This window comes from Peribacillus sp. FSL P2-0133 (genome assembly GCF_037975445.1).
GTDB classification, from domain to species: Bacteria; Bacillota; Bacilli; order Bacillales; family DSM-1321; genus Peribacillus; species Peribacillus simplex_E.
The window spans coordinates 1,955,314-2,416,686 of sequence record NZ_CP150254.1 but is presented as its reverse complement, the minus strand read 5'-3'; the positions used below and the strand labels follow the sequence as shown (position 1 = coordinate 2,416,686).

At 38.2% G+C, this 461,373-nt stretch carries 398 protein-coding genes, 3 rRNA genes and 20 pseudogenes (2 of these 421 cut by a window edge); 92 read left to right on the top strand and 329 right to left on the bottom strand.

Annotated elements, in window-relative coordinates:
- Positions 1–532, bottom strand: the 5' end (the start) of a protein-coding gene (locus tag MKY17_RS11580) for an MFS transporter (protein ID WP_098371822.1). Its footprint begins 749 nt before the window's first position; the window shows 532 of its 1,281 coding nt (coding positions 1–532); its start codon is at positions 530–532; the stop codon falls past the left edge of the window.
- Positions 533–939: 407 nt separating this feature from the next.
- Positions 940–1,119: a hypothetical protein gene (locus MKY17_RS11575; protein WP_098371821.1), complete on the bottom strand. Its 180-nt coding sequence runs from the start codon at positions 1,117–1,119 to the stop codon at positions 940–942.
- Between the two features lie 132 nt (positions 1,120–1,251).
- On the opposite strand from MKY17_RS11575, the gene MKY17_RS11570 reads away from it, so the two are divergent.
- On the top strand, positions 1,252–2,274 hold the full coding sequence (locus tag MKY17_RS11570; protein WP_098371820.1) for a hypothetical protein: 1,023 nt from the start codon (positions 1,252–1,254) through the stop codon (positions 2,272–2,274).
- A 225-nt stretch (positions 2,275–2,499) separates the two neighbouring features.
- Here MKY17_RS11570 and MKY17_RS11565 read toward each other — a convergent pair whose 3' ends face one another.
- The 27 genes from MKY17_RS11565 to MKY17_RS11435 all read right to left on the bottom strand — a co-directional run bounded on the left by MKY17_RS11565 (position 2,500) and on the right by MKY17_RS11435 (position 33,070).
- A complete protein-coding gene (locus MKY17_RS11565) occupies positions 2,500–3,255 on the bottom strand; it encodes an IclR family transcriptional regulator (protein WP_098371819.1) in 756 nt (251 codons plus the stop codon).
- Between the two features lie 255 nt (positions 3,256–3,510).
- Positions 3,511–5,238 carry a PAS domain-containing protein gene (locus MKY17_RS11560; protein WP_098371818.1) on the bottom strand — a complete coding sequence of 576 codons (1,728 nt, stop codon included), beginning with the start codon at positions 5,236–5,238 and terminating at the stop codon, positions 3,511–3,513.
- A gap of 23 nt (positions 5,239–5,261) precedes the next feature.
- The gene (locus MKY17_RS11555) at positions 5,262–5,723 is read right to left on the bottom strand and encodes a GAF domain-containing protein (RefSeq protein WP_098371817.1); all 462 of its coding nucleotides are present in this window, start codon (positions 5,721–5,723) and stop codon (positions 5,262–5,264) included.
- Positions 5,713–6,366 carry a response regulator transcription factor gene (locus MKY17_RS11550; RefSeq protein ID WP_098371816.1) on the bottom strand — a complete coding sequence of 218 codons (654 nt, stop codon included), beginning with the start codon at positions 6,364–6,366 and terminating at the stop codon, positions 5,713–5,715. The genes MKY17_RS11555 and MKY17_RS11550 overlap by 11 nt, the downstream gene beginning before the upstream one ends.
- A gap of 98 nt (positions 6,367–6,464) precedes the next feature.
- Positions 6,465–7,115, bottom strand: coding sequence for a sensor histidine kinase (locus MKY17_RS11545; protein WP_098371815.1), 651 nt, complete (start codon positions 7,113–7,115; stop codon positions 6,465–6,467).
- Positions 7,116–7,314: 199 nt separating this feature from the next.
- Positions 7,315–8,820, bottom strand: coding sequence for a nitrate/nitrite transporter (locus MKY17_RS11540; protein WP_098371814.1), 1,506 nt, complete (start codon positions 8,818–8,820; stop codon positions 7,315–7,317).
- Positions 8,813–9,100: a hypothetical protein gene (locus tag MKY17_RS11535; RefSeq protein ID WP_098371813.1), complete on the bottom strand. Its 288-nt coding sequence runs from the start codon at positions 9,098–9,100 to the stop codon at positions 8,813–8,815. Before MKY17_RS11535 ends, MKY17_RS11540 begins: the two co-directional genes overlap by 8 nt.
- On the bottom strand, positions 9,087–9,398 hold the full coding sequence (locus MKY17_RS11530; protein WP_063233471.1) for a hypothetical protein: 312 nt from the start codon (positions 9,396–9,398) through the stop codon (positions 9,087–9,089). Before MKY17_RS11530 ends, MKY17_RS11535 begins: the two co-directional genes overlap by 14 nt.
- A 5-nt stretch (positions 9,399–9,403) precedes the next feature.
- Entirely contained in the window at positions 9,404–9,595 is a 192-nt protein-coding gene (locus MKY17_RS11525) for a hypothetical protein (protein WP_098371812.1), read from the bottom strand.
- On the bottom strand, positions 9,585–10,112 hold the full coding sequence (locus MKY17_RS11520) for a Rieske (2Fe-2S) protein (RefSeq protein WP_098371811.1): 528 nt from the start codon (positions 10,110–10,112) through the stop codon (positions 9,585–9,587). Before MKY17_RS11520 ends, MKY17_RS11525 begins: the two co-directional genes overlap by 11 nt.
- An 11-nt stretch (positions 10,113–10,123) precedes the next feature.
- Complete coding sequence (locus MKY17_RS11515) at positions 10,124–10,684, bottom strand: 4Fe-4S dicluster domain-containing protein (RefSeq protein ID WP_061462858.1); 561 nt, start codon at positions 10,682–10,684, stop codon at positions 10,124–10,126.
- The gene (locus MKY17_RS11510; protein WP_339201916.1) at positions 10,685–12,853 is read right to left on the bottom strand and encodes a molybdopterin oxidoreductase family protein; all 2,169 of its coding nucleotides are present in this window, start codon (positions 12,851–12,853) and stop codon (positions 10,685–10,687) included.
- Entirely contained in the window at positions 12,840–13,922 is a 1,083-nt protein-coding gene (locus tag MKY17_RS11505) for a hypothetical protein (protein ID WP_098371809.1), read from the bottom strand. The genes MKY17_RS11510 and MKY17_RS11505 overlap by 14 nt, the downstream gene beginning before the upstream one ends.
- Positions 13,923–14,673: 751 nt before the next feature.
- Positions 14,674–15,663: a biotin-dependent carboxyltransferase family protein gene (locus MKY17_RS11500; RefSeq protein ID WP_098371808.1), complete on the bottom strand. Its 990-nt coding sequence runs from the start codon at positions 15,661–15,663 to the stop codon at positions 14,674–14,676.
- A complete protein-coding gene (gene pxpB / locus MKY17_RS11495) occupies positions 15,660–16,418 on the bottom strand; it encodes a 5-oxoprolinase subunit PxpB (RefSeq protein WP_063233465.1) in 759 nt (252 codons plus the stop codon). The genes MKY17_RS11500 and pxpB overlap by 4 nt, the downstream gene beginning before the upstream one ends.
- Before the next feature lie 27 nt (positions 16,419–16,445).
- Positions 16,446–17,237: a putative hydro-lyase gene (locus MKY17_RS11490; protein ID WP_063233464.1), complete on the bottom strand. Its 792-nt coding sequence runs from the start codon at positions 17,235–17,237 to the stop codon at positions 16,446–16,448.
- 79 nt (positions 17,238–17,316) lie between these two features.
- Positions 17,317–18,456 (bottom strand): NRAMP family divalent metal transporter, encoded by a 1,140-nt coding sequence (locus MKY17_RS11485; protein WP_094246674.1) that lies wholly within the window; start codon positions 18,454–18,456, stop codon positions 17,317–17,319.
- A 119-nt stretch (positions 18,457–18,575) separates the two neighbouring features.
- The gene (locus tag MKY17_RS11480; protein WP_098371807.1) at positions 18,576–19,337 is read right to left on the bottom strand and encodes a 5-oxoprolinase subunit PxpA; all 762 of its coding nucleotides are present in this window, start codon (positions 19,335–19,337) and stop codon (positions 18,576–18,578) included.
- A gap of 481 nt (positions 19,338–19,818) precedes the next feature.
- Complete coding sequence (gene solA, locus MKY17_RS11475) at positions 19,819–20,946, bottom strand: N-methyl-L-tryptophan oxidase (protein ID WP_098371806.1); 1,128 nt, start codon at positions 20,944–20,946, stop codon at positions 19,819–19,821.
- A 128-nt stretch (positions 20,947–21,074) separates the two neighbouring features.
- A complete protein-coding gene (gene hutH, locus MKY17_RS11470) occupies positions 21,075–22,634 on the bottom strand; it encodes a histidine ammonia-lyase (RefSeq protein ID WP_286177060.1) in 1,560 nt (519 codons plus the stop codon).
- Between the two features lie 75 nt (positions 22,635–22,709).
- Positions 22,710–24,095: an MFS transporter gene (locus tag MKY17_RS11465; protein WP_098371805.1), complete on the bottom strand. Its 1,386-nt coding sequence runs from the start codon at positions 24,093–24,095 to the stop codon at positions 22,710–22,712.
- 302 nt (positions 24,096–24,397) lie between these two features.
- On the bottom strand, positions 24,398–24,550 hold the full coding sequence (locus MKY17_RS11460) for a hypothetical protein (protein WP_179891081.1): 153 nt from the start codon (positions 24,548–24,550) through the stop codon (positions 24,398–24,400).
- A 441-nt stretch (positions 24,551–24,991) separates the two neighbouring features.
- A complete protein-coding gene (locus MKY17_RS11455) occupies positions 24,992–26,314 on the bottom strand; it encodes an MFS transporter (protein WP_098371804.1) in 1,323 nt (440 codons plus the stop codon).
- 484 nt (positions 26,315–26,798) lie between these two features.
- Entirely contained in the window at positions 26,799–28,097 is a 1,299-nt protein-coding gene (hutI, locus tag MKY17_RS11450) for an imidazolonepropionase (RefSeq protein WP_098371803.1), read from the bottom strand.
- Positions 28,097–29,770: a urocanate hydratase gene (gene hutU / locus MKY17_RS11445; RefSeq protein WP_098371802.1), complete on the bottom strand. Its 1,674-nt coding sequence runs from the start codon at positions 29,768–29,770 to the stop codon at positions 28,097–28,099. Before hutU ends, hutI begins: the two co-directional genes overlap by 1 nt.
- Positions 29,771–29,965: 195 nt before the next feature.
- Positions 29,966–31,435 carry a response regulator transcription factor gene (locus MKY17_RS11440; protein WP_098371801.1) on the bottom strand — a complete coding sequence of 490 codons (1,470 nt, stop codon included), beginning with the start codon at positions 31,433–31,435 and terminating at the stop codon, positions 29,966–29,968.
- A 315-nt stretch (positions 31,436–31,750) separates the two neighbouring features.
- A complete protein-coding gene (locus tag MKY17_RS11435; RefSeq protein WP_098371800.1) occupies positions 31,751–33,070 on the bottom strand; it encodes an MFS transporter in 1,320 nt (439 codons plus the stop codon).
- A 489-nt stretch (positions 33,071–33,559) separates the two neighbouring features.
- Here MKY17_RS11435 and MKY17_RS11430 point away from each other — a divergent pair, with 489 nt between their 5' ends.
- From MKY17_RS11430 to MKY17_RS11420, 3 genes are all read left to right on the top strand, one after another.
- Positions 33,560–34,165 carry a TetR/AcrR family transcriptional regulator gene (locus MKY17_RS11430; RefSeq protein ID WP_098371799.1) on the top strand — a complete coding sequence of 202 codons (606 nt, stop codon included), beginning with the start codon at positions 33,560–33,562 and terminating at the stop codon, positions 34,163–34,165.
- A 133-nt stretch (positions 34,166–34,298) separates the two neighbouring features.
- The gene (locus MKY17_RS11425; RefSeq protein ID WP_098371798.1) at positions 34,299–35,729 is read left to right on the top strand and encodes an FAD-binding oxidoreductase; all 1,431 of its coding nucleotides are present in this window, start codon (positions 34,299–34,301) and stop codon (positions 35,727–35,729) included.
- On the top strand, positions 35,726–36,283 hold the full coding sequence (locus tag MKY17_RS11420) for an MFS transporter (protein ID WP_098371797.1): 558 nt from the start codon (positions 35,726–35,728) through the stop codon (positions 36,281–36,283). Before MKY17_RS11425 ends, MKY17_RS11420 begins: the two co-directional genes overlap by 4 nt.
- Before the next feature lie 263 nt (positions 36,284–36,546).
- Here MKY17_RS11420 and MKY17_RS11415 read toward each other — a convergent pair whose 3' ends face one another.
- Positions 36,547–37,431: a DMT family transporter gene (locus MKY17_RS11415; RefSeq protein WP_098371796.1), complete on the bottom strand. Its 885-nt coding sequence runs from the start codon at positions 37,429–37,431 to the stop codon at positions 36,547–36,549.
- Positions 37,432–38,388, bottom strand: coding sequence for a DMT family transporter (locus MKY17_RS11410; RefSeq protein WP_098371795.1), 957 nt, complete (start codon positions 38,386–38,388; stop codon positions 37,432–37,434).
- 117 nt (positions 38,389–38,505) lie between these two features.
- Here MKY17_RS11410 and MKY17_RS11405 point away from each other — a divergent pair, with 117 nt between their 5' ends.
- Entirely contained in the window at positions 38,506–39,849 is a 1,344-nt protein-coding gene (locus tag MKY17_RS11405) for a PLP-dependent aminotransferase family protein (RefSeq protein ID WP_098371794.1), read from the top strand.
- Positions 39,850–40,013: 164 nt separating this feature from the next.
- On the opposite strand, the gene MKY17_RS11400 is transcribed toward MKY17_RS11405, so the two are convergent.
- The 11 genes and pseudogenes from MKY17_RS11400 to MKY17_RS11350 form a co-directional block, all read right to left on the bottom strand.
- A complete protein-coding gene (locus tag MKY17_RS11400) occupies positions 40,014–40,613 on the bottom strand; it encodes a nitroreductase family protein (RefSeq protein WP_096338655.1) in 600 nt (199 codons plus the stop codon).
- Between the two features lie 110 nt (positions 40,614–40,723).
- The gene (locus tag MKY17_RS11395) at positions 40,724–41,701 is read right to left on the bottom strand and encodes a ring-cleaving dioxygenase (RefSeq protein ID WP_098371792.1); all 978 of its coding nucleotides are present in this window, start codon (positions 41,699–41,701) and stop codon (positions 40,724–40,726) included.
- Positions 41,702–42,166: 465 nt separating this feature from the next.
- The gene (locus tag MKY17_RS11390; protein WP_098371791.1) at positions 42,167–43,090 is read right to left on the bottom strand and encodes an EamA family transporter; all 924 of its coding nucleotides are present in this window, start codon (positions 43,088–43,090) and stop codon (positions 42,167–42,169) included.
- A 717-nt stretch (positions 43,091–43,807) separates the two neighbouring features.
- A complete protein-coding gene (locus MKY17_RS11385) occupies positions 43,808–44,251 on the bottom strand; it encodes a MaoC/PaaZ C-terminal domain-containing protein (RefSeq protein WP_098371790.1) in 444 nt (147 codons plus the stop codon).
- A 201-nt stretch (positions 44,252–44,452) separates the two neighbouring features.
- Positions 44,453–45,919, bottom strand: coding sequence for a GntP family permease (locus MKY17_RS11380; RefSeq protein WP_098371789.1), 1,467 nt, complete (start codon positions 45,917–45,919; stop codon positions 44,453–44,455).
- A 272-nt stretch (positions 45,920–46,191) separates the two neighbouring features.
- Positions 46,192–46,986: an enoyl-CoA hydratase gene (locus MKY17_RS11375; protein ID WP_098371788.1), complete on the bottom strand. Its 795-nt coding sequence runs from the start codon at positions 46,984–46,986 to the stop codon at positions 46,192–46,194.
- Between the two features lie 178 nt (positions 46,987–47,164).
- Positions 47,165–48,721: an AMP-binding protein gene (locus tag MKY17_RS11370; RefSeq protein ID WP_098371787.1), complete on the bottom strand. Its 1,557-nt coding sequence runs from the start codon at positions 48,719–48,721 to the stop codon at positions 47,165–47,167.
- 435 nt (positions 48,722–49,156) lie between these two features.
- The gene (locus MKY17_RS11365; protein ID WP_098371786.1) at positions 49,157–50,527 is read right to left on the bottom strand and encodes a sigma 54-interacting transcriptional regulator; all 1,371 of its coding nucleotides are present in this window, start codon (positions 50,525–50,527) and stop codon (positions 49,157–49,159) included.
- A gap of 471 nt (positions 50,528–50,998) precedes the next feature.
- A pseudogene (locus MKY17_RS11360) lies at positions 50,999–51,106 on the bottom strand (2-oxo acid dehydrogenase subunit E2); the annotation flags it as partial.
- 38 nt (positions 51,107–51,144) lie between these two features.
- Positions 51,145–52,128, bottom strand: a complete 984-nt coding sequence (locus MKY17_RS11355; RefSeq protein WP_098371784.1) for an alpha-ketoacid dehydrogenase subunit beta — start codon at positions 52,126–52,128, stop codon at positions 51,145–51,147.
- Positions 52,129–52,140: 12 nt separating this feature from the next.
- Complete coding sequence (locus tag MKY17_RS11350; protein ID WP_098371783.1) at positions 52,141–53,136, bottom strand: thiamine pyrophosphate-dependent dehydrogenase E1 component subunit alpha; 996 nt, start codon at positions 53,134–53,136, stop codon at positions 52,141–52,143.
- Positions 53,137–53,604: 468 nt separating this feature from the next.
- Here MKY17_RS11350 and MKY17_RS11345 point away from each other — a divergent pair, with 468 nt between their 5' ends.
- From MKY17_RS11345 to MKY17_RS11335, 3 genes are read left to right on the top strand one after another with little or no spacing between them, the layout of a single operon-like run.
- Entirely contained in the window at positions 53,605–54,084 is a 480-nt protein-coding gene (locus MKY17_RS11345) for a MarR family winged helix-turn-helix transcriptional regulator (RefSeq protein WP_098371782.1), read from the top strand.
- Entirely contained in the window at positions 54,081–55,805 is a 1,725-nt protein-coding gene (locus MKY17_RS11340; protein WP_098371781.1) for an ABC transporter ATP-binding protein, read from the top strand. Before MKY17_RS11345 ends, MKY17_RS11340 begins: the two co-directional genes overlap by 4 nt.
- Positions 55,802–57,661, top strand: coding sequence for an ABC transporter ATP-binding protein (locus MKY17_RS11335; protein ID WP_098371780.1), 1,860 nt, complete (start codon positions 55,802–55,804; stop codon positions 57,659–57,661). The genes MKY17_RS11340 and MKY17_RS11335 overlap by 4 nt, the downstream gene beginning before the upstream one ends.
- A gap of 116 nt (positions 57,662–57,777) precedes the next feature.
- Here the strand turns inward: MKY17_RS11335 and MKY17_RS11330 are convergent, their stop codons facing one another.
- Positions 57,778–58,230, bottom strand: coding sequence for a MarR family transcriptional regulator (locus MKY17_RS11330; protein WP_339201905.1), 453 nt, complete (start codon positions 58,228–58,230; stop codon positions 57,778–57,780).
- A gap of 123 nt (positions 58,231–58,353) precedes the next feature.
- On the opposite strand from MKY17_RS11330, the gene MKY17_RS11325 reads away from it, so the two are divergent.
- Entirely contained in the window at positions 58,354–58,794 is a 441-nt protein-coding gene (locus MKY17_RS11325; protein WP_098371778.1) for a GNAT family N-acetyltransferase, read from the top strand.
- A gap of 274 nt (positions 58,795–59,068) precedes the next feature.
- On the opposite strand, the gene MKY17_RS11320 is transcribed toward MKY17_RS11325, so the two are convergent.
- Genes MKY17_RS11320 through MKY17_RS11305 form a run of 4 tightly spaced genes read right to left on the bottom strand, consistent with a single transcriptional unit; the run spans position 59,069 to position 61,348 of the window.
- Positions 59,069–59,287, bottom strand: coding sequence for a hypothetical protein (locus MKY17_RS11320; RefSeq protein WP_179891080.1), 219 nt, complete (start codon positions 59,285–59,287; stop codon positions 59,069–59,071).
- 5 nt (positions 59,288–59,292) lie between these two features.
- Positions 59,293–59,631 (bottom strand): hypothetical protein, encoded by a 339-nt coding sequence (locus MKY17_RS11315; protein WP_179891079.1) that lies wholly within the window; start codon positions 59,629–59,631, stop codon positions 59,293–59,295.
- A gap of 47 nt (positions 59,632–59,678) precedes the next feature.
- The gene (locus MKY17_RS11310; protein ID WP_339201903.1) at positions 59,679–60,947 is read right to left on the bottom strand and encodes an erythromycin esterase family protein; all 1,269 of its coding nucleotides are present in this window, start codon (positions 60,945–60,947) and stop codon (positions 59,679–59,681) included.
- A gap of 29 nt (positions 60,948–60,976) precedes the next feature.
- Complete coding sequence (locus MKY17_RS11305; protein WP_098371774.1) at positions 60,977–61,348, bottom strand: hypothetical protein; 372 nt, start codon at positions 61,346–61,348, stop codon at positions 60,977–60,979.
- Between the two features lie 265 nt (positions 61,349–61,613).
- On the opposite strand from MKY17_RS11305, the gene MKY17_RS11300 reads away from it, so the two are divergent.
- Positions 61,614–62,123: a divergent PAP2 family protein gene (locus tag MKY17_RS11300; protein WP_098372001.1), complete on the top strand. Its 510-nt coding sequence runs from the start codon at positions 61,614–61,616 to the stop codon at positions 62,121–62,123.
- Between the two features lie 249 nt (positions 62,124–62,372).
- Here MKY17_RS11300 and MKY17_RS11295 read toward each other — a convergent pair whose 3' ends face one another.
- The 12 genes from MKY17_RS11295 to MKY17_RS11240 all read right to left on the bottom strand — a co-directional run bounded on the left by MKY17_RS11295 (position 62,373) and on the right by MKY17_RS11240 (position 76,192).
- A complete protein-coding gene (locus MKY17_RS11295) occupies positions 62,373–63,080 on the bottom strand; it encodes a GntR family transcriptional regulator (protein ID WP_098371773.1) in 708 nt (235 codons plus the stop codon).
- A gap of 268 nt (positions 63,081–63,348) precedes the next feature.
- Positions 63,349–64,401, bottom strand: coding sequence for a putative sulfate exporter family transporter (locus MKY17_RS11290; protein ID WP_098371772.1), 1,053 nt, complete (start codon positions 64,399–64,401; stop codon positions 63,349–63,351).
- A 45-nt stretch (positions 64,402–64,446) separates the two neighbouring features.
- On the bottom strand, positions 64,447–65,196 hold the full coding sequence (locus tag MKY17_RS11285; protein ID WP_098371771.1) for a PIG-L family deacetylase: 750 nt from the start codon (positions 65,194–65,196) through the stop codon (positions 64,447–64,449).
- Between the two features lie 147 nt (positions 65,197–65,343).
- Positions 65,344–66,696, bottom strand: a complete 1,353-nt coding sequence (locus MKY17_RS11280; RefSeq protein ID WP_179891089.1) for an aminotransferase — start codon at positions 66,694–66,696, stop codon at positions 65,344–65,346.
- A 149-nt stretch (positions 66,697–66,845) separates the two neighbouring features.
- The gene (xsc, locus tag MKY17_RS11275) at positions 66,846–68,609 is read right to left on the bottom strand and encodes a sulfoacetaldehyde acetyltransferase (protein ID WP_098371770.1); all 1,764 of its coding nucleotides are present in this window, start codon (positions 68,607–68,609) and stop codon (positions 66,846–66,848) included.
- Between the two features lie 174 nt (positions 68,610–68,783).
- Positions 68,784–69,614, bottom strand: a complete 831-nt coding sequence (gene phnX, locus MKY17_RS11270; RefSeq protein ID WP_098371769.1) for a phosphonoacetaldehyde hydrolase — start codon at positions 69,612–69,614, stop codon at positions 68,784–68,786.
- Between the two features lie 99 nt (positions 69,615–69,713).
- Positions 69,714–70,172, bottom strand: a complete 459-nt coding sequence (locus tag MKY17_RS11265; RefSeq protein WP_098371768.1) for a hypothetical protein — start codon at positions 70,170–70,172, stop codon at positions 69,714–69,716.
- A 166-nt stretch (positions 70,173–70,338) separates the two neighbouring features.
- A complete protein-coding gene (locus MKY17_RS11260) occupies positions 70,339–71,751 on the bottom strand; it encodes an amino acid permease (RefSeq protein ID WP_098371767.1) in 1,413 nt (470 codons plus the stop codon).
- Between the two features lie 343 nt (positions 71,752–72,094).
- A complete protein-coding gene (locus tag MKY17_RS11255) occupies positions 72,095–72,727 on the bottom strand; it encodes a YitT family protein (RefSeq protein WP_098371999.1) in 633 nt (210 codons plus the stop codon).
- A gap of 588 nt (positions 72,728–73,315) precedes the next feature.
- Complete coding sequence (gene tatC, locus MKY17_RS11250; RefSeq protein ID WP_098371766.1) at positions 73,316–74,050, bottom strand: twin-arginine translocase subunit TatC; 735 nt, start codon at positions 74,048–74,050, stop codon at positions 73,316–73,318.
- A 116-nt stretch (positions 74,051–74,166) separates the two neighbouring features.
- The gene (locus tag MKY17_RS11245; RefSeq protein ID WP_098371765.1) at positions 74,167–74,379 is read right to left on the bottom strand and encodes a twin-arginine translocase TatA/TatE family subunit; all 213 of its coding nucleotides are present in this window, start codon (positions 74,377–74,379) and stop codon (positions 74,167–74,169) included.
- Positions 74,380–74,449: 70 nt separating this feature from the next.
- Positions 74,450–76,192 carry an alkaline phosphatase gene (locus tag MKY17_RS11240; protein ID WP_098371764.1) on the bottom strand — a complete coding sequence of 581 codons (1,743 nt, stop codon included), beginning with the start codon at positions 76,190–76,192 and terminating at the stop codon, positions 74,450–74,452.
- 487 nt (positions 76,193–76,679) lie between these two features.
- Between MKY17_RS11240 and MKY17_RS11235 the strand changes: the two genes are divergently transcribed.
- Positions 76,680–76,832 carry an aspartyl-phosphate phosphatase Spo0E family protein gene (locus MKY17_RS11235; RefSeq protein ID WP_098371763.1) on the top strand — a complete coding sequence of 51 codons (153 nt, stop codon included), beginning with the start codon at positions 76,680–76,682 and terminating at the stop codon, positions 76,830–76,832.
- A 477-nt stretch (positions 76,833–77,309) separates the two neighbouring features.
- On the opposite strand, the gene MKY17_RS11230 is transcribed toward MKY17_RS11235, so the two are convergent.
- The 3 genes from MKY17_RS11230 to MKY17_RS11220 form a co-directional block, all read right to left on the bottom strand.
- Complete coding sequence (locus MKY17_RS11230; protein WP_098371762.1) at positions 77,310–78,296, bottom strand: D-glycerate dehydrogenase; 987 nt, start codon at positions 78,294–78,296, stop codon at positions 77,310–77,312.
- 21 nt (positions 78,297–78,317) lie between these two features.
- Positions 78,318–79,616: an MFS transporter gene (locus MKY17_RS11225; protein WP_098371761.1), complete on the bottom strand. Its 1,299-nt coding sequence runs from the start codon at positions 79,614–79,616 to the stop codon at positions 78,318–78,320.
- A 1,070-nt stretch (positions 79,617–80,686) separates the two neighbouring features.
- Positions 80,687–81,607: a patatin-like phospholipase family protein gene (locus MKY17_RS11220; RefSeq protein WP_098371760.1), complete on the bottom strand. Its 921-nt coding sequence runs from the start codon at positions 81,605–81,607 to the stop codon at positions 80,687–80,689.
- Between the two features lie 966 nt (positions 81,608–82,573).
- Here MKY17_RS11220 and MKY17_RS11215 point away from each other — a divergent pair.
- Positions 82,574–83,077, top strand: a complete 504-nt coding sequence (locus tag MKY17_RS11215) for a DinB family protein (protein ID WP_098371759.1) — start codon at positions 82,574–82,576, stop codon at positions 83,075–83,077.
- Positions 83,078–83,258: 181 nt separating this feature from the next.
- Here the strand turns inward: MKY17_RS11215 and MKY17_RS11210 are convergent, their stop codons facing one another.
- From MKY17_RS11210 to MKY17_RS11200, 3 genes are all read right to left on the bottom strand, one after another.
- Positions 83,259–85,673 carry a heavy metal translocating P-type ATPase gene (locus MKY17_RS11210; protein WP_098371758.1) on the bottom strand — a complete coding sequence of 805 codons (2,415 nt, stop codon included), beginning with the start codon at positions 85,671–85,673 and terminating at the stop codon, positions 83,259–83,261.
- Positions 85,674–85,748: 75 nt separating this feature from the next.
- Complete coding sequence (gene copZ / locus MKY17_RS11205; RefSeq protein WP_076368959.1) at positions 85,749–85,955, bottom strand: copper chaperone CopZ; 207 nt, start codon at positions 85,953–85,955, stop codon at positions 85,749–85,751.
- 16 nt (positions 85,956–85,971) lie between these two features.
- Positions 85,972–86,310 (bottom strand): metal-sensitive transcriptional regulator, encoded by a 339-nt coding sequence (locus MKY17_RS11200; protein WP_286177089.1) that lies wholly within the window; start codon positions 86,308–86,310, stop codon positions 85,972–85,974.
- A gap of 162 nt (positions 86,311–86,472) precedes the next feature.
- Here MKY17_RS11200 and MKY17_RS11195 point away from each other — a divergent pair, with 162 nt between their 5' ends.
- Entirely contained in the window at positions 86,473–86,667 is a 195-nt protein-coding gene (locus MKY17_RS11195; RefSeq protein ID WP_098371756.1) for a hypothetical protein, read from the top strand.
- A 226-nt stretch (positions 86,668–86,893) separates the two neighbouring features.
- Here the strand turns inward: MKY17_RS11195 and MKY17_RS11190 are convergent, their stop codons facing one another.
- The 9 genes and pseudogenes from MKY17_RS11190 to MKY17_RS11150 form a co-directional block, all read right to left on the bottom strand.
- On the bottom strand, positions 86,894–87,859 hold the full coding sequence (locus tag MKY17_RS11190) for a S8 family peptidase (protein ID WP_260399711.1): 966 nt from the start codon (positions 87,857–87,859) through the stop codon (positions 86,894–86,896).
- Between the two features lie 670 nt (positions 87,860–88,529).
- A pseudogene (locus tag MKY17_RS11185) lies at positions 88,530–89,716 on the bottom strand (FMN-binding glutamate synthase family protein); the annotation flags it as partial.
- 391 nt (positions 89,717–90,107) lie between these two features.
- Positions 90,108–90,260, bottom strand: coding sequence for a YfhD family protein (locus MKY17_RS11180; RefSeq protein WP_098373080.1), 153 nt, complete (start codon positions 90,258–90,260; stop codon positions 90,108–90,110).
- Between the two features lie 321 nt (positions 90,261–90,581).
- Complete coding sequence (locus MKY17_RS11175) at positions 90,582–90,974, bottom strand: ATP-grasp domain-containing protein (protein ID WP_339201901.1); 393 nt, start codon at positions 90,972–90,974, stop codon at positions 90,582–90,584.
- 13 nt (positions 90,975–90,987) lie between these two features.
- Positions 90,988–91,251, bottom strand: coding sequence for a hypothetical protein (locus tag MKY17_RS11170; RefSeq protein ID WP_286178638.1), 264 nt, complete (start codon positions 91,249–91,251; stop codon positions 90,988–90,990).
- A gap of 275 nt (positions 91,252–91,526) precedes the next feature.
- The gene (locus tag MKY17_RS11165) at positions 91,527–91,829 is read right to left on the bottom strand and encodes a hypothetical protein (RefSeq protein WP_098373081.1); all 303 of its coding nucleotides are present in this window, start codon (positions 91,827–91,829) and stop codon (positions 91,527–91,529) included.
- Positions 91,830–92,001: 172 nt separating this feature from the next.
- On the bottom strand, positions 92,002–93,252 hold the full coding sequence (locus MKY17_RS11160) for an ABC transporter permease (RefSeq protein WP_098373082.1): 1,251 nt from the start codon (positions 93,250–93,252) through the stop codon (positions 92,002–92,004).
- Positions 93,245–94,144, bottom strand: a complete 900-nt coding sequence (locus tag MKY17_RS11155; RefSeq protein ID WP_098373083.1) for an ABC transporter ATP-binding protein — start codon at positions 94,142–94,144, stop codon at positions 93,245–93,247. Before MKY17_RS11155 ends, MKY17_RS11160 begins: the two co-directional genes overlap by 8 nt.
- Positions 94,145–94,708: 564 nt before the next feature.
- Positions 94,709–95,296, bottom strand: a pseudogene (locus tag MKY17_RS11150) (sulfite exporter TauE/SafE family protein); the annotation flags it as partial.
- On the opposite strand from MKY17_RS11150, the pseudogene MKY17_RS11145 reads away from it, so the two are divergent.
- Positions 95,288–95,447: pseudogene (locus MKY17_RS11145) on the top strand (GTP cyclohydrolase); the annotation flags it as partial. The pseudogenes MKY17_RS11150 and MKY17_RS11145 overlap by 9 nt on opposite strands.
- Here MKY17_RS11145 and MKY17_RS11140 read toward each other — a convergent pair.
- Positions 95,426–96,272: pseudogene (locus MKY17_RS11140) on the bottom strand (alkaline phosphatase PhoX). The pseudogenes MKY17_RS11145 and MKY17_RS11140 sit on opposite strands and share 22 nt — an antisense overlap.
- Positions 96,236–96,430: an alkaline phosphatase PhoX gene (locus MKY17_RS11135; RefSeq protein WP_339201899.1), complete on the bottom strand. Its 195-nt coding sequence runs from the start codon at positions 96,428–96,430 to the stop codon at positions 96,236–96,238. Before MKY17_RS11135 ends, MKY17_RS11140 begins: the two are co-directional and overlap by 37 nt.
- A 259-nt stretch (positions 96,431–96,689) precedes the next feature.
- Between MKY17_RS11135 and yyaC the strand changes: the two genes are divergently transcribed.
- A complete protein-coding gene (yyaC, locus tag MKY17_RS11130) occupies positions 96,690–97,262 on the top strand; it encodes a spore protease YyaC (protein ID WP_339201898.1) in 573 nt (190 codons plus the stop codon).
- A 94-nt stretch (positions 97,263–97,356) separates the two neighbouring features.
- Here yyaC and MKY17_RS11125 read toward each other — a convergent pair whose 3' ends face one another.
- Both MKY17_RS11125 and MKY17_RS11120 read right to left on the bottom strand, forming a co-directional pair.
- Positions 97,357–98,667 carry a citrate:proton symporter gene (locus MKY17_RS11125; RefSeq protein WP_339202366.1) on the bottom strand — a complete coding sequence of 437 codons (1,311 nt, stop codon included), beginning with the start codon at positions 98,665–98,667 and terminating at the stop codon, positions 97,357–97,359.
- Positions 98,668–98,919: 252 nt separating this feature from the next.
- A complete protein-coding gene (locus tag MKY17_RS11120; RefSeq protein WP_034313052.1) occupies positions 98,920–99,783 on the bottom strand; it encodes a LysR family transcriptional regulator in 864 nt (287 codons plus the stop codon).
- A gap of 148 nt (positions 99,784–99,931) precedes the next feature.
- Here MKY17_RS11120 and MKY17_RS11115 point away from each other — a divergent pair, with 148 nt between their 5' ends.
- The gene (locus MKY17_RS11115; RefSeq protein ID WP_339201897.1) at positions 99,932–101,059 is read left to right on the top strand and encodes a PrpF domain-containing protein; all 1,128 of its coding nucleotides are present in this window, start codon (positions 99,932–99,934) and stop codon (positions 101,057–101,059) included.
- Between the two features lie 58 nt (positions 101,060–101,117).
- On the top strand, positions 101,118–101,264 hold the full coding sequence (locus tag MKY17_RS11110) for a hypothetical protein (RefSeq protein ID WP_169803979.1): 147 nt from the start codon (positions 101,118–101,120) through the stop codon (positions 101,262–101,264).
- A 644-nt stretch (positions 101,265–101,908) separates the two neighbouring features.
- Here the strand turns inward: MKY17_RS11110 and tcuA are convergent.
- Positions 101,909–103,456, bottom strand: a complete 1,548-nt coding sequence (gene tcuA / locus MKY17_RS11105) for an FAD-dependent tricarballylate dehydrogenase TcuA (protein ID WP_326151647.1) — start codon at positions 103,454–103,456, stop codon at positions 101,909–101,911.
- A 231-nt stretch (positions 103,457–103,687) separates the two neighbouring features.
- Here tcuA and MKY17_RS11100 point away from each other — a divergent pair, with 231 nt between their 5' ends.
- The 4 genes from MKY17_RS11100 to MKY17_RS11085 all read left to right on the top strand — a co-directional run bounded on the left by MKY17_RS11100 (position 103,688) and on the right by MKY17_RS11085 (position 108,420).
- The gene (locus MKY17_RS11100) at positions 103,688–104,548 is read left to right on the top strand and encodes a LysR family transcriptional regulator (protein WP_063233361.1); all 861 of its coding nucleotides are present in this window, start codon (positions 103,688–103,690) and stop codon (positions 104,546–104,548) included.
- A gap of 47 nt (positions 104,549–104,595) precedes the next feature.
- Positions 104,596–105,723 (top strand): AbrB family transcriptional regulator, encoded by a 1,128-nt coding sequence (locus MKY17_RS11095; protein ID WP_339201896.1) that lies wholly within the window; start codon positions 104,596–104,598, stop codon positions 105,721–105,723.
- Positions 105,724–106,119: 396 nt separating this feature from the next.
- Positions 106,120–107,442 (top strand): citrate:proton symporter, encoded by a 1,323-nt coding sequence (locus tag MKY17_RS11090; RefSeq protein ID WP_098373101.1) that lies wholly within the window; start codon positions 106,120–106,122, stop codon positions 107,440–107,442.
- A gap of 495 nt (positions 107,443–107,937) precedes the next feature.
- Positions 107,938–108,420: a DUF456 family protein gene (locus MKY17_RS11085; protein ID WP_098373102.1), complete on the top strand. Its 483-nt coding sequence runs from the start codon at positions 107,938–107,940 to the stop codon at positions 108,418–108,420.
- Positions 108,421–108,642: 222 nt separating this feature from the next.
- On the opposite strand, the gene MKY17_RS11080 is transcribed toward MKY17_RS11085, so the two are convergent.
- The 15 genes from MKY17_RS11080 to MKY17_RS11010 all read right to left on the bottom strand — a co-directional run bounded on the left by MKY17_RS11080 (position 108,643) and on the right by MKY17_RS11010 (position 120,560).
- The gene (locus MKY17_RS11080; protein ID WP_339201894.1) at positions 108,643–109,422 is read right to left on the bottom strand and encodes a sulfite exporter TauE/SafE family protein; all 780 of its coding nucleotides are present in this window, start codon (positions 109,420–109,422) and stop codon (positions 108,643–108,645) included.
- 51 nt (positions 109,423–109,473) lie between these two features.
- Positions 109,474–109,701: a sulfurtransferase TusA family protein gene (locus tag MKY17_RS11075; RefSeq protein WP_098373104.1), complete on the bottom strand. Its 228-nt coding sequence runs from the start codon at positions 109,699–109,701 to the stop codon at positions 109,474–109,476.
- Positions 109,702–109,743: 42 nt separating this feature from the next.
- Positions 109,744–110,871: an MBL fold metallo-hydrolase gene (locus tag MKY17_RS11070; RefSeq protein WP_098373105.1), complete on the bottom strand. Its 1,128-nt coding sequence runs from the start codon at positions 110,869–110,871 to the stop codon at positions 109,744–109,746.
- A gap of 48 nt (positions 110,872–110,919) precedes the next feature.
- Positions 110,920–111,315 carry a DsrE/DsrF/DrsH-like family protein gene (locus tag MKY17_RS11065; protein ID WP_339201893.1) on the bottom strand — a complete coding sequence of 132 codons (396 nt, stop codon included), beginning with the start codon at positions 111,313–111,315 and terminating at the stop codon, positions 110,920–110,922.
- Positions 111,316–111,343: 28 nt separating this feature from the next.
- Positions 111,344–111,916, bottom strand: a complete 573-nt coding sequence (locus MKY17_RS11060) for a sulfurtransferase TusA family protein (RefSeq protein ID WP_098373106.1) — start codon at positions 111,914–111,916, stop codon at positions 111,344–111,346.
- A 53-nt stretch (positions 111,917–111,969) separates the two neighbouring features.
- Positions 111,970–112,266: a rhodanese-like domain-containing protein gene (locus MKY17_RS11055; protein ID WP_098373107.1), complete on the bottom strand. Its 297-nt coding sequence runs from the start codon at positions 112,264–112,266 to the stop codon at positions 111,970–111,972.
- 18 nt (positions 112,267–112,284) lie between these two features.
- Positions 112,285–112,653 carry a rhodanese-like domain-containing protein gene (locus tag MKY17_RS11050; protein ID WP_098373108.1) on the bottom strand — a complete coding sequence of 123 codons (369 nt, stop codon included), beginning with the start codon at positions 112,651–112,653 and terminating at the stop codon, positions 112,285–112,287.
- A 27-nt stretch (positions 112,654–112,680) separates the two neighbouring features.
- A complete protein-coding gene (locus tag MKY17_RS11045; protein WP_141993328.1) occupies positions 112,681–113,160 on the bottom strand; it encodes a DsrE/DsrF/DrsH-like family protein in 480 nt (159 codons plus the stop codon).
- Between the two features lie 136 nt (positions 113,161–113,296).
- A complete protein-coding gene (locus MKY17_RS11040; RefSeq protein ID WP_339201891.1) occupies positions 113,297–113,590 on the bottom strand; it encodes a monooxygenase in 294 nt (97 codons plus the stop codon).
- A 38-nt stretch (positions 113,591–113,628) separates the two neighbouring features.
- Entirely contained in the window at positions 113,629–113,889 is a 261-nt protein-coding gene (locus MKY17_RS11035) for a metal-sensitive transcriptional regulator (RefSeq protein WP_098373111.1), read from the bottom strand.
- A gap of 326 nt (positions 113,890–114,215) precedes the next feature.
- Positions 114,216–115,442, bottom strand: coding sequence for an amidohydrolase (locus MKY17_RS11030; RefSeq protein WP_339201889.1), 1,227 nt, complete (start codon positions 115,440–115,442; stop codon positions 114,216–114,218).
- Between the two features lie 7 nt (positions 115,443–115,449).
- Entirely contained in the window at positions 115,450–116,844 is a 1,395-nt protein-coding gene (locus MKY17_RS11025; RefSeq protein ID WP_339201887.1) for an APC family permease, read from the bottom strand.
- 23 nt (positions 116,845–116,867) lie between these two features.
- Positions 116,868–117,572, bottom strand: coding sequence for a FadR/GntR family transcriptional regulator (locus MKY17_RS11020; RefSeq protein WP_339201886.1), 705 nt, complete (start codon positions 117,570–117,572; stop codon positions 116,868–116,870).
- Positions 117,573–118,163: 591 nt separating this feature from the next.
- Positions 118,164–118,649, bottom strand: coding sequence for a peptidoglycan-binding domain-containing protein (locus tag MKY17_RS11015; protein WP_141993333.1), 486 nt, complete (start codon positions 118,647–118,649; stop codon positions 118,164–118,166).
- Between the two features lie 927 nt (positions 118,650–119,576).
- Positions 119,577–120,560, bottom strand: a complete 984-nt coding sequence (locus tag MKY17_RS11010) for a tRNA-dihydrouridine synthase (protein ID WP_098373117.1) — start codon at positions 120,558–120,560, stop codon at positions 119,577–119,579.
- A gap of 593 nt (positions 120,561–121,153) precedes the next feature.
- On the opposite strand from MKY17_RS11010, the gene MKY17_RS11005 reads away from it, so the two are divergent.
- Positions 121,154–122,788, top strand: coding sequence for an acetolactate synthase large subunit (locus MKY17_RS11005; RefSeq protein WP_339201885.1), 1,635 nt, complete (start codon positions 121,154–121,156; stop codon positions 122,786–122,788).
- Between the two features lie 27 nt (positions 122,789–122,815).
- On the top strand, positions 122,816–124,249 hold the full coding sequence (locus MKY17_RS11000; RefSeq protein ID WP_098373120.1) for an aldehyde dehydrogenase family protein: 1,434 nt from the start codon (positions 122,816–122,818) through the stop codon (positions 124,247–124,249).
- A gap of 146 nt (positions 124,250–124,395) precedes the next feature.
- On the opposite strand, the gene MKY17_RS10995 is transcribed toward MKY17_RS11000, so the two are convergent.
- The 17 genes from MKY17_RS10995 to MKY17_RS10915 form a co-directional block, all read right to left on the bottom strand.
- Positions 124,396–124,797, bottom strand: coding sequence for an SgcJ/EcaC family oxidoreductase (locus MKY17_RS10995; RefSeq protein WP_098373121.1), 402 nt, complete (start codon positions 124,795–124,797; stop codon positions 124,396–124,398).
- Between the two features lie 166 nt (positions 124,798–124,963).
- The gene (locus tag MKY17_RS10990) at positions 124,964–125,770 is read right to left on the bottom strand and encodes a sugar phosphate isomerase/epimerase family protein (RefSeq protein ID WP_179891167.1); all 807 of its coding nucleotides are present in this window, start codon (positions 125,768–125,770) and stop codon (positions 124,964–124,966) included.
- 31 nt (positions 125,771–125,801) lie between these two features.
- Positions 125,802–127,142, bottom strand: a complete 1,341-nt coding sequence (locus tag MKY17_RS10985; protein WP_339201884.1) for an MFS transporter — start codon at positions 127,140–127,142, stop codon at positions 125,802–125,804.
- A 208-nt stretch (positions 127,143–127,350) separates the two neighbouring features.
- Positions 127,351–128,718, bottom strand: coding sequence for an MFS transporter (locus tag MKY17_RS10980; RefSeq protein ID WP_339201882.1), 1,368 nt, complete (start codon positions 128,716–128,718; stop codon positions 127,351–127,353).
- Positions 128,719–128,859: 141 nt separating this feature from the next.
- A complete protein-coding gene (locus MKY17_RS10975) occupies positions 128,860–129,672 on the bottom strand; it encodes a dioxygenase (RefSeq protein WP_339201880.1) in 813 nt (270 codons plus the stop codon).
- Between the two features lie 27 nt (positions 129,673–129,699).
- Positions 129,700–130,893 (bottom strand): thiolase family protein, encoded by a 1,194-nt coding sequence (locus MKY17_RS10970; protein WP_339201879.1) that lies wholly within the window; start codon positions 130,891–130,893, stop codon positions 129,700–129,702.
- A gap of 4 nt (positions 130,894–130,897) precedes the next feature.
- Positions 130,898–131,236, bottom strand: coding sequence for a DUF3870 domain-containing protein (locus tag MKY17_RS10965; protein ID WP_048687694.1), 339 nt, complete (start codon positions 131,234–131,236; stop codon positions 130,898–130,900).
- Between the two features lie 75 nt (positions 131,237–131,311).
- On the bottom strand, positions 131,312–132,427 hold the full coding sequence (locus tag MKY17_RS10960) for a muconate cycloisomerase family protein (protein WP_098373127.1): 1,116 nt from the start codon (positions 132,425–132,427) through the stop codon (positions 131,312–131,314).
- A 20-nt stretch (positions 132,428–132,447) separates the two neighbouring features.
- On the bottom strand, positions 132,448–133,080 hold the full coding sequence (locus MKY17_RS10955; RefSeq protein WP_098373128.1) for a 3-oxoacid CoA-transferase subunit B: 633 nt from the start codon (positions 133,078–133,080) through the stop codon (positions 132,448–132,450).
- On the bottom strand, positions 133,073–133,762 hold the full coding sequence (locus tag MKY17_RS10950) for a CoA transferase subunit A (protein ID WP_098373129.1): 690 nt from the start codon (positions 133,760–133,762) through the stop codon (positions 133,073–133,075). The genes MKY17_RS10955 and MKY17_RS10950 overlap by 8 nt, the downstream gene beginning before the upstream one ends.
- Positions 133,763–133,783: 21 nt before the next feature.
- Positions 133,784–134,503 carry a carboxymuconolactone decarboxylase family protein gene (locus MKY17_RS10945; RefSeq protein WP_098373130.1) on the bottom strand — a complete coding sequence of 240 codons (720 nt, stop codon included), beginning with the start codon at positions 134,501–134,503 and terminating at the stop codon, positions 133,784–133,786.
- Positions 134,504–134,517: 14 nt separating this feature from the next.
- Complete coding sequence (locus MKY17_RS10940) at positions 134,518–135,204, bottom strand: cyclase family protein (RefSeq protein WP_179891168.1); 687 nt, start codon at positions 135,202–135,204, stop codon at positions 134,518–134,520.
- Between the two features lie 241 nt (positions 135,205–135,445).
- Positions 135,446–136,279: an alpha/beta hydrolase gene (locus tag MKY17_RS10935; protein WP_098373132.1), complete on the bottom strand. Its 834-nt coding sequence runs from the start codon at positions 136,277–136,279 to the stop codon at positions 135,446–135,448.
- 277 nt (positions 136,280–136,556) lie between these two features.
- Positions 136,557–137,018 carry a pyridoxamine 5'-phosphate oxidase family protein gene (locus MKY17_RS10930; RefSeq protein WP_339201878.1) on the bottom strand — a complete coding sequence of 154 codons (462 nt, stop codon included), beginning with the start codon at positions 137,016–137,018 and terminating at the stop codon, positions 136,557–136,559.
- A 35-nt stretch (positions 137,019–137,053) separates the two neighbouring features.
- Positions 137,054–137,629 (bottom strand): non-oxidative hydroxyarylic acid decarboxylases subunit B, encoded by a 576-nt coding sequence (locus tag MKY17_RS10925; protein ID WP_141993344.1) that lies wholly within the window; start codon positions 137,627–137,629, stop codon positions 137,054–137,056.
- Positions 137,630–137,684: 55 nt separating this feature from the next.
- Complete coding sequence (locus MKY17_RS10920) at positions 137,685–139,172, bottom strand: UbiD family decarboxylase (RefSeq protein ID WP_098373135.1); 1,488 nt, start codon at positions 139,170–139,172, stop codon at positions 137,685–137,687.
- Positions 139,173–139,303: 131 nt separating this feature from the next.
- Positions 139,304–140,131, bottom strand: a complete 828-nt coding sequence (locus tag MKY17_RS10915; RefSeq protein ID WP_098373136.1) for a MerR family transcriptional regulator — start codon at positions 140,129–140,131, stop codon at positions 139,304–139,306.
- 307 nt (positions 140,132–140,438) lie between these two features.
- On the opposite strand from MKY17_RS10915, the pseudogene MKY17_RS10910 reads away from it, so the two are divergent.
- Positions 140,439–140,783 (top strand): annotated as a pseudogene (locus MKY17_RS10910) (penicillin-binding protein); the annotation flags it as partial.
- 176 nt (positions 140,784–140,959) lie between these two features.
- Here MKY17_RS10910 and MKY17_RS10905 read toward each other — a convergent pair.
- The 13 genes from MKY17_RS10905 to MKY17_RS10845 form a co-directional block, all read right to left on the bottom strand.
- Entirely contained in the window at positions 140,960–141,727 is a 768-nt protein-coding gene (locus tag MKY17_RS10905; protein WP_098373138.1) for a DeoR/GlpR family DNA-binding transcription regulator, read from the bottom strand.
- Between the two features lie 273 nt (positions 141,728–142,000).
- On the bottom strand, positions 142,001–142,711 hold the full coding sequence (gene tatC / locus MKY17_RS10900; RefSeq protein WP_286177207.1) for a twin-arginine translocase subunit TatC: 711 nt from the start codon (positions 142,709–142,711) through the stop codon (positions 142,001–142,003).
- Between the two features lie 86 nt (positions 142,712–142,797).
- Complete coding sequence (locus tag MKY17_RS10895) at positions 142,798–142,986, bottom strand: twin-arginine translocase TatA/TatE family subunit (protein ID WP_063236065.1); 189 nt, start codon at positions 142,984–142,986, stop codon at positions 142,798–142,800.
- Between the two features lie 118 nt (positions 142,987–143,104).
- Positions 143,105–144,343, bottom strand: a complete 1,239-nt coding sequence (locus MKY17_RS10890) for an amidohydrolase (RefSeq protein ID WP_286177208.1) — start codon at positions 144,341–144,343, stop codon at positions 143,105–143,107.
- Positions 144,344–145,069: 726 nt separating this feature from the next.
- Positions 145,070–146,245 carry a M20 family metallopeptidase gene (locus tag MKY17_RS10885; RefSeq protein WP_098373141.1) on the bottom strand — a complete coding sequence of 392 codons (1,176 nt, stop codon included), beginning with the start codon at positions 146,243–146,245 and terminating at the stop codon, positions 145,070–145,072.
- Between the two features lie 2 nt (positions 146,246–146,247).
- Entirely contained in the window at positions 146,248–147,474 is a 1,227-nt protein-coding gene (locus MKY17_RS10880; RefSeq protein WP_098373142.1) for a Zn-dependent hydrolase, read from the bottom strand.
- Positions 147,475–147,491: 17 nt separating this feature from the next.
- Positions 147,492–148,679, bottom strand: a complete 1,188-nt coding sequence (locus MKY17_RS10875; protein WP_098373143.1) for a hypothetical protein — start codon at positions 148,677–148,679, stop codon at positions 147,492–147,494.
- A 381-nt stretch (positions 148,680–149,060) separates the two neighbouring features.
- The gene (locus MKY17_RS10870; RefSeq protein WP_098373144.1) at positions 149,061–149,675 is read right to left on the bottom strand and encodes a HutD family protein; all 615 of its coding nucleotides are present in this window, start codon (positions 149,673–149,675) and stop codon (positions 149,061–149,063) included.
- A gap of 435 nt (positions 149,676–150,110) precedes the next feature.
- Positions 150,111–151,304: a sodium/glutamate symporter gene (gene gltS / locus MKY17_RS10865; protein WP_098373145.1), complete on the bottom strand. Its 1,194-nt coding sequence runs from the start codon at positions 151,302–151,304 to the stop codon at positions 150,111–150,113.
- 5 nt (positions 151,305–151,309) lie between these two features.
- The gene (hutG, locus tag MKY17_RS10860; protein WP_098373146.1) at positions 151,310–152,254 is read right to left on the bottom strand and encodes a formimidoylglutamase; all 945 of its coding nucleotides are present in this window, start codon (positions 152,252–152,254) and stop codon (positions 151,310–151,312) included.
- 366 nt (positions 152,255–152,620) lie between these two features.
- A complete protein-coding gene (locus tag MKY17_RS10855) occupies positions 152,621–153,976 on the bottom strand; it encodes a sigma-54 dependent transcriptional regulator (protein ID WP_098373147.1) in 1,356 nt (451 codons plus the stop codon).
- Between the two features lie 19 nt (positions 153,977–153,995).
- Positions 153,996–155,969: a transporter substrate-binding domain-containing protein gene (locus tag MKY17_RS10850; RefSeq protein ID WP_179891169.1), complete on the bottom strand. Its 1,974-nt coding sequence runs from the start codon at positions 155,967–155,969 to the stop codon at positions 153,996–153,998.
- 692 nt (positions 155,970–156,661) lie between these two features.
- Positions 156,662–158,014 carry a TrkH family potassium uptake protein gene (locus MKY17_RS10845; protein WP_098373149.1) on the bottom strand — a complete coding sequence of 451 codons (1,353 nt, stop codon included), beginning with the start codon at positions 158,012–158,014 and terminating at the stop codon, positions 156,662–156,664.
- 749 nt (positions 158,015–158,763) lie between these two features.
- Here MKY17_RS10845 and MKY17_RS10840 point away from each other — a divergent pair.
- The gene (locus tag MKY17_RS10840; RefSeq protein WP_098373151.1) at positions 158,764–158,970 is read left to right on the top strand and encodes a hypothetical protein; all 207 of its coding nucleotides are present in this window, start codon (positions 158,764–158,766) and stop codon (positions 158,968–158,970) included.
- A gap of 160 nt (positions 158,971–159,130) precedes the next feature.
- Here the strand turns inward: MKY17_RS10840 and MKY17_RS10835 are convergent, their stop codons facing one another.
- From MKY17_RS10835 to MKY17_RS10810, 6 genes are all read right to left on the bottom strand, one after another.
- Positions 159,131–159,301 (bottom strand): HAD hydrolase-like protein, encoded by a 171-nt coding sequence (locus tag MKY17_RS10835; RefSeq protein ID WP_098373201.1) that lies wholly within the window; start codon positions 159,299–159,301, stop codon positions 159,131–159,133.
- A 244-nt stretch (positions 159,302–159,545) separates the two neighbouring features.
- Positions 159,546–160,661, bottom strand: a complete 1,116-nt coding sequence (gene menC, locus MKY17_RS10830; protein ID WP_098373152.1) for an o-succinylbenzoate synthase — start codon at positions 160,659–160,661, stop codon at positions 159,546–159,548.
- Between the two features lie 112 nt (positions 160,662–160,773).
- Positions 160,774–161,604: a GNAT family N-acetyltransferase gene (locus tag MKY17_RS10825; RefSeq protein WP_098373153.1), complete on the bottom strand. Its 831-nt coding sequence runs from the start codon at positions 161,602–161,604 to the stop codon at positions 160,774–160,776.
- Positions 161,605–161,757: 153 nt separating this feature from the next.
- Positions 161,758–163,242 (bottom strand): amino acid permease, encoded by a 1,485-nt coding sequence (locus MKY17_RS10820; protein ID WP_098373154.1) that lies wholly within the window; start codon positions 163,240–163,242, stop codon positions 161,758–161,760.
- Positions 163,243–163,264: 22 nt separating this feature from the next.
- Complete coding sequence (locus MKY17_RS10815; RefSeq protein WP_098373155.1) at positions 163,265–164,410, bottom strand: amidohydrolase; 1,146 nt, start codon at positions 164,408–164,410, stop codon at positions 163,265–163,267.
- 46 nt (positions 164,411–164,456) lie between these two features.
- The gene (locus MKY17_RS10810; RefSeq protein WP_098373156.1) at positions 164,457–165,311 is read right to left on the bottom strand and encodes a MurR/RpiR family transcriptional regulator; all 855 of its coding nucleotides are present in this window, start codon (positions 165,309–165,311) and stop codon (positions 164,457–164,459) included.
- A gap of 547 nt (positions 165,312–165,858) precedes the next feature.
- On the opposite strand from MKY17_RS10810, the gene MKY17_RS10805 reads away from it, so the two are divergent.
- Positions 165,859–166,275, top strand: coding sequence for a PaaI family thioesterase (locus MKY17_RS10805; protein WP_098373157.1), 417 nt, complete (start codon positions 165,859–165,861; stop codon positions 166,273–166,275).
- Positions 166,276–166,432: 157 nt separating this feature from the next.
- Here MKY17_RS10805 and MKY17_RS10800 read toward each other — a convergent pair whose 3' ends face one another.
- The 5 genes from MKY17_RS10800 to MKY17_RS10780 form a co-directional block, all read right to left on the bottom strand.
- A complete protein-coding gene (locus tag MKY17_RS10800; RefSeq protein WP_098373158.1) occupies positions 166,433–167,005 on the bottom strand; it encodes a hypothetical protein in 573 nt (190 codons plus the stop codon).
- Between the two features lie 337 nt (positions 167,006–167,342).
- Positions 167,343–168,563 carry an MFS transporter gene (locus tag MKY17_RS10795; RefSeq protein WP_098373159.1) on the bottom strand — a complete coding sequence of 407 codons (1,221 nt, stop codon included), beginning with the start codon at positions 168,561–168,563 and terminating at the stop codon, positions 167,343–167,345.
- A gap of 65 nt (positions 168,564–168,628) precedes the next feature.
- A complete protein-coding gene (locus tag MKY17_RS10790; protein WP_098373160.1) occupies positions 168,629–170,248 on the bottom strand; it encodes a D-aminoacylase in 1,620 nt (539 codons plus the stop codon).
- Positions 170,249–170,282: 34 nt separating this feature from the next.
- The gene (locus tag MKY17_RS10785) at positions 170,283–171,761 is read right to left on the bottom strand and encodes a M81 family metallopeptidase (protein ID WP_098373161.1); all 1,479 of its coding nucleotides are present in this window, start codon (positions 171,759–171,761) and stop codon (positions 170,283–170,285) included.
- Positions 171,762–171,799: 38 nt separating this feature from the next.
- The gene (locus tag MKY17_RS10780; protein ID WP_098373162.1) at positions 171,800–173,119 is read right to left on the bottom strand and encodes a transcriptional regulator; all 1,320 of its coding nucleotides are present in this window, start codon (positions 173,117–173,119) and stop codon (positions 171,800–171,802) included.
- Between the two features lie 468 nt (positions 173,120–173,587).
- On the opposite strand from MKY17_RS10780, the gene MKY17_RS10775 reads away from it, so the two are divergent.
- The 4 genes and pseudogenes from MKY17_RS10775 to MKY17_RS10760 all read left to right on the top strand — a co-directional run bounded on the left by MKY17_RS10775 (position 173,588) and on the right by MKY17_RS10760 (position 178,262).
- Entirely contained in the window at positions 173,588–174,970 is a 1,383-nt protein-coding gene (locus MKY17_RS10775; RefSeq protein WP_142324004.1) for a PLP-dependent aminotransferase family protein, read from the top strand.
- 158 nt (positions 174,971–175,128) lie between these two features.
- Positions 175,129–176,337, top strand: a complete 1,209-nt coding sequence (locus MKY17_RS10770; protein WP_098373164.1) for a PLP-dependent aminotransferase family protein — start codon at positions 175,129–175,131, stop codon at positions 176,335–176,337.
- Between the two features lie 256 nt (positions 176,338–176,593).
- Positions 176,594–177,486, top strand: a pseudogene (locus MKY17_RS10765) (DMT family transporter).
- 149 nt (positions 177,487–177,635) lie between these two features.
- Complete coding sequence (locus MKY17_RS10760) at positions 177,636–178,262, top strand: LysE family translocator (protein WP_098373165.1); 627 nt, start codon at positions 177,636–177,638, stop codon at positions 178,260–178,262.
- Between the two features lie 549 nt (positions 178,263–178,811).
- On the opposite strand, the gene MKY17_RS10755 is transcribed toward MKY17_RS10760, so the two are convergent.
- The 13 genes and pseudogenes from MKY17_RS10755 to MKY17_RS10695 all read right to left on the bottom strand — a co-directional run.
- Positions 178,812–179,255, bottom strand: a complete 444-nt coding sequence (locus tag MKY17_RS10755) for a hypothetical protein (protein ID WP_098373166.1) — start codon at positions 179,253–179,255, stop codon at positions 178,812–178,814.
- A 21-nt stretch (positions 179,256–179,276) separates the two neighbouring features.
- On the bottom strand, positions 179,277–180,101 hold the full coding sequence (locus MKY17_RS10750; RefSeq protein ID WP_098373167.1) for a DUF3100 domain-containing protein: 825 nt from the start codon (positions 180,099–180,101) through the stop codon (positions 179,277–179,279).
- A gap of 77 nt (positions 180,102–180,178) precedes the next feature.
- On the bottom strand, positions 180,179–181,399 hold the full coding sequence (locus MKY17_RS10745; protein ID WP_286177203.1) for a M20 family metallopeptidase: 1,221 nt from the start codon (positions 181,397–181,399) through the stop codon (positions 180,179–180,181).
- A gap of 592 nt (positions 181,400–181,991) precedes the next feature.
- Positions 181,992–182,312: a multidrug efflux SMR transporter gene (locus MKY17_RS10740; RefSeq protein ID WP_098373168.1), complete on the bottom strand. Its 321-nt coding sequence runs from the start codon at positions 182,310–182,312 to the stop codon at positions 181,992–181,994.
- 40 nt (positions 182,313–182,352) lie between these two features.
- The gene (locus MKY17_RS10735; RefSeq protein ID WP_339201871.1) at positions 182,353–182,682 is read right to left on the bottom strand and encodes a multidrug efflux SMR transporter; all 330 of its coding nucleotides are present in this window, start codon (positions 182,680–182,682) and stop codon (positions 182,353–182,355) included.
- A 29-nt stretch (positions 182,683–182,711) separates the two neighbouring features.
- The gene (locus MKY17_RS10730; RefSeq protein WP_339201870.1) at positions 182,712–183,584 is read right to left on the bottom strand and encodes a Cof-type HAD-IIB family hydrolase; all 873 of its coding nucleotides are present in this window, start codon (positions 183,582–183,584) and stop codon (positions 182,712–182,714) included.
- A 132-nt stretch (positions 183,585–183,716) separates the two neighbouring features.
- The gene (locus MKY17_RS10725) at positions 183,717–184,499 is read right to left on the bottom strand and encodes a DeoR/GlpR family DNA-binding transcription regulator (RefSeq protein ID WP_098373171.1); all 783 of its coding nucleotides are present in this window, start codon (positions 184,497–184,499) and stop codon (positions 183,717–183,719) included.
- A gap of 27 nt (positions 184,500–184,526) precedes the next feature.
- Positions 184,527–185,540, bottom strand: a complete 1,014-nt coding sequence (locus MKY17_RS10720; protein ID WP_098373172.1) for an ABC transporter ATP-binding protein — start codon at positions 185,538–185,540, stop codon at positions 184,527–184,529.
- On the bottom strand, positions 185,540–186,412 hold the full coding sequence (locus MKY17_RS10715; RefSeq protein WP_057216377.1) for an ABC transporter permease subunit: 873 nt from the start codon (positions 186,410–186,412) through the stop codon (positions 185,540–185,542). The genes MKY17_RS10720 and MKY17_RS10715 overlap by 1 nt, the downstream gene beginning before the upstream one ends.
- Complete coding sequence (locus MKY17_RS10710) at positions 186,409–187,263, bottom strand: ABC transporter permease subunit (RefSeq protein WP_098373173.1); 855 nt, start codon at positions 187,261–187,263, stop codon at positions 186,409–186,411. The genes MKY17_RS10715 and MKY17_RS10710 overlap by 4 nt, the downstream gene beginning before the upstream one ends.
- Before the next feature lie 119 nt (positions 187,264–187,382).
- Complete coding sequence (locus MKY17_RS10705; RefSeq protein WP_098373174.1) at positions 187,383–188,216, bottom strand: alkaline phosphatase family protein; 834 nt, start codon at positions 188,214–188,216, stop codon at positions 187,383–187,385.
- On the bottom strand, positions 188,206–189,318 hold the full coding sequence (locus tag MKY17_RS10700; RefSeq protein ID WP_098373175.1) for an extracellular solute-binding protein: 1,113 nt from the start codon (positions 189,316–189,318) through the stop codon (positions 188,206–188,208). The genes MKY17_RS10705 and MKY17_RS10700 overlap by 11 nt, the downstream gene beginning before the upstream one ends.
- A 158-nt stretch (positions 189,319–189,476) precedes the next feature.
- Positions 189,477–189,581 (bottom strand): annotated as a pseudogene (locus MKY17_RS10695) (nickel import ATP-binding protein NikD); the annotation flags it as partial.
- A 315-nt stretch (positions 189,582–189,896) separates the two neighbouring features.
- Between MKY17_RS10695 and MKY17_RS10690 the strand changes: the two are divergent.
- Positions 189,897–190,649 carry a hypothetical protein gene (locus tag MKY17_RS10690; protein WP_098373176.1) on the top strand — a complete coding sequence of 251 codons (753 nt, stop codon included), beginning with the start codon at positions 189,897–189,899 and terminating at the stop codon, positions 190,647–190,649.
- Positions 190,650–190,699: 50 nt separating this feature from the next.
- Here MKY17_RS10690 and MKY17_RS10685 read toward each other — a convergent pair whose 3' ends face one another.
- From MKY17_RS10685 to MKY17_RS10650, 8 genes are all read right to left on the bottom strand, one after another.
- On the bottom strand, positions 190,700–192,298 hold the full coding sequence (locus MKY17_RS10685; RefSeq protein WP_098373177.1) for a long-chain fatty acid--CoA ligase: 1,599 nt from the start codon (positions 192,296–192,298) through the stop codon (positions 190,700–190,702).
- A gap of 73 nt (positions 192,299–192,371) precedes the next feature.
- Positions 192,372–192,776 (bottom strand): PaaI family thioesterase, encoded by a 405-nt coding sequence (locus tag MKY17_RS10680; protein ID WP_098373178.1) that lies wholly within the window; start codon positions 192,774–192,776, stop codon positions 192,372–192,374.
- 86 nt (positions 192,777–192,862) lie between these two features.
- Positions 192,863–194,047: a thiolase family protein gene (locus tag MKY17_RS10675; protein ID WP_098373179.1), complete on the bottom strand. Its 1,185-nt coding sequence runs from the start codon at positions 194,045–194,047 to the stop codon at positions 192,863–192,865.
- A gap of 70 nt (positions 194,048–194,117) precedes the next feature.
- Complete coding sequence (locus tag MKY17_RS10670; protein ID WP_098373180.1) at positions 194,118–195,266, bottom strand: acyl-CoA dehydrogenase family protein; 1,149 nt, start codon at positions 195,264–195,266, stop codon at positions 194,118–194,120.
- A gap of 138 nt (positions 195,267–195,404) precedes the next feature.
- Positions 195,405–196,577, bottom strand: a complete 1,173-nt coding sequence (locus MKY17_RS10665; protein ID WP_098373181.1) for a thiolase family protein — start codon at positions 196,575–196,577, stop codon at positions 195,405–195,407.
- A 93-nt stretch (positions 196,578–196,670) separates the two neighbouring features.
- A complete protein-coding gene (locus MKY17_RS10660; RefSeq protein ID WP_098373182.1) occupies positions 196,671–197,948 on the bottom strand; it encodes an MFS transporter in 1,278 nt (425 codons plus the stop codon).
- Between the two features lie 87 nt (positions 197,949–198,035).
- Positions 198,036–198,389 carry a hypothetical protein gene (locus MKY17_RS10655; protein ID WP_339202364.1) on the bottom strand — a complete coding sequence of 118 codons (354 nt, stop codon included), beginning with the start codon at positions 198,387–198,389 and terminating at the stop codon, positions 198,036–198,038.
- Positions 198,390–198,431: 42 nt separating this feature from the next.
- A complete protein-coding gene (locus MKY17_RS10650) occupies positions 198,432–199,634 on the bottom strand; it encodes an AMP-binding protein (RefSeq protein WP_339201867.1) in 1,203 nt (400 codons plus the stop codon).
- 886 nt (positions 199,635–200,520) lie between these two features.
- On the opposite strand from MKY17_RS10650, the gene MKY17_RS10645 reads away from it, so the two are divergent.
- Positions 200,521–201,312 (top strand): GntR family transcriptional regulator, encoded by a 792-nt coding sequence (locus MKY17_RS10645; RefSeq protein ID WP_098373184.1) that lies wholly within the window; start codon positions 200,521–200,523, stop codon positions 201,310–201,312.
- A 179-nt stretch (positions 201,313–201,491) separates the two neighbouring features.
- On the opposite strand, the gene MKY17_RS10640 is transcribed toward MKY17_RS10645, so the two are convergent.
- Genes MKY17_RS10640 through ttdA form a run of 3 tightly spaced genes read right to left on the bottom strand, consistent with a single transcriptional unit; the run spans position 201,492 to position 203,829 of the window.
- Positions 201,492–202,289, bottom strand: a complete 798-nt coding sequence (locus tag MKY17_RS10640) for a fumarylacetoacetate hydrolase family protein (RefSeq protein ID WP_098373185.1) — start codon at positions 202,287–202,289, stop codon at positions 201,492–201,494.
- 20 nt (positions 202,290–202,309) lie between these two features.
- Entirely contained in the window at positions 202,310–202,921 is a 612-nt protein-coding gene (gene ttdB / locus MKY17_RS10635; RefSeq protein WP_098373186.1) for a L(+)-tartrate dehydratase subunit beta, read from the bottom strand.
- Positions 202,918–203,829, bottom strand: a complete 912-nt coding sequence (ttdA, locus tag MKY17_RS10630; RefSeq protein WP_260398044.1) for a L(+)-tartrate dehydratase subunit alpha — start codon at positions 203,827–203,829, stop codon at positions 202,918–202,920. Before ttdA ends, ttdB begins: the two co-directional genes overlap by 4 nt.
- 1,041 nt (positions 203,830–204,870) lie before the next feature.
- On the opposite strand from ttdA, the gene MKY17_RS10625 reads away from it, so the two are divergent.
- Entirely contained in the window at positions 204,871–206,235 is a 1,365-nt protein-coding gene (locus MKY17_RS10625) for a citrate:proton symporter (RefSeq protein ID WP_063235454.1), read from the top strand.
- A gap of 663 nt (positions 206,236–206,898) precedes the next feature.
- Here MKY17_RS10625 and MKY17_RS10620 read toward each other — a convergent pair.
- From MKY17_RS10620 to MKY17_RS10595, 6 genes are all read right to left on the bottom strand, one after another.
- Positions 206,899–209,358, bottom strand: a complete 2,460-nt coding sequence (locus MKY17_RS10620) for a SpoIID/LytB domain-containing protein (protein ID WP_179891171.1) — start codon at positions 209,356–209,358, stop codon at positions 206,899–206,901.
- Positions 209,359–210,011: 653 nt separating this feature from the next.
- The gene (locus MKY17_RS10615; protein WP_098373188.1) at positions 210,012–210,695 is read right to left on the bottom strand and encodes a response regulator transcription factor; all 684 of its coding nucleotides are present in this window, start codon (positions 210,693–210,695) and stop codon (positions 210,012–210,014) included.
- A 786-nt stretch (positions 210,696–211,481) separates the two neighbouring features.
- Positions 211,482–212,918: an amino acid permease gene (locus MKY17_RS10610; protein WP_098373189.1), complete on the bottom strand. Its 1,437-nt coding sequence runs from the start codon at positions 212,916–212,918 to the stop codon at positions 211,482–211,484.
- Between the two features lie 134 nt (positions 212,919–213,052).
- Positions 213,053–214,507 (bottom strand): aldehyde dehydrogenase family protein, encoded by a 1,455-nt coding sequence (locus MKY17_RS10605; protein WP_098373204.1) that lies wholly within the window; start codon positions 214,505–214,507, stop codon positions 213,053–213,055.
- Positions 214,508–214,572: 65 nt separating this feature from the next.
- Positions 214,573–215,613 carry a homoserine dehydrogenase gene (locus MKY17_RS10600; protein WP_098373190.1) on the bottom strand — a complete coding sequence of 347 codons (1,041 nt, stop codon included), beginning with the start codon at positions 215,611–215,613 and terminating at the stop codon, positions 214,573–214,575.
- A gap of 37 nt (positions 215,614–215,650) precedes the next feature.
- Positions 215,651–216,868, bottom strand: coding sequence for a cystathionine gamma-synthase family protein (locus MKY17_RS10595; RefSeq protein ID WP_098373191.1), 1,218 nt, complete (start codon positions 216,866–216,868; stop codon positions 215,651–215,653).
- A gap of 551 nt (positions 216,869–217,419) precedes the next feature.
- Between MKY17_RS10595 and MKY17_RS10590 the strand changes: the two genes are divergently transcribed.
- Positions 217,420–218,064: a GntR family transcriptional regulator gene (locus tag MKY17_RS10590; RefSeq protein ID WP_098373192.1), complete on the top strand. Its 645-nt coding sequence runs from the start codon at positions 217,420–217,422 to the stop codon at positions 218,062–218,064.
- Positions 218,065–218,370: 306 nt separating this feature from the next.
- Here MKY17_RS10590 and MKY17_RS10585 read toward each other — a convergent pair whose 3' ends face one another.
- From MKY17_RS10585 to MKY17_RS10560, 6 genes are all read right to left on the bottom strand, one after another.
- On the bottom strand, positions 218,371–219,363 hold the full coding sequence (locus MKY17_RS10585) for an NADP-dependent oxidoreductase (protein WP_098373193.1): 993 nt from the start codon (positions 219,361–219,363) through the stop codon (positions 218,371–218,373).
- Between the two features lie 103 nt (positions 219,364–219,466).
- Positions 219,467–220,525, bottom strand: coding sequence for an alkene reductase (locus MKY17_RS10580; RefSeq protein ID WP_098373194.1), 1,059 nt, complete (start codon positions 220,523–220,525; stop codon positions 219,467–219,469).
- On the bottom strand, positions 220,522–221,388 hold the full coding sequence (locus MKY17_RS10575; RefSeq protein ID WP_098373195.1) for an alpha/beta hydrolase: 867 nt from the start codon (positions 221,386–221,388) through the stop codon (positions 220,522–220,524). Before MKY17_RS10575 ends, MKY17_RS10580 begins: the two co-directional genes overlap by 4 nt.
- A gap of 111 nt (positions 221,389–221,499) precedes the next feature.
- On the bottom strand, positions 221,500–222,075 hold the full coding sequence (locus MKY17_RS10570; RefSeq protein ID WP_098373196.1) for a TetR/AcrR family transcriptional regulator: 576 nt from the start codon (positions 222,073–222,075) through the stop codon (positions 221,500–221,502).
- Positions 222,076–223,237: 1,162 nt separating this feature from the next.
- Positions 223,238–224,116: an endonuclease/exonuclease/phosphatase family protein gene (locus MKY17_RS10565; protein ID WP_286177205.1), complete on the bottom strand. Its 879-nt coding sequence runs from the start codon at positions 224,114–224,116 to the stop codon at positions 223,238–223,240.
- Between the two features lie 118 nt (positions 224,117–224,234).
- Entirely contained in the window at positions 224,235–225,167 is a 933-nt protein-coding gene (locus MKY17_RS10560) for a glycerophosphodiester phosphodiesterase family protein (RefSeq protein WP_286177206.1), read from the bottom strand.
- A 978-nt stretch (positions 225,168–226,145) separates the two neighbouring features.
- Between MKY17_RS10560 and MKY17_RS10555 the strand changes: the two genes are divergently transcribed.
- Entirely contained in the window at positions 226,146–226,343 is a 198-nt protein-coding gene (locus MKY17_RS10555) for a hypothetical protein (RefSeq protein WP_098373197.1), read from the top strand.
- A 609-nt stretch (positions 226,344–226,952) separates the two neighbouring features.
- Here MKY17_RS10555 and MKY17_RS10550 read toward each other — a convergent pair.
- The 12 genes from MKY17_RS10550 to MKY17_RS10495 all read right to left on the bottom strand — a co-directional run bounded on the left by MKY17_RS10550 (position 226,953) and on the right by MKY17_RS10495 (position 243,020).
- A complete protein-coding gene (locus MKY17_RS10550) occupies positions 226,953–227,804 on the bottom strand; it encodes a tyrosine-type recombinase/integrase (protein WP_098373198.1) in 852 nt (283 codons plus the stop codon).
- A 163-nt stretch (positions 227,805–227,967) separates the two neighbouring features.
- Positions 227,968–228,083 (bottom strand): 5S ribosomal RNA (gene rrf / locus MKY17_RS10545).
- A gap of 67 nt (positions 228,084–228,150) precedes the next feature.
- Positions 228,151–231,083, bottom strand: a 23S ribosomal RNA gene (locus MKY17_RS10540).
- A 175-nt stretch (positions 231,084–231,258) separates the two neighbouring features.
- Positions 231,259–232,809: ribosomal RNA gene (locus MKY17_RS10535) — 16S ribosomal RNA — on the bottom strand.
- The 16S, 23S and 5S rRNA genes sit together here, the layout of an rRNA operon.
- A gap of 594 nt (positions 232,810–233,403) precedes the next feature.
- Positions 233,404–234,036: a type 1 glutamine amidotransferase family protein gene (locus MKY17_RS10530; RefSeq protein WP_098372950.1), complete on the bottom strand. Its 633-nt coding sequence runs from the start codon at positions 234,034–234,036 to the stop codon at positions 233,404–233,406.
- Positions 234,037–234,160: 124 nt separating this feature from the next.
- The gene (locus MKY17_RS10525; RefSeq protein WP_098372949.1) at positions 234,161–234,769 is read right to left on the bottom strand and encodes a cache domain-containing protein; all 609 of its coding nucleotides are present in this window, start codon (positions 234,767–234,769) and stop codon (positions 234,161–234,163) included.
- A 19-nt stretch (positions 234,770–234,788) separates the two neighbouring features.
- Positions 234,789–235,790, bottom strand: coding sequence for a substrate-binding domain-containing protein (locus MKY17_RS10520; protein ID WP_098372948.1), 1,002 nt, complete (start codon positions 235,788–235,790; stop codon positions 234,789–234,791).
- 398 nt (positions 235,791–236,188) lie between these two features.
- On the bottom strand, positions 236,189–237,232 hold the full coding sequence (locus tag MKY17_RS10515; protein WP_098372947.1) for an aldose epimerase family protein: 1,044 nt from the start codon (positions 237,230–237,232) through the stop codon (positions 236,189–236,191).
- A 274-nt stretch (positions 237,233–237,506) separates the two neighbouring features.
- Positions 237,507–238,901 (bottom strand): sugar porter family MFS transporter, encoded by a 1,395-nt coding sequence (locus MKY17_RS10510; protein WP_098372946.1) that lies wholly within the window; start codon positions 238,899–238,901, stop codon positions 237,507–237,509.
- A gap of 314 nt (positions 238,902–239,215) precedes the next feature.
- Positions 239,216–240,640: an L-arabinose isomerase gene (gene araA / locus MKY17_RS10505; RefSeq protein ID WP_098372945.1), complete on the bottom strand. Its 1,425-nt coding sequence runs from the start codon at positions 240,638–240,640 to the stop codon at positions 239,216–239,218.
- Between the two features lie 51 nt (positions 240,641–240,691).
- Complete coding sequence (locus MKY17_RS10500; protein ID WP_098372944.1) at positions 240,692–241,387, bottom strand: L-ribulose-5-phosphate 4-epimerase; 696 nt, start codon at positions 241,385–241,387, stop codon at positions 240,692–240,694.
- A 22-nt stretch (positions 241,388–241,409) separates the two neighbouring features.
- Positions 241,410–243,020, bottom strand: coding sequence for an FGGY-family carbohydrate kinase (locus MKY17_RS10495; protein WP_098372943.1), 1,611 nt, complete (start codon positions 243,018–243,020; stop codon positions 241,410–241,412).
- A gap of 349 nt (positions 243,021–243,369) precedes the next feature.
- Between MKY17_RS10495 and MKY17_RS10490 the strand changes: the two genes are divergently transcribed.
- The gene (locus MKY17_RS10490; protein WP_098372942.1) at positions 243,370–244,461 is read left to right on the top strand and encodes a GntR family transcriptional regulator; all 1,092 of its coding nucleotides are present in this window, start codon (positions 243,370–243,372) and stop codon (positions 244,459–244,461) included.
- A gap of 681 nt (positions 244,462–245,142) precedes the next feature.
- Here MKY17_RS10490 and MKY17_RS10485 read toward each other — a convergent pair.
- Complete coding sequence (locus tag MKY17_RS10485; RefSeq protein WP_339201861.1) at positions 245,143–245,397, bottom strand: hypothetical protein; 255 nt, start codon at positions 245,395–245,397, stop codon at positions 245,143–245,145.
- Positions 245,398–245,766: 369 nt separating this feature from the next.
- Between MKY17_RS10485 and MKY17_RS10480 the strand changes: the two genes are divergently transcribed.
- The gene (locus MKY17_RS10480; protein WP_179891158.1) at positions 245,767–245,913 is read left to right on the top strand and encodes a hypothetical protein; all 147 of its coding nucleotides are present in this window, start codon (positions 245,767–245,769) and stop codon (positions 245,911–245,913) included.
- 288 nt (positions 245,914–246,201) lie between these two features.
- Here the strand turns inward: MKY17_RS10480 and MKY17_RS10475 are convergent, their stop codons facing one another.
- The 11 genes from MKY17_RS10475 to MKY17_RS10425 all read right to left on the bottom strand — a co-directional run bounded on the left by MKY17_RS10475 (position 246,202) and on the right by MKY17_RS10425 (position 256,080).
- Complete coding sequence (locus tag MKY17_RS10475; RefSeq protein ID WP_339202361.1) at positions 246,202–247,926, bottom strand: adenine deaminase C-terminal domain-containing protein; 1,725 nt, start codon at positions 247,924–247,926, stop codon at positions 246,202–246,204.
- A gap of 210 nt (positions 247,927–248,136) precedes the next feature.
- A complete protein-coding gene (locus MKY17_RS10470) occupies positions 248,137–249,690 on the bottom strand; it encodes a benzoate-CoA ligase family protein (RefSeq protein WP_339202359.1) in 1,554 nt (517 codons plus the stop codon).
- Positions 249,691–250,267: 577 nt separating this feature from the next.
- Entirely contained in the window at positions 250,268–250,918 is a 651-nt protein-coding gene (locus MKY17_RS10465) for a Phenylacetic acid catabolic protein (RefSeq protein ID WP_098372939.1), read from the bottom strand.
- 1 nt (position 250,919) lies between these two features.
- Positions 250,920–251,150 carry a hypothetical protein gene (locus MKY17_RS10460; RefSeq protein ID WP_098372938.1) on the bottom strand — a complete coding sequence of 77 codons (231 nt, stop codon included), beginning with the start codon at positions 251,148–251,150 and terminating at the stop codon, positions 250,920–250,922.
- Positions 251,147–251,473, bottom strand: coding sequence for a metal-sulfur cluster assembly factor (locus MKY17_RS10455; RefSeq protein WP_098372937.1), 327 nt, complete (start codon positions 251,471–251,473; stop codon positions 251,147–251,149). The genes MKY17_RS10460 and MKY17_RS10455 overlap by 4 nt, the downstream gene beginning before the upstream one ends.
- Positions 251,474–252,412 (bottom strand): Phenylacetic acid catabolic protein, encoded by a 939-nt coding sequence (locus MKY17_RS10450; protein ID WP_179891157.1) that lies wholly within the window; start codon positions 252,410–252,412, stop codon positions 251,474–251,476.
- A gap of 149 nt (positions 252,413–252,561) precedes the next feature.
- Complete coding sequence (locus MKY17_RS10445) at positions 252,562–253,548, bottom strand: MBL fold metallo-hydrolase (protein WP_098372936.1); 987 nt, start codon at positions 253,546–253,548, stop codon at positions 252,562–252,564.
- The gene (locus tag MKY17_RS10440) at positions 253,548–253,760 is read right to left on the bottom strand and encodes a hypothetical protein (protein WP_339201860.1); all 213 of its coding nucleotides are present in this window, start codon (positions 253,758–253,760) and stop codon (positions 253,548–253,550) included. Before MKY17_RS10440 ends, MKY17_RS10445 begins: the two co-directional genes overlap by 1 nt.
- Before the next feature lie 13 nt (positions 253,761–253,773).
- Positions 253,774–254,655 (bottom strand): PaaX family transcriptional regulator C-terminal domain-containing protein, encoded by an 882-nt coding sequence (locus tag MKY17_RS10435; protein ID WP_339201859.1) that lies wholly within the window; start codon positions 254,653–254,655, stop codon positions 253,774–253,776.
- Between the two features lie 97 nt (positions 254,656–254,752).
- Positions 254,753–255,181: a thioesterase family protein gene (locus tag MKY17_RS10430; protein ID WP_286177182.1), complete on the bottom strand. Its 429-nt coding sequence runs from the start codon at positions 255,179–255,181 to the stop codon at positions 254,753–254,755.
- 95 nt (positions 255,182–255,276) lie between these two features.
- Positions 255,277–256,080 (bottom strand): enoyl-CoA hydratase/isomerase family protein, encoded by an 804-nt coding sequence (locus MKY17_RS10425; RefSeq protein WP_098187405.1) that lies wholly within the window; start codon positions 256,078–256,080, stop codon positions 255,277–255,279.
- Between the two features lie 496 nt (positions 256,081–256,576).
- Between MKY17_RS10425 and MKY17_RS10420 the strand changes: the two genes are divergently transcribed.
- Positions 256,577–256,984, top strand: coding sequence for an Hsp20/alpha crystallin family protein (locus tag MKY17_RS10420; protein WP_098372933.1), 408 nt, complete (start codon positions 256,577–256,579; stop codon positions 256,982–256,984).
- A gap of 67 nt (positions 256,985–257,051) precedes the next feature.
- On the opposite strand, the gene MKY17_RS10415 is transcribed toward MKY17_RS10420, so the two are convergent.
- The 9 genes and pseudogenes from MKY17_RS10415 to MKY17_RS10375 all read right to left on the bottom strand — a co-directional run bounded on the left by MKY17_RS10415 (position 257,052) and on the right by MKY17_RS10375 (position 265,717).
- Entirely contained in the window at positions 257,052–260,183 is a 3,132-nt protein-coding gene (locus MKY17_RS10415; RefSeq protein WP_098372932.1) for an AAA family ATPase, read from the bottom strand.
- Positions 260,180–261,325 (bottom strand): exonuclease SbcCD subunit D, encoded by a 1,146-nt coding sequence (locus MKY17_RS10410; protein WP_339201854.1) that lies wholly within the window; start codon positions 261,323–261,325, stop codon positions 260,180–260,182. Before MKY17_RS10410 ends, MKY17_RS10415 begins: the two co-directional genes overlap by 4 nt.
- Positions 261,326–261,487: 162 nt before the next feature.
- Entirely contained in the window at positions 261,488–261,916 is a 429-nt protein-coding gene (locus MKY17_RS10405; RefSeq protein WP_048685984.1) for a DUF2621 domain-containing protein, read from the bottom strand.
- An 80-nt stretch (positions 261,917–261,996) separates the two neighbouring features.
- Positions 261,997–262,302: a DUF3219 family protein gene (locus tag MKY17_RS10400; protein ID WP_339201852.1), complete on the bottom strand. Its 306-nt coding sequence runs from the start codon at positions 262,300–262,302 to the stop codon at positions 261,997–261,999.
- A gap of 129 nt (positions 262,303–262,431) precedes the next feature.
- Complete coding sequence (locus tag MKY17_RS10395; RefSeq protein WP_339201850.1) at positions 262,432–262,659, bottom strand: sulfurtransferase TusA family protein; 228 nt, start codon at positions 262,657–262,659, stop codon at positions 262,432–262,434.
- 39 nt (positions 262,660–262,698) lie between these two features.
- Positions 262,699–263,754 carry a YeeE/YedE family protein gene (locus tag MKY17_RS10390; protein WP_339201848.1) on the bottom strand — a complete coding sequence of 352 codons (1,056 nt, stop codon included), beginning with the start codon at positions 263,752–263,754 and terminating at the stop codon, positions 262,699–262,701.
- A gap of 183 nt (positions 263,755–263,937) precedes the next feature.
- On the bottom strand, positions 263,938–264,414 hold the full coding sequence (locus MKY17_RS10385) for a cytochrome c biogenesis protein CcdC (protein ID WP_098372929.1): 477 nt from the start codon (positions 264,412–264,414) through the stop codon (positions 263,938–263,940).
- 114 nt (positions 264,415–264,528) lie between these two features.
- Positions 264,529–264,876: pseudogene (locus tag MKY17_RS10380) on the bottom strand (response regulator).
- Positions 264,877–265,009: 133 nt separating this feature from the next.
- Positions 265,010–265,717, bottom strand: coding sequence for a cytochrome c biogenesis protein CcdA (locus MKY17_RS10375; RefSeq protein WP_076368852.1), 708 nt, complete (start codon positions 265,715–265,717; stop codon positions 265,010–265,012).
- Between the two features lie 245 nt (positions 265,718–265,962).
- On the opposite strand from MKY17_RS10375, the gene MKY17_RS10370 reads away from it, so the two are divergent.
- Complete coding sequence (locus MKY17_RS10370) at positions 265,963–266,136, top strand: aspartyl-phosphate phosphatase Spo0E family protein (RefSeq protein WP_098372928.1); 174 nt, start codon at positions 265,963–265,965, stop codon at positions 266,134–266,136.
- Between the two features lie 450 nt (positions 266,137–266,586).
- Complete coding sequence (locus tag MKY17_RS10365; RefSeq protein WP_098372927.1) at positions 266,587–266,985, top strand: DoxX family protein; 399 nt, start codon at positions 266,587–266,589, stop codon at positions 266,983–266,985.
- Positions 266,986–268,199: 1,214 nt separating this feature from the next.
- Here MKY17_RS10365 and MKY17_RS10360 read toward each other — a convergent pair.
- The 4 genes from MKY17_RS10360 to MKY17_RS10345 form a co-directional block, all read right to left on the bottom strand.
- Complete coding sequence (locus MKY17_RS10360; protein WP_339201847.1) at positions 268,200–269,321, bottom strand: NADH-dependent flavin oxidoreductase; 1,122 nt, start codon at positions 269,319–269,321, stop codon at positions 268,200–268,202.
- 84 nt (positions 269,322–269,405) lie between these two features.
- Positions 269,406–269,726 carry a thioredoxin gene (trxA, locus tag MKY17_RS10355; protein ID WP_339201846.1) on the bottom strand — a complete coding sequence of 107 codons (321 nt, stop codon included), beginning with the start codon at positions 269,724–269,726 and terminating at the stop codon, positions 269,406–269,408.
- A gap of 47 nt (positions 269,727–269,773) precedes the next feature.
- Positions 269,774–270,160, bottom strand: coding sequence for an IDEAL domain-containing protein (locus tag MKY17_RS10350; RefSeq protein ID WP_339201845.1), 387 nt, complete (start codon positions 270,158–270,160; stop codon positions 269,774–269,776).
- A 100-nt stretch (positions 270,161–270,260) separates the two neighbouring features.
- A complete protein-coding gene (locus tag MKY17_RS10345) occupies positions 270,261–270,680 on the bottom strand; it encodes an Rrf2 family transcriptional regulator (protein WP_098372923.1) in 420 nt (139 codons plus the stop codon).
- A gap of 271 nt (positions 270,681–270,951) precedes the next feature.
- Here MKY17_RS10345 and MKY17_RS10340 point away from each other — a divergent pair.
- A pseudogene (locus MKY17_RS10340) lies at positions 270,952–271,138 on the top strand (alcohol dehydrogenase catalytic domain-containing protein); the annotation flags it as partial.
- A gap of 407 nt (positions 271,139–271,545) precedes the next feature.
- Here MKY17_RS10340 and MKY17_RS10335 read toward each other — a convergent pair.
- The 6 genes from MKY17_RS10335 to MKY17_RS10310 form a co-directional block, all read right to left on the bottom strand.
- Entirely contained in the window at positions 271,546–271,761 is a 216-nt protein-coding gene (locus MKY17_RS10335; RefSeq protein WP_034312934.1) for a YneF family protein, read from the bottom strand.
- A gap of 84 nt (positions 271,762–271,845) precedes the next feature.
- Complete coding sequence (gene sirA / locus MKY17_RS10330; protein WP_076368842.1) at positions 271,846–272,286, bottom strand: sporulation inhibitor of replication protein SirA; 441 nt, start codon at positions 272,284–272,286, stop codon at positions 271,846–271,848.
- A 297-nt stretch (positions 272,287–272,583) separates the two neighbouring features.
- Positions 272,584–274,587, bottom strand: coding sequence for a transketolase (gene tkt / locus MKY17_RS10325; RefSeq protein WP_339201843.1), 2,004 nt, complete (start codon positions 274,585–274,587; stop codon positions 272,584–272,586).
- A gap of 235 nt (positions 274,588–274,822) precedes the next feature.
- The gene (locus MKY17_RS10320) at positions 274,823–275,056 is read right to left on the bottom strand and encodes a DUF896 domain-containing protein (protein ID WP_076368840.1); all 234 of its coding nucleotides are present in this window, start codon (positions 275,054–275,056) and stop codon (positions 274,823–274,825) included.
- Positions 275,057–275,121: 65 nt separating this feature from the next.
- Complete coding sequence (locus MKY17_RS10315) at positions 275,122–275,778, bottom strand: recombinase family protein (RefSeq protein ID WP_141995055.1); 657 nt, start codon at positions 275,776–275,778, stop codon at positions 275,122–275,124.
- A 19-nt stretch (positions 275,779–275,797) separates the two neighbouring features.
- A complete protein-coding gene (locus MKY17_RS10310) occupies positions 275,798–276,109 on the bottom strand; it encodes a LysM peptidoglycan-binding domain-containing protein (protein ID WP_098372920.1) in 312 nt (103 codons plus the stop codon).
- Positions 276,110–276,264: 155 nt separating this feature from the next.
- Here MKY17_RS10310 and lexA point away from each other — a divergent pair, with 155 nt between their 5' ends.
- Positions 276,265–276,888 carry a transcriptional repressor LexA gene (gene lexA, locus MKY17_RS10305; RefSeq protein WP_098372919.1) on the top strand — a complete coding sequence of 208 codons (624 nt, stop codon included), beginning with the start codon at positions 276,265–276,267 and terminating at the stop codon, positions 276,886–276,888.
- Between the two features lie 208 nt (positions 276,889–277,096).
- Here the strand turns inward: lexA and MKY17_RS10300 are convergent, their stop codons facing one another.
- A complete protein-coding gene (locus tag MKY17_RS10300; protein ID WP_339201841.1) occupies positions 277,097–277,360 on the bottom strand; it encodes a LysM domain-containing protein in 264 nt (87 codons plus the stop codon).
- Positions 277,361–277,598: 238 nt separating this feature from the next.
- Here MKY17_RS10300 and MKY17_RS10295 point away from each other — a divergent pair, with 238 nt between their 5' ends.
- Complete coding sequence (locus MKY17_RS10295) at positions 277,599–277,886, top strand: hypothetical protein (protein ID WP_339201839.1); 288 nt, start codon at positions 277,599–277,601, stop codon at positions 277,884–277,886.
- A gap of 360 nt (positions 277,887–278,246) precedes the next feature.
- Here MKY17_RS10295 and MKY17_RS10290 read toward each other — a convergent pair whose 3' ends face one another.
- A complete protein-coding gene (locus MKY17_RS10290; RefSeq protein WP_339202358.1) occupies positions 278,247–279,779 on the bottom strand; it encodes a hypothetical protein in 1,533 nt (510 codons plus the stop codon).
- Positions 279,780–280,676: 897 nt separating this feature from the next.
- Positions 280,677–280,901, bottom strand: a complete 225-nt coding sequence (locus tag MKY17_RS10285) for a helix-turn-helix transcriptional regulator (protein WP_098372915.1) — start codon at positions 280,899–280,901, stop codon at positions 280,677–280,679.
- Positions 280,902–281,035: 134 nt separating this feature from the next.
- Here MKY17_RS10285 and MKY17_RS10280 point away from each other — a divergent pair, with 134 nt between their 5' ends.
- The gene (locus MKY17_RS10280; RefSeq protein WP_098372914.1) at positions 281,036–281,674 is read left to right on the top strand and encodes an XRE family transcriptional regulator; all 639 of its coding nucleotides are present in this window, start codon (positions 281,036–281,038) and stop codon (positions 281,672–281,674) included.
- Positions 281,675–282,689: 1,015 nt separating this feature from the next.
- Here the strand turns inward: MKY17_RS10280 and MKY17_RS10275 are convergent.
- The 3 genes and pseudogenes from MKY17_RS10275 to MKY17_RS10265 all read right to left on the bottom strand — a co-directional run bounded on the left by MKY17_RS10275 (position 282,690) and on the right by MKY17_RS10265 (position 284,471).
- Positions 282,690–283,379 (bottom strand): N-acetylmuramoyl-L-alanine amidase, encoded by a 690-nt coding sequence (locus MKY17_RS10275; RefSeq protein WP_339201838.1) that lies wholly within the window; start codon positions 283,377–283,379, stop codon positions 282,690–282,692.
- A 324-nt stretch (positions 283,380–283,703) separates the two neighbouring features.
- Positions 283,704–284,303 (bottom strand): annotated as a pseudogene (locus MKY17_RS10270) (alpha/beta fold hydrolase); the annotation flags it as partial.
- 24 nt (positions 284,304–284,327) lie between these two features.
- The gene (locus tag MKY17_RS10265; protein WP_339201836.1) at positions 284,328–284,471 is read right to left on the bottom strand and encodes a hypothetical protein; all 144 of its coding nucleotides are present in this window, start codon (positions 284,469–284,471) and stop codon (positions 284,328–284,330) included.
- A gap of 161 nt (positions 284,472–284,632) precedes the next feature.
- Here MKY17_RS10265 and MKY17_RS10260 point away from each other — a divergent pair, with 161 nt between their 5' ends.
- Both MKY17_RS10260 and MKY17_RS10255 read left to right on the top strand, forming a co-directional pair.
- Positions 284,633–285,553 (top strand): aminoglycoside phosphotransferase family protein, encoded by a 921-nt coding sequence (locus MKY17_RS10260; RefSeq protein WP_339201835.1) that lies wholly within the window; start codon positions 284,633–284,635, stop codon positions 285,551–285,553.
- A 110-nt stretch (positions 285,554–285,663) separates the two neighbouring features.
- A complete protein-coding gene (locus MKY17_RS10255) occupies positions 285,664–285,966 on the top strand; it encodes a CotD family spore coat protein (RefSeq protein WP_141995047.1) in 303 nt (100 codons plus the stop codon).
- 71 nt (positions 285,967–286,037) lie between these two features.
- Here MKY17_RS10255 and MKY17_RS10250 read toward each other — a convergent pair whose 3' ends face one another.
- Both MKY17_RS10250 and MKY17_RS10245 read right to left on the bottom strand, forming a co-directional pair.
- The gene (locus tag MKY17_RS10250) at positions 286,038–286,499 is read right to left on the bottom strand and encodes a GNAT family N-acetyltransferase (RefSeq protein WP_339201834.1); all 462 of its coding nucleotides are present in this window, start codon (positions 286,497–286,499) and stop codon (positions 286,038–286,040) included.
- Between the two features lie 895 nt (positions 286,500–287,394).
- A complete protein-coding gene (locus tag MKY17_RS10245; protein WP_339202357.1) occupies positions 287,395–287,589 on the bottom strand; it encodes a DUF3956 family protein in 195 nt (64 codons plus the stop codon).
- Between the two features lie 913 nt (positions 287,590–288,502).
- On the opposite strand from MKY17_RS10245, the gene MKY17_RS10240 reads away from it, so the two are divergent.
- Positions 288,503–288,829 (top strand): multidrug efflux SMR transporter, encoded by a 327-nt coding sequence (locus MKY17_RS10240; RefSeq protein ID WP_098372909.1) that lies wholly within the window; start codon positions 288,503–288,505, stop codon positions 288,827–288,829.
- A 25-nt stretch (positions 288,830–288,854) separates the two neighbouring features.
- Positions 288,855–289,202: a multidrug efflux SMR transporter gene (locus MKY17_RS10235; RefSeq protein ID WP_339201833.1), complete on the top strand. Its 348-nt coding sequence runs from the start codon at positions 288,855–288,857 to the stop codon at positions 289,200–289,202.
- A 249-nt stretch (positions 289,203–289,451) separates the two neighbouring features.
- Here MKY17_RS10235 and treR read toward each other — a convergent pair whose 3' ends face one another.
- The 3 genes from treR to treP all read right to left on the bottom strand — a co-directional run bounded on the left by treR (position 289,452) and on the right by treP (position 293,399).
- Positions 289,452–290,165, bottom strand: coding sequence for a trehalose operon repressor (treR, locus tag MKY17_RS10230; protein ID WP_141995043.1), 714 nt, complete (start codon positions 290,163–290,165; stop codon positions 289,452–289,454).
- A 31-nt stretch (positions 290,166–290,196) separates the two neighbouring features.
- On the bottom strand, positions 290,197–291,867 hold the full coding sequence (treC, locus tag MKY17_RS10225; protein WP_339201832.1) for an alpha,alpha-phosphotrehalase: 1,671 nt from the start codon (positions 291,865–291,867) through the stop codon (positions 290,197–290,199).
- 80 nt (positions 291,868–291,947) lie between these two features.
- The gene (treP, locus tag MKY17_RS10220; RefSeq protein ID WP_098372905.1) at positions 291,948–293,399 is read right to left on the bottom strand and encodes a PTS system trehalose-specific EIIBC component; all 1,452 of its coding nucleotides are present in this window, start codon (positions 293,397–293,399) and stop codon (positions 291,948–291,950) included.
- Between the two features lie 348 nt (positions 293,400–293,747).
- Here treP and MKY17_RS10215 point away from each other — a divergent pair, with 348 nt between their 5' ends.
- On the top strand, positions 293,748–294,332 hold the full coding sequence (locus MKY17_RS10215) for a CGNR zinc finger domain-containing protein (protein ID WP_098372904.1): 585 nt from the start codon (positions 293,748–293,750) through the stop codon (positions 294,330–294,332).
- 120 nt (positions 294,333–294,452) lie between these two features.
- Entirely contained in the window at positions 294,453–295,007 is a 555-nt protein-coding gene (locus tag MKY17_RS10210) for an HPP family protein (protein WP_339201830.1), read from the top strand.
- A 246-nt stretch (positions 295,008–295,253) separates the two neighbouring features.
- Here MKY17_RS10210 and MKY17_RS10205 read toward each other — a convergent pair whose 3' ends face one another.
- Positions 295,254–296,366 carry a DNA alkylation repair protein gene (locus tag MKY17_RS10205; RefSeq protein ID WP_339201829.1) on the bottom strand — a complete coding sequence of 371 codons (1,113 nt, stop codon included), beginning with the start codon at positions 296,364–296,366 and terminating at the stop codon, positions 295,254–295,256.
- Between the two features lie 98 nt (positions 296,367–296,464).
- On the opposite strand from MKY17_RS10205, the pseudogene MKY17_RS10200 reads away from it, so the two are divergent.
- Positions 296,465–296,562 (top strand): annotated as a pseudogene (locus MKY17_RS10200) (IS6 family transposase); the annotation flags it as partial.
- A gap of 352 nt (positions 296,563–296,914) precedes the next feature.
- On the opposite strand, the gene MKY17_RS10195 reads toward MKY17_RS10200, so the two are convergent.
- The 5 genes from MKY17_RS10195 to MKY17_RS10175 form a co-directional block, all read right to left on the bottom strand.
- Complete coding sequence (locus tag MKY17_RS10195) at positions 296,915–297,709, bottom strand: XdhC family protein (RefSeq protein WP_339201828.1); 795 nt, start codon at positions 297,707–297,709, stop codon at positions 296,915–296,917.
- 26 nt (positions 297,710–297,735) lie between these two features.
- On the bottom strand, positions 297,736–298,602 hold the full coding sequence (locus MKY17_RS10190) for a xanthine dehydrogenase family protein subunit M (protein WP_063234628.1): 867 nt from the start codon (positions 298,600–298,602) through the stop codon (positions 297,736–297,738).
- A complete protein-coding gene (locus MKY17_RS10185) occupies positions 298,599–299,063 on the bottom strand; it encodes a (2Fe-2S)-binding protein (protein ID WP_034312987.1) in 465 nt (154 codons plus the stop codon). Before MKY17_RS10185 ends, MKY17_RS10190 begins: the two co-directional genes overlap by 4 nt.
- Complete coding sequence (locus MKY17_RS10180) at positions 299,060–301,219, bottom strand: xanthine dehydrogenase family protein molybdopterin-binding subunit (RefSeq protein WP_339201825.1); 2,160 nt, start codon at positions 301,217–301,219, stop codon at positions 299,060–299,062. Before MKY17_RS10180 ends, MKY17_RS10185 begins: the two co-directional genes overlap by 4 nt.
- A 135-nt stretch (positions 301,220–301,354) precedes the next feature.
- Positions 301,355–301,954, bottom strand: a complete 600-nt coding sequence (locus MKY17_RS10175; RefSeq protein WP_339201823.1) for a nucleotidyltransferase family protein — start codon at positions 301,952–301,954, stop codon at positions 301,355–301,357.
- A gap of 226 nt (positions 301,955–302,180) precedes the next feature.
- Here MKY17_RS10175 and MKY17_RS10170 point away from each other — a divergent pair.
- Positions 302,181–302,294: pseudogene (locus tag MKY17_RS10170) on the top strand (electron transfer flavoprotein subunit beta); the annotation flags it as partial.
- Positions 302,295–302,364: 70 nt separating this feature from the next.
- On the opposite strand, the gene MKY17_RS10165 reads toward MKY17_RS10170, so the two are convergent.
- From MKY17_RS10165 to MKY17_RS10115, 11 genes are all read right to left on the bottom strand, one after another.
- Positions 302,365–302,487: a hypothetical protein gene (locus MKY17_RS10165; RefSeq protein WP_260399764.1), complete on the bottom strand. Its 123-nt coding sequence runs from the start codon at positions 302,485–302,487 to the stop codon at positions 302,365–302,367.
- 212 nt (positions 302,488–302,699) lie between these two features.
- Entirely contained in the window at positions 302,700–302,948 is a 249-nt protein-coding gene (locus MKY17_RS10160) for a hypothetical protein (protein WP_144551067.1), read from the bottom strand.
- 110 nt (positions 302,949–303,058) lie between these two features.
- Positions 303,059–303,961, bottom strand: a complete 903-nt coding sequence (locus MKY17_RS10155) for an aldo/keto reductase family oxidoreductase (protein ID WP_339201821.1) — start codon at positions 303,959–303,961, stop codon at positions 303,059–303,061.
- 282 nt (positions 303,962–304,243) lie between these two features.
- On the bottom strand, positions 304,244–304,570 hold the full coding sequence (locus MKY17_RS10150; protein WP_339201820.1) for a PTS lactose/cellobiose transporter subunit IIA: 327 nt from the start codon (positions 304,568–304,570) through the stop codon (positions 304,244–304,246).
- A gap of 24 nt (positions 304,571–304,594) precedes the next feature.
- Positions 304,595–304,900 (bottom strand): PTS sugar transporter subunit IIB, encoded by a 306-nt coding sequence (locus tag MKY17_RS10145; RefSeq protein ID WP_063234623.1) that lies wholly within the window; start codon positions 304,898–304,900, stop codon positions 304,595–304,597.
- A 30-nt stretch (positions 304,901–304,930) separates the two neighbouring features.
- Positions 304,931–306,013 carry a MupG family TIM beta-alpha barrel fold protein gene (locus MKY17_RS10140; RefSeq protein ID WP_144528477.1) on the bottom strand — a complete coding sequence of 361 codons (1,083 nt, stop codon included), beginning with the start codon at positions 306,011–306,013 and terminating at the stop codon, positions 304,931–304,933.
- Entirely contained in the window at positions 306,010–306,306 is a 297-nt protein-coding gene (locus MKY17_RS10135) for a hypothetical protein (RefSeq protein WP_339201819.1), read from the bottom strand. The genes MKY17_RS10140 and MKY17_RS10135 overlap by 4 nt, the downstream gene beginning before the upstream one ends.
- Positions 306,299–307,627, bottom strand: coding sequence for a PTS sugar transporter subunit IIC (locus MKY17_RS10130; protein WP_339201818.1), 1,329 nt, complete (start codon positions 307,625–307,627; stop codon positions 306,299–306,301). Before MKY17_RS10130 ends, MKY17_RS10135 begins: the two co-directional genes overlap by 8 nt.
- A gap of 409 nt (positions 307,628–308,036) precedes the next feature.
- Positions 308,037–309,680: an amidohydrolase gene (locus MKY17_RS10125; RefSeq protein WP_339201816.1), complete on the bottom strand. Its 1,644-nt coding sequence runs from the start codon at positions 309,678–309,680 to the stop codon at positions 308,037–308,039.
- Between the two features lie 101 nt (positions 309,681–309,781).
- Positions 309,782–311,002 (bottom strand): M20 family metallopeptidase, encoded by a 1,221-nt coding sequence (locus MKY17_RS10120; RefSeq protein ID WP_339201815.1) that lies wholly within the window; start codon positions 311,000–311,002, stop codon positions 309,782–309,784.
- 110 nt (positions 311,003–311,112) lie between these two features.
- The gene (locus tag MKY17_RS10115; protein WP_339202354.1) at positions 311,113–312,354 is read right to left on the bottom strand and encodes an MFS transporter; all 1,242 of its coding nucleotides are present in this window, start codon (positions 312,352–312,354) and stop codon (positions 311,113–311,115) included.
- 411 nt (positions 312,355–312,765) lie between these two features.
- On the opposite strand from MKY17_RS10115, the gene MKY17_RS10110 reads away from it, so the two are divergent.
- Positions 312,766–314,181, top strand: coding sequence for a sigma 54-interacting transcriptional regulator (locus tag MKY17_RS10110; RefSeq protein ID WP_311625160.1), 1,416 nt, complete (start codon positions 312,766–312,768; stop codon positions 314,179–314,181).
- A gap of 196 nt (positions 314,182–314,377) precedes the next feature.
- Here MKY17_RS10110 and MKY17_RS10105 read toward each other — a convergent pair whose 3' ends face one another.
- From MKY17_RS10105 to MKY17_RS10075, 7 genes are all read right to left on the bottom strand, one after another.
- Positions 314,378–314,800 (bottom strand): VOC family protein, encoded by a 423-nt coding sequence (locus MKY17_RS10105; RefSeq protein ID WP_339201814.1) that lies wholly within the window; start codon positions 314,798–314,800, stop codon positions 314,378–314,380.
- Positions 314,801–315,100: 300 nt separating this feature from the next.
- Positions 315,101–316,729, bottom strand: a complete 1,629-nt coding sequence (abc-f, locus tag MKY17_RS10100; RefSeq protein ID WP_339201812.1) for an ABC-F type ribosomal protection protein — start codon at positions 316,727–316,729, stop codon at positions 315,101–315,103.
- 456 nt (positions 316,730–317,185) lie between these two features.
- Complete coding sequence (locus tag MKY17_RS10095) at positions 317,186–318,055, bottom strand: cation diffusion facilitator family transporter (protein ID WP_098372885.1); 870 nt, start codon at positions 318,053–318,055, stop codon at positions 317,186–317,188.
- A 206-nt stretch (positions 318,056–318,261) separates the two neighbouring features.
- On the bottom strand, positions 318,262–319,260 hold the full coding sequence (locus tag MKY17_RS10090; RefSeq protein WP_098372884.1) for a histidine kinase dimerization/phospho-acceptor domain-containing protein: 999 nt from the start codon (positions 319,258–319,260) through the stop codon (positions 318,262–318,264).
- Positions 319,257–319,928, bottom strand: a complete 672-nt coding sequence (locus MKY17_RS10085; RefSeq protein WP_339201810.1) for a response regulator transcription factor — start codon at positions 319,926–319,928, stop codon at positions 319,257–319,259. Before MKY17_RS10085 ends, MKY17_RS10090 begins: the two co-directional genes overlap by 4 nt.
- An 18-nt stretch (positions 319,929–319,946) precedes the next feature.
- A complete protein-coding gene (locus MKY17_RS10080) occupies positions 319,947–320,912 on the bottom strand; it encodes an alpha/beta hydrolase (RefSeq protein WP_339201809.1) in 966 nt (321 codons plus the stop codon).
- 192 nt (positions 320,913–321,104) lie between these two features.
- On the bottom strand, positions 321,105–321,656 hold the full coding sequence (locus MKY17_RS10075) for a dihydrofolate reductase family protein (RefSeq protein WP_339201808.1): 552 nt from the start codon (positions 321,654–321,656) through the stop codon (positions 321,105–321,107).
- Positions 321,657–321,953: 297 nt separating this feature from the next.
- Between MKY17_RS10075 and MKY17_RS10070 the strand changes: the two genes are divergently transcribed.
- Positions 321,954–322,280 (top strand): antibiotic biosynthesis monooxygenase, encoded by a 327-nt coding sequence (locus tag MKY17_RS10070; protein WP_098372881.1) that lies wholly within the window; start codon positions 321,954–321,956, stop codon positions 322,278–322,280.
- A gap of 323 nt (positions 322,281–322,603) precedes the next feature.
- Here the strand turns inward: MKY17_RS10070 and MKY17_RS10065 are convergent, their stop codons facing one another.
- Positions 322,604–323,155 (bottom strand): GNAT family N-acetyltransferase, encoded by a 552-nt coding sequence (locus MKY17_RS10065; RefSeq protein ID WP_339201805.1) that lies wholly within the window; start codon positions 323,153–323,155, stop codon positions 322,604–322,606.
- 342 nt (positions 323,156–323,497) lie between these two features.
- Between MKY17_RS10065 and MKY17_RS10060 the strand changes: the two genes are divergently transcribed.
- Together MKY17_RS10060 and MKY17_RS10055 are read left to right on the top strand one after the other, a co-directional pair.
- Entirely contained in the window at positions 323,498–324,043 is a 546-nt protein-coding gene (locus tag MKY17_RS10060) for a hypothetical protein (protein ID WP_339201803.1), read from the top strand.
- A gap of 82 nt (positions 324,044–324,125) precedes the next feature.
- On the top strand, positions 324,126–325,910 hold the full coding sequence (locus MKY17_RS10055; protein ID WP_098372878.1) for a LamG-like jellyroll fold domain-containing protein: 1,785 nt from the start codon (positions 324,126–324,128) through the stop codon (positions 325,908–325,910).
- A gap of 176 nt (positions 325,911–326,086) precedes the next feature.
- Here MKY17_RS10055 and MKY17_RS10050 read toward each other — a convergent pair whose 3' ends face one another.
- From MKY17_RS10050 to MKY17_RS10035, 4 genes are all read right to left on the bottom strand, one after another.
- Positions 326,087–326,983, bottom strand: a complete 897-nt coding sequence (locus MKY17_RS10050; protein ID WP_098372877.1) for a DMT family transporter — start codon at positions 326,981–326,983, stop codon at positions 326,087–326,089.
- Between the two features lie 600 nt (positions 326,984–327,583).
- A complete protein-coding gene (locus MKY17_RS10045; RefSeq protein ID WP_098372876.1) occupies positions 327,584–328,408 on the bottom strand; it encodes an ABC transporter permease in 825 nt (274 codons plus the stop codon).
- 20 nt (positions 328,409–328,428) lie between these two features.
- On the bottom strand, positions 328,429–329,244 hold the full coding sequence (locus tag MKY17_RS10040; RefSeq protein ID WP_098372875.1) for an ABC transporter ATP-binding protein: 816 nt from the start codon (positions 329,242–329,244) through the stop codon (positions 328,429–328,431).
- 27 nt (positions 329,245–329,271) lie between these two features.
- Positions 329,272–330,333 carry an ABC transporter substrate-binding protein gene (locus MKY17_RS10035; RefSeq protein ID WP_144528490.1) on the bottom strand — a complete coding sequence of 354 codons (1,062 nt, stop codon included), beginning with the start codon at positions 330,331–330,333 and terminating at the stop codon, positions 329,272–329,274.
- Between the two features lie 346 nt (positions 330,334–330,679).
- Between MKY17_RS10035 and MKY17_RS10030 the strand changes: the two genes are divergently transcribed.
- Positions 330,680–330,868, top strand: a complete 189-nt coding sequence (locus tag MKY17_RS10030; protein ID WP_144552848.1) for an SH3 domain-containing protein — start codon at positions 330,680–330,682, stop codon at positions 330,866–330,868.
- A gap of 454 nt (positions 330,869–331,322) precedes the next feature.
- Here MKY17_RS10030 and MKY17_RS10025 read toward each other — a convergent pair whose 3' ends face one another.
- Together MKY17_RS10025 and MKY17_RS10020 are read right to left on the bottom strand one after the other, a co-directional pair.
- Positions 331,323–331,454, bottom strand: a complete 132-nt coding sequence (locus MKY17_RS10025; protein WP_094246567.1) for a hypothetical protein — start codon at positions 331,452–331,454, stop codon at positions 331,323–331,325.
- Between the two features lie 234 nt (positions 331,455–331,688).
- Positions 331,689–333,119: a PLP-dependent aminotransferase family protein gene (locus MKY17_RS10020; RefSeq protein ID WP_339202351.1), complete on the bottom strand. Its 1,431-nt coding sequence runs from the start codon at positions 333,117–333,119 to the stop codon at positions 331,689–331,691.
- A 103-nt stretch (positions 333,120–333,222) separates the two neighbouring features.
- Here MKY17_RS10020 and MKY17_RS10015 point away from each other — a divergent pair, with 103 nt between their 5' ends.
- From MKY17_RS10015 to MKY17_RS10000, 4 genes are all read left to right on the top strand, one after another.
- Entirely contained in the window at positions 333,223–334,167 is a 945-nt protein-coding gene (locus MKY17_RS10015; protein WP_339201798.1) for an EamA family transporter, read from the top strand.
- 1,618 nt (positions 334,168–335,785) lie between these two features.
- Positions 335,786–336,214 (top strand): MarR family transcriptional regulator, encoded by a 429-nt coding sequence (locus MKY17_RS10010; RefSeq protein ID WP_056529680.1) that lies wholly within the window; start codon positions 335,786–335,788, stop codon positions 336,212–336,214.
- Between the two features lie 77 nt (positions 336,215–336,291).
- Entirely contained in the window at positions 336,292–336,933 is a 642-nt protein-coding gene (locus MKY17_RS10005; RefSeq protein WP_098372871.1) for a nitroreductase family protein, read from the top strand.
- 102 nt (positions 336,934–337,035) lie between these two features.
- Positions 337,036–337,332: a putative quinol monooxygenase gene (locus MKY17_RS10000; protein ID WP_098372870.1), complete on the top strand. Its 297-nt coding sequence runs from the start codon at positions 337,036–337,038 to the stop codon at positions 337,330–337,332.
- 435 nt (positions 337,333–337,767) lie between these two features.
- On the opposite strand, the gene MKY17_RS09995 is transcribed toward MKY17_RS10000, so the two are convergent.
- Positions 337,768–337,959 carry a hypothetical protein gene (locus MKY17_RS09995; protein WP_311609776.1) on the bottom strand — a complete coding sequence of 64 codons (192 nt, stop codon included), beginning with the start codon at positions 337,957–337,959 and terminating at the stop codon, positions 337,768–337,770.
- Between the two features lie 118 nt (positions 337,960–338,077).
- Between MKY17_RS09995 and MKY17_RS09990 the strand changes: the two genes are divergently transcribed.
- On the top strand, positions 338,078–338,269 hold the full coding sequence (locus MKY17_RS09990) for a hypothetical protein (RefSeq protein WP_098372869.1): 192 nt from the start codon (positions 338,078–338,080) through the stop codon (positions 338,267–338,269).
- 165 nt (positions 338,270–338,434) lie between these two features.
- On the opposite strand, the gene MKY17_RS09985 is transcribed toward MKY17_RS09990, so the two are convergent.
- The 4 genes and pseudogenes from MKY17_RS09985 to MKY17_RS09970 form a co-directional block, all read right to left on the bottom strand.
- Positions 338,435–339,871, bottom strand: a complete 1,437-nt coding sequence (locus MKY17_RS09985; RefSeq protein WP_098372868.1) for a GntP family permease — start codon at positions 339,869–339,871, stop codon at positions 338,435–338,437.
- Positions 339,872–340,203: 332 nt separating this feature from the next.
- On the bottom strand, positions 340,204–341,496 hold the full coding sequence (hisD, locus tag MKY17_RS09980) for a histidinol dehydrogenase (RefSeq protein ID WP_339201796.1): 1,293 nt from the start codon (positions 341,494–341,496) through the stop codon (positions 340,204–340,206).
- Between the two features lie 191 nt (positions 341,497–341,687).
- Positions 341,688–342,683, bottom strand: coding sequence for a LacI family DNA-binding transcriptional regulator (locus MKY17_RS09975; protein WP_098372866.1), 996 nt, complete (start codon positions 342,681–342,683; stop codon positions 341,688–341,690).
- 609 nt (positions 342,684–343,292) lie between these two features.
- A pseudogene (locus tag MKY17_RS09970) lies at positions 343,293–343,579 on the bottom strand (hypothetical protein); the annotation flags it as partial.
- Between the two features lie 390 nt (positions 343,580–343,969).
- Between MKY17_RS09970 and MKY17_RS09965 the strand changes: the two are divergent.
- Positions 343,970–345,187, top strand: coding sequence for a cytochrome P450 (locus MKY17_RS09965; protein ID WP_144528631.1), 1,218 nt, complete (start codon positions 343,970–343,972; stop codon positions 345,185–345,187).
- A gap of 227 nt (positions 345,188–345,414) precedes the next feature.
- Here the strand turns inward: MKY17_RS09965 and MKY17_RS09960 are convergent, their stop codons facing one another.
- A complete protein-coding gene (locus MKY17_RS09960) occupies positions 345,415–345,801 on the bottom strand; it encodes a VOC family protein (RefSeq protein WP_098372864.1) in 387 nt (128 codons plus the stop codon).
- A gap of 171 nt (positions 345,802–345,972) precedes the next feature.
- Between MKY17_RS09960 and MKY17_RS09955 the strand changes: the two are divergent.
- Positions 345,973–346,056, top strand: a pseudogene (locus tag MKY17_RS09955) (tyrosine recombinase); the annotation flags it as partial.
- A 570-nt stretch (positions 346,057–346,626) separates the two neighbouring features.
- Here the strand turns inward: MKY17_RS09955 and MKY17_RS09950 are convergent.
- A pseudogene (locus tag MKY17_RS09950) lies at positions 346,627–347,027 on the bottom strand (SDR family oxidoreductase); the annotation flags it as partial.
- A 1,074-nt stretch (positions 347,028–348,101) separates the two neighbouring features.
- On the opposite strand from MKY17_RS09950, the gene MKY17_RS09945 reads away from it, so the two are divergent.
- Together MKY17_RS09945 and MKY17_RS09940 are read left to right on the top strand one after the other, a co-directional pair.
- Positions 348,102–350,507 carry a M14 family metallopeptidase gene (locus MKY17_RS09945; protein ID WP_339201795.1) on the top strand — a complete coding sequence of 802 codons (2,406 nt, stop codon included), beginning with the start codon at positions 348,102–348,104 and terminating at the stop codon, positions 350,505–350,507.
- Between the two features lie 580 nt (positions 350,508–351,087).
- On the top strand, positions 351,088–351,303 hold the full coding sequence (locus MKY17_RS09940) for a tyrosine-type recombinase/integrase (RefSeq protein ID WP_339202348.1): 216 nt from the start codon (positions 351,088–351,090) through the stop codon (positions 351,301–351,303).
- 276 nt (positions 351,304–351,579) lie between these two features.
- Here the strand turns inward: MKY17_RS09940 and MKY17_RS09935 are convergent, their stop codons facing one another.
- The 4 genes from MKY17_RS09935 to MKY17_RS09920 form a co-directional block, all read right to left on the bottom strand.
- Positions 351,580–351,804, bottom strand: a complete 225-nt coding sequence (locus MKY17_RS09935) for a hypothetical protein (RefSeq protein ID WP_339201793.1) — start codon at positions 351,802–351,804, stop codon at positions 351,580–351,582.
- Positions 351,805–351,866: 62 nt separating this feature from the next.
- Positions 351,867–352,220: a hypothetical protein gene (locus tag MKY17_RS09930; RefSeq protein ID WP_339201791.1), complete on the bottom strand. Its 354-nt coding sequence runs from the start codon at positions 352,218–352,220 to the stop codon at positions 351,867–351,869.
- 426 nt (positions 352,221–352,646) lie between these two features.
- On the bottom strand, positions 352,647–354,098 hold the full coding sequence (locus MKY17_RS09925) for a GntP family permease (protein ID WP_339201789.1): 1,452 nt from the start codon (positions 354,096–354,098) through the stop codon (positions 352,647–352,649).
- 277 nt (positions 354,099–354,375) lie between these two features.
- Entirely contained in the window at positions 354,376–356,364 is a 1,989-nt protein-coding gene (locus MKY17_RS09920) for a YjhG/YagF family D-xylonate dehydratase (RefSeq protein ID WP_144552878.1), read from the bottom strand.
- Positions 356,365–357,002: 638 nt separating this feature from the next.
- On the opposite strand from MKY17_RS09920, the gene MKY17_RS09915 reads away from it, so the two are divergent.
- From MKY17_RS09915 to gucD, 3 genes are all read left to right on the top strand, one after another.
- Positions 357,003–357,770 carry an IclR family transcriptional regulator gene (locus MKY17_RS09915; protein WP_339201788.1) on the top strand — a complete coding sequence of 256 codons (768 nt, stop codon included), beginning with the start codon at positions 357,003–357,005 and terminating at the stop codon, positions 357,768–357,770.
- Positions 357,771–357,843: 73 nt separating this feature from the next.
- Complete coding sequence (locus MKY17_RS09910) at positions 357,844–358,737, top strand: fumarylacetoacetate hydrolase family protein (RefSeq protein WP_339201787.1); 894 nt, start codon at positions 357,844–357,846, stop codon at positions 358,735–358,737.
- Positions 358,738–358,909: 172 nt separating this feature from the next.
- On the top strand, positions 358,910–360,376 hold the full coding sequence (gene gucD / locus MKY17_RS09905; RefSeq protein ID WP_339201786.1) for an alpha-ketoglutaric semialdehyde dehydrogenase GucD: 1,467 nt from the start codon (positions 358,910–358,912) through the stop codon (positions 360,374–360,376).
- Positions 360,377–360,972: 596 nt separating this feature from the next.
- On the opposite strand, the gene MKY17_RS09900 is transcribed toward gucD, so the two are convergent.
- From MKY17_RS09900 to MKY17_RS09845, 12 genes and pseudogenes are all read right to left on the bottom strand, one after another.
- Positions 360,973–361,932 (bottom strand): DUF4822 domain-containing protein, encoded by a 960-nt coding sequence (locus MKY17_RS09900; protein ID WP_144552886.1) that lies wholly within the window; start codon positions 361,930–361,932, stop codon positions 360,973–360,975.
- Positions 361,933–362,030: 98 nt separating this feature from the next.
- Positions 362,031–362,628, bottom strand: a pseudogene (locus tag MKY17_RS09895) (ankyrin repeat domain-containing protein).
- A 414-nt stretch (positions 362,629–363,042) separates the two neighbouring features.
- Positions 363,043–363,648, bottom strand: a complete 606-nt coding sequence (locus tag MKY17_RS09890) for a purine/pyrimidine permease (RefSeq protein ID WP_339201784.1) — start codon at positions 363,646–363,648, stop codon at positions 363,043–363,045.
- Between the two features lie 201 nt (positions 363,649–363,849).
- A complete protein-coding gene (gene ftsZ / locus MKY17_RS09885) occupies positions 363,850–364,872 on the bottom strand; it encodes a cell division protein FtsZ (RefSeq protein ID WP_144552890.1) in 1,023 nt (340 codons plus the stop codon).
- 412 nt (positions 364,873–365,284) lie between these two features.
- Entirely contained in the window at positions 365,285–365,416 is a 132-nt protein-coding gene (locus MKY17_RS09880) for a hypothetical protein (protein ID WP_339201781.1), read from the bottom strand.
- 503 nt (positions 365,417–365,919) lie between these two features.
- A complete protein-coding gene (locus MKY17_RS09875; RefSeq protein WP_339201780.1) occupies positions 365,920–367,332 on the bottom strand; it encodes a DHA2 family efflux MFS transporter permease subunit in 1,413 nt (470 codons plus the stop codon).
- Between the two features lie 703 nt (positions 367,333–368,035).
- Positions 368,036–369,034 carry an ROK family glucokinase gene (locus MKY17_RS09870; protein WP_098372825.1) on the bottom strand — a complete coding sequence of 333 codons (999 nt, stop codon included), beginning with the start codon at positions 369,032–369,034 and terminating at the stop codon, positions 368,036–368,038.
- Positions 369,035–369,518: 484 nt separating this feature from the next.
- Positions 369,519–370,658, bottom strand: coding sequence for a sn-glycerol-3-phosphate ABC transporter ATP-binding protein UgpC (ugpC, locus tag MKY17_RS09865; protein WP_098372824.1), 1,140 nt, complete (start codon positions 370,656–370,658; stop codon positions 369,519–369,521).
- 134 nt (positions 370,659–370,792) lie between these two features.
- The gene (locus tag MKY17_RS09860) at positions 370,793–371,761 is read right to left on the bottom strand and encodes a sugar phosphate isomerase/epimerase (RefSeq protein WP_063234584.1); all 969 of its coding nucleotides are present in this window, start codon (positions 371,759–371,761) and stop codon (positions 370,793–370,795) included.
- A 63-nt stretch (positions 371,762–371,824) separates the two neighbouring features.
- Positions 371,825–372,877, bottom strand: coding sequence for a Gfo/Idh/MocA family oxidoreductase (locus tag MKY17_RS09855; protein WP_098372823.1), 1,053 nt, complete (start codon positions 372,875–372,877; stop codon positions 371,825–371,827).
- A 23-nt stretch (positions 372,878–372,900) separates the two neighbouring features.
- Positions 372,901–373,626 (bottom strand): ThuA domain-containing protein, encoded by a 726-nt coding sequence (locus MKY17_RS09850; protein ID WP_063234582.1) that lies wholly within the window; start codon positions 373,624–373,626, stop codon positions 372,901–372,903.
- Positions 373,627–373,815: 189 nt separating this feature from the next.
- The gene (locus tag MKY17_RS09845) at positions 373,816–374,106 is read right to left on the bottom strand and encodes a hypothetical protein (RefSeq protein ID WP_339201777.1); all 291 of its coding nucleotides are present in this window, start codon (positions 374,104–374,106) and stop codon (positions 373,816–373,818) included.
- 1,176 nt (positions 374,107–375,282) lie between these two features.
- On the opposite strand from MKY17_RS09845, the gene MKY17_RS09840 reads away from it, so the two are divergent.
- The 5 genes from MKY17_RS09840 (at position 375,283) to MKY17_RS09820 (ending at position 381,081) form a co-directional block, all read left to right on the top strand.
- The gene (locus MKY17_RS09840; protein WP_339201775.1) at positions 375,283–376,275 is read left to right on the top strand and encodes a LacI family DNA-binding transcriptional regulator; all 993 of its coding nucleotides are present in this window, start codon (positions 375,283–375,285) and stop codon (positions 376,273–376,275) included.
- A gap of 149 nt (positions 376,276–376,424) precedes the next feature.
- A complete protein-coding gene (locus tag MKY17_RS09835) occupies positions 376,425–377,654 on the top strand; it encodes an extracellular solute-binding protein (RefSeq protein ID WP_339201774.1) in 1,230 nt (409 codons plus the stop codon).
- 46 nt (positions 377,655–377,700) lie between these two features.
- Complete coding sequence (locus MKY17_RS09830) at positions 377,701–378,534, top strand: sugar ABC transporter permease (protein ID WP_230162282.1); 834 nt, start codon at positions 377,701–377,703, stop codon at positions 378,532–378,534.
- Positions 378,534–379,355 (top strand): carbohydrate ABC transporter permease, encoded by an 822-nt coding sequence (locus MKY17_RS09825; protein WP_063234577.1) that lies wholly within the window; start codon positions 378,534–378,536, stop codon positions 379,353–379,355. The genes MKY17_RS09830 and MKY17_RS09825 overlap by 1 nt, the downstream gene beginning before the upstream one ends.
- Before the next feature lie 52 nt (positions 379,356–379,407).
- Positions 379,408–381,081, top strand: a complete 1,674-nt coding sequence (locus MKY17_RS09820; protein WP_339201773.1) for an alpha-glucosidase — start codon at positions 379,408–379,410, stop codon at positions 381,079–381,081.
- A 400-nt stretch (positions 381,082–381,481) separates the two neighbouring features.
- On the opposite strand, the gene MKY17_RS09815 is transcribed toward MKY17_RS09820, so the two are convergent.
- Complete coding sequence (locus MKY17_RS09815) at positions 381,482–382,246, bottom strand: hypothetical protein (protein ID WP_339201772.1); 765 nt, start codon at positions 382,244–382,246, stop codon at positions 381,482–381,484.
- A gap of 603 nt (positions 382,247–382,849) precedes the next feature.
- On the opposite strand from MKY17_RS09815, the gene MKY17_RS09810 reads away from it, so the two are divergent.
- Positions 382,850–383,536, top strand: coding sequence for a helix-turn-helix transcriptional regulator (locus MKY17_RS09810; RefSeq protein ID WP_144528641.1), 687 nt, complete (start codon positions 382,850–382,852; stop codon positions 383,534–383,536).
- Between the two features lie 92 nt (positions 383,537–383,628).
- Here MKY17_RS09810 and MKY17_RS09805 read toward each other — a convergent pair whose 3' ends face one another.
- The 3 genes and pseudogenes from MKY17_RS09805 to MKY17_RS09795 all read right to left on the bottom strand — a co-directional run bounded on the left by MKY17_RS09805 (position 383,629) and on the right by MKY17_RS09795 (position 386,615).
- A complete protein-coding gene (locus tag MKY17_RS09805) occupies positions 383,629–384,513 on the bottom strand; it encodes a DMT family transporter (RefSeq protein WP_144552898.1) in 885 nt (294 codons plus the stop codon).
- Positions 384,514–385,069: 556 nt separating this feature from the next.
- The gene (locus MKY17_RS09800; RefSeq protein ID WP_141994738.1) at positions 385,070–385,813 is read right to left on the bottom strand and encodes a glucose 1-dehydrogenase; all 744 of its coding nucleotides are present in this window, start codon (positions 385,811–385,813) and stop codon (positions 385,070–385,072) included.
- A gap of 50 nt (positions 385,814–385,863) precedes the next feature.
- Positions 385,864–386,615: pseudogene (locus MKY17_RS09795) on the bottom strand (glucose 1-dehydrogenase).
- A gap of 268 nt (positions 386,616–386,883) precedes the next feature.
- On the opposite strand from MKY17_RS09795, the gene MKY17_RS09790 reads away from it, so the two are divergent.
- The gene (locus tag MKY17_RS09790) at positions 386,884–388,023 is read left to right on the top strand and encodes a LuxR C-terminal-related transcriptional regulator (protein ID WP_339201769.1); all 1,140 of its coding nucleotides are present in this window, start codon (positions 386,884–386,886) and stop codon (positions 388,021–388,023) included.
- A gap of 156 nt (positions 388,024–388,179) precedes the next feature.
- On the opposite strand, the gene MKY17_RS09785 is transcribed toward MKY17_RS09790, so the two are convergent.
- From MKY17_RS09785 to MKY17_RS09765, 5 genes are all read right to left on the bottom strand, one after another.
- Entirely contained in the window at positions 388,180–389,319 is a 1,140-nt protein-coding gene (locus MKY17_RS09785; protein ID WP_098372815.1) for a Ger(x)C family spore germination protein, read from the bottom strand.
- Positions 389,319–390,827 carry a spore germination protein gene (locus tag MKY17_RS09780; RefSeq protein WP_098372814.1) on the bottom strand — a complete coding sequence of 503 codons (1,509 nt, stop codon included), beginning with the start codon at positions 390,825–390,827 and terminating at the stop codon, positions 389,319–389,321. Before MKY17_RS09780 ends, MKY17_RS09785 begins: the two co-directional genes overlap by 1 nt.
- Entirely contained in the window at positions 390,799–391,902 is a 1,104-nt protein-coding gene (locus MKY17_RS09775; protein ID WP_179891147.1) for an endospore germination permease, read from the bottom strand. Before MKY17_RS09775 ends, MKY17_RS09780 begins: the two co-directional genes overlap by 29 nt.
- A gap of 298 nt (positions 391,903–392,200) precedes the next feature.
- Complete coding sequence (locus MKY17_RS09770) at positions 392,201–393,757, bottom strand: BCCT family transporter (protein WP_098372812.1); 1,557 nt, start codon at positions 393,755–393,757, stop codon at positions 392,201–392,203.
- 145 nt (positions 393,758–393,902) lie between these two features.
- Positions 393,903–394,937, bottom strand: coding sequence for an SRPBCC family protein (locus MKY17_RS09765; protein ID WP_098372811.1), 1,035 nt, complete (start codon positions 394,935–394,937; stop codon positions 393,903–393,905).
- A 308-nt stretch (positions 394,938–395,245) separates the two neighbouring features.
- Between MKY17_RS09765 and MKY17_RS09760 the strand changes: the two genes are divergently transcribed.
- A complete protein-coding gene (locus MKY17_RS09760; RefSeq protein WP_098372810.1) occupies positions 395,246–396,676 on the top strand; it encodes a sigma 54-interacting transcriptional regulator in 1,431 nt (476 codons plus the stop codon).
- Positions 396,677–397,220: 544 nt separating this feature from the next.
- Here MKY17_RS09760 and MKY17_RS09755 read toward each other — a convergent pair.
- On the bottom strand, positions 397,221–397,970 hold the full coding sequence (locus MKY17_RS09755; RefSeq protein WP_098372808.1) for a TerC family protein: 750 nt from the start codon (positions 397,968–397,970) through the stop codon (positions 397,221–397,223).
- A gap of 501 nt (positions 397,971–398,471) precedes the next feature.
- On the opposite strand from MKY17_RS09755, the gene MKY17_RS09750 reads away from it, so the two are divergent.
- Positions 398,472–398,651: an H-type small acid-soluble spore protein gene (locus tag MKY17_RS09750; protein ID WP_076368724.1), complete on the top strand. Its 180-nt coding sequence runs from the start codon at positions 398,472–398,474 to the stop codon at positions 398,649–398,651.
- A gap of 48 nt (positions 398,652–398,699) precedes the next feature.
- On the opposite strand, the gene MKY17_RS09745 is transcribed toward MKY17_RS09750, so the two are convergent.
- Complete coding sequence (locus tag MKY17_RS09745) at positions 398,700–399,470, bottom strand: GH25 family lysozyme (RefSeq protein WP_098372807.1); 771 nt, start codon at positions 399,468–399,470, stop codon at positions 398,700–398,702.
- 451 nt (positions 399,471–399,921) lie between these two features.
- Between MKY17_RS09745 and abc-f (MKY17_RS09740) the strand changes: the two genes are divergently transcribed.
- Positions 399,922–401,559 (top strand): ABC-F type ribosomal protection protein, encoded by a 1,638-nt coding sequence (gene abc-f / locus MKY17_RS09740; RefSeq protein ID WP_098372806.1) that lies wholly within the window; start codon positions 399,922–399,924, stop codon positions 401,557–401,559.
- A gap of 411 nt (positions 401,560–401,970) precedes the next feature.
- Positions 401,971–402,804, top strand: a complete 834-nt coding sequence (locus MKY17_RS09735; RefSeq protein ID WP_098372805.1) for a DUF2935 domain-containing protein — start codon at positions 401,971–401,973, stop codon at positions 402,802–402,804.
- A 116-nt stretch (positions 402,805–402,920) separates the two neighbouring features.
- Here MKY17_RS09735 and MKY17_RS09730 read toward each other — a convergent pair whose 3' ends face one another.
- A complete protein-coding gene (locus tag MKY17_RS09730) occupies positions 402,921–403,271 on the bottom strand; it encodes a hypothetical protein (RefSeq protein ID WP_339201767.1) in 351 nt (116 codons plus the stop codon).
- Positions 403,272–403,601: 330 nt separating this feature from the next.
- On the opposite strand from MKY17_RS09730, the gene MKY17_RS09725 reads away from it, so the two are divergent.
- A complete protein-coding gene (locus tag MKY17_RS09725) occupies positions 403,602–404,069 on the top strand; it encodes a DUF2306 domain-containing protein (RefSeq protein ID WP_339201765.1) in 468 nt (155 codons plus the stop codon).
- A gap of 393 nt (positions 404,070–404,462) precedes the next feature.
- Here the strand turns inward: MKY17_RS09725 and MKY17_RS09720 are convergent, their stop codons facing one another.
- The 6 genes from MKY17_RS09720 to MKY17_RS09695 form a co-directional block, all read right to left on the bottom strand.
- Positions 404,463–406,043 (bottom strand): hydantoinase/oxoprolinase family protein, encoded by a 1,581-nt coding sequence (locus tag MKY17_RS09720; protein ID WP_339201763.1) that lies wholly within the window; start codon positions 406,041–406,043, stop codon positions 404,463–404,465.
- Entirely contained in the window at positions 406,043–407,137 is a 1,095-nt protein-coding gene (locus tag MKY17_RS09715; RefSeq protein WP_144528655.1) for a DUF917 domain-containing protein, read from the bottom strand. The genes MKY17_RS09720 and MKY17_RS09715 overlap by 1 nt, the downstream gene beginning before the upstream one ends.
- Positions 407,138–407,164: 27 nt before the next feature.
- Positions 407,165–408,484 (bottom strand): cytosine permease, encoded by a 1,320-nt coding sequence (locus MKY17_RS09710; protein ID WP_339201761.1) that lies wholly within the window; start codon positions 408,482–408,484, stop codon positions 407,165–407,167.
- 148 nt (positions 408,485–408,632) lie between these two features.
- The gene (locus MKY17_RS09705) at positions 408,633–409,358 is read right to left on the bottom strand and encodes an aspartate/glutamate racemase family protein (protein ID WP_144528656.1); all 726 of its coding nucleotides are present in this window, start codon (positions 409,356–409,358) and stop codon (positions 408,633–408,635) included.
- A 133-nt stretch (positions 409,359–409,491) separates the two neighbouring features.
- Positions 409,492–410,088, bottom strand: a complete 597-nt coding sequence (locus tag MKY17_RS09700) for a TetR/AcrR family transcriptional regulator (protein ID WP_339201760.1) — start codon at positions 410,086–410,088, stop codon at positions 409,492–409,494.
- Between the two features lie 342 nt (positions 410,089–410,430).
- Positions 410,431–411,240, bottom strand: coding sequence for a nitrilase-related carbon-nitrogen hydrolase (locus MKY17_RS09695; protein WP_339201759.1), 810 nt, complete (start codon positions 411,238–411,240; stop codon positions 410,431–410,433).
- 215 nt (positions 411,241–411,455) lie between these two features.
- Here MKY17_RS09695 and MKY17_RS09690 point away from each other — a divergent pair, with 215 nt between their 5' ends.
- A complete protein-coding gene (locus MKY17_RS09690; protein ID WP_339201758.1) occupies positions 411,456–412,859 on the top strand; it encodes an amino acid permease in 1,404 nt (467 codons plus the stop codon).
- 73 nt (positions 412,860–412,932) lie between these two features.
- Here the strand turns inward: MKY17_RS09690 and MKY17_RS09685 are convergent, their stop codons facing one another.
- The 3 genes from MKY17_RS09685 to MKY17_RS09675 form a co-directional block, all read right to left on the bottom strand.
- A complete protein-coding gene (locus MKY17_RS09685; RefSeq protein ID WP_144528660.1) occupies positions 412,933–413,793 on the bottom strand; it encodes a MurR/RpiR family transcriptional regulator in 861 nt (286 codons plus the stop codon).
- A 205-nt stretch (positions 413,794–413,998) separates the two neighbouring features.
- Positions 413,999–415,372: an aspartate aminotransferase family protein gene (locus tag MKY17_RS09680; protein WP_339201757.1), complete on the bottom strand. Its 1,374-nt coding sequence runs from the start codon at positions 415,370–415,372 to the stop codon at positions 413,999–414,001.
- A gap of 909 nt (positions 415,373–416,281) precedes the next feature.
- The gene (locus MKY17_RS09675; RefSeq protein ID WP_141994726.1) at positions 416,282–416,488 is read right to left on the bottom strand and encodes a hypothetical protein; all 207 of its coding nucleotides are present in this window, start codon (positions 416,486–416,488) and stop codon (positions 416,282–416,284) included.
- Positions 416,489–416,788: 300 nt separating this feature from the next.
- Between MKY17_RS09675 and MKY17_RS09670 the strand changes: the two genes are divergently transcribed.
- Positions 416,789–417,295, top strand: a complete 507-nt coding sequence (locus tag MKY17_RS09670; RefSeq protein WP_098372800.1) for a DinB family protein — start codon at positions 416,789–416,791, stop codon at positions 417,293–417,295.
- A gap of 283 nt (positions 417,296–417,578) precedes the next feature.
- On the opposite strand, the pseudogene MKY17_RS09665 reads toward MKY17_RS09670, so the two are convergent.
- Positions 417,579–418,193 (bottom strand): annotated as a pseudogene (locus MKY17_RS09665) (UTRA domain-containing protein); the annotation flags it as partial.
- Between the two features lie 408 nt (positions 418,194–418,601).
- Here MKY17_RS09665 and MKY17_RS09660 point away from each other — a divergent pair.
- The gene (locus MKY17_RS09660; protein ID WP_098372798.1) at positions 418,602–420,092 is read left to right on the top strand and encodes a DHA2 family efflux MFS transporter permease subunit; all 1,491 of its coding nucleotides are present in this window, start codon (positions 418,602–418,604) and stop codon (positions 420,090–420,092) included.
- 316 nt (positions 420,093–420,408) lie between these two features.
- Positions 420,409–420,990: a YitT family protein gene (locus MKY17_RS09655; RefSeq protein ID WP_098372797.1), complete on the top strand. Its 582-nt coding sequence runs from the start codon at positions 420,409–420,411 to the stop codon at positions 420,988–420,990.
- Positions 420,991–421,358: 368 nt separating this feature from the next.
- Here the strand turns inward: MKY17_RS09655 and xylE are convergent, their stop codons facing one another.
- The 4 genes from xylE to xylA all read right to left on the bottom strand — a co-directional run bounded on the left by xylE (position 421,359) and on the right by xylA (position 426,978).
- Positions 421,359–422,780 carry a D-xylose transporter XylE gene (xylE, locus tag MKY17_RS09650; RefSeq protein ID WP_098372796.1) on the bottom strand — a complete coding sequence of 474 codons (1,422 nt, stop codon included), beginning with the start codon at positions 422,778–422,780 and terminating at the stop codon, positions 421,359–421,361.
- 204 nt (positions 422,781–422,984) lie between these two features.
- Entirely contained in the window at positions 422,985–424,031 is a 1,047-nt protein-coding gene (locus MKY17_RS09645) for an aldose epimerase family protein (RefSeq protein ID WP_098372795.1), read from the bottom strand.
- A gap of 48 nt (positions 424,032–424,079) precedes the next feature.
- Positions 424,080–425,582 carry a xylulokinase gene (gene xylB, locus MKY17_RS09640; protein ID WP_339201754.1) on the bottom strand — a complete coding sequence of 501 codons (1,503 nt, stop codon included), beginning with the start codon at positions 425,580–425,582 and terminating at the stop codon, positions 424,080–424,082.
- 58 nt (positions 425,583–425,640) lie between these two features.
- Positions 425,641–426,978 carry a xylose isomerase gene (xylA, locus tag MKY17_RS09635; protein WP_098372793.1) on the bottom strand — a complete coding sequence of 446 codons (1,338 nt, stop codon included), beginning with the start codon at positions 426,976–426,978 and terminating at the stop codon, positions 425,641–425,643.
- Between the two features lie 241 nt (positions 426,979–427,219).
- On the opposite strand from xylA, the gene MKY17_RS09630 reads away from it, so the two are divergent.
- The gene (locus MKY17_RS09630; RefSeq protein WP_286177186.1) at positions 427,220–428,374 is read left to right on the top strand and encodes a xylose repressor; all 1,155 of its coding nucleotides are present in this window, start codon (positions 427,220–427,222) and stop codon (positions 428,372–428,374) included.
- Between the two features lie 487 nt (positions 428,375–428,861).
- The gene (locus tag MKY17_RS09625; protein ID WP_098372791.1) at positions 428,862–429,269 is read left to right on the top strand and encodes a DoxX family protein; all 408 of its coding nucleotides are present in this window, start codon (positions 428,862–428,864) and stop codon (positions 429,267–429,269) included.
- Positions 429,270–429,347: 78 nt separating this feature from the next.
- On the opposite strand, the gene MKY17_RS09620 is transcribed toward MKY17_RS09625, so the two are convergent.
- From MKY17_RS09620 to MKY17_RS09565, 12 genes are all read right to left on the bottom strand, one after another.
- Complete coding sequence (locus MKY17_RS09620) at positions 429,348–429,983, bottom strand: class D sortase (RefSeq protein ID WP_098372790.1); 636 nt, start codon at positions 429,981–429,983, stop codon at positions 429,348–429,350.
- Between the two features lies 1 nt (position 429,984).
- Positions 429,985–431,394: a processed acidic surface protein gene (locus tag MKY17_RS09615; protein ID WP_098372789.1), complete on the bottom strand. Its 1,410-nt coding sequence runs from the start codon at positions 431,392–431,394 to the stop codon at positions 429,985–429,987.
- A gap of 542 nt (positions 431,395–431,936) precedes the next feature.
- Complete coding sequence (locus tag MKY17_RS09610; RefSeq protein ID WP_098372788.1) at positions 431,937–432,404, bottom strand: Rid family hydrolase; 468 nt, start codon at positions 432,402–432,404, stop codon at positions 431,937–431,939.
- A 150-nt stretch (positions 432,405–432,554) separates the two neighbouring features.
- Positions 432,555–434,009, bottom strand: coding sequence for an amino acid permease (locus MKY17_RS09605; protein ID WP_098372787.1), 1,455 nt, complete (start codon positions 434,007–434,009; stop codon positions 432,555–432,557).
- A gap of 863 nt (positions 434,010–434,872) precedes the next feature.
- A complete protein-coding gene (locus tag MKY17_RS09600; RefSeq protein WP_098372785.1) occupies positions 434,873–435,199 on the bottom strand; it encodes a YerC/YecD family TrpR-related protein in 327 nt (108 codons plus the stop codon).
- Positions 435,200–435,510: 311 nt separating this feature from the next.
- Positions 435,511–436,047: a gamma carbonic anhydrase family protein gene (locus MKY17_RS09595; RefSeq protein ID WP_098372784.1), complete on the bottom strand. Its 537-nt coding sequence runs from the start codon at positions 436,045–436,047 to the stop codon at positions 435,511–435,513.
- Positions 436,048–436,268: 221 nt separating this feature from the next.
- On the bottom strand, positions 436,269–437,600 hold the full coding sequence (locus tag MKY17_RS09590; RefSeq protein WP_098372783.1) for a citrate:proton symporter: 1,332 nt from the start codon (positions 437,598–437,600) through the stop codon (positions 436,269–436,271).
- Positions 437,601–437,800: 200 nt separating this feature from the next.
- The gene (locus tag MKY17_RS09585; protein WP_098372782.1) at positions 437,801–438,964 is read right to left on the bottom strand and encodes a CoA transferase; all 1,164 of its coding nucleotides are present in this window, start codon (positions 438,962–438,964) and stop codon (positions 437,801–437,803) included.
- Positions 438,965–439,093: 129 nt separating this feature from the next.
- Entirely contained in the window at positions 439,094–439,978 is an 885-nt protein-coding gene (locus MKY17_RS09580) for a hydroxymethylglutaryl-CoA lyase (RefSeq protein WP_098372781.1), read from the bottom strand.
- Positions 439,979–439,995: 17 nt separating this feature from the next.
- On the bottom strand, positions 439,996–440,670 hold the full coding sequence (locus MKY17_RS09575; protein WP_098372780.1) for a GntR family transcriptional regulator: 675 nt from the start codon (positions 440,668–440,670) through the stop codon (positions 439,996–439,998).
- 357 nt (positions 440,671–441,027) lie between these two features.
- Positions 441,028–441,669: a hypothetical protein gene (locus MKY17_RS09570; RefSeq protein WP_339201753.1), complete on the bottom strand. Its 642-nt coding sequence runs from the start codon at positions 441,667–441,669 to the stop codon at positions 441,028–441,030.
- Between the two features lie 182 nt (positions 441,670–441,851).
- Entirely contained in the window at positions 441,852–442,097 is a 246-nt protein-coding gene (locus tag MKY17_RS09565) for a DUF1450 domain-containing protein (RefSeq protein ID WP_179891145.1), read from the bottom strand.
- 241 nt (positions 442,098–442,338) lie between these two features.
- Between MKY17_RS09565 and hppD the strand changes: the two genes are divergently transcribed.
- The 4 genes from hppD to MKY17_RS09545 all read left to right on the top strand — a co-directional run bounded on the left by hppD (position 442,339) and on the right by MKY17_RS09545 (position 446,947).
- Entirely contained in the window at positions 442,339–443,460 is a 1,122-nt protein-coding gene (hppD, locus tag MKY17_RS09560) for a 4-hydroxyphenylpyruvate dioxygenase (RefSeq protein ID WP_098372777.1), read from the top strand.
- A 63-nt stretch (positions 443,461–443,523) separates the two neighbouring features.
- Positions 443,524–444,465, top strand: coding sequence for a hypothetical protein (locus MKY17_RS09555; protein ID WP_142323995.1), 942 nt, complete (start codon positions 443,524–443,526; stop codon positions 444,463–444,465).
- On the top strand, positions 444,462–445,757 hold the full coding sequence (gene fahA, locus MKY17_RS09550; RefSeq protein WP_098372775.1) for a fumarylacetoacetase: 1,296 nt from the start codon (positions 444,462–444,464) through the stop codon (positions 445,755–445,757). Before MKY17_RS09555 ends, fahA begins: the two co-directional genes overlap by 4 nt.
- Positions 445,758–445,789: 32 nt before the next feature.
- Entirely contained in the window at positions 445,790–446,947 is a 1,158-nt protein-coding gene (locus MKY17_RS09545) for a homogentisate 1,2-dioxygenase (RefSeq protein ID WP_098372774.1), read from the top strand.
- Between the two features lie 275 nt (positions 446,948–447,222).
- On the opposite strand, the gene MKY17_RS09540 is transcribed toward MKY17_RS09545, so the two are convergent.
- The 10 genes and pseudogenes from MKY17_RS09540 to MKY17_RS09495 form a co-directional block, all read right to left on the bottom strand.
- A complete protein-coding gene (locus MKY17_RS09540; protein ID WP_098372773.1) occupies positions 447,223–448,704 on the bottom strand; it encodes an aldehyde dehydrogenase family protein in 1,482 nt (493 codons plus the stop codon).
- An 89-nt stretch (positions 448,705–448,793) separates the two neighbouring features.
- A complete protein-coding gene (locus tag MKY17_RS09535) occupies positions 448,794–450,173 on the bottom strand; it encodes an aspartate aminotransferase family protein (protein WP_098372772.1) in 1,380 nt (459 codons plus the stop codon).
- A gap of 178 nt (positions 450,174–450,351) precedes the next feature.
- Complete coding sequence (gene nhaC, locus MKY17_RS09530; RefSeq protein WP_098372771.1) at positions 450,352–451,812, bottom strand: Na+/H+ antiporter NhaC; 1,461 nt, start codon at positions 451,810–451,812, stop codon at positions 450,352–450,354.
- A gap of 423 nt (positions 451,813–452,235) precedes the next feature.
- A pseudogene (gene aspA / locus MKY17_RS09525) lies at positions 452,236–452,548 on the bottom strand (aspartate ammonia-lyase); the annotation flags it as partial.
- Between the two features lie 239 nt (positions 452,549–452,787).
- Positions 452,788–454,029 carry a M20 family metallo-hydrolase gene (locus MKY17_RS09520; protein ID WP_339201751.1) on the bottom strand — a complete coding sequence of 414 codons (1,242 nt, stop codon included), beginning with the start codon at positions 454,027–454,029 and terminating at the stop codon, positions 452,788–452,790.
- Between the two features lie 54 nt (positions 454,030–454,083).
- Entirely contained in the window at positions 454,084–454,773 is a 690-nt protein-coding gene (locus MKY17_RS09515) for a DUF1028 domain-containing protein (protein ID WP_098372769.1), read from the bottom strand.
- Positions 454,774–454,868: 95 nt separating this feature from the next.
- On the bottom strand, positions 454,869–455,300 hold the full coding sequence (locus MKY17_RS09510; protein ID WP_098372768.1) for a RidA family protein: 432 nt from the start codon (positions 455,298–455,300) through the stop codon (positions 454,869–454,871).
- A 30-nt stretch (positions 455,301–455,330) separates the two neighbouring features.
- Positions 455,331–455,921, bottom strand: coding sequence for an FAD synthetase family protein (locus tag MKY17_RS09505; protein WP_286177177.1), 591 nt, complete (start codon positions 455,919–455,921; stop codon positions 455,331–455,333).
- Positions 455,922–455,949: 28 nt separating this feature from the next.
- The gene (locus MKY17_RS09500) at positions 455,950–457,413 is read right to left on the bottom strand and encodes a 4-hydroxyphenylacetate 3-hydroxylase N-terminal domain-containing protein (RefSeq protein WP_098372766.1); all 1,464 of its coding nucleotides are present in this window, start codon (positions 457,411–457,413) and stop codon (positions 455,950–455,952) included.
- An 82-nt stretch (positions 457,414–457,495) separates the two neighbouring features.
- Positions 457,496–458,008 (bottom strand): flavin reductase family protein, encoded by a 513-nt coding sequence (locus MKY17_RS09495; RefSeq protein WP_098372765.1) that lies wholly within the window; start codon positions 458,006–458,008, stop codon positions 457,496–457,498.
- A gap of 505 nt (positions 458,009–458,513) precedes the next feature.
- On the opposite strand from MKY17_RS09495, the gene MKY17_RS09490 reads away from it, so the two are divergent.
- Complete coding sequence (locus MKY17_RS09490) at positions 458,514–459,701, top strand: hypothetical protein (protein ID WP_142323994.1); 1,188 nt, start codon at positions 458,514–458,516, stop codon at positions 459,699–459,701.
- A gap of 537 nt (positions 459,702–460,238) precedes the next feature.
- On the opposite strand, the gene MKY17_RS09485 is transcribed toward MKY17_RS09490, so the two are convergent.
- Together MKY17_RS09485 and MKY17_RS09480 are read right to left on the bottom strand one after the other, a co-directional pair.
- On the bottom strand, positions 460,239–460,967 hold the full coding sequence (locus MKY17_RS09485; RefSeq protein ID WP_098372763.1) for an N-acetyltransferase: 729 nt from the start codon (positions 460,965–460,967) through the stop codon (positions 460,239–460,241).
- A gap of 14 nt (positions 460,968–460,981) precedes the next feature.
- A protein-coding gene (locus MKY17_RS09480; RefSeq protein ID WP_098372762.1) for a dipeptide epimerase crosses the window boundary here: on the bottom strand, positions 460,982–461,373 show its final stretch. It continues 718 nt past the right edge of the window; only the last 392 of its 1,110 coding nucleotides appear in the window; the start codon falls outside the window, past its right edge; it ends in the stop codon at positions 460,982–460,984.

Genomic DNA, 461,373 nt, shown 5'->3' with positions numbered 1-461,373 from the left:
CGGCGAGAGCAAAGAACGCGGCCTGCCAATGAAACGTTGAAATAATTAGAATGAGCATAACGGTACCCACTGCCGGGCCAAGGTAGTTTCCAGTAATCCAGAATGACTGTGCCCTTCCAAGCTCTCGTTTATTAAACCAATTCGAAATGAATTTACCCGATATCGGGATCATCATACCTTCCCCAATTCCGAGGATGACTCTACTAATTAAAAACATTTCGTATGAAGTGGACAGCCCTCCCATGACCATTGTCGCTGTCCATACCAGTAAACCTAAAACTGCTGTTTTCCGTGCCCCTAACTTGTCGATAATAACTCCCCAAAAAATGTTGGAACAGGAGTATGAAATCATGAATATAAAGGAGATCAAGCCAATTTTTGCATTTTTATCCGGGCCAGTTAAACCAAGATCACTTAAAAATCCCGGATCGGTTTGGATAACAGAGATACCTACTTTATCAATCTGGCCGAAAAACCAGAAGAAAAAAATAGGAATCGCAATGTACAACCATCTTTTTTGACCTTGTAACATGTTATTTCCCCCTTATAATAGGCTCATTTGAATGCGCTTTCATGATTTTCAATAAAGAAAATGACTATCATTCCATCAAACTTCACCAACTCCCCCTTTCAAAAAATAGCAGTAACTTCTGTTTCATATAAAAAACAATGTTACCGATATTTAATGTTATATTGAATTTTCATAATAGTCAATAATATTCAGATTAATATTTTTTCAACAGAAAAAGTAGTTTTATATACAAAACTAAATAAGGTGTTGTTTCGATGAAAACAAGCCGAAACAACACCTTAATCGAGCCTTAGGTAATGCAACTCAATAACTTTTTTGACACTTCATTAACCGAAGCGAGAAAATGTCCATCATGTCCAAAATCCGGGGATGCTGCGGACTGAAGATCTACTTAGTCTAGTGTCCGTTCAAGTAAAAGGTTTTAACCGGGAACAGTATGGCGGTTTCTCCAAAGGAGATAACCTTGGATTCCTGTCCAACACCCCAATATATGCTGCCGCTTGAGGTGAATAAAGCATATGTTTCGTCAACCGCAACTCCACAACACCTGCGATGGGTGACCCCAAAGTTGAAGTATGATTCTCCAATATATCACCTCATACATTGCCGTATTTCCTTTTATAACGATTCTTTATAAATATATAAAAATTAACTATTTTTATTATTTATCACTCAATGTTAGCATTTTGTTATAAGTTATTTGAAAGGATGAGAGATGAATGACTATGCAATTTTCTGAATTCGCAGTATTCGGGCTGGGTCCCATCGGAATTGAAATTCTACGCAGTGCTTATCAAACGAATCCTCAAACGATTATCGGTGTTGTCGATATTGATCCCGAAAAGGCAGGAAAGGATATTGGCTTACTAATCAATGAAAAGGAAACGAACAAGTTTGTAGTCTCCCATATACAGGATGTAAATACTGAAGCAGACCACCCTATCGCATTACATGCAACCGGTTCCAACGCACAACAAGTTTGGCCCCAGATCAAAGAGCTTCTAGATCACGGCTTTTCAGTGGTTTCCACTTGTGAACAGCTTTCTTTCCCTTGGCATCGCTACCCTCAACTTTCAAAGGAAATAGATGATTATGCCAAAGCAAAAGGGCTTAGTGTCATTGGGACCGGAATCAATCCAGGTTACATCATGGACACTATGGCCATTTCTTTTACAACAGTATTGACCACGGTTAACCAAATCAAGGTCAATCGTAAAGTTGATGTTTCGAAAAGGCGCCTCCCCTTACAAAAAAAGGTCGGAATCGGGATGACTAGAGAAGAGTTTGAATTTTTAGCTGAACGGAATAAAATTGGGCATGTGGGTCTTGAGGAGTCTGTTAGGTTAATCGCTTATGGGCTGAATTGGGAACTTTCAAGTGTTATCAATACCATTGAACCAACGATTGCAATCGAAAATATGACCGTTCCGCTAACTACTATAAAACCAGGGGATGTTAATGGGCTTCATCAAATCTCCACGGGCAAGACAGTGGACGGAAAGATAATTTCCTTGGATTTAACGATGTCTGCAGGTATTAAACAAGAAGATGAAATCGTTATTGATGGGAACGAAACCCAAAGGTTGATTGTTCCCAACGGAATTTTTGGAGATACCGCAACCGCTGCGATGATTATCAATACCGCTAAGCAAATTGATGCCCTCCGTAAACCAGGTTTACTTACAATGGCTGACATCGGGGTGCCGAGAAATATAAATCAATCTGACTTTGTGCATATTTAATGGCTAACCAACAATCTTGCGTATAAGTCTTATTATATTAGAAAAGGTGAACCCCGAATGGTTCACCTTTTTCGTCCTGGCCAGATAGTTTTGCATGCCAACATGACAAAAAACCACCATAAGCGGTGGCTCAGCTTCCTACATATAGAATCCACTATCTTATGTACATTATCTTATTTCAGGAAAATATATTCCGAAAATGACATGATTTTTCCATTTTCATTATTAATGTGTTTGAGAACCCAGTTTCACGGAAATGGCCTTGGCGGCTTTCGTTACTTTGTCAATCAAATCAGGCAAGCGCTCTTCCTGAAATCTTGCTTCAATCCCAGCCACACTAATACCAGCCACTATTTGACCTTTACCATTGAGTATCGGTGCACTTACCGCTTTTGTATAATCCTCAAGTTCTGATGAAGTTATCGTGTAACCATCCAATCTCGCTTCATTCAAAGCATGACGGAGTTTAGTTTTATCCGTTATCGTTCCAATGGCGATTGGTTTTAATTGAACGCTTTCCAAATAATTTTCCCGCTCTTCTTCCGGCAAATACGCTAGGATGATTCGAGAATCGCCAGCGTACAATGGCGAACGTCTACCAATGGATGTATAAAGGCGAACAGGATGCAGGGTGTCCACCTTTTCAATATACATCGCTTCATCCTTATCCCTCACAATTAAATTCACTGCTTCTTCAACATCATCCCGAAGGTCTTTCATGATGGGATAGGCGATTGACCTGATATCCAAACGCTCCCCTACCAGTTGGCCAAACTGCAGGAATATCAGTCCAAGTGAATAATGGCCATCATCGTCCTTTGTTAAAAACCCCATTTCCTCCAATGATCCAGCCATACGGTGTAACGACGTTTTCGGCAAATTGGAAAGTTCCATCATTTCATTAAAAGTCAGTTTCGGATGATTTATGAAAAGGGTTAGGATTTGCATGGATTTCACGACGGTCTTGTTATGTGCCTGCATACATTGTCTCCTTTCATGATACATGTTTTCCTTAACTATCATTCTATTATAAAACATGGAGGAAAGGATGTAATCAATATAACCGTATTCATTGTTTTTTCGTTAACTCTCTGACTGTATTCTCGTTTGCTTTTCCAGCTTTATTTTCATTGTGATCGAATCATTTTAACATCCTGCAAGTTCATAGTAAGAGCATTAATGGGAAATGCTGAAGCTAGAAGATTAGGTATCTTGAACATTACGAAAACCCATTCACTACAAAGGCATTCTCAATATTACTTTTGTCCCTTTCCCTTCACCAGAATGAAGGATAAGGTTTCCGCCGGAAGCTCTGGCTCTTTCCTCCATACTGAATAAGCCTACTCCACGGGTAACTTTTTCTATATTAAAGCCCTTTCCTTTATCTTCTATTTCCACATGAACTTCTTCCTCTATTTCCCGGATCGTCACTGTAGCATCTTCGGTTTGAGCATATTTCCGAATATTTGTTAATGCTTCTTGAATAATACGGTAAATGGTAATTTCTTTGTTTGTATTCAGACGGTAATTCAAATAGCAGTCAAAATGGACCTTGATATGATGATGCTCTGAAAATTGCACCAATAAAGAGCGAATCGCAGGGAACAGACCAAGATCATCAAGTACGGATGGCCTTAATTCCCAGGATAGATGCCGGAGTGCTTCGATTATCTCGGTCGTTTCATCCTGCATCTGATCTAACAGGGGATGATCCATTTCTGTCTGCAGTCTGTTAATCGTTATGAGGTGGCTGTATAAGTTTTGACCGATATCATCATGAAGCTCTCGGGAAATGCGTTTTCTTTCTTCTTCCTGCACATCAATGATTTTCCCGGTCATTTTCTGAATCTCTTCTTCCGCAAGCTTACGCTGGGTCACTTCATGACGAATCGCCAAATATTGGTAAGGTTTATTGAACTCATTAAGAAATGGAACGATTGTCGTATCCACCCAATAATAAGTACTATCTTTGGACTTATTTTTAATCTCGCCTTTCCATACTTCCCCTGCTGATATTGTTTTCCAAAGATTGTTGAAAAACTCTCTCGAATGAAAGCCCGAGTTAATAATTCGATGATCCTGTCCGATCAGCTCTTCTTTTGAAAACTTTGAGATCCGGCAAAATTGATCATTGACATATTTGATCGTCCCTCTTTGATCGGTTATTGCCACAATTGAGGAAGAATCCAAAGCAAATTGAAAATCGGCCATTTTATTAACGGATTTTCCTAATTCCTCTAAAACTCGTTTATATTCGGTTATTTCCTTCCGGATTGCCAAGTATTTATAAGGGTTCCCGTCTTCATTTAAGAAAGGGACAATTGTGGTATCCACCCAATAATAGGTTCCATCCTTCGCTTTGTTCTTAATTTCCCCCCGCCATACACTTCCTGATGAAATTGTTCGCCAAAGATCTTGCATAAATCCCTTTGAATGAAAACCTGAATTGATAATTCGGTGGTCCTTCCCAATGAGTTCTGCTGCTGAATATTTGGATACCTCACAAAATTTCTTATTCAAGTATATTATCTTGCCTTTTTCATCGGTAAATGCAACAATCGTTGATTCATCAAGTGCGTAAATTAAATCAACCAGCTCATTTATCGGATAGGTTTGCTGCTGGTTAATCCGTGATTGGTCTTTCACTTTATGGACCACGATTAAATAATAGAGCTCTTTCGCAAGCTGAAAGGAGTTCACCCTGAAAAAAAGCGAAAAAGCATGACCATCCCGGTGAATTCCAAAATGGTGGATAATTTCCCCTTCCCCACTTGACTGAAGGTTTACCCCTGGTATAAGATTCAGGAGCTTTTCCCCATTCAATTCATGATGGTCATAACCAAAGTTTTCATATACTTGTTGATCTGCAAAAGAGATGACTCCTGATTCATTGACAAGGATTGTCGCATCGCTAGATCCAGGAGAAATCCCTTTTTTCATTTCCAAATGTTTATTCAAGTCCATACATAATCCTCCTTGTTGCCATGTTAAACCGAGCTGTTCATTTCCTTTTCCAATTTTTTCGCTGCATCAAGGATCGTATGCTGGTCACTTTCAGAAATAGGCTGATCTGTTCGTTTACCTACTAATAATACCCCCTTAGGAACACCTTTAAAATGAATGGGAACTGCGAAAGCGCAATTGAGATTTTCCGCAAGCATGATGGGATACTCTAAGGCTTTGCCGTGAATATTATTTGGAAAACCCTCGATTTTCATCGGCCTCCCCGTTGATATGACCTTACCTGCTATTCCTTTTCCATATCGAACAGTTATCCTTTTGTATTTATCATTTCTGTTTCCGGCGGCATAATGCCAGCTTATGTCAGGACCTTTACTGTTTTGTAAGGCAAGGCCTACAAAGTCACAGTTCATTTCTTCTAATGCATGTTCACACGCTTCTTTAAACGGTTGTTCCTCTTTCGATTTACTGCCCCCGCTAAATTCCATACCCTAATAACCCCTTTTTTAAAGCGAATGCAACAAGTTCATGCCTTGTTTTCATTTTGAGCTTTTCCATTAGGTTTCCTTTATGGCTTTCAACAGTTTTCACGCTTATGACAAGCTGTCCGGCAATCTCTTTGTTGGAAAACCCTTTCGCTATCAAGGTCAGTACCTCTTTTTCCCGGTCAGACAACAGATTGAAAGAATCAGCTGCCCCCTGCTTCACACTGCCTAAGTATTCTTCCATTACCCTTTTTGTTGCAGATGGATGAAGGTACGCATTTCCGTTCGCTAAAGATCGGATGGCTACCAATAATTCTTCATGTGGTGCACTTTTTAAAATACAGCCTGAAGCCCCCGCTTGAATAGTTCTGAACAAATATTCATCATCATCATGCATGGTAAGTATTAATATGGCTACCTCAGGCATTAGTTTTTTTAGTTCGGAAGTCGCCGATAAGCCATCTTTCCCATGAGGCATGCTTAAATCCATGACTACCACATTAGGCTGAAGCTCTAGTGCTCGCTGTATTCCCTCGTTCCCCTCTGAAGCTTCCCCTATCACTTCCATATCCGCATGATTGTTTAATAGCATCTTTAAGCCCATTCTTACAACGGCGTGATCATCGCAAAGCAAAATTTTTATCAAAGCGGCTCCCCCTTAGCTTTGTTCGTATTTCTATCGTTATTAATGAATATGAAACAACAATGGGGATTGCAAAATTCGCAAACCCCTTGTTTAGCATTTTAATATAATGGCAGAGAAATCTCTATAGATGTCCCGTCATCTATTTTCGAAACAATGGTACAATTTCCGCCGATCAAATGCATTCTTTCACACATGGCAGCAAGCCCGCTCAATTTATTCATAGCGGCTTCAACCTCAAACCCTTTCCCTGAATCTTTAATCAAAATCAATAACCTGCTTTTTTCCCATTTAAATATCATACATGCCTTCGTTGTGTCAGCATACCTTGCTATATTCACCAATGCTTCTTGGCAGACCCTGAAAAGTGTAATGCTTTCTCTATCAGAGATTTCCGATTCAATACCATGGTTCTCCAGCTCAACCTCAAGGCCGTAGGTTGAAGTGTATAATTTTATGTAGCTTTTTATAGCTGAAATAAGCCCAAGAGTTGTAAGGGTAGGTGGATGCAATTCTACAGCCAAAAGCCTGATTTCTTGAATTGCCTTTTCCAATAACTGATTCATATCACCTGCATAGCTTTTCATGGCAGGCTGTTCGATTGCCGATTCCATGAGCTGCATTCCAGAAAAGAGACTGGAAAGGGACTGCCCCACACCTTCATGAAGCTCCATGGCAATTCTTTTAATCTCTTCTTCATGTGTTTGTATAATATAAGAACTGAGGTTGTTTTTGAGTGGCTGAGTATTCATTCCCACCCTCCTTCTTCGATTGTCGCTGATTATTGGCCATTCAAAATATGACATGCTCTCCCAATTACACTTTCGGTCTAGCGGTTAAAACACTGACGTATACCTTCTCTCCCACCGGAAACTTAGCAATTAAAATTTCTCGTTCTCGAAAACTCCAATTCAGCCTTCAAATCCAATGATTTCATGCACGCAGTTCATTTTATGCCTTTTTCACTCTATGACTTGAAATGTCACTAAACATTCCTGCATATTGAACGACATCCCCCGCATCATTCTTTATCGAACTAATGGTCAGCCATTGTAGATATTGCTGTCCATCCTTTCGGCTATTCCAGATTTCACCTTGCCAGAACCCGTTTATCTCAATGGATTTCCACAAATCCTCATAAAAAGTTTGAGGCTGTCTGCCTGACTTAAGTATACTAGGGTTCTTCCCTATTACTTCATTTTCCTGATAACCCGTAATACTGCAAAACGAAGGGTTTACTGAAATGATCTTGCCGGTGGTATCGGTAATAAGAATCCCTTCTATTGTATGATCAATCACTTCTTTGGCAAGCCCCATTTTGCCTTGGAAATACATCCAGACAACTAAAATCAAACTTGCAAGGGCAACTTCTGACAATGCCATGAACCCGATTGCATAATGTCCTGTGATATTGAATAACAAGGATAAAATTAATGGCGGAAAAAAACCTCCCAAACCGCCCATTGCGGAAACAATACCATTCACAATACCAGCCTGCTTTTGGAAATACATGGGCACCAGTTTAAAAATGACACCATTTCCCATTCCCGCACAGAGGGCAATACTCAAACAACCAAAAGTGTACCATCCAATCGATGGAGCAAAGGATAGAATCATCGCTGAAACCGTATACACTCCGAAAACAAACATGAGCAGAATGAGGGAATGAAAGCGATCTGCAAGCCATCCGCCAATTGGTCTCATTAGGGTAGCAAGAACAATAAAGCCTGCTGTCCTCAAACCGGCGTCAACTTTATCCAATCCAAAGTTCGCTACAAGAAAATTTGGCAGATAGATAGTAAATGCAACAAAAGAACCGAATGTAATAAAGTAGAATAAACTTAGCAGCCATAGTTTTTCATTTTTGTAGACACTCTTCACTTGTTCTAAAAGCGGTGTTTTTACTTTCAGCTCTTTTTTATCCCCTAACAGAAAGTTACCTGCGATAAAGACAGCCAAAATCACAAGATAAAGCTGTACAGTTGTTGACCAGCCAAAATTCTCAGCTACAACAGGTGCAGCAAAAGCCGATACTGCCGTTCCAAGGTTCCCTGCACCGTAAATGCCGTTTACAAAGCCATGACGCTCCTTTGGATAATACTTAGGTAAAGAGGTTACTCCAACAGAGAATACGGCTCCTCCAATACCAAGGAAAAGTCCTCCAATCAATAAGTCGGCAAGGGAATCGGCGATACTGATATAATAAACAGGGAACAATAGTAAAATAAAGCTAATCAGGAAAATTTTCCTTGCCCCGAACTGATTGGCGTAAAAGCCAAGGGGGATACGAAGTACTGATCCCAAAATAACCGGAACGGCTGTCACCAGTGCAAGCTGACCTTCAGGTATAGCAATATCTTCTTTAATAAAAGGCATCAGGGAAGAAATTAATACCCACACCATAAATCCTACTACTAAGTTTAAAGTCTGTAATGGAAGCTGTATTTTCCTAATCATTCTGATCACACTCTCTTCTAATTACATATTGTAACCCTGTGCTTTCGTCAAAAGCTGACCACTCATTTTTGTTTTTAGCCATATTGCATGCCAAAGGGACAGCGAAAAAATTATGGTGGTCAAAATATATCCGTAGATGTGTCATGTCAGGACAAAGCTCCACCTTAACAATCGTTTTAGAAACGAAAGGAGCTTTACCCTGGCCATCATCATCTAAGATGGCTACACTTGCTTTTTCCGATATTAATGGTTGTATATCTTCTATTTTAATGTGTTCCACAGGTATTGCATCCTCTCTTTGCCGTGTAAACATTCATTTGAAAACCCTGCAAATATTCCCAGAATGTATCTTCTGCATGATTCTCGATAAATTCAATTGTTTCCACTACAGACTCCCAATTGCTCATTCCCTTTACTTCGGCAACTACAATATCGGCCCCATCTATTGACTTTTCATCTAAATACCAGTTAAGACGGACATCTTTAAAAAGGTCTGAAAGGAGCTTATCGATTTCAGCAGCAAAATTTCCAGATGCTTCTTTTACAAAACAAAAATCAAAGTATGTTTCACTGTTCATTTGATTCACGCCTTTTCGTTTTTCGTTTTTTTATAAGTAAATAACGCTAAGGGAAACACCACTATGTTCAATCCCCCAAATATTAAAACATTTACATAATTTTCATAATAAAATTGGTGAACCATGAATTGGGTAAATACAATATTCATCATCAAGAAGGCACAAAGCAACGCGACACCGATAAACTTAAACTTCATAACGCTTCACCCTTACTGCGTATACCGCCCCATTTTCCACTTTCACCTGAATCTCAGGCAGCGGCCTTCTTGGCGGCCCTGCAGTCGGAACACCTGTTTCAACATCAAATTTCCCATGATGGCAAGGGCAGATCATCTCGCCCTCTTCCTTCACCCAGAAAACTGGGCAGCGAAGATGTGTGCATGCATTTTGGTATGCTACGTATTTCTTTTCTGACAATCTGATCAAAATGGCATCATCATGATCACCTGGAAATTTAAAATTCTTTGCGTCACCAATTGCAAGTTTGCTTACATCTGTGATTTTTTTGTGAGGATACTCCTTCTCCCCAAGCCCCATCAATTCTTTAGCCGCTACCGCCCCCCAAGGGAGGGAGGAAATGGCGAATACGCCAGCAGCACCCACCAATGTTTTCATGAACCCACGTCTGTCAAGCTTTCTTTCATTATTCCGTTCAATATTATGAGTGTAATTATCTTCATTAAAGGGAATTTTATTATTTTTATCTGACGGCATCTTAATCCCTCCTAATATAGCTTGGTTATCCCCTGTAAAATACCTGGGAGATTTACCTTAACGTTCGTTTCACTTTCAAGATAAGGAAGGCTAGTCACCCATTTTCCATTATCTAGATTAAATTGTTTTCTCTTATTTTCAATTTCTTCATCTGTCAACCATTGAAGTGTATTGGATGGGCAAACACTTGCACACATTGGCGGGATACTGTCTTTTGTCCGGTCGATACATAAATCGCATTTGTACATTAAGTTTTGTTCAGTATCAAATTTCGGTATTCCATATGGGCAAGCAATCGTACAATTTTGGCAGCCGATACATTTTTCAACGAGTGCTGATAACACGGCCCCTGTCTCATGGATTTGGATTGCCTGGGCCGGACAACTCCTTGCACAGGCAGGATTTACGCAATGAAGGCACATAAGAGGCATCGTTTGCCGATTGACCAGAGGGTTTACATCATATACATAGTTTCTGTTCCGCTCTTCATGCCCTCCGCATTGTGTACAAGCCGCTAGACATGACCTGCATCCTATGCAGTTTTCAAGTTCTAAGTAGAGCCTCTTTTTCATTTATTGCACCTTCTTTATTTCGACTTTTTCCATTTGGGCTGCACAGACCTTAAATTCCGGCATACGGGACATTGGATCAAGCGCTGCAATGGTTAATAGATTGATAGATTGCTCGTGCCCAAAGTGGTATGGAACAAATACAGTGTCTTCACGAATTGCTTCTGTAATTTTCACTTTATAGATTGCCTCACCTCTTCGGGTATACAGGCGGACCTTATCCTCATGGTCCATATTGTATTTTTTTGCTGTATCCGGATGTACTTCCACGTAAGGTTCCGGACACATATCACGAAGGAACTGAATTCTTCTCGTCTGGTTCCCTGATAGATAGTGGTAAACGACACGTCCAGTTGTTAAACGAAGCGGATATTTTTCATCTGGCTCCTCAGCAGGGGGACGGTAAGGAAGTGCACAAATTTTCGCTTTACCGTCTGCGTGATAGAATTTTTTATCCAAGAACATATGCGGCGTTCCCTTGTCATTTGCATCCTTACAAGGCCAAAATACCCCGTCCTGTTTGTCAATCTTATCCCATGTGGCGCCGTAATAATCGGCATTTCCGCCTTTACTGGCCAGTCTGAATTCATCTGCCACATCTTTTGCAGTTTTCAAATGGGAAAAATATCTTCCTCTCCCAAGACGTTCTGCAAGCTCTACTTGTATTTGCCAATCGGGCTTAGATTTTCCGATTGGTTCTTGTGCCTTATTTATCTTAATAATTCGCCCTTCAAGGTTTGTAACTGTTCCTTCATCTTCTGACCACGTTACGGACGGCAGGATCACATCCGCAAACTCTGCTGATTCAGAAAGATAGAAATCCGAACACAGCATAAAATCCAGGTTTTTCATCGCCCTTCTGACAAAATTCAGGTTAGGCGCAGATACTGCAGGATTAGAACATAGCAGATATAATCCGCGAATCGTTTTTTGCTCCATCAGTTCAAACATTTCGTAAGCCGAAACACCAGGCTTAGGCATTTCTTCCGGAGTGATATTCCATACGTTACAAACTTCTTCCACATGTTCAGGATTCGTAATTTTCCGGTATCCTGGCAATAAATCCGCTTTCTGACCATGCTCGCGTCCACCCTGCCCGTTTCCTTGACCAGTGAAAGTTGCTACACCAGACTTCGGACGGCCAATCTTACCTGTTACAAGCGCCATGTTTGTATATCCAGATACATTGTCAACGCCCTTATGCTGCTGTTCAATTCCACGGGCAAACATGACAACTGCATTCGGTGATCTTCCATAAATCTCTGCTGCGCGAATGATCTTTTCCGGTGCAACACCTGTAAGCTCACTCGTATATTCCGGCGTAAAATCTTTTACAAGCTCTTTTGTTTCTTCAAATCCATTTGTATGATTATTAATAAATTCTTCATCAGCATAACCATTTTGAATTAATTCATTTAAGATTCCATTAGCAAGGGCAAGGTCCGTTCCCGGTTTCAAGTCAAGATGAACATCCGCTCTTCTCGCAACAGGCGTTTCGCGGGGATCCGCCACGATAATGTAACCGCCTCTTTCTTGAACGTTCCAGACTCTGAACATAGAAGTTGGATGGCATTCTGCTGTGTTGCTTCCTGCAAGAAATAAGCAATCAGTTTCATGAATATCTGTCCAGGGTAATGTTGAACCTCTATCTACGCCGAAAGAACGAAGGAATCCCCCGGCCGCACTAGACATGCAGAATCGGCCATTATAGTCAATGTAGCGCGTGCCAAGAGCCACACGTGCAAATTTCCCTGTTAAATAACATTTTTCATTCGTCATTGATACGCCGCTGAAAACGGATAATGAATCTTTTCCATATTTTTTTTGAAGCTCACTGAATTTTTTCGCGATTAAATCATATGCTTCATCCCAGCTGGCTTCTCGGAAACCTTCCTTTGTTCCCTTTAATGATGCATCATCACGAATAAGCGGTGTTAAAATGCGATCATCATGGTTCGTCTGCTGGTAAGCTGTAACCCCTTTTGGACACATTTTCCCAACAGTTACGGGCCAGTCATAACGTGGTTCAACCCCAATGATTTTATTTGTCGCTCTATTTACCCTTAAATTCATTCCGCACTGCATTCCACAATATGCACAATGCGTTTTAACCAATGTTTCATTAGGGTGTAACAAATTCTCTACATCTTTAAAAAACTTATCCCTTTGCATTCTGGTTAGCCTCCTTAACTTTTACCTCGTGGATAGGAAATCCGGAAAATTGGGCAATCCGGTATTTTCTTCGGCAAGGTAGGCACATTTCGGCGAGATGGTGGCCATCCTTAGTTTGAAATTCTATTTCATTCTTACCGAGAACCTCTATGACATCTTTTGATTGTTCTGTTGAAACAAACTCATTACCGCAAACTTTGCATTCTTTCATGGATTGTTCCGCATAATGCTCTCTGTAGTTTCTGGCAAATACACTCAGTGGGCGGAAAGGTATGTGAGCAAGTTTTCCGAACGGAAGATAAATCAATGTAATAATGACTGACCACTGGTGAATCAGGGACATGGCTGGCTGTCCTGCACCGTGCAAAAAGATGTTCAAAAACGTTAGTGCCAATCCTGTAATGCTGACTAATAACAGCATATATAGTGGAAGAAAGTCATACATGAATTTTTGTTCTGCTCTTGCCTGCATATTTTTCAAGCGGCGGTAAAGAGCCATGCATACTCCGGCAATGACCATCACAGCTGTAATGTTCAGAGCGTTATATGATAAGTTCGCAATGATCCCATCAGCTGGTACTGTTATTACCTGGATCCCCATTGCGATGATGTTGTAGTAGCCATTGTCGTCCATGGTAAAGTACATCCATCCAAATACTAGAGGGAATGTCACGAAGCAGGAAAGGATACATCCCCATCCGATTAGAACGTGCTGAGTCCATCGGTAAATTCCCCTATTCCAGATGAAATTGTATGTTGCTAAATGTTCAACTGATGTTTTAGGCGTTGATTTTCTAAATATCAGTTTGATGCCTTTTTTTATAAAAACCTTTGTTGGCGGCCTTTCTCCCCATGCGATAAACCTGTAAAAGAACCCCCCAATAAAAATAATCGTCCCCATCATATAGCCATAAAGGTTTAAATCTACGTGTGTAAACATTCTCGTACCAATAAACGATAAGAATACAAGTCCGCAAACTGCTAGAAACATAGACTTAGCAAAATGTGATGCAAAAGCATTATCAATTGATTTGCCTGTTTTTTGATTTACTGCGACTTTTGCCTGCATTACTATTCCTCCTTATTACAAACAATTACCATACTCTAATTGTAAGATCTTTCCCGATTGTTCCATATCGGGGGACTTCCCTATCCTAAGGGGAAAATTCCCCTATCTTTTAAAATAAAAAAAACAGTTCTGATGTGCAGAACTGCCTGTACTATATTTCAATGTTCAAGTTTTCTCTTTTCCAGTTTTTATATTTTATTTTGCAATGGTGGAATGCTGATGGAAGTTTTTCTAGATGTTAGTATGATTAAGGGATGTTTGTTGTTTTTGCAGTCTTTGCATATGATAAAATCGATTACCGAAAACAAATGTTTTTTAATGAAAATAAGTATATAGAGGTGAAATTATTGAGACATAATCTCACAAAAAGATATTAGTATTCAAGATTTTTATTGACTGAAAGAAGAACTGCACATACATAGTAAAATGGGATAGAGAATTCTGATAGATCGAAACATTTAATCAGATAGGAGCGATAAAAATCCACATAGAAATTCAACGGTTAATACTAAGCTTAAATGCAAGATAAAGTAATTCTTGATACAGTCATTAAAGAAAATACTTGTTGGAGTCACATCAGCCATCAAGTATTAAGGTAAAATAAAGCAACAATTTATTTGAAAAACTGCCTTGAATAAAGAAAATAAATAGAGGCTCCATCTTTCACTTATTATGTATTAACAAAAAAAGAAAGTACCCTTTTAATAAGAGTACTCTCTTCCTTTTGTTACTTCTTGATGAAGTAACTATATTACATGCTGTTTTTTAGAAATAATGAAATCGAAACCTTTAAATCTTTTAATTGTTGTTCTTTTTGAAGGAAATGCTGCTCGGCTTCTTTTAAGGTTACTCGTGAAAATTGAATAGATTCCCCTGGTTTGACCTGAGCAATTAATGGTAAATCTGCAGTAATCACTTGAGCTATCTTAGGATACCCTCCCGTTGTTTGGCTATCCGCAAGAAGAATAATAGGGTTTCCATCAGGAGGAACTTGAACAGACCCGTTAGTTACTGCTTCAGACAATAGCTCCCTTTTATCCTGTAACTCTAACAAAGGACCTGATATTCTATAGCCCATACGATCAGATTGGTTTGAAACTTTAAACAAATTCTCTGCAAAACTAACTTTACTAGAGTCCGTAAAATAATCGTACTGGCTTCCATCTATGAAACGAATAACTGGCATGCGACTTGGCATAAACTCCTTTTCATTGACAAACCACTTTGGAGCGATAAACGCTTCTTTAAACTCCCGGTTATCTAGAATCGTAGAAGTTTCATTAAAATCCACAACATCATCTACTTTTAATGCTCTTCCCTTATAGCCCCCAATTTCCCCTCTTAGATATGTACTTTTACTATTCATAACTGTAGAAATAGCGTATCCTCCCGCTACAGACAAATAAGTCCTACAACCTGATTTACATCCCGCGAATCGAAGAATAGAGCCTTTTTTTACATAAACAGGCTTCCACATTGGAACAGCTTGACTGTCAATAGTAGGTGATAAATTTCCACCTGTTATCGCGATCAAGCAATTTTTTTCTATTTTAAGAGTCGGACCCATTAACGTAATTTCCATGGCCGCTTCACTTTCTTTATTGCCAACTAACATATTGGCAATTCTTAGGGAATATGCATCCATTGCGCCGCTTACAATCACTCCATGTTGCTGAAACCCTTTTCTTCCAAGATCCTGAATACTAGTTAATAATCCCGGTTTGATTACACGCAGGCTCACTGTAACCCCTCCTTAAGAATAATTTCATTATACTCTTGATTAGAAATTGGATGGAATTTCACAATGTCTCCTGCTTGTAATAGGCTTGGAGGATTAACATCTGGTAAGAATAGTTTGGTTGGCGTTTGTCCAATTAATTGCCACCCTCCTGGCGTAGATATTGGATATACACCCGTTTGCATACCTGCAATTCCAACTGCTCCTGTTGGTATGGTCATTCTAGGAGAAGATCGTCTAGGTGTTGCAATTTTTTCTGATAGTCCACCGAGAAACGGAAAACCTGGAGCAAATCCAATCATATAGGCTAAGTACTCACCATTTGAATGAATATGGATGACTTCATCAGTAGTTAAATTATTATAACGAGCTACATATTCCAAATCCGGGCCATATTCCCCCCCATAACATACAGGAATAGAAACAGTTCGGTGTGTCAGCTTTTTATCTTCTTTTAACCACTGTAGTTTCCTTTCCATGATAGAACGAACCACTTCATATGGGGAAATAAATTCATCATTATTGCTTTGTTTTTGTTTCTTATAGATAACTAGAGGATCATAAAAAACTGTCAAATTTGTAAAAGCCGGCACACATTCTATAAATCCAACAAAAGGTTCATCTTCAAGCAAATCCATAAACATTTTAATTTTTTTGTGAATGTCGTATTTAATTTCATTCCCAAATGTAATCACGATTGCGGAATCGCCTAAGGGAGACAGTATGCATGTAGTTTTATTCAAAAGCTTTTCCGGCATAGAACTCAACTCTTTCTGTTAGTAATATTATAAAACGCCTAATTTTTCATCACGGATATCCGTTATAAACATATGTCCTGGTGCATGCGTAATCATAATCGCCGGTTTTGTTTCCATTGCGATAGATTGAGGCGTTACTCCACAAGCCCAGAAGACCGGCACTTCTCCTTCACGAATCGTTACTGCATCACCAAAATCAGGTTGCTGTATGTTAGAAACACCAATCGCCTCCGGATCTCCAATATGGATTGGACCACCATGAACAGCAGGAAAACGCGATGTAACTTGAGCCGCCCGCACCACATCTTTCTGAGGAATCGGACGCATGCTCGCTACCATTTTCCCGTGAAATATCCCTGCTTCAACACATGAAATATTCGTTTTATACATCGGTACATTACTGTTCTCTTCAATATGACGAATGGAAATATCGTTGTTTAAAAGGGCATGTTCAAATGTAAAGCTGCAACCGATTAAAAACCCAACCATATCATCTTCCCAATAATCTGAAATATCCGTTACTTCTTCCATTAATTCACCGTATTTATATATCCGGTATTTTGGAATATCTGTACGTATATCACCAGACTGAGCAGCAAATTTAGGAATAGGAGAACCAATTTCTGTTACGTCTAGAAGTGGACAAGACTTAGGATTACGCTGACAAAACAATAAAAAATCAAAAGCATGCTCTTTTTTTAAGATGGCTAAGTTCGCTTGTGCATAACCGTTAGCCATGCCAGCAGTTGGCTTAATCAATTCATTGTTGCGGATCATTGCGCGCAATTCAGCCGGGGTAGCTTGAGAAAGATCGATCATTAATATTCATCTCCTATTAAGAACTAGGAGTCAGTGACAAACTAGCACGCCACTTCCACCCCGTTTTATTGATGTATCATTAAAAAAGAGCGGGCAGTTGTTTCATTAATGTATATACGCCCATTAACGCCATGATGATTACCACAAATACGCCGGAAATCGTCAACCATAAAGGATGTTTATAATCACCCACAATATTCTTCTTATATGCCGCAATTAAAAGTGTACCAAGTGCAATTGGTAAAATCAGACCATTAATTGCCCCTACTACAAGTAGTACTTTAACCGGTTGACCAATTAATAGAAAGCAAATGGTCGATACGACTATAAAGCCAATGATAATCCAGTTAGCCTTTTTATTTATTTTTTCGCTGAATGTTCTGATAAACGAAACAGAAGTATATGCAGCACCAACTACTGATGTGATTGCTGCAGCCCACATAACAATACCAAACATTTTATAACCTACATTTCCAGCAGCAAGTTGAAAAACGGATGCCGCAGGGTTTTCTGAATCAATTTGCAAGCCTTTAGATACAACACCTAGAACTGCTAAAAATAATGCAACTCGCATAACTGTGGTTATTAAAATACCCATTACTGAACTCTTTGTTACTTGTGGCAGTGCTCCGACACCTTTCACTCCTGCATCCAATAGACGATGACCGCCAGCAAATGTAATATAGCCACCCACAGATCCCCCAACTAATGTAACGATTGCGATAATATCAATCTTATCAGGTGCAAATGTCTTCACTACTGCTTCTCCAACTGGAGGAGAAGTTGTCCATGCAACATATATCATCAAACAGATCATAAAAAAGCCTGCGATTTGTGTAAAGCGGTCCATAGCTTTTCCCGCTTCTTTTACTACAAATATTAATACTGCAATAACTGCACTAATTGCTGCTCCAGTTGTTGGGGAAATTCCAATCATCGCATTTAGACCAAGTCCAGCTCCTGCGATGTTCCCTATATTAAATGCTAGCCCCCCCATAACTATGAGTGCCGCTAGAACATAACCTAGTCCTGGAAGAACCATGTTTGCAATCTCTTGTCCTCGTTTTTCAGATACAGCAATAATGCGCCATACATTTGTTTGTGCAAAAATATCAAGAATAACTGAAATAAGGATAACAAACCCAAAACTTGCTGCAAGACTTTGGGTATAAACAGTTGTCTGCATTAAAAAACCTGGTCCTATGGCTGATGTTGCCATAAGAAATGCTGCACCTAGCAATAATGTCCGGTTATTTTTTGGCTTAGAATGATTTTTTTTCTGATCTGTCGTATTTTTGATTGGCTCCAATGAAATCTACCTCCTAGATGTTTGTGATTTTATGTAGAAATAGACTTAACTGTAATTTCAGATATTTCTAAGGATTTTTTTACAAGACGAGCAAAGGTTAAAGCATGTGCTCCGTCCCCATGAATACAAATTGTATCTGCCTTTAAAGCCACATCAGTTCCTTGCTGTGATAAAACCTTTCCTTCTTTAACCATTCGAATTACTTGTGCAACAGCATCATCATCATTTTCTATCATTGCATGCGCTTTCATACGAGAAGTCAATGAACCATCTTGTTGATATGTCCGATCCGCAAACACTTCACTAGCCGTTTGTAATCCAATGGTCTGTCCAGCACGTATTAATTCACTGCCCGACAAGCCAAATAAAATGAGCTCAGGATTAATTTTGTATACTGCTTCAGCTATGGCAAGAGACAACTCTTTATTCTTTGCCGCCATATTGTACAAAGCACCATGTGGTTTAACATGTTGCATATTCCCGCCTTCAGATTGCAAAAAGCCATTTAATGCACCAATTTGATAGACAACAATATCATAAGCTTCCTGTGGTGAAATATTCATATTGCGTCTGCCAAAACCTATTAAATCCTGGAAACCTGGGTGGGCTCCGATTTTTACTTCTTTCTCTAAAGCAAGCTGAACCGTTTTTCTCATAACGGTCGGATCGCCAGCATGAAATCCACAAGCAACATTGACAGATGTTACATAATCCAAAATCTCTGCATCATTTCCAATTCGATATGTGCCAAAGCTCTCTCCTAAATCACAATTCAAATCAACTGTATTCATTGTACACTCCTCCTATTTACAGAAATTTCGAACAATAAAACCTATAAATATGTAGATAAAAATATTTCACTTTCATAATTTTATAAAATTCCGAAATTCGGAATTGACGTTTCATATTTCGGAATATTCTTATTCTAGCATGTTTTTTTTATTTCGACAATACAATTGTTAGCTAACCTAACATATGTTTTTGTATTTTTTCATTAATCTTGAATATCATTTATGTTTTCTTCTACTATTATCTTTGATTAAACAGAAGATTATTTACATAGATTAATGTAAAAAAATAATACATAGATGTAATATCAATAGACCGGCAAAAACAAGTACTAAACCTTTTTTTGCTGATTAAAAAAGTCGTTGATTCCTATGACAAGGAATCAACGACTTTGATTTTCATTCTATATGCAGGTTCAAGTTAAACTTGTGATTTTGTATTTTCATCTCGATGGCGAAATATTTTTTTCAAGTCTTCTCATTATTAATTAAATCGATTAATAGAAAACAATGAAATATCTTCCTTGCTAGTACCGGAGATAATCAAGTCACTCAAAATTTCACCCATGACACTGCTGAATTTAAAACCGTGTCCAGAGAAACCCGCTGCTATAGCAATATGTGGATAATAAGGATGTTTATCCACTATAAAATGCTCATCAGGGGTCATGGTGTAGATGCAAGTTTTCCCATATTTCATTTGTTGATCAGCAGGCATATATTTCCGTAAAAACTTCACCAAATCCCCCTCATCATCACCCAATTCACCAAACCCTTCAATACAGCCATCAGGATTTATACGGTTTCCTCCATCATGTCTCCCTATTTTCAATCCAGAACCATTTATACTAGGAAAGCCATAGTATGTACCAATTGAAGTATCAAAAGAAAAAGCCGGAAAATCATTATGATTATATAATTTTTCATTTGCATGAAACCAAGCAAATGTTTTTCTAATGGGTTCTAGCGGCAGATTTAAATCTAACATCGCCAGTATTTTCGGGGCCCATGCTCCAACTGCAACCACTAAAGATTCTGAGTGGAATGTCTGTTCATCCGTTTTAACCGTGACCCCATCGCCATGAACAACTATCTTCCTTACTTCACTGTTTACAATTATGTCGGCACCATTAGATTTCGCAAGTTGTTGATACGCTCTAATGCACTCTTCACTTTTCAACACGCCCGAAGTCGATTCATAGCACCCAATGTAATCTTCTGGCAGTGTTATACCAGGCCATCTATCATGAATTTCATGTGAATCCAAGATTTCCATTGGTAAACCATATTCCTTTGACCCCGCTTTCACTTGTTTAATGAAAGTGGAATTTTCGCTTCCAGCATTCAGGACCCCAGTTGGAAGAAATAATTGTTCCCCCGAATTTCTTTCCAATTCACCCCATAGCTTTTGGGCTTTAAGTGCTAACGAAACATACTCCCTACCTTCACCATAAGCATGTCTAATAATTCTTGTTTCCCCGTGATGGCTGCCCTTATTATGAGGAGGAGCAAAGGAATCCAATAATAATACTTTTTGTCCTTTTTTTGAAAGGTAATAACCCGAAGACATTCCCATAGATCCAGCTCCAATTACAATTACATCATAGTGCATCTTGCTTCCCTCCTTTTTAGATGAATCATTCAATCATTCTAGTTTAACAGCAATCATTCATATAATCATTAATGAAAAAGGAAGCCCCTTTACTCTATAAAATAAAGTAAAACAGCTTCCATCTTTTTTTAGAACTCCATTTCCCCAATCGCCTTTTCAACTAGCATAACTATTTCCCCTTCATGAATTTGTCTATAAATCGATTCAATGTCAGGGTGAAAAAAGCGATCTTCTTCCACCATCGGGACTTGGCTCCGAACTAAATGATATACGCCCTCCGTAACCGGTGACGGTTTCAATGGTAGATGAAAATCCATTGCTTGCGTTGCCGTCATCAGTTCAATGGCTAAAATATATTCAAGTTTCTTTGAGATTTGATAGGCTTTCTTCGAAGCGAAATAAGCAAAACTTATCACGTCTTCTTGATTTGCGCATGTAGGGATATTATCTATCGTGGCTGGATGCGAGAGCACCCTGATTTCATTCAATAGCCCTGCAGCTGTATATTGTGGAATCATGTAGCCACTATTTAAACCTGGATTAACCACTAAAAAATTAGGTAATTCACTTAGGTGATGGTTTACAAGCCGATCTATTCTGCGTTCTGTTATTTTTGCTAAGTTTGCTAGCGCTATGGAAATCGTATCTGCGTATATCCCAACAAATGAACCATCAAAATTTCCAGCCATGAGTGCTATCCCATCTTCCTCTTCCGGAAAAATCAAAGGATTGTCACTAACAGAGTTCATTTCATTCTCAATTGAAACAGCAGCGTCTTTCAAAACTCTTTTGATGGCTCCATGGACTTGTGGAATGCATCGTAAACTAAGCGCATCTTGTAATCTATGTTCCTTGTATGTATCAATGATTGGGCTGCCTTCAAGAATCCGTGTGACATTTCTGGCTGTCTTTGCCTGTTCCTCATGTTTTTTCAATGCATGGGGACGGGGATCAAATGCTTTTATTGTACCTTTTAGCACTTCTAAGGACATAGCTCCCGTAATGTCTGCGGTTTTCGCTGCTTGCATGCTATTGTATAAAGCCAGAGCAGCCAGGGCAGTGACGGAAGGAGTTCCGCTTATGAGAGCCAGTCCTTCTTTACACCCAAGCGTTACAGGCTTTAATCCAGATTTGGCTAGCGCATCCTTTCCCGATAGAAGCTCATCGTTGTACCACGCCCGTCCCTCCCCGATCAACAATAAGGCCATGTGTGCTTCAGGAGACAAATATCCCACTGACCCATCACCTGGAACATAGGGAAGTACATCGTGATTTAACAGTGAAGCGATCAGCTTTAATACTTGTAAACGGACACCTGAATAGCCTTGACCTAAGTTTACAAGTATCATCAATTGAATGGCTCTTACTACTTCTTTTTCAAGAGGTTCCCCAACCGAAACAGCATGAGAACGAACAATATTCCGTTGAAGGGTTTCTGCGTCTTCTGGAGAAATCACCTCCGTCATATTACTGCCAAACCCTGTCGTCACACCGTAAATCAATCTATTATCATCTAAAAACTTTTCTATTAAGCTTCGTGATTGATCCACCCTTTCACAATACGCCTGTGTGAAGGTAACGATTGCACCATATCTTGCAACCGCTATCATCTCATTGATTGAGATTGCACCGTCACCTAGTTCAACCTCTTTAATATCTTTAGGATGTAAACAATCGGTCATTGTCATCCTTACACAGCTCCTCTCCTTTGACTCATCAAGAAGGAGAAAAAAGTTTTGGTCCTTCTCATTTAGAAATTAATCTTATGTTATTTTCTTATTTTCTGTAAAGGGAATATCGGTTCCCTTCGAAAAGTTCCCCGCTTCTAGTAATGGGTCACTCGCTTCATGCAAGGAAAGATTCTTCGTTTCAGGTGCCCAGGCAATCGATGCAATCAAACCGATTAGCAGAACCACAGCCATACCAATCATTGATGTACTTAATCCGAATGAATTTAGACTAATAGGCAGCAGAAATGTACCAATTGCAGAACCAATCCGACTAATGGCCGTAACCATACCTATTCCAGATCCACGAATCTCAGTTGGAAAAAGCTCTGCTGGGTATACTAATGTAAGGTTTGATGCTGCTGACATGAAAAATGTAAAGATCAAGAAGGCTGTCAACATTAAGAATTGAGAACCATTGTGTAAGAAGCTGAGTGAAAACAATGAAACAGTAAGGATCGTAAAAGCCCCGATGGTAAATCCTCTACGAGAAAATTTCGCGAGCAACCAAAGTCCGAAAATTGCCCCAACAAGCAAGAATAGATTCAGCATCGTATCGGCAAAAAAGTTTTGTTCAAAACCCATTGTACTTAGTATCGACGGAAGGAAAGTGTAGATTGCAAAGTACGGAATAACAAGAGTTAATTTGAATATTCCACCAAAAGCCGTACGTTTACGAAGCTTTTTGCTGAAAAGTCCACTAAATCCTAGAGTCTTTTGATTTTCCGTACCAGTAAACGTTTCTCCCATTTCAACGTTCGATCCAAGGTGTTTTTTTACTATCTGGCGAGCTTCTTCGACACGCCCCATGCTGACAAGCCATCTTGGTGATTCAGGCGTTCCTATTCTTAAGATTAAAACCACAACAGCTGGAATGGCAGCACTAATAAGCATCCAACGCCATGAGTCTGACCCAACCTGTCCCAGGTAATGACCAACAAAGTTTGAAGCTACATATCCAAGCGTCCATACTACATTTATGGACGCGAGGAGCGAGGAGCGATATTTTTTTGGTGAAAACTCGGCGAGTAGAGTCGTACCGACAGCATAATCTCCTCCAAGTCCAAAACCAATTAGTAACCGTAAAATGAGAAGTTCTTCTGGACCACTAACAAAAAATTGTAAAATAGTAGCAATCGTGATCAGTAAAAAGTTTACGAGAAAGATTTTCTGTCTGCCAATACGATCAGAAAGTCTTCCAAGTACCAACGCTCCCCCAAAAAGACCGATTAATGCAGAACTTCCAATCAATCCAGTCCACATTGCATTTAACTCCAATTGAGGACCAAGTACTGTCAGAGCCATCGCAATGATTCCAAGTGAATAACCATCACAGAAGCTTGATCCAAAGGTAAGGCCAGCAATACGAAAATGAAACTTATTAAATGGGGCATCGTCTATAGTATATTTTTGTTCGTTCAAAGAATCCCCTCCATTTTTTGATTTATCAGATTTATGGATCAAAAAAAATTTTACTGCAGTACTCCGGTATTGACCCTGAAATTAAATGAATAGATTTCAGTTCACACTAAAAAATGATATTTTACTGACCTTCCAAACAAGGAATGTACACCTGTTAGAAATATTGCACTTATAGGTAGTTTTCATTTTATGGTTAAGACTAGTACTATTTCGGCAAAGAATATTATGAAATAGTAATCTTTTTATAATTTATTTCAAACGATTCTACCTTTTAATTTCTATTTAATTATGAAAATATAGTTTTAGGATTCGATCAATTGTTTATCATTGAAATAAATGACTTCACTAAGGATTTTACAGCCTTCTATTACCTCAAATTTTTCCCTAGCTTCCTTTTCTGTAGTAAACTCAAACATTTTTATGCCATTTTTCGAATGGATGGTGATTACCCACATAAAATTCCCTCCACATGGAGATTCATTTCCACATTTCCTTAAAACACTTTCATTTAATTTCACTGTAAAGCAGTAAAGTGTTTAACGCTGCCAATGGGTAGGATGATAAACCACCATCCTACTATTCAACACCATTACATGTGGATAAATACTTCTAAAAGCCCAATTCATCTGCTGAAATGGGTAGACATTGACTGAAGAGCAAGGCCTTATCTTTTTTAGTGATTCTTAAAGGACAGTCAGGCTTTAGGAATCACTCTTAACAAATGGCCTTAAAGAGGGTTTTTACTCGACAAATTCATGCTCACAGCCTTTATATCCTTTGGAACCCATGGGCTCTCATAAAAGTAGGAACAAGATCAATCGGATGCTCCTCTTGTAAACTTCTTCTGAAAGTGAAATACATAATCCGTAATCAATATCATCCATTTATGCCTTATCTTAGCTAACCATATTATTGGTGGTTTCCGATGTGTTACCTTGTTTGCCAGGCTTCACGAAAACCATGGCTATCATACCAATCGTGACGGCTATTGATGCTGCAATAAACATGGCATTATATCCATATATGGCGACAAGACTTCCTGTCAAGGTAGGGGCAATAATGGTAGCCAGATTGGCAATGAAATGAGTTACCCCGCCAAATGTTCCAGCTTTATTCGGTTCTGTATCTAGAACCACGATCCAATAAATGGAATTAGGTAAATAATTAAAGGCATTTCCTATACACATTAAAGCAAGTACGGCCGCCGCACTCTCGACAGTCGGAATCAACATAAAACATACAGCTGTACAAAATAATGAGACTACTGTGAACCAAGATCTGGCAATTCGTAAATTCCCTGTTTTCCTGCGTAATATATCCGAGATTTTACCACCTAATAATCCAGTGATAATAGCTCCTACCCAGGGAATCATCCCAATATATGAAAGTGAAGAAAGTGAATAATTAAATTCATCTTGCAGATATTTTGGGGTCCATGTAAGTAATAAAATATTTACATATAAAAAGGCAAAATATCCAATTGCATTAAATACTAACGTAGGGTTTTTAAAAAAATGGTACCATGGTACATTTATTTGTTCGTCTAATTTCGTCTCACCTTTTATTAAAATATCTGCTCTTCGAATTTCTTCTAGTTCGGTTTTCGAGACTCTTGGATGATCTTCAGGTAAGTTTGTAAATACTTTGTTCCAAATTGCTACCCAAATAAAGCCTAATATACCGAGAATAACAAATGTTACTTTCCAGTTAGTGAATGTTAGAAGACCTACTACGATGGGTGCAGTAATTAATGCTCCAATTGGCGTTCCAACTAATCCAAGTGCTACAGCAAACCCTTTTTCTTTAGGAGATACCCAGTTTGCCATCGTTCGGTTCATCGTTGATAAGGTAGGTCCTTCAGCTAAACCAAATAAAACACGAAACACCGCAAATCCTGCCAAGGCAGAGCCTCCAAATAATGCTGCACCTATGTGACCTGCGAATATTGTCCCAATTTCAAAAAAAGACCATGTAGTTCCGGCAATGATCCACATGAATTTAGGGCCTTTCTTATCTGCTAAAGCACCACCAAATAGTGCACCGAATATATATCCATATCCAAAATACCCCAGGATCGCTCCCCAACTTACTGGATCTAAATTGAACTCCTTGATTATTTCAGCTTGGGCATATGAAAGTGCACCTCTATCAATATAATTTATGATTGTAATAACAATAATCATAAAAATGATAAAATAACGATAGTTATTTCTCAACATGTGATCACTCCTTGATGTTTGTTAGAGAGAAGCAATACTGACTGATTTTAAACTTAAAAACAGTAATCTTAAAATCCTAAATTTAGTCTGCATTATGCAGCCTGTAATAAATTGCAATCATGAATACCCTGGTCTTGACTGTTTCGCCCCCATAGAGAAGCTCGGATCAAGACAGAAAAACATGACAATCGGATACTGGCCAAATTCTAGTGAAATATAAAAAAACCATTAGCAGGCATTCCACCATGGGTAGAAGCATGTATACCAGTGCAGCTGAAATATCAGATACATCTCTTGCTTTGGCAACTCGGAATACTGTTAGATCATGTTACGTATCAAAGCCTTTTTACATCCGCCAAAATTCCAGCGGATATAAAGAGGCTCCTGATACATAGATTGAAGTTCAGTAAATGGGCGTTTCATGAGAGATCCGGTCAACCTAATGATGGGTCAATAGGTATAGCCTCTCTTCTTTTAGTGAATTTTATAGACCAGTCAGGCTTTTGAAATCAGTCTTCACTTTATCATTCACAACTTGCACACCATTTTTCCATACAGACTTAACGTGATTGACCCCAAATAGATATTGCAACTCCTGATAGTTTTCAACATTCCATAAAACGACATCCGCTTGTTTTCCGACTTCAAGGGATCCGACCCTTTCTTGCCTGTTGATTGCACAAGCAGCATTGTATGTCGCCGCCGTCAGTGCTTCTGCAGGGGTAAGGCGCATCGAAATGCATGCCAGATTCATGACTAGAGGCATGGATGTCGTCGGTGAAGATCCGGGATTGCAATCTGTCGAAATGGCAACAGCCACACCTTCATCAACCATTCGTCGTCCAGGGGCCGCTTCTTCTCGCAAATACAAGGCGGTGGCTGGAAGCAAGCAGGCAATGGTGCCTGACTTCGCCATAGCAGTAATCCCCTCATCGGAAGCTTTTAACAAATGCTCAGCTGAAATGGCCCCTATCTTCGCAGCTAATTCAGCTCCACCGTATGGCTCAATTTCATCTGCATGAATTTTAGGGATCAAGCCGTACTTTTTCCCCGCCTTTAAAATCCGCTCTGATTGTTCAGGGGTAAAAACCCCCTTTTCACAAAAGACATCATTGAATTCTGCAAGCTTTTCTTCAGAGACGATTGGAAGCATATCATTAATCAGATGATCGACAAATTCATCCTCGCGGCCTTTATAATCCTTTGGAACCGCATGGGCTCCCATAAAAGTAGGAACTAGATCAATCGGATGCTCTTCCTGTAACTTTTTCATCACCCGCAACTGCTTTAATTCGGTTTCCAAATTCATTCCATAACCGCTTTTACCTTCTACTGTAGTCACGCCATGAGCGAGAAACGAATCAAGTCGTCGCATGGTTTGCTCCATCAATTCTTCTTCACTTGCTTCCCTTGTCATGCGGGTGGTAGCATGGATGCCCCCACCTGCGTTCATAATATCCATATATGTTGCGCCTTCTAGACGCATTTCAAATTCACGTTCCCGACTCCCGCCATATACAACATGCGTATGTGGATCAACTAGCCCAGGTGTCACCAAATGGCCAGTTGCATCAAAGACTTCAGCTTCATGCATTCTATCTGCATAGAGTTCTTCCAATTCTTTGGTCGTACCGATCGCTTGGATCAAACCAGATTCCATCCATATACTTCCATCTTCGATCAACCCAAGCTCTGACATTGCCTCTTTGGAACGAGGACCTTTCCTATCAGAGGTAAGGGTTGCAAGTTGAGCGGCATGTTTTATCCAAATTGGTTTTGTCATTATTTATCAATTCCTTTATCAAGCATCGGGATATTAATACCTCTTTCACGTGCTGTTTCCTCTGCCAGTTCATATCCTGCGTCAACATGACGCACTACACCCATCCCAGGGTCCGTTGTCAACACTCGCTCAATCCTGGCTGCTGCTTCTTTTGTGCCGTCTGCCACAATTACAACGCCTGCATGCATGGAGTAACCCATTCCTACGCCGCCGCCATGATGTACGGAAACCCAGGTTGCACCGCCCACAGCATTCACCATTGCATTTAAGATCGGCCAGTCAGCCACTACATCGGAACCATCCTTCATGGCTTCCGTTTCACGATTCGGCGAAGCGACAGAGCCAGAATCCAAATGGTCACGCCCAATTACGATCGGGGCCTTCAATTCACCGCTTGCAACCATATCATTGAGGATTTTACCAAAACGTGCGCGCTCCCCATAACCAAGCCAGCATATGCGGGAAGGCAGACCTTGGAACTGAATTTTTTCTTGAGCCATTCTAATCCAGTTACATAAATGTTCATTATCAGCGAATTCGCGTAAAATGGCTTGGTCTGTTTTATAAATGTCTTCTGGATCACCAGATAAAGCCACCCAGCGGAATGGACCTTTACCTTCACAGAATTGTGGACGGATATAAGCTGGAACGAAGCCTGGGAAGTCAAAAGCATTCTCTACCCCTTCATCTTTCGCAACTTGACGGATATTGTTGCCATAATCAAACGTCACGGCTCCTTTTTCCATCATTTCAAGCATCGCTCTTACATGTTTGGCCATTGAAGCTTTAGAGAGTTTAATATACTCTTCTGGATTTGCATTCCGTAATTCTGCAGCCTCCACCATTGACAGGCCTGAAGGAGTATATCCATTTAGCGGATCATGGGCCGAAGTCTGATCAGTCAAGACATCAGGAATGAAGTTCCTTGCGATCATTTCCGGAAGAATATCTGATGCATTCCCAATCAAACCAATCGATAATGCTTTCCCTGCAAGTTTAGCTTCATTGGCTAAACGAATGGCTTCATCCAATGAATCCGTTTTCACATCGGTATAACGAGTCTCAATCCTCCTGTCAATTCTTGTCTCATCAACATCGATCCCGATACAGACACCACCGTTCATCGTAACTGCTAACGGCTGTGCCCCTCCCATTCCGCCTAAACCTGCAGTTAGAGTAATGGTGCCTTTTAACGAGTTATTGAAATGTTGTTTTGCAAGCTCTGCAAAGGTCTCGTATGTACCTTGTACGATCCCTTGAGATCCGATATATATCCAGCTGCCTGCTGTCATCTGGCCATACATCATCAATCCCTTTTTATCAAGTTCATGGAATGTTTCCCAGTTCGCGTATGCAGGGACGATATTTGAATTTGCAAGCAGGACACGTGGTGCATCCGAATGCGTTTTAAAAATTGCCACCGGTTTCCCTGATTGGACAAGTAAAGTTTCATCTTCTTCAAGCTCTTTTAGTGATTTGACGATTGCATCAAAGCATTCCCAGTTACGAGCTGCTTTCCCAATCCCTCCGTATACCACCAAATCTTCTGGTCGTTCAGCAACTTCAGGATCCAAATTATTCATAAGCATTCTAAGCACTGCTTCTTGTTGCCATCCTTTAGTATGCAATTCTGTTCCAGTATAACGGATAACCTTGTTTGTAATCGTGTTCATTTTCATTTCCCCCTTGTTTTTGTTATATATTCATTCTATAAGAAAAATTCAGAATAATTAATTATAGTTTAATGATTATTTTATAATTTATTTTAAGTTTTTGCAGTTAACTTTATTTTTTTATGAATAATTTCAATAATTACATTGTTATGAATAAATAAAAAAAAGACGATTCATTTATTGAATCGTCCTTTTTTATAATCCAGACCGATATGCTGATGGTGTACAACCTTCAAGCAGTTTGAATTTGGCATTGAAATAAGTTTGATGTGAATAGCCGGCTAATTGTGAAATTTCCTCCAATGATAAATCCGTTTCCTTTAATAAACGCTTAGCTTCCCTAATTCGAACTTGATGCAGAGTATTTCGAAAAGATTCGCCGGATTCAGCCGCAAAACGACGGCTGAGTGTGCTTTTATTGATACGCAGAGTATCTGCACAACTCGCTAGATTCCACTGGGCGTCCCAATAGTTGGACTCGATCATCTCCCTTGCTTTTTCGCTAAGTGTGCGTGCCCCTTCCTGTAATTGTCCATGATCCTGCAGAAGCATATGGGTGGTGAACGCATGCAGCTCTTTTACTATTTGATGGATGACAGGTTTATGTACAATTTGCTGAAATACATCATAATATATTGCTTCTAGAGAAGCATTTTGCAAGTCGTATGATTTCATATGCCTACGAATCTGTGCGAGTACGCTTGTAAGGCGGATACGAACGATTTCCGGGTCGGGGTATGGTCGTTCAAAAGTAAGGAATTCACGCTCAATCCAGTTCCTGATGGCTTTCGCATCCCGCCTTTCGAGCATTTCTATCCAAAGTCTTTGTTCAAGAGGAGTGAGGAATGGGTCCATCTCTTGATGCGAAGTCTGTTGACTTTCGGCTAAAATGATATCATATCCATCGAAAAAGATTTGTCTCGTAAATTCACGTGTTTGCTGATACATCCTTTTTAAAGACTCATCTGAAGTTGCCGCTTTTATTATGATGGCAAGTGGCTCATCCATTCTTTCTTTCCAGTGAGCAAGGAACGCTTGGTACTCTTCCTTATATACCTCTTTTTCCTTCGTTTCCTGGACACATAAAATAAAATCCGATAAAGCGAAGATTTGATTCTTCCCAGTAAAAGAATATCGTTGCAGTTCATCATAAACTAAAGGAAGGGTCCTGTTATCAGGTGTCAAAAAAGCGACCATGGTTATTCGACTTTCATGCCTCCGGTCTGTCAAGAAGAAATCCGGATATCCAATATCCAGAGCATTCCCATCATCCATGGTGTTTGTCGAAAGAAGACCAGGACCATTTCTCAATTGAAAACGCAATTGTTGGATATGTTTTACCAGATCTGCCGAAGAAAAAGGTCGGAATAAAACATCTTCAGCACGAAAGCGTAAGGCTCGATAAGCCGTTTGAAAGATTCGCTCAGATGAAATGCCTAACCATCGAATTCCCCTCCGCTTTAACGAAACACCCATCGCCTCACTTTCATCCGTCCAAATATCCATATCCAAAATAACGAATTCCGGTTGCTGATTGCGTATGCCCTTTTCAAATTCTTCAATCGTTTTCCATAAGATCAGTCTGACTCCCGTTAGGTGGGACTCCACTATCCAACGAATTCCTTGAGCCTCAATCTCATCTTTCGCCACCAAATGAATTTCCACATCATCACCTCATTTCTGCTGTTATTCCTGTAATGAATAAAAATGAAGTCAGTACTTGAAAAGAAAAGGACTCCCTTGCCTTTTCGAAAGCACTTGTATCACATCTCCATTCTAATCCCGCCTAAAACCACAAACAAGTCTTATTGGGCAGAACCTTCGAATTAGATTGAATTTTGACATGTTCAACCAATATTTTCATCCCATATATATGTACTTCCTATATGAAAATATAAAAAGAAACATCATGGAAACCTTATGATTTCCAAGTGATGTTTCTTTTTTAGTCACTTTTAATCTTCAATACATTTAGAACCTTTATAATTGATTAATATTGACTTCAACTTCTTTTACGATGTTTTCATCTGAAGCACTTGTCAATTTTAATGATAATAGGGTGATGACTCCCATCACAAGTAATCCGGATAAAATAAACATCCCTTGAGTAAATGCAACAGTTCCGAGAATCATCGGTCCTACAAAACCCCCTAAAGCTGCAAATGAATTGACTATGGCTATTCCAACTGGCGCAGTGGACTCAGTGAAGAAAAATGTCATATAGGCAAAGAAACATCCACTGAACCCGTATAACCCTAAAGATGTAATCGTTAACATAAGCACCATCATAAAGACACTATCTGAAAAGCCGCACCCGATAAACCCGACAACTGCAATCATGAGGCAAACGAGCAAGTGTGATTTATGTTCATTGGTCCGATCTGAATTCCAGCCTACAAACATAATGGCAGGTATACCGACTAACGATGGAATCATCGCTAACCAGCCAATTTCTAGATTGGTTGTCGCATTTTCCGATAAAGATTTTATGATGGTTGGCATCCAGAATGACAATCCATAGATAGATGTGTACCCAGCGAAATAAAAAAGGGCCAACTTCCAGATTTTCGAATCTTTCAGCATATCAAGCTTAGTAACTTTATTTATATTCGAGCTAACTTTTCTTTCCGCATTCAATTCCCCTTCTAGCCAATCACTTTCTTCCTTAGATAACCATTTAGCGTTGGTCGGTCTATTAGTTAAATAGAAAACAACAACAATTCCAATAATAATGGCCGGAATTCCTTCAAGGATGAACATCCATCTCCATCCTGCCATACCCAACCAGGAAATATTGTCAAGAATCCATGTCGATGCAGGCGCACCAATCAATCCGCCAATCGGTAGGGCTAAAAGCAAAACCGCTGTGGCCCTTCCTCTTTCGCGGGCCCTGAACCAATAAGTTAAATACAAAATTACCCCAGGAAAAAAACCAGCTTCGGCGACACCTAATAAAAAACGGAGAATATATAAATGCATCGTTGTTTGGGCAAAACCTGTCAATATTACCACGAGTCCCCACGAAATCATTATACGGGCAATCCATATCCGAGCTCCCACTTTATGCATGATCATGTTGCTTGGAACTTCAAAGAAGAAATAACCTATAAAAAAAATGCCGGAAAGCAATCCAAAAACTTCAGCGGATAAGGCTAATTCTGCATTCATTTGTAAAGCAGCATAGCCTAAATTGACCCTGTCCAAGTAAGCAATGATATAAAGGAGCAAGATAAATGGAAGTATGCGTTTCATCGTTTTACTGATCGTTCTTTTCCCTATTTCACCACTGGAATGATTCATGATTATTTCCTCCCTTTTCATGCTACTATTTCCCAAAAAATAATCCGTTTACCGCACATCTCTTTTCCTGCTTCCCGACAATCTGGTTCATTCCTAGGACCATCAATTTATCCTGATCCCCCCCTCCATTTACATATACTGAATCCAACAATATAATAAATACAATCCATTTACTCATGGCTAAAGAGGAATAAGCCTTTCAACATGACAGTAACCAATTGTATAGGAATGTTCAGAAAAATCTAACCAACCTTTTCAACTAATTCTTCTATTTGAAAAAAACCTCGTATTTAAAATGAATTAACCTCCCCCATACTTGATACCAAATCTTTGTAAGCGCTTTCTAAATTCGCAAAATACAATTAAGAAAGCGTTGTGATTATTGATGATCTACGTTAGATTAAATAGACCACCAATCATTTAACTAGACTGTAGTCTGATATTAAACTATACAGGAATATTCTGTCAATTATCATTTGGAGGTTTTTTATGATTGAACCCAGAAAGAAACAGCTTAGGGGAGAAAAGACTCGTGAAAAAATTTTAAAAATATCTTTAAAGCTATTTAGCGAAAAAGGTTATGATAAAGTTACCGTTGACGAGATCGTGAAAAAAAGCGGCACATCAAAAGGGTCATTTTACCAACACTTTTCAGCGAAATCGGACATTTTTTTAGTGAGATTCATAGAAGTCGATGATTACTATCGCGAAGTCTTCCATTCGTTCCCAATCGGTATGGACGCTACAGAGAAATTGTTTATTTTCATATGCAAATTGATGCGTTTTCTGGAAGAAGAAATGGGCAAAAATTTAATGAAAGTGATTTACAGTTCCGCTTTAGATTCAAAAGAACATACTTACTTTTTGAATTCAAATCGCTCACTCTTCCAAATTATTCGTTCATTAGTTGAAGAGGCTAAAGAACAAAACGACATTGACACTGACCAATCAGTTAACGAAATTTCACAGCTTATCACCCAAAGCCTGATGGGAATCATCTATCATTGGGGATTAAACAACTCAGAACAAAGCTTGGAATCACTATCCATACCGCTAACCAAAACAATCATTAATGGGCTGAAAACGAAGAACTAATACATAAATCAAAAGATTCATTTTCAATCACACTGATTGGTCAGGGTAACTCCATTAATCTATAAGTTCATACATTTGTATTATTTCAATTGAGTGTCAGACATATTAAACGAGGAGTCGAAAGCCAGATATCATGAAACAATTTTTCTTTATCATCCTATATGCACTATTATTTGGATTATCACTGCAGGCTTTTAATTTCAAGCTTGATCACCCTATTGCAGAAGATATCAGCCGTCTGATGCCAGTTAAAATGAAAGCGATAAAGGCAGAAGATAGTGAAGAAGCAATCAAAATGGTCGTTTTAGATGCCGAAAAAAACGATGATCCCATTTCCATTGCCGGAATGCAGCATAGCCAAGGAGGTCAGACATTATATCCAAATGGGATCCTGCTCGATATGAAGCATTATGATAAAATACTTGATTTGGATGTAAATGAAAAACGCATCACGGTCCAAAGCGGAGCAACCTGGGCTGCTCTCCAGGAATATATCAACCCATATGGACTTGCACTGAAGGTCAGTCAATCTCAAAACATTTTTACCATTGGCGGTTCTTTGAGCGTTAATGTCCATGGCCGCGATATCCGTCATCATGCCTTGATAGAAACCGTGGAATCTTTTAGGTTGCTTAACGCAAAAGGACAAATCCTTACAGTGAGCCGCGAAGAAAATTCGGAGCTCTTCCATTCGGTTATTGGCGGGTATGGCTTGTTTGGAGTAATACTCGATGTAACACTCCACCTTACAGATGACGAACTTTATAAAATTAAAACCAAATCACTCCATTATGATGAATATACTTCGTACTTTAAAAGAGAAGTTCTTCAAAACGATGATGTTAAAATGCATCTTGCAAGAATATCTGTGGCTCCTGGCTCGTATTTGGATGAAATGTATGTAACGGATTATTATAGAGCAAATGACCAAACACAGCTATCTAACTACAATACTCTCAAACGGGAAACGATCATTGCCGTGCCTAAATTCTTTCTTGGTCTCTCACGTTATAATGACTGGGGTAAAGAAAGGTTTTGGGAAACTCAAAGAACCTACACGGCCAATATTGATGGTAACTTGGTTTCGAGGAATAATGTGATGCGGTCGGACTCAGCCTTTATGGATTACAGCAACCCAACCAAAACTGAAGTGCTGCAAGAATACTTCGTTCCGATTGATCAATTTGCTGATTATATCGATGATTTAAGAAAAACCTTATCTGATGAAAAAGATTTTAACTTATTAAATATTACAATTCGTTATGTGGAGCATAATGATGAAGCACTCATGTCCTATGCCAAGGATGATATGTTCGCTCTTGTAATGCTCATCAATCAAGGGACAGATAACGAAAGTAAGGCAAATACTGAAAGGGTCATCCGAAACATGATTGATGTGACGCTTGACCATAACGGCAGCTACTATTTGCCCTATTATGGGTATCCAACCAAGACACAATTATTTGAAGCGTATCCGCGTACTGAGGAATTCTTTCAATTAAAGAAGAAATATGATCCTGATAATCGCTTCATGAATCTTTTCTATGAGGAGTATCATCCATGAATTATAAACGTTTCGTTTTTTACCAAGGCACTGTTGGAATGGCTGCCAGCATGATTTTCCCTTTTTATATTTTGCTAATCAAAAATGTAGGCACCAGTTATTCGCAATTCGGTTGGGCATATGGAATATTCTCACTGACTGCAGCACTTAGCTATCCTTTAATCGGAAAATTCACTGACAAAGCCGGTGACAAAGCATTTCTCCTGGTCTATTCATGGGGGATGGCACTAATCCTTCTTGCCTTTCCTCTCGCATATGAAATTTGGCATGTCTATCTCCTGCAAATCATTATGGGGGTACTTGGGGCAGTACAAAAAAACACAGAAAAAACAGTACTTGCAAGATATGTTACGAAGAAAACAGCGGGTGAGGAAATTGGAAACTACCATGTTTGGACATCCATCGGTGCTGCAGCTGCGGTGATTGCAACCGGATATTTAGTCGACTTTTTAACGATCGGCAGCATCTTTTACATTGCTTCCTTAATGTTTGCCTGGAGTGGATTTATTGTAATGAAGATAGATAAAAACGCTTCACTATCTAATGCAGAATAAATAAAATATAAGCATTTATTTCTGGTTAGCGCTAATAAATCAGTTACCCCTTTTAGTAGAAGAAGCATCTGGATTAACCTCAGCAGATGCTTCTTCTACTATGTAAATCATTTGCGGATCAAAAAACAAAAAATGGTCTTACAAAGATATATTAAACCTGCTCCCCTTTTCTCATTTTGGATTCGTTAAATATACGAATTCTAAACTTACTGCGTTAATTAGTACAATTAAAGATATCGGACCAGAGCACATATAATAAAATACTACTTTCTTATCAACTTGGTTATTATTTTTCCGTCTAAAAAAACTAATGACATCATAATTATACCCATTCCAATCAACTGATGAATAGACAACGCTTCATGTAAAAGGAAAAAGCCTAAAATCATTCCGATGACAGGCACTATATAATTACTATATGAAGTAAATAATGCGCCTTCTTGCCGAATCAGCCTATTAAATAATGCATAAACAACACCTGCATGGAAAATGCCTAAAATCGCTAAGTAGATAGATTGAGATCGTGCTAAATCCAATTTGAAAGATTGCTCAAACAAAAGGGACATGGGAATGAGCAATGCACTGGCAATCAGCAATACATTTCTCATATGAATAACGGAAGATCCCTCGTTTAATTTCTCCATCAAAATCAATGATAATCCAAAACTCATGGCAGCCAATATCAATAGGATGTTACCCTGAATACTGTTAGAATGGTCTTGGAATCCTTGTGTTGGCCAGGAAAGGAAGACAATACCTGCAAATCCGAATAGGATACTTGTAATCTCCGGCTTTGTGCTTTTTCTTTTGAAAAATGCTAGTAAAAGGAGGATGGTAAAGACGGGAACCATTCCAATCAGCACCGCTGCGAAACTGCTAGGCACCGATTTCTGGCCTTGTGCAATAAACACGAATGGTAGTACAACCTCGAAAAAAGCAATGATTATATACCATTTATAATAACTCCTAGGTACTCTTCGCTCTTCTTTTGATAAAAAAAAACCAAAGAAGAGTAAACAGATACCGCCGATACATGCTTTGATGGCTGACAATGTAATAACCCCAACATTTTCTATGACTAATGCAATAAAGAAGAATTGAGATCCCCATATACCACTAATCAACAGTAACAACACATATTTATTCATTCACTTTACCTCTCTTTTCAGCAATGGATCGGCAATAGTCTTACTAATATGCTTTGATTGAATTCCACCAAAATAATTCGTGCCGATTACCCCAACAAGAATAATCATTGCACCTATAACATGATAATAATGAATCGCTTCATGTAAGAAAATCATCCCTGCTATAATCGTAATCAATGTCGCTAAATTACTAAAAACGCTCATTTTAGATGCTGGTAATATAGATAATGCATAGTTTGATAAAAAAGCAGTAAGCAGTGATGATAATCCCCCAAGATATACGATTGAAATGAGGAATGCACTACTTGTGAAGGGTAATAAAAAGCTACTAATAGATTGGTTAATTATATGGTTGATGACGGCCATACTATTAAAAGTCACAAAACCAAAGAACGTCATCACATAAGTTAACGTAAATAGTGAATATTGCTTTGTTACCTTCCTCGCTACCACATTATAGAGAGCGGCAGCAATCGAGGATAATAAGATCAGAATCGTTCCCTTCAAACTGTGAGCCGCAAGTTGCAAGTCATTCATGACAAAGATAAAGATAACCCCCATCACAGAAAAATAAAGGGAAATTTTTTGACCTTTACCTGCGTATTCTTTCAAAAATAATGAAGCTGATAATAACGTGAAAATTGGTATGGTCGCTTGGATAATACCCGCTTCTGAAGATGAGGTATATACGAGCCCAAACACTTGAAATGTAAAGAATAAAATTGGATAAAGGAACACCAACGGAAGAATTTTCAAAGTATCGGTTGCGCTCATTTTCACTGATGTCCTCCGATACAGCTTAATAATTATCGCGATCAAAAAAGCCATCGTAAATCGATGTGCCAATGTATCTAACGGACTTGCTTCCATTAATGATATTTTTGTAAAAATAAATGAAAATCCAATTATAAAGGCATATAGTATCGCCGCAATATAGGCTTTTTTATGTTCTGGCATATTGAGTAAATCCTCCTTTTCAACACCCGGCCGGTTGTTAGTATCGTATTAAAAGTTCCACTACGATACAATACAAATAAGAAGCATCTGTAACGGTACAGTTTTTAGGAGGTATTCATGTTAAAATACGTAGCTTTGTGTAATGAATTTGAATCTCTCATCCAGAATGGACAGCTCAAAGCGGGCTTTAAACTCCCATCGATTCGTCAATTAAGCGAACAACATCAATGTAGTAAAAGTACAGTTTTGAAAGCTCTGCAAGAATTGGAAAAGAAGCATTTAATCTACGCAGTTCCTAAAAGTGGATATTATGTCGTTCAAAAAGAATTTGATGGTAAAAGTGAACCAACAGCGGAAATCGACTTTGTTACTTCCGCTCCCGCTTGGCATCAATTTCCGTATCATGACTTTCAACATTGCATCAACAAAGCCATCGATACCTATCAGCAAGAATTGTTTATCTATGGCACTCCAAAAGGACTACCCTCTTTAATAAAAGTGATACAAAAACAATTAGAGCAGTATCAGGTTTTCGCCAAAGAAGAACAGATTTTCATTACTTCTGGCGTGCAACAAGCACTTTCCTTATTAACGTTCATCCCTTTTCCAAATGAACGTACCCATATACTTGTTGAACAGCCTAGTTATCATCTATTTGTGGAGCAATTGAAAGCGTACAAGATTTCCGTGCTAGGAATCCAACGAACTGCAGAAGGTATTGATTTAGAGGAATTAGAGCGGATTTTTAGCACTCAGGAAATTAAATTCTTTTATACGATGCCTCGTTTCCATAATCCGTTAGGGACTTCTTACTCTAAAAAGGACAGAGAAGAGATACTAAAACTTGCTGTAAAGTATGGTGTCTATATTGTAGAAGATGATTATTTAGCAGATTTCGAAGAGAATATGAAGGTAGACCCCATTTTTTCCGGGGATACTCATCAAATGGTCATTTATTTAAAAAGCTTCTCTAAAATAATGTTTCCAGGACTACGCATAGGTGTTGCCGTATTGCCTAAACCATTAGCCGTCAGCTTTCAACGATATAAAAGAACAGCTGATATTGATAGTTCCATGATTTCACAAGCAGCCTTGGAAATCTACATAAAAAGCGGTATGTTTGAACGCCATAGAAACAAGGTACGGCTCTCCTATTTAGGGCGTGCAAACTTGCTATATGATGCTCTGGAAAAGTACTCTACTCCAGGCTTTTATCGCCCAGCATCCATATGCATGAACGCACATATCGTACTGCCTCATCGTTTAAATAGTGCTCACCTCATCAAAAACTTACAAAATCAACAAGTACTGGTAGAGACTATGGGCCAAAATTATATAGATGGCTTTCACCAGGAAAAAATATTAAAACTAAACGTGTCCAATACAAATATACAAAAACTTGACCAAGGAATAGCTCTTATTTTTAAAGAATTGAATAAAAAGCAAAATTATTACTTATAAAACTTTTACATAAGGTATAGTCACTTTCCACACAGGGCAATAAACAAAATATAGTGAAAATATTTTATCTTATTGTAATACTGAAAAAATATGGGCAAATGATCACAAACAAAAAAGAGCCAATTAGAAATGGCTCTCAACAAAGTTACTCTTATCAGTACTCTTTATTTATAAAATTTTATACGATCCTCAAGTGGTTTGAATTCTTTATCACCCGGTTGAGCTGTTGGATTTCCAAATGGCATTTGCGCAATCAATTTCCAGTTACTTGGAACATCCCATTCTTTTTTCACTTCATCATCAATTAGAGGATTATAATGCTGTAAAGTTGCTCCCAATCCTTCTGCTTCAAGTGCAGTCCAAACAACTAATTGATGCATGCCTGATGTTTGTTGAGACCAGATTGGGAAGTTATCGGCATAAGTTGCAAATTGTTCTTGAAGTGATTTCACAACAGATTCATCTTCAAAGAATAATACTGACCCATATCCCGCTTTAAAGGAATCCATTTTTTGTTGAGTACCAGAAAAATCTCTATCTCCAACTGCTTTCCTTAAAGCCTGCGTCGTAATATCCCATAACTTATCATGGGCCGATCCTGTCAAAACAACAAGGCGGGAAGTTTGGGAATTAAAAGCCGATGGCGTGTGTTTTACCGCAAATTCAACAATTTCTTTAATTTTCTCATCCGATACTTGGACTTCTTTATTGATTCCATAATATGATCGTCTCTCTTTAATCGCCGTGTAAAAATCTTTTGTCATGATTCATTCCTCCAGAGCATTTTTTCTATTTCAAATAATTATTTCATTTTTTATTTCTACCTGTTTTAGTATGGGCATAAACCAACATATCATTCGCTAAAGATTGTCAATTATTCTTTAATGATTTCCTTGGTGCTTCTTACTGTATCAATGGGACGTACCAACTTTTCGATTTGATCCCTTTTCGGTTCTAAGAACGGTGGTAAAGATAACTTTTCCCCAAGCGTTTCATACGGCTCATCCCCCATAAATCCAGGACCATCAGTGGCAAATTCGAATAAAATTTGCGGCGCCACTCGCACGTAAAGCGACTCAAAAAAGTGACGATCAACATAACCAGACGTATGAAATTGGAAGCTTTCCATTCGTTCGATCCATTCTTCAAGAACGGAACGGTCTTCAACACGGAAGGCTGTATGGTGAACAGTCCCAAAACCCTGCCGTGCCTGAGGAAGGATCGAATTATGCTCGACAATCACTTGTGCACCATTCCCGCCTTCCCCTACTTCAAATAGGTGAAATGATCCTTCCTTATCTATTTCTTTGAATAATAGAACTTTTTCCATCATTTCTTTAAAGTAATCGAAGTTGGCAATCCGAATGAAAATTGGTCCTAATCCTGTAATGGCATATTCCAGGGGAATCGGTCCTTTTTGCCAAGGAATCCCCGCTGCAACCCCTTCATTGTTTTCATCTGAAATCAATTGATAATGCTGATCATCAAAATCCACAAATGAAATGATCTTTTTACCAAATTGTTCCTGAATTCCTGTATTCCTTACTTCTAAACGGTCGAACCGCTTAACCCAATACTCCAATGCCGCATCATTCGGTACACGGAAGGATGTTTTTGAAATCTCATTAGTCCCATGCACTCCTTTAGGAATACCAGGAAAATCAAAGAATGTCATGTCAGTTCCTGGACCGCCAACATCGTCGGCAAAAAACAGGTGATAGGTTTGGATATCATCTTGGTTAACTGTCTTCTTGACTAAACGCATTCCTAATATATTTGTGAAAAATTCATAGTTCTTTTCTGCACTACTTGTTATGGCCGTTACATGGTGTATACCTTTTAATCCATTCATAAATTAATTCCTCCCAATTAAAACGATTCAATTTTTGGATGTTCAGCTTGTGAATTAATCCCCTATATTTCCCCTTCAAGAAGAGTGGCTATTCATTAAAGGGGTTGGAAAAGGTTTTACATAATTTTTATTATCTTGAATTAATATATCTTTACTTAAAGATAATTTATCATGAATAAAATTCACTGTCAACAACTTATCTCAAATTAATATATCTCAAAGTCAAAATAACTTCTAAAAAACCTCTGTCAATTTTCATTTAATTCTAAATATCTTTCGAAAGAATTATCGAAACAGAATATCCATTCTAAAGCAAATGCCATTCCGAATACGGGTTACTATCTATAGTTATAATTCGCGGCAAAGACGATCAATCACTTGTCTTGCTAAATTGACCGTATTTCAATACGAAAGCCCCCAGGTAAAGACAAAACCTTTACGTGAGGGCTATTTCGTTTTGGTATCTTATTTTACATGACGCAATTCCCCTTGTTTTCCGGATGAAGAGTTAGCTCCATCTTTTTCTTTTGACTTCTTAGAAGAAAGATAAACCCCTGCGAAAATAATCAGCAGGCCAATAATTACATTAGGATTAATCGCTTCTCCAAGCAGGACATACCCCCAAACCATAGCGCTTGCAGGAATAAGGTATGTAACCGTTGCGGCTAACTCTGGGCTGCCATTTTTATTGATGTAGAAATAGATCAGCTGGCCGAGCCCAGAGCCAAAGCACCCAAGACCGACTATGGAGAAAATCGTTAGCGGGTCCATCAACATCACTGGCTTAATCGGACCTGTTATTAGCATCCCGATCAAACCGATAAAGGCACCCGTGAGCAGCGTAAACGTAGTAATGACCAATATGCTTGTACTGGAAAGAAATCTTTTCGTATATTGGCCGGCAAAACCATAACAGGTGGACGCTAGCAGCATTGTCCCAATCCCGATGAATTCCTTGCCGAAAAGCTGACCGACTTGAAAATCCATCAATACTAGAATTCCGAAAAAACCGATAAGAATGCCCATCCATTGTCGGGCGGTTAACACATAAGAAAAAATGATAAATCCGATGATCCCCGTCCAGATCGGAGTGGTTGCATTAAGAATCGATGCCGTGCTGCTGTTAATCTCTGTTTCACTTAAAGCTATTAAACCCCATGCTAATCCGCAATTGAAGATTCCGACAACAACCAGTGCTGTCCATGGTAATTTCCAGTTAATTTCACTGCGCTTCCACCATAAAATGGGAAGCAGAACAACAGCACCCGCCAAACAGCGGAGAAACACAATCCCCCAAATGCCCGCTGGCGGGAGCAGCCACTTCATGAAAACAAACGATAAACCCCATATCAAACTAAGGCCGATTAAAGCCCCGTATAATCGAAGCATGATATTCCCCCTTCCTACTTTCTTATTATGACAAACATTGTTATGGATTTCATATATAAGATGAACTTGAAATTTATTTTCTGACAAATTCGGTATAGAATAAACAAAACCTTATAAAGGAAGGATAAAAATGCCACAGATTTCAAATCAAATGAATGATTAGATTAAGCCATGCTTTCTACTGATTGCAAAAGAATGTTCGAACTATACATGCTGCTGCCAGGTAATACCATCAGTGAAATTGCCAACGATTAAACGAAGGGAACCAAACGTTCGCAACTATGTGAATAAATATAAGGATAAAGGTTTTATAAAAGTAAATTAAAATTCCAGTATGTTGGACTCCAAGCGGTTGCAGGTCAATGCAGAGAGGAATCGTCAGTGCGATTTCTCCTATTATTTTAGCTCTGTTACCCTTTATATTTTTTACATGTCTTAAAAAACTAAAAAAGCTGGAGATCATTAAAGAAGGCAAGCCAGTCTATAGGCTTGCCTTAATCTGAAAAATGAGAAAAAACGCAGCATGTTATTTCGTTTCCTCCTCCTACTGCCCGTTTATATTCTGTGCTAAATTTTGGGGTAATACTTTCACTCCGAATTCCTCTTCTATCCATAAGCTAATTCGATTGACTAGACTAATGATAGTGATAGTAGTCCAAAGCTCGTTTTACCTTTTCAATTATTTTTATGTTTGTCGCCTAATAAATCAGGTGACTACTATACTTTTACATTGGCATCAGAAATGACCATTATTTTCATGTTAGCTATGGCTACAGTTTCTCCGTTTTGTTTTTTTATTTCTTGGATGACTGTTACAACACCTTGATAGCCCTTTTCAAAAAGGTCAATCACCTTTAATTCTACATGTATCGTGTCCCCAATAAAAGTTGGGTTTATAAATCGAACTTTCTCCAAACCGTAAAATGCAACAACGATCCCTGGTTCAAAATGAAATAAGCCGGTTGCAGCCGAAAGTATAAGCATTCCGTGGGCTATCCGTTGCTTAAATTGTGTATTAGCTGCATACTCCTTATCAGTATGGAGGGGAAACCAGTCACCGCTAAACGCAGAAAACATTACTAAATCAGCCTCGGTTATAGTACGTCCTTTCGACATCCATGTTTCTCCGATTTCATATTGATGGAAATATTTATTAAACATTATTTCATCCTCCTTTTATTTGTGATTGAATTATCAGTCGGAAGATTCCGATTTTAAATACTAAAAGACTATATAATTTAGTGTTATTTCTTTAAAATCAACACGAATAAAATTTTTTTCATATAGAAGACGTATTATTCCATGTAAATAGCGGTTATAGCAGAAATAAAATTGTATTTTTCTATGTTCAACGGGAAATGGTTAAACGATAGCAAACAAGCTGAATATACCGATTACAAAGAATACAGCAAGTGTCTTTATAATGGTAATAACAAAAATGTCTTTATATGCCTGGCGATGTGTGAGTCCCGTAACAGCTAGAAGAGTTATTATAGCTCCGTTATGCGGCAAAGTATCAAATCCACCTGCTGACATAGAAATGACACGATGCAAAACTTCCAACGGAATGTCAAAATGAGCAGCAGTTTGTATATAAGTATCCGCCATTAAGCTCAACGTAATGCTCATCCCACCAGATCCTGATCCAGTAATGCCACACAAAACATTTGTCATGATCGCCCCATTAATTAAAGGATTCGAAAACATTCCAGTGAGATAATCTTGTACCACAGTAAAGCCGGGTAAAGCTGCAATCACACCCCCGAAGCCATATTCGGTTGCCGTATTCATGGTTGCTAGCAATGCCCCACTAATGCCTATATTAATACTCGAATTGAAATTTAATTTGACAGCTTTATAGTTTAATAAGACGATTGCTATTATCCCGAGAATAAGAGCCATCTCTACAGACCAGACACCAATAACTTTTGACATTTCGACAATACCATAGTCTTTTAACCCAATCGTAGCAAAATCGAATCCTTTGGCATACCAAAGAGGAAAAGACTCAGTAAAAAACTTATTCATCACTCCGACTAACACCAACGGAATAAAAGCAAGCCAGTCTTTTCTACTTATAGCTTTTTCAGAATCTATTCCCAACTTATTAGTCGTTTCCACTGATATAGCAGAACTGGCTGCCATTTCTGCTTCAGCAGCTTCCTTATCAATAGCTTTATCACCAATTCCAAAATACCCTTCACCGTTTCTAGCTGCCTTATGTCGACAATGATTTAAGTATAAAAGGCTTAAGGAAATGATAAATATTGCCCCAATAATCCCCAATGTCGGTGCAGCATAGATGTCAGTTTTAAAGAAACCAGTTGGAATGACATTCTGAATTTGTGGAGACCCTGGAAGTGAATCCATGGAAAAGGTAAATGCACTAACTGCGATTGTCGCAGGAATTAATCGCTTTGGAATATTAGCCTCGCGAAACAGCTGAGCAGCAAATGGATAGATAGCAAACACTGCAACAAACAAACTAACTCCGCTATATGTCAGAATTGCGCCCATTATCACAATGGCTAGAATGGCTTGTTTAGCCCCGATAAAACGGACAATAATTTTTGCTATGCTCTTTGCAACACCGCTTATTTCAACCAGTTTCCCAAAAATAGCACCTAGTAGAAAAACCGGGAAATATAATTTAACAAATTCAACCAACTTAACCATAAATATATTAGAGAAAAAAGGTAAAACATGTCCAGGATCCGTTAAAAATACAGCAAACAAAGCGCACAATGGTGCAAAAAGTATAACAGAAAATCCTCGATATGCTAGAAACATAAGTAATCCTAGTGAAATAATAATGATCATTACATCCAATTCGACTTCCCCCTTTTTCTCAAAATATTATATGTTATCATTTGTTGCTGGTTTGAATGCTTTGCCCCAAGACTTATTGGGGCATTATAGGACAGTTTTCCAGTGCACATTTAGTAAAGAACTTTAATTAATTTCCCGAGTAAATCCACTGTTTCTTTTAAACGATTTTGTTTATTAACATAGATGAGTTACTTTAGAATCTGCTTTTTTCCAATCCCGGCATCAGGATCTTTTTCAAAAATCGGACTTGCCTCTGGTTTGGTCATGAGGGATTACTGATCAATGAAGTTCGGCTCTCTTTTATTAATAAAGGCTTCAACTCCTTCCTTTACGTCCTTAGTCTGAAAAACATGACCAAAATTTTCAGCTTCAATCACGAGTCCATCTTCAAGTGTTTGTTCATAACCAAAATCAATAGAATGCTTTGCAAAAGTTAAAGATTGTAAAGAATAATTGCAAATACATTTTGCAATTTCCTTTGCTTTTTCTAAAGATTCGCCCTTTGGCACAACATGATTAACAAGCCCTATTTGTTTGGCATCTTCTGCATTCAGTGGCTCTCCAGTAAAAATCATTTCTTTTGCTTTGGCTTTACCTATCAGTCTAGGAAGTCTTTGAGTTCCCCCTGCACCTGGAAACAATCCCAATTTAATTTCAGGAAGCCCAATCCTAATATGTTCCTCCGCAATTCGAATATCACAACTTAAAGCAAGTTCACACCCTCCACCTAGTGCTAATCCGTTGATTGCAGCAATAGTTGGTCGAGATAACCGTTCAATTTTATTAAGTGGTTCCTGAAGCCAAAGTGATTTCCCCTTTCCATCTTCCACGCCTTTTCCAATCCATGCTGGAAATTCTTTAATATCTCCTCCAGCAACAAAAGCTCTTTCGCCTTCACCGGTAAGTATAATGACCTTAATATTGTAATCGCTTTCAATTTCATCCACCACAAGATTCAATTGTTCTATAACATCTGCGCTTAATACATTAACAGGTGGATTATCAATAATAATCGTTGCAATATTACTCTGTTTTGACCATGAAACAACTTGATCCTTATTCTTCATCGGCTTTCCTCCTAAACCAAAGTGTACTTGTGGGTTCCAAATACTCTGGCATTATTGAAAAACGTGAATCAGTGGGTGAACCCTGAAATCTATGATAGAATCCTTTGTGGTTATGTGATTTTTTAAACAAAGTGAAATAATGTATTCACAAAACCTTTTTCACCCTTCCATAAACCCCTTATTTATCCATTCCACTAAATTGATTTCGAAGAATAAACTTTTGAACCTTCCCGGATGGGGTACGTGGTATTTCATCAACAAATGTGACCTTTCTAGGTTTTTTGTAGCTAGCAAGATGCTCCTTACAATAATTAACAACATCTTCCTCCGTAAGTTTGGCTCCTTCTTTTTTAACAATAACAGCACATACAGCCTCAATATATTTCGGATCAGGAATACCAATTATAGAAACTTCCTTCACTTCCTCATGCCGGTATAAGACATCTTCAATTTCCGCTGAGTAAATGTTTTCACCACCGCTCCGAATCATATCTTTTTTTCTGCCTGCTATTGATAGATACCCATCATGATCGAATTTTCCCATGTCTCCTGTTTTACACCACCCATTCACGAATGTTTCCATTGTGGCATCTGGTTTCCTCCAATAACCCTCAGAAACCGCTGGACTTTTAATAGCGATTTCACCAATTTCACCAACTGGCAAAGGCGTTCCCTCCTCATCGATAATATTTATTTCTGTAAGTGGCATCGGCTTTCCTACGGTATGGCCTTTTGTAAAAGCATCATTTGGTTCAAGCGAAGCCGCAATTGGCTGTCCTTCAGTTAACCCGTAAACTTGAACAACTCCAATTTGAGGAAACCTCTTTTTTAATTGTTCTAGTGCCCATGGCATTAGCGGGTCACCACCTGTATAAATAGTTTTTAAAGATTTTAGCTGATACTTTTCAATTTCAGGCAAATTTAGCATTTCATAAATCATGAAAGGGAATAAAAAAGAATCGGTCACATTTTCCTCTTCAATAACGGAAAGAATTCTTCCAATCTCGAATTCTTGGCTTTTTGTAATTATTACCCTTCCACCCATCAGTAGAATGGGAAGTGCGATATCTTCCATCGCTCCAACATGGTATAGTGGTCCTGTCGTCATCGCAACTTCTCGCCCTGTAAATTTCCATTTCAGTGCTTGTATCGTGGAAAACCAGAAAGTTGTATCATGAGTCCAAATCGCACCTTTAGGTCTTCCCGTAGTTCCTGATGTGTACATAAGCATGACTGGATCGTTTAATTTAATGTTATCGACTTTGACCTCATCTACCGAACCACTTTCTAAAACACTCCATGACTCTGACCAACCTGGGGTTGAGCCATTTCTATGAGGAAGACAAAAATAACGCTCAACAGAAACATTATTACAAACTGATTCCAGCTGATTGGTTAAGTTAGAATGGAAGCACAATATTTTTGTCTGTGAATCATTTAATGCATACTCAAGCTCTGCACTTGAAAGCCTAAAATTAAGTCGAACTGCAATTGCACCGATTTTCGCAATGGCAAAATATAGACTAAAATATTCGAGACAGTTGTAAAGTAAAATACCGACACGATCCCCTTTTCGCACTCCAATTTCGTAAAGCTTGTTTGCATACGCATTTGATATAAGGTGGAGATCCATGTACGTCATCGACTTTCCTACTTCTTCTTTTATTGCTATTTTTCTAGGATTTATATTATTTAAATCATTCGCCATTTTTCTTGTGATAAAACCGACATCCAATGAAATTCCTCCTTTTCAATTAAAAAAATACAGACAAAATTTAGGCTGCAAGGCCACTAAATTCAATAATGTTCAAATCAATTCTCAAACTTTCTAAACAGGCCCTCTTACATGCCATTAAATTGACCACTCGTCTTTATCGTTTTCTTTCCTCCTTTCTTCTAATTTTGAATGCAAGATTCATTCCAAAACGGAAAAAACCCTTACTGACTTACTGTCCTTAATAATCGAGGAAAACCCAATAACTTATTTTCCGATTATTCGGAAAATAACTAAAAAAAATCAACTGAAGTAAGATCAGTTGATTTTTCATTCATTAATTTTCATAATTTATAGCCTTGTTTGTCCTGTAATGTGAACTATATCAACATTAATCCGGAAATTAAAAAATAAATCCGGGATTTCGGAATGAATTCTGAAATCCCGGATTTATTTTTATTGGTCAGAAATCTGATATTTTCTAATTTTATCGTAAAGGGTAGAATTCCCTATCCCAAGAGCTTCCGCAACCCTTTTTTTATCAAACTTAAACCTCCTTAACGCTCTTTCGATTTCCTTCTTTTCTGTTTCCTCTACACAATCCTTTAAACTTAATTCTTTCATATTCACATTATGAAGTTTTAGATAATCAGGTAAAGCATCCTTTCCCATTACCTCTTCATTTGATAGGTGAACTCCTGCATCAATGACATTCTCTAGTTCTCTGATATTCCCTGGCCAGTTATATTGCTCTATTAATGAAATCACCTCAGGGTGTATGGAGGTTACTCGTTTTCCTATTCGAGCTGTGATTTTTTTAAAAAAATAATCTACAAGTAAAGGGATATCTTCAATTCTATCTCTTAAAGGAGGAACAAATAATTGGACAGCATTAATTCTATAAAATAAGTCTTCACGAAATAGCTTTTCTTCAACCAATTTTTCTAAAGGGCGATTTGTTGCAGCAATCACTCGAACATTTAGTTTTTTTGGGTAAAGCGAACCTACAGGCTCAAACTCTTTCTCCTGAAGTACCCTTAATAACTTGACTTGCATTTGCTGAGGCATATCACCAATTTCGTCAAGGAAAACCGTTCCACCATCAGCAAATTGAAACTTTCCTATTTTACCTCCCTTTTTTGCCCCTGTAAAGGCACCTTCTTCATAACCGAAAAGTTCAGATTCTAACAAGTGTTCCGGAATTGAACTACAATTTATTTTCACAAGCGGTTTGTCGCTTCTTCCACTTAACTGATGAATGCTATGTGCTATTATTTCCTTGCCTGTACCGCTTTCTCCTCTAATTAGTACAGAGATATCACCTCTAGCCAACCTTTTCACACGTTCTTTTAACTGTTGTATTTCTTGAGAAGTTCCAATTAAGTTGTGTAAGGAATACTTTACTCCATTTGTAACATCTATTTCATTTCTGTAAAAATTATGTTTTGTCAGTATCTCCTTAATGTGACTATTCATTTTATTCCAGTCATCAAGATCACGAAACATTATTGTCCCGATTGCACCAATTATTTCATTATTTTCGATGATAGGAATGCGATTGGCGATAACAAAATCACCACGAAGAAAATGTATATCAGCGATTTCCGATTTACCTATTTGCACTACAAGGTGTAGCCTTGTATTTTCAATTATATTCGTCACATGTTCACCAATCACTGTGTCGCGTTCAACATTTAAAAATTCACAATATTTATTGCTAATGTATTGAATTTTTCCATTACTATCGACAATTACAATTCCATAATATGTACTTTCAAACACTATATCTAATAGTTTATTATTGGAGAATTGTCCAGTATTCATCATAAGCTCCTTTACCTAGAATCCTTTACCATATAATACCACGCATTTCGGTCAATATATATTTAAGAAGTGAAAATTCATCAAAAATCACAACTGAATAAAAGAAATCGGGGGAGATATTATGTGCCCTCCCTAGCGTAATCAAACGGATTAGTTTTTCACGCTTCTATAGTTGACTTTATTTATCGAAAAAAAAGCCTGGCAACCTTTTTATAGTTGCTAGACTTAAGTTCATTTTTAAGATTCAACCCCAATATAAACACTATTAAAGGCCTTAATGATTATAATCCGTATTATGTGAACTAATATAAAATTCACCTTTTCCATTTCCCTTACAATACTCTTCAAGTGCTTGGTCTATACGAATCTCTGTAGCCTGTAGTCTCGTCTTCAATAAATACTGGTATAGTTTATTTTGCCGACTTGCTTCAACACATAAGATTCGAGTAAAATCAAATGCCGTTTCAATGATTTTTTATTCATGCGTACTTTTTGGTCAAGTTCACGGACATCCTTGGCGATTTCCTTAATTGGTTTTTCATCGGCATGATCAATTACGGGAACAAACAAAGCATCCCCCGAGATGGAGGATGCTTTGTTTGTTCTATTTTAAGGTCCGTTCAATAGGCAACAAGGTCCCTCAGTGCCTTTTCCACTTTTTCAGGATTCACCATGAAGGATTTCTCCAATGGTGGTGAATATGGCATCGCAGGGACATCCGGGCCCGCGAGTCTCATGATTGGGGCATCGAGATCGAAGAGGCAGTTTTCTGCGATGATCGCCGATACTTCACTAATGATGCTTCCTTCCTTATTATCTTCAGTAACCAATAGGACTTTTCCTGTTTTAGATGCAGCTTCCATAATGGCTTCTTGATCTAATGGATAAACGGTTCGTAAATCAAGTATATGAACGGATATGCCATCACTGGCCAGCCTTTCAGCTGCCTGAAGCGCAAAATGAACACAAAGGCCGTAAGTAATCACTGTAACGTCCTCGCCTTCACGTTTTACATCCGCTTTACCAATCGGTAAAACATAATCATCATTCGGCACTTCTTCTTTAATAAGGCGATAGGCACGTTTATGTTCAAAGAAAAGGACCGGATCTTCATCGCGAATGGCTGCTTTCAATAACCCTTTCACGTCGTAGGGTGTAGAGGGCATGACAATTTTAAGTCCCGGTTGATTGGCAAAAATGGCTTCAACGGATTGTGAATGGTATAACGCCCCATGTACACCCCCGCCGTATGGAGCTCTGATGACGATAGGGCAATGCCAGTCATTATTTGAGCGATAACGGATTTTTGCAGCTTCCGAAATGATTTGGTTGATTGCGGGCATGATAAAATCAGCGAATTGCATCTCCGCAATCGGCCTCATTCCGTACATGGCCGCGCCGATGCCAACTCCTGCGATTGCGGATTCAGCAAGCGGTGTATCAATGACACGCTGTTCCCCGAATTGTTCGTATAACCCTGAAGTCGCTTTAAACACACCGCCTTTTACCCCTACGTCTTCACCTAATACAAATACACGGGGATCACGTTCCATTTCTTCCCGCATCGCCATTATTACGGCATCTATATAAGATATCACTGCCATCTTCTTTCCTCCTTACTTACCTGCGTAAACGTAATTTGAGAGCGTGTCTTCATTTGCAAATGGAGCATTTTCCGCATAATCCGTCGCTTCGTTCACAACTTCCATTATTTCCTCGTTCATTTGTTTCTCCATTTGGTCATCCATGATTCCTGCTTCTTTTAAGTAGGCACCGAAAGTGATGATCGAATCTATTTTTTTTGCCTCCGACACTTCATCTGGCGATCTGTATTGACTATCATCATCATCGCTTGAGTGTGGTGTAAGCCTGTATGAAACCGTTTCGATTAAGCTTGGTCCTTCTCCACGCCTGCCTCTCTCGGCCGCTTCTTTCACCACCCGGTATACTTCGATCGGGTCATTTCCATCAACCGTCACCCCTGGCATGCCATAACCAATGGCCCGGTCCGACACTTTCCCGCAAGCCAATTGCTTTTCAAGCGGTACGGAAATGGCATACTGATTATTCTCGCACATCAAGATAACCGGAAGTTTATGTACACCTGCAAAATTCGCCCCTTCATGGAAATCACCTTGGTTTGATGAACCCTCACCGAATGTAACGAATGAAACAATATCTTTTCCTTCCATTTTTCCAGCGAGTGCAATTCCCACTGCATGTGGCACTTGAGTGGTAACTGGCGAAGATCCCGTCACGATGCGATTCTTTTTTTGCCCAAAATGCCCAGGCATTTGACGCCCGCCCGAATTTGGATCTTCTGCTTTTGCAAAACTGGATAACATTAAATCCCTTGCTGTCATCCCAAACGCAAGCACCACACCGAGATCCCGGTAATAAGGAAGGACATAATCCTTTTCACGATTCAATGCAAATGCAGCTCCCACTTGAGCTGCTTCCTGCCCCTGACAAGAAACGACAAAAGGAATTTTCCCAGATCTGTTCAACAGCCACATCCGTTCATCTATACGTCTTGCCAATAACATTGTTCTATACATCTCAAGCACCTGCTCATCACTTAGACCTGCCTGTAGATGGCGGTTTTCAACCATATGTCATCATCCCTCCTAATAATTAAAACATTTTTCTGTTAAAACAAACTTAACTCCGGTTATTTATCTAAGGAAGAAAAATCTCGTTTATGTATGCTTGCTTGCCATATAACACCCTCAAATGCGTTATCATCTAGTATTATTACCTGGTACTAACTCAATGCAATATTATCCTACCACTTTTTATCTCAAATTTCCAACTAATTTCACTATGTTAAAAGGACATTTTTATGTCTATTGAATCAAGTACATGAATAAGTGGGTGTTTTCACGCGAAAACAATGATGAATCGCCTAGACCATTCAGATTTTTACTGAAGTTTTATGTACGACCAAGGTTAGATAAACACCGATATTATGTGATCGTTTTTTTGTTGACTAAGCGGAAAAATAGCTGTAAATTAAAATGATTAATAAAATTAAATGTTCGAAATGGAACAGTCCAAAACAGAAAGAATGGTGATGTTGATTGGAGAATGAAAAACAATTAATGCGTTCCGTACAACTATTGCGTTCATTTTGGAACGTGCAGAAAAATATAATGCGGTTCGTTCAAAAGACAGCCTCAGAAAATGGATTAACAGTTCCTCAATATTCCATTTTGATGACCATTACCCTTTACAAAGAGACCACTCAAAAAAATGTCGGGGAGAAAACATTTCTTCCAAAAAGCACTTTGAGCCAAGCGGTCGATGGTCTCGTTCGGGCTGGCATGCTCCATCGTGAGCATGTGGAGGGCAACCGGCGTGAGATTCAGTTGTCAATCACCGATCAGGGGAAAAATTTATTAAAAACGATTCATTTTCAAGAAGGAAGCATTCACCAAGTCTTTCAAACGGCCATTGGAATGCTTTCCGAAGAACAGTTTGAAGAGTTGCTAGAAACGCATCTTCAAATTACAAACTTTTTAGAAGCACAAGCTACCGAACAGGGAGAGTGTTCAAAATGATAAAAATACTGAAAAATTTATCCGTTTATAAGTGGATTATTTCAGCAGTTATCGGTCTGGTTTTTATTCAATCCATGTCGGATCTCTTTTTGCCTACACTAATGGCTGATATTATTGACAAAGGCGTCGTTCGAGGAGACACTCCATACATTTGGAAAATCGGTGGTTTGATGCTGTTGGTTTCCGCACTTGGCGCTTGTGCATCCATAATCGCAAGCTACTATTCATCCAAAGCGGCAATGGGAATGGGACGCGACCTCCGCCTGAGAGTCTTTAATCATGTTGAAAAATTTTCGTTACAAGAATTTGATGAAGTCGGTACGGCGTCATTGATTACACGGACGACCAATGATATAACGCAAGTCCAGCAAGTGGTTATCATGATGCTTCGTATGGTTATCAGTGCACCTATCATGTTAATCGGCGGAGTGATCATGGCTGTATCCATGGATGCAAAATTATCCCTTGTCATAGTTGTCACAATGCCTTTATTAATTGGGTCGATCTTGCTTATTCTATATAAAGGTGTACCGCTCTTTCAAACGGTGCAAAAACGATTAGACCGGTTGAACCTTGTATTACGAGAAAATTTAACTGGTATTCGCGTCATTCGAGCCTTCAATCGTGAAACACAAGAGAAGGAACGTCTAAAGAAAGCGAATAAAGAATTGACGGATGTCTCGATCAAAGTCAATAAAATCATGGCCTTCATGATGCCTGTAATGATGCTTGTAATGAACTTGACGGTTGTTGGCATCATTTGGTTTGGTGGGGTTCGTATTGATAACGGCGGTATGCAGATCGGGGACTTAATGGCATTTATCCAATATGTTATGCAAATTATGTTCGCTCTCGTTATGGCATCCATGATGTTTGTTATGGTTCCACGAGCGGCCGTGTCGGCAACAAGGATAAACGAAGTCCTTGACATGAAACCTTCATTCCTGGATGAGGGGACAGAAAAGGCAGATCGTGAACACGGTACACTTGAATTTGAACATGTGACGTTCAGTTACCCAGGAGCAGAAGAACCTGCATTATCGGATATTAGTTTTTCTGCAAGTCCTGGTGAAATCACCGCAATAATCGGTGGAACAGGCTCAGGGAAAACAACGCTCGTCAATTTGATCCCTCGCTTCTATGATATTTCAAGTGGAACGATTCGCGTCAATGGTGTTGATATTCGTAAGTCATCACAAGATGAAGTTCGTTCAAAAATTGGCTTTGTACCACAAAAGGCCGTCCTCTTTACAGGTACGATCGCTGAAAACATTCGCTTTGGAAAACAAACAGCCACACAAGATGAAGTTGAGCATGCTGCTCGGATTGCGCAAGCGGAAGATTTTATCAGCAACATGAAAGACGGCTATCAGGCAGAAATCGAACAAGGCGGTTCAAACCTATCAGGCGGGCAAAAACAACGGCTTTCGATTGCACGGGCACTCATTCGGAAACCCGATATTTATATATTCGATGATAGTTTTTCTGCACTTGACTTCAAGACGGATTCCAACCTTCGCGCAGCCTTGAAAGATGAAACGAAAAATTCGACGGTACTACTCGTTGCCCAGCGTGTCAGTACGGTGGTTGACGCTGATCGAATCATTGTGTTAGACGAAGGACACATTGTAGGTATGGGAACACACCAAGAGTTGCTAAGTACAAACGACATATACCGTGAAATCGCCTTATCACAGCTCACGGAGGAGGAAATTGCATGAGTAATCAAAAAAAACCTCAAAGCGGCGGTCAGGTTGGGCATGGTCCTGGTGGCGGTAACATGATGATGATGGGTCAAAAAGCAAAAGATTTTAAAGGAACACTAAGACGTCTTTTGACCTATTTAAAACCTCGGCGCAACAAATTGATTGCCGTGTTCTTTGCTGCAATCATGAGTACGATTTTTATGATTGTCGGACCAAAAATCATGGGAACGGCAATTACGGAATTATTCGAAGGAGCATATGGGAAATTCCAAGGAATACCAGGATCAGCCATTAACTTTGATAAAATTGGCCATATCCTTCTACTCCTTGCTGGACTGTATGCCTTAAGCAGCCTTTTCAACTATGTGCAACAATACATTATGTCGAGTGTTGCACAAGACACGGTATATGATCTTCGAGAAGATGTTAACGGAAAGCTCGAGAAACTTCCACTCAAATATTTTGAAGGACGTCCAAACGGAGAAACACTTAGCCGAATGACAAATGATATTGATACAATCGGGAGCACCCTTCAGCAAAGCTTAACGCAGTTCATCACATCAATCGTAACGATTTTAGGGATTATCATCATGATGCTTTCAATTAGCCCGTTATTGACATTAATCTCGATAGTCAGCTTACCTTTATCAATATTTGCAATCCGGCCTATTTTGAAAAAATCCCAAAAGTACTTTGCCGATCAACAACGTAAACTCGGACAATTAAATGGGCACATTGAAGAGATGTATACCGGCCATCAAGTCGTTAAAGCATTCGGACATGAAAAAAAGGCGAGTGCCCAGTTTACTGCGGTCAATGAAGAATTGTATAAAGCGGGAAGCAGAGCACAGTTTATATCTGGTATCATCATGCCCCTGATGTTCTTTATCGGAAATTTGAGCTATGTCCTCATCAGCGTTGTCGGGGGAATATTGGTAACGCAACGTTCGATTTCAATTGGTGATATTCAAGCATTCATCACTTATTCAAAGCAGTTCACCCAGCCAATCACGCAAACGGCTAACATCGCAAACATTATTCAGTCGACGGTTGCAGCAGCTGAGCGTGTTTTTGAACTACTTGATGAAGAAGAGGAAATGAAAGAACAAACCACAGCTCATATAAAAAGGGCAAATGGTGCTGTCTCTTTCGAACATGTGGACTTTGGATATGGGGAAGAAATGTTAATTAAAGATATGAACATCGATGTCTTACCTGGACAGACGGTCGCAATCGTTGGGCCGACTGGTGCTGGAAAAACGACCATGATAAATCTTTTGATGAGATTTTATGAACTCAATGGCGGAAAGATTAATATTGATGGTCTTGATACACGGAGTATGTCCCGGAGTGATCTTCGAAAGAACTTTGGGATGGTGCTTCAAGATACCTGGCTCTTTAATGGCACGATTAAAGAAAATATCGCTTATGGCAAAAATGGAGCAACTGATGAAGAAATTTTCGCAGCTGCTCGTACGGCACATGCCGACCATTTCATTCGGACACTGCCAGATGGTTATGAGACAGTCTTAAACGAAGAAGCTTCGAACATCTCACAAGGCCAAAAGCAGCTTTTGACAATCGCCAGAGCTGTTCTAGCAGATCCACCAATCATGATATTGGATGAAGCGACGTCTAGTGTGGACACTCGGACCGAAGTCTTTATCCAAAAAGCCATGAACCGACTGATGGAAGGAAGAACTAGCTTTGTCATTGCCCATCGTCTCTCAACGATTAAGGATGCAGATATGATTCTTGTTATGGATCAAGGAAAAGTGATAGAGAAGGGAACGCATTCTGACCTTTTAAGGAAGAATGGTTTCTACGCAGATCTTTACAATAGTCAGTTTACTGAAAATGCAGCAGGATAATAAAAAGAGGCTCAATTTCAATCGAAATCGAGCCTCTTTTTATAAATTCCTTATCCACAACCGTTCCATTGATACTCCAATTAGGCGTCCATGAATCAGATAACTTATAAGCTGTATCAATACCCCCTTTTATTTCCCTTTTTCACATATTCCCAATCTACCTCAATATTTTTTCTGACCCTTTGAAGAAGATGCAACATCGTTTCCGTTTCCTCCAAAGAAAATCCAGATAATGCAACTTTGTCGGTATACTCCCCTTCTTTTTTCAAAAAGGGATAGACCTTTTCACCTTTATCAGTAGCATATAACTTTTTAATCTTTTTGTTGCCCTCATCATTTTTCTTTTCAATAAAACCTTGAATTTCAAGTTTTTTAATGGCACGAGCCGCTGTCGTTCGGTCAACCTTTATCATTTCTGCTAACTTTTCCTGAATGATTCCTGGATTTTCACATATTCGGACAAGATACAAATACTGCCCTTTTGTAAGGTCAAATTCTTTAAATTCAATATTAATTATAGAGTCCAATGCCCTTGCTATCATTCCAATTTCACGGAGTATTTCTTTCATTCAAAGTGCCCCTAACTTTTTTTGTTGTATTTACAACAAAAATAATTTCGTTTATACTAAAAAAGGATATACATTTATTATGACTTGTCTTATTACATAAATCTAGAAAAGGGATGAAGAACATTGGATTCAAAGAGAATTACTACAGAAAATGATTTAAAAATAGCCTTTCATATCAGAAAAGAAGTATTTGTTGAGGAACAAGGTTTCCAATTAGAAAGTGAATTTGATGAATTTGATGCACTTCATGCTTCTTCTGAACACATATTAGTCTACTATAATGAAAAACCAGTCGGAACTGGAAGGTTAAGAGTTGTTGATGGTTTAGGTAAATTGGAGAGAATTTGCATCTTAGAGCCTTACCGTAAATTTGGCCTTGGAAAAATAATAATTAAAACGTTAGAAAAGATTGCAAAGGAAAAGGAACTATCCAAGGTTAAATTACATGGGCAAACACAGGCAGAGGGTTTTTATAAAAAACTCGGCTATCAGACTTCATCCGATGTCTTTATGGAAGATGGCGGTCCACATCTTTTAATGATAAAAGAATTAATGAATGATTGAGTGTGTTAAATGTGAGTAAAACAAACATTACCCTATATTTGATGGAATCATACTATTAACCTTAGGTTGTTCTTTAACGATACAATCAGACCGTGGAACATCACCATTTGATGCCCTTTTGGTCGATTTTTTCCATACGATACTTTTAAATTCACTTTTTAAAAAGGAAAAAACCAGAATTTATGGGTCTACTACTGCTTTAATAACCGGTCTTGGTATTGTGAACTATTTACCGGATAAGGGACACACATAAACAGTGGCCCTTATCCGCCCTTCAATGATTCATTCCATCAATAACTAGAATATCTGCATCCTTTGCAAAGGTGGCAAAATTTTTAGTATAAGTTAAATCACCTGAAACAACTACACTTTGTCCATTCGCATCAAAACGATATGCATATGTTGGAATTGTATGTGGGACAGGGATTGATGTAATTTTCACACCATCGAGTTCAAAACTATATTTATCCTCTGTAAAATCTTTAATATTCACATTTGTTAACATTCCATCTTTTGGCCAGCCCAAACTGGCATGATACTCTTAACAGAATTATCATAAAGTTCTTGGAATTGAGGTCCTATTAGATTAAGGGAACGCCTTCCTGTAGGTCCTTGCCAACCATCAATAAAAAAATCCCAAAATCCTCCATTATGATCAACATGTTGATGTGTGAACAGCATATTTGTAATTCTTTCTGCAGGAAGACCAATTTTTCCCAGTCCCCTAGTTGTGTTATCGTCAGTTCTGCGGCTTTCACAGTCTTTGGGACAGTGATATTTTTCATTTTGGCGAGGACAATTTTTTAAACACCAAAAACGGGCAATAGGAATAAGCACGAACAAGCCCTTAATAACATGAAATGTTATTAAGGGCTTGAAATTTATTACACAACGGGTGCTGTTTCATGAACAAGCGGGTGAAGTGCCTGTGTTTCATCAATGTAAATAAAAGCATCATATCTATCTGACATTACAGAAGGTACATAGTTTCCATATTGTTCATATTCCGGTCTGTATACAACCCCAATCGCCCGATGTCCAAGCCTATCTTGGAATAGCTGCCGATTTTCATCAGTGAAAATGAGCAACTTATCATATGCCCCCGAAAGGTGCATAGCCTCCTCCCAACTTCCATTAATTGCAGGGGGTACTGTTTTTATTTCAAGATCCATGCCCCACTCATCTGCTGCAATGACAGTTCCCGTGTAGGTTCCGAAACCTGTGATAAATACATCTTCAGCTGGGTTTTGTTCACGAATGACCTGCCCTACGTTAATCATCCCGGAATCTCTCATATCAGTAGCGCTGGCATCGCCAACATGGGTATTATGTTCCCATACAATCGCCTTGCCTTTTGAACCGTAAAAATCCATAATTTCATTTAGTGCATCCACCATATGCATATCTCGAATATTCCATGATTTATCATCATGAACCACCATCGTCCTGTAATAATTTTCTCCATTATACGCTACTAATGCATTCACTTGAAGGTTCAAATTCAATTCTTCATGATGGGGGTATTTTTCTTTTTTCCGTTGAATGGTTGTCAGTAATTTGGCTACTTCCTCTATACAGTCTTCTGAAAAAATGCCTGCGGAAACTGCGTACTCTTCATTATTCCGATTGAATGGCTCAAAACATGTGAACGCCTGTCTTGCAGCCTCGAGGTCAGGTGAATCAATTTGTTTTAAGTAATGGATCACCTCATCCATGGATTCCCAAAGACTGTAGATATCTATCCCATAAAATCCAACTTTTATTTGATTTTGTCCAGACTCATTGTATTCTTTCATCCATTCAATCAGGTCTATCATTTCCTCGTTTGCCCACATCCAGGTCGGCCAGCGATCAAAAATTTTAAGAACATCCTTTGCGGATTTAGATACTGGGTCATAGCCTTTAACATACCTATTAATTGCCTGGCATGCGGGCCAATCTCCTTCAACGGCTACAAAGGTGAACCCTTTTTCTTGAATCAGTTTTTTTGTTATTTCAACTCGGGCCGTGTAAAACTCGGATGTTCCATGGGATGCCTCTCCCAGCAAAACAAATTTTGAATTTTTAACTTGGTGAATGAGTTTATCCCAATCTGCTTCACTTGTAAGCTTGACTGATTGTTCGATTATTGACTGAACCAGATTATGATGCACTGTTTTTCCTCCTTGTTCTTTTACGAACATTATCGTTTGTATTCAGCATTATAAGAATTTGAACCTGCGTGTACTGACAGTAAAGTATCAGCGTATCCTACTAGACGATTTATAAGTTCATCACAAATTGAGTAAACAAGCTGAAAATTTTCTTCCTCAAATAGAACAGGGTCATCCAGAATTACTGTCGTGTTAATGAACATATCTTTATTTCCATATAGATTGTAGTGCACTATAGCCTTTCCAGCAGCTCCTTCAGTAACTGGATCATTAAAGCCTGGAATGAAAACAAACCATTCTTCAGCCGTGGCGGACCTGAAGTTTTTTGTAAAAGACATTCGCTCGGTTACCTTCATGATCTTTTTTAACTCTTCCGGATTTATATCCTTGATCTTGTTCATTCCATTGCCACCCTTAACACCATGTTAATAATCTTCCGTTATATATTTTCCTTAAGGTACCCATCCTATAAATATTATTATGAAATAATCGAACACGGACACTGAAAAAAGAGCCATTATATACATGAAACTTAACAAAAGTAGACTTTTAATAAATGCCGATAATCATGGAACTTCCGCATATAAAAATTATTTTTTGGGTATCAAAAGAATGAAGATAAATTCCCGGATTGGGTTGGACTGGTCTGGAGTGGAGGAGTTGCTCATGGAAAAGATGAATCGGGGAATTTTAACAGCGCTGTCGGCGATCGGCATTGCACAGGGACTGAAAATTTTAACGCATAATAAGCTGACGGGAAAGTGGGACTTGAAGCAGGCTTTCACAACAGGCGGCATGCCTAGTTCGCACTCTGCAGGTGTGGCCGCACTGGCATCTTATGTGGCAGCGAATAAGGGCTGGCTGCATACGGAAACATCGCTTGCGACAGTGTTTGGCGTGATTGTGATGTATGATGCTCAGGGGATTCGGCGCCATACAGGCGAAATTGCTAAGCTTGTGAATGATCTTGAAGATAATATGGCGAAATTTTCTGGAGAGTTTCCGAGCTTTGAGTATGTGGAGCGTGAGAAAGAACTGAATGAACTGCTCGGACATCAGCCTGTGGAAGTGGGGGCAGGTGCGCTGCTTGGAGTGGCACTTGGGCTTATTTCAGCTAAATTGGAGGATTGCAAGCCCACCAAAACCAAACGGCTGAAAACGGTGGACATACATTGATATTCCAGATCTTGAAGTAAGGCATGTAATGAACAGGTCTAAAAAAGAGCGTGCATGATTTATACGATCTAAAATACTATCTCAGTATAGGGATACTTTCTTATGAATCTAGAAAAATTTTCCATAATGAATACTTTTGATCATAACAATGGCAGCATGTAGTTGTATATTGTATATACTGGTAGACTTGAAAATGCCCTAAGCCTTTCAACTATCTTGGAAAGGGCTTAGGTCATTTTATGTGCAAAATCAATTCTTCCGAGACATTTTCATTGCAAATGAGTACATATCCGATCGGAATAACCCTTTATAATATTCTACTAAGTTACCATCAGAATCAAAAATCATTCGTTCTGTAATCAGCAAGCACAGCGTTTCGGCTATACCTAAATGTTCTGCATCTTCTTTTGTTGGAAAGCCACAGGTTATGATTTGTTCTGCTTCACAAAAGTCAATGTTTAGATCACCTTCGAGTGCATCATACAATACGGTTGTACTTAAATCGAATTTCGTCAATTTTTTTCCTAGGTCCAAAGAATAATAATGCAATTCTATGGCTATTGGGACATCCCCCTGCAACCGCAGCCTTTTAATATGGTAAGATTCGTCATCAAACCCATTTGCATCAGCTATATTTTCAGGTGTCATTACACGGCCATGATCTAGTAGTTCAATCCCCATGCTTTTAGTGGTTTCCGTAAAACTTATCATCTTAAGCCATTCTTGTACAGGTTTAAGGGAAACGAACGTTCCCTTCCCATGCCTTTTTTCCAATATTCCCTCACGAACCAGGATGGATACGGCTTCCCGTACAGTGCTCCTGCTGACAGAATACATATCCATGAGTTCCCTTTCACTCGGGATTTTATCTTTATAATAACCTTCCAAAATCTGATTTTCCAATATAGTTTTCAATTGAGCATGTAAAGGGATTGGATTTTTAAAGTCTAACTCCATAAAATTTCCTCCAAACAGAAAAAGACATCGTAATGTTCGTATCAGTTCTTATATTGTAAACCAAATAGTTATAATATTCAAACACGCCAGCGGTCTATTCTTTCCTTAAATTAGGATTTTCCCGATTTTCCACTCCTCCTTTTCCAATAAAACGTATCTTCAGATGAAAAAAAACCTGAATAGATCTATGTATTCAGGGCTTATCCTATATGCAACCTTCATCACGTTTCAGGCATATTTAATGGGCAAAAATAGAAAAGTTTATCTATTAAACGATAAAGTACGAGATTATCGAAAGCAGCAAAGAGGTAATGGTCATGGCTAAAAGAGGACGCATTGCTTTTGTCCGCAGTGCCTGCAGGCTAACATTCAGTCCAAGACCGATCATGGCCATTGTCAATATAAATGTAGTCGTTTTGGAAATACCATCCATTACGAGAGGAGACACCGTGATATACGTTCCAAACACATAACTTCCTATTAAACTCATGATTATAAAACCAACGAGGAACCATGGAAAATCAATTTTGGCATCTTGGCCCATTTTCCCGGATGTGCGTTTTTTCATCCAATACATAAAAATGAAACATAATGGGATAAGTAAAAAGACACGGCCCAATTTTGCAAGAAGCGCAATCGCTAGCGCATCTTCACCAGCCGGTGCTCCCGCCAAGGCAACATGGGCGATTTCATGAAGACTGATCCCGGACCAAATTCCATAATCCAAAGCAGATAGCGGAAGGATCGGACGTAAAAGTGTATAAACAATGGAGAAAAGTGTTCCCATTAACGCGATTATCCCGACGCCTATGGCTGTATCTTCTTCCTTCGCTTTCACGATTGGAGATATTGCCGCGATGGCTGCTGCACCGCATATCCCGGTTCCTACAGCAAGAAGTAGGGAAATGGAGGCATCTGCCTTAAACCACTTTGCAATCAAGACCATCACGACTATAGCAAAAGTCACTGTTCCTATGTCACGTACCAACAATGGCAGACCCTGATTGAAAATCACATCGATATTTAATTTCAACCCGTATAAAATAATGGCAAAACGCAAAAGTTTTTTTGCGGAAAATTCTATTCCCGTCCGGAACTTTTCAGGATATCCCGCAATTTGACGATATATCACGGCAATGATGATTGAGCAAGCAAGTGGACCGATTCGATTGAATCCTGCAATCTTGGACAGCCCCAAGCCTAAGAGAGCAATAAAAAAGGTGAAAGCGATACCGCTCAGCCATAAAACCACCCTGTTTTGAAGCAATTTTTGCTGCTCTTGTGGTGTTTCTTCCAGTGGCTCATATTTTTCTAATTCCATATATTCCTTCCCCCTTTCCAGATAAACTAAAGCCCAAATTACGAATCATCCCAACCTTTCAATCGTTTGAAAAAAATCGGTTTCTTCTATATTAGTAGGTGAATTCCCTTTGATAAAACACTCGGATTTCTTTAAAAAAGGCAAGCTTGGATTTTGATTCCCCCACAATTCAGGAACTGCTAGGGTCTGGGAACGATGGGACCTTAAGGCACGAATCTTTTTCTGTAGAGTCCCTTTTATATTCACTCTTGTGATACTGCTCAGCCCGTTTTCCTTTATCCATTCATCATAAAAAGCATGCCAAAGGACAAAGTACAGACTATGAACCTTAAAAGCTGGAAATAATGGATCTGGATTAAAATTGGGATCACCGGATTTTAGAAAAGCAAATTCGGCAGCACGGCCAATCGCACAATGGTCTGGATGCCCCCCATATTTCTCGTGGAATGTTACTAGTGCATCCGGTTGTACTTCACGAATCACCTTTACGATTCTCTCCGCCAATAAATCCAAGCTTTCAAATTCAATCGTTTTATCCCTTACGTTTAAAAATCGCAGGTCGTTTATCCCCAATTCTTCACAAGCTCTTTTTAACTCCTCTACCCTTAGTTCAGGCAATGACTCCCTTGTTGTAAGAATGGGATTTCCCATGCGCCTGCCCATTTCGCCTTTTGTCGCACAAAGTAATGTAATATGAACACCTCGCTCAGACATTTTGGCAATGGTTCCGCCACACAGGAATGACTCATCATCGGGATGTGCAAGAACTACCAATAACTTATGTTTTGATTGCATATTTCCTCCTACTTCGGATTCTCCAGTTTTCCCACTGCTAGACCCTCCATGAAAAAATGGACATGGATGTCATAACGGTTAGACAAATCCTGCCCATCTTCATTTTTCGTCTATATATAGCCCCTAAAGCTCAATCAACTATTTTGGTTAGCATAATTCATATAATACGGATTTAACCGTTTCTATGACAAAGCGTAGATCTTCAACGGTCGAGGATAAAGGCGGTGCAATGATCAATACATTTCCATATCCAGGAACTGTATCTCCATTACGACCGATGATAAGACCCTTTTCCTTGCAAGCACCGATTATTTTACCCATGAACTCATCGGAAACAGGCGATTTTTTCTTTTTGTCTTCCACTAATTCAATGCCATATAAAAACCCTACTCCCCGAACTTCCCCTACTTTATCCAGGGCTGTCAATTCAAAGAGCTCACTTAGTGTCGATTCACTAAGTTCAGATACACGTTGAACGATTTTTTCATCTTCCAGGATTTCAATGTTCTTTAACGCAACTGCGCAAGATGCAGGGTGGCCTCCATATGTTGACACATGCCTGAAATGATTTAGATTTCCGTTCTCTTTGAATTTCTCATAAATCCTGGAATTCACTGCCGTTGCTCCAAGAGGAAGATAACCGCTGGTCAAACCCTTTGCCATTGTAACAATATCCGGTTGAACCCCTTCGGAGTGCATGAACCCAAACATTTTTCCGGTTCTTCCGAAACCTGAAACCACTTCATCCACAATTAATAGAACATCATGTTTCTTACAGATTTCCGATACCCTCGTTAAGTATTCTTTAGAAGGAATAAGGACCCCGCCACCAGAGATGAATGGTTCAAGAATAACACCAGCTACCGTTTCAGCCCCTTCAAAGTTAATGACCTGATCGATATATTCAGCTGCAAGCAAATCGGAGTTTTCAACGTTTTCCCCAAACGGACTCCGATAACTGTACGGTGGTGGCACATGCAGGAAACCTGGAACCGCAGGATCATATTTCACTCTCCGATTTGCCTGTGCGGTTGCGCTTAGCGCGCCAAAAGTATTGCCATGATAAGCTCTGTACCTAGAGATGAATTTGTATTTACCCTGATTGCCATTTTGGGAATGATATTGCCTGGCTATTTTAAAAGCTGTCTCATTCGCCTCAGAGCCGCTGTTCGTAAAAAACGTTGTATAGGATCCCTTTAAATGTTCACTTATTTTTGCAGATAATTCGATTGCCGGCTTATGGCTTAACGTTAAAGGGAAATAAGATAAGTTAATCATTTGTTCATAGGCTGCCTGCGCAATCTCTTTTCGCCCGTGACCCAGGTTCAAGCACCATAAACCGGAAACCCCATCTAGATATTTATCACCTTTAGTATCTGTGAACCATGAGCCGGATCCTTCTGTAGCCATCATGGGAGCATCCTTCTCATTATAGCGATGCATCGCATGCCATAAATGGTCTTTATCCATTTGAACAAGGTCTTTCATTTCAGTTTCCATCTTCACAATTGAAACCCCCTTATTATTCATTGAACGCAATTAAGTTAAGTTCCCATGCTGTTACAGACCTTTATAGAGCATTGGTGATGGTGCGATGACCAAAATAGATCATCAAATCATCGCACCTGTCATATCACCCTTTCACACCATTATTTATCCCAGTTTTTATGATCTAAATGAGAATATTTTTCTAATAATCTAGTAGGCATTTTTAATGCATCTTTTCTAAATGGAGGAGCTAATTGTGTTCCATCCACTTGTATATCAATGACAGTCGGTTTGTTTGATTTAATTGCTTCTTCAATGACAGCGCCTAACTCCTCGGGTTTTTCCACTCTAATACCAACAGCACCCATTGATCGGGCAACTTCCGCGAAATCAGGATTTTGGATATCCGCCCCTACAAAACGATTATTATAAAAATCGACCTGATTCTTTTTCTCTGCACACCATGCATTATTATTGAACACACATGCTATGACCGGTATGTTTTCTTCAACGGCCGTACTCACTTCATGTAAGCTCATGCCCCACGCTCCATCTCCAACAATGGCTAAAACAGGCGTGTTCGGTTCAGCTAACTTGGCACCAAGTGCAGATGGGTAAGCAAATCCCGTGTTCCCGAATGTAAGCGCAGCGATATGCCTGCGGCTCTGATTGAACTTTAAGTAAGCGTTTGCAGTTGACGATACATTACCGATATCTGTAGTAACGATGGCATTTTCAGGCAACACTTTAGTCAATTCCAAAAGGGCCCGACGCGGATTGATCGGGGTTCCATCGATCATCGCAAGTTTCACCAATTCTTCTTCCCATTTTTGTTTTTCATTCGTTACTTCGACCATCCGCTTTTTTTCTTGTTTTAGGTTAGGTTTACTAGCCTTCAACCGTTTCAAGATTTCATGGCTCGCTTCACGGGCATCTCCGATGATCCCAACTTCCACAGGGTGTGTCCTCGCTATTTGCCTTGGATTAATATCTATTTGGATGATTTGTGCATCTTTAGGGAAATAATCAATGTCATAGCATGGTAACGTTCCAAAAACCGATAATCTTGTACCGACCGCCAATATGACGTCTGCTTTCTTTAGTGTATTCATGGCTGCCTTTGAACCCATGTAACCGATTGGACCGACTGACAATGGATGATCAGCAGGAAAGGCATCATTATGCATATAGGAGACAGCTACCGGAGCTGTTAAATATTCTGCAATATTCTTAATTTCCTCGATGCCATCTGAATCGACCGTTCCCCTACCGGAAATAATGACAGGATACTCAGCCTCAGCTAAAATTTCTGCCGCTCTATCCAAAGATGCAGAAGATCCGCAGCCCCGTTCATCTACGCGATATTGATGTGGTTGAAGTATTTGATCTTCCACTTCACCATAGAAGTAATCACGGGGGATATCGAATAAAACCGGTCCTCTCTCGGCATAGGCAATTCGAAATGCTGTCCTAAGGCAATCAGCGACCCGGCCTGGGTGTGTCACTCTAACTGTTTCCTTAGTGATGGCCTTGAAGATGGAAACCTGATCACATTCTTGGAATCCATCCCACCCAACCGTTGGTGTACCAGCAGAAGGTGATATGACCACCATTGGAGTATGGGCTTGATTGGCCGCTGCAACAGAGGTGACCATATTCGTCATTCCAGGTCCGTTTTGCCCGATGACAACTCCTGCAACACCAGAGACACGACAATAGGCATCTTCCATATGTGCTGCACTTTGTTCATGGCGGACACCAATGAACCGGATGCCTGCAGTAGGCAATAAATCAAGCATATCCATGAAAGCAGATCCCAGAATTCCCGAAATATGTTTAACTCCCTCGGCCACTAATGTCTCAACGATGGCTTCACTTGGTGTCATTTTAACTTTCGTTCCTCTTAACATTTTTGTTTCGACCATAGCACATTCTCCTTAATTATAGTTATTTCTGATAATGACGTTGCGACGTCCGTACCAGTTATAAGATGTATAATACTACCATTGGATGAAACAGTCAATAAATAAATTGAATATTTTGAATTTATTTAAAATCTCTAACCGTCATAGTCACTAACTCATGTATAAGAATCTTTTTTAACCAATAAATATATCCTTTTTTTCTGTCAATCTGTAGTTGATCCTATCGATGATCTCCAATAAATCACCTATTTCATCAATTACGAAATCGGCTCCTGCATTCCAAAAACGATTTTCTGCATGTTTCATCCGTTTTTGCAGATCGTATGGGTCCATTTCGTTGATTTCCGCTTCTGAAAGGCCGATTTCACTGCCGCCTTTCAATACGGCAACAGTCCACATTCCGGCAGAAATGCCTTCTTTGATGTCACTGATCGTATCGCCGACTTTAACGATTTTGCTGAGTGGATACACTTGGAGATTCATCGCCGCCTTAAAGCACATCCAAGGGGCAGGCCTTCCTGCAGGCACTTCGTTAGACGCAACGATGGAATCTGGTTGATAGCCCCATTTTTCCGCCTCTTGTTTAACAACATCAATCATTTCACAAGTATACCCTGTCGTCGAACCGATTTTTATTCCTTGCTGCCTTAAACGGCTGACTAATTCAATTACGCCTGGTATTGGCTTGGCGTTTTCCTTGAGAACTTTAAAAAGCAAAGCCTCAAAGTCCATATACAATGATTTTAGATCTCTTTCGTCCGGTTCTTTCCCGAATTTAGCAATCCATAAATTGGAGATTCGTTTCATTTTCAGGAGTTCCATTATATGATCCATCTTCAATAAACCCATAGGTTCCCTTGCTTCCTTAATGGTAATATCTATCCCCCTTATCCTGAATATCTCGACAAATGCTTGGACCGGCGCAATACAACCATAATCCACCGTCGTTCCTGCCCAATCAAAGATCACTGCTTGAACCTCTTTGCATTCCTTTGCACTTTCCAATCTAAGTTCCCCTCCTCATCCTTACCTCCTTTAAAATCACCAAACCTGCTAAACCTGTTAATACCCATAAATCCACTTCTACACGGGTATAAAGAGAATTCATTTCACTTCTCCCAAAAATAGCTGTAAATCTTCTTTGGCAGCTTCAGAGCGTCGATTTATTCTTTCAAGATCCTTATCCGGATTACCTGACTCCCCAATTAATGGGTAAAGGTTTTTCTCAATCCTTTCATACCAATCGGGGTATTCATCTTCTACTTGCTTTTCTATCGAATCCCATGTAGAACTGATCTCTTTTCCCATTTCTTGAATTTTCTCCGGATCCGCCTCCGTACTTATTTCTGATTCCAATCCTTTTATGGATTGAATCACATCGCTGACACCTTTTTTAATAACCTCTGCATTTTGGGTATCAACCGTATTTGCATCCGGATTTTCATTCATGACTGGACTTTTTTCCTGTTGAGCCTCGTCCGGTTCACTTGAATTGTTGCAGCCTGACAGCAATATGGCTCCAAGGATAACCGCACTAGCCATTACACGGAAACCATTCAACATAATCCCTCCTTCATGACTTAAAAGACAGATGGCACCAAGCACCTGTTGGCACAACTCTCTTTTTCTATGGGAATCATATTCTAGCTGATTTGTGATTGAAGAATTTTGTCTGAGGAGTTCCATAGAAGTAAACGAAGCATTGCCTTAAAATGGTATAGAGCAAAAGCTATAATTTTTCAGAATTAGGGGAACCAGAAACAATATTTAATTCATTCTCCATATACTTCGCTTTTTTGCGCCGAAGGAAAAAGAATGAACAGATAACGATCAAGCTAAATAGCATGGTAAAGATGAACTGTGGACGCTGCGAATCGATAAATGCCATTAATACCAAAACGGAAATCATGGATAGTATGGTTACATAAGTCAAATAAGGGAATAACCACATTTTGATCTTGAAAATTCCGGGATTTTCTTTCTCCATTCTCTTCCTTAATCTGAGATGGGAAACCGCAATGGCCAGATAAACAAGAATTCCGACTCCACCCGAGGAATTCACTAAAAAGAAAAAGATTTTATCAGGTGAGACATAACTGAAAATGGTGCTGATAAAGGCAAATAATGTAGAGCCGACTACAGCAAATATAGGGACACCGTTCTTGCTCACTTTTGAAAATAACTTTGGAGCATCACCCTTTTGTGCAAGTGAAAATAACATGCGTGAACTCGTATATAACCCCGAATTCAAACAGGAAAGCAATGCAATGAGAATCACTATATTCATGATCAGGGCAGCAGAAGGGATTCCCATCATTTCAAGTACGGCAACAAATGGACTTTTCAGCAAAGAAGCCGAATTCCAAGGTAATAGCGTCACTAGAATGGCGATGGACCCAATATAGAAAATCAGGATTCGCCATACCACACTATTCAATGCACTTCTAACTGACTTAACCGGATCACTCGTCTCACCCGCGGCAATCGCTGGAATCTCCACTCCAACAAATGCATGAAAAACAATCGCGACGCCAACAAGAACAGAACTTATCCCGTTCGGAATAAAACCGCCAAAATTCAGAAGATTGGAGGCGCCAGGTGGTTTTATCGTTGGGATAAACCCTAATATCACTGCCACACCCAGGCACAAAAATAGGATGATACTGATTATTTTAATGATTGAAAACCAGTATTCGAACTCACCAAACGATTTTACAGAAAAAATATTCGTCAGTTTCAATAGGATAATCAAAGATAGACTTATGACCCAAACGGGAACGGAAGGAAGCCAGCTGTGTATGATTGCAGCTCCCGCTGTTGCTTCCAAAGCAATGACGATAACCCAAAAGAACCAATATAACCAACCTGTTGTAAAACCGGCCCATTCACCAATCCCCTCTCTTGCATATACGGCAAAAGATCCAGTATTGGGATTCACTGTGGCCATTTCCCCAAGCATCCTCATGACTAGAACAACGATCAAGCCTGCCAAAACATATGATAATATCGCCCCGGGGCCCGTTTGACCAATAATGATACCGCTTCCTACGAACAAACCAGCGCCTATGACACCACTTAAGGATATCATCGTTAAATGTCTTTGTTTCAGACCTGGTTTCAGTTCTTCCTGTTGATGTTTCATACCCTCCACCAACTTTCAATATTTTGGGGAATCAACTAAAATAATCGCTACTTGCATGTAAAAACAAGGCTTTTTCAACTGCCTGTCCTTTACACTTTCACAAAGATAGTGGGAACTAGGCTATGAACTTAAGTATCTATATCACTATTCCCCCTTCCTTAAGGCTATTTTGAAATCCGAAGCGGATCTAACATCACTACGTCATGATGTTAGTACCACTTTCTATGTGTATAATACACTCTGATTTTTTTAAAGTCAATTTAAAAATCAGAATATTTAGATAACAAAATGAAAATTTTCAAATAAAAAAGGTGCCCATTAATACTGCAAACCTCAATATTTTTCATTTTACTTCTTTCACCTTGGAGGATTCATCTAGCACACTTTCCGTTGCTAATTTTACGGTATTCTGCTTCCTATCCAGCATTTTCTTTAGAAGGTATGAAAAAAGCAATGTAAACGCAATTCCCTTAACAATCGATGTATAACCGTAAACAAGAAGGCCCAATATCAGTACGATAAGATTAATAACCCTTATTGTCGCAGCAATATCTATTCTTTCATTTTTATGATGTAAAATTAAGGCAATCACATCAAAGCCAACAGTGGAGGCATTTGCTGTTATACATAAATAATAACCTATCGCTATCAAAATCGATGAAATGATAATCACTAAAGCGATATTTATATCGAAATTAATCTTCCATGAATAAAAAAAATTGAAAAAAACCATATAGCTAAGCGAACTTACGATCGATTTAATAAAGTATTCTTTCCCTAGAAAAACTAAACAAATGATTAACAGTAATCCTGTTACGAAATTGGCTAGCATGGCAATGTTATAACCCGATAATGCATTCAATAATAATGCCGAGCTAGTTACCCCGCCGTTAATAATTTCATTGGGAACGATTAAATAAGCATAGGCAAAGGTCATGGAAATGTTTCCTGTGATAATTTTCACTAAATCCTTCATAAACTTCTCACCATCCCGTTCGATATTTTGATAATGCTTTCCCCCCCTAAATATATATTTATACTTGAACCATAAGATACACATTCATCTCTTACAACTATTTATTCGAACCTTTTCCCGTTCGATACTTTGAATGATTTTATGAAGTATGCATATTTTGGTTCAAGTGATTACAATAATTCGCTAACCAGAATCCTCTCTCCTTCTAATAAATAAAATAAAACATCCCCCTTAAAACTTGAAGATGTTCATTTTTACTATTTTTTTGTACAACTTAACGCTGTTCAGAAGCCTTTGAGTTTACCTGAATGAATAAGACATTCCAATAAATGATTTAAATTTCCAATGGGTTATACAAGGAGAAGGCTATTTATAATCTCGCTTCAATAGACTTAGTCCGACATTAAACAACCTGACAAAAAGATAAAAAAACTGTTTAGGTATGCAGGTAAATGTATATCCCCCTAATTAGTCCCATCAATTATTATTCCGCAATAAAAAAGTTGAGGGGTATGCCCCTCAACTTTTTAGTGTTCCATTAACTATTTCCCAAGAAATGTTTTTTCGATAAGTTGTCAATTAACCATTTCATGTTACTGGTAAAGCTGACTCATCTTTCATCAGCCTTTTTCGATAAACCATATTGGACAGCTGTACACTCACTTCATATAGCACAAGCAGAGGGACGATAACCAAAATGTCCGAAATGATATCTGGAGGCGTAATCAGGATCGAGATGATGACCAGGACGAAATAAGAAATCTTACGAGACTTTTTCAACACTGTTGGATTGATGATGCCTAATCTGGTCAGGAACATGACCACAAGCGGCATTTCGAATAAAATCCCGAAAGGTAAGATCAAATTAATCATGAACCGAAAATACTTTTCCGCTGTGAACATCATCTCGAACTGCCCGGCCGATAGGGAAGTGAGAAAACCCAGCACTATTGGAAACAACACAAAATATCCAAATGAGATACCGGTGATGAATAGAATGAAGAGCCCGGGTATGAACCGAAATGTAACTCTTCTCTCTTCCGGTTTCAGCGCTGGAGCCACAAAGCGCCATAACTGATAGGCTGCTAGCGGAATCGTCGCAGCTATTGCACAAACCGCAGCGATAATCATGTATACCCATAGGATTTCACTTGGTCCGAGCACGGCAAGCTTTCCTTCCAAATCCTTAATGAGCAAATCATAAATATCCTGTACGAATATGAAACTCACTATGAAAAAAGCCAAAAAACCTATCAGTGTTTTAATGATTCTGCCTCGGAGCTCCTCCATATGTTCAATAACGTGTAAATCCTTACTTTCCACCTTCACTCCTCCTTTTTAGGCATTTCACTTGCACTATTGCAAAATAGCATTCTCCCTCGAACCCTTCTCATGAAAAGAAGCAGGCGAGTCTTTCCGCCCGCTCTATCCCATTAAATTCATCCCTCTTTTTTAACAGCTCTTAACGCAGCTTTATTCTCATTTTCTTCCTCTTTATCTGAATCATTCACCAAACCTTTGGTTGCACTTTTGAATTCGGATAAAGTCCGGCCAAATGCACGGCCTATTTCCGGCAGCTTGGACGGTCCAAAAATAATCAGTGCAATCACGAGAACAATCACCAAACCGGGTATTCCTATATTTGAAAGCATTCTTATTCACTCCTCTGATTTTCTCATTTTTCTTCGCTATATTCTTGTCAAGCATCATTATCGTTCCCTATCAATTAGTCACTTTCCCCTGCTTTTTCATTCTTTGTTTTTCATGTGCGCGATTATGGGCCCGTGTCCGATCTTCCTCGACTTCGTTCGTTTTTTGTACACCTTCCATAACCGCTGCTGATGCAACCTTTCGCAGCCCTGTTTGATCCTTATCAAAAACAAAGGATGCTCTTGTCGATATGTCTGCACCTGGTTCTGTCACGAATGGGACTACACGGTAGTCAGCCTTCCATTGTTCTGGGGTTACTTTGCACCGGACATATCCCCGGTAATCATTAAAGAACTTTATATGTGGATTCTGACTTAGTATTTTATCAGTATCCGCACGCTTATCCGCTCCATTTCCACCAGATGTGATGGAAGTTCCGACAAACTCCACACCGAAAATCTTTGAATTTGGATCATCGAAATCCGCCTTTAAATTGGCTGCCCAGCTTGCATGTACATCACCGGTCAACACGACCAGATTTTCCAGGTTGTTTCTTTTGATTACATCAATTAAACGATCGCGTGCAGCCGGGTAGCCATCCCAGGAATCCATGCTGAATTTGGGAGCGGTTGGTGTTCCATAATTCCTTTGTGCAAAGAAAATCTGCTGAGGCAAAACGTTCCACTTTGTATTGGATTTTGATAGATTGTCAGTTAGCCACTGTTCCTGCTCTGGACCTAGCAATGTCCTTTTCGGATCAAGTGACTCAGGCGTTTGCGGGGAACTTCCATCGCCGTTTGCCTGATCATCCCGGTATTGACGGGAATCCAATACAAAGAAAGAGGCCAGATCGCCATATGTGAAATTTCTGTATAACCGCATATCCGCTCCCTTAGGCAAAGATGATTTACGAAGGGGCATATGCTCATAGTAAGCTTGATAGGCGGCGGCCCTTCTCTTGATGAATGCTTCTACCGATTGTCCTTTTTCCGGAATGACATTTGCATAATTGTTTTCAACTTCATGATCATCCCAAGTCACGACCCATGGGAAAGCTGCGTGTGCCGCTTTTAAATGGGTATCGGAGCGGTATTGTGCGTACCTATTTCGATAATCCTCAAGCGTGATGATCTCCGGACCACTATGTACACGGACATTACCTGAAGAAGAAACATATTCATTTGGGCCATATTCATATATGTAATCGCCAAGGTGAAAGACAATATCCAGATCTTCTTTTGCCAAATGTTTATAGGCCGTATAATAACCATGCTCAAATTGCTGGCATGAAACAAACGCGAATGATAAGCTAGATACACTTGAACCTATTGGCGGAAGTGTTTTCGTTTTCCCAGTCTGACTTACTTCCCCTCCGCTTTTAAAACGGTAAAAATAGACCTTATCAGGTTTTAACCCGCTTACTTCCACATGAACGGAGTGGCCAAGTTCCGGCCTGGCTATTTCCTTGCCTTGCTGGACAATCTTTCTGAAATTCTCATCCTTTGCCACTTCCCATTTAACGGAAATGGCTTCTTTTGGCATTCCTCCGCCATTCAACGGATCAGGTGCCAACCTTGTCCATAAAACTACACTGTCCGAGAGCGGATCACCTGAAGCTACTCCGAGAGTAAATGGATAATCACTGAATTTCGGGGCAGCATTTACTTCAATCCCGCCCATTGATTGGGCAAGGGCAAGACCTAATGAAAGTCCGGCAAGCTTACTTGCTCCCTGGATAAAGTTTCTGCGGTCCATATTCTTACCTAATTCGCTCCAATTCTTAATTAAATCATCCATTGCTCTTTCATTATTCATAGATCTTTCCCTCCTATTATTTGAATCTGGTTCAAGTATAGTAGGGCATTTTTAAAGGTGTATGAAGAAGTGTAAATCAATAAATTTCCAATTAGGAATTTTCAGTCAGGACTAATGGTCCCCATTGAACACAAAAAGAGTTTTGATTCACTCATGCATTTACATAGACCTACAAACTTTAACACATAACGACAGTCTTTCGACCTAGTTCTCTTCATGAATCATTTATTTAATCGTTACAAATAACTTCCATGGGCTATTTTAACAATGAAAAATTTTTAATAAACTTATAGTATTTCATCTGTTTATGTAAGCCTAATGAAGTCTGCGGGAAAGTAGAATAAAAGCAAGATACAAAATCGGACTAATGAATGTCCAAATAATTTATGAGTAGTCACTCACTTTTTATTTAAAAACATCCTAATTTATGTAATAATGGTTTCATAACAAAAAATGAAAGTACTTGAGGGATTCTGCATTGGAGAGTATGGAAGAATTAAATGAAAAAATTGAGATATTGAGGAAAGAATTAATAACTATAGGAATGATATATGGTTTTACAGCCCCAACAACATTATATAAAAGCCAGGAACTAGATAAACTATTGAATTTACTTAGGAAAAGAAAAAGAACCAAATGATTTAAAATATGTCTAATTCTACTAATACTTCTTGGGATCATTACAACTGCACACATGGAGTTATTTTAGAATTATTTTTAATAGTCACTATGCAGTTCATGCAGCATATTTCTCTTCTTAACCACCTCGTATTCTTTTCTTGGACCCGTGGACTATTCTTTCTGTAATATATCTAATGAATGATCATCCCTTCTAACCTAATGCTTCCTAGTCAAGTCTTCTACGTCTTATTTTGTTGGTTGGAATTGTGCCGTAGAACAAATTGTTTAGGGTCATTTTGAACACATACTTTCTCCCCATTAAAAAGGCATCCAAATTGAATGGATGCCTTTTTAACGAATTTTTCTTTTATGTCCTGCATTTAATAAAAAACTATCTATCTCATCTAAATTTATGAATGGTGTGAATTTTAAATATCAACGATTCTTTTAATTTGTCATGGCCAACCTAATATTTCCACTGTGTTAATAATTTTTACTATTTTTGTGACTGAAGTCCTTTCAATTCAGGGACAACATTGCTTACCTCCCTTCCAGTAACCGCTGCAACGAGGTTCTTCGCCGCAAGCATGGCCATATCAAATCGTGTCTGATGAGTAGCTGAACCTATATGCGGCAAGGTAACCACGTTCGGCATGGCTAAAAGCGGATTGTCAGGCGATACGGGTTCCTGTTCAAATACATCCAAACCAGCTGCAAGGATTTCCTTATTTCGCAGTGCTTCAATGAGGGCCTTTTCGTCCACCGTCTGACCGCGGGATGTATTGATAAAGATCGCGGATTTTTTCATCAGCGCGAATTGCTCCCGTCCCATAAGATGCCTCGTCTCCGGAGTATAAGGGACCATTAAAAGAACGAAATCGGATTCCCGTAAAAGGTGCTCTAAAGAGGAGTAGGTTGTACTAAGCGTTTCCTCCACTTCGGATTTTCTTCGCCGATTATGATACAAAACTTCCATGTTAAAACCGAATTTGCCTCGTCTTGCAATAGATTCCCCAATTCTCCCCATACCGATGATGCCCAATGTTTTCCCATGAACATCAACGCCAAAGAGGGGTTCATCGCCTTTATTTCCCCACTTGCCATCCTTTACAAGCTTGTCCAGTTCCGGAATACGGCGGGCTGCTGAGAGCATTAAGGCTAAAGCTAAATCAGCCACGGTTTCATTGAGAACATCAGGTGTATTTGTACCGATTATGCTTCTCTTTTTCATTGCCTCTAGATCAAAGTTGTTGTAGCCTACCGAGATATTGCTGACAGCCTTTAGACATGGTGCATGGTCCAGAAATTCATCATTTATTTTTTCTCCTGTGATGAGCAGTCCCTCCACATCGGAAATTTCCTTTAACAGCTGGCTTCTGGTGATTGGTTCAGGGCCTTTCCATTTTTCATACTGACAATATTTCGAAATAAATGCCTCTACCTCGGCCGGTACTGGTCTTGCTATATACACTTTTGGCATCAATTTATGTCCTCCTCGATTACCCTATTCTTGAATAGGATGTTTTACAATAAACCAATAACAGATTGCGGCGCATCCGGCGATTAAACCGCCAGATATAAAGGCAAGAGAGTAAGAACCAGTTGCATCCACTATCATGCCTGCCACAACAGGGGAAAAGGCTCCACCAAAATAACCGCCAAAATTCTGAATTGCACCTACGGAAGCAACCATGGAAGGAGGAGCAATGTCACCGGCAAGTGCCCACGCGCTGCCTGTAATGGCAGAAATAAAACAAAGGGCAAGGGTCAGTAATGTTAAGGTAATAGCGAGCCCTTTGGCAAGTGGAACTGCACATACAACAATAGCGGCCGAGATGGCACATATACTAATTAAGGCACGCTTTGCTTTAATAGGTGTAGTAATTCCTTTGTCGACCCATTTTTTAGTAAGATATCCTCCGAAAATATTGCCAAAGATTCCGCCAAGCCAAGGAATACCAGCATATATACCCATTTCTTTAAGTGAGACATGATGGACATCAAACAAATAAAGGGGAAGGAAGACAAGGAAAATGTTCCAAATCCAAATGGTACAGAAGAAGCCCAGAATCATCCCCCACACGCTTCGATATTTAAATAACGAACCCCATTTTATTTTTGATGATTGAATACCTTGCTCCACTCCACCACCTTCCGACTTAATGTAATCAAATTCCTCCTTGGAAAGTTTTTGGCTTTTTTCAGGATTTTTATAAAAAATAACAAAACCGATCGCGAAGATGATTCCGATCACACCCGTTATATAAAACAGCGCTCTCCATCCAAACGTCACCATGATAAAAACGAGAATTGGCGGTGCAATGGCTGGTCCCCATTTGGACGAAGAATCCCAAATTCCAGTTGCCAAGCCTCGTTCCTTTTTAGGAAACCAATACGAAGTGATCTTAGCCATCGTCGGAAAACACGGTGCTTCTCCCACTCCAAGTAAAATCCGTGCAGCAATAAATGAACTCATTTTATGAACGGCTCCGGTTAAAATGGTCGCACCGCTCCACCAAATAAGCGCAATTGTATACACCTTTTTGGTCCCGAACCGATCAATCAGCCAGCCGGAAGGAAGCTGCATTAATGCATAACTCCAAGAAAAAAAGGTTCCCAATAACCCGATTTCGGTCACGCTCAGTCCGAGATCCTTCATCATTTCGGGAGCCGCAATGGAGAGGTTGGCCCGATCTAGATAGTTGATTATTCCCCCAATCAATAACCAGATGACGACGGTCCAGCGAAATTTCCGGCCAATATTTAATGGCTTTTCTTGCTTTGTTTCCATTCTTGCTTCCATACCTTATCCCCCCTTGTTATATAAAACGCCGTAATTGGCAGCGCTTCCAAAATTAGAAAAAGTCAAAGTTCACGCTTGGAGAATATGTATATACAAGGAGGTTATTGTTTTATAATATAAAACTCGGTTTTTGTTTTGTGACAAAAAAATAAAAAGAAAATTCTATTTATTCTGTAAAGTATCGTATTATGAGGATGTGTGATTGTCAATCTTTATTCTTATTTTTAGGATTATATTCCTAGCAAACGTTTTATGCCAAGTGGGGAAAAATTGATAGACCGTTTTTTTGAGAGTAAAATTATAACAAACTTTAGCCCACGATCCATTTCCATCTCTGGCTTTGCTACCGGAAAGGCTTAGAGACGTTTTTTATTACTTTTCTATAATATACGCAAGCGCTCCTGATACATGCGGGACGTCCATAGACGTACCTGATAAAGCAGTATGTAGTTTACCAGATAAGTGGGACATTAATTGTTCGCTTGGCGCTGCTGAATCCACTTTTCTATTGGTATTACAATATCTTAATGGAAGCTGGGATGGTTAACGGAGCTTCCACTACTTCCTGATAAGCACCCGGAATACTGTTTTCATTTGTTTTGGAGATCCCATCCCTTCGCACATTTACTACAACTATATTTTTTCTCAGTATTTTTTAAAGAGGAATGAAAGGCTGGCTCATCATCCGTTCCTCACAGTGACATTGAGTTCCTCCTATCTCTTCTCCTTTTAGGATCTGTTCATTGAATTTCATAATTTATAGCGGAAACGATTTATTCGATTGATCCATCTCCTGAATCTGGTAAGGGAATTCATTTATGGTATATATTTCTTCCAACGTTGTTTTCTTTTTTCAATCTTTTATTTCCGTTTATCCATTTAAAAAATTCTAAAATAATATCTCTGGTTAATTTTTTATGATTTCGCATTTCCATTTATTGCTTTTAAGCTCAAGACAACTATGCCTCATATTAAACTATTGATCGTTAGTTCAATAAGAAAAAGAGCCGTTGTAACAGCTCCTTGTCCCACTCTTTCACCCTTTTGAAACGATAGGGTAATGTTTCTCCCTACTTATTTTTTACTCTTTGCATCCGTTTGTGCTTATATTGTTCAAAATCCCACTCAGACAAAAATTCTTTTGCAGAAGTATAGCCTGATTTATAGAGAAAGTCGATTTCATCCTCATTCAGTTCAAAGTCCGTTGCGTTGATGCCGCCAGTAGGAATTTGAATCGTGCGTTCAATCGTTTCTTCGTTCATATGTCGTAAATCATGGGCTTGAAGCATCGTTTTAAATATATTTTTGAAAAGGTGGATTGGCGTTGGTATTACCGGATCTATGTTAACTTCATCTTTCACAAAATGGAATCCGAATGTTGGAAAGCGAGGATTGTCTGTATCGAAAATCCATATTGGGAAGTTACTAAGTAAACCACCATCTAAAATGTAGGATTTTTTCCGGTCTTTTGATTTCCAAATAACCGGACGGAAGAAAAATGGTAGAGAGGCACTCATCATTACGGCAGTTGAAACTTTTAAATCAGCAGGAGACATCCCATAGCGTTCCAAATCATCTGGCAAAATAAGCATCTGACCATTCGAAACATCAGACGCAATTATCTTCAACTTTCCATCTGGAAGATCCGCGAATGTCCTAATCCCTTTTTCTGAAAGAAGAGAATCCACCCACGTTTCCAAATAGTCGTTTTTATAAATCCCAAGGTGAACCATAAGTTCCAAAAAGGAGCCAAAAATGGGAATTCGATTTAGAATTGTCCTGCCTCGCATCTTTGAGTAGTTGATTTCACTATACCGTTCTCTAATTTCATGGCTTTTATAGCCACTAGCCAAAAGAGCTGCGATTACTGCTCCTGCTGATGTCCCAGCGAGTCTTTCCCATTCTACTTTTTCCTCTTCCATTGCTTGAATCGCTCCAATAAAAGCAATTCCCCTGACCCCCCCACCTTCAAAAACGGCATCTGCTTTCATTTTTTTCCACCCCTCGATAAGAGTTATTATAATTATTAACAATACTTTCAAATAAAGCGAATTTTCACACTCTTGAAATCCAAAAATCAGCCCCGTCAGTTGAAGAATAAAACCGCTTGACATCGATGATTGGAATTAATGACGGTTCTATTTTTCTAACAAATTAGTTCGCTAACAGGATCTAGATTCTCATGGTTGTGTTTTTTTCTAACACAACTTCTGTAATATCATGTTCTTTGACCTTGCCAGCTTTTCAGGTTGTTCGCATGATTAACCGCACTTCTAATCTCTGTTTATGCTTTCCATCCCTGATTGACAATTGGTTGCATATCCATCCATTTTTCCTTTTTTATTTTTTAAAACCTTTTATCAAAACTACATGTCTGTTGATTCCCTATTTGAGAGACCCTTCATCTACTATGGCTCTACTATTATATTAAAAGTGGATAGACCCCCTTAACATGGGTGAACGCAAAGGTGATGGTAATCAAACATAATAACTGTAGTAGGATGGCATCTTTTATCATGGTATGTATAAAACGAGGCAATTGCATGGACAAATTATCAGATACCTTCTAAAAAACCTTATCGAATCAAAATAATGTTTATATTGTTGAACTAATGCCTCAAAGTGGGTAAGGTCATTTATGTAAACTAACAGAATTTAATTATTTATCTTTCTTCCAAAATAGTAAAGTATCTACCCCACTTCTTCTTTTATTTAGGCTCTACTAAACTTTAAGTTATCTCAATAGAAAATTATTGGATTAATTATTCAAAAAGAATAAGGACACTAAGATTAGTATTGGGAACTAAGAGGAACGTTCAGCAGTTCTTTTTTGGTGAAAAACCAATTTATTCACTTATCAAAAAAGTAATTTTCTTTACAGGATGACCGTTATTTTTTATAGAGGTATTTTTTTAATTATGTCGAAAAGGATATGTAACAATTGAAGGAGTGAAAAAATGGAAATGAACCGAGCAAGGAAAATGTATGATTACCACGTGTGGGCTAATCAGCAAGTGTTCCAAAACCTAAAACAATTACCGGACGGAGTCTATGGCGACACGATAAAAAGTGTCTTTCCATCCATCAAGGAAGTCCTTGTTCACCTTTACGCAACAGATATTACCTGGTTGGAAATAATGAAAGGATGCACCATTCAAGATACTTTTAAGAAAGTTGAACAGCGGCGGAAAGAAGTGGACGGAGTCTCAATAAGTGAACTTGAATCCTCCTATGATGAACTTGCAAAGGATTATGATAATTTTTTTACTTCACAGCCTGATTTTGAACGGACCATTGTAACCGAACATCCCAAAATGGGGGCTTGTGAGTTTGTACTTGCCGACCTAATCCATCATGTAGTGAATCATGGGACCTATCATCGCGGTAACGTATCAGCGATGCTCCATCAACAAGGCGAGCGTGGCGCACCAACGGATTATGTATTTTACTGTTTAAAATAAGCGGTTTGGCAACCGAAAGTATGAAGGAACATCATATAGGGGTCGCTATAAACATCCAGATGAAAGCCGATGATTCACTTGCCAAGGAATCATCGGCTTTTATTTGTTGGGAATGAAAATCCAAACGCTCGTGGCATGGTTTTTGTCAGTATAAATGCCTTCATGATATGTTACATGATCTTCAGAGCTTTACCCGTTGAAGGCGAAGTGCATTCAATACGACTGATACAGAACTGAAAGCCATGGCAGCACCAGCTAACCAGGGGGCAAGCAGTCCGATTGCCGCAATTGGTATCCCGATTACATTGTAGGCAAAAGCCCAGAATAGGTTTTGTTTGATATTCCGCATCGTTTTCCTGCTCATGAGGATTGCATCAGCAATACTGTTCAAATCACCCCGGATCAAAGTGATATCGGCAGCTTCCATGGCTACGTCCGTCCCGGTTCCTATGGCCATTCCTATATCGGCTAGTGCCAGCGCGGGAGCATCATTTATACCATCTCCGACCATTGCCACTCTTTTACCGGCTGCCTGCAGTTTTTTCACTTCTTCCGCTTTCCCTTCAGGAAGGACTTCTGCAATCACTTGGTCAATGCCCACTTGATTGCCGATGGCATTTGCTGTCCTTTGATTATCCCCGGTTATCATGATGACCTGGATATCCATTGCTTTCAACCTTTTAATCGCCGTTAGCGAGGTATCTTTTATCGTATCGGCAACGGCAATGAGGCCTGCATATTCACCTTCAATGCTAGCGAGCATTGCTGTCTTCCCTTGCTCTTCAAAAGCTTCCATCGCTGTAAGGGCATTAGTAATATCCACGTTATTTTGCTTCATCAATTTACGCGTTCCTACGTATAATACTTTTTGATCCACTACAGCTCTCACGCCGTATCCAGGAATCGCTTCAAATTCCTCAATCGCAGCAAGTGATATCTGTCTTGCTTGAATTCCTTGAACGATTGATTGCGCAAGAGGGTGTTCAGATTGTTTTTCAGCTGCGCCGATTAGAGATAAAAACTGTTCTTCTTCCATACCGTTCTCGATGAGGACATCGGTCAACACTGGGGTACCATTTGTCACTGTTCCCGTTTTATCCAAAATGACCGTATCTATATGGTGTGTGGTTTCCAAGTGTTCCCCGCCTTTAAATAAAATACCGAATTCAGCGGCCCGACCTGATCCTGCCATGATGGATGTTGGAGTGGCCAGACCTAAAGCACATGGACAGGCTATGACTAGCACTGCAATCATCGCTTCAAAAGCTGGTGTGAATTCTCCAGGGTTAACCCATATCATCCAAACCAGAAAAGTTAAAAGGGCGATTCCGACAACAATGGGAACGAAGACACCGGAAATTTGGTCAGCAAGACGTTGAATCGGGGCTTTGGACCCTTGAGCATCTTCAACCACTTTTATGATTTGAGAAAGAGCTGTATCCCTTCCAATCTTTGTCGCTTTCATTTTGAGAAAACCATTCTTATTCAATGTTGAACCGATCACAGTATCCCCGTTTGTTTTATCCACCGGAATGCTCTCACCCGTTAACATGGATTCATCAACGGCAGAGTTCCCTTCGACTACTTCTCCATCGACAGGGATCTTTTCACCCGGCTTCACCAATATCGTATCTCCCACGATGACTTCCTCAAGTGGTATTTCGCGTTCTTCCCCGTTCCTTAACACCAGTGCCGTTTTGGCCTGAAGCCCCATCAATTTTTTGATGGCCTCGGAAGAACGTCCTTTTGCTTTTGCTTCAAAAAGCTTCCCTAATAGAATGAGGGTGATAAGAATCGAACTAGTTTCGAAATATAGTTGTGCCGTATTGTGATGGGATCCCATCGAGATGATCGCCTGATAAACACTGTAAAAATAGGCAGCGGATGTTCCCATTGCGACTAATACATCCATATTGGCACTTTTATTTTTCAAGGCTTTATAAGCCCCAACATAAAACTGCTTTCCAATCAGAAATTGCACTGGGGTGGCGAATGCCATTTGCACCCAAGGATTCATGAGGAAATCAGGCATATAAATAAACGAAGTAAAACTAAAATGACTTACCATCGCCCATAACAATGGAAATGATAATATGACCGAAAGAATGAATGTATTCTTTTGTTTTTGAATTTCTTTTTGACGGAAATCCACGGATTCCGTGTTATCTTCCTTGATGATCGCCCCATACCCTAACTTCTCCACCCGTTGAATGATGTCAACTGGGGAGGCTTCGGAAGGATCATATTCGACTGTCGCATTTTCAAGCGCAAGGTTCACATTGGCCATGCTTACTCCATCAAGCTTATTTAACCCTTTTTCAATTCGGTTAGCACAGGCAGCACAGGTCATGCCTGTAATCGTAAATTCCTTTTTCTCTTTTACTACATCATAGCCAAGATCTTGAATTTTCTTTTCAAAGTCCTTGTTGCTTAATTTTTCCGTATCATATTTAATGACCGATTTCTCAAGAGCCAAATTAACGGTGGCTTCCTCAACGCCTTCCATTCGGTTTAACCCTTTTTCAATCCGGTTTGCACAGGCAGCGCAAGTCATACCTGTAATCTGCATTGTTGTTTCTTTTATTTGGCCGCTCACATCATCCCCGCCTTCCTATACCGCTATGGGGTATATTTTTTTGTAAAAAAAAGTGCTTAACAGCACTCCCATGACTTATTCGACATCGTAGCCTTGATCATCGATTGTTTCTTTTATTTTCTCAAGTGATACTTTTTCCTTATCAAACGCTACATCTACTTTTCCTGCGTCCAAATGTACTTTTACGCTTTCAACACCTGCAAGTTTTCCTACATTCCCTTCAACTGCATTCACACAATGACCACAAGACATTCCACTTACACTCAATGTTACATTTTCCATTTCAACATCTACTCCTTTATTTTTTCATTAATTTTTGTATCGTTACAAGCACTTCATCTATAACCTCTGTATCCCCTTCATTCAGGCGTTCGACCACACAATTCCTTAGATGGCCTTCCAATAATATCTTGGCTACACTATTCATCGCGCTTTGTGTAGCTGCTATTTGGGTAATCACATCATCACAATACGTATCTTTTTCAATAAGACCCTTTATACCGCGAATTTGACCTTCAATTCGATTTAACCGGGTCGTTAAATTCTTTTTTACTGCTTCTGAGTGATGACTTCTTCGGCCGTGGGAAGAGGTCGTACAGCATTCTTCTTCATTCACAGAATCTTTACCATTCAACATTTCATCCATTTCCCATCCCTCCTTGAAATTAATATACCATACCCTCCTATCCTATGAAAAGAGAAAAGCTATTGTGTCAATATTTCTTTATTTTTTGCTTTTTAAGTATATCCTATTCCTTAGTCTGTTTAACAAAACTTATTCGAACTTGAAGGTGTGAAGATGGGGATCACACAGTTAGGAGTGGAATTCGCAGGTTCCTCACAAATTGTAGATCCCTTGGGAGACGTTGTTCAGAAATTAGATCAAGAAGTTGGTGAATTAAAGGCAACTTTAGATTTAAAGAAAGTACCGCAAATAAGAAAAGAAGTTCCTTTATTCGATTCCAGAGTGCCAGAGAAATATAGAAAGTTATAAGTAGGCGGCTACTGCATAGTTCAAACTTTGAAGAAGCTTTTTAGGTTTAATAATATTTCAGCTTGTTAGACCTAGAGTTTTATTTTCATAGTAGTTTAATAAGCAATAAATTTACAAAAAAAAAACCCTTTAACTCCCAGAGGGTTTGTATCACTTTGTATCCGAGTTCCTAACACAATATGCAATGAAATTAGGATCATATACTTTTCTGTTCTCTATCTTAAGGCTACCTAAACTCCCTTAAAACTTTTTTTATATTTTCTAATTTCTGGTGATTTAGTTTCAGCATTCCATGCCCTTCTTGAGTCTTTGGTTTGCCCAGCGAAACTGTATTATTTATGAGTTCATTAAATTCTTCTAACTCTGTTAATTTACGGCCAAGTATTGTTTCAAATTTATTTATCAAAAGCGCAACAGCCCCTGACACATGTGGGGCAGCCATGGATGTACCTGATAAGACGGCAAATTGGTTACCAGGAAAGGTTGATACAACTTTCTCCCCAGGGGCTACTAAATCCACTTCACCATTAGAATTACTAAATCTGGAAATACGTTCACGCCGGTCAACTGAGCCTACTGCCACAACTTCCGGATATGCAGCTGGATAACTGTACTCGTTTGTTTCGGCCTTACCATCGCCTTCATTTCCCGCGGCACACACGACCATTATATTAGATTGAACGGCGTTTATAATCGATGAATGTAAGGCCGGATCATTATCCGGTCCCCCTAATGACATCGAGATAACCCGTACTTTTTCGCCATTAGGACCTGTCCAATTGACAGCGTAATTAATAGCTGACGTAATGTTTTCTGTTGTTCCTTCTCCTGATCCATTTAAAACCTTAAGTACCAGCAACTTCGCTTTAGGTGCTGCACCTACAACTCCAAAACCATTTTCTGCTGCTGCAATGGTTCCGCAAACATGAGTCCCGTGTCCGTTATTATCGGCAAATTTGACAGGATCACCATAATAATCGTCCGTGAAATTATATCCACCAATAATTTGATCAATCAAATCAGGGTGATCTGACTGGCATCCTGTATCGATTACGGCTACTACTATGTTCTCACCCTTAAACCCTTCTCTCCAAATAGAGCGTGCACGAATCATTCTAATACCTCGTGGAACTTCCAAGGTATTTTCTGTTATTCCTTCTACTTGGAAGGGTACTAATTGAACATTTGGCAATTCTAGCCTCTCCCTTCATATTAACCCTAAGACGGGCAGAAACACCTCCTTTTGTAATAACAATTGAGGGGAATCCACACTTAAAACCCGTTTAGGAACGCTGAATCCAATAACATTGATTACAGCCTTTCTTTATCCTATGAATGGAGACAAGCTTTTGCTATAAACCTTAGTCTAATTTGATATTTTAGTTTACTAAAACAAAATACATTTAATTGAGATGGAGTAGATATATCACCGTTTACAAATCCTTAGTAAAAAGAAGAAATGGAAATCTATAATCTTCAGAACCTTAGCAAAAATAGTAATTACATAAACGACCTTATTGGAAAGGAAAAAAAAGGTACCTCCTCGGCAGCTTTTGCACTTCCATTATAATAACCAATATAGACTTACATTTATTATGCATATATTCAAATATGGACTAGGTAAAGGGTAAATAATTGATGACTAAACAAACCCTTTTTAAAGGAACTACAATTTTCATTATAATGATATCGAGATTCGCCAAGGGATTAGTAAACTTAGCATCTCCCTCTAACAGGTTGGGGGATATCCATCCATCAAGGCCATTCATTCTTTAGTTAATTTTTCAACTATTTTATATTGTATATATGATTCTGTTCCTGTTTTTCGTAAATTTGCTGATAGCTGCGTACACACTCAATTATTACTCTTTTTGTATGTCTTCCCAAGGTTCAAATGAAAAAGGAATTCCAATCATTTTAGCAGTCAATTCATCATAGGAAAACTAAATATTTTTTTGAAAACTCCTTTAAGGAGCGTTTTCCCATCGCTCTTAATGCCATTTTCATTTCTTCTATACTTGCTGTAAAGAATTTCTCTGCTGCTTTTACTCCATCTTCTATCTTAAATTGATCCTTGAATTCACCTTGATTCCAAACAACTTGTGTAGGTGGTTCAAAGGGAAGAGCATTCAATGCTTGACTATGTGAGACAGCAAATAATATGGCAGATCCTACATAAACAGCATCAGCACCGAGTGCAAGTACTTTTAAAAAGTGCCCAGGTACTATTAGCCCTTCTGAGACAATTAAACTAATTTGACCCTTCATTTTTCTCGTTTCTAAATGATTAACAGCCCGGACAACTGCATGTAATGTCGGTATTCCCATGTCATCTGATAAAATGGGTAGTAGTGCACCGTGTGTGGCAGCTTGGCCGCCGTCAATCGTAATGAAATCAACACCGAGTTCAATCAAATGGTCTATATCTTCTTCAATTTTTCCACCTGCCCCCATTTTCACACCAATGGGAACACCACCAGTTATGCTCCGAAGTTCATTAACAATTTTTTTAATATCTTTCAATGTTTGATTTTCAAAAAAATGTTCAAAAAGACTCCATCCTCATTCTCTTTAAGCACCGCCACTTCATGAGCCCGACCTGTTAAATTTTTGGGTAAAATTTTTCCACCCATTCCAGCTAGTGCGCCTTGTCCGAACTTAATTTCTATCATGTCGGCACGTTTAATAAGATCTTCTTCCTTTGACCATTCTGTTTTTGAAAACAGTAAAATATTTTTCCTGCTTTATCTAATTCTTCAGGTATTACTCCGCCTTCTCCGGAATTAATCGCGGTTCCTACATTTTTTGCTGCTTCCGCCAAAGAAAGCCTTGTTTGTTCACTAAGTGCGATACCATAGGTCATCCCTGTAATCATAAGAGGAATTTGGTTTTTTTTGCTTTTTGGTCCAATGGTTACCTTAACATCAACGTCGTCTTCACCATCAATAGGAAATGGTGTCGTTTAAGCAGGGATAAAGGTAATTGGATCCAAATGCGGCCATTTTTTTGAAGAGCCAAGTGGTCGATGCAGGACGTCACCTGCTTCAGAACTAGTTTGTTTTTTTAAAAAATTAATCTTATATTCGTTCATACAACTTTATTAGAGACATACCATTATTTTTGTTGTAAAACGCATTGTGTTTAACGAATACTAGAGTTATGTAATTTTATTAGGTACATCAGGGAAAAAGTCTAGCTTCAAAGCATAAAACCGTGTTTTTTGCTCTGATCTTATACTATTGCCACATTTTTTTATTTAAAGACACTGGTTAAATGCTGTTGATTTTTCACAAAGAAAAAAGGACCATATTAATAGGGTCCTTGTGAAACATCTTCTTCAACAAACGCAAGGTTGGTTCTATAGAAATTATTAAAAAACAGCGCGATTTGTTTTACTAAAATTTTAAAAAAGAGTGTAATCAATCACTTTTTTTGTAGTATCATTTAGGTCTTGTAGCTCTTATTTTCGCACTTTCACCTAGCTCACGCGAAAACTCTTCATTCACACGATCCGGTTCGATTTTTAAGTTATTGGGAGTTTGAGCTAATGATTTTTTTCTGCTAGATGATTTTTGATTGTTTGATCTTCCCATAATATTGCCTCCTAACTATATTTTAATCTTTATTAGTATGGCTAAGAATCACATTTATATATCTTTAGATTTGTTCATGAACGACTTTTTTCCTTATAAAATTTTTTTGGGACTGCTCCTTCTTTTACTACTACGCACCTGATAGTTCTATAAGAAAAATTTAAATTTAAGCTGAAGAGTTTTCAGTAATGACTTTTTCATTGCCTCTACAAAGTTCTTCAGTGTTTCATCAGATAATTCTAACAAGGAAAGATAGGGATTTAAATCTTCTAATTCAACTAATAAAAGTTCACCTTGTTCATTCCGACAAACATCAACTCGTTAAATCCCCCAATCAAGATTATTCCATTCAAAAAATTTGTTTGCAAAAGTTAAATCTTCTACAGTAGGTGCATATTCTTTTAATTCCCATCTTTGATCTTTATCTGGTGCATAAAGAGCATACTGAAATTCTTTATCGATAAAATAAAATGAAACCTCATACTCAAAGTTGATAAATGGTTGTACTAATGTGTTTTTTGATTCTGAATCAACTTTATCACTCAATTCATCTTTCGTTACAAATTCCAAACCGATTGAATCTGCACCATCTTTTGGCTTTACAATATACGTCTCTACATTAGGGAGTTTATCTAAAGAATCAAGAGTTTCTATAGTTGGAATAACAGGAAATTGAGCATTCATTAGTTCAATTAAGTATTCCTTCCCGTTCATATCAGACTCTCCGTTAAATGAATTGTATGTTTTCAAAATATCCAGAAACTACTCTATTGCGGAATGCTTGATACGTATCCTTAAAATTCGCTACTGGACCAGCATTTCGAAATACTATTAAGTCAAAATCTTTTTCAAACGTTTCAGTGTCTTCAGGATGACAAATGCCCAACTTAAAATCTTCTCTAAGCTTCGAAGTAAGGAACAAATCCTCCTCATAATAATTTCTTCCTTTTGCTTCATAGTATAAATCTGTTACGAACAATAGTGTGTTCATTAACCCTCACCTGCTTTACATTTATTTTCATTGATTTAAAAAGGATTTAAAAACAAAAAAGGGCTGTCCTAAAAGTCAGTAAAATGACTTTTAGGGGCAACCCTTTTTCGTATTGGCTTGGTGATACTTCTTTAAGGGGTACCACCATATTTTTAAGTCATTACCATGATCGAGAAGTTTGGACTCCACTCTTAAGAACGTAAATGCGGAACCCATATATCCTCAAATCCAAAAAAGCTAATTAAAAACCGGAACTTGATTGGATAATGGGAATATTACTGTTCTTTTGAAATATTATTATTCCTTTTCTTTTTCAATAAAAGAATGATGGCAATGATAAAGGCAACTGCGCTATATATCCAGGTATACATAAAGGCAAGACCCAATCCTATATTTGCATCCATATAATCGTTTTTTACATGATCTATGGCTAAATATAAAAGCGGTGCAGCTCCAATGATGAATAGGATGACAAAGAGAACATTCTTTTTCGGATTCCTGCTTGATAAAATAATAATGATGAAGGATAGCAAGAGAAACGCTTCTGAAGCTATCGTCAACGTTACCAGATTGCTCATTATAGTTCACTCCTAATCGCGGTTTCATAAATGGAATATATTTATGTTCCCTTATATCTATGTTACTTTTCTTTCCTTTTTAATTAATCTCAAAATATTTTTTATTTGAATGGTATTATCTTATTAAAAAACCTGAATACCTTCAACAGGAATGAAGGATCCAGGTTTCATGTTAATTTTTCTTTGATAATTGCAAGGCATTCTTGATGCTTTTCAGTGATTTTGAGCTTCCGTACATCAAGACTCCACCACGATAGATTTTTGCCCCGATTATTCCTAGTAAAACAATGGTTAAGATCAACACAGCAATGCTGATGGCGATTTCCCAGAATGGAACTTCAAGCATCCCTACGCGCAAGAACATGATCATTGGCGTGAAAAATGGAATGAATGATGTAATCGTAATATAACTCGCTGACGGATTCCCCAGTCCAAACATCGCAATCATGAAGGCAATGACGACTAACATGGTCATCGGTGAAATCATTTGCTGGACATCTTCAATTTTGCTCACAACGGACCCAAGACATGCCGCAAGAGTCGCGTACAGAAAATAACCAAGCAAAGCGAAGATGATCGCATAAATGATTGTTGAGATATCGGTGCTTCCGAAACCGAAAAATGAAAAGAATCCTTCATCCATACCTGTCAAGTTTTGTTTAATCGAGAAATAGCCCACTCCAAAAAATAAAATCATTTGCGTAAGACTAAGCAAAGCAACACCCATTATTTTGGCAAACATCTGTGTGACTGGCGGGACACTTGAAATCAGGATTTCCATGACCCGTGATGTTTTCTCAGTAGCCACTTCCATTGCAATCATCGTTGCATACATCAATACACCGAAGTAAATGACGAATAGGAGCACATACACGAGACCGCGTGCTTGGTTGAGATCCTCTTCCGTTTTTGCATTTTTCTGAAGCGCAATCGTATCAAATGCTGGCGGCGTATTCAATTGAGCGATTTGCTGCTCTGTCAAATTCAATTCCTTCGCAGTTATTTGACCCTTCAATTGGGTAAGCGCTAAAAGCAAATCATTACTTACCGCAGAATCTGAAATTTGATTCGCTTTATACGTTCCCTTGAAGCCGACGGCTTCGTCCTTTTCGATTAACAAATAACCAACGATTTCTTCTGCGCTGACCATTTCCTCCGCTTCCTTTTCATCCTGGGCGGATATTATCGATAGGTCATCGTTCACACCTGCTACCGCTTTTTTATAAGAATCAAATAAGCTACCTTCAGTCTTATCGATGACGGCAACCTTTTCCTGATCATCACTGTCGAATTTATCAATAAGATTCGAAATATTCGTAAGGACAAGAATCAGGGCCATCATAATGATTGTAGAAATGATAAAGGATTTCGTTTTTAATTTTGATAGATATGTATGGGAAAGGACAATCCAAAAGTTATTCATAGACGGCACCCACTTTTTCAATGAAAATATCCGTCAGCGATGGTTCTTCCAATTCGAACTTCCGGACGAAACCTCTTGGAACAAGATCACGAATCATGTTCTCAGCCACATCTTCACCAGTGACTTGAAGAATTTTTCCTTCCATCGTGTTCTTTACTTTTGTTACACCTGAATAATTATCCAAAAAGGATAAGTCAAAATCAGCTTTAATTGACACATTCTTTTTACCAAAAGAACGCTTGATTTCTTTTAATTTTCCAGACACAACTGGAGAACCTTTATGCATGATGCAAAGATGCTCACACATCTCCTCAACATGCTCCATGCGATGGCTCGAGAAAACGATTGTCGTACCGCTGTCCCTTAAGTCGATGACGGCTTTCTTCAGTATTTCCACATTCACGGGATCCAGTCCGCTGAAGGGTTCGTCAAGGATAAGTAATTCAGGTTTATGGATCATGGATGCAATCAGCTGGATTTTTTGTTGATTTCCTTTTGAAAGCTCTTCAACTCGCTTATCGATATACTCGGGTACCATAAAGCGGTCTAGCCAATACTCCAATTCTTTCAAAGCATCTCGTTTGTTCATCCCTCTTAATCTAGCCAAATACACAATTTGATCACGGACCTTCAGTTTTGGATATAGTCCGCGTTCCTCAGGAAGATAGCCAATCAATGAACTTGTCGTATAATCGATTTTGTTACCATCCCAGATCACTTCCCCTTCAGTCGGGTCAAGCAGGCCGAGTATCATTCGGAACGTAGTCGTTTTCCCCGCTCCGTTCCCACCTAAAAAACCGAACATTTCTTTCTCGGGAATAGTTAAATCAAGCTGGTTGACAGCTGTGAATTCCCCGAATTTTTTCGTAACTTCTTTAATTTGTAAAGCCAATGGACAACCTCCTATTATATGATTCTTAATATATGTTACCGGAAAGGTTTTCCAATTTCAACTATCACCCAGGACTAAATAACTCTTTTTCCCTTCGATTATATGCAAATTTTCACAAATGATGTCCCCTCCACCAGTTTGCCAGGAGATCCAAAATACCTTAGCTGATTTCATGCAGATTCCCATTCGCGGATTTTCAATTACACACGATATGTCTAGTTTAATCAATGGGTAAATACTAAAAAAATTGGACGTCCCGATTAATCGATACAACCTGAATATTGAAGTTGAATTCGCAGCACAAACAGGACGACCTTGAAAAAGACAAAACAGTCGAAAAATCAAAACTTAATGGAAATTTACTTCCTAATATTCAAACTTAGTTAAATTAATTACGATCCCTAACAAGAGCTGACAATCACAAAAAATGTCAAAAAAAATACCACTTCAATAGAAGTGGTACAATCCTTGGTAACCCTTATATAACTGGTTTCAAATAAAAAATTTGATGACCTGTGATGAACTCTCCCCAGGACCCACCACCACTTTCTGCAAGAAAGTGACTCAAGACATGATCCCCACCCACGTTTTCACAGCCGTCGCTAAAATCAATAAAGCCAGTATGACTTGCAGGACTTTTACATTCATTTTTTTACCGGCCATCGCCCGAAGCGGAGATGCTATTAAACTTGCAACCACCATGATTAATGCTGGATAGTAATCAACTTGTCCCGTTGAGATTTTCCCTACTGTTGCACCAATGGATGAAATGAAAGTGATGGCTTATGAAGATGCAATTGTTACCCTGGTTGGTATTCTTAAAACGATAAGCATGATCGGAACTAATAGAAAGCCCCCTCCGGCACCGACTATACCGGCACCTAAACCAACGATTAAGGCAAGGATGGCAGCAAGCCATTTGTTGAAGGTAACTTGATCCAAAAGAATGTCATCTATCCCTTTCTTCGGTATGAACATCATGACAGCCGCTATCAACGCCAAAACTCCATAGACGATATTCACTCCGTTTTCCGACATCGATTGTGATCCAAAACTTCCAACCACACTTCCAATTAACACACTGATCCCCATATAGAGAATAAGCGTTTTATTTAAATGTCCGCTTTTACGATAGCTCCATATACCTCCGATGCCCTTATCCGGATACATAGTATTTGTCATACTGGCGATCAGCAAATGCTGTGATTGTGGCTTTCAATTAAAGCATGCTATGAAAATGATTGCGACTCATGGTTCTGGTGCTTTATTTTATTTAGCGAATCACGAAGGAAGAGGTATCGGAGAAAATGTAGGACCAGCAAATTCAGAACCATTCATCATATTTTCCGCGAAAGTATAAATTTTTCCGTCAGGACTCAATCCGACAATACGGTCATTACCGCCACCATCTTCGGCGATCCAAAGATCTCCCCAAGGTGTTATTGTAATGTTATCCGGGGCTTCTAAATCATTTTTATCCGTAGACTCATAGAATAGTTCCAAGGTGTTTGTCGCTGGAGTGTAGCGATAAACCCAGCCCAGGCGTGCTGAACCTGCACTTGTATCATCAAACCATAAAGTGCCTTCTGAAAAATAAGCCCCTTCTAAGCGGCTAAACTGAATACAGCCTTAATCCTTAGCATCTTGCTTTGCAATTTCAGGATTTTTTTTCCAAACAATCCCGAACTTTTGTCTAGTACTAAATTGACTTGCAGATGCAGCTGGTAATTAATCAATCGATGCTGCTTCAAGGATACCGCCCTTTTGCAGAGAACCTAGCTTTTGACTTCGGTCATGTGGTGTAAAACGGTACAAGAAGCTTGGACTTGCGTCTTCCGTTAAATACCAAATTCCTGTTGAAGGGTCAACATGCCCAGCTTCTTCGGAGAAATCCCATATCACGGATCGGTGTTCTTGACATTTCGTTTTCAGGATCAAGCGGATTCACTTCAAATACAAAGCCATGTCCCTTATCACGAGTTTCTTCCATTGTTAACCAAGTGCCCCATGTCGTAGCTCCACCCGCACAGTTACGAATTGTACCTGAACTTGATACATACTGATCGATGACTTTGTTATTTTGTCCAACGATTATTGTAGTTGTGCCGCCGGCAGCACAGCGCTCCAAGGTTTTTTTCCGTTTACAGGGTAATCTGAATTTGTCCCATTTTCATGGTTTCTTACAAGAATGGTTGTACCCTTTTCCCCTTCATAGGCTGCCATTCCATCGTGGGCGGAAGGGACAAGGTCACCATTAGGCATGATATCACAAGTTCGTGAAAGCATAATTCTACCCGAATCTAATGAATTTTTGGAAAGTGGAATCGGTTAAAGCCATGCTATATAATTGATCTAGAAATATTCTAGTTGTAAACCTACTCCCACTTCCTCGCCAAATAAATTAAAGGGCATGTTTTGAAGTACTTCCATTTTTCAGAGTGTTGAATACTAATAATTTAAAAATATCCATCAGTCTCAAGCATATGCTCATATTTATATGCATGATATCTTTTTAATTCGTATAATAGAATAAAGGGGAATCAAAATGAGTCTATTTTACAAAAAGAGGGAGCAGATTTGTTCTGTGGAACCAAAAGGCGAAGAAATAAACTGCTTAGCATTAAAAGTCAAAGAGATTATTCAATCTTCAGGATGTCAAAATGTAGATGTAATCTTTCTGTGCATTGGTTCAGACCGATCAGTTGGGGATTCATTAGGCCCTTTAGTCGGGACAATGCTAAAAGAACATACGGTGCCTTATCGTGTATACGGTACTTTGGAATATCCCGTTCATGCATTTAATTTAAAAGACACGTTGAAAGAAATTAAAAAACAATTCAAAAAGCCTCTTATTTTTAGTGTGGATGCTTGTTTAGGGGATCAAAACCAGGTCGGTTATGTTTTCTTGAAGAATGGACCACTTGTCCCAGGGAAAGCTTTAAAAAAAGTATTACCTGAAGTGGGAGACTATCATATTATAGGAATGGTAAATTATATAGATCCGCTGCCAACGATGCAATTTTTAAATGATACTCGTCTATACACGGTTATGAACCTGGCGAATAAAATCGTAAAAATCATTACTCAAGCGACCGGCGAGACTTCTAGACCTTATTAAAAGAATGGGCTGTCCCAAAAACCACTAATAATAATTGGTTTTGGCACAGCCCTAATTTGTTTAAGTTCGGAGAATTTATTAGATAACGTTATACTTAAATAATAGCCCCTGTCAAGATAGCAACAATGATAAGGACTAATGAACAAATTAGAGCCCATTTAAATGCATACCGCTGTAGTTCCCCGATATCTGTCTTTACCATCCCTACCAGTAAAAGAGTCGAGGCCACGAGTGGACTTAAGAAATGTACAGGCTGGCCCAGTACGGAAGCTCTGGCAATTTCTAAAGGACTCACCCCATAAACTTCTCCTGCTTCGGCAAGAATCGGCAAAACACCAAAGTAGTAAGCATCATTAGATAAAACGAACGTAAATGGCATACTTGTGAACGCAACGACCATCGGTAAAAAAGAGCCTAAAGAATCCGGAATGATGGCCACTAATGAATTTGCAATGGCGTCTACCATTTTCGTTCCGGAAAAGATCCCTGTGAAAATACCAGCCGCAAATACTAATGTGACAACGGTTATAGCGTTTCCTGCATGTGACACGATTCGCTCTTTTTGCTGTTCTAAATTAGGGTAATTAATGATCGAAGCAAGCACAAACCCGATTAGAAACAACACCGGTACCGGTACTAAGCCCATTATAAGAACGACCATTACTGTGAGCGTCAACAAAAGATTGACCCATATTAATTTAGGGCGCTTTAAATCGACTTGTATGGCGGAAGCTACCGCTGCTTCAGCAAGAGCCCCTTTCATTTCAGGTGCAGATTTGATATAAACAACGCCAAGCCTTTTGCGCTCTTTTTTACCAAGTACATAAGCGGTAAAAATAATAGCTGCTATTCCTGAGAATAGTGTTGGGATAATCGGGACAAAGAATTCATTTGCATCCAGACCTAAAGATGCTATTGCTCTAGTTGCAGGTCCTCCCCAAGGAGTCATACCACTCATAATACTGACAGCCAGCATAGAAATAGTTGCAAGAATAAGTGGATTCATACCAAGTCGTAAGTAAAGAGGCAGCATAGCGGAAATCGTAATCATATGAGTCGTGGTACCATCACCATCTAAGGCAACGGTGATTGCGATTACTGCTGTTCCTATCGCTATTTTAACCGGATCCCCTTTTACGATTTTCAACATAGTTTTAATAAGTGGATCAAATAATCCAGCGTCAATCAGAACTCCGAAAAACAAAATAGCGAACAATAGCAAAGCGGCTGAAGGTGCGACAACCTTTATTCCATCGAGCATCATATCTCCGAGCTCTGGACCAAATCCGCCAATTAATGCAAAGATAATTGGAATGACTACAAGAGAAGTAACTGGTGATAACCGTTTAGACATGATTAAATAAGTAAAAACAACGACCATTGAAATTCCAAGTAACGTTAGAATATGAATCCCCTCCTATTAAAGAAACCGCTTACAAATCAGATGAAAAGTTTGAATAGTTAAAAAATACAACATATTATTTTCTGTTTCTCTGTTGCTTTGTTTTTCTATTTTTAGAATAGTTCATATCATTAAATAAGTGAAATACATATTTTTTGTACTTTTTCGAAAAAAAAACTTATAATCCATTTTATATTAAATTAAGAAATCAAAAAAACACAATGCAATTGTCAATAATTTCATTGTGCTTTTTCGTTATAGATTGGAATTTTTATTCAAGAAATCAATAAAGTTTTTCACAGTAGAGAGTTTTAATGAATCCTGGTTATACATTAACCATGTATTTCTTAACACCGGCTTCCCATTTTTGTAGGATAACCCGTATGTATGCAAATTATCTGAAGGCTGCAGGCATATTTCTGGCAGAATAGAAACACCAAGATCATTTTTGACCATCTCTTTGCACGTCTCCTGCCGATCTGTTTCCATAGTTACAAATGGTGGCTCCGGGAATCTATCATGCCACCAGCCATTTATTAAGTTTTTTAAAGAACTGTCGGTTTTATAATTTATGAATGGAAGTTCTGGCAAATTATCCAAGTCTACCTCTTTCTTAGAAATTAAACAAAGTCTTTCTTTATGCAGTAGCGATTTGATTCCATACCATTCATAATTTCCACGCAGAATGCCTAATTGAACACTAGAGGAATCCAGAAGATGCATGATTTCAGTACTCCAGCCTGTATTCACATTAAATTGTACATGAGGATATTGTGTTGAAAACTTTTTCAATATTTCTGGTAGTTTATATTGAGCAAAGTTGCTGGAAACGCCAAGCCTTAACGTTCCTCTTACCTCATTTTTCATATTCAGCATATAATCTTTCGTTTTTTGCAACTTTTTCACCATTTCTTCCGCATAGCCCGCTAAATGTATCCCTTCTGAAGTGAACTCAATGCCTCCTTTTATTTTGAAAAATAAGTTCGTGCTAAATTCTTTTTCTAAATTTTTAAGCCGGTACGTTAACGCCGGCTGCGATATATATAAACGCTCTGCGGCACGGCTAATGTTTTTTTCTTCATAAAGTACCCTTATCGCAATCCAATCTTTTTCGTCCACTTAACCATCTCCCACTTTATAGATTATAAGTTTTTTTATCATTTTTATTAAAAAAATATGTATTTTACTTATGAACAAACTTATCATACTATATTTTCAAAGGAACCGGTAGTGCTATAAATATTGGTTGAGAAAAGGTGGTTATACAATGAAAGTACCTGTAGTTGTAATGCGCGGCGGGACAAGTAAAGGTGTGTTCCTTAACTATGAACATATGCCTTCGAATCCCTTACACTGGGAAGGTTTCTTACTTGACGTGATGGGCAGTCCGGATCGGAGACAGATTGATGGTCTTGGAGGAGCGAATTCATTGACAAGTAAAGCAGCGATTATCAAAAAATCAGATTCACCAGAATTCGATGTGGAATATACATTTGCTCAGATTAGTATCGATAATCAAATGGTTGATTTTAAAGGAAATTGTGGAAATATTTCATCTGCTGTAGGACCTTACGCAATTGAGCAAGGATTAGTCCCTGCAAAAGAACCTGTTACAACGGTGAAAATCTTTAACGTGAATACACAAAAATTGATTATTGCAGAAGTAGAGGTTGAAAATGGACATGTAAAATCAGAAGGATGTTGCTCAATTCCTGGGGTGCCTGGTAAAGGATCACCTGTCTATCTTTCTTTTACTCGTGCAGAAGGAGCAGTTACAGGAAAACTTTTCCCTACAGGAAATCCGATTGACATGATTAAAACCAAGGATCGACTAATTCAAGTTTCAATTATTGATGTTGCCAATCCACTCGTTTTTGTAAGGGCACAGGATATTGGTCTAAGCGGAAGCGAATTGCCCACTGATTATTCACAGGAAAAATTAAATGAACTGGAAGAAATTCGGTCAATTGCAGCTGAAATGTGTCAATTTTCCGATAAGAAAACAGCTACTGTCAAATCTCCTGCTGTACCTAAAATGACCCTAATTGCTCCTCCTATGGATTACGTCGATCTAAACGGATCGGAAAGAAAAGCGTCAGAGATGGATTTGATGATCCGAATGATGTCCATGCAAAAGCCCCATCAAGCGCTTGCTATTACAGGAGCCATCTGTGCAACAGCAGGGGCTTACTTACAGGAAACGGTTTTATCTGAGATGGTAAATATTAAACACGAAATTTTTCGATTAGCCCACCCGGCCGGGATAATGGAAACAAAAGTTGATTTCTTGGCAGGACACATACGCGCTATTAAAGTGGTACGCACAGCAAGAATCATTTTGGAGGGATACGTGTACACGAAAAAATATTATGAGCTTTCCTATCAATTAGCTTGATTTGAATTGATCTGCAAATTACAGCAAAAAAATTTTCTATCACTTGGAGGCTTGTCAAATGTGGGTCATCACTGTCTTTTTAAAAGAAAATATTAAAATATTTGAATTTGACACAGAAAAAGAAGCGAAAGAACTATTCAAAAATATGAAAGGCACTAAAATTCTTTCCGAAATTGTTTACTTCAATGATCCTTGTTTTGTATAAGTGAGACATCAAAAGAGCCCAGACTCTAATGTATTTCACCTAAACCATGTCTTCAAACTTAATAATAAACTAGGATTGAGAATAGAAGTGAATTTCCCCAGATAAGCTAAAACCCCTATACAAATTAGGGTACAGATACTGAAATCAAATTTTTATGGTTACTATAGTATTTAAAAAAAGCTAATTACTATCTATCATTTTGTTTAGAGAAAAATACCAGTAAACAAATCCACTACCCTTTTTCATGCTGAATTTTAGCATCGGAGTGATCAACAGCAATATAACTGGTAAATTGATAAGTTAGAACTGGCTTCATGCACGTTAATGCCCATCTGATCCATTCAAGCTGGTGCTAAACTCGAAAAGCTAGTAATGAAGAATCTTATTGTCTGGCCATCAGGACGCTTAAAGCTATACAATCACTCCACCTGAAAAAATTCCAATAGATAAACTGTTACTAAGTTTGACCTTTTATATACCTATATGATATGAGTTTTAGTCAAAGCATACAGAATTTTTATATTTTAAAATACCAAACAGCCAAGGACATTTTTAAGCCTTGGCTATTTTTCATTCTTCTACTACACGTAACTCTATTATTTTTTGGACACATTCTTATCTAATAAACCATTCATGGAAAAGACTCAGTGATTATTGATCGTTTCAACCTTTTCTTGAGTATAGCGGGCTGCGGATGAACCAGCTAATTTTCCAAAGACTGCTCCAGACATTAACCCGGATCCACCAGGATAGTTTTCATAAAAAATCCCCCCAATCATTTCACCAGCCGCAAAGAGACCTTTTATCGGTTGTTCTTCTTTGTCTAACACATGACCCGTTGTATCTACATGCAAACCACCGAACGAGAAGGTGATTCCGCACGTTACAGGGAAAGCATAGAATGGACCTTGTTCAATTCGAAGTGCCCAGTTGGATTTAGGAGGGGTAATTCCTTTCGTTCCTTTGCCATCTTTCTCTGCGGGTCTATACTCGCCATCTTGTACGGCACTGTTATACTCTTCGATCGTTTTAAGAAATTGTGTTTGATTGACCGGCAGTAAACTAGCCAACTCCCCAAGAGTATCTGCTTTATAAATAGTCGCTTCTTCAAGGTCATATTCTTTACGCAGCATCGGGCGTACCTGTGCATCATAAATTTGATATGCCACATGTCCAGGCTGTTTTAGTACCTCACGGCCGTATTTGGCATAGGTGTAATTTCGCAAATCTGCTCCTTCATCAACAAACCGTTTCCCTTCATTATTAAGCATGACGCTGTAAGGATAAGAATGCTTTTTAAAAATATCTCCCGGCTTCGTGAAGTCTCCTACTTTTGGCGCATTATAATCTGTCCCAATAGAATGACATCCAGACCACTGCCCAAATTTTTCAGCCCCAACTGCCATAGCCATGGAAATGCCGTCTCCTGTGTTGAACTCGGTTCCACGAACAATAGCCGCTTCCCATTCTTCACCAATATTTTCACTTCTCATTTTCTTATTGGCTTCAAAGCCGCCACAAGCCAAAATCACACCGGATGTCTGAACAGTTACCATTGTATGATCGTTCTCAACAACGACACCGGTTATTGTGTTATGCTCTGATACTAGCTCCACAGCACGTGAATCGTACCAAACGTCGATGCCGATTTCTTCTGTCCGCGCAAAGAGCTGTCTCATTAAGCCAACGCCTTTATCCTCCGTTTTGATAGGCAGTCCCCCCCAGAAATTGCGCTTTCCATCTTGTACGAAAGATTGATTTTCATAATTCAATTCAAATTTTATTCCCTGATCACGCATCCACGTAATTGTTTCATACGATCTAGAAACCAGCTGTTTTGCTAACTCAGGATTACTTTGTCCACCTGTTACTCGCATTAGATCATTGTAATAATCGGATTCCGAGTATTCAGGCATTACAATTAAATCGGATTCTTCATCTGTTAATTCAGGTATTATATTTCTGATTGCGTCCAAATTATTGTATGCAACACGAATGGCTCCATCCGTGAAGAAAGAGTTCCCTCCACGCTTTTCCACTGGTCCTCGTTCTAACACAAGAACTCTAGCACCTCCCTCTTTTGCTGAGATTGCGGCACATAAAGCTGCGTTTCCTGCCCCTACTACAACTACATCATAATTTTGTGTATTTGACATTTTTACCCCTCCTGTTAAGTAGTGATAACTCTTCATGTAAATAATAAGTGAAAATAATGAATAAAAATAATATTGTTTTTTTATTCATTGCCATAGAAAAATTTTATGAAAAAATGCAGGAAACGCAAACTATTGTGAGCTATTGATTTACATAAAAAGATAGATTTCTTTTATTCATTAGTTGTATTATACTTTTAGAAATCAAATAAATTATTATTATTTACAATTACCCATAAATATTTTTTATGGTTAAAGGAGAAAAATTTTATGGATGAAAAAGACTGGCTTATTTTAATTACTCTATACGAAGAAAGAAATATAACAAAGGCAGCACAACGACTATTTATTTCTCAGCCAGCTTTATCCTATCGTATAAAACAGCTGGAAAAAGAGTTCAAAACAAATTTAATCTCTAGAGGCAAAAGAGGTGTCGAGTTTACAATTGAAGGGGAATACCTAGTTAAATATTCGAAAAATATGCGTAAGCAATTAGGAGCTGCAAAAGAACACATTTCAAATTTGGATAAAAAAGTAAAAGGAACTTTGCGATTGGGTGTATCTGGCTTGTTTGCCCGATATAAACTGCCAGTATTATTAAAAGAATTTCTAACCCTATATCCAGAGGTTGAAATTAGTTTGAAAACTGGATGGAGTTCTCAAATTCATCAAATGCTTCAAAAAGAAGAAGCACACCTCGGGATAGTTAGAGGTCCTTACAAATGGCAGGAAAATAAAGTGTTATTTCAAGAAGAAAAGATTTGTATTGCCTCCAGTAAAAAAATTGAATTAAAAGAACTTCCTTTTCTTCCTAGAATTAATTATCAGACAGACCAATCGTTAAGGAATACTATTGAAAACTGGTGGCAGGAAACATTTGCGGTACCACCTAAGATTTCAATGGAGGTAGATCGGATTGAAACATGTAAAGAACTGGTTCTTAATGGTTTAGGATATGCCATTTTACCAGAAATCTGTATTAAAAATGATGAACCACTGTATACTTTCCCTATTGTATTAAGCGATAATAGCTATTTGCTTAGAGAAACTTGGGTTTTTTATCGTGATGTGACTATGGATTTGGCACAAGTAAAAGCATTTATTGATTTTCTTAATGATTCTAAACAATAGAAATAAGACGAATCGAAATAAAACTAGTACAAAGGAAGAGAATTAATATGAAAAAGTGGGATTTAAATAATGCAAGCAAGACAACCCAATTTTCAGCTGCACTTCTAACTGCTTTTATTGGAGGCGGCCTTTTCACTCTTATCAGATTGCCAATCCCCTGGCTTCTAGGTCCAATGGCAGCCCTATTAATTGCATCACGTTTCAAAAACGTTAATTTAATTTGGCCCGTTTCGATGAGAAATACTGGATTAATTATTGTAGGTTATTCAATTGGCATCTCTTTTACCAAGAGCTCACTGTCTGACATGATTAGTCACCTTCCCTCAATGTTAATCCTTACAACCTTAATTGTCCTTGTGTGTGTATGTTCGGCTTTTGTTATGTCAAAATATTCCAGCATTGACTATCCTACATCCTTAACGAGTAGTATTCCTGGAGGTTTGTCACAAATCGTTGTGTTTGCAGAAGAAATGAAAGGTATTGATATTACGACAGTAACCTTTTTCCATGTTACAAGAGTGATAATGGTTGTTTTCTTAGTTCCCCTTTTAATTTTCAGTCCCATTTTTGCAGCGAAAAGTACCAATGGCTCATCTAAAATAATGGATAACGTTATTCCAGAGTGGAGTGATTTATTTCCTCTTATCTTTCTGTTCGCGCTTATTTGTTTTCTCGCAGCAAGAATAGGTAAAATATTTAAACTACCAGCTCCTTACTTTTTAGGACCAGTAATCGTTGCTGCTGCAATAGGTCTTTTAGGTTTGCAGGGACCACCACTTCCTCCTTCACTTCTTGATATATCTCAATTTATGGTTGGCGGTTATATCGGTTTACTATTAAAACCGGAACAACTTGACAACAAAAGAAAAACCTTATTATTGGCTTTGCTGAACGGACTAATTTTGATCTGTGCAACAATGTTTTTTAGTTTTCTACTGACCCATTATTATGATTTATCGACTATTACGGGTTTTTTAAGTTTAGCCCCTGGTGGAATGGATCAAATGGGAATCATTGCACAAGAAGTCAATGCTGATGTATCTACTGTTACCAGCTATCAACTATTTCGGATGGCTTTTATTTATGCCGCAGTGCCTCCATTGCTAAGAATGGTATTAAAATTAAGTTTAAGAAAAAAAGACAAGAACAGTAACGTAAAACTAAATGTTAAATAAAAAAGAAGAGAGAGCTTTACTCAAGGACACTGAAAAAGTCTGATTTATAAAGAAAAGAGGGTTATCATCCACAATATTTAGATGATGACCTTCTTTTTAAATACTAAAAATATCATTAAACTTTTAAAATATTTCGTAATTTAATCATTTATCCTTTGGCTTTCTTTGCTCTACTCCCGATTCTTTTTAAAGAATAAATTATTTTGATACCAATACAAAAAAAATATGTATTTAACTTATTGTTCTCTCTGTATTACCTTTAATAAAGAAAAGCGCTTAGCATAGTGTAAAACTAATTAATCTACCGATTAATTTTTCTGAATAGTCGCGAAATTGTTTTTTAGTCATCCAGAAATCATTTGAAAGCGCATTCAAAATATGGGAGGGGATTTAATAATGTTTGTTACAATTTTAGGCATCTCCATGGTTACCGTTTTTACCTATTTAATTATGTCCAAACGTTTATCACCCATTGTTGCTTTAACTTTAGTTCCGATCGTTTTTGCAGTAGCTGGTGGTTTTGGAAGTAAAATTGGGACTATGATGATGGAAGGCATTAAGCTAGTCGCTCCATCTGCAGCTCTATTATTATTTGCCATATTGTTTTTTGGTATTATGATAGACACGGGCTTATTTGATCCACTTATCAAAAAGTTATTAGAAGTCGTCAAGGGAGATCCTGTCAAAATTTCGATGGGTACCACAATTCTTGCATTACTCGTGGCCCTAGATGGAGACGGTACAACAACATATATCATTACTGTTTCAGCTATGTATCCACTTTATAAACGAATCGGTATGAATCCATTGGTTTTAGCCACAGTAGCCATGCTAGCTTTAAGTGTTATGAGTGGTATGACCCCTTGGGGTGGACCTGCTACCCGAGCAATAGCAGTATTGGGACTTGATGCATCCGAATTTTTTGTTCCACTTATTCCTACCATGATTGGTGGTGCTCTTTGGGTTATTTTCGTCGCATTTATTTTAGGGAAAAAAGAACGTAAACGACTGGGTGTAATACACATAGACGAGTTGAAAAATGAAATAGCTGCTACTGTAGAAAATGAAGCCACTGAAACATTTCCTTATATTGACATTAAACGTCCTCGTTTTTTGTGGGTTAACTTATTAATTGTGGTAGGCATTATGGTCATTCTTATCATGGGATTGGTACCTTCCCCTATTTTATTTTTGGTCGGTTTCGCCATTGCTTTAATGATTAACTACCCTAATCTGGAAATGCAAAAAAGACGTATCTTAGCACATTCTGGAAACGCTTTAATTGTTGTTCTATTAGTTTTTGCGGCAGGAGTATTTGCAGGAATCTTTTCCGGTACAAAAATGGTTGATGCCATTGCTAATGGACTGGTTGCGATAATACCTGCTTCATTAGGACAGTTTTTTCCTGTCATTGTTGGCATTACAAGTATGCCATTCACTTTCGTTTTATCGAATGATGCCTATTATTTTGGAGTTCTCCCTATTCTTGCAGAAGCAGCTTCAGCCTATGGTATTAGTCCGTTAGAAATTGCTCGGGCTTCTATATTGGGACAACCCGCTCATTTAATGAGCCCACTTGTTGCATCAACCATTCTATTAGTTGGCATGGTTGATAAAGACCTTGGAGAATATCAAAAATTCGCATACAAATGGGCAATCTTGACATCGTTAATCTTAACAGTATTAGCTATAATTAGTGGCGCTATTTCTTTTTTGTAAATTATAAAAGTCCTTGTATACTAATTTGCTAGGAAATATCCGCAGGTTCCTTTCCAAAAGCTAAAAGCAGTTGTATTTCTTAGGTGAAATCAACTGCTTTCATTGTTGTTTTTTATTTTTCCTATATGGAAACCTCAAAACAAAAAGACTTACCTTAAAGGTTAAAGGGTTCCGTTTTAAGGTGCTTTTCTAAAAATCCGTGCTGAAATGACAGTCGTTTTGACATCGGTATTGGTATATAAAAAAGCAAAAACTCGCCATAGTAATTGGCGAGTTTCTTTATTTGGAATACATAAACCTTATTTATCTAAACGCATCCCGTTAGACAAAATAAAGAAAGGACCAAACCCCTGTGATATCAAGGATTTGAGCCTTTGGTAGTTGATGACCTGTGAGGGATTCGAATATACAAAAAAGAATAAATGGTTTTTGACCCTAAATAGAAATATAATTTAGTAGATATATGATAAGTAAGTATGAAAAGGTGGAGTTTTATTGGATATTTTATGGTGGGGATTAACGATCGTCTTATTTGCTTTAAGTTTTGTAGGAATTGTCTATCCTATTATTCCCTCGGTTGTTGCCATTTGGGGAGGATATGCAGTTTATCAATTCCTTATTAATTCTGATGAGTTATCCTTATGGTTCTGGATCAGTATGGTTGTGTTGAGCGGTGTATTAATCGCGGCCGACATTATCGCAAATAGTTATTTTGTTAAAAAGTATGGGGGGTCAAAAACATCCGAGACAATAGCAGCTATTGCCACGATTGTTGGTTCATTCGTCTTCCCTCCTTTTGGGATAATTCTCGTACCATTTTTAGCAGTCCTCATTTCGGAATTAATCATTCAAAAAGATATAGTGAAGGCTTCAAAAGTTGGGTTTGCTACCATAATCGGTTTTTTAGGCGGCAGTTTAGCCAAAGTATTAATTCAATTATTGATGATTGTTTTTTTTATTTTAGCGGTAATTTTTTAATTATTTATCAACGGCCACATTAGGAAAAAGCTGACTTTCAACAGTCAGCTTTTTCTATTAACAGAAGTCCCATTGACTTATCTGGTACAAGATAATAAGAGAAAAAAGTGATGGAGGAAAACTTTTAGTGTGGCCTATTGTGAACAATTCTTTAACGATAGAACTCTTTTTAGAATTCTAATATTATTTTCACAACTGCTTCCTTCCCTTTCAAAGAGTACCTCAAGACATGATCCCCACCCACGTTTTCACAGCCGTCGCTAAAATCAATAGAGCCAGTATGACTTGCAGGACTTTTACATTCATTTTTTTACCGGCCATTGCCCCAAGCGGAGATGCTATTAAACTTGCAACAACCATGATTAATGCTGGATAGTAATCAACTTGTCCCGTTGAGATTTTTCCTACTGTTGCACCTATGGATGAAATGAAAGTGATGGCTAATGAAGACGCAATCGTTACCCTGGTTGGAATTCTTAAAACGATAAGCATGATCGGAACTAATAGAAAGCCCCCTCCGGCACCGACTATACCGGCACCTAAACCAACGATTAAGGCAAGGATGGCAGCAAGCCATTTGTTGAAGGTAACTTGATCCAAAGGAATGTCATCTATCCCTTTCTTCGGTATGAACATCATGACAGCCGCTATCAACGCCAAAACTCCATAGACGATATTCACTCCGTTTTCCGATATCGATTGTGATCCAAAACTTCCAACCACACTTCCAATTAACACACTGATCCCCATATAGAGAATAAGCGTTTTATTTAAATGTCCGCTTTTACGATAGCTCCATATACCTCCGATGGAAGCGAATAAGACTTGTATAGCACTTATTCCTGTCACATCATGGGCGCTAAATGCCGCTAAACCAAAGATCGGGGGAATAAACAGCAGCATTGGATAATTTATTATCGAGCCGCCGATGCCGAGCATTCCAGAAACGTATGAACCTATAAAACCAATCAAAAAGATGGTCATGATAAAGGTGATATCCATTGTAAGTGCCTCCCTTAAAAGAAGGGAACCCTATTGGTTCCCTTCCCTTTATCAGCCTTTTCTGATCCAAAATTTCAGTATATCATTTTCTTCTGCCGTTTCCACCAGTTCATGGCCACCAGATCTTGACCAAGCCGCTAAGTCGGCTTTTGCTCCTTTATCTGTTACATGTATTTCCAGCACTTGACCGGTTTGCAAATCATTCATCGCTTTTCTTGTTTTAACAATCGGCATTGGACATGCAAGTCCCTTAGCGTCTAACACTTTATCTGAATTCATATTTCTTCTCTCCTATTTTCTTGGATTTTATTTTTACCAGTATTAGCGAACCGCACAACGATTGGGTCCGATTTCCATTTCGCGCTGTTTTTCATCATCAGGCTCGATTTTCCCCATATTGGTTTCGCGAATTTCTTGATATGCGTTTGGTTGAGGCGGTAAATTACCTGTTACCAGCTCTCTGAATTCCGTTTCATCTGCAATGTTCAATCCATGATTGTCAGCAAACAGCGCACCCAACTTTTTAGCGACACTTCCGTCTTCATTCAATTCATCGATGATCATGAAATGTGATGGCAATACTATTAACTCGTCTGATAATTCTCTATAACGTGTATAAAGTGTTTCTCTTAAGTCCCCTACCCAATCCTCAGCTAATCCAGCTAGGTCCGGTCTGCCAATGGAATCAATGAATAGTATATCCCCGGAAAGCAAGTATTTTTGATCGACCACAAATGAAGTGGATCCAATGGTATGGCCCGGGGAGTATAATGCTTGGATATCAATCGCTATATGACCGATCGTTATCACTTTACCACTTTCTAATGGCTGATATTCAAAAGTTACTTCAGCCGCATCTTTTGGCGGCAGCCAGTAGGCTGCATTTGTTACTTCCGCTATTCGTCTTCCACCTGAAATATGATCGGCATGTAAGTGCGTATCCAGAACATGTGTAATTTTCACTCCGATACCATCGGCGAAATCAAGATAGGCATCTATCATTCTTGTAGAATCAATTACGGCTGCTTCACCATTGGAGATGACCATGTAAGATAGACAGCCTTTACCAAGTCGAACAAATTGGTAAATTTCAGCGCCATTGGTCAATTCGCCGACCCTCACTGGTTCCAAGTGTTCACTCCATGCTTTCATGCCGCCCTTTAAATAAGAAACATCCAATCCAGCTTCAGATAGCATTTCAGCTACCATAACAGATGAGCCTTCCTTTGCACATACTACCAGGATTTCTTTATTGGTCGGGATTTGATCGAGGATTTCTTCTACGCCATCCAGTAGATCAAAATAAGGGATATTAAGGAATTCAAAGTTCTGCCCTTCAATTTTCCAATCATTAAAGTCACTTTCATTTCGAACATCCAAAATAAATAAGTCTGTTTTATTGATTACTTTCTTTGAAACCTCAGCTGCTGTCATTTGCTTAAACGCCATCTTATATACCCCCTACAGTATTAAAAATCCCAAAAAATTTTACCTTCATTAAAAGGTTAATGTAACATCAGCATCCTTAGCGAACTCTAAAAATGTGATTGCCCCACCTACTTCGATACCGTCAACTAAAGCTTCTTTTTCCATGCCCAAAACGTCCATGGTCATTTGACAGCCAATAAACTTGACATCCATTTCCTGAGCCATAGTAACTAATTCCGGAATTGAAGGAACATTAGCCTTTTTAAAGCCTTCGGCGAAATGCTCCTTACCTTCAGGCAATGGAAGTTGTCCATTCGCCTCTTTATGAATTAACTTCAAGCCTTCAAAAGTAAAGAAAATGGCCACTTCTTGATCTGTTGCTGCCGCTGCCGTTGCGATATTAAACACTTTATATGCGTCAAATACACCACCATTACTTGCGATTATTGCTACTTTGTTAGTCATGATATATTCCTCCATTTTAGAGTCACCTTTATTTATTAACGGATTTTTGTGAAGGCCCGTTCCATTGGCTCATGCCTGGTACAACATTGAATACTTGTTCAAATCCAGCCGCCGTCAGTTTTTGTGCAGCAAGATCACTTCGGCTGCCAGAACGGCAAATCACGAAAATCTCTGACTCTTTATCAAGTTCACCCATACGTTGTTCCAATTCACCCATTGGAAGGGATTTCGCTGCTGGAATATGATGAAAAGCATACTCTGCGGATTCTCGTACATCCAGAAGGATCATATTTCGATTTTCTTCCATTACTTGAAGAAATTCTTCATTTGAAATGATTTTTTCATGCTTCTTCACTTCTGTTTCTTCTCCGCTTGCTTTCCGAAGATAATGTTTTAGTGTGGTTCCTTCTTCAACTGTACCTAAATATTGATGACCTGTACTTTCCGCCCAGGCTTTCATATCGGCAGTTGACCCTTTATCAGTCGCTTGAACTTCCAGTACTTCCCCTGCTTCCAGACCATTCATGGCTTTTTTCGTTTTTACGATTGGCATGGGACATGCTAAACCTTTAGCATCCAAAACGGAATTTGTTTTAATCATTTTATTTCCTCCTTGTTTTCTAAATAGGGATGGGGGTATATTCGGGTTTGGAATTATGCTGTAGGACCTTCCCAGCGATTCATACCACCCACCATGTTCAACACTTTATATCCATGATCCTCAAGTATCTGTGCGGCCCTTGAACTTCTGCCCCCTGACCGGCAGACCATGATATACTCTTTTGATTTATCCAGATCCTGCATTCTAAATTCCACTAGACCCAACGGGATATTCACAGCATTTGGTATTTTCCCTGCCTTTACTTCCTCCACCTCCCGCACATCAATAATGTGGACTGGCGAGTTTCCCTTCAACAATGTACTCACTTCATTCGGTAAAATTTCATTCATATTTTTAAGATCCTCCTTTTATTCGCGCCAAGAACTCATGCCGCCTTTTACGTTAGTGACTTCTTTAAATCCTAATTTTTTCAATGCTTTACTTGCATTACTGCTCCGCATCCCGCTTTGGCAGATCACTACCACTTCTTTATCTTTTGAAAGTTCTTGTGCCCTTTTACCAAGTTCGCTTAAAGGAATATTTTTAAAGTCCTTAATATGATTGCCCCTATATTCATTAGGAGTACGGACATCAACGAATTGCTTATTTCCTTTGTTACTCAGCTCACCTTTTAACTCTGCCGCATTTATATTTTTTATCCCCTTTGCCGGGACAAATCGCTGATATAAAAACCAAACGATGAAACCTAATATAATGAGATTGAATATAGTTCCCATTTGAACTCATCCCTCCAGTACCCCAAATTATATGAATAAGTTTACATTTCCATCCTCTGCTTCAGCTAAATAAGCCGCAACACCTGCATACTCAATTCCATCCATTAATTCCACTTGCTGCAAGCCCAATAAATCCATTGTCATCGTACAGGCAATTAGTTTGATTTCCTGTTCTTGGGCCAACTCAATTAAATTTGGGAGTGACATGGCGTTATGCTTTTTCATCACATGTTTGATCATTTTAGGACCCATCCCAGCAAAGTTCATATTGGATAGTCCCATTTTATCTGAACCACGCGGCATCATTTTTGCAAACATTTTTTCCAGAAAGCCTTTTTTTAATGAAACCGGCTCATCCTTCCTTAAGGCATTCAATCCCCAGAATGTATGGAAGATGGTCACTTCATGATCGTAAGCCGCCGCCCCATTTGCAATGATATAAGCAGCCATTGCCTTATCATAATCACCACTAAATAAAATGATCGTCGTTCTTTTCTTTTCAGTCATTATGTTTTCCCCCTGATGATATTTCATTTTGTTGTTTTACCATACCCTATGGGGTATATATTATTCTAAAAAATATAGTTCGTCAACCTACTTCACTAAAAAAATGAATGGAATAGGTTTTTCTTTATTTAATTGGTCAATGATTGATTAAAGTCAAAACTTCATTCACTTCGAATATTTTTTCATTAACCTTCACGATACCAAACCCTTTTAACCGAGCTGTGTGCATAGTCATGTACTTACATGCAGATTCCTTCGTTTCAAACAGATAAATGCCACCAGCTTCCTTTGCCTCATTGTCTTCGGTCCAAATCTTCCAGATCAAGCCTTCTTCATCATTAATGCTTTTTGCTAAATCAGTAAATTCTTTTACCATTTCGTTGCCAAATGGTCCCTCCATTTTAAAATCCACTTGAAAAATATAAGACATAATAACACTCCTTTTTCTAAAGGTCAGGTCAAATTTTATTACCTGCTTTTTATCAGTAAATTAACCGCTTCCTTGACTAGATGATCAGTGCCTTCGCCTTTCACAACGTTTTCCCGAACGCATTGCTCAAGATTTTCACTTACGATAACACCCATGGTCCTATCGATGGCATTACGTGCAGCCGACAACTGCGTGACGATTTCTCTGCAATCCTTTCCCTGCTCCATCATTCCAAGTACACCCTTAATTTGTCCTTCAATCCGCTTCAAGCGATTAATGACACTTTTATCATACTCCATACTCTGCCCACCCATCTATTTACAAATGCAATTACTAACCTCAACTGATTACCTTATTTCCTTTTCCGATTATGAAGCGAAGCCCCAAGTTCACTTCCGAATTAACACTTCAAATAGACATAATGAATATGCAAAACCTCTTAATCAACATTCTCACGATAATGATTATAAGCCCTAATAGATGCTTTATTCGTGAGTTTACACATTTTACTCGTGAATTTATGCAATCTTACTTGTGAGTTCATATTATACCTATAGGGGTATATTGTCAAGCCGTTTAATTAAAAAATAAAAGCCACCATATACGGCAGCTTTCATCAAATACTTCAATTATTGAAAGAACCTGAAACAATCTTCCCTTTGTGCATAACCGCAAGGCGCCTTGCACGTCTTGCGACTGCTTCAGCTGAACAACTAGCTTCCACAAAAACAGCATCCGCTTTATCACCAATAGTCGGCCAAACTCGCTCCCCCTCTGAATTAAGAGGTGTTTTCCCGCCAGTAATAAAACCAAGGGCCCGTCCTAGTGACCACTCATCAATCCAAGCGAAACGTTCAGCCATCAGACTAGCTTTGTAAAGCACGTCCCCAGTGCCAAATGGGTCCCAATGATCCGTTATGCTGTCATTTACAAGCGAGACATTTATACCCTTTTCATGAAGCAATGGGATTGGAATTGTGGGAATATCGATAGGTACAGTAGAAGCAATTGAAATACCCGCATGAGCTAAAGTTTCCGCCGCATCGGCTGCCGCTTCAACTGGAACATCCCCGAGTCCAAACGCATGTCCAATTGTAACTCTTCCCTGCCACCCTGCTTCTTCTGTAAGTTTAGCCAATCGTTTCATCGTATAAATTCCCAGGTGACCAGGTTCATGTAAATGCAAATCTATATCTGCATCCGCTTCAACTGCAAGTTCTATGAGTGCATGTAATGAAGCTTCAATATTTTCATCTACTATGGCCGGATCCAATCCCCCTGCAGCAGTTGCTCCCATTCTCAATGCTTCCCTTACAAGTGGAAGAGAATTACTTCGCAAGAGTCCGTGCTGAGGAAAAGCAACTAACTCGTAAGAAATCTGTCCATCGTATGATTGTAATGCCTGTAAAACTGCTTCCATGTTTTTCAACCCAATTATGGGGTCAACATTACACTGAGCCCTTATGTGTGTTACTCCATTCTGTAAAAGCAGCTCCAAAATCTTCTTCGCCCTTTCTTCCGCAACAGGAAGAAGAGACGGAAGCATGTCTTCTTCTTCTTTCATTCGGCCAAATACATCCACAAATGGGGTACATGCTTTCCATTTACCTCCATAGTATGTTTTGTCCAGGTGAATATGCATATCCTGAAAACCAGGTAGCATAAGCAGTCCGCCCGTATCCTGAACTGGCAAATCAACGGGTAAATTCTCATGAGCTGGGATTATTTTAGTGAATTTCCCCTCTTCAACTAGGATATGACAGTGTTCCGTTATTGTTTTTGTAACCATTCCATCCTCACGAAGGAAAGCGCTTTCAAGCAATACATTTGCTAACCAATATGATTGTGTCATTAAAGTATCATCCTTTCATTTCATTCATATTTAATTCCGGTGGAAGTTTTTTGAAGAAATTTGTATTGAGTCCTAGGTAAATAACTCCAACTGTCAACCAAATCAAACCTGCAGTCTTTGCATACATATCCAATTTGTATAAAAAGAATAGCGTGATCATTGCTCCAATAGAAGGGAATAACAAATAGCGTACAATATTTATGCCTTTACGTTTTTTCTGCTTAATAAAATAATAGAATATAACGGATATATTTACGAAGGTACAGCCAAACAGTGCTCCGAAGTTTACTAAAGAAATGACTGTTTTTACATCAAGAAACAAAGCAGTTAAACTAAGAGACCCAATAAATAAAATACTATTTGTTGGAGTAGCTTTTTTAGGGTGAATGTAGCCAAAAAACTTTGGTATAATTCTGTCGCCACCCATTTTGCACAGCATACGGGAACAAGAGGTTTGTGCAGCTAAAGGGCCCGCTATGGCTCCAATTAAGGTGAAGAAAGGGTAGATAACAGCGAGTATACCTAATCCAATTTTTTTAAATAATTCAAGTGCTCCCGTATTTACATCCGTGAATTCACTCCAGCCTGCAGGCCAGGCTAATAGCATTAAGTAAGATACGGTTGTAAATAAAAGCCCTGCACCCGCACAAATTATTAATACCGCTCTTGGAACATTAACTCTCGGATTGATAGCTTCTTCCGCTACCATTGTTACAGCATCAAATCCAAAATATGATAGTACCAGTATAGATGCACCAGTAAAAATGACTCCCCATCCTACTTCTGGTTTAGCAAACTCACTAGAGTTTACAAATACATCCCATGAGAAAAAGGATCCCATTCCTCCTCCTTGGGCAATAAATTTAATTAAAAAAATCGTTACAATAGCTATAATGGAGAGCTGAACCAAAACAATTATATTATTTACTTTGGCGGTAACATTAATGCCAACGTAGCTAATCGTTGTCACAAGGACAGTTAATCCGAGGATCCATATCCAATTAGGTATTTCAGGGAAAATCGCATTCATATAATTAGCAGCAATAACGTAAGACAGCATAGGTACAAGAAGATAATCCATCATAACAGTCCAACCTGTTAAAAAACCAATATATGGATTTATAGCTTGTTGGGCATACGTGTATGCAGAACCTGAAACCGGGAAAGCGGCAACCATGCTTCCATAACTAAATGCTGTGAACAGTATTGCTAATGCTGTTAACGCGTGAGTTAAGGAAAACATTCCGTGAGTTATATTCGATACAATTCCATACATATCAAAAATTGTCGTAGGTATTAAATAAGCAAGGCCGTAAAATACAAGGGAAGGGAGGGTTAGAACTCTCTTAAAATTTGGCTCTTCTTGAATTAAACCTGAATGAACGATGGTTTTAGCTCTCAATTTATTTCCCCCTATTATTGGTATCAGGTGTGAGTGTTTTGGACGCTCTTATACTCCTCTACCATTTTGATATAATGGCTTTTCACATCTTCAATATGTTCTTTCATTAATTTAGAACTTCTATCTGAATCTCCTTTTTTCACCGCCTTCAAGATCTGTTGATGGTAATAAAGTGCATTTTTTGTATCATCATAAATTGCCATTTCAATCCTTACTTTTTTGAAAAATTCCGAAATATTATTGTACATATCAATAATCACTTGGTTGTTTGTCGATCGTGCAAGCGTTCTATGAAATACAAGATCGGGAACGATAATAGAAGTTTCCATTTTTATACACACTTCTAAGTCGACCAGCGATTGTTCAAGAATATGGATTTCACTCGGTTTTATCCTTTTTGCAGCCAAATAAGCGATTTCAGCTTCAATTACTTTGCGAAGTTCTAATAAGTCTAGAGAATTATCGATATTGACAGATATTTCGAACGTGCTTGAAAATGCCTTGTCATTGAGATGTAAACTTTTCTTTACATACACCCCCTTTCCTATTTTTTTTTCAATAATTTCTTTTTCAGAAAGTGATTGCAATGCCTCTCTTACAGAAGATCTGCTTACTTCTAATAGTTTTGCCAATTCTCTTTCAGACGGAAGCTGGTCACCACTCATAAGATTATTCTTAAGAATAAAATCACATAAAAACTTTTGAACAGTTTCACTTACAATTGTCATCTTTAAGTTCAACTCCATTGCTTTAGATATCAGACCGGTCAGACCAGTTTATACAAAAAATAACCTCGTTATTTGGAAATATACATTTCTCTTGTCCTCCTTCTATTTTTTGAATTTTCTATTTATTCAATATGCAATTCTTATTCCAAATTAACAAAATACTATTATAACGGCCAATCATTAGTAAAGTTGGCAATATCATCATGCGTATCAGAATAAAAAATTCAATATTGCATAATTTATATTTGGTTTTTAAAATTTCGAGATGTAAAAAAGCGTCGATGTATCGGATGGCTAATATTGAATATGCGGGGATCACAATCCGCAAAACTTGCGCCAAAACCAGATATCACCTCGCCTCTTAGAACTAGAGCTGAGGTGATATGAATTCAATCAAACTTTACATAATCTCCTTCTTTGATTTGATTCTTTTCAAACCATCCAAGATTCACTTCAATTACTTTATGATAAGAAAGTTATGGATCATAGGTAGAACATAAAAATCAAGTCGTGAAGGCCAAAAATAAAAACGTGCCCATTTATAGGCACGTTTTTCATATGAAGGGGAAATTCATTGGTCCTTCCTGTATCTTAATTCGCATACAAGCGATATTGGTCGCTTAATGTATCCCCATTACCGTAAATATAGGCTTTAGAGCCGGATGTATAGGAAGAATTGTCGTACTTCCATTTAATTCTTAGTCCCATGTTTCCGCCTGCTCCATATGTTTCATTACCATACTTCTTAATATATTGCGAGAAGCTATCCCACGTCCGTGGGCCAACCACACCATCCACTTTCAAGTTGTTTTCTTTTTGATATTTCTTTACACCCGCTTCGGTTTTTGGTCCAAAAATTCCATCAACGTCAACCACTGCTGAATCCGTATAAAAACCCATGACATTCAGGATATACTGCATATTTCTGATTTCCACCCCATGAGAGTCCTTCCGCAAAATAGAGTTTTTATCCCAGCTTTCGGGATGGTGAAACCCTCCAGCTGATGCTGAAGCAGTGGAAAAAGATATCCCAAGGGCCATTGCTAATACTACCAAACTAGTAAGTAATTTCTTCATAGCTCCATCTCCCTCTTTTTTTGTACATCCGAACTACCTTACCTTTTCCCCTCAGATTTTATATTTCCCTTCCGACCAATGTCCTGTTTTGAACTTGCTAAACAAACAGTGTGATGAACCATAGCTAATCACCGGCATCCCGATCAAACCTTTAATTTGGGCCAATGATTACGGCATCATGGTTATGCAAGAGGGAGCATATTTTTAAATTAACCTAATCCTAAATTAGATGATGAAGTGGCTGATATTTTCCACTACGCCCTTAAGAAGTCCCGTTAGCAAAATGTGAGCAAATCACTATAGTTGATCTAAACGCATCCAGTAAGACAAAATAAAAAAGGCCCAAACCCCTGTTATATCAAGGATTTGAGCCTTTGGCAGTTGATGACCTGTGAGGAATTTGAACCCACAACCCCTTCCCTGTCAATTTTTTAAACTATCATTTATACAGTACTTTTTCAAAAATAGATTCCATTAAGTCCAATAATTCAACCACAATGTTTATTTATATTAATTGAGATGAAAGGTAGGGTTTTTTATTTTCACTACACCTCCACGTACGTGGCCTGTAATTGAGAACACAAGTGGTGTTGGTGATTTTACAAAAAAACTAACGGAACCAGTATCACCTGATTCCGTTAGCAATATTTCATTTAAGACGCCATTTATCTGTGTTTTTTACTTGTAGGCTGATAACTCATCTAAAATATTGAAGAAAATAATCGTCTTCCCCATTTGCGTATTTGCAAATTCATAACCTAACATAGATTACTATAATAACAAACAAATAAAACAAAAATTGGCGGGAATGAGTCCTGTTCAATACCGCCTTCACATTAGCCAATTAACTGCTTAGTATAAACTCTAACTTTTTGGGGCACACCAGTTTAACATCCTACTTCGCTTTTACCTTGAATGGGGACACTTCTACTGTTCCCCCATTCCATCAAGATTCTTTGACCCAAAGTTATCGAGCAATGCACGCACTTCATCTGTTGACTCTGTGCTCATTAATTGATTTCTTAATTCACTTGCCCCTCGAAACCCTCGGACATATATCTTAAAAAAGCGATGAAGAGCCTTGAACGGTCGTAGCTCTAATTTTGAATATTTATCATGGAGATCCAGATGCAACCTTAAGAGATCAAGCAATTCATTACTACTATGATCTTTCGGCTGCTTTTCAAAGGCAAATGGATTATTGAAGATACCACGCCCAATCATAATCCCATCAATACCGTATTGATGAGCGAGCTTTAAGCCAGTTTGACGGTCAGGGATATCCCCATTGATCGTCAAGAGTGTATCTGGTGCAACCTGGTCACGAAGTTTCTTAATCTCCGGGATTAGTTCCCAATGAGCATCTACTTTGCTCATTTCCTTTTTTGTACGCAGATGAATGGAAAGATTAACAATGTCTTGTTTCAATATGTGTGTTAGCCAGTCGTGCCATTCGTCTACATCCGTGAAACCAAGCCTTGTCTTTACACTTACCGGCAATCCTCCTGCTTTTGCTGCTTGTATTAAATCTGCTGCAACTTCTGGACGACGAATAAGGCCACTTCCCTTCCCATTCTGTGTCACATTAGGTACAGGACAGCCCATATTGATATCCACACCCCGATAGCCTAGTTTCGCCATACCAATACTCATTTGTCGAAAGTATTCAGGCTTATCCCCCCATATATGGGCTACCATCGGTTGTTCATCCTCTGTAAAAGTCAAACGCCCACGCACACTATGGATGCCCTCTGGGTGACAATAACTCTCCGTGTTTGTAAACTCTGTAAAAAACACATCCGGTCTGCCTGCTTCACTCACTACATGGCGAAAAACTACATCCGTCACATCTTCCATTGGTGCCAGTATAAAAAAAGGTCGTGGTAAATCACGCCAAAAATTATCTTTCATATTCAAATTCCAATCCTTTCATTATGGGAACCAGGCCAACCCCTTATCCCAAAAGTAAAAAGCAGAATGTCCCTGCTTCCTTTACACTTATACCATGCTTAAGCACTTTTTATCAAACTGCGGAAATGTTTTTTTCACGAAATCGGGGTTTGTATCGGAAATGTTTATTTTAACTTCACATTCTCTGTACAACCAAAATATCTTCTGCCGAAGTCCACACCATCAACCAGCATACCACTGTTCGAGTTAAAATAAAGTTTTGTTAAAAAAGACTGAAAAGAAAATTGGAAGAACACTGGATTGACAAGGGGTTAACAGAAAAAGCCCCCGAAATCGTAAAAGTATTTTTTGAAAAGGATAAGTGCCATTACAACAAGTGCAACAGTAATAAATGAGATGATTAATAAACGACTTGCGATTTCCATTTTACTTCTCCAAGTTATAACTATTGAGGTTAATTTACTAAAACCTGAATTTCTTTATATAGAGTTGCAAATGTTCGAAATGGTTTTAACAATACGTAAGTACATAATTTCTAATAGGCAAAGCCAACATATAGGGAAAGAAATTGAAATGGTTGAGGAGGGAATAATTTGAAGGCATCTGATTTGTTCGTAAGATGTTTAGAGAATGAAGGGGTTCAGTATATTTTTGGGATCCCTGGTGAGGAAAATACGGATCTTATTGATTCTCTAATAAGTTCTGATATTAAATTTATCTTGGTTCATCATGAACAGGCTGCAGCTTTTATGGCAGACATTTATGGCCGGCTGACTGGAAAGCCTGGCGTCTGCTTGGGTACATTGGGACCGGGTGCAACAAATTTATTGACAGGGATAGGAAGTGCTTATCTGGATTATTCCCCTGTTGTCGCGATTACAGGTCAGGCGGGCCTTGATCGAATTCATAAGGAGTCGCATCAATATGTGGACATTATTGGGGTTTTTAATGAAGTAACGAAATGGAATCAACAAATTAAGGTGCCGCATACGATTCCTGAAATTATCCGTAAAGCATTTAAAACTGCAGTCATAGAAAAGCCGGGAGCTGTTCATATCGAACTCCCCGAAGATGTGGCGATGATGGATACAGAAGGTGAACCTCTTCCGGTTACACCAATGCCTAGATCCCGCCCTGCAGAGGAAGAAATCAAAAAAGCCGTCGAATTAATAAATCGCGCAAAAAAGCCTATAATTCTAGCTGGTAATGGCGTAGTCCGCGATGGAGCTGCTGAGTTCTTACGGAAATTTGCAGAAGAGAAGCAAATTCCCGTTGTGAATTCGTTCATGGCCAAAGGAGTTTTACCTTCCAACCATCCATTGACCCTTTTTACAGTAGGGATGCAAGCAAGGGATTATGTTCTATGCGGGTTTGATTTGGCCGATCTTATTATCACCGTCGGTTATGATTTCGTCGAGTATTTGCCAAAGTATTGGAACGATGAGGCAATGAATCCGATTATTCATATTGATGCTCGACCGGCTGAGATTGATGCTTATTACCCAGTTCAAGCTGAATTGGTCGGGAACGTTTCGGAGGGACTTGAAGCCTTGTCCACTGGTGTAGTAGAAAAGGAGCTTTGGCCTGAAGTGAAAAGGTTAAGGTCTCAAATCATAGAAAAATTTCATTCTTCGGATGATGTATCAGGAAGTCCTATCATCCCTCAGCGAATTATCGCCGATTTGAAAAGGGCGGACAAGGGCAATGCCATTGTCATTTCGGATGTGGGAGCCCATAAATTATGGATGGCTCGGTTGTATCAGCCGGAAATGCCTAATCACACTATCATTTCTAATGGCTTTGCATCGATGGGAATTGCCATTCCTGGCGCAATTGCAGCCAAACTGGCAAAACCTGATAAACCTGTCATAGCGGTTACAGGGGATGGCGGATTTCTGATGAATGGGGTTGAATTGGCAACTGCAAAACGTCTAGGTCTTGCCTTCGTGATAGTCATTTTCCATGATTCAAAATACGGCTTAATTGAGTGGAAGCAATTGAATAAATTTGATCGTACGAATGCGATTGAGTTTACAGACCCAGACTTTTTAAGCTTCGCTAAAAGTTTTGGTGTTAAAGGAGTGAAAGTAACCCACTCCGATGAATTGCTTCATGCATTAGAAGAAGCAATTTCGAGTCAGGAAATTGTCTTGATTGATGTGGATGTCGATTATTCGGAAAATGTAAAGCTCTCGAAAACACTAGGTGATTATATTTGTAAACTATAAAGGCAGATATTATTGGAGGGATTTCAGATGAAGAAAAAGTGGCAATTGTGGATTGGTGGTAAATGGCGGGAGGCAAAATCATATGAGCCATTATATAATCCCCATTCAAACGAAGAAATTGCACAAATCGGACAGGCTGAACCAGCGGATGCCATTGAAGCAATTGTTGAGGCAAATTCCGCTTTTCAGAAATACCGATCCTACCCGGCACATGCACGAGCCGAAATTTTAGTAAAAGCTGCAGCGATCATGGAAGAACGTAGTGAAGAACTTGCGAAAATCGTTTCTCTAGAGGCCGCGAAAACGATTCGAAATGCTCGTGAGGAAATCAATCGTACAGTTCAGACCTACCGTTTTTCTGCAGAAGCGGCAAAGAACAACTATGGAGAACAAATTCCGATGGATGCAGCACAGGGTGGAGTAAACCGTTTTGGTTTCACGATTCGTACCCCGATTGGCGTCGTAACGGCAATTACCCCATTTAACTTTCCATTTAATCTTGTTGCCCATAAAGTTGGTCCAGCTATTGCGGCTGGAAATTCTATTGTATTAAAACCTGCCGAACAAACGCCTCTTAGTTCGCTCGTGCTTGCAGAAATTTTTAAAGAAGCAGGCCTTCCAGAAGGAGTATTGAACATCATTCCGGGCAAAGGGGATGTCTTAAGTGAAGCTTTGACAACCCACCCACATGTAAAAAAAGTGACTTTTACTGGCAGTGTGGAAGTCGGACACCTTATCCAGCAGCAAGCAGGCTTTCGTAAGCTTACCCTTGAACTCGGATCCAATTCGCCGTTCATTATTGATGAAGGAGTCGACGTAGATAAAGTCATAGAACGAAGTGTGATGGGCTCTTTTACAAATAATGGGCAGGTGTGTATATCGATTCAAAGAATTTATGTCCACAATTCACTGTATCAACAATTCTTGGAGCGATTCGTCAGTAGGACAAAACGACTTGTCATCGGATCCCCTCTCGAGGAAAGCACTAATATTACTGCGGTCATTTCGAAAAAATCGTTGGAGCGGTTACAAAGTTGGATCGACGAGGCAGTACAGGAAGGAGCAAAAATTGAGTGTGGCGGTACAGTGGAAGGCAATGTTCTCTTACCTACCGTCTTAACAGATGTAAATCGTGACTCAAAGGTATTTCGTTTCGAAGTATTCGGTCCGATTGTCTGTATTTTTCCATTCGATACGCTGGATGATGCCATCAAGGATGCAAATGATTCGCGTTACGGATTGAATTCAGGAGTGATGACACCGAGTATAGAACGAGCTTTTTATGCGGCAGAACGCTTGGAAACAGGTGGGGTCGTCATCAATGATATCCCAACTTACCGAATTGATAATATGCCTTATGGTGGTTGGAAGGACAGCGGCGTTGGCCGGGAAGGCGTCAAATATGCGATGCATGAAATGATGGAGCAGAAGTTTATCAGCTTTAAAATAAGCGACGAATGAACATAGTGAAAATTATAACCCTAGTATATGAGACGACGATATCTTAAAGATTTCGTCGTCTTGTTTTGTCGTAAATTAATGTTTTTGTTGTAGCCAGCTGAGTCTTGAAAAAATAAAAAGCCACCATATAAGGCAGCTTTCACCAATTACTTCAATTCTTCAATTATTTCAGCACCATAAGAGTTGTCGATTATGCAGCGCCAGGTACCCGTGGAATCCTTTTTAAATACATATGTTGCGGTTCTTTCCATAGAGAATTCGGAATCGTCCTTTTGATTGGCACTTAGCTGGGCTTTTGCGACAACCAATGCCGTATCACCCGTTTCGATTATTGCCATCTTTTCTTGATTGACGATTAAACTATGATTAAAGTATTCAGCGATAGCAATGAATGCCCGACGAATTTCCTCTTTCCCCTTTGCGAATGTTCCAGGTTTGACAACTAAAATCGCATCTTCTGAATAGAACTCCATTAAATGATCGAAATCCTCATTATTTATTGCCCTGTCCGCATTTTTTATGACTTGTTCCAGTTCATGATTCTGCATATTCACCCTCCTTTTCACCTTCTCTTAATTAGACCGCTCTTTTACTAATTGATGTTCGACTGCCATGATGGGGTTTCCTGCTAATTAAGAGAAAAGAGTATGCTAAAATCATTTAAATCAAAGTTGAATATCCACCATTGATCTACATCTAAAATACCCAAAAGAATTAATATGTCAGTTGTTGTTTCCATTGCTCTAATGAGGCAAGCAAGTTAGGCATTCCTTCCTGACCGAAATATTCCAGAGAAACAAAGCCTGTATAATTTCGCTTTCTCAATTCTTCGAGTAAGCGAATATTGTCAACATCCCCACTAAAAATGGGTGCTGGTTTGTTTTTATAACGCTCTTTATGATTGTAGTGATAATTTTTTAAATGTACATGGCTGACATGGGGGAAAATGGATTCCAATACCTCTTTCGGATTCAATTGATCAACGTATAAGTTAGCACCATCGAAAATCAGTTTTATCCGTGGATGGTCGATATCTTCTAAAAGCTTATGAATGGCTTCGAGGTTATCTGCAAAGGAGTCATAGTGAATTTCTATTGCTACATCCACTCCATAGAGATCTGCCATTTGCCCTAATTTATTTAATTCGGTTGCCGTTTCCGACCATTGCTCTGGTGAGGCATTCCTTGATGCTATATGTCCTGCGAACGTCCGTATTAAAGGGCAGTTTAATTGATGAGCCATATCTAACAATTTTCTTGCTTGATTGATTTCGTTTTGATGTTCTTTTTGGTTCCAAAGTTTCGAAAAAGTCGTATATCCACTAATGGAAGGTATTTGTAAATCATTGGTTTCAAGTAATTTGGCTAATTTGTCCAGTGGTCCATGCTTCTTCTGAAATCGTTCTATATGTTTATTCCATAATTCAAGTCCTTTAACATCCGCTTGCAACGGAAGCAGCCAATTTATTATTTCCTCTATGTCCCATTCTTTAAATCCTGTTGTGCATAAACTCAATTTCAATGTAATTCCGCCTTTCTCCTTTTTATTTTTATCATTCAGTGATTTCAATACGCTGGACTTTTCCGAGAAGAAAGATATAAGCAAAAGCGCCAATTAGGGCCACTATGGATATGAAGGTTAGCGCTGCTGCATATGAATGTGTCGCACTAATGATTATACCGACGATTAATGGAGATAATGCCCCGCCTATGTTAGCTACAAAATATAGTGAAGAACCCGTTAGGCCTACCATTCCTTTCGGAGCAATATCAGCTAAAAGGGCACCGGTAACCGTTGATGCCATCCCCTGTCCGAAGAAGGCTATTGCCATAAAGGTGATGACTATGTTTGGTGAATCCGTATAATTTCCCCCGAGAATCAAACAAGAAAGTAACAATCCGACAATAATGGGCAGTTTCCGTGCCATTCCGGTTGATAACCCGCGTATTATCATCCAATCGGAACATCGGCCGCCAATCAGAGTTCCTAATATCGCTACTATGTATGGGATACTTGCATAAATTCCGGTTTTTAACATCGTCATTCCCTTTTCATCAATCAAATAGGATGGAAACCAAGTCATAAAGAAAAACAAAGTAGTTTGAATGGAAAATTGCCCGATGAACATTCCCCAAATTTGACGGTGTTTAAGCAGTTGGCCAATCCGTTTCCAGGAAAAAGGATGCTTCTCTTCGGTACCGATCATCCCTCCGCCTTCTTTGATATAGTTTAGCTCCTGCTGAGAAATACGCTTATGTTCCCTTGGGTTCCGATAGAATCCATACCAAACCAATCCAATAAGAATCCCTATAATTCCGGCTATATAAAACAGGTAATTCCAGCCAAAGGTAATGATGATCCAAGTAAAAACTGGAGTCAGGAAGGCTAATCCAATATATTGAGTACCCGTATAAATCCCTACCGCAGTAGCACGTTCTTTTTTAGGAAACCACTCGGATACACACCAGGCATTAGTAGGTATGGAGGGAGATTCAAAGGCACCCAGTCCTATGCGATATGTAATCAGGGACGATATACTTTTCGCGGTTCCTACCATGAATGTAAATACAGACCAAAAAATGAGGGAAACCGTGTATACCTTTCTAGGACCAAATCTATCAAGAAAGTAGCCGCTAAAAAGCATGGAGAACGTATAACTCCAGCCAAATACAGAAAATATGATTCCCATTAAAGCCGGATCTATTTGTAAATCGGCTTGAATATTCGGAGCAGCAAGCGATATGATGGCACGGTCGATGTAATTTATACAGGTGACTAAAGCAATTAGAAATAGGATAAACCATCGAACAGTTTTCTGTTTTGCTTTTTTTGATCTGTCCGTTAACAGTTCCGGTGTGCGATCTTCTATTATTGCCTTTAATTCTGAACTCAATATTTTTCCCCCTAACCTAATGCCCAACATTAGTACATCGTTCTACTAACTTTATTGAAATTTCATAAATGCTTGTATGTTTCCTGCAATTACTTATCAATCCGAGTTTAATATTTTCAAGAGCAGCCATAGGAACATTGATAGCAGATCCCCTTGTTGCAAAGTTAAGCAACTTAGGGGATCGTTTTTTGAATTGTGAATCATTTCTTTAGATAGTTACAGTCTTCTCTGATTCTACCTCTTCATTATCCTCCTTGACTACCCTGTCAAAAGATCCATGTTTTTCTTGGACAAGAATATAACCGATGGCAGCGATGATACTTGGCAGGGCAAATGTAGCAAAAGCAACCTTTGGATTCATGCCTGTTGACAGAAGAAAGGCAATTAAAGTAGGAGCGATAATTGAGCCAATCCTGCCTATTGCTTGTGAATAGCCCATACCCGTCGTACGGATTTCACGGGGGTAATATTCCGTGATGTACGGATTGGCTAAGTTCATGGCACCCACAGTACAGGCACCCCCCATAAAAATCAGTAAATATACTCCGAAGGTATTAGTCGTAGCGCTCAATGCGACAAAGGTAACGGCCCCTAATAAGAATAGTGTAACAAGAACTTTACGATGGCCCATTTTTCCAGCATAATAACCGCCTACTAAGGAACCTCCAATTTGACCAAGGCATAAAACTAGGTTAAATGAAAGGCTTGAGGTGATACTGAATCCGGAATCCTGCATCATTTTTGGAAGCCATGTATTTAATCCGTAAGCCATCATCAATGTACAGAACACAGCCATCCATATGGAAACCGTACTGAATGCCCGTTTGTTCGTGAATAGTTTTTTTACTGGTGATCCTTTCCCCCTCTGTTCAGCTTCACTAAGCCTGAAATCGTCTGTTTCTTTAAAATCCCCTTCTGGTTTGACTTTATTGAGGATTTCAACAACCTTACCAATTTCCTTCTTTGCTAGATAGTAGGAAAGGGATTCAGGAAACTGCTTCATGAATATTGGAAGTGTAAGTAATGGCAAAATTCCAATAAAGTATAAAACACGCCAATCCGTATAAGGAATGATATACATTCCCACTAATGATGCCATGATTCCACCGATTGAATAGCCACAATACATCGCAGCTACAATGATGGCCCGATTTTGTTTTGGGGAATATTCAGTCATTAGCGATATAACATTCGGCATCAAGGCTCCCATGCCAATTGCCGCAATGAAACGCATGACTGTAAACCATGTGAGGTTAGGTGCTATCCCTGCCCCCAAGGTAAATACGCTGAACAAAATCATACAAATGACGAGAACATTCTTCCGGCCATATTTATCTGCAATCGGTGCTAAAATCAGGGCGCCAATCATCATGCCGAATAAGGAATAACTGCCGACTGCCCCTGCCTGTATGGAAGTTAACCCCCACTCTTCCATCATCCAAGGCAAACCCACACCATACATCGCTATTTCATACCCGTCGAATGCGATGGCATAAAAACACCAAAGAAAAACAAGTAAATGAAAGCGGTTAAATTTACTGACAGCAATGATATCCGAAGCAACTACACTACGCATTTTCCGCCTCCCATCATTTATAAAAATATCCTTCGAATGTATTTTCCGAGTTCCAAAATAGAACTCGGAAAATACTCGGAAAAATCAGATAATAACTTTTGGAATTGCCTATTAACAAACAATGCATATTCCTATCGATGTTTAGTTTTTCACGACAGCTTTATTGAAAACTGGTTTATCTTGTAATCTAAGTTCAAAATCTAAATGAGCCGTATAATAATCATTTTTCAAACCTTTTTCTGCACCGGAATGTTTATCTAACTTCGTAATTAAGCTTCCACGAACACCTTGTGCAACATCATTTTCTAAATATTTATCGCCTTCAAAATATATTTGTGTTACTAATCTATCGCCATTTTCCGGTTGGAACAATAGATGCAAATGTGCTGGACGAAATGCATGATGATCAATCCACTTTAAGAACTGACCAGAAGGCCCATCTGTTGGAATTGAATAATTACCCGGTACAACTGTTTTAATTTCAAAATTACCATTCGCATCCGTATAAAAAACACCACGTAAATTATCATCTGGGATCCCGTCAGCGAAATATGAATATTCACCATTTGTATCAGCCTGCCACATATCGATTTTAGTATTTGCCAACGGATTTCCATTAACATCTTTCACTGATCCTGAAAAGAATAGGGCGTCACCTGGTTCATTTTCACGGTGTGGCAGCACACCAGGATTTTGAACGACTGGCGTATTTTCAATGTAATAAGGTCCTAGAATAGTAGGTTCAGTTCCTTTTACACTTTTATACATTTCTTGAAGAGCATGAGTTTCAAAGAATACATCCATAAATAACGGAATTTCCCCTGCCCTGCCTAATTGATCCATCCAATCCACAAGAGCTTGATAGTCATTATGATCAATTTCGTATTCACTAACTAATTCCTTGAATTTAACTACCAATCCATTATAAACGTCGATTACTTTTTGATTCTTCATTATATTTCCTCCAATTTTTTTAAGTTTTTATATTTGTTGATTTTCAATGATGGTACTGATTCCTAATCCACCTGCTATACATAGTGTGATTAGCCCATATCTTTTTCCGGTTCTTTCTAACTCATGCATCAATTTGGTTGCTAAAATTGCACCAGTGGCACCAATTGGATGTCCCATGGCAATGGCACCGCCATTAGGATTCACCTTATTCATATCAAGCTTCAATTCTTTGATTACTGCCAAAGCTTGTGCAGAAAAGGCTTCGTTCAGCTCTATTAAATCAATATCATTCAGTTTCAGCCCTGACATTTGAAGCGCTTTCAAGGTAGAGTTGACAGGTCCCAGCCCCATGTAATTCGGAGATACGCCTGCTGCAGCTTGAGCGATCATTCTTGCCTTCGGCTTTTTACCACTACTTTTTGCTGCTTCTTCCGACATTAGTATCAGAGCGGATGCACCATCATTTCTTCCACTACTATTTCCAGCGGTTACCGTTCCATTTTTCTTGAAAACCGGTTTTAAATTAGCCAACTTTTCCAGACTGGTTTCTCTTGGGTGCTCATCCACATTAAATTCCATTAACCCTTTTTTCGTTTTAACTTGATAGGGAACGATCTCTTTCGAAAATAGTTCAGTAGAAATTGCCCGTTTTGCATTTTCTTGGCTCCTTAAAGCAAATTCATCTTGTTCAGTCCTTGAAATGGAATATTTTTCAGCCAGATTTTCTGCTGTCATTCCCATCGTTAACATCCCGTAATCTTCAACGGGCTGTGAACCTGGCTGGCTTTCCGTATTCGGGTCCAATAACTGTCCATTCCCTGATTTCAATCCAAAACGGATATTTCTCATATAGTATGGGGCCGTGCTCATTGATTCCGCTCCGCCTGCAATGATTACATCCCCAAATCCGCATTGTATTTGTTGACTGGCAGAATTGATTGCCTGGATGCCGGATCCGCATTGTCTGTGTACGGTATAACCTGGTACTTCCACAGGAAATCCTGCCCGGAGCGATGCAACTCTTGCCAAATTTGACGCATCTGAACTTTGTTTGGCTTGTCCCATTATCACTTCATCAATACTCTCTTTAGGAATATCCGCTCTCTTGATCACTTCATCAAGGACAGCAGCTGCCAGGAAATCGGCAGGAACATTTTCCAATGCTCCCCCTAATTTCCCTATAGCGGTGCGAACCGAGTCTATAATAACTACATTGCTCAATTTTCTACCTCCTGCTATTTTTATTTCTTTCTTCTAAACTATCCTTATATCTTTGGTGAGCTATTTTCAGGGCAACAATCACCGACTGCTGCGATGGAGCTAAAAAGTCCGTTTTAATATTCTCTATTAAGGAATCGATATCTTTACTAAAATCAAAACCTACTATCATTCGCTTAAAAAAATCCTGGGCCAAAGTTGTTAAAAACGTAAATTCTGCATTAATGATTATGTGACTTTCCTTGTGAATTTCCAGTACCATCCCAGCGTATTTATAATTTTCATACATGCTCGTATTTTGCGGTGCCTTCGCATAGGCCGTGATTAATAATGTTGGCTGTCCCATATAAAACTACATCCTCTCAAGATTACTTGCATAAACCAGTGGGTGTTTCTTAATCCCCTTTCCAGTTTATATTAATTAAAGACCTCTTGAAAAATGTTTTACTTTTTCCATATCTATCTCCATGCCAAATCCTGGACCATCCGGGATGATTATTTCATAATTCTCATATTTTATTTGGTTTAGCGTAATATTTTCTTTGAAAAGTAACGGTCCAAATAATTCTGTACCGAATTCAAATTTTGGAATGGTTGAATAAAGTTGTGCACAAATGGCCGTTCCCAATGATGATTCAATCATCGTTCCGCCATACAAACCAAAGCCTACACCTTCGGCAATCGCAGCCACCTTTTTCGTTTGGGTCATCCCGCCATGTTTACATATTTTCAAGGCGAAGGAATTACCTGCCCTATGTTTAGCTATTTGGAATGAATCTTGTAATGAATTCAATGATTCATCGGCCATGATCGGGACCTTAAAACGTTCGGTCAACCTTGCCATCCCTTCATTATCCCAAGCTGGCAGCGGCTGTTCGACCATGGAAACCCCGCCTTCCTGTAAAGCTTCAATGCAATACGTAGCCGTTGTTTCATCCCATGCTTGATTAACATCAACCGTAATGCGTGCTTGATCTCCCACGGCTTCAATAATTTTCAATACATGCTCCACATTCTTATATGGATTACCTTTGCCAATTTTCAATTTAAAGATATTATGACGTTTTTGGTGTAAAGATTCTTTCGCTTCTTCGATATCTTTACTCGTATCCCCACTTGCCAAAGTCCATGCCACCGGCAATGATTTATGAATTTGTCCACCGAATAATTCATATGCAGGAATGTTTCTCCTTCTGGCTACTAAATCCACCATGGCTGATTCAACGACAGCCTTCGCAAAATTATTTCCTCTAACATTTAGTGAAACTTCATGCATGATTTTGTCATAATGGACGGGGTTTTTACCAATGATAAGCGGGGTGATATATGTATCAATATTCACTTTGATCGCCTCAGGTGTCCCCTCACCATATGAAGCCCCGCCTATTGTCGCCACTTCCGCCCAACCTTCCGCACCCTCTTCATCCATGACACGGGCAAGAATGATCGTTTGTTCCACGATCGTATGCATGGCAAGCTGATGAGGACGAATTGTGGGTAAATCAATAATGTATACATCTACTGAACGTATTTTCATTTAAACCACCTTTTTAACATTTAATAGATAAAATCCGCTTCTGTTTTTGCTCTTACTTCTTCGATCGTTATACCCGGCATTAATTCAATCAATTTCAACTGTTTGTCAATAACTTCAAAGACAGCCAACTCGGTGATGATCAAGTCAACGCTTCTAGTGGAAGTAATCGGGTAGGTGCATTCATTTAAAACTTTACTTTTACCTTCCTTACTTGTATGTGTCATTGTCACGATCACTTTTTTGGCACCAACCAACAGGTCCATCGCTCCTCCAACACCCATGATATTCTTGCCAGGTACGGCCCAATTTGCAATTTCCCCGGTTTGACCTACCTGCAAAACACCCAAGATGGCAACATCAATGTGTCCTCCACGGATCATTGCAAACGATTCTGCACTATTAAAGAATGATGCACCAATCGATTCCCCTACCGGTAACTTACCTGCATTAACTAAATTGGGATCGATTTCATCTTCATCAACTTCTGCAACCCCTAATAATCCATTTTCCGTATGGAAAAAAACATTTTCATCATCAATGTATTTTGCAACCAAGGTCGGAATCCCAATTCCAAGGTTCACTATACAAGGGCCCGTCAATTCTTTTGCCGCGCGTCTTGCTATCATATTTTGCATTAATTCTTTGTCACTCATAACCTTTGACACCTTCCTTCGTCAGGATTTTCTTTGCCTTAATAATTCCATCGACGAATAGATGCGGTGTTACAATCTCCTCTGGCGGGAGTTCTCCAGGTTCAACTATCTCATCCACTTCAGCAATTACGACATCTGCGGCTGTTGCCATTACCGGATTAAAGTTTCGAGCCGTTTTATAATAAACAAGATTACCGAGTGTATCTGCCTTCCATGCCCTGATCAAAGCTACATTTGCTCTTATGGCAGGTTCAAAAATATATGTAGCCCCATTTATTTCCCTTTCTTCTTTTCCTTTAGCTAAATCGGTCCCTACACTCGTTTTCGTATAGTAACCGCCTATGCCAGCACCGCCAGCACGAATGGATTCCGCTAATGTCCCCTGTGGCAATAGTTCTAATTCAATTTCACCACGTTGGTAAAACTCCCCAATTTCACGATTGCTTGTAAAATAAGAACCAATCGCCTTTTTTATTTTCTTCTGGCTTAGGAGAACTCCCAGACCTTTTCCTTTCTCGCCTAAATTGTTACTGATTACTGTCAAGCCTGCTACATCCTTTTTGGCCAAACCATCTATTAATGTAAGAGGGGCACCGATCAAGCCAAATCCACCTACCATTAATGTATGACCGTTCTTCACACAAGATAAAGCTGCTTCTATATCTTGATGTACTTTTGCCATGTTTTCCCCACCAATCTCACGTTACTTATTTTCAATCAATGAATCACTTGCCTCAAACCAAGCAGGTATTCCAGCAGTCAATAAGCAAATCAGTCCCACTTCAGCTAATTGTTCTTCCGAAGCTCCATTTAACCTTGCCGCCTCCATCCATTCCCCAACCTGTTCCCCTTTTAATTCTGTAATGAATATGCCTGTCATCAGGAGATGTTTTAGACTTTTTGAAACCACTGAATCACTTAATATATAATCTTTGAGGGAGTTTTGGTCTTCCGATTTAACCAGTTTCAAAACATTCGAGACGAATCCCGTCTCCTCATCCCCTAATAGTTCAATCATATAAAGCAGGATTTCTTCTGCTGTTCCTTGATCGCCACTTATTTCGGGATATCGAATGCCTTTAAGTGTTAGAGCATACTCCAAAGACTTCATTCCTGTTTTTAATGCTTCTGTTCCGTTATATAAGTAAGAAACAATTAAGTATTCCACCAGTTCCGGTATTGTTGCCCCGCCATCGATTGCCCCTTTGGTATGGTAAACCATACTCCGTTCATACAACCTCGCAGCATTCATGCCTACCAGTAATATATCTTTTTCCTTCTTCGTCAAGGCTCCCTCTTGCATGATGTTACTTCGTAAGTTGGTATAGTGATCAAGTGCATTGGGGCTATAATCGTGCATTTTTTGCACCCAGCCTGGTACCACATCATAAACTTCTTTGAAATACAATAATCCCTCGCTCATTCGTCTGCACCTCTTTAAATTAATTGTGAATCAAGTATCGATAGTGCCCTTATAGGTGAGGCTGTTGCATTTTTTAGTTTTAAAGGGATCCCGAAAAAAAGAAAGCGGGAATGCTTAGGCAGTTTTTCAAGATTCACTAGATTTTCAACGATATATATATCATGGTTCAGTAATTTTTGATGAATTCCGCTTTCTGAATCTTGGTTCAAATCCGCATTTGGCAAATCCAACCCGACAATATGTATTTGCTTTTCAATTAACCATTGAGCCACACTTTCATCTAATGCCTGCGCTTCAAAAAAGCCTTTTTCCCCCCATGATTTCCCCCATGTCCTGATCAGGACGATATCGTCTTTTTCAACATATACTCCCTGCCTGCGTTCGGCCTCTTCAAGTAAATCTTTCGTAACAGGTTCATGTGTCGCTTTTAACATGCTTACATCCAGTATGAGGGCATCCCCAAACATATTCTTCAGATTGATGGTTTCAACCGAATCCCCATTTTCTGAGTAATGTGAAGCCACATCAACATGTGTCCCACTATGGTCAGAAAAAGAAATCAACTTGGAACGGTAGCCTTTAGGAAGTGAATCATATTTCCCCTTATGTTCAAGAGGTTCATCTTTAATCCCTATTGCAGGTAAATCATTATTCGTAACTAGACCATCGTAAAGTTCCAATGTTAAATCAATGATTTTCAACGATAAAACCCCCAAATTCATTAAGCTTTTACATTATCACGACAAAAATGGCTACCCTAAACATTACTATCAATAATTGACAGCAGGTGTTTAAGGTAGCCAGTTGTTCACTAGTTGTTATTAAAAAAGGTTGTTTTTTAATAGCTAATGAATAGGCAATAATTAAGTTTATTATATATTCTTAATATTACACCATTTTCTGATAATTTCAATACTTTTTTAAAAAATATCTTCAAAAAAATCAAATTCGTTTTAAGAACGACTTTATCTCTTTGTTAATCTCCGCCCTATTTTCAAACACCATTGTATAGTGGTTACAAGTTGAAACGATCGTTTCAATATCAGGTGTATATTTCTTCGTATCATCATAGGCTTCTTCATAAAATAATGGAGGAAAATCCCCTATTTTCCCACTGGCATAAACCAATAAGGTTTTACAGGAAATTTGTCTACAAACTTCTTTAGGGACAAAAGAATAAAAACTATTGAAATCTGTAAGAATGCTATCTTCTGATGATTTATTCTCCCAGTGACCATCCACTTCATGAACCTCATACTCCGCCACACTTTGCAGGTGTTCTGTCCAATTGATACCCAAACGGCTATAGATTTCCTTAATTTCTGCAATATAACTTTCCTGAGATTCATATTCTTTACTTAATCGGCCTAGAGATGGTTGTACGATGTCCCTTTGTTGTTGAGAGGAAATGGCCGCACCATCCAATAATATCAGGGCCTGTACCGAAGTTAATTTGCTGGCTACAACACTTGAGATGAAGGCTCCCATTGAATACCCGATCAAAATAGGATTTTTAATCTTTAACTCTTGAATTAACTCAATTACATCTTCTGCATGTTTAAAAAGAGAAGACTGCACATCTGCCCTCGAACTATTTCCCCTCCCTCTCAAGTCAATCGAAATGACTCTGTACTCGCCTTTTAACATTTCTGCATAATAATGCATTTGCTTATGATTGCCCGTTAAACCATGTATGGCGATGATTGGCCCTTTCGTTCCAGGATAATCAGCAATTTGGATTCTATGTTCCCCCAATTCCTTTACATACATTTCCATAGTAACACTCCTCCATTTCCTTGATTAAAAACATAACCCAGCCTACATATTTAATAAAAAAAGCTATCTTAACTTCACCATCAAGGTAACTTGATCGAGAAATTAAGATAGCCAGTCAGTTCATTAATTTTCATTAAAAAAGGCCTTTTTTTAATGATTAATGAATAGGCAAGGTATAAATACATGTAATGATTCCATTTTACATGAAGTTCTAATTTTATCAATTATAATTTGATAATTTTGATTTCTTAGTAACTTAAAGTCGGTACCTGGAAATTTATTGAAGGATATCTTCTATGGTCTCCCTCCATCGTTCAACAATTTCTTTAGGGTTTTTCAAGTCGATTTTAATTCCAGAGGTTATTTCAGCATACTTAGCAATATCCTCCCGTGCCTCTACTATTTTGGCCTGGAATCTTTCTCTTTTGTATCGGACATTTTGCAGCTCTTTTAATCTCTCTAATGAAAGGCGAAAATATTGGGCTTTACCTTTCCAAAACAAAACCAGTGTAGCTTTATGGGTACGATTGACATTGGCTGTAGTCGAAGTATCCGGCCATAAGCCAATCCTTAATTCCTTCCTGCTTATTGCTACGATCTCACCCACGCTAATCATTGCAGTATGTGGCCATCCTTCTTCACTTACCGTCAACAGCATCATGGCTTCATGCTGCTTGTCGACAAGTTCTTTACCATTTAACAAGTCGAATACCTCTACTGGCATTTCCATCCCATTCATTTTTTCACCTTTTTCCTTAATTCACTAGTAATCTGTTATATTTTGGTGCGATATTTCATTCCGTCCCACCGTTTCGCACCGTGAGCATCGATTTCAAATTGATCTAACGCCCTATATGCAAGATGATCAATGATATCGTTAACATTTTCAGGATTATTATAGAAGGCTGGCATCGGAGGGAATATAATAGTCCCCATTTTAGAAAGCTCCATCATATTCTCCAAATGAATCGTATTTAGAGGGGTTTCTCTTGTCATTAGTAATAATTTTTTTCTTTCTTTCAACATGACATCAGCAGATCGCGTTAATAAATTATCCGCTAGTCCCATGCGAATGGAAGCTAGTGTTTTCATACTGCAAGGTGCTACGATCATGCCATCAACCCGGAAAGATCCACTTGATATTCTTGCTGCTTGATCTTTGTAAGAATAGGAATGATCAGCTAATCCCTCCACGTCTTTAACAGAATATGAAGTTTCATGTTGAATGGTGGCATGTGCCCAAGGGGACATGATTAAATGGGTCTCCACTTCACTGCTTTTAAGCATCTGAAGAATCCTAATTCCGAAAATGGCTCCAGTCGCTCCTGTTATCCCAACAATGATTTTCATTAATTCCCCTCCTTATTCATTAGTCATTGAATCGAAACTTAAAAATATAGAGAACTTATACATTGGAGAATCCAGGCACAAATCGACTTGGATCTACCTCTTTAAATTCAGACCTTTTAAATTCATCTTTTAAATGAAACGGTACTGTACAGTCAAAAATGGTCTTACAGGAAATCCCCTTTTCCTGAATGGTGGGGCTGTATGCGGGATCTTGTGAAGGATCTAACGGGTGACAGCGCACTCCAGGAATGAATACAGTATCAACATCACCTTGGTAACGAGTATTTAACGCCCATAAAACATCATTACTATCAAAGGGATCCACATCTTCATCCACTATGAACACATGCTTAAGTTCAGAAAAGGCAGAGAACGCCAATAGTGCAGCTTGTCTTTGGCGACCTTCATCACTTGGCTGACTTTTCTTGAATTGAAGAACGGCCATGTATTTACCCCCTCCTGAAGTATGGGCATAAACGTTCAATAATTTGCCTGGCATGGCCTTTTCCACCATTTGCAGAATGCTTGCTTCAGTTGGAATGCCAGCCATATTCACATGTTCTTCACTTGGACCAATAACTGTTTGCATGATTGGATTGACACGGTGCGTAACAGCTTTCACTTTGATTAGAGGCAGTTCCGCTACAGCTGAGCCTGTATAACCAGGGAATTCTGGCATTGCTTTTCCAGTATTGGTGTGTTGATCTTCCCGAACACGCACTCCGGGAACCAATTCCCCTTCTATTACATATTCAGCATTCGCGATAGCTTTTTCATCAATAGTCAAGCATTGGACCAGTTCTACCGCTTCTTTCCTGATAGCCCCTGCAACACTCAACTCATTAAAGCCAAGAGGAGTCGTAGGTGCTTCAAAACAAGCAGCGACTTCAATAGCAGGGTCAACACCGATACTAATGGAAATTGGTAATGGTTTTCCTGCTTTTTCAGCCTTTTCACGAAAAACTTCTAAATGGCGGCCAGGAACAAAATACATGGACATCTCATCTTTACTTTGTAAACATAAACGATGTATCGTTATATCAGATTCACCCGTTTCCGAATCGGAGGCATAGCACATGCCTATGGTGATATACGGGCCTGCATCTTCCTCTGTATTCGTAGGGGCAGGTATTAACTTTCTGATATCGAAATCCGGATCTTCCGCATAGTGAACCACTTCTTGAGCTTTCGCTTTATCATTTGTAATGGTGATTGGATCAATTGGGTTTTTTACAGCTTCATTTAAAAGGAACCCCAGTCGCTCCGGTTTTGTATCCAGCATGAGACCGACTCTTTCCCGGCTGGCTAAAAGTCCAATCACCACGCTTGAATCTTCATGTCCCAATACATGATTGAAAACCATGGCAGGTCCGATTTTTGTTGGACGCATTACTGTTCCGCCAGCACCGACATGACGATAAACCCCAGATAATTCAGCATGAGGATTGACAGGTTCATCCGTTTCAATCAATTGTCCTGGTATGGACTTCAGTAGTTCCAAGGCAGAACGTAAATCTGTCACTTTATTCATTTTTTCAGACATAAAAAATCCCCCCTATCACTTTATGACCAGTATCCTATGTATCATTCAAATTCAAATAACCTATATGTTATCGGTTACAACTGATATTCTAAAGTGTATTTCTACTATACAGTCAATGGATATTTGAAAATTCAAGTAATTTTCTCTACAGGGATTTGCAGCTGACAAAAATCAACACTATTATCATTCTCGTAAAAGGTCGTATCCAATAAACAAGCGTCCACGACGTCCCCTACAGTTCTATAATGATTTTCACTGATCCAATGAACCAATTCATTTAAAAACTCAATGTCATATGGCATTCCATATTTATACACACATGCATACTTACCAGCAGGCAACGTCATAATATTATCCATATCAGGATCTATAAAGGGTAAAGAAGTATATATTCCCGCACCCTCGAAAACATCATCCGTTCCAAGCTTATCCTTTAAAATAACCGTGCCAAATCCATCTGACGGAAGCATCTCATGTTTACTTAATACATTCCAAGCTTTCATCAGCGTTAAATGTAATTCTTCTCGGCACAATTCATTTTCAAATGGTATAAATAAGACATGCCTTTCAGGAAATTCTTCTATAATAGGTTTATCCAATTCACTTTTAATATTTTTGGCTTCTGAATATTTCATTAATCTCTGCTGAATAAATGTACGTGTATTCATCAAGGCATTTATTTCTTTATCAATGAATTCTTGATGAAATTCCAAAAGTGACATGGCAGTAGTTAAATTCCGATTTCCTATATGGTCCTTAATATCATTCAGTTTGATGCCAATCGACTTCAAAAAGCAAATTTCCCTTAGAAACGGAATCTGAACTGCACTATAATACCGATAACCATGTTCATCTATATGTACAGGTTTAAATAATTCGATCTTATCGTAATAAATGAGTGTTTGCCTTGAGATACTGTGAATGGAAGCCATTTCACTGATTGATAAGTAATTGCCCACATGTGTTCCTCCTCCGCAAAGCCTTTTTGTAAAGTTCTTCCTAATTCTCACATTTACTTTGTACCATAATTTAATATATTATTTTTTTGATTTCCCTGCTTCCATACGGCAGCTACAGTCGATTGGAGAGAGTCAGTATTCTAAAGAAAACTTCTATCCTGCCCTAACTTTACCATTTTCCATTTAAAATAAGGGATTTTCAAAGGCCCTGTCTATCAAAAAAATGGATCATATCAACATCTTCATTAATAAGCACTAAATGAGCAAACGAAATTCACTAGTTATAAATTTTAAATGATTATCTAATTATTTTGCGTACCAAATCTATGATGAACTCCTTGAATTATAACCAATTGAAGGTATAAAGATCTGTTGAAGATACCGCTAAGATAAATGAAATGATGAAAGAAGTAAATCAGTCCCTTCCAGAGCAGATAAAGAATACACCCCCTTCACATCCATTTGAAGATTACACTGTAACATTTGATCATCCAGCTTATCTTGAAGTGTATAAACAAAATAATGAATTGCACATAAGGGTTTTAGAGAATGAATTACCATGGTTCATTTACTTGTTTATTTGCATTTACCAGCAATGTGGAGTACACAGCTTCTCACCTTTACAAAAGTTAAATTACAATTTATCCACTGAAAAAAGAGCACCTCTGGGCGCTCTTTTTTCATGATTTTTTTTCAACGTGACTCACAAACATATCTTGTTGCTTTTCGTTCAACACTATTTCAGGCTGTAACCAAGAAATTCGAGGTTTACTGATACTTTTTATATCAAAGGAGTAGTTATTAAACTTGAGCCCAAATTTCTAATACTCAATCTTGACCTGGAACCACAATCACTTCTACCACATGTTTTTTAAGGATTTCCTGCATATTTTTTGGTACTTCTTTGTCTGTAATCACTATATCAACAGAGTCTAGGTCACATACCTTTTGAAAAAAAGTTTTATTAAATTTCGTTGAATCTGCAATCACAATGACCTGGTCAGAACGCTTTATCATTTCATGAACGAGGAGGCCTTCTTCCTCGATGGAAGTAGACAGTCCTTCAGAAGATATTCCGCAAGTACCAATGATGCATTTATTCACCTTATAATCTTGGACATCTCTAATGGCTCTTGAACCATATATAGCTTGGTGTCTAGTGCTTAATGTTCCACCTAATAAATTAATCTTTATATCTTCTCTTGGGCTTAATACACTGGTAACGTTAATCGAATTAGTCACAACCGTATTGTTCCGGCTCGTTAAATATTTAGCTAAAAATTGAACTGTTGTGGAGGCATCCAAAATAAGATGGTCCCCATCATTTATTAAAGAAGCTGCAAATTTTCCGATCTTACTTTTAGCTTCCGATGCCATGTTCATACGCTCACCATAATTATGGACTTCATTGGAAAGCAGAGCCTTTTTCGCCCCACCCCGTATTCGAATGATCTTCCTCTCCTCTTCTAAATTTATTAAGTCTCTTCTGGCCGTATCTTTAGATACATTATTTATTTTACAAATTGTTTCAATATCAATCCGTTCATTTTCATTTAAATATTGAATAATTGCGTCTAATCGTTCATCCTGCAGCATGATCTCACCTCGTAGATTTAATTATAAGTTAACCCAAGTTTATTCACAACGAAACATGAATTATATTAAGGATAATTAAGCTTTCGAGGGTAGATTATTAGTGAATACTGAACACCGTAATCAATATATTTAGTTATCAGAATTCCAAATCGGGGATATTAACCAGGGATTAAACATGATATTAATATCCCGACCATCGGAAGGGTATATTCCGGGCATGAAAAAAAATCAACCTTAAAATGGAGATGATGCTGTCTTAGTGCCGGACCCTTTTTAGACAGGTTCAGATATCCCTTTTTCCCTTTGATGTCGTTTATACACAAATTTGGATAGGCTTACACTGCTTTCATATAATAGTAATAAAGGTATCGTAACTAGGATATCTGATAGGAAGTCTGGTGGTGTAATCAAAATTGAAATAACTATTAAAATAAAGTAAGAATATTTCCTGATTTTTTGCAAACGGTATGGATTTATTATTCCTAAACTTGTTAAAAACATAATGACAACAGGCATTTCAAACAGAAATCCAAAAGGCAGTGTCATATGAAGCATAAATCGGAAATATTTCTCCGTTGTAAAGAAAGTTGTAAACATGCCGTTTGATAGAGACATTAAAAAATTTAGTACAAGCGGAAATAAAATGAAGTAACCAAAACTGATTCCTAGTGTGAATAGAATAAATAGTGCTGGAATATAAGCGCTAGTAACTTTGCGTTCTTTTGGTGTTAACGCTGGACGTACAAACAGCCAAGTTTGGTGCGCAGCAACCGGTATAGTAGCCGCGATGGCAACGACGGTGGCAATAATTAAATAAACGAGTATGATATCACTCGGTCCTAACAGAGCTAGCTTAAACGGCAAATCTTTAACTATTATATTATAAATATCTTGAACAAATATAAATGTCAGTACGAGGAACAGCGTGAAAACGACTAAAGTGATAATAATACGTTTACGTAACTCCTCAAGGTGCTGAATCATACTCGATTTTTTTTGATTTTCCAACATCATCACTCCAGGAAAAAAAGATGTAAGACAGATCCTACATCCCCTCTTCATTTATTTGATTAGCTTTCTTTCTTATTGGTAACATCGGCATTAGTGTCATCTGCTACAAGGTCTCTGGTAGACTTTTTAAATTCCCTTAATGTTGATCCAAACGCCCTACCAATTTCCGGTAACTTAGAAGGGCCGAAAATAATAAGTGCAATCACTAAAATTAGCATCAATCCTGGTATTCCAATATTTTGTAGCATAACTTCCCCCATTGGTATTTATATTTTGTACTTCCTTTAAAACGTTAAACGTTTATGTGCTCATCGAACCTATCCCCAATTCTTTTTTACCAAGGTTCATTAAAAAGGTCATATCCTTTTAATTGGTATGAAGCTTAGGCTTCACGCTATCCAGAGAACCCGAAGACAGAGTTCCCTTATGTAATACGGCAGCACGCTTGGGCAGGCGTGCTACGGCTTCGGCCGAGCAGCTTGCTGGAACGAGTACGGCGGTCGCGGCATCGCCTACCTTTGGCCAAATTTGCTTACCGGACTCGTCTAGCGGTGTAATGCCGCCGGTAGCAAGGGAAAGTGAGCGAGACAGGTTGTATTCGTTTGACCATCCATACAGATCTGCAGCGAGATGTGCCTTCTGCAGTGTATCGCCAATCCCGAATGGTGACCAGTGATCAGTAATACTATCATTACCAAGCATGACGTTCACCTTATGCTTCTGAAGCAGCGGAATCGGCATTACGTCTTTACCGATTGGAACGGTTGAAGCAATGGAAATCCCAAGCGATGCAAGGCGTTTTGCCATTTCTACGTCGGCGCCATCCCCTAACGAAGCGAGCGAAAAGGCATGACTGATCGTCACTTTCCCCTGCAGACCGGCTTCCTCAGTCAGATCAGCCAATCGACGAATTGCCTTCAATCCTGTTTCGCCACCTTCATGAAGGTGAATATCAATACCTGCTTTGTAGTCAACCGCAATCTGTACCATCGTTTGCAACGATTTTTCCATATCACCGTCAACTAAGGTTGGATCAAGTCCGCCAACATGTGTAACTCCGAGTTGCATGGCTTCGCGTATCAGTCCCTGAGCATTTGAACGAAGCAAGCCATGTTGGGGAAAGCCAACGATTTCATGTGATATTTTATCTGAATAGTTTGCTAAGGCCTGATTAAGTTTTTCAAGATTTTTTAAACCAACGACTGGATCGATGTTGCAATGGCTTCTGACATATGTCGAGCCGTAGCCAAGAATTAGTTCAATTAATTTCTCCGCACGCTCCTGGGCAGTTGGAAGGAGCTCCAGTAGCAGTGTCTGCTCCAAGGTAATCATGTCAAAAATGCCATTTTTCCTCGTTGCTGCTGCTCTCCAAGGACCCCCATAAAAAGTTTTATCCAAATGAATATGCATATCTCTAAAAGAAGGAAGTAGCAGCATGCCTTTCGCGTCGTAGCAATCGATACCTTTTCCATAAGGGGACTTAGTATCTAGTATTCTGGTAATGATGCCTTTAACAATATGGAGGTTCCTCAATACGGTTTCGGTTGCGACGACCTGGCCATTTTCATACTTGTATCCACTTTCCAATCGAACATTCATCAACATATAGGAACTGTTCTTTCCTGGTTTTTTGGTGTTATGGCCAACCTTCTTCTCAGAATCCGCACTTGCCGTCTCAGGCATGAATAATCCCATCGTGTCCGTGACACCGAGAACCGCGGAAGCGCTTCCAATTTTACAGACGTTACCTATAAACTTTCTGCGGGACAAACCTTCCTTTTCCTGATTCACCTGTAAAATCCTCCTCTAGTACATTTGTATTTTAAGATGATCATGATTAATAGACTTCATTGGGGAACAAGAGGCAACCATCCCGTATTTAATCGAGGTTACACTTATCTCCCAATTTTTCATATCTCTTCTAGTGGTGTTTTTGGATTTATTATTATTTAACAAATTGTTTCGATATCAATCCATTTCATATTTGTCGAAATAGTCACTCGTCCAGTTACATGATTTCACCTTATAGATCCAATTATAAGTCTATTTATTTTTAATTGCAATTAAATCTGCATTAATTTAAGTCAATTTAAGTTTTTTCAGATGATTAATTGATTCCTCACTTTTGATTTCGACAAAAGAATCTTTGATGTTTCATTCCTTGTTAATGGAAAACAAAAAGGGAATGGTAAAATCCATTCCCTTTTTGACTGTGTGCAAAGCCCTTTTAGTGAAATTTAACCCTTAACGCCAGAAGGCCGCCAATCGGCGGCCTTCTGGCGTTCAAACTACCTTTTAACAAATACCGTATTTCCTCTTTTATCCAGTCCGTTATTCGTGCAAATATGCCCAGGCATATTGAGCGTAAAGTTCTGCACCGGTAGCAAGCGCATCTTCGTCGATGTTGAATTTCCCGTGATGATGGGCCCATTCCGTATCCTTTTCAGGGTTTCCAGATCCAACTAAAGCGAAGCTTCCAGGTACTTCATCTAAATAGAAACTAAAATCTTCTCCACCCATTGTTGGCTTTTCATTATATACTGCGTCTTCGCCAAACGCATTTGAAGCAACTTTTTGCACTAATTTTGCACTGTATTCATCATTAATGACAGCTTGCGTTCCACGGTAGTACTCAACCTGTGCGGTCGCACCGTAAATATTAGCAACATTTTCAGCATAAATCTGGAGCTGTTTTTCTATATGGTCACGTGTTTTAGGATCAAAACAACGGACAGTTCCTTCAATAACGGCATTTTCTGCAATGACATTAAATCGTGTTCCAACGACCATTTTTCCAACTGTCAATACAGCGGGATTTTGTGGGTCGACCGTTCTTGATACGACAGATTGTACATTCATGACGAATGAAGAGGCCACAATAGTTGTATCGATACAATCCTGTGGCATTGCACCATGTCCCCCTCTTCCTTTAAACGTTACTGTAAAGATATCTGCTGAAGCGAATGAAGGTCCTTGAGAACAAGCAACTTTGTTTGTTGGCATTTGCGACCAAATATGTATGCCAAAAACATTATCAACACCTTTAACAGCCCCTTGTTTAACCATTTCCTTTGCACCTGTTGCTACTTCTTCAGCTGGTTGAAAGATTAATCGCACATTCCCAGGTAATTCTTCTTTTATTTCATTTAGTGCCTTCGCTGCAATTAATAGCATTGATGTGTGGGCATCATGACCACATGCATGCATTTTCCCTTCTTCTTTTGAAGCATATGGCAAGTCTTTATTTAATTCTTCAACAGAAAGGGCGTCCATATCCGCTCTTAATGCTACTGTCTTTCCTGCCTTACCGCCTTTAATTTCTGCAATGACACCTGTTGGTTCTGCTTTCCGAAAAGGTATTCCTAATTTTTCAAGGTATTCACAAATAAAGGCAGTTGTATTTTCTTCTTCCCATGATAACTCAGGTTCGCTATGAAGTTTTCTACGTATTTCTATTAATTCATCACTATAATTTTGAATCGCTTCTTTTATCGTTTGATTAATCATTCTCATTCCACCTCCGTTAAACATTTAGCCACTTCGTAAAATATTTGCACTCCATTTGCTAAATGACGTGCATCAGACCATTCTTCTGGACAATGACTTAGTCCTGCTTTACTTGGAACAAAGAGCATGCCAACATCAGTCACATCGGAAAAAACCATCGCATCATGACCTGCTCCACTATTAATGGAACAATATGGAATTTTCAAATCAGAACTTTTATCTTTTAATAAAGCTTTTATTTCATCACTCAATACCTTCGGAGGCATATATAACACCTGTTCCGCAGTTGTATGGATCCCCTGTTCATGATAGGATTCGATTAATTCTTTCATCCGCTTAATGACATTGTTAATATGTTCTTCCTTGCTAGATCGGATATCTACCGAAAATTCGACTTTATTTGGGATGACGTTGGCTCCATTTGGTAAAACATGTAGTCGTCCTGTCGTGATAACCGTTCCTTCACCTTCCTCAATTGCAAAGCTCGGTAATTGAGAAATAATCTGAGCGGCTGCAACCAATGCATCCGTACGGCGATCCATAGGGGTTGTGCCTGCATGTCCTGCCTTTCCTTCAATGGTTACTTCTAATTGAGTTAAACCAACAATAGCTTCTACAACACCAATGGGGATATTCTTCTCTTCAAGGATTGGGCCTTGTTCTATATGCAATTCGAGAAATGCTTTAATGCTATTGGGATTTCTCCTTTTCGGAAGTGATGAATCCAGACTAATTTTTGACATCGCTTCAATTGTTGTGATACCTTCTTTATCCCTTAAGTTTTTAAAACTTTCCTCACTAAGTGTCCCCACTATTCCTCTAGACCCCATTAGTCCTCCGCCAAAACGAGCACCCTCTTCTTCAATCAGGGCAACGATTTCCAATGGATATTTAGGTGTTACTTGATTTTCTGCAAATAGGGCAGCCACTTCAAGAGCGACAATTACACCTGCTGGTCCGTCATACGCACCACCATTTGGTACGGAATCAAAATGTGAACCGATCAAAACGCTTGGTGCATCTTTTAAAGTACCTTCTAGCTTTCCAAAAATATTTCCGAATCCATCCTCCTCTACTTTTAGACCGGATTCCATCATTTTATTTTTAATATAATTGCGTGTAAGTAAGTCTTCCTTGCTATACGTAAGCCGGGTTGTCCCTTTTCCGGGTGTTGATGTAAATTCGCTCAAATCATTTATTTGCTTTTCTATACGTTCGATAAGACTCACTTAGAATCCCTCCTATTTTACAAGAATTGTACAAATATTCCTGCCAAAATAACCGACACGATTGTAACCGATATAAATCCACCAACAAGCATCGGCGGCAGCATATGGCTTAGCAATGCTTCTTTTTCATTTTCATCTTTTGTTAATGAATTGACCACTTCATTGGTGATAATGTAATCGGCTGGAAATCCATATAATGCTGTTAAAGATACAGCAAAGGCCATTTCTTTGCTGACATTTAACAATTTCCCTGCAATGAATGAGAATATATACATGCCAATAACAGCTAAGAAAATGCAAACAATAAGTGGGTAAAGGATCTCCATCATCATACTTGGTGTTGCATTTTTTAATCCGTCAAAGACGAAAAGCATAAGGGCCATGATGGCAAATCCAAATCCATTTGCTTTTTGCAGAGTCTGCTTTTCCAAGAAACCTATACTTTTTCCGACAACACCGAATAGTAAGCAAAGAACAAATGCATTTATTGATATAATCGGCTCTAATCCAGTCGAAACAAGGTAAGCGAGAAAAGCAACAACCGCAAGTCTGAAAAATTTAAAATATTCCGTATTATATTTTTCAGGAAGTTTTTTAAACAGCTTAAGTTCCGTCATGCCTTCTGAAGCGGCTGCAGTATCACTCTTTTTTACCGTTAATTGCCCATTGCGATATTGCCCCAATAGCTTCTTCCCTTCTTTCTTCAACACAATTGAAGTTAAAGGATATCCAGCAAAGCCTTGCATTACATAAATAACAATGGCAAAAACGGACAAACTCGTAAGTCCTGCGTCTGCCGCTCCTTCTGACATGATTATTGAAGATACCATACCGCCCACTAAAGGTGGAATCGCCACAAGGACAGTTTGCAGATCAAATATGAATATGCCAATTCCGAATATAAGTGCAACAATACCAAGGATACCAGATAAGGAGATGACAATCGTTTTCCATTGATTTACCAATTCTCTTATTGAAAGCAATGTTCCCATATTCGTGATCAATAGGTACATCATCATGGTTGCCACTACTGGTGGAACACCTGCTATTGAAACGATGTCTTGCGGGAAGAATGTCCAATAACCACATAGAAATAGGATTGCGGAAACGAAAACGGAAGGTACCCAGGCTTTTGTTCGAACCGCCACAATGTCTCCTACAAATAAAATCAGAATTACAATAACTAAAGCCAACATCTGTGACATATGAGTTCCCTCACCTTCTAATTTAATAATTTGAATATTCTAAAATAATAACACTAAATTATTTTAATTTAAAGACAATTCAATATTTTCAGGTAATTATACACAGATAATAGGAAATGTAAGTGTTTTAATTCAGACTTCACATACCGAATATTCTAAAATTTGGATATATCAAAATAATTTTAATCATATTATAGAGTTTTTATCTCCTTAAGTCGCTGAATTATCTCAATTTATTTTAAAAAGAAAAAGCCGTCTAAGGACAGCTCTGATTAATTATATTTAATATCCTGTTTACTTTTTACTGTAAATTATCTGAATAAAGTAAACTCTTTCTACTTTCATAATTGAATGTTTTTTGCACAAGAACCAAAACTTCCATCAATAAAAAATACTTACCTTAATAATTGTTGCAGATGAGTCGTCTTCGCAATTGGATAACTTTATATTTAAATTGTTGCAGAAATGATCTATGTTCAAGATTACCAAGTCACCTTGCTCTAAAACAATAGTCTCTTTTTCATCGATATTCATTCTACTTTTTCCTTTGAAACAATAATAGGCGTCGGTTCTTTTCGTAGATTCCCCATTATCCAACACTTCAGAATGGATTCCATCATTCAAATGAATCGTGCTAAGGTCTCCTTCGCATCCTTCTGCTAACATCAAATTAAAGTCTGTAACCCTCCCAATACTTCGGGTCGTCCAGCCTCCATCAAACCGATCCTGTTCAAATGGCTGTAAATGCACACGGTGCTTTCCTTTATGTTCCAGCAACATTTCACCATCAAGGATCATGATGATTCTCTGAATGCCTGGAAGGTGAGTAAATAAGGATTCGTCCACCTCGACATCTGCGGTGCTTATCCGCCAGTTGAAATCACGCTTCGAGTAATCTCCACCTTCAGGATAAATTGCAAGTTGAGTTGTTTTACCACCTGACCAAAGACTGGTTATTTGTTCACTTTTTCTTATTATTTTTAGTGAATATGACAACTATTTTCTCCCCTTTTATTATTACTTTAATTCAGTTGAAAATAATATAGACCAGAGTGCAGATCAAGATTGGTGTATTGCCAATAGGGTGGATACGATTAACATAGAGGCATAACTGAGCTTAAGTCTACTGGTCTCTGATCATCGTAGCATAAATTCATTCTTACTAGATCAGGATGTGAAACGATACGATACACACAAGCTCGCTCATACCTAAATTGATGGGGTTCTGTTGCATTAATAATCATACAGAAAAACCATTGAGAATTACCTACTCATGGACAATTTCGATATAAAAAAATTAATACAGAATGTTTTTGGTATAACAACCAAAAACATTCTGTAATCGGACTTTGCACAAATCCACTTTAATCTTGCATTAATAACCCCGATAAACAAATTCATGAAATTCATTCCATTATTAAAAACAGATTATCATTTAAATAGATTAATACTTATAATGATAATTGGCATGGCAAATACATCAATAAGAAATGCACCCACTATCGGAACGATTAAATACGCTTTACTTGAAGGTCCATATTTAGCGGTGATTGTTGACATATTGGCCATAGCATTTGGTGTAGCCCCTATACCATGTCCGATAAATCCTCCAACCATAACTGCCGCATCGTAGTTTTTGCCAAGAAAGCGAAACATGATGAATATACTTAAAAGTATAATGAAAATTACTTGTATCACCACAATCAAAATAATTGGTAACGCTAGGTCAGCAACTTCCCATAGTTTTATACTCATTAATGCCATTGATAAGAAAATACCTAAAGTAATATCGCCAATAAAATTTATACTAGGCATTTCGATAATTTTCCCATTTATTTTATCCAAAATATTCCGAACTATTACAGCCACTATCATTGCTCCAACATAATTCGGTAAAACATAACCTGTCTTCGCCGAAAATAACTCTCCTAAATATGAACCTAAAGCCATACAAAATGTTAGTATTAATACTTGTTTCATAAATGAAGCTACATTCAATTCTATTTTGTCTTCCATTTCTTTCTTTTCCTGAATTTCAATATCCTTTTTACTTGGTGTTAATTTATGTTTATTAATTAGATATTTTACAGTTGGACCTCCAACTAATCCACCAAATACTAATCCTAATGTAGCAGCTGCTATTCCAATTGCTTGGGCAGATTGAATTCCTAGCGATTCTATGGTACCACCAAATGCTGTAGCTGCACCTATGCCACCTTCCATGGATATTGCTCCTGCCATCATACCAATTAATGGATCAATCCCAAAAACCGGTGCTAAAGAAATTCCAATTAAATTTTGAGCAAATGCCAGAAAACCACATAACAACCAATATATTAATAATAATTTACCGCCGACTTTTACTAATTGAAAACTAGCACCCAATCCAACAGTCGTAAAAAACGTTAACATAAATAATCCCTGGAGTGTCGTATCTAATGAAATGGTTACGTTTAGAAAGGTTTTAAGACTTGTAGCGACTATTGCAAACAGTAATCCCCCTACAACAGGTGCAGGAATACAAAAGTGTTTAAATATTTTGACATTCTTAACGATAATCCCGCCTAGTGCTAAAAGCAGTACCGCTAAAAAAATAGTGATCGTTTGATTAATCTCGATGCTCATATTGCCTATCTCCTCTCCACACACAAAAATACTTCATTTATTAGGTTTGCAGCTAGTTTTACAGTGCGATTATCATTATCCAATGATGGATTTACTTCACAGATATCAAATGAAATAGTTTTCGGATGTGAAGTAATTTTACGAATTAACTGCCTAACCATTTTTCCAGAAAGACCAAATGAAGAAGGTGCACTAACACCTGGTGCTTCTGAAGCGTTAATAACATCCATACAAAGCGTTAAAATAATATAATCATGTTGATTCATAAAATTCAGAATTTCATTTTCATTTTCCTCAGAAATCCCATCTACCAATTCTTCTTCCAATATCCAAGAACAACCAAGAGAAGTTGCAGTGTCAAATAATTTTTTTGTATTTCCATAACGTTGAATACCAATAGGCAAATAACTAGCTTGATGATCATGATCTAATATTTGTTTAAACATCGTTCCAGAAGAAGTAATTTCTTCATATGAGCGTAAGTCAAAATGAGCATCAATGTTAAGGATGCCTATTTTAGCTTTGGGTCCTACACTCGACCTAATCCCTAGATAATGACCATAAAAGGTTTCATGTCCGCCCCCCAATATAACAGGAAACATATTTTTAGTTAATATTTTCTCTACGTGACTTCCTAATTCAGCTTGTGCTGCTTCTAACTGTTGATCTTCACAAATGACATTTCCGAAATCAACTAGACTATCTGCTGCTTGGCCGTGCCAAGATAAAGAAGATAAGGATTTACGTATTTCATCGGGAGCTTCTTTGCTTCCAAGTCTTCCTTTATTCCTGCGTACGCCCTCATCACAAGCGAACCCTATTATTCCACATGCATGATTTATTGAAGTTATTTGATTATCTTTAACTATTTGATGAATTCTAAATTCATCTTTATCTATTAGACTATCTGTTCTGCCTTTCCATAATTCCATATTTGGTAATGCATACATTTATTTTTCCTCCCCATTAATAAAAATACTTCATATGTGCAATCGCCAATCAATTTCGGGTTGTACAATAATAAAAGATCTGGTGCAATGGCTTTTCCTTTTAGTTTTCGTTAAACGCTGATAGGCTATTGACTTATACAACCTGATGCATTTTGCACATCCCCGCTTCCTCTGCACTGTAACTCCCAGTCCAGCACTGTAGACCATTATGGTGTAATATCTATATTCCCTCCATTCTGCTTAATGGTTGTACTGCAATATTAATCAAGCAAGTTTCATGCCAGGTTCATCGCCTTAAAAACAGTGGATAATTAAGATATATGCAAAATAAAAAGTAGGCGGAAATTGCCGCTCGGCAATTTCCGCCTACTTTTCTTCCCGATATTTCTTCAGCTTGTCTCGCAAAGTCCTCTCCCCGATGCCAATTGTTTGCGCGGTCCTCCTTTGATGACCGTTAAAAGCGGCAAGGTTATGAAGAATCACTCTTTTTTCGATTTCCTCAAGCGGTTCGCCGACATAGACAGGGATTAAAGTGTTGCCGAAAAATGCGCGCGAACTTTTTTGGATATCGGAAGGTAAATCGGCTTTCTGTATATAAGACTCATTCGTAAGCGCAATTGCTCTTTCAATCACGTTCTGCAGTTCCCGAATATTTCCTGGGAAGTCATATTGCTGTAAAAGCTGCAGCGCTTCATGGGAAATTCCTTCTACAGGTTTTCCCATTCTATCACCGATTTTTGCAATGAAAAATTCCAACAACAACGGAATGTCTTCTTTTCGTTCACGTAAAGCAGGAAGGTGAATCGGAATCACATTTAATCTGTAATATAAATCTTCACGAAATCGATTTTCTTTTACTTCTTTGACCAAGTCTCTGTTTGTCGCAGCAATGATACGGACATCGATGCTGACTTCTTCTATCCCTCCAACGGGCATTACCTTTCTCTCTTGTAGAACGCGCAAAATTTTCCCCTGCAGCGCCAAATCCATCTCACCGATTTCGTCAAGAAAGATTGTTCCTCCTTCCGCCAACACAAAAAGTCCATATTTCCGCTGTGTCGCCCCTGTAAATGCGCCCTTTTCGTACCCAAATAATTCTGATTCCAACAGGTGAGTCGGAATGGCGGCACAATTAATTGCCTGAAACTTTTTGTTTCTGCGCTTGCTTTGATTATGGATCGTTCTGGCGACGACTTCTTTGCCGGTTCCACTTTCCCCTTCTATGAGAATGTTAGAATCGATATCCTTCACTTTTTCGATTAGGGAGAATATTTTGCGCATTGACAAACTTTCACCGATAAGGCCGTTCACACCTGCCACCTTATCCAATTCTTCACTCAGCCATTTCACTTTGGACTGAAGCGTATACACTTCTTCTGCTTTTTGCATCAGCACTTCCAATTCATCAATATGAAGAGGCTTTGTTGCGTATGAAAACGCCCCCTTACGCATTGCTTCTACGGAAGATGGTATGGTACCATAGGCCGTCATCATGATGACAACTGTCGAGGGGGAGAGGCGCTTGATTTCTTCTAACACTTCCATCCCATTGAATTCCCCGATTTTCAAATCCAGCAAAACGATGGCGATTTCTGCTCTTTCGAGAAGTGGAAGCGCTTCACGTGGGTCTGTAAACGAATAAACGTGATACTGGTCTTCCAATGCAAACGTAAGTGACTGACAAATGGTTGGCTCATCATCAATAATCATGATATCGTGCATCTTCTTCACCCTTTCTGTATTAATGCTGTAAACAAATGGTCACTACTGTTCCCTTTCCTACTTCACTTCTTGTCTCAATAGTACCATCGTTTTCTTTGACAAGCTGATACGAAATAGACAGACCAAGCCCGACCCCGTTCGGTTTCCTGGTGTAAAACGGTTCAAAGATCTTATCAATGTCTTCTTCCGAAATGCCGATGCCTTCATCCTCGATTTCAACGACGATGAACATATCCCGATAATATGCCCGGAAACTAAGGGTTCCCCCTATATTGGAAGCCTGAATGGCATTGAGAATGACGTTCACCAGCACTTGTTTGATCTGCTGTGTATCTGCTGTTGCCTGAATGTCTCCAGCAAACTCACGAACAATACGCAGGTTTTTTTCTTTGATTTTCGGCTTAAGCAATAGCTCAATCCCTTCAATGGTCTCCTTCAGCGAAAACGTGACAGGCTCTGATTTTTTAGGGCGGGAATAATCGAGCAAATCGTTAATTAATGTATTAAGTCTGGTAATTTCACTAGTGACCTGTTCGGAAAAGAACGTACGGAAATCTGCGCTTGCAAATTTTTTCGGCAGTAATTGGGTATAGGTAAGGATCGACGTTAACGGGTTTCTTATCTCATGTGCGATACCCGCCACAAGTTGTCCCAATGAACGCAAGCGGTCATCCTGAGCCACTTTTCTCTCCAGCTGTTTTTGTTCCGTAATATCGAAAAAATTCAACACCGCACCTACACTTTCTCCACCAATAGTCTGAATTGGATACACGCTGTAGGTAATATACCTTTTTTTGCTCGCATTCTGAGACCACACCGTTTCCTTTTGTAAGAAAACTCTCTTTCTCTCTAACGCAGCCTTAATCTCCTTTTCCGGGATAAAACAGGTAATGGGCAGATCCTGAAAAGGTTTTCTAACAACATTACCGTCCAACTCCAAATAATCCATAGCCCTAACATTGATCATTGATACAAGACCGTGCTGATTCAGTGTAATAAGCGAACTGTAGGCACTGTTTAATACTTGCTGCTGAAAATGGATGTTTTCCTCAAGTAATAGCATCTTCTCTTCCAAGTCTTTATTCACGTGCTCAATTTGCTCGGTTCGCTTAGCTACTTCTCGTTTAAGGCTGAGATTCCACCATAAGATGAGAGAAATTACAATGAAGGTAATAAAAAGACCAATTTCCAAATACAACATCGTTTTGCGTAGTCGTTGAGTATTCGGCAGGATATATTCCCCGAACCACTTTTTCTCTATCTTTTCATACGTCCCATCTTTCTTGATTTGAGAAATTGCCTGATTGAATAGTGTCAGCAACTCTTTGTTTTTTGGCATCACAGCTAAGGCATAATTTGTGGTGTCAAGTGACTCACCGACAATCTTAATGAGTGATTGCTGCTCATTTTTCTGTAGAAAATATTGACCCGTAATCCGATTTCCAATGAAAGCATCCACTTTTCCGTCGATCAACGACTGAACGGCTTCTTGTTGATTATTAGTTTCCACCAATTGCAAACGATCTACTTTACTTAATAGACCGCTTGCAACATCACCTTTTTGTACAGCTACTTTCCGGCCTTTGAGATCTTCAATTTTTCGGATATACATGTTATCTTTCAACACAAAAATTCCTTGTGAACTTGTGAAATACGGAGCTGAAAAATCATAAATCTCTTCACGTTCCTGATTGTACTTCATGCCCTGAATCGCATCCACTCTACCAGAGCGCATAGCTTGTACTGCCTCGTTCCACGGCATAGGATAGTATTCGAACCTAATGCCAGTCTCGATAGAAATGGCGTTCATTATATCTACATTAAAACCGGTATAAACGCCCGAATCGCTCAAGTATTCGAAAGGTGGAAAGTTATTATCCCCTGCAACCCGTATCACCTTTTGGGCTTCCGAATGCACTGCAAAAGGAAAGAAACAGCCAAAAAAGAAAAGGAAGACGGTTATAACGGCACAGGTTATATGTAAATTTCTCATCGCCTCACCCCTTTTTCCATACATACAGTTTTGTATCATTAATGTGTATATATACAATGTACAAAGACTCTATCATGATAACTTCTTAAAGTATATAAGAAAAGCTAAAGTGCATCTCATAACCCTGGATCCAGATCACTTCATACGAAGCCTGGAAAAAGGAGATTCAAAACATGGCAGAAAGTCGAATTACAATTGATTTTTTTGAATGGCAAATGGTTTTAGATAATGTTCATTCCGTACGGAACTTCCGTAAAAGTAAATGTAAGTTCGTGAACGTTCACAACCTGTTTTCTCACTTAAACGAACGTTGAAACTGACTTTTTGCAAAGAAATCGCACCGTTCGTGAAAGTGTACTTTTACGAACGGTAGCAACAATGCTATACCTCCCATTTCGGAACTTTTATACGAACAAGGGGAAAAGACCAAAAGATAAAATAGTAGCCTTAAAGGCTAAAAGGTTGCCATCAATGCAACTAAAACCTTATTTGTAAGGGGATGCTTAACATAATCAGATGTTATCGGTATTAAAAAAGGATCTTCAAAACAGAAAGATCCTTTTTGCTGCTTATTCAATATAAGTAGAGATTGGTTGAAGAAGAAAAGAATTTTCAATACAGTTATTGCACTTTTGTATGTTGATTACCGTTTTTATCCTTTATTATTGGATACCTTTGCAGTAGTACATTTTTCACCCTATAATGATGCGCTCTTTGGGATAGTGATACGCATGTTTAACTGGTTTGCCTCCCATACTGAATAAGAAGGTAAACATCCCGATTTTCCCTATAAACATTAAAATCATGATTACGACCTTCCCAGCAGTACTCAATTCCGGTGTAATGCCAAGCGAAAGGCCTACAGTGCCAAAAGCAGAGGAAACTTCGAATAAAATTTCCATTAGGGAAAAGGCAGATTCAATGCATGTAAGAATGACAACTGCCACACTGCACAGTATCATACCTGTTGTGAAAACGATGAATGACTTGATGATATCTTCCTCATCGATCTCCCTTTTGAATATTTTTATTGTTCTGTTCCCTTTCGCATAGTTGTAAATGGTAAGCAGCATCACAGCAAACGTGGTGGTTCTTATCCCACCCCCAGCACTGCTGGGGGATGCCCCTATAAACATAAAAATACTCAGTAACAAAAGGGTAGGTACTGAAAATTGGTTGATGTCGCTGATCGCCATTCCGCCAGTCCTTGAAGATATCGAATAAAACAAAGAATGGACAAAGGATTGATGCCAAGTCTTTTCTGAATAGAAATGACTGTACTCAAACAGATAGATGAAAATGGCTCCAATTACGATCAGTATGAAAAAAGTTACGGTTGTAATTTTTGTGAACAAGGTGAACCGGAATGGCATCCTTCCCTTATGCCTGAGCCACTGACTTATCTCCATTAAAACAGGAAACCCAAGGGATCCGATAATAAAGAGTACTATATTAAGGGTCAGAACAAAATAATCGTCTGCGAACGGAATCAGTGATTTTCCTGTGATATCAAAACCAGCATTTGTCGTAGCAGACACAGAGGCGAAGAAACCCTGCAAATAAGCCTCTTGCCATGTTGGGAAATACTTCAAAAAATATGTACCGAATACAACAGCCCCTAATAGCTCAATCATGACAAAGAAAAAGAAGATCATTCGTATGAACCGAACAACCCCGGAAAAAGTGGGGCTGTTTTGTTCTGTCGTCATGAGTATTCTTGCCCTGAGTCCTATTTTCTTTCCTGAAAGCCACAGTATTGTTCCGAAAGCCACGATCCCAATTCCACCAAACTGGAGGATGATTGTAAAAATAAACGTACCGGGAACACTAAGCAGCTGGCTTACATCTGCCGTAGATAATCCTGTTACAGTTACCGCACTAATAGAAATGAATACTCCATCAATAAATGCGAGCTCTGCATTCTGCTTTTGAGTAATAGGTAGCAGCAATAAAATGGTTGAAACCATTACAGCTACTAGGTAATAAAAAACAATTATTTGAGCAGCAGATAGTCGTTTTGTTAAGTTCTTTATTTTACTATTCATTTCTCTCCAACTTCTATATGTTTTTTGACAAACTTATACCTAATTTTGTATTAACGTACCATTGCTCAATATCAACTTATAATAATCTGTCCATTAAATTAAGAAAATAAACTAAACTCCCCCCCCCGTTGAAGAAGACCTCAAAGGATCGAATGAATACGTTATACAAATCTAGTTTACATAAAGTGAATTTTAGGAAGTAGCTAAAAAAGCCAAACCCATGTGTATCAGGGGTCGTTTTTTATCGTTTATTCAGGATTTTATACAACCTTGATGTAGCAAGGGTTTGCTAGATGATCAATAAAAAGCCCTAGATTAACCACTAGAGCTTTTTCTATTTCGTCTTTATTTATCTAATTATGAAAGCTGTAGGTAGAAGTATACTAATTACATCTGAAAACTGATTGTGAGTACTATATAAAACTTTGGGTCAATGATATTTCATCAAAAGTGGTTCTGGTGCGTTTCATTTTAATTATCCTTTTAAAATTTGCTCATCCCTGCCTAACGGCAGAAAAAAAACTAGTTCAGGCAGAAGAAACATTAGTAAAGAAAGTAGCAAAAGAAAGCAATGACATCCAACATGAAGAAGATGTTCAGATGAAAAGCGAAGAGCACTCATTCCGGTTAAGAAACTATTGCAATTATTGCGCGAAGACTTCGGCCCACGATTAGTGAAATACAAACAACAAAACTCTCTATTTAGCGATCGAAATAGTTATTCAAAAACCGATCCGGATGCGACGTTTATGCGAATGAAAGAAGATCAGATTAATAAGGGGCAACTAAAACCTGGTTATACTATTCAAATGGCAATTGAAAATCAATTCGTTCTTTTTTATACGGTGCATCAACTTCCAACCGATACACGTTGTTTTAAGCCCCATATAGAGGGCGCTGAAAAACACATCATTACCCATCCCAAAAAACGTCATTGCAGACGCTGGTTATGGTAGTGAAGAAAACTATCTCTACTCTTTGGAAGAATAATTTGAAGCTTTGATTCCTTCAAAAAAATTGGATAATAAAGGGGATTACGATTGCACTGGTGGATGTCTGGTGCGTCTACACTAATCTGGACAGGCTACGTAAATTACCCCTTTGGATACTAACTACTTACTTTACAAATGAAACATTTAAAATCCCTTCAATCTCTTCAACACTGTTGGCGAGAAACGTTGGTTCAGCATTTTTCAACTCTTCAACTGAACCATAACCGTATGCTACAGCTATTGAATCGATTCCTGCATTCCTCGCACCAATAATGTCATGATTCCGATCGTTCATACATTGGCGAATGTAAATAAGGGCTGTTTTGGTGAAGGATTCCACTGTTCGTTAAAGTGTACTTTTACAAACGGAGAATACTGATAGCCATTTTTTTTGCTTCCGAACACCCGAGTGGATGAAATAAGAAACCGAAACATTCAAGGCCTGCTTCCCTTTTGGGATCAGGCCTTTGCAATAAGGAGAATAGATATTGAATAATTGTGGAGTAATGAACTACACTAGACGTTTCTTCAACCCTATTCTAACTTAAATTATAGGTTTGACTGTGTATAGTATAACTATCGATTTTTTCCACGCTTGGTTCATAGCCAATTCCGGGCAATTCTGGAACCATGATCATTCCGTTTTCTACCGTAACTTCAGGGTCAATAATATCTTCTGCCCAGTAGAGGGAAGAAGCTGCGGTATCTCCAGGAAGGGTAAAGTTTGGCAGGGAAGTGATGGCAATATTATGCGCTCTTCCAATGCCTGATTCCAGCATCCCCCCACACCATAGCGGAATTTTATGTTTAAGACATAAATCATGAATCTTCTTAGCTTCAGTCAAGCCCCCGACGCGGCCAATCTTAATATTAATAATTTTACAACTGCCTAATTTAATAGCTTTTCTAGCATCCTCCAATGAGTGAATGCTTTCATCCAGGCATATAGGTGTTTTTAACCTTGACTGTAAATCTGCATGGTCAATGATATCGTTATAGGCAAGCGGCTGTTCAATCATCATTAAATTAAAATCATCCAAGGCGGATAACCGGTCTATATCTTGTAGGGTATAAGCTGAATTTGCATCTGCCATGAGCGGGATTTCAGGATATACTTTTCGGACCTTGTCTATTAATTCAACATCCCAGCCCGGTTTGATTTTTAGTTTAAAGCGTTTATAGCCTTCACCGAGACGTGCTTCAATCATATCTAGGGTCGAATCGATCGAGTCCTTTATCCCGATGCTTACCCCCACTTCAATTTCCTTTTTTGTTCCACCTAACACACTTGAGAGAGAGGCATCTTGCTTTTTCGCATACAGATCCCAAATAGCACCTTCTAAAGCTGCTTTTGCCATATAATTACCGCGAATATGGGAGAAATATTTTTCAGAGAGTTCATCCGGATGCTTGATTTCATTTTTAAGAATAATTGGAATTAGATAATCCTCGAGTATATGCCAGTTTGTTTTTAAGGTCTCTTCATTATACAGAGGATCGAGCATCGCAACCGATTCAGCCCAACCGGAAATGCCATCATCGCTTTTTGCTTCTACAAGGATAAAATCCCTATTGTATTCCGTCCCAAAGCTAGTTGTAAAAGGTTCAAGCAAGTCTAGCTTAAGATGCCTTAGGATAACTTGTTTAATTTTCACTTGGAAATTCTCCTTTTGTGATAAAACTGTTAAAAGACACAGTCTTACCAATTTTTTATTAAATAGGCTGACAGCAGCCTGAAATTACGGGCTCTTATTAAAATCTACCTGCTTATTTCTTTGTTAGCACATAAAACTGAAGGGGAATTTCTGTCATGGAATTCTTTATAAAATCTGTTACCTCCCATCCTTGCTGAAATAAATCGGTAAATATGTCCCTGGTTTTCATCCGCCATTCATTGGCTGCTTGACTATTTGTGACCCTTATTGTCCGGAAGTCCTTTGGAATGGCCACAAAAGCTGTATCACATTTTTGTTCAGGCAGCGGAAGAGTGAAAGATGGAACAGGCAATCCCTTTTCAATGGTCTCCCATTGAATAAGCGAGTTTTCTATCACAACATCCAGTGGAATTCCCCGACCACTAGAATCCGTTGTCTTTTTTTTATCAATATGCCATTCGACAAGAAAGCGGTCAGAAGGAACTCCACTGTTTAAAAGGTCTTCCATTTCTCCATAGCAGTTTGCGATATATGTGGAACATCCCCCACCAAGCTTGGCTATATTCAAATACCCATTAATACTTTCTAAAGGATCGTAAGTCCAGGTAATAAGGGAATAGCCGAGCTTTAACGCTTCCTCACGTTGGGCTAACTTTAACTTCTCCCCTATACCTTTGTTGCGAAATTGCTCATCTATGCCTAGAATATGTGAACAAAGATAGGCTGATTTACCATTAAAACCCGGAAAGCTGTATTGAAATCCAATCAGCTGACCCTCGCAATAAGCTCCTAAAACCAAACCACCGTTTTTCACTGCTGTTATGGTTTGGTGTGAGGGGATTGAATCAGTATCTCCCCAAATGTTAGATTCTAGCTTTCTTACCTCCTCAAGTTCTTCAATTCGATGAAGGGAACGAATTACAATTTCCTGTGGTTTCGTCATGGTCAACCTCCTAAGAAAAGCCTAAGCGCCTTTATTGCCCAAACAACCATAAGCTGGTCAAGTTAGTTAAACGGCTGTTCGCTTGTCGGGCTAGGCACTTAACCCCTTATTTAATATAAAATGTAGTACTTCCCTATCTTTTTGACAAAGAAGTCATTCCTGACTACTGAAATCAGCTTCTTGCAATGGAATCCTTTTTGTTCGCTTTACGATTTTATAGCCTAGAAAAGCCAGGAGAAATAAAGGAAGCCCGATATAAGAAATTAAAATTCCATACCAGTCAATCTCAGGGCCGAAAAAAGCAGAGTAATTTTGTCCCAGGATAGCTGTAACACATAAAATTGTGGCTAATATCGGACCGAATGGATACCATTTTGAAACATAAGGCAATTCTTTCAAATCTCTTCCTTGTGCAATAAACGCCTTCCGGAAACGATAATGTGTTATCGAAATTCCTAACCAGGATATAAAACCAGATAAACCTGCAGCATTTAATAACCAAGTATAAATAGTGCCTTCACCGAAAAGAGAGGTTAGAAAGGCTGCCATCCCAACGATGGTAGAAAAATACACAGCGTTCACTGGAATGCCGCCTGCATTCACTTTTTTTAGAAACGAAGGGGCTTTTCCTTCTTTCGCCAGCACCCAAAGGACGCGAGAAGCTCCGTACATAGCGGAATTGCCTGCTGAAAGAACAGAAGTAAGAATGACCACATTCATAACGGAGGCAGCTATGGCAAGCCCTGCGTTTTGAAAAACTAATGTGAAGGGACTTACCGCAATATCTTCAATATCCGAGCTTAACAAACGCGGATCGTCATAGCTGATTAAAAATCCAATCACAATGATCGCCAATACATAAAACAAGAGCAGTCTCCAGAAGATTTGCTTAATAGCCTTGGGAATATTTTTTCTCGGGTTTTCACTCTCGCCTGCCGCAATTCCTACTAACTCAGTGCCTTGAAAAGCAAATCCAACCACCATAAAGACACTTATTATGGATAAAAAGCCACCTTTAAACGGTGCTTCCCCTTTGGTGAAATTTTCAAAACCTACGGCATGACCGCCCATTATTCCAAAAATCATTAATAATCCTACTGCTATAAAAATGATAATCGTTAAAACCTTTATAATGGCAAACCAGAATTCTGATTCTCCATATCCTTTTACCGATAAGATATTCAGGCCAAATATGATTGCAAGAAATAATGCGCTCCAAATGATGCCCGGGACAGAAGGCAGCCAAAATTTCATGATCAGGGAGGAAGCTGCTAATTCCAGAGCGACTACGATTGCATTGTTATACCAATAGTTCCATCCGATCGCAAATCCTAAAGCCGGATCGACAAACCTTGATGTATATGTGCTAAAAGAGCCTGTAATAGGAATAAAGGCGGCCATTTCCGCTAAGCTTGTCATCAGAAAGAAAACCATGATCCCGGCAATTATATAGGCAGCTACAGCTCCTCCAGGACCCGCGGTATGAATGATGGAACCGCTCGCTAAAAATAGTCCCGTTCCGATGGTTCCGCCGATTGCAATCATGGAAAGATGCCTTGGTTTGAGCTTGCGCTCCAGCTGTTTTCCATCAGAAGCTGCTTGGACATCCGTTTGTGATGCGAGTGCGGTATTTTTCATGAAACACCTCTTCATTAGATTTTTATAGTGAAAAATTCTCTTCTTCTGTCGCCATCATTACTGTGTTAATTAAAATTTTCGTTCCATAAATAAGTGCTTGTAAATTAAATTTCATATCCGGATGATGCAGACCAGGAGTTAGATCGCAGCCTAATCCTATCATTGTTGCGGTTATATCAGGATTTTGGGCTGTATAAAAATGAAAATCCTCTCCTCCTTGAGAAACACAAACTGGAACGACATTTTCCGTCCCAATGATATCTCCTATTGCGATTTCAGCCAGCGTTATCGCTTTTTCATGCAAGGTCGCAGCTGGAACAAATTCTTCCGCAGACCAGGAGATGGATGTACCAGTTTGCACCATTGTCTGGTCAATAGCTTCCTTTGTTAAGCTATTTAGTTCATTCATTACAACATTTGACTGTGCTCTGGCATCAATTGCAAAGCCAGCTGTTTCCGGGATGACGTTTGATGCTTTGTTGTTTGTTTCAAATTGAGTCATTTTGATGGAATAAGGAGTTTCGGTAACTAGATTAATCTGCTGTAATTTTTGTATAAGCAAAGCCGCTGCCTCGATGACATTTATTCCATCTTGCGGTCGGGATGCATGGGCCTGAATACCTTTGATTGTTCCCCTTATTGTTTCGGCAGAGCCATGGACAATGACGGGGGAAGCTTTCATATAAGGAACCTCCGTACTGGGTCTTACATGTACCCCGAATAAATATGTAACATCCTCCAATGCGCCATCATTGATCATTTGAAGAGCGCCTTCTCCTTTTTCTTCCGCAGGCTGAAATATAAATCGGAGAGTGTGTTTAGGCCGGATTCCACTGGAGGCAATGGCCAATGCTGTATATAAAACCATTGTGCTATGTGCGTCATGTCCACATGAATGATTGGCCTTTACAATTCCATCTACTTCCTGAACAAGCGCATCCATATCAGCCCTTAATGCCACAACCTTTTTTGAGATGCCTGGAATCTCGGCAATGATTCCATGATGGCTCTGAAATGTTTTTGTGGCTATTCCCGCTTTCCTAAGACATTTTAATATATAGCAAGACGTTTTTTCCTCCTGCCAGCTTGGCTCAGCCAAAGAATGCAGGTCATGGTAGGACTTTATCAATGATTCTTGATGCTGATCAATATATTGAATCGGGTTCATAATGAAGCACCTCCTCCTTTACATGAATTTTAACTTTATTAAAAACTCATTCATTAAACACTTCATAACTTGAATATAACCTTTCTAATTTTTGCTGATGGGTATGGATCCGTTTTTCGTCTTTTTGATGTATGCCTGCAATAACCAAGTCCAATAAGCTAATGACGGAAGCGATTGAATTGGTTCCGGTTTCTGCGTTTTCTTCAGTTGTCAATGCAATATCAGCGATGCGGCCAACAGGTGACAGAAGGCGGTCTGTAACTGAAATTAAACAAACTCCTTGTTCTTTGGCACACTCAGCAACTTTTAATGTTTCATTCGCATACCTCGGAAAGGAAAAAACAACTATCACAGACTTGTTAGTAAGGTTACAAAACTTTTCATAGAAGTCACCTGTTGGTGAACATAAACTTACATTTTCCCTTAATGAACTTAGCGTATAGGAGAACCAATAGGCGGCAGCATGGGAAATGCGATGCCCTGCAATTAATATTTGGTCAGCCTGGATCAAGACATCGACTGCTTTCCATATATCCTGAACGTTCGTATGATCTAATAGATGTCTTAAAATATGAATTTCGTTTTCTATCACTTTGGTAAATGGATCTTGCTTGTCATCAATGCGAAGAATGGAATCACTATTGGATAATTCTATATGATTTTGGTGCAGCAGCTGTTTTTGAATTCTGGCCTGCATTTTACTAAACCCTTCAAATCCTAATGAATAGGAAAACCGAATGACCGTCGTTTCACTAACTTCCGCTTCTCGACCAATTTGAAATGCCGTTTTAAAGGCGGCTTCATCCAAATTTTCAATCAGGTAAGCGGCAACTTTTTTTTGACCTGCCGATAAATGGTCAAATTTTTCCTTTACTAATAATTTAAAAGGAAGATGTTCCAAAACATTACCCCTTTCCGACGAATTAAATACTTCTTATTCTAAAAATGATGAAGGTAATCCTTCTTTGTTTTATACACTATCACAATTTAATTAGAAAAAGAAGAAGATTTTTGATTTTTTTGATAATTAATAACTTCAAATTTCAATCAGATAATATGCCTTTTAGTTAAAAAGCAAAAAAACTATAAGAAGGTAGGCAAATTCGAAGAAAAGCCATTATGCCTACAGTTTTTTTCTAAAAATCCATTACGGTTGATTGGAGCGGGTGTTCGAGACTCCTGCTTAGAAAAGCGCGTCTAGTGGAGACCCTGCAGGCGCAAGCCGAGGAGGCTCCCGGGACCGCCCGCGGAAAGCAAGTACCCTACGTTCCAATCAACGTTTAGATTTTACAAACCCTCAAAAAACATTCCAGTTGATTTTTAGAAATCCACTCCCTTCTTCATTTTTATTTACTTTATTTGTAAATCTAGCATTTTCATTGACATTTAACTTCAAGAAATATGTTAGAATATTCTGTAGTTTCAACTTTTTCAAGGGGGGCAATTTAATGGGAGAATCACTTAAAGGACACGAACTTTTACAAGTTTTAACAGAGGGGAAACAACCTCCGAATTGTGATCTAACGTTACAGATTGAAGCAAATTATGCCCAGGATGGAATTGCGAGAGGTGTATGGACAGTAGATGAAAAGTTTATTAACGGAATTGGTGTAGCAATGGGTGGATTTGTCACTTCTGCAGCAGATATTATGATGGCTTATGCGATATCATCTAAATTAAGTATCGGACAATCCTTCGCATCCATTGATTTACATACTACCTTTCATCGACCAGTGAGATTAGGAGACGTACAGGTTGAAGCAAAAGTAGACCGAATCGGAAAAAAAACTGCTTATGTACTCGCAGATTTATTTCAAAATGATAAAAAAGTGGCAAGCGTTGTGTCATCAGTTATGATCCTTTAACCCAGATAAAAAAGCATGTTGCACAAAAAAGCCCTTCGTAACATGCTTCTTTCATTTAGACAATTCGATAAAATCAAGAACGCCCACAAGATTCACCGCTTCGCCTAACCACTTGATTGTAATTTCAATTTTATATTTTCTTTGGATAGACACATCATCAAACAAACCATCGCAGTACAGGGTTTTTGAGATCCATGGTGAATAGACCGTAATCAAGGACGACCATTTCATCATTCTCGTTATATCCGACATTATCTAAACGCAAATCTATTGGTATAATACCGTGCCTAATGAATTCTAATTCCACCTTGATCAGTTTCCTATATTCCTTGATTGCAAACGGCACTTTCGTGTCCACCTTCTTCATGATAATCCAGCCCGTCCCATGCTCCTTAACTGGACATAAATACTTTTTGACTTCCTCATTACAGTTATTATATATATAGGCTTCATTTGCAGTGCTTATTAGTCCTACTTCTGACAATGCAATTTTTAATATATATCCATTATTTAAATCATAGACGACTCGGTTAAAACCATTCCCGATCATTTTATACTTGAACTTTAGCGTTTTTCTGGCGGTAGATACTAATTGTCCAGCAGTTATATAAAATTGGAATATCCCTATTTGAGATATCCAGGACTCAATGGCTGTTATCTCTTGCCGGGACAGAATTGTACTTTTATTCGGCTGTTGTTTCCTTCCCTTACCATTGTCAATAGGCCACATTCCTTAAACGTCTCCTTTTTTAAAAATTTGTTTCTAGAGAGATGGGATTCCATGGATGAAAAAACAATAGAAGAATAAATGCATGTTCTAAGTTTTTCAAGATTTCCCCTTCGTTATATGATATGTCTTTATTATAAAACGGCTTGTACTGTAGCTGAGGATACTAGAAAAAACTACAAATATTTCAATGAAGGGAAGGAAAAAGAGAAACCTGCTTATTTTTGAGTCTTCTTAAATAAATTCAAAAACCCCGGAGTTGGCCTTGAAAGCCACCCCGGGGTTTTTGAATTTTCATATTGTTATCGTTTTTGGCAGGTATGCGTCGCCTTTTCATGTACTATGCTAATAAGTCAACATCTTTTGGTTGCTCCATATGATTATTCTTTTTAATGGATAGCGCAGCAATTATAGAAATGGCGGAACAAGCGATTAAGAACCAAAAGGCGCCATTGTAGGATCCTGTAAGGGTGATTATAAATCCCATGACAAGAGGTGATATGAACCCTGCTGCCTGTGCCCCCATATTAATTACTCCCATTGCGGAACCGATAACCTGTTTAGACATGATTTTATGCGGCAAAGCAAAGGCAACTGTAAAGGCAAAGCTTTTAAAGACCATACAAAGGTTCAAATATACCATAGCTGCTACAAGGGAGGTCGAGGTAAACATCATATACAGGAATATTCCTGACATGAGCATGCCAAATGCTGCATAATATTTTTCTAAGTTATTAAAAAACCTGTCAAGAAGCCATCCGCTGAACAACATAGCAACTCCAGTAGAAATACCCGGTAACGCTGCATAAAAACCCATGGACAACAGATCCATTCCTCTTGCTTCCATCAAATAGGATGGAATCCAGGAAGAAAGTCCCCAATTTACTATTCCGGCAGCAAACCACATGACGGTTATTTTCCACAAGCCGGAATTCATCAGCAATTCCTTCATTGGAATTCTATTGTCTTTTAATGGAGCAGTGCTTTCATTTGGTTTAAAATATACCCAGAAAGCTATCATTAACAATATTCCTAGCAATCCGATTACATAAAACATGTTTCTCCAGCCCATAAATAAAATCATCGGCGCAGCCACCAGCGGGGCAAGTGCCATCCCAAAGTAATTGGATGACATCAAGTAAGCAGAAGCCTTTGGCCTTTCATCCCGGGGAAAATAATCCGCTATCCCCTTTTGGGAAGCTGAAGGATATCCTCCTTGACCAAGCCCGAAGAGAAAACGTATGACAAGTAACGAAATAAGAGACCAGGCAAAACCGGTAAATACGGTAAAAACAGACCATACAATGATGGACCATATTAAGACTCTTCTCGAACCCAGTTTATCTGTTAGCCATCCTCCTGGTATTTGCATGATAGCATAGGATAAGAAGAAGCTACTCAAGATTGCCCCGACAGCAGCAGCATCCAAATTAAATTCTTCCTTAATAGATACAACAGCCACACTCATGACCATCCGATCCAAATAATCAACCAGATAACCAACGAACAGCAAAAATAATATAAAGTGCTTATTTTGGGACCCTCCAATGTAACGCTTCATCTTATTCCTCCCTTTTTCTACTAATCCTTCATTTTTCTTTCCATGGGCAAATTAATAGGGATTATCTATCGATCTTGAAATGTTGCCACTTTATCTATTGAACTTTGGAACCTTCTAATTACCTTCCCCTCTCGTGCTCCTGTGTATTCCCCATGATAAACGGTTAATTTTCCATTTATATAAACCACATGTATGCCTTCAGGCTCTAATAGCGGCTCTTCAAATGTAGCTCGATCTTTAATTTTTAAAGGATCAAATATAACAATATCTGCCTGATATCCCTCTTTAATTAATCCCCTATCCTTTAATCTCATTAGCTGCGCAGGAGCACCTGTCATTCGACGAATCGCTTGTTCAAGCGTCAAAGCTCCTTCTTCCCTAACATATTTGCCTAATACTCTCGGAAATGTCCCATATAATCGGGGATGCGGTTTACCTCCAAAAATCCCATCGGATCCCACCATTTGCAGTGGATGGCACATACTCAGCAAAACATCTTCCGCAAATCCCCAATGAATAACCATTGCTACATTCCCTTTTTCCTCAATGAGAATATCAAATGCGGCATCTTCAGGGGATTGCTGCCTGATTTCTGAAATTTCAATCATGTCCTTACCTTCTAAGCATTTATTAGAATCCGTTTGAACGGAGGTAATAATGATATTTTTCCAGCCACAATTCAAAACCCAATTTTCATACTCTGTGTTTGTTTTAAATTCATCTGAGATTCTTTTTCTGAATTCTGGAATATTCAATCGTATCAGCGTTTCTTCCGTTCCCCCTGAATGCATCCAAGGTGGAAGTATGGCATGAAATACGGTTGAAGCGGCTGAATATGGATATTGATCAAAGGTAATCTCAATACCTTCCTCTCTAGCGGCATTCATCTTGTCCAGCGCTTTCTTAAATTTATCCCTATTTCCCTGGCCAATTATCTTAAAATGGGAAATATGTAATCTTACACCGGATTGTCTGGAAACATCTATGACTTCATCCAAAGCTGATAAAGAGTGAATGCTTTCATTCCGAATATGGACAACGAAACAGCCGTCATATTTCGCAGTACCCTTACATATTTCAATCAATTCTTCCTTATTGGAGAAAACATTTGGGGGATAAACTAATCCTGAGGACAAGCCTACTGCTCCCATACGCATTCCTTCCTCGACCATCAAACGCATTTTTTCCAATTCTTGTTTAGTAGCCACTCTATCCTCAAATCCCATGACCAAGGAACGAACCGCGCCATGAGGCACAAGGTAAGCCGCGTTGCCTATCATTTTTGACTTTTCTAGAAATGAAAAATATTCATCAATGCTATTCCATGGCCACTCCCCAATATCGCCATTTAGTCCACTTAATTGTTTTTTCCATAACGGCTTTGTTTTTTCCGATACAGGAGCAACAGAAATACCATCCTGCCCAAATAATTCTGTAGTCACACCCTGAAGTGACTTTATTTTATGAACTTCAGGAACAGTACAAAGTAAATCGGAATGAACATGGGGATCAATAAATCCTGGTGAAACCGCCAACCCATTGGCATCTATAGTTTGCTTTGCCTGTTCGCTGCTTAAATTGCCCATAAAAGTAATTCTTCCATCCTTGATTCCAATGTCAGTTTTCGTCCAAGGGTTCCCTGTTCCATCATAAACCCTTCCATTTTTTATTATCACGTCAAGCATTTGACCACATCCTCTATATATTAGTTTGACTTAGTTAGACTAATTGATGATTTAAAATAGGATCAAAAGGGTAAATCGGTCTGCTTATATTCTTGTAATCAAAGGTTGATAACTTCACACTGCTTAACCCAGGCGAGTCAACCGTTATAATTTCTTTAGCAATAGGCATGAAGGCTGCGCGAAAATGGTGAGATGATTTCAAACCAACAATACTTGATTTCTCAACATCTATTCCATGAAGGAGGAAAACTTGTTCATCAAAAGTCTGGGAATTTACAGAGCATACAATGATATCCACGTTACCAACCAATAACCTTGCACTTCTCCCCAAGTTCACCTTGCTTCCATTCCACATCGGTGAGGACTGAATAAACTTGCCATCAGAAAGGCTTTTTACATAAGCTGATATTTTTAGAGGGTTACCATGTAAACTATCTGTTTTACCACCTAATTCGACATGAATTAGGGAACCCACACCTTCTTTATGCGCCATTTCCGCAACTCCTGGATCAAAAATAAATCCAAAGCAGCTATTTGGAATGTTTGCTTCAATCATTTCCTTCAATAAAAAGGTGCCATCTCCTGGTGTACCTGCACCAGGGTTATCGGAAGCTTCATTAATGATGATGGGCATTTCCTTCTGGGAGGAAGCACATGTAATGGCTTTCTTTGGTGAAGGCAATATAGGAAAAAATTCATCTTTCTTCTCAAAAATTCTAACAGCTATATCATCTGAAATTTTTTGTGCTAATGAGGGTTCATTGTTCGTAATGGCAATTACTGAAACTCCTGCGTGAGGGATATCTGAATATGGGAAGCCGTGAAATAAGGTACAATCAAGCACCTTAGGATGCTTTTCCCATTCCTCGCACCATTCATTGATTTCTTTAATTGGAGAAAAGTAGGAGGTTGTAGTAGGAATAAGTAATGGTAATTTAGATAGAGCCATTTCCGGGTTAACTTTTCCTTGAATGATGCGAGCAGTTATATCAATTGCTTCACTCCCCCTTTCATAGGAATCCGTATGAGGGTAATCTATATTTCCGAGTAGTGCATCAGCTTTTTTAACCATGGTTTCCGTAATATTACCATGGAGGTCCAATGCAGCTACTATTGGTATTTTTGAACCCAAAATGCTTCTTAATTCCGATAGGATATCGCCTTCAATATCGTCAACTCCTTCCGCTACCCCTGCACCATGAAGAAATAGACAAATCCCATCCAATTTTCCAGAATTCAAAATACTTGATATTAATAGATTTTTTGCTTTTTGAAACGTTTCCTGTGTTATCGTTCCTGAAGGATTGGCCATGGCTGCAAAAGTCGGCACAATTTCAATCCCCAGTTCTTTTCCCCGATCGATCATCCCACCCAAATTATCCAATACACCAGTATGCCTATCGAGAAGTTCCTCTCCTTGGGTCCATTCCCATACTTTAAATAAGTCGACTGTCGTTCTTACTCGAGAAAATGTATTCGTTTCATGCGCCAACTGACCGATTGCTATTCTCATAAAATCTCCCCTTTCTTCACTATTAAATGAATAAAACCCTATCTGACTGACTCCCTGGAAAATTGAAATTCATATAACTGTCGGGGTCTCCCCCGGTTAATGGGCTGTTCCTCACCCACGATGACAGCTAAATTCGTATTTTCAAGGGTATTCAGGATTCTCCTAGCGCTCCTAATGGTCAAACCTAATCCGTTAGCAAGATCATTTGAAGTGATGCATCTATAGCCAAAGCACTCACAAAAGGAAAGTAATTTGTTTATGGTTGCAATACTGAGCCCAGCTGTTTTTGCTAAATTCATTAGATGTGGGTCATCACTCCGCAAGGAATATTTCAATTTCCCATCTTTTCCGACAGGCCCAAAAACAGTTCCATCCATGTCAACCACAAAGCAACTCGGTTTATTAACTCTCGCTTTCATAAGTGCTTTACGAGCACTCACTTCCGCTTCGTTTGCTGTATGTCCAAATCCTATTCCAATGGTGGTCTCTACATCAATTTTCATGGCTATCTCATCTAATAGCGGTGCTTTTTTATATTTGTGGGTAGTCCTTTCAATGGCGCCCCGAGTGGTTATAAATCGGACTTCATCTCGTTCTGACCAGTCAAAAATAGCCTGGACCTCTTCACAAAAATCGATTAGAAGATTTTGAAGTGCAGCCTTTTTTCGCTGTTCTCCATATTCTGATATGGGCTTTTTTAAAGAAGAAAGCAAATTATTAAAATGCAGGATTCCAATGGCAATTTGTGTATCGCTTTGAAGCAAGGCCTTCCCCTCCAAAAGGACATTATTCAAGCTAGTTCGAATGGCGGACATAGTAGGGAGAACCCTGAATACTAGTACCCCTAGCCCTTTTAACGACTCGTATACGGATTTAACACAGGTAACGGCCACCTGAGTTTGATTATTTTTCCATAATTCATAATGAAAATGAACCAATTCATCCGCTTTTTGATCAGCTTTCAGAAACATCTTTTCTGGATATATTTCTAAATCCTCAAAACACTCTTTTACTTCTCTATTTGGCAATGTGTCTATACTAATCCTTAACGGTTCCTTGATTGGGTTAAAAGAAGTTTCTGTAATGATCTTAAAAAGAGTACGATACAAGGATGTTCCTGTTGAGGGAATAAACACCATAGGCTTTTTAACATTTTGATTCTTTGCCATTTGATAAGGAATTATGCCTAAAAAGAATAAAACATCCGCCTCGTCGACTCTTCTTTTAATCACATCTATTGTTTCCTGTTCATGTTTGTAAGGTGCAGGTAACATGGTAATGTCAGAGTACGATTGACCGATAGTAAACACTAGTTCTACTAAATCTATAGGACCTATTACTAATACTTTTGTATTCATCCGATCCTCCACTTTTATTTTTCAAATAATACTGAATAGTAAGTTTTTATTATTGTTTATAACTTTAACTATCTAAATAATAAAAGTAAATGTCTGTTAATGGACCGAAATATGTTTTTTTGAGCAGTCAGTTATTTATTTGAGCTTTCTCCATTCCTTTTCACTAGAGAATACTATATCTTCGTGCATCCAGTTGACCTAGGCCTTTATTGATCTATTTTCGATATCATACATTAATTGGGCGGTATTGGAGATAACATGTCTATTTGCCAATTATCATTGTTTATCAAGACCTTCATTTAAAAAATATAGATAAATTAAAGGACAATACATATTTGTTATATCAAATATGTATTGTCCTTTATTCTTTAACAATCGCGCTCGATTGTGAAAAATATCTAAAGTAATTTATGGATTTGAATTTGTTGCCATACAATTTTATAATTGTATGAAAAAAGGATGAGGATTGTGCCTATTAATTCGTTTGAAGAATATCCAATGACATGGAAGCCGACATTAAATCGAGAAGATAGACCGATTTATCAGGCATTAGCTAAGCAGTTAGAATGTGATATTAAAGAGGGACGCTTAGTTCCAGGCACAAAACTTCCACCGCAAAGAGAGTTAGCAGACTATTTGGATGTGAATCTAAGTACAATCTCAAAATCATTTAAGTTAGCTGAGTTAAAAGGACTGATTAGTGCAACCATTGGTAGTGGCACTTATGTTTCATATGATGCGATTTCGAACGCATACTTGCTTTCAGAAGAAAAGCCAGAACATTTAATAGAAATGGGCGCACTGCTATCAGATCGTGTATCATACGGACCTTTACATGACTTACTGCAATCCATGTTACAAGAATCCGATGGTGCGAGATGGTTTGGGTACAGCCGGCCAGGTGATTCGATTTGGCAAAAAGATGCAGGCGTCAAATTATTAAAATATGCCGGTGTTGAAACGACTAGAGAGCATATCTTACTGGCTAATGGCGGACAAAATGCCATCACCGCAACACTTGCAGGTCTTTGTCAACATGGAGACCGGATTGGTGTCGATCACCATACATATCCAGGCTTAAAGACAGCTGCCGCGATGCTGGGCATCCAGCTTGTACCGATTCGGTCAGAAACTGATGAAATGAGTCCGGAAGCACTTCTTTATGCATGCAAAAATGAAAACATTAAAGGCTTATATATTATTCCGGATTACCAGAATCCGATGACGTATACAATGAGCGTTGAAACTCGCAAGGCTATTGCGGAGATTGCCATAAAGTATAATTTATTTATTATTGAAAATGGAATGTTTCAATTAATCCAAGACAAAGTATTGCCGCCCGTAGCGACATATGCTCCTGAGCATACGATTTATGTCGCGAGTTTATCGAAATCGATGGCACATGGACTCCGTCTTGCTTATGTGGCCGTACCATTCAACTTCCTGGATGCTACTCGTAAAGCTCTTTATAACTTAAATATTTCCGTATCGCCACTATTTGCGGAGTTAGCAGCACGAGCAATTGTATCGAGTCAGTTTGAAAACATTGTTGCACTTCATAAAGAGGAAACTAAAGCTCGCAATCAATTGGTCAATCATTATTTAGATAAGGAAAATTGTTTAGGAGGAGAAACAGGGATTTTTCGCTGGTTACATTTGCCGAACCATTATTCAGGGGACCAATTTGAACAAATAGCTGAAGCACAGGGGGTACAAGTTTATAGCGGAGGGCGATTTGCGGTAGGTAATGTTGCACCGGCAAATGCCGTGCGTTTAGCGATTTGTGCGCCAGAAACGAGAGCGGAACTTGAAAAAGCGCTTAATACACTTAAAAAAATAATTGAAACGTGAAAGAAATATTGTTTGCCATACAATTATAATATTGTATGGTTTTTTTGTAGGTGTTATGATAATTCAAATTTAGTGGGAGGATATCATGCCTCGATTCAGTAAAGAAAGCGAAACAGCTAATGATGGTTAAACAATATGATTAAAAGGAGCATTTAGAAATGAACAACAAATTTGCAAAGAGAGCTAGTTTGGTTAAATCTTCTGAAACGCGTGAAATCTTAAAGGTCACAGAACGGCCAGAAGTGATTTCTTTTGCAGGAGGTCTCCCTGCTCCGGAACTGTTTCCCGTTGAGGAACTAAATGTGGCATGTGAAGCCGTTCTTAAAGAAGATGGCCCTGCTTCCCTTCAATATAGTACAACAGAAGGATATATTCCGCTTAGAAACGCGATCATTAAGCGGATGGATGCTATCGGTATTCAAGCACACTTACAGCAAATCTTGATTACATCAGGGTCCCAGCAGGCTATTGACCTGACCGGAAAGCTCTTTCTTGACGAAGGGGATACCATCATTTGCGAAAGCCCCACATACTTGGCTGCGGTCAATGCTTTTAAAGTATACAATGCCAATTTTGTAGAAGTAGAAATGGATGAAGACGGCATGATGATGGAAGCGCTGGAGAAACAGCTTCAGGAGAATCCCCAGGCAAAATTCATTTATACCATTCCCGATTTTCAAAACCCGACAGGACGAACGCTCAAACTTGAAAGAAGAAAAAGAATGATCGAGCTCGCCAGCCAGTATGATGTTTTGATTGTGGAAGATAATCCGTACGGAGCTATCCGGTTTTCTGGAACTACCCTTCCGCCAGTAAAACATTTTGATACAGAAGGCCGAGTCATTTATCTGAGCACCTTTTCGAAAATCTTCACACCGGGACTTCGGCTTGGCTGGATTTGTGCAGATGAAGTATTTATTGAAAAATACGTGGCATTTAAGCAGACAGCAGACTTACACTCTGACAGCTTTGCACAGCGGATCACGGCTAAATATATGGAACTTTATGATATAAAGGCTCATATTGAAAAAATTAAAGCTGTATACAAAGAAAGATGCTTAACGATGATTGCCTGCATCGATCAATTTTTCCCTAAAAAAATCTCCTACAGCAAGCCGGAAGGCGGGTTATTTATTTGGGTAGAGCTTCCTGCTTCTGTTGATTCAAGTAAAATCTTTGTGGAGTGCTTGAAAAATAATGTGGCTATTGTTCCTGGTATTCCATTTTTTCCAAATGGTACACAAAAGAACACATTACGGCTAAATTACTCGAATACAACGAAAGAACAAATTAGGGAAGGTATAAAACGTATTGGTGAGGTCTTACATCATGAATTAAAGACAGAACAACATCTTCTTAAGCAATGACAAGGCAACCTAGCTTCTGTCTTTGCAGCTCTATATAAAGGAATGCTTAACTCGTACTATCAAAATCAATTAATATAAATAGGGGGAATTATGATGCCATTATCAAATACAAACTTAAACACTTGGAAGCCATCTTCAACATCACCGCCACCACCGTTTACTCGATTTGTTAAATCAGCACTGAATAAGCTTATATTAAAAACAGATTAAGAATCTGCGAAATATAAGCTGTTTCGCAGATTCGAAGGAGTAGACGATGAAATCTAACATTCAGTTTATATTATCAATGATAATCTTTGGTACGATTGGTTTAGTGCAAAGATACATTAATTTATCTTCGAGTGAAACAGCTTTACTAAGTAGTTCAATCGGATGTCTATTTTTAATGTTCGTATTTTTTATGATAAAAAATCCATTTCATGGAAATTAATGAAAGCTAATGCTTCTATTTTATTTCTTTCTGGTATTGCATTAGGAGGGAATTGGATTTTTCTCTATCAATCTTACGATTATACAACAATCACTAACGCAACATTAGGGTATTACTTTGCACCTGTGTTTGTCATGATTCTCTCACCAATTATCCTTAAGGAACAATTACCTATCAAAAAGATTGTTTGTATTGGTGTTGCGATATTAGGTATGTTATTGATTGTTGGAAATGGCATCAGTGCATCTGGAAAAGGTGATCTGCTTGGGATCTTTTTTGGATTAGTTGCAGCTGCATTTTACGCTGCATTAATGTTATTAAATAAATTTATTCAAAACATGGCCAAGTTAGAGATTACCATCATCCAACTTGGAACAACCGCTTTACTGCTCTTACCATATGTGCTTATTACTGAGGGATTTAGTATCTTGGAAGTATCCAGATCATCCATTCCCTTTATAATACTATTAGGGATTGTTAACACTGGTATTGGATTTTGGTTATTTTTCTCAGGTATGCAAAAGTTAAAGGGACAGAGTATTGCTATGCTAAGCTATGTAGATCCTTTTGTAGCTATACTGATTTCTGCTATTATCTTGCAAGAGCAAATGACATTTGTTCAAATGCTTGGTGGTACATTGCTTTTAGGTTCAACATTTGTTAGCGAAAATAAATCAATAAAATTTTCAAAACGATCAATGAAAACACAAGCTAAATAACGTAAAAGAAATCTAATGTTTTCACAAGGCTAGTTTTATTTGTTATTGATTTAATCTTAAAGTGAACATTTTATATATAAGGAATGGAGTTAAACGATTAGTATTATAAAAAATGACTTTAATCAATAAGTAAGAAAGATGGTTTTTATATGGAGAATTATTTACTCTTTATCTTTACAGCAATTCTAATCATTATAATGCCTGGTCCAGGCTTTGCATTAGTAACAAAGAATACCCTTTCACATGGGAGAGAGGGAGGTATCAAAACGGTTTTAGGTACAGTTTCTGGAATGATAATTCATACACTAATGGCAACATTGGGACTTTCTGCTATCCTGATGAAATCAGCTATGATATTTTCAATCATTAAATATGCTGGGGCAGCTTATTTAATTTATCTAGCAATCAAATCAATAAAAAATGCTTTAACAAAAAGAGCTATCACATCAGATATAGAAGGTAAAAAAACTAATGTAGGTAGTACAGCAAAAAGTTTTAGACAAGGATTTATTACAAGCATTTTCAACCCGAAAACAACAGTTTTTTTTCTGAGCTTCTTACCTCAATTTATTTTAGATAATCAAAGTCATTTTTTCCAGTTTCTTTTATTTGGACTGACTTTTACAGCACTTACAGGTATTTGGTACTTACTCTATATCGTACTAATACGACAGCTAAGAATGTTCTTAAAAAGAGAAAGTGTTAAAAGAGCCATAGAAGGTATTACGGGTACAGTATTATTAGTATTCGGTGTAAGGTTATTCTTAGAAAAATAACTTTGATAATTATTAATTTGAGAAATAATCAATCTCATATATGGTTGATTATTTCTCTTTTACATTTAGGGTATCAGCATTCAAAACTATCTAATATGGATGGGATTTCATTATGAATCTCTTCTTTATCTTGACCTATTATCATCAAATGTCTGAAGTTACTTCATTATATGATATAGACATTGAAATAACTAAACAGCTGCAATCCTCTGGCTGCTTCAATGCTAAAGAGTATAAATGGCTATATATTACGTAGGATATTTTACTTATCATATCTATATCCATTGGAAATTAGATACCGATTCCAGGAAGCTAATATTTCAGTTCTTACTGGGGAAATTGATGCTTTCCTAGCATAAAAAATGCCTGATTCCATAACATTAGAATCAGACATTTTATAAAGCTATTAAAGTGAGGTAAAAATGTGCGGCTCTTTTGATATCTAATGCAGCGTAGGTACCTCAAAATTCGTTCTCTATCGCCATAATCACTTTCAATTTTTCGTTTCCTTGGTTTTAAGTTAAATACGAATAGCACGATCACAAAAACTTAATGGAATTTACCAGTTAATCTAAAACCAATTTCTGCAACTAGAGTTGATAGTAAAAATGTTCCCGTATATACAACTAGAGATATAACAACTATACGCCATCCCAATTTTTTAAATTCTTTCAAATCTTTCCCGAAAGAAAGGCCAGCATAAGCCAAAATAGGTGTTGCCAAGGCCATAAAATTAATTTGTTCTGTTACTTTAATGATTGATGCGTTTCCTGGAAAAATCGGAGTTGTAACCAATATGGCTAACATAGAAACCCAAACAACGATTGGTAGTTTAATAGGGGAGATTTTTGCGAAAAAGAACCCTAATATCGTTACAGCAACAATGATCATCATACCTGGTAATGCGTCAATTGGTGAAACATTGTATCCAATCCAATTTCCCATAATAGCTATAATTCCAATAATTACAAAAGTCAATATTTTATCTTTCATATAAAATCTCCCCTTTATGCCCTATGCTTCAATATTTTTCCTTTGATCTTTTTTTGACTTTCGCCCTAAAATAGGCTCAAATTTTTTGTATAAATAGTTTGTTAAAGGAAGAGAAAAGAATACACATATATACGTTCCTAAAATTGTTGTAATTAAGTTAGCAGCACCAGCAAAAACTGCGATATCCTTTGCGGATTCCGGGAAGATAACAGCTAATGCCCCTGACATGGCAGCCATCATACTACCTGAACCTACACCCGCACCCATGGCTAGTGAAATTGGATGAAACCAACCAGTTTGAGCCAAAAAACTTGCTAACACAGACAGATATAAAGCCCCAAACAAAGTACCACAAACATATACGCCCAGCGCTCCCCGTCCTTCTGGTGAATCCGAGCCATATTTTTCAGCAATAATGGCTAAGTTAGGTTCTCTATCGATTGAAAAAGTAGCACCGACTGCTTCTCTTTTCATTCCAAGTAATAAAGCAATTGGTAACCCTAATAGGATTGTCCCTGCGAAATGTCCCACTTCTTGTAATCCTAAAGAAATCCCAGCATCAAAAATCTTCGGCAATGAAGGCCCCATTAACATTCCCAATTTGGCTACAAAAAGCATGAATGAAATTCCTAAAATATTGGCTGCTACATTCATTTCCTTCATTTTTAAAATTTTCAAAGAAGGTAGACTAATAATGGCTCCGATAATTAATGCATATAACATTGGAAATAATGCAATGGCTCCAATCCCAATGTTAAACGTTTTGACGCCAATAAATTCTGTAACACAGACTAATATCAAAACAAATAAATGAATTTTCCAATTACGCAGAGAATTTCCTTGCACTTTATTACACTCCTTTTCTACAAATTATGCTGATTCTAAAAGGAAAACCAACACTATTTTTGCTTATCATTTTTTACTTATTGAATTTTTCCAGTAGTATTTAAAGCTAGTCCTACGATAAGGGAAATCCCTTGGATCATAGCTTTTTCATCTGGTAAAAATACGTCACTATGCAGCTTCATCGGATCCTCTGGGTTTTCTCCTACTCCCAAGAAGACAAATGTACCCGGGACTTTTTCTAGATAGAAAGCAAAATCTTCACTTGCCATACTTGGTTTAGACAACCACTGCACTGAGTTTTCTCCAAATAAATCAGTAGCAATAGCAGCAACATGTTCATTAAATTTTGGATCATTCATTGTAACAGGATACCCCACTGTAAAGTTATAGTTTATTTCAACTTCTAATTTAAGAGCGGAAGCCACTCCTTCGATAATTCTTTGAATACTGGCAGCCACTTCCTTACGAGTGTTCGCATTAAGTGTTCGTACAGTTCCTTTAAAACTAGCTTTTTCAGGAATAATATTATAGCCATCCCCTGCTTCAATTGTTCCGATTGTAATAACAACGGAATCTACTGGATCTGTTTCTCTGCTAACAATTGTTTGTAGAGCTGTTACAACATGAGCAGCACCCACAATAGCATCTACTCCTTGATGCGGTGCTGCCCCGTGACCTTGTTTACCTTTTAATACAACATCAAAAGAATCCATACTTGCCATTATCGCACCATTTCTAAAACCGTATGTACCAGTAGCTAATTCAGGCCAAACATGAAAAGCAAAAGCATGGTCAACGGGAGGGTTGCTTAATACACCTTCTTCAACCATCATTATTCCTCCGCCCTTCATCTCTTCAGCAGGTTGAAAAATGAATTTTATTGTACCCGCAATATGATGCTTATTTTGAGATAAAACATTGGCGGCAGATAGTAACATTGCGGTATGCATATCATGTCCGCAAGCATGCATAACCCCAGGATTTTTAGATTTGTAGCTTACATCCGTTTTCTCCTGAATAGGTAAAGCATCAATATCAGCTCGTAAAGCAAGCACAGGCCCCTCTTTATCTCCACGAAGAATACCCACAACCCCTGTCTTAGCAACTCCGGATGTCACTTCAATTCCAAGCTCTTTTAAATAATTCGCAATAATTTCAGCCGTTTTATGCTCTTCAAATCCAAGTTCAGGATTTTCATGGATCATTCTTCTTAATCTAACAGCTTCTTCATATATTCCAGATGTTTGCTTTACTATTTCAGTTGACTTTATTGCATTTGACATTTTTTTAATACTCATCATCATTCATCCCCTAAAGAAATATAAATACAAAATATTCTAACTATAATAATTATATTTTAGTTAGAAAAACTTTCATTATAATAAAAAAATGATTTTTTCGAAAAAACCTTATAATTTGATAATTCTTAATAGATATTGTTATACTACCATTTCAAATATTGACTGTAAATATTGAAAATACATAAAATTCATTATTCTCTTTGAGCGAGTGTTAAAAAAGGAGAACCCAAGAGCCACGATGTTCGAAGAACGCTTGTCTCGAGATCCGGAACGTCTCATACGCGAGGACCAGATTTGCTCAAGATAAGGAAAGCTATGAAAGCGATTCCTCGACGAAGGAAAGAGATAGCTATTTTTAGACGGGTACGACTTTAGCAGAAGGTCAAAAAAAGCGACACTTCGTTATTGAAGTATCGCACCATTCCGTTGAATAATTCAAAAATTGAAGCAGAGATTATGACAGTTGTAAATGGTCATCTCAGAATGCAGCATTCTTAAATCTTGAATAGTTTCCATCTCGCTCTTCTCCATAGGTAATACCTTTCTCTTTATCCACTTTTTTTACTTATTTCCATTTAAAACCTAGACCTTAATGTCCAGAAGTCATTTTAATACCTACTGCCCCTGCAATAATACACATAATAAATAGGGTTAATCTTAAACTTCTAGGTTCATTAAAGAAGATCATTCCTGCTAAAACACTTCCAACAGAGCCGATACTGGTCCAAATTGCATAGGCAGTCCCCACTGGAATAGAAGTTAATGACAAAGAAAGAAAATAAAAGCTTAAACTCCCCAAAAAAAGACACGCTACAGAGGGTAGCAATTTTTTAAACCCGTCTGCACGTTTCAGGCTTATAACACTGCCAATCTCGGCAAATCCGGCAATAAGAAGAAAAAACCAAGCCATTGAATCATCCCCTAACCTTGCATAAATCATATCATTTCCTTTAATGTTTAGGTTGTGCCGGATTGATTTTTATTCCAATTATCCCTAATATCATTAAAGCCATAAAAAATATTTTCAGTGGATTAATGGTCTCTCCCAAAAAAAGCATCCCAATTACTACTGTTCCCACCGTTCCCAATCCAGTAAAAATGGCGTAACCAGTTCCTAAGGGAATGGAATGTAAAGCTTTTGAAAGTAAAAAGAAACTAAAGATTATAATAACTACCGTTACTATACTAGGTATAATTTTGGTGAATCCGTGAGAATATTTAAGACCGATCACCCAGACGATTTCCAAAAGTCCTGCCATTATGATATATATCCATGCCATTTTATCGCTCTCTCCTTCGGCATTGACACTTATTTTTGAACCACGAAGTTCTCCAAATATCGATAAATCGCATAAGCTACCCCATTCTCATCATTTTTAAGGGTTGTCGTTGTACAAACAGCTTTTATGACATCTTTCGCATTTCCCATCGCTACGCTGTATCTAACTTTCTGGAACATGGATAAATCATTGTTGCTGTCCCCGATTGCCATAGCCTGATCTAAGGAGCCATTCATCAAAGAAGCCAATTTTTCAAGGGCCATTCCTTTTGAAGCTCTTTTACTAGTAATTTCAATGTTGTGATCAGCAGATGAAACAACCATCAACTCATCAAACTTTTTGAATTGGTTCCATGCTTCTTCTAATTTCTTTTTATCAAAAGAACATGCTAATATGTTATAGAATTCTTCCTCCTGTTTTAAGATATCATGATAGTTTTCAACTAAAACATATCCAAACTGGTCAAATTGCCTTTCCGCTACTTCAACTAATTCTTTCATATCTGTATTCAAATCTGCGCTTTTCAAACTTTTAATCTCATTATAGAAATGTTCTCTACCCTTTTTAAGAGTATAAATGGCTTTATCAGTAAACACTTCGTAATAATAATTCCGTTCATCTAACCATTGGAGAATAGATTCGACACGATCTTTAGTTATCGTGATAGAAGAAATGCACTTTCCGCTTTTGGAATGAATAGTTGCGCCATTTGTCCCGATTACAAATGGGGAAATCCCGGCTTTTTCACAAATTGTTTGAACGTCAAAATAAGCCCGTCCTGTTGAAATAACTACTTCAAAGCCTCTATCTTGGGCATATTGAATCGCCTTTTTATTTTCTTCACTAATTTCATTCTGGTCGTTTAATAATGTTCCGTCTAAATCTATCGCAATGAAACTCATGCTATATAGCCCCTTTTCTCATTCTATCTATTAAATTCTCTTTCTAGCTTTTATACCTGCTATCAATAAAAATCCAATCAAAAAAGATTGAGAACTCCCTCATCCATCTCGATATGTCCTTTTATGGATTGACTATGCTTGAATCCAATTGATATCCTCTAATTTTGAATGATTTCTCCATTCCTCTGGAAATGGTTGCTCGCAGACAATCACATCGACTTTTTCTAGAGGACAAACTTTACTAAATGTGTCGACACCAATTTTAGAGTAATCCGTTAGCAATATAACTTGCTTTGATACCTCGACCATCTTGCGTGAAACTAATGTTTCATGTAAATGATAATTACTAACCCCATTTTGAATGGAAACACCACCAGCTGAAATGAAGGCTTTATCAATATTAAATTGATTTAACATTTGTTCAGTGAGACCGCCGCTTATAGATTGATGCTTTGGATCAATTTGTCCTCCTAGTAATAGAATTTGTCCTGTAAACTTATTTTCATTGAGCAATTCGGTTAACACAGACGACACAGGAAGAGAATTGGTTAAAATCGTAATGTCTATTTTATTTTCGATACACTGCGCAAATTCAAGCATGGTTGTCCCTACATCAATGGCAATCACATCTCCGTTAGAAATGAGTTCTACTGCTTTTTTCCCAACCTTGATTTTCGCTTCTTGATTCACTGTTGTACGCTGGGTAAATGGAGGCTCCTCAAATTCAAAGACTTTTTTAATCGCTCCACCGTAAACCCTCTTTAAAAGTCCTTTTTCCTCTAATATCATCAAATCGCGTCGAATCGTTTCCTCTGAAACATTAAATTGATCAACTAATTCCATAACTTTTACTTTTCCCATTTTGTTAAGTTCTTTTAAAATTTCATTCTTTCTTTCTTCAGGCAAAACAGACATATTCCTTCCCCCGTGATCATTAATAATTTATAAAATAATGCATTCTTTCTTCGGTACAAGAATATGAACGCGTGCTCCTTGCTCAAACATTTTCCCTCGGTGGTGAAGATAGTCTACAAGGAAAGCAGACTCATCTGTTTCTACTTCATATCTTAAAACATTCCCTGTCATAGAAACATCTTTAATAAACCCTTTAATTCCCCAGTTCTCTTGTAAATCCAAGCTATCCTCACCAGCAGAAACTAATTGTAAAACTTCAGGACGAATGGCGACTTCATTCCCTTTTAATTCTGTGCTGCGAACAAGTTTATGGAAAACTTCCATATTACAAACATTATAATTTCCGATAAATTTTGCAACAAATGTATTGACTGGAGAAGTATAAATTTCTGATGGAGAACCGGATTGTACAACTTTTCCTTTATTCATGACAAAAATTCGATCAGACATAGTCATTGCTTCTTCCTGATCATGGGTAACAAAAATAGTTGTAATATCTAACTCTTTCTGTATTCTCTTTAATTCTTTTTGCAAACTTTTTCTAATTTTAGCATCCAATGCGCTTAACGGCTCATCCAAAAGCAGTACTTTCGGCTCCATGACAAGCGCACGGGCAAGAGCAACCCTCTGCTGTTGTCCACCAGATAATTGATGAGGATACGACTCTTCTTTTCCTATTAAATCAACCATATCAATCATATTTTTCACTTTTGATTTAATATTTTTTACCTTCTTCATTTTAAGGCCGTACGCGATATTGTCAAAAACGCTCATATTTGGGAAAAGCGCATAAGACTGAAATACCATACCGACTTCACGCTGACGCGGTGATAAATTAGTAATATCTTTTCCATCAATTAAGATTCTTCCTACATCAACACCTTCAAGCCCCGCAATGGAACGTAATAATGTACTTTTCCCGCATCCGCTTTGCCCAAGAAGTGTAGCAAATTCTCCTTTTTTTAATGTTAAAGAAATGTCATTTAGAACGACTTGATTTTCATACCCCTTAGTCACTTGATCGATGGTTACATAGCTCATTACTTTTCACCTTCTATAGCAGTATTTTTATTACAGTGTTGTTTTTTAAAAAATGAAAGAATTCGCTTCTTATTTGACCCGACAGGATTTTTTTCGTTTCTAAACGTAAGTTTTAATACAATCCCCGTTAAAAGTAAAATCATTGAATAATAAGTAATAACAATTGCACTTGTTAAGTGACCACTGCTGTTTAGTTTGTCGGCAAGATAAATTTGAATGGTTTCAAATCGGCCCCCGACAAGCAAATTGGCAAAAGCAAACTCACTGAATAAAAGAGCGACTGATAATAAGGTAGACACTAAAATACCAGATATAATATTTGGAAACACCACTGTGCGAAACGACTGGAATTTTGTAGCACCGAGTAATTCAGCTGCATCAACAAGCTGCACGGCATTAATCGTACGAAGACTGCTACGAATACCTTGATACATAAATGGCAGAATCGTTATGAAATAGGCACCGATTAAAATCCAAGGTGTTCCGGCAATTTGAATTGGTCCATCTGAATATACCTTGATTAATCCTACAGCTCCAACAATGGGAGGAATTCCATAAGGAAGCATAGCTGCTGCTTGAAGTAACCCTTCCCATTTACTGAAATATACCGTGATGATAAAGATAGTCGGAAGCATAATAACAACACTAAGACCTACAGACATGACAATTAAAAACAGCGTTCGTCGAAAAGCATCATAAAACCGTTCATCTTGAAATAATTCAATATACCAATCCATTGTATAACTCTCAGGTAAAATGGTATGATCCCATTTACCGGCAATCGAGAATAAAAATGTTCCTACAAGCGGAATTAATAAATATATAACTAGTAACCCAACAATCACTTTATGAAAAGTCAATGAAGATTTCATCGTAAATCCCTCCTAATGCGGCGCATCATTCGTTCATTGAACCACATCGCCCCTATCATTGTCGCTGCTAGAAGAACTCCCATCGCACTACCTAGCTGTGGCTTTAATGCAACGTCACTAGCAACTAGAGAGGCAATTTGCAATGACAATAAGTTATAGTTGCTGCCTACTAATGCATAGGCTGTAGCGTAAGCTCCCATAGAATTAGCAAACAAAATGCTGAATGTACCTACAATACTAGGTAAAAGAACTGGAATCCCAATGTGAAGCCAAAATGATAATGTTGATCCTCCTAATAATGAAGAAGCTTCTTTCCATTGTTTCTTAATTCCTTGATAAGACGGGTAGATGAGCATAATAGCAAGCGGAATTTGAAAATATATATAAACAAGAATGAGGCCTGTCCATGAATATAAATTAAAATCCGCAAACACATCCCCACCAATCTTTGAAAAAAGTAACGTAAACAACCCATTGTTTCCAAGTAAAATAATAAATGAAAATGAAAGGGGAATACCCTCAAAGTTCGACGTCATATTGGCAATCATCAGTAAGCGATTTTGTATTTTTTGTGAGAACTTTGTAATCGAATAGGCTGCAATGACTGCTATAATCACAGAAGTTACAGCAGAAAATAAAGAAATGACAAGGCTATTTTGAATGGCTTGTAAGTAAAATTTACTTTTAAATATGGTGATATATTGATCAATCGTAACTTGAATTCCATCGTCTGCATAAAAACTATTTTTAATCATTGCCACTAATGGTCCTATTTCAAATCCAATTACAAACATAATAAATGGCAGTAAAAGAGCTAATAAGTAAATTTTTTGTTTTTTAATTTTTCGCAAGACTTCTCGCTCCTCTATGTTCTCTAACAATTCGGGAATTGGTTTAACAACAGTACGTTCGTTAAACCAATTCCCGTCAACCTTCATTCTTCATTTTAATGTTGAATAGTGTATCTTTTTTAAAGGGTATTTTTTCCTTTCAGACCTGGAAATTGATATGAAATCATTTTATTGGACGGCTCAATATTTAAAAGTTCACAAACGAGCGGTGCAAAAGCTAATTGCGGAACTACTTCACTGTAAACACCAGGCTCAACTTTTGGACTCATGATAAAGAGCGGTACATCACGCTCACCATCAGTTATGCCGCCATGGTTGCCATATTCACTCATGCCATGATCAGATGTAATTAAAATGTGGTAACCTTCTTTGATCCAAATTGGCAAAAGTTGTGCCAACAAGCTTCCCATTTTTAAGATTTGTTCACGGTATTCTTTCGATTCCGAACCGAAAAGTTCTCCTTTTACATCTACACCGAGCGGATGAATATATAAAAAGTGTGGGTCATACTTTCTGCGCAAAGCTTCTGCATCCATTAACACATGACTGTCCGGATAGTCATCATCCCAATAAAATTTCCCATATTGAATCGGCTTAGACTCATCCTCTTGCTCACGATCCTCAATAAAATGGAATGGCGCGCGATTATAAAGTTCGCTTACCCAGTAATAAGATACCGTTCCGTTTCTTAAGCCGTTTTCTTTCGTAAGATGAAAGAGACTTTTCTCAGTAGATAAGCGAACGGCTTGATTGGACGTAATTCCGTTCACTGATGCCGGTGTACCCGTTAGTAACACTTCATATAATGGACGGGAAAGACTTGGGAGTTCCGACTTTACTTTGTAAAGTGCTGCCTGATTTGTTTCAACTAGATGTTGAATAAATCCAAGAGCCTCACATGCTTTATCATATCTCATACCATCAACAACAATTGCTATTACTTTATTTGACATGGACTAACACCTCTTCTTGCCAAAGCTGTGGTAAATTTTTAGCCGTTTCTTCCCAAGCTTTGTAATCTTCAATTGGTTTTGCATTTTTGTACTGTTCTTCTGGAACCATTTTTTCAGCTACTTCTTTCGGTAGTTCTACATCGCGAATTGGACGGGCAAATCCTTTAGCTAAGTTAATTTGTCCTTCATCGCTTAAGATATATTCTCTAGTTGCCATTGCCGCATGAGGATGCTTTGCATTTTTGTTAATAATAGTTGCGTAGCCGCTTACGACTGAACCTTCACTTGGAATGGCGACGTCAAATTGATCGCGGTTAATTTGGTCAGCGTATCCAAGAGCATTGAAATCCCAAACAAGGGCAACTTCCACTTCCCCTTTTTCGATGTTAGCCGGCTTGGCATCAGTTAAGCTAAGGCGGCCTTGCTTGGCAAGCTTAGCAAAATAGTCAATTCCTGGTTGGAGATTTGTTTCATCACCACCGTAAGCCTTAGCGGCAGCAAGAACGGCCATTTGGTTCTGTGTACCACGCTGAACATCCCCAACTGTTACTTTATAATCTCCTTTTAATATGTCATCCCATGATTTTGGCGGGTTATCTACTAATTCTTTATTAGTTAAGAATGCAATCGTTCCTTGGTAGCCAACAACCCAATCTCCATTGTCATCCTTTGCCCAGTCAGGTACCTCGTCCCAATAGGAAGTTTTATATGGCATCGTTAATTCTTTTTGTTCCGCGATGGGCCCAAAGGAAACCCCTACATCGCCGATATCAGCTGTTGCATTCTCTCCTTCAGATTCCATTTTGGCAATCTCTTCGGCACTGGATAAATCTGTATCATTGTGTTCCAATGTATATTTTTTCATCACTTCATTCCACGTTTCTCCCCAGTTAGCCCATGAATCAGGCATACCGACACTATTAATTGTCCCCTCTTCTTTTGCCTTTGTTTCAATTTCTTTCAGGGTTAACGAACTTGGATCCTTAACAACTGGAGCAGCCTCCTCTTTAGTAGCTCCACAAGCAGCTAATCCTAGTACACTCACTCCTAACATCACAGCTTGAATAGACTTGTAACAATTCTTCTTGAATGTGTAATTCATAAAAAGTGCCTCCATTTAATGTGGAATTATTAATGTTTATTACTGTTTGTTACGGCTTAATCATAATCATTCAATATAAATCCCACATTAATCCAACGTTAAGATTTTGTAAATCAGTTCTTTATTTGTCCAATTCATCATCAGCTTTTATGTTCATACAATTGAAAAGGATAGCTTTTTAATAGTTTCGCGGGATTTGGTAGGTTGACATTTTGCATCGTATCGATGGCATGCTCCTTTGCTTGTTCTTTATTCAATGAGGTAGTACCTTCCTTTGTTTAAGTTCAAAATTAATGTCCTTTACAAAGGGGGACCTAAAGTTAACTGAATGGTAGTTGGCATACGATATGTAACCTCGTCCCAGTGAGCCCAAAAAGTTAGACACTTTATTTAAATAAGCACAGCTTTGAGGGCATGAACCAGGAAATCTACCGGGCTCATGCCTTTTAATTTCTTCAGTTACCCAATCTCGCCATTTGCAAAAAAATGGTATATTATAGTTTATGACATCAATGGTTTAAGACAAGGAGTGATGAAGTATCCGTAAACGATGGATCATTTCAGCAATTGTTGGATTATTGCTTATTTGTTTAAGTGTAATTGCCTTCAATTATTTCGGGAGCGATAAAACTGAAAAAGGGAAAAAAGCGGAAGCCAAGGAGTCCAAAATTCCTGAGGTGCAGGAATATGGCGGGACCCATCTAAAAAAAGTCGGCGATAAGGTTCGCCAAAAAAATTGGGGAACCTTCACATTGCTAGAAACGAAGTCCATTAATGAGTCATTTGAATTGGCACCCATGGTCATCACAATCAAGGATATCCGTAGGATTCAATTGTCTTCACTCACAGATGAAATAAAGGAGGAGCTTAAATCCTATACGGGATTGAGTTTTGAAGAGGCCTATTCGATATATTATAAAGAGAATTTATCCATGGAGGAAATCGATCAAAAGGCTGCGTTGTCTAAAACGGATATTGATGAAGAGGTTTCCTATCTAGAGATAACTTATTCTGTGGAAAATAAAGATTCGAAGGAACTTCAGTTCTTCAGCATGGAAAATGTTACTTTCAATGATGATCTTACATATGATGTGCCTTCTAAAACTTTCATCCATTCCGGAGATACTTTTATGGGGACAAAAAAAGTAAGCCGATCAGATTACCAACCAGGAGAAACAAGAAAAGGCACAATTGGCTTATTGGTTGATCCCGAGGAAAACTTCGATCGGCTCGATTCCTTTTCATTCACTACCGATGATATAGCGGATGGTGAGTCTCATGAATTATTGGTGGAGGGGACTTCATTTGAAATTCCGCTAAAAGGAAAGTAGTTTTATAGTCTATAAAAATATGATGGAAACCCTAACGATAAATGAACTGCTTATCTCTCCCCGACAGTAGGGTTCTGTGTTACTTCCTCCATTAATATTCTGCGCAATATTTTCCCTACAGCTGATTTTGGCAGTTGTTCCCTGAACTCAAAACTTCGCGGCACTTTGTATCTGGCCAATCGTTGCACGCAAAACTCCCTGATTTCCTGCTCCGGGACTGACTTTCCTTTCTTTAAGACAATGGCCGCTTTTACCGTTTCCCCACGGTATGAATCCGGAACCCCATATACACATGTCTCTTTTACGGCTGGATGCTGATAAATAATATCTTCAACTTCGATTGGATAAACATTATAACCGCTTGCAATGATCATATCTTTCTTCCTGCCTACGATATAGAAATATCCTTCTTCATCCATCGTCGCGATATCCCCAGTGTAAAGCCATCCATCCCGCAAAGCCGTTGCTGTTTCCTCTGAATTCTTCCAATATCCCTTCATTACTTGCGGACCTTTAATGATCAGTTCTCCTCTTTCACCTGCTGGCAATTCATCAATGCCTGTTTTTAAGTCGACGATTTTAGCGTCGGTATTTGGGTATGGAATTCCGATACTTCCTGGTTTTTTCTGTCCTATGACTGGATTGCGGTGGGTAGTGGGTGAAGTTTCTGACATTCCAAATCCTTCCAATATTGTAACCCGTAATTTTTTTTCGAACTGATGAATGATTTCTATCGGGAGCGGGGCTGAACCACAACTGCAGTACTTAAAGCAGCTTAAATCGTCCGCCGTTAAATCCGGGTGATTCAGTAAAGCAATATACATGGTCGGGACACCTGGAAAAATCGTTGGCCGATGTGTTCGAATCAAATCCACCACCTTGTTTATTTCAAATTTCTCTAATGTGATAAAAGTCGATCCGGCATATATGGCACTATTCAATCGTCCATTACCAAACACATGGAATAATGGGGTCAATCCAAGCATCCGTTCCCCAGGCCTTTGGAGTTGAAGGGCATTTGCCGTAAAGGCAAAGTCTTGATAAACATTCGAGATCAAATTAAAATGCGTGAGCATGACCCCTTTTGATTTCCCTGTAGTCCCCCCTGTATATTGAAGTACAGCCACAGCTTCCTTCGGATCGATGGCCAGAGCAGGAAGTTCCTTACCTTTCCTTGATAAACTCGTTCCCGTTTCCATTAATTGGTCGGCTGGTATGAACGTTAACCTATCAGAAAAACTTGTTAGCAATAATTTTTCCCGTTGTTCCTCACGCCCAATGAACCAATTGGCTTCGGAATCCTGTAATATATAATCCAATTCACTCGACTGATACAGCGGGTTCACTTGAACGACCACACCTCCCAAACGATGAATGGCATAATAGGCAATGATATATTCTAGACAATTTGGCAGCATGATTGCTATACGATCGTCTTTTTGAAATCCACGGTTGTCTAAATTCACAGCAAAACGATCTGAGGCATCCTTTAATTCCATATATGTCATTTCCCGATCCCCGTCTATTACGGCTTTGCAGTTTGGATAAAGTCGGGCTGAACGTTCAAGGAGTCCATATAATGACAATACTGGAATGTCAATTTCAGCAGGAGTTTCTTTCGGATAAAATCCATGCCAAGTTCTAGTCAATTTTTTTCACACCTCATTCTTTTCTATTAAAATGGAGCATAGTCATTTGTCAGCCAACTTGATCATCCTTGCCTCATTTATCACGAATGATTTTAAAAATTCCTGTGCCCTTTGCAATTGTGTTGCCTTCAGTATCTTTTATTTCTCCTTCAGTAAAGGCAATTTTGTATCCTTTTTGAAGGACTTTTGCTTCCGCAAATAGTTCCCCGCTCGATATGCTGGCTAAATAATGTACAGTTAAGCTTGTCGTCACGACTTTGGATTTGGTAACGGAACGAGTCACCATTCCTAGAATGGTATCCAGCATGGTAGCATGAATACCGCCGTGCAGTGTTCCATTAACATTAAGCAAATGTTCTTCTATGTTCAACTTTATAGTAACATTCCCCTCTTCAAATCGAATGATTTCAAAACCTATATGTGAAAAGAATGCACTACTTTCGAATTGATTCCGAATATCTTCCACTTCAACAGGCAATCTTCCTCCCCCTCACTTTGGCACGATTCAACCTATATACGGAAAGGAGCAGAAACGTATAGGGTTTCCACTCCATAATCGTTGGCCTATACGGCTTCAATCATGATAGCCATTCCCTGTCCGCCGCCAACACAAAGTGTAGCAACACCATATCTTTCTTTCCTGCGAATCAGTTCATATATTAGCGTTGTCACGATCCGTGCGCCCGTCGATCCGACTGGGTGTCCAAGAGCGATCGCTCCCCCATTTACATTAACTTTGTTTTCATCTAGCGATAAATCCCTGATTACTGCCAATGCCTGTGAAGCGAACGCTTCATTTAATTCGAAAAGCCCAATGTCCTCTACTTTTTTCCCGGTGCGCTCCATAAGTTTTTCGACGGCTGGTACTGGACCAATTCCCATCACTTCAGGCGAAACTCCCGCAGTCGCCCAATCTACAATCTTTGCGAGTGGTTGTATTTGTAAACGTTTCGCTTCACTAGCTTTCATTAATACCACTGCAGCAGCCCCGTCATTACGGCCACAAGCATTCCCTGCAGTGACGGTTCCGTTTTCCATGAATGCCGGTTTTAAGCTTGCAAGTTTTTCCATTGTGGTTTCGGGACGTGGATATTCATCCGTTTCAATGGTAACCGTACTCTTCCTGTCAGAGACTTGAACAGGAACGATCTCATCTTTGAACTTTCCTTGTTCTATCGCTTGCGCCGCTCTTCGTTGACTTTCCACTGAAAAGGCATCTTGTTCTTCCCTGGAAATGCTGAATCGTTGTGCGACATTTTCAGCGGTGATTCCCATCCCCAAACTTTTTCCGTAAATTTCTTGAGGCTGCTGTCCTGCTTCAGTATTAGAATCCACTAGCTTGGTCCTGTCTCCCCCAAAACGGGCACTTCTTAAATAAAGCGGTGCGCGGCTCATGCTTTCCGTACCGCCGGCAACGACTATATTTGCTTGACCTGAGCTTATCTGCTGTGCTGCTGAGGTGATGGCCTGCATTCCAGATGCACATAACCGGTTTACCGTAAAAGCCGGTGCAGAATCGGGAATCCCTGAGCGCAGAGCTGCCACTCTCGCGACATTCGAGGATTCGGTCGTTTGCCTAACCTCCCCGAAAATGACTTCATCCACTTGTTCTGCTACAATATTCGCTCGCTTGATCGCTTCTTTGATGGCTATGCTCGCCAAATGACCTGAACTAATCTCTTTAAATACTCCACCGTACCTTCCAATCGGTGTTCGAACAGCACTAACGATTACGATATCTTCTCCCATTTCGTTCCTCCTCCTTGAAATTCCAGATTCATAGGCAAAAGAGTACCTGCACGAATAAAACAGTAAGAAATTAACACTCTTCCAAGACATTCCTTGCTATGATTAAACGTTGGATTTCATTCGTTCCTTCATAGATCTTCGTTATGCGGGCATCCCGATAAAAACGTTCAACTGGATATTCAGCCATATATCCCATTCCGCCATGAATCTGGACCGCTTTATCCGCGACCCGATTAAAAACGTCTGAAGCGAACAGCTTTGCCATTGATGCTTCCTTGATCACTTTTTTTCCTTCATCAATCTTTTGTGCCGCCATCATCGTCAATGCTCTTGCGGCTTCCGTTTCGGTTGCCATATCAGCAAGCATCCATTGAATCGCTTGGTTGTCCGCAATTGGTTTGCCGAATTGAATGCGCTCTTTTGCATATTTGGCTGATAATTCAATCAATTTACCACTTGATCCCACTGATCTTGCAGCCAAACCTACACGCCCTTCACCTAAAATTTTCAGGGCAGAGATATATCCCATTCCAACTTCGCCGATAACATTTTCTTCAGGTATGATACAATCCTCGAAAATGACCTGTGAGGTATATGATCCCCTTAACCCCATTTTTTTGTCCTTTTTGCCGACAATTAAACCAGGAAAATCTCTTTCTACTAAAAAAGCTGTAATCCCTCCCTTTGCTCCTTTATCTTTATCCGTTATAGCAAATACGGTATAAACATCAGCTATCGGCCCATTCGTGATGAAATGTTTCGTCCCGTTCATCACCCAGTAATCACCCTTCTTTTCTGCACTTGTTGCCAAATTGGTTGCATCAGATCCCGCTCCTGGTTCAGATAAAGCAAAGGCGCCAATTTTCGTGCCTGCTGCCATTTCAGGCAAATATTTATTTTTCAAATGTTCGGATGCAAGCTTAACAAGACCTGTACTGCCAATCCCGGTGTGGGCACTTATTAATGAAACAAATCCATTATGGGTCCTTCCTAACTGCTCTAATACGGTAGCCTTTCCAACAGCATTCAAGCCAATTCCACCGTATTGTTCGGGAATGCTTATCCCGAATAAGCCAAGCTCTTTTGCTTTTTCCACCAAATGCTCCGGGATAGCATCTTCTTCTTCTATTTGTATCGCGTACGGCTCCACTTCCCTTTCAACAAAATTACGGATCATTTCCTTCATTTGCTGCATTTCCTTGGTTAAAGTGATTGTCATCAGTTTATTCCCTCCTTAGGTATGTTCATAAGTAACCATTTATAAGTTTTCTTCATAGGGCATATGGGGCTGTTATCATCTAATCATTCAATGGAATTCATTGTATTCTGGTAAATTAGAGTCTTCACTCTTACAAAATCAGGCTTCACGTTCAATTATCGTAGCAATTCCCTGCCCGCCTCCAATGCAAGCCGTAATTAGAGCAAACCTTCCGGCAGAACGCTTCAATTCATAAACCGCTTTCGTAATGAGGATGGCACCCGTCGCACCTAGTGGATGTCCATGTGCAATGGCTCCCCCGTTCACATTCACTCTTGCGGGATTCATATCAAGCTCCCTATTACAAGCAATGACTTGAGCGGCGAAGGCTTCATTAATTTCAATGATGTCCATTTCATTTAAGGAAAGCCCTGATTTTCCCATTACCTTTCTTATAGCGGGAACAGGTCCTATTCCCATATAATTTGGATCTACCCCTGCAACAGCCTGTGCCCTGATCTTCGCCAAAGGTTTAATCCCCAATTCCACCGCTTTTTCCCTCGACATTATGACCAGGGCCGATGCGGCATCATTCAATCCCGAACTATTGCCCGCAGTCACGGAACCGCCTTCTAAAAACGCAGGTGCTAATTTGGCTAGCCCTTCTTTCGTTATTTGCGGACGTGGATGTTCATCCAATTTAAATTCAATATCGTCGCCTTTTCTGACGGGAATGTGAATAGGCGCAATTTGCTCATTAAAACGGCCCTCTTCCACGGCTCTGGCCATATTTTTTTGGCTTTGTAATGCAAATTCATCTTGTTCTTCCCTGCTGACCTCATATTTTTCCGCTAAGTTTTCAGCCGTGATTCCCATCGGGGGATCGCCAATCTCTTTTGGGGACAACCGGGATTTTCTGAACTGCGGTGGCTTTGCATTGTATGCTTTTTCCGGGCGATCCATCAAGTATGGCGCCCTGCTCATGCTCTCGACCCCACCGGCGATATAGACATCACCTTCGCCTGCCCGGATCGCTTGTGCAGCCAAGTTGACAGCATTTATTCCCGAGCCGCATTGACGGTCGACAGTCAGTCCGGGAAGATGAATCGAGAGGCCTGTTTCCAGCGCCGTTAACCTGGCAATGTTTCCACCTCCGCTTAACACATTCCCCATGATTACATCATCTATCATTAGGGGTTCGACATTCGCTCGTTTTATGGCTTCTTTCATCACTTCTGCTCCAAATGCGTGTGCGGGAACCGATGCAAGTGCACCTCCCTGTTTTCCAATTGCTGTTCGAACTGCAGAAACTATGACGGCATCTCTATTCATTTCCCATCCGCTCCTTTTCCTTTTTTCACACCCAGTTGAGGGCATTCCTTCATTTCACTAGTTTCATTGAATGTAAGCTAGTTGTCCCCTTGCTTATGAGGACTTAAGATCAAAGTTATCCGAACTTTTATTTTTATGTTTCCCTTTTGATTTGGCTGGTTTAACGAATATCGCAAACAGGATGCCAAAAGCCAGGACAAGGATGGCCATGAACAATATCGATAAATTATATCCCAATAATTCATTTCCTCCTGCTAAACTTATGATATAGCCAGTTAATAGAGGTGCAATAATGCCTGCTATATTTCCTGATGATGTTAGGATGCTTGTCATCAATCCCCCCCGCTCTTGCATTTCATTAATCATGATCGTTGGTCCGATCGGTAAAATTGCATATGTAAGGCCCTTTGCTAAACACATGGCGACTATCACCCAGATTGGATTTTGAAATAGCATGATTGAGGAAAAGAACAATGCACCAAGAATCATAGCGCCCGCGACGACAAATACCCTCGATGACCGCCAATTCTGATTCTTCTTGAATAAATGATCAGACACCATCGAAACACCCATATAAATACATACGGAAACGACTCCGATTATCGCAACACTGGTTCCCATTTGACCTGGAGTCATTTTTACGGCTTCCACTAAATAAATCGGGAGCCAAACAGAAAACCAAACAACTAAAATATACGTTGAAAAATATGCAAGCGTAGTAAACAAAGCAGTAGGTGATGCGAGTAGCAGCAAAAAGTCTTTCACTTTAATTTTGTCTAGTTTCACTTTCTTTTTCTTTTGTACGTTTTCATATACTTCAACTGGATTTTCCTTTGTTAAAAATTGAAAGAGGAAGAACCAAACAAGGCTTGCGCCGCCAAGGGCGGCAAAGGCAGCTTTCCAGCCGAATATCGTAATTAAAGAAACGAGGATCGGTGCCACGATCATTGCACCAACGGTTCCTCCGCCAACCACTACCGAATTAGCAAAGCCTTTCAGTTTCGGCGGAAACCACTTATCGGCATGACTGTAAGCGATTGGGCTATAAGGCCCTTCGAATGCGCCCAGTAAAATCCTGTATAGAATCAATAATGGAAGAGCGGTGATGGCTAAAACGCCGAATTGCAAAACAGTCCATGTCAGCATGATGAACCCAAGCACTTTTTTAGCCCCCAGCCGATCAGCCCATGCTGCCCCAAAAATCCCTGTTACTGGGTAGAGCCAATAATAACTGCTTCCAACAAGACCCCACTCCGCATAGCTAAGATTGAATTCTTTCATGATGGGAACAGCTGCGAGACCCACGATCGATTTATCTGCAAAATTGATGACGGCTCCAAAGAATAATAGAATGAGAACAACCCAACGCATATAATTCCCTCCCCTGCTTCATTTTTGTTCACACACTGATCTACCCATCCAACTTAGGTTTCATAAATGAAACCACATTCCCTTCTTTCAATCCTTTTCCAATTCTTCTTTAACTAACAATCTTTTTAATAGTTTACCCACTGTATTCCGCGGAAGTTCTTTTCTCAATTCAAATACTTTTGGTACTTTATAAGGAGTCAATTGGGAATAACAATATCCTTCTATTTCTTCAAGATCCACGGAAGCGCTTTCTTTAGGTACGATGAATGCTTTCACAATTTCGCCTTTTTCTTTATGGGGGATGCCCACCACAGCTGCCTCTTTTATTGCCGGATGTTCATATAGAACACCTTCTACCTCCTGCGGATAAATATTGAATCCGCCGACGATGATCATTTCTTTTTTCCTGCCGACTATATAGAAATATCCTTCAGCATCCATCACCGCAAGATCGCCAGTATATAGCCAGTCATTCTGTAAGGCCTATTTGGTTTCTGCTTCGTTATTCCAATAACCCTTCATGATTTGCGGGCCTTTTATGAGCAACTCCCCGACGCATGTGTTAGGCACTTCATTATTTTCATCGTCAATGATCATACAGTCCGTGCCTGGAAAAGGGATGCCAATGCTTCCGATTTTCCTTATTCCAAATGGCGGATTACGATGAGTGGAAGGAGAAGCTTCCGACAAACCGAAACCCTCTCCGATTTTGGCACCTGTCAGCTCCTCAAATCGCTTGATTACTTCAACCGGCAGGGGCGCCGATCCACAAGAACAACTTTTTAAACAATTCAGTCCATAGTTTTCAATTCCAGAATGATTGACGAAAGCATTATACATCTTTGGAACTCCTGGAAAGAAAGTCGGACGGTACTTTTTTATTTTTGCAAGTACATCTTGAAGTTCGAATTTAGGAAATAAGAGGATGGCAGCTCCAATATAGATACCTAGATTCATCGCACTTGTCATGGCATAAACATGGTAAAGAGGCGTAGCTGCCAAAACGATTTCTTCACCAGGTTTCAGGGAATCCCCATACATTTCAAAACTCTGCACTACATTGGAGGTTAAATTATAGTGAGTAAGCATGACACCCTTCATCTTCCCAGTTGTGCCGCCAGTATATTGGATGACTGCAGTATCTTCATACGGGTTTATCATTTCGGGCTTCTTAATGGCATCTCCGGTTTGAATCATCGTTTGAAGGGAACAGGAGCCATTTTGATCATTTTCCGTATCAATGTAAACATCAAATTCATATATCGCTTTCGTTTCTTCGATTGTATTTGCGGCCGTTTGGTCAAATACAATATTCTTGGTATCCGAGTCTATTAAAATTTGCAAAAGTTCCCGCGGTTTATACATGGGATTAATTTGTACAACTAACAGACCTAGCGCCTGGGCAGCATAATAACTGATTATGAAATAAGGGTGGTTGGCCATCATCAAACCAATCCGTTCACCTTTAACAAAGCCCATTTCTCTCCATTTACCTGCAAGTTTGTCTACCTGCATTTTTAGATTCTTATAATCCATTGACTCGTCTTCATAAATGATGGCTGTATGGTGTGGATACTTACTTGCTGTTATATCAAGCAGCGAATAGACCGATATTTCCGGCAGCTTCATAGATTTCATTCTTTCAACATACCATTGCTCCCATGGTTTATTTATTGTTTTTCGCACCATTATCCCTCCGCACATAAACGAATTTCTTATCGTGCATGTTTGATTTATACTTATAGTTATTATGCAACTTGCATGCCAAGTCCCATTTTTGTGTAAAATCGCTTAGTATTAAGACCAGTCAATTCATTAATGAATTTTATTCAGTTATAATGCCTATCTTTAGAGGATTCATCGAAATGCCAATAATTCATTTTTGAATTTTTGATTGGTTTTCTAGCGATTGTGAAACTAGGCTTTTACCATATTATAGATTATACCTACTCACAAATCGTGATTTTGATTTTATCCATGGGTTTTATAAAATTTGAATAGCCCATCCAGCAACGGATGGGCCTATTACAACATTTATTGAAAATTGGCTTACTAGTGAAGTATATAAAAATCTATTGCTCTACTCCATTCCTGGATTTTTAGCTTTTGCGCATTGGTAGACTGATTTTTCCGCTGTGTCCAAGAATCATCCAAGCGACATAACTGGTTCAATCGATCGAACCATCCTGTAAAGACCTAATATCCCGTTCTTTCACTTTTTAGTATCTCTCTTAGTATTTGTTTGATGAAAAGTTCATAAAAACTATGTGTCGAATGAGAAAAGCGGCTGCCGCAGCAACCCCTTGATCAACGAAAGCCTCTTTATTTTAAGAAAATCGGCTCAAATCCTCTGGATATAGAGTGTTTTTTATGTGAATAATAAGATAATCATCACTTATGACCTTTACCAAGATTATCTGTTTTTCAATTTTACCAATTGAGAGAGTGATTGTTTTTCTGTTATGATTTACTTGTAAAGTCATAATATAACCTTGTTAATCATAACCTACTTAACATTATTTGGTTATGTGTTACATAATATTTGAAATTTGTCGGGATGAGTGATAATGAAATGAAAAATCAAAAAACACCTCAAACACCTGATTCTAATGTTAAAAGACTAGATCAGTCTGACCTTTCTCTAGCTGTTGGTTCATTTTTATCTAATTTAGATGTAAATGGAGAGTCACGATTGCCACAACGTGCTTATCTAGCTGTTCGACATGCGATTCGCCACCTTCAATTGCCCCCTGGACAGACTGTGCTAGAGAGGGAAATGGCAGAAATCCTGGGCATGAGCAGGACCCCTGTACGTGAATCACTTGTCCGTTTGGAAACGGAAGGCTGGGTACGCCTCATACCGCGTCGTGGTTTTATTGTTGCACCACTTGTAGCAGATGATCTTCAACAGATTTATGAAGTGGTGGAAGCGCTTGATGGTGTTGCAGGCAGACTCGCTACCGGTCGTGCTACCCACCAAGAGTTAAACCAACTTGAGCATCTGATTGAAGAACAAGAAAAGGCACTAGAACTAAACGATCTACTTGCATGGACAGAACTCGATGATCAATTTCATAATTATATTGTTGATTTAGCTCAAAACCCACGCCTCAGAGGGATTGTTGACAGTCAGTCTGACCAACTCTATCGCGCACGCTTATACACAATTGGGCTTCGACCAAAGCCAACACGATCAGTGACTGAACATAAGGCGATTTTAGCAGTCATGCGAGCAGGCGAGCCTGAAGCTGTACGAACTATGTTGCAGTCTCATCGCTATAGAGCGCGCAACGAAATTCTAGATGCTCTTCAATCTATGCCTCCATTACCGGAAGAAACGGGAAATAACGAGACTTTTCCCTGATGTAAGAATCTATCATTATTAATAAAGTAAGGCTGTAGAGATTTCACAGAAATCAACTACAGCCTTTTTTTGTTAGACAGTCGTACTTAATATTGATAAATCAGTTTTGATATGATGTTTATTATCATAAACTAACCCATTATTGAATTAGCACCCATTAATTTTCGGTATAGTATTTTCTATTTTACAAAGTTACAAAGCTTACCAATCTGCTCTACTTCAACAACTACCATATCTCCCGACTTCATTGGGCAACTTCCAGAAGGCGAACCAGTAGCCAAAACATCACCCGGCTCTAGTGTCATAACCTGTGAAACCCAACTGATAAGGAAAGGAATTGAAAGTGACATCTGATTAGTATTACCCTCTTGTACAACTTTGCCGTTTAATGTTGTAACGATTCGTAAATTAGTTGGATCTATTCCTTTTACAATACACGGACCCAACGGGCCAAAGGTATCAAAACCTTTACCGCGCGTAAATTGGGGATCAGTTTTTGTAAGATCTCTTGCAGTCACATCATTAAATATAGTACAGCCAAAAACATAATCCAATGCTTCTTCTTCTTTTATATTTTTGCCGCGTTTACCAATAACGAGTGCCACTTCCCCCTCCATCTCCACCTGCTTGGTTAAATCACTAGAGGGAAGAATGATTTCCCCCTGATCTGGAATCACCGAAGATGTAGGTTTTAAAAACAAGAACGGTTCTTTCAGATTTGCCTTCCCCCCAGTCTCTTTTGCGTGTTCAACATATGTCCATCCAAAATTAACGACTTTTGAGGGTACTACTGGCTCCAAAATCTTCACATCACTATATTTAACTCTTGATCCATCATATTTTAGTTCATTGTTTACATCTTCAACAAAATCACTAGACAATTGTAGAATTTCCCCATCTTCAACAATTCCGTAATATACTTTTCCGTTATGTTGCTGATAGCGAACTATCGTTTGTGTTTTTTGTAGTACCTGCATGACCACACCAACTCCATAACTTACTTGATGAATCTTACTTGCTTACTGATTAACTCATATTGTTCTTCCTTCTTTTTATTGAACTCCACCTTATTTTCTTCAAAGATGTTATTTCCTTCTGTATCAATGGAAACAATAAGAGGACCGAACTCATTCACTTCACATACCCAAAGAGATTCTGGCATTCCAAGGTCTTTCCAGTGTACTTCTCTAATTTGTTCAACCTTTGTTGCTGCATATACAGCATTTCCGGCTGGATAGACGAGATGCAGTGCTTTATGATTCTTGCATCCTTCTTCAGTGTTCTTCCCCATTCCACCTTTTCCAACAATAAGTTTAACACCTGTTTCTTCGATAAATTCCTTTTCGAATTTTTCCATTCTCATACTCGTTGTGGGACCAATAGAAACAATTTCGTACTGTTCCTTTCCAAGGTCTCTAACAATGGGACCTGCGTGAAATATGGCTTTGCCCTTAAGGTCTACAGGTAAAGGGATTTTCTCTTCTATAAGTCTCCTGTGGGCAACATCTCTGCAAGTAACCAGTGTACCTGATAGGTAGATAATGTCTCCAATTCTTATGTCCTTAAGATCCTCATCATTTATAGGTGTGGTTAATACTTTTTTACTCATAGTGTTACCCCCTCGTGAGTACTAATTTCATAGTTCAAATTACTGTCAAAGGTGATCTTTCCTCTTCTATGGGACCAGCACCCTGTATTAACTGCAACTCCAATAGTAGAAGGATGTCTTGCCGTATTCACAACATTTACACCCATGACAGATTTAGATCCCTTAAGTCCCTGAGGTCCAAGGCCAATAGCGTTAATTCCATCTTCAAGAAGCTTTTCCATCTTAGCAGCATTTTCATTTTCATTACGACTTCCAACAGGTCTCATAAGTGCTTTTTTAGAGTTCATAGCTGCTGTTTCTACAGAAGTACCGACGCCTACACCAACAAGAAGTGGAGGACAGGCATTAATTCCATAACTAGTCATCCGATCGAGTACAAACTTTACCACACCTTCATAGCCTTCACCCGGCATTAGAACCGTCGCCACTCCAGGAAGGGTACAACCTCCTCCTGCCATATAAGTATAGATTTCCACTTTATCACTGTCTTCTGCAATTTCCCAGAAGATGCTTGGTGAACCGTCACCGATGTTCTTTCCTGTATTGTACTCATCAAATGTTTCTACAGAATTGTGTCGTAATGGAGTTTCTTGAGTTGACTTATACACACTATCCCTCAGAATACTATCTAACTGTCCAATCAGGGGGAAGTTCTGTCCGCACTTAACAAAAAACTGGAGAACACCTGTATCCTGACATGAAGGTCTCTTTAACTCATAAGCCAGCTTTTGATTATCAAACATGGTTTTGTAAATGATTTTTGCAAGCTTATTATCTTCTTCTTCACTTAGTTCTTTCAGTTTATTTTCCACATCATCAGGAAGTTTGTAGCTGACAAGGGAGACAAACCTTGCCATCAAATCAGTCATCTTTTCTTTTTGCTGTAACTTTTCCATAATAACACTCATAATAACTCTCCTTTTTTTATCTTTAATATTTTGTGTAGAAAGAGAAGAAAATTGGTAAATTGATAACTGTCTTTAAAGCTCTAATGAAAGAATTTTCTGACATCAACACTCCGGCTATATCAATTGCTAGGCTAAGAGAGTGAACTCACAAATAACAGGATCGTGTTTAAGCTTTGCTAAATCCTTTAGCATCCACCATATGCCCATTTTCGATATACCCACAACCTTAAAGGGAAAAATCGCTTTCAAAAGAAAATTTCACGCCTGATGCTTGAGCCAAATGAGTCAGTACATGAACCATATTGTTTATCTCCTTTCAAATTTCTTCATCAGGGATAGATGCAAAACAGGTTCTCCCTTCATTGCTAGCTCTCCTACCACTATCCACATCTCTTGCATGTGAATCAGCGTAATGTAAATAGCTTATGAGCTAATTATTAAATAACGTATACATTAAAGTCAATGGTTTTATTTCATATTATTAAAATTAATTTCTGAATAAAAACGAAACTTTCCCTATAAATAATGTATATTCCTATATTTTTTATAAATTCAACATTAAAAAAGGTTGAATATTCTAAAAATTAAGTTGACATTAACGTATACATTAACATACAATCAGATTTAGAAATACAAGGAATGATTTTATTGGATGCGCTTTCAACTAAAATTCCCATTTGTAATCATTCTTAAGCTGGAGACCTGGATTTTAGAAAAAAGCCCTGTCACTCAAAAATTAAAGAAATGGAGGTGTACGTAAAGAAAAGATAACGTTTAGTAACATTGCCTACCAATGTATTCTCCTACATCTCACGATTTGTTTTTTCGTATTAAATTAAGGGATGAACATTTTTGTATACGCTTCCATTGCTAACAAGTTATTTTCATCGAGTAAATGAAAAAGAACCTAAAACCTCCTTAAAAGTTGGCCCTCTGATAAGGTTCTGGATAAAAGATAAATATATTCATAGCTTAATAGCGTAGTAACTATTTAAAATTACAAATAACTTAAGTTCATACTTTATACGGGAGCTGGTTTGTATGTTAACATTCCTAGCATTATTAATGATCATTGTATTCATTGTACTTCTCTCAAAAAATAAATTATCTGTTTTCGGGGCATTAACAATTATTCCATTTGTTTTTGGAGCAATTGCAACCTTTGTAACGGGTGCTTCCTTTTTGGATCTCTTTGAATGGATTAAAGAAGGTATTTTATTTAGTGTAGATGAAGAAACAGGAAAGGTTTCTACTGGGGTTATTTCACCTGCTATTGTTATCTTATTTGCTGTGTTGTATTTTGGTTTAATGCTTAATGTCGGTTTGTTTGACCCTTTATGCGAATTCTTTATTAAAAAAGCTAAAGGGGACCCATTGAAAGTTACAATGGCAACAGTTTTAACTGCGACAGTAGTCACTATGAATGGTGATACTACTACAACTATTATTATTTGTGTTGCTGCTTTCCTTCAACTTTATAAACAAATGAATATTAAGCTAATTTATTTAGCAGTAATTATTGTTACCCCTATTGGAATTTTTAATCAATTACCATGGGGAGGCCCAACAATTGCTGCAAGCACAGCAATGGGTGTAAGTATTAGCGAACTGTTTGCAGATTTATTGCCCGGAATGCTAGTTGCTGAAGTATTTGCAATTTTTATGGCTTATTTTATCGGAATAAAAGAAAGAAAACGCTTAAACTTTGATCCTAAGACTGCTAAAGATATTTCTCCAGAGCAATTGGAAAGTATGTTAAACGCTATTCGTCTAAAAGATCCTGAATTAAAGAGACCTAAGCTATATGCTTTTAATTTGATTTTAACGCTTGCTATTTTAGTTATGCTTGTGATGGATGTTGCACATGGCGGTGTTTTATTTGGTATAGGTGCAGCAATTGCCCTTACGGTAAACTATAAGTCAACAAGTCTTATTAATGAACGAATTGATGACTTAGCAGCAGATGCTTTAGCACCAGCTTTGGCAACTTTGGCTGCCGGGGTTTTCTCTGGCGTTTTAACAGGTAGTGGGATGTCAACAGCTTTAGCAACATCTATTACAGCTATGATCCCAGAATCATTAGGCTCAAATATGGCACCAATCTACGCGTTAATTGCAGCACCTGCAATTACATTTTTACCGCAAGATGCTTTCTACTTTGGGATTGCCGGCGTTATGTCAGATGTTATGGGTCAATATGGAATTTCTGCTAGCGAAGCAGCTGTAGCTTCCATGGTGGGACAGGCATTCCGTCTAATTTCACCAGTTATTCCAGCTCTATATATGTTAGTTGATTCTACGGAGACAAACTTTATAGACTTTCAAAAAAAGTATGTAATTTATGCTTGGCCCATTCTACTTATATACCTAGTTGTTTATACATTAACCGGGGCATTGCCGATTTAGGAAAAAGTCCTTATAAGAGCTTGAGCGAAACAAATATCTTCCATTTTCATCACAACACAAATAGAAGAGTTGACCAATTGTTTTTGGATCCGCCTCTTCTCGAGCACTCATAACGTGTGAAAACAATCGTGGTATAAGCTACTAACGCATTATAACTGTGTGATTGGAATTCCTTTTAGCATTATTATTTTGTACGCAGAATGTAGTTACACAAGGATAAAAGGTGCATTCTATCAAACTCTTGTCGCTGCTAAGGGCATGTAAAAGATGTAAAATGATTACACAAATTAGTCAGGACTAATTTGTGTAATCATTTATTTTTTATCCAAGCAAAATAAGTATAAAAAAGTGCAAAATATCTCTAAAAGTTATAGGTTGTTAGGGCTAATTACTCTGTTTTTCATCTATTCCTTTATCAAATAAACGGTAATAATCCTTCTAGTTCCGCTTATGATACGTAAAATAGTTATTTTACGCATAAACAAAACTTTCTGTGTTTCTTTTTTTTTTAAAAAGCATGAACCTAGTAGGTTACCGGGTTCATGCCATACGCTACCTAATTAACAATAAAGGTTTAATTTTTTTGTTAACTTTAGACTTTTAAATAATTCAAAGTTCAGTGCTCACCAAATATTGATTAGGGCTTTTCATTGATTGATTTCGTTATTGGACGTTCGTTAAGTATTTTCCATATACATAACCTGTTTCCTTACCGTACTGAATTTTGTACCAAGAACTGCTATTAGTAATGACGGTAACGATTTGGTTTTTCTTCAAAGAGCCAAGAACTTTCCCTGATGTGGATGGTTTGGAACGGACATTTAACTTTGTAGCATTGACCCTACCAGTCATATTTTTCGCTGCCGGTTTGTTTAATGTGTAGGAAGTCGTCGTTGTACGTTTGTTCTTACTTAGATCTATCGCTGTAATGTTAAACGTATATTTTCCGTTCGATACCTTTGATACATCCCATGATGCACTTTGGACACCGGCATTTTTATTAGTATTATTGGTCAGTGTCGCCACGGTTTTGCCTTTTGCATCTTTTACTTGAACGGTTACCTTCGCCTTTTCGTTAATCTCATACTTCAAATCAACTTTATTCGTTTTTGAATCATATGAGGTTTTTATATTCTTAATGGAAGGTGCCGTTGTATCGGGTTTTATTAATGTAAATGTAACCGTTGCTGAGCTTTTATTTTGATTACTGTCGATCGTTGCAATTTCAAATGAGTACTTACCGTTCGAAACCTTCGATACATTCCACGATGTCCATTGGATACCGGCATTTTTCTCTGTATTATTGATCGGAGTAGCTAGGATTTTACCTTTTGCGTCTTTTACTTGAACAGTAACCTTTGATTTTTCATTGGTCTCATACTTCAGAAAAACCTTATTCGTTTTTGAGTGATATGAGGTATTTGTATTATTAATAACTGGAGCTGTTGTGTCAGGCTTTGTTAATGAAAATGGAACAGATGCTGAACTTGAATTTCTACTACTATCAATCGTTCTAACTTCAAAGGTGTATGAACCGTTGCTTACCCTTGAAGCATCCCAAACGGCTAATTGCGATCCTGATGGCTTTTCGTCCCCTTTAACAAGAGAAGCGACTACATCCTCTTTTTCATCCTTAACTTCTACTGTCACATTCGCTTTTTCATTCGTATTAAAGGTTAATTTTACTTGGTTTGTTTTAGTATCGTAATACGTTTTTATATCATTAATGGTTGGTGCTGTTTCATCTTTAGGTGCCGGTTCCGGAACTGGTGTTGGGATTGGCGTTGGAATGATAGGTGCCGGTTCCGGCTTTACAGGTTCTACTTCCTCAGGTTCTGGCTTATAAGCTTGTTTTAAGCTTGTCCCTTCATAATAGAATGCAAGAATCTCGCGAAACGTATATCCCTGTTCGCCAGCTTTTTTCGCGCCATACTGGCTTAGTCCGACACCATGGCCGAAGCCTTTACCTGAAACGTTAATCGTATCCTTTGCAGTATCCACTTTGTCTATTAAAAAGCTTTTCATGAAGCTCTGACCTATAATGTCTCTAATTTTCGAAGCCGCTACATCTTCTAATATTACACTGTGTTGTAGCGCCTTCCCCTTTTCTTTCACCATAAATTCAATCTTAATACTTCCTTTACTCACCCTGCCGCCACTTGTTGGTGCTTGAAGGGTGAGTAAAGGGACAGCGATAATTTTAATGTCTTTGCCTGTATAGCCATTTGACTGCAGCCATGCTCTTATATTAGAAATTTCTTGTGTTTGTTCGGATTCCTTCGTATTAGCCCACCATGTATCTGCTTTTGTCAGATCTAAGTTTGTAAGGTCTATTTGATGCTTTTTTACACTAAAGCTCCATGCAGTTTGCGGATCATATGGATCGTTTTTGACCATTAAATATGGTCGCTCTGTGCCGCCCCAAACATTTTTGTTGGACTCCGTTTTTCCTCCATTGCTAGAGTAAAAAAGAGCATCTGAACCTATATGTTGTTTATCACCATAACCAATGACCTGACCATCTGTTGCTTTAACAGCTTTTGTTGAATTTTCGTGCCAAGCATAGCCACCGTATACCTGGAAACTCACTGTGTCATCGGGCATTCTGTTGATGTAGCTCATTGCATAGGTTCTTGCCGCAACAGCCTGTGCCTTTAAGGCTTCCTGATTCCATAAAGCCGGCATTTCAGCTGGAACAACCCCTTTTAAATAATCTTCAAGACCAATCGAGTTATACGGACGGATGAATTTCCCATCTTCCATAATAAAACGGAAACTACCTAAGTATGTACGGCCATTAATCGAAAGTGGACCGTTCCCTGTTTCAGGTTTCACTTCAATCTCAGAAGCTTTGCCTATTTCTTTTGAATCTGTCAGAACAACAATGTCAGTACCTCTGACCCTCAACGTATACTTCTTGTTCGATTCTAGTTTTACATTTGCTAGATTCGTAGTGTACGTGACTTCCGGTTCGACGGTAATCTCAGATTTGTTACCAAGGTAGCCTTTTAATTTAACCTTAATGATCGGGTCGGTTGCCGCCTTAACAGACATTTCTGGAAGTAAAGATAGCATGAGAACAAGTGTAACAAACATCCATATTCCATTCTGTACCTTTTTCATTGAATAACCTCCTCTGACTTTAGAGAAATACCTAAATAATAGTATACCATCCATAATTAGACACGGGGTGGTATTTTACTATTGTAGGGGTCTCACATAATTATCATCACCAGCACAACCAGTAAAAGATGGAAATGGGGTTTTTTGATGCACACTTACATATTATAGATCCGAGGTTTCCTTTTGATAGCTTGATAACTTGTAGTTTGAGATGTAAGATATGCTTTTGAATGGTGATCGGCTAAGATGTTCATAGCTGCACTAAGTAATGGTTTTGATAGTTTTTTTCCTTGATATTCAGGAGCAATGCCCTTTAAGGACATAAAAAGACCCTAATTTCCTGCTTAGCGTAAGGAAATTAGGGTCTTTTCTCTCCAAAAATGTCTTAGCGTACGATTTCCGCGTTTTGCCGTCAGTACCCCTAATTAGGCAAGAGAAGAAGGAAGGACACAGTTCGGAATAGTAGATTTCCATGTTTAAAACAAGTGAAGGACTCCATAAAAACAGTGAAAAAGTCCAATTTTTTCAAAACAACAATATAACCTCAAAAAAAAAGAGCATTTAGAATTGCTTCTAAGGCTCGTTTCATGAAAAAGTCCAGCTCTTCAGCAAGAATTGCGAAAACTGAAGAGCCGGACTTATCATAAGGTAAATTATTTCACTTCTACCCAGCTTTTTTTAATAGCTAGAACAACAGCTTGTGTACGGTCGTTTACATTCATTTTTTGAAGAATGTTACTCACATGGTTTTTTACTGTTTTTTCACTGATGTATAAAGTTTCGCCGATGGCACGGTTGCTTTTTCCGTCTGCTAAAAGTTGAAGAACTTCACACTCGCGTCGAGTCAATAGGTGACGCGGTCTTCTGATCTCTACAGCATGCACTGAATCACGATCAGCCCCCTCTTCAGCAGCTAAACGGCGATATTCTTTGACTAGATTATGGGTTACCTTTGGATGAAGGTATGAGCCACCTTCTACAACTACACGAACAGCATCAATTAACTCATCTGCATCCATTTCTTTCAAGAGATAACCTTGTGCTCCTGTTTTCAATGCATGCTGTACATAGTTTTCATCATCATGAATCGATAAAATGATGACTTTCGTTTCAGGGTAACGGTTTACAAGCATTTTAGTCGCTTCGACACCGTTCATATTCGGCATGTTGATATCCATGATAACAACATCTGGTTTGTGTGTTTTAACAAGATCCATAGCCTCGCTTCCGTCATCGCCTTCGGCAACAACATCAAAGGAGGATTCAAAATCTAATATACGCTTAACGCCTTCACGGAAAAGCTGATGGTCATCGATAATGGTGATACTAGTCTTCAACGGTTTCTTCCTCCTAATTTATTTAAAAGACTATTCTTATTCTCTAAAATTTGTAAATGATAGGGAACTTTAATAATCACCAAAGTGCCTGCCCCTGGTTGTGAATCAATCTTCATTTCGCTTTCAAGTTTATTCTAATAAAAACATAGATTTAATTTATATTATGAACTACATAATAATACGTAAATATACACATCAATTAAAATTTTTCATAAAAATAAACTTATGCATCGGTCCTTATACTGCATGAAATCAGATCTAGCGTAAATACGCATTGAATAAAACTAATGAGAATTCACCTCTGAACTTCATATAAAAGGAAAATATAATGATTTTGAAGTGTTCCTGACAAATGCGTAGGAACCATCTTTCACCATATCAACGGATGACCAGGGCATCTTTCTTTTCGACTGAGTATCGTCACGGTTTTCTCTATTCCTTTTTACTAAGTGAGGGTTTACCGTTACTGAACTGCACCCCAATTGTTAGATACCATCTAACAATTGGAGGTGCTATTTTTTATCGTAGGAATATCAAACCTGTTGTTCGTGGGAGGAGAGGAAAATCATTCCTGCTCATTCCACAAATGTTTACATTTTAATCCATGACAAGAGATGGTTTTGCCCTTTGTAGTGGTGAAACTGTAATCCTTCAATATGAAGTAAACCATTCATTAGTAAAATTCAAGAACGAGTAAGTCACTTAGTTCAATAATTTAAATTAGTACGTTAAAAATCGATAAACCAAAGATCTTGTAAGATTTCTCATTTTTTACAAAAAATATCTTTACTTAATATTCCTAATATAATCATCCGTTTCATTATTAGAATTTATCTGATTCTTATTTCCTCGATTTTTCATATAGTAGAAGAGATAGCATAAAATAATAAAAGGTACTCCACAATACAGAGCAATTCTTTGGCTCGTATCAAAAGCAAGACCTATACAAGAAGCAAGACACAAAACACAAGCAGCAATGGGTACAAAAGGATAAAGTGGTGTACGGAATTTTAAATTTTTAATATCTCCACCCATTTTCAAAAAATGTTTACGGAACATATATTGTGATAAAACAATCCCTATCCAAACTACTACTACTGCAAATCCTGATATAGCCACAAGTACTACATAAACTGTATCAGGTGCAAATACACTAGATAATAGAGATAAACAAGCTACTGCCATACTTACAGCTAAAGCATTCAATGGTACTCCATTTGACGTTACCTTTCCTAAAAATGAACTTATCATTTTTTCATTTGAAAGTGACCATAACATACGAGTAGATGCATATAGACCAGAGTTTGCTACTGAGAGTAAAGCTGTAATAATAACAAAGTTCATAATATCAGCTGCATAAGGAATTCCGATGTTGTCAAAAACCATCACAAATGGACTTTCAATGACTCCTGCTTCTTTCCAAGAGATTAACCCAGATAACACAAAAATTGCACCAACAAAGAAAAACATTGTTCGCCAAATTACATTTCTAATAGATCTAGGAACGTCTTTTTCTGGATTTTCACTTTCTCCAGCAGCAATGCCAATAAGTTCTGTTCCTGAAAAGGCAAAATTAACGGAAATCATAGCCATAAAAACTGGAAGCAGGCCATTTGGGAAAAGCCCTCCATCTCCAGTGAAATTAGAAAGCATGGGGGCAGAGGCTCTATCATCCATTGGAATAAATCCAAGCATTGCAGATCCTCCAAGCACAATAAATAAGATAATAGTAATTATTTTTATACCTGAAAACCAAAATTCGGTTTCTGCAAATATTTTTACTGAAAAGGAATTAAGTAAAAAAATTAGAATCGCAAAGACGGCGCTCCACATCCAAACAGAAGTGTGAGGAAACCACCTCTGCATTAATAGTCCAGAGGCAGTAAATTCGGAACCTACCGTTACCACCCAAGTAAGCCAGTACATTAAACCAATAGTAAATCCAGTGGCAGGACCGATATATTTGGTAGCGTAAGTTTGGAATGAACCTGTTACTGGCATAGCAACAGTTAGTTCCCCCAGGCATAACATGACAAGGTACATGATTAACCCGCCTACTAAGTAAGCGAGAATCGTACCTCCTGGTCCAGCTTGGCTAATTGTATATCCACTGCTCAGAAAAAGACCCGTTCCAATTACACCACCTAGCGAAATCATGAACAAATGCCTACTTTTCATTGAACGTTTCAACTGGTTTTCATTGGTATTATTTGTGTTTGGCATCTAGTCTCCTCCTCGTTATTTACTCTCTGTAAGTACTTATTTTAATAGATAGCAATATACAAAGTTTATATTTTTACAGAAAAATCAGAATCTTTAACATAAAGACTGACCTGCACAGGTCAGTCCTTACGTTATCATATTGTTTTATTATTAACTTTAAAACAAACAACTTTTGGTTCAGTCATTTCTTGAAGCGCAAACTTAATTCCTTCACGACCTAAACCAGAACCTTTTACACCTCCGAAAGGCATCGCATCAATGCGATAATCTGAACTATCATTTACCATAACTCCACCTACATCAAGTTTACGTATGGCTCTTAATGCCTTGTCTAAATCACGAGTGAATATACCTGCTTGCAATCCGAAATCTACACTATTGGATTGGGAAATTGCTGTATCAAGATCAGGAACATTATAAATGGTAACAACTGGGCCAAAAACCTCTTCAGTTGCCAATTTACAATCTTCTGGTACATTAACTAAAACAGTAGGTTGATAAAAAGATCCTTCACGTTTTCCACCACAAAGCAACTTTGCACCTTTCTCAACAGCTTCATTTACCCAACTTTCAACACGTTTTGCTTCTATTTCGGAAATCATTGGTCCCATATCTGTTTCTTCTAATAATTTATCACCTACTCGATATTGTTGAGTACGATCAATAAATTTACCAATAAAGTCATGATAAATACCTTCTTGAACATATATTCTCTGTACCCCTAAGCAATTTTGTCCAGCTGCCCAAAAGGCTCCAGAAACAGTTGATTTCACAGCTTCTTCTAAATCAGCATCTTTCAATACAATAACTGGTGAGTTTGATCCAAGCTCCATGCATATCTTTTTCAAGCCTGCTTTTTGAATAATTGCTTTGCCAGTGGCAAGTCCTCCTGTAAAAGAAATCATTCGTATAGCTGAATGAGTAATTAGACTATCGCCCATGTCACTTGGATAACCGGTAATGACGGATAAAACTTTCGGTGGCAAACCGGCTTTTTCAAAAGCTTCTGCCAATAAGAGAGCACTTAATGGTGTTACAGTTGCTGGTTTTACAATAATAGCGTTCCCAGCAGCAATAGCAGGACCCACTTTATGTGCAACAAGATTTAAGGGATCGTTAAAAGGTGTTATAGCTACAATAATTCCAATAGGAAAACGATAATAGTAACCTATGCGATCTTCGCTTCCTGGCATTTGATCAAATGAAATGGTTTCTCCATTAATTCTCCTTGCTTCTTCAGCACTTATACGAAGTGTTTCAATACAACGTAGTACTTCTTTTCTTGCTTCTTTAATTGTTTTACTTCCCTCACGAGCAATGGTAGTTGCATATCTTTCCTTATTTTCAAAGATCCAGTCCGCAGCACGATGAAGAATAGCAATTCTTTCATGTGTTGACATATCTGCTGCTATTTTTACTCCTTTTTTTGCTTCTTCAATAGTATAAATGACGTCTCTTTCATTAGCAGCAGGAACTGTTGTGATTAAACTATGATCCTGTGGATCCAAGACTTCAATGCTTTTATCACGAGATACCCATTCCCCAGCAAGAAACATCTTATTTTTATTTATTAAATTGTCAGTAAACATCATACAAAATCACCTCATGATAAGTAATTTTTAACTTATAGCTTTAAGAATGAAACGAATTATAATTATAATTGATCACGGTTAATGTTGATTAAGTCAATAAGAATCGAGAATCCTGTTTCTTTACGTCCAGCTCCCGCTCCAATTAAGGTTATTGGGCCAGCTAAATCACAATCATAAGTAATAGCATTTTGTGCACCTAAAACTCCAGCTAGAGGATCTGTAAGAGGTATAGCTTCAGGTCCTACCTTTGCAATGACTTTATCGCCATCCTTTATACATTTAGCAATTAACTTCCATCTCTTACCTTCTGATTTTGCCCACTCAATGTCCTTTTCCGTAAGATGACTAATCCCTTCACATTCTACTTCTTCTCGTTTCATTGGAATACCCATTACAATGTTAGCAAGAATGGTAGCTTTATATTGAGCATCATATCCCTCAACGTCGCTAGTCGGATCTGCCTCTGCATAACCATGAGCTTGTGCCTCTGACAATGCATCTTGATAACTCAATCCTTCTTCCATTTTAGTTAGGATATAATTAGTTGTTCCATTTAAAATCCCTCGTATTTCAAAAATGCTGTTCCCTGCCAATGAACTCAGAGGCATTCTTAATGCTGGGGTTCCACTCATAACTGTTCCTTCAAAGCCCCAACGAACATCATTTTTTTTTGCTAATTCAGCTAACTCTTGATAAGCTAGAGAAACCGGACCTTTATTACTCATTACTACGTTCTTTTTGCTTTCAAATGCTGCTCTACAATGATCAATGGCAGGTTGTCCTGTTTTTACATCAGTAAAGGTAATTTCAACAACAGTGTCTGCATTACTCTCACGTATTGTTTGAAAACTATCCCACCCTCTTACCAAGCTAGGGGTTTCAGGGTAACTATCTAATTTTCCTGTTTCCTTTACAGTTTGTAACGCTAAAGAAAGATCCAACCCCTTAGGATCATAAAGGGAACCTTTCATAACATCAGAAATAGCAACGATTTTTGCATCAAAGTTAAACCCACTACGTAGTGACTCACTTTTATCTTGTAAAATTTCAGCTAACCCTTGACCAACTACACCAAATCCAAGTAATGCTATCTTATGTGTCATATTTCAATACCTCTTCCATTAGTAATATTTTATGCTTTCAACTACAGCTAACAGGGTAATTGGATTCTAAGTAAGAAAAAGCTTGCTCTAAATCTGCTATAAGATCTTCTGTATCTTCGATACCTACAGAGATACGAACTAAACCTTCTGGGATACCAAGGGCTTTACGCTCTTCAATAGTACATTCAACATGGCTAGTCGTTCTTGCAGGCCCATATATAGTTTCAACGGCTCCAAGGTTTCCAGCTTTGTTTGCATATTTTAATTTTGATAATAAAATTTTGATAGCTTTCATTTCATCTTTTAATACAAAACTTAATATCCCACCGAACCCTCTCATTTGTTTCTTTGCGATATCATGATGTGGATGCGCTTCCAATCCCGGGTAATAAACTGCTTCAACAAGCTTTTTCTTTTGTAGATACTTTGCAATCTCCATTGCACTTTTTTCCTGTTGCCGTACACGAAGCTTTAACGTTTTCATCCCTCTTAAAATAAGGTAGGCAGACCATGGGTCCATAGTTGCTCCATTAATTTCACGATAATGATAGACTTTTTTCATTAATTTTTTAGAGCCACATACTATGCCACCTAATGCATCTGCATGTCCACTTAAGAATTTAGTTGCACTATGGACTACAATATCAACTCCTAATTGAAGAGGATTTTGATTAATTGGAGTAGCAAACGTATTATCTATGATAACTAATGCACCTACTGATTTTCCGACTCTCGCTATCCTCTCAATATCAGTAACTTTCATAGTAGGGTTAGTAGGAGACTCTAAATATAGCACTTTACACCCTTTGACCACTTCAGCTTCAATTTCTTTATGGTTTCCGGTATTACACAATGTCACATCGACATCAAGATTGGGCAAGAATTCAGTAAAAATTTTATTGGTTCCTCCATAAGTATCTTTAACTGATACAACCCGATCTCCTGGTCTTAGAAATGTATATAATGTACTACTAATAGCAGCCATTCCTGATGAAAAACCTACAGCTTTCTCTGCCCCCTCGAGTATCCTTACTTTTTCTTCCAGAGCTTGAACAGTTGGATTTGCCATTCGATTATAGGTATAACCAGGTTTATTTCCAAGGGCAACTTCTTGCCATTCGTCTACGTCATCGTAATTGTAGGCTACACTAAGAACTACAGGAACTTGGGTTGCATTATAAGCAAGAGATTCTTTTTCTCCTGCCCATACCGCTTTTGTTCCATCTTGCACATCTTTAAAGTTATTCTCACTCATATTTTTCTCACCTCTAATTTTATAACTTTGTAAAAATGGTCTTGTTGAAACTTAAATTTTATTTTGTATATAATATATTGTATATTTTATACTCCAAAAAAAATCCCCCTTCCAAATAACAGTTTTCACCAATGTTTTCTTGGGTTTATTACTTAACATTAAGGTATCTAATACAAATAGTTTAAAAATCTTAAAACAAAAGCACGCAATATACTTTATATTGTATATTGTATATAGTACAGAATAGTCAGAAAATATTTCACATATCGAATTATACAATTAACTTATCTATTTTTCAATGCTTTATTATTTTATTCTTATAAATTCTTTAAACTGCCTTATTTCTAAGGCTATATACTATATCAACTTGAATCACTTAAAACAACAATTCATAAATAAAAATGGAAGTAGGAGTCGGTTTATATCTTAAATATAATAAATAATAGAGATATTGAAGTCTTTAAAAGAAGGTGCTAATATAAAAGACAAGAATTTCTAATTATATATTGTATACTATATAATATTAATTTTTTGGCTTAGGAGGAAACGCTATCAAAAATAGATATCAATCATTAAAAGATCTCGTATATGATTATATAACTGAAAGAATTCAGAACGGAACCTTACTTCCTAATCATAAGATAAATGAATCGGTATTATGCGAAAAATTAGAAGTAAGTAGAACTCCTGTAAGGGAAGCTTTGATACAACTAGCTTCAGACAATTTGCTCGAGTATCTTCCTAGAAAAGGATTTATTGTAAAAGAACTTGATACCAAAAAAAAGCTAGATGTTTTTCGAATTGTTAGTGTATTGGATTCTTTAGCAGCCTCATTATCTTTAGAGCATATCACAGATAATGATATTGAACGTATGGAAGATTTGGTTAAGAAAATTGAATTTTCAATTTCAACAAAAAACTATTTAGATTATCAAAAATACCAAAATCAATTCCATAAAGTATATATTGATAAATGCAATAATCCTACATTAATAGATCTTCTTGATTCTTTACAAAATAGTTTTGTTAGACAAATTTATTTAAGTAATAATGAAGAAAAGCTTTTTGCCGTATTAGAGCAAATGAATGAAGATCATAAAGAAATTACCAATTATTTTAAAAAAAGAGATAAAGAGAATTTAGAGCAACTTATTAAGAATAAACATTGGGAAATAACTCATTTAGATATGATATAGTTCATAGTTAACATAAGCTAACTTATAGGAAATAAAATACAAAAATGCCCTTTTTTCTTCTATTAAGGGCTTTTTATTGTCCATAAAGGTGTACTTTTACGAACAGTAACAATGCTATACCGCCCATTTCGGAAATTTTATACGCTAAGAGAATTCCAACCTGAAAAGTCGATCTCCGCTACGTTTAGGAATCGACTTTTTTACTTCTTCTTATAGACTAACGCACCCGTTAGTTCTATAAGCAACCTCGATAAGTTAAAAAACAAACACTTTCCACCTAAGGAAAGGTTTGTTAGATAATACTAATTATTTTAATTTAAGTATTATTTTCCCTTTTGCTCTTCCCGCCTCTGCATACTCCAATGCTTTTTGGGCATCTTCGAAAATAAAAACTTTATCAAGTGTAGGCTTAATCACTTCTGACTCTAACATTTCTGTTAAAATTTTCAACTGCTCTCCACTATGCTTCATAAAAAGAAACGTGTATTGGACATTATGTTTTTTTTCTTGCTTCGTAAGTTTATAACTTGCAATTGAAAATAAGGTTTTTTTAAATGAGCTAAATCCGTTTTCTTTAGCAAAGCGTCCATTCGGGATTCCAGATATAGAAACAATCTTTCCTCCTTTTTTTAATGTTACAAATGATCTCTCTAACGTCGCCCCCCCAATGGTATCAAGAACTGCGTCGTAGTCACGAATCGAATGTTCGAACTTTTCTGTCTTGTAATTAATAACTTCGTCAGCGCCAAGAGATTTTACTAAATCGCTACCATCATTAGCTGTAGTTGCGACAAAAGCACCCATATGTTTTGCAAGTTGGATAGCAAATGTTCCTACTCCCCCTGACCCTGCATGTATTAATATTTTATGTCCTTTTTCAATTCGCAGAATATCATGTAAAGCTTGGTAGGATGTCAATCCGACTAGAGGGATGGAGGCGGCTTCTTCAAAACTTAAATTTTTAGGTTTTAATGCAATATCTTCTTGGTTAACAGAGAGATATTCAGTAAAAGTTCCCATTTTTTTTGCTCTAGGTCGACCATATACCTCATCACCGACTTTAAACTTCGTGACACTAGTACCTACTTCAACAATTTTTCCAGAAAAATCGTTTCCTAAAATTAACGGCATCTTGTATTTCAATAATAATTTTAATTCACCTTTTCGAATTTTTGTATCAAGAGGATTTATACTTGCCGCATATATCTCAACTAAGACCTCGTCATTATTTATTTTGGGCATAGGGAAGTCTAAAAAAATTGGTTTTTTACCGTAGTTTTCAATTGCTAAAGCTTTCATTATAATCCTCCACATTTTTATTTAACGCACATGTATCTTTTCATAACGAACCTAAGAAAAAAGATTATGAATATCCCTAGAGGGGATATTCATATTAAATAAATTATTTTAAGAAAGGATAATCTGTATAACCTTCTTTTCCTCCTGCATAGAGCGTGTTTTTATCAGGTTCGTTTAGGGGAGCACCTGATTGAATCCGTTCTACAAAGTCTGGATTAGCTAGTACCCAAGTGCCTACTGTGACAACATCTGCAAGATTATTATCTACATCAGCCGAAAGTTGATCTAGAGGAAGACCTGGACGGTTAACAAGAAGTGATTGATCCCAAAGTTGACGCATATCTTTTAGGAATTGCTCGTTTCCAAAGTGCATTAAATGCAGATATGCAAGGTTAAGCTTATTTAATTCACTTATTAAATAGCGATACATCGCAAGGCTATTTTCCCCCTCATCAATGCCTTGCAGTGTTCCTTGAGGAGAAAAACGGATGCCTGTTCTTTCTGCTCCTATTTCATCAACAACTGCTTTAACTACTTCAATAGCGAATCGAGAACGACCCTCAATCGTACCACCGTATGCATCTTGACGATGATTGGAGTTTTCACTAAGGAATTGTTGGATCAGATAACCATTCGCTCCGTGAATTTCAACTCCGTCTGCACCAGCTTCAATTGCTGAACGTGCTGCTAAACGAAACTCATTGATAACATCTTTTATCTCAAGCTCACTCAATTCTCTTGGTGTTGGAATTTCTTTTATTCCTTCTGCCGTGAAAATTTCTACACCAGGTGCAATAGCTGACGGTGCAACTGCTAGGCGGTGGTGAGGTGTGTTATCAGGGTGTGATACACGTCCCACATGCATAAGCTGAACAAAAATATGACCGCCTTCACTATGAACTTTAGAAGTTACTTTTTTCCACCCTTTAATATGATTTTCTGTATAAATACCAGGTGTATTAGTGTAGCCTTGCCCATCATCTGAAGGTTGGGTTCCTTCGCTTATAATTAAACCGACTGAAGCACGCTGACCATAGTACTCTGCTACTAAATCGCTCGGCGTACCATCTGGTAAAGCTCTACTTCTAGTCATCGGAGCCATACCTATACGATTTTTTAAGTCAATGTTTCCTATACGAACTTTTTCAAATAATCTGCTCATATGAATACTCCCTTTGAATAAGAATTAGAATCAAGAAATGAATTTACGTGTTCTGCAAAAAGTTCTGGAAATTGAAACAGATGCCCGTGACCAGAATCAGGATATATAATCAGCTGTGCTTTGGGTAATTTCTCTGTTAAGATATAACTGTTTTTAGTCGGTACCATCACATCATTAACACCATTAGTAACAAGTACAGGGTGTTTGATGTTTTGTAACCATTCATAATTATGATTAGATTTTTGTTTAGCCCATTTTGCAATGGCTTGTAATTGTGCCCCTTTTACTTGTTCTGAACTGTTTACTTTTTTCTGATTAAAAATTCTTTGTAGTGAAGCCATTCCTGCAGATTTACTTGTTTCGGTTTGTTCGTAGAAAAAGAACATAAAATCATTTATTCCATCTTCTTCCGTTCCGCCGTGACGATTCATTCTTTCAAAAATCTCTGGATTTGGATTAATACCAGATTCAGGCGAAGTACCTGCCATAATAATTTTTCTTACTAAATCTCCTTCTTGCAAAGCTAGCTCTTGTGCAACCATGCCACCAATGGAAAAACCAAGAATGTCAACTTGTTCTAATCCAAGAGTCTTTATAAATGTTGCTGTATCTTTTGCCATATCAGCAATTGTAGTAGGCGTTAGTCCATCGGTCTCACCAACCCCTTTATTGTCAAATAAGATTACTGGGCGTGTATGTGCAATAGGTTCAAGCATGTTTGGATCCCAGTTTTCCATCGTTCCTCTAAAGTGAACAAGAAATACTACTGGTATACCATCTTGTGTACCAAATTTTCTATATGCGTAACGAGTTCCATCCGCTTCAATAAATTCTGATTCTGTTGGTATTTTAAAGTTTGTCATTTTTGTGTTCCTCCTTAGAAATTAAAAAACGATTTTAAAAGTATGCATTATGATGGTTTGTTTTATGATAATTTTAGAATGAACGTTCTAAAAAGGGTAAAAAAAAGAAAGCTAGTCCAACACTGAAAGTGCTAGAGTGATGATGCCTTCTAATTCTTTTTTATTGTAATTAGTTTTTATTAGTACTCTTATACCTACCAAATTGTTGTGTAAGAAACGAGATGTGTTATCAGAATCGATTTCTTTTGATAGCTCTCCACTAGTTTGGCCCCGTTTTATAAGGTTATTAAACATATCTTCAGTACGGTTAAACATTTTTGTAACTATGCATCCAATTTCTTTGTCCAACAAAGATAATTCAATGGCTGCATTTACTGATAGACAACCTTTGGGGTATTGTTCAATGGAATTCAGTATGAAAATAAAAACATCACGTATCGCCTGTTTAATGGATGAAGTGCTACTAATTATGCTTTCCATCTCATTGACGATGAACTCTTCATAGTGATTAAGGGAAGCTAAAAACAATGAACGCTTGTCACCAAATGTGTCATATATACTCCTGCGGTGTATCCCCATATGATCCACCAAATCTTGCATGGATGTTTTTTCATAACCCTGTTCCCAGAAAAGCTCCATTGCTTTTCTTAATACTGCTTTTTCGTCAAACTCTTTACTTCTAGCCATTTTATTTCTCCTTAAAAAAATCCATGAACCAATACTAACAAAAACAAACGTCATAATCCAATGTAGAATGGACGTTCTAAAATAAACACATGAATTTCAAACCATAATTAAATAATACCCTTTTTAGAATGATTAGTAAAGAATTATAACTAACCAATAATCCCCAACACATTTGCTACATATCACAATGTTAGCCATTAACGTTACTTAGGGGTACCCCTAAACATTTCTTCTATTCGTTTAGTCTCATCAGGATTGTTTTCTTAACATTCGTTTATCTCACATCAAGGAAATACATAACTTAGCTAGAAACGGCCTTAGAGGAAAATCGAGGTTTTCAAGAAAATCATCTTTATATTGATGCTTACAGAGCTAGATAAGCGTCAATCTCCTCCGATATGGACTTTCCCATCTAACCAGATGGGGAAACATCCATACTTACTAATTCTTGGGTATGTTGGTTTCAACTCTACAATATTACTAAGGCAGGAATCTATTTATTGGCTTTAACTTCATCTCCTCCCCCATTTCAGCAAATTCCATTTGCTGAAGCGAACTTTTTAATTCCATCTTTATAAACCAATCCTACCGTACATAAAAAGAACGATAGGATATATAACCACCCTTCACTTTCCCGAAATGGTTTTCAGCAATTTTCATATAAGCTTCCGTTAGGGTGCAAATATGACATGACTTGTAAAACACATAGGAACTCAATTTACATTTCATCTATGAACTATTGCTACTCCAAATAATTCCATCTTACTTTGAACAGACCTCTTATAATGTGTATTATGTAAATTAATGAGTCAATATAGCACTTTCTCATTGTTGTGTGTGCTCATTACAGTAATCTGAATTTATATAGAGTCGTTTAAATTCTCAATAAATAATGTATATATTAGATTCATTATTAAGTCAGGACGATTGATCAATCTCTAGAACTAGATGTATTAAATAATTTGGGCTGAGAATAAAATTTTAAAAGAAAAAGTATCAGGTGCAAAGGAAGACTTTGAGGAATTAATGCAGGTACTAAAAATGTTAAGCTCTTGAGATAAATTTGTGGTTTAAAAATTGCACCTAACAAAAAACCCCTTCAGTTTCTTTACTGAGGGGTTTCGTATTCACATAATCAAGGATAGGTAGTCCTTATTAAGGGCTAATTATTGCCTATCCCATTATTAAATGGCAAATTTTTTTTCAGTACTAACTCTGCTGTAATTGGTAAATGATCAGATGCATTAGTGTTTATAACTTCCCCAGTCCTAATTTTGACATCTTCAGAAGTGAAAATATAGTCGATGCGACGATCTGGTTTATCTACAGGAATGGTAAAGTCATCATTTTGACCGAGTTCAGCAAATACGTCTTTATATTGTGCAGTCATCTTTAGAATTTCTGAGCTTTCAGGTGTAGCATTGAAGTCTCCTACAAAGATACTTGTTCCTTCTTTTTGTTTTGCAATGTCAAGTATCTCCCTGATTTGTAGATCCCTCTGTTCAGCTCTTTTATTGTCAAGATGCGTATTGTAAAAGTGAACATGATTTCCTCTTACGTTAATCACAGTATCAAAAAGACCGCGCTGTTCTGTAGGGTTTACTGGATATGGTATATTAGTGAGCAGATGATTTTCGGCAGAAAGGATAGGATATTTACTTAACACGGCCGTTCCGTATTGGCGACGGTGTTCTCCTTCTTGTAAAGGTTCATAGTCAAGATTTGCACCGTATGCATAATGCATTCCTAAGTAATTTGCCAACCATTTCGCTTGATCTTCGAAATTACTTCTCTCGGAAAAATGATTATCTACTTCTTGCAAACCAATGATATCAGCACCCGATGTTTTAATAATGTCTGCAATTCTTTTCAAATCCAAAATGGCATCTGTGCCCTCTCCATGATGAATATTATAAGCCATAACTTTAATGTCAGTCTCATTACCTCTTTCAAACATTGGTAGTTCTGTGGCATGAGTTTCACTGCTGTACGAGAACATAGGAATCATGGACAGCAATAAAATAAATAATTTTTTAAGCAAGCCTAACACCTCTCAAAGTTTTCTATTAACCATTTTTAGAGTATAAACAATTTTTATTATAGATAGTATCTAGAAAAAGATTTGAATTGAATTATTTAATCTTTAACTATTTAAACTTCTAACTTTTCGGTGCCTTATAGCCCTTAGGCAGTTTGAATCCACGCTCCTCCATGACCTCACGCAGACGGTCTGGGTAGTCGGTGATGACTCCGTCGACTCCGTCGTCAATAAGCTTATTCATCGTTGGCATATCGTTGATTAACCACGGGATGACCTTCATGCCTGACTTGTGCGCATCCTCCACCATGTCCTTTGTTACATAAGGTACGTAGTTCTCGTCAGTGATTTTGCCGTTTTGTGGAAAGCCGTGAACAGGGGAGATTGCATCCGCGCCAAACGATTTGGCTGCCGCCACAAGGTCTCCACCGAAGTCATCGATGTCGATTCCACCCAACCACGGTGAAGCCCCCGGTTGGCCTGGCTGTAAGAATTGCGGACCATTGGTCAATGCAACGACAGGTAAGCTTGGCTCTACCTCTTTCATACGCATAAGCGCGCCCCAGTCAAAGCTTTGAATTGAAACGCGGTCAAGCAATCCTGCCTCGCGAACGTGTTGAGCGACGATTTGTACGAACTCTTCACGTGGAGCTGTCTCCCACGATGCACCAGCCTCTACCTTTGTCTCAATGTTCATCCACACCTTATTGGCTTTGTATTGCTTCACAAGGTCGATAACCTCGCTCAGTAACGGCATTTTAGCGCCTGTGCTTGGTTGCTGCTCTGGGTATTCAGGCTTGGTATTTGTGCCACAGTCCATCGTGCGGATCTGAGCAAGAGTTAGGTCCTTTATATACTTGCCTACGTAAGGGAACTCTGGATCACTAGCGAACGCAGGGCTTGTATCCTTACAATTTCTTCCCGAAATTTTGCGATCGTGCGTGACAACAGCCTGGTGGTCCTCTGTGATTTGTACGTCAAGCTCAAGTGTATTCACACCCATTTCAAGTGCATGGGAGAACGATGCAATGGTCGACTCGACAGTAAGCCCCATTCCCCCGCGGTGTGCCTGAAGGTCAAAGGGCTTCGGATCGAAGCTCCTATTGTCAGAAAGGTCTGATCCATTATCAGCCAAAGCAGGCTGTGCTGAACACATCATTAGTGCAGCAAACACTGCGGCTAAAATCTTTTTTTTTCATTTACTCTCCACTCCTTATTAAATCCGGTACATTAATAAGAATAGATTGAAAGTATAAATCCTCATTTACGTAGATGTTAAGATAGAATTAAGAAAGGTAAAATTCAAGAGAATAATAGGAATCCGTTTATAGGTAGAGGTTTTATTGTGAGCATTGAACAAATGATTTAATCCAACATTAATAATAGAAACTTAAAATAGTAGTATAAAATACATTTTTTTCAGGAGTTTTCCTTAACAACCAGACCCGTTTGTTGAAGAAAAAAAATCAAAAGCATTGTTTAATAAAGTCTATTTTAAATAAGTAACAATCAAAAAAAGTTCGTAAAAGTGTACTTTTACGAACGGGTGTAACAATGCTATACCGCCCATTTCGGAAATTTTTTAGCTTTAAACGGCGCTCAACCATTTTTGTGAAATACAACATTTTTTTTTGGATATTATTAAAATAATAGATCTGCTGATTTTGTTAATTTTAGTCCCTTCATCCTATCAGCCTAGGATCACTTTTATCATACCAAGGGTTTTTGCTCATATTTCTAAATGAAATCCTTTACAGTGTAAGCGCTTTCTTTTGTGATGATAATAGGTTGGATGGCATGCGTGGCCGTCATAGTATCTGGCGTAGGTGGGCCAATACCGAGAACAGTACATAGAAGAGAAATCCCCTATTTTATGCAACAGCTAGCTTCTTCCGAATAGGAAACAGTGATTCATCAATCATGTTATTTAAATACAAAAAAACTCTGTATTCGGTCAAATTCAGGGTTTCCCTAGCTTGAAAGCTCCCCTTAAAATCCCTTATGTTTTATTGGTAGAATGAGGAGGTGCTTTATGGAGAACAAAAAAAGTTCCCTTTACGATGAATTACCGTTAGAATTATTGGCAGGATTTTATTATGAAATAAATAAGAACATTGAAAAAGGAATTTTGTCTGGTGCTATGTATCATGAAATTAGATTAATGGAACAAACAGCATTAAAAAGGGGTATCTCACTTGAATACCTACATGACAAGGGTGCTTTTGTATAATTGAAGCCGAGAAACTACTAAGAGAAACAACCCTGCAACCCTAAATAGTAGAATAAGAAGTCCATGATGTTTTCTAGTCTACCCTAGGTGAGGCCAATACCTGGAACAGTATATAGAATAAATCCCCTTTTATTAACCCTCTTGGCTACCAAAGGGTGGTTTTGGTGCTAACCTACAGTTTTTTTTACTTACGTGGAAACAAGAAGGTCAGAACAAGTAGAAATACCCTGTACCAGCTTCTTTACGGCCGTTTTTATGATATCGTTCAAAATAGATAGTGTCCCTTTTGCTTCCCCCTATTTTCGACTAATCCTCCTCTTTATGGCCCCCTATGGACATCAACGATAAATTGATAACACCGAGTTCTTCTAATAAAAATCAAGAAAAAAGCACTCATATTATGGTGCTTTTTCTGTAGCTAAAAGGAAGTGGCATTCACCAAAAGAGATCATCGCCTTAAAAATTCCTAGTCTTTTTAAACTGTCCTTTAAAAGTCCTACACTTTATATAGAAATGCCTTTTTTAAATCATCAGCAAGAAATCCCCCGTGCCATTTGGAACTTATATAATGAAGGAAAACTTCTTGTATATGGTTAAGTATTCCCAATCCTATAAATTATCAAAAGTATTTTCAATGGCTGATTCCAATTCTTCTTTTCCTTCTACTATATAACGTTTGGTCATGTTCAAATCTTTATGCCCCATCAATTTTGAAACGGTTTGAAGGTCTATCCCCTTATCGATTAATGTTTGGCAAAACGTATTCCGCAGCTTATGGGGAGTCGCATTATATTTAGTCAGCATATATTGCACGGACCTTGGCGTTATGCGCTGATTCACACTGGATATGAAGATGGCTTCTGTTTCCATATTTAAAAATTCCTTGTATGCCCTGATCTTTTCACTAGCAGTCATGGAGAGTGGAATCTTCCTGTCTATATCACCTTTTGAATCCCGGATGAGGATATATTGCCTTTCTCCCTCTTTTTGAATGTCACTATGGTTCAAATCACAAAGTTCGGACACCCGGATACCCGTATGAATCATTGTGTAGACAATAGCAATATTCCTGAAATGCCCAGAGGCCTCGATTTCTTTTAGGAGAGCAGCTTGCTCAAGCATGTTCAGGGCTTTTGGCGGATCTTCTTTCTTTTCCTTTGCTTTACGATCGATGTTGAGGACGATTTCGGGTTTATCTAGGAACCTGGAAAACATGGTAATGGCTGAATAATGTTTTTCAATCGTTCCTCCACTCTTATTTGACTGTTCCATATCATCTAAATAGGTTTGGACGTGGGATTTTTCAATCTCTTCCGCCTCATCTTTAAACCATTGAAGAAGCTGGGAGATGACTCCCACATAGGTTTTAATCGTACCATCGGATTTATTTTGACCCATTAACCATTTCGCAAAAGAATGAAGAATTTGTTTATTGTCCAGGATTTCTTCTTTACTGGTCATTCGAGAAGCCCCCTACCAAAAATCATGCTATTAATAAGCCTTTCCAACGAATTGTGGAATTTATACAAAAAAACCTTAGGATAATCCTAAGGTTTAGAATGCGTAGATAGGATTAGAACCTGTTTATACGGGTTTATGAATCCTAATTGATGTGATAAATATTGCTTGGCGGCGTCCTACTCTCACAGGGGGAAACCCCCAACTACCATCGGCGCTGAAGAGCTTAACTGCCGTGTTCGGAATGGGAACGGGTGTGACCTCTTCGCTATCGCCACCAAACATATCAGGAACGTTGTTCCTTCAAAACTAGATAATAATAAGAAGGTATTTCATTTTTTTAAAAGCGTTGGTTAAGTCCTCGATCTATTAGTATCAGTCAGCTCCACATGTCGCCACGCTTCCACCTCTGACCTATCAACCTGATCATCTTTCAGGGATCTTACTAGCTTGCGCCATGGGAAATCTCATCTTGAGGGGGGCTTCATGCTTAGATGCTTTCAGCACTTATCCCGTCCGCACGTAGCTACCCAGCTATGCCTTTGGCAAGACAACTGGTACACCAGCGGTGCGTCCATCCCGGTCCTCTCGTACTAAGGACAGCTCCTCTCAAATTTCCTGCGCCCGCGACGGATAGGGACCGAACTGTCTCACGACGTTCTGAACCCAGCTCGCGTACCGCTTTAATGGGCGAACAGCCCAACCCTTGGGACCGACTACAGCCCCAGGATGCGATGAGCCGACATCGAGGTGCCAAACCTCCCCGTCGATGTGGACTCTTGGGGGAGATAAGCCTGTTATCCCCGGGGTAGCTTTTATCCGTTGAGCGATGGCCCTTCCATGCGGAACCACCGGATCACTAAGCCCGACTTTCGTCCCTGCTCGACTTGTAGGTCTCGCAGTCAAGCTCCCTTGTGCCTTTACACTCTACGAATGATTTCCAACCATTCTGAGGGAACCTTTGGGCGCCTCCGTTACTCTTTAGGAGGCGACCGCCCCAGTCAAACTGCCCACCTGACACTGTCTCCCACCCCGATAAGGGGCGCGGGTTAGAATTTCAATACAGCCAGGGTAGTATCCCACCAACGCCTCCACCGAAGCTAGCGCTCCGGCTTCTCAGGCTCCTACCTATCCTGTACAAGCTGTACCAAAATTCAATATCAGGCTGCAGTAAAGCTCCACGGGGTCTTTCCGTCCTGTCGCGGGTAACCTGCATCTTCACAGGTACTATAATTTCACCGAGTCTCTCGTTGAGACAGTGCCCAGATCGTTACACCTTTCGTGCGGGTCGGAACTTACCCGACAAGGAATTTCGCTACCTTAGGACCGTTATAGTTACGGCCGCCGTTTACTGGGGCTTCGGTTCAAAGCTTCGCTTGCGCTAACCTCTCCCCTTAACCTTCCAGCACCGGGCAGGTGTCAGCCCCTATACTTCGCCTTGCGGCTTCGCAGAGACCTGTGTTTTTGCTAAACAGTCGCCTGGGCCTATTCACTGCGGCTTTTCTGGGCTATTCACCCTAAAAAGCACCCCTTCTCCCGAAGTTACGGGGTCATTTTGCCGAGTTCCTTAACGAGAGTTCTCTCGCACACCTTAGGATTCTCTCCTCGCCTACCTGTGTCGGTTTGCGGTACGGGCACCTTACATCTCACTAGAGGCTTTTCTTGGCAGCGTGGAATCAGGAACTTCGGTACTATATTTCCCTCGCCATCACAGCTCCGCCTTAATGGAAACGGGATTTGCCTCGTTTCCGGCCTAACTGCTTGGACGCGCATATCCAACAGCGCGCTTACCCTATCCTTCTGCGTCCCCCCATCGTTCAAACGATGTATAGGTGGTACAGGAATATCAACCTGTTGTCCATCGCCTACGCCTTTCGGCCTCGGCTTAGGTCCCGACTAACCCTGAGCGGACGAGCCTTCCTCAGGAAACCTTAGGCATTCGGTGGAAGGGATTCTCACCCTTCTTTCGCTACTCATACCGGCATTCTCACTTCTAAGCGCTCCACCAGTCCTTCCGGTCTGACTTCAACGCCCTTAGAACGCTCTCCTACCATCGACACCTAATGGTGTCAATCCACAGCTTCGGTGATACGTTTAGCCCCGGTACATTTTCGGCGCGGAGTCACTCGACCAGTGAGCTATTACGCACTCTTTAAATGGTGGCTGCTTCTAAGCCAACATCCTGGTTGTCTAAGCAACTCCACATCCTTTTCCACTTAACGTATACTTTGGGACCTTAGCTGGTGGTCTGGGCTGTTTCCCTTTCGACTACGGATCTTATCACTCGCAGTCTGACTCCCAAGAATAAGTATTTGGCATTCGGAGTTTGACTGAATTCGGTAACCCGTTGGGGGCCCCTAGTCCAATCAGTGCTCTACCTCCAATACTCTCATCTTGAGGCTAGCCCTAAAGCTATTTCGGAGAGAACCAGCTATCTCCAGGTTCGATTGGAATTTCTCCGCTACCCACACCTCATCCCCGCACTTTTCAACGTGCGTGGGTTCGGGCCTCCATTCAGTGTTACCTGAACTTCACCCTGGACATGGGTAGATCACCTGGTTTCGGGTCTACGACCTCATACTCATTCGCCCTATTCAGACTCGCTTTCGCTGCGGCTCCGTCTCATCAACTTAACCTCGCATGAAATCGTAACTCGCCGGTTCATTCTACAAAAGGCACGCCATTACCCATTAACGGGCTTTGACTACTTGTAGGCACACGGTTTCAGGATCTATTTCACTCCCCTTCCGGGGTGCTTTTCACCTTTCCCTCACGGTACTGGTTCACTATCGGTCACTAGGGAGTATTTAGCCTTGGGAGATGGTCCTCCCTGCTTCCGACGGGATTTCTCGTGTCCCGCCGTACTCAGGATCCACTCAGGAGGGAACGAAGTTTCAACTACAGGGTTTTTACCTTCTTCGACGGACCTTTCCAGATCACTTCATTTACCCCGTTCCTTTGTAACTCCATGTTGAGTGTCCTACAACCCCAAGAGGCAAGCCTCTTGGTTTGGGCTAATTCCGTTTCGCTCGCCGCTACTCAGGAAATCGCGTTTGCTTTCTCTTCCTCCGGGTACTTAGATGTTTCAGTTCCCCGGGTCTGCCTTCAGTACCCTATGTATTCAGGTAAAGATACTGTTCCATTACGAACAGTGGGTTTCCCCATTCGGAAATCTCCGGATCAAAGCTTACTTACAGCTCCCCGAAGCATATCGGTGTTAGTCCCGTCCTTCATCGGCTCCTAGTGCCAAGGCATCCACCGTGCGCCCTTTCTAACTTAACCGTTAAAAAAGTCTTACAGATGCTTTGAAAAAAATTAATTGCCTTCTATCTATTATCTAGTTTTCAAGGAACAAAGCAGAAAGAATCCATCACATCGTGATGCTTCTCTTTCCTATTTGAATGAATTACTCATTCAAAACTGAACAAAACAAAAGCGCTCTCGTAATTATCCTTAGAAAGGAGGTGATCCAGCCGCACCTTCCGATACGGCTACCTTGTTACGACTTCACCCCAATCATCTGTCCCACCTTAGGCGGCTGGCTCCATGAAGGTTACCTCACCGACTTCGGGTGTTACAAACTCTCGTGGTGTGACGGGCGGTGTGTACAAGGCCCGGGAACGTATTCACCGCGGCATGCTGATCCGCGATTACTAGCGATTCCGGCTTCATGCAGGCGAGTTGCAGCCTGCAATCCGAACTGAGAATGGCTTTATGGGATTCGCTTACCTTCGCAGGTTTGCAGCCCTTTGTACCATCCATTGTAGCACGTGTGTAGCCCAGGTCATAAGGGGCATGATGATTTGACGTCATCCCCACCTTCCTCCGGTTTGTCACCGGCAGTCACCTTAGAGTGCCCAACTGAATGCTGGCAACTAAGATCAAGGGTTGCGCTCGTTGCGGGACTTAACCCAACATCTCACGACACGAGCTGACGACAACCATGCACCACCTGTCACTCTGTCCCCCGAAGGGGAAAGCCCTATCTCTAGGGTTGTCAGAGGATGTCAAGACCTGGTAAGGTTCTTCGCGTTGCTTCGAATTAAACCACATGCTCCACCGCTTGTGCGGGCCCCCGTCAATTCCTTTGAGTTTCAGCCTTGCGGCCGTACTCCCCAGGCGGAGTGCTTAATGCGTTAGCTGCAGCACTAAAGGGCGGAAACCCTCTAACACTTAGCACTCATCGTTTACGGCGTGGACTACCAGGGTATCTAATCCTGTTTGCTCCCCACGCTTTCGCGCCTCAGTGTCAGTTACAGACCAGAAAGTCGCCTTCGCCACTGGTGTTCCTCCAAATCTCTACGCATTTCACCGCTACACTTGGAATTCCACTTTCCTCTTCTGCACTCAAGTTCCCCAGTTTCCAATGACCCTCCACGGTTGAGCCGTGGGCTTTCACATCAGACTTAAGGAACCACCTGCGCGCGCTTTACGCCCAATAATTCCGGACAACGCTTGCCACCTACGTATTACCGCGGCTGCTGGCACGTAGTTAGCCGTGGCTTTCTGGTTAGGTACCGTCAAGGTACCAGCAGTTACTCTGGTACTTGTTCTTCCCTAACAACAGAACTTTACGACCCGAAGGCCTTCTTCGTTCACGCGGCGTTGCTCCGTCAGACTTTCGTCCATTGCGGAAGATTCCCTACTGCTGCCTCCCGTAGGAGTCTGGGCCGTGTCTCAGTCCCAGTGTGGCCGATCACCCTCTCAGGTCGGCTACGCATCGTCGCCTTGGTGAGCCATTACCTCACCAACTAGCTAATGCGCCGCGGGCCCATCTATAAGTGACAGCGTAAACCGTCTTTCCATCTTCTCTCATGCGAGAAAAGAACGTATCCGGTATTAGCTCCGGTTTCCCGAAGTTATCCCAGTCTTATAGGCAGGTTGCCCACGTGTTACTCACCCGTCCGCCGCTAATCTCAGGGAGCAAGCTCCCATCGATTCGCTCGACTTGCATGTATTAGGCACGCCGCCAGCGTTCGTCCTGAGCCAGGATCAAACTCTCCGAAGAAATGTTTGACTTGCTCATTTGCTTTTTTGATAGTGTGTGCTCACTTAAAATTTAACGTTGGCGCTTTGTTTTGTTCAGTTTTCAAAGAGCAATTTGTTGTAGGTTTTTTCAACTAATTCATCTTAACATAACGTTGAATAGTTGTCAACTTCTACGAAGTATTTCTTTTGTAAAAATCGCTCATTAATTAGGCGACTTCATTATCATACTGCTATTTTTCTTTAGTGTCAACATTTAATCCGTAAAATAAGAATCTCTAATAACACTTTCCTCTTGAAACCCTCTTGTTAATGAATACAACAAAACCACCGTACGTGTTTCATCATTAAATTAATCAACTGGGATGCACTAAACTGAAGATTTTATCAAAACATGCCCTTATACTATTTAATTGGATTATTCTTTTATAAAAAAGATTGATCATTTTAATGTTCCTTAATCAACTAACGCACCTGTTAGTTGAAGTATAATCATTCACAATCTCTATTAACTTCTCTAAAATTTTTAAGTTATGTACAAAAACTATACTTTGACATCGCATAAATTATGGAGATTATTTCAAGTAAAATAAAACTGCCAAGTTGATTTTTAAACTCACTTATTTATTGAGTTCATTAGTTGGAAGAAGTATTCAAGTTTGTGAGTCTTATTTAGGTTATACCACGAATGTAATGTATCTGGTGCAAATACATCTAATTTTTTCAGTACTTCCATCGCAAATTCCAAAGGAGCTACTCCTGATGCAGTAACCAAATTTTCACCAGTTACTACAGGTTCCATCTCATAAAAATTTTCTCCTTTATAATTAGGACAAACCATTTTAATATACTCTAAGCTATTGCTTGTATGCTTTCTAGAATCTAGATACCCCATATTCGCTAGTCCCTCAGTTGCACCACAAATAGCAGCAACAATAGTGCCAAGCTTTAAAGCCTCGCCAATTTTTTTCAAGATAGGTTGATGAATAGCTTCTCCCCAAGTATTCCCTCCAGGTAGAATTACAAGATCTTTACTATCAAAGTTACATTCATCAAGGGAAATATCTGGTTTTATACTCAGTCCCCCCATCGTAGTAATAATTTCTTTATTCGCTCCTACTGTAATTACTTTTAAAGGTGCTAAATCTTTTTTGAAATATCTTCCTGAATTTAGTTCAGCAATTAAATATCCATATTCCCAGTCTGACATTGTATTAAATACATATAGATAAACTTTTTTTATTTTCATCCACTAACACTCCAATCATAATTTTCATAGTTTATTTTTTCCACATCAAAAGCTACTCCACCAAAAAAGAACGTACGTTCCTTTTAATGTGATTATATACCACAATTAACCAATAGTCTATTTCTTATGGAACTATCCTGCCCCTATAGTTGCATAAGAAAAGGAGCTGCTGATCAGCTCCTGGTAATGAAGTAAAGCACCCGTTAGTTGATTGAAGAATAGAACAGCTATATATACTAAACAGGTTAACCTTTATACTTTCTTTGGAAAGCCTTGAATTGCTCTTCGTATTTTTGTAACCTATTAAAGAATGGATATTACGAGGATACAGCTCATTACTGATATAGTTACCCTTATTATCTATTAAAAGAATTCCGGCAATTTCAGGGTTGACGGTTGTAAAAGCCTGCAAAAATTGCTCTATTTCGTACTGATTAACTGTTTCTTGATTTTCATCTTTTCGAAGAAAATCAATAACCTCCGGATTCATTGAGATGAAATAAGAGATATCCTGCATATTTTCTACATACGATTCTAATGATTTGTTTGCCTGACCTATTAACTGAAGAGTATTTTCCGTCACTTGTTTCTCGATAATTTTATCAACGGCAAGACTAATTAAAGAACCAAAACCTATGGAGGGCACGATACTTATGATCAGCAGCAGCGCTATGATTTTATAACGAATCGGTAATTCGTTTATTTCTAATGAAATTATTTTTTTCAAAGTCACCACTCAATTCCTTAATACCCTACTCCGCATAATAACTATCTACATTTTTTTTAGTCACAACCGTTATCCCCGTATCCATTTCCGGAAGCATATTGTTCGCATACGGATCACTTGGCAGTTTAATTAGTCCATGTTTAAGATAAAACAAATAGTTTAATGACCAATAGCCCATGTTCCACGTTCCCTGAGCAAGGGTAGCCGCTATCGTTCCTTCCTTCACCATATCAAGCGTTTGTTTATCTGTATCGAAACTGACAATTTTTATGTCTTTGTCTTTTTTTAGCTGTAAAGCAGCCTTGCCTGCACCAACACCGCCATTTGCTTCCGTTACAAAAATTCCTTTTAAATCGGGTTGTTCGGTTAATAGATCCATGACAACTTGTTCAGAAACTAATTGATCTCCTCTACCGTCTTCAACAGCGACGATATCAATATCAGAATATTGCTTTTGGATTGTCTCTTGAAACCCCTTGAGTCGATTGATTTGATTTTGCTGATTAGGTATGGTGACTACAGCTACTTTTCCATTTTGATTGATGATATGCGCCAGTTCATGAGCAGCTGTAACGCCCGCATTAACATTATTTGTGCCTATATATGTATAGGCATTACTTTTGGGAGCGTCAGAATCAAATAGAACAACAGGAATTCCTGCGTCAATGGCTTTATATATGGTTACATCCAGTGCATCTGGGTGGATAGCAGAAAGCGCAATCCCCGATGGTTTTCTCGCTATCACCTGCTCAAGAACGGTGATCTGTTCCTTCACATCATATTGCGCTGCCCCACGATATTCAACGGAAACATTAAGTGCCTGCCCTGCATCCTCAAATCCTTTTAAAATCTTTTTCCAATAATCAGTCCCTGCCTGGAAGGTTACCATGACATATTTCTCATCTATTTGGCCTTGCAGTCCTTTTGTTTCATTCAGATTGGCCGTTGCTTCACGTGATTGAAAATCTTTTAAATATAGTAGAAAAGCAATGCTTAATAAAGCATATACAAATAATAGCTTTTTCATTTGTACCCCTTCCAACAATTGTATTATTTAAGGCAGGAACCTGGGAATGTATAAAAGTAGGAAAACCACCTTCTTTGATTGATACAAGTATCGTACCAGGAGGTGCTACGTATTTAATATGCGTTGTTTAAATGGGGGCTTACCTTTAACCGTAGTTTACGGCCCACTACCTAACTGTTTACGCATAAAGATATAAGTTATCCTCTATCCTCCAAAACTCAGTACGAGTGAGTGGCTAACTCTTATTCGGCGGGAATCCCACCCGATATATGTTACGACCTATGCTCGATCGCTCTGACAGGCACCGGATCCTGATCCTAACTAGCAGCCGAATCTATGTGAAATTATCGAAACCAAATCCACCTATCCAAGAATTTAATACACTAACGCTGGAAACTTCAGCTGAGTGGGGTCCTGACCTCAATTTTGTATTTTGTTTGGGAAGTATAATTTTCGCCTGCTAAAAGAAGAATATCTCCAAAATCTTCAAACTCAATCGCTCCTGGAGCAGCTTGGGTTTCAAACGTTATTCCGCCGTGTTGAATTAATTTCTCTCCGTGCATAAGTGGCACACCTTTCACAAAGTTTGCAGTGTAAATGACAACCGCAGGCTCTTCTGTGTATACCTCGACTGTTATTTTCTGGTCAGGACTAATTAATTTGGCTGCAGTTTGATGAAGTCCTGAGCACGTAAGGAAGAATGGATGATCGATTCCTTGAACCTTTTTAACTTCTGCGTCGATGGCTTCAAAGGTTGATTTTAATTTCTTCGGGGTTCGAAAATCATAAGGCGTGCCAATTGTGCTTCGCTTTTCCCCAGTTACCGTGGTATCTTCATTTACTGGTGCAAATTCTTCAGAAAAGATTTGTAAGAAATGATCATCGATTGGATTGCTGGGATGCCCTGTTAAGTTAAAATAGACGTGATTGGTCGGATTAAAAATTGTGTCTTTATCACTTTTTGCTTGATAGCTAACTGACCAAATATTTAAGTTGTCTAATGTATAAGTCACACTTACTCTCAAATTCCCCGGAAAACCATTCTCGCCATCAGGTGAGTAGGTTGAAAAAATGATCGATGCACTTTCATCCGTCTCCTTCACTTCATAATCCCAGATTTTTTCATCGAATCCAGGGTTGCCACCGTGTAATGTATTCCCTAATTGATTTACAGATGTTCGGTAACGTAACTCACCAATTGAAAATTCGCCATTTTTTATTCTTCCAGCGACCCTTCCTATTGTTGCTCCATAATATGTTTCTTTTTTGTACTCCTCAATCGAGTCAAATCCCAATACGATATTATTACGACCCGATTCTGTCAGGACGAAAAGATTGACGATTCTTGCACCAAAGTTTGTAACTTCTATTCTTACTCCATGATCATTTTCTATAGTAAAGAGCAAGACTTCATTTCCAAACGAGCTTTGTGATACTTTCATTTTTTCGGCTCCTTCCCTATTAAATTCCTTCATATAAATAAAAGCTAAAACAACATGAATTGCACTAAAAGATCAGCAAACATTTTTAATAGTTGAAAAAATCCCGAAGTGGCAACTTCGGGCTTAAGAAGGGGAATCATATGAGTAAATCAACATGTTCATGATGTGTATGTGTAAATCATAATTACAGAAGTATTTTCCCTTATGACCCCCTGATTTAAATGCATGCTTAACTCTCCAATTTGCGTATAGCTCCAAACCTCATAGGTCTAAATTAAGCACTTTTCCCCTTAGCTTGTCTACTTTCTCCAATTTTTTCAATTTCCTCCAAAGTATGACCTCGAGTTTCAGGAACGCATCTCCGGATAAATAAAACACCAAGTAAACATATAGCACCAAAGATTGCAAAAACAGCTTCTTGAGACATCGAAGCGGTCATGATTGGAAATAGCAATCCAACCAAGAAAGAACCAATCCAGTTAAATGATGAAGCTAATCCTGACGCACGCCCGCGAATTACCAGCGGGAAAATTTCTCCAACTATGACCCAAGTTAAAGGAGCCCACGTGAATGAATAAAGTGCTACATAGATACTTAAAAAAACAACCATCATCATCGGATTTGCATTAGGAATTAATAAATTCAATATTGCCGGCAAAATAAAGGATAGCCCCATAATAGTTCCGCCTATTGTTAATAAAGTACGGCGATTAAATTTATCAGCAATCATAAGGAATATTAATGAACCTAGTACGAGAATAACCCCTTGAATAATTGGCCACATCAATACTGAGCTGGCTTCATGCCCTGTTGCTTTTTCCACAATCATTGGAATATAATAAAAAATTGCGTTTGCGCCCTGGAATTGTTGAAACGCAGCAACACCCACACCAGCAATTACTAAATAACGGTATTTATTACTTAAAAGTGTACCCCATGATGCTTTTTGATTTACCTTTGCTTCCTCTTTAACAGTTTCTTGAATTTGTGTTATTTCAGAATCAATTTGTTCTTTGTTAGAGCGAATATAGCCCAATACCTTACGAGCTTGATCAATTTTATTGTTCTTAATTAAAAAACGTGGTGATTCGGGTAACCTTGACACTCCAATAAATAAGATCAAAGCAGGTACGGCAGCCAAACTCAGCATCAACCGCCATGCCATTGTTCCTGGTAAGTCTTTCAATAAATAAGCGACAATGTACGAAAGCAACATTCCAGAGACAATCATTGTTTGATTAATTCCTGACAGACGTCCACGTAAACGTGCAGGCGCCATTTCCGACATATAGGCTGGGACCAACGCAGAAGCAGCACCAACAGCCAACCCTAATAAAATCCGAGCAACAATCATAAAAAGGATCCCATTATGAGGGGATATTCCTGCCAAAATGGATCCAACAGCAAAAATGATAGAAGATATTAAAATCATTTTGCGCCGTCCTAAACGATCAGAAAGTTGTCCGGCCAGGGCACCTCCAAATATAGCTCCAAACATCAACGAAGAGGTAATCCAGCCAATAGCACCAGGGTTGTTTTGAAGGTTCCAATCATGTTGCAGAAAAGGCAAAGCACCCGTCATAACGCCGATATCATAACCGAAGAGAATGCCTCCAAAAGCCCCAAAAAAATAAATGAATCCACTTGAGATTTTCTTTTCATTAACCATTAAATTTCCCTCCTCAAGGTTTTAAAATTATATTTTTAAAAATCCCTCTACTAAAAATATTGATAGCTTTTTAAGAAATAATAGTGTTTTCAAACTACAAATACATGCTAGTATATTTCTTCCTAAAAATTATTTATAAGGGTGAATTCTGTGTCGTTATCGCGCTATTAAAACGCTTTCATTTTTTCCTGAAAACCACCAACACGCTTACGAATAAAGGGATCATACTAATGGTTACCATTTCCATCCTTCAACTTCTGGAGTACCTATTTTTTCCCTCCAAGGAAGCAGATCCTCCTTGGAGGGGAGCGACATTACTTAATAACTACGTATTCCAAGCCAACAAGTTTTGCATAGGTTATGATTTGGTCTGTTGTTAAATTCAATGAAACAACTGTATGGTGACCGCCACCATTCTCAAGCCAAGCTTTCACTCCATCTTGGAAGTTTGGCTTCACTTCCCAAAGTACACGGGCCACTGGAAGGTTTGGTGCTGGAACAGTTGGCTCAAATGCAGAAACTTCATTAATCAAAAGTTTATAGTTTGTACCAAAGTCAGCCATGGAAACAACGACACCGTCTCCTGCTTTGCCGTCGAATACTAAACGTGCTGGATCTTCACGATCACCTATACCTAATTTAGATACGACAATTTTTGGTTTGTTACTTGCTAAAGATGGGTCGACTTCAAGCATATGTGATTGAAGGATTGATTCTTGTCCAGCAGCTAATTCATATGTGTAATCTTCCATAAAGCCAGTTGATTGGTTATGGCTCATCACTTTCAGTAAGCGATCAAGTGCTGCAGTTTTCCAATCTCCTTCACCCGCAAAGCCATATCCTTGTGCCATCAAACGTTGGACGGCAAGACCAGGAAGTTGTTTCATCCCATATAAATCTTCGAAGTTCGTTGTGAAGGCCGTGTAACCACCATCATCAAGGAAACGTTTAATCGCAATTTCATAGCTTACCTGTACCTTTACGCTTTTCTCCCAATCTTCCCTACTGTAGGTACCATAATCAAATTCATAAAGGCCTTCGTATTCTGCAAATAAAGCATCAATTTCTTCATCAGTAACCGCATTTACATATTGAACAAGGTCTCCGATTCCAAAATAGTCAACTGTCCACCCAAATTGGATTTGCGCTTCAACCTTATCCCCTTCGGTTACTCCAACGTTACGCATGTTGTCTCCAAAGCGAGCGACCTTAATGTTAAAGCTTTCATTATAAGCAACCGCTACATCCATCCATTGTGCAATTTGCTGTCGCACTTCAGGGCGCTCCCAATAACCTACAACAACTTTATTTTGTTTTTTCAAACGGGCATTGATAAAACCATATTCACGGTCACCATGAGCGGATTGGTTTAGGTTCATAAAGTCCATATCAATCGTTGCCCAAGGAATACTTTCATTGAATTGTGTAGCTAAATGAAGCAATGGTTTTTGTAATAATTTTGTTCCACGAATCCACATTTTTGCAGGTGAGAAAGTATGCATCCAAGTGATGACACCAGCAACTTCGTTACGATAGTTGACTTCTTTCATGATGCTTGTGATTTTATCTGCACTAACTGCTAAATCTTGCAATACAAGTGGATAAGGTAAAATACCGCTTTCATTTAATGCATCGGTTATCATTTGTGCATGCGCCTTGACCTCTGCTAACGCTTCTTCCCCATATAGATGTTGTGATCCTACGACAAACCAAAATTCCTTTTTTTCTGTTGTTAACATAATAATCCTCTTTTCTTAATCTAATGGTTTGATAATTTGATAGAGTTGATCTTACTTTTGACCGTAATAAGCATATTTTCCATGTTTTCGTAAATAGTGTTTATCCAAAATATTTTGTGGTAATTCTTTTGCAAAATGATTTAATTCCCGTGTAAATAAATTCATTTTCGAAACTTCATCCAACACCACACTATTCATTACGGCGGATTTTGCATCTTTGCCCCAAGTAAACGGACCATGACCATGAAGTAAGACACCAGGAACGGCTAAAATGTTTAACCCACGCCCTTCAAATGTTTCGATGATTAAGTTCCCAGTCTCCACTTCGTACCCTCGATCAATCTCCTCTTGTGTTAGGTAGCGGGCACATGGCACGGATCCGTAAAATGTGTCTGCATGTGTGGTCCCCATCGCTGGAACATCAAGGCCTGCTTGAGCCCAGATTGTCGCCCAAGTTGAATGAGTATGCACAATACCGCCGATTTCTTGGTAATACTTATAAAGTACTGCATGAGTCGCTGTATCTGACGAAGGCCTCAACTCTCCTTCAACAACATTGCCATCTAAATCAACAACAACCATATCACTGGCTTTCATCGTTTCGTAATCAACACCACTAGGTTTAATAACAAATAAACCGCTTTCACGATCAATGGCACTTGCATTTCCCCATGTATATTTCACGAGTCCATATTTAGGCAAGTCCAAATTTGCTTGAAATACCTCTTCTTTCAGCTGTTCTAACACGTCAATCCCTCCAGTTTTCCACTCATAACATCAAATTGTCTACAGCGGCCTGCTCAATCACTAATCCCTTCCTGTATCTTTCAATAAATGCTTCAAACCCTCTAACGTCTACTTGATCAGGATAAATTTCTTGCCCATCAACCTCTTCAAATACTTTTTTGTCGAGGAAGTCTTCTAAACTTTCATTTTGATCTTTATTCATCAAGTAAGATGCAAGAATCGCCATACCCCACGCGCCGCCTTCTCCTGCTGTTGACATAACTGATACTGGAGTATTCATTGCAGCGGCGACGATTTTTTGTCCAACAAGAGGGGTTTTAAATAAACCACCGTGGGCCAAAATACGATCAATTGCAACATTTTCTTCCTTTGTCAAAATACCCATTCCGATTTTCAAAGCACCGAAAGCAGTAAAAAGGTGAGTCCGCATGAAGTTTGCTAAATTGAAATGACTCTCAGGCGAGCGAACAAATAATGGTCGCCCTTTTTCTAATCCTGTGATATTTTCACCTGAGAAATAACCGTAGCTAAGCAATCCGCCACCATCTGGATCCGCTTCCAAAGCCTTATTCAACATTACTTCAAATAATTTATTTGTATCAATCTTTTGTCCCATTGCCTCAGAAAATTCACGGAACAATCCCAGCCAGGCATTGAGATCACTTGAACAGTTATTCGCGTGAACCATTCCAACTGGACTTCCGTTTGGTGTAGTTACCAAATCAATTTCTGGATATACATTTGAAAGTTCTTTATCTAGTACAATCATGGCAAAAACGGAAGTTCCTACTGAGACGTTTCCCGTACGTTTCCTCACACTATTCGTAGCAACCATTCCAGTTCCAGCATCGCCTTCTGGTGGGCAAATTGGAGTGCCTGGTTGTAAATTTCTTGATCTATCCAGAATTTTCGCTCCAATTTCGGTTAATTCACCCGCTTGCTCGCCTGAAATGTAGACTTTAGGAAGAATCTCTTTTAGCTTCCAAGGATAACCTTTCGTCGCAATTAAATCGTCAAACTGCTTGACCATTGATTCATTGTAATCTTGCGTTGATTCATCAATTGGGAACATGCCTGAAGCATCTCCAACGCCAATTGCTTTATTACCAGTCAATAACCAGTGAATGTATCCAGCCAAAGTAGTAATACAATCAATGCGAGGCAAATGTTTCTCTTCATTTAATATTGCTTGATAAAGGTGAGCAATACTCCATCGTTCAGGGATATTAAATTGAAATTGATTAGTTAATTCTTTTGCTGCAACACCAGTTGTTGAGTTACGCCAGGTTCGAAACGGAACAAGTAGCTCCCCTGTACTGTCAAAAGCCAAATACCCATGCATCATTGCAGAAAATCCAATAGAACCTATTTTTCGAATTGTAATTCCGTAATTTCTTTCAACTTCTTGCTTCATTTCACTATAAGCTGTTTGCAGACCAGTGATAATATCCACTAAGTTGTACGTCCAAATTCCATCTTCCAAGAGGTTCTCCCACTCATAACTTCCAGATGCGATTGTTTCATAACGATTATCAATCAACACCGATTTAATACGTGTGGATCCAAATTCAATTCCAAGTGAAGTTTCTCCCTCGGTAATCGCTTGTTTAATTTTTAATCGATTCGTTTGCACGTTGATCCCCCTCTTGACAGCGCTTTCAATGAAAAGGAGGCGCCTAAATTTATTAACAACCATATTATATTTTTTGTACGTACATTTGTCAACGATCAATATTATTTATACTTACAACTTCCGAGGGGAATCCTCCATCTTCACCTTAAAGTTCGTAAATTAGTAATAAAGGAATTTATATGACTAACCTAAATGGTAAATAGGAGGAATTTATAACTTTTCAATAATTTATAAAAAAAACTAATGTGATTTGTTTTTAATTTTTTCAAAACCATGTTAAAATATGTCCGCACAAATATTTTAAGCAAGTTAATAAGAATGCAAACAACTATGAAAGAAGTGAGGGTTAATGAAACCAAAGTATCAGGTAATCATTGATGATTTAAAAAATAAAATCCTTACAGGTGAATATAGTGTAGGGGAACAGATTCCTACTGAATCTGTCATGCAAGAAATGTACAACGTTAGCCGACACACTGTAAGAAAGTCCATTTTAGAATTATCAAACGAGGGATTCTTAAGAAGTGAAAAGGGATCTGGCACATATGTTAGTAACCAATATCAATCAAAATCTGGTGTCAATTCAAAAAATAAAACGATCGGTGTAATCACGACCTACATTTCTGATTACATTTTCCCTTCTATTATCCGCGGAATTGAAAGAAGATTGAATGAAGATAATTATTCGTTACTATTAGCCAGTACAAATAATGATGTCGAACAAGAAAAAAAAGCCTTGGAAATGATGTTGTCATTTGGCGTGGATGGTTTGATTATTGAACCTACAAAAAGCAATCTATACAATCCCAACATCGCTTACTACCTATCGTTTAAGGAACAAGAGGTTCCATTCATCATGATCAACGCTTATTATGAAGAATTAGAGGTTCCTTTCTTTTGCCTAGATGATGTGCAGTCAAGCTATCTCGCAACAAAAGAATTGATCTCGAAAGGACACACCCAAATTGGACTCATTTCTAAAATGGATGATTTACAAGGAAAGTATCGAATGAAGGGATATATAAAAGCAATTGGAGAAGCCAAATTACGCTTTCAACCAGAGCAATTGCTTTCGTATACGACAGAAACGAAACTAGACCTATACACGAACTTGAAAGGGTTCCTAAATGAAAATAGAGACGTGTTGACTGCCATTGTTTGCTATAACGACGAGGTAGGGTTGGAAGTAGCAAATGTATGCAGACAACTTGATATTTCTATTCCCGAACAATTATCAATTATTGGCCAGGACAATTCTTATATTGCGAAAAATGCTAATATCAAACTAACGACATTGACACACCCACAAGAACAAATGGGACATGATGCAGCTGATTGGGTCATTAAGAAATTACAAGGAAAGAAGGATTTACCAAACGAAACCTATTATCAACCAGTGTTAATTGAAGGCGAAACTGTCAAAGAGTTAGAAGTACAATAATAATCTTGGTGTGATCAATGAATAATAAAAACTTAATCAAACGTGCCATTGCTGTCTTTATTGCCGTCATACTCATGGGATTTGCATTTTTTTGTTAAAACGTACAACATTTGGAACTGGTCCTTTTAGGGGTACGGAAACGATTCGGGGAATGAGGGGCCATACAATCGAAATTTAAACCAGCTTATTATCCTTATATATCAAAAAAAATACTGTTCAAGGGTATACTAGTTTTCTGTTTCTAGACTGAATATCAGATACACTTATTTATATTGCACTATTGAACTAAACTACCCCGTTAGCCATCCATGAATCGCAAAGAATGAAAATGGTAGGTAGTGTCAATACTGATACTGACCTTAATCCAGCCAACCCTAATCCATAGACTAATTAATTAACGCTCTCCTCTTTTTTAACGATTGAGCAGGGTCTTCTTAAGTATTGTCATTTTTCCATTCTTAAAAAACTTATTTTCATGGTAGTTCCCTAAAGAAAAAAAACTGCCTTAAAGACAGTCCCGATCTTTTTTTATGTGAATTTCCCCATTTTAATTTTTCGGGATATTTCCCTTGTTGTACTACTTATCGTACATTTTATCGAGCAATTCCCATCTTTGAGAGTTATTCAGCTTCTCGATCATTTCTTCTTCCCACCAGAATGGTATGTGTATCCAGTTAGGTCTTATCCTTTTAAATCATTTACGTCAATATCAAGATCATTAAACACTAAGCTCATGTACTTGATAGCTTGTTTCTGTCTGTCTGTCGGTGTATTCCAATATTTACGTGCTTCCCATTTGTCTGTTCCTTCAGGCAGGGTAACACCATCTAAAACTTTATCTTGCTCATCTTGTATTATGTAGGATAGAGCCAAAAGATTATTGAAGTCTTCTTTTAAATTTTCTGGTATAGCAAGAGAATCTTCAAACACATTCATAAATGATTGTGCTTCTCCGTAATAGTAGTATTCAGCTGGGAAGCCTTCTTCAGGAGATAGTTTTAGAACCTCTAATGATAAGGAAATCGGAGAAATTCAGGTTATGTCCAATTCACAGATAACATTTTATCCGATATGAGTAATTCTTTTTTTGTTATGGATATTATTTCTCAACTTTCATGTATTGTTCATTCTATACTATTAGATAATCTACTATTTAAGGATAAGTATTAAAAAAGTGCAAAATATCTCTAAAAGTTACAGGTTGTTAGGGCTGAGTACTCTGTTTTTCATCTATTCCTTTATCAAAACGGTAATAATCCTTCTAGTTCCGCTTATGATACTTAGATAAAAGGGTGCTAATTAAACATGTACCCAGCATTTATTTTAGTTGCAGCTGGTATTTTTGTATTAAGTGGTGCACTTCTTGCCATTATCGTTTTATGTACAATTGTTCTTTATTACCTGCTTTATGCACGTCGTCATCAAAAAATTCAAAACAAGGAAATCGCTTAAAATTATCTACACAAAATCTAAAAAATCTTCTTATTACTGTATGGCAATAAGAAGATTTTTTTTACACTTATGATAGGTAACTGTGAATCTCGCTCCCTTATCACTAGGTACTTGCCACAACTAAATTCATTTCTAATAAAACTAACACTTGTGGCGCGTAGGGCATTTTATTTTTGAAACACCATTCCTCTATTCCTCCATAGGCTGATCCAATAAATTGAATAATAATATCTTCGCTTATTTAATAATATATGTGCAAAATTAAATACTAATATCATCTGTTCTTTTCTACGCTTTCATTTCTTTTAAAAAATTCGTCATGGATGTGGAAGGAAATAAGATTCTATCGTTTTTCACAGCGTATAGCCCAAAGGGATTCAAGCGTAGACCAGGAAGAAAGTCGCACGTTAAAAATAATAAGGTATATAAGATGTCGTGGAATGGAAAGCCCCTCGATTGGACTGTCGTTAATAATTTGTCATTAAATTCAACGGCTCTATCAAATGAAGGATCAGAAGTCATCATTCCCGTAAGCTGTAAAGGAATTTCGAGTATGATTTCTTTTCCATCAACAATGACCACACCGCCTCCCATTTCATGAACACGCGCAGCTGCTATTGACATTGCCTCTGGATTTCTACCGATGGTAAGCAAGTCAGTAGTCGTATTAAAGGTTGAGGCCATCCCATCTAAATCCACCGCAAACCTTTCTAAAATACCTTTTGTCACCCACTCCCCCTTTCTATCGATCAGAGCTGCATACATAAGTCCTTCTTGATTCGAAAGATCGATAAACCCATTCTTGGTTGGAAGCACCAAATCTTTTCGTTTGGTTATTACATTGCTCAGAAAATGAATAACAGGGACTGAATCATTTGAAGAGGTGTGTGGATATAGATACAAATCATGATTTGCCAGAATTCCTCTTGAAAAGGAAAATGTACTTTCAGGTAAATACCTACCCCAATCCAAATCTGGCATCTGGACCGTCAATTCGCCATTTTCAGCCACTATTTGTCCGTTTGAGATCACCAAGTTCGGACGAAACTGCTCCAAATCAGGCAACAATAATATATCCGCTTTTTTACCCGGAGCCAATCCGCCAATATAATCGTCCTGTTTAAGGTATGTAGCCGCATTGATGGTGACCATCTGAATAGCTTCCATAACCGGGACTCCATGTTCCACAGCCTGCCTTACAAGCCCATCTACGAATCCTTCTTTTTCAATAAAAGATGGATGCGGACCATCAGTAGTCATCAAAATCCTGCCCGTACTTACCTGTCCATCTGTAATCAGCTTTATTATTTTTGACAAGTCCGGACGAAGCGAACTGTTTCTTAGGACTGTCCATAAACCCAACCGTAAACGATCCAGGGCCTCTTCCGCCGTTATCGCTTCATGACAGGCACTTATACCTGAAGCTGCAATCGAATTTAATTTTTCATAAGAGCACCCCGCATTATGCCCATCTGCCACTTTCCCCATTTTTTTAGCCGCATCTATAATATCGAGTAAAACCGGATCCCCTTTGTATAGTAAAGGCCAACGAGTCACTTCTGCCGTTCCAAGTACTTCTTCAATCGAAAGAAGGTCCATTATATCCTCTTTATTGAACCAGTCCCTTTCACCTGGATATCTAGCCTGTGAAACTAATCTTATTAACCAAAAAAAGTTTCCTGGCAGTTTCTTCAACTCGCCTAGAAGCTTTTTAAAGCCCGAGTGACCAAAGTGCAAATAAAAAAATAGATTATCATTCACGGTTGTGGTAGTCCCCAATGGCAATACTTTTGCGGTGATACTTATAGGATTGTATATAACCCAGGGATGTGCATGAGTTTCGATGAATCCGGGAGATACATACATACCATTTGCATCTATTACATTGGTGTTTTCATTTATCTTCACTTCATTTTCCCCTACATATGCAATGCAATCTTTATACAGCGCAATATTTTGCTGAAGAAATTCACCAGAATAAACATTAATAACCGTTCCGCCTTTAATTAACATATCTGCGGGTCGTTTTCCTTGTGCCACTTCGACCAATTCATGCCGGTATGCTCTTGCATTCACTTTTCTCGCCCCCATCCCTTTTTGTATGTCCTCAAGGTTCAATATGAACAATACTGCTCGCAGAATGCATCCCTTTATGAAATCCACAATCTTCAAGAATTTAGTTTTGAAGCATGATTTGAGAATGATTTCTCCATTTGTTTATTATCATTTAATCTCTGACTCTCTTAATTTAAATCTTTGTATCTTTCCTGTCGAAGTCTTTGGTAACTCGTTCACGAATTCAATGTCGCGAGGATATTTATACGGTGCTAACACTTTTTTGACAAATCCTTTTAATTCCGCTTTTACTCCTTCACCTGATTCCGCATTTGCTTTTAATACTATAAAGGCTTTTGGCTTTATTAAACCATTTTCATCATTTACAGCAACAACTGCAGTTTCCAGTATATCGGGATGTGATAAGAGTGCGTTTTCTATTTCTATTGGCGATACCCAAATTCCATTTACCTTCATCATGTCATCATTGCGGCCTGCGTACCAATAGAAACCATCTTCATCCTTGAAGTATTTATCTCCTGTCACCAGCCAATTACCAATAAACTTCTTTTTGTTCTCTTCATTAAGATTCCAATAAGAGGCTGCGATGCTTTCTCCTTTAATTAAAAGGTCTCCCACTTCATTCACCTGAGTTTCATGACCTTGTTCATCGACTATTTTAGCTTCGTAACCGGGAACGATTTTTCCTGTGCTTCCTTGCCGAATATCATCTACTTGATTGGAAAGGTATATATGAAGTGATTCGGTCGAACCAATTCCGTCTATAATATCCAATCCAAAAACTCTCTTCCATTGTTCGATATAAGAAGCCGGCAGTGCCTCTCCTGCTGATACGCAAAGTCTAACTGAAGAAAGATCATAGGTTTCCTTCGTTTTCTCAAGGTAATTGAGCATCGATCCATACAGAGTCGGGACACCAAAAAAAATGGTTGGACGATACTTCTCTATCGTCTCAAACACCTTTTCTGCAGTCGGTCGGTCCGGCATTAAAACAGTCGTGGCCCCGGCTCCAAAAGGAAAATACATCGCGTTTCCCAAACCATAAGCAAAGAAAAGCTTCGAAGCCGAAAAAGTAATGTCATTTTCGGTGATTTGCAAAATGTTCCTGGCGTAATTTTTAAAGGCTTCTTCCATATCGGTTTGAAGGTGTATAACCCCTTTTGGCTCACCTGTACTTCCTGATGTATAGAGCCAGAACGCTTGGTCATTTATGTTGCTAAAACATGGAGGCAGTTCTTTATTTTGTCTGCGAGTAAGAGTCAGAAAAGAATGTTCGTTATCTTCCTTCAGGTTCAGATCAACCCCATCAACCAAGATGACATGCCTCAAGAAAAGTAATCTATTTTTAACAAGCTTTAACTTCTCCCACTGTTCACAAGTAGTAACCAACACTTTGGAACGGCTATTATTCAAAAGATACTCATAATCCTTTATGGGCAAAAGCGTATTGGATGGAATCGGGATTGCCCCAACCTTTATTGCACCGAAGAAACTAATGATGAATTCTGGAGAATCATGTAATAAAAGCAGGACGCGCTGTTCCATCTCTATGCCCAGTTCTTTTAATGCCGCACCAAATTGATTACCAAGGGTATCGATTTCTTGATAGGTATAAGATTGATTTTCATAATAAATAGCGGTTTTATCCCCTATTCCTGCCTCAATGTTTTTCTGGAAGAAATTATAGGAAGCATTGTACATCGCACCCAATCCTCTAATTTTACATTCGGTTTTTATCACACATTTACCCTCCTCAAAAAGCTACTGGTTTTAGAAGCGTCACCCCACCGTCTCCTTTATTCCGTAAAGAAGACGGCTGCCATACAAGCCGGATAAATCCCTAACCTTCCATTTTCAAAATCTCCTTTGTGGAAAAAGGCCATTCATTCGGAAACGCTATACGAACTAATTTGAGCAAATCCCCTTCCTGACAATGCTCCTTTCCATTAAGAAACCGCTTTCAAATCAGCCAAACCTCCAATCAAGGGTAAAGTAATTCCATCAGGCTATGAAACTTATAGTCTGATATCCCCCCCAATATTTTACACATTTACAAGTGCATTTTGCACTGGAAAGGCTTTTAACAAGTAGTGACTACCCATTCAGATCAGTTGGCTCATGAGGTCGATCATTAGAGAAAGAACCTTTCCATCGTATACTTTCAAAAACCGTTTTACAGTTTAGGCAATAGTATTGCCTAACGAGCTGTGCAGTACCGAAGGATGAATATAATTCAACATTTTTGCCATTACAAAATGGACATGCCGGATTTTCCTTTTTAACGGGCATTTATTATCTCCTCGTCCCTTAAACGCGGGATCAAAGCTTCCTTATAGGAGTTTACTAAATTACTATTTACAGGAAGGATCTCGTTTTCAATAAGCACACGATTGTTTTCCACTTGTTTCAACCAAGTAATTACTTCTTGTTCACAAAGTTTAAATGCTCTCCCGAAACGGGCAGGAATTGAGCCTCCATCATTCAGTAACTTGAGTGCCCAGTTTTTCGAGTACAAAATATGCTCTAACTGTTCTCTTGCCAATTTATTGAATTGCAGTTCGATTTCACTGCCTTTTTGGTGGCTGGTCAAAGCGGTAATCAATGTATTGAATGCCGTATTCATAGAATAGAGCCCTGCAATCAGCTGTATCCACTCCCCGATTTGAACAATGCTGTCAAACGCTTTACCCGTTTGTTCCTTTACTTCCTTTTTGCTGCCTTTTCCGCTCTTCAAATTCGTTCCCCAATTATAGAGAAGGCGGGCATGACCTAGCTCCGATTGGGCCATTGCAATTGCGGCAAGGGTCCCTTCTAAGTCTGGACCACTGACACCGACCTCAACAAGACGATCTCCTAAAATGAATTTATTATCAGCAATCGTTTCTATCAAGGTAATCAATTCAGTGTTGCCATTTGTTGAATTCACCATATTAAATCACCCTTTTCTTAAAAAATGGTTCTGCTTCTCTAATGCAAATCATATTTTCCCGCTTGACTATAAACATTTCCACCCATTTTTCTTCATCATAAATATAACGGGCATAAACACGTGCCAACTCATCATTATCGGCTTCAACTGTTCCAATATGCATTAAGTCATCACCACGATTGATTCTTGAAAACACATCATATTCCAAGTTTTGGACCTTATTATCACTCATTTTGAACTGACCCCCCAGGACTTTAATATCTTCCTGCCTGCTTCACTCATTTGGTCGACCGTCCAAGCTGGACTCCAAACCACCTCTATTTCCACTGCATGAATACTTTCTTCTTGAAGAAGCCTTTTTTTAATATCACTCTCGATCCACTGCATGCACCCGCATCCCGTTGAAGTATATGTCATCGTTACATACGCTGTATTCCCTTGCTTTTCTACGCCATAAATCAAGCCCATATCCACGATGCTTATAGGAAATTCAGGATCAGAAACTTCTTGTAATGCATGGATTAATACCGGATCCTTATATAACACCCCACCCATCTAAATCGCCTCATTTCGATATGCATCAAGTAGTTGATATCCTTTTTGAATCCGGTTGACGAACTCCTGATTTTGTGGGCCACGCTGCTTAAAGCGGTTGATGACATTATCCCACGTATCGGGTTCATCATATTTCCACCGCTTGTTTTCCACATCGAATTTACATGGAAAAGGAACATTCAATTCATACCTACCAGTCCCTTCATTATAATGAGCAGGTAGATTAAGTCCGAGGGATTCACAGAAAGGAACGGCAGTAGACATCCATTTCTGCCTTAATTCATCATTAGTCTTTCCTTTCAATTTATAATCCAGCTGGGCTGACCTGCTTTTCAAGTTATCTGCTACACCGAAGAATTCAAGGGACATGATGAACATCCAATCAATCGCTTCTTGAACCTGCTTAGCCGTTTCAGGATCTTTCATGGCTGCCTTCATTATGATTTCTCCGTTTCTTAAATGGAATAGTTCCTCCTTATCAACTTTGACCAATGCCCGTTTCCAAGGTCCATATGATGTATGTTGGTGCGCATCTCCCAATAAGGTGTAACCTGCTCGATCAAATAATCCGTTGAATACTCCCAGTTCAACCCAGTTATCTAATTTAAAATCAAAAGCATATGGATTCTTCCATCTATTTGGCGATCGCTCATATAACATGAATTGAACGTTTTCTCCTAAATCCTTTAATAATCTATACGCAATATGCGCATGGCCGATTTCATCCTGCATCACTGCAAGTGCTGTGATTTTGTAATTTAAATTAGGGGCATCATTATAGACAGTCAGAAGTGGCGGAACACTTAACAATTCTGTATCCGCAACTATCATCAAAGTTTGTTTCAATGCCTTTTTATAGTTTTCATCCATATCTTCCAGTCTCTCGACCACAAACCCGGCTTGGATCTTGCCCATCAAATCATTTGTAAACCCTGTCATCTGTCTCTCTCCTATCATATTATGTTTTTTAAACTATCGTCTTATATAAGTAATATAATAATTTACTTTATCTGGTTAGTCAACACTTTATCAGATTTTTCAGAAAACAAATAAAGCGAGATGCACAAAAGTGCAGCTCGCTTTATTTGTTATAATTCGTAGCGAAACATTCCGCCATTTGAAATTTTTTGTATTCTTTTCTCTTCAACTAAATATTCCAGATGTGCTAACGTTTCCGCAATGGCGAATCGCCATTGATGATCAGTGAGCTTCTTTTGTTGAAAAAGTTTTTCCGTAATTTTATACGCCACTTTATTTGATTCCAGAATGGTTAAAATGGTCGTTAAACGTTCATGATGATGTCCAATGATTTCCTTAGCCCTCTGGGCAAGGTTCACTATTGGTGTTCCATGGGCAGGATATGCAATGCTCACATCCTGTTCAACAAGTTGATACAAAGTTGAAAAGTAACTTTTTAGAGGGTTTTGATCGGAATTTGGCCAAAGACTAATATTCGGAGTGATCTTATTCAAGACTACATCGCCTATTAACATGATTTTCTGGGTCTCTTGATAAAAACATAGATGTCCCTCCGCATGACCACCATATGTTTTGACGCTCCATCTTCCTCCAGGACTATCTATATAGGTTTCTTGAAAACCCTCAATCTCAGGAAGTGGATTCACTTTATTCGAGAAAAACAATACGTTTTCTCTCACTTTAGTCAACAAAGGCTCGGGTACGGAATGTTTACCAAATAATTCGTATATTGCTTCAGCCTGTTTCGTATTCCCGCCAAAGACAGTTTTAATCATCTGGGCTTCCGCATCACTCATATAAACGCGAGCACCGGTTTTTTGCTGCATCCAGCTGATTAAACCAGTATGATCAGGATGAAAATGGGTCAGGATAATCTTTGATATATCTGTTGGTTTAATGCACAACTCTTCAAGGACTTCTTCCCAATACTTCTTGGCGATTTCTGTTGGAAACCCAACATCCACCAGTACGATTTCTTCTTCCATTCGAAATAAATAACAATAAACATGTTTCATGGGGAATGGAACAGGTATACCTATGCGAATTAAATAATCCGTTAATTGTTGATAGTTCCCTGATGGCTCAGTAATGATCATCACTCCCTAAAACTGGTTTCCAATTGTGTTGAAAGGCAAGCAACGCTTCCTTTTCTATCCCCTGTTACGACTATTAACTCATACGCTTTTGATCCAATAGCAATGCCTGTGCGTAAATCAGCAGCATTCCCCTTATTAACCGCACATTTCTCATAATCAAGGCCATCCAGCTCTTCCAACCATTTTTCTGTAACATGGATTTTTTGCTGCATAAAACCTCTTCTCTTAATCATGATAGATTTCTGAAAAAGGGTTAATTGCTTTCTCGCGATTTACAAATTCTGCTTTATCAGGAGGATATTCCATGATTGATTCAAAATATTTCACTGCTTTGACCGAAGTAAGCTGATGAATATTCCAAAATAGCTCCCTAGCCTTGATTCCATGCCAGTCTTCAGGTAATAAATCTAGCGGGAAACTAGGGTCCAGGAAAAGGAACTTCCTATATTCGTGAACAAGCCGGGTTCGTTCATAAAAACATTCTTCATTTGAAATGCTATCTTCCCATACAGCCTGCTGCATGTCCTGAAGCTTCGTTTCATATTGCTGTATGAAAGTTAAATAGTTTTTGTTTATTTCATTTAAATTCCAACAAGTACGTAAAATCTCTTCATTTGAGTGGGTGATGACTTGACTGGAACTGAAAATAATCAGGTAGTCCTTTAGATCATATGTATCCATCAAGGTCAGAACTTGTTTTTCCAATGGATTGGGACTGACCCAAATACTATTGGACAAAAGCCCGAAACCTGTCCAGCTCAATTCCTTACGCACTTGATTCCTCAGCACTCGCTTCTCCTCAGGGATGGAGTATGTAACAACTCTCCACAAACCATCCCAATGATTATTCCGGATCGTATAAACACGTTTGACACCATCATCCATATTGCGTTTCCCTTTTTGAGTTAATGAATAATAGCTTTTATTGCCTATTTTTCGCCCAGTAATTAAATCCTGTTGAACCAGACGCAGAATAGCTCCACGTACAGAGGATTCAGAAACACCAAAATGCCCCATCATTTTAATAAGTGTCCCAATCCATACTTCCCCACCGTAGAATTGGACGAAATCACCAAAAAGAGTATACAATAATGACCTTGGTTTCATGTTGATTCTCCTGTTCTCATAAAGCCTTTTCTTCTTAATGTAATCTAAATTGGCTCAATTTTCAAACTTGTTGGAGATAAACACCTTCATATCCCCGCTATATGACTTTTAATATTCTTTTTATATTTTCTGGAATTGGTACAGCCTTGAACCCATCCTCCCCGATGGAAGTCCAAGCGCGTATTTCATAACCATACCCAGTCCTTTTTTTCCCACAATAAACCTCATGATGAAAACGAATGGTCTTTGTTTTCACCTCATTCACATGAGTGTATACTGTCACTTCATCGTCATAGTACAGCGGTTTTTCAAAAGTGCACTTCGCTTCGAGTAATGGAATGATGATTCTCTTCTCTTCTTCCAAATATTTAGGGCTCATATCTATAGAACGAAAAAAATTATGACCCGCTAAATCGAACCATTTATAATAATTCGGATAATAGACAATTCCTGCCCGGTCTGTATCACCCCATTGAATTTGAAATTTCGTTTCATTCATGCGCCTTTTCAAATGAGTTTCTTCCATTATATATACACCATCCTCCCAATAGCATTCGTAGTAAAAAAGCAATATCGGCAGGAACCGATATTGCTTTTTTTACTTTTAAAAGGACAAATTAATCATTTACCTTTCCACTGTGGTTCACGCTTTTCAAGGAAGGAAGCTAAACCTTCTTTAGCATCTTCAGAGCGGAATAAAAGATTCTGTATTTCCCCTTCATAACGAATCGCGGCGTTTAAAGGCATTTCTTTACCGTTCATTATCGATAGTTTTATATTAGTTACTGCATAACTAGCCTTACTTGCGACATTTTTGGCATATTCCAATGTTTTTTCACGTATTTCATCTTGTGGGAAAACCCGATCTACTAATCGTATTTCCTTAGCTTCCTGAGGTGAGATAGACTCCCCTGTGATATTCAGGTCGATTGCCTTGGAGTGACCAACTAATCTAGCCATTCTTTGTGTCCCCCCAGTACCTGCAAGGACCCCAAGGTTAACTTCCGGTAAACCGATTTTCCCTGCATTATCACCCATAAAGCGAAGATCACAACCCATCGCCATTTCCAGTCCCCCACCTACTGTGTGACCTTCGAGGCATGCAATCCAGATTTGCGGTGAACGGGCAATTTTATCAAGAGTTTCGTTACAGAATAAGCAGAATTGTGTTTTAAAAACCGGATCAGCAGCTTTAAGGAAGTTAATATCCGCTCCGACCGAGAAAAATTTAGGCATATCACTCATTAATACAGCTACTTTCATATCTGGATCAAAACGAATATCATCAATTGCAGCATTTAATTCTTTGTAAAAATCAAGCGTATAGGCATTAGTCTTATTAATATGAAGATGTACCTCCGCTACCCCAGTTTCTTTGTTTTTTTGAATTGTAAGCGTTTGCTTTGCTTCGACTGCTGTACTCATTCTTCAACACTCCTCTGAATTTTATATTACGTTTTATTTCCCTCCGTTTATATTACATAATATACTACTAAATTTTCAGAATTGCAATTATTTTTGGTGAATTATTTAAAATTTACATTTAATACGTTATTTGTAACTGTATTTACAATGATATGGATTGTTCATTTTGACAGCAGTAAAAACCAGGTTTTGAATATTAAGATAGTGATGGCAGTAGGGTACGAGCTTAATAGAAAACATGCTCGATTATTAAGAAATAACCTACTCATATACAATTGGTTATCACTTTCATTAACTTCTTGCTAATTTTTAATTCCCTTAATACCCACACACACATCGTTTCTTTGTTTTGATTACTTTTCTAAAGTCCTTGGTTGCTATTACATTTTTTGAACCACTTTTCCGGAATCTTTTATCATCATCAATTTCACTATTTCAATCACCATTCTTCATGCTCCAACATATAATACCTCAAAGGAAAACCGGGGGTATCAACATGCAAGACAATCAACATGGATCGCAAATGAATGAGGTTGAAAAGTTTGATGAATGGGTAAAAAGTTTTTTTCTGGATCCGGAAACTTGTGCGTTGGATCATCAACTTTTTTCAATTGATATATACGAAAGTGACGATGAGTATATGGTGGAAGCGGTTTTGGAAAATCATGATGTGAAAGATATAAAAGTTTGCCTATGTGATAATGAGCTATCGATCATCGTTTACGATACTGATAAGCCAATTCTTGAAAAAAAAGAAGATACACTGCCCACACAGAGAAAGATCCCTTTCCCCTTTTCGATTTGCTCTCGAAGAATTACCGCTGAATTCTCGAATCCGATATTGGTGATTCGCATCCATAAGTTTTCCCCCGGAAAAACAGCTGAAGATATTAACATTGAGTAGTTCATTCATAAAAATAAAAAGAATGGCCTAGGGAATCACTTCTCCCTTAGCCATTCTTTTTTCTTGATTATCCAGCAAAATAAAAGGACGTTCGACTTCCGTTTTGTGTCGAAATGACTTGCAGCTGTGCATCAATTCTTTCTTTCAATTCCGGCACATGGGAAATTATTCCGACTAATCTCCCGGTGCTTTGTATATCCATTAATGCTTCAATCGCATGATCAAGAGATTCAGGGTCGAGCGTACCGAAACCTTCATCGATGAACATCGTTTCAAGTGAAATACCGCCAGCGTTCTGCTGGACAACATCCGCAAGACCCAAAGCAAGTGCAAGGGAAGCCTTAAAGCTCTCGCCTCCCGAAAGGGTTTTGACATGTCTCTCATGTCCTGTATATTGGTCATACACAGATAATTCCAGACCGCTCTGGATATTCCTGCGTGTAGGATCAAGCTTTCGCAACAGCTGATATCTGCCGCTTGTCATTTTCAGCAGCCTTGAATTGGCTTCTTTTAAGATATCATCTAAAAAGGCTGCCAGTACATATCGTTCAAACGTTATTTTGAAGGAGTTTTGACCTTTGGAAATCTCTGACAGATGACCAACTATACTGTACCTTTCATCTAAACTTTTCTGATCTTCCCTGATTTGCACCAATTTCCTTTCGATTTCTTCGTTATTCCGAATTTCAGCCTGTAATTCATTCTGATTTTGGCGTAACGACTCCAATTCTCCATCTATGAAATCGAAAGTCTTTTTCAATCCTTCAAGATCTGGTTTGGCCACATCTTTTAATTTCATTTCCAAATCATGAAACAGACTTAAAACACTTTGCCAATTTTGATTATACTGTTGTACTTGGTCCTCCAAATTTCCAAGAGCCGCTTCCGATTTTTTTGCTGCCGTATATTCTTTATAATTGGAAAAGCCTTGATTGGTCATATCCGTAATTAACTTTTCCCGCTCCTCTTTCAATTCTGTATTTAAGGCCTCTATATTTCCACTTAGGGATTCTTTTTTTGCAATGATGGCCGATTCTCTTTCCTTCACCAGTTGGAGGTTTTTTTGTGCATCATCAAATGCCGATTGTAAGCGTTTCTGTGTATTTACAGCCATTTGATAAGCTTCATTATATTCTTCCTCAGTCCGTATTCCGTCTGGCAGGGAATCGGTTAATCCAGTTAGTTTTGTAGAGTTTTCAATATACCTCGTTTTCCCTTGGTCCTCTTTTCTCTCTAAAGAGATCATATTATCCTTAAGCTGGGATGCTTTCTCTTTTAAATCCTGCAACCTTTTTTCCAGATCATTGAGTACAGACTTTTTCCGCATCAATTCTTTTAGCTGCTCTTGAAGCACTTTTCCTTTTTGTACAAACTGTAGCAAATGCCCATCAATATTTTCACACCTAAACTCTGACATGTCATTTTGTATGTCACTAAGCTTTTCTTGTGAAGACTCTGCCAGTGCATCATATTTGGATTTCGCTTGATAATATTCACTTTCCGCTTGGCTTTTTTGTTGTTCTGCAGTTTTCAGCTTGTTTTCTTGCTCTTTCAGTTCCAAATCCGTCGGCATATGCTCATGCAATTGCGCTGGTTTTGGATGACTTTGCGAACCGCACACAGGACAATTTTCTCCAGAATGCAGCATGGAAGCAAGCATACCCGCTTGGCCAGTTCTCCAGTTTCGATTCAGAGTTTCCAGTTTTTCCTTCTCCTGAATTTGTATTCTTTGTAACTCTTGGAACCGATTATTCTTTTCATCCAGAACTCGTTTCGTATTCTGGATTTCATAAAGAACTTCTTGAAGCTTTTTAATCTTAGATAGCGATTGATTATTTCTTTCTGCTTCAATTTCCTGATCACGATAAAGAACAGCCGCTTTTTCCGCTTCTGTTTTTTCTTGAGCGACTTTCTCTGTTTCCGCTTCAATCGACAGATGTTCCGAAACAGTTTTTTCACGAAGTCGTTTGCTAGTTTCCCACTCTTTTTCATCTAAAGTAACCTGTGCTTTTAAGCTTGCAAAAGTCATGACAGCCTCTTTTACCTGCTCAAGCTGATGAACTGTTCGGACTGCCTGCTCTCTTTGATTATCCTTCGACTTTTCCTTATCATAGGAATCCTGCTTCTCAATGCGCTCAATCCGTAACTTCTCGGACTGCTCACTTAACTTTTGAAGTTCGGAATTCGCATCTTGTACTTGTTTGCCAATTCGCAAATAGTATTGTTCCTGCTTTTCAAGCGAAGCCGCTTTGTGTGCCATTTTTATTTGGACTTTCACTAATTCCATTTCTGGCAGCTTTGCTTCAAGGGCCTCCTTTTCATTCCGCAGTTTTTCTTTTTCCGAAAATCGATTTAATAAATCGACAGCTTTTGAAAGTTCTTGATTTACTTGATCACGAGCTTTCTGCTTTTCCTGTATTTGTTTATTTATATACTCACTTTTTTCTGCCGCTTGCAAAATGACTTCCTGTAAAAGCGGTAAGACCTGTTGTTCACTAGGCTCTTCCCCTTGTATTTGTGCCTGTAATTCTTCATTATTGCCAGGCTGGATGCCTTTCATTAATTCAATTCGCCGCTGAGCACTTTTTTCACTTTCCTTTTTTAGGATGGAAGCCTCTTCTTTTAATTTTTCTTCTATTCGTTTATAAAGTTCAGTATGAAATAATTTCTGGAGAATCTGTTCTTTATCCTTGCTGTCGGAAGTTAACAGTTTTCGAAATTCATTCTGTGGAATCATCAGGATTTGCCGGAATTGATTAGCGTCAAGTCCAATGAGTACTTTGATTTTTTCTTCAACTTCCCGTACATTTGCTCCCAGCAATTTTTTTCCTTCGGCCAATATCTCATATAATTCAGCCTTTGCTCCAACAGTTGTTGTTCCTTCACCTGCTTTTTTCTTGCGTTCCTGCTGCGGGGACCGGGTCACCAAATACGTTTTTCCACGCAGTGTAAATTGCAACGAGACTTCCGTCAATATATCATCTTCGGCAAACTGACTTCGTAAATCTTGCCCGCTTCGATCTTCACCACTGGCTTTTCCATATATCGCAAAACTAATACCATCAAATATCGTTGTTTTCCCTGCGCCTGTCTTTCCAGAAATGACAAACATCGTCCGTTCTCCAAGGGAATTAAAGTCAATGGTTTCCCTTCCTGCATATGGTCCGAATGCCTGCATCGTTAATATATCCGGTCTCATTTCAAAGCCTCCTCTTTCTTAACAGCCTCAATTACCGAAACCATCAAATCCTGCTTTTGAGAATCAAAGTCCCGATCTGTCATTTCTTGATAAAACGTTTCAAACAAGTCCAATTCTGATTTCCGTTCATCTTTTACAGAGGAGAAAGATTTTTTTCTTCTAAGGTCGGTCAAATCCCATTTACGCTCTAGATGTAGTACGTTCGGATAAATCTGGCGCAAGCGGTTAATAGGATCAATGAGTGCCCCCTCATCATTTAGTGTTATTTTCAAATAGTCATCCATTTTTTGCGATTGATAGAATGCCGGATCGAGTAACTCTTCCATAACTCCAGATATCTCCCTCATATCGAACTTGGGTGCCAAAGAACGATAGCGTATATGAAAGCTTCCATCTTCTTGCATATCGACGATGGAAAGCGACTTATTTTGCTTGGCCTCGGAAAAAGAATATTTTAATAGTGATCCAGAGTAAAACACCTTAGGATGACGTATTGCGTCTGGACTATGTAAATGCCCAAGTGCCGTATAATCGAACGCATCGAATAAGTCGGATGAAACACAGCCGGAGCCACCTACAGACAAGACCCTTTCCGAATCGCTCGTTTTTCCGCCTAATACAAAAGCATGTCCTACGAAGACATTCGGCTCATCCTTATTGAAATTCTCGGCAATCGTTCCGGTAATCCGCTTCATCGCTTCTTGATGGGAATGGATACTATCATCTTCAAAAAGATGGCGGACCGTCCCAGGTTCTGCATATGGAACACAATAAAAGTTCACGCCTTTGATACGGACCGGCTCACATGTTTTTGTTAATTTCCCATGAATGTATAACTGACTATGACGATACCATGATGAACCGAATGCGAGTCTTTCCGCAGAATCATGGTTTCCCGATATCGCAACGATCGGAGTATTCATTTTCACATTAATCGTATAAAAGATTTCATCAAGAAGCTCCACTGCTTCAGTCGGCGGAACGGAACGATCATATAGATCACCGGCAATCACGACCGCATCCGGTTTTTCCTCTTCGACAATTTCTATGAATTGCAAGAGTGCATGCCTTTGGTCATCTGTCATATGCACCCCGTGAACGATTTTCCCTAAATGCCAATCAGCCGTATGGATAAATTTCATAGTTTCACTCCGTCCTAATTTTTACTTACTATTATTATATCAAAAATTTTACGAATAGCATGGTTTGGGTACAAACGTTCTAATTTTTACCACACTGCCCCATTCTTTTGAAAGATTCAGAATAAAAAAAGCAAACTCCAAAAGAGTCTGCTTTTTTCATCATTAGCTGAATAAGTGTTCATATGGAACCATATTCACCTTTCTTTCAGCTAATTTTTTTTGTAAAAATTTATGGTCACGTTTTGGTGTGGCAATGATATAGCCGCGTATCACTAAATCTTCCGTAATATCGCCCGCTTTTTCCTTTAACGCCAACTCTCCGATTTTCCCTGCGATTTTATGACGTGCAACATCACGAAAAAGTTCTGGCACAGGGCTCACTAAATCTTCCAGTAATTCCTTTTGCTGCTTTGACCATAAGTGCTTTGTTTGTTCCAAATAGTATTCTTCCCAATCCATATCGGATTTCCCATCTTCTTTCGGAAATCTTTTCAGGAACTTCCGAAACATGAAAAAGCCACCTATGCTCATCAATATAATTAAAAGGGCTACCCAAAATAGAATAAACCATAAAAACCATCCACTAAGCAAAGTACCACCTCATATGTATAGAATGATCGTCACTATTATTATAGACAGTAACCCATATCTTTACAAGACTGGCAATGTAATCATTCCTGACCGTTCACTTCCAGTAAGACAAGTGAAAATTCCCCCACCGCATTTTCTTCATATAAATTCGTGACCGAAGTTGCGTAGTTAAAGATCTCTGCTCGAAACTCCTCGTTTGACTGTGGAATCTTTAAATCAAATACCATTTGATAAAGCAGTGTTGTAATATCATGATATTCACTATGTGTAACCCTGAAATTGAAACCGACTTTTCTGATTCCCTTTCCTTCAGAATCCTTTACAGTTTCAGAAAGAAAGTCAGTGACGCGCAGTGGAACATCGTTTAAAATGACCTTGTCTACCATTAACAACATCTCCTTAATAAATTGGTTAAAGACATGTTATCACTAGAAACTTTCAGCTTCCAATTATTTAACCTCGAAAAAATAAAAAAACGTGCACAGGAAACCCGAACACGTTTTCTTCAAATCAATTTACTTTCCCTTTTTCACGATTATACGCCATTTAGCATCTTCGATTTGCTCAAACTCCGTAATTTCATGACCTTCGGTAGCAGCCCAACGCGGAATGCTCTCCGTTGCTTGGGTGCAATCGAAATTGATGATTAGTTCCTCTCCTTTGGCCATATCCACAATTGCTTCTTTAGCTTCCACTAAAGGGAATGGGCATACCATCCCAGTCGTTTCCAATACCTTCGCCATATATATTACACTCCCCAATAGATAATTTTCATCACAATCTTATGCAGCTTTTGAAATAGCCGCTGTTTTCTTTTGCTTACGGATAATCGTGAAATAAGTTGCTACCCATGTACCCAGCAGGAAAAAGACAATCGCGATCCAACCCTGCCAAGCAAATAGCGCCGAGTTCACCAAACCATTTCCGATAGTGCATCCCCCGGCAACACTCGCACCGAATCCCATGATTACACCGCCAATTGCATTGTTACGTAACGTTTTCATATCAGGCAAACGCCAACGGAATTCCCCGCTTCCTTTGGCAGCAATAAAAGCGCCGAGGAAAATACCCAATACTAAAAACGTACCCCAGTCGATTAACGCATCATCTCCTGTTATAAGGAAAGTTAGAATGTTCGCGGAAGGCGCTGTAATTCCAAGTCCGAACATCCTGCCTGTCATTGCGCTTAGCGGCCATGCCATGATTGCAATAAGGCCGACCAATAATGCTGTAACAAAGGGATGCCACCGTTTCTCGAATAAGATGTGCGCCAATCCCGTTTTTTTCGGTTTCATTTTAAAAATTGGAAGTTTCGGTTTTCTCAATTCACGAATCACCAATAGGCCAACCAAAAGTGTCACAATAATAACAAGCACCCATGGCGAAACATTTAATGTTTCATGAATATACGTATCACTTGTACGATAAGATAACAGATTATCTCCAGCCACTTTCCATACACCATATTTCGACATTGCTGCCCCTAGCATATAACCAAAAAGAGCAACCCAACTTCCGATCATACCCTCTCCGGCACGATACCATGTTCCAGTGGCGCAACCTCCTGCCAGAACCATACCAATGCCAAAAATAAAGCCACCCACGATTGTTCCCAACCATGGAAAACCATCATTTCCAAACTGAATGACCCCTGTATCATTCAATGCATAAACACCAATACTTTGTATTGCTATTACAATAAATGTAGCTAAGAACATCCGTCCATCTTTAGCTAAAATCAAATCACGATATGCACCAACAACACAGAAACGGCCTCTTTGAAGCACAAATCCCAGCAGTAAACCACAAATAATTCCGAACATAATCATTTGTAACATGAACCGTTTCCTCCTTAAGTAAAATATTATAATACCAATATAATATAATCCGGATAAAATTACTAGGTTTTCATATGAACTTTTTTACCCTCATGAAAAGTTTCCAGGCAAACGAAAAACCTGAGTCATTTATCGACTCAGGTTTATTGATTGTTCCTTTGATTAAATCCTACAGTACATGTATTACACCATGCTACTTCTGCCGAAACTGGCTGCTTTAACTTTCTTATATTGATAAAGCATGGCAATTCTCCACGGAACGATCATCGCAAAAGCAAGTAAGAAGAACATCCCACTCAACACACCGATTTCAATCGTGCTTCCCAGCATCAGTTTTGCCACCAGTCGAATCACCATGAGACCAATCAATATGAATATGAATGCTTTAGAGCGCAGAATATAAATTTTTTCATCTCTAACCTCAAATTTAGATGTTTTTATCAATAAGATGGAAAATAACATCCCTGCAACAAGAGCCTCCAACAATTCGTATCGAGTCACCCGGAACATCGGGAAAATGAACATCAAAGCACCTGTACTCATAAACAGCGGCGGTAAAATGATTTTCTTTTCATTCACTGGTTTTTTCGTTTCCTTCATCCGTAACATGAAAACACCTATAGCCATCACAATCGCTATACCTGTTGATATATATATCATCTCTTAACCATCCCTTTAAACTAAAAATAGGTAAGTACCATTAAAAATTATATATGACTTCAATTTATAAACAAAGTATATATTACCTATTTGAGATAAACAAGGAGAGTGTTATTAATCAAGCGCCGTTTTTATGTCATCCAATACCATGCCCTCGTCAGAATGCTTGACGTTAAAATATTGCGCCCCAGCTTCTATATCCTCGACAACCATTTTTTGCTGACCAATGGCAGAGCACATTAGCCTGAAATTCCTACTTAATTTCTCTAGCGGTATCCAGCACGCTCATGATTGGCATGGGAATATCCATCATTACAGGTCAGGATTCCAATTTCGATATCATCCAATGGCTTCTAGTCCATTCCCGCCCTCACTGACCACTACATGTCCTGCTTTAGGTAAAATATTTGAAAGTGTCATTCTCATAAACTTTGCATCTTCAACGATAAATATTCGGGCCATAGCCGTTCTTCCTCACACAACAGCATGAAAAATCCTATCATTTAAATAGAAAAAAAAATTAAAAAATCACATCATAAAACCTAATTAAGGACAATCCATTTTGAATTTTATTGAAAAAATAGCTTATTATGGACTAAAACCCGGTAAAGCCACCGAATAGTCTAGACAGGACTGCGATTATTTTGGTCATCCAATCAAAAAACAAAATCACACCCATTACAATCATTAAATATCCGCCAATCTTCATGATGTATTGGCTGTACTTTTTGATCCATGTCAATTTTCCGACAAAGAAGGATAATATGAAAAACGGTATGGCAAATCCTAAAATATAGGCAGTCATATAGCTCATGGCTGCACTAGGATTAGTTGCACCTAGTGAAATGACAGCACCTAATAGCGGACCTGCACAAGGGGTCCATCCAGCCGCAAAAGCAAGTCCGATAAGAATGGAACCTATATATCCGCTAGGTCGGTTCTTAAATTCAAAACGACTGTCTTTCATAAAAGATTTCGGCTGAAAGATTCCTACAATGAATAAACCAAAAATGATAATCAGGATGGCTCCAATCTGACGAATTAATTCTTTATAATTCGAGAAAAAAGAACCTAGGTATGATGTGCTAAACCCTATTGCAATAAAAACCAGAGAAAACCCAAGAAGGAAGAATAAAGTATGCAGCATGCTTCTTCTTTGGAGCATGGCGTTCTCGGATTTGATTTCACCAACACTCATACCAGTGATATAAGATAAAAAGGCCGGATATAGCGGTAAGCAGCATGGCGAAATAAAACTCAGAAATCCCGCCCCAAAAGCTAAAAAAATATTAATATCATCCAAATAAGCTCACTCCTATGTATGTCAACCTATAAACATTGTAACAAATAAGATAAAAAAATACATTTATGGAACTGTGAATATTTCATGACAACCAATTGCTTAAACTTGATGGGGCGACGGATTAAGTTAACTTATTTGAATTCATTAGTCCAAGCCGATATAATTGTTATATTCATACATATTTTACAACGAACACATAAATTAAGGGTACCTTGAAAAAATGTTGGGGCCAGAAAGGAAATATAATGGCTAAAAAGAATGAATTTCTCGAACAGATTGAATTAAAGAGAAATGAACTTATCAAGATTGTCGCTAAAGATGGTTTAAACTCGCATGTTGCCGTTGAATATAGCCAGCAACTCGATCAATTATTAAATAAATATAATGAACTTTTTTATAAAACCGGTTCAGGTTTTTAACTCAGTTCATCTCCCATAGATAACCGCATATGTTATTATATGAATTATTTGCTGTCAAACTCCCCTTTTTACATTCATTCTCATTTGAATACTTAGGCATGACCTTTGCTATATAAAAACAGGCAAGCGCTATGTGCGCTGCCTGTTTTTTCATTTAAAATAATGCATATGACATGTTCCAGTACGCTGTAATTGTAGTAGCTGACAGTGAACACATTCCTCCTCTTTTTCTGAATCGGGCTCATCTCCCTTTAGTACAGAACCTCGTTCCTTTTTCTCCACGGCAATCATTCAAATTAAAATGAAAAAATTATATTTGACAAATCGCTCAATAAATATTATCTTTAATTAAAGATAAATTAATTCGAGATAACACCCTTACTTTTTTTAAAATATAAATCTCGAATTAAAAATATCTAAATTAAAAATAAATTCCAGGGGGAATCATAAATGATTGGTATAGGTTTATTAGTTATACGTGTGGTAATCGGTTTATCGTTTGTTGGACATGGAGCTCAAAAATTATTTGGATGGTTTGGCGGACATGGCTTGAAAGGTACAGGAGGCTGGTTTGATTCGATTGGCATGAAGCCAGGAGTTACCATGGCCCTATTTGCAGGTCTATCAGAGCTTATTGGCGGAGCTTTATTTGCTTTAGGTCTCCTTACACCCTTTGCAGGTATATTAATTGCACTTACAATGATCGTTGCGATCGTTAAAGTCCATGGAGCAAATGGCTACTGGGCAACTCAAAATGGTTATGAATATAATCTTGCCGTTCTTGCAGTGGCGATTGGCGTTGCGTTAACCGGAGCTGGCCCATACTCACTTGATTCTTTTCTGTTTTAAGGAAAGTTTAGGTTTTATAATCCCTACATTATGAAAAACACGGAGTTGGATAAAACCACTCCGTGTTTTTTCTTTTTCCTTAGAAAGAACCAGGACATATTTTCTCCAGATTCTAATCTTTGGTACGAATGTATAAGGATCAGACTCCCAACAAGTGATTTTCGATTTAAATTCCCCTTAAAATCAACTACATATACTATTTTCCCTAGGTACTAGTCTACAGTTCATATCAATTTTTATCAGAGTCTTCTCTTACAGTTTTTTGTCTTCTATTCATTATTGGACATGGCAGTGTTTGGAGTAGCTGCTGGTTCTGTGAAAGCATTTATTCTTAAGAAAAGAAGCAGCAAGAATTTTTACTGAAACAGTTAATAGCCGATTAATAGCATGGGGAGCACCTGCTCTTACTGTTAGTGCTGTTTATGCAATAAACTATGCTATTGTATATTTTGAAATTGGAACTAGGGTAGCTATATACCACGGAATCGATTATAAACCTAAGAATGGAAGGATAAACTTTTAATTGTTTAAAATTATTAAATTTTATCATTTAGAAATAATAAACTTCGTTTTAGATTAGTATATTTTTTTATTAGATTCTATGTAGTGTTTTCCGGATGGCAGTACACATTATTTTTTTAAATATACTTCTACTTTGGTTACCATTTTGTATTTAATCGCTCTCTATAATACGACAGAAAAAGACAAAAAAATAATCTTTACGGACAATATAAAAAAAGTGCCTAAGAAGCAAATAAGTGGTCCCGGTATTGTCATTTTCTTAAGCCCTCTTTGGCTCTTTTGGGCGTGGAGGCTTTCCTAGTTAGTCCTCTAAAGCTGTGATTCTGGAAGAGTGGTTTCCTCCTTCCTTTTACAAGCATTCCGTAAAGAAAGCCCCTTTCCTCGCCAAAATCTCCGATTGTATCTGTCCTTAAGACTTAATTGCTGGTAATGAAAATTCGTAAGTCTTTCCCCTTTGTCATTTTCCGAAAAAGCTTGGAAATAGATTACTCAGTTATTCATTCTTTTCAAGGATTGAATTTGAAAATACTCCACTCATCTAAATGATCCTTCCATAAACATAAAAACCCCGGACAAGGAACACTTTTATATGTGTGTCCGTTGTCCGGGGTTATTTTTTCCAAGTATATTCATTCCATAATGGTTTTGAACACCATTATGCATTTTTTATTTCACTAATATATGACGTCTATTTATTCAATCCCTGGAAACCATCCTGGAGAGTGGATGATCGCTTGCCATAATGGGTCTGGAATATCAAGTTGCTGCTGATTATCCTTGTTTATTTTTGTCACGATTTCTGCTTCCCTGCCTTGTTCCACTTTTTGTACCCATTCAGGATCGATTATGATTTCACGGCCTAATGCGATTAACGGAACCCCCGATTGCAGTGCTTTGATCGCATCATCCGCTGTATAGATTGAACCAACACCAATTAAGGGAACTTGATCTCCGATACGTTCTTTAATAATCTCTATCCTAGGTCGGTCAACGTCTGTTCCCCGTCTTGCTTTCGACCAGAAATCCATTAATGAAACATGAAGATAATCCAGATCCTTTGATACAAGTCCATCAATTAATGCAAGTGTATCATCCATGGTGATTCCTGGTGTTTCCTGTTCCTCAGGTGAAAAACGATATCCTACGATGAACGGATCCTTGGCATGTTCAGCAACAGCCTTTTTCACTTCATCCACAACCGCTAATGGAAAAGTCAGGCGCTTTTCAAGAGAGCCTCCCCACTTGTCTTCACGACGGTTTGAATGAGGCGAAAAGAATTGCTGTAGCAAGTAACCATTTGCACCGTGAATCTCGACACCGTCAAATCCCGCTTCAATGGCACGTCGGGTGGTTTCACCAAAGTCGAGAATAATCGATTCTATTTCCTTTTCAGATAGTGGGCGCGGAACTGCTTTCCCTTCTCCTTCCGATGGAATATTGCTTGCACTGACAACATCTCCATTTACTAATTCCGGTGGTACCTCACGTCCGCCATGAAAAATCTGAAGAATTGCCTTTGCACCTTTCGCTTTAATCGCTGATGCCAAACGACTTAGACTAGGTATCAATTCATCCTGATCTCCGCCAAATTCCCCATGAAAACCTTTGCCATTAGCCGTCACGTAAGTACAAGCCGTTATAACCATGCCGACCCCGCTTGACCTACGTTCATAATAATTAACTTCGGCGTCGGTTACAGTCCCGTCAGGATTAGAAGAGAAATTTGTCATAGGCGCCATCACCAATCGATTTTTCACTTCTAATTTCTTTCCTAAATTGAACGATTCAAATAATGGTGTATATATAGAATTCATTTAGTAATCCTCCATTTAGTTACTACCATGTTGGTTGGTATAAGTCCTTAATTCACAATACACATCCGCATATTATGATAATTATTATGAACATGCATGTTTTGTGATTAATGCCGAAATGGCTTCTTTTGGCTGGAAGCCAATAGCTTGATCTACCTTTTCTCCATCTTTGAATAGAATTAGAGCTGGAATTCCCATCACTCCATATTCGCTTGTCGTATCTGAATTTTCATCCACATTAAGTTTTACGATCTTAACCCGATCACCCATTTCCACATCAATTTCATTAAGCACTGGGGCAATCATTTTACACGGGCCGCACCACGGTGCCCAAAAATCAACCAATACTAAACCTTCCTTGATTTCACTAGCAAAATTATCATCTGTTACATGTTCTATTGTCATGATCATTTCCTCCTTGTATTATCCGAAATATTTATGGTCTTTACTCATCATCTATTTAAATCAAGTTTAGCGATTCTATTACCCGGGATAAGAAACTCTGATATCCGCGCATTTATTTTCGGATGAATTTTGATGGATTCCAATTTACCGGATAACTCCATAAACCATGTTTCATCTTTAGAAAGTAACGCTAAATCAATTAAGGCCAAAAGATGATTTTCGTTACTGATTTCTAGATCCGGCAGTTTTTCAGTCCATTTACTCGGAATCCAAATCGATTTCCCAACCGCTTTTTCATTGTCACTTTCCACCACATTCACTTTAACGATTTCTCGACTATCACTTACCGTTTCAATGAAACCATGGATAAGTTCCCCATCTCTTGATTTTCCCTGTACCCAATCCCCATTTTTGAACTGATCGTTTTCAACCATTTCCATAACACCCCTTTTATGTTCATTTGATATTCAAACTATAGTTATTAACTGTAATAATAAAATATACATTTAGTGCAAAGAAAAAACTAAATCAATATCACGGACATTGTTTAATTTTTTCCAAAAAAGTGCTGAGAGTTATATCTTCTAAATATTTTTCAAAATATAATTCAGCTTCATCGAATATTTGATTCATGACTATCTGGGTATTGGAAGATATGACACATTTTTTCTCCGGATCACCTGTACACCACTTTGGTTTCAATGTCCCATGTGAAACAGTTATATAAATATCTGCCAAACTTACCTCTTCAGGGTTACAGTCTAGAATATAGCCTCCGCCAACACCTTCTTTAGTTTTAACAAATCCTTTTTTTCTTAAGCAGCTCATCATCTTTCGAATCCTTGCCGGGTTTGTACAAACGTTTTCTGCGATAGACTCACTGCTTGCCATATGATCTGGTAGATAAGCTAAATAGACCAAACTATGCACAGCTATTGTAAAATCACTATTCACTTTTCGCATCCTCCTCAAGAAGATTACTGTAATAATAATATTTACAGTTGATAAAGTCAAGTCAAAAAACTCAACAGCTTCCTCAACTGTGTTGATTAATTTATTGTTTTAATGAAATCCCCCCTACACAAAGGAAAGAGGGAATGATTTTTAGAGAGATATTTCCTTGTTGAGAAAGATTCAATGCTGTATATGCCGATATTAGATTAACCTAGATTGCTCACTTTTACCCTGAGGATGATAATAACCTTTTGAAACCTTATTATCACCTATTAACCCAAAAGAAGTTAAATACCCCTATACCAAAACTTCAGATGATATTATCGTAAAAGTTACAACTTCAGCCATTTGCGGTTCTGACTTGAGCTTGATTCATTAAAGTATTCCAAATAACCCACGGATTATGTGTTTTTAGCCATAAGCCAATGGGGGCTGTCGAGGAAGTAGGTCCTGGTGTAAAAAATTCCCTAAATAAAAAATAAGCACTCGACCAATTCAGGTTAATCGCTCTTCTATTTATAAAGTTCATTCAAATCAAAAACACCCGATTACTTGGATGCTTACCTTTAATCAATTTTATATATTAACTAACTCTCTATTGTCTAAGTGCTTAAATAAAAAAGATTAAGAGAAAAGATTTTTATTTTTTACATTAACATTTAGATTTCCTTCCAAAACAAAAACCACCTTTACTGAATCATTCATTCAGAAAAAGTGGCTTAAGAAACAAAAATGAAAGATAAACCAAAATTTTATATAAAATCGGTGGAAGAATTCAGTCTAAATGGATCAACCAGTTCGATATTATATAAAATTTTGCATCCAATCTTCCAAGAACATTGATATATCAAAGTTTCATGCTATCTTATTTTGTTTGTTGTTTATTCATGGCGCTCATCATTTGATTAATTTTCTTTTGGGATGGTTTCATACCCATTTGCATCATCATCATTTTCAACATCTGTTCGTTAATTGGCGGATTTTTCTTTAAGTAATCCATCATGTATTTACGAGCGATGAAAAATCCCAGCACTACTCCAGCAATCAATGCCAGTACGCCAACTAGAATGTAAACCCACATACTATTTCCTCCTTCATGTTGTCTAACATCAGTGTACTAGACCAAAGGTTATTATACAATACCCGCTACCGAAAAGTCCCCCATTTAGACAAATTTTCTTTCTTTTATCGGTTTTAACCAACCGTATTTTTCATGTTCGAAATCAATGGCCAGAAAACTCGCTTCATATTTTCGAATACTTTCAAAGAAAGCGGTCTCCGCTTCATAATCTCCTTCAGCTTTAAGAGTAATGGACTCATTTTGAATGATTAAAACGGCTTTACTTGTTCCGTTTGTTTTTTCTAAATAGTATTTTCCATTTTGAGTCCAATAATTCATCTTTTTTTGCAAACGTTGTTCAATAGCTACCTGCAACTGGTTAATCGGGACTGTTTTGGTGACATATTCGATTTGTTTTTGCAAAATACTCTTCAGTCTGCCCCTTGCTTGAATATACTCCAAAAACAAATTGAAAAATAGCTTTTCTCTTCCATAATAATGATGGGCAAATTCATCTTCGATTAAATAAATTTGATAGGTTCTCATCAGCCAATGCCTCCTAGCTCTCCTATTTTGGTCAAGAAAATATCTAACCACCAGGACCCTCTCCACTATTTTCCACTATTGATGACTTTCCCCTTTAACTGACACATTTAAACGAAATTTATTTATTCTCATTATATATTGACAAACTAAAAAGATATGTTGTTTGTTGGAGAAATTTTCTTCTTTTTTTGTCGAATGGAAGATATCCTTTAGAATAGGAACACATTCAATATAATATAGGATTGTATTTGGTAAAAAAACTGACACCAATCCAATTGGTGTCAGTCCCCATTACTATTATTTAAGCATTTCCTTAACTCGAGCAACTACATTTTCTACAGTGAAACCGAATTCCTCCATGATTTTACCGCCTGGTGCAGAAGCTCCAAAATGATTGATGGCCAATATTTCACCCTCATCACCTGCATAACGATCCCAGCCAAATGGTGAAGCCACTTCGATAGCTAGACGTTTTTTCACTGCCGGATTGATTACGCTTTGTTTATATTCTTTAGATTGAGTTTCAAAACGATCCCATGATGGCATGCTGATTACCGAAACATCAATTCCTTCGTTCGCTAAAGATTTCTGTGCTTCCACAGCCAAGTTCACTTCGGAACCAGTCGCAAGAAGTAATGCATCGGCTACTTCTTTCTTAGAAGCAGAGATGATGTAAGCACCTTTTGAAACACCTTCATACGCAGTTTCGGAAGTGTCTTTTATTGTTGGCAAGCCTTGACGAGTCAGTACAAGAGCAGTTGGTTTATTTGTAGACTCCATTGCCACTTTCCAGGCTGCTGCCGTTTCATTGCCATCAGCTGGACGTATTACCCCTAGGTTAGGCATTGCGCGCAATGATGCTAATTGTTCGATTGGCTCATGAGTCGGTCCGTCTTCCCCTACAGCAATGCTGTCATGAGTGAACACATAGTTTACAGGCAGTCCCATTAGTGCTGCCATTCTTATGGCAGGACGTAGATAATCAGAGAATACAAAGAATGTTCCTCCGTATACTTTTAATCCACCATGAAGTGCCATTCCATTTAAAGCCGCACCCATAGCGAATTCACGTACACCGAACCATATATTACGGCCACTGTAATTACCAGGTAATAGATCTGTCTCACCTTTTATGGCAGTATTATTCGATCCGGCTAAATCTGCAGAACCCCCAATGAAGCTAGGGACCTTTTTGGCAATCGCATTTAGTACTTCCCCACTTGAAGCACGGGAAGCTAATGTCTTACCTTCTTCATAGACTGGAATTTCCTGATCCCATTCAGCAGGCAGTTCACCTTTGATGGCAAGCTCCAATTGCTCTGCTAACTCAGGATGTGCTTCTTTGTAATTTTTAAACAATTCATTCCAAGCCTCTTCTTTTTGAGCGCCTGCATCAACAACAGCTTCATTGAAGTGTGAATACACTTCTTCCGGAACATAGAAGTCCTCTTCGAATGTCCATTTATATGCTTCTTTTGTCAATTTCAGCTCATCTGCACCAAGCGGAGCGCCGTGAACAGCAGATTTACCTGAACGGTTTGGTGAACCGTAACCAATAACTGTTTTCACTTCGATTAATGTTGGGCGTGCATCATCGGTTTTCGCTTCTTCAATCGCTTTAGCAATTTCCTGAAGATCGTTCCCATCCTCAACGCGGATATATTGCCATCCATAAGATTTGAACCGGTCTGCTACGCTTTCACTAAATGATTGACTTAAGTCTCCGTCAAGGGAAATATCATTAGAATCATATAAAACAACAAGTCTTCCGAGTTGTAGATGTCCAGCTAATGAAGCGGCTTCTGCAGAAACACCTTCCATTAAATCCCCATCTCCACAAATACTATATGTATAATGATCGACCACATTATAAGAATCGCGGTTATAGCTTTCTGCCAAGTGACGTTCTGCCATTGCCATTCCGACTGCCATAGCGATACCTTGTCCAAGCGGCCCAGTAGTTGCATCTACACCAGCCGTATGTCCGTATTCAGGATGTCCTGGAGTTTTACTGCCCCATTGGCGGAAACTTTTCAAATCATCGATAGATAAGCCATAGCCCGATAGATGAAGAAGGCTGTATAACAACATAGACCCATGACCAGCTGAGAGAACAAAGCGGTCTCTATTAAACCAATCTGGATTTTTCGGGTTATGGTTCATATATTCTGTCCATAGTTTATACGCCATCGGCGCCGCACCCATTGGCATACCTGGATGGCCAGAATTAGCCTTTTCAATTGCATCAATCGATAATGTACGAATCGTATTAATAGAAAGTGCATCTAATTTATCTAACATATCGTAAAAACATCCCTTCCTGTAATGTACCTCTTTATATTATAGTGACAAGCTTAATATCACAACTAAAATCACTATTTACTGCCCCAATATTACAATTTTCTAGAAATAAGAGAAGTCCCCTATTTAGATTAAACTAAATAGGAGAATACATACATGAATGCACTCTCATTTTACTCCAAAATGCTAATAGAATCCTCAAATGGAATGTTCCATCAGAAGAATCCAAGCTTTATTAATGTAAGTTTCTTTTTTCTTTTATATTTTTTATCTTTTGAGGAGTGACATCATTACCTTCTGGATCCACGACTTTCACATGCTCCAACGTATTGGTCATGGACTTTCTGAATGTTTCCAAATACTCACTTCTCAATTGGGTTTGCTCTTTTGCCTCAACTTCCGTCAAACCTTCAGCCTTTGCCTTTTTAGAAAGTTCATTAATACGGGCTAATTTTTCTTTTGATAACATAATTTCGCTCCTTCATAATCTGCGGATATTGTCATGGTATTAAAAAAATAGCGAAATTACAAGTTCTATGATTGACTTTCCAGTGTATTCAGTTGATGTTCGAGGAAACGCCTGTTCACCGTAGCCTTAGATACATTGTATCCAAAGCCCCTTAAAGTTGCTGCGATTTCTGCAAATGTCAATCCATTGGCCCGAAGTTTAATAATTTCCTCTATAGGAATCTCCTTACGGTCCCTTCCAGTGGAATTCCTTTGATTCTGAAGATTTTTTTGAGGACGATACCCTTTTTCAACAGCCCTTATCATCCCGCGCTTTATTTTAAGATTATGTAGTTTCCTTTGATATTCTTCTACAATTCCGACTATCTGGATGACCATCGCATCCGAATCAGATAGCTCAAGTTCCCCATCGTGTGAGAGCGTATAAATTTTCACATCTTCTTTAAGGATGACATGGAAAAGGGCTATTTTGGCATTTCCTCTTCCCAGTCTTGTTTCGTCCTGGATTAATAGTACTTCAGCTTCTTTGGTTTTAAAAAGTTCGAGCATGTCAAAAATGCCATCCCTATTCAACTCATAACCACTTGCCTGTTCTTTTATTATGGAAATGACTTCAACATCCATCTTTTCTGCCAATTTGACTAATTCATCTTCTTGCCTTGCCAATGATGTTTCCTGTGACTCTTTTTCTGTGCTGACCCTACAATAGATTACCGCTTTCATAATACCCTACCTTCACTGCTTACTGCTCACTGGCCAAATTCTGGACAAGTTCTTCCCCTTTAACTGGAATGACGATGACTTGACCAGGTTTAATCGAATCCGCCCTGACTCCATTATGCTCTTCTATCCAACCAATGAATTCTTTTTTTGTCAAATTTGCTTCTTCATATTCTTCGGCAATTTCCCATAGGGTGTCACCTTCACTTACTTCTATAGAAAGGAAATCATTTTTTTGATCATTGTTCAATGTACAAGAGAATAAAATTGAAAAGATGAATACTGATCCCGCTAATAGAATCGTATAAATATAATTTTTGTATAATTTTTTCATAAATATCCCTCCAAAGCGAATGTTCGTTCGTATGTTATGATCAAATTATAATACGAACGTTTGTTTCAGTCAACAACAAAATTCGAACTTATGTTTGTATAGAGTTGGGGGCCATGCTATAATATAGCAAAGAACATTGGGGAAGAGGTGCACAAATGACTAAACTATCAAAACGGCAGCAAGATATTCTTGATTTCATTAAAGAAGAGGTCCGCCAAAAAGGGTATCCACCTTCCGTACGGGAGATTGGCGAAGCAGTGGGACTTGCATCAAGTTCAACAGTACACGGACATTTATCCCGCCTGGAAAGTAAAGGCCTGATTAGACGTGACCCAACCAAGCCAAGGGCCATTGAAATAATGAATTCGGAGGAAGCGAACAATATTCCCAAAGCCAATGTCGTGAACGTGCCGTTACTTGGAAAAGTAACAGCGGGCATGCCCATAACGGCCATCGAGAACATAGAAGAATACTTTCCGCTTCCCGAAAGCATGGTTCCACATGATGACCATGTATTCATGCTGGAAATCATGGGTGAAAGTATGATCGAAGCTGGAATTCATGATGGAGACTATGTCATCGTCAAACAACAAAGCAATGCCAATAATGGAGATATCGTCGTGGCCATGACGGAAGATGATGAAGCCACTGTAAAACGATTCTTTAAGGAACCGGATTACATAAGGCTTCAGCCTGAGAACTCAAATATGGAACCAATTATTTTACGAGATGTTTCGATACTTGGAAAAGTAATAGGCTTATATAGACAAATACACTAAAAGCGCTAACCGCGCTTTTTTTGTTTGTTTAATTTATGTCCTGAATTCTCTCAATATGCATATGGAAGAGTAGGTTTTGATATATTTTTTTAATAGAATCCATTTTCATGGGAATATCACATCTTTTATAACGGATGTAAGTACTTTGGCAAGAAGTTCATTCAAATAAAAAAGGAGAGCGTTAAAAAATACCGCTCCCAGTTAAAATTCATTTCACTCTTAATCTTTGGTTCACTTTAATAAGGTTAAGATCGACCAAGTCATTCCACTTTTGAATCTGCACTTGTGTAGAACCATATGCTTTTGCAAGCGCAGAGATGGAATCCCCCTTTTTGACAATATGATAAACCTCCTCATTGCTTGCATCATATATAGTTAAATCGCTTGTTTCGATAAGGTTCACCAGTTTTTCTGTATGTCCATCAAAAATGAGTCCGATATTTCGTTCATTATTTTTACTATAGATAAACATACTTATGTTGGCTAGCTCCGTGTATTATTAAACCATTCCTGCTGCCAACCAGAAAAAGCCGTCAATCCATATAATTATATGGATTGATGGCTTTAAAATTGAACTCTGAAAATCTTCAAAACCTGGTTGCATAACCTTTTATTTATTAGTTTTAAATATGAATTTATTTATTATTGTATAAAGCCTTGATAAAAAGTGAAAATTAATATTGAAAACTACAATTTAAGGTGGTGAAATTATGGACTTCCCAACCATCCATACAAACTTTTGGGATGCGGTAATAGCCATTCCGATCATCATGATTCTTACTCAACTTATTAAGGTCATTTTTCATATTCATCCAAAATTCATCCCTACCATCGCTTTGGGTCTTGGCTTATTCATTTCCATTTTCATCAGTCATCGTAATCACTTGGTTGCAGGGATTTTCATGGGCTGGTTTTATGGCTATGCAAGCATTGGCAATTATTCTGCACTTAAAACTGGTATTTTGTCTTATAGAGGCACTTATCATAAGACAGATTAAACCCTTTGTCTCTCGCTGCAATTCATCAATCTCTAGTATTGCAAGGAGCCCGACTTTGCTGCTGTCCTCATCGAACATCCGTCAAATTAATATCTATATTAACAATTACAACCTGAATGTTTCCTTTGGCTGAATCACCAACTCCCAAGTTAACCATACCTTTAAACATTACCCCAAAAATACCTTTTCAATTAAGATAAGGTATTCATTTAGTAAAAAAAGGAGGTTCGGAATGCTCTTATCCCGAACCATGATTTTAATGGATGAAACCCTACCTGATTGAAGAAATTCACGACGCTCATGCCGGAAAACTGACTTTTCTTCGAATTTGATACCTTCTCAATAAGAGAAGGCATTTCACTATTTCTCGATATAGACCGAACGAACCAGCGTCCGGGTTCTTTCACTGCCATCCACATTTTTTTCCTTGACGTCAATTGTTACATTATATACACCTGACTTAGGCACTTCTGGAAGGGTACCAGTAAAATTTTCGGTCTCCATTACCTTAATAGAGCTTTTCCTACTAATTTCATTACCGGTTTCATCTACTAAATGAACCAAAAATGTTGTGCTGATTGGCGTTTTTTTATCATTCATTGGATTCTTTATTAAAAATTTTGCATCTTTTTGCTTAACTTTTCCGGCCATACTTAATGTAATGGGATTCTTTTCGTTAAATTGTGCTGTGAACAGGTAGGCGTCTTTTGGCGATTTAGTCTTCATTCGCACTTTCCAGTCACCGATTTCGAGGTTGTTTCTATTGAATGTTTGGATGGTTGCACCATTAAAAAAGGAAGTTTCATTTTTGGCTGAATCAACCTTTAAGGAAGGTGAATATTTTTTATTGGATGGAGAAATCAATTCAACCTCGACATCATCTGAGGCTGTATATATGGTTATATTACCCGGGGCTGATTCATTTACATGGAAACTTTGTTCAATCCAAACATTTTGTTTCAGGACATCACCCAGAACAGTTTGAGCGAGTGCGGTTGTAATGACATCATCTTCAACTCGTTCTTTATAATTGACATTAAAGTCAGGAATCCCAGTGGTGGAAGTACTCCTTAAATAGGGTTCAATTCTTGAAAATACAGCTGAACCGACTCGGATATTGTCGTGATCAAAGTTGGGATCCGTAAATAAATGTGTTGCGTAGGGTATTTTTGTACTCCATACATTTACTAGACCATCATTTTCGCCATATGAAGATAAATATTGTCCACCCATTGATAAAGCTGAAAGAACCGGGCCTCTGTTCATACCTGCCACAGTGAAATACATGTTTTTACGAGAGTTAACATGGTTATCCGTGACAGAACGAAATTCCGCCATTTTACCAACTTGTAAAGAATAAGTTCCATCATCTTTTTGACCTAATAGGGAACCAAGCCAGCCCGCATACCAGCTATAAGCCAAATCAGCAAGGTAAGAACCATGATGAGGGGAAGCTAAAGTGATGACCCTTCCAACATATTGGTGTGCTCCATAGTGTACTAGAGCCGCTTGGGTGTCTGCCCCCCCTTTGCTGTGAGCTATAATATTTACTTTTTCGCCCCCGAAATGGTTACTGATTTCAGAAAGCATTTGCGCTAAAAGCCTTCCATTAGCATATTGGCTCACTGATCCATTTCCAGCTGAATCATGAAGCTGAACAAAAACCGTTTGGTAGCCTGCTTCATACGCCTTAGTATACATATCATTGATCCCATGATATTCCGTTTCACCGTACCAGCTGGTTGAACTGCTGTTTCTTCCTTGAACAAACACGATTGGTGGTTTCTCTTTGTCAAGATTAGGAGGAATGCTTCCAAGAAACCAATCCCCTGGACTGAAAGTTTCGGAGGGCGGCTTCAATTTCCCTGCTGAGGAAATGTCTGGCTTAGCCATAATTAATATGGTTAGAATGAGGACAAGAAAAACGACATAATTGATTACATTCCTTTTCAATTGTTATCTCCTCCAATATCCTATGGTATTTTTTCGAACTCATCCTATTATCAATGCCCTCCTTCCCAGGACTTCCATAGCCTTCATTATTATATAATTGTACTTTTGCATACCATTACCTGCCACCTTCATAAAGATGGGATAAAAAAACTAGAAGAAGTTCATTAAAAATGGAGATAAAGTATGAAGATTCGCTTTCAATTCATTTAGGTATGCAGTCTTTTTCATTTTATGAAGACGTACTTACGGAGGAAATCGGGATGCTTCAAGTTCACAAAAATGAGAACAAGCCCTTATCCTGCAAAGGATAAGGGCTTGTTCATCCATATTAACTTTTCCTTCGAATTTGCCATTGTCCAATTGCTCCTATTCATGGTGTTTTGAAAATCCGACCTATACATTCAGTAAATAAAAATGTTTCACAGCAATTGGCTGTCATTCATTGGGATCTCAGTATCAATCGTCTATTTTATATAAAATATCAGCATACAGCCCTTTTATTAAGGAACACCCCAGAAGTTTGGATTTTTACTCCTTTAAATTCTCCCTCCTACATACGCGTATTTCATCCTGAGAACAGGATCAATAATTTCAGTGATAAGCCAATTTGACAACACCGTCGTGTACGATAATATCCTCAATGACCTCTCCACGAATTTCCTTCCAATCTTAAATGTGCTAACGGCAGCAGCTCCTACTGCAACTTCCCTTTCCACTTTCTTCACCTTCTTTCCATCATTCCTTGAATCTTGTCCCATGGAAGTTAGGATTGTAATTGATTAGACTTTACATTCCGAATGGCCACTCTGTTGAAGAAACGCTGGTACACTTGAACTTTTAACTACATTTGAAGTGTAGGTGAGGGTCAAAAAAAATGATCTCGTCGATTGAGAATCCTACACATTCAGCAAATAAATAAGCCTTATCGATTCGCAAAGGAATCTTATATTGCTCATAGTCAATGTAAGTCCTCTTGGCCATTTTCAGCACTTTAGCCATTTCATCTTGAGTTAATCCTTTATACTTCCTCGCTTGTTTAAGTGTGAACTTAACGTTTGTCATATCTTGTCACCACCTGTCTAAAAAAATAATATCACACTTGAAGTATAGTTTCCAACAATTTTTCGCAAAATTCACGCACTTTAAGTTTACTCACTTTCACTCATAGTGTATATTCAAGTAAGAGGTGAAGAAATATGCACATTGGTGAACGGATTAAAATGTTAAGAAAAGAAAGAAAAATGACACAAGAAGATTTGGCAAATATATTAAAAGTGGCCCCAACGGCAGTATCGGCCTGGGAATCCGGACGGAATAAACCTTTAATGGATAAATTGAGCATGATGTCCACATGCTTTGAAATACCGCTATCCCACCTCATTGAAGGAGCACCTGTCGTTAGAAATAATCCTGGAATGGAATTCCTAAATGAAAAGAATGTAAGATTAATTGGTGTTTACGGAAATATCCCTGCTGGGGATCCTAATTTTACCAATGAATATATTGAAGCCTATATGCCGACATTAAATTCGATGCTAAAATCGAATAAAGAATATTTTTTCCTTAGAGTGAATGGCAATAGCATGAACAAAGAATTCAGAGACGGATCATTGATTCTCGTTGAAAAAACAACCTACGTCGGAAACGGAAAAATTGGTGTGGTTTTAGTAAATGGTCACGATGCTACAGTCAAAAAAGTGAATATCAATGAAGAAAACATCACACTCACTCCCTGCAGCACGGATCCTTTTTATGAAGAAAAAACCTATAACATCAAAAATGATAGAGTCCGTATTTTAGGAAAAGTGGTTCAAGCCATTAAAATATACGATTAATATCCAACTCGAGGATTTCTTTATAAAATGGAAAATAAAGGAATAATGAGCAACAATACATAGATTCAATTTATTTTATTTGCTGATATATTTTAGGTACAAGCCATTATGGTTTGTGCTTTTTAGTATTGTTCTTTTTATATTTCATTACAAAGAATCCATTTAAATTTTGTGTCAGCCTATAATAAAGCATAGCTTACATTAGTTAAGAAGTGGAATAACCAACATATACAATTCCCACAGAACCAGTTTTCTTAGACCATTTACTGATGAATTAAAAAAACGATCACTATAGTAATATTGAATCACCTGCAATTATCAATCGGCGATTTAAAATATCCTATCCGTTTTCCCCAGATTACTTTGTCATTGAGTGAATGCATTTGGAAACTATATGCGTCCCAGGACGCATTTTTCAGTAAATTTCCCTTTCATGCAAAAAGAATGAAATTGTCTATATTGTGCAATCATATTATCTTATTTTTATTATTCGATTCACATCTTCATATAAGATTCTTATAATTGATGAATAAGCATTTGCCTCTGTAGCTCTAGAAGGGAAGAGCGCCGGAAAACATTGTAGCCACCGGGTCGCAAGGTAAGGGTTTCAGAAGCACCGAAAAGCAAATACGCTGAGGCAGGTGGAATTCCTGCCGGTGAAAATCCGTAGGGAAGCGTGTTCTCCCCTAGCCTATGCTTACGAAAGGAGTGCGGGTTCGAATCCCGTCAGAGGCTTGTTTCCTGAAAAATGCGATTATATATAATCCCAGTAAGTGAACCCCATTTGCACAACTCCACTTTTGCCTTCTGTGCAAATTCATTATTTTCCCCTTTCACTCCCTCCACTATTATCCAAGTAATGGATCAAATCAAGACAGTAGAATGTACATTATCATTTCATTTCATTACATACATATTCTTGAACCTGGAAAAGCCCCTCTCTTTTTGAGAAGGGCTTCCTGCGTGGAGTGCTTCTGGAAGTTATAAATAATTTAACCAGTCAATTATTAATTATTCATTTAACCCGCAACTTCTGGTTTACTGTAATGGTGTACTGACTGTCAAGTCCGTTCCAATCTTTAATTTGCTGAACCGTACTGCCATAAGCGGTGCTTAAGGAGTATACGGTATCCCCACTAACGACAGTGTGGTATACAGCTGTACTTTTCTTTGTAAGATTGAAGCATTTAACTAAACCGTTTACATGTCCGCGAGCCAGTGATTCGATAAAGGAAGCCGTTTTCAATTTGCCTGCGTCATTGACATTATCGATAAATCCATTTTCAGACAGGAGTGCAGGCATGTCCGTTTCACGGAGTACATGTAAATCCCCTGTATTTTGTCCTCTGTCTTGGATGTTGATAAGCTTCATAACCTCTGAATGAATATGATCTTGATACGTTTTCGAGATTTGGTTAGTGGACGTATAGATGTAATCCTCGTACCCAGTTCCGCCGCCGGCATTAATGTGGATGGAGAGATAAAAGTCAGCTCCCCACGCGTTCGCTGCATTCGTACGATCGTTTAAGGAGGGGTACGTATCTTGGGTCCTGCTCATTTTCACATAAACGTTATTATATTCTATTAATAAGATGTCTTTTATTCGAGTTGCAATGGATAAAGTTAAATCCTTTTCTCTTAATCCATTCCCCACCGAGCCTGGATCCGTACCCCCATGGCCAGGATCAATAAATACCTTTACCATTTCTATCACCTCTATTAATCTTATGTTATGTATGAATAAATGCTTGTACACATAACTATCGGATTAAAGAAATTTCAAAATAATATAGAATTCTTCATCTCGCCTTCCGTTCCAAAAAAAATACACCCCAAAAGGTGTTTTTTGGCATATAATATTACGACATTCGCCAATGGACGAAAATTTTTTGAAAAAGTTATCTTCTATTTTTTCACTTTGGCATCAGGAATTATTGGAGATAAGCCATAAAAATAGTGTTGGAAGGAGATAGAGAGATTTAAGAAAAAGTCAACATTAACAATAATGCTCTAACAAAAAGCTTACAATTTATTGGTGATGGTTTATTTTATTTATTGCTTCTGCACAAACTTTGATTGAGTCACTCACTATGGTGGGTTCTGATAATTGTGGAAAATGTCCACTTTTTTCAGCGATAATGTGTTTGCTATTTTTTGACAACGAAAGTAATTCCAATTGATTCTCAAGTCGTTTTTTTCGAATTTCCTCTGGCATCATTCGATTTTCTTGTCCACCAGTAATTACAAATACAGGTATTTCGGGAAATGTATCAGTTTGCTGGATTTGATCCACAGTTTTTTCCACAAAATTAACTTCATTGAATTGTTTATGTGAAGACATGGAATCAAACACCTTGAACATCTTATTAATGGTTTTTACTGCCTTGCCTTGATATTCATTAAGGCTGATATCTTTCGTAGTACTGGATTCTAAAAAAACAATTCCCGCTACTTCATTTGGGTAAAGTCGGGAATATAAATTAGCATATAAGCCGCCTAGGGAATGTCCCACCAATAAATATGGAGGTTCAAAACCCACGATTGTTAATGTTTCACGTAAAGTGTTAACAATATTTATCCCGTCTTGGCTTTCCTTCGGTTTATCGCTGCCAGCAACTCCAAAACGATTATAGGAAAATACTGATGAAGATTCCTAAATTGCCGGTAGGATTTTCATCCAACCCTCTATCGGTCCAGAACCTCCGTTAATCAAAACTATATTTGGCTTGCCGTTTCCACTAATATTATATAGTAACGTCCCTTTTGATGTATCTACTTTATATTTTTCAATTTTCAATTTCCACACCTCACTTGTTTAAATTACTTTACGTGTGTAACAAGCTGTTGGTTTCATTTATTGAAATTGCAGTCAAATGAGGCCTTTGAATTTTTCACGAAAGTTATAGGGAAATGTGAACTTAAATTCCTTAACATTGAACGGGATTAAGGAGATGACATATGATGAACGAATATGATAATTTTGAACGATTGGTTCAAAAGTTTGATCAAGGAAACAAGCTAATTCGCGCATGGGAATTAAAAGGCGGTATTTCTGCACAGGTGACAGGACTTGAAATATTACAATCGTCAGGGCGGATCGTAAAAATGATCGTTCGTCAGCATGGTGATAATGACCTGAAACGGAATCCAAATATTGCAGCAGATGAACACAAGCTCTTAGGGATATTGAAAGCTGCCGGTTTGCCTGTACCAATGCCATATTACTTCGTGCAATCCTGCGAGATATTTTCCAAGCCATGCATACTTCTAGAGTTTATTGAGGGTAAGTCAGAATTCACCCCCTCAAATCTTAATGATCATATATTACAATTGGCAATCAATCTAGCAAAAATCCATCGTGTTAATTGTGCAGATCTATCTTTATCATTCCTGCCTAAAGTAGAAAATACATATGTCGCGATGTTAAATAAAAAAGAAAGGGTAATCCTGGACGAAACATTAAATCTGAGCATGATTAGAGATTTGTTAAAATCTTTCATGCCATTACCCTCCAAGAATAAAGAAGTAATCCTTCATGGTGATTATTGGCCAGGAAATATATTATGGAAAGAGGATAAACTAGTTTCCATAATTGATTGGGAAGACTCGGGCTTAGGGGACCCTTTGGCTGACCTTGCCAATAGTCAACTCGAAATTTCATATCATTTTGGAATGCAAGCAATGAATGACTTCACCCATCAATATAAATCAATGATGCCGGAGTTGAATTTTACAAACTTACCCTTCTGGCAATTATTTGCGGCATTACGGTTATCTGCATTCCCTGAATGGGGCTTGGCAAAAAGCAAGGAAAAGAGCTGGAAGAAAATACACAAGTCATTTGTTCGTCAAGCAATTAACCAAATTCGTAATGAGTGAAAGATCTGATATGCCCATGAACTTTTGATAAAGGCATTTATACCAGTCCCTTTATCATTTTTTTTCATAAACTAACAATGACTTTCAAAAAATATCCGGGAGGTGTTTAAATGTATAATAAGCCCTGGAGGCATCCGAAAGGCGGTCAATATCCACCACAATATTGCCCACCTCACAGAATGCCTACTCAGTATAATCCACCTCAAATCTCCCCGACAAAGCAATATGTTAAAACTAATGTCATTAACACTGTGATTCCGGTTTTTCACCCCACACATACAACTACCGTGAATAAACATTTCACCACATATATACCGCATACCCGAAGTATCGTGAAAGAGTGTTATACCCAAAGCTTTGTTTGTGGAGTTCCTCAACCCCCCAGTTTTTCGAGGAGAATGTTAAGATATTAATTAAAAAAACCCCGATTCGGGGTTTTTATTAATTCCTTTCATCAACCTTTGAAAATTGACATTCAAAGGATTTACAACTGTCTAAATGCAAACTCCCTATACTTTTCAAAGTTTTGTTTCTTATAAAACTCTTTTGCAGCAATGTTTTCACACCAATAATTCAGTTCAATTAAATCTATATCGTTCTTTTTAGCAATTTCATAGACCTCATTCATTAGTTTTTTACCGTAACCTTTTTGGGTTTGACTTTCAGCGATACTAAGCTGATGCACATATACTGATTTATACTCATTTTTAAAAGCACTTTCTGGATAGTTTTTAATTTCTATCCATGCGTAACCGATTGGCTCTTCATGATCTATTAAAACTAAAAAAACAAAACTGTTATTTTTCACCAAGCTTTTGAAAGTTTCTTTCATTGCACAATAATTATATTCCTTAAAATACCTCGGATATAGTTTTGCATGCAGATTGTGAACATTTTGATTTAATTTTGCAATTACTTCATAATCCCAGGTTTGACTAACAATCATAATTATCCCCCTATCTATAACCTGTGAATTTTTATATTACAAACCAAGCAACGTCCACATTCCAAAAGTACTATCCTAGCGTTCGGCAATGTACCTGATCCATATAACGTTGAAACTTGCGACCATTTCCCTTTATTTAATCCAGTCCATTTCCTATATCTTTATTGTAACGGAGAAGCACGTTCATAACGAATATAGGGTGGCAAATGGACGACTGGCTGCATTAAATATATGAATGCACTATCTGAGAAGTTAGTTCCAAAAAACAGCAGTTCTTCCGATACCAACATTAAACAGTATAACCACGACTTTTTGTTTAGCTTTTGATTTACGGGCACGTTAAGGTATGGATTAGATGATTTTTTTGGAACAGTCAACATGTGTATCTGTATTCCATATGTGTGTTTTTTTGACAACACATAAGGAGAGTTGATAAAAAATTTATTAAATTGAAACTTAGAGGGTTAAACTCGTGTTTCAAAGAATGTTAGCAAAGTTGATAGCTCCGTATCAAGTTGAAACTCTTCCGGCTCTTTATCCGGTGGGAAATACGTACGACTAAATTGATCAATTAATATGACTCCTGGTACTGGAGTATTTAACTGGGCAAATTTACGGTTCATTGCCAATAATCAGGACACATGTTTTTTGCTATGAGTTGGCAGTGATACACCTACTTCTAAAGATTGTATATTATAATTGGGGCTGTTTTTATATCATTTTCAAATGATATAAAAACAGCATAAAAAATAGCACCTCAAATTGTTAGATGGTGTCTGGCAATTTGGGCGCAGTACATATGGGGAAGGAATACTTTTTATTGGAGGGTATAAGAAATCTAGTTTTTTCCCTTGGTGCTGAGGAAAGTACCTTCATATTGCCTTCTTATTTTCAACTATCTGTGCGTTAGTTGAAGAAGTAGTAAAAAGGGATTTTCAATTGGGATACCTAAAAAGTGTTGGGAAAATGACTTTTCGCCGCAGATTGGGAATCCTAATCCTATTAAAGTTGATGCTAATAGAGATGAAATACGGATTCTAAGTGTAGCTATATCAGTGATTAAAAAGAATTGACCATTAACTTCTAAGATACAAGTAATAGGTTAATAGTTTGTTTCTAAGAGTAAATAGTATGTTTGAATACTATATAGATAAAGAATAATTAGAGTATATTAAAGTATGGAGTTTTAACAGTTATTGGATTAGTTTTGCATTTCGAAAAATGCATTTTTGTTATCCAAATTGGATTCATAAGAAAGGCTTGATGCGAACATTGAACTTCCTGCCACTTTCGACCTTACTGTCTGATTGAAGTGGCGGTTTTCTAAGAACAAAAAGGAGAACAAGTCATATGTATGACTTGTTCTCTCTCTTTTTTTGGATAATCAATTATTGTATTCCAAAGCCTAGCATCAATTTGCTGCATATCTTCATCTTTTTATTTTTCCATGTTATAAAATGAACCTTATGTAAAGGCTCATTGGCTTAAATGCTTAGCTATTGTACTTGGTGCGTTCCTTACTGGACATAGGAGAATAAATCCTACTGAAAAACGAATTATGAGTATTTAGCTATTATAAGGTCATATTTATACTATATATTCTATCGAGGTTTATCTTAAAATAAACCTCTTTAAAGAGATTCTTCCGACAGTTCTCAAGCAGTCAAATGACTATCGATTACATAATCTGCCATTTACCTTTTCCTGACGTTCTTAGTAAAAGAATTCTTTTACCCAGATGTGCATCATTGATTATAAGCCACGTACGATCACAGAAGAAGAGAAGGATATTCTTAATCCCTGTTTACCCTCCTTATATGTTGCGATCAGGTTCGAAGAAGCGGCTTATTGTATCATTTTCAGCCTAATATTGAGCGTGAACTGCTATGACAGAAAATATAAAACTAACTATAGGTGGTATTAGTTTTATATGAGTCCTTTAGATGATAAGATTCTTGGGGAAAGTGATTGAAAAATAGATCAATATTTAGGAGGAGTTCATCTTGAATCCTTATGTATTTTTGGCAATAGCCATCCTAAGTGAAGTGTTTGGCAGTTCGATGTTAAAAGTATCAAACGGGTTTAAAAGGTTATTCCCTTCCATTGGTGTGGTAATTGGAATGGGTTTGGCTTTTTATTGCCTATCGTTATCATTAATAACCATACCGCTTGGAACGGCTTATGCCATTTGGTCGGGAATTGGCACAGCTTTAACTGCTTTAGTCGGTGTTATCGTTTATAAAGAAAGCTTTAACATGAAAAAATTTTTAGGTTTAGTCCTGATCATTGGAGGAGTGGTGGTTTTGAAGCTCTCAAGTGGAGGCAATTAACAATTTAGTAATCGGAGGTAATAGTATGAAAGGATACATAGCTTTAGGAATATCTATCTTAAGCGAAGTATTTGGTACGACCATGCTTAAGTTATCTGAAGGATTCACGCATTTATTCGCTTCATTTGGGGTTATAATAGGATTTGGAATTGCATTTTATAGCTTATCTATATGTCTTAAAACAATTCCGTTAAGCTTAGCTTATGCCATTTGGTCAGGAATAGGCACAGCTTTAACGGCATTAATTGGCGTACTATTATGGAGTGAGCCATTTAGTATCACTACATTAGGTGGCTTAGTATTAATCATTGGTGGAGTGGTCTTACTAAATGCTTCCCATACTCCCAAACAAGCAGAAGGATCGTCAAACTAATGGTTTGACGATCCTCCTCTCCCCCGATTGTTCAAAAATAAAAAGAGTCCAATTCGATGTCTATAAGAAAAACACGCTACCTTGAACAGCATTAAAAAAGGCCGCCACGGCGACCTTCTCTTTTTGAATGGAGCTGAACTTTCATGAATCAGTCCATCTCTTCCATATAATTCTACAGCATTTTCCTTTGCAAACTAATTGTTTTTTCATTTCATCCTTAGCCTGCCAGTCATCAAATACCTTTAGCCTTCACCAAGTCCTTCGTGCAAAGTCCGTAAACTTGAATTTATCGGGTCTATGCCTGGATTCGCTATACTGAAACAAGCTTCCATCGATTAAATGGACCGTACTTTTCACAACTGCCACCATATCGAAGTCTTCAATGTCCAATAATTGTCTATCTTCTTCACTGCATGGCTCCACGGTAATTTCCTTATTGGAAAAACCGATCTGGAGCCCGAGTTCCTTTTCGATATATCCATAAATCGAATCCTCACAAATTTCCTTCGTCAGGTTAGTTACGAACTCGCTTTTGAAATAGTCTTTGTCCAGTATGATTTTCTTGCCATTGATTTGCCGTACCCGAAACACTTTCCATACTTTACCACCATCCGTTAAGTCCAGAAGCTTGGTCATGTTTGAATCGGGGGTCTCAAGCTCCAACTTATGGATGATCGTTTTGGAATGCAAATTCAACTTTTCCACCATTTCTTTATAGGAAATCAACCCTGCTACAGGAAAATTAAATTTGCTGAAATCCAAGACAAATGAACCCTTTCCTTTGATTTTATGGATATATCCATTTTGTTCAAGCAACTGTAAGGCCTTTCTCACAGTATCCCTGGATATGTCATACTCTTCCATTAAGCTACTTTCGGAAGGAAGCTTTGAATTTGTCGGAAAGGTTCCTTCTTCAATTTTTGAAACTATATCACCATATAGCGATAGATATTTACTGTTCATTTCATCACCACAATATATTTTTCTTAGTCTGCTACTTGTCTTTTTTCAACAAATAGACAAGCGATTCATAGGGACGAAGGATTAAATCACCTGCGAGTTCTTTCGAATCGATATAGTTTGAGAGCAAGAGCTCTGAGTTGTACCCGAATAGGTCAATATCTTTTGGAATCTCGAAGGACGCTTCTTTTTCATAAAAGTTATTGATGACCAGAAGTTTCTCGTCTTCATAACTGCGAACATAAGCGAACAATTGGTCATGGCCGCCAAGAATTTCCTGATAGTCCCCATATGCAATGATATCATGTTTCTTGCGTAAGAATATAAGTTTTTGGTAATGATGAAAAATGGAATCCTGACCCTTCAGTGCGTGTTCAGCATTGATGATCTTAGCATTATCAGGCACTGAAATCCATGGTGTCCCTTTTGTAAAGCCTGCGTGCTCCGTATCTTCCCACTGCATGGGAGTTCGAGAATTATCACGGGATTTAGCTTGAAGAATTTCGATTATTTCCTTTTCATCCTTGCCTGCCTCTTTTAAAATATCATAATAATTAATCGATTCCACATCCCGATATTGTCCAATATCATTGAATTTCGGGTTGGTCATTCCTATTTCCTCCCCTTGATAAATATAAGGGGTCCCCCTAAGCATATGAATGGCTGTTGCCAGCATCTTGGCAGATTCCTTATGATACTCTTGATCATTCCCAAACCTGGATACGATCCTCGGCTGGTCATGGTTGCACCAGAACAGGGCGTTCCATCCATTCCCTTCTTGCATCCCATACTGCCAGCTGCTTAGGATCTCCTTTAACTGCCTGAAGTCAAAATCTGCAAGTGACCACTTTTCCCCATCTTTATAATCCACTTTTAGATGATGGAAACTGAATACCATGGACAGCTCCTTTTCAACTGGAGATGAATATTTGATGCAATGGTCAATGGTCGTCGATGACATTTCCCCTACAGTCATCACCTCTACATCCTTCCCAAATGTTTCTTCATTCATCTCTTTAAGGAATTGATGAATTTTGGGACCATCTGTATAAAAGCATCGTCCATCTCCATCATTGTCATTTTCAAAGATGTCAGGTTTCGAAATAAGATTGATCACATCCAAACGGAATCCTTTGACACCTTTATCCATCCAGAAGTTTACTACATTGAAGATTTCCTGCCTTACTCTGGGATTTTCCCAGTTAAGATCAGCTTGGGTCCGATCGAACAAGTGAAGGTAGTATTCATCATGTTCCGCTACATATTCCCATGCAGGTCCTCCGAATTTTGAAATCCAATTGGTAGGGGGCTCTCCATCTTTCGATTTCTTGAAAATATAATAGTCCTTATATTCTTTCTCTCCCGCAAATGCCTTTTGGAACCATTCATGCTCTGTAGAAGTATGGTTGAATACCATATCCAACATGATTTGGATATCCCGCGAATTAGCTTCCTTCACCAATCTTTCGAAATCATCCATCGTCCCGAAAACAGGATCAATGGATGTATAATCCGCTACATCATATCCATTATCATTCTGAGGTGAACGATAAAAAGGGGTCAGCCAAATATAATCCACTCCCAGTTCATTCAGATAATCAAGTTTTTCAATAACGCCATTTATATCCCCGATTCCGTCACCGTTCGAATCCTTAAATGACTTCGGATAAATTTGATAGATGGTACTTTTTTTAAAATCCTTCATTGTGATTCCTCCTCTGCTATCCCTGATGTCTCTATTGCCAGTATGGTAAAAAAGAGGGAGAATGCTCTCCCTCCGCGTTATTAAGCATTTAATTTCGTTGTTTTCGTTCTTGTTTTCAAATTCATTTTAGGACGTTTGGAGAATACGATAGTCAAAATGAATGGCACAACGAAAGCAACCAACATCGCGAGTGCAAACATTCCCATGTACTGTGGCTGGATGGATAGGATACCCGGGATCCCTCCAACACCGATGGAATTTGCCATTACTCCAGATCCGACTGAAACAATGCCTGCGAAAAGTGAACCGATCATACCGGCTAAGAACGGAAAGCCGTATTTCAGGTTAATCCCGAACATGGCTGGCTCGGTTACACCGAGATAACATGAAATCGTAGCGGGTATGGACACTTGTCTTTCCTCCTGGTCCTTTCTGTTGATGTAAATCATCGCAAGCACTGCCGTTCCTTGTGCAATATTGGATAATGCGATCATCGGCCATAGGTTCGTACCGCCAAGTTCACTCATAAGCTGAAGATCGATTGCGTTTGTCATGTGATGCAGTCCCGTGATGACAAGCGGTGCATATGCAAAGCCGAAAACTGCAGCAAATAGCCAGCCAACTGATGAATTCAATCCGGAATATACAACCGTAGAAATGACAGAACCGATTTTCCAGCCTAAAGGCCCCAGAATAGTGTGGGCAATGATAACAGTTGGAAGTAAAGCGAAAAATGGAACGACGATCATGGAAATGGAATTGTGCACTTTATCTCTCAAGAACCGTTCTAAATATGCCAAGACGAACCCTGCAAGTATCGCTGGGATGACTTGAGCCTGATAGCCGATCATATCGACCTGGGCAAAACCGAAATCCCAAAAAGGTATGTCACTTGCCTTTGTGTTTGCCACTGCATATGCATTAAGAAGTTGTGGGGAAACCAGGGTCAAACCAAGGACGATGCCGAGAATTTGAGTCGTGCCCATTTTTTTCGAGATTGACCATGTAATCCCAACAGGAAGAAAATGAAAAATAGCTTCACCTATCAGCCAAAGGAAGGCGTGTACTCCTGACCAGAATTGTGAAATATCCACAAGGGTCTTTGTGCTATCATCGAACATTTTAATATCGCCAATGATATTGCGGAATCCAAGAATGAGTCCGCCAACGACTATGGCAGGAATCAGTGGGGTAAAAATATCCGCAAGATGGGCAATCATACGCTGCAGCCAGCTCATATTCTGTTTAGCTGCTTCTTTCACATCTTCTTTTGACGCTTCCTGAAGTCCAGCTATGGAAACGAATTCATTATAAAACGATGATACTTCGTTCCCGATTATGACCTGGAACTGGCCAGCTTGTGTAAACGTTCCTTTCACAAGCTTAATCGATTCGATATTCGTTACATCCGCCTTGGAGGGGTCTTTCAAAGCAAAACGCATTCTTGTCGCACAATGCGTAACCGTCGCAATATTCTCTTTCCCTCCGACATGTTGAAGCAAATCCGTTGCTGGTTCTGTGTATTTACCCATTTCACTACTTCCTTTCCCTAGAAAGCAAAATATAGTTGTTTTTATAACCTGTACGTATAGGTTCTGTATACGCTTTCATATTATCCTGTACGTACAGGTTCTGTCAAGAACTTTTTCCCTCACTTTAAAGGTTTGATTATCATGTAATTTCATTTACTATACTGTTAATTGACAATATGATGTTTGATAATACGATTCATGTTATCACCGTATCTATCAACAATCTCTCATGGGATTCTTAACATGGATAACTATCTGAAAAATTCCGAAATAGGGTATAATGATGACATAACCTCTAAATCAATATTTTAAAGGTTAGAATTTAACAGAGAAATGGGTGATTAACGTATGTCTGAAACTAATAAATTTCCACTTATATCAGGTAATCTTTCTCTGGATTTAGTGAATACGGAACTAGTCAGTCGTGGTCAACGGCAAGACTTATTACTATCAGAACGGGATGTGTTGGACTGGCTTGCTGTAATAGAATGGAAAAATTCATATTGGGATAATCAGCTATCCTTGAAAATCAACGAGAGAATTCAACAGGTATTTGTAGGTATTCTAGAAATGCGTACTATTTTAAGAAAACAATTTGAGTTAATAGCAGATGGATATATGATTCCTGATGAGTTTATCGCTTTTTTAGAAAATAAAATACAAAAGTCACCTTTCACTTATAAATTAATGGATCAAAAGCTGGTTCCCATACCTGTTGGAGAAGCGGAAGATATCCTGCTATCTTATATTGCTTTTGACACATTAACATTAATCGTAGAAAATAAGCTGTCATCACTAAAGCGATGCTCGAATGATGATTGCGTCCTGTTATTTATCGATGAAAGCGGAAGACGCAAGTGGTGTTCAATGAAAATATGCGGGAATAGAAAAAAGGTAGCCAGATTTCAACACCGGAAATCAGATGATCAATGAAGAGCCAACTTATTATAAAAGTTGGTTTTTTTATGGGTTTAAAACTAACCTATAAAAAAGATTTTGACAGGTTAGTTTGTTTCATGTAAAGTCTAATTATATAAAAAAGGAGGGGTAATATTGGACCGTATATCAATAGCGAGGCCTAAAGAAAAACGCTTTTTTCATATTCATTATTTTTCGAAGATGAAGGGAAAAGGAAGAAGCCCTTTACAGATAAATGTAAAGGACGCAATAACGGGACTGATTGGAGGATTTTTAACCATTTTCGCTTTAATTCTTTTAACAAAAATGACATCTGCAGTGTGGTTAATGGCTCCATTTGGTGCCAGTTGTGTACTGGCATTCGGGCTATGGAACGCGCCGTTATCACAGCCACGGAATATTATTGGCGGCCATTTTGTTTCAACATTCGTAGGTTTAGCTTCCTATCATTTTTTTGGCGATGAGCCTTGGGCAATCGGCTTAGCTGTCGGATTAGCAATTGCCGTGATGATGCTGACAAAAACGACGCACCCACCAGCAGGGGCAGACCCACTTGTTGTTATGCTTGGTCATTATAGCTGGAGCTATTTATTTACGCCTGTGTTAATTGGTTCCGTGATAATCGTTTTCCTTGCACTGTTAATTAATAATTTGCGCAGCAATCGGAACTATCCAACTTTTTGGATTTGATGTAAATAGAAATATAAGCCCTTTTGATGCGATAAACGATTTTAACGAAGTGTATTCAAAATTAGTAAAAAATGAATAATCTGCACTTATATCTAAATAACAAAAAGAGGAGCTAAGGTGCTCCTCTCAGAATGTAGAGAAACTCGATATAATTGAGTTTCTCTACATTCTTTTTGATTTAAAATAGGAGTATTAAAACCCTTCCGTTAACAACTGTTCTGTTCATTCGATATTATAAATAAACAATTAAGTTTCAGCGTTTAGTTTTACATGGGTTTCTGCAACTTCAACTCCGTTTACGAGAAGGGAGATTCGATGGATTCCCGTGTAATGACGACGAGTGGTCAAATCCTTCCAATTGTGGATTCTCACTCTCTCGACTCGTTCTCCATCCGTGAAATTCCTATCTGCCAATAGGAATATTTTACGCGATGTCTTCTGATTGGCTTTTACAAAATCGATGGCGTACTCAATACGAAGTTTCGCCGTATTCTTCGCGTGCACTTGAAACCCGAAATGAAGTTCACTGGTTTCCCCAATAAAAATCGAGTCTGGTTCATTTCTAATAAAAGCGTTTGTAATGATATTAGGATTGTTCAATACATCCGTGTAACCAAATAATGAAAGGACCTCTGGATCTGCTTGACGAACAAGGGTCCGGCATCCCCGTCGGACAATCCAAATCGTTTGGGGGTTTCCACTTTCATGCCAACGCTTGGCAGTCTCTATGACGGCATTCGGATGATCTCTCGCAATATCATTCAAGTTATTTGCCACACTTTTGCGTACATATAGGGACGGATCGCTTTTCAGGTTCTCAAGTAACTCCAAGACAGGTGTCGGATCGGATTTGAACATCGGTAAAGCTTGTCCCCAAGGTAACCTGGGCCGGCACCCCTCACTAGCCAGCCTACGGACATGTTCATCATCATGATCGGTCCATTCCTTCATCTTCTCGATCATTAAAACGGGATCAAGCAAGATAAAAGCACGGATTGCAAATTCAGAGGATGACCTTGCAGTAAAACGCTCCAACGCATCAAGCGATAACGGCCAATCTTTCTTATTCAATCCATGTACCTCGACAAAATCCGGGAAAAATAAATATCTAAAACCTTCACAATCCTTATCAAGTCGATACAAAATACCCAAAGCCTCTTGATAATCACTAGGAAGGTGCTTTCCAAGAGTAATGGAAATATGTCTAATTCGTTCTTTTAACTTCCTCTCGTCCCAATGCTCATCAATCACTTCCTCTACAAACGATTCAGTAGAGAAGGATGGATGGACACCCTTTACTTTTTCACCGAATTCACGAATGAACGTTTCATTATATAAATCCTTTAAAGGCTCAGCCATTTAATTCACTTCTTTTCTTCAGGTTAAATTTGCTTTTGGATACTTGCACTACCTATCAGCTATCATTTCAAACTATGTTATGCACTCTCATCCATAGAGCGATACATATCATTAAAAAAGGACAGCTTACTTTACAGAACAAGTCTGTCCAAAATCAAGTGAAGTTCATTCATCACTATTTGGAATGGCTGCATAATAGCTGATTCTATAGGAATCTATATACCTCTTTCCAATGGATGTAATCTTTGCACCAGAACCCATTTCCCATAAGTCCATCTAATATCCCCATACAAAATCCCTCCCGGAGTTTTCCTTTGTGTATAGTATGATAGTAGTAGCATATAAAGTAAAATATTCCTACCATATTAATGAATTAATCAAAACGACAAAAAGCCCACTCTGAAGAGCAAGGGCCTGCTTCTAGCTTTTATCAAAGAAAAAGGGTCAGTCCCACTGAGTTAATACTTTAACACAGTGGGGACTGACCTAATTGTCTATTAGACATTTTGATTTTAGCTTTATCTGCCTCAGGTGTTATACCTTTCTACTTATCTATTTAATTGTTTCACTTTTACAGGCTTTTTTTCCTTGCTTAATTTGATGATTTGTCCAATAATACTGATGGCAATTTCTTCTGATGTTTCCGAGTCAATTTCCAATCCGATTGGAGAATGGACCTGCTCCAACTGTTCTTGCGTGACCCCTTCACTTTTTAACTTTTCAAATATGGTTATGACCTTGCGTTTACTGGCGACCATCCCAACATATGCAATCGGAAATTGCAGTGCCGTTTTTAATACAATATCATCACAATCTTTTGTAACAATTACCACATATGATTTTTCATTTAGGTTGGCTGCGAGCAAAGCCTTTCCAATATCCTCGTTCACAAAAAGGTTTGTCGCATTAGGAAAGCGTTCCTTTGTACAATAACCAATGCGATCATCGACAATGCAATAAGGATATTCGAGGAAATCAGCGAGCTTTGCCAACGCATGGCCTAAATGACCGGCCCCAGCCAGAATGAGTTCAGGCCTGCTTGTATAGACTTCAATAAAGACCCGTAACGTGCCGCCACAATTCATCTGAATTCCGTCTTTTGCATGTTTATTCAATTTATATTCAACGATTTTCGATTGGCCATTTTGGATCGCCTTTACACTATCTTCGATCACATAGTGTTCAGCCAAGCCCCCTCCGACAGTCCCTTCAATGGTACCATCCCGGTAGACAATCATTTTTCCAACATGCCTGGGAGTCGAGCCCTTTGATTCAATAATCATGGCTAAAGCAAAGGTTTCGTTTTGTTGCGTCAGCATGGCCACTTTTTCCATCAGCTGCATGAAAAGCCCCCCCCTATTTTTAAACATTAATTCGGTTGATATTGCTTCATGCTAAGAAAATAACGTAAAAGATGTAACGCAACGGTTTTTCTGTAAGCCGCAGTGGAGCGTTGATCGTCGATTGGTCTAATGATCTTATCGAAGGCTGCCACAATTTCAGCGATGTCTGCATCGGCTAATGGTATCGTTTTTCCAACCAGCTTCTTCTCAATATCAATGGAACGAACCATCGTAGGTCCGACCGCCCCGAAGGCAAATCGAATGTCATCGATTCGATCTTTGCTTATCCGGACGAAACCCGCAAACGATACTTTGGCAATGGCATCTGCGTTGCGGTTGCCGACTTTCTCGAAAACGACATGTGAATCTCCTAATACGAACGGCAGAATAATCTCCGTTACTATTTCATTGTGAAAGCGTTGAACCTGTCGTGGACCTTGAATGAAATCGCTAATCGCAACCATGCGATCACCATTTACGGAGTGCAACAGAAGCTTTGCATTGTATACATATAATAAAGGAAGCATGTCACCGGCTGGAGAGGCGTTGCAAATATTACCACCTAATGTTCCCCGGTTTCTAATTGCCGGGGCAGCAATTGTTTTAATTGCATTCTTTAAAGCAAAAGGAATCAACGGATTTTCAAGTAATTCACTATAGGTACAGCAGGCCCCGATGTGGAGATCCTTGTGATGTTGATACACCTGCTTTAATTCGGAAAGATGATTAATAAAAACAATCGGTTTAGGGATTTTTGGAGGTACTCCCCTTCTACTTTTGTGAAGAACCATAACATCGGTGCCCCCGGCTATGATTGCACAATCTTCTCTATTCAATTGGCTTAAAGTTTCGTCTAAACGCTCGAAGCGATACGCTGTTATTTTCTCTATCATAAGCCATCACCTTTTTTAGCTGCTAGGTTAATCGCCTCAACAATCATATTGTAGCCCGTACATCGGCACAGATTTCCGGAGATGCCCTCACGAATTTCAGCCTCTGAAGGATGAGGATTTTCAGATAACAAAGCTGCACTTGCCATAATCATTCCCGGTATGCAATAGCCGCATTGCACTCCCCCGGCTATGGAATAGCTTTCATCTAAAATTTTAAATTGTTCCGTTTCAATGATGCCTTCGATCGTTTGAATATCGGCACCAGCAATCGAGCCAATTGGAATAAGGCAGCTGTTTTGCAGGAGGTTATTCACAAAAACACTGCAGGCTCCGCACTCCCCTTCACCACAGCCTTCCTTTGTTCCGATTAACTCAAACTCATCTCTTAATAAATCTAGTAATCTTGCTGTAGCAGGGGCGTCAGTTTCTACCGTTCTTCCATTTAGTGTGAATTTAATCAACCCTCTTCACCTTCTTTCATCCAAAGACTTTCAATAATGACTTCCGGTGTAATCGGAATTTGCTGAAAAGAAGTTTGCAGGGCATCCTCAATCGCAGCTTGGACTGCTGGAGCGCCTCCGATTAAAGTCAATTCACCTGCGCCCTTCGCCCCGTATGGACCATCAGCATAGGGGTTATCAAAGACCTTGCTTTCAATTGAAACAATATCCAATGAAGTCGGCGGTCCATAATCCGATATGCTTTTTTGTTGGATTCTACCTTGTTTTGACGTCATCTTTTCTAGATAACCGTATGCTAGCCCTTGAGCCAAACCACCGTCAATTTGGCCTTTCATAATCCGTTCATCGATGACCTTCCCAACTTCATAATTGCCGTATACTTTTTCTAACTTTAAATTACCTGTTAACGTATCAACTTCTACTTCAACGATATTAACGCCCCATGAATAAGCCGGGTAGGCATCTCCAGTGAAGGTTTTCTCGTCCCAAGGAATCATTTCACGGTGAACATAGTGCTCAACTACTTCCTGTTCCACCCCTGTTTGCCACTGATTCTTAAGTTTTTTTGCGGCCCGTTCAAGCAATTTTCCGACAATCATCGTCGTCCTGGAAGCTACGGTCGGACCCGAGTCGGGAACCTCTTTTGTGTCGGGATAAGGGTACAAAATATCTTCGAACGGGAGGTTAAGTTCTTTGGCGACAATTTTACACAACGTCGTCAAAATACCTTGTCCCATATCAGAGTTTGAGATTTTTAGTGATACCTGGTCGTCCTTTGATTTAACCAGCTTCACCGTTGCTTTAATATGATCTCTTTCGCCACTGCCTGTAAATCCACAGCCGTGGAGGAACAGCGAAGTCCCTATCCCTTTTTTATAGCGCTGATTTTGTTGATTTAAGCGCTGAAAGTCTTCTTTTTTCTTTTTGTATTCTGACACGTTGAGTACGTCCTCAATCATTTCTTCCACTAATATCGGGTCGCGGAATTTACCTTTGGTGATGGTGGGGTCTCCTTGTTTGACGAGGTATTTTCGTTTATATTCAAGCGGGTCGATTTTTGCCAGTTTACTAAGATGTCCAATATGGCTTTCGATTCCGGCAAAGCTTTGTGGAGCACCAAAGCCTCTGAAGGCGCCGTTCGGAACGGTATTGGTTTTTAAGACATAGCCTTTTGCATGAAAATGCGGAATTTTATAAACACCGGCACTGTTTATTAATGCGCGCTGCAGCACGACCGAGCTCAATCCCACATTTGCCCCTCCATCGAGAAAGATGTCAACACACATGCTCAAAATATTTCCTTCCTTATCAAGGGCCGTTCGATATTTGAGTTTGGCCGGATGCCTTTTCGTCGTAACCAGCATATCCTCAGAACGGTCGAACACGAGCATTACCGATTTTTTGATTGCTCTTGCGGCAACGGCTACGTGACAAGCCATCATAGAAGGATAATCTTCTTTGCCGCCAAAACCTCCGCCGGTAGGACTTTGAACAACTCTGACTTCATCGTCACCACAGACTAATGCGCTTAGCAATGCATTTTTTATATAATAAAGACATTGCATCGATCCCTGGACGACAATTTCATCATCCTTATAAACGGCGAGCATTCCTTGCGGCTCAAGGTAGACATGCTCCTGATAACCCGTATCATATTCTTCTTCGATGATTTGATGGGCTTCCTGCTCGATAGCTGAAATGTTTTCTAAGCTTTCCCCAAATTCATAGCTTGCCAAAACTAGGGATACTGATTTTTGCTTGATCACTTCGTCCAATGTATAGATAGCCTGATGTTCTTCAAATTCAACCTCCACTTCATTTAACAAACTGTACAGGATATCCAGGTCTTTGCCCGTGAGCATGAGGATTGGCTCACCAATATAATTGACCCACTCATTGGCAAAAATGGGCTGATCTTCTTTGATAATTTTGACATAATTCGGTCCGGGGATATGCTCTGCTCCAACAGCCTCATACCCTTCCGGAAGGTTAGGTAATTGAATGGATATGATTTTTCCATAAGCAATTGGCGATCGATACAAAACACCATAAACCATATTTTCCACTTTCACGTCACTAATATAGGGCAACTGGCCCGATACTTTACCTTTATGGTCCTTTTTGGGCACTGAGGTGCTTATGTCTTTGAGATTCATTGCAACAACACCCTTCGACTCATTTTTTTAAAGGGACATATTCTGAATAGAAACCTCTTCCTACGATTTTATCAATGAGAATGATCTTTTATGATTCATTTCTATTCAAGATTTTCGTAGTTTTTAATTATATTTTTACTTCGAGAAATTTAAAGCTTTATCATAATCAATGGCTTTTTGGTAATCCTCCGGTGTATCAACATCCATTAATACTCCCGCATCATCTACATTCATGTATTGCTTTTCGTAACCGCCCAGGACCACACGCAAATTACTTTCTGGATTGGTTTCGAGAATTTTCTGTTTTACTTCAATTGATAATTTAATGGGATGGCCGCCTTTATTGTCAAAGCTGGGAATAACCACGTTTCCTTTGTGTTTTGCTAGTAGCTGAACAGTCTCTTTTTTTACAAGCGGACAATCTCCGGGTGTTATAAAGAAGGTTGGGGCATTTACTTCGTTGCAGCCCTTTTGAATGGAATGAAACATTCCCTGGTTAAAGTAGTCATTATAAACAAACTTGATCTGAAATGAATAGGCATTTTTACTGATGATTTTGGCAATTTCCTCTTGGATGATTTCCGCTTGAAATCCAGCTACGACGATGATCCTGCTGCATAATCCTTCAAATTTAGAGATCGTTTGCTCCAACACGCTCATTTGCCCCATCGGCAAAGTCATTTTAAATGCATTCGCTCGGCTGGAATATCCAGCGGCTAGGACGATTGCTTCCATGTTTGTCACCTTCTTCCTATCATTTTTCTTAATTCTCACAATAAAAGCACAAGCGGAGTAAGGATTTGCTGTATGGACATTGATTGTTTATGCTTTGAATTTTAATTAAAGAATCTGGATAGTGTTTTTTTCTTTATATGCGTAAAAGCCTCATTATATTACTTATGGTACGCTTCAGCGTAACGCATCTAAATGAGGTTTAAATAATTTTTCATGGAGGTTAACAATGAATATTTTCGTAATTATGAAACGCACCTTTGGTACGGAAGAAATAATGTTTTTTAATGACGGTCCAATCGATTTCAGTGGTGCGGAACACATCATTAATCCATATGATGAAAATAATAGATTTAGATGACCTTGAATTAGAGAAGAAGAGGTTCATGCAAAAACCAATACAGTAGAAATTTTCATGCCGCCTCAAAAACAAGCAGGAAAATTTTTAAAATGAAAGTGAAACCAATATCCTTATTTTGGCGGGTGATCTCGACGGACATGGAATCGGCATAAATATTCTCCACTTCTTGAGTCATATACATATCCAAGGCGTGACAGGCACCGACTCAATACCCACAATTAATAGAATTTTAGATGTAACAAAAATTTAATGAGCCCCTGTATCCCCTAAATCTCTAGAGCCCTACAATCTATATAAAACATCAAATAGGAGAGTTAATCACTATGGATAACTCTCCTTTTACGTTACATCCTTTAAAAATCAACCGCTTCACAGCAACCGATAAAATTAATGTTTATCCCCAGGGCTTACCCCTAGGGCAGTGCTTGGGATGGCATCATAGACAGCAGGATCGGCGTTTTCAAGGGAACCGTCTGCTAATCCATTAAGAACCGCTATGACTGGAACCTTTGCTGTTTCTTTAAGCATTCCGTTTTGCTTCTGACCGAGCGTTTGAGTTTGTCCCTTTATTTCAATTAGCATCGTGGCTGTGCCATTTAACTGGATGGCCCCAAGCCCAGAGCCTGGGTAGTTCATTTTGAAAAGTGAAAGTCCATCTCGTCATTGTTTGCAATTTAAGAATGGGGACCTCTTCACGGAGGTCCCCATTAATGAAGGCAAGGTTTCTTGTTAAACGGTACAGTTCATTACGGGATATCATGTCCCATCGAGCTAGTTAAAATATTGAACCATTGCTCTTTTTTCATGCTTAGGTTTAGTGAATCAATGGCGCTGTCCAGTCGTTCTTTCTTACCGGAACCAACGATGGGAATGATTTTTGCAGGATGTCTCAATAGCCATGCATACATCACTTCATCTATTCCGTTAGCACCGATTTCTTCTTTTACGATTTCTAACGTTTTTCTTAATCGGGCAGCCTTTTCATTCGATTCCTCAAAGATGCTTCCTCCTGCAAGAGGTGACCATGCCATAGGAGCCACTCCCGCTTGTTGACATATATTAACCGTTCCGTCCTCGAAGTTTTCAAGATTATATGCGGAAAGTTCCAGTTGATTCGTCACAAGTGGATATTCAAGGTAAGATTGAAGCATATCCCATTGCGGTTTTTTGAAGTTCGATACACCAAAGTTACGGACCTTTCCTGATTCTTTTAATTGATTAAACGCCTCAGCTGTTTCCGCCGGGTTCATCAGGGGATCCGGACGATGGATAAGCAATAAATCAATATAATCCGTTTTAAGATTCATAAGAGATTGTTCAACAGACTTTATGATATGAGTTTTACTAGTGTCATAATGATGACTTTTATGAGAAGGACGGTTTTCTGATTTAAGAACTATGCCACATTTCGTAACGATCTCCATTTTATCGCGTAAAGATGGCTTTAATGAAAGTGCTTTCCCAAAAATCTCCTCACACGTATAGCTGCCATATATATCGGCGTGATCATATGTAGTGATGCCCCGCTCCATTCCATGTTCAATAAGAGATAGGATTTCCTCTGTAGGAAATCTCCAATCTGCCAACCTCCACATACCGTGTACAATGCGTGAAAGACTAAAATCTTCAGTTAGATTGACTCTTTGCATGTTTTTCTCCCCTTTTATAACATGATTAATCTTGCTAATCAGTTTTTTGTTCTGCGTTCCATCATGTTTATCCTTCGTTAAATTATGTCAGAATCATTTGCTACTGCCATGAACATTAGTATAATTTAAAATTTCGGAGAATCCTAATCTTGAGTGACCCTTAACATCACGGAGCATAGGTTCATGAACCTATGCTAAAGAAATGCATCGCCGCCTTATTCGTGCAATTTCACCCGTTTGTTCCATAAGAAAAAGGCTGCCGCAGCAACCTCCTGAATTTTGTTAGTTCTTTTGTATTTTCTCATGTAATTCCACGATTTCTATTGCTAAATCTTTTGTTGTCATGGATGTCATCAAGTGATCTTGAGCATGGATCAGGAGCATTGGAATATCGAATTTCTCACCATTCACTTCTTGTTGAATCAATGCGGTTTGGATTTTATGTGCAGCAACAAACTCATGCTCTGCTTCCTTTAATTTATCCTGGGCATCGCTTGATTTACCTTGTTTTTGCAAGGTGATGGCTTCCATTGCACAACTGCGGGCATTCCCGCTATGGAGAATTAATTGAAATGATAATTCTGATAGATCCTCTTTCGTTTTCGTCATTTTACCACTCCTTATGATAGAATGTTATTTTGAAATTAATTGAAGGGCCGTACGCAATACTTCCTTGCCATTACATGATCCATAATGCATTGGATTTATCGTATCTACAGGTACTCCTTTTTCATCCCCTATTTTCTTTATATCATTAAGTAAATAACGAACTTGAGGTCCTAAAAGAATAACATCGACCTCATCTATATGGTTTCTTACTTCCATTGTGGCAACAGCCTGGATTTTCACGTTCAATCCTTCTTCCACCGCCGCTTTCTCCATCTTATTAACCAATAGACTAGTGGACATTCCTGCAGAACAGCATAATAGTATATTCATCATTATTCCTCCTTAAAATTTAGGTTCAGTTTATTTAATCAATCTAAATGTGCCCCATGGTTTAATATAATCCAGCAAAAAAAGTTCCTCTTGTACAACATGGGCGACTGCATTTTTTCGTTCATCCAATGGCATATCCCTCAAGATGACTTGAAGTTCGCCTTTGTATTTCCCAAAAGAATCATTGCCGATGAAAACGGACCCTTTGCGCTGTGGGATACTTTCCCGGACTGCAAAATCTTCATTTGCATATTTTTTCCGGACCTCCACTGAACGGACCATATACTCACTGATATCACCACGGCGAAGGTGTAATTCATCCAACACAACCTTTTGCTCAATTGGTGACGCATCCGAATGGAGTTCCACTTTCAACTCGATCATGTCACGCTGTAAGGTTCCCAGCATTCTTAATTCCTCTTCACTCGCGTAAGCATTCCCAATGATGACATCATCAATTAAACCCGTTGCCCATAGATGCTTGGCTTGTACATCAATTGAAAGTTCACGGTGCTGTTCTAATGTGCATAATCCATCATTAATACTCCAAGGACCTATATCACCAGTTTGTGAAGTAACAAATGCAGCTGTACGAATGCCATGTTCTTTAAAACGTCTACTGCAGGCGATGAAGAAGTCGTAAGGAAGACCTGTGAATTTTTGGGGATAGAAATTATGACAGCCAATGATTTGATTTTTATTCCCCTGATGCGTCAGAATGTTCGATAAATAATCGACATCATTACTCATATTCAATTCGATTTTCAATCCATAGGGATTATAGGTCATTTTAGCTTCTTTCAAGCCATCGAATCCAAGGTCCAGACGAACACCGTCAGCTCCCATTTCTGCGAAAAAGCTTAAATCATCATAACTAATATCAAACTTGTCGAAAACAGCTGGAGCAACATCAAGAATGACTTCCATATGTAGCGCTTTCGCATAAGAAATAATATCTTTATATTCTTCCATGACAATTTCATATGGTTTTGAAACCGATAATAAACACGTGAATATTCGTTCAAAACCATAACTATGGGCAAGTTTAATATATTGCTTGTCTTTATCCGGTGTAGAGTGTTCCGGATAAATTGAAATACCTAATCTTCTCATAAGCTATCATTCACTCCTTTTCTACTTTCTTTCCATTGATCCCGCCTAGCCTGTAATCCCATTAAATAGTCGCGGTAGCGGGAGGATACCATTACAGAACAAATAATCGTTGGTACAATGACAATTAAATAATAAGTCGATCCCATTGCGGTAAACAGAAAGATAGAAAAGCTAATAATTAAAATAGACAGGCCAACCGATTTCCAGGGTGTTAATTTTTCACCTAGCCGTGTTCGGAAAAAAATGATTTGTGCCCCTACAAATGATAGAGTTGCGGATATTATTTCAAGCATATTTAATGCCCGCTTTCTTTTCTTCTGGTCCAGCTTCTATTTTATTTTCATCACGTAAATGCTGCTTCTCGAACATCTTGAAAAATGGAAAATAAATCATTAAAGAGATGACGAAATTCAATAAAACCAGAACCCCGGCCATGATTGTCCAATTTGTACTGATGACAGCTGCGATGGGACTAAAGACCGTAAACGGCAGCTTAGCCATTATCATCGGTATTAACCCTAATTGAAAGAATGTATAGGAAACTATGACATTTACCAAGGGAGCAACAATGAACGGAACCATTAAAATGGGGTTCATGACAATTGGCGCTCCAAAGATGATAGGTTCGTTAATATTAAAAATCCCTGGAACAAAGGACAGTTTACCCAGCTCTTTCAAATACTTCGATTTTGAAAATAAGAACAGTACAACAAGTGATAATGTCGATCCCGCCCCGCCAATCCATACGAACCATTGAATGAATTGTTCGGTAAATAGATTGGGCAAATTCGCCGCATTACCCGTTCTTGCAAATGCATCCATATTCTCGAGAATCGCCGAATCCCACATCGGCCGTATGATCGGACCCAATATTGCCGGTCCATGAATACCCAGCGACCAAAAGAAAACGATGAGAAAGACTGTAAGCAGACCACCTATTAAACTATTACCCACCAATAAATTTTTGAGAGGTGACACCAAAGTAGTGATGATCGAGTTAATGTCAAAGCCTAAACCATAGCGAATGCCCCAGAAAAGAAGGACCACGACCAATGTTGGAATCAGGGCTGCAAAGGAATTCGAAACCATTGGCGGAACGCTTTCCGGTAATTTGATTTTTATATCGCGTTTAATCAAAAAATGAAAAATCTCAACGGAAATCAGCGATGTTACGATTGCCCCGAATAAAGAGGCTGCGCTTAAAGAGCTGATAGGTAACCAGCGACCCGCTTCTATCACCCCTGGAACGGATTCCATGACTTGGGTAGGCACAACACATGTAATCAGAAAAGCTAAGACTGATAGAAGACCTGCACTGAGTTGATCTAATTTATAATGTCCTGCAAGCGCTGACCCCACCCCAAAAGCTGCATATAAAGCCATTGCTCCCACTGTAAACCGAAACGGTACATCCAAAGCGGCACGATAAGGTGCAATCCATTCGTCATATCCATCAATCGGAAAATTCAACAAAATAACAAAGAATGATCCAATGATCGTCAATGGAAGTGTTGCTAGAACACCGTGCCTAATTGCCAGCAGATGTCTTTGTGAACCAATTTTGTTTGCGACTGGAAGCACTTTCATTTCGAGTAAACCCATAAAACTACTCAATAACCTTTCCCCCTTTTGAATAAGAGTCTGAAAAAACAAACAATTCCAATAAATAAACATTATAACGTTATATTGATTATGTCAATATTTTTATTGAAAATATGGTTTATGTTACAAACTTTTAAATCATAGGAATACATAGTGCAGTTTTATAGCCATTGCTGATAAAAATAGGTAAAAACCCTTCTCGTAGCTCCCCAAGAACACCAAAAAAAACAGGAAATTGATCACTGTCCATTTCCTGCTTTCTTTTTTGAAATCACATTTTTTTAAAAGGAATTTTTTATGACAATCTGTAGCCCTAGACTAGCCTAGTCTAGAGCTCATTTTTTTCTTTTCCTAGTATCAAATTCATATATTTTCTTTACACTTTTCATTAAAAATAGAATGATATAGCGTAGTTGAATATTTACATAATGAAATTAATGGTTTCTTCCAACGCATCATTTGCATCCGGAGATTTCCCCAGCTCGTAAACGATTTCCCCGTCAATCATCGTCATTTCAACCCGTAATTGATCAATACTGTCGATTGTTACATCCAATATTCGGTTGTTTAGCACAATCAAATCTGCTAATTTCCCTACCTCGATGCTTCCTTTTTGGTCTTCCTCGAAGCTTGCGTAGGCTCCGTTCCAGGTGTACAGCCTAATCCCTTCTATGACGGAGATTTTCTGCTCTTCCCCAATGACCGCGCCGGAAGGTGTCAGTCGGTTGACCGCCCCATGAATGCCGATAAGCGGATTGCAGTTCGAGACGGGGCTATCCGAGGCTCCTGCTACGACAATGCCAGCTTTTAAACAGGCTCCAATTGGGTAAAAATAGTCGCTGCGAGCGCCGAAGTGCTTAATGTATATATCTCCAAATTCAGTGAAAAAGTTCGGGTTAGGAACGGTCACTATGCCCAATTTAGCCATTCTCTCGATGAGATCGGGCATCGCCAAACCGGCATGCTCGATTCGATGTCTGTGATTGTGTCGCGGATATTGTCTAAGCGCTTCTTCGAACGTATTCAACAACATCTCGATCGCCCGATCGCCCTGGGCGTGAGCCGTAATTTGATAACCATCTCGATGGGCTGCGATGAGCGCGTCGTTCATATTCTCTTGCGTGTAGTACAGAATGCCGCTGTCTTCCGGATTCGTCTCATATGGCTGACGCGTCGCAAGCGTCGGCGCGGTGCTGGCTCCGTCTATAAAGATTTTCGCCGGACCGATACGAAATCGATCGTCGCCGAACCCAGTGGACAGGCACGTCTCTCTCATTCGGATAAAGTTAGGCTCGTGAACGACCATTGCATACACCCGAACCTTTAAGCGACCAGAACGAACCGCTTGCTGTAGGATGCGAAGATTGACCGGCTCGTACCCACCCGCATCATGAATTGTCGTAATGCCTAACGATACGAAATCGCGCGAAGCGATTTCCGCCGCTCTGGCCAAGACCTCTTCCGTCGGATTCATGACACGTTTTACCGGATCCATGGCTGCTTCCACTAGCAGCCCGTTTAATCTCCCGGACTCGTCCCGACCGAACACTCCACCTTCCGGATCGACCGATTGGTCGTTTACACCTGTCAATTCCAACACATTACTGTTCGCAATCATAATGTGGCCACATTGTCGCACAATTAGAATCGGGTGTTCCGTCGACACCTCATCCAGCTGATTGCGGGTTAGGTACCGCCCTTCCAACATGAACATTTCGTTGTAACCTACTGCTACGATCCACCCTCCTTCAGGGGTAGATTCCGCCTTCAGTTTCAATTCACCGATAATATCTGCATTGGATTGAATCGATGCGTCTTTGCAATTAATCGCTAGCCTTGTAAGTCCATAACCGAGTAGATGCAAATGCGAATCTATAAATCCTGGCAGTAGAGTCCTACCTTGCAAATCCATCACTTTGGTGCTTTCTCCAATCCAACGTTTGATTTCCTTGTTTGTTCCGACAGCTTCTATTCGGTTACGTTTAATGGCAACTGCTTCTGCGATCCGATTGCCCGAATCGACGGTAATGACTTGTCCGTTTAAAAATACAACATCAGCAAACATACGATCACCTCTTATTTTTCTGTAAACAAGTTCTAATGACTATGCTTTGTGGGGTTCTAGTTTTTCAGCCAATTCAGCCTACAAAACGTAATTGATTTCTACTAAGCTTCTACTTGAGTCATAGAATCAGCATCAATAATACTGTTTGAGAGATAATTAAAAACCAATGCAATAAACATTTTTCCGATGTACAACATTGACTCTTCATCTACATCAAATTTCGGATGATGATGCGGGTATATCGCATTCATCGCCGGATTCGCACCTCCCACATAGAAAAATGTTCCAGGAACCTTCTGCAGATAAAAGGCGAAATCTTCCATTCCTGTTAACGTATACGGCGGGATTTGTATCACTTTTTCCTCTCCCAGAAGATTTTTTGCTAACTTGTCCGCTTTTATTGTTTCATCCGGATGATTCCACAAAGTGGGATATCCTCTCTCGTACTTAAATTTCACAGTGGCTCCTGCGGCTTCGCAGGTGGATGTTGCAATTTGCCCAATGGCTTTTTCTATCAAATCTTGAACGCTTTCCTCGAAGGTTCGTACCGTTCCGGTAATTTTGGCCGTGTCGGGTATGACATTAGAAGCCTGTCCGCTTTGAAAAGAACCAACCGAGACAACAACTGTTTTAGATGGATCAACGCGGCGGCTGACGATTTGCTGCAAAGTGAGCACCAGTTGGCTGCCCACCACAATTGGATCTACCGTCAAATGAGGAGCTGCTCCATGCCCGCCTTTCCCATAAATCTCAATTTCAAATGTATCTCCGGCAGCCATTATATATCCCTCTCCAACAGCAACCATACCAATCGGAAGAATGGAAGATACATGGGCTCCATAAATGACATCGACTCCATCCAGACAGCCATCTTCAATCATTGGCTTTGCTCCTCCTGGAATTACCTCTTCCGCAAACTGATGGATAAAGACAACATTTCCTTCGAGCTCATCCTTCACTTCGCTTAATACTTTGGCTACTCCAATCAAGGCAGCTGTATGAACATCATGGCCACAGGCATGCATCACCCCAGGAATATGGGACTTGTATTCCACGTCTTTCTCGTCTGATATCGGCAATGCATCGAAATCCGCCCGTAGCGCTACTGTCTTGCCCGGTTTCCCTCCTCTCAAGAGTCCAACTACACCTCTTCCGCCAACTTCTGTTCTTACTTCCAATCCCAAGTTGGTTAATACATCAGCGATCTTTTTTGGGGTATTTACCTCATGGAAGGATAGTTCGGGATACATATGAAGATCTCTGCGAAATCTAACCAACTCCGGATATACCTCTTGAAGTCTACTAAATAACTTTTTGAACATCGTTACCACCCCGTTATTTGTTCTAGCATTAATCCATCGGATTGCTGATATTCGTGATTAAAATTTCCGTTCCACATTACTAAATTAGTATTCCCATTAGCCAAAGACCACTATTTTACTTTGGCATTCGTCTGTATTTGATCAGCCACGTCCCCGTGATAAACTTGATTGCTGTTTCGAATGGTTAGTCCGAACAGCGCAGAGGACAAACCAGCCGCAATTAAGAACCAGAAAGCACCGTCGTAAGAACCTTTTAATGCTGAGATGAGTACACCCATCATGATCGGTGCAATGAATCCACCAATCATCGATCCTAGACTCATAATTCCAATAGCGGAACCAATCACACTCTTGTCAAACAATTTGTGAGGAAGTGCGTATACTGCACTAAACACAAAACCATAAAAGATTGATGCCAGTGTCAAATAGGTAAAGAACATTCCAACATTAGGTGCGAAGAGTGCTAAAAATAATAACGCTGTGTAAAAAAGCCCATTCATTACAAAGTACATTTTCTCCCTACCGGAAAATCTGACCAGCAACCAACCACCCGCTGCCGTTCCCAGAGTTGCGCCCATTGTCGGAATAACTGTCAACATTCCGGCGGAAACCAAATCTAAGTGACGTACTGTTACCATATACATGGGCAGCCATGAAACCGTTCCCCACGAAGCAATGCTGATTGAAAACCATGTGAGGACTAATGCCCACGTCTGACGAGTTTTCAACAAAGAGAGCATGGATTCCTTGTTTACTGGTTGTTGTTCTTTTGCTTCTTCAGATTGAATCGGACTCCGAATGTATTTCCAAAACAGCACTCCAAGAATGACACCTGCTGCTCCAAGAGCAAAGAACACGTTTCTCCAGCCCAACCAAATCAGGAGCGTTGGCACAAGAAGACTCGTAATTAGACCGCCAACGCTATTCGATGACATTAAGATAGACTGTGCTTTACCTCGTTCTTTCTTAGGGAAAAACTCAGAAATTGCTTTTGCGCTGGCAGCAGGATATCCCCCCTCCATAATTCCGAACAAAAAACGAATCACGATCAAAGCGGTAAACGACCAAGTAAAACCGGTGAAAACTGTAAAAAACGACCAGAGAAAAATAGAAAAAAGAATCACCCTTCGGTAACCCAACTGATCTGTCAGCCAGCCGGCCGGAATTTGCATGATGGCGTAAGCCAAGAAGAAGACGCTGATTACTGTTCCCGTGGCAGTCGGACTAAGATGGAATTCTTGCCCTATCGGCACCAAAGCAAGATTCATAACTAATCGGTCCATATAAGAAACCATATAACCCACAAATAGGAGAGACAAAATGAACTTCCTGTTGTCCCCTTGAACAGCCATACGCTTCACAAATCATAACCTCCCCTTAATGATACCCAGCAAATAATGGATTGCAGCTTGCACCAAGTTTCTGTAAAAAGGCAACTTCCTCTTACGACAGTTCTTCAATTTAGTTCTTTACGAATTTACTAACTCAAGTGCATTATTTTTTGTTTTCTTATGGATCTCATTACCTCCTTTACATCAAATTGTTTATGCAAGTTTTACGCCAAGAAAAAGATCACTTTACAATGAAAAAAGGACGTAAACGGGTTGTTTTATGTGAATCTTCTAAATATTTAGAGTATAATTTTTATGAATCGATTCAAATGAATCGAAATTGAATCAACGTTACTCAAAATATTGATGAACTTTGAATTATTTTCGATTCAAAATAAACGGTGGATCCATCCGTTATCAAAGGAGAGATAAGTGCTGAATCAGAATATGTTAACCATCGAACCGGAATATTTATTCAAAATCATGAACTTCATGAATAAACCTATTTATATAACTGATAAGAACGGTATGATTCTTTTTGTTAGCGACATGAGCTGTAAGCTGATTGGGAAAAAGAAAGAGGAGCTAATCGGAAAAAACGTCTCACAATTGGAAAAAGAGGGGTTCTTCAAGCCGTCTGTTGCAAAAATAGTTTTAGATAAGAAACAAAATGTCAGCGTCATTCAACAAGGTGGAGAAGGAACAGGGGTAATTACAGGACATCTCATATTGGACAAGAATGATGAACCAAAATATGCTGTCACATTGGGTTATGATATTCCAGATTTTGTCGGTTACAGTTCTCAAATTAAAATTGAAGAATTGGATTCTGCTTTTCGGTATTATTTACAAGAATTACAAAAACTCAAAGCGAAACTTGTACGGACCAAAGAAGTCCCTTTTTTTATCGGACAAAGCCGGGTCTATGATATGCTCAAGGAAACAATTGAAAAAGTTGCCTGTGTGGAAACGACCGTTCTTATTACAGGGGAAACAGGTGTTGGAAAAACGCTTATAGCGGAACGTATTCATCATCTGAGTGACCGGAAAGATCGTCCTTTTATCCATCTTAATTGCGCAGCGATTCCGGAATTGCTCCTGGAATCCGAACTGTTCGGCTATCAAAAAGGAGCGTTTACCGGAGCAAATGCGAACGGCAAAACCGGACTTGTCAAACTTGCGGAGAAAGGCACCCTTTTCTTAGACGAGATTGGCGAACTCTCACATTCTTTACAACCCAAACTCCTTCAATTGCTGCAAAATAAAACGTACATGCCGATTGGAGCTTCCCAAACGGTAAAAGCCGATGTGCGTATCATTGTAGCTACCAACTGTAATTTGGAGGATATGGTCAAAGAAGGAAAATTCCGGGCTGATTTATATTACCGCCTCCATATTTTACCAATACGCATACCCTCGCTTCGTGAGCGGAAGGAAGACATCTTTTGTCTCCTTCAGTATAATTTGGAGAAGTTTAATTACTTGCATAACCATAAACGAGTGCTTTCTACAAAAGTGGTCGAAGTGCTTCAAAACTATCATTGGCCTGGAAATGTACGGGAATTGGAAAATATAATTGAGCAGCTTGTCATTATGGCAAAAGAGAATGAAGTTGCAATTCAGGATTTGCCAAAACGCTTGATCGATTCAGTCTGCGAAGACGTTTCTACCTCTTTAAATGCAGGAAATTCTTTACATGAAGTTTTGGAAAGCGTCGAAAAAAGAATGATCACACAAGCATTCCATCATCATAAAACAACCCGCGATGCGGCAAAAGCACTGGGCGTTACTCAGTCATTATTTATGCGCAGGTTGGCGAAATATGCGATTACAAAAGAAGAAAAATAAGCTGGAACGGTAGTTGCCGCCGTAACTGATAAAAATGTTAGGAAACCTTGACAGTGTGAGGGACCAACCAAAAGTCATGCTTTGTTGCAAAAAAAAAAGCACTTAACCCCTAGGTAAAGTGCTTTTTTCAATTTTTTACCTCATTCGCTTTCTGCATTCTCCTTATTCTGGAGATGACGCTGCAACCAGGCTTTCATTATTCTTTAATATCCCACTGCGGATTCCATACGACTTCCCAAAGGTGTCCATCAGGGTCTTGAGAGTGTGCAGAGTATCCTCCCCAGAAAGTGTCATGTGCCGGATCGGTTATGATCGCGCCAGCTTTTTTTGCTTTTTCCAACACAATATTCACTTCCTCTTTACTACCTACATTGTGACCAAGGGTAAATTCAGTAGGACTTTTCGGAGACAAAGGAACCTTGGCCTCATGCGCTATATCCTTTCGACTCCAAATGGCAAGCTTTAGGCCTTCTTGCAGGTCGAAAAAGGCAACGGCTCCATGCTCAAATTCTTTGCCCACTATTCCTTCTGTTTGAAATCCAAGGCCTTCCCGATAGAATTCCAGCGATTTTTCCAAATCATCCACACCTAATGTAATTACAGTAATACGTGGTTTCATGATTGCCCCCCTTCTTACTTACTTTCTCCTTCTATTGGTTACAAATGCATGTAGTTCAAACCAGATCAAAGTAAACAAATTTTTTGTCAATCTAAAATGATCAAATTTTACGAGTCCTAATAAATGAGTCCCTCCTTTATACACTTGGTTAATTTTAACATTCCCCATCTTTTTTTCCATTAATTTTACTAATCCATTTTATTGGTATTTTAAGTGTAAAATAACTCTCTACCTACTTTAACCGCTCTTTATCCATTAAAAAGTCCCTCTCGATTGAGAGGGGCCTTTAATGGATTGCACTTAACCTTCAAGCTCCTTCTTCTTGTTTAAGAGTTGGAGGTATTCCCTATCCAATTCCTCTTTTTCCTCTTCCTTCATAACACTGGACAGTTTCCCAAGTGTCTCGATGATTTGCACTTCAATCATAAGAAGTTCAGCCTGTTTATCTTGATGACCATCTTTAAGCGTAGCCGATTTAGTTGATTTCTGATTGATCGCACTTACTCTCGGAGGTTCATCTTCAAATGAAAGTGAATGGGTTGCAAGCGATTGGATCAATGAACGATCATGAGTCACAAAAACGATGGTTCCTGGATACGCCTTTAACACTTCGGTTAAAGCCTCTTTAGTTTGAATATCCAGGTAATTTGTAGGTTCATCCAAAACCAATACATTATAGTTTCCCAAAAAAACTTTTGCTAGGGAAGCCCTGACTCTTTCCCCACCGCTTAAAAGTGATACTTGTTTGTGAACATCATTTCCTTTAAAAGCTAATCGTGATAATAGCGTACGAATAAAGGCTTGATTGTAGGGACTGTCCTCCAATATATTTTCAAGAACCGTTTTACTTTCATTCAAATTTTCTTGTTGTTGGGCAAAAAATCCAATCTTTGCTGGCTTCGCGACATATAAATCTGAGTGCCGCTCCACTATCTTTTTCAATAATGTCGTTTTTCCTGAACCATTTTGACCATTGATGGCGAGTCTGCAAGCTAGGGGGACATCTCCAAAAATATGTTGTTTCAGCATCCTTGAACCGACTTTCAGGAAACAGCCATTAAATCGAATGACCCTTTTGCTATGCAAAGATGGGAATTCTGAAATATCAAAAATTATAGGGGAATCTTCCCTCGGTTTTTCTTTTTTTGCTAATTTTTCGATTCTAGTTTCAATCGCTTCAGCAGAACGGTTCAATTTCGCCTTCTGTTTCCCGGAGCTCCGTTTATGGAGCCTTGCTTCTGAATTGCCCATTCGTTTAGGGGCTTTCCTAATTGAATCAGATTTGGCTTGGAGGTTTTGTGCAGCCTGTTTCAACCGATTCTTTTCACGGGTGTACTCTTCATATTGCTTATTTTCCTTTTCTGTTTTTGCTTGCTTTTGTTTGATATACGCTTCGTAATTCCCTTCATATACAGTTACCTTGCCTTGCTCGACTTCCCATATTGTTGTACACAGATGATTTAAGAAAGCTTTATCATGTGAAGTAAGCAAAATAGCGCCATTAAAAGACTTTAAATCCTTTTCCAATTGTTCAATTCCGGATATATCCAAATGGCTGGTAGGTTCATCCGCAATCAATACATCCGCATTGGAAGACAGAACTGCGGCGATTTTTCTTCGAGTAAGTTCTCCGCCGCTTATGATTTCTTGATTCTCATTGGGCAATTTCCATATGCTCGTTAACTCCCCGCTTATTTCTTGTTCAGTTTCTTCAATTTGCGGGATATAGCCGACTGTTCCATAGCTCTCTATATGACCGGTATCGGGTTCCCTCACGCCCGCTAGAATAGAAAGCAAGGTCGTTTTACCTTCTCCATTCCTACCAACCAAACCAACACGGTCATGGCTGTAAAGATGAAGTGAATCAACGGAAAGAACTTCACGGTTCCCGTAACTTTTCTTTAAATCATTCGCTTTTAAAAATAACATGAAAAATCCCCCTCTATTTTTCTAGAGAGAGATCGCCTGTTACTAAATTAATATACATAAACCAAATATACCTCATCTGATTTGATAACAGATAAAGCAGTTGTATATAAATTAGTACCTATAAACGAACAGACGAATCCCATCTCTAAACATAATCATAAAAAATCTCACAAGGGTATCTAAATAGAGTCTTGTTCAAATGAAATAGTGATTCACTTTACTCACCAATAAATCCGGTAAGCAAACAAAGTGACGCGTATTTTCATTGAACATATTTAACCGATTACACCCATTGATATAGATTTAGATTTACTGTTTATTTGATAAGATTACTGCTTCATTGTATGAGGTACCTTTTCCTTCCAATGTAATGAATTAATGATTGCATATTATTCATATGTTTGTAAAGCCATTTTATTCCTTTTTTTGATTAATGCTCATAAAAAAGTGAGAGAATTAATTGGGCTCAACATGGACATGAACATCATATACTCCATGATCTTTCATCATCACTTTCTCTACATGCGTCGCTATATCATGTGCTTCTTTAATATCCAAGGTAGAATTGACAAGAATGACAACATCAATCACTTCATTATTCCCGTAATTTCTCCCTTTAATTTCTTTTATCCCCTTGACTCCATCCACATTTGTAATTACATCCTTATATAGTTGAATTTTATTTTCATCAAATCCGTCTGAAAGTTCATGCGAGGCTTGAGTAAAAATCTCCCAGGCTGTTTTGCATATTAATAATCCAACAATGATGGCAGTAAGGGAATCCAGCCAAGGCATATTTAATTGGGAACCAAAAATCCCAATAGCTGTTCCGATACTTACCCAAGCATCCGAGATATTATCTTTTGAAGCTGCCATAACGGCTTTACTATTAATTTTTATAGCAAGCTTTTTATTATATCGGTATACAAAATACATGGCTATTGCTGATAAAACACCTACATACCCTGCAATAATGTCAGGTGATTCCTTTCCACCTTTAAGCATGGAAGCAACGGCGTCTATTAAAACTTGTACACCAACAGCAAACATGATGAATGAAGCTACCATCGAAGCAATCGTTTCGCTTTTCCAATGACCATAACCATGATCTTTATCGGGGGGTCTTTGAGCTAACCTTAAACCGATCAGCACGGCAATGGACGCGACAATATCAGTCGTGTTGTTCAAACCATCCGCTTTCAAGGCCGCTGAGTCGCTTATGTATCCTATAACCAGTTTCATTATTGATAGACAAATATAAGCAATTATACTAATGATTGCACCACGTTCGCCTAATTTGAGGTCATTATATTTTTGTTCTTCCATTCAACTTCCCCCCACAATTAAGTACCTGAATATCATATCAACTTAAAAATGGGTGGGTCTATAGCAACCTTTTTGTATCGCTTTATATAAGTAAGTGATATATAACTATGTTGCATAAGGCAAACTATCTGAAAAGAAAAATATTGATGAACCCTTGACAAAATCCCCGGATGTTAACGCCGCATAAATAATGAATTAAGTGAGATTTATATCGTTTTTTCAACTTTAAAACAAAATAAAGTTCCGCTTTCGTTTGATTGCAAATTATATTTTATATGTAGTGTTTTAGCTATATCCTCAATTATTTTTAAGCCAAGCCCCTTACTTTTACTATCGATATCAAAACCAATTCCATTATCCTTGATACTGAGTCCATTATTTTCAATGGTTATCACAAGTTTATCAGCCCTCGAGTGATTCAACACATTTTGGAAAACGTTATCGAATAACCTTTGAAGCCACAAGTCATTACTTATCCATTCCAACTCTCCATTTAATGGATGATAAATTAATTCAATACCATGCATGTTATACAAATAACCCCATTTTTTAACCATCATTTCTATTAAATCGTGCATGTTCACTTCATCATTTAAGATATAAGAATTATCTAACGCATCTGTGGATTGAATATTATATTCATTTGTTAATTCGGAAATATAATCAATTTGTTGATATAGTGATTGTAAAAGTGGAACTTGATCCGTATATTGACCTTCTAAATAAAACAATTGTAATCTTATTGCTGTTAAAGGTGTATTGATGTCATGCCTTAATTTATTTAAGAGTTCCTTTTTCATTTCCTCCTGGTGTTTTAGTTCCAATTCCCGATAGGTCGTTCTTTCTATTAATAAGTTCACCGATTTAGTTAATTTCCCGATTTCATCATTGCTTTTAATCTCTAATATATTCGGAATCTCCTTATCACTAGCTAAATTCCTGATGGTTTCATTCAATATATTTATTTTATTTAATAGCGAGTTAATAGATTTGGAAAATAAGAAGGCTAACAATAATAATGATAAAATGAATACCCCAAGCATTGTAGGATATGCAAATGATTCATGAAAAGGAATGTCATCATTTGTGGTTTTAAAGGCCAAGTCATAAATTACTGACATAAGGATACTGATTAACAGTAATATAAATGGCACGCTAATTACGGCGATAAATAATAATAGCTGGTATTTTTTCTTTAATTTCATTTTTTTATATAGGTATTCAATCTATACCCTTCTCCATATATATTTTGGATGATCTCACCGGTGTTATCATTGATTTTTGTTCTAACTTTTTTTATATGTACATTAATGATATTTTGATTCCTATCCTCGAGCTGCCATAAATGTTCAAAGAAATGTTCTTTCGTTAAGATCCGATCCCTATTTTCATATAAATAGAAAAATATTTTACGCTCTATCGCAGTAAAAACCACTTCATTATGCAAGTCATTATTGAATACCTTTTTATGTTCGGCATCTATATATATATGCTTAATTTGCGTGAAAGTACCATATTGATGATCCAGCAATTTCTGCATTCTTAGTAATAGCTCCCTAGGATCAAAGGGCTTAGTCATATAATCCTCACCAATTGTCAAACCTTGGAGTTTGCTTTCCATATCATTTCGGGCGGATAGAAAAATAACTGGAATATTTATACCTAGACTTTTTACTTTCTTTGTAATTTGATAGCCATCATCTCCTGGCAGCATAACATCCATAATGACTAAATCCATCTCATGGATTATATCTATAATATCTTTTCCTTCTTTCACCCAACGTACATTGTATTTTTCGCGTTGCAAAATTTTTTTCAATAAATCACCAATCATCAAATCATCTTCAACAATTAAAATATTATATCTTTTCATCATAAAGCCTTTCTTTATTCATTTGATAAATTCCATGGCAAGATCATATATCTCATCTGGCACATATAAATAAATGCTGTGCGTCCCATTCAGTTTTATTACATCCGCTTTTAATAGTTTCTCTGCAAACTCCTCATAATCTTCATTTTTTTGTTTTGTATATTTTGAATCCTTATTTTCATCGGCAATCGCATCTAAAAATAAAATGGGTGTTCCTTTTGGAATCGGCAAGTTAACTGATTTTTTCCCATTTCTGTAACTCTGTAAAAGCTCTTGCTCCATATCATCATTAAAAAACTGTTTATATGATAGTGCTTTATACACTTCCTTTTCATGGTCACTTAAGAATGATTGCCGAATCACTTCGGGATTATAAACAGCAGAAGGAACAAGACGATGCAAACCCATTTTCGTTAAAATATTCACTCCTCTTACAGTCAATGAATCTACCATACCCATTTTATGAGTTACATATTGGTGCGGTAAACCAATATCCAAAGCAATGATTCCCTTTACTTCACTTGGGTATTTTTGTGCCCAGTAAATAGCTTCGATACCTGAAACTGAGTGTGGAACCAAATAATAAGGAGGTTTATTTCCACTTTCCATCAATGATTTCCTGCTTTGTTCCAATATTGTATCAATATCCCTATCATCGTGAAAAACATCACTGTATCCATATCCAGCTCTTTCAATGACTGCAATCTTATTTTCTTTTGCAAACTTACTATATAATCCTTTCAATTCATAAACAGGAGCAGCAATCCCGGAACCGGACATAAAAACGTATGTATCCTCGCCGCTGCCTTCCGTATATACATTAATTTCTTTGTTATTAAAATTAACGGATGTTCCTTCACTAATTAATGAAGACTCCTTGTCCTTTTGATAATTATGGTAAATAAAAACAGCTATTGCTACAAAAATGATAATAACAATCAAGGTAAAAAATATATTCTTTGATACTTTCAACATTTTCCTCATAGAGAAAACTCCTTTCAAGTGATACTGAAAGGATATATGTTAAAAATAAATTTCTAATAAATTTTCTTTGTATATTTTCACTTTTACTTTCAATAACAGTGAATTTCATTAGAAAAAGGCTGCTCCAAAGCAGCCCAAACTATTGAAGGAAAATCTTTCCGAATGAAGTAATAGCATCCCTCCACCATATTCCTAAGGATAAATAATATTATATGTAGGTTTAATCACTCCGTTTGGATATTGTTTCATTTCAACTAAATCTAATTTTAGACTTGGCTTAACGCTGCCGAAAAGAGGGATGCCTTCACCGATTATGACTGGATTCACTTTCAGCACCAATTGATCAATGAGTTTATGTTTTAATAACGTTCCAGCCAATTCTCCTCCCCCGCAAAGCCATAGCTTTCCGTCACTTTGCTTCTTGAGATTTTCAATAAACGCAACGGCGTTTCCTTCGATAAGTTCTACCTCCTCATTCGATTCAAACTGAAGAGAGCTCGAAAAAATATAATGTTTCAAGCCCTTATAACCCGGTTCACCCGGTTTAGCTCCGAATTGAAATCCAAATTCATATGTTTTACTTCCCATCAACACCGCTTCATATTGCTGGATATCGGATAAAAAGTCTGGGACATGTTCTCCTTCAAATAAGAAAAAGGATTGATTGATATTCCCATCCAACATTGCTTGATCGGCAATGAAATTGTCCAGTGAAACCGCTACATGATATACCAATTCTGCCACTTAGTCATCCCTCCAAAAGTGATTACACATTTTACACGAACAACGGGTGTCCCCCATAACCTTTTGTAAAAGGTATCAGATAACCATCTCCTTTTTTTGTAAAACCATCAAAGTAATATATATTCGTGAATCAAGAATAGAATCCCTTCCGAAGAATTGCCGTGTCAGTGATATATACCGCTTCTTACCTCCTTGTTTTCTTGGCGGATATCAAGGAACCGCTTTACCTGGCATCTATCCATGTTCTCACCAATGTGGTATTATTTTGAATATTAAGTTAAAAGGAGGCATCATTTCATGTTTCTTGCAAAAACTCCCGAACCACCCTATTACGCTTGTATTTTCACTTCTCAAAGAAGCGATAAGGATGCCGCAAGCTACAATTCAACCGCGGAATTCATGGATGAACTTGCCGCTCAACAAGATGGCTATTTAGGAGTCGAAAGCGTAAGAGATCAAAACGGGTTAGGAATTACCGTATCCTATTGGAAGTCCCTGGATGCCATAAAGCTTTGGAAAGAAAATGCCGCTCACAAAAAGGCACAAGAAAAAGGTTTGAAAGATTGGTACTCATCATACTCAACCCGAATTTGCAAGGTTGAAAGAGATTATACAAGCAAGTGAGGAAACTAAGATTTCATGTACATACATGGAGTCAGCTATGATAAAGACCGCTTTTTAAGCAGTCTCAGACTGTAGAGAAAACTCTAATAAAAGAGAGTTTGCCTGCAGTTTTTTAGGGGTATGTACAAATTGAACGTTGATTTCCTCTCAGGCACTCGCTTTCCGCGGGCAGTCAAACTGACTTTCATTCAATATACCTTCGGGATTTGTTTAATTTTAGGCAAAAATTCAAAGGGAGTTTCAAAAGTGGTTCGGAATATTTTAATTCCAAACCACTTTTGTCGACAAACTGAGACCGCCTTTTAAGCGGTCCTCACAATGAATTAAAAGGTCACTAAATCTTCTTTTATGAGTGAGTACATATATAAATCATCGAATTTGCCACATGTATATTCATAATGCCTTAGCAATCCTTCTCTTCTAAACCCTTGTTTTTCCACGAGTTTTTGGGATGGGTGATTATCAGGTTCTATTAAAGCTTCAATCCTTTCCAGGTGAAAGTGGCGATAGCCATACATAACAACGGCTTCCAATGCTTCACTAGCAATGCCTTTTCCCCAATGATCTTTACTTAATTCATATCCAATTTCAGCTCGATGATGCTTGGTGACCATATTCAGAAAACCGCAACTTCCTATAACCTTACCGGAATCTTTTAATGTAATTCCCCATCTGATTCCCGTACCTTCCTGGAATATAGATTCGTACCATTTAATTTCATCCCATACGTCATTTACTGTTTGGCAAGGATCTAATCCCATTGGCTTCACTACATCTATATCAGATAAATATTTAAACATATCACCCGCGTCTTCTATTGTTACTTCCCTTAAGATCAATCGTCGTGTTTCAATAAGCGGAAATTCCTTCTCCATCCACTTTCCCTCCCCCAAAGTCCCTTTTCCATACGTTACCTGATTTAATCATTACCTAATTAAAGCCGATAATCAACGCTTTATTGTATAAAGAAATAATGATAATAGCTAAAAGGCGCTGTTTAAAATTCAATATGAGGCAAAAAAAAACAGCCATTAATATTGGTGTCTTTTATTTTGACAACAATAAATAGGCAGCCCTGTTTTGTTGTCCATCATTGTCCATATAGGACGCTTCCCACTCTTTGTACATAGTCTGAAAGGGTAAACAAAAAAGGAGGATTTCTTGAATGTATAATTATAATTACGCTTATTACCCTAATAATGTGCATTATTATATAGATGGAGAACGAATACCTGGCCCGGGCGGTAGTCAATGGGACGGACACGGTGGTGGTCATGGCGGTGGCCAATGGGACGGACACGGTGGTGGTCATGGCGGCGGTCATTGGGACGGACACGGTGGTAGTCATGGCGGCGGTCATTGGGAACACGGACAATGGATTCCACGCTGTAGGAGAGTATGGGCTCCCGGATTTGGTTGGACTTGGATTTGTAGGTGGTGAAAAAAAGACAGCTTATGGCTGTCTCTTTTTTTGCTTTTTCTTCGTTTTGTCCAATAACTCCAATTACCAGTATGCTTGTTTTCCTACCTCCACATCTGAAGTTCAAATTACTGCAAACAAAACCCTTCATATTGATATTGATATTGATCTTAATCCCTTTCGACAATTAGTTGTAATCCCTGATTTCAACAAGATAATTCGTACAATTAGGACTTATCTCCTGATGTCCTTTAAAAGAATAAGTCTTTTTTACCCATCCTTAATAAGTTATCGAGAAGATAAGCAAACTATACCATATTGCAGCTATACGGAATCTACCTAGGCTTAGTTCGCTACAAATTAATCCAGGTAGTAAAAGGATAAATGTATATCGCTTAATCAAAATTTAATGGGGTGAATGTTTTATGAGAATGAAAAAAGCAATAATAGGTCTCTCACTCTTATGTATGATTGTTCCTGGTATTGCCAAATCGGCTGATTCCGTTGCTGAAAATAATCGAAGCAATATCGTAGCAAATTGGAAATTCACAAAACAACATGTTAAATCCGGTTCAATCGATAAAGGTAATTTAATAATAGAAGATACAAGCAAACATGGAAACGATTTAGAGTTAGTGACGATAGGTGATCCTGCCTCGCCTGAATTAAAAAATATGATTCAATGGTCTGAAGAAGATTATCATGATCAAGAAAAAGTGGATAGCTTGAAGTTCGCTAACTATGAAAACGCCCCTTCAGGTAGGTATTTCAAAACCAATAAGAATGCACCTATCAATTCGGAGAAATTCGATAAGGGTTTTACCATTGAAGCGATTTTTAAGTTGCCAAGTGATTCCAAGAGTGTCATGGGGCTTTTTTCTAGACAAGGACAGGCGGCCGATCTTAATAAAATGGAAGGCGAGAAAAAAATCCTTTCTGCTTTAACTGTATCCAGTGATCAAAAAATCCACTGGACAAGTCATCCATCTAATTTAAATTATAATGTAAGCAATTGGTCTCGATCTTTAAACGCTGAGGAATGGTACCATTTGGCAGTTGTTAATGATGGTAACACGACGACTTTAACTTTGAATGGCATAAGTGATTACGGAAAATCAGAAAAAGTAATAGGTATTGCAGCAGTTAATGGTAAAGGCTGGAACATCGGAGCATCTGAGTGGGGAAATAAGTTTAATGCACTATTCAAAGGGAATATCCAGGAAATACGAATTGCTAATAAGGCTTTAACCGAAAAAGAATGGCTTGTGCAGGATGCCCGTGACGATGAACCATTCGAAGGATCAAACAAAGCTTTACCCTTTCTAAAGAATAAAAAGAATTATAATTTTCTTTTTGTACCAGATACCCAGAAATATTCAAGCCAAAATCCAGAGATATTTAATAGCCAAATGAACTGGATTTCCAATAACACCAAGAAGAACAATATTATCATGAATACATTTGTTGGGGACATAGTCGATAGTGATTTAGAAAAACAATGGCAGAATTCCCTCGGTGCCATTTCCCTTTTGGATAAAAAGGATGTTCCATATATGATGGCGGCCGGGAATCATGACTATGCGGCCGGGGACCCTTTCTTAACACATTATGGGCCGCAGCGTTTTTTGAATAAAAAATACTATAAGGGGTCGTCTCCCTCTGGGTATAGCTCATATGCAATCGCTAAGGCAGGGAGTTATGAATACTTAGTCTTGATAGTCGATATGAAAAATCTGCATAAGGACCTGGAATGGTCAAAAAAGGTTCTGGATCAGCATAAAGATAAACCGACAATTCTCGTCTCACATGATATTATATTTCCTAAAGTTAAGGATGATAAAACCATCGCCGTCGAGTCGTCTAATGGCCGGCTGATTTGGGATGAACTTGTAAAGGACCATAATCAAGTGTTCATGACGGTTAATGGCCATTATTTTGGGATAGCACATCGGGTAAAACAAAATTCAGCAGGAAATGATGTCATTCAAATGCTGGTCAATTACCAAACGAATTATCGAGGGGGTAATGGCTGGCTAAGACTTGTAGAATTTGATGAAAAGAAAAATGTATTGGTATTCCGAACCTATTCGCCATTTGTCGACGAAATGTCTAAAAAAGAAAAATCCTATATCGATTATAAATTTTTAACAGGTGAAAATAATTCATTTAAATTGGATTGGGACTTTAAAAATAGATTTAATTTTAAGTAATTAAAAGTGGAGGAAAAAATCCAATTCCCCAGGTGTAACTGATTGATCTCAGCAACCTGGGTGAATTCCTTTATTGGGTGCCCTCCTATGTGTTGAGTCGTTCAAGAAGGATAAACGTTCATTCTTCATGATGAATTTAAAATGCTGCGATTTTTTCCAGTTGGTTTAAAGAACTATCATGCTGCTTTTTTCATTACTGATTTATACTTTCCGAACCCATTAACGACAAGAACCCCTAATATCGCAATTCCGCCGCCAATGACTGAAAGAGTACTAGGCACTTCCCGCAGCCAAACCCAAGCGACGAAAATGGCAATCACAGGTTCAAGGTATAACAAACTGGAAACGGAACTGGCTTTTCCTAATGATAGTGCGACTGCCCAAGTTACATAACCGATGGCTGCAGGGAAAATACCAACAAAAATCGCTGATAAATGACCTTCCATTGTAGCATGTTGAATTTCTTGAAATAGCCCAGGAAAAAATATGAAAAAGGGTATTGTACCGATCCATGTGAAATAGGCTGTCAATTCAATCGGATTATAGCGGCTAAACAGTGGCTTTTGGAAAACAAAAAACACTGCAGAAGCAATAGCAGACATCAGCACTAAAAAGGCACCTTCAGAAATATTCAGGGAAGGGCCTGCAGTACCTAATGTTATTAAGGTGATCCCTATGAATCCTATGCCTAAACCAATCCAACCGAATAGACCGAGGCGTTCTTTTAAAACGAACGCAGCAATGATCGCGATGAAGACAGGTGCTGAACCAATCAGCATTCCAGCCGTTCCCGCCGAAACGGTTTGTTCCCCGAATGTAACCCCGATATGATAAATACTAATACCAATAAATGCAAGGATCGATATCCTCAGCAAATCCTCTTTTTTCGGGAGTCGAAATTTCACCCCAGGCCATAGAGCATAAAGGACAAAAATCCCTGATGCTATAAGATAACGAACAAGGACCAAATGGCCGGCTGAATACCCGCCATGTAAGCTTGCACGAATAGCAGCGAATGTAGATCCCCAAATAATAACTGTAATAGATGCCAATAAAAACGCCTTAGTGTTCAAAACCTATTCCTCCCAACCATACTATAATCTGAAGGTATCATGGATACGTGAGAACTTCAATAAAATTTCTATCTTGCTGTGAAGTGGAACAGTAAAATAACGAATAAGAGTACATTCCGAGATGTAATCATCGCTGAAGAAATTCCATTCCATATGGGATTGAATTGGAAATCTCCATTTAAAGATGGAATAGGTTTGAAAATTATGCTAAACAAAAGGTGCTTCGTATAGGAAGCACCTTTTGTTCAGACTGTAGACAAACTCGATATTAAGATTACCTACATTTTTTTGAGGGAGTGTAAAATATGAACGTTGATTTCCACTCCAGGCACTCGCTTTCCGCGGGCGGTCCGGGAGCCTCCTCGGCGCTCTTGGCGCCTGTGGGGTCTCCCTTGGACGCGCTTTTCCCGCAGGAGTCCCGTACCTTCCGTTCCAATCAACTATGTTTAAATATTCAGAAGGAACCCCTTTTGTCTACAAACTCGTTTACAATTACCTTTTCCAAATTTAAGCTTACTTGAAATATTGTCTTTTGGCTTTTACACTGTAACCATTTTGTGAAGCAATACTGCAAAAATAACGTTTATATTATAAATTTCATTAACTATTTTCTGGTTTCCAAGATGAAAAGCGTCTTTCAATAATGCCTAATAATGAAGTTAGAATGATTCCCGTAATCGTAATGACCAACACTCCAACAAACATACGATCTGTTTGTAGATTTTGACCATTGCTTGTCAATTGATATCCGATACCAGCAGTCGAAGCGAATAATTCACCTACAACTACAGCAATTAATCCTTGACCAATGCCTAAGCGAATACCGTTTAAAAGGAATGGTACCGTCGAAGGCAAAGCGATTGTTTTAAAAATTTGAAATTCACTTGCACTAAATGTTCTTGCTGCTTTTATTAAGTTTTGATCTAATGTTAACATAGCTTTTTGAGCGCTCATCACTATTGGAAAGAAGGCCATCAAAAATACTATAACAATTTTTGATGCTGGTCCTATTCCGAATGCAATTATGATCACTGGTAAAAGGGCGACTTTAGGCGTTACATATAATCCTGAAATGAAAGGGTTAACGACTGCATTAAAGTTAGAATTCCAGCCCGATAACACACCAATTGGAATTCCAATAAGTATGGCTAAAACAAAGCCTGCAATAAATTCGTAACCACTTACTTTCATATTTTCCCAAAAAGAAATTTCTTGGACCATTAAAACTGCCGCTTGGGCAATTTCAATTGGTGAGCTAATGAACAATGGATTTATCCATTCATTTTGAGAGGCAACTTCCCAAAGCAACAGGAATATTAAAACAGAAGCAACACTGATAAAAAATGACTTCTTTTCTTTTTTTATTTTCTTCGCCTTTTTTATCTTGTGCTTTGATTGTGTTAGTTGGATCGTACCCTTCGTCATATTATTCTCCTTCCCCTTTATTATTTTTCTTTATTATCGAAACCTTGTTTTGAAGACTCCTGTTCAATAATGGACCATATATGATCTACAAACTCTAAAAATTCCGGGCTGCGCTTCACATGAAGATCTCTCGGTCTAGGTATATCAACATCAACAACCTCCACTACACGTCCTGGTCTTGCCCCAAAAACAAAAACTCTATCAGCTAAAAATACTGCTTCATCAATTTGGTGTGTAATAAAAAGACTTGTCTTTTTTGTCTCATCCCATATTCTAAGTAACTCACCTTGCATAAATTCCCTGGTTTGTGCGTCTAATGCCGAAAATGGTTCATCCAGTAATATTAATGACGGGTTTACCGTTAATGCTCGAGCCAAGTTTACCCTTTGCTGCATCCCTCCTGACAATTCGTGGGGATAATGATTTTCATAACCTTTTAAACCGACCATTTCAATAAATTCTTTGGCCTCTTTCTTTTTCTCTGCGGTTACTTGCTTTTGCAGTTCAACTCCATAGAGAACATTTTCCAAAACTGTTCTCCAAGGTAATAGACTAGGGTTTTGAAAAACCATTGCCCTGTCCTTGCCGGGACCATCAATTTTTTGCTGATCTAATAGAATTTCTCCCTTACTTGGCTTAAGTAATCCAACTACAGTATTTAAAAAAGTGGTTTTCCCACAGCCGCTCGGCCCTACAATACATATAAATTCACCATCTTTGATATTCAAGTTTATATTCTGCAGGGCAATCACTTCTGCACCAGTTTTATTGTTTACGTAAGTAACATCCAAAAAACGAGTGGACAATTTGAAATTTTCCAGTTGTGCATTTTCCATCTTACCTATCATCTCCTTTCTATCTAATTATTTTTTAAATGCTTCTTCTATATAACTATTTGTCCAAATAACATCTTCAGTAGTATCCTGTTTAGTAGAAACGCCTGACAACTTGCCGAATTCAACTAATGGATCCTGGGCATTATCCCAAGCTTCTTGATTCATTTCCCCATAGCCTTTAAAAGTGTTTTTCAATCCGATTAGTGATTCCTCTAGGATATCAACATCAATTCCATCAAAATAAGATACGATTGATTCGGCTGCTTCTCTTGGATTATTACGTGTGAATTCCATACCTTTCCCTATTGCCCGAACTACTTTCAAAGATGTTTCCTGATTTTTTTCTAAATATTCCTTTTTAGCAAAAACAGCTTCCCAGACCATATTCCCATACATTGGCTCTTCACTTGTATTGATTACAATCTCACCAACATCTTTACTTTCCGCTTGTAAACCCATTGGAGGTGATGCTATTCCCCCGTCAACAATCCCCTCCTGCATACCGCCAATCTTCGATCCATCTCCTGCTAATTTGACGGCTTTAAGAGTTTTGGGATCAACACCATGCATTTGCATTAAATATCGGGTGTATACGTCTCCAGAATCCCCAACAAGGTTTGTACCAATAGTTGCGCCGTTCAATGAAGCAACTCTATCTTCAAGTGATGAGTCTTTAGAAACATTCTTTTTCTTTTGATATTGTTTAGAGAGAGTAATTTGATAAGTTAGCGCTGAATTTAAAGATTGAATCGCCATTAAATCTTCACCTTTGTCAAGAGGAGTGAACATACTTCGAGGACCTGAGACCGCAAACTGAGCTTCTCCTGATAATACAGAAGCAATTACTTGTGCTCCTCCACCACCAGATACAATCTTAGCTTCAATTCCTTCTTTTTCAAAAAATCCTTGCTCAATGGCTACATATAAAGGGGCAACTGACAATAACCGTGCAGGTTCCGTAAAAGTAAGCTTTACCGCTTTCCCTCCGGAACTCCCTTTATTTTCTGTAGTTGTTTCGTCACTTGAACTGCATCCAGATACTATTAACGCCAAACAAAGCAGAACGAACGCCAATTTATTCTTAAACATATTACTTACCTCCCTAAATCAATTTTTAGTCAATTGAAAATTCTCCATAAAAAGATATTACTATTCCTCCTTCTTTTAGTTTTATATACAAAACATGATTTCATATACATATCAATTCTAAATCAGCTGTCCCGGTATGGTCAATTATAATTTGGAAAATTTAGATAATTCAGTGGATTATCGAACAAAAAAAACACTCTTTTAGAATCATGAGTGTCCTTTAACCATTAAGATACAATTTTCATCGAACGGAAAGTATACGTTTAACATTACAGCGATAGATCTAAGTAAGAACAAACGTACAACGACGACTTCCTACACATTAAACAAACCGGCAGCGAAAAATATGACTGGTAGGGTCAATGCTACAAAGTTAAATGTCCGTTCCAAACCATCCACATCAGGGAAAGTTCTTGGCTCTTTGAAGAAAAACCAAATCGTTACCGTCATTACTAATAGCAGTTCTTGGTACAAAATTCAGTACGGTAAGGAAACAGGTTATGTATATGGAAAATACTTAACGAACGTCCAATAACGAAATCAATCAATGAAAAGCCCCAATCAATATTTGGTGAGCACTGAACTTTGATTATTTAAAAGTAAAGTTAACAAAAAAAATTAAACCTTTATAGTTAATTAGGCAGCGTATGGCATGAACCTGGTAACCTACTAGGTGCATGCTTTTTTTAAAAAAAGAAACGCAGAAAGTTTTGTTTATACGTAAAACAGATATTTTACGCAAAGATTAATATAAATGGCCACACTCTCTTCCTTATCATAAATTTATAGAGATCACTTTTAATATTATATATTCAAACGAGGTGCATGGTCTTGAATACGACCTTCTTTTTCGAGTGATAAATCAATAAAGAGAACTGATGTCGATATATCAGTTCTCTAGTGAAATTTTCTTCTATATTCTTTATTTGTTATACGAGAAGAAATTTATAGTGGAATCAAAAAAAATCAGTCCCTACTGAACTTTCCCATTATTCTTTCTTATCATTATTCTCTTGGTTATTCTTTTCTGAAATTCGTCTTTGATTGGCTTTCGTCTCAGCATTCACATGGTTTGCATCATTAGGTTTATTTTTTTTAGAACCTCTTGCATCATTACTCATACTTATTCACCTCCCGCGGCAGCTTATATACGTATGTTAGCTTACTCTTGCCTCCAAATTTTATACGCCTCATCTGGATGTAGCACATCGCTAACTAGCATAAAAACATCCCGTACAGACCGCGGACAACATTATTTCAATCACACAAAAAGAGCAAACCCGTTTATAGTCCTCTCATGTAATGATTTAAAAATATCCCCATCAAACTTATATCCCTACGATGTCTTTCAAAAATCATTGTCGATATGCGGAATCACTACTTATCGTTTCAACAACCGTCATTAGTTTTTTCATGCCTGTTTGCAGCTGTATTTCGTTTGCATACGAAAAGCTCAGTCTAATCCACGATCTAAGGGCTTGATCTGGATCACATATAGATCCCGGCACGAAGGAAATGGACTGTTCCAAACAGGCATCAAGGAGCTTTTCAACTGAAATTTGTTCTGGAAGTTCCACCCACAAGTTTAATCCTCCTGATGGATCTGTCCAATTCCATGACGTTGCAGCCAGTTCATTTCTCATTACTTCTTTCCTTAAAAATAGAGCTGTTCGCAATTTCTCCAAGTGAATCTGCATTCGTTCCGAGAAAAAATAGTGCAGGAACATTTTTTGATTAATAAGGGCCGTCCCGTTGTCAGCAAGTGACTTTGAAGTAATCAAGTGGCTCATTAGCGGATGACGGCAAGCTACAGCTGCAACACGCAATCCAGGCGAAACGTATTTACTAAAGCTGCGGATATAGATAACATAGCCATCGGTATCATACGAATAAATCGGGAATGGAGGAGCCTTATCAAAATAAATATCCCTGAAAGGATCATCTTCAACGATGACACATTGATACTTTTCTGCAAGTTCCACCAGCTGTTTTCTTTGCAGAGCAGAAATGGTGCACCCTGTTGGATTATTGAAGGTTGGATTTGTATAGAAAAACCGCGGTTTATCTTTTTTTAAGATATGTTCTAGCTGATTCAGATCGTAACCGCCCTGCCCAATCTCAATCCCAATAATACGCGCACCATATTGCCTGAAAATATCAATAGCTGAGCTGTATGTAGGCCTCTCAACTAATACTGTATCATTCGCCCTGAGCAGAACCTTTGCCACGAGATCAATGGCCTGTTGAGCACCTGAAGTAATTAACAGCTCATCAATCGGTGCAAAAAAACGGTGCGTCTTGTAAAAGTAGTCTGAAAGGGCTGTCCTCAATTCCTCATCCCCTTGAACAGTCGAATAGGTGCCAAGCACTTTGGGATAGAGGGTAAAAACCTTTTTGACATATTCAGATAAATAAGAATTCGGCAGGAGATTCGGATCAATAAGAGCTTGAGAGAATTGATAGTCAACAGCCACCTGATGGATCGATGACAACAGGTTGCTATAAGGATAGTCAGCGATTTCTGGCAGCTGAGATTCATTCAAAGAAAAAGATGGATCTTCAGGCTTAACAAAGTACCCTGATTTTTCCTTTGCGTATATCTTTTTATGTTCTTTTAGTAATTGATAAGCTCTTAGAACAGTCAACCGATTTACTTTCAGTTCCTCCGCCATTCTTCTTACAGAAGGCAGTTTCTCATGTTTCTTCCATTCTTTACGATCAATTTTGGCAAGAACCAAATCGTAAATCTGCTTATAAAGCTCTGAGGATTTTATCTTCACATGAATTCCCCCCAATATCAGTTTAGCACCAAGGTTTGCGATCTGTTCTACCTACAATGAATCTGTTCTATTTCCCGTCCTATATGATGAGTAGCAAGGAGGGATTTACATGATTATCTTTAACTATATTTGTATGTGCTTGATTTTTGGGACAACATTCCTGGCAATAAAAATAGGAGTAGACGAAGGGCTTCCTCCCTTTTTTTCAGCAGGGATCCGATTTTTCATGGCAGGAATCCTTCTATTTTTAATGATGTCGCTGCGAAAAAAAGCAAATCTGGCTGTTCTTTTTTCTAAAGAATCATTCATCACAGGAAGTACGTTAACATTCGGAACGTTTGCTACGCTATATTGGGCGGAACAGTACGTTGCTTCCGGAGTTGGTGCTGTCCTGTCTGCAACGGGACCAATTATGATTTTGCTGATTCAAACAATGGTCTTGCACGTTAAGTTATCTATAAGAACGTTTGTAGGATGTGCAATCAGCTTGATTGGAGTGGCTCTGCTCCTTATGCCGAATCTGACTGTTTCCTACGATTCAATATGGCTGATCGCCTGCTTCCTTATTCTGCTTGGTCAAGTGGGTTATGCAGCAGGAACGATCTATTCCAAAAAGGTGTCAGAGCGTTTTTCAGGCACCTCACCTATTATGCTGAATGCTGCTCAAATGATTTACGGCGGTGCATTGCTTCTGCTGCTGTCTTTGGCATCTGAGCAGATAAACATAGGAGATCTTGCAAATAAGAATGCAATAGGATCGATCGTGTACTTGACCGTTTTTGGCTCTATGATTGCCCATACCGTATACTATTGGCTTGTTTCAAAAACGGACCCGATATTTCCGTCCACATGGCTCTACATCTCCCCCATCATTGCCTTAGGACTTGGGAAGGTTTTGTATCAGGAAAAGATAACATGGCTCATGTTTTTCGGGGGAATCACGATCATTGCAGGATTAATTGTGATTAATTCTAAGGCCTTAATCACCCATTTTGCAAATAAGTGCCGTACTGATTCCGTTAAGAGTGAAAGTTACCGCGCTAATAAGACTTAATGTTCAAGTCTCACATTTTAAAAGCGTTAGAATCCTATTCATTCTAACGCTCTTTTTAAATGTATTTATTTGTTAGCCTTCCTCTCCAATTCAAGCAGCAAGGCTTTCCTTTGAATTCCCCCGTCATATCTCCAAGATCTCCATTAGCAGAAATAACTCTATGAAGAGAATAAGAGTGGATACCTAATTCGCTCCATTTGCTCGGGCAACTGCCCGAAGCCTAGGGGATGCATAAAAAAGGGGGGTAATACAATCTCTTCAACCAACGATGTCGTTTATTAAATAGTGCCCCCTCTTGTACACCTTTTTAAAATTTTTGTTATATCTCCTACAGAAAAATTTTCCTTCTTCAACTAAATTCCAGTTACATAAATTATAAAATAGCTTTACTCCGTATTCCACAATATGGCCAAATTGTTGAACAAAGATCAAACAGCACTCTTGAACTCCCTCAGTATGATAGCTATATCTCTCGAATGCTCGCTTATTCGCAGGATTTCATAACCCTTGAAAATATATTAACATTAAAAGCAATGAGCTCAGATCATTTTGGCTTCGTGGAGGCATAGTTAAATAAAGGAGTAATAGAAAACTCTATCTTCTACCATGTAATGCATATAATCTCTACGCCGCCCCTGGAGGCTTTCCCTCCCATGTCTCAACGGGTCATCCAAAATATACCCTCTCATGCCCTCTCATTCCTTCGTCATGCCTATCCAAGGGGTGGAGGCCAGTTATACTAACCTAATGGGTCGGTGCCCTTTTGTTCAAGAAATCTGGTACTCCGTGCATCGTGCTATTGGAAATCTTCTTATGTTTTCTTACAGATACTACTTCTTGTGATTTAATAACCAAAAAAGGATAGCTAGACATACCGCACTTGGTCATATATGAACGTGGACCATTGAATATTATTAGAGCCTTATCATATGAAGCAAGACCTCAGATTTTAGAAAAGCCGATTTTCGGAGAAAGTCGGCTTTTTCTCTAACTTTGTGAAGTATTGTACTTAAACTAACCTCCCTCTATAAACATTGATGTATCAACGGTTTGCACCACTCGGTGTATTAGGGGAATTATTTTTTCATTCTACTTTTAAACAGAGTATTGAAATTCTGGTTTTTATTACTAAATTGAGCGTACGCTTCGCTAAAACTAATGGAAATCATTAGCTATTTTCTCCACTATGTGATGCACAATAGATCTCTGCGAAACTTATGATGACGTACCCTCCCATGTCTCTTAGCGTCATTTGCGCTTACATTCCTTCGTTCGGTCTATTCATAAGGCAGAGGCCTGCTAAGCTGCCCCGGGGACTCTTGGTCTTAGTTTAGTAATGTTGCTGGCTTCTCCGTGTCAGATGAACTTTTCCACCTTATTTAAGGGCAGTTTTATCATACTTATACCTTGGCTAAAAGCTCCAAAGGTTTACTGAGCTTTCTTGAAAAGATTGCCTAATCAAAAAGGAGATAGAGCAACATTTTGGTCTAGATCATATTTAAGCAAAAGTTGCAGTACTAAAATACTTGCTTTATTATTTAGGGTATAGTATATTAATTGATGCATCAACTATTGAGCTATCAATTATTTTGTCTAACGTATGAAAAGAGGGTGTTTCTTGACGAATTCATGTTCTAATGAATCTTTTATTTTATATATAATGAACTGCCTTAACAAACAGATAAGTTCAAAATTTGAAAGTTGTACGGGCATTAGTCAATCAAGACATGATATCTTATATCAGCTTTATCAAGTTGATGAAATTAGTCAAACAGCACTTCAAAAAGAGGTTAACATTGACGGTGCAGCGATTACCCGGCATTTAAAACAACTTGAAGCGACTGGGATGATTTTAAGACGCAAAGATCCGGAGGATAATCGATTTACTCTTGTCTGTCTTTCAGATCATGGTCGCAAACAAATTATTCTCTACCAAGCTGAAAAGGCTCGTTTTGTCACTTTGATGCTTAAAGATTTTAAAGAAGAAGAACGTCAAGAGTTAACAGATATGCTGACACGCATTCAAAAAAATATAAGCCAAGTCTAACACTTGATTCGTTACAATTTGAAATGAGAATAACTATAAATTTAACTACTAAAGTTAAAAAGAGGAGACTATCAACTATGACTACTACAGCACAATTAACAAATGATTTCAAAGAAATTGTCACAGGACGCCGCTCTATAAAAAATTACGACAAATCCGTAAAAATCAGTAGGGAAGAAATGGAGGAAATACTTACCTTAGCGACACTTGCTCCTTCTTCAGTTAATATGCAACCATGGCGCTTCCTTGTAATTGATAGTCCTGAGGGAAAAGCAACACTTGCACCTCTTGCTCGCTTTAACCAAAATCAAGTCGAAACATCTTCCGCAGTAATTGCCGTATTTGGTGATATGAACAATTTTGATAACGGCGAAGAAATCTACGGTAAAGCTGTAGAATTAGGGCTTATGCCTTTAGAAGTAAAAGAAAACATATTAGCCTCATTTGCTGGATATTTCGAAAAAATCACTAGTGAAGAAATGAAAGAGGTCGTTCTAGTTGATGGTGGTCTTGTATCCATGCAACTAATGCTTGCGGCTCGTGCTTATGGCTATGATACAAATCCAATCGGTGGCTATGAAAAAGACCAAATCGCAGAAGCTTTTGGATTAGATAAAGATCGATACGTACCAGTTATGCTAATTTCAATCGGTAAAGCAGCAGATAATGGCCATCAATCAGTTCGTCTTCCAATTGATAAAGTCGCACAATGGAAGTAATGTAATAAAGAATCCATTCATTAAATTTCAATCGAGTATGTTATTTTTACTTTAATTATATATTAAGTTTATTATGCTTAACAAAAGAGAGGATGACGTTTAATGATTATCATTCATGCCGTATTCAATATTAATCCAGCAAAACAAGATGCATTTCTAGAGGAGATTCAACCGCTAATCGTAGCTTCAAGAGCGGAAAGTGGAAATGTTTCTTACACTCTTCACAAAGCTACAGAAAAAGACAATGAATTTACAATGGTTGAAGTTTGGCAAGATCATCTAGCGGTTGCAAGCCATAATACAAGTGAGCACTTCACCTCGTTTGTTGGTAAAGCTAAAGAATTCCTCTCTTCACCTTTAAATGTTAACGCATTTGAAGGACAACCATTAAAACAATGAGTTAAAATGTATGGGATTTCCTATATCCCATCTTATAAAACAAAGAGTTGCTGCTTCGGTAAAACAAGCTGCAACTCTTTTTTATTTCTTTTCCATTTTCTCGAACATCACGCGCTTATTTGGCGTACATAATCTGTGTGACAGTTTCCATGAAAAGAGGAATGCAAATAGTTCCATTTATTTATCGAATTTCAGTTTTTCCAAAGCATCCGCCAATGCTGTATTAATCGGTTCTTCTTTATTTTGCTTCTTCATGAAATTGGAGATTTCGTTTTTTGACACTTTTTGATTTTTGTTTTGTTAATTATTTTGATGTTCATACGAATTCTAAAAGGAGGGCTGAAAGTGTATATGCTTCATTCACCCAGGATAGGTATCCTCCACAATGAAGCGAAATATCTAGGGTTGGCCGGCTAATTTTTTGACGAGTTTCTTCTATTGTAAGGTAATCTTTTTAAAGTCATTTTCATACTCTTTAACTAATTTATAAAAAGACGTCTTTTTAACACCTAATTCCGACATGGCTTTAACAGCTGTCATCTCTCCTGCTTTCCATAAATCATAGAATTCTTTAAACTCTTCCGTTACTTGAGCTTTTGGCCGGCCGAAGGGCACACCGTTTTGCAAGGCTACATCAATTCCTTCACGCTGCCGTTTTCAAATACGTTCCCGTTCCTCTTCCGCCATCCAGCAAAATAATCGAATTGCTTCACATCGAAAAAGGATTACCAAATGACAGGAAAAAATGAAAGGACGAATTGCTTCTGCTCATTTACCATTTACAATTTCTTACAACACCTTAAAAACAGGAGAACCCTATCATGAACTAGGCTCAAATTACCTTGAAGAAAAACAAATGAACAAAGAATTAAAAATGATCGAATACCTAAAAAAGAAAGGCTATACAATCGCTCCATCTGAAAAACAAACTGCGTAACCAGATAAAATAACGACATAGTACATTTACGTCCTTCAAAAATTAGAATATGGAGTGCTTATTTGTTTTCATACAAAAAAGAGCTGCTAATCAGCTCCTGGTATTGAAGTAAAGTATCGTTGCTTTAAGTACAATTTATCATGATCTTCTAATCCCTTTTGATTATTAGACTAATCCAGTTAAGCTGTAGATTAGAATAATTACAAATGCTGCTAGTGTCTTAAAAATTGTAATCACAAAGATGTCTCCATATGATTGTTTGTGTGTTAAGCCTGTAACCGCAAGTAAGGTAATAACAGCGCCGTTATGAGGTAACGAATCCATCCCGCCTGATGCCATCGCTATGACACGGTGCATTACTTCGGGAGGAATATTATATTGATTAATAGCTTGTATATACTTATCTCCCATCGCACTAAGCGCAATTCCCATACCACCAGACGAAGAACCAGTAATACCAGATAAAACGTTTGTTGTAACGGCCCCATTTACAAGCGGATTCGTAAAAGTGTGTGAAATACCATCACGTACAGTTGCGAATCCAGGTAATGAAGCGATGACTCCACCAAATCCATATTCAGAAGCAGTATTCATAGCTGCTAGTAACGCTCCACCAATACTGGCATTAATGCCCTGTTGAAACCCTGCTGTAACACGGCCCCAATCGTAAGCAACCGTTGCAATAATACCTAAAACTAGAGCTAGTTCGACAGACCAAATACCTGTTACTGTCGCAAGATCTACTTTCCCAAACAAATCTAATCCTATCTTTGAAAAGTCAAATCCCTCTGGATACCATTTCGGAATAGAAATAGTAAAAAATTTATTCGCCACACCCACTAAAACTAGCGGTATAAATGCAAATATTTGTCGTACTGGACTTGTATTAACAGCTAAAGGAACCGGTAATGGATTGACTGTTTCTGCAGCAACTGCCGTTTCTCCTCCATCTCCATTAAATCTTAAATACCCTTCACCCGCCTCTTGAGCTTTTTTACGACGTCTTTCCAAGTAAATCATACCCATAGATAAAACGAAAATCGAACCAATAATTCCTAATATCGGTGCTGCATATATATCTGTCTTAAAATAAGAAGTAGGAATTACATTTTGGATTTGCGGTGTTCCCGGCAGCGCATCCATTGTAAAAGATAATGCTCCTAAAGCAATCGTCCCTGGAATAAGCCGTTTAGGAATATTGGCTTCTCGGAAAAGATTAGCAGCAAATGGATAAACTGCAAATGCAACGACGAACAAACTCACTCCACTGTAAGTTAATATGGCACACATTAGTACAACTGCTAAAATTGCTCTTTTTTTGCCGACTAGTTTCACAATCGTCTTGGCGATAGACTCAGCAATTCCCGACATTTCGACTAACTTTCCAAAAACGGCTCCTAACAAAAAGACAGGAAAGTAGTTTTTAATAAATCCAACCATCTTCTCCATAAAAATATTAGAGAAGAACGGCAAAACATAGCTGGGCTCTGTTAGAATGACAGCAAGTAACGCACAAAGTGGCGCAAAAAGAATGACAGAAAAGCCACGGTAAGCAATAAACATTAATAGCCCTAAAGCAAGTATTATGATGAATAAATCCATTATTTCCCCCCCTATATCGCTTAAAACTTAGATGCGTTTTCCTTCTTTTTCCGTAGGATATTCAAACCACAAAATTGAATTGTGAAAGCTTCGTTAGTTGTAAATTGAATCACTCAGAAATTCCTTTTACTTGTTTGTTAATAAAATTGTTTGTTTTGTAAGCGTTTTCCGCATTTTGTAAAATTTTAAATTGTCTTGCGTGCGCCTTCCCCCATTAGCTGCACTTTCAGCAAAGTCAAATTCAAAAATAATGAGCGTGCATTTTTTTGAAAAGAGAGGATGCATAAAAAGCTTATGTATCCTCTTTCAGTAGTTAATTTATCTATCCTTTTTTACTTGTTATTAACCGGTACTTTTCCATAACGACGTACACGAAGAAGTGCTTGTTCAGCATGTCCAGCAAAATTCTCCAATTGGCAAAGGCGCGCAGCATATTCCCCAATCATGGCACTGGCTTCTTCCGCTACTTTTTGATAGGTAACAGTCTTCAAGAATTTACCGACCCATAAACCACCGGTATATCGTGCAGCACCTTTTGTTGGCAATGTATGGTTTGTGCCAATGACTTTATCCCCATATGCAACGTTTGTTTCAGGTCCCAGGAATAGGCAGCCGTAATTAGTCATATTTTCAAGGAAGTAGTCCGGATTTTCCGTAAGAATTTCAACATGTTCAAATGCTAATCGGTTTGCTTCAAGTACTGCTTCATCTATGGTATCAACCAGGATGATAACGCCATAATCCTCCCAAGAAACACGGGCCACGTCTGCTGTCTTAAGAACTCCCAATTGTCGCTCAATTTCAACAACAGTTTCTTCTGCTAGTTTACGAGAAGTAGTAATCAATGCCCCAGGCGAAGTCGGACCGTGCTCCCCTTGCCCTAGAATATCCGTAGCAATCATTTCTGCATCAGCCGTTTCATCAGCTACGACTAGTGTTTCTGTAGGGCCGGCGAAAAGATCGATTCCCACACGTCCGTATAGTTGTCGTTTTGCTTCAGCAACGAATGCATTACCTGGCCCGACGATCATATCAACGGATTTTATCGTATCAGTTCCGACAGCCATTGCAGCCATTGCTTGAATGCCACCGAGTATATAAATCTCATCGGCTCCCGCCATATGCATTGCAGCTACAGTTGCTGCTGGGATTTCCCCACCTATAGGAGGTGTGCATGCAATTACTCGTTTGACTCCAGCTACTTTAGCCGTTAATACACTCATATGGGCAGATGCTACCATTGGATATCGTCCACCAGGAATATAGCAGCCAACACTATTGACCGGAATATTTTTATGACCAAGGATTACACCTGGAAGTGTTTCTACCTCGATATCAATCATGGACTTCCTTTGCTCTTCTGCAAATCGCTTCACATTACTTTGCGCAAACTTTATGTCTTCAATGGTCTGATCAGGAACCTGGCTAATGATTTCTCCAATTTGCTCATCAGTTAGCCGGAAACTTTCTGGTAACCACTTATCGAATTTTTCAGATAATTCTCTAACTGCCGCGTCGCCTTCTTGCTCAATTTTTAGTATCGTTTGACGTACCGTATCGGATACTTGTGCGTCATTCTGTGCAATTTCTTCCTGTGCTTTACCTTGCTTTAAATAAGTTGCCATATAAATCCTCCTTGTTTTTGAAAACCTATGATTAAAACTTTCAAAATGCATACGTATGCATTTTTCCGTTAATTATCGCCCCATTCAGAAATGCATACGTATGCATTTGAATGGGGAAAATTAAGAATTGATGAAATCTTCTAAACATAGAATAAATAAATCGCTTTCATCTGTCAAGTTTTTTTAAAAGTTTAAGATTTTGTTGTATTTCTTTCGATCAATCTCCCTGATACTAGAGTTGGTTTGGAATTGGAACCCTTTTGGTTCATTTCGATTAATAGAGTATTGATGGTTAATTCAATCATTTCATCGACAGGCTGTTCCCATGTAGTGAGCGAATAAGACGGCCATGAGGCCATTTGAATGTTATCAAATCCAACAATCGCAATATCCTCAGGAATGGATAAATTTAACGTTTTTGCTGCGTCTATTGCGCCTAAAGCGGTTATATCATTTGCTCCGAAAATGACCTCAGGCCGATTTTCTCGTGTCAATAACCTTAATGCGGCTTCATAGGCCCCATCATACGTATAGTCCCCTTCTTCAATGACCGGATCAATCCCTTTTGACTTTAAAAACTCACAAAATCCTCTTTGCCGATCTTGACTGGTCGATGTATTTTTCCTACCCGTAATGAAGGCTAATTTGCTGTACCCTTGTTCAAGCAGGTATTCACCAATCCGCCTACCAGCCGTATAATTATCACAGCTTACGGAGTGACACGGAATGTCTTTACTGTATCGGTTAAATAAAATAACAGGTATGTTGTTTTCATGGAGATGGGAAACCACATTGGAGGACAAAAAGGCATCCGTTACAATAACACCTTCTACATTGTATTCAAGAAATTGGGCAATCTCCTCTTGTTGAATCTCATCATTTTCGGTATAAACAAACAATACATGATATCCCTTTTCGCGAAGCCCCTTAGAAAATTTCCCTAAAACTTCATGGTAAAACGGATTTTGGATATCTTTCATGGCCAGTCCAATCATGTTTGATTTGTTCATAATCAATCCCCTGGCAAAAGCATTCGGCCGATAACCTAAAGTTGATGCGGCTTCCTTCACTTTCCTCTTGGTCTTTTCAGACACATTCGATCCTGGAGTAAACACACGCGAAACCGTTGACTGGGAAACATTAGCTAATTTCGCAACCTCCATCGCATTGACCGATTTTTTCTTCAAGAATCTTCCCTCCAAATATACGTGGATTATGAGTTTTATCATCATTCTTTTATTATATAACTTTACCACTAACAGCGCCAATTACCACAAATTATTATAAGTATAGTCATGAGATTAAAAGGGGGAGTAATCTGGATGTCTTGTTCTAATATCTTATGAGCAAGTAATGATCATTTACCTTAGGTTGGACCAGCTGCCCAAGCTACAGCTTATCATCTGAAATTTATTCTCTCCTCAATAGGCTTTTTCACAATACCCCAAAAACAAAGAGCCGCACATCCGGCTCCCCTCCCACCATTAAATCCAATTTATAGGACTTCCTTTCTGTCCGATAGTTATGATATTTCCCTTAACTGTAGCCAGTGACACACCCTTTGCAGAAACCCACCTATGGCTTCTGGTAAAAACTTCAGTGGCAGACTAAAAATAATAGTGGATAAGACTGCAGTAAATATAGGTATAATGGTTTGTTAGATGATCTCCCGATACAATTTCTGCGTGAAATATGTGATAAAACAATATTGGAAGACCTAATCCACTAAGCCCCCTATCCATTTTTCCGCTATATTTTAGATTACTTTTTATTAATATAATTCCCCTTAATACATTTCACGCTTTCGGTAACTTTTGGGCGAAGGTTTCTCCCGTTACCTTCTTCATGAACATTCCTTTCCTAAATGCTATATACCTTCCAAAGATAGCCACATTCTGACGGTCAGGACCAAACGCTTGCCGTTCCATTTCAATACGGTCTGTACAACTCCGAGCGAATCGGCATTGTACCTTCCGGCTATCCTCTGATATGCTTCGAGCTCATATTTTCCGTCCCTATTAAAATCTACCGGATATAAAGCAGATATAGGATTGATCCATCCTGCTATCGGTGCCTTCAAACCATACTTGTATAGTAATGAATCACTTTTCTGATATCATACGTATCCAATTTTCATCCCAACTGTTTCTTTAATATCAATATAGAATTATATGCAGGAATTTTGTGAATAGCTTGAGAGTTTTTTGAAATATATAAATATAAAAAGCTAAGTATTACACTGCTGGCATGACTTGGGTACCGGCATGACCTTAAACGAGAAGCTATGAAACTTAAAAGGGTTTTTCAATAGATGGTGAATCAAATTTTCCAAGTTATTACTTTCTTCTTATTGAAAAATATCTCAATTTATGTCAATTGAAACCAAATTACGAGTTTGTTATCTTAGTTAATGAACCGGTTCATGACTATTTTCTGTATGAATATTAGGCACAATAAAAGGAGAGATGAAACCATGACACAAGAACGTAAATCAACAAGCGCAGTGGAGCAGTATGCTAATCTCATCCCCATGAGCGAAATTGCTTCGAACGCAGATCAATTATTTCCTTTTCCAATCTTTAATAGTTTACGACAAAACACTCCTGTAAGGTACGACGAGGCTCGAAGCTGCTGGGATGTGTTTCGATATGAAGACGTTCATTATATTCTAAAAAATCCAAAACTGTTTTCATCGGAACGAGGGTCTGGAACTCTTCAAGGTAGCATTTTGACAATGGACCCTCCTAGACACACAAAAATGAGAAACTTAGTGAATAAGGCATTCACTCCTAAAGCAGTGAAGGATTTAAAAAATAAAATCGAAGAGGTGACACTTTACCTTCTCGATCAAGTTAATGAGAAGGGGACTATGGATCTCGTTCATAATCTTGCTGGTCCGTTGCCTGTCATTATAATTGCCGAATTATTGGGGGTCCCTGCTAAGGATCGGGATCTTTTTAAAACCTATTCTGATGTTCTCGTGGCAGGCGCCAAAGATGGTTCAAATGAAGCCTTCCAAAGAATGGCACAAAAACGTAAGGAAGGAAGTGGGTTTCTTAAAGAATATTTCAAAAAAATAATTTTAGAGAGAAAAATTAATCCTGAAGAAGATTTAATTTCGCTATTATTAGCAGCAAAAATTGATGGGGAAAAATTAACTGAAGAGGAGGTACTATCTTTCTGTGTTTTATTATTAGTTGCGGGCAATGAAACAACAACTAATTTAATTACAAATGCCGTACGCTATATGACAGAAGATAAAAACATTCAAGAACAAGCTAGGACAAACCTACCTTTAATACCAAAATTGGTAGAAGAAACACTACGTTTTTATCCTCCAATACAGGCAATTGGCCGTGTTACAAAGGAACATGTCAAAGTTGGGGGCAAAACAATCCAAAAGGGGGAACAAGTAATTTGCTGGGTCGCTTCGGCAAACCGGGATGAACAAAAGTTTGCAGAACCTAATCGGTTTACGTTAGAAAGGAAATTAAATCCTCATTTGAGTTTCGGGTTTGGTATTCATTTTTGTTTAGGTGCCCCGCTTGCACGTCTAGAAGCAGAAGTAGCTCTCGTGACACTATTAAGTACATTTGCAAAATTGGAAGGTGTAAAAGGGACTGAGCTGGAGGCGATTCCAAGTCCGTTCGTTTTTGGAGTGAAAAGTCTTCCTTTAAAATTCACAAGATAAGAATATAAACGAACACCCTATATTTATTCCAGTTATTAGAAATTATACTGCACTAGGTTGATAAAAACTAAATATATAATTCGGATTTTATGACCTAAAAAATAAAGAAACGAAAATGGAAATCACAAAATGATTGCCATTTTCGTTTTAAATACTATTTTGGTTTTAGGGCACCTTGATGGAAGTCTTTTCTTATATCGAAATATACATAACCCTTCTGGTAATTGCTACTTTTCATATATTTCAAGAGGCAAATCATCCGGATCACAAAAAAAAGTAAACCTTTTTCCTGTTAACTCATCAACACGGATAGGTTCGACTGGAATGTTTTCTTTTTCTAAACCTTCAATAGCTTGATGAATATCTTCTACTTCAAAAGCAAGATGTCTAAGCCCTCTTGCTTCTGGATAACTTGGACGGTGGGGGCTATCCGGAAATGAAAACAATTCCATCTGATATTCCCCTCCCACCATTAAATCTAATTTATAGGACTTCCTTTCTGCCCGATATGTTTCCTGCTTAATATCACATCCTAAAATGTTTACATAGAAGTTTTTTGATTTTTCATAATCGGAACAAATTATAGCTACATGATGTATTTTTTTTACCTTCATTTGCTTCCTCCCTAAGATGATTGGTTATTTTTATAATCTAACTTTACCAAAGTTATACATTAATTAAAAATTAGATTTCAGTGCTTCCTTCGGACTCTACTGCACGATACTGGTACATCCATTTCCCTTTCACCAGATATAGGTCTTAACACTCCTCCATTTAGATTAATTAAGGAACGTGATTTTGCGATTTTATCTCTCTTCTTAGGAAGTGGTATCCGGGTAAACGAGTTATCCAACTTAAGACTAAGAGATTTTACATAAGATAAATTATAGAAAGTTTAAAATATATAAAATTCACTGTCTCAAAATGAAAAGTAATCTTGTTGTAGCGAGACAGAATGGAAGTGTTCAAAAAAAGTACACAACTTACACGTATCATTTCACAGAACATTCACACTTGTTCACTGTATAATATAGGTACTCCTTATTTTGATCTCTGAAACGATTGTCCAGGACCAGTTGTATTCAGAATAAACCTCTAAGTTCATTCCCTTAGAGGCTTTTTTTATTGAATCTCATTGTAACGAGTATTCTTAAATTTTGAGACAGAATTAAAAATTTAAATTATTTTTATAATCCCTTTTTGAAACAAATATCGAGCAATTACAAATAATCAGGCTTATATGCATACATTACTTTTAAGCTAAATGCCTTAAATTGCTAGATTACTTACCATCAGTTTAAGCTTTTTACACCAGAAGCGAATTCTGTGAATGGGCAGTCCTCTTACTTGATTTATCTTTGATAAAGTATTAATAAGATGCTTAAATAGATTTTGTCCTTTCCCCCTCGATAAAAGCTGCCATTGGACAAAACTCCTAACTAAATGGATGTAACCATCCCACCATCGACAAGTACAGAGCTACCCGAATATATGTGCTTGCCTCTGATACAAGAAAAGTTACGACTTTTGCAAATTCTTCAGGTGTGCCATACCGTTCCAGAGGAATGGTCTTTTTCGACTGTTCTGCTGCTGCTTCTCGGGAAATCCCCTGTCTATCAGCATTTATCTGATCAAGATGGTCCGTTCTTTCTGTTGCAATTCTGCCTGGCGCAACCGTATTAACTAAAATATTATAAGGGGCCAATTCTACAGAAAGCGTTTTCGTAAGACCAACGATTCCTAAACGGATTGTGTTAGAAAGAATGAGCCCTGGAATCGGCTGTTTAATAGAGGTGGAAGCAATATTAATAATTCTTCCGCCTCCCTTCTTCATATAAGGGCACTGGGAAGAGCTGTATTAAGCCGAATTGAATGTGTTTCTCACATAGTAACTTACCAGGACAATAAACCTCCCCTGCACCAGGCAACTGATAACAGGGATAGACACCATTTAGGTGTAAGAATACTATCCCACCGAATGGGAATTATTATTCAAACTGTTCTAATGTTGCCAGATTTTTTTTATATTCATAGACTTTAATGAATTACCCTATAGATGTAACGCCAGCACCCAATGGATGTTGGCGTTTTTTATTTACAATATTTCTCGATTAAATCTGTTATCGCAAGCTCGAGAATATCTCTCTGCAGACGAGCCAAAGTATAGGTTCTCCTTCGCCATAGCTGATTCTGCTTCTGTACGGTTTTTACTTGCTTGTAGTGCTTTTACCATAGTAATAGCTTCCATTTCCATGGTTTCATTTTTACGGTCAATTGCTGAATGTGATTTTTTATACTATGAGATTTTTATTTATGGCGGCAGTTTTTGCAGACTTTGATGGTTTGGTTTGTTTCAGTTTTGTGCGGGTAGAGAAGCTTTACTCCTGTTCTTTCACACAGTGGGCACGTCCCTCTGCCATTTGAAGGCAAGTAGCTGATTGTTTTTCCTCGGTTTCTTTTTGCCATTCCCCATCATTCCTATTCATAATAATTCTTGTTTCTTTATTAAATGTTGGACTGGCACAAAGGTTGATAGGCATTTAATGGCTTTTAACAATAGAGCCGCAATTCACATGAAATATATTACAACTTTCCTTTTACAAAATTAAACAAAAAGCAACAATATTAAACAATAAAAACAGTTGATTATAAATATACAGTTTATGGGAATTATAATGGAATAAAATCCAGTAATTTTGTACTCCTAAAATTACTAGATTTCGAGTGGCACAGTACTTTTTAAATAGGAAAAACAGCCTAAAATTTATTCTTCTAAAATAAAGTATTATATTTTCTCAATAAAATTATTGTAGAGCCGATTTTTATCTGCCCCTGATTTTACGACAAGATATTAAGTACATTCAATTTACAATAAGCTTGTATTAAAATTTCTAGCATTTTGGGGGTGCAGTTTTTGACAAAACAGAAAAAGCAGAAATGGAAAAGGAATTTAGTGGTGATGACTGCCATAACCGGACTAGGGTTCTCTACATTTTATACAGGCCTAAGTATTCCGGTTGCAGCGGTCGAACAACCTGACCAGCCGATTCCTAAGGAAGAATCGGTCTCAATTGTTCAACTTGTAGTACCAAATGATAAGGCAAAGGACAAGCTTCTTGAGCTTGGAATTGACCTTACCCACAGAATCGAAGCACACGACGGAGTCTATGAAGTGGATGCCGTTGTCACACCAACAGAAATTGCCATGTTAAAGACCTTTGGCATCAATGTAAAAGAGACCCTGATCACCGAAAATCAATGGAACACACGCGTGGCAGAGCAGCAATCTACTGTCCAGCTGCAAGCCAGTCTGGCAGCTTCCGAGGATACACTTAAAGTCCTTAGGGCAAACCATTTTACCAATCAATCAGGCACCTTCCTATATCTCGAAGTGAAATCAAGCGCCGGTGCGACTGCTAGCACAGCACTTAAAGCAACTTGGACCGAGAACGGTGAGGAAAAATCTGCTACACTTTCTAGATTGGTAGATTACGGTGAATATTTATATCACTATTTGCTTTTACCAGTTAGCGCCATTCCTTCATCTGTTAAAATTGAAAGTAATCTTGGAGGAACAGCTACGAGCACCATTACTGAATGGTTAGGGAAAGAGCCGAAACATCCAAAAACAGATTATGTTACGGATTTTGTTGATCACTATATGGCACCAAATGAATTATATGAACGTGCCGAAAAACTTTCAAAAGAATTCCCGAACTTGGTAGAAATCATTGATATGCCAAATAAAACAAATGGTTACAGACGTCTTGCCCAAGCAACTATCGGCGGCACGACCAATCTCGCAGTTGTTGTTTCCTCAAAAGCATGGGGGCATGAAGGCGGGAATGATGTATCGGTAGAATTCAAGAATCCGGGAACCAATAATGCACCACTAAAAGTGACTGTGGATGGTACCAAGATTTTAGTAGATTTAGCTACTGATTCGTCAGGAAAGGCAACAAGTACTGCCGCACAAGTGGTTAAAGCACTGAATGAGAATGCTAGCCAACTTGTCACTGCGACTACATACCGCGGTAATACTGGTGCTGGTGTTGTCGCACCAACTACAAATGCTGCGATATTAACTGACGGCTTGAAAGCTGGGGCAGACGTTTCCCGTGATCCTTTTACAGTAAAAGCGATCCGAATCGGCAAGCATCGTGACGGTTCTAAACCAGGTGTTCTTGGATATGCTCAGGAGCATGCCCGTGAATGGGTGACCCCACTCGTAACAATCGAAACGGCGGAAAGACTACTGCGAAACTATAGTCAAGATAGTGAGACAAGAAAGCTTGTCGATAATCTTGATATATTCCTTGTACCTTCAGTAAACCCTGATGGTGCTAATTACAGCTTAAATGATTACAATATGCAGCGTAAGAATATGACCAATCACTGTGGTCCCACTGCCTCTGATCCTGGGTACCGTAATAATTGGGGAGTTGACCTTAACCGCAACCATTCTGTTGGTTCCGTTTTTGATGGCTATATTGGCGGAGGTACAAGTTGTACGGGAGAAACTTACGCTGGACCAGCTGAAAACTCTGAGCCTGAAGGAAGAAACCTTGTCTGGCTTGCTGACAAAAACCCAAATATTATGTTTGCAATGAATATTCATAGTTATGGCGGCTACTTCATGTGGTCCCCTGGTGCTTACGATTCAAAACGTACAACACTGCCACGCCCATCAGCTGGTGAAGAAGCGTTTTACTGGGCAGCTTCTGATAACATCTTAAATGATATTCAAGACCACCGCGGAACGGTCATTCTACCTAGTCGTACAGGTCCAATTCCTGACGTACTATACTCTGCTGCAGGTAACTCTGCGGACTACCTATGGTATGAAAAGGGGATTTATGCCTGGAACTTCGAAGTAGGGGCAGATTTATGGAATAAGGATACAAAAAGATGGCAGGCAGTTGGATTCCAGCCAGCCTTTGTAGAAGGTCATGAAGAAGCAATGGAATTTGCCAATGGGTTGATTGGCTTAATGAAAGTAGCCTACAACAGTGCAAAAGACCATCAGCCGCCTTCCTCAAAAGCTACACCTGGAAACGGTAAATACACAGGTCCGGTTGATGTTAAGATTGAAACAAGTGAGCCAGCCACCATTTATTATACGCTTGACGGTAGCCGCCCAACCTTCCAATCAGCTAAAATTAAATTAAGCGGCACCCGTGAATTTGCAGAAACATTAAAAATTGAAAAGACTACAACCATCAATTATTTCACTGTGGACGCCGCAGGAAACATTGAGAAAAACTACAATCCACTTGGTAATGGGAAAAACTATAATTCTGTAACGCTTACAATAAAATAACGGTTTGCAAGGGGTTGGCCTTACGGGGTCAACTCCTTTTTCATTGGTACCTTTGAACTGATAGAATTTCTATTTTATTGGGCCTTCTTTTTATATTTCAGCCTCTTTAATAGGTGGCTATAAAATCAACAAACCTCTAGCAAATGGTTCTGCTATTCCAAACCCGTTGTCACATAGCTTAATAGGATTAATGGCGATAACCCTAGTACAAATTATCGCACTTTTCAACTGTAATTATATAGAAATACTATGGTTGCCAAATTTTTAAACCAGGCTCCTTCGTATTCGTAACCTTCCCCTTTTCTTCCAGATATCTATATGTCGCCTTTAGATTAGGTTCTATTAGAGTTACTAAAACTCTTTATAACCCTAACAATCATTTTGAAAAATATCAGCTTGTAACGCCAAAGACAAAGGGCTCTGTCCGAACAATCAGGATTGATGAAATGCTGATAAACATGTTAAAGAAGCATCGGCTTAAACAAAATTAAATTAAATTAAATTAAAAAACAGACTTTTTTACCAAGATAACGGATTTATTTTCGCTTGAGAGAATGGGAGTCCACAATTAAGAAAAGTTATTGAGACCCGGCTAAAAAGGCTTCTAAAAAAAGCAGAAATAGAAAAGAACATTACTCCACACTCATTTAGACATACGCAAACTTCATTATTGATTGAAGCTGGAGTTGGCATTAAAGAAATACAACAGCGAATTGGACATACAGATATTAATACTACAATGAATATCTATGCTCACATGAGCCAATATGGAAGAAAAGGCCTCCCAACAGTTTAGCAAACTGCTGAAGGACCTTCTCCTATAGTTAGCTTTTTTGTCACAGGTTGCCGTGTTTTAAAAAAAACGAGGACAAGAATAGCATATTATCATTTTAGACGTTGATATAACAAGGTTTTAACCCCTTATTACATCATGCCGCCCATTCAATTATTAATTTAATAGGAAATAACAAGGTAATAATACCAACATCTTTGGTCAAATCCACCTAAAATAACTTCACTTAATATCATAATATTTCAATGGCAGGTGAGCAAATAGGTGAGCATTTTCAATTTATTTTTTAACTGAAATACCAAATTGGAAAAGCCCCCTATCCATAGAGAACATCCTTATTGAAATTTCAAAAGTAGTAGTCTCAATAAATGCGGTAAAATCCAACAAATCTATTTCAGAAAAATAGTGGTATGTAATGATATTTTTAAGGTTACCTACTAACAAATCTGAATGTTTCTCAAGGTTAGCTTTAATAGAATCAATATAATTATCGACTGTTAACATATTTTATGGTCTCCTTTTTTAATGCCTTATTCAAACAAATGTATCTGTAATTTAAGAAATCACTAAGCTAAATTTTGCTTACGGAATCCATATCTATATAAACCTAGAAAGAAAGGATACATTATGATAAGCGTGAAAGCTGTAACAAAAATCATTCCTCCTATTCCAAGTTCTGGATCATTAAGCACATCCAACATTGTGTATGCAAGCACTTCAATTACAGTTATTATAAATACGAATTTCCAGAATGACTTTGATAACAATTGTTTGTTATATACATAACCAAATAATCCAATTGTGGAAATAATACTGATAACAGTATCCGTAGTTTCTATCACCGGACCATGAACCGCTTCTACAAACAATGATGCTATCGATATAGCTATAATTAGCCAAAAGTAAATTTTCCAGAGCATTATTTACACTTCCCTACTCATTAATATAACCCTCTCAATTTTTCCATTTCTGGTATATCGAACCAATCTAGTAAAATGGGCTTTTTTATAAAATAATTCTTTTGAAGCGCATCCAATACAATATACGCTCATTACTCCCAAAATACCTAGAATTAATTGGGTGTTTATATTTGCAACAAAAAAAGTCCTCACAATGAGGACCACGAAAAAAACTACTCTTATATACATCTCCCGGAAATTGTTTCATCGAGCAGATCTTGTTGGACGAGCAGCTTTATAAACTTATTTCGCTGTTCTTAAATCACCATCACCACGAGCAATTCTTCCCCCGTCTTACATTATTTATAGTAGGTTATCAACTTCTCTTTCTTATTTAAATAGACTTTATCACTGGTCTCAAACCGTCCCCTTGTTTTCCAAAAGGTTTTATGCCTTTATATCCCCCAAAGCGTTTCTTTTAGCCTTAGATCGGTCAAACATACTGAAATATATTGCTACTATACTAATGAGAATTATTACTGCTCCCGAAATAATGAAGGATGCATCTAATAATAAAATAAACCCTAATCCTGCTATAGAAGTAATAGTGGAAAGTATTGTCCATGTTGAAAATGTTTCCTTTATGCTTAATCCAAAATATTCTTTAATCATCCAAAATCCTGCATCATTAACATGCGAGCAAATTGAGCTGCCTGCTCCAGTTGCAAGAGTTACTAAGGCTAAATTAGCGTCGTATTGAGCCAACATTGGAATAACTAATCCTGCAGTGGACATAGCTGCAACTGTGGCTGATCCTAAAGATATCCGTAATATCGCAGCAACTAACCAAGCAAGTATGATAGGTGACATCGAAGTTCCTGTGAATAATTCTGCTACATAATCCCCTACACCACCATCAATTAGTACTTGCTTGAAAGCACCCCCACCTCCAATAATTAATAGCATCACACCAATTGCTGCAATTGATGATGAACAAGAATCCATCACTTCTTTTATTGGAATATTTCTTGCTATTCCCATTGTATAGAATGCAAGAAATAAAGATATCAACATTGCAGACGAAGGGTTCCCTATAAGACGAACAATTTCTAATAATGTATTCCCTTCAAATCCTACTGATTTTTGAATCATATCAACAATTGTAGATATAGCCATTAATAATACGGGGAACATTGCAGTCAATACACTTATACCGAAAGCTGGTGTTTCTTCAAGTTGGAATGTTTTTTGTTCGCCTAAAGAAGCTATATTACCTGTTTTGTTGAATGCATCAGGTACAACTTTTTTAGCAACCTTAGTATATAGAGGACCTGCTAAAATGACGGTTGGTATTGCGACAATAATACCGTAAAGTAAAACTAATCCAATATCTGCACCATATTCACCAGCTATTACTGTTGGCCCTGGATGTGGGGGTAAGAAACTATGAGTTGCTAATAAGGCTGCAGCCATAGGAATACCTAGGTGCAAAATAGAAACTCTTAATTCTTTCGCAATTGAAAATACAATTGGAATTAATAAAACTAATCCTACTTCGAAAAATAGTGCTATACCCACAATAAACGAAGCAACCACAACAGCCCACTGAATTCTTTTTTCTCCAAATTTGTTAATTAAGGTCATTGCAATACGCTGGGCCCCCCCTGCATCAGCAATTAACCTACCAAGCATTGCACCAAGTCCAAATATTAAAGCTATATGACCAAGTGTACCTCCTAATCCACCTTCAATTGATTTAACAACATTTTCTAGCGGCATTCCTAGTGCTAAAGATACAATAAAAGATACAATAATTAATGAAACAAATGTATTTAATTTGAATCCAGTAATCAAAATTAGCAACATGATAATCCCAATCGCTACGATAAGTAATGGCATAATAAACCTCCAAAAAAATAATTAAAATATTTCCATTTGCTCCACTTACAAAAATACTGACCCTATATTTTAATTAGTAAGTAACTCTAGGATGCTTATGCTATTTTGTTTACTAGTCATAAAGTGTAGTTATTTGAAAAAACGAAATATAGTAATCGCTTACATTTGAAGCTATTACAAAATTTTAGCGTACACAACTATTTAATTAAAATGGGAGAATAAACTATGAATGAAAAAAGTAAGGTCTTAATGTGCTTTAAAATTGTGCAATTATAGGTTAATTTTGAACTAGTGTTTTTTCTTCACCTAATGCTTTTACCCCCGCATTTAGAACTTCAATAATTCGATCTGTATCATAGATATTTCCGCGCCAAGTTCCTCCACTTACTGATTGAAGCGCAGCCCATAAACGAGTATCATCCGGAAGACCAGGATCCGGTTTGAGGTCTGGATGAAGGTCCCGTTCTTTCAAGACTTTAGTTGCTTTTTCTAAAGAAAGTCTTTCATTCTCAGTTCCAACAAAATTAACGGAACCCACTAACTGATTACGGTCAACAATGATTTCAATAACATCTCCATCACGCAATTTCCCAATTGCTCCCCCAGCCAATGCCTCAGGTCCAATATGTCCAATACATGCGCCAGTAGAAACACCCGAAAAACGCGCATCTGTAATCAAGGAGACATGCTTGCCAAAAGACAAATGTTTTAATGCCGATGTTAGTTGATATGTTTCCTCCATCCCGGTTCCTGAAGGACCACCGCCCATAACAACCATAATATCTCCTGCTTCAATGCCCCCTGTTTTAATAGCTTTTATAGCTGTCTTTTCTGAAGTAAAGACTTTAGCTTTTCCTGTATGTCGATACACTCCGTCTTCTCCTACCACAGATGAATCAATGGAAGTTGATTTAATTACTGATCCTTCAGGGGCAATATTTCCTTTCGGGAATGTAACAGTAGAAGTTAGACCTTTTTCTTTTGCTTTGACTGGATCCATGATAATATCATCAGGATCAATTCCATCAATTTCTAACAATTGTTTTTTCATCATTGCACGTCTTTCTGATTTTTCCCACCAATCGAGGTTTGCACCAAGGGTTTCTCCGGTAACAGTTAGTACATCTTCATGCAGGACACCTAATTTTCTTAGATGAAGCATAACCTCTGGAACCCCACCTGCTAGGAATACCTTAACGGTTGTGTGACCAACAGGACCATTTGGTAGTACATCTACTAAGCGAGGAACTTTCTTATTGATTCTAGTCCAATCTTCAACAGTGGGTATCTTACAATTAGCTGCATGAGCAATTGCTGGAATATGAAGTAATAAATTTGTTGAACCTCCGAAAGCTGCGTGAATCACCATAGCATTTTCTATCGCTTTATCCGTAATAATATCTTTGGTATATATCTTTTTCTTCTCCAATTCTAAAGCTGCACGTGCTGATTGCTTAGCCATCTCCATCCATATTGGCTGACCTGAAGGTGCTAGTGCAGAGTGAGGTAAGGCCATTCCAATGGCTTCAGCAACTACTTGGGAGGTGCCAGCTGTACCAAGAAATTGACATCCTCCTCCCGGTGTAGCACACGCACGACATCCGAGATCAGCAGCTTCTTGTAAAGTGATTTCGTTGTTTGCGTATCTTGCCCCAATTGTTTGAATCTTTCCTGCGTCTTCTCCATTTGTAGGTGGAAGAGTAACCCCTCCAGGGACAATGATAGTTGGCAAGTTGTGCATTGACGCTAGAGCTACCATCATTGCTGGAAGACCTTTATCACATGTAGCTACCCCAATAATTGCACGACGCGTAGGCAATGATCGAATTAATCTTCGATAAACTATAGCTGCATCGTTTCGAAAAGGAAGGGAATCAAACATGCCGGTAGTTCCTTGAGAACGACCATCACATGGATCACTTACGAATCCTGCAAAAGGAACCCCTCCTTGTCTACTAATCTCTTCAGCTGACGCCTTCATTAATAAACCTATTTCCCAATGGCCAGTATGATAGCCTAATGCAATTGGAGTACCATCATGATTCCTAATTCCACCTTGAGTACCGAGGATTAGAACTTGTTTTCCAAGGAGGTTTGAAGGTGCCCATCCCATTCCAACATTTTGGGATAATCCAAAAAGGTCACCACTTGGTGAATCTAGCAACATTTCTGATGTAAGTGGGAGTGAACCATCTGCCCCTTTTGAATGAGTTTGAACTTTGTAAAAAGATACATCCTCTTCGCCAAATATCGATTGCAATGACATATGTATTCCTCCGTTAATAAGATTTTTTTATTTCAAAAAAAGAAATATTTTATGTTGCTCACATAATTATCTGCTAAGCAATTACTATCATGCTTGCCTACTGCTATTTCAATTTTTATAATCTGAAAGATTGAATATTCTTAGGACTGTTTATCTTGGTATACTCTCTATAAAAACCTCCCCTTTCGTTTTATATTATAAAACGCAGTTTATCTATATTAAACTTTGGTTGCCTTTTAAAATAATCATATTTTTTCTGAAAAGTCAATTAACTTTTCAAAGCCATTTATAGAGTAAGATTTCATGTTATTTAAAAGAAACCTCTACATTTTACTCCTATCTACGTAAGGAATCTATTTGTTTTAATAACAGAGGGTATAATTCTAAAAAAATACTAGTTTCTATACAAGATATTAACTCTTATAAATCTTACGTGGATAAGTGTATGACTTAATAATTTCGCTTTGTAGAATGAGAATGATAAATGAATTCTTTATAATTTTTCTTTGGACAAAAGATATCCTTGTATTTAATTATGTTTCTTGACATTTTAAAAAAACTAGTATTATATTTGAATTGCAAGAATGTTTGTAATAGTAAAAACGGGTTTTATAATTTAAAACAAGTAGGTGGAATTCATGCCTGTTATTCAATCAGTAGATCGTGCTCTTCGTATTCTTGATTTGTTTGACGAACATACAGCAGAATTGAAAATAACAGATATAAGTAATCAGTTAGGACTTCACAAAAGCACTGTTCATTCTTTATTGAAAACGCTTTTAATTCATGGCTATATCAGTCAAAATCCTGAGAATGGGAAATATGGATTGGGAATGAAGCTCTTTGAAAGAGGAAACCATGTCATTCAGTCTTTAGACGTTAGAGATTTATCAAAAAAATACTTAATGGATTTATCGGTAAAAACCGGACAGACTGCCCACTTGGTTATACTAGACGGCAAAGAGGGAGTTTATATTGATAAAGTTGAAGGTCCTATGGCTGTTATTCTTTATTCAAAAATAGGGAAACGAATTCCACTTCACTGCTCCGCTGTTGGTAAAGCTTTAATAGCTTTTAAAGAACAGGAAGAAATAAAAAAAATTCTAAATGAATATGTCTATTTTAAACAAACTGAATTTACCATTACAGGTGAATCTGAATTTTTGCGTGAGCTTCACCAAGTTCAATCTCAAGGGTACGCTGTTGATAATCAGGAAAACGAGCCAGGTGTTCGCTGTATTGCAGCACCTATTCGAAATCATGAGAATAAAGTTATTGCAGCTATTAGCCTTTCTACACTTATAGCTCGTATAGATGAGGCTCAGCTAGAAATATTAATTGAACAACTGAAACAAGCAGCTTTCCAATTATCAGAACAAATGGGAAATGGGATACCAATTTCATAGAGGTGGTTCCCTTCTCTTTTGTCTATATATAAAAACTCAGTTTTATAATATAAAACATTAGGAGGCTATTTTTATGCGTATTATTCGATATTTAAATGAGCATTCAAAAGCAACTCTAGCAGCTGTTACAAATGAGGGAAAAGTATACCCTCTTCCTCAAGAAGGATTGATTGAATTAATCCAACAGGCAAAAGAACAAAATATTTCTCCACTCTCTTTTGTAGAATTTACTATTTCCAAGTCAAAGCCCATTCCATACTCTGTAGAAGATTTATCGTTACTTGTTCCTATCGTAGCTGAAGAAGTATGGGCTTCCGGTGTTACATATGAGCGTAGTCGCGATGCACGTAACTATGAAGCAACAGGTGGAAAGCTTGATGCAACCACTTTCTATGACAAGATATATGAGGCTGAACGGCCAGAAATTTTCTTTAAGTCTACGGCTGCTCGTACGGTTGGTCCAGGGCAGGAAGTTTATATACGTAGTGATTCTAATTGGCAAATTCCTGAGCCAGAAGTGGGCATTGTTATCAATAGAGAAGGTGAAATCCTTGGATATACGATTGGAAATGATATGAGTTGTCGTGACATTGAAGGAGAGAATCCTCTTTATCTACCACAAGCAAAAATGTGGAAAAATTCTTGTTCCATTGGGCCGGCAATTCTTTTGGCAGAGTCCGTGGAAGATCCCTACAAATTTGACATCACATGTCGAATCTACCGCAATGACGAGCTTAAAGTAGAGGGAAAAGCGAATACTAACCAGTTAAAAAGAAAATTTGATGAATTAATATCTTTCCTCATACGCGACAATGAAATTTTTGACGGTACTGTATTATTGACTGGTACATGTATAATTCCACCAAATGACTTTACCTTATTAGATGGCGATGAGATTGAAATTGAAGTCTCTAATATTGGTGTCTTGAAAAATAGTGTAAAGTTACCAAAACACATATTAGTTTGAGTAAATCCGATAACACACTAATCATGCAGAAAAATACTCATTGAATTCTTAGAAAAACACTAGTTTAACGAGAGTTCTATTACTACTCAATAAAATTAACTACAATAAAGACTTTGGCATTCAATGTTTCAGGATTAAGCAAACTGTTTCAAGGAATATGGGGGTATATAAGATGAACGTAAAAACTGACGAAAAAACGTATTTAAACTATATCAATGGTAAATGGGTAACTGCTTCTATTCAAAAGGTTGATACTAGTATCAATCCAGCCAATCGTCATGAAATCATCGGTTATGTACAACAGTCTGAAAAAGAAGATTTAGATTACGCGGTTCTTGCTGCGAAGGAAGCTCAAGTTTTCTGGGGGAAGCTATCCGGTGCTGCCCGTGGAGAGTATTTGTATAAGGTCGCGAATGCACTCGAGCAACGTATTGATGAAATTGCGGAAACGATGACTCGTGAAATGGGAAAAACATTTCTGGAAGCAAAAGGGGAAACAGCTAGAGGTGTCGCTATCCTTCGTTATTATGCAGGAGAAGGGATGAGAAAAATAGGTGATGTGATTCCTTCATCGGATTCTGAAGCACTGATGTTCACTACTCGTGCTCCCCTTGGAGTTGTAGGTGTTATCACACCTTGGAATTTCCCAGTGGCAATCCCCATCTGGAAAATAGCACCGGCACTCATCTATGGAAATACTGTTATTCTTAAACCAGCTCAAGAAGCCGCAGTAACCGCAGCCAAAGTAATAGAATGTTTTGACGAGGCAGGGCTTCCAATGGGTACTATTAATATGGTAACAGGCCCTGGGGCCGTCATCGGTCAAGCGATTACTAATCATCCGGATATTAATGGAATTACATTCACAGGATCTGATGCCGTTGGTAAATTAATTGGCCTAGGAGCTCTAAAGCGTGGTGCTAAGTATCAGTTAGAAATGGGTGGGAAGAATCCTGTAATTGTAGCCAATGACGCCGACTTAGAAGAGGCAGTAGTTGCAACTATTAGTGGAGGACTCCGTTCTACGGGACAGAAATGTACAGCTACTAGTCGTGTAATCGTACAAAGTGAAGTTTACGAGGAGTTCAAAAATAAACTTATTGAAAAGATAAAGGAAATAAAAATTGGGAATGGTTTAAAAGAAGATGTATGGATGGGGCCATGTGCAAGTGAGAACCAGCTGAATACAGTCCTTTCTTACGTAAAGAAAGGACTAGATGAGGGCGCAACATTGATTTATGGCGGTAAACGTATGAAGGAAGATGAATTAGTTAATGGATTCTTTATGGAACCTACTGTCTTTGAAAATGTTAGTAATAGAATGTCTATTGCCCAAGAGGAAATTTTCGGACCAGTGCTTGCCCTTATCAAAGTTGAGACTTTAGAAGAAGCATTACAAATTGCAAACGACGTGAAATTTGGACTAAGTGCTTCTATTTTCACTAAAAATATTGGTCACATGCTTTCTTTTATTAATGAGATGGATGCTGGTCTCGTACGTATTAATGCTGAATCTGCGGGAGTTGAACTGCAAGCCCCATTCGGGGGAATGAAACAATCTAGCTCCCACTCTCGTGAGCAAGGAGAAGCTGCAATTGAGTTTTTCACTTCCATTAAAACCGTATTTGTAAAGGCATAAATGATTTTTCAGAAGAATATATACCAGATATGTTCTAGCTATTAATTATGTTCTCATGAAATAAACCTAGTTAAAAAACGAACCCACAAAAACTTATAATTGATACTTAGAAAAGTGCATAAAAGCTATAGCTCTTATGCACTTTTTATAGTGGAGAACAGAACAAAGCTTTGCTAAATCAAGGATGTTTATAAACCTGCATAAATAAAAAAATAAGGCGCATAATGGCTTTCATAAACTCATCCCTTTTACATTCATTCTCTTCAAATAACACCAAATGCATTTGTTATTTTTTTATCGTTTGTGCAAGATTTTTTTATACATCGTTGATAAATCAATGTTTTCGGCTTATAAAGAAGCCTTGCAGCTGATAAAATACTGTACCTAAAAATATAACAATAAAGTCATTTAAATCTAAATTTTATTCCATTATCGCTCCCGTTTTGCGGAATAATAAAAATCCTGCATCTCAGTACAGGATTTTCGATCAAACTTTGTTTTAAATGGTGCGATTTTCTTAAAACGGTGCAACTTTATTTCAAAGCTACAGAATACCTTTCCGTTCTTGACGACATGTCAATCTTATTTGACATTTATTAAAAACTAAATTTTGGTTTAAGATCACCTTTATAAGATTCATGTTCAACGAATATAGTTATGTCCTTACCATCTTTGTCTTTACCAGTTCTTTTATACGTAAATTTATTATTATTAAGTTCGGTAAGTTCAAGAGCAGCACCATACTTATTATTTCCAATTGAAACATGGGCTCTTATTTTATTTTCGTGTACAATATCGAAGTAGCCATAATCACCGCGGCTTTTGCCTGTTTCAACATTGAAAAATTCATATTTATTAGTCTTGTCATCAAATTTTGCCAGACTTATAAACATCGAATTATACTTTGTTACATCATTGCCATCTTCGTCTAATACCTTTGTTCCGTGCCAAAGGGTGCTGCCTAAAATCTTATCTCCATCAACGTCTTTAACAATATCTCCGGTAGTAGTGTTCAACTGCTTGTCCGGATCAGTAAAAGAAAGCTCTTTTTCTTTATAAGGAACATGTTCAACGAATACCTCTACATCGTTGCCATTAGCGTCTTTTCCCATTCTTTTATAAGTAAAAACATGTTTATTTAGTTTTGTCATGTCAACAACAGCTTGATAATTCATTGATTCTGAAATTAATATTCTCTTCTTCCCATCATTAGTGATAAAGAATGTTCCCTTATCGTCACGACTTTTCCCAGTCTTTGCATCAAAAAATTCATAATGTCCTGTTTTCACATCATATTTCGCAAGACCAATGAAGTTTGCATTCTCTTTTGTTAAGTCATTATGATGTTTGTCATACACTCTTGTACCTTGCCAATCTGTACTGCTAAGAATGTTAGCCATTACCTGTCCTTTGGTTAACTTGTTTTCCTTTTTAGTCTCTTTAACAGCTCGTTTTTGCCAATGTTCACTATGATTTTCTTGGGCTTTAGCGCCGCTGTAACCTGTTAATACTAATGTGAAACCGAGCAATATTGATGTTATTGCTTTTTTGTTCATTTTTATCGTCTCCTCATTTTTTGCAGTATATTTTAGATTATCTTAATATTTAAGCAGTAATACGGTATTAATCTTACTTGGAAGCTTACACAATCTGGCTATTTTGCTCCTGCTGTTAACAAAATTTGTTCAATCTCTTTAAACTCTTTCCCACGTGTATGTTGCAAAGGAGTTACATTATTTCTATCCTGAATGTTCACATCCGCCCCGTGATCGATTAGCAATTGTATGGCTTGCTATTGTCTTTCACCACCGTCATTCAACACGATTGCTTCCATTCATGCGGTCCAACCGAGATCATTTACATGATTTACATCAATATCGGTCTTGTGAGAAGTTCCTGGATGGCATCTATATGACCATGTTCTGAAGCAGGAATCAATGCAGTTCCTTCATAATGGTTAATCATCGCCGGATCCGTATCTGCTTCGATCGTATGCTTAAGAGGTTCAACATATCCTCTTGCACCGGCATATAAAAAAGGATTGTTTTTCATGTTATCTTGAATGTTGATGTCAGCCCCCGCTTTTATCAAGACTTTAGTGGTTTCGACATTATTATTATAAGGTGCGATCATAGTAGTAGTAGCAGTTGTCATTCTGAGTCCTTTGTATTTATATCGACACCTTCCTCAATCAATCTCTTTATTGTTTCTGTTTCCTTGCGTTCTGCAGCTTGATTTAAGTGTTCATTCATATCTATTTCTACCCTTATCTCTTTTTCCTGTGTAGAATTGGTTCTGCATCATTATCTGAGACACATCCCTAAAGGAGGTTAATGCCTCCAATAACTATTGTTAGCCACCTCCACATCAAAATCACCTGCCTATCTTCTTTATTATTTTTTGCTATAAACTTGAAATGACCAGATCCACTCATTGAACTTAGTTTCTACTTCTATTATGTTAATACCCAATTAAAAACTTCCGTTTAAAAAATTCTTAAAAAAAGATAAACTTATTCTTAAAATTTCTTCATGTTTATAAAAAAATAACTGCCACCTTTGTGACGGGTCGAAAACACATTATTTAATTTAAACACCTCTTGGTCATTTTCTTGTTTTAAGAAGGCCTCCAAACTTGTTCAAGTACGATCGCGATAATCGTCCCTACTAACAGTCCATTACCAAGAATATATTGGAGCAACACAGGAAGACCACTGAATGAGCCATCTGGTAATGACATAAGCCTATCCCTATTAGCAATGTAACACCTAAAATTGTTAATCTTCTTTGGTCTAACGTATCTTTTACTATATTTCGCATGGAAATCCCAACCATTTGAATAATCGTTGCCATTAAAGCAGCACTCGCTACGTAAACAGGTAAACCCGCTAATGACTGGACAACAGCGGGAAAAAACGAAACAATTGATAACAATGCGCAAGCTATTAGAAAAGGGAGCACCTTGAATTGTTTTGTTATATGTACAAATCCAGCTGAAACAGGTAATGGAACAACCCCTAGTGTTGAAAAGGCCGAAGAAAGAATGTGAGAAATCCCACCAGCCCATGTTCCTCGGTTTAACTTTGATGGAGTAACTGCCTCATTCGGAATCACAACACTCATTGCATTTACTGCAGCGATGGTATTTGAAATCAAAATAAACGTAAATATTATTGCTGTTAAAATAATTCCTGCGTTCCAGTCTGGGAATCCCCACGCAAAGATCTCAGGGACTTTTATCATCGAAGAATCCGAGATGCTAGATGGTATCAAATTCCAAATAGCAGTTAATGGTTATTCAAGATTCACCCCTTTTTTCTGCCACATCTTTAATTGATGGACCATTTTCAAGGAGTGATCAGTCATGAAGGAAGTACGATTCTCGTCATCCTTATAAGCTTACAATTATTAAGGAGTTAAAAACCTTAACGTACTAAAGGAAACCTAAACGGCTCCCTTCGTGAAATTTTTGCATCAGAACTCTAGTGACAGTGGTTTTTCCATTTCGGCTATTGAAGGGCGGGCAGACATTTTTAATGATGGAACCTCCTGATCATTCAAGCCAGTAGCAATGATAATTACTATAATTTCATCTTTTAAGTTTTCATTAATAACAGAACCGAAAATCATATTTAACTCGGAGTCTGCCTCAGAAGTAACAATATTTGCTGCCTCTTGTACTTCAAATAAACTTATATTGGCGCCCGTGAGTTTCATTAACACACCTTGTGCTCCGTTGATGGAAGTGTTAAGTAACGGACTGGAAATGGCTTTCTTTGCAGCTTCCACAGCGCGATGTTTACCTGTTGCTCTGCCAATGCCTATTAAAGCAGACCCTTTATTGGACATTATTGTTTTCACGTCAGCAAAATCAATATTGATTAAACCTGGTACAGCAATTAAATCCGATATACCTTGGATACTTTGGCGAAGAACATTATCCGCTTCACGAAATGCTTCAAGCATGGGTGTATTTTTATGTAAAATCTCCAATAAGCGATCGTTTGGAATAACAATTAATGTGTCCACTGCTTTCTTCATTGAGGCGATTCCGCCTGCTGCTTGTGTTGCACGCTTATGGCCCTCAAACGCAAACGGAAGTGTTACAACGCCAATGGTTAGTATGTCAAGCTCACGGGCAAGTTGAGCAATAGCAGGGGCAGCACCCGTTCCTATACCTCCGCCCATTCCGGCTGTAACGAATACCATGTCTGTACCTTTTAATGCTTCTTGGATCTGCTCTTTGCTTTCATTAACTGCTTTTTTACCTACTTCTGGATTTGCCCCTGATCCTAAACCTCTTGTCAATTTTGCACCGATTTGTATTTTGATCTCTGCTTTTGATAAATTAAGAGCTTGTGCATCTGTATTAACAGCAATAAATTCTACTCCTTTAACTCCATGCTCGATCATACGGTTAACGGCGTTATTTCCTCCGCCCCCAATACCAATTACTTTAATGTTGACTAATGAGTTTACACTTGTAACAAACTCCATTTTATAGCACCTCCAAGTTCATTGAATTTACCTCAAACTATTCAAATAAATATCGGAAACACTCATTCATTTTATTCGAAATGTTTTGTCTTTCTTATATTTAGGTTTAGTTAAATAAAAAGGCATTGTCGTTAGCAGCCCGTAAAGGAAACTGCTAACGACAATGCCTTTCATTGAACCCTTCCACTCTTTTCTAAAGTTGGAAAGATCCGATATCCTAAAAAGGTAATCTTTTCTTTTTATTCTAAGGTAATTCCACTTTTAAATCAATATATACATTATAAGGTTCTGGTTCAAAAAATTTCAATAAAATTGAAATTAATCTCTAAATCTAGGACATACTGATACTATTACTCTAAAAAAGGTGCTTGATTAGTATCGAAAAGCAAATTTTATTCAAGTGGAAACATTATCAACCTGAAATTTCAATAATCCGGCTAATCAATGGTCTTGAATAGCTGAGTTTTTCTGCTATTTCCTTTTGTGTAAGGTTCATCTCATAATACATCTTTGCTACTACAATCATTTCTTCATTCGAGTACATGTCATCCTACCTTCTGAGAAATTATGTTCACTCGTTAAAATTAATTTCATGTTTAGATTAATTTTCTGATAAATGAAAACGCATTATTTATTTTTGAACATAATTTCAATTGTGTCTAAATAAGAAACAACTCTATCTGGCTGAAATTAAATGTTTAAAACCGAGATTTAATCCTATTTGGTATTCTAAATGAAAACAACAAAGCAGTGTATCCCGAAAATTGGGATTCCCTGCTTTGTTGTTTGTTCGAAAGATAACTGGCTTTATTTCTCTTATGTTATACAGTATTTGATCGATTGCAGGCGTTGTTTTGACTTTACCTGTTATAAATGTCTTTCCAAGTTCGCCGTAATCATTGTGGTACTAATAGTAAGTAGTTCCAAATTCACCAGAATACCACTCTTTCACAACAATAACATTCTTAAGTCCAGTGATACTTGCAATCTTTTCTACTCTGGCGGCGAAATTAGGATATTTAGTTTAAAAAACTCGGATTCAAATCTTTATTTCTTCTCTCCGAACTCTTTTCCTGCTGATTTTTGATCCTTTATTTTAAAAGAAATGAGGAAGCTAATTAACGAAAGTACAGCGATGACAATAAATGAGATTTGCGCGCCATACATATCAGGATGGACTATCTCAGGACGCTGCTGAGCATTTTCGGTAGCTGATGTCATTACAGTAACAAGTATTGCAGTACCTACAGATGCGGCAATCATTTTCATCGTATTATCCATTGCTGCACCATGGGCGATTAACCGTTTAGGCAGCTGGTTTAAGGCGGCCGTTGAAACAGGCATCATAACCATGGCTAATCCGAACATCCGAATACTGTACATTACCATTATAAATGTAAAACTTGTCGAAGGACCAACATCCATAAAAGTAAAGGAGGAAGCGGTTATGAGGAGTAATCCGCCAATAACCAACCACCTGGCCCCAATCCGGTCAAAAATACGTCCAATGAACGGGGACATTAACCCGGTAATAAGTGCTCCAGGGAGTATCGCTAATCCAGCTTCAAACGCAGTAAATCCTCGCATGTTTTGCATAAATAGCGGGATCAGCGTTTCGGCACCTATCAGACCCATAAAGGTAATGGCTCCAATAATAATGGCAATCGGGAATAATGAATACGTGAACACACGGAACTCCAGCATTGGATGCTTCAATCGCAATTGCCTTTTGATAAACCAAACAAGTGAAATTGTTCCAATGCCTAGGGATATGATGGTACTCTCGTCTGTCCAGCCATAATTACCTGCAGCTGTAAATCCATACAATAATCCACCGAAACCTACGGAAGATAAAACAATCGAAAGCACATCCACTTTTGGCCGTGTAACTTCTGTTACATTTTTTAAAGCGAAGAACGCAACTATGATATCAATAATAGCAATTGGAAGAATGATAAAGAATAACACCCTCCATGAGTAGGTCTCCGTAACCCAGCCAGATAAAGCTGGTCCAATAGCCGGCGCGAAGGAAATGACCAACCCGACCAGTCCCATTGCTGCACCCCGTTTATGAACAGGGAAAATCATTAGAAAGACTGTTTGCATTAACGGGAGCATAATTCCGGCTCCGCTCGACTGAATCATCCTTCCTAGCAGCAGCATTCCAAAATTAGGAGCTAGCCCCGCTACCAATGTACCAATAGCAAAAATCCCCATGGCTGAAAGGAAGAGCTGTCTGGTGGTAAAGCGCTCCAGTAAAAACGCGCTAACAGGGATCATGATCCCATTAACCAGCATAAAAACGGTAGTTAGCCACTGTGCACTATTTGCCGTAATATTCATTTCTTCCATTACAGGAGGAATCGCGGTAATCATTAATGTTTGATTCAAGATCGCAATAAATGTACCCGCTAGCAAAAGGGCAACAATTGTTGTCTGTTTACTATTTGTTGAACTCAATTATGGTCCCCCTTTACGATTTGGAAAAAAACATACTTTTGTAGATTACACGAATTCACATCAGATATCCAGTTATTTGCTGTTGAAAATAAAAGCAATAAATTCGGCATTAAATAATTACTTTCCCTACAGTAAAAGTGGATTTCCTTTGAAGAACAGGTTGCAATTGATGTGCGTATTGGCCTAGTCACAGGGTTGCTGTCACAGACCGCAAAGTAGCAGATAAGTAGAGAGATGATGGGGAACACAGGAGCAAAGTGAATGCTCCTTATGTTGTTTATAGGGTCCGTTTCTGAATAGCTCTGTATAAAAAAACTGTGAAATAACTCCTTTAATGGAATATTCCTTACTGTCATACATTCGTAGGACCAAGACTATTTTATCCTTGGTTATATATGATCTCATCTTTCAAGTAATTTTTCTTTTCTCGGTTTCTTCTTGTATAAATATTGTCAACTAAGGATAATGTCATTTTATAAAGTAGGTTACCTTGTTATTCGTTAGTGGCTTGATGAATGGCCAGAGTGTTCTTATCTTTAGTCTTCCCTACCCATTTCGTCATTTACATTGTATCCCCTTGTAGAATATAAGTTTTGTGCTGAAATTAAAAAAGAGCACTTTGAAAATACCGATGCTCTTTAAATAGTAAAAAATAAAATTATTATTTATTATTTTCTGATTCTTATACCTTTTCATTGTGCTATCACAAATATAAAGGTGTATTTCCATTCCTGTTTAGTAATCTTTTTTTCACCAACCAAGCGCCTCCCATAATTCCTGCATCATTTCCTAACGTGGCATTGGCTAACTCCACTCCTTGCAATACTCTTGGAAAAGCAAAACGAGTAAATTGCTCTTTTAAAGGTACTAACAGTGCATCCCCTGCTTTGGAAACTCCTCCACCAATGATAATTTTCTCAGGATTTAAACCATTCGCAAGATGAGCTAATGCTAATCCTAAATAAAGGGTAACTTTCCCAATCACTCTATTAGCTAATTCATCACCCTCATTCGCTACTTCAAATACTAGCTCAGATGATAATATTTGATGTTCATTGTAAAAATCCCTCAGTCTACTTGGTGTCTCGGTAAAAGATAATTCTTCAATCGCTAAACGAACAATACCTGTGGCAGATGCTATGGTTTCAATACATCCCGTTTTCCCACAATTACAAGGTGCCCCATCCTCTACGAGAGAGGTAATATGCCCTATTTCGCCACCTGCCCCATTTATTCCATGTACAATTTGCCCATTGGAAATAATTCCACCACCAACGCCCGTTCCCAAGGTGATACATAATAAATCTTTTGACCCTTGTCCAGCACCTTTCCACATCTCCCCAATGGCTGCTGCATTTGCGTCATTTTCAACTATGACTTGCAAAGATGTTCCCATTTCAAGAAGATCCTTCAAAGGAAAGTTATTCCACCCTAAGTTAACTGCGACATCAATAGAACCATTCCCCAAGTTAACAGGACCGGGTGCTCCAGCCCCAATACCAATTAACTTCTGTTTTTCTTGCCCCAACTCACTTAATGTTTGATCTATTGATTTAGCCATCTCCTTAGGAATATTTTTCCCTTTTTCATTTATATTGGTAGGAATTTCCCATTTATATATAATCTCACCATTTTGATTGATAAATGCCATTTTAATAGTTGTACCGCCTATATCTGCACCCACTAACCATTTTTCATCCATCAATACTCACCCTTTTTCATTCAAGTTGGCAAGGAACTGTATGCCTTCACCTTACGGCAAGTTAAGATTAAATTCGTTAATCTTGTACTAGCTATCGACTATACAGCTTTACTTTTTTATATAGTAATTAAGAAGTTTAACTCCTATCTTTCCTTGTTCAATAGAAATTTTTCTAGAGCTACGATAGCCCTTTGTTCATCGTCTCCATCTGCAGTAAATTTAAACTCCTTTGCCATGTCTAACTGTCAGGGCCATTCCCCCGATATTACTTTTCTCAACTACCTTTTTTCCTTTTTCACAATATTAATGTCACTGTTAAAAGATGATGCTTTTCCTACAAATTTCAGCACCAGATCGAGATTGGAGTCCATGACGAAGAAGTACGTCAATTTTTTTCTACCATTAATCCTCACTCTACCCTTACTAATTTATCTATATTTTTAATTGAAATTAAAAAACTTATTTCTCGTAGTTCATACATCTGTTATAAGACACCAGCTTCTCTTCTTTTATGTGTTTTCATAGGAAGTGGAATACGAGTCTCCGTTTTACTATCAAAGAAGTGTACCTTGTTCATGTCTATAGCTAATTTCATTTGTTGACCTGCTTTCACTTCTGTACGAGCATCCACGCGCGAAACAAAGTTCTGATCATTAATTTGTGAATAAACCATTATTTCAGCACCCATTAATTCTGCCACTTCCACTTTAATATTTATTGTTGTATTCGGTGAGGCATCAACGAAAATCAGCTCATCATGAAAATCTTCTGGACGTACACCTAAAATTATTTGTTCACCTATATATCCTTGCTCACGTAATCCTTTCATTTTTCCCTCTGGCACCTCAATACGTACCGGTCCGATATGGAAGATACCCTCTTTTAAGGTACCAGTAAAGAAGTTCATCGCAGGAGAACCAATGAACCCGCCAACAAATACATTTGCAGGTTCGTCATATACTTCTTTTGGTGCACCCACTTGTTGAACAATTCCATCTTTCATAACAACAAGACGAGTTGCCATGGTCATCGCTTCTGTTTGATCATGTGTTACATAAATTGTGGTGGTTTGTAAGCGTTGATGTAGTTTAGCAATTTCAGAACGCATTTGGACACGCAGTTTTGCATCCAAATTGGACAAAGGTTCATCCATTAAAAATACTTTTGCATCACGAACGATTGCACGACCTAAAGCAACACGTTGACGTTGCCCACCCGAAAGGGCCTTTGGTTTACGCTGTAAGTATTGCTCTAGACCAAGGATATGGGCAGCCTCTTGTACACGACGATCAATTTCCTCTTTCGCGAATTTACGTAATTTCAGACCGAATGCCATATTGTCATAGACGCTCATATGGGGATATAAAGCATAGTTTTGGAAGACCATTGCAATATCTCGGTCTTTTGGTGCCACGTCGTTGACACGTTTACCATCGATAAAAAAATCGCCTTTTGAAATCTCTTCAAGTCCTGCAATCATGCGAAGAGTAGTTGACTTACCACAACCAGATGGACCGACAAAGACAATAAATTCTTTATCTTCAATCTGAAGGTTAAAATCTTTCACTGCTGTTACGTTTTTATCGTAGATTTTATAAATATGATTTAAACTTAACTCGGCCATTGTTTTCTCCTTCTTGAATCAGATTTTTTAATTTGTAATAGACTAGAATTTTATGATAATTTGATTTTGAAAAAATATTGTGATATGGATCAAGTAGATTCATACCACAACGATCTTTCAATAAAATTAACTTGTTATGCCCACCACATCTGTGAAGGTGATTCCTCAATTAAAACCGTTTGTAAGTTTGTCACTGCACGTTCGAATCCCTCATCAATAGACATGATCGCATCTTCATGCTCGATACTTACCACATAATCATACCCGTATGTGCGTAATGCACTCATCATATCTGACCATTCTTTTAAACTATGTCCACAACCAACTGAACGGAACGTCCATGCCCGCGAGCGAACTTCTCCATATGGTTGCATATCGGTTAACCCAAACATATTAATATTTTCTTGATCTAAATAAGTATCTTTGGCATGAAAATGATGAATGGCATTTTCTTTGGCTAAAATCTTAATGGCTGCCACTGGATCAATTCCTTGCCACCATAAGTGACTTGGATCTAAATTCGCTCCAATTGCATCACATGTTTGTTCTCGAAGTTTTAACAAGGTATAAGGTGTATGAACTAAAAATCCTCCGTGCAATTCTAATCCGATTTTCACGTTATTCTCTTTTGCATACTCTCCTACCTCTTTCCAATAAGGAATGAGCTTTTGTTCCCATTGCCAAGTTAAGATCTCACCATATTCATTTGGCCATGGAGTAACCGGCCAGTTTGGGTATTTAGCCCCCTCGTGATCACCAGCTGTTCCTGAAAAGCAGTTGACAACAGGTACATCAAGTAAAGAGGCCAGCTTAATCGTTTTACGTAAGGTTTCATTGGATTCTTTTGCAAACCCTTCTTCTGGTGAGATAGGATTTCCGTGACAACTAAATGCACTAATCGTCAATCCACGATCCGCTACTTTCTTTTTATAGCTTTCTCTCGCATTCGCATCTTCTAATAATTCATCTAACGGGCAATGATGGTTTCCTGGATAGCAGCCTGTCCCAATTTCCACGGTATGTAACCCAGCTGTTTGCACTTTATCTAGCATGTCTTCAAATGAATAGTTTGCAAATAGAACAGTAAATACACCCAATTTCACGTTGTTTTCCTCCTATAGGTCCCAAATTCTTAATATGGTAAGATATTTTTTATAAAGCAGATTTTAAACTGCTGGCTCTTTTATCGCTAAAAAGGTACTTACAATTTGTTTGGTTTCATGAGATTCAATAGCGGCTAGAATAACAGATAGAGATTTTGCCCCTTCCTCTCCTGAAACGGCTGGCTCTTTATCCTCTACGATAGCATTTACGAATTGTTCAATCACATGTGAGTTGTCTTGGCCGCCCTCATCGTTTGATTGAATTTTGCCAAGCTCATAATTTGCAACCACACCTGTTGCGTATTGAACGATTAAGGAATACGTTGGATGATCTTCTAAACGAAGAATTCCTTTCTCACCGTAAATAATCGTGGAGTTATCTTCTTGACCCACGTACGCCCAACTAGATGCGAGCGTTCCAATAATTCCACTTTCTGTTTTTAACACACATACTGCGTTGTCATCGACATTAGCAAAATCTTTAGCGTTCGTTTGCACAAATGCACCTACTTCAACGATTTCTTCTCCAAGAATGTAACGAAGTAAATCTGTTTTATGCACACCTAAATCTCCCATGGCTCCAATAAACGCTTCTTTCTTTTTAAAGAACCAACTCTCTTTACCGTCAACACTCCATTGCTCAGGTCCTCCATGACCAAATGCGGTACGGAAGCTATATATTCTTCCAATTTCACCACATTCAATAAGCTGACGTGCTTTTTGATGGGATGAAACGAAGCGTTGATTGTGACCGATCATAAGTTTTTTGCCACTTTCTTTTGCTGCTTGAATCATAGCCTGAGCTTCTTCTTTTGACGTAGCCATTGGTTTTTCACACAATACATGAACGCCTTTGTTTAAAGCTGCGATTGATATAGGCGCATGCAAATAATTTGGTGTACAAACACTCACTGCATCTACCGTTTCGCTTGCGAGTAATTCTTCATAATTTTTATATACTTTTGCACCATACTGCTTGGAAACTTCAATGGCGCGCTGTTCATTTATATCACAAACTGCTACAATCTCTACTTCTTTATTCATTTTATATTCTGGTAAATGACGAAGTTGAGCGATACTTCCACAACCTATAATCCCTACTTTTACTGTTTTCATAATCAGTTTCCCCTTTAATATCCTTAATTTTTCACTGCAATTCGTTCCAGTGGTGTTGCATTTCCGTATATAGGACGTTTTCTGTCAACTGGGTGTGCCCATTTCACGCCATTTATAATGACACGTTGAATATCTTTATTGTGATATGTTGGATACGTTTCATGGCCTGGTCTAAAATAAAAGACTTTTCCATTGCCTCGTTTATATGTGCAACCACTGCGGAAAACTTCCCCACCTTCGAACCAACTCGTAAAGACTAATTCGTCTGGAGCCGGGATATCAAAATGTTCCCCGTACATTTCTTCGCGTTCTAGCTCGATATATTCTGAAATGCCTTCAGTAATCGGATGACTAGGATCTGTTACCCAAAGACGCTCTTTTTCATCTGCTTCGCGCCATTTTAAATCACAACTTGTACCCATTAATGTTTTGAAAATTTTGGAGAAATGGCCTGAATGCAATACGATTAAGCCCATTCCATCTAATACACGCTGCTTTACCTTTTTAACAATTACATCGTCTACTTCATCGTGAGCTAAATGCCCCCACCAAATCAGCACATCTGTTTCTTCTAATACAGCATCTGTTAAACCGTGTTCGGGATCATCCAATGTAGCTGTTTTTGCATCAAATCCGCTTTCTTTTAAAAATGCTGCAATAGCACCATGAATACCTTCAGGGTAGACTTCTCTTACAACTGGATTTTTTTGTTCATGTCGATTTTCATTCCATACAGTTACTTTTACCATCATAAATACTCCCTCTCATTTTGATTTGATGTATTGAAATTATTATCCGTAAATCTCCAACTTCACAATACATAAGCTGTCGATTTGACTGCCCAACCGCTTTCTAAAGTATTTGCTTTAGAGGTCTGCCTGCCAACCTATCACTCTATGGACTGCACTGAATTAAGTCGTTAAAAACAACGTAAACGTTTACGTTAATGGTACTGTCGTCTTCCTCATAGCGGATAGCGGATAACGGCTGTCAATGCCCGTGAGTTGTGGAACAGCCATTACATCACTTGAACAGAATACGGCTGTAAATGTTGGATAGTCCAAACTTGAACCACCCTTTCTATTCCACGTTGAAGACCATAATACCCATATGTACTCATATGTACTTATTTGAATGGTTACCGTAACACCAACATCATTTATAGCGTCCTTAAATCCATTTACACGAGGAATTGTCGAAATGACATCTCCTTTTGTTCCGGCAATCATCCCAACATCAATTCCTGTTAAAACTTCACTTGTTAATTGTTTCGATACTTTGAGAACCAGTAAGCAATATATCTAGTACAACAACCTTAGCCTGATAACCAATCTCGTCAATCACTTTTCTGAATGCCAGAAACAGATAAAACTGGCTTTCTTTGCTGCATCAATAATTGTAATTTCCACCAACTTTCTACGTAAACGTTTTCTAAAAACACACTAGCACATGTGTAAAACCTTTTCAATGATTTTTCAGATATTTTTGAATTTTATTTATTTTATAAGATATTCTGTTACTGCAAAAAAAGTGGTATCACCCCTTTATGGGTATATTTGTATAGTGTTTATGTAAAATGAGTGTCTAAGCTTGAAAAGCATGTACAGACAGAAAAATTACTATAAAAAAGGGAACTATTCTTGCACAAATAGCTACTTCAAATCAAAGGATAGAATGACTTATCTGGGGCTTAGATTCAAAGGTAAAAATTTTTTATTCGATTGATGATCAGTCCGGATAAACTATGCTTCTTCCTTCTCGAATAAAACCCGCGCCCGTTAGCTGAAAGAATGTTGTTTTACCTGTACAATTAGCATTAGCAATCTTTTAACTATCTCACGTGAACTTTCGGAAGTCGCGCTTACTTTTATCCACGAACTTCGGCTTTCTAAAGACACATCTTCTATCCTGGAGACTCTTCTTTTTATAGACTGTGCTTCCTATGATTTCTTTCATTTCCCATCTCCAACTAGTCTGTTTCTCTCCCCTAAGATGGCAGAAATAGTCGCCTATTTTGTGTTGGTAATTTCGGTTTTCTGTGAATGGTTTTTTGATTTCGCTTATGTTAACCTCTCTTCACTCCAACTATTTGTAACTGTATATTTATCATTGTGTATGTGTGTAACATCACATCATATTATGTTTTCGTTTTCTATCTGGGGCATTTGTTTTCGAAAACCTTCATTTACATCTACATCCACCTCTATTAACCCTTTTTTCAAAATATATGCTTCATATATTTTTCATTCACATAATCGTGAAATTAACGGATTAAATGTTTACATATGAAACAAGTCGTTTGACGGAAGTTAGAATATTCAAATTTTGAAATAAATTGTATTGAAAACGCTTAATTTATATGTTAAGGTTTTTTAGAAAACGTTTACGTAGAAAGTTGGTAAAACATGTCGATTACCATTAAAGATGTAGCAAAGCAAGCAAATGTATCCGTTGCGACTGTTTCTCGTATTTTAAATAATTTGCCTGGCTACTCGGATGAAACACAACAACGAGTAAAAAAGGTAATCAAAGAACTTGGTTATCAACCTAATGCCGTTGCAAGAGGTTTAATTAATCGCAAAACAAAAACGATAGGTGTACTCGTTCCCAATGTATCTGATTTATTTGCAAGTGAGGTTTTAGCCGGAATTGAGGAACAAGCTCATGAGTTTGGTTACAGTGTAATGATATGTAAAACCAATCATGATGGTAAACGAACGATCAACTACTTGCAGGCATTGTATGAAAAACGGGTGGATGGAATTATTATCGTCAGTGAATTTATCACGCTAGATTACTATAAAGCGATTGAAACAAACAATGTACCGGTTGTATTAGTGGCAACACAATCAGACTATCCCCTTCCCTTTATTAAAGTAGATGATTATCAAGCTGCTTACGATGCCACGACCTATTTAGTAGAAAAAGGGCATTCACATATTGGAATGATTGCAGGAACAAAAAGCGATATCATTTCGACAATTCCACGTGTAAAAGGCTTTACAGACGCATTAAATCACGTGGGAATAACAGTGACCAATGAAATGATCACGTATGGAGATTTTTCTTTCAAGAGTGGTATTGAGGGGATGGACGATTTATTGAAAAGTTACCCAAAAGTAAGAGCTGTATTTTGTGCAAGCGATGAAATGGCTGTAGGAGCCTTATCACTTTTATATAAAAAAGGAATCAGAGTACCTGAAAGTATATCCATTATAGGATACGATAATACAGCTACAGCTGAGAAGGCCATTCCCCCACTTACGACGGTAGCGCAGCCCTTATATAAGATGGGTAAAGATTCCATTCAACTTTTATTGGATCCATCTTTAAAAATAAACCAGCTTTATCCTCATCATATTGCTGAACGTGATACAGTTCATTCATATAGCGAATAAAGGTTAAGTTACAAGTTGGGGTGATTACACTATTATCACTCCAATTATAAACAGCTTAACGTAAACGTTTACTATCATTGATTATTCCATTAGAGTAAACGTTTACTTATGCATAAAATAGACGAAATTTTCAGACAGGAGATACGTATATGAAGAATAAGTGGCGTTACCTCTGTACTACAGCATTTATAGCCAGTTTACTTACAGGATGTACTAATCAAACAACAGCTGATGAAAAAATCCATATTGAATTTTTTCAAAATAAGCCGGAAGCTGTAGCGACATTTGATCATTTAATTGAAAGGTTTGAAAAATTACACCCCAATATTGATATTGAACAGAATAACGTTCCTGATTCCGAGACGGTATTACGGACGAGATTGGTGAAAGAAGATGTACCAGACCTTTTAGCGATCGGAGGCAATGCTACGTATGGCGATATTGCAGAAGAAGGATTATTTTATGACTTTTCAAAGGATTCAGCCATCAATAAAGTTATACCAGACTATGTTAATATGCTTAATTTATTAGGTAGAACGAATAATGAGGATAATGGAATTCCCTTTGCGACGAATGCAAATATGCTTTTATATAACAAGGATAAATTTAAAGAGTTAGGGTTACAAGTTCCCAAAACATGGGATGAGATAATTAACGTTTCAAAACGGATTCAAAAACAAGGAGAATTACCTTTTTATTTTACGTATAAAGATGCTTGGACTGCAATGGTCTCATTTAATGCCTTAGCAGGAAACTTGCAAGGTGACAACTTTATCCAGGATCGCAATTCCAATAAAACAACTTTTACAGAGCATTACAAGGAAACTTTAGAAAAAATGCTTACATTGCTCGATTATGGTCATAAGGATAATTTTGGCCGTGACTATAATGCAGGCAATCGGGCGTTTGCTAATGGTGAATCAGTTATGTATATCCAAGGAAGCTGGGCAATCTCATCAATTAAAGCAATTAACCCAAATATAAAACTCGGTTCCTTTCCCTTACCTGCATCCAATGATTCATCTCAAAACAAACTCGTATCAGGTGTAGATACTGCATTAACGATGTCAAAAGATACACCACATAAAAAAGAAGCGTTAATGTTTATTCATTTTTTATTAGAAAAGGAAAATTCACAGTATTACATTCAAGAACAAAACAGTTTTTCTGCAGTTAAAAATGTTTTACAAAATGATGAAGCTTTAAAAGAGTTAAACCCTTATTTTGTACAACAAAAAATCACTAGTTTTCCGGAACACTATTTCCCTGCTAGTATGCAAGCAGCCAATTTAGTACAGGATTTTCTAATTAAAGGAGAAGTCAAACCGTTCCTTTCAAAACTGGATGATGAGTGGAATAAAGTCAAAGCGAGAGAATAACAAGGGGGAAAAACGAGTGGTTAAACAATCCAAAGCCTATTACTGGATGGTGCTTCCAGCATTTTTAATATTTTTTGTATTTCATACAGTTCCAGTTTTTCAAGGAATGATTTATAGTTTTACAAATTATAAAGGGTATGGGGATTTTAATTTTGTTGGCTTAAAAAACTATGTGAATTTATTCCAAGACCAACGTATTTTAGCTTCCTATGGCTTTACATTTAAATTTGCCATTGTTTCCACTTTACTCGTAAATATCATTAGTTTGGCAATTGCCATAGGACTTAATGCAAAGATTAAATTTCAAAATACACTTAGAGCTGTGTTTTTCGTGCCGAATATTCTAAGCGTATTAATCGTTGGGTTTATCTTTAATTATTTATTTGCATTTTTTATCCCTCAAATTGCTGAAAAGTTGGGCATCACATCTTTAACACAAAATATTCTTGGTAACCCAGATTTAGCATGGGTTGGAATTGTGATTGTGGCTGTATGGCAAGCCGTTGCATTTAATACCATTCTCTATTTAGCAGGATTACAAACGATTCCAACTGAATTGTACGAAGCTGCTAGTTTAGATGGTGCGGGAAAATGGAAAAGTTTTAAACACATTACATTTCCCCTTATTGCATCTTTCTTCACCATAAATATGGTGCTTGCAATGAAAAACTTTTTGATGGTATTTGACCATATTATTGCAATGACAAATGGAGGTCCAGGTCAATCCACGGAAGCCATTTCGGTATTGATATATAAAGGGGGCTTCTCAGGGGGGGAGTTCGCTTATCAGGCAGCAAATTCTGTGATCTACTTTATTTTAATTGTGGTTATATCAATCCTGCAAATTAAATTCCTTCAAAAACGTGAGGTGGATATGTAATGGAAAGTAAAAAAGTAAATTGGCCTATAACCATACTGCTAATTTTTTGCTCACTGGTTATCTTATTTCCCCTCTACCTAACAGTCGTGACAGCATTCAAGTCACCAGATGAAATGAGTAAATCCCTTTTGTCTCTGCCTCATACATTAAGATGGGAAAACTTCGCTGAAGCCATTCGCCTGACGAATTTTTTTCAATCTATTAAAAATAGCTTTATCGTTACAGTTTTTACAGTTGCTCTTACATTACTGACAAATTCGATGGTGGCTTATGCCATTGCACGGAATATGCATAGACGATTCTTTAAGTTGCTTTATTACTATTTTGTTAGTGCGATGTTTGTACCTTTTCCGATCATTATGTTGCCTGTTGTAAAGCAAACTAGCCTATTCGGATTAAATAATATGACAGGACTTATCTTTCTGTATATTGTATACGGTTTGGCTTTTAATATTTTTATTTATGTGGGCTATATACGTTCGATTCCCAAGTCATTAGAAGAAGCAGCTTATGTAGATGGAGCAAGTATTTGGACAGTATTTTGGAAAGTTATTTTTCCATTATTAAGCCCAATAAACGCAACAGTCGGAATTTTAACATGTTTGTGGGCATGGAATGATTTTATGTTACCACTTGTTATTTTAAGTGATCGTGATTCGATGACATTGCCGCTTGTTCAATATGTATTCCAGTCACAGTTTACAACAAATTATAACTTAGCATTTGCCTCCTATTTAATGGCACTCTCCCCTATGGTCCTTGTTTATATCATAGCTCAAAAATGGATTATTAGTGGTGTGACAAAAGGTGCTGTTAAATAAGGGGAATATGAGACTGATTAAGAAACAAATTAGAAGTGAAAGGAAGATGAAATTGGAGAAAAAATGGTGGAAAGAAAGTGTTGTTTATCAAATTTATCCTCGGAGTTTCATGGATAGTAACGGGGACGGAATTGGAGATTTACGTGGAATTATTTCAAAACTTGATTATTTAAATGAATTAGGAGTTAATGTCGTTTGGCTATCACCTGTTTTCAAATCTCCAAACGATGATAATGGCTATGATATTAGTGACTATCAAGACATTATGGATGAGTTTGGTACCCTGAATGACTGGGATGAACTTTTGGAAGGATTACATTCACGCAATATGAAATTAATGATGGATCTAGTTGTTAATCACTCATCAGATGAACATAAATGGTTCATTGAATCCCGATCATCAAAAGATGATCCGTACAGAGACTACTATATTTGGCGCCCCGGCAAAGATGGAAAAGAGCCAAACAATTGGACATCAGTTTTTAGTGGTCCAGCTTGGCAATATGATAAAGAAACAGATGAATACTACCTTCATCTGTTTAGCAAAAAACAGCCTGATTTAAATTGGGCAAACCCTACAGTAAGAAAAGAAATTCATGACATGATGATATGGTGGCTTGATAAGGGCATTGATGGTTTTCGAATGGATGTGATTAACCTCATTTCCAAAGCGGAAGGATTGCCCAGCACTCCAGGCGGAAAGCGATACGACTGGGGTGGCGATTTCTTTATGAATGGTCCTCGTGTGCATGAGTATCTACAAGAGATGAATCGTGAGGTACTTTCGAAATATGACATGATGACAGTCGGCGAATGTCCTGGGGCATCCGTTGATGATGCCACTAAGTATGCGAATAGTGAAGGTACTGAACTAAATATGATTTTCACATTCGAACATATGGATTTAGACTCAGGACCAGGCGGAAAATGGGATGTAAAGCCTTTAAAGCTGGACGATCTTAAAGAATGCATGACAAAATGGCAGAAAGGATTGGAAGGAAAAGGATGGAATAGCCTTTATTTAAACAACCATGATCAACCAAGAATGGTCTCTCGCTTTGGCAATGATACATCTTACCGAGTAGAATCCGCAAAAATGCTTGGAACATTCCTTCATATGATGCAGGGAACGCCTTATATTTATCAAGGTGAGGAAATAGGTATGACAAATGTTAAATTTAGTCTTGATGATTATAGGGATATTGAGATTCTGAATATGTACCGTGAAAAAGTTATAGAGGGTCAAGAGGATAAAGCTAAAGTAATGGAATCCATTTATATTAAAGGCCGTGATAACGCTAGAACTCCTATGCAATGGGACGATAGTAAAAATGCTGGTTTTACAACAAGTACTCCTTGGTTAAAAGTAAATCCAAACTATAGAGAAATTAATGTGAAACAATCATTAGAAGACTCGAATTCTATCTTTTACTACTATCAAAAACTAATTAAGTTAAGAAAAAAATATGACGTAATTGTGTACGGTGCATATGATCTTATTTTAAAAGAAAATGAGCAAATTTATGCGTATATACGTACTTTAGATAACGAAACATTACTTGTTATTTGCAACTTTACAGGGGAAGCAGCCTACTTTGAATTACCAGAACACATTAGCTGTGAAGCTAGACAACTGCTAATCAATAACTACGCGGATCAAAACAGTGATGAAATTTCTTCTAATACATTAAAACCTTATGAAGCGCGCGTTTATCTCTCGAAGTAACGAAAAAAAGTAACCTCGATCGTTTTTGACTTTATGCAGAGTTCACCTTTTGATGAACCTATTCTTTTTAAGCATATGCATCGTAAGGTTCGTGTGCGAGGACTTACAATTAATATTCTAAAACTAGATATACGGATACTTTCAAATTAAAAAGGCATGTGTATAGGAATAAAAAATAACTTTATATCCGAAAAACTTACCCATTAGGTAAGTTTTTCTTTTTTTCGTTTTAAATTACCGATAACAATACTAGTGAATTTAAATGGGTTATTATAATTCATGTTTTTGCCTTAACCAGGTGGATGCAATAATCCTAGACTTTGCGGTTATTTTAACTCTTCTATTTCATACTTTAAAAAGTTCAACATCTTTTTCCCTCCTACAAATAAAAGCACCCAATTTAATGGATGCTTAGATTTCCTTTCTTTCGTAATCTTATTTCAAATTTATCACTGAAAAATTCATTGGCATTAAATATAGTACTAATGTCTGAAATATCACCTACATTCACAATTAATGCTTCATCAACTTCTTGATCAGTGAGGACTATGCGATATTCATATTGATTTTCAAAATATTTATCTTTCCAAAAATAAATATTAGTCCCTTGATTTTTATAAGAGCTCATCCTAGCTGAGGAATTGATGTTATAATCATCGTATTTTACCAACCCCCCTCTGTAAGCATAACCTTTTTCATTGAGTGTTCTAGTGATTCTGTCAATAAATTGCGATGGGGTAACAAAAATTAAGCTATCTCCGAACTCCCTGATCATTTTATCGATTTGTTCATTAGGTAAATCAAATTTGGTATAGAAATACTTTTCATCCTCCTTAACCACTTTCAACATATCGCCGACAATTGCAAACATACAATATAATGGTCTTTTTTCATTTATATTTTTTCTGAAATTCATTTTTTTAGTTCGCCCCGACATTATTAATTCATGGGTATTTTGAGTAAAGAAATTCATTGTTAATTCCGTAAAAACATGTGCTGCTTCAAATTTGTCTCCTACACCTTTTTCCCCTGAAGCACTTTCCATATCAATATACTTTTTGAAATTATTCATATATAAATCTCCAGACAAGAAACTTTCCACAAAAGGTGTGAACTTTATAAATCCAAAAACTTGACCTTTAAATCCAACGTCTGATATTTTCATACTCTTCATTCCCTCCTATTTGACTACTAAATTCGACAAAAGGGACTATTCACCGGTATTTAATCCTAGACTATTAAGGTACGATTACTGTTAGTGAACATGTAAGAATGTATGCCTAGTTGACAAAGAATATACTTCATTAAAAAACGCTTATCCAAAGGATAGACAGTCCTTCTTCTTTACAGTCTTCCCTTTAACCTCTCCTGACTCCATAATCTCTCCCCAATAAAAAAAGCACCCAATTTAACGGATGCTCCCTTTAACATCAATAAAAAATCCTTCCGGTATTCAGGAAACACTTGAACCTATATAATTACCCGTTCAAGCTTTTCGTTGAAGTGAAATTCAAACGGGAGTGCCCGATTTTAAGGCTTCACGGAAAGATCAAATCTTTTAATATCTATGATTTCTCTCTGCACTGCGATTTGGACCATTTCATCGGCCGTTTTCAAAAATATTTAAAGCGGGAATCGTGAATATACAGAATATCACTAGGGTAGCGGTACTGTATAATAGAAGTATAGGTTTACATATTTTTGATGCTAATTACATTGCGTTCAGCTTATTCAAACTAAAGTATCGGTAGAAAGGTTGGTAACTATTTTGAGTATAAATCCAAATATGGTGGAGATAGCCTCCCTTCTTGGGGAAAAGTCACGTGCAACAATTCTTGCAAGTTTACTGGATGGGCGTTTTCATACTGCAGGTGAATTAGCATTGATGGCTGTAATAACACCTCAAACCGCCAGCTTTCACCTTTCTAAATTAATGGAAGGCAACCTTGTTAAAGTTGAAAAGCACGGACGACATCGTTACTATCAGCTAGCAAATGGAGAAATTGCGCACATTTTAGAATCATTTCTTGCCATTTCCCCACCTCCTGAAGTTCGGTCGTTAAAACAATCAAACCAAGTCAAATTGCTTAAGGAAGCCAGAACTTGCTATGATCATTTGGCTGGAAAACTAGGAGTCCAATTAACTGAATCGATGTTGAAAGCCGGATATTTGAAAATAGAAGAGAGAGAGTTCACAGTCACACCCAAAGGAGATCATTTTTTTTCTGAATTCGGCATCGATTTACTTGATTTAAGAAAAAAGCGCCGTTCATTTTCCCATTCATGTTTAGACTGGAGTGAACGTCACCATCATCTTGGCGGTGCTTTAGGAAATGGGCTCCTTACACATTTTTTTGATTTAGGATGGATAGTCCGTGTTCCATCTATTCGCGCAGTAAAAGTAACAGCTAAAGGGAAAGAAGGATTTAAAGAAGTTTTTTGTATAGAGGTATAATTTAATAATCCCTCGTGAAAAAGAAAAGAGGCTCTTTTCTTTTTCACGAGGGATTTTCTGTCCTTAGCAGCTTAAGACAATCATAAGGATTACTATAAAGCTCTTTTAACAAATTTATTTTCCTTTTGGAAATTGCTATTTACAAGATAGATGCCAATGATAATAAACAGTCCGCCGATTAGGAGTGAAGTGTATATCGGTTCACCTAATAGTGCCCACCCTGATAATACTCCGAAGAAAGGTGCCAAAAATAAAAAGGCACTTGTTTTTCCTGGATCACTCTTTTGTAAAAGGTAATACCAAACAGCGAATTGCACGATCGATGACATGATACTTAACCATAATAAAAGGAACAACGAATGACCATTCATTATGAAAAATGGTTTTTCAAAAATAAAGCTGCCAAGTAAAAGCAATAAACCGCCAAAAAGCATCTGATAAGCAGATAATACCCATGTATCGGAAATCGCTCCCCATTTTTTCGCCAATAAAGTGGAAATGGCCCAGAAAACAGCAGAAAGAATACCGAAAAGAATACCAACCTTAAATTCAAGTTGAGCTCCCATCGTTATAATTACTCCAACTAACCCTAATGAAACTCCAATCCATTGATATAGTTTATAGCGTGCTTGTGAAAAGATAGTACCGAATACAACAACAAGTAACGGGTTCGTGAATGTAAGTATTGAGGATTCACTTGCTGTTATAGTGCGTAAACTCAGGAAAATGCACCCCATAACTCCGGCTGTTTGAAAAGTGCCGATAATAAGGATTTTTATCCAATCCCCTTTAGAGTTTGGATGCGGTCTTTTAAAAAAGATAACGATCATCGCCATTATGAACCCGGCAAGTGTGAAGCGTAATGCTGCTAATAATAATGGGGATGAATAAGGCAGACCAATTTTAACTACTGCAAAGGAAGAACCCATTAAAAATGTCGTTAAAAGTATCAACAGTGTAAATTTGTAAGTATTCATTTTTTTATCTCCTGACATATTTAAATGACGATCTACCGATATTATAGCTGGTGATTATTTCAGCTATCATCGAAATATGGAATACAAGTGGAGATAAATTAAATAATATCGACATATTATAGGAATCCTTATAGTTTAATTGGCATAAGTAACCCTTTTTAAATCATCGTATTCATCTTTTGAAATCAACTCCAATTCTTGAAGTTTTACCTCTCCCATCAAACTTCATGCCTTAAAGCTCTCTCATCAACCTAAATAGGCTTGTAATTCCTACTTTTCATATATCTCTAGAGGCAAATCATCCGGATCACAAAAAAAAGTAAACCTTTTTCCTGTTAACTCATCAACACGGATTTTGGAATGTATCACCATATCTACATTTTATATCCTTATACATTCCTGAAGACTTTTCATTATATGTTAAAAAAAGAGCCCTCCAGTATGATTTGGGTAAATGAACACCACATCATACGGAAGAAGCTCTATCATGCAATTACACATCAAACGAATTTGACTGTTTGAGAGAACCAGCGAATAATCATTAAACTTGCCCTTATTATACTGCCGTATAACCGCCGTCTACAATAAGGCTTGTGCCTGTAACAAATGATGCATCGTCACTTGCAAGGAAGAGAACAGCTTTCGCCACTTCTTCCGCTCTGCCTAAACGGCCAATTGGATGTAAATCGATCAAACCTTGTCTGATCTCACCTTGTGCTTCCGCAATAAGTGGTGTATCAATATATCCTGGGCAAACTGCATTGACACGAATGCCATCTTTGGCATAAGTTGAACCTAACGTTTGTGTTAATAGTTTGACACCGCCTTTCGCAGCAGAATAGGCTGTTACCCCCGGTTTCCCTGCATGGCTATGGATGGAGCCTGTATTGACAATGGCGCCGCCTGTAGATTGTTTTTGCATTTGCTCTATCGCATATTTATCGGATAGGAAGACACCGGATAAATTAATATCAATTGTTTTTTGCCATTGTTCATAGCTTAACTCATGGATGTTTCCGTCTCTTGCAATCCCTGCGTTTGCGAACATGATATCCAGTTTTCCATATTTATTAACCGTCTCTTCAATCATTTTCTTTACGTCATTTTCATTTGTCACGTCAGTTTTAACAAAAAGAGTATCATACCCTTTTCCATTTAACTCTTCTGATACAGCTTGTCCATGATCAGCAAAATCGGCAATGACCACCTTTGCTCCTTCTTCTGCAAATAATTGAGCCGTACTTGCTCCAATCCCGCTTGCTCCCCCAGTTACGATCGCCACTTTATTTTCCAATCTCATATTTAAACACTCCTTAATTTTTAGTTTTTAATATCCGTTTGAAAGGGATTTTAGCGAGCAGTCGCTCCGCCATCTATTACAAATTCAGTACCCGTAGTATAGGAAGATTCGTCCGAGGCAATGAAAAGCACTGTATTAGCTACATTATTGACGCTGCCCAGATGTCCCAACGGGAATTCTTTACCCAATTCATCTTTTGAACTGCCCGTTTGTTCAGATGCATAGTCCGCCATCCCGGTATCGATATATCCTGGATGAATCGAGTTTACACGGACCCCTTTTGAAGCATACTCGATAGCAGCATCTTTAGTCATTGTCCGGACCGCTCCCTTGCTTGCACCGTATAAAACATGACCAGGGGCTCCAATCAAGCCTGCTATGGAAGAAGCGTTTATGACTGAACCTTTATTTTGTTTCGCCATCAGTGGCATAATATGCTTCATTCCCAGGAATACGCCGGTCACGTTAATCGACATGAGACGATTCCACTCCTCCAGTTCAATCTCCGCAACCGGTTTAATGATATAAATACCCGCATTGTTGAACAGAACATCCACCTTATCAAAAGTATCGATCGTTTCCTTTGCAACCTTTTTCCAATCTTCTTCATTGCTGACATCATGACGAATGAATAGTGCCTCTCCGCCGATTGCCTGAATGTCTTTCACAGCCTGATCACCGGATTCCTGGTTTATGTCAGTTATGACTATTTTTGCTCCCTCACTAGCAAATAGCAAAGCTGTTTCTTTCCCGATTCCTGTACCCCGCCAGTAATGATTGCCACTTTGTTTTCAAGTCTCATGATTTCATCAGATCTCCTTTACTTATTTTACTGATACTGCCAACCTTAGAGGTTCTCACTAGACAAGTATTCCTATACAAGTAGATAAAGCTGACTTTAACAATTGTCCACCCCTTTAAATGGAATGCCGCTAAAAAAGCTTCATTGTCTGTCTATGCCTTTATTTTACTCCTCGTAATTTGAAATACTATCCTATAATATGCTGTATAATAATTGGGTAAGTATCCCCCTTATATAGGGTTATTTTGTTTAAGGAGAAGAGAATCGTATGACCCAGCACTCTCATGCTTATGAAGAGATATCGTTTCAGCAATTCATCTTATTCATAAAAAGCCATAACAAACAGATTGAAGAAAATATCAATATTTATTTAAATCTAGAGCCCCTTATATTAGAAAATGAACGTAAGGTGATACAAACATTACTGGAATCATTTCTACTATTTTTATCCGCTCCAAAAATCGAAGACATAAATGAAACGTACGATAAGTATCTGGAAACTTGGCTTCAATCACATTTACCCATTTTAAATGTGAACCATTTCAGCATGTTCCGATTAATCTTTGAAAAGTCCATCGTTACCTTAATGGCCAACCTGAAACATGCTCATACCATCTCCATTCTAATGTTCTTATTATCCATTTTCTCTCATCTCATCCATAGCTATAACAAATGGATGGATGTCCAACCAATGCAACTTTCAAAAACCCACGAAGAAAATGCTGAACTTAAAAGGCTGCAACTATTAGACCAGTTGGATGAGCTTCTAATTAACTCATCAGGAATTAAGGATTTTGCTCATATCCTAAAAAAATGTGAAGAGTTCTTTCACTATAAAAGATGTGTTTTTTATGCTTATATTCCTTGGTCCAATCAATTTTATGGCACCATTGGATTGGAGCTGCCTAAGGTTCAAAGCATGAGAGGACAACTCAGCTTGAAGCAATCCTTTGTTTTCAATTCAAAAAAGCCTGTATTTTTAAAGAATCCCAATCATTATATTAAAAAGGAACATATAGCCTTGTTTAATCTTTCATCTGTCATATTTGTGCCGATTGTTCATGACCAGCAAGTTTTTGGCTGGCTGACCTTTGATCAATTAGGAGAGGAATTCGATTATTCAAAAGATGAACTAACTTTACTTGAACAGGTCGGAAAACGGTTAGGCTTATATTTATCAAGAAAGGATGATGAGGTATCCATTGATATAGATCTACAATTGACGGAACGGGAATCCATGGTTTTAAATTTGCTGGCGGAGGGGTTTAACAATAAAAAGATGGCCGAATTATTGCAATTAAGCGAGCATACTATAAGGGATTATATAAGCAGTTTAATGACAAAGTTTAAAGCCAAGAACCGTACACAAGTCGTAGTCTATGGATTTCGTTTTGGTCTATTAAAGTAAAATCTGATTTCCTTTAATCGTTATGTAAGTCAAAATAAATCCTTAAATAGTTAGTTGTTGAATATATCATTTACAGTGGCTGCCATATCATAATCATTGGAAACGACTTTGAAGAAAGATTCTGTCATGGCAGCCTGCGATCCACTTCTGAAGGTATCAATTCATGTACTCATATTTATAATCGCCTGTTATATTAATAGCACTATCCACCTGAATATTACGGATGGATCCTTCATTAAGGCTAAAATCCTCTTTAGAAACTTCTTTCCATTTTTTCAAATCCTTTCTGTAGATAACTCCTTCTAAATTATAGATGTCTATATTTTTTTCAAGAGCATATTTGTACGTATCCCTAATTTCTTTCTCTAATGCCCCCTGTATTTTTTCTTTAAGATGGTGTATGGAGATGTTTTCTTCCATATCCGTTACGGCACCTTCTACTTCAATTGAAATATCGAATTCGACTGTATCATTTACATAGATAGGCTTTATATTGAATTTTGGCCTCATTAGAGATATTTGAACATTTTTGTTTTTGTTGATTTTTATTCCAATTGGGGACCTTACCGTTGATTTTGTTAACCATCTCATCCCCCCAAGATGTTTATTTGCTATCTCCCCCTTTAGCTGATTATTTTTAATAAAATAGGTCCCTGATAGTTTTACGGTGTTCTGTGTTTTTTCTTTTGCTTTCCATACCTCATTTTTTAACGAAATCTTCGGTAGTTTTATTGTCATTCCTGTTTCATAATTTTGCGTATAAAATCTTTGGATCCGGATGGGTTCGACAAAGGATCTTAATTTATAAATATCCTTCGGATTGAAAATGCTTGTTTGCACTGATGAGCCGAATAAACTATTGACAAAGAGGATCTTTTCTAAGGAATCATCGGTTCCATATAACCAAGTTGTTTCCCTAATTTGCTGAAATCTTAAAATGGGATCGTTTACGTTGACCAATCCATGTTTTAGTAAGCTTTCAGAGAAAATGATCAATTTAACATGAGCCCAATAAATATACTGGTTTGACCTTTTATAAATGTCATTCATGGCCTCGTTCATTGTTTTCCCTCGCCCTTTGGCGACCCAAACAGGTGTTGGCTTTGGTTCCAATCCTTCTTGTTTAGCCACACCGGCAAAAGACGTCACCTGCACATAAATGACATACTGCCCATTCTGATAATCTATTCCCATTGCACTTATATATTGAATATCTTGAATATCCTTGGCATCCCAGCAGCCACTTAAAAGAGCAAGGCTCATTACGAATAGTATAAATCTAAGGATCATTTTCATTAGCGATTTCCTTTTGTTCTGTCCTTAGTTTTCAGCATTTCGGCTCGTTTCTTTCTAAAGAGATATGGCTTCACAAAGACACCGCCCCCTAGAAGATCTTTCAAGGATAGTGGTGATATAGGCGCTAAGTAGGGTAAACCATAAATCTGCAGCCTTGATAAATAAAGGACAATGGAGAAAACACCGAGAAAGAATCCGAATAAACCTAAAACAGAAGAGAGAAATAATACAAAAAACCTGGCCATGCTTACAATTCCACCTAAAGATTGATTGATTAATGTATAGGTGGCTACCGCAGTGGTACCTGCCACCACCAACATCGTCGGGGAAGTAATCCCTCCTCTAATTGCCGCATCCCCTATAATTAATCCACCCACAACGGCCAGTGATTGACCGATTGCTTTGGGGAGTGTGATCCCTGCCTCTCGAAACAACTCAAATAAACCCAAAATCAAGAAGGCCTCTTGTTGAGGTGATATAGGCAACCCAAATCTAGATACGGTTATCGTCGCCAAAAATGGGAAGGGGAGCTGGTCTAATTGAAATGATATTAGTGCTATATAAAAACCTGGCAGGAATATTGATATCACTAGTCCGATTATGCGAAAGAAATATTCGAAATTTGTATAGTAAGATGGAGTATGACGATCTTCCGCCGCCCTTAACAATAATGTAATATTACCTGGTCCAATTAAGGCAGTTGGTGACCCATCCACTAAAATGACAAAGCGCCCATTATTTAAACTGGCTACAGCATAATCCGGCCTCCCTGTATAATCAAAAAACGGGATCAGGTTGAACTTACTGCCTGATAAAAATTCTTCAAGTTCAGTAGTTCCCAACAAGATATCTGTATTTATTGAGAAAATTTTCCTTTTTACTTTTTCAATGGTTTCTGGATTTACAACATCCTTCACATATAATAAATTGATTTTTGTCTTGCTCCTTTTGCCAATGGTAAATGCTTGATTTTCGAGTGATGCAGTTTTATATCTTTTTCTGATCAACCCTAAATTAACAGAGATATCTTCAATAAATCCATCACGTGGACCTCGGATGGAAATTTCACTACTTGTTTCCTCGGGACTTCGATTCGGGATGCTTGGTAGGGAAAACATGAATAATAATTCCAATTCTTCAAATAGTATCAGGACCATCCCGGAAAATACGTTTTCCTCCACATTTTCTTTTAAAGTGGAGGAAGGGAAAACCCTACTGACTTTAAATTCGTCTTGCGGATCCTCTATAACCTCTTCTTCCTTCAGTTTAGAATTTATGAATACACTATCAAGCCGTGCTACTGATTCCCACAACTTTTTGACATCGACCAACACCTCTGAATAAATCAAAGTGCAAATAAGGGGCGGATCGGTTTTCCCTTCAGATGTAATGGTATGCTTTTTGAATTTTACATCCGAGCTCATTCCGAATAATTCATTGAAATACTCCGTCTTTAGTTGGATCTCCGAAGAACTCCCCTTATTTGCCTTGTTCAATAGAGGCTCCATTCTTTTTCACCCTTTCTTTCAAAAAAATGACCATGTTAATAAAAAAGGTTATAACCAAAATGCTAATCACACTCAATTTAAAATAATATCGTTCCGTAAAATTCCTGTATGCTGGAATGTCGATTGGTATACAAAGCGCAATGATTAAGGAGACTGATATAGCAATCAATACAATATTTTTTATTTTCCTTGATTTAATTTGAAACAGTTCCCCCATTAGGAATATCGATAACGATACACGGATAAATGCACCTGAAAGCCATTGGTATATTGATAAAAAATCGAGCCGGTTCAAATACTTACCCATGGTTAGTAACCGCCATTGAGCGTATGCAGGATTGCTGATTTTTGCAGCCTGTACCGGACCAAACTCTGTAATGGAGCCTATTATGGGTCCCATACTGATAAACAAAAGAAATAAACCTAAAAAAAGTAAACTCCTGAACTTTATTTCTGTCTTTACAAACTGTTGAATCAAAACGAGAAGAAATATCTCTGTAAAACCTCCACCTAGTATTACGACCCCGTCCCAAACAGGTGTAATTCCATTTTCAAAAATAGGGAAAAGCAAGGAGTAATCCTTATACTGTATATTTGCCGTCATTATCATAAATCCAAGTACCACAACAAGGGGTAAAACCAATCCTCCGGCAATGGCTATTGTTTTGATTCCAGCCTCTGCAGCAATAAAACATAGGATGATGAAAGGTATAAATAATATATATTCTGGCGTTTGAATCATATAAGTACTGTTTACCCAGGAAAATGTGCTATATAAAGTGACAAACAAGTTTAATAAAATATAGAAGAAAAGAAGGATTTTTATGGACCAGGCGGCGAGCGGGTGACTGTGAGTATGAAGCCAGCCAATGATATGCTGCTGTTTTGTTTTATTTATGATCCAATAAACCATGGGAAGCCATAAAAGAAAAAGCATCCCGGTGACTAAATTACTGATCCATGAATCTCTTCCGGATGCCCCAAGCAGTGAAGGCAAAACGATAACATGGTTCATCAACCCAATAGATAGAATCAGCACCATTGTCGCTTGAAAAGTAGATATACTTTTTATCATGTGACACATCCCCTCTCTTTTAATATGAGGAGGCATTTTTGTTTTTATTCATACGATGCATCAATTCTTTAATGGACAGATAGGTATTTGAACGTCCCCTCCCGTCAATAAGCTCCGCTGAATCAACTGCCATTTATCATCGGCTTTGCGATAAATAATTTAGAGAGACATTTTTTGTTTACAAATCAAAAAAGTTTTGTACGGTTTCATCGAACGCCCAACAGGCACCAGCTGTTTTTTAGCTGGTGCCTGTTTGCATTTCTCCCTTATACTGTATCCTCCCAGTTTGAAAGATACTTTAAGATGTTAGCTTTGTAGGTTCTTCATTGATAGTTTTTTCTATACTGCTGCTTCCTGCCTGATCCTCTTTTATCCATTTAATGAGCGATATCGATGCCATCGCCATTATTAAGATGAGTGGAACGGAAGTAATGACTACTACTGATTGAAGAGCATGAAGTCCTCCACCGAACATCATGGAAAACGCTACAAGCTCTATGACCAATGCCCAAAATATTTTGTGCCATCCAGCTGGCTCTTGATCTATTGACAACTTTTTTGATGCTGCGCTTGCTAATGTGAATGATGAAGAGTCTAGTGTAGCAGAAAGAAAAATAAGGGTGATAATCATAATCGCAAGCAAGGCTACACTGCCGCCGGGAAGCCCCTGGTAAATGGCGGCAATGGCTGCTTCCCCACCTTTTTTCTCTAAAATGTCAATGACAGGAACAAGTTTATTAAGTTCAAAGTAAAGACCTGTATTACCCATAATGGAAAACGCCGCCCAACACCCTACTGTTCCTCCAATACATTCAGCAAAAATGACTTGTCTTATCGTTCTTCCTTTCGAGATTTTTGCTACAAATATGCCCATATAAGGAGCACAAGCAAACCACCAGGCCCAGTAAAATATCGTCCAAGCTTCCGGAAAGCCAGAATTGGCAACAGAGTCGGTGTAGAAACTCATACGAAAGAAATTCTGTAACAAAATCCCAACGCTATCCGTAAATCTGGATATTATAAACAAAGTTGGACCAGCTAAAAGAACGAATGCAGAAAGTGCCAAAAAAAGGTACGTATTGATGTTAGCTAATCTTTTCAGGCCCTTTTTCAGACCAAAATACGTGCTAACACAGAATATTAATGTCAAGGCTACTATTAGCGTCATATCTAACATAAAGCTTCGTGGTATATTAAATAATTCAGATATACCTTCAGAAATCATCGGAAGTCCCAAGCCTAAAGCAGCCCCTATTCCTCCAACCAGTCCAACCATGAAAAAAACGTCAATCGCTTTACCTAACCAGCTATTTGCTCCCTTTTTGAGAACACCTTCACACGCTGAACTCAATTTCACACTCGGATTTTTCCTCACATATAAGTTATAGGCAATCGGCAAAGCAGGTAGACAATATAGTACCCATGCGCTAAAGCCCCAATGAAATAATCCATACGTAGACGCCCAATCTGCCGCCGCCGCAGTTTTTGGTTCGGCCCCAAAAGGCGGAGCAGTGTAATAATAAGCCCATTCAATCGCGCTCCAGTATGTGATACTTGCACCAATTCCCGCCGTAAATAACATAGCTAACCAACTGAATGTCGAAAATTCCGGCTTGGTATCAGGCGCACCAAATTTTATCTTTCCATATTTACTAAATGCCAGCCAAATCAAGAAACCTAAAGCCGCCACCACAGCCCATAAATATAATGAACTCAAACTCTCGGCAATTAAATGATGTAGATCTCCGAGGATTGCAGTCCCTTTTTTAGGATTTAATAGTACAGGAATTGATAAAGCAGCAAGAATAGCTAGAGCCGGCCAAAAGATTGCTTTATCAACATTTGATTGTTTCATATTAAAAGAACCCCTCTTTCATTGCTTTTTGATAGTATGAAAACTTACACTTTCAGCTCCAGCTTTAATATAATTCACCTAACGAATGATCAGCATTTAAAGCGCTTTCATTTTATCAAACCATTGGTCATTTATAGATTACAGACTAGCTTTGCATCGCCTTTGTGACTAATTGATGAAAATGTTTCAAACCGTGCTCGGTCGGAGAATATACTCCTCTTCCACAAGCTCTAGAATGTAATCCACTTTGTAATAACTCAACTAATTCGAAGTCTTCTTCCCGCACTTGATCTACAAATTTAATTAAATCTTCCTCGTCTTCAGTCAAGTTTTCATCAGCAAAATAATAACGATAAATTGCCAATGAACTTTTTTCATCAACCGGGATAATATGGCTCGTTGTCATATTTCCAGTACCTGGGTATATACTTATCATGGTATTCGGCCAAACCCAGTAAAAACGTGCACCAGGACCTTCTTCTTCATCACTGGCTGTTGTACACTGATAGGAAAAATTATCACAAGGAGTAATACTATATTTAGTTAAATCGAAGGCCTTCGAGAAGCTAGGATGTGCAATTTGACAATGATCACATTCCAAATAATTGTCAATGATTGATTTCCAGTTAGCTTGAACAATTCGACGGTTTTCCCTGACCTTTTTTAAGGAACTAAGAAATGTATATTCATTTATGTTATTTAAAAAAGATTGATAATCTGTTTCGAAAGCAGGTGCATCCTGATTTAGATTTACAAATATCATCGACTGATGTACTTCTATACGAATTGGAGTCATGCAGCTAGGTTTTTCTATATCATTTGTTTTGAAATTTGGAGTCCTGTTCACCTTACCATCTAAATGGAATGTCCATCCATGATAAATACACTGGAGAATTTTTTTATTGCCCTGTTCTGTACGCTCGACTATCGCACCACGGTGAGGGCAAATATTATAAAAAGCATGCAACTCTCCGTCCTTGCCCCGTGTTACAATAATCGGCTCCCCGACCAAATCAAATGTAAAGAAGTCTCCAACCTTCTCTACCTGGCTTGTATGCCCAACCATAATCCAATTTTTATAGAAAATATTTTCCCTTTCCTCCTTCATGACTTCAGGATCCACATACTTATTATAAGGTAGTGTATAGTCCAGCCTTTTCATTTCTTCTTTTGTCGACATAATGGCAGTTCCTCCTTTTAATTATCCATAAAAATAAAGACTTGCTCTGAATAAGGATACAGGTATTCCTTTTAAACCTCCTCTGCCGATTGGCATCATATTTCCTTATTTCTGCAGCATGCTTTACTTAACTCTTATGCAAGGATAATGCCATTTCGACAGCCCCCTATTATTACCGATATTTTACTAATTCCCCCTTCTTTAATGTATAAATATGATTTATAATTGACTCAATTTAACCATAATAGACTCATCCTAGTTATTATAGACTCATTTAACACTTAAAAGGAGATGAAGGGAGCAAACTCATGCAAAACTTAATGAGTAATGAAGGAAAAATTGAAATGAGTACTGAGATTTTGAAAAAAATTTTAGATCATTCACCTAATGAGATATATGTTCTTAACAAAGATGCCCGCATTATTTATGCAAATAAAGCGTATGAAAGACATTATGGAAAGCAGTTAAGCGAAATAGTCGGAAAACATAATAATGAAATTTTCTCCAAAGGATATTGGAAACCTAGTATTTTACCCTTTGTTTTGAAAGAAAAGAAATCGGTTACAATCAAGCAAGTTTCATATATTGGAAAGGAAATGATTACAACAGCTATTCCTTTACTCAACGATGAACAGGAAATTGAACTTATTATTACAACAGCACAAGAACCAAACTATAAAGGGTTATACATTCCGGACGAACAAGAACCAGAAAAACTAAGTGAAAAGAATTCTTATAAAGAAAGCGTAATTACGAACAACGAACAGATGAACAATGTAATGGAGGTCTGCGATAAGATTTCTATGGTTGATGCGACCATTTTGATTCAAGGGGAGTCTGGTACAGGGAAAGGAGTGTTGGCTAAATACATTCATAATAGAGGACTTCGAAAGAACTCGCCTTTTTTATCCATTAACTGTGCTACCATACCGGAACAATTAATAGAATCAGAACTTTTCGGATACACCGATGGTTCTTTTACCGGGGCAAACAAAGGCGGAAAAAAAGGTCTACTTGAAATGGCAAACGGCGGTACCGTATTTTTGGATGAAATCGGGGAAATCCCGATTAATATTCAGGCTAAGCTTTTACAGGTTATTCAAGACCTTGAATTTCTTCCTGTCGGGGGCAGAGAACTAAAGAAAGTGGACATTCGTATTATTTCCGCTACCAATCGAGACTTATTTGAGATGGTGCAGAAAAAAAGATTTAGAGAAGATTTATATTATCGACTTAATGTAGTTAATTTACAAATACCGCCAATAAGGGAAAGAAAAGAAGATATCATTCCGCTATCTTACTATTTTCTTTCAGTATTCAATAAAAAGTATCAAGTTAATCGGATAATATCGAAGGAAGTCCTCGATATTTTTTATGACTATCCTTGGTCCGGAAATATAAGACAATTAGAGAATTTAATAGAAAGCTTAGTTGTAACGAGTGAAGCTATCATTCAAGTATCCGATTTACCGATAATGCTACAACAAAAAAATGCTCAAGAAACATCAAGTCAAGAAACACCACATAGTCAAAACAGCACCGTCCAGAACAAATCAAGTCAAATGCTACAAGATTATTCATTAAATAAAGCGTTAGAAGAACTTGAAAGAAACCTGATTGTTACCTCATATACAAAATTCAGGAATACAAGGAAGGTCGCTCATCAATTATCCATTAGCCAATCAAAAGCATCACGGTTAGTGCGGAAATACTGTAAAGATTTAGACCTTTATAATTGATTCATTAAAAAATATATCATAAATATAAGTGGCTTTTTCATTTGGATTTTCGGGCGGTTCCATAAAAAGAAGGAAAGTAGATACTTTCCGATCAAAACTGGTCATCGGGTTGGATATAAAATCGATACTATGCCCTTTCTTACATTTCGGCAGTGCTGCCTCTGGTCTTTTTGAACATTGCCCATAAATCTTCAAGTATCCTCATCATCGCATAGTACACAGATTTTAGCAGTGGATAAATAAATCAAGGTTATTTATTTCATACATGGTTTACAAACAGGATTTGTTAAACATTAATAAAAGAGACCACTTATTGTGGTCTCCTCAGTTTGTAGGCAAAAGGTTTCATCTAATAGTTAATACAATGTTGATTGGAACAGATGTGCCAGACTCCTGCTTAGAAAAGCGAGTCCAGAGTAGACCCCCGCAGCCGCGGAGGCAAAAAGACCGAAATTGGAAGTCGGTCTTAAAATCCTATTTAGCAAACATAAGGTTTACAAAAATTAACACTAAAGTATTTCAACTCTTTTTTATTCTGATAACATTAGTCATTTTGCTTATCATTTTTCACTGTTTTTCCAGATAAAAACCATCCGCCTATAGCAATAAGAAGCATGACTGACCAAAAGATAATATTCCAGATCGGTCCTTCAACAAAATCGTGTGGGATAATGTGCACGGCTGGATGCGCAAGGGTATGCATTAATAACTTAACCCCTACCCAACCAACGATTAACATGGCTGCGGTTTCGAGGCTAGGTCGCTCCGTCAGTATCTTAACAAAGTATCCTGCTGCAAAGCGGATGACAATTAAACCTGCAATCGCTCCTAATAAAATAACAATGAATTTCGCCCCATCCATTCCGCCTATATCACCCATTGGTGTATCTGGCAAGGCAATGACAAGAGCGACTGCAGCCAAAATGGAATCGATAGCAAAAGCAATATCAGCCAATGCAATTTGCGCAACGGTCATACGGTAGCTTTTCCCTTTTCCCTCATTCTCCCCGTGGTCCTTTTTTAGTAAATGCTTTAATGAGATGAAAATCAAATATGCAGCCCCAATTGCTTGAACTTGCCAAACATGGAAAAGGTACGAAATAATAAAGATTGCACCAATCCTAAATATAAAAGCTAAAAGCAACCCAATATTAATCGCTTTTTTTTGCTGTTCTTTTGGTAAATGCTTTGACATAATGGCTAAAACCAATGCATTATCGGCAGATAATAAGCCTTCTAAAAAAATTAGAATAATTAACACCCAGCCATATTCCAATAATAACGATAATTCCATGATACCCCCCTAAAAGCATGTATAAGAATGCGTATGGACTTCAAACCAAACAACACTTTCTCCTCCAATATTGTCCCATCTTATTTATTTCCTTATTCAACCCTTCCGTCCCATTAACTCCATTTGAGTAGGAGGTACCAAAGCGACTCCCCTATTGAAAGCAAGGCATCCGTTAGCTCTATAATATATTCTTTTTTGCTTAGTCTTAGCCCACTGAGATAAACTGGGATTCCAGTCTGTGTTTTTTCAAATTCATCACCTCAAGATTCATTTTACAATCCTATCCATTCTAGCAGATAAACTTAATACTTTTAAGATTAAGAATTCTCACCTTTTCATTACAAACATAATTAAAAAGCATGCACTTCACGACGGTTAACAAGAAAGGTTAAACATCATTGTGCTTAAATGATTTAGTCGCAGCATTAATCGCTGAATAAACGAATAAAATTAAGCCTTTCCCCAAATAATAGGTAGACTAATTAGCAGGGAGGGATATATGTGGATGTTAAGCGTGTAAAACAGATACTTTCTTCTTCATCCGACATTGAGGTGAGATATAATGGAACCTCAGTATGGATTGATAATTTAAATGAAGATGGAAGAACGGCTACAGTACATTTAAGAGGACCATTAGAGGAAAGATCAGAAGTAGCAATTGACGAACTTAAAGAAATATAAGGAATATATTAAAAAATAAGCTCCTCTCGTAATGAGAAGAGCCTTTACTTATTTCAGCCTTAATCTTTGACCGATATAAATTTTGTCGGGATCTTTAATTCCGTTAAGACTAACAAGGGATTTTATCGTTGTATTATGGTTTTTTGCAATGAAGCTAAGTGTGTCGCCTTTTGTTACTGTATAAATTGTGGTTGTTTCGGTTTTCAATGCACCGGTGTTGTGCGTCCTAAAAGTATTTATTGTATTTGTAAAATCCCTATAGGCTATATTCAAATCCACCTTTGTACTGATGCCCCTTATTTTACCCGAATCAGAATGCTGCCAAATATCTGCGCTACGTCCCAACGTGCTGTTGTATCTGGCAATCCACAAAGCGTAATTCGTCAACCTTGATTCATCTAAACTATTTTCGAGAAAATATTTACCAGTATACAGCATAGCCGTGTATCCAGCTTCTTCAATAGCTTCTAAAAAAGCTATTGCTGCATCGGTCAGCGTTTTTTTCTTTGCCTTTTTTTTATTTTCCTCAAGATCAAGAACAACAGGGTAATTTAAAGCAAAAGAGCTGATTGAATCTAAAAAATAAGCTGCCTCAGCCTCTGCTTCTGCAACAGTTGCAAACTTTGCATAGTGATAGGCCCCGACTTTCAATCCCGCTGCCAATGCTTGTGGTGCATTTTCTTTGAAATAAGATAACTTAGAATAACTCGTTCCCTCTGTTGCTTTAATGAACACGAACTTCACGTCTGCCTTTGCAACTTCCCCCCAATGAATGGCACCTTGCCAATGTGAAACATCGATTCCCTTTATATATTCCATATTAATGTCCTCCTTAAGGAAACAACCCTATGGCGGTAAATGTTTTATGAATTTAACATAGCCCTTATAAACACATCATATAGGAAAAATGCAGTCCTATTGCCCACCTTATAATAAGATATTTGATGGAGTTAAAACAATAATAAAATCTTTGGGAATGAAAGGAAAGAATTATGCTGTTTCCTTTTGTTTTCAAAGGTTAATTTATGCTATACTGATTTTATTAATATCAGAAGGGATGATGGGTGGCCGATGATTAACTAATCTTATTTTTAAATTTGAAATCGCATATTTCAAATCATACAAAATAGGATTAGTCTGCCCATTTTCTATAAATTACAGAGCTATACTCAAAATAGCTCTTATTTGACAATGCACAGGTACGGCTAATCCTTCCATATGAATTGGGAGGATTTTTTTTATCCTCCCATTAAGGAGAGGGCTGAATTATATGAAAGAATTATTAAAATTAACCAATATTAGCTATGAAGTAATGGACGTAAACATTTTTGAAAATGTAAATGCAAGTGTTCAACAAGGGGAAATCATCGGTATCATTGGCAAAAATGGTGCCGGTAAATCTACGTTGTTGCAATTAATTAACAATGATTTAGAGCCTGTACGCGGACAAATCCAATGGCTGCAGCAAGACTTGAAAGTTTTTATGGTTGAACAAGAAGTCGTGTCGCATCCATCTGAAGATAAGACCCCTTCCGAAGTTAAATTACTTGATAAAATGAATGTACCAGGCCATGAATTCCAACAATTAAGCGGGGGAGAAAAACTGAAAGCCCGACTTGCAAAAGGACTTTCTAAAGATGCAGACCTTTTACTATTAGATGAACCGACGAACCATCTTGATGAGGACAGTTTAGAATTCCTTAAGGGACAAATAAAAAATTATAGAGGTACCATCATTTTTGTTTCGCACGATCGTTATTTTTTGGATGCTGTTGCAACGAAAATTTGGTCGATTGAAGATAAAAAGCTAATTGAACACAGAGGGAATTATTCTAGTTATATGGAGGTTCGCAAACAGAAAAGACTTACACAACAACGTGAATATGAAAAACAGCAAAAAATGGTTGAACGGATTGAGGGACAAATGAATGAAATCACTTCTTGGTCGAAAAAAGCCCATTCCCAATCGACGAAAAAAGAAGGAGTTAAGGAATACTATCGCGTAAAAGCAAAACGAATGGATGCACAGGTAAAATCTAAACAAAAGCGTCTTGAAAAAGAGCTTGAAAAAGCAAAAGCTGAACCTGTTGAATCCGAATATACTGTACGCTTTTCAATTAAAGCAAAAAACAAGACGGGAAAACGTTTTTTGGAAGTTAAGAATTTAACTAAGTCTTTTAACGAGCGAACACTATTTAAAAACGTCAATTTCACGATACAGCATGGTGAGAAGGTTTCCATAATAGGTCCCAATGGCAGCGGAAAGACGACATTATTAAAAATAATTCTTGGACGTGAAAATTTTGCGGGCAATGTTTGGATTTCACCATCTGCAAAAATTGGCTATTTGACGCAAGAGGTGTTTGATTTACCACTTGAACTAACACCCTCCCAGCTATTTCATAAAGAAACTTTCGAGTCGAGAGGGAACGTTCAAACTTTAATGAAGCATTTAGGCTTCACGACATCTCAATGGACAGAACCCATTAAGAACATGAGTATGGGTGAGCGAGTGAAATGTAAGTTAATGGAATATATCCTAGAAGAAAAAGATGTGCTTATTTTGGATGAGCCGACAAATCACCTGGACTTAGCTTCACGGGAACAACTTGAAGATACCTTGGCACAGTATACTGGAACGCTAATCGTAGTTTCGCATGATCGATATTTTCTTGAAAAAACGACAAGCAGCAAACTTATCATTTCAAAAAATCACATACAAAAGCAATTGTATGAATCATCCTCAAAAAGAGATAATCTGGAAGAACTACGATTAACACTTGAAACAGAAAGACAAGAAGTATTGGGAAAGCTTAGCTTTATGACTCCAAACGATAAAGCGTACACAGAACTCGACCAGAAGTTTAATGAGCTTACGAAAAAAATAAATGAACTTAGTGACAAATGACTATCAATAGTAACCGAATGATACTGCTGGATTATAATACGAGAACCCTTAGATAAAGTCTAAGGGTTTTTTATTCAGAATGGCTGCCGAAATTTTTTTAGAAAGTCCATGGTATTCGATTCCCCTTTGAATCCCCACTGTTACATGCTTTTGGTGCATCCTAGGTTCAAAATCCATTTTCCTTTCTAGCTAAAATGCAATAATCACATATACCGGCAACAACATGGATGAATCATGTTATTCCCCTTCATGAACTCATCATAATAAACGCCATCAAGTACCAATTTGTTTGAGGTGCTAAAAGGATATTAGTAATTGCTTTTATTTATATTCAAATTGAGCAGAATACTAATGTCCCTTTGTTAATAAGATTTAATGATGGTTTTGTTTTAAAAAGGGGGCTTTAGGGTTATGAGTGAGGACACACAGGAATCTATTAGAAATAAATCAGGAATGTTTGTTGCACGCTCTTTAGATGAGATTCGTTTTTGGTCAAGAATAATGAAGGAACACTCGTTATTTCTAAGACTAGGTTTTAGATGTGAAGATACGCAGCTAATTGAGGAGGCTAATCAGTTTTATCATTTATTTGAACGGATAGAACAGCAATCCCATACATTTACAAATCAAGCTGATCCTGAACAGATCAGGAGATTTAACTCGGAAGTGCAACAAGCTGCTACAGGAATTTTTTTATTCAAAAGGAAGGTATTGGGGTTGATACTCACCTGTAAATTGCCTGGTGCAAACAATTTCCCACTTTTAGTCGACCATACAAGCAGGGAAGCCAATTATTTCAGAAAACGATTAAAAGAATTAAATGAGGGTAAATTGAAACCACTGGCAGATGCCATCATCAAAGAAAATGTATTCTTTTTAAGGATCATGGCGGATCATGCAAAATTCATCGGACATCTCCTTGACCCATCGGAAAGAAAGCTGGTGGATATGGCGCGTAATTTTAGCAATGATTTTGATCAATTAGTCTTTCAAGCTGTGGACTTAGAGTCCATGAAACCGCAATCTCAAACCGCTCCTCTTTTGGATCAATTTCTAGATCAGAACCGAGTTTCCGTCGTATCACTTCGAGACTTTAAGAAAACCGCCAGAGATTTAATCGAAGAATGCAAAATCAAGAGCATTATCCATCCTCTATTGGCAGATCACGTTTTCCGTGAAGCTGAACGTTTCCTTGAAATCATCGATATGTTTGAGACCCACCTTACAGGTGAAACATACAATTAATTGAGTATGAAGGATATAGAAAATAATGTTTTTTATAAAATTGCTATTATGGATTAATAAATTCAAATAAAAATTGGCCCCTCTCGATTAAGAGAAGGGCTTTTATATGTAAAAAGTTAAGAAAGGGAGTTCACCAATGTTTTAAGTTTCACTTTATCAGAAACATGAATCCATGGTAAATCCACATTATCATCGTCAATACCAGGTTGGATAACGCGGCTATATAAAAGGTCACAAATACAATCATTTAATAACTGGATATCCTGGTCTGATATTTTCCGATTATATGTTACATTAGCAGCTCCTGTTTGTTTATTCATCCCCCCTATCAAGCCTCTTTGTTTTAATGAACTTCTGATCACTTCTCTAATAGCCTCTAGACTAGTCAACGGAAATAAATCAAGGTGCTTAACAATCATTCTAAAAATATCATCTTTAGATAAGTCCTGTTCAATATGTTGTCGCAATTATTCCACCCCCATTATTCAAAACATTCTTCAAATGAAACGTAAAATCCTCCTTTATCCTTAAAAAGGACTACGCACACTGCCTTTTTGAGTGGGCACTGCCCTTTCAACTCATAAAAAACCAGATTGACTGAGGACTATCCGCCATGAATTCAGCGCCTGAATCCTTTTTGCAAAGGATGTTCCATTGTATAAAAACTCATCTTCCATAACTAAATTGATTTTGTTCTTTGCAAATTAACATTCATATTTTTGGTAAATATTTGTATTATAATAAAATAAATATTTAATCTGTTACGTTATGCTAATGATTATTTAACGAAGGGAAAGATGCTTATCTTTAAGATCATTCTATTCATTCATATTTTCGCTGGAGCAATATGTCTTATTAGTGGAATAGGTGCTATGTCTTCAAATAAAAAAAGAGGTATGCATACAATTTGTGGTGAAATTTATCACAGTTCATATGTTGTACTCTTTGTCACATCCCTGACAATGGCAATATTGAATTGGGAAAGCAGCGCATATTTATTTTTCATTGGGATATTTTCATATTCTTTCGCATTTATAGGCTATCTTGCTGGTAAGAAGAAATGGAAAAACTGGATTGCATCTCATATTAGCGGGATGCTCGGTTCCTATATCGCTATTTGTACTGCAATTCTTGTAGTGAATGTACCCAATATAACTATCTTGAATGAATGGAACCCATTAATTTTTTGGTTTCTTCCAAGCATTATAGGTTCACCGCTGATAATTTTGGTTGGACAGAAGTATAAAAAATCCAATTCAATCTAAATGCAGTCCAAAAAGCTCCTACAAATTTATTTAACAAATCCCAACACAAAAAAAGCCCCTCGATTAAGAGAGGGGCTTTTAACAATGGAGGAGTACCACTTAGGGGGTAGTACAATAATATAATTATCGCCAATCAAAAACATTTATATTCATTGTTATTCGGCAAACAAGTTAGTGTATAAGCTTAATTATCTGTGTTAGCATATATCTACTATTTCAGAGATGCCAACCATGGTTTGTTGTTGGTAATTTGTAATTTTTATTTCCTAATCTCAATACCAAGTACAATATTCGTCAACTCCACTATTCATAGCGCCTCGCTTTTTCCACTTACTAGAAAAAGTAAAGCTTCCTCTGCACAATAGATAGCTAATTTACAGTCCCCTGCCTCGCCTACACCAGTTCATTCATTTCAGACTGGGCTAAATCACCAGCTGCTTTCACACGAATACGGGTTGCATTCCCAGGCATATATGCTAAAGGTACATCTTCTATGTCGACAATAACAAGCGTTTCGGGATCGGCTCCGGCGCTGATCGCTTCTGACATCGCTATTTCCTTTGCCTGTTCCAATGCTGTTTCCCTTCCTATTTCAGCTAGTGCATATACTTTTTCAATCTGCCCGCTAACCTGGGAGATAGCCGACCCAATAGCATTTGCTACACCTGAATGTAATGGGCGTATGACTTCAGATGCACCTTTTAATTCCTCAGGTAAAAGGATGCTTCCACCTCCAACGAGAATGACAGGCACTGGTGCAGCACTTGTTTTCATCTTATCAATAGCTTCTTCGACCAGATTGACCATATTTAAATAGACTCTATTTAATAATTCCTTATCAAGATGAGCCACTTTTGAAGCATCCCCAAGTTCCACCTTTCCAAGAGCCACGGCAACATCAGTTGTCGTTAAAGTATCACCTCCGAAAATCAAGGCTTTTTCTGGCAGTCGGTAACCGACACTGTCCGGTCCAATTGTGAACTCTCCATTATCTCCTATGCGGACTATTGTCCCTCCGCCAAGTCCAATCGAAATTAAATCAGGCATCCGGAAGTTTGTTCTGGCTCCTCCAATCTCTACTGCCAAAGAAGATTCCCTTGGAAACGATTGAACTAAAACACCAATATCTGTTGTTGTCCCCCCAACATCAACAACGATTGCATCTGTTAACTCACTCAAATAGGATGCTCCTCTTAATGAGTTAGTCGGACCGCAAGCAACAGTGAAGATTGGGTATTTAACCGCATATTCAATTGACATTAATGTCCCATCATTTTGGCAAAAAAATACTTTTGCCTCAATTCCTTCATTCTTCAGTGCATTGATGAATCCGTCAGCAGTTGTTTTAGCGACGTTTACGACAGCAGCATTAAGAATCGTCGCATTTTCCCTTTCCAGTAAACCGACTGAACCAATTTCTGAAGATAAAGAAATTGAAATTTCTTCTCCCAGTACTTCTTTGAAAATTTCACTTGCTCTTTGTTCATGTGTTTGCGATACAGGTGAGAAGACAGAAGTAATCGCGATGGAATCCACTTTCCCATTGATTTCTTCGGCAATTTGATACAAACGAGCTTCATCTAATTCAACAATCTCCCGGCCATCATATTCATGTCCGCCGCGGATTAGGTATACGTATTTTCCGAGTACTGCACAGAGGTCTTCAGGTACGCCGATCAGCGGCTTAACTGCTAAAGTAGCCGGAGCACCAATACGGATTGCTGCGATTTTGTTTAATCTCTTTCGTTCAACGATAGCATTTGTACAATGGGTCGTACCCAGCATTGCATATTTAATTTGCTCCCGCGGAACCTTTGCGTCATCGATTATTTTTCTCATTGCTGTATAGATGCCAATGGAAACATCCTCCGTTGTATGCGATTTTGTTTCCGAAATGACCTGATTATATTGATCTAAAAGCACTGCATCTGTATGGGTTCCCCCGACATCAATTCCTATTCGATAAACACCCATTATACTAGTCCTCCTTTTTTCACTAGTTCTTCAACAGGAACATAACCAACTTCATAGCCAAAGTATCTTGGGCCGACAGCTTCAATTCCCTTTTCCGTTCGCCACTTTGGATGGCATGGCATTCCGATCACCACGCATCTTGCTCCATATCTGATACCTTCAGTAGTGATTGGCAAGCCTGTTTCTGCATCAAGCACGGCAATCAAATCTGGAGTGACACAAAGCAAGCGTTTCTCTGTCTGTGCAATTAAATGTTCATTTTGGAATCGCACCTCGAGTTTTTCACCCTTATACTCATTGATTCCCTCGAATGTTGCCACACCTCTAGCAAATCCCGCCTCTGTCTTGCGATTGATATCACTCACTTTTCCACGGAACAATTCAAACCCGTCCGCCTTATTCAACACTTCTTTTATTGGATCAACATTGTTTTGCTTTGCAAGCCTTATTGTCTTACCGATTTGTTCTTCTAAACTTAGTATATTTCTAATTCCGCTTTCCTTTATATTCTTTCCTGTCATTGGATAGATGGCTGTCATGGTTGAACCGCCCATTTCAATCGTTGCTGCGCGGGCAATCCTTTCTGTCCAGACATTGTTTATGGTTGAGAGCAGTGAAGTATTGCCTTTCTCATCCGCAAGGACCATCGGAGTAGCTGCAATTCCATCCAAATAAAAAGTGACCATCTGCAATTCCGGGAATGCTCTTCCCATTCCATCAACATCCACCACAGGCAAGCCAAGCTTGGCAGCAAGTGCAAGGGGCACCATCGAATTCACTCCGCCTGCTTCAATCGGCATCGTTGCAAAAATCTTTTTTCCTAAATAAGATTCGAGGTTTTTGAAAGCGGCTGTTGCTTCTTCACCACTTGGAGCTTTTTCCAACATAACCGTCGGTGCTCCCATCATTGCGGAAGGAACTACTAATGCGTCATCAGGAACTTCATCCACATCCAACAATGTGATTTCCCCGTATTCTTCGATTGCCTGTAAAGCCATTAGTTTACCAATGTAAGGATCTCCTCCTCCGCCCGTTCCGAGTAAAGCCGCACCTACTGCAATATCTTCAATTTCCTGTTTACCTAATCTCCTCATTTTCTCAAAACCCCCGATTTTCAAAAATTATGATGCGATATGATCCCTATTCTCTTTTTTCCCTTTGATGGATTTTATAAAAAACACACCTGCGTAATAGATAATGCCGCTTATTAGAAGGGAATTGATAGATGGTATGCCAACTGTAATAAAATAGCCGCTTGCAAATCCTGCTGCCCAGGCAACTAATGTAACTGGATTCAATTTTTCAGGCTCAGATGGCAAAGTTCCTTTCTCCCTGCTTTCATCAAGAGCTTTTCGATACGTTTTTAGCACGAAGTAATCTACCACCATAATTCCAGCTATTGGAGGTATCATGATTCCAAGTAAAACAAGGAAGTCTACAAATCTATCGAGAATGCCCATTATGGAAAGCAAAGTGCCGATAGCACCAATTACAAGTGTAACGAGTCCCCGATTCATCTTGACCTTAAAAACCGAATCGAAAATATTAGTAAAGCCAAGAGAAGAGGAATATAAATTTACGTTATTAATTTTCACTGTGGAAAAAACGACAACTGCAGCGCCAAGCCAGCCAGACGTTTGTAGCATGATGCTGACAACATCGCTCGTTTTTGCTGCATGGGCCATTAACACAGCGATCATTCCTACACCAAGTTCACCCACTAGAGTACCAATGGTAGTCATCCAAAAAACATCCTTACCGTTTCGGGCAAACCGACTGAAGTCAGGTGTGATTACGGCACCAATAATGAATCCTCCAGCAACCATTGTTGCACCCACGCCCAGAGAAAGACTCTCTCCCGGGGGCGGCGTTCCCATTAAACTGAAAATGGAATGATCACTGAGAACTTGATAGATGCCAATCCCTACCACCAATAGAAAGGCAGGAACGGTAATTTTGGCTGTCATGCTTAACAGCTTAAAACCAAATATAACCAGTACAGTTACGCCTAATCCGGTAATGGCAGCTGCAATTGGGAGGGTCAATTTACCGTCGGTGGCTTCAACCAATCCATTAGCAAAAACAGTGTTCTGTACTCCAAACCAGCCAATTGTACAAAAAGCAATGACCGCGCCAATGATACTCGAACCATACCTGCCGAATCCTGTCCAACGCGACAATAGACTAGTTGAAAGGCCTTCACGCGCACCGGCATAACCGATTAGAAAACTTATAACTTGTAAAATGACACTTCCAAACATCATGGCCCAAAACGCCTGCCAAAAAGTCATTCCGTATCCTAATGCTGCACCTAGCATAAATTGAGAAAGCGTAGCTAGGGCACCGACTCTGACAATCATAATATCCCACATTGGCAATCTCGCATTTTGTGGAACTCTCGATAGAGAGTAATCGTCTCCCAACTTCTTATTATCCTCCATAAATTCACCCCCTATGAATTACTCCTCAGCCTTATCGATCAACTTGGAGATTTCCCTGCCTTTAAAGCTATCTTGAATATTTAATATCCAGAATATTCCGTTAATTTATTTTACAAGAGTAGGTGGTTTTCTTTTTCTTAAAAAGAGTTTATGAACTTTTTACTCTCTGTTTAGAAGGTGGAGTCATGTAGGTCAAGCGGCTTTGTTTAACCCCCATAGCAATTAAAATTTCAAGCATCTTTGTAGCTGCAAATGCGGGATCAATAACTGGAACATCATAACCTTTTTGCGATAATCGTTCCTGAAGCTCCGCTGCAACACCCATAAAGCCTGTACACCCTAACACTAAAGCATGGGCATTGTCATGTTCAATCGCCTTTAACATTTCTTCAAACAACGCACTTTTTAACTTTTCCTTGTCTTGAACTTCCAGAACAGGAATATTTACATATCTAATGGAGGCGACATTCCCATCTACACCTAGAGTTTTACTTATGTTTTCAATCATGGGGACAACATTAGGCAGCACCGTTACAATAGAAAAGGATTTTGCTAATGAGCTCGCAACAAGCATGGAAGACTCACATGGCCCAACAACGGGAATATCCAATATTTCTCTTGCAGGCTTCACACCCGGATCTCCAAAACAATCACTAATTACACCCTCATACCCCTCTTCTTCAGCCTGCTTTGCTTTTTCCAGAAAATTAGGTATACAAAGTGCTTCATCATATTCGCTTTCAATTGATTCAGGTCCATAATCAAGGTTGCAAACTCCTACTTCAGTGTTTTCAGAAACATAAGATTTAATCTCTCTTCTAATTTCTTCATTAAAAATATCCGATATAACCGGCATGATCACTTTAATTTTCATTGGAATACACTCCTTTTTTTTAATAGACTCGCTGAACCATTTTTATTTCCTTGTCATGGTTTTATTATTTATATCACCCCCTTTTAGCAACAAATCCATTTCTGCCATCGTTATGACTTCACTTTTTTATTATTCACTTTTGGACATATTTCCTCTCTATATCACTAAACATGGAACTGATGAATCGATCTGCAATCTGAACTTGTTCCATTAAATCTTGTCCCTCATACAAGTTTATTCCCCAGAATAATCCATTCCCGAGTAAAACAAATTGCTTAATGATTTGGTCCACTTCGCCTGCGGTAATGCTCGGATACCTCTGCCTCAATAAATCCTCAAGTGAACTGGCCATCCAATCATTAAAATGCAACAAATACTTTTGTAAATATAGTTTAATTTCTGGAATGGGTGACGTAACTAACGATATATACGCCATGGTCCCGCGCTCATCTTCTTTGTGATACTTAACGATCCCATGAAGCATTTCACTAAAAATTTGATTAACTGATCTTGAACTTGTATTAGCTAAAATTCGTTTCATTTCGGCTAAATGGTTATCAAGTAATTGTTGAAAAGCGGCGATAAATAATTCCTCTTTGTTTTTATAAAAAAAATAAATGGATGCTGGTTTTATTCCCACTTCATCCGCAATTTTCTTCATGGTTGCTCCTTGATATCCATGTAGTGAATAATGCAAAAGGGCTGCATCTATCAATTCTTGCTTTTTCAATTCATCCCCACCTAACGTTTATTAGGTAAATTATATAGCGTATTTTTCGGAAAAACAATAATTTTCTGAAAATTTTATCGAGATGAATAATTATTCTTTTGAATAACAGCAGTTGCACAGGGATCAACACATTGACCTAAAGACGGGAAATATTGTAATCTAGTAAGTTCTTAACGTTAATTCGAGACAGCCGATTCTTGGTTCAAAAATTATTTTGCTTATAACTCCTAATAAAACAAAAAATCCATTAATCATTTAATAATGAAAAATGGATTTTAATAAACTTTTATAAGATTCTAGTTATAGACCCAAATAATTCGTTTAATGAATTTTGAAAAAAAACTATTTTTCCAATTCAAATAACGAAGCATTTGGCCACAATGTCTTGTCTAAATCATCCAGATAAGGAACTTCTTTTCGCACCTCGGATATAATCGAAAAATCCACATCATGAATTAGAATATTCTGCTCTGTTCTTGAAGCTTCACATAGGACCTCACCGGTCGGAGCAACAAGTTTACTCTTTCCGCAACTCCCCTCATTAACCGTGTTTACGCCAAGAATATAAACCGTATTATCAAGTGCACGTGCCGGTAGTTGAATATCCCATCTTGTTTCAGCTCCGTAACTCCATACTGAAGGAACAATAATAAGTTCTGCACCTTGAAGAGCTAGAATTCGGCTAGGTTCAGGAAATTCAATATCTGCACAAATAAGAACACCTATTTTTCCTTTCGATGTTTCTATTGCATTATAGACTTTCTCACCAGGAGTAAATATTTCCTTCTCTCTTCCCCATAAAAATGATTTTCGATAAGTGGCAATGACTTCCCCTGTTGACTCAATTACAGCTAAGGATATGTAAAGGTTTCCATTTTCCCCCTCAACAAAAGGTACGATGAGTATTACTTTTAACTCTTTAGCGAGCTTTTGGAATATTGAAACAGTCTCTCCAGTCGAAACCTCTTGCAGCGATTGGAATTGCTCCTTCGATAAATAGTAACCACTCACCCAAAGTTCAGGTAATACGATTAATTCAGCTCCCTGTTTAGCAGACTCTTCAACCATTTCTATACAATTTTTAATATTTTTATCCCTTTCTCCAGGGATAGCTTGTAATTGAACTGCAGCAACCTTAATCAACAAAAGCACATCCTTTTCTGCAAATGAAAATTATCAGATTTTTTAGAAACCTGTGTTTAATTTAATAATATTTTATTTTATTTAATTAAGCAATGATTATTTCTTTTGGTATATAATTTTGAATTTTTTATTTCAAAAAATCTAAAAATTGTGTAAACTATAATCAATCCAGTTTCGGTTAGGGTAATGTAAACTTTTACACAACATTTTCAGGGAGGTCTTACATGAAAAAACAACAGAATGATTTAGAACAATCACTCAGTTCTCGTCACATGTCAATGATTGCTATCGGAGGCGTCATTGGTGCAGGTCTTTTTGTAGGTAGTGGCGCTGCCATACATAAGGTCGGGCCTGGCATCTTGGTTTCTTATGTAATTGCTGGTGTTTTAGTGTTCTTGATTATGAAGAGCCTTGGTGAAATGGCCACTTCCAATCCATCAAGTGGTTCATTTTCAGAATATGCCCGGGACGCAATTGGCCCTTGGGCAGGTACAACAGTTGGGTGGCTTTATTGGTTTCAATGGGTTGTCGTTATTGCCATTGAAGCCATTGCAGGTGCAGCCATCATCAATATGTGGTACCCAGGTATTCCTTTATGGTTTCTTGCTTTGGCCTTGACAATCGCTTTGACTTTAACAAATATCTATTCAGTGAAATCCTTTGGAGAATTTGAATATTGGTTTGCCATGATTAAAGTAGCGAGCATCATCGCCTTTTTGATTTTAGGCGTATCTTATATATTCGGATTTTCAGGAGAATCGACGGTTGGAATATCTAACCTTGTACAAAACGGGGGATTTTTCCCTAATGGTGTAAGTTCCGTCTTCGTGGGAGTCATCACTGTATTTTTCTCTTTTGCCGGTACAGAAGTAGCAACCATTGCAGCAGCTGAATCAAAGGATCCTGTTAAGTCTGTCTCTAAAGCTATTAATAGTACAATTTGGCGTGTTTTGATCTTTTATGTAGGCTCAATAGCCGTAGTTGTGACATTACTTCCTTGGAATTCTGCCAATGTATTACAGAGTCCATTTGTTGCCGTTTTAGAAAACCTAGGCATTCCTTTTGCAGCTCACCTCATGAATTTCATCGTACTAACTGCTGTTTTATCATGTCTAAATGCTGGATTATATACAACATCCCGAATGCTTTTCTCTTTAGCTAAAAAAGGGGATGCCCCTCAATATTTTAGTAAGTTGAATAATAATGGCGTACCTGCCAGAGCTGTTTTTGCAGCTACCATATTTTCTTATATTGCTGTAGTGATGAGTTATGTTTCGCCTGAATTAGTTTTTCTGTTTCTCGTTAATTCATCAGGAGCGATTATATTACTAGTTTATTTGGTTATTTCCATTTCTCAGTTGAGGATGAGAAATAGATTAGAAAGAGAGAATCCTGATGCTCTGAAAGTGAAGATGTGGTTGTTCCCATATTTGACATATACGACGATCCTGGGGATTTCCATCATTTTAATTTCAATGGCTTTTATCGATTCTACAAGAAGCCAACTATATTCAACACTTCTACTAACTGGGGTAATTATTGTGTTGACTCATTTTTTCGGGAAAAAGAACATCAGTAGCGCAGAAGAGAAAAGTAAACTATCCAGTAATTTGCCTCCTTTGAAATAAGCTAAGGCAAACTATCATTATGTGATTAATTAAAAAGCCTTACTTTTCCAATGTGGAAGAGTAAGGCTTCTTTCTATTCCATTTTCTTTCTTTGAAAAACATCAAAATGACTCCAGATGTCTTCCAAAACTTCTAATCGCTCGTGTATATCTTCCTGCTTCTCTTTTCCGACAAACATGATCAAAGCATTAATCAAGCTTAATGGTGCAACGAAAGAGTCAATGAAGCTGGGCATCTGACTGGATGCTGTCAACGGAATGTCCGCATGGGGAATAAGCGGTGAGAGTAAATTATCAGTAATGGCAATTGTTGTCGCATTTTTTTCCTTTGCAAAAGAAAACATTTGAATTGTACTTTTCGTATATCGTGCAAAACTGACACCAATCACTACATCTTCTTCGCTTAAATTATATAACTTTTCCGATGAATTCTCCAATGACTGCAGAAGTTCCACATTATTTAAAACAATTTGAAGATAATATTCCAAAAACACGCCCAGGGAAGTGGCACTGCGGTTTGCGATAACATATACTCTTCTCGCTTGTAATAAGCATTTCACTGCTTCATGGAATGCATCTTCATCCAATTTCTCCATAGTGGATTTAATGTTTGCGATATCATCTTGGAAAACTTCGTATACCCCTGAAGACTCTTTATTGTAAACCTTTTGGGACATCTTTAATCTCTCTGTCGTTGTCAGCTGCTGCTTAACGGAATTCTGCATATACTGCTGCATCTCTGGATAGCCTGAATAGCCAAGCGAGGTTGCAAACCGCACAACAGTGGCATCACTGACCCCTGCCATTTTCGCTAATTTTCCAACTGTAAAAAAAGGAACGGTCGTTTGATTCTCTAATATATATGTAGCTATTTTCACGTGGGACTTGCTCATTTCCCCTATTTGTCCAGCGATGTTTTGATAGACGTTTGACATTAAAAAGAGCGCCCCTTTATTTATATTTATGTATTGTAGGAGTATCTATTTCCTTTTTGTGAATGATTATAATTTAACAATAGGTTTTTTCATCCTTTATTGTCAAGTTAATTGCAAGTACCATGGTGGAATTAAAAAAGGCCGATCAATTGAAATCGCTTTGATCGGGCCTTTTGCTTTTCTTCTAACACTCAGTTAAACTGAATTATTTCAGGATCCGTCCAATGGCTTCATCATGCGCTTCCACAGTTCGAAGAATATCTTCCTCCGTGTGTACGACAGACATCGAATAACGATTAAGCGGCTTTGTATAAATACCTAATTTTAATAACTCATAGTCAATCTCTTTTCTTAATTTCGTGTTTGCCCTGCTCATATCACGATAATTTTTAATCTGGCCTTCGGCTAAGATAATGTTAAAGATACTGCCCATACCGACTGTTTGCATGTTTAAGCCATGTTTTTTATACACATTCTCAAGTTCCTTACGTAAAGATTGCGTCTTAGTAAACAAATCTTCCATTGTTCCTTCTTGTTCCAATAAGTCAATAGTTGCTAAACCGGCAGCCAAAATGGTTGGATGACCATTGTATGTTCCACTATGATATAACGGATTTTGTTTATCTGCATTATCTGCTCCAGCTGTTAAAATATCTCGTCCGCCTCTAGCAGAGGTAATCATCATTATTTCTTTTTTACCTCCAATGGCCCCTACTGGGAATCCGCCGCCCAGAACTTTTCCTAATGTAGTGATATCCGGTTTAATGCCATATACTTTTTGAGCTCCCCCAATCGATATCCTGAATCCTGTTTTTACTTCATCGAAAATAAGCACTATATTAAGTTCTTCTGTTATTCTACGAAGTCCTTCCATGAATTCTTGTTCAGCAGGTATGAACCCTCCTTGAATTGGCTCTAAAATAACACCTGCTAATTCATGTGCATGGGCACGTAAAATCTTCTCGGTAGATTCTAAATCATTGAATGGAAGAATGACGGTATTTTCAATATAGTAATCTGGTAGTCCTCTTGATTCTCCTACCGCTTTAGGAGCTGTTGCGTTACCTGCTTGATCCATATCAGGGTTAACACTCACTAATACTTGATCATATCCTCCATGGTAATGTCCTTCAAACTTTGCCAATTTCGGTTTTCCGGTATACGCCACCGCCGTGCGAATTGCAAGAAGTGTAGCTTCCAAGCCTGAATTCGTATAACGAACCATTTCAATACCAGGATATAACTCTACTAATTTTTCCGCCATTGTTGTTTCCATCTTGTGAGGCGTACCGAATATGGTAGTTCCAGACTCTAACATTTGTTTTGTCACAGCATCAAATACTTGTTGATGACCATGACCTAATATAAGAGCTCCATAACATAATAAATAATCGATATATTCATTGCCATCTACATCATATAACTTACTGCCTTTTCCTTTTTCCATCATTAATGGATGTGGCGGAAAGTATTTAATATGTGCTGTGACACCGCCTGGAATCACGTCACAAGCTTTTTCAAATAAATCAGCTGATTTATTTGTTTTTTCTGATAATGTTTTTTTGTCGTGTAGTATCATAATTAATTTCCCCTTTATATAGATTTTTTTCATGCGAAGTATTTATAAATAATAGAAGAGATTTTTTTAAATCTAATCAAACTTCTATTAAATGTGGATATTTTTCAGACCAAACCCTGATATTCAATTGATTAAGCAACCAGGTCCAGCCCGATCATAAGAAGATAAAGGATAATAAGCTATACACTTTGAAATTGCTTCCACCAACCATCATTTCCAGCTTCTCATTCACTTCCTGTTCTAACCAATAGTAAATTTTCTCATTATTAAAATAAACATTTCATTATAAAATATAATATGAAATAAATATTACAAAGTCAAGGTTAATAAGGAGATTTTTACTTATTTTTAAGATCTCAGAAATATAAATGCTAGCCGGATGAAGCAATTCAATCAGAAACAATTTCTCAATGAATAAGCTGTAATCTATATTTTCGACGAATATCGGACTTTAATGAGCAAACGCCAATTAAGCGCTCCAAGAAATGGCGCGCTTAATTGGCGTTATTTATCATGCTCTTCAATCATGTCTGTGTCTCCTTGGCCTCTACCGCAGCAATTCTATACCACCGTCGTTATTTGGGGATGCTGCATCTATTACATATTTTTAGAGGTTCATCAGGAGGTGCTCAGATCCCTACAACATTTTAAACTAGTAAAGAAGAAAAATGAGACTGAAACCACGGAGTTTTCTGCATTGAACGGAGCTCAACTATATTGCTGAACTTTTAAGGCAAAGATTTTCTTTTCGGTCCCTATTACACCTCTCCCTCCTTATAAATTTAAGGAGGGAGAACGCCCATTTAGCACGCTACATTTTTAAAATGAGAGGTTCCCTTTAAATATTTTCACTTTTATATTTTGATTTCGTTCTAATGAAGGAGAAAATTTTAGAATACGTAACTGCACTTACATTGTTTCATAGTTTTTTATTTCAAATTCACTTAGGGGTCGATTAATCGACTTACTCAATTTATTAATAAGCTCTTGGTAATCCTTAGTATCATTTGGATCTATACCTTCCTTGACGTTTAGTATCTCGTATCGGTCATACTGTTCTGGAATAAGTTTTCCGTCTACATGGATATAAAGCCTATATTTGATCCTCAGATTCATAAAAATACCATCTCCTTTACTATCAGTTCGATATAAGGAGCTGTTTTCCTGCAAAAAAATACTCTAATGTGGCCTCCACTAACTATTCATTTTTTTAATCAGAATGATAAGTAGTTCGTATTATCTCAAAACCTCTCTTTTTATATTCGCGATGAGCGCACGAACAGTTAGGAGGAATTGTTATATATATAAGAGAACAGCATATTAATAAATATACTTTATTGAATTTACCTGAATTTTTTTGTTTTTACTGCATAAATTGTTCAATACGAAAAAACTAGTGTATATGGGGGTTTTTTAATGAATCATCCCGAGTCAGTATTAGAAATGTATAACTATCACTCGTGGGCAAATGTGGTCATCATCGATCGGTTAAATGAACTTCCACAGCACATTTATCATAAGGAAATTCAGAGTGGTTTTTCGTCGGTATCAAAAGTGTTGTCTCACATTTATCTCACAGATTATGCGTGGTTTGACATTATCTCAGGTAAAAGTATGGATGAAGCAATGGCATCTTCCAATCAATTAAGAGAAGAAGTGGAAAAGAAAAGTATTGAGGAAATGAAAAAAATATTTTTAGACTTATACGAAAGAAACAAAGCACTTCTGAGTACAGAGGATATGGAAAAGATAATTGTCGTGGATAACCCATATGCTGGGTTGCTTGAAACTACCATTTCCGAATCGGTATTACACGTTGTCACACACGGATCATATCATCGTGGCAATATTGCTACCATGTTGCGGCAAATGGGGCACACTTCAGTTATGCAAGATTTTGGCCTTTACCTTTATTCAAAATAAAAAAACAAACTATATCCGATTCCTGAATAAGGGGATGTATCGATGGACGAACTAGTTGGCACTTGTGTTCGCTGTGCACGTAATGTATATTGTCGCTGGATTTCTGAACGGTATTCTGTTAGATAACAAGAAAATCTTATGTTTTAATTGTAAGGATATTTTATATGCAATGATCAAAGAAGAAAGATTGGAAGATGAGAGTTGAAGGAGTAATACACCAAATCAAAATGTAAAAACACTTTTCAAAACTTCAAAATAGGTCATGCCAATAATTTGGCATGACCTATTTTGCCCGATGGACAGTCAGATTGACCTTGTTGGTTTCGCACATGAACGTTGAGAGATGCACAGGCCGGTCGTTTGCATCGAAAGCAATCTTTAATATTCTAAATAAATTGGCGCCAATATCACATTCTAAAAATTTAGCATAGTTTTTTGTAGCACCAATCACGTCTATAATTTTATCGTTACTGACTATTTCTGTATGGTAATCTTCTAAAAGGATTTTATAAGTTGATTCATCCCTTGCAATCTTCTTTTCTAAATCCGGAAAACGAATTAACGAATAATGAGCGGTATCGTAGAAAAGCGGACGATCATTTACATACATGAGTCGCTCAAGTTCGAGAACGGGGCTACCTTCTTCAATGAGGAGATGACCTGCAACATCTTTTGGTGCTGGTATGACCTCACTTCTTAAAATCCGGGAATTAGGTATCATCCCAAGCTGATGACTAAACTCCGAAAATCCACTTATGGATAACAATTCATTATGGAACTTATTAGATGCAACAAAAGTACCCCTGCGCGGAATGCGTGTCAGTGTTCCTTCCTTCACCAATTCCTCTGTTTCTTTTCGTATGGTAATGCGACTAACGTTGTAAGTTTCACAAAGCTCTTTTTATTGTTCATCACACCTTTTTATCAATTAACTATTTTTTAGTGAATACGAATGATAGAATGTTAAAGTATTTATACTTAAGTGGAACAATTTTTCTGATACGCAGTAAGTATTATATTGGTGATTATTGTTCGAAGTATGATATACATGTAGAATGGATGTTAAACTGGGGGATTTCCTAAAAAAGAGAATATATCCTGGATATTGGCAAGTTAGTTGTTAATAAAAAATAAACGCCTCCAAAATCCGTGAATTGAGGTTAATCTCCTTAAGATGGTGTATATCATTGGAAAATATAGGTTGGTTTACTTAAAAACTTATTGAAGTCGCTTTAATTTCTATAATTTTAAAATATAGCAGGCAGTACAATACGTACTACCCTAGCGGAAAGGACGTGCCATAATAATGAATCACGACAAAACAGACATCACTAAAATTCGAACGGGTCCCATGTTTGCGGTGATGCTGGCTGGTGCTCTAGTCGCTTTCTTAAATCAGACATTAATTAATATTGCATTGCCTCAATTAATGAATCATTTTGAAATATCAGCTGCAACAGCTAACTGGCTTACTACAATCTTCTTATTGGTCAATGGGATTGTCATCCCTATCACTGCTTTCTTAATGGAACGTTTCAATACAAGACAACTATATCTTGCTTCGATGGGACTCTTCGCTTTAGGAACTTTCCTATGTGGTATTGCCCCCAGCTTCTCCGTCTTATTGATCGGACGTGTGGTTCAAGCTGCTGGGGCAGGGATTTTATTCCCTTTGATTACAAATGTGATTTTCACTTTATTTCCACCTAACAGACGCGGTTTCGCAATGGGTATATTTGGTATCGCAATGAATTTTGCCCCTGCTGTAGGACCGACGTTATCAGGATGGATTATACAAAACTACTCTTGGCGGGTTCTGTTTTTTGTCATTTTCCCATTTGCACTGCTTGACTTCATCTTTGCCATTTTCATCATCAAAAAAGTAGGGAAAACGAGTCGGCCTAAACTCGATAAAATGGGTGTAATATTATCCACTATCGGATTCGGCGGAGTCCTATATGGATTTGCTACAGGCGGTACCAAGGGCTGGAACAGTCCCGAAGTACTGACGATGTTCCTTGTTGGAGGAATCAGTTTAGTTTTATTTGTCTGGAGGCAATTTACTGTATCCCATCCTATTTTGGAATTTAGAATTTTTCGGTATCGGATGTTCACTTTAACGACAATTATCAACATCATCGCAACTATGGGTATGTTCTCTGGAATGATCATCATGCCAATCTATATGCAGAATATCCGTGGGTTTACCCCGATGGAATCCGGTCTAATGCTATTGCCTGGCGGGATATTAATGGGGATCATGTCTCCTATCACAGGTAAGCTGTTTGATCGATTTGGTGCGAGATGGCTTGCGGTGAGTGGACTTGCCATCACTATCATTACAACCTATCTTTTAACGCGGCTTGAAACAGATACGTCCTATTCTTATGTGGTGTGGGTATATACTATTAGAATGTTCGGAATGTCGATACTGATGATGCCTATCTTCACAGCTGGATTAAATGAATTGGCACTTAGCCTAAATAAATATGGAACAGCAATGGTCAATACATTGAGAATGGTAGCAGGTGCTGTTGGCATGGCATTCTTTGTTTCCATCATGACAAACCAGGGGACGAAGCATGTTCAGGAAATCTTATCTCATAGGAACATATCACCAGATAATACATCACAAATGGCCATGGCCATTAAACAAGGTAGCGTAATGGGAGTGGATGATGCATTCATGATTGCAACAGGTTTGACTATAATTGCATTCATACTGGCCTTTTATATACGGCAAACTTCACCGCAAGAAGATACCATTACAAATCGCCTATCAAAAAAAAGAGCTTGAATAAACAAGCCTAAACTCAACCTATTTTCCAAGGTATAAAAATTCTATAAAACTGACTTGCCCCATTAAGGCCAAAAAAAGAGACACTTTTTATGAGTGTCTCTTTTTTTGGCCAAATTACTTCATGTGCTCAAGGTGACAGGCTTCATTTTGATACTGCTGCTTTCTCGCATGCATCTAAAATGTTTCAGAACATCATTTGGGGAGCAAAGCCAACAATACACAAATAGCAATCGTAATTTCCAAACAGCTAAGTATATATTTACATTCCTCTCATATATTTTAAGATAATGATTTGGACAAGGGGAAGGTTTTTATGAAAAAGTTTGTTACTCTGCTTTTTTCAAGTTTTTGCATTGGAGTAGGTCTTAACCTGTTCATTGTCCCCATTCATCTAATAAATGGCGGGATATTTGGAATAAGTTTGTTAATCAAATATGTTTGGGGAATCCAGGTTGGACATACCATGATCATGATCAACATTCCCATATACCTTCTATCTCTTCTATACGATAAGTCTTATTTCTTCAATGCCATCCTTGGGTTAGCTTTTACTTCGACCGTTATTGATTGGCTAACACCACTAAACGGTTTGGTTCATCTACCGATCATAACGAGTGCCATTATCGGTGGAATGACGATTGGGATTGGTGTTGGTTTTATGCTGAGACAGCATATTAGCCCCGGTGGAGTGGATTTACTAGCACTATTAATCTCTAAAACCACAGCTACTAATCCTGGAATTATTATTTTTATTATTGATTCACTCATAGTAATTGCGGGAATTATCATATTGAATGACTTAAAGCTAATGTATTCACTCCTCACGATTTCCTGTGTCGGGATATGCGTCATTTTTATCAATTCTTTTAAGACAATAACCTTTTTTATAAGATAAAACCAAGTGCTGCACCCATGATTTCGCACGTTTACTCGTGAGTTTTGCTGTTTTACTCGTGAGTTTTGGCTTTTTACTCGTGAATTTAGCATGTTTACTCGTGAATTTAGCATGTTTACTCGTGATTTCGTGCTGCACCCATGATTTCGCACGTTTACTCGTGAATTCAGCATTTTTACTCGTGAATTCGTGTTGCCCCCATGATTTCGCACGTTTACTCGTGATTTCGTGCTGCACCCATGATTTCGCACGTTTACTCGTGATTTCGTGCTGCACCCATGATTTCGCACGTTTACTCGTGGAACAATAAGAATCCTTTTATGTTATACCTATCCACTTATGTGTCCAGTTTAAGTGAATTTTACTATTTAAATAATTTGACTATCTTCTGAATTTTTGACATCTCTTCTCCATATATTCTCCAGCTGTTCAAGAGTCTTGCCTTTGGTCTCAGGAACCATTTTCCAAACAAATAAGGCAGAAATCACGCTCATTAAACCATAGAAACCGTATGTTAGTCCCCCACTATATTCCATCATCATAGGATATGTAGAAGAAATAAAATAGTTAGCCGCCCATTGTGCAGCTACAGCAATAGCTACCGCCCGACCTCGAATTTTATTAGGGAAAATCTCTGAAATTAGCACCCAGCAGATTGGACCCCACGACATCATAAATGAAGCTGTATAAATAATGATAAATACAAGCGTCCCTACTCCAATAATATTAGAAAAAGCCATGCTTGCTACACCAAACATTCCAATTGCCATTCCTATAGAACCTACTATTAATAAAGGCTTTCTTCCCCATCGATCAACTGTTAAAATCGCGATGACTGTAAAGATAACATTTACTAATCCCATAATAATGGTTTGCAGCATAGAAGAATCTTTAGCTGCTCCCATGCTTTCAAAGATCCGCGGAGCGTAGTATAAGGCTACATTTATACCTACAAATTGTTGAAATACAGAAAGCAGTACACCTACAATAATAACCAATTTTCCATAAGTGAATAATTTTTCAGAAGAAATATTGATAGCAATCGTTTGTTTAATATCACTCAGAATCGCTTTCGCTTCTGAAGATCCATTAATTTTTGTAAGTATAGCTAAAGCTTTTTGATCTTGATTCTGTATTGCCAAATAGCGAGGTGTTTCAGGAACTAAAAATAAAAGTACAGCAAAGAGTAAAGCTGGTATAGCTCCTGAAGCAAACATGTATCTCCATCCTACATCATTTATCCATTCTAACGTTTCACCATTTGCAATACCCCAGTTTACAAAGTAAACGACTAACATACCAAAAATAATCATAAACTGATTAAATGATACCAATCTGCCGCGAATGTCTGCCGGAGCAATTTCTCCTATATAGATTGGACAAATAGCTGACGCTAATCCAACACCAATTCCCCCTATAATTCGATAAAAGTTAAAAGCTAGTAATAAAGAAAGTGTTGGTTCACCTTTTGTAAAAAATAAAAATTCAGGATAAGCAGCACCTAATGCTGATACTATAAAAAGAATTGCTGCAAGTATAAGTGATTTTTTACGTCCTAGTCTTGATCCAAAATAGCTGGATATTAATCCCCCGATAATACATCCTATTAAAGCACTTGATACGGTGACGCCATGTGCCAAAGAGCCTAACCCTAAGCTATCGATAAAATAAACCTTTAATGATTTTTCTGCTCCAGATATTACAGCTGTATCATATCCAAATAGTAACCCTCCAATTGCGGCCACTAAGGTAATAGAAAAGATATATAATGAGTTTCGTTTTTGCTTCATGTTTTACTAAAAACAGTTAAGAATGACTGGCTAGGTGAAAGTCTATTTATTATAACAGCGCATACTTTTGGTTGCGCTTTCAAAATTAATAAACAAGAAGGACCTCTCTTCCATCACCCATTCTACTAACTGCTTTTATCCTCCCTTCCATTGTAGAATTTCATTTCACTAAAAAAACATTAAACCAATGAAAACCAAAGATTTTTAATCGACGGTAAAAGTAAAACGAGTTTTAGAATGATACTCTTTATCTTTTTCTAATAAAATAGAAGGTAATTGCTGATTATGAATGGCATTTGTCGGATGTTGAGTTTCAAGACATAAGCCAAGATGTTTTTGACAAGGAATTCCTCTAATTCGAAAAGTATCTTCTAGCATATTTCCCGTATATAAAACAACATATGGCTCATCTGTTTCCACTATCATTTTCCGTCCGTTAGAAGGATTAGCTAAACAAATTTCTTTTTGATGATTTTCATTTAATAAGAATGGATGGTCATACCCATTTCCTACTATTTCATTTTGTTGATGTGTGGATTTTGCTCCTTCAATAATTCGCTTTCCTGTTCTAAAATCAAAAGGTGTATGTTCAGCGTCTATTAAATTGCCTGTAGGGAGTAAGGACGGATCAAGCTCTAAAAACTTATCACTTTTCATAGTTAATTCATGCTGTAAGATATCTTCTTTTAAATTGCCACTCAGATTAAAGTAAGTATGATTGGTTAAATTTAATAACGTATTTTTATCTGAAATACCATGATAGGTTATTATAAGTTCATTATTATTAGTGAGAGTATAAACGACACTTACCTCAAGATTTCCAGGATAACCAGCTTCTCCATCAGGACTCATATAAGTAAATGTCACACTAGCCTCATCTACACTCTCACTAGTAGAAGATTTCCAGACCACGTTATGGAATCCATCAGGTCCACCGTGTAAATGAGTTCCCCCTTCATTCTCAGGGAGGCGGTAAGTAACCCCTTCTATATCAACGCTTGGTGGATTAACTCTCCCTGCCACTCGACCGATTACTGCACCAAAATAAGGGGAATAATGTAAATAATCTTCTGCAGAATCAAATCCTAACACGATATTTTCTATATTCCCTTCCTTGTCTGGTACATCGATTCTAGTAATCGTACATCCAAAATCAATACAGGTTACTTTTATGTTTTGATTGTTCATGATTGTATAAGACTTTACCAGTTCTCTATTTATTTCACCGAAAATTCCCTCTTCTATTTTCATGTTAATCTCCTTTTCGAAGAAAGGGATGCATGATTCGAATGCAACCTGTTACTTTCTGCTAAATTGATTCAGCTTTTTACTTAAGTCTTTTGTTTGGGAATATACCTCTTTATATAGAGCATAAATTTGTTTATACACTGGAACATTTTCTAAATTAGGATGATATGTTTTTGAAGAAGCAATGAATAAATCTGCGCATTCTTCTAATGAGTTGTACCACCCACAACCATAAGCTGCTAACATAGCTGCCCCTAGCGCCGGTCCTTGCTCAGTAGATAGCTTTATAATTTTTGTGTTAAAAACGTCTGCTTGAATCTGAAGCCAACTATCGTTTTTTGCTCCCCCGCCAATTGATACAATAGACGTAATTTCTTTACCATTTTCTCGAAAAATTTCAATTGATTCATTTAATGAGAAGGTAATTCCTTCAATAACTGCCCTTGTAAAATCCTTCTTTTTATGGGAAGCATCCATTCCTATAAAGCTTCCACGTATAGTAGCATCTGCATGTGGTGTTCGTTCCCCAACTAAGTATGGAGTAAATAAAAGCCCATTTGAGCCAATTGGAACATTGTTTATATCAGCCAGTAATTCTTCAAATGACTCATTTTCAGCAAAATTATCTCTAAACCAACTCAAACTGTGGCCAGCAGATAATGTAACTCCCATCGTATAAAAAGCATCTTCTTTTCCATGATTGAAATAATGCACTTTCCCACCAAAGTCTCTATCATTTCGCTCCTCATAAGAAAGTACGACACCAGATGTTCCGATGCTGCATAACGTTTCTCCTGATGATAGAATGCCAGCTCCAATTGCTCCACAAGCATTATCAGCTCCACCCGCGAATACCTTAGTCGATAATGCTATCCCTGATTTTTGAGAGAATTCTTCATTAATTGTTCCCACGCATTCACTAGATTCCACTAGCGATGGGCAAATGCTGATATCAATCCCCACTAATTGACAAATCTCTTCGCTCCATTTTTTCTCACTCACGTTCAACAATAATGTACCGGCAGCATCTGAATATTCACTATGAATAAAGCCAGTCATTTTGAAGCGTAAATAGTCTTTAGGCAACATAAATACAGCTGTTTGATCAAATATCTCTGGTTCATGCTCTTTAACCCATAGCAGCTTAGGAAGTGTAAACCCTTCCAAAGCTTGATTTTTTGTTATTTCTAAAAGACGCTTTTCTCCAATCATTTCATATAGCTGATGACATTGTGCTGTCGTCCTTGTATCGTTCCATAAAATAGAATGACGTAAAAGATTATGATTCTTATCCAACAGTACTAGACCGTGCATTTGTCCAGAATAACTAATTCCTTCTATATGTTCTGGTCTTACATCGGATTTGGAGATTAACTCATTTAAAGCACTAGCAGTCTGATGAATCCACTCCTCAGGATTTTGTTCACTATATCCTGTTTTTTCATGCAGAAGAGGGTAATTTTTAGAAGCTTCTGCACAGATCTCACCATTTGTATTAACTAAAACAGTTTTGACAGCGCTCGTTCCTAGATCAATTCCAATAATATATTTCATCTTGATTCCTCCACTTTTATAAAAGAGAGCAGAAATTGTTTCTACTCTCTTTTATCCATTAAACTTCTAAAATATATTGATTTAAGATGGCTTTTAATCGTTCCTGTCTTCCTGACTTATTCGTAATGTTTGTATTTTGTAATGCATACTGCTCTAGTGTATGGAAGTTTGCTCTTCCTTCAACAATCTCAAGACCAATTCCTTCTTTGAAACTGCTATAGCGTTCATCAATGATGTTTTCAAAAACACGATCTTCTAATAATTTATGAGCCACTTTTAAACCTCTTGCGAACGCATCCATCCCTGCCACATGAGCATATACTAAATCTTCTTGTTCAAAGGAACCTCTGCGCACTTTAGCATCAAAATTTAATCCCCCACTACCTAATCCTCCATTTTGCAGGATCTCATACATTGCTAAAGTTGTAGAATATAAATCTGTTGGGAACTCATCGGTATCCCATCCTAAAAGAGGATCACCTTGGTTTGCATCCACTGATCCTAAGAAGCCCTGAACTCTGGCTACGCGTAATTCATGTTCAAACGTATGCCCAGCTAGAGTAGCATGGTTAGCTTCAAGGTTTAGTTTAAAATGTTTATCCAACCCGTATTGTCTTAGGAACGAAATGGTCGTAGCTGCATCGGTATCATACTGATGCGTTGTAGGTTCCTTTGGTTTTGGCTCAATTAAGAATAGACCTGTATATCCAATTTCCTTAGCATAATCTACAGCCATATGCATAAATCTAGCCAAGTTATCTAACTCTAACTTTAAATTTGTATTGAGCAGTGTTTCATAACCTTCACGGCCGCCCCAGAACACATAGTTTTCTGCTCCTAATTCTTTTGCCGTTTCGAGCCCTTTCTTTACTTGAGCTGCTGCATAAGCAAATACATCTGCATTACAAGAAGTAGCTGCACCGTGAACGAAGCGAGAATTTGTAAACATATTAGCTGTGTTCCACAATAACTTTACGTTACTTGTTTTCATATACTCTTGAATCATGCTAACGATTACATCAAGATTTTTATTTGTTTCTTTTAATGTGATCCCTTCAGGTGCGATGTCTCGGTCATGAAACGCAAAGAAAGGAACATCTAATTTTTCAAAAAGTTGAAAAGCTGCCTCTACTCTAGCTTTTGCTAAGTCCATTCCATCATATTTATTCCATGATCTTTGCATCGTAGCTGCACCAAAAGGATCTGTCCCATCAGCTGTAAATGTATGCCAGTAAGCAACTGAGAAACGTAGTTGTTCCTTCATTGTTTTACCGCCTACTACTTCTTCTGGGTTGTAGTATTTAAAAGCATAAGGATTTTTAGAATCTTTTCCCTCATAAGAGACTTTGTTTGCGCTTTCAAAATAATTAATTTTATTAGTATCAGTTTGAATCATGTGTTACTTCCCCCTTTAATTAAAGTGAAAAACTTCCCTAATTAATATTTTTAAAATACCAATCGAGAAAGTTTGTTGCACCAATAAACTAACTTTATTTCATAATATACAAAATAAATATTTATTTCAATGTGTTTTTTAGAAAATTTAGTTATAATATGAAATATACTATTTCTATACTAGATTTTAGTTAAAAACAAAAAAACACTTAGTTCAATGGTAAAACAAAGGAGCGATTATCATTCCGATAGCAGATCAAGCTTTAGTAAAGAAAATGAATCAAAAGTTGATATTAAATGAAATTTTAAAAAACTCTCCAATCTCAAGAGCAACCCTTTCTGAGATTACAGGGTTAAATAAATCTACTGTTTCTTCCCAAGTAAATACATTACTTGAAAAAGATTTTATATTTGAAATTGGAGCCGGACAATCTAGAGGTGGCAGAAGACCTGTGATGCTTGTTTTTAATAAAAATGCAGGCTATTCAATAGGCATCGATATAGGTGTTGATTACCTTAATGGAATTCTAACCGATTTAGAAGGCAACGTTATCCTTGAGAAGGCTTCTGACTTGTCTAGTCCTTCTGCTGGTGAAGTGAAAGAAATTCTGTTTGCACTTATTCATGATTTTATAATTCATATGCCCGACTCTCCTTACGGTTTGGTGGGAATAGGTATTTGTGTACCAGGTTTTGTGGATAGCAATCAAAAAATTTTTTTTATGCCTAACTTAGAATGGTATATTGAAGATTTGCAACTCATAATTGAAAGCGAGTTCAATGTACCTGTTTTTGTTGAAAATGAGGCTAATGCAGGCGCATGCGGTGAAAAAGTATTTGGGGTTACTAAAAACTATGAAAACATCATTTACATTAGTATTAACGTGGGAATTGGAGTCGGGATTATTATTAATAATGAATTATACAAAGGAGTAAATGGCTTTTCAGGAGAAATGGGTCATATGACGATAGATTTTAACGGTCCCAAATGCAGCTGTGGGAACCGAGGCTGCTGGGAATTATATGCTTCAGAAAAAGCATTACTGGATTCTTTTTCTAAAGACGAAAAGAACATGTTACGAAAAGAAATTGTTGAACGTGCAAATAAAAATGATGTAGCAGTCTTAAATGCACTCCAGAACTTTGGCTTCTACGTCAGTATTGGCTTAACTAATATTCTCAATACATTTGACGCACAGGCTATTATTCTGAGGAATAACATTATCGAATCTCACCCGATTGTGTTAAATACCATTAAGAATGAGGTTTCTTCTAGGGTATATTCTCATTTAGAAAGTACGTGTGAACTATTGCCCTCTTCATTAGGAAGAAATGCACCTGCATTAGGAGCTGTTTCAATTGTGATCGAACATTTTTTAAATGTTTCTACAAGCTAATTTATATCAGAGTATTGATGATAGATGTCTGAATATCTTTCCTAAGGTAACAAGAGAGGACATTCTCTACCTAGAGTAAGACCTCTCTTGTTTGTTTTCGTCCCTATTTCTATGAAAGGATCATTGTATTAAATGAGTTAGGTTCTAAGGCAAGACAATTTGTTGTAAATCGTTTGGCTCAAGACATAGTTTCTCCGTTCTCTATATCCGTCTAAAACCTAAGAGGGAATATAATTTCTTCCAGATAAATAAGAAGTACCACCACTGCTTTTGGCATTGGAAAGGGAGCGGATTTCTGAAATCATCTGAATATTTTTTAAGAAAAAACCGCAGGCAAACTTGCTTTTCTTCGAGTTTGCCTACATTCGTGGCGCGATTCTTATTAAAGAATCGCGCTGCGACTGTTGAAGTTCAATAATATAGAGTGCATTAAAAAAAGGAAAGTGGAATATGATTAAAATGTCAATCTAAGGGAGGGAATGAGAATATGAAAAAAGTAAAAATTATATATTGGATTTTCACAGGGCTTTTGCTGGCACTAATGGTTTTGGGTTCTATTCCAGATATAATGTCTGTTCCCGATGCAGTCGCTTTATTTAATCATTTAGGTTATCCTACCTACCTCCTACCCTTTATTGGAATAGCCAAATTATTAGGTGTCGTGGCAATACTCATTCCAGGTTTTCCGAGAATTAAGGAATGGGCTTATGCAGGTTTTGTATTTGATTTGACGGGTGCTATGTATTCAAGCATATCAGTGGGCGACCCTGCCAGTGGATGGCTGCTTTTCATTATCGGATATATATTGATAGCCGGCTCTTATATTTACCATCATAAAATATTAAAATCCGCTACATCGAGCACTTTGAGCAATAAGGATAGCTTAACAATATAATAAATGGAAATTAAAAGAGTCCAGATAAGGTTTACCTTATCTGGACTCTTTTTTTTGAACATAAAAAGTTGCTTATTATTAACTTACTTTTTTTGAAGACAAATAAGCGACAAGTATATAGCGTTCAGGTGCCGCCCCGATATAATCAAAGGGATAACAGGTACTGACGGTTAGCGTTGCCCGTGGCTTTGGTACGATTACGGTTCGATCATCCTCATCCACAATTCGAACTTTGTTGACTTTGTATGTGAACTCGCCTGCCGATGTTCTTACAATCAACAAATCTCCTTCGCCAACTTGCCCCAGTTTACGGAATACCGTATCTCTATGACCGGAAAGAACGGAATTGTCATTTTCCCCTGGTAGTACACTTCCTGCAAAGTGACCAACGCCTTTTTCCAATTCATCCTCGTTTGTGCCATGGAAAATAGGGAGTTTGGCTTTTAGTTTGGGTATATACAGTTGCCCGATTTCTTCACCAGTTTTAGGACGGACAGGATATAGCTCTTTCTTTGTTGTTTTTTTACTTATTGGCTCACTACTGGGTGGTTTCTGTACAGTTTCATTCACTTGGCTACTTGGAGTATGAGTCTTGTAAAGAAAGTAGCCTTTTGCAAACTTATACATGTTGGATGTGGAAAACCAAACCCCAAATAAAATTATGGCAATTGTACAAGAAAGCAGAAGCAACCGCCTTTTCTTTAATTGTTTCATATTAAGCTTTCCTAATTTTTCGATACATCAAGCTTCCTAACAAGACAATGCATAGTCCTAAAAGGGCATTAGGGATATAATCGGAAGCGGTATTTGGCAGTTTAGCCCCTTTTACAGTTTGATGTTCCGATTTAGTATGAGTGCTGATCTTTTGTTTTACTGGTTTAGCAACCGGTGCCTTTTCAATGGTCTTTTGCACCTCTTTAGCAGATTCCTTTATTTGCCCGCCTGCATTGGTAAGAGTATCAGAATCGACCATTTCACCCGTTATTAAAAGATCAGCCAAGAACTTCCCATCAGTAGAGTATATTGATATTTTCAGGTTAGCACCCTTCAGTTCTTCCAATTTCATTAGATCCAAAAGTGATACAGGTGATTCCGAGCCACTTTTCACAAGTGAATAGGATACATTAAGCTTAAAGATGGAAAGTAATTCTTCATAGATTGATGCCATTTCAGCTATCTGTTCAGCTGTAAGCTCGGTTGCTACATCAAATTCCTCGAAAGCCATCATGCGGTTGCCCAATTCTTCAAGTCGCTTGACTGTTTCCGGATTGGAAAGATGCTCTTCCAAAGACATTAAGTGGTCTTCAAGCCTCTGTAGTTCCTCTTCCGTTAAACCGAGATCTTCCTCGAAAATAGGAAGGAGATCTTCGACAACTTCACCATCCATCCCCCCACCAGTAAGGTTCCAAACAGTTTCTTCAAGATTATCTATGTATATATAATCGTTAATATCTTCACCATTTTCTTCCAATAATTGAAGCGACGCTTGTTTATCCAATCCATAATTCTCATTAAAATAATCTAAATTGCTTAGGTCTGCCTTTATGACGTCACCTAAGAATTCGCTAAGCTCATCGACAGATTCGAATTCTTCCGTGCTAAAATCATAGAGTTCCAATGACGCTTCGATATCTTCTTTTGTTACTTCAAATCCTCTTATTTTGCTAACCTTGGCTAAATAATTGACAAATTCTTTGTCAAAGTTTGGATCGCGTTCAAAATCGCCCTCTTCTGCATAGAAATAAACAGCTTCATCGAGGTCCCAGATAAAGATATAATCGTTTAGTTCTTCGCCATTTTCATGCAATAGTTTAATTAGGCTCTCATTAGTTAGATTATAATCTTCATAAATGGCATCTAAATTACTTAAATCTGCTTTAATAACTTCGCCTAAGGCATCTTTAAGATCACCAATAGATTCAAAGTTTTCAATACTCTCATCGTAATAAGAAAGAGACGTTTCAATATCATCCTTCGTCACTTCAAAACCCCTGACAAGGCTTACCTCTTTTAAATACTTTGTGAGTTCTTGGTCAAAATTTTTGCTTGGTGCTGCCAATGCTAATTGCGGGAATAAGCTAATTAACAACGTAAATGAAAGTAAAATGGTCCACAGTTTTTTCATACTTTTCTCCTATTCATAACATTTCATATGTTTCTAGAAAATTATAATTCAATAACAATAATTTAACAATGAAGTTATTTTTTCCAATAAGGATAAATTTCTATCTTAATTACCTTGCTAAGAAACTTTTTAACCGCATATACACCTGTTTGCGCAAATAATGACGTATTTCTTCCTATTAATATACCGATTGCAAAAAGAGGGGGTTAAAACACCCCGGCTCCTATGCCTCCAGATAAAAGAATTTTTATTTTCGTATGCCTACTAAACATAACTAAAGTGAAATAATCCGAAAAATAAGGTTTGAGGGGTAGTTGCTTTTTGTAGGGCTTACTCAAGTTCTTTTGCGGATTCTAATATTTTCTCTCTCTTGTTCTCCTGCCTTTTCATAACAAGAAATTCACACACTTTTATAGTATTTCTCTCTAGTATTGTCCCCTCCCCCTAAAGGTTACATCCATTACGAAATATAAAAAACGCAAATCCTTACGTTTCAAGGATTTGCGTTTTGATTGATTTCGTTCATAGATAGCGTTAACCTATTAAATTTCATTGCTTCCTTCACTAATCATAACTTCAACATCTATCTCCATCAGCATTTCCGGCATTGCAAAACCACTTACGATCAAGCCGGTACTGCAAGGATAAACATCTTTAAAATGTTCGGCTATTACGGGATAAACTTTACTTCGATCTTCCCGATTAAGCAAGTACACGGTAATCTTACAAATATCATTGACTGAACCGCCCGCTTCTTCAATAAGCTGCCTAACGCACTTGCATGCCTGATCCGCTTGTTTCACGACATCTCCAATCCCATGAAAATTACCGTCTAAATCAAAACCAGTTTGCCCTCTTAAAAAGATTCTATTTCCTGCCCTTACGGCCATGCTAAACTCGTTTACAATATGATGCTCCGGCTTTCCCAACGTTGAAGGATAATACTGATCTGTTTTGAACTTTCTAAATCTCTTAATCTCTGAATTTTTAACTTCTCCCAGTCCTGTCATAACATCTAATACCTCCAGTTCATTATTTTATTACCTAGTTAAATAATGTCCTCCCAAGATTTATTATTCTTGGAGAAAATATTTCCGAAACCACATTTCGCTTTTCTAATCTATAATACATTCATGCTACTAATTCTTATATGATTGAAGTTAATTTTTCCACTCACCTACAGTAGCATCGACATAGTCCTCACTCTCTTCAGTGACCTCCCCATTTTTCCGTTTACTGTACCAAGACCGTACTAAATAGGCTGCAAGAATCACACCGAAACTCGCTAAACTGAGAAGAAGTTGCGAACGTGTACCAGGAATCCATGCCATTGCTATAAGCACTACGAACATCCAGATAATGGCTACATAAGACAGATAGGGAAATAACCACATTTTCAACTTTAATTTCTCGGGTGCTTCCTGTTCTAACCTTCGTCGCAGACGGATTTGAGCGAAAGCGAGCACCAAATAGTAGAAAAGGCTAATTGCTCCTGCGGAATTGATTAAAAATAAAAAAACTGTCTGTGGAAAAAAGTAGTTTAAAACAACGCCTACGTATCCGAAAACCGTCCCTGCCAGTATTGCCCTAACCGGAACGCCCCTTTTATTAAGTTTGATAAGAAATTTTGGTGCGTCTCCCAGTCTGGTTAAGGTAAACAAACTTCTAGACGTAATGTAGAGACAAGAATTAAGGGAACTGAGTACTGCGGTAAGAACGACTACTTGCATTAGCGAAGAAGCGAAAGGGATACCTAATCGTTCTAGTGCAATCGCAAACGGGCTTTGAATAGCAATGCCAGCAAACTCGAAATTCCATGGCACGATTGCAACGATGAAGAAGACAGAGAAGATATAAAAGAATAAGATTCGATACATGACTTGATTGGTAGCTTTAGCCGCATATTTTGCAGGCTGATCGGACTCTGCAGCTGCAATGGTGGCAATTTCTGCCCCTCCCATCGAGAAAAGTACAGTAACGCTTCCCACTAGAGCTGCAACGATCCCATTTGGAAAGAAGCCGCCTGCTGTATACAGGTTCGAGAGACCGGGTGATTCACCAGGCCATAGTCCAAGAGTATATATAGCTCCAAAGACAATGAAGAAGGTTATCGCGAATATCTTAATAGATGCGAACCAAAACTCAGTTTCAGCGAATGAACGCACCGAGTAAAGGTTGGTCAAAGTAAGCACCACTAATAATACCAAGCACAATATCCAAGGTGGAATATCCGGAAAATAATTCACAAGTATTCCAGCACCAGCTACAGCCTCAATTGCAGCCACGATCACCCACATATACCAATAGAGCCAGCCAACACTAAATCCAGCCCAATTCCCTAATCCCGACCGTGCATATTCGGAAATTGAACCGGCAGATGGTTGTGCCACTGCCATTTCACCTATCATGCGCATGATTAAAAGCATGAGAATTCCTGACAAAGTATAACTAATAACAGCCGCCGGCCCTGTTGAATTGATGACCGCACCGCTTCCAACGAAGAGCCCTGCTCCGATGATGCCACCGAGTGCTATCATTGTTACGTGCCGGTTCTTTAACGTGTTTTGGAGTTTGTCCTGTGTAGATGGATCCTGCTTGGTGTAATTATCCGCCATAGTTTCACCTTCCTTTTACTATTGGTTAAATTTCAGCCGATTTTTCATTTCACGGTACTAGCAATGTCATCTCTACTTAACTCCTTATATTCTGTAAGTGTGTCTTTCGGACTTATAAAGGTTATCTTCGATTACGAGCACTAAGGACTATACACAATGGGGAATGCATCCTGAAGTTTTCGGTGACAAACCTACAAATTCTCTTCATTTCAACGCCCTCTTTAAGTCATTTTCTGTTCCTCCTCTTATATTTTTACATAATGAAGTTGGTAACATTCGGAATATATCCTTATATATTCCTTTAATGAAATATTACAAGCCATCATTATAAATGTCAACAATATCTTTTGAATATTCAGAATTTTAGGTGGCTCAATTTTTCAGTAAAATAATATTGTACTCTACTAAACATCTAATAAACCAACAATTCTATATATCCACATACTCTTTCGATTTTTAAACAAGCCGAATTATTTCGACCAACCGATACATATCCAATTACATACCGGGAATCGATTGGATTCATGTGGAAGAATTCCTTGTTTTTATAATATTTGAAAATGTTATCTATTCTTTTAAGTTTTGGGTAAGTTTTCTTCCGTAAAAAAGACTGACTATAGTCAGTCTAAGGTGACGTCAGGTGCTTCCTCACGCCTTATTTATATATTATGCAAGTGTTTGGACAAGCGTTACCCTATCTATTAAGTTATGACACTTTTTCAAACAAAAAAAGAGACTGTATATTACAATCCCAAGTGTTGTATGTTTTAAAAGAAATCGCAAAGCTATTTATTGACGAGTTTCTTCTATATTATATTGATATTTTTTCAGAAAAAATTAAAGAATGACCTAGACCCAAAATATCAGTCCCCAACTGCCGAAACTCTTACAATTTTTGTATTATCCATGCGATCTAACGACATCTGATAACCACCATTACTCCCATAATTCAATAGTTTATTTACTCTTGATATAGTAGCTGATGCGGCACCAGTTTCTGCCTCAATACCTTCGTATGTAAAGCCATCCTGAAGCATTCTAGCAACTTCTAGTCTTTGGGTAAAAGCTTTTATTTCATTCATTGTGCACAAATCATCAAAAAAAGCCATACACTCTTCTTGGGTCTGTAATGAAAGGATAGCCTTAAATAATTGTTTTATGTTTTTCTCAGACAATTTATTTCTGTACATAACCTACCTCCATTATATCTATTAATTATTATATATATTAGAAAAAAATTTATCGTCACAATGGAGATGCGCTCATATTCTAAACCGGGAACCAATTACAACTGACTGGCACTTTGATCACACTTTGAAGTAGGTATGAAGGGCATATGTTTCCTGCAATGCCTATTCAAAAGGCTCTACAAATAAATATACAGAAAGGATTTTTGTTTTTTTTATCCAAGTCTTTCTACCGTTTTAATAATGATTAAGCAGACTCGTCCAATCTTACGGACAGTCTGCCTTCTCACTTTTTACGTACAAGTGCATGCAAATTATCTAAATGATTCCTCTTTTTCGCTTATGTTCTCTTGCTTATATAGAGCGCCATTTTTGATATACTGGGATGCTCCCTCTTTTGCCCGCTCTATGTTTTCTGGTGTAAGCTTTCTGATGACCTTAGCGGGAACTCCGGCTACTAAAACAGCCGGTTCAATTATCTTTCCTTCCGGAACTAGTGCTCCCGCAGCGATTAGAGAGCCTTCTCCGATTACTGCTCCATTTAAAATTGTTGCACCCATACCAATTAACGCCCCATCTTCTACAGTACAGCCATGTAGAACCACGTTATGCCCGACAGTAACATTTTCACCGACTTTAATTGGAAAACCTGGATCCACGTGAACTATTGTACCGTCTTGAATATTTGATCCTTTTCCTATCGTTATTTTCTCATTATCTCCTCTTAAAACGGCATTGAACCAAACGGACGTATCTTCCTTAAGTTCTATGTTTCCAATTAACTGTGCTCCTGGGGCTATATATGCGCTTGGATGTACATTGGGGTAGTGTCCTTTATATTTATGAATCATTCTTCATTCCTCCTTTTAAAATATGTTGATTATTCCAGAATAAAACCAAAGTAACCACTATTCGAAACCTTTCTTAAACACTATTAATATAATAAGAATCTTAAATCTGGCCTCTGCATACAACTGCCACAGTTTGTTTCCTAATATGTCTCCACCTAACTATTAACAGCCACCTATGGAATTTGTCTTCCTTCTCTCCAATGATTTTGTTTAGAATTCATTTAGAAAGAGATTGTCCCTAATATCACTCCTACAATGATATAAATTAGAAAAATCCCTAAAGACCATTTTGCTGCATATTTATGAAGGTCACCTAGGCTGATTCCAGTTATGTGAATCAATAAATAAACAGATGCTACGAGTGGACCCATAATACCAAAAGGAGTTCCGTATAATGCAGCTGTTCCAATTGATAAAGTATCAATGCCGTAAGTAGAAGCAGTTTCAGCCAGGACTGGCAGAATCCCAAAGTAAAATCCATCAGGACCAATCAAGAAGATGGCAGGTGCACTAACTACCGCAGTAATTAACGCCATATATGGACCAAGGTCTGTAGGGATAATGGAAACAATCGATTGTGCCATAGATTCAGAGATTGGAGTACCTTTGAAAATCCCTGAGAAAATCCCAGCAGCAAAAACCATGGTAACCACTGCTATTGCATTGGGTGCATGAGCAGCGACTCGATCTCGTTGATCATTTAAGACTGGATAATTAATGAGCAGTCCTAGAGCGGTTCCAATGATAAAGAGTACGGCAGCAGGTAACCATTCTAGTACAATGGCTATCATAATAACGATTGATACAAGGAAATTGATCCAAATTAATTTAGGACGCTTAATGTTTGTGTTTTTTGGTGAGATATTTTCTATTGTAGCGCTTTCAATTGCAGCATCTATTATTCTGGCTTCAGGCAATGATAAAGATTCTGTATTTATCTTTTTGTATCTAGCTCGTTCTTTCAAACCGATAAAATAAGCAACGGCAATAACATACAGCAAACTTACAAGCATTCCTGGCAACATTTGAAGATATAATTCCGTTGGATTAAGATTTAACACACTCGCTACGCGGCCAGCAGGTCCTCCCCAAGGAACAAGTGTTGTGATACCAATTTGCATGATTGTAATGGAGGCCAATATGATAGGACTGATCCCCATTTTTTTATATAGAGGAAGGAAAGCTGTTACAACAATCATCATCGTCGTGGATCCATCACCATCAAATCCTATTATTCCCGCTAACACAGCAGTTCCTACGATAATCTTTAGTGGATCTCCTTTAGCTAACTGTATAATCTTTGAGGTTAAGGGATCAAATAACCCTGTATCTACCATGACTCCAAAATACAAAATGGCAAATAACAAAAGAATAGCGGTAGGCGCAACATTTTGAATACCTTCCATTATCAATGTTCCTAATTCTGGCCCAAATCCTCCGATTAAACCAAAAATGATAGGTACAATTGTTAGGCCAATAAACGGAGATATACGTTTTGACATAATCAAAAATAAGAAGGTACAAATCATTGCAAATCCTAAAATAGATAACATAAACTTCCTCCCCAAGGTTCGTTATTGGTACCGCTTTCAAAAATCACCTGTAAATTTACTGTAACAATCTCTTTTTTTCTCAAGTCAGAATAAGAGCATTATAACCCCTTATAGCTTTAAGATTTTCATTCCCTTTCTACCTTTGTAGGCCGACAGACAGGCATGAAATTTTAAGATTTATCTAGCAATAATAAAGTACACTATTTTTGCTGATTCAATTTTTTTCCCCCAAGGACTTCGTCGTTATGTTGTCCTAGTTCGGGACCAATCCATTCAATGCTGCCTGGCGTTTCAGATAGTTTTGGTACAATTCCTGGAACTAGTACCTGTTCACCATCCGGCAAAGTGACCGTATGAAGCATATCACGTGCTTGATAGTGTTCATCCCTTACAATATCTTCAATATTATAAATAGGCCCAACCGGCACACCAGCCTCATCTAATATTTTTTGCACCTCTTTTTGTGAGTGTTTCCTAGTCCACTCTTCAATTACTTGATCTAGATATTCCGCATTTTCAGCTCTGCCATTATTGGTTAAATAAGTCGGATTTTCCGCAAATTCTGGTCGTCCTATCGCATGCGCAAATCTTTTGAAAATACTATCGCTATTTGCCGCAATGACGATATATTTTCCATCTGCACATATATAGGTATTTGAAGGAGCGATTCCTTCCAAGGTAGCACCTGTTCTTTCTTTTATTATTCCTTTTAAATCGTATTCTGGCAGAACGCCTTCCAGCAAAGAAAATACCGCTTCAGTTAGAGCAACATCCACATATTGTCCTCTTTTTAATGGATCGTTATCCCTCGCTCTTAATGCCATTAACGTACCATTCACTGCATATAAACCTGCTATGGAATCTCCAACTGCTAAACCAACTCGAACTGGGGGGCGATCAGGAAATCCTGTCAGGTATCGGAGACCACCCATTGATTCGGCAACGCTGCCAAACCCTACTTTATTTCGGTAAGGTCCTGTTTGACCATAACCAGAAATCCTTGTCATAATGATACTTGGATTTATTTTCTTAATATCTTCATAGCCAATTCCCCATTTTTCCAACGTCCCTGGACGGAAATTTTCAATAATTACATCCGCATCTTTTGCTAACTCCCGAACCATCTCCTGCCCGTCTTCTTCACGAAGGTTAAGAGTTATAGATTTTTTATTTCTTGCATGCACGTACCACCACAGGGACGTTCCGTTATGCATCACTCGCCAATTTCGTAAAGAATCCCCTTTATTAGGGTCCTCAACCTTGATCACTTCAGCACCAAATTCACCAAAAATCTTCCCAGCAAATGGAGCTGCTACAAAGTTACCTAATTCTAAAACTTTAATGCCCTCTAAAGGTTTTCTCATAGGATTACCACCCTTCAATTATTAACATTTCATACTGTTTCCTAGTAAGGTACAATACTTATTTAAATTAACTGAATATTCTAATAACGTATACATTTTACTACTGGGCTCTTTCCATTCCTAATCAATTTATACAGTTTTTTTAAAATTTCTAGCATTATTCAACAGCTCAGGGAATGCTTTATCTAAGTCCTTTACCTGTTCCAGATCCAAACCTGTTTTGATATTCTGTTTTTCTAAAAATTCCACTACACGACTTGCCTGAATATTCCCTGGAGACCCAGGAGCATATGGACATCCTCCTAGTCCGGCTTGGGCTACATCAACTAAATGAACACCAGCCTGTATCCCAGCCATAACATTTGCCAAACCGTATCCATATGTATCATGCAAATGAAGTCCAATAGGAATGTCCGGAAATTTCTCTGCTAAACGGCTACAGTATTCATATACCTGTCTCGGTGTTGCTTTGCCGATTGTATCTCCCAGGCCTAATTCACAAACCCCATTATTAACCAGGAACTCTGCAATCCTTTCCACCTCAGAGTATGGTACGATCCCAGCAAACGGACAAACAAATGCGGTTGAAATTGCACCAATTGTTTTTCTACCCTCCTTAGTGGTTTCTTCAATTAAATCTTTTATTTCAATTAAAGACTCGTTAGAACTCTTATTTAAATTTGCCTGGTTATGTTGTGTGCTCGCAGAAAGGAAAAAAAGAGCATTGTGTATCTTTGAATTTAGGAACCTGTCTAATCCCCGTCTATTGGGGACCAAAGCTTCATATTCTACTCCACGAGTCATTGGCAGATTTTGTCCTAATTCATCCGCATCTTGCATCGCAGGAACCCACTTTGGATGTACAAAGGACGTGACTTCCAAGCGATCAAATCCTGCTTCAATTAAATTTTTAATTTTATTTATCTTTTGATCGGTTTCTACAAAAACAGGTTCATTTTGCAGACCATCTCTCAATGTAACATCTCGAATTTTAAGTTTTTCTGGAAAAATCATTTTTCACTCTCCTTTAATTAATATTCCTCATCCTTAACACCTGAGTACATGGAAACATAAAATTGATAATCACGTTGAATATGTGCCTTCATTAACTCCTCTGCAGCTTTCCCATCCTTATTTTTTATAGCATTCCATATCGCTTTATGTTCATCGGCACCCTCTTCTATTCTCTTAGGGATATTCAATACAGCATTTCGATAAAAAGAAATTAAGGAATTTAACTGATTCATCATTTTCATCAAATAAGGATTACCACTGGCCTCCACAATCAGGTAGTGAAATTGGCTGCTTAGGACCTTTAATTTTTCAAGCTCTTTCTTATCAACCATGAGGTTCATTTTATCAACTGAATCTGACAATTGTTTACGCTGTTTTTCATTCATACGTGAAGCGGCATAAAAAGCAGCTGTAGGTTCCAGGCTTAACCGGCATTCGTAAAGATATTTAAAATCTGAAAAGGTTGCGCGGTACACTCTTACTCCGCCTCTTGGACTGACGGATACTAATCCTTCACTGTTTAACCTGCGGATCGCTTCTCGGATTGGACTTCTACTGACACCCGTTTCCTGAGAAACTTTTCCTTCCACAATTCGTTGTCCAGGTGGTATGTTCCCGCTTACAATTTGTTCATGTAAATATTCATATACTTGATTTTGAAGAGTTTGCGATTGTACTGTTTTTAACTTCATTTTTACCACATCCATAGTCATAATTTTCAGATAATGTATACAAAAAAATATATGTCTACCTCATCATAAATCAATTTGTTGTTTTTGACTATAGTGTGATATTTATATTGGCAGCATCATAACATATACTCGTTTTTTAGTTCCACCTACCCTTCACTGTGAAAATAGTGTAATTAGAGCAATTCCCTCACTAATTTCACAATTTTTCTAAATATTATTATAAGTTTCCCACTCCTGCAAGCTTATACATTAAAGCGGACATTCTGCAAAACAGCTATCTTTCACCGCGTTAAAGTTAAATAGTTTTCTCGATTCTCCACATAAAAGAGTCTGCGGGGAGCAGCATGTCTCTTTCTTTTAACAATCAAGATTCTTTTGGTCAATCTTAATAATTCCGTCCTCATCAACGTCTATCTCAAATAAGCCATTTTGGGTTAAAAATAAAGAATACGTATCCTTACTAACCTTTTCATTGTTTATCTGCCGGATGGCTGAAGAAAATTTAATGATAAAATAATTCATATCTGTTCTGGTGTCATCCACTTCATTTATTAAATAATTCCGAAGATACATCATTTCTGTATTAGGAAACGTTTTATAAAAAAAATCGAGAGGATTGCCCTTTTGAAAATCATCATCTGAAGAGAAGTAAGTGACACGGGGTATACCATCAGCTGTAAACCCTGCCAAAATATATATAGTTGCATATTCCTGTTCGGGATATAACTTCTTGAACATCTCTAATGAATTTCTAAAAAATTTTTGTGATTGAGCCTCGATTTCTTCAATTGAACTTGTTCCAAGAGAAAACATTTTTAATTCTTCTATACATGTATCGATGATATTTTTAACACCCGCAAATGCAAAGATCACATTTTGATTTAATGCTATTACTTTTTTTTCATCATCACTAAAGTTTTCAGTTCCTCTATAGGTTATTCTTTTATCAGCCATAATAAAAACACCATTTTTAAACTTTTTACCAATTAATGCAGTCATAATTAATTTCCCTTCAGAATAAAAATAAAGCCCTACTATCATGCAATTGGGAGTAGGGCTTACTTATATTTTATCATATGTAGATCCCTTCTGAAGTCCTCAAGTTTCCGGGTGGTAACAACCCTAAATATATAATTCTCTATCAAAACATCTATCAATTATCATTTTCTTATTCTTCGTTTTTACACGGTTTCCCCCAGTTTAATGTTAGCCATATATTGATTAATTTTTTTATAAAGTTCATCAGGATCGTCCGCAACAATATTTTCACCATTTATAAGTGCAAATGGGTCAATCAAACATTGACCACAATATAACAAGCACTTATCCTCAATAACCTCCACATCGCTGCACTCAATTAATTTTCCTTTTATTGTTTCCAACTCGTCTTCGAAATTACATGGACAGAACTTTACGTTTATTTTCATGGTTAACTCCCCTTCGTTTTTTGTTGCCAACATTTTAATTGGAATAACCAAAAGCTTGCAAGAGTACACTCAAACGCATATTCGCTTTAACGGTTTAAAAGACTGTTGCCATAAAAACTAAACGCGTTAAAACACATATTTGCGCGTTGGATTTTTATAGATTAAGATGTGAAACATTACAGAAACTAAATTTCGAAAATTCTGTTTGTTAGAAATTTAAGATGAAAAAGGAGAGGTTAAAATGGCCGAAAAAATGGTAGCATCACCTAAAGTAAAAAAAGAAGAATTGTTCCCGGTAAAGAGTGTTCATTACGTAGAAATCTATACAGGAAACGCAAAGCAGGCAGCTTATTACTATGCAAAATCTTTCGGTTTCAAACTTGTAGCATATAAAGGATTAGAAACAGGTTCCCGTGACCGTGTATCTTACGTGATGGAACAGGGCGCTATCCGATTGATTTTAACAGGCACCCTATCAGACAATACTGACGTTGCCGAGTTTATTAAACTTCATGGCGAGGGTGTAAAAGATATTGCCCTCCTCGTAAAAGATCTGGAAAAAACATATGCGGGTGCGATTGAAAGAGGTGGCATCGCTCTTCGGGAACCATGGGTGGAAGAAGATGAAAACGGCAAGGTGAAAAAAGCGATTCTAGGTACATATGGGGATACAATTCATACGCTTGTTGAACCAATCGATTATAAAGGCGTATTTATGCCAGGGTTTGAATCTCGCGAGAACACCCTTGCTTCTCAACCAACCGGCTTAATTGGTGTTGACCACCTTGTCGGCAATGTGGAGGTTATGGAAGAATGGACAAACTATTATGAAAATGCATTCGGTTTTACAGTTCTGAAGCATTTTGATGATGAAGACATTTCGACCGAGTACTCTGCTCTAATGTCAAAAGTCATGATGAATGGAACAGGACGAATAAAGTTCCCAATTAATGAGCCTGCGGAAGGAAAGCGCAAGTCTCAAATTCAAGAATACCTAGATTACTATAATGGACCAGGCGTTCAGCATCTTGCCCTGTTGACAAACGATATCATCGGCACCGTGGCGGCTCTCAAAGAAAATGGTGTGGAATTTTTAAATACCCCTGAGACTTATTATAAAGAACTCGCCAATCGGGTAGGAGATATTGATGAAGATGTGAAACGACTTCAAGAACTTAATATTTTGGTAGATCGTGATGATGAAGGCTACTTGCTACAAATCTTTACTAAACCACTTGTTGATCGTCCGACGCTGTTTATCGAAGTCATTCAGCGTAAAGGTGCACTTGGATTCGGCGATGGAAACTTTAAAGCATTGTTTGAATCGATTGAACGCGAGCAAGAACTTCGCGGAAATATTTGATTTGGAACGGTCATACCGTTGTCTCTCGCGGTATGGCCTCCTTTAATAGGAGGTGTGAGGTTGTTGTTAACTAAAGTAAATGTTAAGTGGAGGGAAGAAGCGGTCAGTCATTTTATGACTGAACTCATTGATTATGCAGGTCTATTTCCACCGGCCGCGCTTCCGCTTCCAGAAGCTATTTCAAATTTTCATGCATACATCCATGATTCGGACAGCTGGATGCTCGGCCCGTTTGTAATTCCTGCTTCACGATTGGGTGAACTTAAACAATTTAAAGCCCAGTTTAATGATCAATATCCACTTAGGTTATCTGTAATTTTAACGAAATCCGAAGAAATTCCAACCGAATTGGAAGCTATTCAACTTTTTTTAGAAACATATAAAACCGCGGGAGCGATAGAAGCAATCGAGTTCCCGCTTCCACCACAGATTAATCCTTCCTTCTTAGAGAATCTAGAAAAACGAACAGGGAATTATCCCATTTATTGTGAAATGACAGGAACGAATGATCAACTTCTAAACACATTGGATACTATCCATTCGATTAACCAAAAATCTCCGAAACGTATAGGTATCAAAATGCGCATGGGTGGGATCACGGCTAATTTGTTTCCTTCTGTCAATCAAGCAGCATTCGTTATTCACGAATGCCAGAAACGAGAACTGCCACTTAAATTCACTGCTGGACTGCACCATCCGATACGCCAGTACCGAACAGAAGTGGAAACACGCATGCATGGTTTTGTTAACGTATTTACCGCTTCTATTATGGCATATAGCCGTTCTGTCAATACAGCAACCATTCAAGCCATTTTGCTTGATGAAGACCCAACAAATTTTTCATTTACAACAGACTCGCTTTCCTGGCGCGATTTTACTGTCAGTTCGGCCGATATCATCAAAGCGCGCAGTTTCTTTGCAGCTTCATATGGAAGCTGCAGCTTTAATGAGCCTCGGGAAGAACTAGGAGAGCTTACTATTTTTCATGGGGAGGCAATACGATGAAACATTCCTTTATTGAGACAACGCCAGAGTCACATTTTCCAATTCAAAACTTGCCATACGGCATTTTCCAAAAAAAAGGTCAAAGCCCTCGTGCCGGTACAGCCATCGGTGATTATGTTCTTGATTTATCTGTAATCGATGAAGTTGGATTGCTAAGTGGGACCGGTGCAGAAGAAAAAAAAGTTTTTTCCTCTTCCTCGCTTAATCAATTTATGTCACTTGGCCGTCCGGTCTGGACTGCTGTACGTAACAAACTTCAATACCTTTTGGATTCGAAAACGCCTGATTTACGAGATAATGAAGAGCTTCGTTTGAAAGCGTTTCACCCATTGACAGATGTAGAGATGCTTCTTCCTGCAAATATTGGAGACTATACAGATTTCTATGCCTCTAGAGAGCATGCGACCAATGTGGGTTCAATTTTCAGAGGGAAAGACAATGCCCTCATGTCAAACTGGACACACTTGCCGATTGGTTACCATGGACGGGCCAGTTCCATCGTTCCAAGTGGTACCCATGTGCGTCGCCCTTCGGGACAACGCAAACCAAAGGATGCAGATTATCCAGTATTCGGTCCATCTATACAGCTTGATTTCGAACTTGAAATGGGCTGGTTTATTGGACCTGGCAACCCTTTTGGAGAACCAATTCCAGTTAATCAGGCTGAAGATCATGTTTTCGGGCTCGTTCTCTTAAATGACTGGAGTGCACGTGATATCCAAGCATGGGAGTACCAGCCTCTCGGCCCTTTTCTTTCAAAAAACTTTGCAACATCCATTTCCCCATGGGTTGTGCCGCTAGAAGCGCTGGAACCTTTCCGTACTGCTGGACCGCAACAGGATCCAGAGCCGTTTCCCTACTTGCAGCAAACAAAAGATGGGGCATTTAATATTAACCTTGAAGTTCATTTGACACCAGAAAATACAGAACAAGCAACCAGAATTACGAATACCAACTTTAGCTATATGTATTGGTCAATCGCTCAGCAAGTGGCTCACCACACCATTACAGGCTGTAATATACGTCCTGGTGACATGCATGGATCTGGAACTATCAGCGGTCCAAGACGTGAAGAACGAGGCAGCCTCCTTGAACTTTCTTGGCGCGGCACAGAACCGCTTCAACTTAACGACGGCCTTGAACGAAGCTGGATTGAAGATGGGGACAAGTTGACTATCAGCGGGTGGTGTCAAGGAGATGGGTACCGAATTGGATTTGGAGAAGTAAGCGGTCAAGTTTTACCGGCCCTTTCGGAGGCAAAGATTTTAGGTACTCAAAAAGTGAAGATGTAGCAACTAATATGCTAATGGAAGGAGTTTAGGCAATGACACATTATGTTAAAATGGGCCGCATTCCCCATAAACGTCATACTCAGTTTCGCCAGGAGGACGGAAACCTATATTATGAGCAATTGATGGGTACGAAAGGTTTCTCGAGTATTCAGTCACTCATTTATCATATCAATCAACCAACACAAGTAAAAAAAGCACAAAAAATTCGTGATGTTCGTTATGAATATGAAGAAAAAGATGCATTAAAACATCGTCATTTCCGGACATGGAATACGGAAGTTGGCGGCGATTTTCTTGAAGCTCGCAAAATTTTCATGGCAAACGATGATGTTGCACTTGGCGTTGCTCGCCCTAACCAGCAAATGGATTACTTTTATCGAAACGGTGAAGGTGATGAAATGTTGTTTGTCCATGAAGGAAGAGGCAAAATCGAAAGTATTTTCGGTGAACTAAGCTTTTGGCCAGGTGACTATCTCATCATTCCGATTGGCACCACTTATCGCGTCGTCTTGGAATCAGAAGAAGCTCGCTTTTTCATCCTTGAATCGAGTTCATCAATTGTACCACCAAAACGCTATCGTAATGAGTTTGGCCAACTTCTTGAGCACTCACCTTATTGCGAGCGTGATTTCCGGACACCAGAAAAATTGGAGCCTAAAGATGAAAAAGGGGAATATGAAATCAGAGTGCGGGCACAAGGCATGATCACTTCCTATACGTATGATTTTCATCCGCTTGATGCGGTTGGATGGGATGGTTACCTCTTCCCTTATGCGTTCAGCATTCATGATTTTGAACCAATAACCGGACGTGTTCATCAGCCACCGCCAGTACATCAGACGTTTGAAGCACATAATTATGTTGTATGTTCATTTGTACCACGTATGTATGACTATCATCCGGAAGCCATCCCTGCTCCTTATGTCCACAGCAATGTGGAAAGTGATGAAGTGCTATATTATGTGGACGGAGACTTCATGAGCCGCCGCGGCATTGAAACCGGATCTATTACCCTTCATCCAAGCGGCTTACCTCATGGACCGCATCCAGGTAAAATTGAAGCAAGTATCGGTAAAAAAGAAACGCGTGAATTAGCAGTCATGGTCGATACATTCCGTCCGCTGTATATCGTAAAAGAAGCACACGCTATTGAAGATGATGCGTATATGAGCAGCTGGCTGCCAAAATAATAACTGAGGTTTCCCCCCTCGGCAGATCAGTTCATCTCTATATTATGAAATAAAGCCGGAGCCAGAATTCCACTAGCTCCGGCGCCTTTGTTGTCATAATAGTTCTTCGCAATAAGCGATTTTTCCTTTAGTTTTTTTTCTAAAAAACCGATGACTGTAAATATAGATCTTCAGGCAAAAAACAAATCTGTAAACTGGTTTTCTTTTATATCTTTATTCTTATCGATAGAAATATTTAAATACGGCTTGATACGTGATTTCACAACTTATTATGTTTACTCCAAATTTACCCAAACACTCTTCACCTCGGTATAACTTTCTAAAGCATAGGCACTTAAATCTCTACCAAATCCAGACTGTTTATATCCCCCAAAAGGAGAGGCTGGATCTATTACATCATAACAATTAATCCATATATTTCCTGATTTTAATTGATTAGCAACTGTATGTGCCATTTTCACGTTCTCTGTCCAGATACCCGCACCTAAACCGTAAGGAGAGTTATTCGCACGTTCTATTACTTCTTCCACCGTATTGTAAGGCATGACAACGACGACTGGTCCGAAGATTTCCTCTTTTGCAATCGTCATATCCTCTTCTACATCAATAAAAATAGTCGGCTCAACAAAGAAACCTTTATCCGATTTTCTTCCGCCTGTTACTGCCTTTGCTCCTTCTTCTTTACCAATGTTAATAAATTCAAACACGCGGTCTTGCTGTTTTTTAGAAACAAGAGGCCCCATCGTTGTATCTGTATCCAATCCATTTCCAAGCTTAACGTTTTTAGCTAGGGAAACCATACCGGAAACGACTTCATCGAATTGATCCTTATGAACGTATACTCTCGACCCAGCACTGCAAACTTCCCCTTGGTTGAACATAATGCCGTTGAACACTCCGGGAATCGCTTTTGAAAGGTCCGCATCCGGGAGTATGATATTAGGCGACTTCCCCCCAAGCTCCAGCGTCAACCGTTTCATTGAATCTGCGGCTTGTTTCATTATTTGCTTCCCGATAGGCGTCGAGCCGGTAAACGAAACTTTATTTACATCTGGGTGATCCACTATTGCATGACCGGCTTTCGCACCGAATCCAGGAACAATGTTAACAACACCTGCAGGAAACCCTGCTTTTTCAACAAGTTCAGCAAAATAAAGTGCCGATAACGGAGTCTGTTCAGCGGGCTTCAAAACAACCGTACAGCCTGCTGCTAAAGCCGGAGCCACTTTCCATGAGACCATATTAATAGGGTAGTTCCAAGGGATAATTTGTCCAACCACTCCGACTGGTTCGTGTCGGGTATAATTTAAGAATGGACCGGAAACAGGAATTGTTTGCCCCATATTCTTTGTCGCCCAACCAGCAAAATACCGGAACGTTTCAATCGTACCTGGTACATCGACGGCCCGTGTTTCATTTATTGGCTTTCCATTGTCCAAAGTATCTAATTGTGCCAGCTCTTCTTGATGTTTTTCAATAAGGTCAGCTAATTTCAAGATGAGTTTTGCTCTTTCAGCGGCACTCATCTTTGACCATGGTCCTACATCAAATGCTTTCCTTGCTGCCTTAACTGCCAAATCTATATCTTTTTCTTCCGCTTCATAGACTGTTGCCAATATTTCTTCAGTAACTGGATTAATTGTTTCAAATGTTTTTGAAGAACACGATTCCACAAATTTTCCATCGATGTACAACTTTTTCGTACCTTTTAAAAACTCCCTCACCTTATTGCTCATTTCAAGTGTTTGGTTCGCCATTCTTGGTTCCTCCATTCTAAAAATAAACATGCCAGAGATCGAGCCGCTAAGCCTTCAAGCTCTCTAGCATGTTCTATGAATCCAATCATTTATTTAATGGTTTTATTAAATTCAGTCACAGCTGTATCGATGATATTGATCATTTCCGAAATTTCTTGTTTATTAATGATAAGCGGCGGAGCAATGGCAACAATATCCTTGCCCTTTTCAAAGTCTGCAGCTCTTAAAATCAATTTGCGTTTGAAGCACTGATCAACAACAAACGAAGCTGGTTTGACTGATTCTGCAAATGGTACATCCAAGTCACGGTCCTGCTGAAGCTCAAATCCGGCAAGCAAGCCGACCGCTCTTGATTTCGTGAAATACCGGTGTTTATCCGTTAAGTAGTCAAACCCTTTCTTCAGCTCCTTCTCCATTTTGTTAACGTTTTCAAGAATGTTGTCGCGTTCGAGAATTTCAATCGTTTTCAATCCAACGGCACATGCTGTTGGATGTCCGCTATACGTAAATCCATGACCTAAAATTTGATCATATTGAACGATTGTATCTCTGATTTCTTTATTAACCAACACGCCGCCAAGCTGGGCATAACCGCTCGTAATCCCTTTTGCTACACTCATGATATCAGGCACAACGTCCCAGTTATCGACACCGAACATTTTTCCGGTACGGCCAAATCCACAAATGACTTCGTCAGAAATCATCAGGATATCATTTTCTTCACACAAGGCTTTAACTGCTTTTAAATAACCATCAGGTGAAACGTGAACTCCTCCTGCACCTTGAATTGGTTCAAGGATAAGGGCAGCAATGGTTTCTGCTCCTTCTTTTTCGATGACATCACGAATGCATCCTTCATAGTTCGGATCATTTTTATCGCCAAGCTCACAATTAGTCAAATGTGATTTTGCCCTCACCATATCGGCATCTCTTGAACCTGCAAAACTATGGAAAGCATCTATGCCAGTTGCTGTTCCAGCAGAAACCGTTGCACCATGGTAACTACGGCTTATCGATAAGATTTTTTTCTTTGTTGGACGACCTTTTAAATTCCAATAAAAACGTGCTAATTTAAAAGCCGTATCGTTTGATTCCGACCCACCGGATGTGAAAAAGATAGCACTTAAATCACCAGGTGCAACGGAAACTACTTTTTCGGCCAAGCGAACAGCTTTTTCATTTGAGTAGCCATAGAATGAAGAACTGTAAGCAAGAGTAGACATCTGGTCATATGAAGCCTGCGCAAGTTCCTTGTTTCCATGACCTAAATTTACATTCCAAAGCATGGAAGCGCCATCAATATATGTATCACCTTTAATGTCTGTTACACGGATCCCATTTCCTTCTTGAAAAATTATTTTCGGGCCATTTTCAATAAACAATTTAGGTACAGTCGTTGGATGAAGATAATGTTTTTTGTCTAATTCAATTAAATTTTCGATTTTCGACTCGGTTTTAGAAACAACCATGTTCCATACCTCCCAATGTAATAACTATTTAAAATCCCTAAAATGAAACACTTTCACTATTAACCTAGTAAAATTTATATTGAGAATAAATAAGGAATTATTCCTTAAATAAAATATATATCATACTTAGACTATTGTCAATAATCTGAATAATCAATCTAGTTGTTTTTTTATATTTTTATTCCATTGGAAAAGAAGATTCGAGATCTTTACCTTTATTGTCACCTCTTGTTCCAACTAGTTCTTCTACTTCTAAACGGTTAATTTTTATATTTAAATATCCAAAAGCGATAGCTACAAAAGTACTAATATAGCAAAAGAATGCATACGGAGCATATTCAATCGGAGAAACACCTAGAACAGAAAACATAAAAATACCACAAGTGGTCCATGGGATAAGACTTGCTGTCACGGTTCCGCAATCTTCCAATGTACGTCCGAGCAATTTCGGATGCAGCCCCCGTTTTTTATATTCATTCAAATACATGCGTCCAGGGATAATAACGGACATGAATTGGTCACACCCTACGATGTTTGAAGCGATACACGTACCAGCAGTCGCTGTGATTAAACTGCCTGTCCGTTTTACTTTCCGAAGCAGCGACCCAAGAAGAGTTTCCAATATTTTCGCTTTTTCGAGAATAGCGCCAAATGATAGAGCAATAAGGATTAAAGAAACCGTATACATCATATCTTGAATCCCACCTTGGTTTAACAATTCATCCGTGACTTTGTAACCCGTTTCGGCAGTATAACCATTATTCATGATGTTAATCATATTACCTAACGAAGTTTTTTGGACAAATAGGGAACAAGCTCCACCAATAAGGACCCCGACAGTCAAGCCAGGAATGGCCGGTATCTTCAAAATGAAAATTAGCGCAATAAATAGTAACGGAATTAATAAAAACGGCGAGATAACAAATTGATCTGAAAGAATTCCTTGAATCTTTTCAGCCTGTGACAAATCTGCACCTTCCCCACGAAATTTAAACCCGAGAAATGCATACAACATTAGCGATATAATAAGTGTGGGGAATGTAGTGTTCATTAAGTTCCTAATGTGTTCAAAAAGGTCTACACCCACAACCGCCGAGGTGAAGTTCGTCACATCCGATAAAGGACTCATCTTATCACCAAAATAAACACCCGATACGACTGCACCAGCAACCATCGGTAATGGAACACCCAAGCCATGCCCAATTCCCATTAACGCGACTCCAATCGTACCAGCAGCAAACCAGGCATTTCCAGCGATGCTGACAAGAACAGAAATGATGCAGGCTGTAACAAGAAAATACGTTGGAGATACAACCCCTAATCCATAATAAACCATTGATGGCACAATTCCAGATGCCATCCAAGCTCCAATGAAGGCTCCGATTATCACTAGTATCAGTAAGGCTTTGATTGATACACTAATTGTTTTTACTAAGTGTTCTTCAATTGAATGCCAATTATGACCAAGCTTCAAAGCGACGATCACTGCAACGACCGTACTTATTAAAAGGGGTACATGTGGATCAGCACCATAAACACCAATTCCAATTGCCAGGGCACATGCCATAAACACGATTGGTATTAAAGCAAGCCATTTAGAAGGGGTTTTTACCACATTCACATTGTTATCCTGTTTCACTCATTTTCACTCCCCGTATACTTTTTAACTCCAAGTTTCGATCACTATCTAAGAATTTTTTAAAATTTGATAGCGCTTACAATCTTAAACGGTTAAAATGAGCGTTTGTCAGTTAAAAATGCCATTAATCAATCCCCCTGACTTTTTTAAATTGGCTTTTGTAATTAAAAAGCTACCATAATAGAATTTAACTCTATTTAATCTCTAAAGCCATACTTATTTATCCGATTATGAAATTTCCATATTGTTTTGCACTCTCATGAATTAAGAAGATCGATAAACCTACAAATATACTTATTTCATAAGTTAATTCCTCTATCCATCAAATATAGGAACAGCTGAGAGTTAGCAATCATTCGAAAATGAATGGATGTCAATCCTGGATTAGTCTAAATCTAACAGTGCAGCACCAGCAATCCCCGGTTAGGTCATTTCGAAAGGGTTTAAAATCAGATCTGGTTCTTGCTCTGTTAGAGCAAAATTCACGAACGGATTTTCCATTTTCGATGCTTCTTTCGCGATATGTGCTGCAATCTCATATCCAATATGGGGATTTACTTCGGTAAAAATGCCTACACTTTTTTCTACATACCCTTTAAGGCGATCTTCATTTGCCACAATACCTGAAAGACAATATCCGGTAAATACAGGGAACCCATTATTCATCACACTGATTGATTGGAGCATTTTATTCAAATTGGCCAACTTCTAAAGCAAGACAGATGGTATGATCATTCCAATGTCCTGGAAGCTATTCCTTAAACATGCTGATACCACCTTGTCCCATAATTAAAAAATAGAGGGCAAACTCTATCATTTTCCGTAAAAGGTAACGTACGGAGCAATATTTCTAATAGAAAAAAACAGCAAGGAGCTTATTTGTTCAAAAATGTAAATATCCTTCATGAAAAATTGGAGCCATCATGTAAAGCTGGCTATACTATTTAAAAACTTGAACTCATAAACTGTGGAATTCTACGTCAATTCCCGATCAATGTTCATAATTCCCTGCAAAATTAAGTTACCGGCTTTTTCAATATCCTTAGGCAGACTGTATTCTTCTGGGCAATGACTCTTCCCATCAATGCTTTTCACGAAGACCATGGCTGATTTTGTAATCATTGCCATATGCGCTGCATCATGTATTGCCATACTGGGGAACGTCATAAAAGGTTCTTCCATCTCCTGAGCCGTGCTTAGCAATATATGAACAATATCCTCATCTAAAACAACTGGTTTTTGATCAAGAAAAACCTGATGCTGAATGTCCACCTTTCTTTTCCTGGCGATTTCTTCCCAAGCGCCTTGTATTACGTTGATCTTATGTTGAATTCCCTCTTCTGTTTCTCCTCTGACTTCATAGATAAAATCAACTCGTCCTGGAATAATATTTGCCGCATTCGGAAAAACAGTCAATTTGCCGACTGTTCCAACTACACTGCTGCTGCTTTCTTGGCAATGACGTTCCACTTCTAGGATCATTTCAGCTACAGCAGTTAATGCATCCTTCCGATGTTCCATCATTGTCGTACCGGAGTGATTAGACTGCCCGATAACCCTTACTTTACTTCGATAAGTTCCGACAACTTTGTTGATGACCGCCATGGATATATTTTTACTTTCCAATCGCTGTCCCTGCTCAATGTGCAGTTCAATAAAAGCCCTTTTGTCTTTTCCCATTTCCTTCATCATTGGGAATTTATCAAGGCCTCCCCCAGCTTTAATCAGTTCATCACTAAGCCGGGCACCTGTGGAATCAAAGACATCTTTCAGCATCCCGATTTTCAATCGGCCGACGAAAGAACGGCTTCCGAACGTTGATAAGTTAAAATCATTAGATTCTTCAGCCGTAAATGAAACGATTTCCAAGTCATGGTCAAGAATCACGTTATTTTCAATTAATGTTTTAATAATTTCTTTCGCCATAAGAACACCTAACGGGCCATCATACTTGCCTCCATTCGGAACGGAATCAAGGTGTGAACCAATGACAATACTGCCTTGTTTTTTTCCATTCCCCTTGTGCCTTCCCCAAATATTAGCGGCCCCGTCAATAGTGACCTTTAAATCCATATCCTCTAATTCCTTAATAAACCGTGCACGCACTTCATTATCGGCTTGTGAAAAACTGGGCCTTGTCACTCCTCCTTGATCATTTTTTCCGTATTCAGCATACTCCTTGATGTCCGACAATAATCGGTCAATATTGATTTTCATAGCTGTTCACTGCCACCTTTCCCCTAGGAACTCCAAACTGGTTAGCGTTACCTTTTATTCGTCACCTTTTACCCCATAGGAAGGTGCGAGATCCGGCTCAATTGCCCTAGATTTATAATTTTCTGCTTGCGGACTATAAATCTCCCATAGTTTTTTCAAATCATTTAGTGGATCATCGCTATAATCAACACGCAGATCTACATAAGCAAACGGAGTATCCGGATGATAGACCAAGAGTGCAATAGAATGTTCTTGATCAAGCTCCCCTCCCATGTTAAAACCGAGTTCAAGAGCTGAAATTAACCGCTCAGGTAAAGAAAGGTCCTTCCGTTCAAGAAAATGTTGGCCCATCGCTTTTGGGATTTCTGGATTGCTTAACAGGTTACCTATGCTGGCAACATTATCTGCATAATAGTCCCCGTGTACTCCAAGCGCTTTTTCACCTGTAAACACGCTTGATTCCCCGTTGGCATCGACAACAGCCAGCTGTCTAAAATCAGGAAAGTCTGAGGCAGCAACCATTGTCCGAATTGACGCTTGGGCGCTGTAACCTTTTTCCAAAGCTGAAAGTCCTATGTCCGCTAGTCTGGGATCTGTGACATTTTGCGTCAGGATGACACCTATATTTGATTTGACCCAAGGACATCTTGCCCCAACAGCGGGGCTGCTGGAAGTGACAATAGCTCCTAAAGCTCCTGTTGAAGAGCAACGTCCTGCCACGGAAAACGTACTTGTTATGTTCATTTTTTAATCCTCCCTTGAGAAAATAAGGAGCAACAAACATGATTCTTTTCAATAGTTGCTGCTCCATTCGTTTAATTTATATTCGTCATATCCCCTTATTCCTTACTGCTAATAATTGCTTCGACGTCTATTTCCACCAGCATTTCAGGAAGAGCAAGCCCATTGACGACAAGTCCTGTACTAACTGGATATACGCCTTTAAAATGCTTAGCAATAACAGCGTAGGCTTCTTTTCGATAGGAACGATCAGTAACATAAGTTGTGAGTTTGCAAACGTCTTCCATTTTCCCCCCTGCTTCTTCAAGCAACTGCTTGATGCAGCGACAAGCATTCTCTGTCTGTTCAATAACATCATTCTCCCCGTGAAAATTACCTTCCAGATCAAATGCAGTTTGCCCTCTCATAAAAATACGGTTTCCAGCACGAACAACCATAGAAAACTCATTTGCTACGTGATGAGATGCCTCCCCCATATCAGCTGGATAAAATTTATTCGTTTCAAATTTACGGTATCTTTTAATTTCCATTTTCTTAATTCTCCCTTGCTTCTTATTATATTAATGAATTTCCAACCTATTTTTTCTGGCATATTGGTTCTCACACATTGAAATCATCGTAAAATACTCGGCCCCTAGCAGCTTTTTTGCCTGAAGGTAGTTTCCTTGTTGCAAAAGCTTGCGAATGCGTGAAGAAGAGATCATTTCACCTCGTTCACATGTCAAGGGCTTTAACACTTCTACTTTAAAATAGAGGCGTAAAACTTCGATGGTGCCCTTTCTATTTTTTCCGAATAAGAAGTTAGGGCCTTCCCAGATTTCAATGGGATTTGTTTCTTTTAATTCTTCAATGAATACCGAAACTTCCTTTTGAGTAAACGCTTCATCAAATGGACCGACTATAACATGGTCAACTCCTAGCATTTCGAGGCGCTGAAGCTTCTCTTCCACTGACATTAACAGTTGGCAGCCTTTAAAAAAGACTTTTGGAGGAGGATCAAAAGTATATACAACCAAAGGAACTCCAAGCTTCATGGCCCGTTCTTTTGCCTTTAATAGCAATGCTTGATGCCCCCTGTGAATGCCGTCGAGTGCACCAATCGATAGAACCGATGCAGAAAGCTGTAAAGTACCTTGTGTATGTATTTCCAATGAAAACTTCCCCTTTCTATATTTAAGATTACTGATTAGTAACAGTAATAGCTGCATTTAAATCCGCTGCTTTACGAACCATTTCGCGTTGTGCTTCCATATCGAAGCTATTGAAAACTGACATCTGTTGAGCAAATGGAGGACTTTGAGCAAACAATTCAAAGGTAGTTCTATGCCCTGCATAAGAAGAATTCAAGAGGTCTCTCGCAAAGTATAGTAATTTTCCTCTTTCTTTCGCGCTCCACTCACCAACGGAATAGTACTTATCTACATATTCTTGAATCGCTGGATCCGCAAAAGTTTCGGAATCTGGTGTAACGGCTAGCTGCCCTCCTACGAGTTCCCTTGTTAAATGCGCCATCGCCGGGAAATTAGATAGTGCAAATACACGGCCAGTGTAAAGAAGAGATTGGTTTGGCATCATTAAACCGCCGGGGCTGACTTCCGCATTTGCAACAGCAGCTGTTAAATGAGCATTAATTCCTTCACGATAATTAATAAGCTGAGATATTTTTTCCCTTACTGCCTGCAGCTTTGTCAGACCTGTTTGTTCAACGTTCAATAAAGCCGTTCCTAGCAAATAATCTGCTCTGCGCAATACTCTAAGGACGTAGTTAAAAGCAGAATACCGATGCAGTGTGGAACGAATGTACGCAGCAGAGGCCAAAGAACGATGGAACAAAACGTTTTCCCATGGAATAAGTACGTTATCGAATATTAGCAATGTATCAATTTCTTCAAATTTTGTAGAAATCGGATAATCTGTATCATTTTTTCCTGTCCCGAGGGACGTACGGCAAATGTGCTTTAATCCAGGAGCTCCCATATCAGCTATGAATCCACAAGCAAATGGCGCCATTGTTTCTTCACCGGCTTCCCAGTTCAAGATAGTCGGTTTAACGAATGCCTGGTGAGCATAAGCGGCAGCCGTTTCAAACTTCGCACCTTTTACGACAATTCCTTTATCGTTTTCTTCAACTACATGCAACAGGGTTCCGCCATCTTTTCCGCTAAAAAGTTTGCTTCGGTCACCTTTTGGATCCGTATTAGCGGAAACATGGAACAAGTCTTCCCTTGCCACTCGATCGATATGATTCGCAATATTTTTCGCATAAGTAGGGTTAATTTCATTTAATTTATCCTGCGCGTCATATAAGGACCACATTTCACCTATCGTTTCATCACCAACACGGTATACAACTCCGCCAAGATCATCAAGCACAGTTTCCACGTGATTGCGGATTCCAGTTAAATCTTCTTTAGTCTTTGGAGCTTTATACGCTCGGGAAACGACTTCGCCATCTTCCAATCGAGTTGTTAACTTCTCCTTGTTTTCAGGATCAAAGGCCATGTCATACATTCTTGCTTTCACATCAACTATCGGTTTAAACGATGGGTGTTCAGCTACATTTGTGACCCTTTCCCCATCGATGAATACTTCCCTGCCGTCATTCAATGATTCACGATATTGCTTACCAGTCATTAAAGCCATACTATTTCCTCCTTTTAGATGATTTGTTATCTAATTTTCATTTTGAAAGGACTTAGACAAACAGCTTGTTTTACCTTCAGTTTTAAGCTTTCTTGAACGAACCAAATTCTCCTTTGAAATACACGAGCGGATCCCCTATGAGTGCATGGGCTTTTTGAACCTCCGCCAGAAAGACGGAATGAGTACCTCCTGTTACTTCTTCGACCACCCGGCATTCAATTTGGGCAAGCGTATTGTTTAAAACAGGGTTACCTAGTTCGCCATAGGACATTTCCACACCTTTGAACTTCTCAGTGTTTGACCTGGCAAACTGCATCGCAAGCTCCCCCTGGTTTTCAGCAAGAATGTTTACAGTAAATGAACCTTCTTTCGAAATAGCATGGCATGTACCTGTATTTTTATTGGCACATACAAGTAGCATTGGAGGCTCAAGAGACACGGAACTAACTGCGCTGGCAGTAATCCCATAATCTATTTCACTTTCCCTTACTGTAATTATCGATACTCCACTGGTGAAATGACTGATTACATTTCTAAATGATTCAGGACTCACTAACTGTAACGATTGATTATCTCGAGAAGAGATATTACTCATATAAAATGCATCCCCCTTTTTTATTTAAGGAATTATTCTTAATGTGTTCCTTAAATAAATCATAAAAAAAATCCAGCTGATTGTCAACTGAATTTTCTAATAATTCTTATTATTTTATTTTTCTTCATCATCTATTAAAGGTCCGTTTCTTTTAAGGGAAGAAATACTGCTTGTTGCAATAGAGCAATTCATTCAACATATATACTAATGTTTACTATAATTGTTATAATCGATTAGAGAATATCCGAAAAGAAAACTTAAAAGATTAGTAAGCAAAAATGAAGGAACTAATCAATTAATTAATATATTTCCCTAAATAATACATAATGTTTTTGGAAAATTTGCAAGTTATTCTATTAGGTGGTGTTCGACTATGAAAATAAAAGCCGGAATTGTTGGTCCAAGTGACTATGTACAGATTATATGCGATATTGCAAAAGAATACTCCGACAGACTGTACCCGATTCCATTTGGATATCAAAATGCTGAAGAGGCGACAAATATCGTGAAACAAAATCAACAGTTGGTCGACCTTTGGATTTTTGCAGGCCCAGCCCTCTATCCTTTTGTAGAAAAAAGCGGTTCCAAACAACCTTTTTTTTATCTTAACTTAGATGGGGCAAGCTTAACAAAAACGTTGGTGGAAGTGGGTTATAAAGATTCTAAAAGCCTCAATCGGATGAGTATTGATTTGCTTAAAGAAAGTGATGTATATGAGACATATCATGATCTCGGCATTTCATATGAAGATATTCATGTTCATGAATATCTTCATGATACTTCTCTCCAGGATCTTCTTTCATTTCATCAAAAACTATTTAAAGAGGGACAAGTTGATATTTGCATTACCTGTCTATACTTTGTATACGAACAATTGAAGTTACAAGGGATTCCTGTGTATCGAGTAACCCCTACACGCAGCAACATACGTGAAACGCTAAAAACAGCGATCCAAAAATGGGAAACCCTTCATTTTAAACAATCACAAATTGCTGCTATATTTATCAAAGTAGAGAACATGGATACAAACATGAATCACCACACCATTTCCTACGATTTACATCGCTTGAACTTAAAAGTACAAGATGCTGTATTAAACTTTTCCGAATCAATTTTCGGTACTTTTGTACCTCTTGGGGTTGGAACATTTGTGGTTTTCTCCACCAGAGGTTCCATAAAAGAAACAGGGCAACAAATTGGAGATCTTCTGGAAAAATTAGCTCTAATTTCGGAATTACCATCGAACGTTGGGATCGGCTATGGAGAAACTGCACTAGCTGCGGAGGAAAATGCAAGGCTCGCTTTAAATCATGCACAAAATTACGATTCTTTTTGTGCATTCCTTGTTGATGATAGAGGGATTATTGAAGGTCCTCTTAAAGAACAAGAAAGCATTTCTTTTGGCTATCGAACGGAGAATAAGGAAATAAGTGAAAAACTTAAACAGTGTGGCGTCACTATTACAACACTTAACAAGATTTTGTCTGTACAAAAAAGAACAGGGAACCACTCTATAACAGCATCAATTCTTGCAGAATGGTTAAAAATGACACCCCGGAACGCACGGCGAATTCTTAATGGTTTAGTCGAGCAGGAGATTGCCGAAATAATTGGTGAAGAAGCACCTACAGCTAAAGGAAGACCTAGAAAGATATATCGAGTTAATAGTGAATTGGAGACTAAAACGGAATAGACCGATTAAAAGTAGAGGGCACTAAATTCCTAAGTGTGGAATTCCCACATTTCAAATTAGATTAGGAGCAAAATGCTCCTTTCAAAGGGTAATTCGGAAGTTTTGTGTGTTTTATTTTTACAGATTCAAGAAATCTTGTAGATAAACCCTACCATTAACAAAACGCCATTTAGAGCGTTTCAGCCTGTAGGCGAACTCGATGAAAATCGAGTTTGTCTACAGTTTTTTAACGGTTTGTCCAATTTGAACGTTGCCTCCAGGCACTCGCTTTCCGCGTGCGATCCAATCAACTTTGTTTTAACTTTTAGATAGACCCACTTTTGTCTACAGTTTTAAATGCCATTTAGGGCGTTTAAAATTACCTACTGGGTTTTGGTAGGTAAAAACAACTTAATCCCCCCACCTATCTAATTCCGATTATCTTTTAAAGTTGATAGTTTAGGGTAGCCAAATATATCATGTTCGCAAAGTTTGTCCAAAATAAGAAAAAGAGCAATGTATTTGCTCTTTCCGACTCAAAGATATTATAATAACTCGCTAGCTATTGGCAGCTTTCCTATTATGCTTACTACCATAAAAGACTAACTGTTTTCCTTCCTGTTCTTCCATTTTAAATCCACGCCAACCTTTTGCAATAATTCCTTGCTGGGATGCTATATCATTCATCTCAATGATCTGGATTTCCTGCCATGGAGATGCGTCCACTACAGACAATTCCTTGACAAATATATAACGCAATTGCCCGCCATATTTCTCTTTTAACGCCACAATTTCCATTCCTTGGGCAATTTTATCTTTTAAACTGGGAATGTTAAAAGGCGCAACTGTACAGCATACATATCGGTAAGGCGACTCCTGCTTGTTCAACTCCTCCATGATCAACGTTGCAAGTGTCTGTTGCAGTTTGTTTCCCCTGTATGCAGGCAGTACGTTTGAAATTTCCTGATAAATCACTTCCGACAGCTCGTTTTCCATCATTCCGAAATCTCTCCCTAGATGTTCCTCATCAATAGGCGGAGCCAGCAACGCCCGGAATGCAATGAGTTCTTCACCAACGTATGCTCCAATCATGAGCCCATTTCCTTCTAGAATATATTGAAACTCTTCCTTAGTAAGCGGTTGAAGTACACCTTTATCGGTCAAATGGTGAACGACCTGTTCTTGAACTTGCAAAATATCGGTTAAATCCCCCAACACTAATTTTCTGACCTCATAACGTTTATGATTTTTATCCTTACTGATGGTACCCTCATAAATCAATTCCAAAGTTGCTCCCCCTTTTATTGGATGACATCCTGAAAAACTGTTAAATCAACTAGCGTTTCTTCATTTATCGCTACACCTAATCCTGGTTTTTCGGTCAACCTAATATATGGTACATCATAATAAAGATTCCCTACATCCCTGGAGAATTTCAATGGACCAGTGAGTTCCACGCTTGTGATCACCTTTTTTGAAAATGCGACATGGAAGCCAGCTGCAGAACCAATGGATGATTCTACCATTGAGCCAATCTGACATTCTAACCCAGCAAGCTCTGCTTGGTGGGCTAGCTTTATTGCCGGATATATACCACCGCATTTCATCAGTTTAATATTCACTTTATCGGCTGCTCGTTTCTGGATAATTTCGCGCATTTCCCGTGTGCCCTTTAATCCCTCATCAATCATCA

Bases quoted from the DNA above. Each gene is read 5' to 3' on its own strand.
- MKY17_RS11570 (WP_098371820.1), top strand. From the start codon at position 1,252: ATGACTATGCAATTTTCTGAATTCGCAGTATTCGGGCTGGGTCCCATC.
- MKY17_RS11565 (WP_098371819.1), bottom strand. From the start codon at position 3,255: ATGCAGGCACATAACAAGACCGTCGTGAAATCCATGCAAATCCTAACC.
- MKY17_RS11560 (WP_098371818.1), bottom strand. From the start codon at position 5,238: ATGGACTTGAATAAACATTTGGAAATGAAAAAAGGGATTTCTCCTGGA.
- MKY17_RS11555 (WP_098371817.1), bottom strand. From the start codon at position 5,723: ATGGAATTTAGCGGGGGCAGTAAATCGAAAGAGGAACAACCGTTTAAA.
- MKY17_RS11545 (WP_098371815.1), bottom strand. From the start codon at position 7,115: ATGAATACTCAGCCACTCAAAAACAACCTCAGTTCTTATATTATACAA.
- MKY17_RS11540 (WP_098371814.1), bottom strand. From the start codon at position 8,820: ATGATTAGGAAAATACAGCTTCCATTACAGACTTTAAACTTAGTAGTA.
- MKY17_RS11530 (WP_063233471.1), bottom strand. From the start codon at position 9,398: ATGAACAGTGAAACATACTTTGATTTTTGTTTTGTAAAAGAAGCATCT.
- MKY17_RS11525 (WP_098371812.1), bottom strand. From the start codon at position 9,595: ATGAAGTTTAAGTTTATCGGTGTCGCGTTGCTTTGTGCCTTCTTGATG.
- MKY17_RS11520 (WP_098371811.1), bottom strand. From the start codon at position 10,112: ATGCCGTCAGATAAAAATAATAAAATTCCCTTTAATGAAGATAATTAC.
- MKY17_RS11515 (WP_061462858.1), bottom strand. From the start codon at position 10,684: ATGAAAAAGAGGCTCTACTTAGAACTTGAAAACTGCATAGGATGCAGG.
- MKY17_RS11510 (WP_339201916.1), bottom strand. From the start codon at position 12,853: ATGCAAAGGGATAAGTTTTTTAAAGATGTAGAGAATTTGTTACACCCT.
- MKY17_RS11505 (WP_098371809.1), bottom strand. From the start codon at position 13,922: ATGCAGGCAAAAGTCGCAGTAAATCAAAAAACAGGCAAATCAATTGAT.
- pxpB (WP_063233465.1), bottom strand. From the start codon at position 16,418: ATGCCGGAAAAGCTTTTGAATAAAACTACATGCATACTGTCTCCCTTA.
- MKY17_RS11490 (WP_063233464.1), bottom strand. From the start codon at position 17,237: ATGATCGATCTTTCTCAAGCTACCCCGGCTGAATTGCGCGCAATGATC.
- MKY17_RS11485 (WP_094246674.1), bottom strand. From the start codon at position 18,456: ATGGCAACATCAGCCATAGGACCAGGTTTTTTAATGCAGACAACTGTT.
- MKY17_RS11480 (WP_098371807.1), bottom strand. From the start codon at position 19,337: ATGAATACAGTTGATTTGAATTGTGATTTAGGAGAGAGCTTTGGCACA.
- solA (WP_098371806.1), bottom strand. From the start codon at position 20,946: ATGCACTATGATGTAATTGTAATTGGAGCTGGATCTATGGGAATGTCT.
- hutH (WP_286177060.1), bottom strand. From the start codon at position 22,634: ATGACAATGACCGATTGTTTACATCCTAAAGATATTAAAGAGGTTGAA.
- MKY17_RS11460 (WP_179891081.1), bottom strand. From the start codon at position 24,550: ATGTGGGTAATCACCATCCATTCGAAAAATGGCATAAAAATGTTTGAG.
- MKY17_RS11455 (WP_098371804.1), bottom strand. From the start codon at position 26,314: ATGTTGAGAAATAACTATCGTTATTTTATCATTTTTATGATTATTGTT.
- hutI (WP_098371803.1), bottom strand. From the start codon at position 28,097: ATGACAAAACCAATTTGGATAAAACATGCCGCTCAACTTGCAACCCTT.
- hutU (WP_098371802.1), bottom strand. From the start codon at position 29,770: ATGAACACGATTACAAACAAGGTTATCCGTTATACTGGAACAGAATTG.
- MKY17_RS11435 (WP_098371800.1), bottom strand. From the start codon at position 33,070: ATGAATCATTCCAGTGGTGAAATAGGGAAAAGAACGATCAGTAAAACG.
- MKY17_RS11430 (WP_098371799.1), top strand. From the start codon at position 33,560: ATGATTGAACCCAGAAAGAAACAGCTTAGGGGAGAAAAGACTCGTGAA.
- MKY17_RS11425 (WP_098371798.1), top strand. From the start codon at position 34,299: ATGAAACAATTTTTCTTTATCATCCTATATGCACTATTATTTGGATTA.
- MKY17_RS11420 (WP_098371797.1), top strand. From the start codon at position 35,726: ATGAATTATAAACGTTTCGTTTTTTACCAAGGCACTGTTGGAATGGCT.
- MKY17_RS11415 (WP_098371796.1), bottom strand. From the start codon at position 37,431: ATGAATAAATATGTGTTGTTACTGTTGATTAGTGGTATATGGGGATCT.
- MKY17_RS11410 (WP_098371795.1), bottom strand. From the start codon at position 38,388: ATGCCAGAACATAAAAAAGCCTATATTGCGGCGATACTATATGCCTTT.
- MKY17_RS11405 (WP_098371794.1), top strand. From the start codon at position 38,506: ATGTTAAAATACGTAGCTTTGTGTAATGAATTTGAATCTCTCATCCAG.
- MKY17_RS11400 (WP_096338655.1), bottom strand. From the start codon at position 40,613: ATGACAAAAGATTTTTACACGGCGATTAAAGAGAGACGATCATATTAT.
- MKY17_RS11395 (WP_098371792.1), bottom strand. From the start codon at position 41,701: ATGAATGGATTAAAAGGTATACACCATGTAACGGCCATAACAAGTAGT.
- MKY17_RS11390 (WP_098371791.1), bottom strand. From the start codon at position 43,090: ATGCTTCGATTATACGGGGCTTTAATCGGCCTTAGTTTGATATGGGGT.
- MKY17_RS11385 (WP_098371790.1), bottom strand. From the start codon at position 44,251: ATGTTTAATAAATATTTCCATCAATATGAAATCGGAGAAACATGGATG.
- MKY17_RS11375 (WP_098371788.1), bottom strand. From the start codon at position 46,986: ATGAAGAATAAGGATCAAGTTGTTTCATGGTCAAAACAGAGTAATATT.
- MKY17_RS11365 (WP_098371786.1), bottom strand. From the start codon at position 50,527: ATGATGAATACTGGACAATTCTCCAATAATAAACTATTAGATATAGTG.
- MKY17_RS11355 (WP_098371784.1), bottom strand. From the start codon at position 52,128: ATGGCAGTGATATCTTATATAGATGCCGTAATAATGGCGATGCGGGAA.
- MKY17_RS11350 (WP_098371783.1), bottom strand. From the start codon at position 53,136: ATGGTTGAAAACCGCCATCTACAGGCAGGTCTAAGTGATGAGCAGGTG.
- MKY17_RS11340 (WP_098371781.1), top strand. From the start codon at position 54,081: ATGATAAAAATACTGAAAAATTTATCCGTTTATAAGTGGATTATTTCA.
- MKY17_RS11335 (WP_098371780.1), top strand. From the start codon at position 55,802: ATGAGTAATCAAAAAAAACCTCAAAGCGGCGGTCAGGTTGGGCATGGT.
- MKY17_RS11330 (WP_339201905.1), bottom strand. From the start codon at position 58,230: ATGAAAGAAATACTCCGTGAAATTGGAATGATAGCAAGGGCATTGGAC.
- MKY17_RS11305 (WP_098371774.1), bottom strand. From the start codon at position 61,348: ATGAACAAGATCAAGGATATAAATCCGGAAGAGTTAAAAAAGATCATG.
- MKY17_RS11300 (WP_098372001.1), top strand. From the start codon at position 61,614: ATGGAAAAGATGAATCGGGGAATTTTAACAGCGCTGTCGGCGATCGGC.
- MKY17_RS11295 (WP_098371773.1), bottom strand. From the start codon at position 63,080: ATGGAGTTAGACTTTAAAAATCCAATCCCTTTACATGCTCAATTGAAA.
- MKY17_RS11290 (WP_098371772.1), bottom strand. From the start codon at position 64,401: ATGGAATTAGAAAAATATGAGCCACTGGAAGAAACACCACAAGAGCAG.
- MKY17_RS11285 (WP_098371771.1), bottom strand. From the start codon at position 65,196: ATGCAATCAAAACATAAGTTATTGGTAGTTCTTGCACATCCCGATGAT.
- MKY17_RS11280 (WP_179891089.1), bottom strand. From the start codon at position 66,696: ATGGAAACTGAAATGAAAGACCTTGTTCAAATGGATAAAGACCATTTA.
- xsc (WP_098371770.1), bottom strand. From the start codon at position 68,609: ATGGTCGAAACAAAAATGTTAAGAGGAACGAAAGTTAAAATGACACCA.
- MKY17_RS11265 (WP_098371768.1), bottom strand. From the start codon at position 70,172: ATGTTGAATGGTTTCCGTGTAATGGCTAGTGCGGTTATCCTTGGAGCC.
- MKY17_RS11260 (WP_098371767.1), bottom strand. From the start codon at position 71,751: ATGAAACATCAACAGGAAGAACTGAAACCAGGTCTGAAACAAAGACAT.
- MKY17_RS11255 (WP_098371999.1), bottom strand. From the start codon at position 72,727: ATGAAGGATTTAGTGAAAATTATCACAGGAAACATTTCCATGACCTTT.
- MKY17_RS11245 (WP_098371765.1), bottom strand. From the start codon at position 74,379: ATGCTTTCAAATATAGGAATACCCGGTTTGGTGATTGTTCTCGTGATT.
- MKY17_RS11240 (WP_098371764.1), bottom strand. From the start codon at position 76,192: ATGAATAATGAAAGAGCAATGGATGATTTAATTAAGAATTGGAGCGAA.
- MKY17_RS11235 (WP_098371763.1), top strand. From the start codon at position 76,680: ATGGAAGAATTAAATGAAAAAATTGAGATATTGAGGAAAGAATTAATA.
- MKY17_RS11225 (WP_098371761.1), bottom strand. From the start codon at position 79,616: ATGGAAGCAAGAATGGAAACAAAGCAAGAAAAGCCATTAAATATTGGC.
- MKY17_RS11220 (WP_098371760.1), bottom strand. From the start codon at position 81,607: ATGAAAGCAGATGCCGTTTTTGAAGGTGGGGGGGTCAGGGGAATTGCT.
- MKY17_RS11215 (WP_098371759.1), top strand. From the start codon at position 82,574: ATGGAAATGAACCGAGCAAGGAAAATGTATGATTACCACGTGTGGGCT.
- copZ (WP_076368959.1), bottom strand. From the start codon at position 85,955: ATGGAAAATGTAACATTGAGTGTAAGTGGAATGTCTTGTGGTCATTGT.
- MKY17_RS11200 (WP_286177089.1), bottom strand. From the start codon at position 86,310: ATGTTGAATGGTAAAGATTCTGTGAATGAAGAAGAATGCTGTACGACC.
- MKY17_RS11195 (WP_098371756.1), top strand. From the start codon at position 86,473: ATGGGGATCACACAGTTAGGAGTGGAATTCGCAGGTTCCTCACAAATT.
- MKY17_RS11180 (WP_098373080.1), bottom strand. From the start codon at position 90,260: ATGGGAAGATCAAACAATCAAAAATCATCTAGCAGAAAAAAATCATTA.
- MKY17_RS11175 (WP_339201901.1), bottom strand. From the start codon at position 90,974: ATGAACGGGAAGGAATACTTAATTGAACTAATGAATGCTCAATTTCCT.
- MKY17_RS11170 (WP_286178638.1), bottom strand. From the start codon at position 91,251: ATGAACACACTATTGTTCGTAACAGATTTATACTATGAAGCAAAAGGA.
- MKY17_RS11165 (WP_098373081.1), bottom strand. From the start codon at position 91,829: ATGAGCAATCTGGTAACGTTGACGATAGCTTCAGAAGCGTTTCTCTTG.
- MKY17_RS11160 (WP_098373082.1), bottom strand. From the start codon at position 93,252: ATGAATAACTTTTGGATTGTCCTTTCCCATACATATCTATCAAAATTA.
- MKY17_RS11135 (WP_339201899.1), bottom strand. From the start codon at position 96,430: ATGCTTTCACGAACTTGTGATATCATGCCTAATGGTGACCTTGTCCCT.
- yyaC (WP_339201898.1), top strand. From the start codon at position 96,690: ATGAGTCTATTTTACAAAAAGAGGGAGCAGATTTGTTCTGTGGAACCA.
- MKY17_RS11115 (WP_339201897.1), top strand. From the start codon at position 99,932: ATGAAAGTACCTGTAGTTGTAATGCGCGGCGGGACAAGTAAAGGTGTG.
- MKY17_RS11110 (WP_169803979.1), top strand. From the start codon at position 101,118: ATGTGGGTCATCACTGTCTTTTTAAAAGAAAATATTAAAATATTTGAA.
- tcuA (WP_326151647.1), bottom strand. From the start codon at position 103,456: ATGAAGAGTTATCACTACTTAACAGGAGGGGTAAAAATGTCAAATACA.
- MKY17_RS11100 (WP_063233361.1), top strand. From the start codon at position 103,688: ATGGATGAAAAAGACTGGCTTATTTTAATTACTCTATACGAAGAAAGA.
- MKY17_RS11095 (WP_339201896.1), top strand. From the start codon at position 104,596: ATGAAAAAGTGGGATTTAAATAATGCAAGCAAGACAACCCAATTTTCA.
- MKY17_RS11090 (WP_098373101.1), top strand. From the start codon at position 106,120: ATGTTTGTTACAATTTTAGGCATCTCCATGGTTACCGTTTTTACCTAT.
- MKY17_RS11080 (WP_339201894.1), bottom strand. From the start codon at position 109,422: ATGGATATCACCTTTATCATGACCATCTTTTTGATTGGTTTTATAGGT.
- MKY17_RS11075 (WP_098373104.1), bottom strand. From the start codon at position 109,701: ATGAATTCAGATAAAGTGTTAGACGCTAAGGGACTTGCATGTCCAATG.
- MKY17_RS11070 (WP_098373105.1), bottom strand. From the start codon at position 110,871: ATGGCGTTTAAGCAAATGACAGCAGCTGAGGTTTCAAAGAAAGTAATC.
- MKY17_RS11065 (WP_339201893.1), bottom strand. From the start codon at position 111,315: ATGACTAACAAAGTAGCAATAATCGCAAGTAATGGTGGTGTATTTGAC.
- MKY17_RS11060 (WP_098373106.1), bottom strand. From the start codon at position 111,916: ATGATTAAAACAAATTCCGTTTTGGATGCTAAAGGTTTAGCATGTCCC.
- MKY17_RS11055 (WP_098373107.1), bottom strand. From the start codon at position 112,266: ATGAATGAAATTTTACCGAATGAAGTGAGTACATTGTTGAAGGGAAAC.
- MKY17_RS11050 (WP_098373108.1), bottom strand. From the start codon at position 112,653: ATGGGAACTATATTCAATCTCATTATATTAGGTTTCATCGTTTGGTTT.
- MKY17_RS11045 (WP_141993328.1), bottom strand. From the start codon at position 113,160: ATGACTGAAAAGAAAAGAACGACGATCATTTTATTTAGTGGTGATTAT.
- MKY17_RS11040 (WP_339201891.1), bottom strand. From the start codon at position 113,590: ATGTCTTATATTTTTCAAGTGGATTTTAAAATGGAGGGACCATTTGGC.
- MKY17_RS11035 (WP_098373111.1), bottom strand. From the start codon at position 113,889: ATGGAGTATGATAAAAGTGTCATTAATCGCTTGAAGCGGATTGAAGGA.
- MKY17_RS11030 (WP_339201889.1), bottom strand. From the start codon at position 115,442: ATGACACAATCATATTGGTTAGCAAATGTATTGCTTGAAAGCGCTTTC.
- MKY17_RS11020 (WP_339201886.1), bottom strand. From the start codon at position 117,572: ATGACAATTGTAAGTGAAACTGTTCAAAAGTTTTTATGTGATTTTATT.
- MKY17_RS11015 (WP_141993333.1), bottom strand. From the start codon at position 118,649: ATGAAGAAATTACTTACTAGTTTGGTAGTATTAGCAATGGCCCTTGGG.
- MKY17_RS11010 (WP_098373117.1), bottom strand. From the start codon at position 120,560: ATGAAAGATAATTTTTGGCGTGATTTACCACGACCTTTTTTTATACTG.
- MKY17_RS11000 (WP_098373120.1), top strand. From the start codon at position 122,816: ATGAAGAAAAAGTGGCAATTGTGGATTGGTGGTAAATGGCGGGAGGCA.
- MKY17_RS10995 (WP_098373121.1), bottom strand. From the start codon at position 124,797: ATGCAGAATCATGAACTGGAACAAGTCATAAAAAATGCGGACAGGGCA.
- MKY17_RS10980 (WP_339201882.1), bottom strand. From the start codon at position 128,718: ATGCGTAGTGTAGTTGCTTCGGATATCATTGCTGTCAGTAAATTTAAC.
- MKY17_RS10975 (WP_339201880.1), bottom strand. From the start codon at position 129,672: ATGAAGAATCAAAAAGTAATCGACGTTTATAATGGATTGGTAGTTAAA.
- MKY17_RS10965 (WP_048687694.1), bottom strand. From the start codon at position 131,236: ATGGGACAGCCAACATTATTAATCACGGCCTATGCGAAGGCACCGCAA.
- MKY17_RS10960 (WP_098373127.1), bottom strand. From the start codon at position 132,427: ATGAAAATACGTTCAGTAGATGTATACATTATTGATTTACCCACAATT.
- MKY17_RS10955 (WP_098373128.1), bottom strand. From the start codon at position 133,080: ATGAGTGACAAAGAATTAATGCAAAATATGATAGCAAGACGCGCGGCA.
- MKY17_RS10950 (WP_098373129.1), bottom strand. From the start codon at position 133,762: ATGGCAAAAGTACATCAAGATATAGAAGCAGCTTTATCTTGTGTGAAG.
- MKY17_RS10945 (WP_098373130.1), bottom strand. From the start codon at position 134,503: ATGAGCGAGGGATTATTGTATTTCAAAGAAGTTTATGATGTGGTACCA.
- MKY17_RS10935 (WP_098373132.1), bottom strand. From the start codon at position 136,279: ATGGAAATGTATGTAAAGGAATTGGGGGAACATAGAATCCAAATTGCT.
- MKY17_RS10930 (WP_339201878.1), bottom strand. From the start codon at position 137,018: ATGAATGGGATGGAAATGCCAGTAGAGGTATTCGACTTGTTAAATGGT.
- MKY17_RS10925 (WP_141993344.1), bottom strand. From the start codon at position 137,629: ATGAAAATCATTGTTGGGATAACAGGAGCGACTGGAGCCATTTTCGGA.
- MKY17_RS10920 (WP_098373135.1), bottom strand. From the start codon at position 139,172: ATGTCTGAAAAAATGAATAAAGTGACAGATTTACGTTCTGCCTTGGAA.
- MKY17_RS10905 (WP_098373138.1), bottom strand. From the start codon at position 141,727: ATGCTGCAGGATGAACGATTAGACGCAATTATTCAATATTTAAATGAA.
- tatC (WP_286177207.1), bottom strand. From the start codon at position 142,711: ATGATTCAGCACCTTGAGGAGTTACGTAAACGTATTATTATCACTTTA.
- MKY17_RS10895 (WP_063236065.1), bottom strand. From the start codon at position 142,986: ATGCTACAAAATATTGGAATACCAGGATTGATGCTAATTTTAGTGATT.
- MKY17_RS10890 (WP_286177208.1), bottom strand. From the start codon at position 144,343: ATGTTGATGAATGTTCGATTGGAAAGTGGATACAAGTATGAAAATGGC.
- MKY17_RS10885 (WP_098373141.1), bottom strand. From the start codon at position 146,245: ATGATTAATCAAACGATAAAAGAAGCGATTCAAAATTATAGTGATGAA.
- MKY17_RS10875 (WP_098373143.1), bottom strand. From the start codon at position 148,679: ATGTCACAGATGTTGGCTTTAGTTATTGTAATTCTGATTTTATTTGTA.
- gltS (WP_098373145.1), bottom strand. From the start codon at position 151,304: ATGAGCATCGAGATTAATCAAACGATCACTATTTTTTTAGCGGTACTG.
- hutG (WP_098373146.1), bottom strand. From the start codon at position 152,254: ATGTATGCATTACCAAATATGGAATTATGGAAAGGCAGAACAGATAGT.
- MKY17_RS10855 (WP_098373147.1), bottom strand. From the start codon at position 153,976: ATGCACGATATCATGATTATTGATGATGAGCCAACCATTTGTCAGTCA.
- MKY17_RS10850 (WP_179891169.1), bottom strand. From the start codon at position 155,969: ATGAGAAATTTACATATAACCTGTGCCGTTATAACCGTCTTCCTTTTC.
- MKY17_RS10845 (WP_098373149.1), bottom strand. From the start codon at position 158,014: ATGAATAGTAAAATAAAGAACTTAACAAAACGACTATCTGCTGCTCAA.
- MKY17_RS10840 (WP_098373151.1), top strand. From the start codon at position 158,764: ATGCGAATGAAAGAAGATCAGATTAATAAGGGGCAACTAAAACCTGGT.
- MKY17_RS10835 (WP_098373201.1), bottom strand. From the start codon at position 159,301: ATGAACGATCGGAATCATGACATTATTGGTGCGAGGAATGCAGGAATC.
- MKY17_RS10825 (WP_098373153.1), bottom strand. From the start codon at position 161,604: ATGACGAAACCACAGGAAATTGTAATTCGTTCCCTTCATCGAATTGAA.
- MKY17_RS10820 (WP_098373154.1), bottom strand. From the start codon at position 163,242: ATGAAAAATACCGCACTCGCATCACAAACGGATGTCCAAGCAGCTTCT.
- MKY17_RS10815 (WP_098373155.1), bottom strand. From the start codon at position 164,410: ATGAACCCGATTCAATATATTGATCAGCATCAAGAATCATTGATAAAG.
- MKY17_RS10805 (WP_098373157.1), top strand. From the start codon at position 165,859: ATGGGAGAATCACTTAAAGGACACGAACTTTTACAAGTTTTAACAGAG.
- MKY17_RS10800 (WP_098373158.1), bottom strand. From the start codon at position 167,005: ATGTGGCCTATTGACAATGGTAAGGGAAGGAAACAACAGCCGAATAAA.
- MKY17_RS10795 (WP_098373159.1), bottom strand. From the start codon at position 168,563: ATGAAGCGTTACATTGGAGGGTCCCAAAATAAGCACTTTATATTATTT.
- MKY17_RS10790 (WP_098373160.1), bottom strand. From the start codon at position 170,248: ATGCTTGACGTGATAATAAAAAATGGAAGGGTTTATGATGGAACAGGG.
- MKY17_RS10785 (WP_098373161.1), bottom strand. From the start codon at position 171,761: ATGAGAATAGCAATCGGTCAGTTGGCGCATGAAACGAATACATTTTCT.
- MKY17_RS10780 (WP_098373162.1), bottom strand. From the start codon at position 173,119: ATGAATACAAAAGTATTAGTAATAGGTCCTATAGATTTAGTAGAACTA.
- MKY17_RS10770 (WP_098373164.1), top strand. From the start codon at position 175,129: ATGAACAACAAATTTGCAAAGAGAGCTAGTTTGGTTAAATCTTCTGAA.
- MKY17_RS10760 (WP_098373165.1), top strand. From the start codon at position 177,636: ATGGAGAATTATTTACTCTTTATCTTTACAGCAATTCTAATCATTATA.
- MKY17_RS10755 (WP_098373166.1), bottom strand. From the start codon at position 179,255: ATGAAAGATAAAATATTGACTTTTGTAATTATTGGAATTATAGCTATT.
- MKY17_RS10745 (WP_286177203.1), bottom strand. From the start codon at position 181,399: ATGAGTATTAAAAAAATGTCAAATGCAATAAAGTCAACTGAAATAGTA.
- MKY17_RS10740 (WP_098373168.1), bottom strand. From the start codon at position 182,312: ATGGCTTGGTTTTTTCTTCTTATTGCCGGATTTGCCGAGATTGGCAGT.
- MKY17_RS10735 (WP_339201871.1), bottom strand. From the start codon at position 182,682: ATGGCATGGATATATATCATAATGGCAGGACTTTTGGAAATCGTCTGG.
- MKY17_RS10730 (WP_339201870.1), bottom strand. From the start codon at position 183,584: ATGAGTTTCATTGCGATAGATTTAGACGGAACATTATTAAACGACCAG.
- MKY17_RS10725 (WP_098373171.1), bottom strand. From the start codon at position 184,499: ATGTCTGTTTTGCCTGAAGAAAGAAAGAATGAAATTTTAAAAGAACTT.
- MKY17_RS10720 (WP_098373172.1), bottom strand. From the start codon at position 185,540: ATGAGCTATGTAACCATCGATCAAGTGACTAAGGGGTATGAAAATCAA.
- MKY17_RS10715 (WP_057216377.1), bottom strand. From the start codon at position 186,412: ATGAAATCTTCATTGACTTTTCATAAAGTGATTGTTGGGTTACTAGTT.
- MKY17_RS10705 (WP_098373174.1), bottom strand. From the start codon at position 188,216: ATGTCAAATAAAGTAATAGCAATTGTTGTTGATGGTATGAGATATGAT.
- MKY17_RS10700 (WP_098373175.1), bottom strand. From the start codon at position 189,318: ATGAATTACACATTCAAGAAGAATTGTTACAAGTCTATTCAAGCTGTG.
- MKY17_RS10675 (WP_098373179.1), bottom strand. From the start codon at position 194,047: ATGGGAGAAGATATCGTAATCGTTAGTGCTGTTCGAACACCGATTGGA.
- MKY17_RS10670 (WP_098373180.1), bottom strand. From the start codon at position 195,266: ATGACAATCACTTTAACCAAGGAAATGCAGCAAATGAAGGAAATGATC.
- MKY17_RS10665 (WP_098373181.1), bottom strand. From the start codon at position 196,577: ATGAATAGAGATGCCGTCATAGTTTCTGCAGTTCGAACAGCAATTGGA.
- MKY17_RS10660 (WP_098373182.1), bottom strand. From the start codon at position 197,948: ATGCGTTGGGTTGTTCTCATTCTATTATTCTTTGGAGCCGTCATCAAT.
- MKY17_RS10655 (WP_339202364.1), bottom strand. From the start codon at position 198,389: ATGGATGCTGAAGGATATTTCTATATAGTCGGCAGGAAAAAAGAAATG.
- MKY17_RS10645 (WP_098373184.1), top strand. From the start codon at position 200,521: ATGAAAAATCAAAAAACACCTCAAACACCTGATTCTAATGTTAAAAGA.
- MKY17_RS10640 (WP_098373185.1), bottom strand. From the start codon at position 202,289: ATGCAGGTACTACAAAAAACACAAACGATAGTTCGCTATCAGCAACAT.
- ttdB (WP_098373186.1), bottom strand. From the start codon at position 202,921: ATGAGTAAAAAAGTATTAACCACACCTATAAATGATGAGGATCTTAAG.
- ttdA (WP_260398044.1), bottom strand. From the start codon at position 203,829: ATGAGTGTTATTATGGAAAAGTTACAGCAAAAAGAAAAGATGACTGAT.
- MKY17_RS10625 (WP_063235454.1), top strand. From the start codon at position 204,871: ATGTTAACATTCCTAGCATTATTAATGATCATTGTATTCATTGTACTT.
- MKY17_RS10620 (WP_179891171.1), bottom strand. From the start codon at position 209,358: ATGAAAAAGGTACAGAATGGAATATGGATGTTTGTTACACTTGTTCTC.
- MKY17_RS10610 (WP_098373189.1), bottom strand. From the start codon at position 212,918: ATGCCAAACACAAATAATACCAATGAAAACCAGTTGAAACGTTCAATG.
- MKY17_RS10605 (WP_098373204.1), bottom strand. From the start codon at position 214,507: ATGTTTACTGACAATTTAATAAATAAAAATAAGATGTTTCTTGCTGGG.
- MKY17_RS10600 (WP_098373190.1), bottom strand. From the start codon at position 215,613: ATGACACATAAGATAGCATTACTTGGATTTGGTGTAGTTGGTCAAGGG.
- MKY17_RS10595 (WP_098373191.1), bottom strand. From the start codon at position 216,868: ATGAGTGAGAATAACTTTAAAGATGTGCAAGATGGAACAAAAGCGGTA.
- MKY17_RS10585 (WP_098373193.1), bottom strand. From the start codon at position 219,363: ATGAAAGCTTTAGCAATTGAAAACTACGGTAAAAAACCAATTTTTTTA.
- MKY17_RS10580 (WP_098373194.1), bottom strand. From the start codon at position 220,525: ATGAGCAGATTATTTGAAAAAGTTCGTATAGGAAACATTGACTTAAAA.
- MKY17_RS10575 (WP_098373195.1), bottom strand. From the start codon at position 221,388: ATGACAAACTTTAAAATACCAACAGAATCAGAATTTATTGAAGCGGAT.
- MKY17_RS10570 (WP_098373196.1), bottom strand. From the start codon at position 222,075: ATGGCTAGAAGTAAAGAGTTTGACGAAAAAGCAGTATTAAGAAAAGCA.
- MKY17_RS10560 (WP_286177206.1), bottom strand. From the start codon at position 225,167: ATGGGGCTTACTGTCGAGTCGACCATTGCATCGTTCTCCCATGCACTT.
- MKY17_RS10555 (WP_098373197.1), top strand. From the start codon at position 226,146: ATGGAGAACAAAAAAAGTTCCCTTTACGATGAATTACCGTTAGAATTA.
- MKY17_RS10550 (WP_098373198.1), bottom strand. From the start codon at position 227,804: ATGACCAGTAAAGAAGAAATCCTGGACAATAAACAAATTCTTCATTCT.
- MKY17_RS10530 (WP_098372950.1), bottom strand. From the start codon at position 234,036: ATGAAAATAAAAAAAGTTTATCTATATGTATTTAATACAATGTCAGAC.
- MKY17_RS10520 (WP_098372948.1), bottom strand. From the start codon at position 235,790: ATGAAAAAGCTATTATTTGTATATGCTTTATTAAGCATTGCTTTTCTA.
- MKY17_RS10515 (WP_098372947.1), bottom strand. From the start codon at position 237,232: ATGAAAGTATCACAAAGCTCGTTTGGAAATGAAGTCTTGCTCTTTACT.
- MKY17_RS10510 (WP_098372946.1), bottom strand. From the start codon at position 238,901: ATGGTTAATGAAAAGAAAATCTCAAGTGGATTCATTTATTTTTTTGGG.
- araA (WP_098372945.1), bottom strand. From the start codon at position 240,640: ATGTTAACAACAGAAAAAAAGGAATTTTGGTTTGTCGTAGGATCACAA.
- MKY17_RS10490 (WP_098372942.1), top strand. From the start codon at position 243,370: ATGAAACCAAAGTATCAGGTAATCATTGATGATTTAAAAAATAAAATC.
- MKY17_RS10485 (WP_339201861.1), bottom strand. From the start codon at position 245,397: ATGAATGTGTTTGAAGATTCTCTTGCTATACCAGAAAATTTAAAAGAA.
- MKY17_RS10480 (WP_179891158.1), top strand. From the start codon at position 245,767: ATGTACCCAGCATTTATTTTAGTTGCAGCTGGTATTTTTGTATTAAGT.
- MKY17_RS10475 (WP_339202361.1), bottom strand. From the start codon at position 247,926: ATGTTAATTAAAGGCGGAACGGTTATTAATGTTTATTCTGGTGAATTT.
- MKY17_RS10470 (WP_339202359.1), bottom strand. From the start codon at position 249,690: ATGTACAATGCTTCCTATAATTTCTTCCAGAAAAACATTGAGGCAGGA.
- MKY17_RS10465 (WP_098372939.1), bottom strand. From the start codon at position 250,918: ATGGTGAATTCAACAAATGGCAACACTGAATTGATTACCTTGATAGAA.
- MKY17_RS10460 (WP_098372938.1), bottom strand. From the start codon at position 251,150: ATGAGTGATAATAAGGTCCAAAACTTGGAATATGATGTGTTTTCAAGA.
- MKY17_RS10455 (WP_098372937.1), bottom strand. From the start codon at position 251,473: ATGGGTGGGGTGTTATATAAGGATCCGGTATTAATCCATGCATTACAA.
- MKY17_RS10450 (WP_179891157.1), bottom strand. From the start codon at position 252,412: ATGACAGGGTTTACAAATGATTTGATGGGCAAGATCCAAGCCGGGTTT.
- MKY17_RS10445 (WP_098372936.1), bottom strand. From the start codon at position 253,548: ATGATCATTACTGAGCCATCAGGGAACTATCAACAATTAACGGATTAT.
- MKY17_RS10440 (WP_339201860.1), bottom strand. From the start codon at position 253,760: ATGCAGCAAAAAATCCATGTTACAGAAAAATGGTTGGAAGAGCTGGAT.
- MKY17_RS10435 (WP_339201859.1), bottom strand. From the start codon at position 254,655: ATGAAACCAAGGTCATTATTGTATACTCTTTTTGGTGATTTCGTCCAA.
- MKY17_RS10430 (WP_286177182.1), bottom strand. From the start codon at position 255,181: ATGGAAGAAACTCATTTGAAAAGGCGCATGAATGAAACGAAATTTCAA.
- MKY17_RS10425 (WP_098187405.1), bottom strand. From the start codon at position 256,080: ATGAGTACAGCAGTCGAAGCAAAGCAAACGCTTACAATTCAAAAAAAC.
- MKY17_RS10420 (WP_098372933.1), top strand. From the start codon at position 256,577: ATGCAAGACAATCAACATGGATCGCAAATGAATGAGGTTGAAAAGTTT.
- MKY17_RS10415 (WP_098372932.1), bottom strand. From the start codon at position 260,183: ATGAGACCGGATATATTAACGATGCAGGCATTCGGACCATATGCAGGA.
- MKY17_RS10410 (WP_339201854.1), bottom strand. From the start codon at position 261,325: ATGAAATTTATCCATACGGCTGATTGGCATTTAGGGAAAATCGTTCAC.
- MKY17_RS10400 (WP_339201852.1), bottom strand. From the start codon at position 262,302: ATGGTAGACAAGGTCATTTTAAACGATGTTCCACTGCGCGTCACTGAC.
- MKY17_RS10395 (WP_339201850.1), bottom strand. From the start codon at position 262,659: ATGGCGAAGGTATTGGAAACGACTGGGATGGTATGCCCATTCCCTTTA.
- MKY17_RS10390 (WP_339201848.1), bottom strand. From the start codon at position 263,754: ATGTTACAAATGATTATGTTCGGAATTATTTGTGGTTTACTGCTGGGA.
- MKY17_RS10385 (WP_098372929.1), bottom strand. From the start codon at position 264,414: ATGATATATATATCAACAGGTATAGCGATTGTGATGGCTATAGGTGTT.
- MKY17_RS10370 (WP_098372928.1), top strand. From the start codon at position 265,963: ATGGCTAAAAAGAATGAATTTCTCGAACAGATTGAATTAAAGAGAAAT.
- MKY17_RS10365 (WP_098372927.1), top strand. From the start codon at position 266,587: ATGATTGGTATAGGTTTATTAGTTATACGTGTGGTAATCGGTTTATCG.
- MKY17_RS10360 (WP_339201847.1), bottom strand. From the start codon at position 269,321: ATGAATTCTATATATACACCATTATTTGAATCGTTCAATTTAGGAAAG.
- trxA (WP_339201846.1), bottom strand. From the start codon at position 269,726: ATGACAATAGAACATGTAACAGATGATAATTTTGCTAGTGAAATCAAG.
- MKY17_RS10350 (WP_339201845.1), bottom strand. From the start codon at position 270,160: ATGGTTGAAAACGATCAGTTCAAAAATGGGGATTGGGTACAGGGAAAA.
- MKY17_RS10335 (WP_034312934.1), bottom strand. From the start codon at position 271,761: ATGTGGGTTTACATTCTAGTTGGCGTACTGGCATTGATTGCTGGAGTA.
- sirA (WP_076368842.1), bottom strand. From the start codon at position 272,286: ATGAGAACCTATCAAATTTATTTAATCGAAGATGAATTTGCCCATCAT.
- tkt (WP_339201843.1), bottom strand. From the start codon at position 274,587: ATGTTAGATAAATTAGATGCACTTTCTATTAATACGATTCGTACATTA.
- MKY17_RS10320 (WP_076368840.1), bottom strand. From the start codon at position 275,056: ATGTTATCAAAAGAAAAATTAGCCCGTATTAATGAACTTTCTAAAAAG.
- MKY17_RS10315 (WP_141995055.1), bottom strand. From the start codon at position 275,778: ATGAAAGCGGTAATCTATTGTAGGGTCAGCACAGAAAAAGAGTCACAG.
- MKY17_RS10310 (WP_098372920.1), bottom strand. From the start codon at position 276,109: ATGAAAAAATTATACAAAAATTATATTTATACGATTCTATTAGCGGGA.
- lexA (WP_098372919.1), top strand. From the start codon at position 276,265: ATGACTAAACTATCAAAACGGCAGCAAGATATTCTTGATTTCATTAAA.
- MKY17_RS10300 (WP_339201841.1), bottom strand. From the start codon at position 277,360: ATGTTTATCTATAGTAAAAATAATGAACGAAATATCGGACTCATTTTT.
- MKY17_RS10295 (WP_339201839.1), top strand. From the start codon at position 277,599: ATGGACTTCCCAACCATCCATACAAACTTTTGGGATGCGGTAATAGCC.
- MKY17_RS10290 (WP_339202358.1), bottom strand. From the start codon at position 279,779: ATGGCTAAGCCAGACATTTCCTCAGCAGGGAAATTGAAGCCGCCCTCC.
- MKY17_RS10285 (WP_098372915.1), bottom strand. From the start codon at position 280,901: ATGACAAACGTTAAGTTCACACTTAAACAAGCGAGGAAGTATAAAGGA.
- MKY17_RS10280 (WP_098372914.1), top strand. From the start codon at position 281,036: ATGCACATTGGTGAACGGATTAAAATGTTAAGAAAAGAAAGAAAAATG.
- MKY17_RS10275 (WP_339201838.1), bottom strand. From the start codon at position 283,379: ATGGTAAAGGTATTTATTGATCCTGGCCATGGGGGTACGGATCCAGGC.
- MKY17_RS10260 (WP_339201835.1), top strand. From the start codon at position 284,633: ATGATGAACGAATATGATAATTTTGAACGATTGGTTCAAAAGTTTGAT.
- MKY17_RS10255 (WP_141995047.1), top strand. From the start codon at position 285,664: ATGTATAATAAGCCCTGGAGGCATCCGAAAGGCGGTCAATATCCACCA.
- MKY17_RS10250 (WP_339201834.1), bottom strand. From the start codon at position 286,499: ATGATTGTTAGTCAAACCTGGGATTATGAAGTAATTGCAAAATTAAAT.
- MKY17_RS10235 (WP_339201833.1), top strand. From the start codon at position 288,855: ATGAAAGGATACATAGCTTTAGGAATATCTATCTTAAGCGAAGTATTT.
- treR (WP_141995043.1), bottom strand. From the start codon at position 290,165: ATGAACAGTAAATATCTATCGCTATATGGTGATATAGTTTCAAAAATT.
- treC (WP_339201832.1), bottom strand. From the start codon at position 291,867: ATGAAGGATTTTAAAAAAAGTACCATCTATCAAATTTATCCGAAGTCA.
- treP (WP_098372905.1), bottom strand. From the start codon at position 293,399: ATGGGTAAATACACAGAACCAGCAACGGATTTGCTTCAACATGTCGGA.
- MKY17_RS10215 (WP_098372904.1), top strand. From the start codon at position 293,748: ATGTCTGAAACTAATAAATTTCCACTTATATCAGGTAATCTTTCTCTG.
- MKY17_RS10205 (WP_339201829.1), bottom strand. From the start codon at position 296,366: ATGGCTGAGCCTTTAAAGGATTTATATAATGAAACGTTCATTCGTGAA.
- MKY17_RS10195 (WP_339201828.1), bottom strand. From the start codon at position 297,709: ATGCAGCTGATGGAAAAAGTGGCCATGCTGACGCAACAAAACGAAACC.
- MKY17_RS10190 (WP_063234628.1), bottom strand. From the start codon at position 298,602: ATGATAGAGAAAATAACAGCGTATCGCTTCGAGCGTTTAGACGAAACT.
- MKY17_RS10180 (WP_339201825.1), bottom strand. From the start codon at position 301,219: ATGAATCTCAAAGACATAAGCACCTCAGTGCCCAAAAAGGACCATAAA.
- MKY17_RS10175 (WP_339201823.1), bottom strand. From the start codon at position 301,954: ATGGAAGCAATCGTCCTAGCCGCTGGATATTCCAGCCGAGCGAATGCA.
- MKY17_RS10165 (WP_260399764.1), bottom strand. From the start codon at position 302,487: ATGACTCAAGAAGTGGAGAATATTTATGCCGATTCCATGTCCGTCGAG.
- MKY17_RS10160 (WP_144551067.1), bottom strand. From the start codon at position 302,948: ATGAACTACCCAGGCTCTGGGCTTGGGGCCATCCAGTTAAATGGCACA.
- MKY17_RS10155 (WP_339201821.1), bottom strand. From the start codon at position 303,961: ATGCAAAGAGTCAATCTAACTGAAGATTTTAGTCTTTCACGCATTGTA.
- MKY17_RS10150 (WP_339201820.1), bottom strand. From the start codon at position 304,570: ATGACGAAAACGAAAGAGGATCTATCAGAATTATCATTTCAATTAATT.
- MKY17_RS10145 (WP_063234623.1), bottom strand. From the start codon at position 304,900: ATGAATATACTATTATGCTGTTCTGCAGGAATGTCCACTAGTCTATTG.
- MKY17_RS10140 (WP_144528477.1), bottom strand. From the start codon at position 306,013: ATGAGAAGATTAGGTATTTCAATTTATCCGGAACACTCTACACCGGAT.
- MKY17_RS10135 (WP_339201819.1), bottom strand. From the start codon at position 306,306: ATGCTTGAAATAATATCCGCAACTCTATCATTTGTAGGGGCACAAATC.
- MKY17_RS10125 (WP_339201816.1), bottom strand. From the start codon at position 309,680: ATGTTTGCTGATGTTGTATTTTTAAACGGACAAGTCATTACCGTCGAT.
- MKY17_RS10120 (WP_339201815.1), bottom strand. From the start codon at position 311,002: ATGTTCAAAAAGTTATTTAGTAGACTTCAAGAGGTATATCCGGAGTTG.
- MKY17_RS10115 (WP_339202354.1), bottom strand. From the start codon at position 312,354: ATGGCTGTTCAAGGGGACAACAGGAAGTTCATTTTGTCTCTCCTATTT.
- MKY17_RS10105 (WP_339201814.1), bottom strand. From the start codon at position 314,800: ATGAAACCACGTATTACTGTAATTACATTAGGTGTGGATGATTTGGAA.
- abc-f (WP_339201812.1), bottom strand. From the start codon at position 316,729: ATGTTATTTTTAAAAGCGAATGATTTAAAGAAAAGTTACGGGAACCGT.
- MKY17_RS10095 (WP_098372885.1), bottom strand. From the start codon at position 318,055: ATGGAAGAACAAAAATATAATGACCTCAAATTAGGCGAACGTGGTGCA.
- MKY17_RS10090 (WP_098372884.1), bottom strand. From the start codon at position 319,260: ATGAAATTAAAGAAAAAATACCAGCTATTATTATTTATCGCCGTAATT.
- MKY17_RS10085 (WP_339201810.1), bottom strand. From the start codon at position 319,928: ATGAAAAGATATAATATTTTAATTGTTGAAGATGATTTGATGATTGGT.
- MKY17_RS10080 (WP_339201809.1), bottom strand. From the start codon at position 320,912: ATGAGGAAAATGTTGAAAGTATCAAAGAATATATTTTTTACCTTGATT.
- MKY17_RS10070 (WP_098372881.1), top strand. From the start codon at position 321,954: ATGTTTCTTGCAAAAACTCCCGAACCACCCTATTACGCTTGTATTTTC.
- MKY17_RS10065 (WP_339201805.1), bottom strand. From the start codon at position 323,155: ATGGAGAAGGAATTTCCGCTTATTGAAACACGACGATTGATCTTAAGG.
- MKY17_RS10060 (WP_339201803.1), top strand. From the start codon at position 323,498: ATGGAGAACGAATACCTGGCCCGGGCGGTAGTCAATGGGACGGACACG.
- MKY17_RS10055 (WP_098372878.1), top strand. From the start codon at position 324,126: ATGAGAATGAAAAAAGCAATAATAGGTCTCTCACTCTTATGTATGATT.
- MKY17_RS10045 (WP_098372876.1), bottom strand. From the start codon at position 328,408: ATGACGAAGGGTACGATCCAACTAACACAATCAAAGCACAAGATAAAA.
- MKY17_RS10040 (WP_098372875.1), bottom strand. From the start codon at position 329,244: ATGGAAAATGCACAACTGGAAAATTTCAAATTGTCCACTCGTTTTTTG.
- MKY17_RS10035 (WP_144528490.1), bottom strand. From the start codon at position 330,333: ATGTTTAAGAATAAATTGGCGTTCGTTCTGCTTTGTTTGGCGTTAATA.
- MKY17_RS10030 (WP_144552848.1), top strand. From the start codon at position 330,680: ATGACTGGTAGGGTCAATGCTACAAAGTTAAATGTCCGTTCCAAACCA.
- MKY17_RS10025 (WP_094246567.1), bottom strand. From the start codon at position 331,454: ATGAGTAATGATGCAAGAGGTTCTAAAAAAAATAAACCTAATGATGCA.
- MKY17_RS10015 (WP_339201798.1), top strand. From the start codon at position 333,223: ATGATTATCTTTAACTATATTTGTATGTGCTTGATTTTTGGGACAACA.
- MKY17_RS10005 (WP_098372871.1), top strand. From the start codon at position 336,292: ATGACTACTACAGCACAATTAACAAATGATTTCAAAGAAATTGTCACA.
- MKY17_RS10000 (WP_098372870.1), top strand. From the start codon at position 337,036: ATGATTATCATTCATGCCGTATTCAATATTAATCCAGCAAAACAAGAT.
- MKY17_RS09990 (WP_098372869.1), top strand. From the start codon at position 338,078: ATGAAAGGACGAATTGCTTCTGCTCATTTACCATTTACAATTTCTTAC.
- MKY17_RS09985 (WP_098372868.1), bottom strand. From the start codon at position 339,871: ATGGATTTATTCATCATAATACTTGCTTTAGGGCTATTAATGTTTATT.
- hisD (WP_339201796.1), bottom strand. From the start codon at position 341,496: ATGGCAACTTATTTAAAGCAAGGTAAAGCACAGGAAGAAATTGCACAG.
- MKY17_RS09965 (WP_144528631.1), top strand. From the start codon at position 343,970: ATGACACAAGAACGTAAATCAACAAGCGCAGTGGAGCAGTATGCTAAT.
- MKY17_RS09960 (WP_098372864.1), bottom strand. From the start codon at position 345,801: ATGAAGGTAAAAAAAATACATCATGTAGCTATAATTTGTTCCGATTAT.
- MKY17_RS09935 (WP_339201793.1), bottom strand. From the start codon at position 351,804: ATGTTAACAGTCGATAATTATATTGATTCTATTAAAGCTAACCTTGAG.
- MKY17_RS09930 (WP_339201791.1), bottom strand. From the start codon at position 352,220: ATGCTCTGGAAAATTTACTTTTGGCTAATTATAGCTATATCGATAGCA.
- MKY17_RS09925 (WP_339201789.1), bottom strand. From the start codon at position 354,098: ATGCCATTACTTATCGTAGCGATTGGGATTATCATGTTGCTAATTTTG.
- MKY17_RS09920 (WP_144552878.1), bottom strand. From the start codon at position 356,364: ATGTCATTGCAATCGATATTTGGCGAAGAGGATGTATCTTTTTACAAA.
- MKY17_RS09915 (WP_339201788.1), top strand. From the start codon at position 357,003: ATGCCTGTTATTCAATCAGTAGATCGTGCTCTTCGTATTCTTGATTTG.
- MKY17_RS09910 (WP_339201787.1), top strand. From the start codon at position 357,844: ATGCGTATTATTCGATATTTAAATGAGCATTCAAAAGCAACTCTAGCA.
- gucD (WP_339201786.1), top strand. From the start codon at position 358,910: ATGAACGTAAAAACTGACGAAAAAACGTATTTAAACTATATCAATGGT.
- MKY17_RS09900 (WP_144552886.1), bottom strand. From the start codon at position 361,932: ATGAACAAAAAAGCAATAACATCAATATTGCTCGGTTTCACATTAGTA.
- ftsZ (WP_144552890.1), bottom strand. From the start codon at position 364,872: ATGGAGTTTGTTACAAGTGTAAACTCATTAGTCAACATTAAAGTAATT.
- MKY17_RS09880 (WP_339201781.1), bottom strand. From the start codon at position 365,416: ATGTACTCGAATGAAGAAATGATTGTAGTAGCAAAGATGTATTATGAG.
- MKY17_RS09870 (WP_098372825.1), bottom strand. From the start codon at position 369,034: ATGGATGAAAAATGGTTAGTGGGTGCAGATATAGGCGGTACAACTATT.
- ugpC (WP_098372824.1), bottom strand. From the start codon at position 370,658: ATGGCCGAGTTAAGTTTAAATCATATTTATAAAATCTACGATAAAAAC.
- MKY17_RS09855 (WP_098372823.1), bottom strand. From the start codon at position 372,877: ATGAAAACAGTAAAAGTAGGGATTATAGGTTGTGGAAGTATCGCTCAA.
- MKY17_RS09850 (WP_063234582.1), bottom strand. From the start codon at position 373,626: ATGGTAAAAGTAACTGTATGGAATGAAAATCGACATGAACAAAAAAAT.
- MKY17_RS09845 (WP_339201777.1), bottom strand. From the start codon at position 374,106: ATGATTGCCGGAACAAAAGGAGATGTCATTTCGACAATTCCTCGTGTA.
- MKY17_RS09840 (WP_339201775.1), top strand. From the start codon at position 375,283: ATGTCGATTACCATTAAAGATGTAGCAAAGCAAGCAAATGTATCCGTT.
- MKY17_RS09835 (WP_339201774.1), top strand. From the start codon at position 376,425: ATGAAGAATAAGTGGCGTTACCTCTGTACTACAGCATTTATAGCCAGT.
- MKY17_RS09830 (WP_230162282.1), top strand. From the start codon at position 377,701: ATGGTGCTTCCAGCATTTTTAATATTTTTTGTATTTCATACAGTTCCA.
- MKY17_RS09825 (WP_063234577.1), top strand. From the start codon at position 378,534: ATGGAAAGTAAAAAAGTAAATTGGCCTATAACCATACTGCTAATTTTT.
- MKY17_RS09815 (WP_339201772.1), bottom strand. From the start codon at position 382,246: ATGAAAATATCAGACGTTGGATTTAAAGGTCAAGTTTTTGGATTTATA.
- MKY17_RS09805 (WP_144552898.1), bottom strand. From the start codon at position 384,513: ATGAATACTTACAAATTTACACTGTTGATACTTTTAACGACATTTTTA.
- MKY17_RS09800 (WP_141994738.1), bottom strand. From the start codon at position 385,813: ATGAGATTGGAAAATAAAGTGGCGATCGTAACTGGGGGAGCAAGCGGG.
- MKY17_RS09790 (WP_339201769.1), top strand. From the start codon at position 386,884: ATGACCCAGCACTCTCATGCTTATGAAGAGATATCGTTTCAGCAATTC.
- MKY17_RS09785 (WP_098372815.1), bottom strand. From the start codon at position 389,319: ATGAAAATGATCCTTAGATTTATACTATTCGTAATGAGCCTTGCTCTT.
- MKY17_RS09780 (WP_098372814.1), bottom strand. From the start codon at position 390,827: ATGGAGCCTCTATTGAACAAGGCAAATAAGGGGAGTTCTTCGGAGATC.
- MKY17_RS09775 (WP_179891147.1), bottom strand. From the start codon at position 391,902: ATGATAAAAAGTATATCTACTTTTCAAGCGACAATGGTGCTGATTCTA.
- MKY17_RS09770 (WP_098372812.1), bottom strand. From the start codon at position 393,757: ATGAAACAATCAAATGTTGATAAAGCAATCTTTTGGCCGGCTCTAGCT.
- MKY17_RS09765 (WP_098372811.1), bottom strand. From the start codon at position 394,937: ATGTCGACAAAAGAAGAAATGAAAAGGCTGGACTATACACTACCTTAT.
- MKY17_RS09760 (WP_098372810.1), top strand. From the start codon at position 395,246: ATGCAAAACTTAATGAGTAATGAAGGAAAAATTGAAATGAGTACTGAG.
- MKY17_RS09755 (WP_098372808.1), bottom strand. From the start codon at position 397,970: ATGGAATTATCGTTATTATTGGAATATGGCTGGGTGTTAATTATTCTA.
- MKY17_RS09745 (WP_098372807.1), bottom strand. From the start codon at position 399,470: ATGGAATATATAAAGGGAATCGATGTTTCACATTGGCAAGGTGCCATT.
- abc-f (WP_098372806.1), top strand. From the start codon at position 399,922: ATGAAAGAATTATTAAAATTAACCAATATTAGCTATGAAGTAATGGAC.
- MKY17_RS09735 (WP_098372805.1), top strand. From the start codon at position 401,971: ATGAGTGAGGACACACAGGAATCTATTAGAAATAAATCAGGAATGTTT.
- MKY17_RS09725 (WP_339201765.1), top strand. From the start codon at position 403,602: ATGCTTATCTTTAAGATCATTCTATTCATTCATATTTTCGCTGGAGCA.
- MKY17_RS09720 (WP_339201763.1), bottom strand. From the start codon at position 406,043: ATGGGTGTTTATCGAATAGGAATTGATGTCGGGGGAACCCATACAGAT.
- MKY17_RS09715 (WP_144528655.1), bottom strand. From the start codon at position 407,137: ATGAGGAGATTAGGTAAACAGGAAATTGAAGATATTGCAGTAGGTGCG.
- MKY17_RS09710 (WP_339201761.1), bottom strand. From the start codon at position 408,484: ATGGAGGATAATAAGAAGTTGGGAGACGATTACTCTCTATCGAGAGTT.
- MKY17_RS09705 (WP_144528656.1), bottom strand. From the start codon at position 409,358: ATGAAAATTAAAGTGATCATGCCGGTTATATCGGATATTTTTAATGAA.
- MKY17_RS09690 (WP_339201758.1), top strand. From the start codon at position 411,456: ATGAAAAAACAACAGAATGATTTAGAACAATCACTCAGTTCTCGTCAC.
- MKY17_RS09685 (WP_144528660.1), bottom strand. From the start codon at position 413,793: ATGTCAAACGTCTATCAAAACATCGCTGGACAAATAGGGGAAATGAGC.
- MKY17_RS09680 (WP_339201757.1), bottom strand. From the start codon at position 415,372: ATGATACTACACGACAAAAAAACATTATCAGAAAAAACAAATAAATCA.
- MKY17_RS09675 (WP_141994726.1), bottom strand. From the start codon at position 416,488: ATGAATCTGAGGATCAAATATAGGCTTTATATCCATGTAGACGGAAAA.
- MKY17_RS09670 (WP_098372800.1), top strand. From the start codon at position 416,789: ATGAATCATCCCGAGTCAGTATTAGAAATGTATAACTATCACTCGTGG.
- MKY17_RS09660 (WP_098372798.1), top strand. From the start codon at position 418,602: ATGAATCACGACAAAACAGACATCACTAAAATTCGAACGGGTCCCATG.
- MKY17_RS09655 (WP_098372797.1), top strand. From the start codon at position 420,409: ATGAAAAAGTTTGTTACTCTGCTTTTTTCAAGTTTTTGCATTGGAGTA.
- xylE (WP_098372796.1), bottom strand. From the start codon at position 422,780: ATGAAGCAAAAACGAAACTCATTATATATCTTTTCTATTACCTTAGTG.
- MKY17_RS09645 (WP_098372795.1), bottom strand. From the start codon at position 424,031: ATGAAAATAGAAGAGGGAATTTTCGGTGAAATAAATAGAGAACTGGTA.
- xylB (WP_339201754.1), bottom strand. From the start codon at position 425,582: ATGAAATATATTATTGGAATTGATCTAGGAACGAGCGCTGTCAAAACT.
- xylA (WP_098372793.1), bottom strand. From the start codon at position 426,978: ATGATTCAAACTGATACTAATAAAATTAATTATTTTGAAAGCGCAAAC.
- MKY17_RS09625 (WP_098372791.1), top strand. From the start codon at position 428,862: ATGAAAAAAGTAAAAATTATATATTGGATTTTCACAGGGCTTTTGCTG.
- MKY17_RS09620 (WP_098372790.1), bottom strand. From the start codon at position 429,983: ATGAAACAATTAAAGAAAAGGCGGTTGCTTCTGCTTTCTTGTACAATT.
- MKY17_RS09615 (WP_098372789.1), bottom strand. From the start codon at position 431,394: ATGAAAAAACTGTGGACCATTTTACTTTCATTTACGTTGTTAATTAGC.
- MKY17_RS09610 (WP_098372788.1), bottom strand. From the start codon at position 432,404: ATGACAGGACTGGGAGAAGTTAAAAATTCAGAGATTAAGAGATTTAGA.
- MKY17_RS09605 (WP_098372787.1), bottom strand. From the start codon at position 434,009: ATGGCGGATAATTACACCAAGCAGGATCCATCTACACAGGACAAACTC.
- MKY17_RS09600 (WP_098372785.1), bottom strand. From the start codon at position 435,199: ATGTACAGAAATAAATTGTCTGAGAAAAACATAAAACAATTATTTAAG.
- MKY17_RS09595 (WP_098372784.1), bottom strand. From the start codon at position 436,047: ATGATTCATAAATATAAAGGACACTACCCCAATGTACATCCAAGCGCA.
- MKY17_RS09590 (WP_098372783.1), bottom strand. From the start codon at position 437,600: ATGTTATCTATTTTAGGATTTGCAATGATTTGTACCTTCTTATTTTTG.
- MKY17_RS09585 (WP_098372782.1), bottom strand. From the start codon at position 438,964: ATGAGAAAACCTTTAGAGGGCATTAAAGTTTTAGAATTAGGTAACTTT.
- MKY17_RS09580 (WP_098372781.1), bottom strand. From the start codon at position 439,978: ATGATTTTTCCAGAAAAACTTAAAATTCGAGATGTTACATTGAGAGAT.
- MKY17_RS09575 (WP_098372780.1), bottom strand. From the start codon at position 440,670: ATGAAGTTAAAAACAGTACAATCGCAAACTCTTCAAAATCAAGTATAT.
- MKY17_RS09570 (WP_339201753.1), bottom strand. From the start codon at position 441,669: ATGACTGCATTAATTGGTAAAAAGTTTAAAAATGGTGTTTTTATTATG.
- MKY17_RS09565 (WP_179891145.1), bottom strand. From the start codon at position 442,097: ATGAAAATAAACGTAAAGTTCTGTCCATGTAATTTCGAAGACGAGTTG.
- hppD (WP_098372777.1), top strand. From the start codon at position 442,339: ATGGCCGAAAAAATGGTAGCATCACCTAAAGTAAAAAAAGAAGAATTG.
- fahA (WP_098372775.1), top strand. From the start codon at position 444,462: ATGAAACATTCCTTTATTGAGACAACGCCAGAGTCACATTTTCCAATT.
- MKY17_RS09545 (WP_098372774.1), top strand. From the start codon at position 445,790: ATGACACATTATGTTAAAATGGGCCGCATTCCCCATAAACGTCATACT.
- MKY17_RS09540 (WP_098372773.1), bottom strand. From the start codon at position 448,704: ATGGCGAACCAAACACTTGAAATGAGCAATAAGGTGAGGGAGTTTTTA.
- MKY17_RS09535 (WP_098372772.1), bottom strand. From the start codon at position 450,173: ATGGTTGTTTCTAAAACCGAGTCGAAAATCGAAAATTTAATTGAATTA.
- MKY17_RS09520 (WP_339201751.1), bottom strand. From the start codon at position 454,029: ATGAAAATCAATATTGACCGATTATTGTCGGACATCAAGGAGTATGCT.
- MKY17_RS09515 (WP_098372769.1), bottom strand. From the start codon at position 454,773: ATGAACATAACAAGTACGTTTTCCGTGGCAGGACGTTGCTCTTCAACA.
- MKY17_RS09510 (WP_098372768.1), bottom strand. From the start codon at position 455,300: ATGGAAATTAAAAGATACCGTAAATTTGAAACGAATAAATTTTATCCA.
- MKY17_RS09500 (WP_098372766.1), bottom strand. From the start codon at position 457,413: ATGGCTTTAATGACTGGTAAGCAATATCGTGAATCATTGAATGACGGC.
- MKY17_RS09495 (WP_098372765.1), bottom strand. From the start codon at position 458,008: ATGAGTAATATCTCTTCTCGAGATAATCAATCGTTACAGTTAGTGAGT.